Source organism: Vibrio sp. AH4, assembly GCF_030710545.1.
Taxonomy (GTDB): Bacteria; Pseudomonadota; Gammaproteobacteria; order Enterobacterales; family Vibrionaceae; genus Vibrio; species Vibrio metoecus.
This window is the reverse complement of the sequence record NZ_JALAIV010000001.1, coordinates 2150276-2611648: the sequence shown is the minus strand read 5'-3', so window position 1 is coordinate 2611648 and position 461373 is coordinate 2150276. Positions and strand designations below refer to the sequence as shown.

Sequence of the window (461373 nt, the reverse complement as noted above, 5' to 3'; positions counted from 1 at the left end):
TTCGCACCCCGATGTGCAAGAGCATTTGACCCAAGTGGTCAAAACCTTGCGTGAAGAGTGGGGCGTTGAGCTGTTTAAGCTGGATGCCAACTATTGGGGAACGCTACAAGGCCAGCGTTTTCAATCCGGTATCACGGGGATCGAAGCGTACCGAATGGGCATGCAAGCGATAGCCGAAGGGGCCGGTGATGCATGGTTGCTCGGTTGTAATGCGCCGATGTGGCCATCACTGGGTTTGGTGGATGCAATGCGGGTGTCGGACGATGTGGAGCGTAATGCCGATCGTTTTTGTCAAATGGCTCGCGAAACCTTGATGCGCAGTTGGCAACACAGACAGCTGTGGCAAATTGATCCTGATTGCTTAACGTTAACCCCGTTACCAAACCAAAGTGCCGATCGTACCAGCTACGAATTCCATCGTAATTTGCTGCTCGCCAGCGGTGGTTTGTTATTGTCTGGCGACCCTTTGCCAAAACTTACTCCGTTTGCCAAACAGAGCCTTAAGCGCTTACTCAAGCGTTTTCAATATAGCCAGAAATCCGCCAAGCTGACTTCGCTGAGTTTACGCCATGCTTTTTTGCCACTGACCGATAAAAATGACCTGCATTGCTTGTTTAATTTTCAAGGCAAGGAACAGGAGTTTACTTTGGTCGCCAACCATCCAGTACAGTGGTATGACTATTGGAGTGGTGAGCTGCTGAGCAGTGAGCCAAGCAAATTATTGGTCGTCAATTTGGCGAAAGGGTTGCAGAGCCGAGCCATTTTGACGGTAGGTTAGCGGTGATTAAATCAAGCGTAAGGTTTGAAAACGCCGCCTTTACCTATCCAAAATGAGCAACCCTCATTCGGGCAGGCAGAGGCGGTGTCAGTTGAGGTTAATAATTGCTTTTGAGTTTTTGCTTATCACTTAGTACATGGCGGCACATTTTCCCAAACTGCTTCATTCTACTTCGTTGCTCCGCCAGTGTGGCGGAGTTATAAGCCTGCTCTCGCAGTAACTTGAAATAGTTTTGTAAGCGTCTTGCTTCCAAAGTGCCATTGTCTATCGCTTGCTGAACGGCACATCCCGGCTCAGTCTGATGTTGGCAATCTTTAAAACGGCAGTGTAACGCTAAGGTTTCAATGTCTGAAAACGTCTCGCTAACCCCTTCGCCACAGTCGACAAGTTGGAGCTCACGCATTCCCGGTGTATCGATGATCAATGCACCTTCCGGGATCATGTGAACCGAACGCGCGGTGGTGGTATGGCGGCCTTTACTGTCATCTTCACGGATCCCACCGGTGAGTTGGGTTTCGCTCCCAAGCAAGGTATTAGTCAGTGTTGATTTACCAACCCCAGAAGAACCAATAAATGCGACGGTTCTGCCTTTTGTACACCACGGGCGTAATGCTTCTACACTGGTTGGTTCGAGAGCATTGACTGCCGCGACCCAAAGCGTGGCACTGAGCTTTTGAACTTGCGCGATATTTTGATCTGCCTGTTCAGATAAATCGGCTTTCGTGAGTATCACCACAGGTTCGATGTGCGCTTCTTTAGCGATGCTCAGATAGCGTTCAATACGGCTGAGGTTAAAGTCATCATTGAGCGAGCAGACGATGAACAAAGTATCAACATTGGTCGCGATCAACTGTTCCGCCACTTTACTGCCCGCCGCTTTTCGACTCAGTTCACTTTGACGCTCAAGTAGGCGTTTAAATTGCTGCTGTTCATCCAGCAAAACCCAATCGCCCACCGTCATTTTCGGTTGAGCGTGATGAATGGCGAGATGGATTTGCCCTTGTTCACTGCAAAGTTGATAGCCACTACGATGATGAGCGATGACGCGACAGATTTGCGTATTCTCGTAATCTTCGAGCGTCAGTTGTTGTTGAAAAAAAGGTTTCCAGCCAAGTTGCGTTAACGTGTAAGGCTGAAAAGAAGTCATTGTGTTGTTCATTGCGAATTTTCCCGGTGCGAGAAAGCACCCACTAAATCATAGTTTCAGGGTTTAATTCGTTGATTAAATAGAATTACCCCAGTTTGACTGGGCAAATGGAGAAGGGAAGGGAGAAGTCGCGTAGTGCGATAATAGAATTGAAAACGGACTTTCCGTTAACCCAACCATGCCCTTTGAATTTGGTTAGTGACAATCATCAGAAATCCTCCAGTTAATGATAGAAACTGCGCGATTATACGTTGTATGACCAAAAGAGCAAACGTAGAGGCGACTTTCGATAGCAAAGTCACATGAGATTCGAGACTTACAGATGGAAGAAAAAGGTTTTTTTGATTTAGCTCCATGAAGAAAATATTAAATTAAGTAGAGTGCACCCTTTGTTTACGCCAGCTTGATGGCAAAAGAGAAAATAGGTAACAGGATGATTTTAGTTGTTGGTCATAAGAACCCAGACAGTGACAGTATTTGTAGTGCATTAGTGGCAGCCGAGCTTTTAAAAGCGCGTGGTTTGGAAGCGAAAGCGGTTCGCCAAGGTGAGATTAACCGTGAAACTCAACATATTCTCAATGTCGCAGGTGTTGAACAACCTGAATTGTGCACCAGTGTTGCCGGTGAGCAAGTTTGGCTGGTGGATTATACTGACTTAGCACAAGCGCCAGATGACCTAAATCAGGCAGAGATCCTTGGTATTGTCGATCACCACCGTTTAGGGGATGTGATGACGGTGAATCCTCTGGAAGCGTGGATTTGGCCTGTCGGTTGCACCAGCACCATTTTGTTCAACCTGTTCAAAATGGAAAACGCAGCAATCACTCGTCCAATGGCACTATTGATGATTTCTGCCATTCTGTCTGACACCGTAGGTTTTGCTTCTCCAACCTGTACTCAAAAAGACCGAGACGCCGTTGCTGAGTTGGCGGTATTGGCCGGAATTACCGATCTGGAAGGCTTTATTAAAGCATTGTTGATTGCCAAAACCGATATTGAAGGTTTAAGCGCAGCGCAACTGGTCGAGAAAGATCTCAAAGCATACCCATTCAATGGCCGTGATTTGGTGGTGGGTCAGGTTGAACTGGCTACGCTAGAGCAAGTGGCAGACATGATTGATGCCTTAGAGGCAGATCTGCAACGTCGTTGTGATGAGGAATCATTGGCTCTTGCAGCGCTGATGCTGACCGATATCACGACGGCACAAACCCGCCTGCTGTTTAAAGGCGAATGGTCAGAAAAACTGGCTAAACATGAAAAAGAGGGTGTGCTGATGATGGAAAACACCCTAAGCCGTAAGAAACAAGGTTGGCCTTGGCTGCAAACGGAACTGGCTTGATCGCCACTTCGCGGTTAACATTCTCCTTAAGCAACGCTCACGCTAGTATGCCGTGGGCGTTTTTTATCTCTGGTTGTAGGCATTGTCCTGCAATCTTTCGCTCGGAAAGAGCCATGAATTCCAATGGGGAAAGAAGATGTCTAATCCATTAACCGCAGAGCAAATGGCGCTCATCAACCAATATGACCAAGAGCAACGATTCAACTACTGCTTGAAAGAGATTGTGGTTAACCAGCAAGTATGGATTTTAAAAGATGAACACGGTTGCGTAATGCTCAATACGGAAGAGGAAGATTGCGTTCCAGTGTGGCCGCACCGTGAGTTTGCACAAGCGTGGGCAACCGGTGACTGGGCAGAGTGTGAGCCAGAATCGATTGGCCTTAACAAATGGTTTAGCCGTTGGACTCAGGGCTTGGAGCAAGATGATCTCTCCGTTGTTGTTTTTCCAAACGACAATGAAGAAGGAGTCATTTTATTTCCAGATGAGTTCGATTTTGAACTGAAAAAACTGGCAAATCGTCGCTAATCGCGTGTGGATTGAGCGAGATAACTAACGAAGCCATTCATAGAGCGGTGAAGAGTGTGCCTCTTGCACCGCTTTTTTTAATCTACCTTGCTGCTGATATTGTTTGATTTTGGTGCGGATCACCGACTGCACTTGGTGTTGGTTCATGCCCGTGGTGATATCGGGTTCGTAGAGTAGCCACAGTAAAACGACATCAAGGGGAGAGAGCAAATCTTCCGGGGTTCTATCGTTAAAAATGGAAGGGTAGGCAAGCTCTGAATCATTAGGCAGCCCCATCACTTGAGTAATTTCTTCCACGATACAGGCCAGCAGTTTGCCATGGTCACGTGCTTGGTCGACGGGGATGACGACCGACGCTGAAATAATCTCAGAAGTCACGATGTCGCTCTGGTAACTCGCTTGGCAAATCGCTCCATGCATCGACTGCGTGGCTGATTTTCCTGCTACTTCTTCTAGCACCTGCTGCCACTTTGATTGCTGGGTGAATACCCAAATCACATTCGCCTGAGTTTTGTCGCTCACCACCTGAATCGGGTGTTGGGTTATGGCCGAAAGATGGCTGAGGTGAGCTCGCGCAAGCTGTTCATGCAGATCACTATCAGGCACTTGATGTTCAAAATAAATCCGCAGGGGCTTGCGCCATTTACTGAGTGGTTTTTCACCTACGGAATATTCGTTGTGCATCGCTACGGCGAGAAAGGCTTGTTCGATAAAAGCGGGATCGCGCCAATTCTCTTGACCAAAGGCACTGTGGCTAATAAGGGTGAGAAGCCCGAGCGCAATCCCTCTTTTCATCACTCAATACTTAAAGGTGGGAGCCTTGGTAAAGTGGCTCTCAATCATACGTTGGGTGATCGGGTGCTGCGGGTCGGCCAACACTTCATGGGTATTGCCGGATTCCACCACATTCCCTTCATGCATCACGATGATTTTGTCAGTGATGTGCTTGATCACCCCGATATGCTGGGATACATACACAAACGAAACGCCCATTTCCTCTTGCAGTTCCAGAAATAGGTTGAGGATTTGCGAACGCATCGCCATATCCAGACCATTCAACGCTTCATCGGCAATAATGATGGATGGCTGCAAAATTAAGGCGCGAGCCAAACAAACCCGCTGTTTCTGTCCAGTTGCGAGCATTTGAGGATAAAAGTAGGCGTGTTCTGGCAGTAAACCAACGCGCTGCAAGGTATCTTTTACGCGGCGCATACGGGCTTCTGGCGGCATGCTGGTGTTCCGTTTCAGGGGGCCTTCCAGAATCTTGCCAATTTGTAGGCGCGGATTGAGCGACGTGTTGGGATCTTGGAAAATCATCCGGATGAGCTTACAGCGGGTCGCGTAATCTTTGTGTTCTAAAAGCTCACCGTTGACGCGGATTTCCCCCCCCGTTGGTGCGACCATTCCAGCCAGCATACGCGCGAGTGTGGATTTTCCTGAACCGTTTTGTCCAATAAAACCAATGGTTTGTCCCGCTTCCAAAGTAAAGCTAACGGGCTTCACCGCATGTTGGATCTGCTTGCGTAAAAAACCGGAACGAGTGACAAAGTCTTTATGTAGATCGGTGACTTCTAACAGCGCACTCATTGTGGTGTCTCCATATTCAACGGGAAATGGCAGGAAAACTTATGGTTTTTGACCCAACGTGAACGTGGCATTTCTACACATTGACGTTGCGCATAAGGGCAGCGAGGCCCTAAGCGACAACCAATTGGCAAATGTTGTAGTGGCGGAATCGAACCGGGCAGTGATTGTAATTTCTGCTTATGGGGTATCCAGTCACTGAAATCGGGCATTGCCTTTAGAAGTGCAGCCGTATAGGGATGCTTGGGTTCTACCACAATCTTTGCAGTGTCTGCCGATTCAACCGATTGGCCACAATACATCACCGTAATTCGATCTGCCCATTGGGTGATGGTGGTTAAGTCATGGCCAATCAGTAAGATTGAGGTACTGTTTACCTGATTCATCCGGCTGAGTAGACGTAAAATTTGCGATTGAGTGATGGGGTCAACGTCGTTTGTGGGTTCATCGGCGATCAGCAATTTCGGTTTCGCAGCAATCGCCATGGCAATCATCACTTTTTGACACTCACCGTCGGTCAGCTCATAAGGGTAGCTAGACATGATGTCTTTGTGATCTTTGATGCCGACTTTATGCAGCAGTGCGATGGCTTGCTTTTTGCGCCATGTAAAACGCTGCCACCAACGGCCTTCAAAAGTACGGAAAGGAATCGATTCGATCAACTGCTTGCCCACTTCTTCAGAAGGGTCAAGACAGGTGGAAGGCTCTTGGAAAATCATCGCCACATCACGTGCGATCACGCGTCTGCGTTCTCGTGGAGTCAGTTGCAGTAAATCAATGTTTCCAAGGCGCATACGGTCAGCCGTAACGCGCCAGTTTTCTTTACATACCCCAACCAACGCTTTAGCAACGAGGCTTTTGCCAGAGCCAGATTCACCCACTAAACCACGAATTTCACCTTCGTTCATGGTCAGGCTCATGCGATCTACAGCTTTCACTAAACCTTGCGGAGTATCAATTTCAATCGTCAGATGACGAATATCAAGAATAGGCATTATTCGACTCCTGCATTCAACGCTTGACGTGCGCCATCGCCGACAAGGTTAATGACCACGACCGTAAACATAGTCGCGAGACCGGGAAGAGTGACTGTCCAAGGTGCAATGTAGATAAGTTCGACCGCATTACCGAGCATGGAGCCCCATTCCGTACTAGGCGATTGTGCTCCGAGCCCAAGAAATCCCAGCGCGGTAATATCCAAAATAGCAATGGAAAGAGCCATAGTAATTTCGGTGACGATGATCGGCAGGATGTTGGGAAAAATGGAATGCCAAAGCAGATAAAACTCATTGGCACCATCTAAACGTGCGGCCATGACATAATCTTTTTCTACTTCATTATGTACTGCCACATACACTGAGCGAATAAAACGTGGGATCAACGCTAAGCCAATCGCAAGGAGTACGTTAAATTCGCCAGCCCCTAAAAAGGCGACAAAAATGATAGCCAGTAACAGTGACGGAATCGACATTACCGTATCGAGCAGATGGTTCAGTGTGCTGGAAAGCAAACCCTTGGTCATGCCCGCTAATGCACCAATGGTACCACCGAGTAACGTGGCAATCAGAGTGATGAGCACCGCAGCCCCGATACTCAGGAGTGAGCCATCAATCAGGCGAGATAAAATATCGCGTCCTAAGTCATCCGTGCCGAGGAAGTAATCAACACTACCGGCGGGATCCCAAGATGGGGGTACCAGTAATTTGCTGGAGTGCATTTGTGGATCATACGGTGCAAGCCAAGGAGATAGTGCGATCACGAGGGCTATAAACAGCAGGCACCATAATCCGAACATGGCGAGATTATTGGCTCGAAAGCTACGCCAGAAACGCTCAAACTGGGTTGGAATGTGTTCTTCTTGATAAATGCTATCGCTTAACATACCACTCTTTCCTTACCAAAGGGTTAGCCACCGCGCCGAGCAAATCAGAGAGAATGTTGGCGGTTAATACTAAGGTGCCGACCACGATAACACCGGCTTGAATCGACATAAAATCACGGTTAGCCAGCGCATCAAGCAGCCAACGACCAATGCCCGGCCAGTTAAAGATAGATTCAGTAATAATCGCCAGCGTCAGCATACTAGACAGTTGAACACCAAATTTTGGGATCATCGGAGGAATGGCATTACGTAAGACGTGTTGGGTAACGATTTCGTAATTGGATAAACCCTTAATTTTGGCTGCTCGGATGTAGTTTTGGTTCATTACTTCCGCAACCGATGCCCGCATTTGCCCAATCACTTGTGTGGTGGGAGCCAAAGCCAGCACCAAGCAGGGGAGCGTTAAATGTTCCAACACACTTTGGAGCGCTTGGCTGCGGTATTGCGACTGCGACATGAAGGCATCAATCAAGGCAAAGCCTGTCACATGCTCGATTTGATACAGTAAGTCATAGCGCCCTGCGACTGGGAAAAATTGAAAGTGCAGTGAGAACACCATAATCATCATTAAGGCGAGCCAAAAAATGGGCGCCGAATATCCAGACATGGAGATGAAAGAGATGATGGTGTCGAGCCATTTACCTTGTCGCATCCCAGCGATGGTTCCGATAGGAATACCCACCAGCAGTGACATAATGAAGGCAATAGAACACAGCTCAATGGTGGCCGGAAATACGACCGCTAACTCACTGAGAATCGAGACTCCATTTTTATTGACACCGAAATTGAGCTCCATTAACTGCACTAAGTAAATGGACCACCCTTGCCAAAAGCTGAACAAAGTCCATGGTGAATGGGGATCAAAGCGAGCGAGGCTGTAGCCGACCATGGTCAAGATTAAGAGTGTAATGATAAATAGGTTAAATTTTCGTACCGTATACACGAACATTACTCGGCCACCCTCTCAACGGTATTAAATGGCTGAACATTAAAAGGACTCATGCGAACCCCGGTTAGCGATTTACTGTAGGCGGTAAATTGTATGCCATGTGCAAGAGGGATCACGGGAAACTCTTGGTTAAGGATATTTTGCGCCTGATGATAGAGATTTAGGCGATAACGTGGTTTGTTGGCTTCTAAAGCTAAGTCTAGCAAGAAGTCAAAATCACTGTCACACCACATTGAGACGTTCAACCCTGCTCGATTGGAGTCACAAGAGAGCAAGGGGCGTAAGAAGTTATCTGGGTCACCTGTGTCACCGCGCCAGCCACTCAAAAACAGGTCAATATTGTTGCGTTCTGCAAGCTCTTGGCGTTCGGAGCGATCTTCGGTAATTAAGCGCAAGGTGACGCCAATATCAGCCAAGTTGGCTTGGATTAATTCTGCGGTTTTACGTGGGCTAGGGTTATACGCTTTGGGATCGACCGGAACTGACATGGTCAATTCAAGCCCATGTTCAAAACCCGCCTCGCGCAATAACGCTTGAGCATAATTGCGATCGTAACGGATTTGTACTGCATCTTGTTGGTAAGCCCAAGAAGTAGGAGGCAAGACCGTAAAGGCAATGCTACCAGTACCGTAATAAACGGAGTCCAAAATATTTTGCCGATTGATCGCAAAGTTTAGTGCTTTACGTACTCGGCTATCATTGAGCGCGGGATGTTGTGTGTTGACGGCAATAAACGCCACATTCATTGCTGGGGTTGTTGTCAGTTCAATATCCTGATTTTGTTCAATCGCCGGTACCTGACTGGAGATCGGTGCATGCAGAACATCGCATTCATTACGCAGTAATTTGGCGAGCATTCCGGTACCGCGTTGTGAAATATCAAACACCACTTGTTCAAGTTTAGCGACGCCATTCCAGTAGTGAGGGTGGCGCTTTAGGCGGATCAAATCACGCGGATGGTATTCAGTAAGATAAAAGGGGCCACTGCCGACAGGTAAGGTATCCAACTTCTCTTTTTCATCATCAATCATCAATTGGTTAGCGTATTCTAAAGAGAGAATGACGGCATGACTGGTGGCAATGTTAGACAAAAAACTGTTATCTGGGCGGCTTAAAATAAACTTCACTGTTAAGTCATCAATAGCCGTGACATCGACGAGTAAATTTTGGAAATCAATGCCTTTAAACCAAGGGTATTGGGCTTGGTTGATCTTATGGAAAGGGCTTGTCGGGTCAATGATGCGTCGGAAGCTGAAAACCACATCATCGGCGTTGAGTGGCCGAGTGGGGCTAAACCAAGCGGTAGTTTGAAACTCAACATTAGGGCGCAGAGTAAACAGATACTCGGTACCGCTCGCATTAACCGTCCATCCGCTGGCTACGCTCGGTACGGGTAATTGGGTTTGCGGATCAATCGTGAGCAAGGTGTCGTAGAGTTGCGGTCCGAGAGCATCGGAGGTGATATCGTTATCGACCAATTGTGGGTTAAAGGTAGATGGCGCGCTCTCACCACAGTAGACAAAACCACTGCTGCGAATCTTACTGTGATCGATGTGTTCTCCGCAGCCTGTCAGCAAACTCATGCTGAACAGTCCTAGGGTAAATCGTATAAATGCGTTCATAGTGATCTGAGTCAGTCACGAGGCGGAACTAGCATTACTAGTCAGCCTCAAAATCCCGTTAATTTACCATTGTTTTCTCGGCAAAACCAAATGAAATGGCGTATTTACAGTACATCACTCATCCGAGAGTGGGGTGTTTTCGTTACTCATCTGGGGGTATTTTCTGATCATCCCCCGAAATTGATGATAGCTCAGGCCTAACAAGTGCGCGGCTTGCTTTTGGTTAAACTTGGCTTGCGTCAGTGCCGCTTGCAGTAATTCAATGTCTAACTCTTGTTGCCATGTCTTATAGTCAATCGGTAATTGAAAACGGGGTGCCGTTGTGAGTGGCTCAATATTATTCGAGGTCTCTTGTGTGACAACGTCACCCGAATGGAATGGATTAAAAATCAGAGTTACAATGGGGTGGCGGTTTAGACCATGTTGATATACCGCACGCTCAACGACGTTTTTTAGCTCACGAACATTACCTGGCCAAGGATAGTGTTGTAGTTGCTTGCGTGCATCGTGGCTAAACCCAACAAACAGGGGGAGTTGGAGTTCGCGACACATCCGAATGGCAAAATGTTCAGCAAGTAGCAAAATATCGTCGGGTCGGTGACGTAAAGGTGGCAAGTGAATCACATCAAATGCCAATCTATCGAGCAGGTCTGCGCGAAACTGACCGTGCTCGGCCATTTTAGGCAAGTCAGCATTGGTTGCGCAGACCAAACGTACATTCGCATTCAGCACTTGATGGCCTCCCACGCGCTCGTACTGACCGTATTCAATCACTCGCAGCAGTTTTTCTTGTACCGCAAGTGGAGCCGTGGCTAACTCATCCAAGAAAAGCGTGCCATTCTCTGCGCGTTCAAACCGGCCTTGGTGACGACCTTTTGCTCCCGTGAAAGCGCCGGATTCGTGGCCAAAGAGTTCTGAATCGATCAATCCTTCACTGAGGGTTGAACAATTGAGTGAAATCAGTGGATGTTCCCAGCGCTTTGATAAGTAGTGCAGACGCTGTGCGATAAGTTCTTTACCGGTTCCTCGCTCACCGATTACAAGCACAGGACGCTCAATTGGAGCTAAGCGCGAAACTTTATCCAATACGGCTAAAAACGCGGGTGATTCGCCAAGTAAGCTCTGTTGCATCGCGATTCCTCAAAGTGGTGAAATTGACCAACTATTGGTGAATCTCATCATAGCATGCTCAGTCATAAAATGAGTTTATTTATAATGCTTTGAAAATAAAGATATTTTTTATTGGCATGTTATTTGGATTGTTCTTGGTATCCAACGCGCAGCATGGGGCTGTCGCTGCCATCGTGAGGCGTGGTTGCCTCGCACACTGACAGGAGAATCGTCATGGGTATTTTTTCTCGTTTTGCAGATATCGTAAATTCCAACATTAGTGCTCTACTGGATAAGGCAGAAGATCCAGAAAAAATGATCCGTCTGATCATCCAAGAGATGGAAGATACACTGGTTGAAGTGCGTACCAACTCTGCGAAAGCGATGGCCGACAAAAAAGAGTTGGCACGTAAAGTCGAGTCACTGGAAGCGCAGCTAGAAGATTGGCAAAACAAAGCGACACTGGCGCTCACCAAACAAAGGGAAGATTTGGCACGTGCGGCGCTGATTGAAAAGCAGAAGTTACAACAGGTATTGAAAGGCTTACATACCGAGCAGACGCTGGTTGAGGAAACCATTGATAAGCTGACGGGGGAGATTGGTAAGCTGGAAAGCAAAATCACCGAAACTCGTGCGAAGCAACAAGCGCTCGCGATACGTAGCCAAGCCGCAGGTCATCGCCGTGATGTGCAGCGCCACTTGCATGCGGGGCGTACAGAAGAAGCAATGGCGAAATTTGAACAGTTTTCACGTAAAGTGGATGAGTTAGAAGCGGAAGCGGATTTGTATGCTCAAGCTGGACAAACTCGCTCTTTGGAGCAAGAGTTTGCCGAGTTACAAGCTCAAGATGACATTGAAAAAGAGCTGAGCAAGCTAAAAGCTCAGATGAAATCAGACCAATAATTGGGAGTCGATTATGTCCTCATTCTTTATTGCCGTGCCGTTGATTGTTTTTTGTATCTTTGTCGCACCGCTCTGGCTACTCCTTCATTATCGAAGTAAGCGTCGAGCCGAATCTGGGCTTTCTGACGAAGAAATGCGCCAACTGCATTCTCTATCTGAAAAAGCTGAGCGCTTGCGTGGACGAGTGGAAAACCTTGAGCGGATTCTCGATGCCGAAGCGCCGAATTGGAGGCGTCATTATGAATAAAAGAGAGCTGTACCGCGATCCTATCAATGGCAAGTTAGCAGGAGTATGTGCGGGGCTTGCTAACTATTTTGGCCTTGAAACGTGGTTGGTGCGTATTCTGGTGATCACGGCAGCTTTATTGGGGGGAACTTTTCTTGTGTTGGTGGCGTATGTGGCGATGGCTTTGATGCTAGAAAAGCAGCCTGTAGACTACCAAGAGAGCTTGCGAGAAAAGCAGGAACACACCCTCAAAAATAAGGCTTGGGTACAAGGGCAAGATGCGCGTGGATTAATGCGCACCCTAGAGCAAGATCTGGATTCTGTTGACGGAAAAGTACGTACCATGGAAGCGTATGTCACTTCCGAAGCATTTAAAGTGAATCGTGAATTCCAAAACCTTTAAACATTTTTGAGTGGCAGGGTTGCCGCTTTTTTTGTGGGCGCAATTCTGTTTGTTGAGATTTTGTTTGCGATGAGAAACGGGAAAATGAAGACGACTCGTCGCAATTGAGTGACTGCGCGAGATTATCCCAGTTACCTGCTTCTCTCGGTATGACCAATCGTTGTATAAATGGGCATGATCATCTGATTTTGAGAGGCTTTATGACTGATATTGAACAACCGGTTTGCGCATGGGCGATGAATCATCCGTTAGAACGTGAATATCATGACAATGAGTGGGGCATTCCCGTACACGACGATACTCGGTTATTTGAGTTTCTTACCTTAGAAGGGGCACAAGCGGGACTAAGCTGGCTCACGGTATTGAAAAAACGTGAAGGGTATCGCCAAGCTTTTGTGGGCTATGATTTGCAGCGTTTAGCGCAATACGATGAAAGTCATGTTGATGTGATCATTGCTCATTACGATGTGGTGAAGCATCGCGGTAAAATTGCTTCAGTATTTTCTAATGCACGCGCCGCATTGGCTTTGCAAAAAGAATTCGGCTCACTGGATGCCGCGCTATGGCAGTTTGTGGACGGGAAACCCAAAATTAATCACTGGCAAAATATGAGTGAGGTTCCCGCTTCAACGGAAGAGTCTAAGGCCATGAGTAAATTTCTTAAAAAACGAGGATTTAAGTTTGTGGGTGAAACGATCTGCTATGCCTTTATGCAGGCTTGTGGATTAGTGAATGACCATATAGTGGGATGTGCAAATTCTCCCCATGCTGTCAAACAGTAGGGGCTAAAGCCCCTACAGATTAGAAAATAGAGGAGGGTTTATGCATTGGCTACCTGATTGTAGCGCGCAAAACCCGCTTCCAGATCGGCAATCAAGTCTTCTACGTCTTCTAACCCAATATGAACTCGGATTAATGTGCCTGCAAAGCGAGGGTTGGCGACGGAACGTAGAGTGTTAAAGGCTTTCGGTTCATGCGCTAATATCAAGCTTTCAAAACCACCCCAAGAAAATCCCATTCGGAAATGGCTCATCCCATCGAGTAGGGCGGTGGTTGCCGCTGGATGTGTGCTTTTTAGAACAAACGAGAAGAGCCCATTACCACCTTGGAAATCACGTTGGAAAAATGCATGTCCGGGGCAGGTTTCTAACGCAGGGTGGCGCACATGATCCACTTCTGGGCGTGTTTGTAACCACTGAGCAATGCGTAAACTATTTTGCTCATGCTGACGTAGACGCACATCGAGTGTGCGTAGGCCACGCATTGCCATATACACATCATCAGGTGAGGCATACTGACCCATCAAGTAACTGTGTTCTCGTAACTGTTCCCAACATTTTTCGTTGGCGACAGCAGTGCCAAGCATGACATCTGAGTGACCCACAATGTATTTAGTGGCGGCTTGAATTGAAATATCTACGCCGTGTTCAAATGGAGAGAACAGCACACCCGCGGCCCACGTATTATCGAGCATTACGATAACGTCATGCTCATGAGCGATACGAGAAAGTGTTGGGATATCCTGCACTTCCATGGTGAGTGAGCCAGGGGATTCAGTAAACAGCACCTTGGTATTGGGTTGGATCAGTTCACGAATGCCATCACCGACCATAGGGTCGTAATAGGTGGTTGAAACGCCAAGCTTTTTGAGCACCTTTTCACAAAAGTCTCTTGTAGGTTCGTAACAGGTATCAACCATCAAAATATGGTCGCCTTGCGCTACAAAAGAGAGAATAGCATTGGTGATCGCTGCTGCACCGCAAGGGTAGAGTACGCATCCTGCTCCGCCTTCAACTTCAACCATAGCGTCTTGAAAAGCAAAATGGGTGGTCGTGCCACGACGTCCGTAAAACAGAGTTTTGTTTGCGCGATTTACGGCCGCCTGATTTTTTTGCGCAACACTATCGAAAACGACGGTTGATGCACGTTGTACGGGGGGATTGACCACTCCGAGAGTCCATTTTTTACTGCGCCCCGCAGTGACTAGGCGGGTTTTATTACCTTCTGACATCGGCTGTCCTTGTCTGACTTTATAAAAGTTTATTTAAAACACGGAGCCGCGCAGGATTGCAACCCTGCGCAGTGAGAAAACTACAGAAGAGGATTAAATAGATAGAAGATTCGCTCTAAGAACCGGTTATGCCATGGCCGCTGTACCCATTCCGCTTCAATCACAGGATGAGATTGCAGAATGTATTGCTGTTGTAGCCAATGCATTTGCTGGGTAAATTCTAGATCATCTACGGCGAGTGTAAGCTCAAAATTAAGCCACAGGCTGCGCATATCCAGATTTACGGTTCCGACTAAACAAAATTGTTGGTCAATCACCACGGATTTGGTGTGCAGCAAGCCGCCATCGAATTCATGAATGTTTACTCCAGCTTCAAGTAACTCGCCGTAAAAAGCCCGTGAAGCCCATTGCACCATCAGTGAATCATTCTTTTTCGGAATGATAATATCGACATGGATCCCTCGTTGAGCGGTCATTTTCAACGTTGCGAGTAAATCTGCGCTAGGAACAAAATAAGGCGTTGTAATACAAACAGAACGGTTAGCCTGGTTGATGGCTAAGGTGAGCACTTGCGAGATCAAATTCTCTGGCATCCCAGGACCTGACGGCACCACTTGGATGGGATGCTGAGGTTGATTAGGCTCAAGGCTGCACTCTGGACTTTGAGGGAATAGGCGTAATCCCGTTTCAAATTCCCAATCCCAACAGTGAATGGCAGAAAGTACGTTCACCGTAGGGCCAGTGACACGTACCATGATATCGATCCATTGCCCCACCCCCGCGTTTTGCTTGAAGTACGCTGGGTCAACCATGTTCATTGAACCGGTATAGGCGATTTCATCATCAATCACGATGATTTTGCGATGTTGGCGCAAATCCAGTCTGCGCAGGAAAATACGCCATGGACTCACTTCCAAGGCTTGAACCACTTCAATCCCAGCATCACGCATCATTTGTACCCAAGGGCTGCGGAAAAATCGCGGGCTTCCTGCGGAATCAAGGAGAAGTTTGACATCCACGCCACGTTTGGCGGCTTGAATCAAAGCCGAAGCAACGCCATCGGCTAAACCTCCGGGATGCCAAATATAAAAAACCATGCGAACTTGAAATTGAGCGCGTTCAATATCCTCAATCACCGCATGTAAAATTTCATTAGGGGAGTTCAGAAGCGATAGAGTATTGCCACTGAGGGCAGGGATGCCCATCCGGTTATTACATAACTCATCAATACGAGAAATATGAGCACCCATGCCTTCTTGCACATGGGCTTGGCAATCATTTAAAGAACGAAACCAATGACCAAAAGGGGTAAACATCTCTTTAGCACGTTCCGCCCTTTTGCGGCCAAGATTGAGCTCGCCAAATAGGAAATAACAAAGTACGCCAACAAATGGAATGATGTAGATCACCATCAGCCAAGCCAACGATACACTGACCGCACGCCGTTTAAGAACCACACGAATAGTCACACCTGCTACTAATAACCAGTAGATACCAATACTAAGCAGGGTGAGAAAGTGATAGAGCTTGTCCATTCTTATCCAAGAAGAAACTGAAATTCATTTGGGATAGTAAAGCGAAAGCATAAGAGAAGAAAGCGAAGTGGCCAAATTAATCGAAGAGTTTGGCAGGATGATCTTGTTATTAATTTGTAAAAATAAGTGCAACGCGTCAGCTTTCGAGTGAAAAATAAACAAACACACCGCAAAATTAAATTGCTGATAGCAAAATAGACTGTTCGGACTTCCAATTTTATTCTCGAACTGATTTACTTGCCATACTTCTAAAGTTAGTGATGACTTTATCGGGTGTAATTATTATTTTACACCTGCAAATAACTAAGCAAACACAATTCATTGGTAGCAAATATGGCGAGTAGCTCTAGAGGTCAATTTTCCTCTCGATTTGGTTTTATTATGGCCGCGGCAGGTTCTGCGGTAGGTCTTGGCAATGTGTGGGGATTTCCCACTCAGGCCGCGAGTAATGGTGGTGCCGTTTTCCTTTTGGTCTACCTGTGTATGGTGTTTTTATTGGCTTACCCTATGTTGGTGGCAGAGCTAACTATTGGCCGTTATGGTCAATCAAACCCGATTCGATCATTTCGTGCCGTTTGGCCTAAAGGTAAAGTGGGTGCGATTCTACTGGGCTTGGTTGGGATGGTGGTGGTTTCACTCATCCTCAGCTTCTATGCGATTGTCGCTGGATGGTTAGTAGGGTCACTGTTTGGTAGCGGTCTAACACTGGTGGGTGGAGAGAGTGCAAGTCATTGGTTAACCTCTTTTAGTACCGAGAGAAATCTTGTTTTGATGATGGCCTTCATGGCTTTAACCATGTTTGTCGTGCGCAACGGCGTTGCAGACGGCATCGAAAAATGGTCCACCCGACTGATGCCGCTGTTGTTCGTTCTGTTTGGCCTATTGACGGTGTATATCTTCACCCAAGAAGGTGCGATGGACGGGCTCAAAATGTATTTGGTTCCAGATCTCAGCCATTTCACGCCACAGGTCGTGGTCAGTGCGATGGGGCAAGCCTTCTTCTCACTCTCTTTAGGTGTGTGTGTGATGACCACCTATGGCTCGTATCTTAATAAAGAAGCCAACTTGCCAAAAACCGCCGCTCAAGTGGCATTGATTGATACGGGTGTTGCGTTTATTGCGGGATTGATGGTTTTGCCTGCTATGTTTGTGGCGAAACACAACGGGGTAGAAATTTTCTCCACCTCCGGCGAGTTACTCAACTCTGATACTTTAGTGTTCACGGTTCTGCCAGCGATGTTTGACACCATGGGCGCGATTGGTGCGGTGATTGGCATCATCTTCTTCTTGTTAATGATCATTGCAGCGTTAACCTCTTCCATCTCCATGTTAGAAGTACCGGTAGCTTGTGCTGTTGAAGAATTACAGCAAAAACGTTCTACTGCGGTATTGTGGATTGGTGGTTTAGTCACGGTGATTTCAGGTGTGATTGTTCTGAACTTCTCAAGTCTATTCGGATTGGTTATTGAGTTCACAACCGTTTATTCACAACCGATTATTGCACTGCTGATTACGTTGATTGCTGGTTGGATTTGGAATCGTAACCAGATCCTGTCTGAGCTAAAACAAGGTTGCCCGGATGTTGAAAACAGTCTGTTCTGGAAGATTTGGCCTTGGTATGTGCGTCTGGTCTGCCCAGTTCTGATGTTGATGGTATTTTTTGCCTAATCGAAACTTCAGAGAGACAAGTTCTACAGTAAAGCGGCTTTCGAGCCGCTTTTTCTTTAGGCTGAAAGGGTTTTAAGTATAATCACGTCGCAAAGTGAGGCGTATTTATGTTTGATATTCTGTTTACCCATCCTGATTTTCTGCTTATCAACAAACATCCTGATGTGTCAGTCCATAAAGATGATGGGGATACGATGCTACTTCAAGAAGTGGCAGCGCAAAGCGGTGACCACCAACTCTATTTGGTACATCGTTTAGATAAGATGACTTCGGGGATTTTATTGCTGGCGAGGAATGCCGCAGCCGCGAGCGAGTTATCACAAGGTTTTGCCAAACGTTCGGTTGAAAAATTCTATTTAGCGATTGGGAGTAAAAAACCGAAAAAGAAGCAGGGTTTGGTGAGTGGTGATATGGAGCGCTCACGTCGCTCATCATGGAAACTTCTGAATTCACAACATAATCCAGCTGTAACTCAGTTTTTTTCCACCACAGCGGCACCGGGTGAGCGACTGTTTTTATGTAAACCCCACACAGGAAAAACCCACCAAATTCGCGTGGCACTTAAGTCTATAGGATCGGCAATTGTCGGGGATCCTATTTACAATACTGCGGATGAGGCCGATCGCGGTTATTTACACGCTTTTGCGTTGCGTTTTGCCTATCAAGGTGAGGTCTACCAATGGTTGTGTGATCCGCGCCAGTTTTCACACTTAGGTAAAAAATGGCAGGAAGATGCGGTGGGTCAAGGCATTGAAAGTTGGCTATCTCCATGGGATTTGCCTTGGCCAGTCTTGAAGGTGAGCGCGAAAGAGTAAGCTCGTTTTAGCGTGGAAATTCACCCTCATTGTCTACGGTTTAGGCGATGAGGGTAGAAGATTACGGCTGTGCAGCTTCGCTCTTTTCTGCAAGCTGCAATGTTTGGAAGCCATAATAAATACGAGTTATGGTGGTAAACCAACAGGCTGCGCCAAACACCCAAGCGATGGTTGAGAAAGCGTTAGGGAAAAGGCACATCAGTGCAAAACACACGATAGTCTCGGTCCCTTCGGTGAGTCCACTCATGTAATACAAAGACTTGTGCTGATAAACTGGGTTAGCGATGCTACGTTTACTGGCCATTACCGCGAAGGCGAGAAAGCTACTGCCTGTGCCGATAAAGGCAAAAATTAAGAAGGCTCCTGCAATCGCGTTGTGGTCGGGATTGGCAAGAACAAAACCAAACGGTACTAAAGAGTAAAACAAAAAATCGAGGCTGATGTCGAGAAATCCACCAGCATCAGTCAAACCTTGGCGGCGTGCCAGTGCGCCATCGAGCCCATCACAAATGCGGTTTACGGCAATCAGAATCAGCGCGAGCCCATATTGTTCCATTGCAAGAGCCGGTAGCGCGAGAACGCCAACGGCGAAACCCAGCAGTGTCACCTGGTTGGCCGTGATGTTGGCTTTATCCAACACGCTGGCTATTTGAGTAACTGGCCAGCGAATCGCTTTGATAGCGTAACGATCAAGCATGCTTCACCTCGGTTGGCCATTCAATGACACGGCTGCTTACCGGTACATCATCATCATCATGAGTCACCATTAAGGTCGGAATTCCTGCACTGGTAAGTTGGCTAAATACCCAGTCACGAAATTGGCTGCGCAACGTTTTATCCAGTTTACTGAACGGTTCATCTAGCAGGACTAATTTGGGCTCAGCAAGCAACATGCGCATCAAGCTAATCCGCGCTCGTTGTCCACCTGAAATCTGTTCTGGAAAGGAGCTAGCGAGATCGGTGAGCGCTATTTTCTTGAGTGCCGCTAGCGCGATTTTTTTGCGCTGTTCTCCTTTCACGGTATTGGGGAGTGCAAACGCGAGATTCTCCCACACATTCAGATGTGGGAAGAGTAAGTCATCTTGGAACAAAATACCGACTTGGCGCTGGTGGGCTGGCAATGAGTTGAGTTGAACATCACCGAGTTTAAGGGTGCCTTGAAAGGTAAAATCCGTCGCGAGATGCCCTGCAATCACACTGAGTAGCGTTGATTTTCCGCAGCCGCTAGGCCCCATTAAACTAACAATCTCACCTTCTGCAATAGTCAGGTTAAAGTCTGCCAATAGGCAGCTACCGTCTTGTCTATGGATGGCGAGGTTTTCGAGAGAAAAAATCATGAAATACCACTTTAAATTGGACTGCTCGATGGCGGTGAATTTGCACGCGTCCGAGCAAAAGGGCAAGAGAAAAGAACACAAAAGGCAATACGGCTTGGCAGATTGCGTAAATCGCCGCCACTCGGCGATCATAACCACTGGAAAGTGCAACCGCTTCGGTGGTGATGGTTGTTAAACGCCCACCACCCAACATTAAGGTGGGAAGATATTGAGCAAGACTAACGCTGATCCCCACTGCCCACGCATAAAGCAAGGCTGGAAATAGCAATGGCAGTTTTATTTTCCAGAAGATCTGCCATTCATTTTTACCTAAGCTGCGAGCCATTTTTGAATAATCGGGATTGTAACTTTGCCATGGGCCGCTGAGCGCAAGGTAGACCAAGGGAAAAGCAAAAAAGGTGTGCGCCCAAACCACCCATAGAGCATACGCATTTGAGGCAATCACCAATGACAAGACTTGAAGCCCAAACAGCAGTGAGAGTTGTGGCAACAACATCGGTAGCGCTATCAAATAGACTGGGATAACCCGTTGACTCTGTAAACGATACTCTTGGGCGAATACAGCAATCAGCAATGCGAGGGTGCCGGAGCACAGAGCAAGTTGCACACTGGTTTCTATGTTCAGCAATACATTTGGCCATTCGTCTTGCCAAAACTGCAGAGTCCATTGAGTCGGAAAGAGATCTGGGAAACGCCAACGTTGTGCCACGCTCCACGTTGCTGTGAGAGGAATTATCATCGCTGAAGTGAGCAGCAAAAGGGTAAGTAAGGTTTTTTGTGGTAGCGGGGGCGCATAGCGGCCGGAGAATTGCCAACCACGAAAACCGCGAGTCAGTAACCATTCGATCATCCAGATGATGAGCAACATAACCGTGGCGAGTAGCAAGAGGAGTACTGCACCAGATGCTGCTCTTGGCAGTAAACTCAAATCGGGTTCATTAAACCACTGCCATACTAATACTGAGAAAGTGGGCGGCGTGGTCGGCCCCAAGACTAAACTGAAATCAACCACAGAAATTGCGTAAGCGGCGACTGCAAATAAGGTAAAACGAATTTTGCGTAACCATTGTGGAAAGACGACTTTCCACCACATCTGTTGCGGTGAATAACCTAGTGAAGCGCTCAGCGTTTGGATTTTGGCTAAATTAAGCTGCTGCAAAATCGGTAAGCTGATCAGCAAAATAAAAGGGACTTCTTTAATGGCCAAGGCCAACGTAAGGCCGAGAGCATAAGGGTCATGTACCAAGCCAGTGATCTCTTGGCTGTGATCTCGATATTGAAATAGCTCATGCAGCAGGCGAGCAAACCAACCTGTCGACGAAAACAAAAATGCAAACCCAATCGCAAAGGCGACATGGGGCAGGGCAAGCAGTAGCGAGAGGCTGTTTTCGATACGTTGCCATCGAGGATGCGACCAGAAGCGCTGTAAAATGGCGAAGCTGATGAAAAGGGCTAAATAAGTGCTCAATAGGGCAGAGCTGAACGATAGCAGTAAGGCGTATTCAACGCCTTGCCACTGCCATACTTGGCTAAAACCTTGTAACGAAAAAGCCGAGTGTTCAAGCGCGCTCAGGCAGCCTAAAGAGGAGATCACAACCCCCGCCAATCCGGGTAGGATTGGCGCGATACAAAGACAGATCAAGCTCCAATAAACGTACCTGAGCATGGGGCAATACCGTTACTTCAAACTGTTGCCGTAACGTTTTTGCCATTCGGTTTCTAGTGCGCTTTGCCAGCTTGGGTGAGGTTCTGCAATGGCTGGGAACAGCATAGTGTTTTTCGCACTGCCATTGAGATATTGCGGTTTAAGTACCGAAGGATCTCCCCAAATCGCTAAGTCACCTTTACGTGACTGAGCTTCCCCACTGAGCAAGAAATTGATAGCCACTAAAGCGCCTTCTTTGGCATTGGCATTCCAAGGAATCGCTAAAAAGTGAATGTTGGTCAATGCGCCATTTTTCATCGCATAAGTTTGTGCGGTTGGGGCTAATTTCCCGGTCGCTTGCGCTGAAAAAACCGCATTAGGGTTGAAAGTGATCGCGAGATCTAATTGCCCATCATCCAGCAGTTGCATCATTTGCGCGGAACCTGAAGGAAACTGTTTGCCTTTACGCCAAGCGACGGCATGCAACTCATCCAAATATTGCCAGAGCGGTTGAGTGATTTGCTGGAAAGTGGCGGGATCGACAGGATGATTCAATTCAGGGGCGTACTGAGTAAGCTCAATTAACGCGGCTTTTAAGAAGCTGGTGCCATGAAACTCAGGTGGTTGTGGGTAACTAATGCGATTTGGAAAGGCTTGCGCATAGCTCAGTAATTCTGCAAATGATGCCGGAGGATTATTCAGTAGTTGCTTGTCATGGATAAACACCAATTGCCCCACCCCCCACGGTGCTTCTAGCCCTTCGGTGGGTTCAGAAAAGTCACTGCCTACGGGCAGGGATTGATCGACCATTGACCAGCTAGGTAACATCTCAACAAACGGGCCATATAGTAACCCATTGTTTTTCATGGATTTGAAGTTTTCACCGTTAATCCACACCAGATCAACACTGCCTTGTTCGTTTTTACCTGCCGCTTTTTCGGCAATTAAACGAGTGGTTGTTTCAGAAATGTCGGTCACTTTGACATGTTGCAGAGTAATGCCATAACGCGACTTAAGTAGATCGGCAGACCAGCGCAAATAGCTATTAATTTCTTGGCTACCGCCCCATGCGTGAAAGTAAACGGTTTGCCCACGAGCTTTTTCAGTGATGTCTTCCCATGACTGCGCAGAAACGGTAAGTGAAAGGGCGCACGCAGAGAAGAAGGTCAGCAGTTTTTTCATGAATTGTCCTTATTATTCGACGGTATCGTGTTCTTAGACCGACAAAATGATGCTTGTCTTTCATTATGAAGGAAAAAAACCAAAATGCTCGGTTTCCTTGTTGTCTGTAGGGAAATGAAGATACAAAAACGGCAGCTTAATCCGCTGCCGTTAAACGCTCAATCGCTCTGAAATGAGGGTTAGTTTACCCAGTCACGTAGAGTGAACGTTAGAGTGTGAACATCGTTTTTCAGGGTCAATGTTTCTTTGGTTAGGGTGATGTTGCTCCAGTCGGTCAGTGTTTGTGACACGGCTTGTTCCGTATCCATCACATCACCTAGACACATCTTCATGGTCATCCCCATTTTTTCGATGCGGAATTGGTTATCTTTAAGTTCTGCTTTACCAAAGAAGTTGTTACAGCCGGCATTGCCGCTGGCCATCATTTTCTCACCGATTTCTAAACGAGGTGCTTCATTGTGTTCATCTTTCGCCACATCTTTGCCATCAATTTGGGTCAGTTGCCAATTGTGGTGTTGAAGATCTTGAGCAGTAATTTGCACGTTATCACCATTGCTTGCACAAGCTGTCATCAATACAGGTAGGGTAATTGCAGCAAGTAACGATTTTGAACTAAGCTTCATAATATTCACTCCGAATGTGGAAACCCGCACAGTATAGTGAATAAAACACTGTTTTTGTCAGCATAAGGTCATGGTTTATATGAAACTTTGAACCTAGTCGCTTTAGAGGCGAGCCAGAAGTTAGTCAATAAGGATGTGAGTTACTCATGGAGCAACTTGAGTTTTTCAATATTGTCAGCCCTTGCGTTGGGGTATGTAGTGTCGATGAGAAAGGCTATTGCAAAGGTTGCCTACGCAAGCGGGAAGAGCGTTTTGGTTGGTTGAGTATGACCCCAGCTCAGCAATTGCATGTGATTAAACTTTGTCGACAGCGTTATCGCCGTAAACAGGCGGAGGCGCGTGGTCAGAAGCAAACAGAGAGCCTGAGCGAAAGTGAACCGCTAACGACTGACGCTCAGCCCACTCTGTTTTGAGTGGATCATTCAGACCATAAGTCACTGACCCAACCTCCCACTTGATCATCAAAATGGTTACCAGCAAACTTGCGAGGTTCGTTGGCATTAGGATCTGTTACTTGGGTCATCATTTCGTAAATATACCGAGCCATTGGGTCGCTGCAACTTTCCACTCGTTGTCTACGTGTGGCGACCTCTTTAATCATTTTCAGGCGAAAACTCTTACTGTTACGTTTCATTGGCAAACCTCCGATTTTCGAGCGACTGAGTTAAAAAGTTAGAACTCAGTCACACTATCGTCAACGTTCATTTGCCGTACATTTTCTAATGCTATCCTCGCCGTTTATTTCGCTATCTCATTCATAGTATTCAGTGCTAGGCCTCGATTTGCCCCAATTAGGGGCTAATCAAGCGATTTTTTAAAGCGCATGGCGGCAATCAGTAATCCCAAAATGGTAAACAGCGCTAACCAGAGGGTATCGCGCCACAAATCCACTAAGTCTGCACCACGTAACACAATTCCTCGGATCACCCGCATAAAGTGTGTGGCGGGCAGTACTTCAGATATCCACTGTGCCGCAATAGGCATGCCTTCATACGGGAACATGAACCCGGAGAGCAGAATAGAAGGCAGTAGGATGAACACCGTCATCTGCATGGCTTGTAGTTGAGTGTTGGCAATGGTTGATATGACTAAACCTAAGGTCAAGCTGGCGGAAATAAACAGCAATGTGCCAAATAAAATCTGGCTGAGTGAGCCATTGATTGGAACCGCAAAGATAAAATGCCCCAAGCCAAGAATAATCACCACTTGGATGAGTCCAACAAAAATATAAGGCACGATCTTACCAATCATCAGCTCAATCGAGTGTACGGGCGTGGTAATTAGTAGCTCCAAATTTCCGCGCTCGCGTTCACGCACAATCGCGGCACTGGTAAATAGGATCATCGTCATGGTCAAAATGACCCCAAGCAGGCCGGGAACAATATTGACGGCTGAACGTCGGCTAGGGTTGTAAAGCAATGTGATTTCAAAAGTGCGAGAGGCCGGTGGTGTTTTCAGCACCGTAAAGTCGGTGAGAGGCATATTTTTTAGGCCACTCAGCGCGCCGGCAATCATGGTGTCAGAACCATCAATCAGCCATTGCCCAAGTTCACGCTGCTGCTGACTGCGTGTCACCAAATCTTTAGGCAAAATCAGCGCGGCGCGAATGACGCCACTTTCGATGGATTGTTCCGCTTCTGGCACGGTGAAGTAATGCTGCTTGACGCTGACAACTTGGGTGACTTTCACTGACTCCACTAAAAGCCTGCTGAATGTAGAATGGCTTTGATCGACAACACCGATAGGAATATTACGTACATCAGTATTGATGGCAAACCCAAACAACAACAGTTGGATGAGGGGGATCATCACAACCATGCCGAAGGTAATTCGATCTCGTGACAATTGACGAAACTCTTTGACCAGAACTGCTTTGATCCGAAATAGGCTGTTCATTGTCGCCCCTTACCCGTCACGGTGACGAACACATCTTCCAAACTTGGCCGTGCCAAAGTCAGTTCTGCTTGTGCTAAATGCGGGAACGTGCGGCGCAGCCAAAGAATGGGGTCATCGACTTGTCGATAAATCAATACGCGTAAGCGCACTCCCAATTGTGCCGCCGAGCGAACTTGCGGCAAGGTAAGCAACTGCTCTTTTAAATGACGCAGAGCAGGGGCTTTGATCTCAACAATATTCACGCCCATTTGTTGCATGAGCTTTTCCGGTTCATCATCGGCGCGGATCTCGCCTGCCTCCATAATGGCCAAGCGGTGGCAGCGTTCTGCTTCATCCATGTAATGAGTTGTGACCAGTATCGTGGTGCCTTGTGAAGAGAGATCAAACAACTGTTCCCAAAATTCTCTCCGGTTTTCGGGATCGACGGCAGAAGTAGGCTCATCGAGAAACAGTAACTCTGGATTGTGCATAGTGGCTGCGGCTAATCCTAAGCGCTGTTTTTGCCCACCACTCATGCCTGAGACTCGCTGTTTACGACGTTCATCCAGGCCGTAGGTTTTCAGTTGCTCTTGGGTCCGCTGTTTTAAGGTGCGTCGATTCATGCCAAAAATTTGGCCGATAAACTGCAAGTTTTCTTGAACGGTGAGATCGTCATACAGAGAGAATTTCTGCGTCATATAACCAATTTTCAAACGCAGCAGTTCGGATTGCTTGGGAATTGAGAGCCCAAGTACGTTGACCTGTCCTGCCGTGGGTTGTAACAACCCCGTGAGCACACGAATTGTGGTCGATTTACCGCAACCATTCGGCCCTAGAAAGCCATAGATGCTGCCGCGTTCCACTTTTAAGTTAATGTTTTCTATAGCGGTAAAGTGCCCAAATTGTTTGACGACATTTTCGGCATGGATGGCGTAATCGCTCATTGTGGCTCCTTACGGCAAATCGACTTGGGCGGGCAAACCCGATGGCAGTGACATCGCACTCTCAGGGAGATCCACTTCGGCCAAATACATCAAGCGTGAGCGCTCTTTTTCTGTTAATGCATAGTAAGGGGTAAACGACGGCTCACTGGCAATCCACCGAACCTTGCCTTGATAGGTCGTCTCAATACCGTCAACATGAACTTGCACGATTTGACCTAAGGTAAAACTTGCCCGATGGGTTTCAGGGACATAAACCCGCGCATAAGGTGTGCGATTGGCTTGTACAATGGCCACGATCGTATTGGCGGTGACACGCTCACCTAAGTGATAGGGCACGCTATCCAAGATGCCGTCACGGGTAGCGATGATGGTAAGTTCATCCAGTTTTTGCTGCTGTAAAGCCACGTTAGCTTGAGCTGCGGCCAGTTCCGCACGTGCTTGTTCGATGTCTTCGATGCGTGCTCCTGCGGTCAGCTTGCTGAACTCTTCACGGGCTGAGGCTAGCTCAGCGCGGGCGGAATCGCGTGCCGATCGCGCGGTATCCACCTCGGATTGACTGATCAGGCGTTTTTCAACAAGGTCTGTTTTACGGCGTAGGGTGAGATCGGCTTCTTGGTAGAGGGCATCTGCTTTAGCGACTCGCGCTTGCGCGACCGCAAGATCTTCTGGTCGCTCGCCATTGGTCAGCTTACTGAGCGAAGCCTGCGCTTTGGCTTGTTGTGCCATGGCTTGGTTGAGTAGGGCTGATTGAGTTCGGGTATCGAGTTTGACCAAAACGTCACCCACTTTCACGAAAGCGCCTTCATCTTTTGGAAGCTCACGAATGATTTCATTGCTGGTGGCGCTGAATGTAATGCGGTCACGCTCTAAAGTGCCGAGTGCTTGAGGGGGAACTTCTGGCGTACATGCGCTCAGTAATAAGACGAAAAGTGCTGCAATTGAAAAGGATTGGGTCATGTTTTCCACCGCCATTTTGCTCGACAACCGATTTACACCTTGAGTTAAGTGTATGTTGTGAAGATGAAATCTTGCACTGATTATCAACGAACTCTGTGACTGGCAGTACCGGATTTATTCATCATAAAGACGGCAATGTGGAATTTGGCTCCCATTAGGGAGCCAACAAGGGAGGAGGATCAGCGCAGTAGGCTGTAAATCAGAGCCGAAACGGCAAGCAAACCCACGATCAGAACAAAGAACGTGCTGAACCGGTGTTGATGTGCGTGCAACGCTGGCACTTTGAATACGGCAATCATCGGCATGATAAACAGAATCATCGCGATGACGGGGCCAGAAAGTGCTTCCATCATGCCCAAAATACTTGGATTGATGATCGCAGCAATCCAAATGGTGACAAACAGAAAAACGATGGTGATACGCTCGGCAAAGCGCATGGTGACACCGAGGTTCTTGGTCAATAATCCCGTTAGGCTTTCTCGCGCACCGAGGAAGTGGCCTAAGAAAGAAGAGGTAATCGCAATGAAAGCCACCAATGGGCCTAAGGTGGCGATAAAGGGATTATCGGTCACATTCGCTAAATACGTCAGCACGGAAACATTTTGGGCTTTCGCCTCTTGCAGAGCTTGTGGTGAAAGGGCCAACACACAAGAGAAAACAAACAGCAATACAAACAGAATTAATACCACGCTGGTGCGGCGTAAAATCTGCTCAGATTTTTGATCCGCCTGCTGACCATAATGACGACGCTGGATATTAGCAAAACTTGAAATGGCGGCCGCATGGCTGAATGAGAAGACCACCACCGGAACGGCAAGCCACACGGTGTGTAAGAAATCGCTGGTTTGCGGGAAATCAAACGAAGGCATAGACCAGTAAGGGATCAAGTAAAGCGAAAGTAGAGCGAGAATGGCCGCTAACGGATAAACCATCACAGCAAATGCGCGGAGCATAATTTTTTCGCCACTGAGCATGATCGCGATAAGTGCAAACACTAAAACACCAGAAAGCAGCGCACGCGGTGGCGATACGAGATCGGCTTGATTGACTAAAAAGCTGTCGACAGTATTGGTTAAACCAACACCATAGATGAGCAAAATAGGAAAAATAGAGAGAAAGTAGAGTAGGGAGATTAAACGGCCAGCATTTTGGCCAAAATGCTCTTCGACGACATCGGTAAAATCTGCATTCTGACGGCGAGAGGAAAGCACAAACCGCGCAAGTCCGCGATGCGAAAGATAGGTCATTGGGAATGCCAGTACCGCCATAAGAACCAGTGGCCAAAAACCACCCAGACCAATGTTAATCGGTAAAAATAAAATACCGGCACCCACAGCAGTACCGAATAAGCTCAGTAGCCAATAGGTATCATGTTGGGTCCAATTCGTTGAACGGGCAGCACTAAATTGGGTAACTTCCTGAGAGTCTTTCACTGAAATCTCACTTATCTAAAAATAATAATGCGGCGAATCCTACTCCTATTAGTGGTTATGATCATTTTGAGAGGCTGGTCATATTCACTGCTATTGTCCACTTGTGCTTACCTTGCAAACTATGAAATTTTGAAAAACTTGGCGTTTAATTCTTTATTTGTTAGTAATTATTGAAATTTAATTCTTAAATTTTATTTTTTTCAGTAACTTTGATTGTTTGCTTGGTTTTTGTTCAAACATAGGTAAGAGGATGCGCAAATAAGAATAGAGACTGGCATGCGGCACGAATTTCGCGCACAATCGCCGTCATAACTATCCGAATGAACAACATAATTAATGCGTACACGTTTTCCTGCTGAGCTGCTGCTTGTATTGACAACCCTGTTGGCTGCTGGGGGATGGGTTTTCTCGAAGCAAGCGATTCAAGAACTTCCTCCTTTTGGCTTTATTGGCCTGCGTTTTATTGCTGCGTCACTTTGTTTACTTCCTTTTTGCTTAGGCGCGCTGAAAAAAGCATCGCGTCAAGCGTGTTTGCAATCGATGGGGGTGGGGGTTTTACTCGCCGCGTCACTTTTTTGTTGGATCCACGCTATTTCAATCAGCGATACCTTAGGGGAGGGAGCATTTATCATGAGCCTTTCTATGCTGTTTGTGCCGTTATTCGCTTGGCCGATTTTTGGTCAGCGACCAATGCGTGCTTTTTGGCGATCCTTACCCGTTGCGGTCGTTGGATTGTTTTTACTGGCATGGAATGGAACATGGCACTTTGCGGCAAATCAGTTGTGGTTTTTAGCCGCCTCTTGTTGTTTGGCTATGCATTTTAACTTCAATAGTCGCTTTTCTAGCCAACTTCCACCCATGTTACTGACCACGCTGCAATTATTCACTGCTGGGTGTTTGGGCGTTTTATTATCGTGGTTGACCGAAAGTTGGCCAAGCAGCATTAGCCCTGTCACGTGGAAGTGGTTCGCGCTGAGTGTATTACTCGCGACCAGTTTGCGTTATTTAATGCAAACGATGGGGCAAAAAGGAGCTAACCCGACCAATGCCGCGTTACTCATGTTGCTTGAACCGATCTGGACCTTGGTGCTGAGTGTGGTGATTTACGATGAGACGATGCCATTGAATAAAATGGTTGGTTGTGGATTTCTATTGGCGTCGTTGCTCTTGTATCGAGTAAGTGTGCTGCGCTTACGTTAGCCCAGCGTTGCTAAAGAGATGAGTGCATAACCGCCAGCCTGATGCTGGCGGTTATTTTTAGCAGGGTCTGCTGGTTAGGCTAATTCAGGCAAAATCAGCTTAGCGATTTCAAAATAGATGATAAGCCCTGTTCCATCGACTAAGGTGGCAATAAACGGAGCAGAGACCACGGCAGGGTCAACATTCAAACGGCGTAGCACCATCGGGATGACTGACGACACCAACGCACTCCACAGCACTATCGCCAGAATCGTCAGCATGACAACCAGACCAATTTCAGGACCCACGCCCAATGTCCAAGCGCGGATCCACGCAGCGATAGCCATAGCCAGTGCAACCAGTGTACTGGTAGAGAGTTCCTTACGTAAGACGGTGCCGATATTGCGTAAACTGACTTCACCTACGGCCATGGCTCGCACTATGGTGGTGGTGATTTGAGTGCCACTGTTACCCCCTGTGCCTATCAGCAGTGGAATAAAAAAGGCGAGGGCGATCGCCGCTTCCAATTGCTCCTCAAAAGAGCGTAATACGGTACCCGTATAAGCCTCAGCCACAAACAGTACGAGCAGCCACACAATGCGCTTTTTCCACAGTTGCCAAGGTGACGTCTGCAAGTAGCTTGCGTCAAGTGGCATTGATCCACCTTGCATTTCAGCATCTTCCGTGGTTTCTCTTTCCAAGATACTGACCGCTTCTTCCAGATGGAAAAAACCGACTAACTGCTGCTGATGCACGACCGGCAATACAGAGAGGTTATGCTCCAACAGCAAACGCGCCGCCTGTTCTTGGTCGAGATCGGCATCGAGTGTCAGGCATTGTGGTTCGATTAGTTCAGTGAGTGCTTGATCCGAGTGTGCCATCAGTAGTGTCTTAGGATTGATAGCACCGAGCAACAAGCCATGTTGGTTGGTGACATACAAACGATGGCGAGCTTGCGGATCACCCCAAGATTCGTACAGCACCTCTTTGGCTTCGACTACGGTATGTGATTCGAGAAGCGGTAAACGCTGTGAGTGCATATGAGCTGCAACGCTCTCTTCTCCCCAACGTAGACGCTCACGATAGCGCAATGCATGATCCGCCGTCATTTGCTCTAAAACACTGAGTCGGCTTTCTTCAGATAAGCCGCGCAGCGCTTTTTCAACATAGCGAGGGTTGGCGTAATCCAAGCCCAAGTTCAAGGTGTTGTTATCCATAGCACACAGCAATTGGCTTGCTCGTTGAGTAGGCAACTGGGCGATAAGTTCAGCCAGTTGCTCGCCAGTGAGCTGTTGTAAGACAAAATGAATTTCTGGTTCGGTGAGTTTCACTAACTTTTCAACCCATTTATCACCGCGTGAAGAATGGGCAAGTTTACGAGCAAATTCATTGAGTTGTTTCAGTTGTGCTGCTGCAACAACAGAGTGGTTTGTTTTCATTACATTCATCACACATACCTCATGTGACTCAGGACAGACCTGAATTGTTTAAACTTTGATGCAAGAAAACAGCAATAATTGGACGAGCGAAAAGGAAATGGTATGAAAAAGGCTTCATCCCCGAGTCCCAGCTTCAGCACTGCACAACGTATTCGCTCACGCGAAAGCCACTTGGGTTAACACCTTAATCCGATGAAAACTGTCCTGATCTTGGGCATCTCTGGATGTCGTGAGATCAGTGGCCTATGTTTGTACAGGAGCCTCGCCTAACGAGATGCTGTAATTACACAGTAGGTTTCCTTTCAATAGGTCGGAGAGTATCCACACCATCACTATTGAAAAAAGAAAATACTCAATCACTTGAGCGGCGAGGATTATAGAAGTGCAGGATGGGTGCATCAAGCCAGAAAAAGGGTTGTATTGTAATAATTAGGTAAAAATTTGGTCAGCAATAATAATCTTGCATGATTAATTGATTGGTTTATTGTTTCTTTATTCATTTTTAATATTGGTTGTGTAGGAATTTTCTTTCATTAAATAAGTTCGTAGAGATAATTGAATTTAATAACACGCGGTTTTATTAATAAGGTTGCTCAACCCCAGACTATTAGACTATTATTTGGACATGTTTGAGATCTATGTCACGGGTTGACCATTGTTGAAACGATATTTCTTTACATTACTCTTTGTAGTGATGGCTTTTTCTGTCCGTGCAGCTGAGTATTTAAGTGCTGCTGAACAAGATTATCTACATGAAAAATCTGAAGTAACGATTGCAGTATTAAAAGAAGTATGGATGCCATATTGGGGGGGGATTGCCCAAGACCCAATGGGGATCGAACATGATTTTGCCTCCGGAATTGCAAAAGAGCTTGGAATCAGCCTGCATTACCGAGGGTTTGATACGATCGAAGATTTGCTGAACGCCGTGAAAGTTGGCAAGGCCGATATGGCGATTGGCTTTGGTCAGACGCCATCTCGTGAAGGTAAGTTTTTGTTTTCTGAGCCATTGTATGAAAATGTGCGCGTGATATGGCTCAGAGATAAAGCCATGGAAGATCAACCATTTGAACGTTTAAAGTGGGTTTGTATTCAAGGAACATCATATTGCGAGGTGTTAAAACGCCGAGGCTATCCCAACATATTGATGGCTCGTAACTATAACAGTTCGGCTGAAATGGTACGCCAAGGTGTTGCTGATGCGACGATTACCAATTACGTTTCACTGAACCATTTTTTAAGCAAAAATCGTTTATCGTTAGGTAAAGTGATTTTTGACCCCAGTTTAGGTACGCAAACTAACCGTATATTAATCAATACTCATCACCCATTATTATTGTCTTCGATCAATAAAGTCCTTTTAGCCGATAAAAATGGCCTTACAAAAAATAAGTTAAATTCAGCGGATGTGTATTTTTTAAATGATCAAGCCAATTTAAAAATACTTCGTAATGAGAACGTTAATCCTGTCGTCCGTTATACCATTCAAGATGACTTTTTTCCTATCTCATATTGGGATGATAGAGAAGGGAAATATAAAGGCTATATACATGATTTATTAGAAAGAATCAGTGCTAAAAGTATTTTAAAATTTGAGTTCGTTCCCGCGTATGGCCGTGATGTTGAAGATATGTTGCAGCAAGGTAAGGTTGACCTTATCCCTTTCTTCAACAGGAATTATCTCGACGAGCGATATTTCATTGATACCGGCAAGTTTACAGATATTGAATTTGGGTACATAGAAACCACGAAACCGTATACCACTCAGACGGTTGGCATTCTCGATCGCACTGGAAAATTTAGTACTTATATCGATGCCCAACAAAACTTAGCAAACGTGAAAGTCTACCGCACAGTTTACGATCTGGAACAAGCTCTCGACAAAGGTGATATCACGCATGGTTTGCTTTACAAGGTATTGATTAATCAAATGTTATTTGATGGTTATCAAAATTCTTTTAAGTTGATGCCAAAGCCAATACTGGAAGGTCAAAATCTTCGCGCTGATATCACGATGTTGGTACGTAAAGATGCTCGTGGCTTACAAAAGATGCTACAAAAAGTCCTTGCCACGTTTAGCCCGCAAGAAATCGATGAGATCAAAACGGCGTATGATCGCGTAACGGTACAATTTGGTTACGATAAACAAAAAGTGCTGATTTATTCCTTAGTAACGATCTGCATTCTGTTGAGTGTAGGGTTGGCTGTTACGTTATTGCTGACTCGTTTGCGCCTTAAATTACGTAGCTCACAGGAAATTGCTAAGTTGTCGGCAGAACAGTTGCGTTGGCTAACGGAATTATTGGATGCGATTCCAAGCATGATCTTTATTTCTGATGCGAATGGGGACGTGGTATTAACCAATGCTGCTTATCGTCAAAATCATCAGGTTTGCAGTAACAATGACTGTTTTAACCAGCGCCCTGATTGCTCGTTTATTGATTTGCCTGAAGAGGTCAATGCTGAATTCTCACTGATTATCCAAGCTCCGGAAGCGAGATGTTCGATTGGTGGGCACTATTTCCATGTTATCCGTCGCGCGATCTCGCATCCTATCAACCATGGTCAGTACTACCTCACCTTATTTAACGATATCACTGAACTCAAAGAGACAGAGCAGGCACTTCGTCAATCCAATGAACAAGCCTTACAAGCAGTCGAAGCGCGTAACCATTTCCTAGCGGTGGTGAGTCATGAGCTGCGTACGCCGATTGCTGCCATGTTAGGTTTGATGGAAATTCTTGCCTCGCGACTCAAATCAAGTGAAAACCAATTATTGTTAACCAATGCGATTAGTTCCGCAGAGCGTTTAAAACTGCATGTTAACGATATTTTAGACTTTTCAAAAATTGAGGCAGAGCAGCTTAAACTAGACATTGCGACCTACAATCTGGCGGATGAACTTGGCCCACTGTTGCGTGGTTTTGAAGCCAGAGCGCAGCTGAACCAAGTTGAGTTTGATGTGATATGGTTACCAAACCCTCTGTTGGTGGTCGATTTTGACGCCTTGCGTTTTAACCAAATCGTGACCAATCTGCTTTCAAATGCGATCAAATTTACCGAACAAGGTCGGGTTGTCGTGAAAGTGGATGTAACGCCTGAACAGTTGAACCTAGTGGTGGAAGATTCGGGTTGCGGTATGACACAGCAGCAGATCGACTCTATTTTTGTGCCTTTTGTACAGGCTGACAGCACCATTACACGGCGATTCGGCGGAACTGGACTAGGAATGTCCATTGTCTCGAATCTGATTGAGCTGATGCAAGGTCGCATTGATATCACCAGTCAATTTGGTCAGGGTACTCAAGTTAGCGTGAGCATTCCTGTTGCCACGCAACCCTGTCATGAATTCCAAGATCAGGTATTGGCTCTGTCATACCGCTCCCCGTATCTACTATGGGCAAAGGCTTTAGGGATACGAGTTCAGGATGGTGGGCATTTTGTTGATCAAAACAGCCACAATATTTATCCCGATCTGTTATTGAATATGCTCCGTGAAGTGGCAAGTGACGCCAGCGAGAAGGCTGAACCAACACAATCTCGGTTGTTGAAAGGTCATGTTCTGGTTGCCGATGATGATGCGATTAACCGTTTATTGATGAGAAAACAGCTCAGTGAACTAGGTTTGAGTGCAACACTAGTGAATGATGGTCGGCAAGCCTTAGAAGCCTTGTTGGAGAATCCTCAGCAATATGATCTGTTGATCACTGACTGTCATATGCCCAATCTGGATGGCTTTGCTCTTACACGAAAAGTGAAACAAGAGATCACGCAGTTCCAAGGGGCGGTGATTGGTTGTACCGCTGAAGATTCTCGCTTTGCGGCTGAGCAAGCCCAGCAAGCGGGAATGGATAAGGTGATTTATAAACCGTATACCTTGGCGAATTTACGTAAGGTGCTAAGCCGCTATCTGAGCGCGCAAGTGGTGAACACTGCGCAACGTTCTTGGCTTGATACTTACCAAGAGGATGAGCGTGAAGAGATGGCGATCGTGGTAGTAGAGTCACTGAGTCAAGACATCGCTTTGTTGAATCAACCTGAATGTGATGTCAAAGCACTAGCACACCGAATAAAAGGCGCCGCGGGCTCTCTCCAGTTACAGCAGCTCGCCGATTTAGCGAAAACAGTAGAGAAACAAAACGACCCACAGCAACTCATAGTGGAAAAGCAGCAACTGATCAACGCCATGCATGAAGTGATAGAGCAGGCACAACAGTGGCTCAATGATCATCAGAGCGAATAACGTTATGAAAATAATGATAGTGGAAGATGACCGTATTCAGGCGACTAGCCTGAAACTCAAGTTAAGACAGCTTGGGATGGACGAGGTCATCTTGGCTGAAAACGGATTTGCTGCCTTAGAATTATGTAACAAAGTGGATATCGACTTGATGTTTTGCGATATCCGTATGCCTCATATGGATGGGATCAGTTTGCTTTCCAAACTGAGCGAACAGTACCCCAAGCTGGGGGTGATCATCCTCAGTGCTGTGGATGACGCGGTGCTGGAATTAACCCGCAATATGTGCAGCTTGGCAGGCTTTGCTTACATCGATAGCCTGTCTAAACCCTATGAAGTGGAAGACCTGCAGCAAGTGATTGATGGTTTTCAGAAACAGACCCTTCCTGAAACCGTTTATCGATCCTCGCTTGTTCTTAACTGTGATGAGATTGAACAAGCCTTTTTACAGGATCATATCTTTAACTACTACCAACCACAGTTTGATTTTCGAACCGGAGCGATGGTGGGCGTTGAGGCTTTAGTCCGTTACGAGCATCCCACTCATGGCATGTTAAGCCCTGCGGTATTTCTGCCACTGATTGAACAGTGTGGTTTGCATGATAAGTTGTTTCTTACTGTTCTAGAGAAAGCCGTTTCTGCTCTTGCCAGTATTGCGGCGGATTTACAGCTCTCAGTCAACATCAGTCAAAGTAATTTGCAGCAGTCGATCTGCGACCCGATCCTCACGATTTGTGAAAAGCATGGCTTCGCGGCCAGCAAGCTCACTTTAGAGTTGACCGAACATGAAGTGTATAACGGTACAACAACCTCGTTAGAAAACCTTGCTCGTTTGCGTATGTATGGCGTTGGACTCTCGATCGATGATTTTGGCACTGGCTATGCTTCGTTGGGGCAATTGGCTCAACTGCCTTTTACCGAGCTGAAGATTGATCGCAGTTTTGTGCACGATTTAGCAACCAACTACAAACATCAGCAACTGACCAATATGTGCCTGCTGCTGGCTCAATCTTTAGGCTTACATTGTGTGGTCGAAGGGGTAGAAACCGAAGAAACGTGGCAGTACCTGCGTAATATTGGGGTCGATACATGCCAAGGTTACTATGCCGCGAAGCCGATGCCGGTGGCTCAGCTCAGTGAGTTGTATACGAAAAACCGTCGCCAGTGTTCAGATTGTCAGAGCACCGATGATGGTTGGCAAATTCTACTGGTGGATGGGCAGGCATTGAGTGCGCAGGCACTGCAAAAGATCCTGCAGAAAGAGCAGAAAGTGAGCCGCGTTTTTATGGCTCAGGATATTGAGCAAACCTTGCATAAGCTGCGTGATTTACCGATCAATCTTCTCGTTGTCGACAGTAAGTTTTTATCCACCATGAGTGTGGATGCCTTCTATGAATTATTAGCGCCTTACTATCAAGGTATGATCGTGACGGTACAGGATGGATTAACGCCGGATTTCCTGATGGAGAACCATGTGACTCCTGTGGTCAATAAAGCGAATACATTAGCAGAAACCGCTAGCCGTATTTTAGAGCAAGCTGAGCAACACCGAGTGCGCCCGATGGCGCAGGACAATCTACTCGCACAGCTTTCTGAGCGAGAAATGACGGTGGCGAAAATGTTAGTGGAAGGGCTGACCAACAAACAAATTTCATTACAGCTCGACATTAACCAGAAGACCGTGAGCACTTATAAGGCTCGGATTATGAATAAGCTAGGGATTAAATCTGCAGTAGAGTTGGTTAGATTTTTAGAATTGAGTTAGGACGTTTTACAAGCAATGAAAATGAATAGCCCTTCTTTTTCTGAGCTCAGTGTTTTACTGATTGATGATGCTCAGATAGTGGTCACCAGTTTACGTACTATGTTGCTAAAGCTGGGTTTTAATGACTCAAAAGTGACGAGTGTAAAGAGCCCTAGAGCGGCGCTTTTTATGGCCAGTCGGCAGAAGTTTGATATCTTCATTTGTGACTATAACTTTGGTAAGGGATTAAATGGTAAGCAGATTTTTGAAGAGTTGAAACACTACAATCTTTTAAAACATGAGTCGGTGTTCATCTTAGTCACAGGGGAGAATTCATCCTACGTTGTGCATTCGATTTTGGAACTTAAACCGGATGAATACATACTCAAGCCTTTCAATATCTTGACCTTACAAGAGCGGCTGACTAATGCAATTTCACGCAAACATGCGCTGAAAGCGCTCTATCAAGCTGAACGAGATGGAGATCCTGAGTTGGGGTTAAGTTTGTGCGATGAATTAGAACCGTTTTATGGAGATTACTATTTCGTCATTCAAAAATTCCGCGGGGAATTTTTAACCCAGTTGCGTCGTTACGATAACGCGCGCGAAGTCTACCTTGAAACTCTTGAACACAAAGATTTCGATTGGGCGAAAATTGGCCTTGCGAATGCCTTAAAGCAAACGGGGCGTCATGTTGAAGCTAATCAAGTCATTCAAGACCTGCTTTCGAATGCGCCAAATAATGTTCGAGCACGAGTAGAAGCTGCGAGCATCAGCCTCAGTAACAACTCGATTCCAGAAGCGATCCATCATCTGCAGATTGCAAACCAAATTGTTCCTGGACACACAGATCGAGAATGGGTGCTTGCCAACTTATGTTTATCTGTGGGTGATACGGTTTCGGCGCTTGAGCGTTACCGCTTGTATTCGGAAATCAACAAAGAGACCCATCGCAATACCCATCATATGCACCTTAATTTCATTCGCAGTTTGTTATATGCGGTACGGGAGGCAAAGGAACCGCAGCGCTCTATGTGGTTACAAGAAGCGAAGTCGATCCTGAAAGGGCTTTATGATAAAGGCCAGCACGAAGAACTGCTGCCACAGTTAGAATTGATCGCCGCCCATTTTGCGATGGAAGAGGGTAATTTCGCGGTTTCCGTGGAGATTTTAAATAAAATTTATCGAGCGAAGCCATTCGAATTATTTGAAGACCGGTACCACTTTACATGGTTACTCAATGTGATGGCCTTTGATTCTGAATTCGCAAAATGCATCAGTTGGTGTAATGAAGCGTTGTTGAATGAAGAAACTGGAATTCTCTTAGAAAGTAAAATTGCGCTAGGTAAAGCCCTAAAACAAGCCAATGAAGATAAATTGGAGTGGTTAGAACAGCGTTACCATGCCCTGTGCAATAAACAACTCACGATTGACTCCCTGCTTGATATCTATATCGAAATTTTGGATAGATGCCCGACACTGCGCACGGTATGCATGAAAGTGGTGACGATTTTATCGCGCTACTGGCCCAAGTCGCTGAATGAAGCGGAAACGGAATTGTTGTTGAAAAACTGCCATCACACCATTCATCAGTTAATGAGTGAAGAAGAGTTGCTCAACGCGCAGTATGCCGATCTCTATAAAAAAGTGCTGACTTTCCGCTCTCGTTGTCGAGCAGAAAAAGGGGTGCTAGAAGAAGTTTGATGATGATTGCCCTCACCAAGGTGAGGGCAATCAGGTTGAAGGTTAATGGAGATAAGCGACCATCTCGACGTTGCCGCCAGCCTTTTGTGCATTTAAAGAAAAATGCACGTAACCTGCCTGTGTAACCGGAATCCGCAAATATTCGTTACTGCCCTCACTCGTGGAGGCGTGCTCAAACTTTTCGCGCGTTGGCCAATAGTCTCTAGCGGCGAACAGATCAATATTTCCTTCCTGTGACGTTGAAGCGGTGAGCCAGACACGCACTTCACTGACGCCTTCTGGGACATAGATCGCCGCATAACGCTGCTGATGAATGGTGAGCATTTGCGCCTGAGCGGCTTCAAGCACCAATGGCGCGAGATCATCTTTAGGCTCATCGGGTTGATTTGGCTGCTCTGTCACTAGTTGTGAGTTGAGGGTGACCTCGGAATAATCGCCACGTCCTGTCACGCTGAGGTAATAGCGCCCAGCTTTGATGTATCCATTTTGCTCGGTTTTGATGCTAATGCTCTCGTGGCTACCGGAAGTAAATTCGCTGACTTGATAGTCATAATAATGCGCAATTTTTTGATAACTCATGTAGAGATCGGCATCGCCATCACCCGCAATCGTGATCTGGAATTCACGGCTGTGTTCAGGCACATCAATATAGAAAAGATGTTCGCTATATGCTTGTCCTGAAAGGGTGACAGATTGATTGGCACTCAGCGCCGTGACCGATGCCTCCGGTTTTGTTTCGGGTACTGCAGGATCTGGGGTTTCTGGTGTGTCTGTTTTTAGCGTATCAAGCCAAATCGCAAACTCGGCGCTGTATTGTTCACCTAAGTTTTTTACCGTTGCTGCCCATTGTGCAAATTGCCCAGAGCGCGAGAGTGCCAGTAGGCTTTCGACATCTTGTGGATGTTTTTCCAGCATAAAACGTACGGCTAAGTACCCCCAGCGATAAATGCGGTTCGTATCATTTGAGTAGGTGGTCGCAAACACATCAGACAGACTCAATTTACCTTGTGAAATCAGTTCAATGGCAGCCTGATAGCCTTGTTTGTAATGCATGTATTCTGCAAAACCTTCTAACCACCAAACGATGTGGCCGTGTGCGAGATTGTCATTAAATGAACCATATTGGTTAAAACGAGCATCAAGATAATGGGTGTACTCATGCTCTAAATTGAGGATCGACAGATCGGTATCATTGGCATAACGATAAGCAATGAAGCGAGCTTGGTTATTATGATCCGCAGGGTTGCCTTCTAAGTATTGGCCGCCATTATCGGTGGTATTGCCAAACAGGAAAGCCGAGTAGTTTACATAGCTGCTGTTATTGGCAAACACCACCACTTCCACTTGTTGGTTATGGTCATCGGCGACAGGAGTGAAACCAGTGTTAGCCACTTGATGAAAATCCTGCTCTTTTTGATTGAGCACATGACAAGCTTCGGCGGCTTGCGTATCGGAAAGATCTTGTGAGCGAATGATGGCAGGGCCTTGGCATGCGTAGCGGTTGGGTAAAATGCGCGCGGCGAGATCCCGTTTTGCTGCCTCCAAATCAATGCCTTGTGCGCGTAACGCATCGGGCGCGTAATAGCGCAACATCTCGACGGCGGCGAGCCATAATTTGTCGTGTTCACTACCCAATGGATAACGAGTGATCACCTGCTGCATAACCTGTAATGCTTTTTGTTTGGTTGTCGCATCTGGGCTGACCAACAAACGGCCTGTTTCGCGTAACGCGTTGTAAATCAAAAATCCCGCATCGGTATCTAATGCCCACTCATTATCCAAAGCGAATTGATATAAGGCATCGATGTGCTGAGTGTTGGCGGCTAAATAGCGATAAAACTCAGGATTTGCAATGTGGCCAGACATGGCACGAAAGAGATTATTTAACCCATCCACCCATTGCGTGTCTTGCGCGGTTTCTTGGTTAAAGCGATGCAGAGCTAAGATCATGGCATCCATCGTCAAGGGCAATTGTTTGACGTTATCGACCATTAAACTCAGGCTTTTCATGGCTCCGATTTGTTCGCGGCCTTGGTCAAAAGCATGCGGATGACGCAAAAAGCGAGCAATGGATTGCCCGAAACGCTGACTGAGCGCTTGAGAATAAGGCTCACTGCCGGCGTTATAGCGAACATAGTAAGCCGCCCGGATAAACTCGCCATAATTTTCTAATCGGCGGGCTTGTTCTGCTTCTCCGGTGTAACGAGTAATTTCTGCATCCAGCACCGTGTGCAAATACGTAAGGGAGGCTTCGCTGTAAAGGTTGTTCAACGTTGTGGCAGGGGCATAAAACCATGAGCTATAGCAAGCTTGATTTGCAGCGGCAATTTGCTCGGGGAGATCTTGAGCTTGCTGTAAATCTTGAATCTCGCAGGCGGCTTGCGCATAGATAGGATGAGAAAGTCCTGCAAACAGACAGGCTAAAGTGATTGGATGACGTTGGAAGCGTTTTTGAAAAGACACAGTAATACCTATTGATTATCAGTATGTTTGAGCTGTGTTTTATAAGATCTTGTTCGGTTTCATTAAAACTTAGTGCTTATGAAACATGAGGTTAATTCAATAAATAGAGTTTTTATTCTAATTTTATGAATGAAGATCTCCTTTTATAAATGCAGAGTATTGAATGACTTAGTGATAAATCACTAATTATTAAAAGATATCCAGTGTGAAATTCGTTCATAACCTTATATTTCTGTGAATGATCTATTCATATTGCTTTACATTTTATCTTTTGGTGATATGGTACCGTTCCCATCAATAATCTGGATGGGAGTTATCAGAGGTATCTATGAACAAAACCCTTTTATCAGGAGTGTTTGGAACACTCCTTTTTACATCTTTTCAGTTCAGTGCTTCTGGAACGGAATCCGGAGTCTCTAGCCGTATTATTGGTGGAGAACAAGCGAATGCAGGCGCATGGCCATACATGGTTGCACTCACCACCCATAACGGCAGTGATGCGTGGTGTGGAGGGAGTTTTCTCGGTAGTCGTTATGTTTTGACGGCGGCACATTGTGTCAATAAAAAAGATCCCGCCAAGATTGATGTTATTGTTGGTGCATATGATATGAAAAGTACCAACACGGCTGAACGTATCCGAGTCAAGCAGATTTACGTGCATGAAGCGTATACCTATGCTGAAGGTGGTAATGATATCGCCGTATTAGAGCTTGAAAGTATTCCTGTACTGAACCAAACGAGTGTGATTGCAGAACCTGACGATTTCAACGAGTTAAGTAAGGACAACTTGCTGACGGTGATTGGCTTTGGTGCACGTAAAGAGGTGAATGGCCTGAAAAGCGATTACCCGACAACGTTACACCAAGTTGATGTGCCTTTTATGCCTATGGATGAATGCCGTGCTAAAGGCGGAAGCTATGCCACACAAGGCGCTAATGTTTTTTGTGCTGGTGCAGCAGGAAAAGATTCTTGTGCGGGTGACAGTGGTGGCCCAATTTTCTTTCGTACGAATAATGGATTAGTGCAAATGGGTGTAGTGAGTTGGGGGAATGGCTGTGCTCAACCCAATAAGCCCGGCGTGTATACCAAACTCAGTGAGTTTAATACTTGGTTGCACGAACAACGCCTAGGCCTCTCTTATCGTCAGAAGCAGGATCTCGGTATCGTACGCCTTAACCGCTACACAGAGCGTTTTCATTTTACGAATAACGGTGCTAACGCAATCAACTTGACCAATCCTACTGCGACAGGGTCTGCAGGTACGTTGATCGGCGCGATTACCAATACTTGCCCAACGAATTTAGTTAGCGGAGCCTCTTGCTATGTGGATGTGGCGTATGAAGTGAGCGCACTGACCAAAGGTCAGGTTAAGTTAGATGTGAGTTCAACGACAATGAGCAGTGGGCATATTTACGCTTGGCGTTACTTTGACGCTTTAGCCGCCGCTCCCGCTGCTACAGTCAATTACTTAGCGAACTTGCCGGCGCACAATACACACGTCAATGACCATGCATGGACTTTACAAAACAATAGCTTACAGACCCCCGCTTTGGAAAAAGGCGAGGAATCGGTGATCGTATTAGAAAACCTGCCTACCGGTCGACTTAAGTTCCGATACCAAGTCTCATCGGACTCGGTGTTTGATATGTTTCAAGTCTACGTAAACGGGAAAGTAGAAAAGAGCTTTTATAACAATACCGAAGGCAACGCGACCATTTCTATGTATGGCTCGGTGAATACCGTGAAACTGGTGTATCAACGCAGCATTTTGAACAATGATGCACAAAGCCGAGTGACCGTGAGCCAGTTCAGCCATGATTCGCAACTGTTTGACTTCCCAACCCTAACCGATAGTCGTTCGGGCGATGGTGGTGGTAGCTTGGGTGGTGCAGCGTTAGCGTTACTCTTTGGTTGTGGTTGGTTACGTCGTCGTAAAGCTTTCTAACTCATCTAGATCTCAGCCATTTTTTTGCTGATTCAAAGCCAACCTACAGAGGTTGGCTTTTGCGTTTTTGGGCAAAGCGTTGGGTTAATTAATCTGCCGACCAGACATTGCGAATATCCGGCCAACCCCAGTTGGTGAGGGCAACATCGTGTAACACCCCATGGAAACGCAAGGTTTGTCTATGATGGAAAAGGGGCGCAAGCCAAGATTCACTCACCAATAAAGACGCAATGGGTTCGAGTTGATGCAGATACTCAGGCAGCGGCGTTTGTTCACGTAGCGTGTTTAATTGCTGCATTAGCCAAGCTTTATCTCGCGAAGTCGTGCAAGCGTGCAGCAGTGGGTTACTAAACAACATGGCAAACGCAGAAGCATGGCGGTTGTCATCCAAATTGATATTGGTCAGTACCATGGTTTCGTCTAGCTCACCGTGTAGCGCCCGTTGCTGAAGCTCACGGTACGTGTAGGTATGAATCTCTAATTCGATACTTTGTGCAGCCAGTAGTCGAGCCATCGCTTGAGCGCAAGTTTGCAGTGCCGTGTAGTTGTAGAGTGCCAGTGTCAACTTTTTGGGTAATGTCACGGACGGGGCGGGTGATTTCAATACTGCTCGCCACGCAGGCAATAGGTTATAAGCGGGTTCGACCCCAAACATCACCCCATGTTGGCGGATATTTTCTTCAATTGAGATTGGATTGAGTTTTTCACTTAATAAATGCGCTTGTGCTTGAGTGAGCGCCGCAGGGGCGGATTGATTAAATAACACCATTAAGCAACCATCTTCGACTCGGCTTTGATGCTGAGTGGCGGTAGAAGAATGAGGAAAATCAGTGATGACTTGATGATGGCAACTGGCTGCATTCGCTTCTGGTTGATTGGTTTCAATTTGCGGGTTGCTTAAACGTTCTTCATCGACTTGCCAAATCGTGACCCGATCAGTTAAAGCTCGGCAACCATAAAACTGGCTGAATGCCTTAAGTTTAAGTTTGTGCTGGGTGTGCTCTTGTACTTCAAAGGGGCCACAGCCGACAACCGTTAGCATTTGTCCATCATGACACTGACTGTAATTGAGCTGGCTGACAGGTTGTATCGCGTATTTCACGCCTGAAATTAAGCCGGCAAAACCTGGATCCGGGCGATCGAGATTAAAGACGACTTTGAACAGGGTTGGCGCTTTTATATCGATAATGTGTGCCAGTTCAGCTTGGTGTGTCTCAAGGCTGGAGAGCTTGGCAAATAGGCTGACGATGGTTGTGGCATCAATTGCGGATCCATTATGAAAGGTTAACTCGGGGCGCAGATAAAAAGTCCATTGCCAAGTTTGCGGATCATAATGCCAATGATGCGCCAGTTCGGGGTATACATGGCCATCAGCATCAGAGCTGACCAAGCAACTGTAAATTTGACGGATCAAGAAACGTTCACTGCTGCGCTGAGGAAGATGGGGCAGTAATGGTTCAAAAGGACGTTTATAAGTCAATTGAATATGCAGTCGGCCTTCTTGAAGTGTGGCTCCTGACGTTTTCTTCAGCAATCTGGCGAAAGCGATCTCATCGTTATCCAATATTGCGAGGGCTTTTTCATATTTGCCCAGTTGTACGCGTTTTGCGGCTAGTTGTTCTTTGAGCTGGGCGAGTTCGGTGTGCAATTGCAACGAGGAACGATGATGTCGTCCTGCTTTTGGCGTCCAAGTTAACCACCCCAGTTGATTGAGGCGCACCAGTAAATTTCGCGCATGACGAGGGCTAGTAAAAAGCCGTTCTGCCAATTCGGGCAATGTGGTTTTTATATTGTTGCCGACGCCCAATGGTGCGAGTCGGGCGTAATACCGTAATAAATTGAGATCAGACACGGTTACCTCATGCTCCTGTCATCTTGCGGCTATTGTAGTGAAAATCCGCATTCTTAATGGTGAAAACCTGTGTTTTGTTTGTTCCTCATTTCCACTTTGATGAGTGTTTTAGCTCGAAATAAGGCATTTCAAACGGCAAAAGCGGAGCAAAGTGCAGCAATTTACTCAGTTTTTAGATTCCTTAATCGGAGAGACAATAGCGATGGCGACACAACAAGGAGTGCAGGGCATGTTCAAATTGCTAATCTATGAACACTCGATGGCCGCTTATTACCAGCTGCGGCTTCAACAAACGAATTGTGTGATTGAGCGGATGGCCTTAGTTGCATTGTTTGAGTTGTTATTTACTCAAACACCTCCAGAGCCAGACAAAACCCGATCATCGAATTGATAATCCGAAAAACAGCAGCACTCGCACATCGCTCCTGATGCTTCCCCCAAGCCAATGGTTCGAGTGCTGCCTTTCTTTGTGCCTGAATCATTTGATTACTTTGTGACCCTTTAGCCAATAATATGTGGGTGAGTTGGTTAAACTCTTGCCTCTAACTCAGCAAGGGGAAGTCCGGAATGGCCATTCGTAATGTGGTATTTGATGTCGGCAACGTAATTGTGAAATGGGCGCCACAAGAGATTGCTCAACTGACCTTTGGTGAGGGTGAACAAAGTGCCACATTAGCGACAAGCGTATTTAAAAGTGAACTGTGGCGTGACCTCAATAAAGGCCACTACACCGAGAAAGAAGTGAAGCAAGCGTTTCATCAGCAACTTGGTCTTCCCCACGATACATTAGAGCAACTGTTCTTCCACATTAAAGAAACGCAAGTGTTACTGCTTGGCACGCAAAAACTGATGGATGATTTGCTGCAAGCGGGTTACCGCCTCTATGCACTGACGGACAACGTCAATGAAATTGTGGCTTACTTAAAAGAGCAGTATGACTTCTGGCCAAAATTCACAGGCGCGGTTGTGTCGAGTGAGTGCGGGTTACTCAAACCGGATCCGGCGATTTATCGATATTTGGCAGAAAGTCAGCATTTGGATCCGCAAGAAAGTGTCTTCATGGATGATATGTTGGTGAATGTAGCGGGGGCGCGTCAGCAAGGTTTCCATGCTTTCCAATTTGTGGATGCGCATCAAGCAAGAGCGGAATTATTGCAAATGGGATTGCATTTTTAGCCTAGTCATCAAGCATTTGTACTATCCGTTGAACGGCAAAAGGCAGGCGTAAGCCTGCCTTTTGTATGTGAGCAGAAAAATTATTTGGTCGGATAGATGGTGAGCGGCTCAAATGTTGCGACAGCATTACCATTCGCGCCAGGGTGATCCGTGTAAGAGGTGTCCTGCATTAAGGTGTAAAACACATCAACAAAGTCATCGTCATTGACCAGTAACCCATCTGGGATGGCCTCGATAATTTTTCCCGTAATCTGAGCAATTATGGCGTAACCTTGTACCTCTGGATCTGGGATGAGTTTGAGCACTTCTTCGGCTACTTTAACGAGCTGTTTAGCTAACTCTTTGTAGTCGGTGCCATCATCTTGCTCCATCAGAATCATGTCTGCCGCGCCCCAACGATAACGAGCCCAGTGGATGACGACTTGATTCGGGAAGTAGTCTTGTTGGTCGTAATCCAGATAGGGCATATCAATCAGATCAATGGTTGGGGCGTCGCGGCTTGGGTCTACCCCCGTAACTAATGCGTAAATTTCGGCACGTCCTGAAATCCAAGGTTCTTTGTCATCTTGCAAACGGATTTTTTTCAGCACAGTGGTAGAGAGTGGTGGGGTATCCGCGTCCGCGCTACGATTGAGTGCACGAGCGGATGATTCAACAGAGCTGCTTTCTTCTGTTGCAAGCTGTGAATTTTGTCCCAAACGCTGCATTTCTGCTCGCATCACTTGCAGACCGGCTTTTAGTTCGATTGCACTATCGTTATCCACCACAAAGACAGGGACATCGGGTAATTGATAAACATCTAACTGGTGGATCTGTCCGTACACATCGAAAGCCTCAATATACTGCCAAGATTCATCGTTACCACTGGGTTCAAATGCAAACAGCGGGCTTTGACCCTCTTGCCATTCTTGTAGCATTGAGGCATCGGCTAAGCGTAATTGCAGCAATTGATCCGTGTATTGCTCAATCCCTTTTAGGGAACGAACTCGATTATCGGCTGAACGCAACTGTTGGCTGATTTCGGAGTTGGGTGCCACGTCAACCAATTCCGACATGGAAATACTGAGATTATCTGCGGTGATCTGCGTTTTTAGCGTTTGCGCGTATGCCGCATAATGTTGGCTGAACGATTCTGCCAATTGGCGTTTTTGAGCGACAACCGCATCCGCCTTTGCCTGTGAGCTGAGTTGAGTAGATTGTGTTTCTTCTGACTGACAGCCAACCAGCACGAGAGTCAGAAGCACGGCTAAGGAGAGTGATTTATGCATAGGTGAACCCTTTTTATTGTTGTAATAAATAGAGCCATAGCTCTATTGGGCTCAAACTACCACGCTTTGCATGTAGTACAGAGATAAAACATTCAGCAAAGTTATGTTTGTGGCTCAAGATCAAATTCTGAGGCTTTTGGAGCCAAATCTAGAATAAAGCTCTACAAGGTTGTGCTGATTTAATGAGTGTGCCTGAAAATGTGCCTGAAAGGGCGGATTATGTTCCGCCTCAATCAGTTAGCTTCAGTTAAGCATTATAGCGTACGATTTCTTGTTGCATTGCTTCAGCGAGCCTTGCCAGTTCCAGTGTGGCTTCGGAGCTCTGTTGGGCTCCTAATGCAGTTTGGTTGGAGATATCACTGATGGTGATAATGTTTTTATTGATTTCTTCTGTCACTGCACTTTGCTCTTCTGATGCGGTGGCAATTTGTGTGTTCATGGTTGAGATACGATCTACGTTAGCCGTAATTTGCGACAGGGCAGTACCGGCTAAACGCGCTTTTTCGACCGCTTTTGAGGCACCATCCACCCCCTGTTCAATTAAATGAGCAGAATCTCGACTGCTTTGTTGTAAACGTTGCACGGTTTGAAGAATTTGTTTTGTCGATTCTTGGGTGCGGCTTGCCAAGGTTCGTACTTCATCGGCAACCACTGCAAAGCCTCGCCCTTGTTCCCCCGCGCGTGCCGCTTCAATAGCAGCATTGAGCGCCAATAAATTAGTCTGTTCAGAAATGCTTTGAATAACATCCACCACACTACCGATATCTTCTGAATCTTTGGCAAGCAGTTGCATTGCTGCGAGCATTTTTTGTAAATCAGAGGAAAGGTTCTCAATCATCGCGATATTTTCATCAACCACTTTACGCCCTTGCTTTGCGGCTTGTTCAGTTTCTCCGGAAGCCTCGGCGGCTAAGTCTGCGCTTTGTGCAACCTCATGAACCGTAGCGGTAAATTCATGAATGGCCGTGGCAATTTGCTGGGTTTGTGACTGTTGTTCCACGATGTTCTGCTTCGTTTGCATTGCGACTGCTGCATTCTCTTCGGCGGCAGCCGCTAATGCAGAAATCGAATGCCGATTACTGCTGATCACCTCTTGAAAGCTGCCCACGATACGGTTGACGTATTCTGCAATATCAGAGAATTCATCGTCTCCGGTTATGGGGATCCGCTGCGTGAGGTCACCATTGGCAATATTGGTTGCGGAACTCGCCAACTGGTGAACCGCATTGTTCACTCGCTTGGCAATCAATAACGCTAGGGTTGTGGTGACGACTAAAGCGAGGGTACCTAGCAAACTGACACTCCAAATAAATTGCTGAATATCGGACTGTGAACTGGAAAAGTTGGCTTTACCTTCTTGGATCTGGATATCCAGAAACGCTTCTGCGGCTTTTTTAATATCGCCATAAAGAGGATTGATCTTTTGTAACAGAATCAGGTTGGCCTCATCGTATTTTTCTTCTTTAAGTAGGGCGAGAGCCGGTTCAAAACCATTGTCAGTGACTTGGTCTAGTTTCTCTTTCAATGGATAAATAACGGCTTTTTCTTTGTCATCCAAGGCGGTGGCGAGAATCTGATTGTCGATAATTTCATGTAAATCAGAGATGGAGGTTTGGATCGCCTCGATGTGGATTTGGAGCGGGTGGTCATGCATGAGTACATATTTAGAAGTAGGCTCATGTTGAAAAGCCAAGAGTAGTTGGCTACGTGCACTGCCTAACTCATCCAATATGCGACCTGCCCGAATCGTATGCTGCATGCCTTTGGTATAGAGCGACTCAATAGAGTCGGCGGCATCTTGCATGCCCGTTAGTCCCTTAAACCCTAAAAAAAGAATTGAAACGACAATCAGCACTACAATCAGTTTTAAGCGAAGACCAACGCTATGCAATGAGTTTGTAGTGCCTGTTGCTATCGTGCGATGAGCACGATTCTGTAGATTGGATACCATCATCCACCCCCGACAAAAAATGAGAAAGTTATTGAAGTTGAACTCATTTCAGTATGGTTCAAGCGACATCACTGGCATCAATTTCACGGCGTTATGATAGGTAGATCATGATTTTTTATGTCGATATTGATACAGGTTATTTTCATCGCCATACAGCTCACAAGAACCAAGCAAGGTAAAGCCGATTTTCTTCAATAAAGCATTGGAGGCTTGGTTGTTAGGTAGGGTTATCGCGAGGAGTTGCTGGAAATGAAAGTGTTGGAAAGCGTGGTGTAATACTGCTATTGCCGCCTCTTCGGCATAGCCTTTTCGCCAATGCTCAGGCAAAAAAGCATAACCGAGATCGGGTTGCTGCAGTTCTGGCCTTTTTATGACACCACACATGCCAATAGGTGTACCGCAGGCCTTGAGCTCAACCATATTGAGACCAAATCCGTTGGCATGATAACTGGCAATGGGACCATTCGTGAGATAGTTCAAGGCTTCTTCAGTGGTGTGCACATTCTTGTCCGCGATATAGCGGATAAAAGACTCTTCATTGAGCAAACGGATAATAAATGGCGTATCGCAGTGCTCAAAATGCCGAATGACTAGACGGCGGGTTTCAGTGACTAAGGTCATAAACTTCCTTGTGAGGCATTGAATGATCGGTATAGGGGACGAATCTGTGGCTTCTTGCTGTTTACTGACAATATCGGACATTGCACAGCTCTCAATTGTTGTAAAATCCGCGCTCAATCGGTTTTATATTTATTAGCATAACAACCCATGAGGTTTGAATGAAAAAGTTACTCCTTACTTTTACTTTGGTGTTATTGGGCTGTTCAGATGTGGTTGAAAATTACTACGCCGATTATCAGCAGGCTCAGGCGGATCATCTGTTTGAACGCGGCTGGCTGCCGCCAATTCTTCCCGCCTCAACCACGCAAATTCAGGTTGCGAATAATCTGGATAGTAACTATTCGCAAGGATCTTTTGTGATTGCTGAAGCAGATTTAGCGCAATTTATTGAACAACTGGAAGCGTGTGAGTTCTCGGGGTTGTATCGTTTTCAAGCGGAAAAAAGCGTTTGGTCATTTACGCTTGATACACAAGGTAAAGTGAGGTATCAACTCACGTCTCGTGCTGAATAAGTCATTGAACATTATTGGATGAATCGGCGCACGATAGGTGAGTATGCCTTGTTTTTGATGGGAGCGAAGTGTGGAAATCAGCGATCAATGGGTAACTGTCATGTTACCTTCTTTGATTCATCGGATTGGTAGTGACACCATTAAGCGTTTAAAACCTCAGGCCCAATCTTTGGGTTGTGAGTTAAAGCGTATTCGCCGCTCACGCAATTGGCAGTTAGTGGGAGAGGCTATCTCTGTACAACACTTTGTTACCCAAATTAAGCCGACTGAGTATCAAGATGCCGAATATCTGATCAGAAAACTCGAAATGGCGTTAAAGCAACACAGCGATAAATTGGAACCTTTAGAAGCTAAACTACAGCGCTTAATTAGCCAAAACCCCGCTATCACACTCGCTGAGCTGATGGTGGCAACACAGTGCAGTTTAGTGCAAGCAAGAGAGGCACGATTTGCACAAGAGAGTTGGGATTAAGAGAACAATATCGATGGTGAAATTGTGTTGTACCTAAAACGGTGAAACCCCGATAGTTGGTAGCTATCGGGGTCTCGAATTTTTAGATTTCTCGGTTGGTAATGCCGATGATCTTATTTATGCAAAAGGCTGGATTTAATCCGATTAATTCCTTGGTAGGGAATTAGATACGGATGAAGTCCATGTGCTCAACTTTTGGCTTGTACGCGTGGCGTTGAACGTCTTGTGGTTTCACTTTCACTTCTTGGCCGTCGATAACCAGAACGATAGCTTCGTAAAACTCAGGCTTGTCCATTTGGTTCATCACGTCATCGTGGTTCAGTGAGATAGAAACTGGAGCTGCTTCACCACCGTAAACGATCGCTGGGAAGTAACCAGTGTTACGTAGGCGGCGGCTCGCACCTTTACCTAGGTCAGTACGTAATACTGCTTCGAATTTCATAGTATTTACTCTCAAATTAGTAAAAAACAGAGTGACAGGACAATGCGACCTTGTCCGTGTCGTAGAGTTTCCAAGCCTATGAATAGGGTCAGAAACGAGCGCGGATACTAGCACTCATTCATTGTTCGAGCAACTGAAAATCGGGGTTTATACCTTTTTTAGCGTGATTTGGCGGCTTTTACGTCCTGTGACGGTGTTTTTAACGTGAGCGTTGCTTTCAAACCACCCAAACGACTTTCACCCAAAGCCAGAGCCCCACGGTAGCTGTGTGCCATTTCACTGACAATATTAAGGCCAAGCCCAGTACCGGGTGTGGTTTCATCTAAACGAACACCGCGTTTGAGCGCTTTCTCAATATTGTCAGCCGGAATGCCTTGTCCATCATCTTCAATACAGATCTGCACCCAGTGTTCATCCATCGGATAACTATGGACGCGAATTAAGCTGTTTGCCCATTTGTAGCTGTTTTCGAGCAGGTTACCGATCATCTCATCAAAGTCGGTTGGTTCAACGGCCACTTCTAAGTCCGAATCCAGTTCATTAACCAGCGTGATTTCGCGCTCGGCATACACTTTGTCAAACGCTTGCGAAATCGCATCGACTCGTAGGCTTGGTGCCGTTTTGACCGAGAGAATATTGGCAGAACCTGCCATGCGAGCACGCCCGAGATGGTAGTCAATTTGCTGCTGAATCTGTTCTACGGAAGGCTGCAACTGGCTTTTGAGCTGCGCATCGTTCAGTTGTGTGACTTCATTTTTGAGCACCGAAAGCGGCGTTTTCAATGCGTGAGACAAATTACCGGCATGATGACGAGCCCGCTCTAGCAATTCTTGGTAGTGAAAGAGCAAGGCATTGAGGTCATTGACCAGTGGTGAAATTTCTTTCGGGTAATCGCCATTCACCGAATTCTGCTGACCATTTCGCAATGCGGCCAGTTCACGCTGCATTTTCGAAAGTGGTCGAAGTGACCACGTCACTTGAGCGCCGGTCAGAATGAGTATTCCACTAAACAGTAAACCTAAAATCATCCACAACTCTTTACTGACCCGCTTTAAAGTGGCTTTGAGCGGAGCATCATCCAAGCCGATCGTGATGGTGATGGGTTGTGAAAACTCTGGCAGATAAATGGTACGCTTTAACACGATTAAAGATTCCCCGTTTGCCCCCAGATAAATGGGGCCGTGCACATGCGTTTCCTCAGTCAAAGATCGATCCCACAACGAACGTGAACGCAGGGTTTGTTCCCCTAACGTGGCTGACCAATATAATCCGCTATACGGCTGTGCAAAACGTGGGTCGGCAAGGCGAGTTGAGAGGGTGAGTTGCCCCTGCGGATTCGCTTCCAGATTGGCGGTGATCTCATCCATCGAGAGTTGTAACTGGCTCTGCACATCTTGAATCAAGTATTGATGAATGAGGTTTGGAATAAGGTAGCCCGCCGCTAAGATCATCGCGCTAAGCCACAACGTGGCCGTAAGCAGCAAGCGGGTTTTTAAACTGAGATGACGTAAGGCGCGTGGCTTAGCAGGCATGCAGTTGATACCCAAGACCACGCACGGTTTTGATCACGTCAGGTGCAATTTTTTTACGCAGGCGTCCAATGAATACCTCAATGGTATTGGAGTCGCGATCAAAATCTTGCTTGTAGATGTGCTCGACCAATTCGGTACGTGAAATCACTTTCTCTGGGTTATGCATGAAATAAGCGATCACTTTATATTCCAACGCAGTGAGGCTAATGGCTTGTCCACGCCACATCACTTTGGAAGTGCGTGTATCTAAACTGAGATCGCCCACTTGCATCACTGGAGAAGCGTTGCCTGAAGCGCGACGTAATTGAGCGCGGATACGTGCGATCAGCTCCACCATTTCAAATGGCTTGGTAAGGTAATCATCCGCACCCGCATTTAAACCTTCCACACGCTGAGTTAGGGTGTCTCGCGCACTCAAAATCACCACAGGTGTGTTGATGTTTTCATCTCGAATACCTTTGAGTACGGTCAATCCATCCAATTTGGGCAGGCCGAGATCGAGCACAATTACATCCCATTCTTCGGCAGTGGCGCGATACAGCGCATCAATCCCATCTTGTGAGAGCTCGGGAACCCAGCCCGTTTGATCTAAGGCTGATAGGATTTGATTACCCAACTGTACATCATCTTCAACAACTAATATTTTCATGGCTTGCTCGGTTATTTTTTTATGGCACGAATGACGTTGCGACCGCGAATCGACATCAATTCAAGCGTGGCCGCATTATATTCCACACGAAACACTTGGTTGTCATACACCAATTTCAGCTCATAAATCCATTCGCTGTCGTCTTCATCAAGTTCGACCTTGATTAAGCGCCCATTCAGTTGTTGATCAACCGTTGCGTAGAGTTCTGCAAATGGACGAATGAGACCTTTTTGAACGGCGCGGTAAACATCATCTTGGTCTTCATCAATTTCGATTTGCGTTCCTTCACGATACGAACCTTGTTCCCAATCACGCACTTTGTTGTCAGCATGAGTGGGAAGAGAGAACCCTAAAAAGAGCAGCAGGAGTAGGGTACTCGCTTGCGGCTTCAGCGGCATACGGAGAATGTGCATAGTCAATACCTGAATTTTGGACCTGCAGCGAGTATAACCGGAGAAAAATGAACAGAAAGTGAATTCCTGCCCCCTCATCATTATGGCTAGGACGATGGCGGTTTACTCTCGGTTGAAGAGGCAAATTCATCGGCAAATACTTTGTCGCGGATAGCCCAAAAACGTCCCGATTTACGGGCAATCACAAACAAAGGCGGTCGAAAACGGTGCTGATGATCCACCACTTTCGCCGGCGTTGTTGCCTCGAAAGGCCGATGTTTATCCGCCAAATGTGGGCGCACAAATTGATCGCGAAATTGCTGCTTTTGGCGTGGCGTGCCTAGTGACCAAAATTGGTGTACTTGCACCGCATCTTGCCCGTGGTAAGTCACTTGCAACTGACTTTTCCCCTTGGCGTCTTTATGAACTTTCAAGCTCATGTCGGTACATTCAAACACCAGTGCATCTTTCAGGTTGAGCGCTTCTTTGAGCTTTTTATCAGGGTCAACCAAGGTGGCATCACATTCATGGCAGATGCGCGCTGCGATGTCGTTATCCGCACCACATTCATTGCAGTATTTCGCTCGAAAGCGGTAACCGCAATGTTCACGCTCGCCCGTTTCTTCATCAGTAAAGAAGCCTTGGCAGCGGCGACCATAATGTTCAAGCAAGAAGCCGTTCGCATCCAACTTGCCCCAAAAATTATTGTTAAAACCACAAGCAGGGCAGGGAATGGTGATGATTTCGCTGTCTGAATCTGGCTTTGGGTCACCGACTTCAGGTTGATACAAGTCGTACTGATTTCCCGCGTAGTCGAGCACTAAGCAGTCAGTTTTACCTTCAGAAAGACGCAGCCCTCGACCAATGATTTGCTGATATAAACTGACCGACTCGGTGGGGCGTAAAATCGCAATCAAATCGACATGCGGTGCATCAAACCCCGTGGTGAGCACGGACACATTGACCAAAAACTTTATCTGCTGCTGTTTGAAGGCTTGGATGATGCGGTCACGTTCTGGCGTTGGGGTATCCCCAATCACCAAAGCGGAGTGCTCGGTGGGCAGTAAGCGGTAAATCTCTTCGGCGTGGCGCACGGTCGCAGCAAAAATCATCACGCCTTGCCGATCTTTTGCAAACTGAATGATCTGCGCGATGATTTGCGGTGTGGCACGCTGTGATTGCTCAATCACTAAATCGAGTTCCGATTCTCGATAGCGTCCCGTATTCGCCGGTTTAAGCTGTGAAAAGTCGTAACTCATCACTGGGGTATCAATCAGTTTTGCGGGGGTGAGGAAACCTTCGTCGAGCAGATAATGAATCGGCAGCTCAAAAATACAATCGCGGAAAAAACGGGGCTCTTCGCTACGTACTAAACCGCGGGTGTGGTACTGATAGAGCCATCCCATCCCGAGTCGATACGGCGTAGCCGTTAGCCCAAGCACTTTCATTCCTGGATTGAGTTCCAGCAAATGGCTGATCACTTTTTGGTAGCTGCTGTTTTTGTCATCCGGCACACGGTGGCACTCATCAATTACTAATAAAGAGAACTGATTTTGGAACTCGCTTAAGTTGCGTACTACCGATTGTACTGAGGCAAACACCACTTGCTGATCGGTCTCTTTACGGCCTAATCCGGCCGAAAAAATCGCTCCCGTCAGGCCATAGCCTTCATATTTGGCATGGTTTTGCTCAACTAATTCTTTGACATGCGCCAACACCAAAACTCGCCCCCGTGCTAAGCGGGCGAGTTCAGCAATCACTAAGCTTTTGCCTGCACCGGTTGGCAGAACAATCACGGCTGGGGTCGAGTGCTGGCGAAAATAGTGTACTACCGCTTTAACTGAGTCTGCTTGATAAGGTCGTAACGTATACATCCGTTGGGAGTTACCGAAGTTTTGGGCAATTGATGTGTTTTGCATCGCTTAGGATGCGTGAGATGCAATTGCGCTGGGTAATTGTCGTGACAGGTCTGTATAATAGCCGACTTCAAGCAGATGAGGTAAGCATGCGTTTAGACAAATTCCTGTGTGATGCGCTCGGTACGACGCGCAAAGAAGCCACTCAACTTCTCAAAAGTGGTGAAGTCACCGTTGACGATGTTGTACAAAAAAGCGGTGCGTTCAAGCTCAAAGAGACGTCACGTGTTGAGTGGCAAGATCGCGAAATTACGCTGCACGGCCCACGCTACATTATGATGCACAAGCCTGACGGGGTCGTGTGTTCACATGAAGATGGTTTCAACCAAACCGCATTTACCTTGCTCGACGAAGTGAATATTGAAGATTTACATTTTGCAGGACGCTTGGATGTGGATACCACCGGTTTACTGCTGATTACCGATGATGGTCAGTGGTCACACCGTGTGACGTCACCAAAACATAAGTGTGAGAAAACGTACCGCGTATGGTTGGCCGATCCGATTCAAGCCGATTATGCTGATCAATTCACCCAAGGCATTGAGTTGCGTGGTGAGCGTGAATTGACCTTGCCTGCACAGTTGGAAGTGGTTAGCGAAACCGAAGTGCTGCTGACCATTCATGAAGGTAAATATCACCAAGTGAAACGCATGTTTGCGGCTTTGGGTAATAAAGTCATTGGGTTACATCGTGAGAGAATTGGTCAAATCACATTGGATGAGGCACTGGAACCCGGCGAATATCGTTATTTAACGGAAGACGAAGTTGCTTCGATCTGGAAATAAACAGAGATTTAGGAAATAGATTGTTTCCGAATTAGAACTAGTTAATCGCGGCATTTTTTAAGACCATAGACCGACAGGACTTAGCGCTCAGCCTGAGCGTCAAGTCCCCCACGATTTATTGCCTCATCAAGCAATCTCTGATTGGCATACACTGTAAGGTGTATGCCAAAACATGAATTTAACTCTACGGAGAATTATGTCTGCCCCAACCATAAATACCCCACAAGCCCCACAAATGAGCTTGCTGCTTTATATTGTGCTCGGTGCGCTCGGTGCGTTGACACCGCTGGCGATCGACATGTATTTGCCTGCTATGCCAACGATTGCCCGCGATTTTGGCGTGAACGCCGGTGCGGTACAGATTACCCTGACGGCATACACCGCAGGTTTTGCTATAGGGCAGTTACTACATGGTCCACTCGCTGACAGCTATGGCCGCCGCCCAGTGATGCTATGCGGTATCTTTCTATTCGGCATCGCAGCGATGGTCAGCGCCACCACGAATGGGATTGATGCGTTAACCTATATTCGTGCAGCGCAAGGTTTTGCGGGCGCTGCTGCCGCGGTAGTTATCCAAGCCGTGGTGCGCGATATGTTTGATCGTGAAGATTTTGCGCGTGCGATGTCGTTTGTTACTTTAGTGGTGACACTCGCGCCCTTGGTGGCGCCGATGATCGGTGGGCATTTAGCGATTTGGTTCGGTTGGCGTTCGATTTTCTGGGTACTGGCACTGTTTGCCGCGCTCGTGATCGCAATGGTGATGTGGAAAATTCCAGAAACACTGAGCCCTGAGAATCGTCAACCACTGCGTTTTCGTAGCACGATTCGTAACTACTATAATCTTTGCAAAAACCCAGTAGCGATGGGGCTGATCTTCTCCGGTGCTTTTTCATTTGCGGGAATGTTCGCCTTCTTAACCGCTGGGGCGTTTGTTTATATTGATATTTATGGTGTCAGTCCAAGTGAGTTTGGTTACCTGTTTGGACTGAACATTGTGGCGATGATCGCCATGACCAGCATTAACGGCCGTTTTGTCAAAAAGGTCGGTTCCCACAACATGCTGCGCTTTGGCTTATTTATCCAGTTGATTGCCGGTATCGGCTTGTTTTCGAGTTGGTTAATGAATTGGGGATTGTGGGGAACGGTACCTTTTGTGGTGTTGTTTGTTGGCACTATTTCCACCATAGGCAGTAACTCCATGGGATTACTGCTAAGTAAATACCCACGCATGGCGGGTACAGCTTCGTCATTAGCGGGGACGCTGCGTTTTGGTACCGGCTCGATTGTGGGGGCTGTGGTTGCTGCAATGCCAGGTACTGAAACGTGGCCAATGATATTTGTGATGGCGGCTTGCTCTGTGTTATCAGGCGCCTTTTACTGGACGTTAGGAAAAAAAGCGTAATGGCGAACTACCATTTAGAAATTCAAAATGTGGTGAATACTGCACTGGCAGAATTAGAGGCCGAACATAAAGCGGGCAAACTGGCGAATGCACCAGTCGCGAATAACCACTTTTTAGTGCACTGGGTAACGAAAGCACTGAAAGCGCAACGTTTTCATCGTTGTGTTGGCGACAATTTAACTCAGTGGCAGAAAGCAGGGCGTTCAAAAGGGACAGAATCACAACTGTTACCGACGTTTCAACGCATCTCTGCGTATTACGCCCATTTCTTTGCTGAGCAAGACCATACGCCGATTACCGATAAGCAGATCGAAGCGTTTTTGGATGAAATGGAGCAAGCGGGTTGGGAAGTTTCAACCTCTGAGCCGTTAGTCAATGCTGGCAAAGTGCAGATTTTTACCGATGGTCAGAACTCATTGGCATTGTGTTCCGTGCAGTGTGAAGCCTGTTTCGATGGCGAGTTATTAGTCAAACCGATGAACTGGTTTGTGCGTGGTCATCATGCCGGTTTTGTTGAAAAAGCCTTTGCGGCCGGTTTTATGGTACACAAGCAGACCGATTACAAATCGAATGTGAAATATCACGGTGAATACCTGATTTTCCCAGCTAACCAAGGCACACAGTTGGCTGAGATTCCGCTCTCCTTTCGCGCTCAATAAATCCATTTGAGTTTCTCTATAAATTGATCCCGTCGCTTAATCGCGGCGGGATTTTTTTATGATTGCTCGCACCATGCCACGGAAAATAAACAGGTGGGCCGGCATCATTGCATACCAATACAAGAGGCCAAGAAAACCTTGTGGATGCCACCAAGCTGTTACGTTGAGGCGTCGCTTATCACCTAAATCATCAATGGTGAATTCCAAACGCCCCAATCCGGGACCTTTCATGCCAAACAGCAGCGACAAAAACTGTTGAGGTTGGCAGCGAATCACTTTCCAAGAATCAATAAAATCACCGACCGCCAGTTCAGCACCGGCCGGATAACGCCGGATCGGCTTACCACCGCCGAAAAAGAGATCGAGCCATTCTCGTGTGCGCCACAACACGTTGGCAAAAAAGTAACCTTGGTCACGACGGCCGATGGTGCGGATCACTTTCCATAGTTCCTGACTACTTAACTCGGTTTCGATGCTGGCCCCCGCCTGTTTCGGGTAATAACCAAACCCGGGCTGCCAACGTAAAATGGCGTTAGGATCAAAGCCCCACACCTGACTACGCACAAAAGTCCCCTCACTCTCCATCGCTTGGGCGGCAGCTTCACGGTAGGAAATTAACACTTGCGGGTAGCGTGCCGCTATTGAATGGGTGTCCGCAATAAAATCGTGGGTCAATCCTTCTAGAAGAGAGCGACCAATGGTGCTTGGCACGGACGTGACCATGCCTAACCAGCGTGAAGCCATGCGCGGGGTGAGAAAGCGTGTCGACCACAAGCGAAACGGTTTGTCAGTAAGCTCGCACAAAATGCGAAATTGTTCTCGATAACTCAATACATCGGGTCCTCCAAGTTCAAACATCTGATGTTCGCGTGGCTGTTCTTGGGCAAACTTAAGCAGATAAGTATTGAGGTTGGTTAGCGCAATAGGGTTGGCCTTGGAGTCAACCCATTTGGGCGTGATCAGCACGGGCAGGTTATACACAAAATCACGCATGATTTCGAAAGCCGCAGAACCAGAACCAATAATGACACCAGCTCTAAGCTCAGTAATGGGCACGAGAGATTGGCGCAAAATTCGACCGGTATCGTAACGAGCTTGTAGGTGTGGCGAGTGACCGGATTCTGGCTGCAAAGAGCTTAAATAAATGACATGTCGCACCTGATTATGCGGAAGATCGAGCGCATCCTTTACGTTTTGTGCCAATGACAGCTCGTAATCGACAAAATCTCCCCCATGAGCCATACCATGCACTAAGAAAAACACTAGGTCATAATTGGGGATGGTCGCGAGCGTTTTCTGACGATCAGCGAGATCGAGACTGAGCCGAGTCAAGTTGGGATGAGTAGGCAGACGAGTGTTGAGCGCTTCAATTTGACGGGAGGCTGCGGTGAGCTGGTATCCCGCATCCAGAAGTAATGGCAGCAGTTGCGCCCCTACATAACCTGATGCACCTAACACTAATACCTTTTTCATTCGGTCATCCTTTTTAATCGTTTGTTGTGATTATGCACGCGTGAGTATAATAACGCGGATTTTTCTGCTTACTATGCCCTCCTTAGTCGAGTTTATGGACTGATTAGGAAGGGGATATCACACGCTGTGGAGTGATGTTGTGTCTGTTGTCTCTCAAGTTTTATCCCACATGAGAGGGGATTTTTTTCGCCGCCTGATCGCCATCGCGTTGCCGATCACACTACAAAATATCATGTTTTCCAGCCGAGGGTTGGTTGACGTCTTGATGTTAGGTCAACTTGGAGAAGCGGAAATTGCGGCCGTTGGCGTTGCCGCTCGCGCTACTTTTGTGACCACCATTATGTTGGTGGGTGTGACCACGGGTGGTGCATTGTTGACCGCGCAATATTGGGGGGCAGGGGATCGCAAAGGTGTGCGTGAAAGTACGGCACTCACGTGGTTAGTCTCTAACTTCTTTGCCTTTTTCACCGTGTTGCTGTTCTTGTTCTTCCCACAACAAATTATGTCGCTGACGACCGAATCAACACAAGTCAACGCCTTAGGTAGCCAATATTTGGTGATTACCTCGTTCACCATGTTTGCGGTAGCGTGTGTGAGTAGTATGGCTGTTGGCTTGCGTGCCATGCACAAGCCTGGCGTGAGCACTTTTTTCAGTGGTATCGGTATCTTATCCAACGTTCTGCTTAACTGGATCCTGATTTTTGGTAAATTCGGCTTCCCTGCGATGGGGATTGAAGGTGCCGCGATAGCCACCGTGCTCAGTGGGGCAATTGAAGTGGCTTGTTTATACAGCTATTTGTATGGCAAACAGCATTTGATGGCCTTTGGTTGGTTAGATGTGAAAGCGGTGATTGACTGGCCCAAGATCAGCCGTTTTCTACGCCTCTCTCTGCCGACAACGTTTAACTTTTTGATCTGGGCTGCTGGGTTATTCACCTACCATGCGATTATGGGGCAGACGGGCGTGCAAGGGCTCGCGGCGTTATCGGTGATGACCCCAGTTGAGTCGATTTCGTTGAGTCTATTGATCGGCATGTCGAATGCCGCCGCAGTTCTGGTGGGTAATCAACTCGGTGCCAAAAATTATCAGGCCGTCTATTACCAAGCAATTGGGGTCACTGCGTGCAGTGTGCTGGTGGGAGTAGTTGTCGCCATCTGCTTGTATCTCTTGCAAATTCCAGTCCTTGGTGCGTTTACTGCGCTGACGCCGGAAACTCGGGAGCTGTCAGAAAAATTCATTTTGATCTTGAGTCTAGGCATTGTGCTGCGTTCACTGCCTATGACGGTGATTGTGGGTGTGTTGCGAGCAGGGGGCGATGTGAAATTCTGCCTAGGGCAAGACATCGTTGCGCAATGGTGTATTGGAATTCCATTGGCCGCTTTTGCCGCCTTGGTGCTTAAAGTCGATCCGGAATGGATTTATTTGCTGTTCCTTACCGAAGAAGCCGTGAAGTGGTTTGGCTCACTACACCGTATGAAAAGCAAGAAGTGGATGAAGAATTTGATTGAAAATTAGACACTCATCGGTCGATTGGTGCAAATTAATGCATATAGTGTGATCTGCTAGCCAAAATGCTTTCTCCGTTTGGGGTTTTGGTGTAGATTCTGTTCCCAGTTTCATTTTCGGCAATGAGTGGTTTGATGTTACAACTGGTAGACCTATGCAAAGGCTATGTAGACGGTGATGAGTTTCATCCTGTGTTGCAGGGGGCTGAGTTGACGTTAAATCAAGGCGATCAGTTAGCGCTGATGGGCGAAAGTGGTTCGGGTAAGAGCACATTGCTTAATCTTATTGCGGGACTCGACTGCGTAGATTCTGGCGAAATTTGGTTTCCCGGCTTCCCTATGCACCATACCTCAGAGCACAACCGCACCGCATTTCGCCGCAATAATATTGGGCAGATTTTTCAGCAATATAATTTGCTGCCAACGTTGAATATTGCCGATAACATTCGTTTTTGTCGCCAACTTAAAGGGCTTCCTGAAGATGCCGGCTTGTGGCGACAAATCCTTTCTGCTTTAGATCTCATGCCTCTGCTTGGCCGATACCCTGAAGAAGTGTCTGGTGGCCAACAACAAAGAGCAGCGATTGCTCGTGCTTTGTATATGGAACCGAAAATTCTCCTTGCCGATGAACCGACGGGCAGCTTGGATGAGCGTAATGCCGAAGCAGTGATGCGTTTGCTGACCTCGCTGACGCGTCAGTTGAACTGCGCACTATTGTTGGTGACGCACAGTGAAAAAGTCGCACAACATATGGATGGCTGTATTCGTCTGCAAGGAGGACAGCTGCATGTTATGGCCCGTAGTTAAAGCGCTATTGGGTCATTATCGTCGCTATCCGCTGCAGATTTTTCTGGTCTGGCTTGGTTTAACTCTTGGGGTTTCCTTACTGGTTGGCGTTACGGCCATAAATCATCATGCAAGACAGAGTTACGAGCATGGTGAAAAACTGTTTTCCAATCCTCTGCCTTATCGTATTCGCTCTAAACACATCGCCAATAAAATCCCTCAAGGTTTTTATATTCAACTGCGTCGAGATGGTTTTCAGCAATGTGTGCCTTTTGATGACTATCGTTTCAGTACCACTTCTGGCTTAGATATTATTTTGCAAGGCGTTGATCCTGTTGCGTTACTGTCTTTAGACAGCAGTAAAACATTGGCGCAACAAACCGGATTGCAATTAATGAATCCGCCATATCCGATCATGGTGAGTCAAGAGTTAGCCAAATTACAAGACTGGCAAGAAGGGGACTACATTGCGCTGACCGATGGTTCGAAACTCGGCCCGATCACCATTGATACGCATAACCAAGTGACGGGAATGCGAGTGGTGGCTGATTTGTCATTAGTGCGCATGCTGAAAAAGGGCTCCGGGCTCACGGTGATAGCGTGTGCGGATATGCCCGCCGCTAAGTTGGATCGTTTGAAGAAGAGTTTGCCGAATGGTTTGACTTTGGTGCGCAGCACCCGTTCTGAGTTGGAATCGTTAACGCAGGCCTTTCACCTGAATTTAACCGCGATGGGCATGTTGGCTTTCCTTGTCGGCATCTTTATTTTTTATCAGGCAATGTCACTTTCAATGGTACAGCGTCAGCCTTTAGTTGGCACACTCAGACAGATGGGGGTGAATGGCTGGCAGTTAGGGCAGGCACTGATGGTTGAACTGCTGCTGTTGGTGCTCGTCAGCTGGTTGTGCGGTAACGTGTTTGGTTTATTGCTCGCTAACCAATTAATTCCTGCGGTCGCCAGCAGTTTAGGCTATCTGTATAACGCCAATGTGGATTTGGACATCGGGTGGGATTGGTCATGGAGTAGTTACAGCTTACTGATGGCACTCTTTGCGGCGCTGGCTTCATGTGCTTGGCCTTTGGTACGCTTATTACGTTCACAACCGATCCGCTTATCGGCTCGATTGTCGTTAGTCCGTTTCGCTGGTAAAGAGTTTAAGTTGCAAGCGTTGTTAGCTTGCGCCCTGTGCGTTGCCGCAGTAGCGATATACCAAGCCCCTCAAAGCCAACAATCAGGTTTCGCGATTATTGGTTTGATGCTGCTGAGTGTTGCGCTGTTTACGCCATACATTATCTGGACACTGTTCACCAGTTTTTCTTATACGCTGCGTTGGGTCAAAGTCCGCTGGTTCTTCGCCGATGCGGCTGCGAGCATGAGTTATCGGGGTGTGGCAACCATGGCTTTCATGGTGGCGTTGGCCGCCAATATTGGTGTTGAAACCATGGTAGGCAGCTTTCGTGATACCACCGATCGTTGGTTGAGCCAGCGACTCGCCGCAGATATTTACCTCTATCCAAGTAACAGTATGGCTTCGCGCATGAGTCAATGGCTCGGGCAACAACCTGAGGTCGATTCAGTGTGGTGGCGATGGGAAAAAGATTTTGCCTCTCAGCATGGTCCAGTGCAAGTCGTGAGTACCGGCGCTTCTGATGGTGAATTGGACTCTTTGACGGTGAAGTTAGGTGTGCCGAATTACTGGTATCACTTGCACCATGCACGTGGTGTGATGGTGAGTGAGTCGATGGCATTGAAACTTGGCATCCGTCCGGGTGACTTAATTGATTTACCCGAGCCAATGGGCTCTGGGTGGGCGGTGTTTGGTGTTTATTACGATTATGGTAATCCTTATCATCAGGTGATGATGTCGCATCAAAACTGGATGAAAGCCTTTGCCGGTACTGGTAACGTTGCGTTGGCGGTCGTGCTCAAAGAAGGGCTCACCGGTGAAAGCGTTAAAAAACGCCTCGACACCATTTTCAGGCTGGATGCGGATCGTATTTTTGATAACACCAATATTCATACGCACGCAATGCGAGTCTTTGACCGTACTTTCTCCATTGCAGGAACGTTGGGTAATATCACGCTGTTTATTGCGGTCTGTGGCATTTTCTTTTCAACCCTAGCTGGAGAAACATCACGTCAACGTCACGTTTCCTTACTGCGTTGTCTTGGTGTTTCTGGGAAAGAATTAGTATTGATTGGCGGGATGCAATTGTTTGTTTTTGGTGCGATTTCTTTGTTAATTGCTTTGCCATTGGGGTTGACCTTGGCCAAATTGGTGATTGATGTGGTGATTAAACACTCTTTTGGTTGGACAATGCAGTTACAAATGGTGCCTGGCCAATATGTACATACGGTGGTTTGGTCAATGGTTGCGCTGATTTTAGCTGGCGCTTTACCCGTGATTCGTTTAGCACGGAAATCACCGATGAAATCGTTGCGAGAGGCATTGTAATGCGCCGTTTTCACCTGCGAGAAAATAAATGGATTTGGCTCTGTTTAGGCGCCTTGTTCTTTGTGGCCGGCTTTATTGGCTACGAGCAAAATGAATATCACAATATGTTGCTCTCTTCGCCAGACCACCCCAATCATACCAAGCAGGCGGTATTTGAACCTGTGCTGCCCAATCACCCCGTCCGTTTGCCGGAGGATTTCGCTTCTCGTCCCGAATTCCAACAAGAGTGGTGGCGATTTTACGCCTGGCTTGAAGATGAAAGTGGCAACACATTCAGTGTTCAGTGGAATTTTCTGCGTTTAGCTCAGGACGAACGCGATACGATGGGGTGGCAGACACCACAGCTGTACTTCTCTTCGGTAGTCATTAACGGTAAGAAAATGGCTTTGCGGGATCAAAAAATAGCTCGTGGCGGAATTGGTCAAGCGGGGAGCAGTGATCAACCTTTCCGTATGTGGATTGACAATTGGACTTGGCGATCGCTTGGAATGGGGCCTTTACCCGGTAATTTACATATTAGCGCGGACCATTTCGCACTGAATTTGCAACTGAGAGCACTGGGTCCCTACGTGCTTTCCGGCGATCGCGGATATCAAATCCGGCAAGATCTACTTTCGTTGGCGAGTTACCAGTTTCAACAACCTTACATTGCCGTACATGGTTTATTCGCCCCCAATATTAACCAGCCTGCGCTTCGTGTCAGTGGGCGAGCGTGGTTAAGCAAAGAGTGGGGCAGTGAACTGGTCGCGACAGAGCAAACCGGAACCGATCACTTCGTTATTCCGCTAGATGAACAGCGCTGGTTAAGCGTCAATCGATTTCGTCATGATGGTGTTCCAGACTATTTCTACGGCATGTTGTATGACCGTAAGGGTAAGAATATCGTGTTGTCGAATAGCGATATCCAGCTAGAGTCACTCTCTTCGTCTCAACTCAGCAATGGTAAGCGCATTCCTTTACGTTGGCGGTTAATCATTCCTAAGCAACAAATTGATGTTTCTATTGAACCGCTCGATCGAGATGCATGGCAAGCCTTTTTAATCCCCTATTGGGAAGGGCGAATAAAAATACTAGGCAGCCATAACGAAACCGGATTTATGCAGTTATCGGGTTATTAAGGCTGACATACCTTCATTACTGTTTGTCTCAAAGAAAGCGCATTATGCGCTTTCTTTGTTATGCCGGTAAGATAAAACAATCCGTTACCATTTTTACCATTGGCATGCAAAGCGCTATGTCTATACTGAAATTAGGTGAAATTTACACTGAAATCTGAATAAACTCGGAAAAACCGAAGTAATGCCTCATTACAATCGATTTTTCCATTGCCTCAAGCCTAGCTACACTCTGGGTCATCATTCTATTGTTAATCAATTATTAACATAATTTAAGGACAAACTTATGTCTGACATGATTCGAGACTTTTTTAAAATGGAATCGGCAGGGGGCATCTTGTTGGTGATTGCTGCGGCGATTGCTATGGTCATTGCCAACTCAGGAATGGCTGAAGGCTATCAAGCCTTTTTGCATACCTATCTGTTTGGGATGTCGGTTTCACACTGGATCAACGACGGCCTAATGGCGGTATTCTTCTTGTTGATCGGTTTAGAAGTAAAACGCGAGTTGTTGGAAGGTGCTTTAAAATCGCGTGAAACGGCCATTTTCCCGGCAATTGCTGCAGTGGGTGGTATGCTTGCCCCTGCACTGATTTACGTGATGTTCAATTTTAATGATCCAGAGGCAATTCAAGGTTGGGCGATCCCTGCCGCGACAGATATTGCGTTTGCTCTAGGGATTATGGCCTTACTGGGTAAACGCGTTCCGGTGAGCTTGAAAGTGTTTCTATTGGCGCTTGCGATCATCGATGACCTTGGTGTTGTGGTGATTATTGCTCTGTTCTACAGCAGTGATCTTTCAACCATCGCGCTGACGGTTGGCTTTATTATGACAGGCGTACTGTTCATGCTTAACGCTAAACACGTGACTAAACTCAGTGTGTATTTAGTGGCGGGTTTGATTTTGTGGATTGCGGTATTGAAATCGGGCGTACATGCGACATTGGCTGGAGTGGTCATTGGTTTTGCTATCCCACTGAAAGGCAACAAGGGTGAGCACTCTCCACTGAAGCATCTGGAACATGCACTGCATCCTTATGTGGCGTTTGGTATTTTACCGTTGTTCGCTTTTGCCAATGCAGGTATCTCATTACAAGGCGTTTCTCTAGCCGGTTTAACATCGATGCTGCCATTAGGTGTCGCGTTAGGTCTTTGCTTAGGTAAGCCGATTGGTATCTTCAGCTTCAGCTGGGCTGCAGTAAAACTGGGCGTGGCGAAGTTGCCAGAGGGTATTAATTTCAGACATATTTTTGCAGTGTCTGTATTGTGTGGGATTGGTTTTACCATGTCGATTTTCATTTCATCACTGGCTTTTGGCCAAGTGAATGAGGCTTATGACACCTACGCACGTTTGGGGATTCTGATGGGCTCTACTACGGCAGCTCTATTGGGTTATGCATTGTTGCGCCTCTCTTTACCGCTGAAATCTGCACAATAATCACTATGATTTGGTGAGTATAATGCCTCCGCACTGCGGGGGCATTTTTGTATCGCTTTGATTCTCTTTGCTGAGATATAGAGGTATAAAAAATTTGTATGGCAAAAGAAATTTGGCTTATAACGTTTTATGTCAATTTTACTATGCAACTGATGCGAATAATTATTAAAAACGATTGCGCTTGACTTTCTTTTTATGGTAAGGTTCGCGCCAATCTCGGACTGAGCTTCTGGGGGACACGCGTGGTGACCATTCAGGCTGATTGTGACACCACGTAGGGTAGGTATCGACAAGTCCTTTTGTCGATAGACGGGATACTCTTGCTGCGGAGCGGCATGTGAATGGGAAACCCAACATTGAACTCACTTAACTTATACACACTAATCAGCTTTGTACTTCCTCTATGCCCTGTTCAACAGGACAGTAGCATTACTGAACCTTGATTCTCTGATTTAGCATTTTGTCATCCAAGCGATGACCTACATTCCGGCTTGCCTATGCGCAAACGCGGAGCATTTTGCTATTCGCCATTTCCATAACCTAAACCGGAAAGGCGGAAACGAATCATCTCAAGGGGAAAAAGATGAGTACAGCCTTTGAAGTCGATAACCACATCGCAACTCTGTTTTCAACTCAAGTGCCGTTATTAGACGGTCTCTACGATCTCACGCCAGACCAAGTGCTGCTTGATCAAGCTGCGCATGAATCTGAAGTGCGTTCTTATCCACGCCGTATTCCTATTGCCATTAAGCAAGCCTATGGCTGTTTGGTGGAAGATACCCGTGGGCAGATTTTCTTGGACTGTTTGGCGGGCGCAGGTACTTTGGTGCTTGGCTATAACCATCCAGAAATCAACCAAGCATTAAAATCACAACTCGATTCGGGGTTGCCATACCAAACTCTGGATATTGCCACTGAAGCGAAAACTCACTTCATCAAAACCGTGAAAGGCTTTTTACCTAAAGCGTTGGGTGAAGAGTGTGTGATCCAGTTTTGTGGCCCATCGGGTGCGGATGCCGTAGAAGCGGCGATTAAGCTTGCTAAGCAAACTACGGGTCGTAATACCATGTTTGCCTTCCGTGGTGCCTACCACGGCATGACTAACGGCACGATGGGTATGATGGGTAACCTCAATACCAAAGCACGCCGTACTGGCTTGATGTCTGATGTGCACTTTATGCCTTTCCCATACAACTTACGCTGCCCGTTTGGTTTAGGGGGGGATGAAGGTGCGAAAGCGAGCATTCGTTACATTGAACGTCTATTGAATGACGATGAAGCGGGGATCATGAAACCCGCTGCAATCATCGTTGAACCAGTACAAGGTGAGGGTGGGGTGATCCCTGCGCCAGCATTCTGGTTGCGCGAACTGCGCCGTATTTGTGATGAGCACGGCATCCTTTTGATTTTTGATGAAATCCAGTGTGGTGTGGGCAAAACAGGCCACAACTTTGCATTTGAAGAATCAGGCATTATTCCTGATGTTCTTTGCTTATCAAAAGCCATCGGCGGCGGTTTACCAATGTCGATTCTGGTCATCAACAAAAAGCACGACACATGGCGTCCGGGAGAACATACAGGTACTTTCCGTGGCAACCAACTTGCGATGGTTTCTGGCGCCAAAGCACTGGAAATCATTCAGCGTGATAACTTGGTTGAGCATGCACGTATTGCGGGTCAATACTTACGCGCTGGCTTAGAAAAAATCCAAAGCCGAGTCAACTGCGTTGCTGAAGTGCGCGGTAAAGGTTTGATGCTCGGCCTTGAGATTAAAGATCCAAGCGGTGAACTGAACAAATTTGGCGAACCGAAATCAGCGCCACAATTGACTCTTGCCATTCAACGCGCAGCACTAGAGCGCGGCTTGATGGTGGAAAAAGGCGGCCGTGATGGTTCCGTGATTCGTTTCTTGCCACCCGTCATCATTTCGTTTGAACAGCTCGATTTCGCGTTACGCGTACTTGAAGAAGCGATTCTTGCTGCTGGCGGTGGTAAAAAAGATCCTGAGCAAGCCAACCAAGAGTGGAAAAAACACTTTATTCATACCGGTCACATGGGCAGCCAAGAGTTCTCACAAGTGATGAACCATACCACCGCTGCGATGAAAGCCGTATTTGAAGAGGTGAAAGCCCCTTATTCTGGCCTTGATCCTAAAGTGTTGGAAGAGGCGATTTACGCAGTTGATCTGGATAACAAAAATGCATCACTAAAAGACGTTATCTCTGAAACCGCTGAATTGGTTGCGAAAAACTCCATCATGGTTCAACATCCTGACTGTATCGCGCATCTACACACGCCACCCTTAATGCCTTCCGTTGTTGCTGAAGCCATTATTGCGTCATTGAACCAATCCATGGACTCATGGGATCAATCTTCTGCGGCAACCTTTGTTGAGCAGAAAGTAGTGGATTGGATGTGTGAAAAGTATGAACTGGGCGCGCAAGCAGACGGTATTTTCACCAGTGGTGGCACGCAAAGCAACCAGATGGGCTTAATGCTGGCTCGTGACTGGATCGCCGATAAGCTCAGTGGCCATTCAATCCAGAAATTGGGCCTGCCTGAGTATGCGGACAAGCTGCGTATTGTTTGCTCGAAAAAATCCCACTTCACGGTACAAAAATCGGCGTCTTGGATGGGGCTCGGTGAGAAAGCGATTCTTGCTGTTGATGCGCTACCCAACGGCACGATGGATGTGACTAATCTGGAAGCTGTGGTTGAGCAAGCCAAAGCAGAAGGCCTCATTCCGTTTGCCATTGTGGGCACCGCAGGAACCACCGACCACGGTGCGATTGATGATCTGGTGACGATCGCCGATGTGGCTGAGAAGCACGCACTATGGATGCATGTGGACAGTGCTTATGGTGGCGCACTGATCTTGAGCAGTCATAAAGATCGCCTCAACGGCATCGAGCGCGCTCAATCCATCAGTGTGGATTTCCATAAGCTGTTTTTCCAAACCATTAGCTGTGGCGCATTGCTGCTCAAAGACAAGCATAACTTTAAGTATCTGCTGCACCATGCAGATTACCTAAACCGTGAGCACGATACGTTGCCAAACTTGGTCGATAAGTCGATTTCGACCACCAAACGTTTTGATGCCCTAAAAGTGTTTATGACCATGCAAAACGTGGGACCTAAACAACTGGGTGCCATGTACGATCATCTGCTCGCTCAAACCAAGCAGGTGGCGGAACTGGTACGTCAGCATAAAAGCTTTGAGCTTTTGGCTGAACCATCTTTGTCTACCGTGTTATTCCGCGCGGTAAATGAGCAAGCTTCTGATCTGGACGAACTGAACAAAGTGGTTCGCCTTCAGGCGCTGGTACGTGGTGTCGCGGTTCTTGGCGAAACCATCGTGGATGGCAAAACGGCCTTAAAATTCACAATTTTGAACCCATGTTTGACGATGTCGGATTTCGACTCTCTACTGGCTAAAATTGAAACTCTAGCGGTTGAGCTAGCGGACTAAAGGTAAGGGAACTATGTCTATTCTACAGATTGGTGCAGGCGGCGTAGGTTGGGTTGTGGCACACAAAGCCGCACAAAACAACGACGTGCTGGGTGATATCACGATAGCATCTCGCTCGATTGCGAAATGTGAAAGAATCATTGAATCGATCAAAGGGAAAAACAACCTTAAAGACTCCTCCAAGAAACTAGAAGCGCGTCAGGTTAACGCAGACGATATTGAATCATTGGTGAAACTGATTAATGCAGTAAAGCCAGATTTAGTGATCAATGCTGGGCCACCATGGGTTAACGTTGCCATTATGGAAGCGTGTTACCAAGCGAAAGTATCCTATTTGGATACTTCCGTTTCGGTTGATTTATGCTCTGAAGGTCAGCAAGTTCCTGAAGCGTACGATGCACAATGGGTGTTTCGTGACAAATTTAAGCAGGCAGGGATCACCGCGATTTTAAGCGCAGGTTTTGATCCGGGCGTAGTCAGCGTATTTGCGGCCTACGCGGCGAAATATTTGTTCGATGAAATCGACACGATTGATGTGTTGGACATTAATGCCGGCGATCATGGCAAGAAATTCGCGACCAATTTTGATCCTGAAACCAACTTGTTGGAAATTCAGGGTGACTCCATCTACTGGGATGAAGGTCAATGGAAGCGCGTGCCTTGCCATACTCGGATGCTGGAATTTGATTTTCCCAAATGTGGAAAATTCAAAGTTTACTCCATGTCACACGATGAACTGCGTTCATTGAAAGAGTTCATACCGGCTAAGCGTATTGAGTTCTGGATGGGATTTGGCGATCGTTACCTGAATTATTTCAATGTGATGCGAGATATCGGCTTGTTAAACCCAGAGCCGCTGACGTTAGCGGATGGTACGGTCGTTAAACCACTACAAGTACTGAAAGCAATGCTTCCCGATCCAACCTCGTTAGCACCTGGCTATAAAGGGCTGACGTGCATTGGTACTTGGGTACAAGGCAAGAAAGAGGGTAAAGCGCGTAGCGTATTTATCTACAATCATGCCGACCATGAAGTGGCTTACCACGATGTAGAACATCAAGCGATTGCTTATACCACTGGCGTTCCCGCCATTACGGCTGCGTTACAGTTCTTCCGTGGTGAGTGGGCTGAAGCGGGGGTGTTTAATATGGAACAGCTTAATCCTGATCCTTTCCTAGAAACGATGCCATTGATTGGCCTTAACTGGGATGTGATGGAGCTTGAGCCGGGGCAGCCGGATATTCAAATCGTCAAATAATGTACGCAGAGTGTGAAAAACTCCGTGGATAATCCTAAACAGCTATAACCTAATGGTTATGGCTGTTTTTCCATTTTTGCTACGGATCAGTATGAATGGAAACAGTGCAGGAAAGAGGAACTGACATGCAAAAAAATGAATTGAAAACCCCATACTTCATGATTGATGAAGCAAAACTTATCGCGAATCTTGAGATTGCCAAACATCTGAAGGAAATCTCAGGTGTGAAAATGGTGTTGGCACTGAAGTGTTTCTCAACATGGGGGGTTTTTGACATCATCAAACCCTATCTGGATGGCACAACGAGTTCTGGTCCCTTTGAAGTGAAATTGGGCTATGAAACTTTCGGTGGTGAAACCCACGCTTATTCAGTGGGTTATAGTGAAGATGATGTGAAAGAAGTCATCGATATCTGCGATAAGATGATCTTCAACTCACAATCTCAATTAGCAGCATACCGTCACTTAGTTGAAGGTAAAGCATCTCTAGGTCTGCGTATCAATCCAGGCGTGAGTTACGCGGGACAAGATTTAGCGAACCCAGCTCGTCAATTCTCTCGTCTAGGTGTACAAGCCGATCATATTGATGAAGGTGTGTTTGACACTATTGATGGCGTCATGTTCCACATGAACTGTGAAAACAAAGATGTGGATGCGTTCATTGGTTTATTGGATGCGATTTCAGAACGTTTTGGTCGTTACCTCGATAAACTCGATTGGGTTAGTTTAGGTGGGGGCGTCTTCTTTACGTGGCCGGGTTACGATGTCGATAAGCTGGGTGCAGCACTGAAAGCGTTCGCTGAGCGTCATGCAGTCCAACTTTATCTAGAACCGGGCGAAGCCGTCATCACCAAAACGACCGATCTTGTAGTGACCGTGGTGGATATTGTTGAAAATGGCATGAAAACTGCGATTGTTGATTCAGCGACGGAAGCGCACCGCTTAGATACATTGATTTACAAAGAACCCGCTTCAGTGTTAGAAGCCTGTGATAATGGCCAGTACGAATATGTGATCGGCTCTTGTTCTTGCTTAGCCGGCGATCAATTCTGCGTAGCTAAGTTTGACGAGCCGTTACAAGTTGGGAAAAAACTGCACATTCTAGATAGCGCAGGTTACACCATGGTCAAACTCAACTGGTTCAATGGCTTGAAAATGCCGTCAGTGTATTGTGAACGTCAAAATGGTGAGATTGAGAGAATTAACCAGTTTGGCTATGAAGATTTCAAACGTACTTTGTCTTTATGGTCGATTCAATAAAATCTATTGCTGAATAAAGTGATGTTGATACAAAGTGCCATTAACAAAAAAGCCGTGAAAAATCACGGCTTTTCTTTGTATAGAGAAAACCCCCAGCTAGGCTGGGGGTTCCGTAAAGCTTTCAGCTATAAGTCAGTTATAAAGCCCCTTTCAATTTGTTAAAACACTCTTGCGGTCTGGCAACTGCGAGAGTTAAACAGAAATTGAAAGGGGATCCCAATGGGGGACGAAAAGAGCTTAGCGCACACGCGCTGGAACTGTAAATACCACATAGTCTTTGCACCGAAATATCGACGTCAGGTGTTCTACGGAGAAAAACGTAGAGCAGTGGGAGAAATATTGAGGAAACTATGTGAATGGAAAAATGTGAACATTCTTGAAGCAGAGTGCTGTTCGGATCACATCCACATGCTTTTAGAAATTCCGCCGAAAATGAGCGTTTCAGCTTTTATGGGGTACTTGAAAGGTAAAAGTAGCCTAATGCTTTATGAACGATTCGGAGATTTGAAATTTAAATATCGGAATCGGGAATTTTGGTGCCGAGGGTATTATGTAGATACGGTTGGTAAAAATACGACCAAGATACAGAACTACATAAAGCATCAGTTGGAGCAGGATAAAATGGGAGAGCAATTGTCGATCCCATATGCAGGAAGCCCGTTTACGGGCCGTAATTAATCGTCATATGCAAATGTCAGATCGTAATGCGCCTGTTAGGGTGCTGCTTGTAAGAAAGCCTTATAGGCGCATATGAAAAACCTCCGGCTATGCCGGAGGATATTTTTTATCTCAATATCAGTAACTACATAGGTAGAGTGGTAAAAATCGTCCACTCTTTGACGACTTCGCCCTTGTAACCGACAACTGTCGCCGTCACGCGGCGATTGCGAGCATGGCTGATGTCATCTTCACCTTCGGCTTCCAAAACGCTATCACCATAACCGACGATATTGACTCGGCTCGGATCGATGCCGTCACGGATGAGCTGATCGCGAACGGCTTCAGAACGCTGTTTTGAAAGTGCCAAGTTATAGTCAGCACGTCCCACTTTACTTGCATAACCTTGTAGCTCAATCGATGTAGATGGATAACCTTGCAAAAATTCAGCCATCTGACGGATTTGCGTCAAAAATGCGGGTTCAATTGCGCTAGAATCATTGGCAAACAAAATGTGTAATTGCTGCATTTGTGATGCCTTAATAAATGTCCCGCAACCGTCATTATCAATTTCAGAACCTCTCGGAGTATCAGGGCAGAGATCGCGAGCATTAATGACCCCGTCATTATCATCGTCTTTCAGATCGGCAATTTGATCAGCAAGCGGAGTCGCACGGTAGTCGTATTCATCACCCTCATGTTTAATATATTCGCCTTGATTGGCGAATGCAGAGGTGGTTACGGTACAAAGAAATAGTGGCAGAGCCCATGATTTGATTGACATATTAGTACTCCACCTTCGCTGTCCATTCCTGAGGAATATCCACTCTCAAGGCATCCAATAAGTTACCCGATGCATTCATCACTCTATATTTGGCATATTGCTCGGAGTATTTGGCTTCCAAATAATCTTTACGGGCTTCAAAGAGCTCGTTTTCCGTGTTCAACAGATCGAGCAGAGTACGTTGGCCTATTTGATATTGCTTACGATAAGCCACCACGGTTTTTGAAGCTGAATCCACATGATCGGCCAAAAACTCTTTTTGTTGTAGAGTGAGATCGAGAGCGCTCCATGACAAGCGAAGTCCTTCCTCAACCGTACGGAACGTTTTTTCACGTAAATCTTTCGAGCGGTTAAGTTGATAAGCTGCACTTTCAGTGCGATCACTATCACTGCCACCGTTATATAGGTTATAGCGCAGACGTAACATCGCGCTAAATTCATCACTGCTACCTTCTACGCCACCGGCATCATTACGCCAGCTTTGCGCGGCCTCAAAGGAGAGTGTTGGGTAATTGGGGGCTTTTGACTGCTTATATTGGAAACGAGCTGCATCCACATCCGCTTGTGACACTTTAATCACAGGGTGATGTGCTTGAGCCAGCTCTAACGCCTTTTCTACAGAAGGCGGTATGGCATTTTCGTCAGCACGAGGAAACTCAAGAGCCAAAGGTTCTTGTCCCACGAGACGGCGGAATTGGGTATGTATATCTAAAAGATTATTTTGTGCAGCAAGCAAGTTACTCTGTGCTTTTGCTAAACGAGCTTCAACCTGTGTTACATCGGCGGTTGAACCAATACCTGAATCCGCTCGCTTTTTAATATCACGATAAATCGATTTGTGAATGGCAAGATTATTTTCAGACAACGTCAGAATTTCATGAGCCTTAGTGGCATCTAGGTAGATTTTGCTCACTTCCAAAGCCATGTTTGATGCGTCAGCTAATAACTGATAGCGATCCGCTTCAGCTTCAGCCGCAGTTCTATCCATATCATTGAGTGTGGCTGATCCATCCCAAATCAATTGAGTCAGAGTTAATGTCGCATCTTTTCGCGTCAAATCCGTATTTCTATTACCGCTAGATTCAGCTGGATTGATAGATTCATAGCCGACACCCGCATCAAGATCGATTTTCGGCAAGTAAGCACCTGAGGACGCTTCTGCATCATACTCACGGCTTTTAAATTGGTTAAATGCACTTTTTAGCTCCGGATTGGATGCCAACGTGATGGATACCGCTTGCTCCAATGTCTGCGCAGAAACCGGATTGCTCAATGCGATAGCGAGTGCAATCGCTTTTAATGGTAATCCTTTCAAAAACGTTCTCCCAATGTGGGTCACTACTCGATGAATGACCTTTAGTCTAATCCAGATTCATTATCATTTATAAGACATAGGGGGTATTTACCGCTAGAAAGAATGTGATGCACGCGAGAAGCGTATCACACTTCAACGTAAATAAACCGCTGTGACATAGCTATAACAATGTAAACTGAAAGTATGAAGTGATTTCATTTATGAATATTTTGGAATAAAGTTAACAATACCAAATGGTAATAATGTGATTTTAGTTCAGAACTCATGCGCTTGCTAGATGTGATTGTGATGTGAGCGAGCGTGTCGCGCGGAATTTTAAATGGATTCTTAACTAAAGTTAACATTAGTTCTGTATTGATTTTGTGGCAAAGGAAAAGTGTCAACAAGCAAGACACTTAAAAGTACTAGAGTTTGAGGCTATCTATGGGAATTCATGCTTTGTTGTCTTTAACGAATCTGGCAGCCAACCAGTTGCTTGTTATTGATAGAAATGGAAATGTTACGGTAATCAATTCAGGTGAACCAGTGCCAGAAGGCGCGATCATCCTAGATCCCAACGGTAGTAGCCTAGTTCCCGGTGAACAAGCCAAACTTAGCGCGCAACTTGCGGATGCTCAAGGCAATACCCAACCTATAACCAATGATATTGAGCAGATTTTAACGGCTCTAGAACAAGGCGCCGATCCTACCGCATTAGGGGAGGACCTAGCCCCAGCCGCAGGCGGAGTTCAAGGCTCTGCACTGACAACAGCCGCTTCAATTGACCGTGATGGTACAGAAATTATTGCCGCTACCCAATTTGATACAGCAGGCTTTGAAGCACTAGGACTTTCAAGAACGCAAAGTTTGAGTTTGCTGAACCTGCTTCAAGCTCCCACTGCTCCCATTATTCCAGTTGTAGCAGAAGAACCTGACTCTCCAATTGTAATTAATACAATCACAGGAGATAGTGCAGCCGAAGGCAGCAACAATACCTTCTCTGTAAACCTATCAGGTACTATTAGCACTGAAACTACAATCGTGTTGACACTGGCTAGTGGTACCGCTACCAAAGATGTCGATTTCAATGGTACCTCAGTCATCGTTGTCATTAATGGTGTGAGCCAGACAGTGCCAGTTAATCAAGATGGCACTTTCCAAGTGGCTGTTCCGACCAATACAAACAGCTTTAGCGTTCAAGTTTCGACTGCCGATGACGGCATTTACGAAGGAAATGAGACCTTCACACTGAGTGGAAAAAGTGCTACTCAAGAGACGGCTATTATCGGAACAGCGACCATCGTGGATGACAACGCGCCAGTCATCGACGACGCGACCGTGAATAACGTGTCAGAGAGCATCGCGAACGGCACCGAAGTGTACGACGTCCAGGAAGCGCGCACCGGCAACGACACCGACCTCGATGGTGAAGCACTGCAATACACCTTCGTGCACCGCGACAACACCCGCAGCACGACCAGTGAAGACGGCGCGTTCAGCATCGACCCCGCCACCGGTAAGATCACCGTGCTCGATACCACCAAGGTGGACTACGAGAGTGCCACGTCCATCGTCCTGAAAGTCGAAACGACCGACGGCGTGAACACAGACACGGCAGACATCACACTCAACCTGACGAACGAGAACGACAACGCGCCGGTCATCGACGACGCGACCGTGAATAACGTGTCAGAGAGCATCGCGAACGGCACCGAAGTGTACGACGTCCAGGAAGCGCGCACTGGCAACGACACCGACCTCGATGGTGAAGCACTGCAATACACCTTCGTGCACCGCGACAACACCCGCAGCACGACCAGTGAAGACGGCGCGTTCAGCATCGACCCCGCCACCGGTAAGATCACCGTGCTCGATACCACCAAGGTGGACTACGAGAGTGCCAGGTCCATCGTCCTGAAAGTCGAAACGACCGACGGCGTGAACACAGACACCGCAGACATCACACTCAACCTGACGAACGAGAACGACAACGCGCCGGTCATCAACGACGCGACTGTGAATAACGTGCCAGAGAGCATAACGAACGGCACCGAAGTGTACGATGTGCAGGAAGCGCGCACCGGCAACGATACCGACCTCGATGGTGAAGCACTGCAATACACCTTCGTGCACCGCGACAACACCCGCAGCACCACCAGTGAAGACGGCGCGTTCAGCATTGACCCTGATACCGGTAAGATTATCGTGCTCGACACCACAAAAGTGGACTACGAAAGCGCGACATCCATCGTTCTGACCGTTGAGACGACCGATGGGGTGAACACCGATACCGCGAACATCACACTCAACCTGACAAACGTGAACGACAGTGACACGGTCTTCACCAAAGAGAGTGAGACGTTCAACTATGCGGAAGGCACGGCGGCGGGTGTAACGCTGGGCAAAGTCACAGCGACCGACGCCGATGGCGACAGCATCAGTTACAGCATCGCGCAAGAGCACAACGTGTACGCGGCGGATGATGTGAATAAAGAGCGTCCGTTCTACCAGGTGGATGCGAACGGCAATGTGAGTCTGACCGAGGCGGGTGCGAAAGCGTTCACCAACGACTACGAGTCTGGCCGAAACACGCACACCATCACGGTGACGGCGACGGGCACAGACGGTTCGGGCGCGGACACCACAGACACCATCGAGGTGACGCTGAACGAAACCAATGTCAACGACAGTGACACGGTCTTCACCAAAGAGAGTGAGACGTTCAACTATGCGGAAGGCACGGCGGCGGGTGTAACGCTGGGCAAAGTCACAGCGACCGACGCCGATGGCGACAGCATCAGTTACAGCATCGCGCAAGAGCACAACGTGTACGCGGCGGATGATGTGAATAAAGAGCGTCCGTTCTACCAGGTGGATGCGAACGGCAATGTGAGTCTGACCGAGGCGGGTGCGAAAGCGTTCACCAACGACTACGAGTCTGGCCGAAACACGCACACCATCACGGTGACGGCGACGGGCACAGACGGTTCGGGCGCGGACACCACAGACACCATCGAGGTGACGCTGAACGAAACCAATGTCAACGACAGTGACACGGTCTTCACCAAAGAGAGTGAGACGTTCAACTATGCGGAAGGCACGGCGGCGGGTGTAACGCTGGGCAAAGTCACAGCGACCGACGCCGATGGCGACAGCATCAGTTACAGCATCGCGCAAGAGCACAACGTGTACGCGGCGGATGATGTGAATAAAGAGCGTCCGTTCTACCAGGTGGATGCGAACGGCAATGTGAGTCTGACCGAGGCGGGTGCGAAAGCGTTCACCAACGACTACGAGTCTGGCCGAAACACGCACACCATCACGGTGACGGCGACGGGCACAGACGGTTCGGGCGCGGACACCACAGACACCATCGAGGTGACGCTGAACGAAACCAATGTCAACGACAGTGACACGGTCTTCACCAAAGAGAGTGAGACGTTCAACTATGCGGAAGGCACGGCGGCGGGTGTAACGCTGGGCAAAGTCACAGCGACCGACGCCGATGGCGACAGCATCAGTTACAGCATCGCGCAAGAGCACAACGTGTACGCGGCGGATGATGTGAATAAAGAGCGTCCGTTCTACCAGGTGGATGCGAACGGCAATGTGAGTCTGACCGAGGCGGGTGCGAAAGCGTTCACCAACGACTACGAGTCTGGCCGAAACACGCACACCATCACGGTGACGGCGACGGGCACAGACGGTTCGGGCGCGGACACCACAGACACCATCGAGGTGACGCTGAACGAAACCAATGTCAACGACAGTGACACGGTCTTCACCAAAGAGAGTGAGACGTTCAACTATGCGGAAGGCACGGCGGCGGGTGTAACGCTGGGCAAAGTCACAGCGACCGACGCCGATGGCGACAGCATCAGTTACAGCATCGCGCAAGAGCACAACGTGTACGCGGCGGATGATGTGAATAAAGAGCGTCCGTTCTACCAGGTGGATGCGAACGGCAATGTGAGTCTGACCGAGGCGGGTGCGAAAGCGTTCACCAACGACTACGAGTCTGGCCGAAACACGCACACCATCACGGTGACGGCGACGGGCACAGACGGTTCGGGCGCGGACACCACAGACACCATCGAGGTGACGCTGAACGAAACCAATGTCAACGACAGTGACACGGTCTTCACCAAAGAGAGTGAGACGTTCAACTATGCGGAAGGCACGGCGGCGGGTGTAACGCTGGGCAAAGTCACAGCGACCGACGCCGATGGCGACAGCATCAGTTACAGCATCGCGCAAGAGCACAACGTGTACGCGGCGGATGATGTGAATAAAGAGCGTCCGTTCTACCAGGTGGATGCGAACGGCAATGTGAGTCTGACCGAGGCGGGTGCGAAAGCGTTCACCAACGACTACGAGTCTGGCCGAAACACGCACACCATCACGGTGACGGCGACGGGCACAGACGGTTCGGGCGCGGACACCACAGACACCATCGAGGTGACGCTGAACGAAACCAATGTCAACGACAGTGACACGGTCTTCACCAAAGAGAGTGAGACGTTCAACTATGCGGAAGGCACGGCGGCGGGTGTAACGCTGGGCAAAGTCACAGCGACCGACGCCGATGGCGACAGCATCAGTTACAGCATCGCGCAAGAGCACAACGTGTACGCGGCGGATGATGTGAATAAAGAGCGTCCGTTCTACCAGGTGGATGCGAACGGCAATGTGAGTCTGACCGAGGCGGGTGCGAAAGCGTTCACCAACGACTACGAGTCTGGCCGAAACACGCACACCATCACGGTGACGGCGACGGGCACAGACGGTTCGGGCGCGGACACCACAGACACCATCGAGGTGACGCTGAACGAAACCAATGTCAACGACAGTGACACGGTCTTCACCAAAGAGAGTGAGACGTTCAACTATGCGGAAGGCACGGCGGCGGGTGTAACGCTGGGCAAAGTCACAGCGACCGACGCCGATGGCGACAGCATCAGTTACAGCATCGCGCAAGAGCACAACGTGTACGCGGCGGATGATGTGAATAAAGAGCGTCCGTTCTACCAGGTGGATGCGAACGGCAATGTGAGTCTGACCGAGGCGGGTGCGAAAGCGTTCACCAACGACTACGAGTCTGGCCGAAACACGCACACCATCACGGTGACGGCGACGGGCACAGACGGTTCGGGCGCGGACACCACAGACACCATCGAGGTGACGCTGAACGAAACCAATGTCAACGACAGTGACACGGTCTTCACCAAAGAGAGTGAGACGTTCAACTATGCGGAAGGCACGGCGGCGGGTGTAACGCTGGGCAAAGTCACAGCGACCGACGCCGATGGCGACAGCATCAGTTACAGCATCGCGCAAGAGCACAACGTGTACGCGGCGGATGATGTGAATAAAGAGCGTCCGTTCTACCAGGTGGATGCGAACGGCAATGTGAGTCTGACCGAGGCGGGTGCGAAAGCGTTCACCAACGACTACGAGTCTGGCCGAAACACGCACACCATCACGGTGACGGCGACGGGCACAGACGGTTCGGGCGCGGACACCACAGACACCATCGAGGTGACGCTGAACGAAACCAATGTCAACGACAGTGACACGGTCTTCACCAAAGAGAGTGAGACGTTCAACTATGCGGAAGGCACGGCGGCGGGTGTAACGCTGGGCAAAGTCACAGCGACCGACGCCGATGGCGACAGCATCAGTTACAGCATCGCGCAAGAGCACAACGTGTACGCGGCGGATGATGTGAATAAAGAGCGTCCGTTCTACCAGGTGGATGCGAACGGCAATGTGAGTCTGACCGAGGCGGGTGCGAAAGCGTTCACCAACGACTACGAGTCTGGCCGAAACACGCACACCATCACGGTGACGGCGACGGGCACAGACGGTTCGGGCGCGGACACCACAGACACCATCGAGGTGACGCTGAACGAAACCAATGTCAACGACAGTGACACGGTCTTCACCAAAGAGAGTGAGACGTTCAACTATGCGGAAGGCACGGCGGCGGGTGTAACGCTGGGCAAAGTCACAGCGACCGACGCCGATGGCGACAGCATCAGTTACAGCATCGCGCAAGAGCACAACGTGTACGCGGCGGATGATGTGAATAAAGAGCGTCCGTTCTACCAGGTGGATGCGAACGGCAATGTGAGTCTGACCGAGGCGGGTGCGAAAGCGTTCACCAACGACTACGAGTCTGGCCGAAACACGCACACCATCACGGTGACGGCGACGGGCACAGACGGTTCGGGCGCGGACACCACAGACACCATCGAGGTGACGCTGAACGAAACCAATGTCAACGACAGTGACACGGTCTTCACCAAAGAGAGTGAGACGTTCAACTATGCGGAAGGCACGGCGGCGGGTGTAACGCTGGGCAAAGTCACAGCGACCGACGCCGATGGCGACAGCATCAGTTACAGCATCGCGCAAGAGCACAACGTGTACGCGGCGGATGATGTGAATAAAGAGCGTCCGTTCTACCAGGTGGATGCGAACGGCAATGTGAGTCTGACCGAGGCGGGTGCGAAAGCGTTCACCAACGACTACGAGTCTGGCCGAAACACGCACACCATCACGGTGACGGCGACGGGCACAGACGGTTCGGGCGCGGACACCACAGACACCATCGAGGTGACGCTGAACGAAACCAATGTCAACGACAGTGACACGGTCTTCACCAAAGAGAGTGAGACGTTCAACTATGCGGAAGGCACGGCGGCGGGTGTAACGCTGGGCAAAGTCACAGCGACCGACGCCGATGGCGACAGCATCAGTTACAGCATCGCGCAAGAGCACAACGTGTACGCGGCGGATGATGTGAATAAAGAGCGTCCGTTCTACCAGGTGGATGCGAACGGCAATGTGAGTCTGACCGAGGCGGGTGCGAAAGCGTTCACCAACGACTACGAGTCTGGCCGAAACACGCACACCATCACGGTGACGGCGACGGGCACAGACGGTTCGGGCGCGGACACCACAGACACCATCGAGGTGACGCTGAACGAAACCAATGTCAACGACAGTGACACGGTCTTCACCAAAGAGAGTGAGACGTTCAACTATGCGGAAGGCACGGCGGCGGGTGTAACGCTGGGCAAAGTCACAGCGACCGACGCCGATGGCGACAGCATCAGTTACAGCATCGCGCAAGAGCACAACGTGTACGCGGCGGATGATGTGAATAAAGAGCGTCCGTTCTACCAGGTGGATGCGAACGGCAATGTGAGTCTGACCGAGGCGGGTGCGAAAGCGTTCACCAACGACTACGAGTCTGGCCGAAACACGCACACCATCACGGTGACGGCGACGGGCACAGACGGTTCGGGCGCGGACACCACAGACACCATCGAGGTGACGCTGAACGAAACCAATGTCAACGACAGTGACACGGTCTTCACCAAAGAGAGTGAGACGTTCAACTATGCGGAAGGCACGGCGGCGGGTGTAACGCTGGGCAAAGTCACAGCGACCGACGCCGATGGCGACAGCATCAGTTACAGCATCGCGCAAGAGCACAACGTGTACGCGGCGGATGATGTGAATAAAGAGCGTCCGTTCTACCAGGTGGATGCGAACGGCAATGTGAGTCTGACCGAGGCGGGTGCGAAAGCGTTCACCAACGACTACGAGTCTGGCCGAAACACGCACACCATCACGGTGACGGCGACGGGCACAGACGGTTCGGGCGCGGACACCACAGACACCATCGAGGTGACGCTGAACGAAACCAATGTCAACGACAGTGACACGGTCTTCACCAAAGAGAGTGAGACGTTCAACTATGCGGAAGGCACGGCGGCGGGTGTAACGCTGGGCAAAGTCACAGCGACCGACGCCGATGGCGACAGCATCAGTTACAGCATCGCGCAAGAGCACAACGTGTACGCGGCGGATGATGTGAATAAAGAGCGTCCGTTCTACCAGGTGGATGCGAACGGCAATGTGAGTCTGACCGAGGCGGGTGCGAAAGCGTTCACCAACGACTACGAGTCTGGCCGAAACACGCACACCATCACGGTGACGGCGACGGGCACAGACGGTTCGGGCGCGGACACCACAGACACCATCGAGGTGACGCTGAACGAAACCAATGTCAACGACAGTGACACGGTCTTCACCAAAGAGAGTGAGACGTTCAACTATGCGGAAGGCACGGCGGCGGGTGTAACGCTGGGCAAAGTCACAGCGACCGACGCCGATGGCGACAGCATCAGTTACAGCATCGCGCAAGAGCACAACGTGTACGCGGCGGATGATGTGAATAAAGAGCGTCCGTTCTACCAGGTGGATGCGAACGGCAATGTGAGTCTGACCGAGGCGGGTGCGAAAGCGTTCACCAACGACTACGAGTCTGGCCGAAACACGCACACCATCACGGTGACGGCGACGGGCACAGACGGTTCGGGCGCGGACACCACAGACACCATCGAGGTGACGCTGAACGAAACCAATGTCAACGACAGTGACACGGTCTTCACCAAAGAGAGTGAGACGTTCAACTATGCGGAAGGCACGGCGGCGGGTGTAACGCTGGGCAAAGTCACAGCGACCGACGCCGATGGCGACAGCATCAGTTACAGCATCGCGCAAGAGCACAACGTGTACGCGGCGGATGATGTGAATAAAGAGCGTCCGTTCTACCAGGTGGATGCGAACGGCAATGTGAGTCTGACCGAGGCGGGTGCGAAAGCGTTCACCAACGACTACGAGTCTGGCCGAAACACGCACACCATCACGGTGACGGCGACGGGCACAGACGGTTCGGGCGCGGACACCACAGACACCATCGAGGTGACGCTGAACGAAACCAATGTCAACGACAGTGACACGGTCTTCACCAAAGAGAGTGAGACGTTCAACTATGCGGAAGGCACGGCGGCGGGTGTAACGCTGGGCAAAGTCACAGCGACCGACGCCGATGGCGACAGCATCAGTTACAGCATCGCGCAAGAGCACAACGTGTACGCGGCGGATGATGTGAATAAAGAGCGTCCGTTCTACCAGGTGGATGCGAACGGCAATGTGAGTCTGACCGAGGCGGGTGCGAAAGCGTTCACCAACGACTACGAGTCTGGCCGAAACACGCACACCATCACGGTGACGGCGACGGGCACAGACGGTTCGGGCGCGGACACCACAGACACCATCGAGGTGACGCTGAACGAAACCAATGTCAACGACAGTGACACGGTCTTCACCAAAGAGAGTGAGACGTTCAACTATGCGGAAGGCACGGCGGCGGGTGTAACGCTGGGCAAAGTCACAGCGACCGACGCCGATGGCGACAGCATCAGTTACAGCATCGCGCAAGAGCACAACGTGTACGCGGCGGATGATGTGAATAAAGAGCGTCCGTTCTACCAGGTGGATGCGAACGGCAATGTGAGTCTGACCGAGGCGGGTGCGAAAGCGTTCACCAACGACTACGAGTCTGGCCGAAACACGCACACCATCACGGTGACGGCGACGGGCACAGACGGTTCGGGCGCGGACACCACAGACACCATCGAGGTGACGCTGAACGAAACCAATGTCAACGACAGTGACACGGTCTTCACCAAAGAGAGTGAGACGTTCAACTATGCGGAAGGCACGGCGGCGGGTGTAACGCTGGGCAAAGTCACAGCGACCGACGCCGATGGCGACAGCATCAGTTACAGCATCGCGCAAGAGCACAACGTGTACGCGGCGGATGATGTGAATAAAGAGCGTCCGTTCTACCAGGTGGATGCGAACGGCAATGTGAGTCTGACCGAGGCGGGTGCGAAAGCGTTCACCAACGACTACGAGTCTGGCCGAAACACGCACACCATCACGGTGACGGCGACGGGCACAGACGGTTCGGGCGCGGACACCACAGACACCATCGAGGTGACGCTGAACGAAACCAATGTCAACGACAGTGACACGGTCTTCACCAAAGAGAGTGAGACGTTCAACTATGCGGAAGGCACGGCGGCGGGTGTAACGCTGGGCAAAGTCACAGCGACCGACGCCGATGGCGACAGCATCAGTTACAGCATCGCGCAAGAGCACAACGTGTACGCGGCGGATGATGTGAATAAAGAGCGTCCGTTCTACCAGGTGGATGCGAACGGCAATGTGAGTCTGACCGAGGCGGGTGCGAAAGCGTTCACCAACGACTACGAGTCTGGCCGAAACACGCACACCATCACGGTGACGGCGACGGGCACAGACGGTTCGGGCGCGGACACCACAGACACCATCGAGGTGACGCTGAACGAAACCAATGTCAACGACAGTGACACGGTCTTCACCAAAGAGAGTGAGACGTTCAACTATGCGGAAGGCACGGCGGCGGGTGTAACGCTGGGCAAAGTCACAGCGACCGACGCCGATGGCGACAGCATCAGTTACAGCATCGCGCAAGAGCACAACGTGTACGCGGCGGATGATGTGAATAAAGAGCGTCCGTTCTACCAGGTGGATGCGAACGGCAATGTGAGTCTGACCGAGGCGGGTGCGAAAGCGTTCACCAACGACTACGAGTCTGGCCGAAACACGCACACCATCACGGTGACGGCGACGGGCACAGACGGTTCGGGCGCGGACACCACAGACACCATCGAGGTGACGCTGAACGAAACCAATGTCAACGACAGTGACACGGTCTTCACCAAAGAGAGTGAGACGTTCAACTATGCGGAAGGCACGGCGGCGGGTGTAACGCTGGGCAAAGTCACAGCGACCGACGCCGATGGCGACAGCATCAGTTACAGCATCGCGCAAGAGCACAACGTGTACGCGGCGGATGATGTGAATAAAGAGCGTCCGTTCTACCAGGTGGATGCGAACGGCAATGTGAGTCTGACCGAGGCGGGTGCGAAAGCGTTCACCAACGACTACGAGTCTGGCCGAAACACGCACACCATCACGGTGACGGCGACGGGCACAGACGGTTCGGGCGCGGACACCACAGACACCATCGAGGTGACGCTGAACGAAACCAATGTCAACGACAGTGACACGGTCTTCACCAAAGAGAGTGAGACGTTCAACTATGCGGAAGGCACGGCGGCGGGTGTAACGCTGGGCAAAGTCACAGCGACCGACGCCGATGGCGACAGCATCAGTTACAGCATCGCGCAAGAGCACAACGTGTACGCGGCGGATGATGTGAATAAAGAGCGTCCGTTCTACCAGGTGGATGCGAACGGCAATGTGAGTCTGACCGAGGCGGGTGCGAAAGCGTTCACCAACGACTACGAGTCTGGCCGAAACACGCACACCATCACGGTGACGGCGACGGGCACAGACGGTTCGGGCGCGGACACCACAGACACCATCGAGGTGACGCTGAACGAAACCAATGTCAACGACAGTGACACGGTCTTCACCAAAGAGAGTGAGACGTTCAACTATGCGGAAGGCACGGCGGCGGGTGTAACGCTGGGCAAAGTCACAGCGACCGACGCCGATGGCGACAGCATCAGTTACAGCATCGCGCAAGAGCACAACGTGTACGCGGCGGATGATGTGAATAAAGAGCGTCCGTTCTACCAGGTGGATGCGAACGGCAATGTGAGTCTGACCGAGGCGGGTGCGAAAGCGTTCACCAACGACTACGAGTCTGGCCGAAACACGCACACCATCACGGTGACGGCGACGGGCACAGACGGTTCGGGCGCGGACACCACAGACACCATCGAGGTGACGCTGAACGAAACCAATGTCAACGACAGTGACACGGTCTTCACCAAAGAGAGTGAGACGTTCAACTATGCGGAAGGCACGGCGGCGGGTGTAACGCTGGGCAAAGTCACAGCGACCGACGCCGATGGCGACAGCATCAGTTACAGCATCGCGCAAGAGCACAACGTGTACGCGGCGGATGATGTGAATAAAGAGCGTCCGTTCTACCAGGTGGATGCGAACGGCAATGTGAGTCTGACCGAGGCGGGTGCGAAAGCGTTCACCAACGACTACGAGTCTGGCCGAAACACGCACACCATCACGGTGACGGCGACGGGCACAGACGGTTCGGGCGCGGACACCACAGACACCATCGAGGTGACGCTGAACGAAACCAATGTCAACGACAGTGACACGGTCTTCACCAAAGAGAGTGAGACGTTCAACTATGCGGAAGGCACGGCGGCGGGTGTAACGCTGGGCAAAGTCACAGCGACCGACGCCGATGGCGACAGCATCAGTTACAGCATCGCGCAAGAGCACAACGTGTACGCGGCGGATGATGTGAATAAAGAGCGTCCGTTCTACCAGGTGGATGCGAACGGCAATGTGAGTCTGACCGAGGCGGGTGCGAAAGCGTTCACCAACGACTACGAGTCTGGCCGAAACACGCACACCATCACGGTGACGGCGACGGGCACAGACGGTTCGGGCGCGGACACCACAGACACCATCGAGGTGACGCTGAACGAAACCAATGTCAACGACAGTGACACGGTCTTCACCAAAGAGAGTGAGACGTTCAACTATGCGGAAGGCACGGCGGCGGGTGTAACGCTGGGCAAAGTCACAGCGACCGACGCCGATGGCGACAGCATCAGTTACAGCATCGCGCAAGAGCACAACGTGTACGCGGCGGATGATGTGAATAAAGAGCGTCCGTTCTACCAGGTGGATGCGAACGGCAATGTGAGTCTGACCGAGGCGGGTGCGAAAGCGTTCACCAACGACTACGAGTCTGGCCGAAACACGCACACCATCACGGTGACGGCGACGGGCACAGACGGTTCGGGCGCGGACACCACAGACACCATCGAGGTGACGCTGAACGAAACCAATGTCAACGACAGTGACACGGTCTTCACCAAAGAGAGTGAGACGTTCAACTATGCGGAAGGCACGGCGGCGGGTGTAACGCTGGGCAAAGTCACAGCGACCGACGCCGATGGCGACAGCATCAGTTACAGCATCGCGCAAGAGCACAACGTGTACGCGGCGGATGATGTGAATAAAGAGCGTCCGTTCTACCAGGTGGATGCGAACGGCAATGTGAGTCTGACCGAGGCGGGTGCGAAAGCGTTCACCAACGACTACGAGTCTGGCCGAAACACGCACACCATCACGGTGACGGCGACGGGCACAGACGGTTCGGGCGCGGACACCACAGACACCATCGAGGTGACGCTGAACGAAACCAATGTCAACGACAGTGACACGGTCTTCACCAAAGAGAGTGAGACGTTCAACTATGCGGAAGGCACGGCGGCGGGTGTAACGCTGGGCAAAGTCACAGCGACCGACGCCGATGGCGACAGCATCAGTTACAGCATCGCGCAAGAGCACAACGTGTACGCGGCGGATGATGTGAATAAAGAGCGTCCGTTCTACCAGGTGGATGCGAACGGCAATGTGAGTCTGACCGAGGCGGGTGCGAAAGCGTTCACCAACGACTACGAGTCTGGCCGAAACACGCACACCATCACGGTGACGGCGACGGGCACAGACGGTTCGGGCGCGGACACCACAGACACCATCGAGGTGACGCTGAACGAAACCAATGTCAACGACAGTGACACGGTCTTCACCAAAGAGAGTGAGACGTTCAACTATGCGGAAGGCACGGCGGCGGGTGTAACGCTGGGCAAAGTCACAGCGACCGACGCCGATGGCGACAGCATCAGTTACAGCATCGCGCAAGAGCACAACGTGTACGCGGCGGATGATGTGAATAAAGAGCGTCCGTTCTACCAGGTGGATGCGAACGGCAATGTGAGTCTGACCGAGGCGGGTGCGAAAGCGTTCACCAACGACTACGAGTCTGGCCGAAACACGCACACCATCACGGTGACGGCGACGGGCACAGACGGTTCGGGCGCGGACACCACAGACACCATCGAGGTGACGCTGAACGAAACCAATGTCAACGACAGTGACACGGTCTTCACCAAAGAGAGTGAGACGTTCAACTATGCGGAAGGCACGGCGGCGGGTGTAACGCTGGGCAAAGTCACAGCGACCGACGCCGATGGCGACAGCATCAGTTACAGCATCGCGCAAGAGCACAACGTGTACGCGGCGGATGATGTGAATAAAGAGCGTCCGTTCTACCAGGTGGATGCGAACGGCAATGTGAGTCTGACCGAGGCGGGTGCGAAAGCGTTCACCAACGACTACGAGTCTGGCCGAAACACGCACACCATCACGGTGACGGCGACGGGCACAGACGGTTCGGGCGCGGACACCACAGACACCATCGAGGTGACGCTGAACGAAACCAATGTCAACGACAGTGACACGGTCTTCACCAAAGAGAGTGAGACGTTCAACTATGCGGAAGGCACGGCGGCGGGTGTAACGCTGGGCAAAGTCACAGCGACCGACGCCGATGGCGACAGCATCAGTTACAGCATCGCGCAAGAGCACAACGTGTACGCGGCGGATGATGTGAATAAAGAGCGTCCGTTCTACCAGGTGGATGCGAACGGCAATGTGAGTCTGACCGAGGCGGGTGCGAAAGCGTTCACCAACGACTACGAGTCTGGCCGAAACACGCACACCATCACGGTGACGGCGACGGGCACAGACGGTTCGGGCGCGGACACCACAGACACCATCGAGGTGACGCTGAACGAAACCAATGTCAACGACAGTGACACGGTCTTCACCAAAGAGAGTGAGACGTTCAACTATGCGGAAGGCACGGCGGCGGGTGTAACGCTGGGCAAAGTCACAGCGACCGACGCCGATGGCGACAGCATCAGTTACAGCATCGCGCAAGAGCACAACGTGTACGCGGCGGATGATGTGAATAAAGAGCGTCCGTTCTACCAGGTGGATGCGAACGGCAATGTGAGTCTGACCGAGGCGGGTGCGAAAGCGTTCACCAACGACTACGAGTCTGGCCGAAACACGCACACCATCACGGTGACGGCGACGGGCACAGACGGTTCGGGCGCGGACACCACAGACACCATCGAGGTGACGCTGAACGAAACCAATGTCAACGACAGTGACACGGTCTTCACCAAAGAGAGTGAGACGTTCAACTATGCGGAAGGCACGGCGGCGGGTGTAACGCTGGGCAAAGTCACAGCGACCGACGCCGATGGCGACAGCATCAGTTACAGCATCGCGCAAGAGCACAACGTGTACGCGGCGGATGATGTGAATAAAGAGCGTCCGTTCTACCAGGTGGATGCGAACGGCAATGTGAGTCTGACCGAGGCGGGTGCGAAAGCGTTCACCAACGACTACGAGTCTGGCCGAAACACGCACACCATCACGGTGACGGCGACGGGCACAGACGGTTCGGGCGCGGACACCACAGACACCATCGAGGTGACGCTGAACGAAACCAATGTCAACGACAGTGACACGGTCTTCACCAAAGAGAGTGAGACGTTCAACTATGCGGAAGGCACGGCGGCGGGTGTAACGCTGGGCAAAGTCACAGCGACCGACGCCGATGGCGACAGCATCAGTTACAGCATCGCGCAAGAGCACAACGTGTACGCGGCGGATGATGTGAATAAAGAGCGTCCGTTCTACCAGGTGGATGCGAACGGCAATGTGAGTCTGACCGAGGCGGGTGCGAAAGCGTTCACCAACGACTACGAGTCTGGCCGAAACACGCACACCATCACGGTGACGGCGACGGGCACAGACGGTTCGGGCGCGGACACCACAGACACCATCGAGGTGACGCTGAACGAAACCAATGTCAACGACAGTGACACGGTCTTCACCAAAGAGAGTGAGACGTTCAACTATGCGGAAGGCACGGCGGCGGGTGTAACGCTGGGCAAAGTCACAGCGACCGACGCCGATGGCGACAGCATCAGTTACAGCATCGCGCAAGAGCACAACGTGTACGCGGCGGATGATGTGAATAAAGAGCGTCCGTTCTACCAGGTGGATGCGAACGGCAATGTGAGTCTGACCGAGGCGGGTGCGAAAGCGTTCACCAACGACTACGAGTCTGGCCGAAACACGCACACCATCACGGTGACGGCGACGGGCACAGACGGTTCGGGCGCGGACACCACAGACACCATCGAGGTGACGCTGAACGAAACCAATGTCAACGACAGTGACACGGTCTTCACCAAAGAGAGTGAGACGTTCAACTATGCGGAAGGCACGGCGGCGGGTGTAACGCTGGGCAAAGTCACAGCGACCGACGCCGATGGCGACAGCATCAGTTACAGCATCGCGCAAGAGCACAACGTGTACGCGGCGGATGATGTGAATAAAGAGCGTCCGTTCTACCAGGTGGATGCGAACGGCAATGTGAGTCTGACCGAGGCGGGTGCGAAAGCGTTCACCAACGACTACGAGTCTGGCCGAAACACGCACACCATCACGGTGACGGCGACGGGCACAGACGGTTCGGGCGCGGACACCACAGACACCATCGAGGTGACGCTGAACGAAACCAATGTCAACGACAGTGACACGGTCTTCACCAAAGAGAGTGAGACGTTCAACTATGCGGAAGGCACGGCGGCGGGTGTAACGCTGGGCAAAGTCACAGCGACCGACGCCGATGGCGACAGCATCAGTTACAGCATCGCGCAAGAGCACAACGTGTACGCGGCGGATGATGTGAATAAAGAGCGTCCGTTCTACCAGGTGGATGCGAACGGCAATGTGAGTCTGACCGAGGCGGGTGCGAAAGCGTTCACCAACGACTACGAGTCTGGCCGAAACACGCACACCATCACGGTGACGGCGACGGGCACAGACGGTTCGGGCGCGGACACCACAGACACCATCGAGGTGACGCTGAACGAAACCAACGTGGATGAAGCGCTTAGTATTTCTGGGTTGAATGGGGCGAATGCTGAACTAACTGTTCATGAATCGAATCTTTCGGATGGTTCGTCACCAGATAACTCTGCTCTTAGTAAAGTAGGGAGTTTTAGCTTTACTTCTATTGACGGATTAGCGTCTTTAGTTATTGCTGGTCATAGTTTCAATGTGACCGAACTGCTTGCATTGAACTCCTCTGACGCAACGATTTCAACGCCTTATGGTGAACTAACCTTGACGGGGTTCAGTGGTGATCTCACTGGTGGAACGATTCAATATGAATATACGTTGAATGACAATGTGGATAACGATTCAGCCACTAATGCAAATGGCGCGGACTATACCGATCATATCTCTGTTACTGTCATTGATGTAGATGGTAGTCAGGTCACTGATAGCTTAGATGTTAAAATTGTCGATGATGTTTCTACGGCTCTTAATGATAGTGGAGAAGTAGACATTGTTGTTGACAGTTTCACGGTATCTGGTGTGGTTGCTAACTGGACATCATGGAGTAATGGTACCAACGTAACCACGTTTGATGGAACCAACGCACCAAATGGTGGCGGCTTAGATAATGACAGCGGTAAAGACCAAATCCGTTGGGGGCAACCCGCCAGTTCATACAGCTCTGGCTACGGATTTATCGATAACGATAGTGCTCTAAATGGTGAGTTCGCCTTAAACCAAGATATTATTTTAGGTACTTTTACTCATTACAATTATCCCGTTTATTCAGGTGGTGCGATTACCAGTGCGAGTATGGATGTTGCGTTTTCCGTGACAGATGCTCACGGTGTGCTCACACCTGTGACGTTGAAGCTGAATTTTGATCACAACGAAACACCAAATACCAATGATCCGGAAGCATCAAAAGACATCATCAAAGTTGGTAATACCAATGTAACTTTTGAAAATGCAGGGGCTCTCTATACCTTGCAAGTGATTGGCTTTAGGATCCCAGGCACTAATCAAATCGTGACGGAAATTAGAACGGGTGAAAACGCAACGAATAGCTATGAATTAGTTGTTCGTGTTGGCCCTGGTGAAGGGTATGAATTGCCATCTACATCAGGCAACGTATTAGCCAATGATGTTTCTGGGGCAGATGTCGATATGACGATTGTCGGAGCTGCCTCTGGTAATCACGTGAGCTCCGGTGTTTCAGGCAGCGTTGGCTCTATGATTGCGGGTCTGTATGGTAATTTGATCCTACTCGCTGATGGTAGCTACACATACCAAGTGACAGCGAATGCATCTTCGATTCCTAATGATGCAATCGAAACTTTCACTTACACCATGAAAGATGGCGATGGTGATACTTCAACGGCGCTACTTTCTATCAATGTGAACCGAGTTACGATGGCGGATTTCAATGCTAACCAAGATCATAAGGTTGGTTTGGAAGACTCCGAAGTAGCGGGTAATGTGTTAGCCAATGATGGAAGCAAAAACACCTCAGTGGATCATTTCACGGTAGGTAATGATGCCACTTCTCACGCAGTGGGTAGCCCTGTTAGTTTAGAGCAAGGTGAACTGACGCTCAATTCGGATGGCAGTTACACATTTAAGCCAGCAGATAACTGGAATGGTGAAGTTCCAGTTATTACCTACACAACCAACACTGGAAAAACGAGCACACTAGCCATCACCATCACCCCTGTTGATGATGCTACGGTTACTCAACCTGATCATAAGTCGATCTCAGAAGATACTATTGCGACAGGTAATGTGCTGGCGAATGATAGCGATATAGACAGCACTCTCTCTGTGACCAGTTTCCATGTTGAGGGCGTCAATGGGGTTTATACCGCTGGCAATACGACGTATCAGCTGGCTGAAGGTACTCTAGTGCTTAAGGCAAATGGTGATTATACCTTTGATCCAAAAGATAACTGGAGCGGCTCACTGCCAGAAATTACCTATACCACCAATACCGGAGCAACCGGAACACTGAACATCCATGTCGAGGCGGTGGCTGATGCACCGAACCTTACTATCAACGGCTATACCTCTGTTGCTGCAATCAATTTCGAGGATGTGAGATTGAATGGCAGTTGGGATGGCGTGATTGCGAATCAGATTCACGGTTTGAACACGATTGGAACATGGCATACCAGCAACAATAGCGGGAAAGTTGAAATCGGTTACGAAAATATCTATGTATCCGGTGGTTCTTCAACAAATAAAGTCATGGAAATTGAGTTCAATAACGGTGACAAGACGCTGTATACCAATATTCATGCTCAAGCGGGTCGCTTTTATGAGCTAGAGTTTGATATTGCAGCTCGTGCTGGTTCTGTGAACAGTTCAGGTTTAACCATTAAGCTTGTTCCTCTGAACGCTTACGGTGTTCCTATCATGGCAGAAGCAATCACGCTTTATGATTTCAATCCAACCAATGCGGACTGGTTGAAAGATCAAAAAGTCACGCTTCCTATAGATCAAACCGGGGAATATCGTCTGTTGTTTGAAGGAGATAACGCTGATAGCTATGGGGCGATTTTAGATAATTTGGCATTTAAAGTTGTTGATAATATGGGCTACCGCGGAGATTTCATTAAACTGAGTGAAATTTCCACGTCACTGAATGATACCGATACCTCTGAAACCTTGAGTCTTAAATTAAAAGGGATGCCAGAAGGTTCGATATTGAAAGACGATCAAGGTCATGAAGTTACAGTGGGTTCAAACGGTGAGGTAGATATTACAGGATGGGATTACAGCAGCTTACAAATTAAGACGCCGAACCATGGTAATTTCAATATTACCGTTGAAGCTACGGCGACTGAAAGCAGTAACCAAGATAGTGCAACGACGAGTGCGACAATTCCGGTTACGGTATTACATCCTAATGAGTATGTAGGAGGTGGCGGTGTCGATTCTTTCTTGTTGAACAAAACCGATGGTGATAATGCCAACTTGAATATTTCTCTAAGTGGTTATTGGGAGGGAGGTAATGCCTTGGGTAATACCGTGCAAAATGTCGGAGTTACGATTGATACGGACTTGGTGATCCATTCAGGAGATAGTAACGATTACATTGAGTTAGGTATTAGTCGCGCGGATAATACGGTTTATACTGGTAGCTCAATTCCTAACTCTAGTAATTCCACGCCATCACAATCCACGCTAGCGAATAGCGCGTTTATGAAAAATGACGTGATTACTGATCAGGATGGTAAATTACTAGATAGTGTATTGAAAGATTCTCACCTTCAACCAACTACTGATACGGTCAATTTAGGTAGTGGTAACGATACCGTTTATGGCGGAGGTGGAAACCTTGCCGCTTATGGCGGAGCGGGTAATGACACTCTGATTGGCGGTGATGGCAACGATGCACTCAGAGGTGGTGCGGATAATGACTATCTTTCAGGAGGTCGTGGTAATGACGTTTTACGTGGTGATTCAGGTAACGACGTTCTGATCGGTGGCCTTGGCAATGACATCCTAACTGGTGGCTCAGGTGAAGATCTCTTCAAATGGGTTGCCGGAGATTTAGATGGTGGTAGAGATCGAATTACCGACTTTACTATTCATCAAGACAAGATTGATTTAAGTGATTTGTTCGATAATCCATCGGATCAAGATGTGACGGCACTATTGGAAAGCATTAAATCAACGGTGACGGGTGATGATCATTCATCGTCATTCACAGTGCGACAGGGGAATGATTCAGTCACAATCCAACTAGATGGAGTCTCCGCGACTGACTTAATGAATGACTTGGCTTCGATAATCCAGATTAAAGAAGACTAGCACTTGCCTTTAATAAAAATCCCGCCGACTGGCGGGATTTTTGTCTCTGGAGAGTATGAAGTCTACTTCGTATTAGTTGGCACGATTAGCCATCAATATGCGGATGTGTTTAGCGAAACAGATAAGGGAAAAGCTGTTTTCTTTCTTGTGCAGAAAGGCTGCTGACTCTTGCGATATTGGTCTCTGGGATGGCTTCTGGATTTGGGTAGTGTTTCAGCACTTTTTCCATGCTCTCTTCACGGATCAGGTGAAAGATCGGGTAGGGTGAGCGGTTGGTGAGGTTCTCATCATCCTCTGGATCTGTGCCTGCAAAGCAGTAATCAGGATGGAACGTTGCGACTTGAAACACACCTTCCCAGTCTTGCTGGCGAATTAACGCTTCCACCCAGTCGATGTAAAAATTGTAATCAACAAAATCGTGCAGCAGGTTTGGGACAACGACGAGAGTCGTTTCAAGCTCTTGCGGCTCTTTAGTATCAAGCTCAAGCAATTGATCGTAAATATGTTGCAGCAGTGCTTCTTCATCACTGGCTTCACTGACATAGATTTTAATTTGCTGATTACGCTGTGGTTTTGCGGCAAATGGGCATAAGTTTAAGCCGATCACGACCTGATTAAGCCAGAGATCGACTTCTTGAATGATGGTTTCCATTGACATGGTGAGCTCAGATTTTAGGTTTTGTTTATATCAATTTGCGCAGAGCATAGCACAACTTAGGCTGAAGGGCTGACCAAAGCCTGACTGCCTTGTGGCGTTTGTTTATTTTGTTGGCTTAAGCGCCAACCAAGGATAAACAAGACGAAGTAAAGCCCCAACCCGCCGAGTGTGACCATTTCCCAGCCACCGTGTTGCCAACAGTACAGCAGATAAAAGCCGCCTAAACTACCGCCAATATAATAGTGAACCAAGTACAGTGCGGTCGCGGTAGCTTTGGCTTGGGTGGCTTTTTGACTGACCCAAGCGTAAGCCAAAGTATGGGTGAAAAAGGCGCCGAAGCTAATCAAAATCAAACCGACCAACATGGCGGGTATCGCTTCAATCAGCGCAATCAGCATGCCCACCAGACTGATGAGTGCGCCAAGCATCATGCCGGGAATCGCGGGGAAACGCCGGTTCCAGTTGGCGGTGAGCTTTGAGCTCAGTGTGCCAGCCAAATAACAGACGAAAATCAGTGAAGCAATTCCAATCGGTAGTGAGTAGGGTTCGGCGACTAAACGGAACCCCATAACAGAATAGAGGTTAACAAACAGCGCGAAGTTAACCCCGCCAATCAACATAGCGAGCCAGAGTGTGCGGTTTTGCAGATGTTTGACCAACGCACGGTTGTGATGGAAAAACAGCCCACGCTGCGGTTTGAAATGCTGTTGAACGGGCAGTAAATACGCTACCAAAAGTGCGCCAAGCAGAGTAAAGATGGCCATTGCAACGACCGCATGTTGCCAACCAAGGGCATCGGTGAGTAATCCTCCAGCAATTCGGCCGGTAATACCACCCAGTGAGTTTGCGGCAATGTATCCGCCAATCGCTTTACCAAACGCTTGCGGAGAAAGCTCTTCCACCATGTACGCCACCGCAACCGAAGCAAAAGCCGCTAAAGCCACGCCCATTAAAGCTCGGGTGAGCACCAAAAACCAAAACTGCTCGGCATAAAGCATGGCTAAGCCAATCACTGGCATAGCAAATAAACCGGTCAGCATCACTAAGCGTCGCCCAACGGCTTCCGAAGTGACTGCCCAAGGCACGAGGCAAAGTGATAAGGCTAAGGTTGACGCTGCAAACAACCAGTTAATTTGGGTTTCCGAAACCGCAAAGTGATGAGCGAGATAGGGCAGCATAGGTTGGAAAAGATAAAGGTTACAGAAGACTAAAAATGAACCCAAAGCGAGGGCAAAGGTCACTTTTAAATATTGAGGAGAATGCAGTTCAATCATACAGCGGATCCGAGATGCGAAAAGGTGGCGATGTGATCACGATAGCAGTGGCATCTCGATTAATAAAATATATTAAAGTTATGGTTGTGATATGCGGAATATATGATGGAAGTTCGACAATTGCGCCATTTTGTGACCGTAGCAGAATGGGAAAGTTTCACCTTAGCCGCGCAGCAATTGCATATTGCGCAGCCGGCGCTGAGCATTTCGATTAAGAAATTTGAGCAGCAGCTCGGTGTTACCTTATTCAAAAGAGATGAAAGAAAAGTCGCGTTGACCCATGAAGGTGAAGTGTTGCTTGAACATGCCAAGCGCATTTTGCAACAGGTCAATGATGCTCAATTGGCGGTCGATGAGCTTAAAGGCGTCGTGAAAGGTGAGGTACGCCTTGGCGCGCCAAGTATGATGGGCTCTTATTTTTTCCCGCAAATCATCATGGCGTTTAAAAGCCACTTTCCGAATCTGAAAATGACCGTGATTGAAGCGGGTACTCAATCGATCCGTAAAATGCTGCTGTCAGGTGAGTTGGATATTGGGGTAATTTTGAATCACGATCTGCCGGACGATTTGGCAGCAGATCCGCTGCTCTCTTCGCAAATGGTTGCTGTGGTTGGCAAAAATCATGAGTTAGCTGAACGTCGTTATCTTACTTTTGCCGAGTTTTTTGAGCATGAACTGGTGATGTTTAAACCCGGTTATTTTCACCGAGACTTTATTGATAAAGTGTGCCGAGAACATAAGTTCACAGCAGATTTTTCTTTTGAAACCAATTTGTTACCTATGATTTTAAGCATAGTGAAACATGAGTATGCGATTACCGCGCTGTTGGAGTTGGTAACCAGCAATGAACCGGAAGTGAAGGCGATTCCGTTTGAACCGCCGGTGTGGCTTGATCTCGCATTGGCTTGGCGTAAAGAAGGTTATCTGTCCAATGCCGATCGTACTTTCATCGAGTTTGTGAAAAAGTACGTTTAGCGCCAAGAAGAGCATTCATCTTTGCTGCTATTAATCTTTACTGCTGTAGATACGTTCAAAATTGGTGTGGTTCCAGCCGATCATCAAACGATCACCAATTTTTAGTACCGGAACACTGCGAGCGCCGAGAGCATCAAGCTCTTTGCGGCCGCGTTCCATTTTTGCGTTGCATAAGCGGTACTTAATGCCTTTTGAGTCCAGATAACGCTGGGCGTCTTTGCAATGTGGACATTTATCTTTTATGTACAAAACCACGCGTTTCATTGGTATCTCTCATGAATCAAAGGGCGCAAAGTGTAACGAGAGTCGGCTAGAGATGCAAATATCCCCTTCCTACTTGAAGCGCTCATACTTATTGGTGTAGGTGATTCTTGAGTGGAAATTGAGTAAACTTGCCGACCTTTTTTGTAACCCGAACTGAGCACGCGAAATGAGTATGCACCCTGCACTGAAGTACATTCAGGGATATCCCCAACACATTGTTGAACAAGTTGCTCAACTGATCGCAAACGACAAGCTGATACCTTGGTTTGAGCAGCGTTATCCTGAGCGGCACGATATCCAGAGTGAAAAAGCGCTGTTTGACTTCACCATGGCTTTAAAAAACCAGTATATGAAGAAAACGGCTCCGCTCAGTAAAGTGGTGTATGACGGAAAAATTCATCTCATTAATAATGCGCTGGGGTTACACAGTTACGTTTCTCGGGTGCATGGCAATAAACTGAAAGCGAAAAATGAAATACGTATTGCCAATGTCTTTAAACAAGCACCTGAACCGTTACTGCGCATGTTAGTAGTGCATGAACTGGCGCATTTAAAAGAGAAAGAACACAACAAAGCGTTTTATCAGCTCTGTTGCCATATGGAACCGAATTATCACCAGTTAGAGCTGGATGCACGGCTATACATGATGGTGCTAGAGCTCAAGGCAGGCAAAGCATGAACACTCCACTTAAGCCAAAACATGAGCAAAAAACAAATCGAAAACCGAAAGCCAATAACCCAGTTGTGAAAAAGCAGCAAACTAAGCAGCCGCCAACCCACAAAGTACAAGGTGAGGAAGTCGCTGCCGTTAAATCTGGGTTACATCCACGCAATCGTCACCGCGGGCAGTATGATTTTCCGGCACTGATTAAGGTCGTGCCAGAGTTGCAATCCCATGTGATGAAAAATCCCAAAGGGCAATGGACGATTGATTTTTCCGATCCGGTCGCGGTCAAGTTACTCAATAAAGCGCTTTTGGCTCTGCATTACGGTGTCACCTATTGGGATATTCCAGAGGGCTTTTTATGCCCGCCCATTCCGGGTCGTGCGGATTATATTCATCGCGTGGCCGATCTGCTGCTTAAGGACAATCCAAAATTAAACCCTTCGCAAGTTACAGCGCTAGATATTGGGGTGGGCGCAAATTGTATCTATCCGATTGTCGGTGTAACGGAATATGGCTGGTCATGGGTTGGGAGTGATGTCGATCCTGTCTCAGTTAAACAGGCGAGTTTGATTGTTGAAAACAACTCAACGTTGCAAGGCCATATTGAGTGTCGCCTGCAAAATAATAGCCAGCATATCTTTCAAGGCATTATTAGAGTGGGAGAGCGTTATACGCTGACGACATGCAACCCGCCATTTCATGCATCACTTGCCGAAGCACAGCAAGGTACCTTACGCAAACAACACAATCTGCAAGCGAATCAACGTAAAAATGGCCGAACAATAACGCGTAACTCAGTACAAAGTACCGCGTTAAACTTTGGTGGTCAGAAAGCCGAGTTATGGTGCCCAGGAGGAGAAGCGGCTTTCATTGGTAAAATGGCGGTAGAAAGCCAGCAGTTTGCCGAGCAAGTGCTGTGGTTTAGCACTCTGATTTCTAAGGGTGACAATGTACGCGGCATGAAAAAACAGCTCGAAAAATTGGGCGCTCAGTCGATACATGTAATAGAGATGGCACAAGGACAGAAGATCAGCCGTTTTGTTGCTTGGAGTTTTCAAAATGCAGAGCAGCGCAAGCTGTGGTGGAAAACAAAGTGATAATCTGTTGTTAACAGACTAGCATTAATCCATAAATGCAGTTCGATCAAAGACTAACAAAGGAGGGGCAAGATGAGAATCGAAGATGTTCCGCTCTATGCACCCTGTCAACCGCACTGGCTGTGTGTTCCTTTTATGAGTGTCTTTACGCTTTTGTTGCTGATTGGGCTTGGTTTTTTTATTCGGGTTATCTATCGCGAATACCAAAAAATTCAGCGCGCTAAAAAGGTACGTCGGCTACGCCGTATTCACTACCGCGATCGCAAAGGCAATGGTCGTCCGACGAATCTTTAATAAACCTAGGATTGTGCTTCGAGTAGTGCTTGGTATTTTTGCTCTAATGCTGAATTACCGGCACGCTTTTCTAGCTCAACCAACAGTTTGAGTGAGGCTTTTTGGTAGCCGTAACGTTGATTTAATGCCATTAACCGCAGCCGTGCTTGAGTGTAATCTCCGGCGTCAATTTCCATTTTGGTGAGCTGTAAAATGGACATCAGTCGATTCGGGTCATGATCCACCGCACGCTTGAAATACTCACGGGCATTATCATTTTTCCCTGCTTTTAAGGCGCACAGTGCGGCGTTCTCGTAACTCGCCGAAATGAGGTAATAATAGGGTTGCTCGACTGCTCGGCGGAAGTACTGATCCGCCGTATCATATTCCCCTTGTTTACACAAAAAAGTACCAAAGTTATTCAGTACATTCCCGTTTTTGGGGTGCTGATTTAACGCCGATTGATACATTTTTCGCGCCGAGTCATTTTCTCCCACCATCTCAAAATAGTGAGCCATCGAGAGTTGTGAACGATAATAATCGGGGGCATGTTGCAGTGCTTTTTCTAGGTTTTCTCGGGCTTTGATCATGCTTCCATTTTCTAAATAGCCTAAACCAAGGGCAATCCGTGCTTCAGCCATTTCGGTTGGATCGCTTTGTGCTGCAATATCTGATGTTTCGGTTACGGTGACACAACCACTTAAGGCCAATATCACACCGACTGCCAACATTCTTTTCATATGTCCCTCCACTCAACGAACCTATGATAGGCAATTAAGACGGAAGACCGAGCAATGAGGATGAAGTCTGCGAGTCAGTTGGCAAATCTTACCGACTTTATCTGCTTGATGTCGCTCACTATTGAAGCCATGTGAGCATGAATGAAGGTATAAAAAAGGCCGCGTGGAGCGGCCCAGAAATGGTTATTCATCTTTGGTGAAGTTGGCTTCGCTGAATTTTTCCAAATCGTATGGTGTTTGTTGGTAAACACAGTAGTTAAGCCAGTTAGAAAATAGCAAGTGTCCATGGCTACGCCAGCTGGCACAAGGCTTATTATCTGGGTTGTCATTGGGGTAATAGTTTACTGGAATTGCAGGGCTTAGCCCTTCACCTAAATCGCGTACATATTCGCTATGTAAGGTAAAGGCATCGTATTCCGGGTGTCCGGTCACAAAGACGTTGCGTTTGTCTTTCGTTGCCGCAAGGTAAACGCCCGCCACATCGGAAGTTGCGAGAATATCGAGATCAGTATGCTCAGCCAAAAAGTCAGCTTCAAAGTCGGCATAGCGAGAGTGTGGCGCTAAAAAGCGATCATCAAACCCGCGTAAAAGTGGATGAAAAGGTTTGTGAATATCATGGTAATACACGCCGGATAATTTCTCTTCACGAGTGCGTTTAGGCAAGTTGTACAGCAGTTTTAGCCCTGCTTGCGCTGCCCAACAGATGTAAAGAGTGGAAGTCACATGCGCTTTCGCCCAACTCATGATGTTTTGTAGATGCTGCCAATACGCGACATCTTCAAATTGCACTAAGCCCAGCGGCGCGCCCGTGATGATTAACCCATCGAAGTTGCGATTTTTGACCAGCTCAAATTGGCGATAGAAGGTGTTGAGATGCTCTTCTGGAGTATTTTTGCTTGGCCTGTCATCGATGCGCAGCAGCTCGATATCGACCTGCAAAGGGGAGTTGGACAAGAGGCGTAAAAACTGAGTTTCCGTCTCAATTTTTTTTGGCATTAAGTTTAAAAGTAACACCTTGAGTGGGCGTATCTCCTGCGTCGAAGCACGCGATTCCGACATAACGAAGATGTTTTCGTTACGTAGCACATCACTCGCGGGTAATTGGTCGGGGATTCTAATCGGCACAGCTTTCTCCCTAAGCTTGATATGGACGTCTAAACATCTAGACTTATAACTCAACCGAAAATTATTGTCGATAGCAAAATGCATGCATCCTTAATCTAAGTTAGTATCACTCAGTTCATTTTCCCACTGTGATCTTATTATGCGCCCCCATCTAACCCTTATTCGCGGTTTACCCGGTTCTGGCAAATCGACTTTAGCCAAAACGTTTCCAGCTGTGCATCTGGAAGCGGATATGTATTTTGTGAATGAACAGGGAGAGTACCATTTTCGTCCTGAGCTGATAGCCCAAGCGCATGAATGGTGTCAACAGCAGACGGAGTATAGCTTGCAGCAGGGCAAAAATGTGGTGGTGTCCAACACTTTTGTGCGGCATTGGGAGATGGCGGTGTATCGGAAACTTGCCCGAAAATATCGAGCTAAGCTGACAATCCTTGTGTGTCGGGAACGCTATCAAAACGTGCATGGGGTGGATGAAGCCACTGTCGAACGCATGCGACAACAGTGGCAAGAGTAGGCATTATTGTGGGTGTTTAGCGGTACGCTGAAGATCTCGGCGTAAAAGATAAAACGCCAAACAGCCCCATACCAAAGCCTGTGCCCAAAGGAGTGTCCATTTTGGTGCTATGGTTGACCAACTGGCCGCCATTTGGTTTAAACCCAGAAAGCCTTGGATTGCCGGCGTGCTTGGGAAGCACTGCGCAAGCCAGACTAAAGGCGCAGGGATCATTTCCAACGGCCAAATAAATCCAGCGGTAAAAATCAGTGGCATCGAGCTAATTAACACCACCAAAGTGACCAGTTCGCGTCTTGGAGTCACTGATCCCAACGCAATACCGACAAAATTACAGGCTAATAAAAACGGCAGGAGCAGACGGAGTAGATCACTTGGTTTTGCTAATGTATTCACGCCGTGTAAATCAAAGCTAGCGCCGAAATAATATAGGCTTAGCAAGTAATAGACCGTAACCAATACGAGACTGCGCACCAACAGCAGTTTGGCGGGAGAAACTCGGCTCCAGTAACCATGTCCTTGTTTTTGGGTTCCGACCATAAGACCCGCTGCCATGATCAATGTTTGCTGAAGGATCAATACAAAAACGGCGGGTACGACGTAATCGACATAACCCATGCGTGGGTTAAATGTGGGCTTTAGATTGGTACTGGTCGGCGAAAAATGCTGCGCCGCAAACGCCATCGGCTCACCTTCTATCACTAACCGGCTTACTTTTGTTTGTGCAGCGAGTGTGCCGCCTGCTTGGGCTAAGCCTTCAACAATCGTCCCATAAACCAGAAAATAAGAAGCATCGCCTGCATAAGCAAGAGTTGGGCTTTTACCCAGTAGCAAATCTTTGTAGAAATGTTCCGGAATCACTAAGATGCCTGCAACTTTCTTCTCTAAAAATGCCTGCTTGGCATCGGCAATCGTATGGTCTCGCTGAACAATTCTGACTTGCGGTGTGGCGTCTACCATTCGCTCTAATTGATAACTGGCTTGACTCTGATCGAGATTGACCACTGACACGGTCTGCTCGCGCGGGATCTGCTTGGCGTAGGGAAGTGGGTAGAGGAAAGAATAAAATACTACGCCGCCGAAGACCGTCAATACGACAACGGGGTTGGTGATGAGCGCTTTTAATTCTGCTTTGAACAGTTGCCACAGACTCATACGGCTTCTCCGGCTTCACGAGATAAATGTTTGTGGATCAAGATCAGCACTAAACCAAGAGGCAGTAGGTAGCCCACCATGGCCGCTAAAGGCTGTAGAGAGGTGAAAGCCTCCAGACCATAGCTAACTTGGTTGACTTGCACTTCAATGTAATGGCTGATGGGCAATAGGCTACGCCATGCTTGTGCGAGGGAATTCATGTCACTGGCTGGAAAAGTGATGCCCATAAACGCAAAACTGGGTGCGGTGAATGCACCGGCAAAGCTCATTGCACGAGCGGGATCGAGCGTGAGGAAGTAGAAAAAAGCCCCCATGATCACGCAAGCGATAACCGTAATGGCTTGTGCAAACAATAATACTGAAAAATGCCCAAACATCGGCCAACGCAGCACATCATAAAACCAAATTAAAAAACCGAGCCCTTGCAGCATAAAAATCGGTAGATAAGGGAATAGGGTGCGAGTTAAATGTCGCAGCGGTGCATCGGCTAGCCATGTTTTCAAGCCATAATGACGATAGTTGGCCGCCAGAATCAAAATAGTGCTGACGACAATCGTGATTTGCCATAAAGCAGGAACAATGGCCGACACCAGAAATTGTGCGTAGTTGGTATTTTGGTTAAAAAGAGGCGTAATTTGGGTTCGCACGGGAACTGAGCGCCCCATTGCAGCCAGCGTCGTGGTATGACTTTTAGCGGCGAGATTCTTCACCACATCAACCTGTGCATTAAACGTTCCTTGCGCTTGCACGACGGCAGAGTTCACCAGCTTACCAACCAGAATCATCTGGCTGTTGTAAAAGGTCGTCACTTGCGGCTGCTCTTGGCGATAAATCGCTTTATCGAACTGGGTGGGGATCACCATAAAGCCATAAATCTGATTACTACGCATCGCTTGGCTTGCGTCATCCACACTCGCATAATGCTCACTGACTTGCAGAGTTGAGGTGGCATCCACTTCTCGGATCAGTTGCCGAGAAAGTTGGCTGTGGGAAAGGTCGACTACACCGAAGGGGAGATCCCGTGCGATACCTTGTGAAAAAATCCACCAGATGGAAGCCGCAAGGAGTAGCGGCACCCAAGTTAAGCATGAGAGTAACCATTGGTCGTGACGCAGTAACGTCCATTGAGCAGGGATGGCGTGTTTCATCTTAAGTTTAATCACAACTTACAGCTTAACCACAACGCTCATACCCATGCGTAGTCCCTCAGTGGGTGTGACAGGACGGGCTTCTACCTCAAAAGTTCGCAGATCGAAACCTTGGGTTGCATCGGTTGAACGCCAAGTCGCGAAATCGCCCATCACAGCAACGTGAGAGACTTTAAACGCAACGGATTTATCGAGCGCAGGCAAGTAGGCCTCGAACTGAGTACCTTGAGTGAAGTGTTTAAGCAGATCTTCGCGAACATTGAATACCGCCCAAGAGTCTTGTGTATCCACCACGGTGACGACAGGGAAACCTTGTGGGGCAAGTTCTCCACTGTGCATCAACACTTGTGACACTTCACCATCAAACCAACTTTGAATCTTGGTATCGGCGGCATACGCTTCGACTTCAGCCACCGCACCGGCAGCCATACGTGCTTTTTCGAGCGCAGCTTGCTTGGTTTCTTCACGTGCGCCAGCTTTCGCGAGTTCATACATTTGTAGTGCGGCGCTTTCGGTGTATTTGGCGGCTTGCCACTGAGTTTTCGCTTCGTCGCGTTTTTGTTCAGGCATTACGCCATCGTCATAAAGGTTATTCACGCGAAGATAGGTTTTTTCGGCGAGATCCGCTGCGGCTTGAGCTTTAAGCCACTGATCTTTAGCGGCCTGAATTTGCTGTTCACGCGCGCCGTTTTCTGCTTCTTGAGCCAGTGCACCGGCGGCTTTTTGACCAGCGATCGCTTGTTCTAATTTGGCATCAATTTCAGGGCTGAGCAGGGTAAAAATCAGTTGGCCTTTTTCAACTTGATCGCCCTTGCGTACCAAAACCTGATCAATACGCCCCGGTACTTTGGAGGAAATGCTGTATTGTTGCGATTCGATTTGTCCTTGCAACGTAACAGGATCAGGTTGATAAGCTTGATAAAAGCGATAACCAATCCAACCGACAACGGCAACAGCAGTGAGGGTCATTAAGGTGGTTTTTACGGTTTTCATTGCGATTCCTTTTACTTGGCTGCTGTATTTTTGTGTAGCGAAGAGAGAGAGACTGCCGATTGATGATAAGTGGAGAAACTGTTCATCTCGCTCGACAGCGCCAGTAATTTATTCAGTGAAATAAGGTAATTAAAGCTAGCCAATGACTGCTGAGTGCGAATGCTCGCCAGATAGAGTTCGGCATCCACCACATCGACGGAGGTGGATAAACCTTGGCTGAACGCTTTTTGGCGTAAACGCAGGTTCTCTTGTGCCAAATTCAGACTGGAGTTCAGCCCTGTGACTTCTTCTAACGCTTGTTCGGCTTCCAAATAGGTTTTTTCGACTAATACGCTGAGATCTTGCTTAGCTTGCGCTTTTAAGTAGCGTACTTGATTGACGGCACTATTGGCGGCTTTAACTTGCTCACTACGGCCCGTATTTTCAATCAGTGGAATATTCACTCCTACCCCGACTAACCAATCGGGTTTCATTTGGCTGGCGAGTGAGTCATCTTCATGCAGGCTGTAATCACCGTAAAGGTAAACTTCAGGATAGTATTTGCCTTGTTCCGCTTTAATCAGGCTGCTGGCTTGCTTCTCTTTGGCATCCAGTAAGTTCAAACCCGGATAAGTGTTTAGCGTTTGCTCAATAAAGGCATGCAACGGGGGTAGGCTGGTATTAATAAAAAGTGCGCCGCTAGGTTCTACCGTTTCAGTGGCGCCCAGAATTTGGGTCAGTGCACTTTGGGCTATGTCTAATGTTTTCTGTGCTTTTTTGCGTTCGACTTTGGCCTTGTCTAAAGACGCATCGGCTTGTAGACGCTCAACATGAGCGATTTGCCCTTGTTGTTCGAGCTTAAGCGCGTGATCTCGGTGTTGAGTCAACCCTTCTTCTACCGCAATTCGTGTTTCCAACACCTCTTTTGCAAGCACCACGCTAAAGTAATATTTGGCTAAATCCTCATAGCGGGCTTGTACTTCCATCGCCAGTTGGCTTTTCGCTTCATCTTGTTTACCTGCGGCGGCATCTTGAGCGGCGGTAATTCTGCCGCCAGTAAAAATGGGCCAAATGGCTCGGATCGACGAAGTGAAAATATCGCGTTCGGTGATGGTGGATTGAATCGATCCCAGCCCTGCAAGTAATGGCGCGAGTGTCGGGGGTAACGCTGGAAGAGGTTGACCTGTGCTATCAAAGATTTGTTTTCCTGAAAGCGTTACATCCTGATCAAGCCGAGTAAAATTCGCCCCTACGCTGACCGAAGGTAAGTTCAGATTTTGCGTGGCGTCTTTTAGATGGGAATAGCGTTCAACATTAGCTCTTTGTGCGGCAAGCGAGTTGTTTTGTTGTTGCAGCAATTCCCAAGCATCTTGGAAGGAGATAGGTGCTGCGTGGGCAGTCGGCATGGAGAGTAAAGAGCAGACCACCAAAGAGAGGAATTTTACTTTCATTTTGGACTCGACAGAATGAATTTAGAGCTAATGCTCTATTTTTTGAGTGATGAAGTCAAACAAAGAGTTAACGAGTTCAGTATAAAAAACTGACTTGCAAGAGCAAGTCAGTTTTTGGGATAACAAGTGGTTGCGCCAAAAATCCATGATTGGCTGCGAGATAAACCGCCATCCAGTAATACTGATTAGCGGTTAGCAATGCGGGTAAGAAGGGCAGTGGTAATCGGCTCTCCAGACTAATTTTTTAGTTCCCTGCATCGTGGTGAGAACATCTTTGCCGGACATTTGGGGAAACGCGAACAATACGCGCATTTCATCATGAGTCTCTGGCTCAATTTCATAAGCTCTCACATGGGTGAACGTTGAGTGTAAATGCTCGCAAAGCATGTCTTTTGAAAGGCAAATTCCAAAAGCATCTCTTCTCATGTCCCTATTCCTTCTGACGTGTTGTTGAGTGAACTTGGTCGCACGGGTTATTGTGATTGTTAGGTTTCCGTTGCGTCCCACTCTGGTTTATGCTCACTGCGCATTAAGTATACTTCTTAACCAACGAAGTTGCGGCTACGAAGTGCAGATTTGTTGTGACCTGTGCCATAAAACAGATATGCAATCAGTTTTGCTTGGCGGTACTGGAAAATCCACTCACCAAAAGTGAAGAGGACGGATCCCGTGCCAGCCTCACACTTATGTACTGACAACTTCACACCCATGTTAAATTGATGTTAGTTTTCACTCGCCAACAAGGAGTGAACTATGGTGTGGAACAGCCTTACTTTCCGCAAGCGAATGTTAATCATCATGACATTATCGGGATTGATCGAGCTGCTACTGTTGGTTGCGGCAGGATTTATCTATGTCAAACACTCCCAAGAACAAGAAGTGGGGCAAAAAGCGCTGGGGGTCGCAGCGTTTCTCGCTCAAACACCTGCAGTGATTTCGATGATCCAAACGGGCAATGCCAGTGATGAACAACAACAAGCTTATCGTGAATTAACCCAATTGATTGGTGCCGCGTTTATCGTGATTGGTGACAATAAAGGCATTCGGCTTGTTCACCCGCTTAATGAACGTATTGGGAAACCCATGGTTGGCGGAGATAACGATAGAGCTTTGCTTGATGGCGAAGCGTATGTTTCATTTGCTCAAGGTTCTTTAGGTAAATCTGTGCGCGGCAAAGCGGCGGTTGTGGGGCGTGATGGTGAAATTCTTGGGGTGGTTTCGGTTGGTTACTTGATTGAACGGCTACAAGATAGAGTCGAGCCTTTCTTGTTTTACCTGATTGCGACCGCACTATTAGTGGTTGGAGCCAATGCGTTGGTCTCTAGCTATGCTTCCCGCCGCTTTCAGCGCGCGATTTTAGGTTTTGAACCAGAAGAAATCGGTCGATTGTATGTTGAGTTAGACGTGACGATGAGCACCTTGAAGGAGGGGATCATTAGCATCGATGACAAAGGCATTTTGCGTTCTATTAATAAAAGTGCTTGTGAGATCTTGGGTTTGCAGCGCGAGCAGGCGTTGAATCGACGCTTAACGACGTTATTGCCAGAAAGTGATCTCTATACGGTACTTGCCACTGGCAGAACGGATCACGATATTGAACTTTATCTGAATAAACATTGGATTATCGCTAACCGAAGCCCGATTGTCGTCGAGGGTAAAGTGGTTGGTGCGGTTTCCAGCTTTCGGTTGCGCGATGAAATTAATGAATTGACTGAACAGTTAGCTCAAACGCGTGAATACGCTGAGATGCTGCGTTCACAAACCCATGAGCATAGAAATAAATTAAATACCATCAGTGGGTTGTTGCAAATGGGGGAGATTGAGTCTGTACAACAATTGATTGGACAAGAAACCGAGCATTATCAGTTGCTTATTGAATTTTTGCGCGAAACGATTAAGGACCCGCTGATCGCTGGAATGCTGCTTGGAAAAACGGAACGCGCTCGCGAACTCGGTTTAGAATTATGGGTTGAAGAAGGGGCTCGCCTTGAGGCTCTGCCACAGCATATTAAAGCAGAAGATGTAGTTACCATTCTTGGCAATCTGATTGATAACGCGTTTGATGCTACGTTGAGCGCGGTACGAGCACTCAACGTGGTTCCACAAGACCGCAGAGTGATTGAAGTGTCGATCAGTGATTTTGGCAATGAAATCATTTTAGAGGTGGATGACCAAGGTTGTGGGTTACCCAAAGAGCTGGAGCATTGGCAACTGACCGAAAAGGGCGTGTCGAGCAAAGCGAAACAAAATCGTGGTGTGGGGCTTTATTTGGTCAAACAACTGGCCGATCGTTATCAAGGGCAGTTGGAAATGCATAGCAAAACACAAGGTACAAGAATGACGGTCTATTTACCCAAGGATGAAATGTAATGAATACCCGGATCCTGATCATTGAAGATGACCCTGCGATAGCTCAACTTCATCATCGTTATCTCAATCAATTAGACGGTTTTGATGTCGTGGGTATTGCCACGTCACAAGCTGACGCACGTCTGCAAGTGGAAGTGCTTAATCCGGATCTTATCTTACTGGATGTTTATCTTCCTGATGGTACGGGGCTGGAGTTTTTGCAGTGGATCCGTGGGCGCAATGTGCATTGTGATGTTATTTTGATCACGGCGGCACGCGAGGTGGAAACCCTACAACAAGCGATGCGCGGAGGAGTAGTGGACTATTTACTCAAGCCAGTGATGTTTCCAAGACTTGAGGCGGCCTTAAAAAAATATCAATTGCGGCAAAGTGAGTTAAAGCAATGGGCGGATTTTGATCAGAACAAGGTAGATAAAATGTTTACCCCACATGCGACCGAAACGTTGCCTCAGCGTTTACCGAAAGGAATTGATGCGGTAACGTTAGATAAAATTCGTGTGTTATTTCAAGACTCTGCCATGCTGACTGCCGATGAAGCGGGTGACAAAATTGGGGCAAGCCGCACAACAGCTCGACGCTATCTTGAGTATCTTATCAGTGCTGGAGAGTTGGAGGCGGATCTCACTTATGGTACGGTTGGACGACCAGAACGAACATACCGCCGAGTACTGCGCCACACATCCTGATTAGACGGATCGGATAACTGCATCTAAAGTTTAAACAGATTACACGAATGTGATGAGGTCGACAGATGCAATGGCGTTTTTGTTTGACAGCAATACTCGGTGTTGTTCTTGGATGGAGTGTCAATGTTCAAGCCCAAGGTTTGGATTCGCTAACGTATTACACAGAGAATTATCCACCACTAAACTTTGAACAAGATGGTAAGCCCGCAGGCATTGCGGTTGATTTACTTCAACAAGCTGCTGCGGTAACTCATGTAACCTTGAGTCCAGAACATATTTTAGTGCAACCTTGGCCACGTTCTTACCGTTCGGCGCTCCTGAAGTCAGATGGTGTGTTGTTTTCGACGACTCGTACCACACATCGCGAAAATTTATTTAACTGGGTGGGGCCGATTGCCGATATAAAAGTGGTCGTGCTAGCCCGCAAATCAAGCCACATCACGGTGACCAATCCGATTGATTTAGGGAATTATCGAATTGGCGTGATCCGTGATGACATTGGAGAGCAGCAATTACTGCAATTAGGTGTACCAAGAGAATCAATGGTGGAAGGTTCAACCGTGAGCAGTTTGGCTGAACAGCTACTAAAGCGCCGTATTGATTTGTTGGCCTATGATGAAAGGACTGCACTCTGGTGGATGAGCCAAGAAAACATTCCCGTTGAAGACTTTGAAACGGTGTACGTTTTAATGCAAGGTTCACTGTATTACGCATTTAACAAAAATATAGATAAGTCGGTATTAGCAGATTTACAAAAAGGCATTGAACTGATTAAAAACAGTGTTGATGAAAATGGCGTAAATCGGTATCAAGCAATACTCGATAAATATTGATAACCATCCCGAGAAGATGTGACGATTATGAGCAACCCAAGCAGTACCATTTTGACTGAAAGCGGCACTAACGAGTTAGAGATCATCGAATTTCATCTTGAGAAAGTGCTTCCTGATGGGCGAACCAAAACCTGTTACTACGGTATTAACGTCGCGAAAGTTCGCGAAGTTATTCGAGTTCCAGAAACCACCGATTATCCGAATGCCCAACCACATATGATAGGGGTGTTTTCCTCACGGGAAATTTTGACGCCGCTCGTTGATCTCGCAGGATGGCTTGGTGTGCCTACCTCGACCGATATCAGCAAAAAATATGTGATCGTGACGGATTTTAACCGCATGACCAACGGCTTCTTGATCGACAGTATTAGCCGGATCCATCGTATTTCTTGGAATGACGTAGAATCACCGAGTCAATTTCTTGAGGCGGGTGAGCAAGATTGTGTGGTGGCGGTGGTACGCCAAGATAAAAAACTCATCATGATCCTCGACTTCGAGAAAATTATTGCCGATATCAACCCTGAGTTGAGCATGGAAAAATACGATGTGACGGTCGATAGAAAAGTCGACCTCAATCAACGGATGGTTACCAAGCGTAACGCCAAAACCGTTATGGTTGTAGATGACTCTGCCTTTATTCGTAGTTTGATTCAAGATACGTTGAGTTCTGCGGGTTATAACATCATTGCTTGTAAAGACGGTGGTGAAGCCTTTGAGAAATTAATGGAGATCAAAACCGTTGCGAAAGAAGAGAATATTGCCGTTAGCGAATTGGTTGATGCGGTTGTCACTGACGTTGAAATGCCGCGCATGGACGGTATGCATTTAGTCAAGCGCCTGCGTGATGATGAATCTTACCGCTCAATGCCGATTGTTATGTTCTCCTCATTGATGAGTGATGATAACCGCGCCAAGGCGTTGGCACTGGGGGCTAACGACACCATCACAAAACCAGAAATTGGCAGAATGGTGTCGATGATGGATAAATACGTACTCAACATGTAATAGAAGCGGAGCTAAGCTCCGCTTTTCTCAATGATAAGAGTCTCTTTGTTGTGAAAACGTTATACCTTCAACAGTAGACATCTTGGCAATACCGCACCATGAGATGGCAGAGGATAAAGTAGCGGTGGAGGCAGTATGCGAATATCTTGGTTGCCGTGTTTTTTATTATTCTTTTCAGCCAGCGTTTGGGCGGGTAATCAAACCATAACGTTGGTGTTACCGGCACAAAGCGATAATGGTCACGCTTACTACCATGAATTACTCACTCGCGCTTTAGCAGACCAAGGTATTGACCTGATTATTGAGACGCCTTATCCACACCTTCCCCAAAAGCGTGTAGTGAAAATGGTGGAGAATGACCAACTGTCACTGACTTGGTTATTAGAAAGTCCAGAGCGTAATCAACATTTTGCTTATATCGATATTCCGCTGACGCATGGTTTGATCGGGCAGCGCATATTGCTCATACCTCCTAGCCTGCAAAGTCGATTCGACAACGTTGCCACATTAGGTGACCTGCGCAAAACATTGTTGATTGCAGGATTAGGTGAGCATTGGGTAGATATTACTGTCTGGCGTTACAATCAGTTGCCTTTTTATATTCAAAATGGGGAATGGAGAGAACTGTACAAAAAGCTTAGCGTCACTGGAGAGGTGAACTATTTCCCTCGTGGTGTGACTGAAATTTACCAAGAATCAATCCTCAATCCCCATCTCGCTATTGAACAGCATCTGCTTCTCCAGTATCAAAATGATTTTAGATTTTATCTAAGCCCTAAAACTGCCCAGTACAAAGATACGTTAGAACAAGCTTTGCAAAAGGCCGTAGAATCAGGGTTAATGGATCGTTTGATTGAGCAATATTGGGGAAAATCACTGTCTTTATTACGGCTCAATCAACGCCAAGTGATTGAACTGAAAATGCCAGAGAAGAATTAATGGTGAGCCTTTTTCGTGACTCAACCACCTTCTTTCAATAAGAATGCTCTAACTCCTTTATTTTCGGCACAAAATCAATAATCCAAACTGGTCTTTCAGCACAACATCAGTTATCAATAGCAAATCGATCATCCATTGATTGCAAGAAGTGATAACAGGTTGGCACTTCTTGAATACATCAGGATGTCACTTCTTTCATTACTGCGGTTCAAATGATTTATGGTTGAAATTTTTATTGTCGTCATCCTACTTGTGCTGTTTTTTTTCATTATTCAAAAGTACGTGATCCGTCACGATGACACCAAAGAGTATGCCTATAAAAAGAGAGGGCCGCTGCTCGATATGAAAGAAAGCGCTTTTTATAACGCGTTAGTTAGTGCAGTGGGCGACCACGGTGTGGTACTGGCCAAAGTGAATATGGCGAATGTGATCACGCCGCATAAGTTACCAAGCAAAAAGCATTGGTTTATTGCCTATAACAAGATATCAAAAAGCTACTTTGACTTTTTGGTGTGTGATGCGAGAACGCTTGAACCCAGAGTCGTCATTGAATTGGATGATGGTAAAGAGCTGCAAAAAGGCAAAGTTGAGCGCGAGAAGCTGCTGCTCCACGTGTGCAAATCTGCCAATATTCCTTTGATTGGTACGAATGTTCGGATGAGCTACCAAGTGGGAAAATTGCGACGTCTGCTAGCGGCGCACATTGATCTCATTCAGCCGGATCAAGAAGTGCGCTTTTGTAAGCGTTGCGGCAGCCCGATGGTGATCAAAGTGGCTACTCAAGGCGAATACCGTGGGCGACGCTTCTTCACTTGTAGCCGCCAACCACACTGTTCTTACACAGAAAACTACAATGTGGTTTACGAATTTGAAGATGAAGAGGCTAACGAGAATAACTAATTACAGATTCTCGGTTTGTTGATTCGCTCGGTTGACGTTGAACTGCGCATGTTGAAATAAACGAACCTGATTTCTTCCAGCCTTTTTGGCTCGATACAGTTCAATATCTGCAAATTTCAGGAGATCGTTGAGTTGATCTCCTGGTTGGTATTCACAGACACCGATACTGATGGTCACTTGCACACGCTTATCACCAAAAGCGAATAAATGCTGGCTAATGATGGTTCTTAACCGCTCACAAACTTTCTCTGCTTGTTCTAAAGATTGATCAAACAGCGTTACGCAAAACTCTTCGCCACCAATCCGATATAAATTACTGTCACCAACGACTTGAGCCAGCAGGCGTGTGGTTTCTACCAGAACTTTATCACCCGTATCATGGCCATACTGATCGTTAATTAATTTGAAAAAATCCAAATCAATCACCAATAAACTGAGTGATGTTTGATCACTAAACTGTTCAAAGTGATGGAAGGAGGTCGTTAGTGACAAACGATTATGAGCCCCAGTAAGAGGATCTCTAGATGCAAGATAGAGTAGGGAGTTCTCAATTTTACGGCGATTTTCCTCATACACATGAGCCACGACCCAAAGGCCAATATAGGCAAAACAAAAGTGCAGTAAAATTGACCCAGAAATCGAGGGATCATTGTGTGATTGCCAATACACAACGCTGCCTTGCAAGATCAAGAAGAGACCTGAAGTGAGGAAAGCAAAGCGAGTTGAGGTAAAAATATAAAAAAGGATAGGCACAAAACAGCTCCAAACATAAATTCCCATCACTAATGGTTTCATGTAGGTCGCGAAAAGGGTGGTACCTGTGAGAATAAATAGATACAGATAAATCTGCCCCTGCGTGTGAGCGCGGCGTTTGGCCAGAGTGTAAATATACAGAGAATAAAAAGCACAAACCAACTCGATAAGCCCGAGTTGAATTTCTGGCTGCGACCAAAAATTGATCAGCGCCATCAAAAAAGCGATCAAAGCCCAAAAAAAGCTGAGCCCGCACAACACTGACGCTCGCAGTGTTTGTGTGTTGTCGAATAACCTAGCATCCATGACTTACCCTCTTCGGGGCTAAAATTAAGCGTTTATAGTACAGCCTTACCTGCTCGGATCAACATTGATCTTGAATGCATATCACAAAACTAGACGGCGCTCTAATTCTTGAAATCGCCCGTACTCTAGGGGTGGAATAGAGGAAAACAAATGGCAGAAGTGTAAAAAAGCATCAAACTGATGATAGAAAAGCCAAACGGTTCAAAAACAAAGAAATTGGGCTTGCACGTCAGAAAATCTGCCGTTAATATCCACCTCGTTCTCAAGCGATGCGTCCGTAGCTCAGTTGGTTAGAGCACCACCTTGACATGGTGGGGGTCGGTGGTTCGAGTCCACTCGGACGCACCATGAGAAACTTCAACACAGTATGCGTCTATAGCTCAGTTGGTTAGAGCACCACCTTGACATGGTGGGGGTCGGTGGTTCGAGTCCACTTAGACGCACCAGAATTCGTTCAGTATGAACACGTAATAAAGCCCGCGTAATGCGGGCTTTGTTGTTTCTGTGATTCAAGCATTTTCACTTACGTCCCTTTGTGTAATGTGCTTTTCATTCATCATGTATTCACGCTCCCTCCTTTATTCCGTTAACCAGAAAAGCAAGCGATCGGCTGAACACGTTATTCGAAACATGAGTTTTTGGTCAGAGGCTTGTGGAGCTAGGTTGCAATATCTACTCACTGAGCGGCTAGGATTGCTTTATGATATCCGTGTGTTTGTGCTATGAAATTGATCTGGTAATACGCAGGGTGTCAGTGGGGGATGTATGTCACAGCCAGTGGATAGAAAAACCTTTCTCAGTATTTTCTTTACCGTATTTCTGCCGATGTTTTTGGCCGCCGTGGATCAAACTCTACTCGCGACAGCGACGCCAACGATCGTACGTGACCTAGGCAATTTACAACTCTCCTCATGGATTGCAATCGGCTACATGCTAGCCAGTGCCGCCAGTGTTCCCGTGTATGGTTGGTTGGGCGATCAGTATGGACGCAAACCGATGTTAATGATCGCGTTGAGTATTTTTTCCTTAGGTTCAGTGATTTGTGCGTTTGCAATCAATATGCCGTGGCTTGTCGCTGGACGTATTGTACAAGGGTTAGGCAGTGGCGGATTGATGAGTTTGTCGCAAGCCCTGATTGGTGAATTGGTTCCTCCGCGTGAGCGTGCACGGTTTCAAGGGTATTTTTCCTCTTTGTTTGCGGTGGCCAGTATTGGTGGCCCCGTACTTGGCGGGATGCTAGTAACTTACCTCTCTTGGCAATGGCTGTTCTGGTTCAATTTGCCTTTAGTCGGAATTGCGCTACATCGCTTGGCGCGATTTAAGTTTGTGCAAAGTTCACGCAAATCGGAAGCATCGATTGATGTTGCGGGGCTGATCCTTTTTCCGAGTATGATGACCCTCATCATCTATTGGCTGTCGGCGGGCGGACATTATTTTTCATGGTTCTCCAGCACCAGTTTGATACTGGTTGGTTTATTCGTTCTCACCTCTTTGCTGTTTATCACTCAGCAAAAGCGTGTTAAATCCTCTTTTCTTCCGCTGCATTTATTAGCCCGCAGAGAGATTCATATTCCGTTACTGTCTACCTTTATTTTTGCCGCATGTCTGTTTGCATTGATCTTTTTCCTACCCATTTTTTTGCAATTAGGACTCAAGGTCAATGCTGCGCAATCGGGTTTGCTGTTAATCCCACTCTCATGCGGCATTATTGGTGGTGCTTATATCACCGGTAAAGTTATTGCAAAAACAGGTGTGCCGAAATTTTTACCCGTTTTTGGTATGAGCTTAAGCAGTTGTGCATTTGCGGCATTAGCCTTTTTTCCGTTATCGGCGCAATGGGTCAGTGTGATTGCAGCCTTGTGCGGTCTAGGGCTAGGAACGGTAATGCCCTCAACTCAAGTATTGATTCAAACGTTAGCGGGCAAGGCAAATTTAGGACGGATTACCGCCATGGCTTCTTTGAGCCGTTCTTTGGGGGCTTCGGTGGGTACCGCATTTTTTGGCACCTTGATCTACTCTTTACTACCGGGGCTCTCTCCACACAGTGGCCTGAAAGCGATTGCTGCAATGCCACAAAGTGAGGTGCTGCATGCCTTTCAAATTGGTTTTGCGGTTGCAGGACTGCTCGCGCTACTGGGGGCGCTGAATGCGTTGCGAGCCCCTAAAATTCAGTTAGATGATTACGCTTTCGACTCTTGATTATGACCAATGAACCTAACGGAGTGATGTTCGTTGGGTTTCACACTCTATGACCCTTGTGTAAACGTTTAACTTGTGAAGGTTTAGCCTTAAAACATTCTACAGATTAACCCTACGCGGTTATTGAGACTTAAAATCTCATCTCCTTGATCTCATTGATTGTCCTCGTTTGGTTGTTTAAGCATATGGCTCGGCCTTGTCATCACGTTACTTTAAATAAAGATGGAAACGTTTACACTGTGCGATTAGCCTCACAGAATGTCAGTAGAGAAGATTGCTATGCTTTTGCTAAAGGCAGGGCAATTGCGCTGCCAGCCTAATTTTTGAATATTGATGATCGTCTTCTCAACGGATTGTTGGAGAGAAGCGGAGAGATCGCTATGTCTGAGCTTAAATTTAACCCTGTGGATCATCCACATCGTCGTTATAACCCTTTGACGGGGCAGTGGATCTTAGTATCACCGCATCGAGCAAAACGCCCTTGGAGCGGAGCGGATGAAAAACCCGCGTTAGCTGAGTTAGCTAACTACGATGCGCAGTGTTTTTTATGTCCATCCAATACCCGTATTTCTGGCGATGTGAACCCGAATTACTCAGGCACCTATGTGTTTAACAATGACTTTGCGGCACTGATGGTCGATTCTCCGGCCGCTCCTGAATCCGACAATCCGTTGTTCAAAACTCAAGGCGTGCGTGGTTTAAGCCGAGTGATCTGCTTTTCTCCAGATCACAGTAAAACCTTGCCAGAGTTGCCTTTAAAGAACATTCGCGACGTGATCGAAACCTGGAATGAGCAAATCGAAGAACTGGGTAAAGAGTACGTTTGGGTTCAAGCCTTTGAGAATAAAGGAGAAGCGATGGGCTGTTCTCAACCCCATCCGCACGGACAGATCTGGGCGAACAGTTTTTTACCCAATGAAATTGAACGCAAAGAGCAACATCTCAAGGCTTATTACCAAAACCATGGCAGCAACTTGTTGGTGGATTATGTACAAGCGGAACTTAAAGAGGGTACACGCATCGTGGTGGAAACCGAGCATTGGCTGGCTGTCGTACCCTATTGGGCGGCTTGGCCATTTGAAACACTGCTGCTGCCGAAAACACATATCCGCCGCATGAATGAACTGAATGATGAGCAGCGTGATGATCTCGCACTCGCGATCAAAAAGCTGACCAGTCGCTACGACAATTTATTTCAATGTGCTTTCCCATACTCGATGGGGTGGCATTACGCGCCCTTTTTTGAACCTGAGACCAACATAGAACACTGGCAACTGCACGCGTTGTTCTATCCTCCTTTGCTGCGCAGCGCAACCATCCGCAAGTTCATGGTTGGCTATGAAATGTTGGCAGAAAGTCAGCGTGATTTAACTGCAGAACAAGCAGCAGAGCGCCTGCGTGCAGTGAGCGATGTACATTACAAAGAGCAGTAAAAACGATATGACACTGTAGTGAGCACAGTGCGGTTGTTCCAATTTAAAGTGAGAAGCCCTATGTCAGAATTAATCCAAAACGTTAACACGGCCTTTGAGCAAGTCTTTGGCTATTTTGCTACACATCGAGTACAAGCTCCGGGGCGAGTCAATTTGATCGGTGAACACACCGACTACAATGATGGCTTTGTACTGCCTTGTGCGATCAATTATCAGACGGTTGTTGCGGCTGCGAAACGTGAAGATTTTCTCGTGCGTTTGGTGGCTGTTGATTATGGCAATGACACTGACCAATTTGATCTGCGTGAAGAGATTACTTTTCAGCCTGAGAAAATGTGGGCGAACTACATTCGCGGTGTGGTGAAATGCTTGATTGAGCGCGGCTATGAGTTTCATGGCGCAGACATTGCGGTGTCTGGCAATGTGCCACAGGGTGCAGGGCTGAGTTCATCCGCTGCATTAGAAGTGGTGATTGGGCAAACGTTTAAAGAGCTGTACCAGTTAAAAATCAGCCAAGCTGAAATCGCGCTCAATGGGCAGCAAGCCGAAAACCAGTTTGTTGGTTGCAACTGCGGGATTATGGATCAAATGATCTCGGCGCAAGGCCAAGCTAACCATGCTTTGTTATTGGATTGTCGCAGTTTGCAGACCGAAGCGGTTTCGATGCCAGAGCAGATGGCTGTTGTGATCATCAATTCCAATAAAAAACGTGGCTTAGTGGATAGTGAATACAACACCCGCCGCCAACAATGCGAAGCGGGAGCCAAAGCATTCGGAGTCAAGGCATTACGTGATGTGACCTTGGCTCAATTTACCGCGAAACAAGCGGAACTGGATCCATTGGTGGCAAAGCGGGCGCGTCATATCATCACAGAAAACGAGCGTACCTTACAGGCGGCGCAGGCTCTACGTGAAGGAAATATGCTGCGCTTAGGCGAGTTAATGGCGGCATCACATGCATCAATGCGCGATGATTTTGAAATCACAGTCAAAGAGATTGATACGCTGGTAGAAATCGTCAAAGCAGAAATTGGGGAGCAAGGCGGGGTACGCATGACCGGCGGTGGCTTTGGTGGTTGCGTGGTGGCACTTGTGCACCCCACTCAAGTGGATGCCGTGAAACGTGCAGTGGAGCGCGAATATCAAGCGGCAACAGGCTTAAAAGAGTCAATTTATGTTTGTCATGCAACTTCGGGCGCAGGTCTGATTGAACACGTATAAGGCAATGAATGAACGCATTATTTGACGGTATGACAAATCAGGTGGCTTACGATGGTCAACCTGCCAACCTTGTTGAGTTGAGCAACCAAGCCGGAATGCGTGTCGTGCTGATGGATATTGGAGCAACGTGGTTAAGCTGTAGATTGCCGCTCGGTGAATCAGCACGTGAAGTATTACTTGGCGTGAACAGCATGGCGGATTTTTTACGTCAAGGTAGCTATTTGGGTGCGAGTGTTGGGCGCTATGCCAACCGCATTGCGCGCGGTGAATTCAGCATCAATGGCATAAGCTATGAGCTTTGTACTAATCAAGCTGGGAATACCTTACACGGCGGAGCCCAAGGTTTTGACCGTCGGCGCTGGCAAATCACGCAGCAAAGCGCCCAGCATGTGACCTTTCACCTGCTTTCTGCTGATGGGGATCAAGGCTTTCCGGGCAATCTCCACGTAACAGTGACCTATCAGTTGGATGAGCAAGGTGGGGTGAATATCGACTACCAAGCCACCACTGATCGTGCAACAGCCGTGAACCTGACAAACCACGCCTACTTTAATTTAGATGGCGCGGAGAGTGGCAAGCTCTGCCTTGAACATCAACTTTGGATTGATGCGGCGCAGTATTTGCCCACGGATGCCGTTGGAATTCCCTGCGGTGAATTGCAATCGGTAGTGGGAACGGGTTTTGATTTTACGTCACCGAAGAAGGTTGGTGAACATCTGTTACAAGGCGCGCAGCAAGTGAGTGCCAAAGGTTATGACCACAGTTACTTTTTTGCGCCAAAGCGCGATGTGCACCAGCCGGTGGCGAAACTTTACTCTGCCGATGGAAAAGTACAATTGCAGGTAACGACGGATAAACCTGCGATGCAACTTTATACTGGAAATTGGCTAGGTGGAACGCCAAATAGGCGTGGTTCAGAGTATGTCGATTATGCTGGTATTGCGCTAGAAACACAGTTTTTGCCCGATTCGCCGCACCATCCTGAATGGCCCCAACCTAGTTGTATTTTGCGGCCCCAAGAGCACTACCATTACCGCACTTGCTACCAGTTTATTTACCAAAAGGATGAATAACGGGTGCTTAGCAGGGGATGGAAAGGTCGTTTACTGAGTCTGATGAAGGCTGACCCGCCGCCACCACAGTATCGCGGCCTGCCTCTTTGGCTTGATACAGGGCATTATCTGCTCGTGAAATGGCGGCAGGTAAACTTGCCTCTATGTAACTAAAGCCGATAGAAATACTGGTGCCATACAAAAGGTGATCTTCTTTCACTCGTTCACGCAAGCGATCGAGCGTCAACCATGCTTCATGAATGGATGGCGCTTGAAACAGCAACAAAAATTCTTCACCCCCATAGCGGATCAGTACATCGGTATCGCGAATGTTTTTCCTTAAGCAACGAGCGACTGCCTGCAGAATACGGTCTCCGGTGATATGACCGTACTTGTCATTAATTTTTTTGAAGTGATCAATATCGATCATCGCGGCGACCGAATGAGGATGTTCGATCATTTTGGGGCTAATTTTGCTCAAAAAATGCCGATTATGGAGCCGAGTTAAATTGTCTAGATAGGCGTGTTTCTGAGCCGTTACTTTTTGCAGGTTTAGCCGAGTCAGTAGCCAAGCTAAGATGAGTAAAAGGGTTAAACTGGCTGACATCACCCAATAAATCAAGTTAAACAGGCGCACTTTGTCGTTGAACACGCTGATCAGTTGATGATCACCGATACTCCAGCGCAAAAAGCTCATGTCGGTATTTTCAAAGTGTACCGTACCGTAATTATCTCGGTGACGCAGAATCGTGTAGTTGAGTAGAGGTTTATAGTGAGAAATCGGGTTATCTAAAAATTGAATGTTATTGCCGCTGACCAGAACCAAGCTGATGCTTTTTTGTTGTACAGACCAGAATTGGGCGTGGTGAAACCATAACACGCGGATCTGCTTGCCGTTGGGCTTGAAGAACAGCGTGACATCTTCAGCAAAAGCGACTCGGACTTTGGGCTCTGCCACTCTTTCGGCGGCGGATGACATCGATCTTACTGCATTAATGACGTTGGATGGGCAACGTTGGGGGGAGCCATAACCAATGACACACACGTTGCCTTGGTTTTGGGTAAAAAACGCTTGTAAGCGAGGGTGTAACGAGGCTGAATCGAACTGTTCAAGAATGGCGCTTGCGTAATCAATGCGTGTTTTTTGTAACGCAACGGTGAGTTGCAATTGATCTCTTTCGTAGGCGTGGATCTTCTCTTCAAATAGCAGTTTAGGCGTATTAATCAATACGATGCTGACCACTATCATTCCGATAATGAGCAATTCACCTTTTATGGAGCGAAGCGCGATTTTCCAACGATTGGCAGTTTCCATAAGCTGATAGTTCATCACATCCTGTGGTAAAGGGTTAGCTTGGGCTACAGACGGTCGGAATCAATGGCGCTTCACCCAGAACTCGAGTAATGAAGTGCATCGGTTGCTCAGAATGCGTTGCTGCCGAATTCACCTCCAACTGGCGGCGGTGAGGAATCGATAATCTATGGTCACGATAAGCCAGTAAAGGCGTAGGTTGAGGGGGGCCGAATAAGTAGCCTTGCACTAAATCAATGCCGAGATCGGCAATCACCAGCAATTCGGAGCGAGTTTCCACGCCTTCCGCAATCAATTGGCAACCTAATTGCTGGGAAAGTTGTACCAAACTGCGCACAAACTTGAGCTTGATGGGGTTGCTATCGATGTTGTGGATGAAATAGCGATCAATTTTGACAAAATCCGGCTGAAGTTCAGACCACAGTTTTAAACCTGAGTAACCCGAACCCATATCATCAATCGCGATTGAAAAACCCTGTGCTTGCAAGTGATGGATCGAACTTTTCAGTTCTTCTAATTGCAAAGCAGGAGTGCGTTCCGAGATCTCAAATACCACCTGGTGGGGTGATAAATGATGGCGCTGCATTAACTGTGGCAGTTCCCATTGATTGTGCTGAGAGTGCAGTAACATGTCTGGGCTGAGGTTGATAAAAAGTTGTGCATTGAGACCAAATGTTGACCACGCTGCCGCGGCTTTGTGCACACAAATTTTCTCTAGTTCAGGCAAACGGTGGCATTGCTCGGCGGCTTCAAACAACGCATTGGCACTATGCAGTGGGCTTTGTTTGGGGCCACGGCTTAACGATTCATAGCCAAGCACTTGCTCGCTCGCCAGATGTACAATCGGCTGGAATAGGGGAGTGATGCACTGTTGGCGCAAAATATTGTTCAATTCAGCTTGGTGGGGGTGGATACCGTTCATAGTGACCCGTTACGACTTGGCATTTAACGGATGAAACAGTAGAGGTTGGATGTGACAGTTTTATTACTTTTGGGTCTATTCTCTGCCACATATTGATGATTTTGTTGTTTTATTGCTCTAAATCAAAACGATTTACTGGTTACTTAACTGCCATTTCCATTGGAGGCGAAATGGCGAAACATGAGCAAATTTCGGGAAGGTAAGTTTGTGTTTTAATCGGCGAGGTAGAGTGCCAAGCAGCATGGCTAAACTGAAAAATAGCCATGGTAACAGGGCTTGCCATAGGGCATAAATCGCAGTGACTCGGCGGTCAAACCCGCTGGACAACGCAACGGCTTCGGTAGTGAGTGTCGTGATGCGTCCTGCGCCTAAAATCAGTGTCGGTAAGTATTGAGCAAAGCTGGCACTCAGGCCCACCGCCCATGCAAAAGCAATTGCAGGAAATAAAATCGGCAGCTTCACCTGTACCCATGCTTGCCACGGTGATTTTCCAAGGCTAAGCGCTACACGCGTGAAATTGGGGTTAAAACTGCGCCAAGGGCCATCTAATGCTAAGTACACCAGAGGAAACACAAAAAACAGGTGTGACCAACAAACCCAAAATCCATAACTGCCTTGGTCGATGATCAGGGTCATCACCTGTAAGCCAAACAAAATTGAGAGTTGAGGCAAAAGCATCGGTAGAACCAGCAGGTAACTTGGTACCGCCAGTCGATTGCGTAAGCGGTATTCGTGCGCCAATATGGCCAGCAATAGCGCCAGAGTCGCGCTGATTAGTCCAATGATCAGCGTTGGCTGTAACGCTGCGCTAAGGCCTTGCCACTCTTGTAGCCAAAAGCGCAAGCTGTACTGGCTAGGGAGGAGGTCGGGAAAGCGCCAGCGTTGCGCTATGCTCCATATTCCAAGCAAGGGCAGTAAACCGAGGGTAAAAGCCAACAGCACCCCAAACAGCGATATCCCCGGAAGTGCAATTGCAAAACGGCCTGAGTATTGCCATTGTCGCCAACCTTGGGTGATGCCGCGTTCAATCAACAGCGCGAAACCGAGCAATACTGTAGCAAGAACAAAGAGGATGACCGCTCCTGCCGCCGCACGGGGTAACAAGGACAAATCGGGTTCTTTAAACCACTGCCAAACCAATACCGCAAAAGTCGGTGGGTTGGTGGGGCCTAAAATTTGTGCCACATCGACCACTGAAACGCCATAAGCCAGTACGGCAAACAGCGCAAAGCGCAATTTCACCAGCCATTGTGGCAGAATGCATTTCCACCAGAATTGACTCGGTTGATAACCCAGTGATGCGCCGGCCTTGTGCATTTTTTCAATCGGGATCTGTTTGAGCAGTGGAATGCTCATCAGTAGTAGAAATGGCAGCTCTTTTAAGGTCAACATGATCACTAAACCAAGCGCGTGGGCATCATTCACGAACCATGACATCTCGCTAGAGGTATAACCCAAACCTTGGCTAAATAAGGCGTGTAACAGACGTGCACCAAGACCGGTGGGGTCAAATAAGAAAGCAAAACCAATAGCAAACGCCACATGCGGCATCGCGAGTAACGGAGATAAGCAGCGTTCGATGCTCGTCCAGTAACGGCTCGTCCATGCGGATTGTAAGATCATAAAACAGAGAAAACAGGCCAGATAGGTGCTAGCCAGCGTCGAAAAGATCGTTAGGCCGATGGATTGTCCCACGCCATGCCATTGTGCCACCGCTTGAAAGCCAAACCATGAGAACTGGGTTAAACCGACCGGAGGCACATAACCGAAAGCTGCAACAGTGACACCCAATAAACCTGGTAAGGTCGGCACCACGCAGACAATCACAAACAGCAGGTAAAAAAGGCGTAACATAAGCAAAACTCTCAACTTAAAAGGCATATGAGGGAAAACAGCAAAGCCGCTTACGAATAAGCGGCTTACTTTTTACGAGAACAGGCAATTACTTGGCTAGGTCAGCCATGTTAATGCCTTTTTTCTTGGCGATGTATTTTGGAATCAAAGACATACCAAACAGAACCAAACCTGCAGCGGCGAATTTCACCAACAGCATGGCGGAAACGCCATTGGTCGCAATGTCCCCCGCCATGTAAGCGAAGATGAAAGCGCCCGGAGCCATTGTGAGCAGTGAAACAATCGCGTAAGTACCCAGATTAAGGCTGGTCAGACCGTATGCATAGTTTTGTAGGCTGAACGGGAACACCGGCACCAAACGAGTCAGGATCAAAAAGCTAGTACCGTTTTGAGCAACGCCATCATCAATCTTTTTGAAGATCGGGTTATCGCCGAACTTTTTCATGATGGTATTACGCAGCAGAAAACGCGCTACGACAAACGCGGCAACCGCGCCTAACGTGGCAGAGAACAGCGCTAAAATCCCGCCTTTAATTGGGCCAAACACGATGCCAGCCACAATGGTGAATGCGCTGCCTGGTAGCAAAAAGACACAAGCGAAGACGAAGGTGGCCACAAACACAAAATAGCCCCAGAAGCCAAAACCCGCGATCCAGTTTTGTAGGCTCTTGATGTCAGTAATGATTTCAAGAATTCCTGTTTGTTTTGCAGCAAACAGAATTAGGCCAATCACAGCGGCTAAAATAGCCAATTTCAAAAATTTCATGGTGTTACATTTCCTTATTCAGAGCGCTTACACAGACATACATTTGATGAGGCCGGCTTTCGATTTGTAGCGGTTAAACCAAGCTTTGACTGGGCTAGCCAGTACGTTTACAGGTGCTTCATCACCACGCATCACAACCGGGCCAAACATTAGATCAAGGATGTGCCATGCTTGCGTGCCAACCCCCATCATCGAGGCGCGACAGGCGGCGCAGTACACCACCACATAATCGGTTTCAAACTCATCAACTCGACGTTGAATCACACGGTTAGCCACATCTGGGTTGGCGGGTACCACCATGCCGCCAAAGCCACAACAGCGTGTGTTCTCACGGGTGTGTTCTGGTTCCACCGTTTTGTAGCCCAGCTCGTTTAGGATCCAACGGATACCGTCTTGCAGCTCTTGTTCGTAGCGTGTTGAACAGGAGTCGTGAATGGTAAACACCACGTCACTGTGTTTGGCTTTGCCACGCAGTTCTTCTGGCAGACCGATTTGTGGCAGCAGTTTCCAAAGTGAAAGCGGTTTTTGTTTTGCTCCGGCTTTTTTGATCATTCCGTAGCAGCTTTGACACGCCACAATCACTTCTTCGGCTTCTAACTTGTCGAAATCGGCTTGCAGTTGACCGTAACGCTGTTTGAAAAGGTCAGTTTGACCAATCGCTGCAGTTGGTTTGCCACAACATTTTTGAACAGCGCCCATCTCTGGGAAGACTTGTTTTAGGTAAGACGCAATCGCGGCCACACCTTCTGGATAGTAGGATGGCAAGCTGCATCCCGGCATAAACACTTTATTGCTCATTTTGCTGCTCCTGTGCGTTTGGCCATGGTGAAGAGTTTTGAAAAGCCTAGTTTTTGGTGCATGTTGATCGCTTTATGCCCCGGCATTGGAGACTCGCCATTGTTGGCTTTTACGAAATCGGCACGCGCGCCAAGGAACATCTCTTTCATTGGGAAATCTTTCGGACAAACGATGGTGCACTGATCGCAAGCATTGCAAGAGTAAGCCAGTAGCGGATCCATCTCTTGTGAGTCAATAAAGTCGCTGAACAGGGTTTTCGGACAGTCGCCGAAATCGTTCATCATGATGCATTCCGACATACACAGTTTGCAGCTACATTGCAGGCAGCGTGAGGCTTCTTGGCGGATTTGCTCTTCGCTAAACCCAAAATCGACTTGAGCGAAATCGCGTTTACGCTCCTCGGCATCGCGCAGTTCACCATGCAAACGCGGTTGGTCTACAGTGCCTTTCGGAAGTGGTACATCCAAACGTGATGGGTAGCTGTACTCTTGAACAAAGTCACGGCCTTCAGTGAGGGCAACCTGATTCAAGTAACGTTCAACACTGAATGCCGCTTTACGACCAAGCGCCATCGCTTGGATCACGATGTTACCGCCACAGGCATCGCCCGCCACAAATACATCATCAAGCTGAGTGGCGAGAGTCTGTTGATCCACCACATAACGGCCGCCACGGGTTTGTTCGAGTGCGCCATCAGTAATATCTGCCACGACTTGACCGGTGGCGAAAATCACCGTATCCACCAAGATGGTTTTGCTCTCTTCGCTGTATTGTGGCGCGAATTGACCTTGCTCGTTGAAGATCGAAAGTACGCGCTTGAGCGTAATGCCAGTCACTTTGCCATTTTCATGCTCAATCGCGACAGGTCCCCAACCAGCATGGAATTCCACGCCTTCTTCTTGCGCTTCATCAATCTCGATCTGGCTCGCAGGAAGAGCATCCATGGCTTCTAGTGAGCACTGGAATACGTCGCTTGCGCCAATACGCCATGAAGAACGTGCACAGTCCATCGCTACGTCACCACCACCAATCACCATCACACGTTGACCTGAGCGTGGGAATTGTTGGGTTTCTGCGATCTCTTTGAGGTATTCCACTGCAGAGAACACACCTTCACTTTGATGACCTGGCAGAGGAATGATTGAACCGATGTGCGCACCATGAGCCAGAATGACCGCATCATGTTCATCGCGCAGCTGTTGGAATGAAATATCACGGCCAATTTCCACACCAAAACGGGTTTCGATGCCCAGCATCTTGAGGTAGTGGTATTCAAAATCGATGACGTTGCGAGGAAGACGGTACTCAGGAATGCCGACACGCATCATGCCGCCGTACACTTCGAGTTTTTCGTAGATGGTCACTTGGTGGCCTAAACGGCGCAGTTCAATGGCGGCTTGAGCGCCCGCAGGGCCTGCACCGACAATCGCAACGTGTTTGTGCGTCGCAGGAGCAATGGTGAGATCCCAGTGCGCTTGCTGATCCATTTTCTCCGCTACAAAACGTTTGATGCCCGCCACGCTGATCGGTTGTTTGAATTCCGTATTACGGCGGCAAGCGGCTTCACAAGGATGCGCACAAATACGGCCTAGGGTTTGTGGCAAAAACAGTTTGCTACGGATTACGTCCAGTGCTTCTTGGTATAACCCTTCGCCCGCTAAGCGAACGTACTGTTTTACATCGGTGTGCATTGGGCAAGCGGTTTGACACGCTGGATCGGCATCGCCCATACAGCCATCAACAATCATCTGTGCTGTGTCATACAGCTTTTGGCTAAAAATTACCTTGTTCATTCAATGGGTATCCCGTGTTGATTAGCTTTTGCCGTTGAGAACGACCACTTCAGGGTGCTGCTGCTCATAATGTGCATGGCTGTATTCAATCCATGAACCGTCATAGTTGTAGACTTCTTGCGCACCCAGAATGTCGGCTAACACCATGGTGGTGTGGGCGGAACGGACGCCAGATTGACAAAACGCGATCACTTTCTTGCCTTTCACCAAGTCGCCATAGACGGCTTGCAGTTCTTGAGCGGTTTTTAGCGTGGTGTCTTTGTTGAGTGCCTCAGTCCAGTTGATGTGAACGCTGCCAGGAATCGTGCCAGGACCAAATGCGCCAGTGACGGTGGTGGTTCCTGCAAACTCTTCTGTGCCACGGGTATCGATGATGACCCAATCCGGATTATTTTGAGCCGCGACCACCATTTCGAGTGTGGCAAGGGTGCTCGCTTCTTGCGCTGGGTTAGGAGCTTGGTAAGTCACACCTGAGATTTTCTCTGCTTCATCACCAGTAGGTAGGCCGGCGCCTAGCCATGCATTCAAACCCCCATCAAGGTAACGAACGTCTTGATGACCTAAGCCTTGGATCTGCCAGTAAAGGCGAGCTGCATCATGGTGTGAGCCCGCCGCATAGACCACGATCGTGGACTGTGCCGTTGCGCCAAATTCACCGAGCATTTTTGCCATGTCATCACTGCTATTGCGCATGCCATCAAAGTCATATTCCCCTTTCGCGGCAGAATAGTCGTTACGCCACAAAGTATGAGAGCCAGAAATTGGCGCGTCAGGCTTGAGAGGATTGAGCGCCCCGATAACCACCACATCGGCTTGACTATCCATCAGTGCCTTGAGCTGGACAGGGGAGATGAAATGTTCAGGGTGTGCATAGCTGGCGAATTTATCCGCTTGCTGAGCGGCATCAACCGTGACTACCGGTGTGGAAAACATCGCCTTGTACGTTGGGTAACCAATAGCGACGGTTGCCGCTAAGATCCCCAAGGCAATTGTTGACTTCTTCATTGCATTGCTTCCATTAGATTTTAAAAATTTCCTGCCAAGCCAGAAGCTCAGCAGGCGGAATTCGAAATCAGGATGAAGTGGGTTAATGAGCTTTATCGTTTGTATGAGGTGCTCTTATATGGCAAGAGGGCCACCGACTTCTAACCGGGGTCGGATTTTGCGTAATTCGATGAACTACCACTATTGTGGTAAACCACAATAATGCGATGGGATTGATCTGACGCAACAAAGTGAATAGGGGGGTTGGTGCTAAAATGCGCGTCCACTGTTTTAGGGTTGTGTGGTTTGTGAATCGATTTGGGTCAAAAGTAATACTGGGTATCAGCGTGTGGGTGGTTTCTATGGTCTGCACCGCAGGCCATCAGCAACGAACAGCCTTTGATGTAGGCATTCTTGCGTTACGCGGTCACTCAAATGCGCGGCAGACTTGGCAACCAACGATGGATTGGTTGGCGAAGCAAAATCCAGATTATCACTTCAATTTACATACTTACGATTTTGACCAACTGGAAGAAGCATTCCTACATAATCGCCTCGACTTTATTCTGACCAGTCCGGGGCAAGCGACCAAATTGGCGCGCGAGTACCCCATTCATTGGTTGGCAACGCAAAAAACCGAATTTAGCCAAAGCCCCAACCGTTCGATTGCATCAGTGGTGGTTGTGCGCCAAGACTCATCATATAAAACCCTGAAAGATATTGAAAAAGCGCACATGGCTGCAGTTTCAGAAAAAGCGTTTGGTGGTTTTCTCGCCTTACGTTATGAACTGGATCAATTAGGGTATTACCATGCGCGATTTTTTGACAATCTGGAATTTAAAGGCCCACCGACAGATAACCTGATCCTTGATGTGCTTGAAAAGCAAGTCGATGTAGCGATTGTTCCGGCATGTACGTTGGAGCACATGATCAAAGAGGGCAAAGTGGAGCGTCATTCCGTGCGCGTGCTGAATGCCTCTCATCCTGAAAACTCAGTGTGTACAGTAAGTACGCCGCTGTATCCGAATTGGACATTGGCAATGACGGAGCGTGCTCCGTTGGAGGTCGGGCAAAAAGTGGCGCAAGCCTTGTTTGATATGCCGTCTGATCATGCGGCGGCCGCCGCAGCCCAAAACAAAGGTTGGATGCTGCCCGCCCCGAGTGTGAATGTGGATAAAGTCTATCATCACTTGGATCTGCATCCTCTGCAAAAGCCGTTATCCCAGAAAGTCAAAGAGTGGTTATACAAAAACCAAACTGTCACTATAGCCGGGTTACTGACGTTACTATTACTGACGGCATACCATTTCTGGTTGGAATGGAAATTTAAACGCAGCCGTGAGCAGTTACGTGCAACACTGAACGATTTACGCCATAAAAGTGCCATGTTGGAACATGCACAGCGCATCACCATCGTCGGGGAACTGGGTAGCAGCTTGGCTCACGAGCTTAATCAACCGCTGGCGGCGATCAAAAATTACAGTCAGGGTGTTCAGTTACGTATGGAGCAAGGCACTCCTCCAGAAGTGCTCATGCCGATTTTGCAAAAAATCCAGCAGCAAGTGGGTACGGCAAGTAACATCATTCAACGCTTACGCTCCTTAATCCATAGACAACCGACTCAAAAAAGTTGGGTGGATTTACCGCAATTGATCGATGAGTCCATCAAACTGGTCGATTACGAGTTTCAGCGCCATCAAATTGAATTGGCGGTGCTGTATTCCGGAGAGGCAGAGCCGATTTATGCCGATGCTACAGGCCTGCAGCAGGTGTTACTCAACTTGCTGACCAATGCCAAAGATGCCTGCATCAGCGGGCGAGATTGTGCCTATAAGTGCTATGTCGATTTGCATGTCAGTTTCTGCGATGACCAAGTGATCATCGATATCATCGATAATGGAATTGGGTTGAGTGAGTCGAGTGACACCGTTCAACAAGCCTTTTACACCACAAAAAGTGACGGTTTAGGGCTAGGCCTAGCCATCTGCCGTGACGTGATAGAAAGACACCAAGGCAGTTTAGCCTTACGCTCATTGTCTCCTCATGGCTGTGAGGTCACGATGATTTTACCTTATTTGGAGAAGCCGCATGTTTCGTAATCCTCACCCGGTGTATTTGGTTGATGATGAAATAAACGTTTTAGAGTCACTGCAGTTTTTACTCGAAAGCTACGGTTATCAACTGCAAGCCTTCTCTTGTGGCCAGCAATTTTTGCAACAGGTGGATGCGCAGCAAGCCGGATGCGCTGTTTTGGATAGCCGCATGCCGGGAATGAATGGGCAAGAAGTACAACGTTGGCTGAATCAACACCATAGCCCTTTGGGTATCATCTATTTAACCGGACACGGTGATGTGCCGATGGCGGTAGAGGCATTAAAAGAAGGGGCGTGTGATTTTTTCCAAAAGCCAGTGGATGGGGATGAGTTGGTGAAAGCGATCGACCACGCCCTTGAGCAATCCGCGACCCGTGCTGAACAATACAATATGCAAAGTAAACTCAAGAGCCTGACAAAACGAGAACGTGATATTGCTGAGCTAGTCGTCAAAGGAATGAAAAACCAAGAAATGGCGGATGCGTTGTGTGTGTCGCTGCGCACGATTGAAGTACACCGAGCTAATGTGATGAAAAAACTTGAAGTCAGTAATATAGCTGGCCTAATTCGCTCGATTGGTCGTTATCTACCTGAGTGAGTTCAACTCAAAAGGTTTCCATTACGCTATCAAAGTTATCTCACATCAATACAAGATTGATTAAAACAGAATGAGTATAACCAATAGAGAGCAAATAAATAGAGCACTATTTGATGCTCTATTTGTTTTATTGCACCCTAAAGATAATAATTAAGTTTAGATTTTATTTTTCTCTATGACATGAATGGAGATGGCGAGAAAGAGAATATCTTTTAACAAAAAGAAATTTGGAACTAAAATTCCATCAGATACTTTCCAAGTGTTGGGAGTGGTGAGCAAAAAGCTGAGTGTGGTAATAAAAATCACCACACTTGCGATTCCTGAGTAATAAGCCACCTTAGAAAAGCGAAGTCCAATAAGTAAACCTAAACCTACCATAATTTCTGTTGCACCGACTAAATTCGAAACGGCTTGTACAGAGAGAATTTGGTAACTCCAACCCATCAGTGGATGGTTGAGAACAAGAGGTTCGATTAATTTAGCTTCGGTTGGCGTAAATTTATAGATGCCTAGCCAAATAAGAATCAATGAAACACCAAACACGCCAATAAGATAGCCGTATTGAGTCTGGGTGCGAGTAGGTAGGTTGGGCATGAAAAGCTCCTCGATAGTAGAAAAGTGAATTGTTTTCGGAGAAAGCGTGTTTTGTGACTGCTCAAGAGAGATGACCTGCCTCTTAAAGAAAATCATTCATTTCTTTGTGAATTATTTATGTTTCGTTTCTAAATAAGTATCCCATAGCATTCATTAATGCCTTTTTGATTTAAAAATACACATGAAACATGATGTGCTAAATTATTTCATGCTAATTTAATTTTTGGATTGATATCACAAAAGCATCGGTGAAAATAACGTCATACTATAAAAGTAAAATGGCATGATTTATTAAACTTTCGTTTATATCGATTTTTTCTATCAAATTCATCGTTATTTTCCATTAAACAAAATAATAGCGCGGAGATATATTCTCGCTGGGCAGAAAAGAGCTTTTGATTTACGCATTTTTCGTTAATTCGAATAATGGCAGGGCGCATTGGAGAGCAACCATGCAAATGTCAAAAAGCTTTTTAATTATTTCAATGGGGTTAGTGACGGTATCCGTACAGGCACAAACTCTAACAAGAGACAATGGTGCGCCAGTTGGCGATAACCAAAATTCTATTACCGCAGGTGAAAATGGCAGTGTGTTACTGCAAGACGTTCATCTGATCCAAAAATTGCAGCGTTTTGCGAGAGAGCGTATTCCAGAGCGTGTGGTGCACGCCAGAGGAACAGGCGCACACGGTGAATTTGTCGCATCCGATGATTTTAGTGATCTGACTTCTGCTGCACCTTTTGCCAATAAAGGGAAAGTAACGCCGGTATTTGTACGTTTTTCTACCGTTATTCATTCAAAAGGTTCGCCAGAAACGCTGCGCGATCCACGTGGTTTTGCGACCAAATTTTATACTGAACAAGGAAATTGGGACTTGGTTGGAAACAATCTGCCTGTATTTTTTATTCGTGATTCGATCAAGTTTCCAGACATGGTGCATTCATTAAAACCCTCACCAGTCACTAATATTCAAGATCCAAATCGTTATTTTGACTTTTTCAGTCATGAACCAGGATCAACCCATATGTTGACATGGGTGTATACCAATTTAGGTACGCCTGCGAGTTACCGAACAATGGATGGTTTTGGAGTACATGCCTATAAATGGATTAATAAGAAAGGCGAAGTGAACTATGTGAAATTCCATTGGAAGAGCCAGCAAGGCATTCAGAATTTGCGTCCCAATGATGTGATCAAAGTGCAGGGTGAGGATTTCAATCATCTGACCAATGATCTCTACACGCAAATCGATGCTGGCAACCATCCGAAGTGGGATCTCTACGTGAAAGTGCTTTCACCCGAGCAGCTAAGCAAGCTGGATTACAATGGACTCGATGCCACGAAAGTGTGGTTGGATATTCCCGAGAAGAAAGTGGGCACGATGACGTTGAATAAAGTGCCGGATAATTTCTTTTTAGAAACGGAGCAGTCGGCTTTCGCACCATCTAACCTGATCCCGGGAATAGAACCATCGGAAGATCGTTTGTTGCAAGGGCGCTTATTTGCTTATGCCGACACGCAGTTGTACCGCGTTGGCACCAATTTATCGCAACTGCCGATTAACCGCCCTTTGGCTGAGGTGAATAACCACAATCAAGAAGGTTCTAGCAATAGTGCGCAAACTCAATCAGACATCAACTACGAACCAAGTCGCAAACTTGAGTTGAAGGAAGCTCCTGAATTTAAAGCAGTTCAAACCCAACTTACAGGAACTGTGCAGCAAAAAGCGATCAGCAATCCGCGTAACTTTTATCAAGCGGGCGTGCTTTATCGCAGCTTGAGTGAGCAAGATAAGCAAGATCTGATCATGAACTTGGCGGGTGATCTCAACAAAGTGAAAGATGTGGACATAAAAATCACGATGGTGAGCCATTTCTATCGAGCGGATAAAGATTATGGCACTCGCTTAGCGAAAGCGACGAACACCGATCTGCAACGTGTGATGAAAAAAGCTCAAAGCCAGATTTAACGCCTCTGAATCAGGGCTCCTCATTTGCTCCACAAGAGATAATTCTGCTCTTTTCTGCCCGAAAAACAGGGCTCTTGTGGGGCATTCTCCATTAACCCTTCTTAATTCAACAGGAAACGAATGATGAAGTGGCTTCGACAGTGGGTTTTAGTGAGCTTATTGATAGCACCTTACGGATTGCTGCATGCCACTGAGCCATCAATCAATACTCAAGAGGAATATCAGTCACTGATTACCCTTTTCTTTGCGGCGGCAAGAACCGGTAACAACGAGGTAGTGGAAGAATTTCTTGCGGCAGGTTTTCCCATCAACCAACGCAATCCTGAGAGTTATACCGCATTGATGGTTGCTGCTTATCAAGGGAATGCTCAAACAGTTGAACTTTTACTTCATTCTGGTGCGAACGCTTGTTTACAAGATAAACGCGGCAACACCGCATTGATGGGAGCATTAATCAAAAGAGAGATACAAATTGCACGAACTTTATATCAAGCCGAGTGTGCGGAAGATATTCGTAATAAATCAGGGCTTTCAGTGCAAGAATTTGCTGAGTTATACGGTCAATCTGAAACGTTAAAAATGCTGCATCAAGAAAAAGTTGCAGCGCAAATACAACCCTCTGACGCGGTGGCTTATGAAAATCCGTCGATAGGTGCGGTTGTCACTCAACAATAAGGAAAGAAAAATGAAAAAATACACGTTGTTTGCTGTTGCTGCACTGTTGGCTACTCCGGCTTTGGCGCAGACGATGACGGTCCCAATGACGGATTTAAGCACTGGGCAATCCTTGGGAAATGTCACGTTAACCACCAGTGATTATGGTACGGTATTTACCCCGCAATTAACGGGATTGCCTGCCGGTGTTCATGGGTTTCATGTCCATGCGAATGGTTCATGTGAAGCCTCGACCAAAGATGGCAAAACCGTGTTAGGCGGAGCCGCTGGTGGTCACTATGATCCGAAAAATACAGGTCAACACGGCTATCCGTGGACCAATGATAACCATTTGGGTGATTTGCCTGCGCTGTATGTAGATGCGCATGGCGTTGCTAATCAACCGGTATTGGCGCCACGCTTCACGCTGAATGAGGTGAAAGGCAAGGCCTTGATGATTCATGCCGGGGGCGATAACCATTCCGATCATCCGATGATGCTCGGCGGTGGTGGTGCACGCATTGTCTGTGGTGTGATTGGACAATAAGAATGCAAGAGGTAGCCGTCATATCGATGGCTACTTTTATCATCTTCCATCTTGGAGGAATAGGCAGAGATATAAACAGGGCTAATCCTTTCTAATAACCAAGTATCGAGTGATTCTTTTCCGCTTGGGCGATCCTATGCCTATTCGATCGCGGTAGCTGACAATGCCATACAATTCTGCGACAGATTTGTTACAGAGAGAGGGTTATGGTGTCGTGCATAACCAATTTATCAATAAAATGGCGATGTACTGCGAGACAAGACACTCTATTTTGGCGGCCATTCAGGCTAACCGACATGCCCCTGCATTATGGGTTAAACAGAAAACCTACACCTATCAAGAGATGACCGATATAGCACTCTCATTGAGTGACTATTGGCATTTACAGGGCGTGCAGCGAGTTGCGATCCTTTCGGTGCGCGATCTCGCGGCTTATTCTGCGATTTGGGCGAGCTATTTGGGTGGTATGACTTATATTCCGCTCAATGCGCGAGCAACAACAGAACAGATCCAAGAGACGCTGATCGCGACACAATGTGATTCCATCATGGTAGACGCGCAGCAATTGAGTCGTTTGTCCTCCTTACTTGAGACTTGCTTTGACCGATTACACATTTATGCGCTGCCTGATGTGGATATGGAACCGTTACGTCAGCAATATCCTCAGCACACTTTTCACACAGTGCAAATAACCGAACAAGATGTGGAATTACTGGTAGCGAAATACCATTTAGATAATGAACATGAGTACGCTTATATCATGCAAACCTCAGGTTCGACTGGTAAGCCCAAACGTATTGCGGTCAGTTACAGTAATTTGCATAGCTATATCAGCCAAATTGACAAACTATTTCCACTCAATGCGCAAGATCGAGTGGGACAATATTCTGATTTGACTTTTGATCTTTCGGTACATGATATTTTTTACAGTTTGATCTCTGGTGCTTGTTTATATGTTGTGCCTGAATTAGCGAAATTAAGTTCAGCGGAATTTATTCGTCACCATCAATTAACGGTATGGCTTTCTGTGCCTACTGTTATTGAGTTGGCCCTACAAAGACAAACCTTAACCCCACACAGTTTACCTTCTCTGCGACTGAGTTTTTTCTGCGGACAAGCCTTGCTGCATGATTTAGCCGAACAATGGCAACAAGCCACTCAGCAGTCGGTGATCAATCTGTATGGTCCAACAGAATGCACGATTGCCATTACCTATCATCGATTTGTCGCCCATTCAGGTATGGCATCGGTGCCGATTGGCCGTGCTTTTGAAGAGGAGTGTTTAGCCATCATCAACGAACAAGGTGAGTTGATGCGCTTTGAATCTGCACCCGAAGGGTATCGCGGAGAATTACTTCTGTCGGGCAAACAATTAGTCAATGGTTATCTGAATGATCCGCTGAATACGCAAAGTGCCTTTTTCCAGCACGAAGGGCGTATTTGGTATCGTTCAGGTGACATTGTCACTAAATCAAATGGCGTGCTGATTCATCTTGGGCGCCGCGATCACCAAGTGAAAATTGCCGGACAACGGGTGGAATTAGAAGAGATTGAAACCGTTGTTCGCCGCGTGACTCAAGCGCACAGCGTGGCGATTGTACCTTGGCCTTTAAGTGAGTCGGGCTATGCCAGCGGTACGGTGGCGTTTGTGGATACCCATACCCAATGGCAACCAGATCTGTGGTTGAGCCAATGCAAACAACAATTAAATCCGACTTTTGTGCCTAAGCGTTGGTATGCCATTGAACAATTACCAAGAAATGCTAATGGCAAAACCGATATTAAAGCTTTACAACAACAATTAGCGAGTCAGATATATGAAACAAGCCATTGAAAATATTCTTATTGAGCGATTACAAACCAGTATTGAGGGTATTTCATCGATACTCACCAATAAATTTTTCGATGAGTTTGATTCATTCTTTTTCATCGATATTGTCGCCAAAGTAGAAAGCCAGTTTTCGGCACAAATTAATCTATTTGATATGCCATTAACCATGGAATCGTCAGTCAATGAAGTCATTGATTGGTTAGTGAGCGAAGTAGGGGAATAACGTGCGTATTTTTTGGTTAAAAGCGTTAACCTCAGGCTTATTTTATTTACCACTGTCGATAAAAAATGGTTTATGCCGCCTCGTGGCTAAGCCGATAAGTCGGAAAAAAATGGCAGCGGCTTTAACACAACTTAATTACGCGTTACCTGATTTGAGTGACGTAAAAAAGCAGGCCATTGTTGAGCAATCCACGCGCTTATCATTGAAGAATTTACTCGGGTTTTGCCATCTTAAGCGTTACCAATATCAAGTTGAACAGCCTGACTTGGTTCAAGAGATCCTAGATAACCAAGGCGGCGGTATTATCGTTTGTCCCCATATGGGCGTTTACGATGGGGTGACTTGGTGGCTTAACCAGCAAGGTAAAAAAGCCGTCACCATTTTTGGGGCGGGCAGCTCAGGCGATCGTCCAGATGAAAATGCCATGATCTCCCAAGCCGCGAAATTAGCCGGAGTTCCCTATCTGCTACGCAAGCAAAACTTGATGTTGGAGTTAGCACTGCGGATCAAACAAGGTGAATGGGTGGTGTTACATACGGATATGCGCACTGAAGGTGTGCCTGTTCGTTGGTTTGGGCAAGCCACACAATTGTCGGCAACGCCTTTTTTCCTTGCGCATAGACTCGAATGCCCGATCTATTTTCATTATGCGCTCAGTGAGGGGATGACGCAGAGACTGCATTTCTCGCGCTTTGCCTTGCACCAAACCGATGACTTAAGTCGCAATATTGCGCAGGATGCGCAGCAGTTAGCCGACATGATGCAGCAAGCGATCACCGCACATCCCGAGCAGTGGATCTGGCTTTATCGGCGTTTTAAGTAAAAGCAATTCGGTGTATCTAAGAAGTCGATGTGGATGATTGAGCGCCACGCGCGATTCGCTGATTCATCACACAAACAGCCTCGATAATCCCTTGACCTCATTAGGGGAATGCTTCATAAAGCACCCCTGATACGCGATTTATCGAGGCTCTTAATATGTCCGTCCCAACTCAAATTACCTTTTTTGAATTTTTGACCCCCTTGGTGGCCTCTGGCCAGAAGACCATCACCATCCGTGATAAATCGGAGAGCCATTACGTACCCGGCACTCGCGTTGAAGTGTTCACTTTAGAAACCCAGCGTAAAGTGTGTGAGATAGATATTCTGGCGGTTGAACCGCTCAAGTTTGATGAGATCAACGAGTTTCACGCTGAGCAAGAAGCGATAGAATTACCCAAACTCAAGGCGTTGATCCAAGAGATTTACCCCAATATCGATGAGCTGTATGTCATTACTTATCAACTAGCGAAGTAATCGAGCGCAAGAATTATGGTGAAATAAGCATGTCGAATACACACCAAGGCTTAAAAGCGGTCGCGATTTTAGAGTCGACCAAAGGGATTGTGTCGCTACTGTTGGGCTTGGGGTTACACCACTTTGCCGGTGATAGCTTGCAACAATTGCTGCAAGATTTATTGCTGCACTTACACCTTAATCCAGCCAGTTATTGGCCTGAAAAAGTGATGCATCAAGCAGGGCTAATTGCTCATTTCGATTTGAATTGGGTAGCCGCGGGTGCGTTAGTGTATGGGATGATCCGTTTAATTGAAGCTTACGGTCTATGGCATAACCTACTGTGGACGGAATGGTTCGCTTTACTCAGTGGTGCGATTTATTTGCCGTTTGAGTTGTATGAGCTATTGACCCATCCCGGTTGGTTAAGTATCTCTACATTATTGATTAACCTGATAATTGTGTTCTACATGTATCGAATTGTGCGCGCTAAACCCAAGCATGAACAAGATGCCGAATAACAAGCGCTCTGCTATGTCTGTACAGCTGTGTTTGTAGGCGATGATTTCTAGAGGATAGAGTAAAGAATGAATCCGATCTTTATCAGTGTCGGGCTGTTAGTTTGCAGCAACGTGTTTATGACTTTTGCTTGGTACGCGCATCTTAAAGAGCTGAATAACAAACCGTGGATTATTGCGGCGTTGGTGAGCTGGGGCATTGCGCTGTTTGAATACTTACTGCAAGTACCCGCCAATCGAATTGGTTATACCGCGCTAAATGTTGGGCAACTTAAAATTTTGCAAGAAGTGATCACCTTAATGGTGTTTGTGCCTTTCTCAGTCTTTTATCTGCGTGAACCATTAAAGCTCGATTATTTGTGGGCTGGATTGTGCTTAATTGGTGCGGTGTATTTTGTATTTCGTAGCAAGTTTGCTTAATGAGATTGAACTCGATTCATCACGTGGCTTTCTTACTCGCTCGCTTTTGTCGCAGTACTCCAAGAATACATCGTCAGAGAGGAGCTTTAGAACAGGCAGAAAAACCGCCATTGTTAAGAGTTCTATGACTCGCATATTCTTGCGGAGTTCTACCAAATTCCGCTTTGAATGCTGCACTGAAACTGCTCACACTCAAATATCCTAAATCATGTGCAACCGCCGTTGTGCTACCTCCTTGATGTAGCTTTTCTAAGGCGTTAAGTAACCTAAAACGTTGACGCCACTGGCGATAAGTTAAACCTGTTTCGGATTTGAATAGCCTTTCTATAGTGCGGATGCTTGCTCCGCCAATTTCGGCGAGCTCCGCAAGCGAAAAGTTGGCTTGAGGCTCGCGAATTAAACGCTGGATCACTCGGCTTAGCCGTGGATCCGAACCTGCGGGTAGGTGAGTATCAACGCTGACTAGCCCTTCTAGCTCATCGATCGCAACTAGCCCGAGGCGATGTAAAGCCTCTGGCCTGTAAGGTTGAACATTCTCCGTGAGTCGGAGGATGATTTCACGCATCAGTGAGCTCATGGACACCATTACTACTTTTTCATCTTGTGCTCGAACGATAAAGCTTGGATCAATATACAAGTTACGAGTGTGAGCTAAGGTTTCGCACACCACTTGATGGGGAAGGCCGCTAGGGATCCAAACCGCATGTGTGGACGGAACCACCCAAACCGCAGTGTCACTTCGCACACGTAGCACCCCTTTTGCTGCCCAAAGCAACTGAGAACGTGGATGAGAGTGCGGCTCAATGCCAGTTTCAGCCTGCATATCTCGTGCGTGAGTAAGCACAGGTTTGCTCGGATCGAGGATAAATGGAGCATCACTAGGGGTAAATAATGTCGTTTTGGAGATAGGCTTTGGCATATCACTACCTTAATGCGCCATTCAAGGTGGAGTATAGTAGGAGGCATATGTTCATTAAGCAACCAATTCATAAGGAGATCACTATGCAAGGTGATTTCAGCTTTAAAAAACTCGCATTGTATTTTGGGTTATCTGCCGTATTGTTGCTGGGTATTTTTCCGTTGAGTACTTATCCTGCACACTTTTCTTACAGCGCTGCTGTGGTATTGCTTACCCTGATCTTGTGGATCACCGGATTTGTACCGCCATTTATGGCTGGCCTAATTTTTTTCGTATTCAGTACGATTTTTCATTTGCTCGATCCGCAGCTACTTTTTTCTGGATTCGGCTCAACAGCCGTATGGCTGATCATCTCTGGTTTTGTGATTGGCAGTGCGATTTCCGTTTCAGGGTTGAGCCAACGTCTCGCTTCGTCTATAGCACCGGTTCTGACGACCAGCTACCCAAAATTAATTGCGGGTTTAGTTGCCAGCGCGGCTTTGCTTGGGCTCGTGATGCCTTCATCCGTGGGCAGAGCGGTTATTTTAGTGCCAATTGGTATGGCGTTAGCCGATCAGGTAGGACTTAATCGAGGCAGTAACGGCCGAATTGGCGTTGCAACCGCGTTAGCCTTGTCCTGTAACATGCCAAGTTTTGCGGTATTGCCTTCTAACATACCTAATATGATTCTGACTGGGGCCAGTGAGCAGTTATTTAGCATCCGCTTTGGTTACACAGAATATCTGCTGTTGCATTTCCCGATTTTAGGTTTCATCAAATCCATTTTGATCGTGCTGCTAGTGTTGTGGATGTTTCCTGATCGTCTGAATAGTCAACCTCCTCTAGTAAAGGAAAAACGTGTTGATGATGTAGCGAAACAGCGAAAAGTAGCATTATTGCTTGGGATCACACTGCTATTTTGGGTGACGGATAGCCTACATGGTATCAACGCAGCTTGGATCGGTTTAGCAACGGCCATTATTTTACTCTTACCGAAATGGGGTGTTTTAGATGCGAAAAGTTTTAACAGTTCGGTAGATTTTGCCACTGTGATTTTTGTCGCTGCTGCACTTGGCTTGGGGACATTGGTCAATAATTCTGGGTTAGGGTCGGAGCTAGGTAAAGGGTTGAGTCAGTTTTTGCCAAATGATGCGAATTCTCCATTTCAAAGTTTTATGGCCTTGTCATGGATTGCGACCTTAACGGGCCTTGTGGCAACTGTGCCTGGTGTTCCTACCGTATTAACGCCAATGGCTGCGGATTTTGCGCAAGCCACCGGTTTTTCACTGTCCGCGGTGTTGATGACCCAAGTGATTGGCTTCTCAACGGTCATCTTTCCTTATCAGGTTGCTCCTTTGTTGGTGGCTATGCAACTTTCTCAAGAACCTTTAGCTAAGCTATTGAAGATTACCTTGCCATTGGCAGCGATCACATTATTAGTATTGATGCCACTCGATTATCTCTGGTGGCAATGGCTAGGTTGGATTGGTGCGTAGAGCCTCGCTCTTTCATAGAATTCGCCCCTCCAATGAGGGGCGAATTGTTTTATGGCTGGGTTTTATGGCTAAGGTTTAATGGGCAATCCCGCCTTGTGTGAGCTTTTTCGGGTCAAGCAGCGATTCAAGCGTGGCGCGATCGAGATCCGTCTCTTCATTTTTTACCCTTAGCACGTAATGTTTTGTCATCATTTCTCCGCTTTTAGATACACCTTTTCCCTCGGTTTGCTTTCTGAAAATTGATACAAATCAAATTTGGCAGTGCGGAGAAATGACTCTGCGCTGACTAAACCATTCCAGTATCCATGACGTAACAGTCAATAACGATGGAAAGTGTTGAAGACACCATCACTGGTTTGTTTCATTGTTTGAGGAAAAGAGATGTTAGATACCCTCATGTTGTCGCGGATCCAGTTCGCCGCCAATATCAGTTTTCACATATTGTTCCCCACTATCACCATTGCCCTTGGCTGGATGCTGGTGTTTTTCAAATGGCGTTATATTCGAACGCAGACCGAGCAGTGGCTCGATCTCTACTATTTCTGGGTAAAAGTGTTTGCGCTGACTTTTGCTCTTGGGGTGGTGTCGGGCATTACCATGAGTTTTCAATTTGGCACTAACTGGCCGGGCTTTATGGAACGGGTGGGCAATGTGGCTGGTCCCTTACTTGGCTATGAAGTGATGACCGCCTTCTTTATGGAGGCGACATTTCTTGGCGTGATGCTGTTTGGCCGAGGGCGAGTACCGGAATGGTTGCACACTTTATCGACTGTGCTCGTGGCCGTGGGCACAAGTTTATCCGCGTTTTGGATTCTGGTGCTCAACAGTTGGATGCACACTCCAGCCGGTTATGAAGTGATTGATGGCGTGGTACATGTCACCAGTTGGAAGGAGGTGATTTTTAACCCCTCGATGCCATATCGCTTAGCGCATACTTTGCTGGCATCGGCATTGACGGCAAGTTTTTTGATTGCCGGGATCAGTGCTTATCAAGTGTTGCGTAACGCCAAACATCAAGCCGCCAAAATGGGTTTAAAAGTGGCTGTGAGTGTGGCTGCGTTAGCGATTCCCGTGCAGATCTTGGTGGGGGATTTACACGGCCTCAACACCTTAGAACATCAACCCGCGAAAATCGCGGCGATGGAGGGGGTATGGCAGACCGAGCGCGGCGCACCGCTACTGCTGTTTGCTCTGCCAAATGAACAGACTCGCAGCAATGATTTTGCTCTTGGTATTCCACATCTGGCCAGCTTGATTTTAACCCACGATATGAACGGGGAAATTGTTGGACTTGATGCCTTCGCGCCAGATCATCCCCCCGTTGCACCACTGTTCTTTGGGTTTCGGGTCATGGTGGGAGTAGGGGTATTGATGCTGCTGGTCAGTTGGTTTGGCGCTTGGCGTTTATGGCGTAATAAACCGCTGCCCAAACCCTATATGTACGCCTTAATCGGCATGACCTTTTCGGGTTGGGTGGCCACGATAGCGGGCTGGTATGTCACGGAAATTGGTCGCCAACCTTGGTTGGTGAGTGGCGTATTGCGTACCGCTGAAGCCGTGACCACTGTGGCCAGTCGCTCGGTTGGGATCTCGCTGACCCTTTATCTCATTACTTATGTTGTGTTGTTGGTCGCTTATGTTCACACCCTGTTTTACCTTGCGCGTAAAACCGGACAAGCACCGCAGGTTTCACCAAGCTCTACAAAGGCCGCGCTATGATGCAGTATTTGCCAGAAATTTATTTGTTGTTGTTGGGTTTCACCGTATTTATGTACGCGGTGTTGGACGGTTATGACTTGGGCGTGGGCATTTTACTGCCGCGTAATGATGTGGCGCAGCGCGATCGAATGATTGCCTCGATTGGCCCATTTTGGGATGCCAATGAAACTTGGTTAGTGTTGGCGGTCGGTATCTTGCTGATTGCCTTTCCTACGGCACATAGCTTGATATTTACTGAGCTTTATCTGCCGACTGCGTTGATGCTGATTGCGCTTATCATGCGTGGAGTCGCGTTTGATTTTCGGGCAAAAGCCAAAGCCGACCACAAAGATTATTGGGATCTGTGCTTTAAAATCGGCTCTCTGCTGGCCGCGCTTACTCAAGGCTATATGATTGGCCGTTATGTCGTCGGGTTTGAATCTGCGCCCGAAGCTTATGCTTTTGCGGCGCTGAGTGCGCTCTGTGTGGCCGCCGCCTATGTGTATATTGGTGGTGCTTGGTTGGTGCTCAAAACCGAAGGAGAGCTGCAAGTGCGTGCCGCCCGCTGGTCGCGTAAAGCGGGATGGCTGGCCGCGTTAGGGGTGCTGTCGGTGAGTTTGGTCAATCCATGGGTGAATTCTGCAGTCGCAGAACGTTGGTTTAGTTTTCCTGAGGTGATCCTGCTTGCGCCGATCCCTATTATCGTTTTTGCCACGATTTTAGTGGTGGATCGCTATCTCAAACGCGTACCGACGGTGAATGATGCGGGTGTGCAATGGCCTTTCTTTGGTGTGGTGCTGATTTTTGGATTGAGTTTTCTCGGGCTCGCGTACAGCTTCTTTCCTGAGATCGTCCCCGGACTCATGACTGCGCAGCAGGCGGCGTCTTCCCCTGATACCTTGATGGTGGTGGGGATTGGTGTGGTGATCGTCATGCCGACCATCTTGCTGTACACCTTTTTTGTGTATCGGATTTTCAAAGGCAAAGCGACCGATCTGAGTTATCTGTGACCCCCTTTATGATTTTTGAACCCAAACAAACGGCGCTTGATGCGCCGTTTGTTTTATGACCTCAATATTGAGTGATTAAGTGGTGGGCTCATCGCTGACGACTTGCCCATCTCTAATGGTCACAATTCGCTTAGTGCGTTTGGCCAGCTCGTTATCATGAGTGACGACGATAATGGTACGACCTTCGCGGTGCAATTCATTGAACAGTGCTTCAATTTCGGCTCCGGATTTTGAATCCAGCGCACCAGTTGGCTCGTCGGCTAGCAGAATTTGCGGCTGATTGATCAGCGCTCGCGCAATCGCAACGCGCTGCTTTTGCCCGCCTGACAACTGATTGGGTTTGTGATCTAAGCGATCCGCAAGGCCAACTCGGGTCAAGAGTTCCGTGGCGCGTCGGCGACGTTCTTTAGCTTTCACTCCCGCATACACCAAAGGTAGGGCGACGTTATCCAGCGCGCTGGCGTATTCCAATAGGTTGAAGCTTTGGAACACAAAACCAATTTTTTGATTGCGGATCGCAGCTAGTTGCTGGGTGCTTAAGCTATCGACGGGATGTCCGTCCAGTTGATAGTGTCCCGCGGTGGGTTTATCCAAGCAGCCCAGTACGTTCATCAGGGTTGATTTGCCCGAACCCGATGGGCCGAGAATTGCCAAGAATTCACCGTGGCGAATGGTTAAGTCAACGCCATCAAGCGCTTTAACCACGTTTTGCCCACTGGTGTAATGTTTACAAATTTGCTGTAGCTCCACCAAGGGAGCGGAAGATAACGACTTCATTATTCACTCTGTAATGCTTGTAACGGTGTCACTTTCGCCGCATGGTTAGCAGGCAACCATGCGGCAACAATGCCCATGACGGTAAGGGTGACAATCACTATCGCAATGACGCTGAGCGACAGTTCCGGAATTGGTTGGCCTAAGTGGTCATAAATTGGGTTACCCTGTAAAGGGATGGCGGCGAGTAGACGAGTCATCGCCAATGTGACACCTAAGCCTGCGATTCCTCCCATGCCCATCGTGATCAGTGATTGAGCCAAATAGTGGCAGCGAATGGTATTGGGCGTTGCCCCCACCGCCATGCGTACACCAATATCGCGGGTTGCTCGTTTCACGGTAGCAAACATCACATTGGTAATGCCTAAACTCGCTACGGCCAAAGTAATAAACCCAATAATGCCGAGGAAGCTTTGCAAGCGCAGTAGAAACTGCTGCATGCTTTTTTGATTCAAGAAACGGTCTTGTACCGTGATAATTTGTTCATCTTGTAAACTCGCACCATATTTGCGTTTTAACACTTGCTGTACCGTGGCTGCCAACGCTTGACGGTCACTGCCCACCGTCGGTTCAAGGTTAATTCCGCTGATCGCTTGGTTGGGGTGAAAACGCTGCCAAGTGCTGAAAGGCGTAAAGCCGCTGTAATCAATGGGTGAGCCTTGCTCAATATTGCCGCTGTTTTTTGCCAACACGCCAATTACGGTAAATTGATGCACACCAATTTTAACGATTTGCCCAATTGGATCTTGTTCTAATTCTCCACCACGAAACCAATCGCCCTCTTGTTGGTTAAACAGCTGTACCGCGAGCTGATAACCGAGTACGACGACTTTTCTTTGTTGAGATTCATCCAATGGATTAAACCAACGCCCGCCGGGTAACAAGCGCAGTTTATTCATCGCCTGATACTCACTTTTGACCGAGTAAGGCATCATCCATGAACGCTTATCTGCAAACGTGATCAGCTCTTGCCACTCGGCCGAAGGAAGCGCGCGTTTGACCATAGGCAGAGCGGCCAAGACTTGACTATCTTGCTCGGTGAGAGAAATCGCTTGTCCCTCATGAAAACGCCCATAAGTTTGAGTCGCTAAGCCGCCACTGACATAAATAAGATTGCCATTGCCATTTTGAATGGTGCGCACAATTCCATTGCGAAGCCCTTCACCGACGGCCAGTAAACCCGCAATACACAGGGTTGACCAAGCCACCGCTAAAATGGTGAGGCCCAAGCGCAATTTTTCTGCCGCCATTTCTTGCATAATTTGTCTTATCGGTAACATATGGCTTAGCTCCGACTACTGAGAGCGACCACTGGCTCTAGTTGCGCGGCTCGTTGTGCTGGGAAATAGGCTGCCGCAAGTGCTAAAACACCGGTTACAGTGAGTGATAACGCTAAGGTTGTCACCGTGATTGTTGGTTCACCAAGCCATGTTGGTAATCCAATGTATTTCAGTAAGGCCACTCCGAGATAGGCAAACAATAAACCCAGACCGGTACCAAAAATAACCAGTAACAATCCTTCGAGCAGAAATTGCCGTTGGATTTTTTGTGGTGTTGCCCCAATCGCGAGTCGCACACCGATCTCTCTGGTGCGTTCGGTCACTGCCAGAAACATCATATTGGCGACCCCTAAGATGCCGACAGCCATCGTCATCATGCCACTGGCGGCTAGAAAGGCTTGGATACCACGTAAAATCGCGGTAATCACCTCGACTCCGCTACCAAAGTCAGGAAGGAAGACGGCTTCTTGGTCAGTTGGGGAGAAATGTAACCGTTTAGCAAAGATCATTCTGAGCTGCTCACGTAAAGCCCAGCCGGACACGCCTTCGCTTGGTAGCACCAACATCATGTTGGGTTGCTGATCCCAAATATCTTTAAACGTTGCAGAAGGAATGAATACCTTGTTGCTGTCACCAAATGAAAAACGGCTGCTTTCATCATCCATAATGCCGATCACTCGGAATGTAATGCCGCGAATCTTCACCCAGTCCCCGATCTTCATTTGACTATTGGCCGCAATTTGGTCACCCAGAATCGCGACTCGGCGGTGATTGTGATTGTCGTAGGGGCTGAAATCTCGTGACCCGACAGTCAGTTTTAAACCGGCCAGTTCAAAATATCCGCTATCGACACCGCTGACCATACTGCCCATTGGTGTCCCTCGCAGCTGGGTGATCTTGGTCTCTCGCTGGTCATATACAATCGAATAACGTTGAACTTCTGGGCGCTGTGCCATTTCTCGCATCAGGGGTTCGGTCAGTTGAATGGTTCTGCGTGCAGGCATCCCTTGCCACACCTCACTGGTTTGCCCTGAAGCCACCATTTGTGTTTCTTGCAACAGAAAACGAAACGATTCAGTTTGAGCACGATAAAAACCTTCACCCAGTGCCATCAACAGGATGACAGAAACCACGCCCCAACTGATGGCAGTGATCGCCAAAAGACTTTTAAGGCGATGGGCGAGCAGGGTTTGCCATGATTGCTGTAACAAAATGCGCATTAGCGAAACGCTCCTGAAAGCTGCGCGATGGCATTATCGTTCAACTGACCTGTTAATTTGAGTAGCTCAATACGTTGACGCCAGTAGGCATACCAGCGACTGGCCAGATTATGCTTGGCACGAAACAGGCTATTATGCGCATCAATTAAATCAGAAGCCTCGGCTAAACCGGCATCAAACAGTTTCTGTTTGCTGCGTAACACTTGTTCTCGGTGTGTCACTTGCTGATCGGCCATTGCAATTTGTTGCCACTCGATCTCGATTTGTTGCACCTGCTGACGCAGATTTTGATCCAGTTCGATTTCCACTTTGCGTTGTTGCTGTTGTGCCATCAGCCAGTTGAGGTGAGATTTTTCGTTATCGCTGCGTGTTGCCCCATTTAAGTCAAGGGGGATTGAGAGTGTTACGCCGGCATTAAATTCGCCCGTTTGTTGATCGCCATCTTGATAGCCGGCAGAAGCTCGTAACGTAGGGTAGTAGCCGCTTTCGCTCTGCTGCTTGGCAATTTGGCTGATTGCTACTTTTTGCATAGCAATCAGGAGGTCGGGGCTGTGATCTTTGGCGGCGGTTAGCCAATGATCGAGCTCTTGATCAAATGTCCACGTTGGCGTTTGGGTGTGTGTGTTGACTTCACTCACTTGTGGCGCCGAAGCATTAATCAAAATCGCAAGCAGGCTACGCTTGGTTTCCAGTTGCGCTTGAGCATTTAAAATGGTGGATTCTTCATCAAGCTGATTAACGCGCAGCTCTTCCAGCTCGACAGATTTGATTTTTCCCGCGAGATAACGTTGCTCAGCAATGGCCAAGAGCTGTTTACCGTCGGCTTGTTTCTGTTGGGCAAGCGTCAAATTACCTTGGGCTTCGGCCAACTCAAAGTAAGCGGTGAGAAGTTGATGGGCGAGTTGGTTATAGGCTTGGTTGCGTTCAAGCTGGGCTAAAACCCAGCTCGCGTCTGCTTTATCTAACGCGCTCCATTTTCGGCTGTCCCACAAGGTTTGTTCAAGTGTTGCGCCATAGTTGTTGGAACCGTTGTTATTCTCTGACCAGTTTACCCCTGCAGTACCGGACAGCGAGGGCAAGAGTTCACTTTTCGCTAAATGCTGATCTTGCACACTAAGCTGCACGGAGAGTTCAGCAATTCGCGCATCGGGTGATTGTTGTTTGGCTTGCTGCCAGGCTTGTTCGATAGACAATGCCCATACCGCATGTGGAACAAAAAAACTGCCCAATAACCAAGCGGTGAGAAAGCGTTTATTCATGCAGGCCTCCCAGCATGCTGTTATCCACAACACTTTCTTGTTCGGTAACCCCCTCTAAAATTTCAACCTGTACTCCGTCAGACAAACCTAGCTTGACCGGATGAGCGGTGTAGCCTTGTGCTGAGTTATCGGCAATCAACACCATGGGCGAATCCGCTTCAAACTTGAGCGCCCGCTCCGGTAAGGTGAGTACATTATCAGCCTGCTGCAAGGTAATTTGAGCGTTGGCAGAAAAACCAGAACGTAACGTGATGCTCTCGGGGATCTGCAGTTGAGCTATTTCAACCTCAAAACCGTTATCAAAACTTTTGTTCTCTTTGTTTTCTGGATTATTTAAGCGTTCAGATTGGATGGCGACTTTACGGACCTGACCTTGAATCGATTGTTCAGGATAAGGCGCAACCTTGATGGTGGCGGGCATGCCAACATTGAGCTGAGCGGCATCATGCTCACTGACGCTACCTTTGAACACGATATTTTTCATATCCGCTAGTTGCATCATTTCCGTTGCGGCTTGGCTTGATTCAGTGGAGATGATGGGCTCTCCGACTTCGACTTTGATATTTAAAATCGTGCCACTGATGGGGGCGTAAAGGGTAGAGGAAAGTTTTGCTTGCCCAATCGATGCTTCACCGCTGCGAATTAATTCCAAATTCTGGCGTTTTTGCTGCACTTCGGCTTTCTTAGCTTTGACATCGGCTTTCGCACGAACGTAATCATCATAGTTGGCAGGAATAATCTGCTGTTTGACTAAACGCTCAAGGTTGTCTAAGCGTTGTAAATCTGATTCTAAATTGGCCTCACTTTGCATGAGTTCGGTAGAGGCATCGGTTAACGCTTGTGGCGTTGGGTTGGGGCGTACTTTGATCAGCGGTTGTCCTTGTTCAACGTGCTGACCTTCGTGCACGTAAATTTCTCCGACAATGCCGTTAATTTGTGATTTTATCGCGACCGCATGCGAAGGCACGATCTGACCTACGGCGACAGCTTGCTTTTCGATTGTGCCACGGCTGACACTGAGCGTTGGCAACGGTGATGACGTTTCAGGAGAATAAGCCAAAGTGTAATACCCCCCAGCAAGCCCAACACCAATCAAGGTTGCCAGAAGTGTCCAACGTTTTGTCATAAGAAAACTCATTTATTTTATCAATTAATTACAGACTGAAATCAGACTTGGAATGATATGGAAAGTTCAAAAAAACGTTGTTTTTTACTTAACACCTTCATTCTTCCATCATCAAATTCGCAGATACGCTTTAGCAAAAATCGAACAAAGCGCTCGCGAAATTTAGAGTATTTACACTTATTTATCATGATTATGTTGTGATTGATGATTAATTCACCGTGATAATTAACTTAATATTCATGCCAATATTTATTTTACCTTTCAAAATATTTTCATAATCGTGATTTTCTTCATTATCTATGAATGTTATCGCTATGGAACGTTCCCACTTGAGATCTTCATCACTTAAAACATAAAAAAAGTGAATGTATTATGCGCATCGCTTGTGGTGAGTCTTATGGATGAGTGCAGTGGTCACCATAACGTGTTTGTTTGAGCATCATAAAAGATTGTTCAAAAAATCAATGGAATACCTATAAAAATCAATGACAAAATGTCAACGGAGACAATAATGAAAAATACCTACAAATTAGCGCTTGCTTCTCTTTTGGTTTCTGCAGCACTTAATGCACAAGCTGGCATCACGACAGAAAATGAACTGGGTAAGTTCAGTGTGAGTGGTGATGTTGAGTTTGATATCGACTTCACCGACAAAAACAAGACTGACAAGCAAGAGTTTAAACAGGGTGGACGTGTATTAGTGCAGTTTGCTGCTGAACATAACGTATCGGGGGATCGTTATATTGGTATGCAAGCTCAACCTCTACTGAAAACGAATGGCGATGTAGACCTAGATGATGCTTGGTTCGCGATGGGTAAAAAAGCAGATTGGCAACTCAAGGTTGGGCGCTTTGAAGCGTTTGACCTGTTTCCAGTCGGCCAAGATACTATGTTAGCTTATGCGGGTACTGAACCTTACCGTGCCAATGCAGCGCGTGGCCGCGGCGATAATGGCCAACTGGCTTTCTCTAAACAGCTTGGTAATGTTTACCTCGAAGCGTCTTCACTATTTAAAAATGAGTCAGCGGCAGATCAAAACGCAGTATTCTTGCGCCCAGTTATTGCTTTCCAAGCCACTGAATCCTTCCGTATCGCGGGTGGTGTAGAAGCTAACGTAACTGCAGACAAAAAAGATGCGGCTAATGACTTTATCGGCTACGGCGTAACTGCCAACTATTCTGCCGATGCGTTAAGCCTAAACCTCAACTACGCATTCCGTGATTTTGATACTGCTGAGACGAAAGAAGACAGCACGATTGGCGCTAACTTGCTGTTCAACGGTTTTGGTTTGGGGCACATCTATTCACAAAACGAGCTAGGTAGTGCGAAAGAAAAGCAAAACACAACCTATGCTTCTTATGAGATTGCTAATGTATGGGATGTGGATGCGCTTAATCTTTACCTAGGTACTTACTACTCAAAAGTGAGCGATACAGAAGACAAAGATCTTGGTCTCCGTCTACGTATTAAGTACTTCTTTTAATTAGCTTTATCCATGCCTTTTATTTGGCCCGCATATTTTTGCGGGCTTTTTTTGTATTAAAAAAAGGCTGCCACTCGGCAGCCTTGAAAGGGGGGAAAGATGGATTAGATCAGATCAAATCGATCGGCGTTCATTACTTTCGTCCATGCGGCAACAAAGTCTTTCACGAATTTTTCCTTGTTGTCGTCCTGTGCGTACACTTCGGCATAAGCACGTAGGATGGAGTTAGAACCAAACACCAGATCAACACGAGTGGCTGTCCACTTCACTTTGCCGCTCTTACGTTCAACAATCTCGTAAGAGTTGCGACCCGTAGGTTTCCAGGTGTAGTTCATGTCGGTCAGGTTAACGAAGAAATCGTTGGTCAACGCACCTACGCGGTCAGTAAACACACCGTGTTGGCTGCCACCGTAGTTAGTGCCGATCACACGCAGTCCGCCAATTAACACCGTCATTTCTGGAGCGGTGAGGCGCAGCAGTTGCGCTTTGTCGAGCAACATTTCTTCCGGTGTAACCACATAATGCTTTTTCTGCCAGTTACGGAAACCGTCGGCGAGAGGTTCAAGCACGTCAAACGACTCAATATCGGTTTGTTCCTGTGTGGCATCGCCACGTCCCGGTGCAAAAGGCACGGTCACATTCACGCCCGCCGCTTTGGCCGCTTGTTCAACACCTACGTTACCTGCCAGAACAATCGTATCAGCAATGCTGATGCCGAATTCAGCAGCAATTTTCTCTAATACCGCCAGCACTTTGCCAAGGCGCATAGGTTCGTTGCCTTCCCAATCTTTTTGTGGAGCGAGGCGAATACGCGCCCCGTTGGCGCCACCACGTTTATCAGAACCACGGTAAGTGCGAGCACTATCCCAAGCGGTGCTGACCATTTCACTGATGCTTAGGCCGCTCGCCGCAATTTTTGCTTTGACCGCATTCACATCATAATCTTTACGACCTGCTGGAACAGGGTCTTGCCAGATCAGCTCTTCTGCCGGAACATCTGGGCCAAAGTAGCGCGCTTTCGGTCCCATATCGCGGTGAGTCAGCTTAAACCAAGCTCGCGCAAACACTTCTGAGAAGTAAGCGGGATCTTTGTAGAAGCGCTCTGAAATCTTGCGATATTCAGGATCCACTTTCAGAGCCATATCGGCATCGGTCATCATTGGGTTGTAGCGAATACTTGGGTCTTCCACATCAACCGGTTTGTCTTCCTCTTTGATGTTGACAGGTTCCCATTGCCATGCGCCCGCAGGGCTCTTAGTGAGCTGCCATTCATAAGTGAACAGTAGGTAGAAGAAACCGTTATCCCATTTGGTCGGGTGAGTGGTCCACGCACCTTCAATACCACTGGTGACGGTGTTTCGACCAACACCACGGCTGGTATGATTATTCCAACCCAAGCCTTGTTCGTGCAGTTCAGCGCCTTCAGGATCAGGGCCAAGGTTGGCAGCGTTACCATTACCGTGCGCTTTACCCACCGTATGACCGCCCGCTGTTAGTGCTACTGTCTCTTCATCATTCATCGCCATGCGAGCGAAGGTGACACGCATGTCGTGCGCGGTTTTGAGTGGATCTGGGTTTCCATCCACACCTTCTGGGTTGACGTAAATTAGCCCCATCATTACAGCTGCGAGTGGATTTTCAAGATCGCGCTGGCCGGAGTAGCGGCTATTTTCACCGCCAGATTTGGCAAGCCACTCTTTTTCAGAACCCCAGTAAGTGTCTTTTTCTGGATGCCAGATGTCTTCGCGGCCAAAGGCAAAACCAAAGGTTTTGAGGCCCATCGATTCATAAGCCATGTTCCCCGCGAGGATGATCAAATCCGCCCAGCTGATTTTGTTACCGTACTTTTGTTTGATAGGCCACAGCAAACGGCGTGCTTTATCTAAGTTGGCGTTATCGGGCCATGAGTTCAGTGGGGCAAAACGTTGGTTACCGGTACCGCCGCCGCCACGACCATCGGCAATACGGTAGGTACCCGCAGAGTGCCATGCCATACGAATCATCAAACCGCCGTAATGTCCCCAGTCGGCTGGCCACCACTCTTGGCTGTTGGTCATTAACGCTTTCAGATCGCGCTTTAGCGCTTCAACATCAAGCTTTTTCAGCTCTTCGCGATAATTAAAATCAGCACCAAGTGGATTGGTTTTGCTGTCATGCTGATGAAGGATGTCGAGGTTTAGCGCTTTCGGCCACCAATCCATATTAGAGATGCCTGCCGAAGTTGCACCACCGTGCATCACAGGACATTGGCCACTAGAACCTGTTTTATGGTTATCCATTATATTGCTCCTTGCCTAATTGTATGATCACTCGAAAAGTGAAATCAGCTTGTATTCGAATGAGTTGAGATACTGTGTTGACGTTTAGAGTCTAGTCAGAGAATTCTGTCGAGACCAATTAGAATTGCCGATACTTGTGATAGGTAACATTGACCATGGTCATATTGCGGATATTTCATATTGTAACCGGTTTCAGAAACCGGTTACATTGTAAAAATGTTTAAGTTATAGTGTCAGAAGTTTGAACTGGCTAAAAATGAATTGCCAATTTTGTGAGAGAGGTCATCAATGAGTAAGTCTATTTTTCCTAACGATTTTTTGTGGGGTGGTGCAGTAGCGGCGCATCAAGTGGAAGGCGGTTGGGATCAAGGTGGTAAAGGCGTGAGCATTGTTGATGTGTTGACTCGCGGTGCGCATGAAGTACCACGCCGTATTACCGATGGGGTTATGGAAGGCGAATTTTACCCAAACCATCAAGCGGTCGATTTCTATCACCACTACAAAGAAGATATCGCGCTGTTTGCTGAAATGGGCTTCAAATGTTTTCGTACTTCAATCGCTTGGACACGGATTTTCCCGAATGGCGATGAAGCGCAGCCCAATGAGGCAGGCTTACAGTTTTATGATGATTTGTTTGATGAGCTTTTAAAGCACAATATTGAACCCGTCATTACGTTGTCACATTTTGAAATGCCGTTGCATCTGGTAAAGCAGTATGGCAGTTGGCTCAAGCGCGACTTGATTGATCACTTCACCAAATTTGCGCAAGTGGTGATGACCCGTTACCAGCATAAGGTGAAATATTGGATCACCTTTAATGAAATCAATAACCAACGCAACTGGAAGCTGCCGATCTTTGGTTATTGCAACTCAGGTATGCTTTACGCTGAGCAAGACCACCCAGAACAAGCCATGTACCAAGTGCTACATCACCAATTTATTGCCAGCGCATTAGTGGTGAAACTGGGGCACGAAATCAATCCGGATTTTAAAATTGGCAGCATGATCCATATGATGCCGCTGTATCCTGCCACCTCACGTCCGGAAGATGTGTTGTTGGCACAAGAGTTGATGCGTGAGAAATATCTGTTCAGTGATGTACAGGTTCGTGGCTATTACCCCAGTTATCTGCGTAAAGAGTGGCAACGCAAGGGTATTGAAGTCGTGATGCAAGATGGTGATGAGCAGATCCTACGCCAAGGGTGCGCGGATTATCTCGCCATCAGCTACTACATGACCAACATTGTCTCTGCAGCGCCAGAACAAGAGGGCGAAACCACCTCTTTGTTTGAAACCAGCCGCTTAAACCCGTATCTTCCTGCGTCTGATTGGGGATGGCAGATTGATCCACAAGGTTTACGTTATGCGCTTTCTGAGCTGTATGAGCGTTACCAAAAGCCGATTTTTGTGGTAGAAAATGGCCTCGGCGCGCTGGACACCGTGGAAGCGGATGGTTCAATCAACGATGATTACCGAATTCGCTACCTCTCTGAGCATATTGCTGCGGTCAAACAAGCGATCAACTACGATGGTGTTGAAGTGATGGGTTACACTCCTTGGGGTTGTATCGACTGTGTCTCTTTCACCACCGGCGAGTACAAAAAACGCTACGGCTTTATCTATGTGGATAAACACGATGATGGCAGTGGCACCATGGCGCGTTCTAAGAAAAAAAGTTTTTACTGGTATCAACAAGTGATCGCCAGTAACGGTGAAAAGCTTTAAATCGTGTCGGCGGCCTTTGGGTCGCCGCTTAATTTTTGCGGATTCAGTTTGAAGGATTGTTGATGGCAACCATAAATGATGTGTGCAAATTGGCAGGTGTCTCCAAAGCCACAGTATCTCGGGTACTGAATGAAACGGGCCAAGTCAAAGCACAAACGCGTGAAGTCGTACTTGCCGCCATGCAGCAGCTCGGTTATCAGCCCAACAGTTTGGCGCAGGCGCTCGCCACCAATACCACAAACTCAATTGGCTTGGTGCTGCCGCATTTTGAGAGCAGCTATTTTGGTTCCATCTTGTTTGAAGCCGAACAAGGCGCGCAGCAAGCTGGAAAAAAACTGTTGGTTGTGAACAGCAAAAACAGTGAGCAAGGTGAGAAAGAAGCCGTTGCTACATTGGCGGCGCAGCGTTGTGATGCCATTTTGCTGTACAGTCGTCATTTGAGTGAAGTGCAATTGCTTGAATTACAACAGCAATATTCGCCACCGTTGGTGATCCTCAATCGCCGTTTACATCATCCGCAATTACACAGTTTTGGCCTCGACCAAACGCAAATTGCTCAGTTAGCGATGCAGCATTTATTGAATTTAGGGCATCGTGACATCGCGTGTATTACCTCACCACTGGTGAGCGAGACAGGCAAAATTCGCTATCAGGTCTATCAACAGGCTTTACATGAGCAAGGTATTGAACCCGATCTCGCGTGGACCGTGGAGGGGGATAACACACTGCTTGGCGGTTATCAGGCAATGCAACAACTGCTGCAACAACGCATTTCCATGACGGCGGTTTTTGCCTGTAACGATGATATGGCGCTCGGCGCAATGCGTGCCATGCATGAACATGGCATTCATGTACCCAAGCAAGTTTCCTTAATCGGGATTGATAATGAACCCGCGGCCGCTTTTGCTATCCCGAGTTTATCTAGCGTGAGTCTGCCGATCGGCGAGTTAACTCAGCAAGCAATCAGTTTGGCCATTGAGATTGCCAATAAAAAACCACAAGATGCACAGCATCGCCTTTATCAGGGATGTTTAATCGCCCGCGAATCAACGTTATCGCTCAATCTATAAATAAAACCGCAGGGGATAATGAAAACTGCGGGAGCAGAGGGCGATTTTGTTTTTCATCTTGGTTATCCTGCACCTCGATATGGAAGGGGTAAGAGGCGGAATGCTCTTACCGAATAACAGAAAAAGAGAACACCATGACGATACATCGTATTAACCCAGGCACTCGTTGGTCTGACATCACCGTGTTTAATGGCATTGCCCATTTTGTTGAAGTCGCCGATAGTGACACGTCAGCTGACATGCAAGGCCAAGTTGAGCAAGTTCTAGCGCAAGCTGAGCGCCAATTGGTAAAAATTGGCAGCGATCGTTCGCGTATTTTATCGGTGACGATTTATGTCACCAACTTTGCCGATCTCCCAGTGCTTAACCAAATTTGGGATGCGTGGTTCCCTGAAGGTTGCGCACCAAGCCGCGCTTGCGTGAAAGCGGAACTGGCTGACCCAGATTACCGTGTGGAAATGGCTTTTGTCGCCGCCGCAGGCGAGCAGTACCAATAAGGAATTTTTGATGTTTATTGGCAATATGGCGCAGCGCCAGTTTTGCGCTGCACTGTCACCTAAATTGCAACATCTAATTGATGAAGTATTACAGCGTGTAGCAACATCGCTACCGACGGGTAAGCACGAATTGCAAGGTGATTCTGCGTTTTTCCTGGTGATGGATGATCACACTCAACCATTAGCTTTGCGCCGTAGCGAGTGTCATGCGCGTTATTTGGATGTGCAAATTTTACTGCAAGGGCGTGAGCGTTTTGGTTATAGCCTAGCGCCGTTTAAGGGATTGGATGAAGACTTGCTGGCCACGCGCGATTTGGCGTTCAGTGCGCAGTTAGCCGAAGAACGGTTTGTCGATCTGGTGGCGGGGGATTTCATTGTGTTTTACCCCGGTCAACCGCATCGTCCACTGATTGCCGTAGAAGGCGAAGGTGAGCCGGTACGTAAAGTGGTGATCAAGGTCGATAAAGCACTATTTGAATAGATAGTGTTGAGACAAAAGGCATTGATAAAAAACGCCCATTTAAAATGGGCGTTTTGCTTTTTAATCACTTTACAACCAGTGGTGTGGTCAATATCACTTGATAAAACGTTCTGGGAAATCGGAGAAAATCGCATCGACTTTGTCGAGATAACGGAATTTATCCACTTGATTGAGGGTGTAACACCAAATCTGATAACCCCCATTTTTTAAATCACGGATGTGTTTTTCCGTGATCCAGCGGTAGTTGAGGTTGCAGCTAAACGCATTCACTTCTTTGAGCACTTGGCGATCACGTTGAGTTAAACGTTCACTCAAAATCCCCAATTTGTAGCCTGGGCAGTGTTGGTGCAGTTGCAAAATAATGTCGTGGCTAAAGCTCGACAGTAAGATTTTGTCGGCCACCAGTGGGCTTTGATCTAGCTGTTCTTTTAAGTTCTGTACGACACTGGCTACATCGTGCTTGTCGACTTTAACTTCGATATTCAGCCCTAAATCGTGCTCTGCCGCAAGCTCAAGCAACTCTTCCAGTGTCATGATCGGTTCACCCGCGAAGCGGGGATCAAACCAAGCACCGAAATCAAGCTGTTTCAGTTCGGCGAGTGTGTACTCATCAATGCGACCTTTGCCATTACTGCAACGGTCAATCGTATGGTCGTGACACACAACCAACACATTGTCTTTGGTCGGTTGTACGTCTACTTCAACCCAAGATAAACCAAGGTTGATAGCCGCTTGTACACTGACACGGGTATTTTCTGGATACGTTCCAGCCACCCCACGGTGGCCGACGATGATTGAAGGCATCATGCTTCCTTAGTGAGAACCACACTCAAATCACGATTCAATAAGTTCGACGTGGTGCAAAAGAGACAACTGCTGAAAAGTAGACGTGTGCTGATCGACAAAGAGCCTATGCATTTCAGACAGTTCACCACTGACCACGGGAGCATAACGCTCTAATTTACTTTTGTCTGCAACTAACCAACACTGTTCGCTATGTTCTATGATCGCGCGGGTTAAATTGGCTTCTTCTGGCGTAAAATCAAGCAATTGACCACGAGAATTGAGCCCGCCCACACCAAAAATCCCGACCTTGATGTTAAAGCTGCGGTAAAAGCGGGTTGTGGCTTCGCCGACGGTATCTTCATCGGAATGGCGAACTAGCCCGCCGGCGAGGTGCAAATTGATATTGGGGTTGCGGCTTAAGGTTAGTGCGGCATTGAGGTTGTTGGTCACCACCGTCAAACCGGGATGATCGAGCAGTGCTTGCGCCACCTGTTTCGGGGTCGTACCGATACCCAGAAAGATACTGCATCCTTCTGGTAATTCTTGCGCCACTCTCTGCGCAATGCGCTGCTTGGCGGTAAGGTTAATCAGATCGCGATTACTGAACGATAAATTGTCATTTGGACTGGGCAGTGAAATGCCGCCATGCACGCGTCGCACCATGCCCTTATCGCTCAGATCATTCATGTCTTTGCGAATGGTTTGTACCGACACCTCAAAGCGCTCGGAAAGTAGGGCGCTAGAAAGCACCCCGTGGGTCTGTTGCAAATATTCCAAGATTTGCTTTTGGCGGGTGGATAATAAAGTCACAGGTTTCCTTACGGTTGACGAATGTTATTGCTGACGAGTGCTAGCGACTTTGCCGCTCTGTGTACAAGAACGGTGTGACTGGACAAAGCGTTTACCTTGTTGATCAAAAAGATGCAGATGCTCAAGGGCAACCCAGATCGGCAGAGTTTGATGTGTATCGAGCGGAATCTCGGCAGTGACCGCGATGAAATCTTGCTCGCTTTCTAAACCGATAATTTTGCCATGCACCAGCTGGTTCGGGCCAAGTGGCTCAACCACTTGAATATCCATTTTTAACTCAATCGCGTTGGATAATGGCTGCAATGATGCGTGTTCAGGGCGAATGCCTAACGTGATGTTTTGGGAACTTATGGCGTCAAACTGTGGCAAGTCACAGTACTTGCCAGCGATGTGTAATCGACCTTGCTTGATGCAAGCAGGGAGGAAATTCATGGCAGGGCTGCCGATAAAGCTCGCGACAAAGGTACTGGCTGGCTGATGGTACACTTCGGCGGGCGTGCCGACTTGCTCAATTTCTCCTTGTTTGACCACCACAATGCGGTCAGCAAGTGTCATCGCTTCCACCTGATCATGGGTTACATACACACTCGTCACACCAAGTTCACGCTGTAGTTTTTTGATTTCTAAGCGCATGTGCGCGCGCAGCGCCGCATCCAAATTCGAGAGAGGTTCATCAAACAAAAACAGTTGCGGATCGCGCACAATCGCTCGTCCCATTGCCACGCGCTGGCGTTGTCCGCCGGAAAGTTTGGCTGGTTTTCGGTCTAAGTATTCTTCAATCTTGAGAGTTTTTGCGACCTTAGCAATTTTCGCTGCGATGGTTTGTTTATCCACACCACGATTTTTAAGGCCGTAGGCGAGGTTATCGTAGACACTCATATGCGGATAGAGCGCATAGTTTTGGAACACCATAGCGATGTCGCGATTGGCCGGTTTTTCGTTATCGACGCGGCGTCCCGCGAGATGAATTTCGCCGGAAGTAATGCTCTCTAAACCCGCGATGGAGCGCAGAATGGAGGATTTCCCGCAGCCCGATGGACCGACCAACACGATAAATTCTCCTTGATGAATCGACAGATCCACGCCTTTCACCGCTTGATGGCCGTTATCGTAGGTTTTGACCAGTTGTTTGATGTCTAACATAACAGGCTCCGCGTGTTTGACGCTGCGTAGCAGATGAATATTGGAGTTCTGATTACTTTTCACTTTCGACTAATCCTTTTACAAACCAACGTTGGAAAATCACCACCACCAAAACGGGGGGCAGCATGGCGAGGATCACCATGGCAAATGCGTAGTCATAACGCGGCAAGCTGGTTTCATTGATGTTATTGAGAATCTGTTTTATGCCCATCACTATGGTGTTGTACTGCTCATCCGTGGTCATCATGATCGGCCACAGGTACTGGTTCCAACCCACCACAAACATGATGATGAAAATTGCGGCCATCATGGTTTTCGAGAGGGGAAACAAGATATCGATAAAAAAGCGCACCGGTCCTGCGTTATCCAGTTGTGCCGCTTCTAAGAGTTCATCCGGTATGGTTTTGAAAAACTGGCGGAAGAAGAAGGTCGCGGTAGCGGAGGCAATCAATGGCAGCACTAAGCCGGTGTAGCTATTGAGCATGCCTAAATTGGACACCACTTCGTACGAGGGAATAATCCGCACTTCGAGCGGCAGCAGTAAGGTAATGAAAATCAACCAGAACCACGCGCTGGCATAAGGCAAGCGGAAATAGACCAAGGCATAGGCCGCCATCATCGAAATCACGATTTTGCCAATCGCAAAACCCAAGCCCATGATCATCGAGTTAACGATCATGGTTTGCGCGGTGACATTACCGGCAAAACCGAGGCTTTTATTCCATGCTTCTTGATAAACTGCGCTGAGGTTATCGCCAAGAGTCCATTGCAAACCTTCCGAGACAATGGTGTTTGGCTGATGGGTTGAGCTTGCGAAAATCAGCCACAGCGGCACTAGCATAAACAGTGCGCCAGCGATAAGGATCAAATGATCGGAGAGTCGATTACTTTTCATCGTAACTCCTTAGTAATGAACACGTTTTTCAACAAAACGGAACTGCAACCAAGTCAGCGCCAGCACCAACACGAGTAACACCACCGATTGCGCCGAGCTGCCGCCAAGGTCTGCACCAACAAAACCATCGCGATACACCTTGTACACCAGTGAGGTGGTACTGCCTCCCGGGCCGCCATTGGTCATGGTATCGATAACCCCGAAGGTGTCAAAAAAGGCGTAAGTGAGGTTAATCACCAACAGGAAAAATCCAGTCGGTGCGAGCAGCGGAAAGGTGATGCTCCAAAAGCGTTTGCTGTCGCTTTGGCAATCGAGCAGTGCCGCTTCGCGAACGGCGTAGGAAATCGACTGCAAACCCGCCAGAAAATAGAGGAAGTTGACCGATACCTGCTTCCAGACTGAGACCAAAATCAGCGCAATCGTGGCATCCACAGGGTCGGTCTGAAAGCTAAATTGCCAGCCGATGTATTGGAAAAAGTCGGACAGGACACCAATGTGCGGATTAAACAGAAAACCGCCAATGATGCCCGCGACGGCCGGCGCGACGGCATACACCCACGTTAGCGTGACGCGATACGAACCTTGGCCATGAATGATGTTGTCGGCTTTTACCGCGAGTAACAGCGCAAGCGCCAGCGAAAGAAAAGAGACAATCACCGAAAACAGCAGAGTAAAGCCCAGTGAGTCAAGATAGTCGGTTGAGCTAAACAGTACCTGATAGTTTTCAAACCAAACAAAAGTCGAGGAGAGCCCCCAAGGATCTTCCAACATAAAAGAGAGATAAATCGCTTGTGCGGCAGGATAAATAAAGAACACTGCGATGATCACGATTTGCGGCGCAAGCAGCAAATAGGGCAGCGGAGTGTGAGCGAAATGTTGTCGACGTTGCACAGATAAACTCAAAATTGACGTAAGAGAAGATAAGCCGCCATCTTTCGAATGGCGGCCATTGAGGCTATTGCACAGTACGTGCGAAGCGATCCAGCAGCTTGGCGCTTTCGTTTTCCACTTTGTTCAAGCTGCTCTCTACTGTTGAGCGGCCTGCAAAAATGTTATCGAATTCTCGGTGCATCACTTCACGCACTTGTGGGTAGTAACCGAGGCGATAGCCTTTGGTCCACTCGCCATCCGGCAGGCTAAGCTGTTTCACGCCCACTTCTGCATCCGGGTTTTCTTGGTAGTAGCCTGATTGTTTGGTGAGCTCGTAGGCCGCATTCGTCACCGGCACGTAACCAGTGGTTTTGTGCCAGTACATTTGCGTTTCAGGCTTGGTCAAATAAGCGAAGAATGCCGCTACGCCTTTGTCTTGCTCTTTGCTGTGGCCTTGTAGAGCAAACAGGGCAGCACCACCAATAAAGGTATGGGTTGGGTTTTTGGTGACCGATTCCCAGTAAGGCAGGTAAGTCGTGCCAAGATTGAATTTCACGCGGTTACGCAGACCGCCGAATGAACCAGAAGAGCCCATCCACATCGCCACTTCACCACGTTCGAATGGAGTTTGGTTGGCATCCCAATCACTGCCGTAATACTTGTAATAACCTTTATCCGACCACTCTTTGAGCTTTTTCACATGCATCAGCATGTCGTCAGAGTTAAACATGATTTTCGTCGAGAGATCTTGATAGCCATTTTGCTTATCAGAAAGCGGTAGGTTGTGGCGAGATTTGAAGTTCTCAAACATGATCCACGGCGTTAAGGATTGGGCAAATCCGGCTTGGCCTTTTTCAGCTAACTTAGCGGCAACTTGCTCTAGCTGTTCATAGGTTTGTGGGGCTTTTGCGTTAACGGATGCCAGCATATCTTTGTTGTAATACAGCACAGGTGTTGAGCTGTTGAATGGCATGCCAACCATTTTGCCTTTGTTGTCCGCATAAAAGTTACGCACACCGGCAATGTAATCTTGTGAAGTAAAAGGGTAGCCAGATTCAATCATCAGATCTTGCACCGGTTTCGCCACACCTTTTCCGCTCATAATGGTGGCTGCACCGGCATCAAACACTTGCAGAATGTTCGGCGCTTGGCCTGCACGAAACGCAGCAATGCCCGCGGTAAGCGTTTCGGTGTACGAACCTTTGTAAACCGGAGTGAGCTTATAATCGCTTTGTGAAGCATTAAACTCATTGGCGAGGTAATTGACGGTTTCACCCAATTGACCACCCATAGCATGCCACCATGTGATTTCTGTTGCCGCTAGGGTCGAAGTTGAAAATACGCCAGAAACCGTTGCGGTTAACAAGCCAGATAACCATACCTTATTCATTGATTCATTCCTTGTAAGTTTCGAACGAGACTGTTGGTGTTTCGTTGGAAGGTATAGTGGCGAGTAAAAGTTACAGTGCGGTGGCTAGTTAATGACAGAAAAATGAAAGATCTATCAAGGAATTATGTCATTAAGCAATCGTATGCGCCGATTTCAAAACTAGGGCGAATGCGTGCGTGTTGATTTTTTGTGCATGATTGGCAATTTATGTACTTGAAAGTACAAACAATCAATAAGCTGGTTGATAATGAGAGCGTTTCTCAATAGAATCCTCCTCATTCCTAAAAAGGCAAATCACACTCTATGAAAAGATGTCTCTCACTTCTTTGCGCCTCGGCACTTTTGCCCGCGCATGCCGCTTCGCTCGATCAAGCGCAAGCAATTCAAAACAGTACCAACCAAGCTTCTGCCCAAAGCCAACAAAAAATTGACCAAAGTGCAGAAAAAACCTTAGTGCTGCGCGCGGAAATTGAGCAATTGAATGAAGAAGTCAAAAACTTGCAAACTTATCGCAATCATTTGCAGTCTCTGGTTGCGAACCAAGAGCAAGAGATGAGCAGTCTTGAGCAGCAAACGGAAGAGATCAAACGTACTCGTCAAGGGATTGTGCCATTGATGTACGACATGATTGATGGACTTGAGGAGTGGGTAGCGCAGGATAAACCGATCCGTCTCACAGCCCGTCAAGAACGCATTGCCAAGCTCAAAGAACTTATGCCGCGTGCTGATGTCAGTGATGCTGAAAAATATCGCCGTATTCTTGAGGCATACCAAATCGAACTGGATTACGGTAACAAGCTGGGTACTTACCAAGCGAAAATTGCCTTGTCTTCCACACAGCAAGTAGAAGCCGAAGTGCTTTATTTAGGCCGTTTAGTGCTGTTGGCTCGCAGCCTTGATGGTGAACAATTCTGGAGTTGGGATGCAAAACAGCAATCATGGCAAGCACTGCCGGATGCGAACAAAAACGATCTCAATACCGCTTACCAACTGGCACAACAGCAAATTGCCCCGACACTGTTGAACTTGCCTGTATCTTTGACCGCAGCGGAGGCCAAATAATGAAGTGTAAACACTCCGCTTTGGCGTTGGCATTAACCCTGCCTTTAGCTCTGGGTTTCAGCTCTGCTTACGCAGTGGATGGCTTAGTGCAAAAAGCCAATCAAGATAAAGCGCAGCAACAGCAGCATAACCAGCAGCGAGAATCCGGTTTCGTGCAAACTGAACAAGAGCTGCAAGCTGCGAAAGCCGTTTTGCTCGCGGAACGCAACCGCCTGCAAAAAGAAGCGGATCAGCTATCGACCAAGTTCAGTGACAACGAAAATACACTCGCGCGCCTTGAAGAAACGTTGCGACTGGAAACGGGCAGCTTAGGTGAGATGTTTGGTGTAGTACGTCAAAACGCCAAAGAGCTGCAAAGTGAACTGGATCAATCGGTCACTGGTGTTGAGCCTCGTACTCATCAAAACAGTATTGATGAAGTGGTTGCAGCGAAGACCTTACCATCAATGGCTCAACTGCGCAGTTTGTGGCAAGCCATGAACGAAGAAATTCAAGCCAGTGGCCAAGTTAAACCAACGCAAATTGCTTGGCTAAACGGGCAGGGTGAAACGCAAACAGAGCCAGCGTTGCGTTTAGGCTCCTTCGGATTGGTCACTGAAAAAGGTTATGTGAAGTGGGATAACTCACGTCAACAAGCGGTGAGTTATCAACAACTGCCGTCAGATTTCCCAACCTTAAGTCGAATTCAATCCCTCATTCATGGTGACGTTGTCACCATGAATGTAGATCCTTCACGTGGCTTATTGCTAGAGCAGTTGGCTTTAACCCCATCACTCAGCCAGCGCCTACAAGCCGGTGGCGTGATTGGTAACGTGATCCTCGTATTACTGGGTGTGGGGCTGATTATCGCTCTGTACCGTGGCACAGTATTGGCCACCCTGCGTCAGAAGATTAAAGCACAGCTCAAAAATCCTGAGCAGCCGGGTGATAACCCACTGGGACGAATTTTGGCGGTTTACAACAAAGAGCAGCAACGCAGTGTGGAAGCGCTTGAACTGCGCTTGTTGGAAGCGGTGGTGGATGAGCAAAATCATCTTGAAACGGGTTTATCCATGTTGAAATTACTGGCCGCGCTGGCACCAATGCTCGGCCTGCTCGGCACAGTGACCGGGATGATTGAAACCTTCCAAGTGATCACTCAGTTTGGTAACGGCGACCCGAAAGTCATGGCGGGCGGCATTTCGATGGCCTTGGTGACAACCGTGGAAGGTTTGATTGCGGCGATTCCGCTCTTACTGGCGCACAATATTCTCAGCGCACAAGCCGAAGCGATTCGCAATATTCTGGAGAAACAAGGGATTGGACTGGTTGCTCAACAAGCAGAGCTTGACTGCTCCGCCCAATCAGTTCAACCACTTGTTAAACAAACCGCGTAAGGGCGAATGATGAATTCAGCATTCTCTTTCCTACTGGAATACTGGCAGCCGCTTGAGCAATTTATGGCTCAAGGCGGGGCGGTACTTTGGTGGTTAGCGGCTGTCGTATTGCTGTGCTGGTTACTGGTGATTGAGCGCGTATTATTCCTAACGCTGGCGTTTCCAAAGCAACGTCAGCATTGGATTACCTTGTGGTTACAACGTAGCGATCAACAGAGTTGGTTTGCCCGTTCCATTCGCGAGCAGTGGCTCGGCGAAGCACACATTGCATTACATCAGAATCTTAATCTAATTAAGGTTCTGGTGGCCATTTGTCCTATGCTCGGGCTGCTTGGTACGGTGACGGGGATGATTTCGGTGTTCGATGTCATGGCGACTCAAGGCAGCAGCGATCCTAAATTGATGGCCTCGGGCATTTCACTCGCCACCTTACCCACCATGGCAGGCATGGTAGCCGCATTAGCCGGACTCTTTGTTCACGCACGTTTAAGCAAAACCTGTCGTGGACTTGAAATGAAATTAGAACAAGCGTTAAGGAGCCAATCATGAGGCTAGGGCGCAGACCTTCCAAGCAAGATGAAGCGCAGATCGATCTCACGTCGATGCTGGATATCGTCTTTATCATGTTAATTTTCTTTATTGTGACCAGCTCGTTTGTGCGCGAATCGGGTGTGGAGGTCAATCGACCCACCGCAGCGCATGCGGTGAGCCAAAAGCAAGCCGGGATTTTTGTTGCGATTACTGCGGCTAATGACATCTACATTGATAAACGTCAGGTCGATGTGGAGCGAGTGCAAGCGACTTTAGAACATTTATTGTTGGATCAACCGGATGCCTCACTGGTGATTCAAGCCGATGAACATGCGTTTAATGGTACCGTAGTAAAAGTGATGGATGCAGCAAAAGGTGCGGGTGTGAAAAGTATTGCGCTCGCGGCGGAGAAGCCCTAATGGGGCGCTTGATCTTAGCCTGTCCAATGGCTCTCGCCGTTACGTTGGCACTGTTTAGCCTGATGGCTTGGATGGTGGATAACGGCGGGAGAAGCATTCCTAAACCAACTGCGGCACTGAGTTTTACTATGGTGATGGCAGAGCAAGAGCAAGATGTACAACGCAGACAACGTAGCGTACCAGAGCAGCCACAAGTACCGCAGGTGCCAACTCAAGCGCCGGCGAGATCTGAGCAAACTGCCGCGATGGATGTGTCATCACTCAATCCGCTAGTGGATTTAAACCTCAGCACCGCGATTGAAGGCGTGGCAGTGAATGCACCACAATTTGGAGAGTTTTCGGTAAACCAGCAAGTGATGCCTTTGCATCGAGTTGAACCTAACTATCCAGCCAAAGCGTTGCAACGTGGGGTCGAAGGTTACGTGACTTTACGCTTTAACATTGATGAACTGGGCAAGACCCGTGACATTGAAGTGGTGGATGCCAACCCGAAACGTTATTTTGAACGTGAAGCGATGTTGGCTTTGCGTAACTGGAAATACCAACCGAAAATGGTGGATGGTAAAGCCGTGGTTCAAACCGGGCTGACGGTTCGACTGGAGTTTAAGTTACAAAAATGAAACGACGAATCTTAAGTTATCTTCTTCTGTCCTGTTTATCCGTTGCAAGTCATGCCGCAGAGCTAAGCCCGTTTACGGCCAGTAAAGTCGTCAAGGCGAACCAGCTGGTACAAGAAAACAAGGTGAAAGAGGCGATTGACGTTCTCAAGCAAACAGAACTGAGTAGAAGTTATGACCGTGCTTACGTTGCCCGTATGCTCGGGGTGTTCTACTGGCAGAATGAGCAAATTCCGGCCGCGATTTCATCACTAAAATTGGCGGTAGAAAGTAATGAGCTGCAAGATGAACAAGCGTGGTCAACTCGGAAAATGTTGGCCGATCTACTGACCAGCCAACAAGAGTATCGTCCGGCGCTGAAGCATTATTATGTGCTGTCAGAATCTATCCCCGCCAATCAGAAAGGCGATGAGCTTTGGCTGAGAATTTCTCAACTGCATTTTCAGCTGCAAGAGTGGAAATCTGTTCTGAAAGGGATTGGGCAATACGCCCAGTTCCAATCGCAAGATGCCGTTTTGCCTCTTTCCCTACAATTGGGAGCAGAGCTCAATTTGGAGCAGTGGAAACCGGCAATCAGCTCCTTGAAACGTTTGTTGGTACTCGAACCACAAAAGAGTGCATGGTGGCGTCAACTGGTGAGCCTAGAGCTGCGTGTTGGGTTGAAGAAAGAGGCACTCAGCACTTTAGCCCTCGCCAAAATGCAAAAGGTTGAACTTAACCAACAGGATTTACGTTTGTTGGCTCAGCTCTACGCGCAAAATGGGGTACCTGAACGTGCCGCACGAGTGATGGAAAGCTTAGAAGAGGCGGAAAGTAATCTCCAATTCATTACTGAACGAGCCATTTACTGGCAACGTGCGAAAGAGTGGGATCACGCGATCAAAACTTGGCGCTTAGCTTCTAGCCAAGAGGCCAAATATCACTGGCAGGTAGCACAACTCTTGTTGCAAGAAGGGCATTATGCACAAGCGTTAGAAGAGCTAAATAGGGTGAAAGAGCAAGATAAACAGGCGCAAGTTGCGCTAGCAAAAACACGCGCCCTCTACAAATTGAATCAGATCGATGCGGCGTTGCTGCAAGCGAAACGGGCTGACAGTATTCAAGCCTCGGAAAGTGCTAAACAGTGGATTAAATACTTATCTCAACTGCGGCAGTCTCCCTCAACGCAAAACTCTTAACGGTTTGGTTAAAGGCGGATCTTCTTGATGTAATACGCTATTTAGTCAATAAGGGAAATTAATGAACCGTTTCGCATCGTTAATGAATTGCCCTTTTATTCATTTGTTACCCTAATGAAAATGACGTCGCATCTTCATTAGGGACATGACCATGCTGATACGACTGACACTCACTGCTGCTGCAATACTCCTTTCACAGCAAACATTGGCGAATGATAGCCCCCTCGCTTTCATTCCCATTACTTTCGCAAACGACTACCAACACGGTATTAACATTTACGATTACTGGAAGAGTGAAAAACTGGATGGTATTCGCGCAATATGGACCGGAAAACAGCTTGTTACACGCAACGGAAATCCGATTGCGGCACCTGCCTGGTTTATCGAGCCACTGCCACCTTATCCGTTAGAAGGGGAATTGTGGGCCGGAAGAGGACACTTTGCTCTTGTGCAGCAGACGGTGTTGGATATGCAACCTTCAGAATCAGCATGGCGGAGTATTGATTTCATGCTGTTTGATATGCCAGATGCCGCAGGTGATTACAGTAAGCGCTACTACAATCTCGTTTATCTGGTTAATCAGTTAGATAAAAAGCACATCAAATTGGTTGAACATACTCCGATAAAGTCTGAACAAGAACTACTGAGTTATCTAGATAATATCAGTGGAAAATCGGGGGAAGGGGTAATGCTGCGCAAAATTAATGCTCGTTACCAAGCGGGTCGCAGTAACGATCTCCTCAAACTTAAAAAACATCAAGATGCCGAAGCCACGGTGATTGGTTATCGCTTAGGCTCAGGAAAGTACAAAGGTAAAATGGGATCGATTTTAGTACGCACTCCCGACGGAATTGAATTCTACATCGGCAGTGGGTTTAGTGATGCGGAACGTGCAGATCCACCAGAAATTGGCAGTTTAATCACCTATCGCTATAACGGGTTGACCGCAGAAGGTAAACCACGATTTGCTCGCTATGTTCGAGAGAAAGCCAGTTATTGATTTGCGCCGACAGTAATGCTGCAACGCTTGAAAAGTTGTTGCCAATAGTGCGCATGTTTTTGGACCGCATCACGGAAACGCTGATGGCTCGCTTGTATCGGAAAGGGCGAGTTAAGCTGATTAAACAAAGACAATTGAGGTGCAAATTGATAATACGCTTGGTCAAGGCTCGCTAAATAGGGTTGCACCTTTTCGATATACTGACTTTGAAAAACATTGCGCAGATAAGTGAGCTTAGTTTGATTTCGGTTTACACCACAGAGAATGACATCATCGTGATCAATCAGTTGTCGGGATAGCGTATCAAGCCAATCTGTTGCTCGGTCTAATGAAAACTTTAGGTGGCCCAGTAAGCGCTGTTTTTCCAATATTTCTTGTTGAGTAAATAGCGAAAGCTCGGGGATAGGTAGCCGCTGTTTAATATTGATATCAATTTGATTTAACTGCTGAAGTGCGAAAAGTAATTCATCAGTGCTCCAATTGGCGTCATACCACTTTGCACCACTCAGTTGCGATCTCATCACATCACTAGTGTAGAGTAAGTTATTCCAACGACTAGGCAGTTCTTGCTGCTTAATTACTTTGATCTCAAGTAACTGTGCTTTCAACGCCGGACTGAGTTTGGGCTCTAGCAAACAGGTGTCGAGCCCGTTTAATAACGCAATTTGAAAATCCCACTCGCGAAATGCATCTTGTACCTTACCTAAAATCGAATTGCGCTGAGCGATACGCTCAAATAAACCGCATTGACGTAATTCGTAACTGTCTAACAAGCCGATCGTCAAAGGTTCAAGTGGCGTCATCAATTCACGCTTTGGCGATACACTTTGTGCCGTCCAAACCGGAGGCGTGAAAGCCGCTTGTTCCTGTACATTGGCAATACGAGTTAAGTAACTTGCAAAGTCGTCCTCAATCGCTGCCTCATGATCGCAACCGCTAAGTATTGCCAATAAAAAAAGCAGTAAGGTTTTCCGATGCACTCTGATTTCCTAATAAAAAGGCCAGCGTATGGCTGGCCTTCATTTTTCATTGGTGACTATTTGGCTGCAAGGTGCAACTGCTTGTCATCACTCTGTTTTTGAATCCAGAACAAACGTTGCCCTAACATTAACGCCGCCGCAGAAAGCCCGATAATAAAGCCAAGCCAGAAACCTTTGGCTCCCATTGGTTGCTCAGTTAACCAGTTAGTCATACCTAAAATGTAACCGGTAGGCAAACCGAGTACCCAATAAGAGATAAAGGTTCGATGAAATATCGCCGTCATATCTTTGTAACCACGCAACGAACCCGCTGCAACTACTTGTACGGCATCCATACATTGATAGATCGCTGCCAGTAATAGCAACTGCATTGCCAGAGCAACCACAACTTGGTTCTCGGTATAGAGCAATGCAATTTGCTCACGGAACAGTACTGTCAGCAACGCCGTGATACAAGCGGTGGCTAAGCCCGTCATTAGGCCTACATTGGCGGCAATAGCGGCGCCTTTAGTGTCTTGCTCACCGAGTTTGTGTCCAACACGAATTGAAACGGCCGCCCCAATACTCATTGGGAACATAAATACCAGTGACGAAAAATTAAGCGCCACTTGGTGTGCGGCTACCACGGTTGAGCCTAACGGCGCCACCATCAACGCCACCACGGCAAAGAGGGTGACTTCAAAGAACAGTGCTGCGGCAACAGGAAACCCTAAACGAAATAGACGGAATAACTCTTTGGGCTGTGGCTTATGAAATGTGGCAAACACTTTGACATGAGCGAGGCGCTTAGACGTTGTGATATAGAACAGCAGCAGAAGCAGCATAATCCAATAAACAATTGCGGTTGCAACACCACAGCCGACACCGCCAAGTTGCGGCGCTCCAAATTTGCCGTACACAAAAATCCAGTTCAGTGGAATGTTGAGCAAAAGGCCCATAAATCCAATCACCATGGCCGGTTTTGTTAACGACATGCCATCAGTAAAGCTGCGCAGCGCTTGGAACAGAAGATAAGCGGGAACCGCAAACATCACCGCATGCATATAACCGACCGTCTTGGTTGCCATCGCTTGTTCAACATCCATAAATTGAATGATGAATTGGGTTTGAAAGAGCACGGCAATGATCGGGATAGAAACTAATAGCGCTAAGATCAACCCTTGATGGACTTCAAACGGGATTTTATGTTGACGACCCGCACCATTGAGCTGTGCTACCACAGGCACAAGTGCCATCAACAAACCTACGCCAAATAAAATGGAAGGAAGCCAGATGCTAGCAGCGATGGATACCGCGGCCATATCAATCGCACTGACGCCACCGGCCATTATTGTATCGACAAAGCCCATACCAGTTTGTGCAACGGAAGCAATCAATACTGGCGTTGCAAGTTTAATTAAATTTGATGCTTCGATTTTGTAACGATGCACAGAATTCTCCAAAGGGGGGACAAAAAGGGGAGCCAGAACAAATTAAGCAATACTCAACTCATGGCACTGGACGGAATGATAATGAAATGTCGCAATAAGCTCCATGAAAAACTGATATAAATCACAAATTGTCAGGTTGAAGCTAAATGCATCAAACAGAAACCGGCGTAACTGGTTGATTTGATCGAGGCGGTGTGAAAAGAGCGCCGTAGTTGGCGCTCTTATGTAGAGATAACGCTAAACACAAACAGTGCTAGAAAATCTGTTCGTCATCAGCATCAATATACAATTCAATGGTGTCGTGTAACTCATCGACCGTCATATTGAGGTGGATCGCGTGACAGCAAGCGGGGCAGTCATCGTAAAACTCCTGACTTCCATTCGAAGCATCTAAAGTCAAACGAATACCGTGGCCGCAATGCGGGCAGATAACGGACTTTTCTGTGAAGTTTCTCATATCTCTTTCCTTACGTCCTTGGAGATACAGTAATACTAATCAGGGAAGTTTCTTAAAGAATCAAATTAAGTCTAAAGTTTGAAGGCAAACATAAAACCAACAATTAATCACCAGAGTCAATATATTTATAAAAATCAACAATTAGCAGAAATTCATTCAGTAACACAATATCTTATCCATCAATTTCTGCGCTTCATCCAAGTAATGCCCACCGAATTGATTGTAATGATTGAGCACATGGTAAAGGTTGTAGATATCTTTACGTTCTTCATATCCCCAATCTAATGGCCAAATACTTTCATAGCCTTGGAAAAATTCAGGCTGAAAACCACCAAACCATTCTGCAAGCGCAATATCACATTCACGATCTCCCCAATAGCAGGCAGGATCAAAGCACAGAGGTCCATGTACAGAATTTGCGACATTGCCAAACCAGAGATCGCCATGCAGCAAGGAAGGGCGAGGCGTATGATTAGCTAAACGAGATTTTATGAGGTCAACAAATTCATCAATATTAATCAGATGAATACCTTTCTCTTGCAGCAATTGTAACTGCCAGCCGATTCGCTGCTCAGCAAAAAATAATGACCACTTTTTATGCCAAGGGTTGGGCTGAACCGTTGCCCCAATGTAGTTATCGATGTCGAAGCCAAACTCTTTCTGGTCTCCCCAACGATGCAAGTTGGCTAGTTGCACGCCAAACTCAAAACTTCTTTCGGCGTCATCCAATGGCTTGATAGCAAGATAGTTGAGAACCAGATAAGCGTGCGTTTTGCTGGTTCCATGCACAAGGTAGTGCGGAACTTGCACCGTATTGGATTCACGCATGACGCGTAAGTTTTCCACTTCGGCTTCAAATTTACTCAAAAACTCGCGCTGGTTAGTTTTGACAAAGTAACGATCAATCCCATCGCTGACCATAAAGCATTCATTAATGTCACCTCCATGCACTTTTTCTTTTTCCACCATGTGAAAATTTTTGTCCATCTGTTCAGACAATTGTTGAATAATTGCTGGCCACATAATTCAAGCTCTCGGTTTTTTAATCTGGTTACAGGCTAGTGTATGCCAAGCTAGCCAATATGAAAGTTTATGAGTGCACATAAATCTATCTTGAGTAAAGATTGCAGTCAGAGAAACAACTAAGTGTGATTTAACTCATAAAATCATTGAGTTCACTTTCGTACTATCTGCAGCGATACGCGCCATGAGATCACGGTGTAAACAATTTTTCTAATAATGAGATAAAACTCCTCTCAGTCAGTCAGTTTTGGCTCATAATTAAGCTGGATTGAGCGAATTAACCGTACTCTTGGTGGAAAGTGCAGCAACTAGCACCTGCCATCTGTGAAAATAGTTATTCATGTCTTAGTATTAAAGAAAGATAGAAACCAACTGGCGAACAGCAGCAGTAAAGCGGAGAACGAATGTGGTTGTAGAAACCGATGGATATCTGGCCCTGATCGAACATCTTTCATTCAATATGGATGTTTTTACTCAGGAAGGGGATACGGGAACGGAAAGTGTTGAAGATGTCATCACAGATATGGTGGCAAGCAACATTATGGCTATTTTTGAACAAAACCCTGAGCTTCATTCCAGTGTTCGCTTCCAACTTCTAAAAGAAACAGACTCTGTAGTCGATGATCTTGCCGAAGTCCTTGCCGGTGTTTGGCATCGACCAGCGACCAATGAGCAGATTGCTTTTTTGGATGAATACATAGCGTTAGTGAAAAACTTGTTTGATTCGGCAGTCGCCAAATACGACTAACCCGACAGGCCTTAATTGGATACCAGAGGCGGATTCTCAATCCGCCTAAACTGCCAAAATTTTGCAGCCCAATAAGGGTTGTCAATTCGCGAAATGATCACGCCCTTCGATGTCGAAGCGTGCATAAACTGCTTATTCCCCAAATAAACGCCCACATGAATGTTAGTGCGTGAAGTCTTGAAAAAGACTAAGTCGCCATACTGCGCGTGTTCATATTTGATCAATTGCCCCGTTTGCGCTTGTGATTCGGTTGTCCGAGGCAAGCTGAGTTGCCATGCGTCTCGATAGGCAATTTGCACGAAAGCAGAGCAATCAATTCCTTTTTTGTTATTGCCTCCGAATTGATATGGCACGCCGCGCCATTCTGTGAAGACACTCGAAAAACTGGGAAAAGAACGATCACTCAAATCAGGCGTTAGCGAGGACGAATCGGGCTCAGAAGAGGGGGTAGAGCCACACCCTACAAGGAATAAGAGAAAAAACAGGGAAAACGTTTGCTTAACCACTAACATGAGTCACCTTACTGACAAAAAAGTGAAATAAAACTGAAACAAGCTCTACCTACCATGACGTCGACTCTCAATCCTAAGACGTATTTTCATGGCTTTGACAAAAAATCTCTCACTCACACAAGCGCTTGGCACAGTGTTTCTGTGCATCACCATACTGATGATCAGTTTGTCTGTCACCAGTTTACGTGGCATAGAGCGGGTTGGCGCGCAATTTACTCAGCTATCTGAGCAAGCTTTGCCCTTTGCGCTTAATAATGCTGCGCTCACGCAAAACTACCTTGAGCAGGTGAAATACCTCGGCTATGGAACGCGCAGTAAAACAGAGACCGAATTAACTCAAGTATTGAATGAATGGCAAAAACTTGATGTACAAGCTCGAACGGAGATAACGCTACTAGAGCAAAGTATCACTCAGCTTTCTGGTGTGGCAGAAAGTGAGCAGATTGCACCATTGAAGAAGAACATTGAACACTTCAATCAATTAGCTCAATCAATTTTACATCTGCAGCAACTGCAATTGAGCAAATCAACACAGATTAATGAACAAGCGAAGCAATTTCGTTATGGGCTAAGTTCGATAGGGCCAGAAATGAGTCGCATCGCTTCTTTCCTTGCGAGCGACAATCCAGAGGCGATCGATGCCGCTAACCGTTTTACGGCCAGTGCCAGTGCGATGGAAAGCACTTTTCTATTGCTGCTTATTGAAGAAGAAATGCCGGCTGCGCAGAAATATCGGCAAGAATTGAAAAATCGACTGGCGGGGTTGGAACTGGCTTTTGATGATTTCAAAGAGTGGTATCCAGAAATCAAAGACTACGCCAGTTTAACTGCACCCTATGACATGGTTTTGTCTGGCTTTAAAGCGCAAGCTATCATCGATCAAATCCTCAATAAACTTGAAGATGCCCAACACCAAAACACAGATTTTTCCGCAGCGGCTATCGTGACACAAGAGTTAGTGGCACAACTCAATCAATGGTCTGCGTTTGCTCAGCAACATATTCAACAAGGCAAACAAGAGGTGAGTGATACCATTTCTGCGGTAACGATAACTCAGCAAGTGAGTGGTGCGATCTTAGTGTTGGCGATTTTAATCGTGTGGTTCAGCTTGCGCCGTTGGATTGGGCGCTCTCTTAGCAACATCACTCGACACCTGAACCAACTGACGGAACATAAGCTGAATCATTCACTCGCTTTAGTGGGGCCGCAGGACTTTCAAAATGTGGCGGCACAGCTCAACCAAGTGATTACCTCTACCCATGAATCGATTGCTTTGGTTACGCGCAATTGTGAAACACTTTATCAAACCGCAGAGCTGAGCTATGGCTCGGCAGAACAGTCCAACCGAAGTTTGTCAGCACAGAACCAAGCCTTGCTTGCAATGGCGGCGACGATTAATCAGTTAGAAGCCTCGATCCGTGAAATTGCCGGAGTGAGTAATGATTCGTTCACCGATTCTGTGCAAGCGGCCGAGCATTCCGCGCAAGGGGTTCAAGTGATTGAGCAAAACCAACACCGACTACAAGCGCTAGAAAACACCTTAAGTGCGAATGATATGGCCATGTCTGAGCTTAATCAGCGCGTCACCAGTATTCGCGAAATGGTGGATATGATCAGCGGGATTGCCGATAGCACAAACTTACTCGCGCTGAATGCAGCAATTGAGGCCGCTCGCGCCGGTGAGCAAGGTCGTGGCTTTGCAGTGGTCGCTGATGAAGTCCGTAAATTAGCCAGCGATACCAGTAAACAGACGGCCAATATCCGCGACATGATGAACGAGTTAGTGAACGCGGCAACGAAATCGCGCCAAGCTGTGGATGAATCACGCAAGGAAATGGTTTCAGCTCTGCAATCCAGTGAAGAGGTGAAAAGCACGTTTATGCAGATCGAAAGTGCAGTATCACACATTCGTACTCGAGTCGCGCAAATTACCGATGCCACCGAAGAACAGAAGCGTGCAACGGCGGACGTGAGTCAAGCTGTGGCAGAAATATCCGAACAAGGTCAAGAAACCAAGCGCCAGTTGGATGCGATGTTAGAAAGTGCCGAGCAAGTCGCGGAGATCGCAGGACATCAACAAGCCATGCTGCATAAATACCAGTTGGATTGATCTATTTGTCTCGAAACGGTTGCGTGAGCATTTTATCCAGCCACTGTTCTCGTGTTTGGCGAAACAGTGGCAAACCAATCTTCATTCGCTCATGTCCCATTTCGGGCTGAGCAATATAAGTTCTAAACAAGCGATCCCATATGGAGAGGAAAAAGCCGAAATTAGAGTGGGTTTCGTGCACTAATACGGAGTGGTGGACACGGTGCATATCTGGCGTTACCACCAGTAAGCGCAACCATTGATCGGCTTTGTAAGGCAGTTTGGCGTTGCTGTGGTTAAACATCGCACTGGCATTCAATACCACCTCAAAAACCACGACGGCAATCGGGGAAACGCCCAATAACGTCACCGCTCCAATTTTAATCCAAGCCGAAATCAATATTTCTAACGGGTGGAAACGGCTGCCGGTTGTCACATCGATATCTTGATCGGCATGATGCATACGATGCAGACGCCATAGCAAAGGAATGCGGTGAAACAGCAGATGTTGCCAATAAATCACAGCATCCAGCAGCACGACGGAGATGATTAAAGCCAATATTGATGGGGTCTCTAACCAATAAAGCAAACCGAATTGATGAGCTTGAGCCCATTGCGCGGCGCTAAAAGCGAGAAAAGGCATCAGCACGGAAAGCAAAAAACTATTAAAACTGACCAATCCCAAATTGTTTAACCAACGAACCAGCTTGCTTTGAGATCGCGTTTTCCGTGGATAATTGGATTCCCATAAGGCGCAGATCACTAATACAGCGAAAAAAATGCCTAATCGAATATGTTCAACAGAAACATTCATATTGCTTTCCTTGCTCTTCGTTTATGGCGGACAAACTTTACTAGCGCAAAACCCTCCTGGTCAGTAAAATCGCTGCCATTTTTCAGTCTGTAGTACGCGCCATGAGAATTCACGCTTTCCATCACTTATATCAATATCGCCTAGAACGTTCAACCAAGCCATTTTTAGCGCGAGGTGGGAAGATAAAACGCTGCTTGTACTGTCTGGTTGAGCTGACGCACTGCTTGTGTGTTCATCAGCCCGACATTGAAAGTGACATTGCGGTGCTGCTGATTGTGTCGGAAAACGAAGTATTTAAACCCAGTAATACTGGGCGATTGATTGCGGATACGGTGAAAGAGACCTACGTGTACCAATGGAGCCGTACCGAGCCAAACCCAGAGATGCTCGCATTACTCAATAACTCGGCCTATTACCCAGTGCTGATTTTTCCTGCGGAAACGGAAGAAGACAAAACTCGCGTATTAAGCCCGATCCCCACTGAGTTTTCAGGAAAAAAACCATTATTAGTATTGATTGATGGTAGCTGGCGTGAGGCGAAGCGCATCTTTCGTAAATCACCGTATCTTGCGCAATTACCTTTGGTATCGGTTGAGCCGGAACGCTTGTCTCAATACATCATGCGTAAATCGGAAAACGAGCAACACTTGGCGACAGCAGAAGTGGCGTGTTTGGTGTTGGAAATGTTTGGTCAACAACAGGTGGCGGATACGTTATCGCTGTGGTTTGAAGCCTTTAAAGAAACTTACCTGATGTGCAAATCGCGCAATAAACCCAACACCGCTAAACCTGCGCTGCATACATGGATCGCACATCAGCAAAGCGAGAGCTGCCTCTAAACTTGACAGTGATGCTGAGCACTTATTGCGCAATCGGTGGCATTCGCAGGATAAATACGTGGTTTGTCACGGACTGTTGGTAATCCCTTGTGGATAATACGCCTCACTTTTGTGTTTTTATTTTTTCCCCAAGGCTGGGATAGGAAATTGAGGAGAGAGGGCCATGTATTACGGCTTTGATGTTGGCGGAACCAAAATTGAATTTGGTGCGTTCAACGAGCAGTTAGAGCGTGTTGCAACTGAACGTGTACCGACACCGACCGATGATTATGCAAAATTAATCGATACGATTGCAGGGCTGGTGCAGAAATACGATGCTCAGTTTGGAGTGGAAGGCACAGTCGGTCTGGGTATTCCGGGAATGGAAGATGCCGACGATGGTTGCGTGTTAACGGTGAACGTACCTGCTGCAAAAGGCAAACCGCTGCGTGCCGATCTGGAAGCGAAACTGGGTCGCACCGTAAAAGTAGAAAACGATGCGAACTGTTTTGCACTCTCCGAAGCTTGGGACGATGAGTTAAAAGATGCGGCCTCCGTGATGGGGTTGATTTTAGGCACTGGCTTTGGCGGCGGCTTGGTTTACCAAGGCAAAGTATTTTCAGGCCGTAACCACGTTGCTGGCGAAATTGGTCACATGCGTCTACCGATTGATGCCTGGTTCCACCTTGGTGAAAAAGCGCCATTGCTCAGCTGTGGTTGTGGTAACAAAGGTTGTATGGATAACTATCTCTCTGGCCGTGGTTTTGAGCTGTTGTATGAGCACTACTACGGCGAAAAGAAAAAGGCGATTGAGATCATCAACGCACAGAAAGAGGGTGAAGACAAAGCCGTTGAGCACGTTGAGCGCTTTATGGAGCTGTTGGCGATCTGTTTCGGTAACATTTTTACCGCGAACGATCCGCATGTCGTTGTGTTAGGTGGTGGTTTGTCAAACTACGATCTGATTTATGAAGAGATGCCAAAGCGTGTGCCTAAGCATCTGCTCTCTGTTGCGAAATGCCCGAAAATCGTTAAAGCCAAACATGGCGACTCAGGCGGTGTGCGCGGAGCGGCTTTCCTCAACATTAAATAAGTTGAAGATCAACAGAATAAATTAAGGGCTTGCACTGCAAGCCCTTTTCCCTTTCTACTTGAAGTTGCAGCGGTGTTGGCTGCGTTCATTCACCCCAATCACATAGTTTGTCTATGCTCATGGGGATTCACTCGCTTGCCGCCTACCTGCAACTCCAGGTAGTTTGGGTATCGGTATTTTAAAATTACAGCTAAAGCATATTGGCTTAGCGAGTCGCTTTTGGTTTTTTGCCTACACCAAAATTCTCTTTGGGTTGTAGAGTTATGATGCCAAAACCGAGCTTTTTAAAGTGGTTATCACGGAAGTTGCGTACCGATTTGGTATCTGAAATCGCTTCCAGCTGCATCTCCATCTTCAGAAATTCGGTCAGGTCAATGCCCTCAGCTTCGGCAACCGCTTCATGAATGTTGTGATGCTTTTCGTATGAGAAAGTCAGCGTTTTCTCTTGGTTTTTGTAGGTGTAGATGATGGTACGAGCCATGTTTCTCTCTCAACGCTAAATAAACGGGCTAGATTCTGCCTTGAAGTGGGATGATTGTCACGCTTTCACCGACTTTTACCGTATCAATCGCCGGAGCAATTTCAATCAAGCAGTTCGCTTCACTCATTGAGCACAAAATTCCCGAACCTTGTTTGCCCGTGGTACGTACTGTCAGTTGACCTTGCGTATTAAAAGCGTAAACCCCACGACTGAACTCAGTTCTGCCTTGGCGAGAACGCAAATCTTCCAACGCAATCGCATTGACTTTCAGTGGTTGCCAACCTTGTTCACCTTGCATTTTACGCAGAGCAGGTTCCACAAAGTTGATGAAAGAAACCATTACCGCGACAGGGTTGCCCGGTAGCCCGAAGAAAGGTTTTCCTGCAATCTGACCAAACGCCAATGGGCGGCCCGGACGCATATTGATGCGCCAAAAATCAATTTGCCCCAGTTTTTCTAGCGCGGATTTGATGAAATCCGCATCGCCCACAGAAACACCACCGGAAGTGATCAGCACATCAGCCTGTTTTGCCGCTTGCTCAAGCACTCGCACCATTTTGGCTTCGTTATCTTCGATGATGCCGAGATCGATCACTTGGCAGCCGAGCTGTTTGAGTAATCCTGTCAGAGTAAAGCGGTTGGAATCAAAAATAGAGTTGGGCTCAATGTCACCGCCGGGCGCTTGTACTTCATCGCCAGTCGAGAAAATCGCCACCTTAAGCGAGCGAAATACGTCCGCGTGTGCGAAGCCTAGTGACGCCAACATGCCCATTTCTGGAGAAAGTAAACGCTGGCCAGAGTGAAACACCGCTTGACCTTGTGCCAAATCTTCACCCGCTTGGCGTACGTTTTGCCTTGCTTTGATTTTTGCACCCGCAAAACTCACCACATCGCCGTTTTGCGTGGCTTGCTCACGCATGACCACTGTATCGGCACCGAGTGGCATTGGCGCGCCAGTCATAATCTTAACCGCTTCGCCTAGCTCAACCGTTTTCGGATAATGACTACCGGCGAGCACTTCCGCCACTACACGGTAGCTATCACGTTCAAGATCATCACTGCGCAGCGCATAACCATCCATCGCCGAGTTGCGATAGGCGGGCACATTGATCGGAGAGTGTACTTCACGCGCCAGTACGCGTTGATAGCACTCTTGAATCGCTACCGATTCTGTCTCTGCCAAAGGCGAAATGAGCGACAGGATCTTCTCGCGGCCTTGCTCTACAGAAAGGAAAGCAGGGGATAAGGTGTCGCAGCATGCCGCCGCACTGTTTTTTGAATCTGAAGCAACAGATTGCTGCGTTTTCTGTTCATGCCACTGCTTAACATAATGCAAAACAAAATCGCTGATCGCATCGAGATCATTAATGTTCATTTGCGGCAGAGCCGTTTCGACCGTCTCATCGGCAGCAATCGCAATGATGTTTTCATCGTGAGGGTAAAGCCAAGGCTTACCGACTTCCGCGCGGTGCAGTTCAATTTTTGGAAAGGCGATATTTTTACAGCCTTCAACCAAAATCACATCCAGCTTCTCGGCATCAAATCGAGTCAGCAGATAATCAAACTCCGCTTCGGCATCGGGAGTTTCGGTCATCAGTGCATGACGGTTACGCGAAGCAATCAGCATTTGAGATGCCCCTGCTTTACGTAAGCGATAACTGTCTTTGCCCGGCTTATCGACATCAAAATCGTGATGTGCATGTTTCAGTAGGCCAATGCGCAAGCCAGCCGCCGTCAGCTTAGGAAGTAGGGCTTCTAATAACGTCGTTTTTCCGGTGCCAGAATAGGCAGCGAAACCGAGTAGTGGCAGGTTAGGGCGTTGAGGATTCTGGTTTGCAGAAGGTGTCATGGGTGTAACGCTCCAAATTGCGCCAACTCTTGTGGCGTATTCAAATTAAAAAAGCAGCTCGGTGCATCGCTAAAATCAACATAAGAAGTATGGCATTCATCGTAAAGCAAGATGATTTTGCGATCGCCGCGGGCTAAAAAGGCGCTGAGTTTGGGTAACACGCGTTTATGAAATAGGGTAAACACAGGTTGTTGATGTTCACCATCATGGGCCACTAAGATATCGCTCTCGGGTTTGGCGGCCTGACAGAAACGGGCGACTAAATCATCGCAAATTAACGGGCTATCACAAGGGACAAAGCCGACCCAATCGGTCGGAGCATGACTTAAACCTGCATGAATACCACCTAAAGGGCCGGGGTAATCAGGAAACTCATCGCTGATCACGGGCGCAAATTGCGCGTACAGATTTTGGTTGCGGTTAGCATTGATGAGCAAAGTAGGGGTTTGCGGTGCCAGTTTATCGATCACATGTTGAATAAGCGGCTGACCATTCAACTGGATCAGCCCTTTGTCTTGTCCCCCCATACGGCTGGCTTGTCCGCCAGCGAGAATAACCCAGCTAGTGTCCGAGGTTTGAAGAGTGGGAAGTGTCTGTGTGGTTGTCATTTTTTTCTTTCACAATCTGCAGCAAAGGCGACTCAATCAGTTGGCGATCTTTAATCCACCACTGTTTTTTACACAGCGCCGTGAGGGCGTTGGTTTGGTGGCTAGTGATCACAAGGCTGGAGCCGCGCTCTAATAAATCTCGCGCCATTATAACCAATCTCTCGATAGATTCTTGATCCAATGACGCACTCGGCTCATCCATCAGCAAAATGGAAGGCTTGAGGATCCACGCTCGTGCCATCGCCACACGCTGTTTTTCTCCACCTGAGAGCACAGAAATATGCTCATCGGCCAGCGTTTCTAATCCCACCATACGCAGGGCTGTGATCACTTGCGCTCGTTTTTCATGCGCAGACAAGCCACTGAAACGAATGCCGTACACCACATTTTGATAAACCGTGTTATCAAACAGGTAGGGGCTTTGATGAAGGTAGACCACTTCAGACGTTGCAGAGGTCAAAAATAAGCGCTGCCACCAAGGTTTTCGGCCAAGCACTCTACCATTGCTCGGCTCTAACAAGCCCGCGAGAATTTTCAATAAGGTGGTTTTACCCACACCATTGTCGCCTTTAAGGTAAATGGCATCATTAGGGCCAATGGCGATCTCGGGAATATGAAATAACACGCGATCTTTAAAACGCATGGAAAGCTGCTGCGCGGTGAGTTTAATCGTCATTATTTGCCTTATGTTCTCAAATAGCCTTTACCACGCAGGGAAGAGAGCAGAAAGTTGAGCCCTAGCGCTAAGGCAAGCAGCACCATACCCAGCGCCACACCCTGCGCAAAAGCGCCTTTATTGCTTTCCAATGAAATGGCCGTTGGGATGTTGCGGGTCAGGCCCATGATATTGCCACCGACCATCATTGAGCAGCCGACTTCGGTCACGATACGGGAAAAGCCCGCGATGGTGGCAGCCATTAAAGGAAAACGCGCTTCCCAAACTAAGGTTGCAAAGAGTCTAGGAATGGAAGCGCCCAGCGTCATTGAAGTTTCCAGAGAGCGGCGGTCGGTGGATTGTAACGCGCCATGCATCATGGCAACCAGAATCGGAAAACAGATCAGTGCTTGGCCTAAAATCATCGCTTGCTGGGTAAACAGCATCTGCCAATCCCCCAATGGCCCTGAGCGTGACAGCAACATATACAGCAGTAAACCGATCACGACAGTCGGAACCGCTTGCAGGGTATTGATCAGCGAAAGCAGAGTCCATTTACCGCGAAAATTGGTGTGCGCCAGCACAAAAGAGAGCACCACAGCGGGTACCAGTACCAACGAAATCGCAGTCAGCGAGACACTAAAGGAGACCGCAACGATCTCCCATAGCTTAGCGTCTAGACTCACCAACAGATGTAAAGCATCAAGAGTTGTTTGCCAAAGACTCATGAGTGATTACTGTTTATCCGCATTGGCAACAAAGAGTTGCTGGCCATTCACTTTGTAATCGTTAATCAATTGCTGACCTTTAGGGGTAACCAGCCAATCACTAAATACTTTAGCGGCTTGGTATTGAGTTGTCGGGTAACGCTCAGGGTTCACAATGATCACTTGGTAAGGGTTAAACAGTTGCGCATCGCCTTCAAACAGCACTTTGAGATCCAGCTTATTGTTGTAAGCTAGCCAAGTCCCGCGGTCTGTGAGGGTATACGCTTGCATTTCAGATGCCATGTTCAGCGTTGGCCCCATACCTTGACCAATAGAACGGTAGCCACCAAAGTTCGGTTCAATGTTGTTTTGTGCCCAAATTCCGAGCTCTTTTTTGTGTGTGCCTGAATCGTCACCGCGAGAAATGAACACCGCGCCGCTCTTAGCGATATTTTCAAACACTTTCGCGATGTTCTTTTCATCGGCGATTTTGGCTGGATCACTGTCTGGCCCAACCACCACGAAATCGTTGTACATCAGTTTACGTGGTAGGACACCGTAATCCGCTTCAACAAAACTGGCTTCGGCTTTAGGTGCATGGGTCATGACTAGATCCACATCGCCGTTTTCGCCCATTTTTAGCGCTTTACCTGTACCAGTAGCAATCACATCCACTTTATAGCCCGTATCTTGCTCAAATTTGGGGAGCAAGTAATCCAGCAGACCAGAATCGTAAGTGCTGGTCGTAGTCGCAAGACGGATTCGAGTGTCATCGGCACTGGAAGCTGAGTAACTGACTAAGATGAGTGAAGCAGCCGCGAGGGTAAAGGTCGTTTTTTTCATTATGAATTCCATGACGTTACGTTGGAGGTTAAGTCAGTGATCTATATCAGCTAATACACTGATATCACTGAATGAAATCAATTGCTGATGAGTTTATACGAAACAAAGGTATAGCAAATGGGATGCCAACATCATTCTGAATAATCCAGTTGAAAATCCCCTTCAAAAAGGCGGTGATTCCAACAAATCTTACTTAAAGGCAGTGACAGAATGAGCAATGTGGGACAAAATGTCGCAAATTAGTCTTAGCCAATGTAAGGTTAATTGAGTCGTTCTGTCTCAATGCGTATGGAATCTCTATGTCACCAGTCTTGGATCTCAATCAAACCCATTTATATCAAGCTTTCTCCGTTTTAGTTGTTGATGATGAAGTCGGCATGCAAATGGTGCTAAAAAAAGCACTGAGCAAATGGTTTTCGCGCGTTGATTCGGCGGGCAGCATTGAAGATGCTGAGGAACTTCGCAGTGAGCATCACTACGACTTGTTGATTTTAGACATCAACTTACCGGGACGCTCCGGCATTGAATGGGACGAAGCGTTTACCGATCCGGGTCACCGTGCTGATGTGATTTTTATGACCGGATACGCGGATCTTGATACCGCTATTAGCGCCCTCAAACTGGGGGCAAGCGATTTTATCCTCAAGCCCTTTAATCTCGAACAGATGCTGCAAGCGGTGCAACGCTGTATGAATAAACGCCTCAATGAGCGTTTGCAGTACGCCTTGCAGCGTGATTTTCAGCGCCACTGCACAACACAAATCATTGGCAGCTCAGTACAAACCGAATTACTCAAGCAGCGCATTGTTCAATTTGCTCCGTCGCGCGCTTCGGTGCTGATTGAAGGGGAATCGGGTACCGGTAAAGAGTTAGTTGCGCGTGGCATCCATGAAGCAAGTGGTCGACAAGGTCCCTTTGTGCCGATCAACTGTGGCGCGATTGCGCCAGAACTGCTGGAAAGTGAACTTTTTGGGCACACCTCTGGAGCATTTACCGGCGCGAAGAAGAGTCGTGAAGGGCTGTTTCGTGTTGCCAATGGCGGCACTTTGTTCTTGGATGAAATCGGTGAAATGCCATTGACCATGCAAGCTTCTTTATTACGAGTCTTAGAACAACGAACAGTGCGACCAGTGGGTTCGGAAAAAGAGGTGAGTGTCGACGTGCGAGTGGTGGCCGCCACCAACCGCAATCTGCAACAAGAAGTTGAAAATGGGCGTTTCCGCGGCGATCTTTATTACCGGCTTAATGTGTTGAAAATCGAAGTCAGCCCACTGCGTGATCGCAAACAAGATCTGCATGAACTGCTGCCATTCTTCACCAAAATGCTCTGTGCGGAACTGGGGATGCCAATGCCTAAATGGGCGTATGAAGATATCTCGTCGATGCAAGATTATGATTGGCCGGGCAATATTCGCGAGTTGAAAAACTTAATTGAGCGCTGCTTGTTATTGGGCAAACCGCCTGCGCATTATTGGCGAGAGCTCAATGGTCTGTCTATTCATGTCGAACCTGAGGTGACAATGTCACCAAGTCTCAGCGCCAAAGTTTCCTCTGGTGACAATGTCACGCAACCCAGCTTGGGATATCCCAACGATTGGCCTCTGCGTGCGGTGGAAAAAGCACATATTCAGCAAATTGTGGCGCTGTATGATGGCAATAAATCCGCAGCGGCGCGCGATTTAGGTGTGGCACGTAAAACCTTGGAACGTAAATACAAAGAGTGGGAGAACGAGGATACTAGCCATGAAAGCTAGATGGGCTGTGTGGCAAAAATGGCGACACCGTTTTAAAACCACGGTGCGCTATCGATTGCTCATTTTGACTTCAGCGCCAATTTTTCTCACGTTACTCGCACTGATTGCGATCACCATCTACTGGTCACTGCACTACACCTGGAACAGCGCTTTAATTGATGTGTCTGAGCGGTTAGGCGTGGCGCAAAACAGTGTAACTCTGCTGCAACAGAAACAAGCTAATCACGTTAGCGCGTTTGCTGAGTCGTACGATTTCCGCAAGCGTCTGCAAGAGGCGGAAACGCTCAGTACCTTGCCGCGTTGGGTGCAGAATCAAAAAGGTCGCTATGGTTTGGACTTCTTAAGTTTTGAGCGAGTGGATAGCTTAGAGCAGAAGTTTCGTTATCTCGATCTCACCAAGCGAGAATCTTTCTTTGATGTACTTAGTGCAGATGAGCTAGAAAGGCTCGATCCCGATTTAGCCAAGCAAGCGCAAATCCCGATTCTTAATGCTCAGCAGATCGAAACTCGGGGATTAGTCAGTCGTACCGTGATTCCCGTGCGCAACGACTTCGGTGACATCATAGGTTTTTTGGATGGCGGTTTACTGCTCAATAACAGCACAACCTTAGTTGATCAAATTCGAGATCTCATCTACCCAAGCCATCAAGATCAGCTTCGCCCAACGGGCACTTTAACCCTGTTTTTGGATGACTTACGCGTCAGCACCAACGTGCCACTAGATAGTACAATTCACGCTGGGCGCGCGATAGGCACACGGGTGTCATCCGAAGTGTTTAATCAAGTGCTCAAAGGTGGTCAGCAGTGGGTTAATCTGGCGTATGTATATGATGCTTGGTACATCACCGCGTATCAGCCGATTCGCGATCAATACCATAACGAAATTGGCATGCTGTACACCGGCTATTTAATGTGGCCGTTTTTAAAAGCCTATGTCACCAATATTTTAGAAGTCGGGATTACGACGCTATTCCTGTTAGTGATTTCAGGTCTCTTTGTGTACCGCGGCTCGCGCGATCTGTTTCGTCCGATTGAGCGTATACATCGCGTCGTAAAATTGGTTCAACTCGGTAAAATCAAGCGAATCGGCCCGATTGGTCTCGATGACAAGCACGAACTCGCACAGCTTGCCAAACAGTTCGACAATATGCTGGATCAGTTGCAACAGCGTAATGAAGAGATTGTGCAAGCGGCGCACGAGTTAGAAGAAAAAGTGCAATCGCGCACCGCCAGTTTGCAAGAGAAAACCGCGCAGCTTGAACACCACATTGCCTTGCTTAACCAAACGCGCAATAAGTTAGTGGTGCATGAAAAACTGGCGGCACTTGGTGAGCTCACGGCTGGGATTGCGCATGAAATCAATAACCCTACCGCCGTGATTCTCGGTAATACCGAGCTAATTCGTTTTGAGCTTGGTGCTGATGCGAGCAGAGTCGAAGAGGAAATTGATGCCATCTTGCTGCAAATCGAGCGGATCCGAAACATCACCCGCAGCTTGTTGCAATACAGTCGCCAAGGCGGAGTGCAGGACGAAATCACGTGGCAGCACGTCAATCCGATCATTGATGAGAGTATTACCTTAGTCAAAACCGGCTCGAAAAAACGCGACATTGAATTTGTGCTGGAGCTGAAAGCGCACAATTCGGTGGAGGTGAATCGCCATCAACTGCTGCAAATACTGGTTAACCTACAGATGAACGCGATTCATGCCATGAACGGCAAAGGTCGTATCACTATTCGTAGCGAAGATTGGGTGGAAGAGAAAGAAAGCCGCGGCGCGGTGATCCACATTGAAGATCAAGGTTGTGGTATTAAGCCGGAAAATCTCAAACGCATTTTCGATCCGTTTTACACCACCAAGCGTGAGGGGACGGGGCTTGGACTTTCTGTATCACAAAGTCTGCTTAGCCAATCTGGCGGAGAAATTAAAGTGCAGTCTGAATTGGGTGTGGGTAGCACTTTCAGTATCTTCCTGCCTTCCAAAAATGAAGCGAAACTTCGCGAGACCTTGCTGATTCAATAATCGTCATCCGAAAAATGTTCTATTTTATCGGTCATTTCACTTGAGATGACCGACTTTCATGCGCGTTATGTAAATCAGGGCTTGTAGTCTGGGCGCTGAACAAGTAACGTTGCGCAGATTTTTCTATTTGTGATCCCTGTCAGCTTAATTTAGCCACTCAAAGTGCGCCGTTTTAAGTGGACGGGAATGTTAACGCACTAAGGTACAGGCTTTGATTTCTACAGCGAATATCACTCAACAATTTGGCGCTAAGCCACTGTTTGAAAACATTTCAGTTAAGTTTGGCGAAGGTAATCGCTACGGTCTAATCGGGGCAAATGGCTGTGGTAAATCCACCTTCATGAAAATCCTCAGTGGTGAGCTCGAACCAAGTGGCGGTAACGTGAGCTACGATCCAAACGAGCGCGTTGCTAAGCTGAATCAGGATCAGTTTGCGTACGAAGAGTTCACGGTAATCGACACCGTTATCATGGGTCACAAAGAGTTGTGGAAGGTAAAACAAGAGCGCGACCGTATTTATGCGCTGCCAGAAATGACTGAAGAAGATGGTATGCGTGTTGCCGATCTCGAAGTGGAATTCGCCGAGATGGATGGCTACATGGCGGAATCCAAAGCGGGTGAATTGCTGCTGGCGGTGGGTATTCCTCTTGAGCAACATTACGGCCTGATGAGCAGTGTGGCTCCTGGTTGGAAACTGCGTGTGCTGCTGGCGCAAATCCTGTTTGCAGACCCAGATATCATGCTGCTTGACGAACCTACCAACAACTTGGACATCGACACCATTCGCTGGTTGGAAGATACGCTGAATGCGCGTAACTGCACCATGATCATCATCTCGCATGACCGTCACTTCTTAAACTCAGTGTGTACCCACATGGCGGACTTGGATTACGGCGAGCTGCGTATTTACCCAGGTAACTACGATGAGTACATGACTGCGGCAACTCAAGCCCGTGAGCGTCTGTTGTCTGATAACGCGAAGAAGAAAGCGCAAATTGCTGAGCTACAAACCTTCGTAGCGCGTTTCTCTGCGAACGCATCGAAAGCAAAACAAGCGACTTCTCGTGCAAGACAGATTGATAAGATCAAACTGGATGAAGTGAAGGCATCTAGCCGTCAGAACCCGTTCATTCGTTTTGAACAATCGAAAGAGCTGTTCCGTAACGCCCTGATTGTTGAAAACCTCAGCCAAGGTTTTGATCATGACCTGTTCAGCAACTTCAACGCGATTTTTGAAGTGGGTGAGCGTGTTGCCATTATCGGTGAGAACGGTGCAGGTAAAACGACACTGCTCAATACACTAGCGGGCGTACTTGAGCCTCGCAGCGGTGCCTATAAATGGTCTGAAAACTCGAACATTGGTTACTACGCTCAGGATCATGCTCACGAGTTCGCGGAAGATCTGAACTTGATGGAGTGGATGGGTCAGTGGCGTCAAGAAGGCGATGACGAACAAGTGGTGCGCAGCTTCTTGGGTCGTATGCTGTTTGGTCAAGATGACATCAAGAAGTCAGTGAAAGTGCTGTCGGGTGGTGAGCAAGGTCGTATGCTGCTTGGCAAACTGATGATGCACAAACCGAACATGCTGCTGCTCGATGAACCAACCAACCACATGGATATGGAATCAATCGAGTCTTTGAACAACGCATTAGAGCAGTACAAAGGCACGCTATTCTTCGTATCACACGACCGTGTATTTGTAGACTCATTGGCAACCCGCATCCTCGAAATCCGTGATGGTAAAATCACTGACTTCAAAGGCACTTACGCTGAGTTCCTGAAATCACGCGGCGTTGAAGGTTAATTTCCCAAGCCAATATTTTCTTCCATGCCAAATAATACAAAGAGCCTCTGCGTGAGGCTCTTTTGCTATCCGAAAAACGTTCAAACCCGTTATGGTGCATAAACGTTGTTATGCTTCTTCACTGTGGCCTTTCACATCAAACACCACTTTGTCTGCGCCACTGTACACATGAAAGCGGCGACCGGAAGCGCGAGCAATCGTGGTAATGCCAAAACGTTGCGCAAGCTCAAGCCCCATTTGAGTCACACCCGAGCGCGATAGCAGTACAGGAATCCCCATCTGCGCCACTTTAATCACCATCTCGGAGGTTAAACGCCCTGTGGTGTAGAAAACTTTGTCATCACCACGCATGCCATTGAGCCACATTTCACCGGCCAAAGTATCCACAGCATTATGGCGACCGACATCTTCCACAAAAGAGATCACCCGATCCTCTTGGCAAATTGCGCAGCCATGCACCGCGCCGGCTTTTTTGTAGGTGTCGTTGTAGTGGGTCAACGCTTCCAGAGCCGCGTAAATTTGTGATTGTTTAATTGGTTGTTGTGGTACTTGGTAATTCTCAAGCTGCTTCATCACGTTGCCATACATGGTGCCTTGGCCACAGCCGGAGGTGACGGTTTTTTTCTTCAGCGCAGGCTCTAAATGGTCAATGTTTTCACGCGTAACCACCGCGGCCGAATGGGTTTCCCAATCGATGATGATGGAATCGAGCGCTTCCGGATCGGAAATAAAACTTTGGTTTTTCAAATAGCCCAACACTAAAGACTCGGGGCGTGAACCGAGTGTCATCAAGGTCACAATCTCTTTCCAGTTGAGCAGGACAGTGAGAGGGCGTTCACAGGCGATCGATTTCACCAGTTTTTCGCCGTATTCGTCATACACTTCAACTTCAATGGTTTGCAGAGGATTTTCGCTGGTTTTGATGATGGAAGGTTTAGCCACTCTGGATTCCTGTGTGATGCTCGCTTTATTCACCGCCGATCTGTCAGTGCAAATCTTAGGGTAGAGCGAATAAGAAAAAGTGCCGTCAATGTAGCAAAAAGGGTGCCGAATCAAAAACAAACTGAACAAAAGTGATGATGTCGCTCTACTTAAAGCAAGGTACTGGAACCCAATGGCGCAATTATTGCTTTAATTTCAACTCTGATTGTTAATTTAGTATGGGTTATGACTGAACAAACTTCTCCTGAATCCTTAACGGATGCTGCTCATAGCAAAACCGACATCGCTTGGCCGCTCGCTTGCAACCTTGAGCCGCGTTTGGTCTCACGTGGCCGTTGGCAAACCACGCAGTGGATGTTGCACGGTTTCAGTTTAACGCCAGAGGCGCAGAGTCAATATGTTGCAACCTTACACTTGTATCGTGACGAGCGTACTGACTATCGCTTTAACCTCAGTTCACAAGCGCCAAAGCTGTTCTTGGTTGCCGAAGATCCGATTGAAGATCAGCCGCTTAAAATCGTGCAATTGACCGCATCGCAAGCCGTCGCCAGCCGCTATATGGACAGCGATTATCTGGTGCTGTCGGCCGATATGCCGCTACCCATGCAGGCGTGGATGGAAGCCTATATTGGTCGTCACGGTGAGCTACTGGAAATTCGCCGCAAGAAACGTGAAGGCGCGGGGAGGTCTTGTGGTAACTGAAAACACGTTTTTCTCTCGTTGGTCACAACGTAAATTAACCGCAGAATCAGAGCAAGCGCTTGATACAACGAAGAGTTTGAACTCAGAGCCTGCGCAGGCAGAGTCGATTGCTAATCAATCTTCGGTAGACACTAAAAGTGGTTTGGTGAGTGATGCGCTCGAACAACCTCATTCAGCAGAGAATGAAGAACCCAGCGTAGCGAGTTTGTTGGTATCCGGTGCTTCGCAAGAACTGAAGAAAGCCGCATTGCGTAAGCTGTTTTTAAGCGGCGAGTTTAGTGAAGTGTGTATGCTGGATGATTACAACGCGGATTACAGCAATACAGCAACTCTCACCACGCAAGTCGCGCAAACCTTACGTCAATGGTGTAATGAGGTAGAAACGACGCCAGACGTTAAGTCTGAAAAAGCTATGCCTGATCAAACTATGCCTGATTTAAGCATGCCTGATGAAACGACAGCTTCTGCGACCGAATTCGCGGAGGATTTTGCGCGACTTTCTGATCACAATACGCTTTCTTCTTGCGATACTGCGGCATCTGACACACTGAACAGTGAGACAAAATATACCGTATAGAGATTAGGGACATTTTGACTTACTCCTCAATAGGTAGAGTGAGACATAATGTCTCACTCTTATTGTGGCTTTTCATTTCTCATCCCCGTTATCGATAAATTCTCTGATCTTTCAATAAAATAAATTTGGAACGCTATTTGCTTTAGCTTATGTAAAACGAGCCAACACGCTCGTGATTCTTATAAGCGGAAGCAAGCAATGTTAAACAACCTACTACAACAAGCGACGTCTCCAAATGGTCGGGCGAGACAGTATGCGATTGAGCATACGGTTGAGTTGACCAATCTTATTCCTCCTACCGTAAGTTACGAAAGTGGTGGCCATACCTTAATTATTGGGCCCACGATGCTCATTGAGCGTATTACCGAGCCACTGAGCAGTATGGCTTCAATCACGCTCCTTTCTGTGGATGGTGAGCCTGGCACACAAAGCAATTTGTACTACGCCGATACGGTTGAAATCAGCGGTTTCCTCGGCGCCTTCTCGGTGAACGTAGAAAACCACGGTAAACGAGTCAATTTGGCGCAAGCCGCGATAGGTGGAAATACCTTTGATATCGTATTGGATATGTCACTCAATGGTTTAATGAGTGAAGAAGTGCCTGTGCCCGGTTATTTTCCGGTAGGACGTGGTTATCCAAAGCTGGCGGATGCGCTGGAAGAGATCCCAACTCTGATGGGTACCTTCGATAAACCTAAGTATTTCCGTCTGGATACAGACTTGTGCGCGCACAGTTCACGTGGTGTGAAAGGGTGTGAACGCTGTGTGGATGCATGTCCTGCTGGCGCGCTGTCCAGTGAAGGTTCAGAGCAAACAGGGCATCGCATTCAAATTAACCCTTATCTGTGTCAGGGCGTCGGAACCTGCGCGACGGCTTGCCCGACCGAAGCGATTCATTACGCGCTGCCCAATCCTACCGATACTCAAAAATTTATTGAGCGATTACTGGCGAATTACCACCAAGCCGGCGGTGAAAAACCGATCGTGCTGATCTGCAGTTCTCGTCATGAAAGTTACAACGTCATGGCATTAAATGTCTTGCCAGACAATGTCATTCCGGTGGTGGTGGAAGAGCTGCCTTCCGTCGGTATCGACAGTTGGTTTGCCGCTTTAGTTAACGGTGCAACTCAAGTGTTGTTTGCGGCGAGTCGTCACATGCCACAAACCATTCAACGCATTCTCAACCAAGAAGTGAGTATGGCGCAGAGCCTGCTGACTCACTTAGGTTTGGCAAAAGAGACGATTGATATTCTTTATCTCGAATCGTTACGTGAGGGAATGCCGGTACTGTGTGAACAGCCGCTTGGGCTTAAGTTGGGTGACTTAATCGGTAATAAGCGCGAACGCCTGTTTACCGCGCTGGATGCGTTAGCGGAAACACTCAATGCTGAACCTAGCGTTCAACCACTCAGCATCAGTGCACCTTACGGCACCATTGAATGCCAAACAAGCGATTGTACTTTATGCATGAGCTGTGTTGCGGTTTGCCCAACGCGTGCACTGCATCCGGCGGGTGATAGCCCTGCCTTACGCTTTATTGAGCAAGACTGTGTGCAGTGTGGTTTGTGTGTCAAAGCTTGCCCTGAACAAGCGCTTAGCGCGACGCCACAACTCAACTGGAACAAAGCGGCACGTCAAGGAGTGGTGACCTTGCATCAAGAAGAGCCCGCTAAGTGCCTGCGCTGCCATAAGCCTTTCGCGCCACAATCCATGATTACCATGTTGCAAACCAAGTTACGAGGTCACTCACATTTCGCCACGCCGGAAGCGCTCAATCGGATTGCGATGTGCGAAGACTGTCGGGTAGTCGACATGTTTGAAGCCATGGCACATGACCCTGAGCAGCAGCTCAAGTATTAAGGAGAAAGCCATGCAAGAGCAATCTGTGCGTTCACAGTCAACACATTCACAGTCAATGCGTTCAGACATCTACCTGCTGCTCGCCACACTGCTGCGTGATGTGCCCTCAGCAGAGCTGTGCACCTTTCTAGCCGAATTGGACTTTGAGGCCAATGGCACCTAGGGTTTGGTGCGTATGCGTGGGAAGGAGTTAGCCAAAGAAGGATATAAAAGATATATAGGAATGAATTTGGAGAGAAGAGTATCATGTGAGGTTTAGGGGGTAGAGGTAGGATGGGTGTAGCGTAATTGGAATATGGGATTGGGTATTTGTTGAGAGATAGGTATGGTATAGAAGATGGAAGATTTTAGGTTGATGGGTTGGAAGCTGGTTGGGGGAGGTCTAGAGTGTTGTATTAGTCTTGAGAGTGAAATTGTTATGTGAGAGGGAGTTGAGGGGAGTTTAATTTGGATGTGGGTGGGTGCGTGATGAAAGGTGTTGTAGTTTTGAGGGGGTGGGAATTAGGAATTATTAGGGGGGATTTAAGGGATGATGAATGAGGGGGGGGGGTGGGGGTATTTAGGGGGTGAATTTGGAGGGGATGATGAATATTATATTTGGGGTGTGTTGGGAAAGAGGTAGATAGAGGGTTAGGGAGGGGGGGTGGGGTGTTATTGGGGGTAGTGGTATATATGATAATTGATGGAGATTGTTGAGGGTTGAGGTTGAGTGGATGGGTTAAGGGGGTAAGGGGGTGTTTTAGTGGTTAGGGTTATTTAAGGGTTGGTTTGATGTAGGGAAAGGTTTGGTAATAATATGTGGTGTGAGAGAGAGGTGGTTTTGGTTGTGTATTGATGGTTGTTTTTGTTAATTGGTTTAATTTGAGTAGGGAGTTGATGGGAGTTTGGGGGTGATTTGGGGGGTTGGTGGGGGGTGTTGGGGGGGTGGAGGGGGGGGGTTGGGGTTGTTGTTGTGATGGGGGTTTGTTTACTGGGGGGGGGGTGTTTGTTTGTGGGGTGGGGTTTTTTGGGATGATAGTTTAGATTTTTATGGAGGGTGGTGTATTATAAGTGTGGTAATTAAAGTGGTGTAGATATTTAAGGGATTATGAGGTAATTTATTGGTTTTTGTATGAGAGGATGGTGAAGGAGTATGGGTGGTTTTTATAGGAATAAGGGATGAGGGGGTCAGTGAGAGGTTGGTGAATATATGTTTTATTAGAAGGATGGTTTAAGTTTTGATATGGAATGAGATGTTGAGTAGATGAGATATTTTAGGTTGTGTTAGTTATTAAGGTGATAAATGGGATCACATACATGGAGGGTTATAAGATGTTGTTATTTAGGGGTTCTTGTATGGTATTTGTTGAAGGAGGGGGGGTGATAAAAATGGATTAGATGGAGGATGAATAGGGGAGTTTGGAGCACACCACAGGTTATAGGAATAGGTGTTAGGAGAAGATTTTAAATTGATGATAGTTGAGAGGATGTGGTTGTTGATTGTGAATGGGGTAATGAATTAATTGTTTTTGGTGTAATTGTAGATGATGTTAAGTGTTGTTATGGAAACTGTGGAGGGTGTATGAATAGGATGTGATTTAGATAAGTTTAGTGAAGGGATTTATGTTAAGTAATTTGGAATAAATGTGGGGGATAATATAAGTTGTAGATAATTGGATCTGTAGTGTGAAATAGAATATAGGGGGTTGAGGGGGGTTATATAGGGGGGGGTGGGGGATTTTGGTAATTAGATGGATTGGTAGGGATATTAGGGTTGGAGTGGGGATGGGATGTGGGGTGTATGTTAAAAGAAGTTGAGATATAATGTGGGATTGGATGATATTGGTGTTTAGAGTTTGATGTTTTATGAGGATTTTTTAGGGGGTGAAGTGAAGATTGAGGGAATGATAAAGGTAATGGAGGATTTTGAAGTGGTGTGGGGAGATATGAGAGAAAGTGTGGTAGGGGAATGGGTGGGGGGGAGGATTGAGGGGGGATTGGTGGGTGGGATTTTTTCATCACACATCACACTTGATCTGTTTAAGAATATAGGTATTTGGTTGGTTTTTTTTAAGAGATGTAGTGGAATTTTGGTATAATGAAGTTGTTGAGAGGTATAATTGGCGTTTGAGATGTTGTTGTTTTATTCAATATGAGTTTGAATTGAGAGGTACAAGATAAGGAGGGAAGGGGTGGGGGGGGTGGGGGGTTGGGGGGGTATATAATATAATATGGGTTATTTATTTTATAGTGAGTTATGATTACTTGTGTGGGAGAGGGGATTAGAGACACACTCACACAGGAGGAGGGGTGAATTATTGAGGGGAAAGGGGGAGATTAGTTTTAGGGATTGGGATTATAGATTTTGGATAGTGATTTATGTTTATTTAAGGGTTATTATGTTTTGTAGTAGGTTAATGGTTTTAAATGGGATTGAGTTTGGGAGTTGGTGGAGGGTGGGGGGGTTATTTTAAAGGGGGTAATTGGGATAGTGTTAGGGGGAAGATGGGATGAGAGTGGGGGGGGGGGGAGGGGTGGTATGGGAGGGAGGGGGGGGGGGGAGAGTGTGAAGGGGGGATAGGGGTAGTGTGGGGGGGGTAGGGGTTTTATTTGTATTAAGAGGATTAGGGTTTATTATGGAGAGGAAATGGGGGAGTTGGGATGGGAATGAAGGGGTAAGGGGTTTTATTAGGGATGTGGTTTGGGGTTTGGGGGGATGGGAGGGTGGGGGGGGATGTGGGTGGGGGGGGGGGGGGGGTTAACTATTGTTAATTAGGGGGAGGGAGGTTGGTTAGTGAGATAAGGTGGGTGGGGTAGTTAGTAGTTATATCACGGAGTAATAGATGGGGTTTTACAGTAGGGGGGATGGGGGGGGGTTGGGGGGTAGGGGGAGTTAAGGAGTGGATGGGGAGGGTGATTGGGTGGGTGACTCTATCTATATCTCTATCTCTATCTCTCTCATTAATAGGTTTGATGGTGAGTGATTATTTTTAGGGGTGAGGGGGGGGGGGGTGGATTAGGGGTTTGTTTATGATGGAGGGTGGGGGGGGGGGGGGGGGGGGGGTTTTGATAATGGGGGTGGGTTGTAGGGTAAAGAGGTTGGGTTATTGGGGGGGGTTAGGTGGGGGGTAGTAAGGTTATTTGAAATGTGAAGAGGGTTTTAGGATAATTTTGGTAGGGGATATATAGGAATTTTTAATTGAGGTGGGGGAGGCAGTTGGGGGAAGGGGGATTGGAGTGTAGTAGGGTGGAAGGGAATGGGGGGGTTAGAATGTTGTGGTTTTATAAAAGTTATATATGAGGGAGGGGTATGTAAGATGAGTTTTAGGTGAAGTTGGGGAGGGTTTAGTAAGGTAATGAGGGGGGGGGGGGGGGGGGGGGGTGGATGGGGGGGTTGGGGTTGGTGGGGAGGGGAGGTTGTATGAGTAGATAGTTTGGTGGGGGTAATTTGAGAGTGAAATGTTTGGGGTGAGTTGTTGAGGAGGTATATAATAGGATGGTGGGATGTTTTTAAAGTGAGTATGTATGTTTGTGGATGATGTTGGTTTAATTATGGTTTAAGGTTGAATTGATGGCGGTATTCTGAGGTCGCGATCAAACACGGCTGTATTCCATTTGGTAACGCGAAAGCGCGTGCGATTGTGTGGACATTCCCAGATCGCGTACCGCTGCACCGTGAACCTCTATATACCCCACGCCGTGATCTGCTGGCTGATTACCCCACGTGGGACGACCAAGCATTCATCTTCCGTGTTCCAACCCTGTTCAAATCGATTCAAGCGCAAGATAAATCAGTGGAATACCCGATCATTCTTACCTCGGGTCGCTTGGTCGAGTATGAAGGCGGCGGTGAAGAAACCCGTTCTAACCCTTGGCTAGCCGAGCTACAACAAGAGATGTTTGTTGAAGTGAACCCGAAAGATGCCAACGATTTAGGCTTTATGGATGGCGATATGGTTTGGGTTGAAGGTGCAGAGAAAGGGCGCATCAAAGTCAAAGCTATGGTGACACGTCGTGTGAAACCGGGCATGGCGTTCTTACCATTCCACTTTGGTGGCAAATTCCAAGGTGAAGATCTGCGTCCGAAATACCCAGAAGGGACACAGCCTTACGTGGTTGGGGAAGCGGCAAACACCGCCACGACCTACGGCTACGATCCTGTCACCTTGATGCAGGAAACCAAAGTCACCCTCTGTAACATTCGTAAAGCGTAAGGAGCTTACCCATGGCAAGAATGAAATTCCTGTGTGACACCAAACGCTGTATCGAATGTAACGGCTGTGTCACTGCCTGTAAAAATGAAAACGATGATGCTCTGGAATGGGGCATCCAGCGTCGCCGCGTAGTTACGCTCAACGATGGTGAACCGGGTGAAAACTCGATTTCCGTGGCGTGCATGCATTGTACCGATGCACCTTGTATGGCGGTGTGTCCGGCAGACTGCTTTGTGCATACCGAAGATGGCATTGTGCTGCATAACAAAGATCTCTGTATCGGTTGTGGTTACTGCTTGTTTGCTTGTCCGTTTGGTGCTCCGCAGTTTCCAAAACAAGCCTCATTTGGTGAGCGCGGCAAGATGGACAAATGTACCTTCTGTGCTGGCGGTCCTGAAACAGAGCCGGGTTCAGAAGAGGAACGTCGTAAATACGGAGCCAACCGTATTGCGGAAGGTAAACTGCCCATGTGCGCTTCTCTCTGTTCTACCAAAGCACTGTTAGCGGGGGATGCGGAGAAAATCTCCGATATTTTCCGTCAACGCGTGGTTGAACGTGGAGCGAAAGGTGCCGGTTGGACGAACGGTGAAGATCTCGCCTATGACGCAACTCGGAGTTAAGTGGCTATGAGACAAAAACTTTCTCGCGCCACTCGTTTTGTGCTGCCTTTATTGGCAGCACTGCTGTGCTGGTTGGCTCAACCCGTGATGGCAGAAGAGAACGCAAAACCGGATGTGGTGCAAAAAGAGATGACCCAACTGGCTGGCGCAGACTTTTGGCGTCAGGTACGACAAGGCGAAGCGGGTTACACCACGTCTCAGTCTCCTGAACATGGCGTGTTGATCAGTAAACCGGGTGAAACTTGGTTTATCCTTAAAGAGAAATGGATGTCTCCGGCTGGTGCGGTGGCGATTTTCGGCAGCATAGCAATGGTCGTGCTAGCGTATATCGCAGTCGGTCCGCTGATGCTGAGTAAGCCGCGCACCGGACGTAAGCTGAATCGCTGGTCACGCTCAGATAGGGCGCTGCACTGGAGCATGGCGTTTACCTTCCTGACCTTAGCGTTCAGTGGCTTGATGCTGGTGTACGGTAAGCACTTCTTAAAACCGTATATCCCAAGTGAGCTGTGGGGCTGGATCATCTATGCCGCGAAGCAGTATCACAACTACATGGGACCACTGTTTTTCATTCTGCTGATGTTTGTGCTGCTCAAGTGGTGGCGCAAATCCATTTTCAATAAAGTGGATGTGCAATGGTTTATGAAACTCGGTGGCATGGTCGGTAAACACAAAGGCACACACCCTTCAGCAGGCTTTTCTAATGCTGGGGAGAAAGCCATTTACTGGTTACTGATTGTGTTTGGAACCTTTGCGGCCATTAGTGGCTTGGTGCTCGATTTTCCGATTTTCGACCAGACGCGTCGCCACATGGAATTGTCTAATCTGATTCATATGTTCTCAGCCCTGATCTTAATCTGTGGCTTTATCTTCCATATCTATATTGGTCTGTTTGGTATGGAAGGCGCATTAGAAGGCATGGTGACCGGCAAAGTGGATGAAACGTGGGCGAAAGAGCATCATGACCTTTGGTATGAAGAAGTAAAACGCCGCGGTGAAATTGAAGAGGTAAGTGCGGAATCTCAACCCGTCTCATTCAACCAAACGAAAGGAGAGGTGAGCCATGAATCAAGATAGAGCGCACAAGTCAGTGTGGTTTGTCTACATTGCAAGCTTGCTGACACCATTCACCTGCTTGCTCTCGGGCGTGATTGGCATTATCTATGCGGGTTACCGACTGGATAAGAACCAAGATGGTGAGATAGCGAATTCCCATTACTATGGCTTAATTCGCAGTTTCTTCCTCTATCTCACTTTCTTTGTGGTACTGATTGTGACGGTTGCAACCACGAACGGCATCATCATGGGTGTGAATCGCTACTGGATGCCGGAATCTTGGCTTGCCAAGCTTGGACATGGCATTCCTTATGTGGGCGCAATCATTGCCGTCGGAGCCATCTCGATCTGGATCTGGCGTATGATCCAAGGCATGCAACAGTATCAAAATAACTTATCGCATTCCCCCTCCAAAGGGCCTAATCTGTAATTCCATACCCGGCCAAACAGCCGGGTATTTTTTACCCTGCAACATTTTGCTGAGTTCTTGTGCGCGTTGTTTTGGTGCTAAAGTGCCAAATTGGTGCAATTCTGTTGCGAAATGTAACAACCAACTTCTGTTTGTTCAGAAACTCCCAGACTAACTACCTTATTTATCAATATATTAGATAAATTATTCTCTATTTCATCATCAGCGCAAAAAACTGGAACAGCTTTTGCTCAGTCGAGCTTAAATCTTCTTTTCTCACCAACTTGGTGAAAATAACAACAAAGCACAGGAAAAGTGCATAACAGACGATGGAGTATCATATCGATGAGCGATAGCGTAAGTCAGGTTCAAGGTGCCGTTCAAACCCTGACCCAAAGTTCAGACACTTTATTTTTGCTGCTCGGCGCCATCATGGTGTTTTTGATGCATGCAGGCTTTGCTTTCCTTGAAGTCGGCACGGTTCGGAAGAAAAATCAGGTTAACGCGCTGGTGAAAATTTTGGCAGATTTCGGGGTTTCTACGATTGCCTATTTCTTTATTGGTTACTGGGTTGCGTATGGACATCATTTCTTTGCTGATGCCGCGACACTCTCACAAGGCAATGGTTATGATTTAGTGAAGTTCTTTTTCCTACTTACCTTTGCGGCGGCCATTCCTGCGATTGTTTCTGGCGGTATTGCTGAACGCGCCCGATTCTATCCTATTCTTTTAGCGACATTTTTTACGGTCGGGCTGGTTTACCCTTTCTTTGAAGGGATCATTTGGAATAGTAACTTTGGCGTACAAGACTGGTTTGCCGCCAATTTAGGCGCACCATTTCACGACTTTGCAGGCTCAGTGGTTGTTCACGCCGTCGGTGGCTGGATTGCGCTGGTTGCCGTTGCTTTCTTAGGCATGCGTCGTGGCCGCGTGCGCGCTGGCAAACACACCAACTTTGCTCCCTCCAACATTCCCTTTTTAGCGCTTGGTGCATGGATTCTAAGTGTCGGTTGGTTCGGCTTTAACGTGATGTCAGCACAAACTTTGAATGGCATCAGCGGATTAGTGGCGATGAACTCTTTAATGGCAATGACGGGCGGTATTCTCGCCGCGTTAATTGTTGGGAAAAATGACCCAGGTTTTATCCATAACGGTCCATTAGCGGGCTTGGTCGCCGTGTGTGCCGGATCGGATTTAATGCATCCTTTAGGTGCATTGGTCACGGGGGTGATTGCGGGTGCCGTGTTTGTTTGGCTGTTCACTCAATTACAAAATAAAACCAAAATTGATGATGTGCTCGGTGTATGGCCGCTGCATGGCGTGTGTGGGGCGTGGGGTGGCATTGCCGCAGGCATTTTTGGCCAAACGGCCTTCGGTGGCTTAGGGGGCGTAAGCTTCAGCACACAGATTGTTGGAACCTTAATGGGCATCGCGATTGCGTTAAGTGGCGCACTGATGGTTTATGGCATCTTGCATAAAGTGATGGGGTTACGTTTATCACAAGAAGATGAGTTTAATGGCGCAGATTTAGCCATTCACAAAATCTCCGCAACCAGCGAAGAGTAATTCCGATTTGGATGGGCTTCTCGGTTCGAGAAGCCCTCAATTCCACTATGACTCATTCTGCAACGCTCTCTCTTTCTTCCCATCAATAGCCTTGTTACTACTATGGTCTAATCTGCGTTTTCTAGGGTTGATAACGCTTCAGTGTTAAGCTTAAACTAAAGCCGAAAAAAGGAATGGGTTATGAGCTTACCGTATCGACATATTGTGATACTGACTGGAGCAGGCATCTCTGCGGAGTCTGGTATTCAAACTTTCCGCGCTCAGGATGGACTATGGGAAAATCATCGTATTGAAGATGTGGCGACACCAGAAGGGTTTCAACGCGATCCAGATATGGTGCTGGAGTTTTATAACCAACGCCGCCGTAAGCTGCTCTCTGATGCGATTCAGCCCAATCCGGCACATCTTGCCCTAGGTAAACTGGAAAAAGAGTTGCAGGGCAGTGTCACGGTGATTACTCAAAACATCGATAACCTGCACGAACGTGGCGGCAGCCAGAATATTATTCATATGCATGGTGAATTGCTGAGAGCGCGTTGTCCTGAATCCAATCAAACAGTGGAGCAAAAAGAGGATATCCGTAACGGCGATTTATGCCACTGCTGCCAAATGCCTGCACAAATGCGTCCACACATTGTTTGGTTTGGTGAAATGCCGCTGCGCATGGGCGATATTTATGCCGCGCTTGAGCAAGCGGATTTGTTTGTTTCTATTGGTACATCAGGGGTGGTTTACCCCGCAGCGGGCTTTGTGCATGATGCACGCATGCATGGCGCACATACGATAGAAATCAATTTAGAACCTAGTGCGGTGGAAAGCGAGTTTGCTGAGAAGCGCTATGGCAAAGCGAGTATTGAAGTGCCAAGGTTAGTGGAAGAAATTTTGGCGGCGCAAAAACGTGCTATGCATCACTCTGCCAGTAAACAGTACAAACATGCTTAATGGCGATGAGTGAGTACGTGAACCGATAAAAAATGCCCCGCTAAACGGGGCTTTTTTTATCCTAGTATTGGCATTCCAACGACAAGATTAATCGCGGAAGTTGTTGTACTGCAGCGGTTGTTCCAAATTCGCTTCGCGCAGCATTGCCATCACTTCTTGCAAATCGTCACGCTTTTTACCCGTCACGCGCACTTTGTCGCCTTGAATTGAGGCTTGCACTTTGATTTTGGCATCTTTAATCAATTTCACGATCTTCTTTGCCAGTAGGGCTTCCAAACCTTGTTTGAAATCCGCATCCTTGTGCCAGTATTTACCAATATGCACGGAGTCTTTAGCATTCATAGCTCGTGCATCAACACCGCGTTTAGCGAGGTTTCCGCGTAAAATATCCATCATCTGGCCAAGTTGGAAGTCATCTTCGGCGGACAACTTGACCGTTTCTTCTTTCAGCTCAAAACGGGCATCTACGTTACGAAAATCGAATCGAGTAGCCAATTCACGAGTTGAGTTTTCTACTGCGTTACGCAGTTCTACAGCATCAATTTCTGAAACAATATCAAAAGAAGGCATGGGTATTTCCTTAATTACGAGAGCGACGGACTTTGATGGATTGTGCCAGCATGTCGAGCATCATGGCAGTATCATCCCAGCCTAAGCAAGGATCCGTGATTGAAAGTCCATAAGTCAGGTTATTGAGATCGTGCATTGGTTGATTGCCTTCAACCAAGAAACTTTCCGCCATAATGCCAGCAATTTTGTGGCTACCCGCTTCGAGTTGTCGGCAAATGTCACGCGCCACATCGACTTGTTTACGATGCTGCTTTTGGCAATTGGCATGACTAAAATCGACAACCAAGCGCTCAGGGAGGTTAAATTGTGCTAATTGTTGGCAAGCTTCATCAATTGAGGCTTGATCAAAATTCGGCCCAGTATCGCCGCCACGCAGAATGATATGACCAAATGGGTTACCGCTTGTGCGGTATACGGTCATACGGCCATTTTTATCTGGAGAGTAAAAATAGTGTGATGCTTTCGCTGCGCGAATTGCGTCAATCGCGATTTTCACGTTACCGTTTGTACCGTTTTTAAAGCCAACAGGGCAGGAGAGTGCAGAGGCCATTTCGCGGTGAATTTGCGACTCTGTCGTACGTGCGCCAATTGCCCCCCACGTGATGAGGTCTGCGATGTATTGACCTGTGATCATATCGAGGAATTCGGTTGCTGTGGCCAACCCGAGCTTATTCACATCGAGAAGCAATTTTCGGGCTTTATTTAGGCCGGTTTCCAAAGCATACGAACCATCTAAATTCGGATCCGTGATCAGACCTTTCCAACCCACAACGGTGCGCGGTTTTTCAAAATAAGTCCGCATAACGACAAACAATTCATTGCTATAGTTTTCTTGTAACGCGGCAAGACGGTGAGCGTAATCGAGTGCGGCATCGGTATCGTGTACTGAACAAGGACCCACAATAACCAACAGGCGATCATCTTCTCCAGTCAGAATGTTTTCAATTTGGCGACGAGACTGCGCAATCCGTAACGCGACTTCATCAGTGATTGGGTGTGCGTGACTCAATTCTGCCGGTGTCGGCATCGGGCCCAATGCTTGGGTTCTTAATTCATCGGTTTTCAGTGGCATAGGAGCGCTTGTCCTTTTGTTGCGAAGCGCTAAAGATAACGAATTTGTCAACGAGAATAAACCACTGCACCCAAAACAGATCATCGATTGCGTGTAAATCCGCTCAATAACGGGCATTTTGATGAGAGTTTCACCAAATCAAAATCCATACCGAGGCTACTCACTATTTCCTAACTCGCGAAAGTCACGGTGATATGGCACTTTGTTAACATTTGTTTGACATTTTAAGATGAATAGATTGAAGTGGTCGGACAACTTACTGTGCGGAGTTTTTATGCTGTCACCTTTAGCGAAAGCCAATCTTTACTTGAATCTGTTCGGTTTTTTTAAAGTGCCATTGATTTGGGCATGTCGCCCGAAAATACTTAAGCTTGATGACCAAGCGGTAGAAGTACGCATTCCGCTCAAAAGACGCAATAAAAATCATCTTAACAGTATGTATTTTGGAGTACTGGCGGTGGGTGCGGATGTCGCTGGCGGGTATATGGCGATGCATAAAGCCAATCAACGCGGTTGCCGTGTTTCGTTAGCGTTCAAAGCGGTACGAGGAGAGTTTCATAAACGCCCCGAAGCCGCAGTCCATTTTCATTGCGTAGAAGGTGAGAAGATTGATCGCATGTTAGAAGAAACTTCGCGAACAGGGGAAAGGGTAAACCAAGAAGTGCATATCATAGCCACTTGCCCAACCTTACATGGAGATGAGCCGATGGCTGAGTTTTGGTTAACCCTTTCCTTGAAGGTCGCTAAGTCTGCGGGATAGATTCAATATCCACAATTCGGCTTCGGTTAAGCACGATTTTCCAACGATAGTAGGTAGGCTCGCCTTTGTGGTGGTTCTCTTTCACGATCAAGTTCAACAGGTGTCGCTTTTCGACCGACTCTCGACTCACTTGACCATTGTTGAGCTGGTAAATGTGGTTTGATCCTTTATCCATCTGGCGCATGATCGAGCGCAGATCAATCATTAGCGTTTCACGTGTTTCTTCATAACCACTCATAAAGCGTGAGGTGGACATTTCGGTATGTGAGCGATAGTGCAGGATCTGCTCTTCACGCTGCACAATGCGTTTCTTACGAATGGCTTGAATGCGATCGGGTAAATCACTTAGCTTTTTGTAATCCAACCACTCTTCTTTATCGCCGACTTGTTTGCCTGTGGTCGGATCAAAATAATGGCGTCGCCATTTGGGTCTCCCTTTACGTATCCAACGCCACAGCATATCTCGCAAATCATCTTTAAAAATTTCGCGTAGGGCATAGATAAACGACATCGCAATAATAAAAGACGCGGTAATTTCACCCCAGTAATCCCGTGCGGATACCGCTGTAATCGTTACGGCTATCATCACCAACCCAGTGGCAAGTCCTTTTACTGCTCGCTTAGTGTTATTACCCAGTGAAGCGATTTTTTCATTGAGGATAACAGGGTGTTCAATGAGACGACGCAACAAGCGCATTTTGTTACTTAGCCGCGTGATGTCTTGGTTCGCTTTATCGGAGTTGTATTGATTGAGCGCGCGGTGGGCTTGCTCTTTCTCCACTAAGGTAATCAATCGTTCTTTATTGGTTTTATATTCATTATCGCGCGTCATGTGCGCAATCATGGATAAGAAACTCTGCTCGGTATACCACGAGAGGTAGTTATCAATGTTGGCATAATAGCGCTTAAGCTGCTCTTCATAAGGAATGCTACGACGCAAACGGCGCAAAATATCCAAGGACAGCTCAATCACGCTATCCACTTCTTCCGTCGTCACCGTATCGCTGGTGTTATTGAGTTGCGAAACCGCTTTGTCCAAGGCAATAACATACTGATAAGCAAACAAACTCAAACTTACCCGGTATTGCGTAGAAGAAAGATGCCCACGTTGGGCGAGGCGGCTGTGCACTAGTGGTAATAAGATTTGATCACTGTAATAGGAACGCTGTTGGTGGATAGAACTGTAAAAAAACTCAGACTCTGAGATCACTTCTGGTGAGATATCCAATTCACCCGGGATAAACAGATAAAAATTTAAGTCGAGCTCTTTACTGCCCTTCATCTGACTGACAATCGTCAAGGTTGCCGCATCTTGCTGCTCTACGGTAATCAACGAAAACTCCTGTAAAAATTGCCGGATTTATTGCTCCAATGCGAGAAAGCATAACAGAGATAACGTATAATCTCTGCAAATTTGCTGTGAGACAGTTTTATATGATTAACATTGGTCAAATTAATAGTTTAGAAGTGGTGAAATTCGCCGAATTTGGTGTTTTTTTGGATGCGGGAGAATACGGCACTACCTTACTGCCTAAGCGCTTCGTGCCAGAAGGTACTGAAATTGGGCAGTTTATTGACGTTTTCTTGTATTTTGACTCTGAAAACCAACTCGCTGCCACAACTGAAACTCCGATTGCTCAAGTGGGCGAATGGGGCTTAATGACGATCGAAGGGGTTAACAACACAGGGGCCTTTGCCAACTGGGGCATCAAAAACAAAGATCTGCTTATTCCATACAGTGAGCAGCGTGCCCGTTTTGCGGCTGGCCAAACCGTCTTGGTTTACGTCTACACCGATAAAGCATCGGGGCGTATTGTCGGCACAACCAAGTTCAACAAGTGGCTTGATAAAACACCAGCTAAATACACGCCAAACCAGCAAGTTGATTTGCTGATTGCTGAACGCTCAGAGCTCGGTTTCAAAGCGATTGTGAATGGTACGCACTGGGGCATGATTTTCTCCTCTGATGTCTTTGGCAAGCTGTTCATCGGTAAGAAACTTAAGGGTTACATTAAGAGTGTGCGCGAAGATGGCAAAATCGACCTGTCCCTGCAAAAAGTAGGGGTAGAGAAAATGGATGAGCTAAGCACTAAGATCTTAGAAACCTTAGAGAAGAAAGGTGGTTTCCTGCCACTGAGTGATAAATCAACACCAGAGGCAATTTTTGCCACTTTCCGTACGAGTAAAGGAACCTTTAAGAAGACCATCGGCGGTTTGTATAAGCAAGGCAAAATCGTGATTGAAAATGACGGTATTCGTCTAGCTTAACCTCTTGTTATAGAGGATTTTAGAGCTAAAAAAAGGCCCAAAACGTAAGGTTTTAGGGCCTAGGGGAATGGCTCCAAAGAGCCTGCGCTAATCGAAAATGTAGGAGGTTGCTTAATACTAAGCCTAGTACATATACTGAAATTAGCGACAGGCTTTTAGAATTTCATACTATAGTTCAACGATTCAGAATAGATTTTTATCTCTCACAAGCTCTCTTGGCAGTCCATTCTTCACGCGATTGCCGACCCATTTTCCTAACCCAATCACATCGTTAGCATAACGGACGATCACCTCACCTTGACCACTTTGTCCTTCTGGTCTGACATCTCTACCCATAAACCATTCTCGTGCTTGAGCGGTATCCAACACCACACTATGAGTAGTACTTTCGGAGGCTAAACAGGTTGCAACTTGATGCTGCCAGCGATAACCCGATTTATGTGCTTCAGCAATTTTTATTCCCATGCGAGAGAAACGCAGCTCCCCCAACATTGGCTCTAATGCTTGCGGGAATAACCACACATCGTTATCGCGTAGCCAGACTTGTGAATCCGATGGTAGCGCTATACCAAGAGATTTTTGAAGTTGCTCTGCAATCTCTGATTGCTGTTTTAGGCTTGCCTTATTGAAAGGAAATTTTCCAAGACGTTTGTTGACCTCAGGAACCGGTACGGATGCCAATTTGCGGATTTTGGCGACAAAAAAACCTTCACAATCGTACATTTGCGGGAAAATGTGCAAGAAGCCTTCTTCGGTCAACGCAATTGAAGCTTGCTCAAATAAGTTATCCAGAGATTCAAAACTTACAGCCTCACCGTAAGTTTGCTTGAGGTTCCAACACACTTGTTGATTCTCTTCAAGGCTGAGAGTGCATGTCGAATACACTAGCGTTCCGCCAACTTTTAAGGCCTGAAACGCGCTTTCAATCAAAGCTTTTTGAGTGGATGCGATACTATGAATAGCATCCATACTCCAATTCTTCATCGCATCGGGATCTTTGCGGATCGTTCCTTCTCCAGAGCAAGGCGCATCGATTAACACCGCATCAAATCGCTCTGGAAGCCATCCGCCAAATACGCAACCATCAAAATTGGTTAGAGCAGCATTACGAATGCCACATCGCTCAATATTGGCGTGCAGCACTTTGACACGACTCGCAGAGAATTCGTTCGCTACCAAAACACCTGCATTATCCATCAAAGCGGCGATTTGAGTTGTCTTAGAACCTGGTGCTGCGGCCATATCGAGAACCGAATCATACTGTTCATTTCCCATAAACAGGGCGGAAACAGGCATCATCGAACTGGCTTCTTGGATATAGAAAAGACCCGCCATATGTTCGGCAGTATTACCGAGTGGAACGAGGCTTTCATCGGCTTCGATCCAAAAACCGTTCTCACACCAAGGAACAGGCGATAACTGCCAATGTTTCTCAGCTGCACGTTCACAAAACTCAGCAACAGAAATTTTGAGCGTATTTACCCGAATACTTTTGCGCAATGGCCTTTGACAGGCAGCAATAAAATCAGCAAGTTGGGTAGAATCAGGCAGTATTTTCGCCATCGAAGTAATGAATTCTTCGGGAAGAGAAATGTTCGGATGCACAGGCAAATTCCGTTGATGAATAAGGTCGGCGATTATACCCAGATAGGTTCATGACATAAAGGTAGCCGTAAAAGAAGAAAAGCAGCCTAAAGCTGCTTTTCGTGAAACGGAGAAGGGTTATGGTTTAGGAATAGGAGTGCGCCACTTACTCCACTCATCTTGTGCTTGTGGGTAGAGATAGAAGGTATGTCCTTCAGGAGCCGCAGGCGTTAATTGCTTCTGCTCTGGCGTAGCAAAAGTAATTCCACCGCGTAACATGCTATCAAACGTACCAGCCTTCACATTGGCTCCTGTAATGCCAATCGACATATCGAGCCCTGACACATTCCAAAACACGCTGTTTTGGCGAAGTAGGTAAGTGTACTGCGGCGCAATACGAATGGTGGTAATCACTCGGTCAGCGAATTCACCGAGACGTACATCGATCACTTTGCCGATCTCAATATCGCGGTACAGCACAGGAGTGCCAACATTCACCGATCCACGCTTCTCACTTTGGAGTGTGTAGGTTTTACCTGCACCGCCGTGGCGAGCTTCTTTGTGTAGTTCAAACTCGTAACGGCTATCACCCACACCAGGTTGAACTTCAATACTTTGGCCTAATAGGTTTTGTACATTTTCAATACCGCTTAAACCAATTTTGGCCTGCGATAACCAAAATTGTGAATTCTGCTTAGCAATTTTGGGGGCATATTGTGGCTCAATTCGTGCGGAAAGTTTGACAAATTCAGATTCGAAATCTGGAATGATTTCAAATACCTCACCAATTTGCACTCCTTGGTATTGCACTGGAGTACCCACTTTAACGCCAAGTGTACCTAACGCGGTAAGCGTGATTTTCTCTCCATAACGACGGGCATGATCATAGTCGTTATACAGCTTCCACATCGAACCTACTTTGTTTTCAATACCCGGTAGACTATCAAACGCAATGCCACCACGCAGTAACGTTTGCAGGGGTGCGGCTTTCACATCGACACCATCCATCGAAGCTTTAATTTCGACGCCTGAGCGGTTCCAGAACACGGTGTTAGGCGTTAATAAATGCTGATATTGCTTTTCGATAGTGGCTTCAATTTGTACCCCTTTCGGTGTTAGCGTGAAACCAGAAATACTACCAACTTTTAAGTTGCGGTATAGAAGTGGGGAGCCAGCACTGATCGACGGTAACTCATTAGCAAAGAGTGTTAATGAACGAGAGCCTGATTGGTTGTATTTCGCCAGTTCCGCCAAAGATTGACTAGGGTAGAGGCGATATTGTTCTAATGGGGTAGAGCTTCCTTCACTGGCAAAACTGATGGAGCCAAGTAACAACTGCTTGGCGGGTGGGATCGAAACCGACAGCCCTGATTCAGTTAACTCTGCTGAAGCACTGCCAGTTAAATAAAAGCGGTTCTGTGAGCGGATCAACGCACCATATTGCTCATCGATCAGCACATTTAATTCAACATAATCGAGCTTTAAATTCACGGCCGTGACGCTACCTACGGTCACTCCGCGATACAGAATAGGCGTGCCTGCTTCTAGGCCAAATGAGTTATCAGCGACCAATTTAAAACTAATACTGTTAGAACGAGCGTATTTGAACTCGTTTTTACGCACCGCATGAAAATTTCGTGTCCGTTCACCTTCACCCGGAATCAAGGTTAAGAAATTTCCTTTCACTAAGTTAGTGAGGTTTTCTACTCCCGCTAACGAGACTTGAGCTTCTTCTAACACAAATTGGCTACCGCTATTGAGCATGTCGCTGAATGCCGGCTGAATCGCGGCTGCCGCGACGATGCTTTTCCGATTATCGGTCAACTGCACATCGGTGATTTGCCCAATTTCGATGCCTCGATACATAATAGGAGCTCCGGACGCGGATATGTTGTTGCCATCGGGTAAAGTGATCGATACCGCGATACCACGTCCGGCGGTTTTTAAATCACGATAGAGGCGAAACTGCGCATTTTGTTCAACCGGTTTACCTTCTTCCGGTGAATCCACGGCAATCGAGCCACCAAGCAGGGCGCTTAAGCTTTCCAAACGCACATCCACACCTTCGAAACCGATGCTTGTCCCAACACCACTGACGTTCCAAAAACGGCTCTCAGTATTGATGATGTGGCGATATTCATCTTTGATGGATGCCTGAATAATCACCGATTGGGCATTCTCATCCAATTGATAATTAAAGACTTCGCCAATCGGGATTTTCTTATAGACAATTTGAGAACCGACAGAAATACCGCCCAAATCACGCGCTTTCAAAGAAATGGTTAACCCACGTTGCGCCAACAAGTCCGAGGGGGCTGACTCTAATGCTTTGAAACTCGTCGGATAATCATCTTGATGGAGCGTGCCTGGCTGAATGGCAATATAGTTACCCGACACCAACGCATCTAACCCCGAAACTCCCGACAAACTGGCGGTAGGTTTCACCATCCAGAAACGTGTTTGGTTCGACAGTAGTTGGGTTGCTTCTGGGTAAATATCCGCTTCCACGTAAATACTATCCAGATCTTCAGACAGCTTAATATCTCTCACCATGCCCACTTCTAGGCCCTGATAGCGAATCGTGGTGCGCCCGGCAACCAGCCCTTGCGCATTATCAAAGTGAATTTGAATTCTCACTCCTGCATCATGTATCGCTTTAAACACTAGCCAGCCTGCCAAGGCCATCGTCACAATCGGCAAAATCCACAGTGGAGAGATTCCGCGATTTTTGCGAATGTCCGGTGTGTAAGAGTTTTGCGTTGTATTTTCTTGACTCATTCAAACAACCTATTGTTGAGTACGGGTAACGTCAGGATTGTCCCAGAGTAGGCGAGGATCCAAACTTTCCGCCGCCAACATAGTGAGCACCACAACCATACCAAAAGCCACCGCCCCATAACCGGGGGTAAAATCGAGGATTTGCCCTCGATCAACTAAAGTGAGCATGATAGAAATCACAAACAGATCCATGACAGACCATTTACCAATCCATTTTATGCCACGATAAATCATCATGCGTTGGCGCTGATGCACTTCGTGTTTAAATTTGATCGCCAGCAGCAAGTAAGCAAGTCCGACAATTTTAATCACGGGCACAACAATACTTGCCACAAAAATAATGACGGCGATTCCCCACATGCCACTTTTCACTAATGAAGCAACCCCTGAGAATATGGTGTCTTCAAGACGCTGTCCGTTTGTGATGAGAATCGAAATTGGAATGACGTTGGCAGGCACAATCGCCACTGTTGCGGCTAATACATAGGCCCACGTCCGTTCGATAGAGTTCGGTTTACGATGATAAAGCTTATGTTGACAACGCACACAGTGCCCACTTTCTGGTTGAGAAAGATGGCAGTTATGACAGTGAACTTGTTTCAAGGACAAATCGTAATCTTCTTCTTTTCGCCAAGTTTCCCAGTAACGACGAGTGCTAATGCGACTCAACAAAAGGACAGTGAAAATTTGCAGTAACACTAAGCCTAATAATCCTGACTCTACATAAATATCAGAGTAGTCTTTGAGCTTAAAGCAAGACACCGCCACGCTAACCAAGAATACATCCAACATCACCCACACTTTGAGATGATGGATCAGTAATAAGGAATAACGTAACGTCTGAAAATGGCGAAAACGTAAAGCCCAATGCGCCCCTAGCACAGATAAACATAAAATAAGTGGGGCTATTGAACTGCAAAATAAGACTAATAACGCTAATGCCCAATAGCCTTCACGCCATAAGGCGAACACTCCGTCTGGAAGCGTTGCTGGGATCATGACACCAAACAATCGAATGTTGATATAGCTGAAAAAATGCGAAGGAATAAACAGCAGCAAACATGTGACGGCAAGGGCTAAATTACCAGACAGAGAAGGAGAGCCCCCGCGATACAACTGCGTTCCGCAACGGGGACAATAGGCACTATGCCCTTGGTCGACCTTGACGGTATCCACCGCCAATTCGCAGCCGGGACACAAACGAAGATGGCTCGGCTGCATGGCATGAGAATGAAGAGGCAAGGGTGGTGTCATAGACAAATAACACCGCCCATAGTGACGTTGTCACTAGAATTAATGTGATTGGACATTGCCATATAAAGTTTGGTAGAGACCTTCTTGTTCCAAAAGCTCATTGTGCGTGCCTGATTGGCTGACATGTCCATCTTCCAGTACATAAATTAAGTCCGCTTGTTTCACTGCCGAAAGGCGATGAGCAACGATTAACGTCGTTCTACCCTGTAAAAATTGTGACAACGCTCGGTGCAAGGCCGCTTCCGTCGCGGTATCCAAAGCCGAAGTCGCTTCATCCAATATCACAAACTTAGGGTTACTGAGCACCATACGCGCAATCGCTAATCTTTGTCTTTGACCGCCAGAGAGACGAATACCATTCCGGCCGATTTGGCTTTCCAGCCCCAAATCCAGTTTTGCGATCACATCTTGCAGCTGAGCAATGTCTAACGCTTGCCATAAAGCATCATCATTAAACTGGCCACCAAGCGTGAGATTATGCCGCAAAGTGTCATTAAACAGTATAGGTTGTTGTAAAACAACGGCAATTTGATCTCGTATGACTTCAAACCCAATGTCATCACAGTGTTGTCCATTAAAACGAATTGCGCCACTTTGTGCACGATACACCCCCATTAGCAACTGAATGAGGGTCGATTTGCCTCCTCCACTGGTTCCGACTAACGCCACTTTTTTACCCGCTGGAATAGTGAGCGACAAATCGTGCAGAACTTGATTTTCACCATCATACGAAAAATTGAGGTGCTCAATCTTAATCTCAACTTCCCTAGGCTCATTAAAAGGATTCACTTTGCTGACCGGACGAAACTCTTCTTCCAGCTCCAATAGCCCATTGATTCTCTTCAAGGCAGCCTTGGCCGCATACCAAGAGAATTGGATCCCCAACAACTCTTGTACAGGGCTCAGCATAAACCACAAGTAACCAAATACCGCGAAGATCTGACCAATCGTGAGATCGCTAAACACCACCATTAGCATCGCGACCGCACGAAACAGCTCAAAACCGAGTAAAAAAAGCAAGAAGGAGAGGCGGCCTGCAGCTTCAGATTGCCACGCGTATTTATCAGCATTTTCGCGTACCGCATCCGCATCTGCGATAAGGCGATTTAAAAATTCTCGCTCTTTATTTGCTGCTCGTAATTGATAAATTCCCTCTAACGTTTCTACTAAACGGTTTTGAAAACGCTCGAACGCTTGATTTTCCCGTTTCTTCAAATGCTTAACTTGGCTGCCCAGCATTCGAGAAAAGTAGATAACAATCGGGTTCACTAACAGAATAAAGAGGCCAAGTCGCCACTCCAACCAAAGCAATACAATGGCGGTGCCAATCACCGTAAGCAGAGAAATCAGAAACTTACTCAGTGTCGAACCGATAAATTGATCAATCGTTTCTATATCGGTGATCAAATGGGCATTAATCCCGCCACTACCACGAGTCTCATACTGACGAATGCTGATACGCCCAAGCTTTTCAATCATTTTCCGGCGCATTTCATAAGTGATCGTCTTCGAAACCAAGGTAAATTGACGATTTTGTAAAATATTCAATAGTTGGCTAGCAATGCGCATTAGCACCACCATCAGCAAGGTGAGCATGATATAGCCCGTTGCGGTATGCCAATTGATAGGCAATAAATGATTCATTGCCTCAACCCCTTGAGCCGGTTGGTTTAGCAAGACTTCATCCACCATCAGCGGCATTAAGAGCGGGATAGGGACACTGATCAAAGTTGCAATCACCGCAATAATGTTGGCAAATAGAAGTTTAGTACGATGTTTTTTTACTTGAGTTATCAGCCAAGAGCGGCTAATAGTGTCGTTGAAGTACGTCATAATAATGAGAATGCATCCTATTTATAGGGTTTGTATTGTACGTAGTTCATAAAGTGAAGTCTTTAGTTTTCAAATGGAAGTTAATATGAATTTAGAGCAGTACCAGCGCTTAACCAAACAAGCCGTAGCTTTATTAGAAGGTGAAAGCAATCTGATTGCGAACCTCTCTAACTTGAGTGCCTTACTGAATATGGAATTGACCGAACTTAATTGGGTTGGGTTTTATTTGATGCAACAAGATGAATTGGTCTTAGGTCCTTTTCAAGGCAAGCCCGCTTGCGTTCGAATTCCAGTAGGTAAGGGGGTTTGTGGTACCGCGATCGCTGAAAACCGAGTACAACGTGTGCATGACGTTCATCAGTTTGCAGGACACATTGCTTGTGACGCCGCAAGTAACTCCGAAATCGTTATCCCATTCTCGATTAACGGAAAAGTTGCCGGTGTGTTGGATATTGATAGCCCAAATGTTGGCCGTTTCAGTGAAATCGACGAACAAGGTCTGACCTATTTGATGAGCGAAGTAGAAAAGCTGCTCAATTCACAGACTAATAAGGCATAAATTGCCCTTTGCCTGTGGTTTTTCCTTTGCAGGTCTTTATAATACCGCACATATTTACACATCAATGTTTGGCGGGCAGCCGCAATAACCAGGAATCCTCATGGAAAACACTGAAAAGTTAAAAAACAGCAAAGAAGTGATCGCGTACATTGCTGAATGTTTCCCTAACTGCTTTACTTTAGAAGGTGAAGCAAAGCCTCTGAAAATTGGTATTTTTCAGGATCTTGCTGATCGCTTGAATGACGACCCTAAAGTAAGCAAAACTCAGCTTCGTGCCGCGTTAAGACAATACACCTCTTCTTGGCGTTATTTACATGGTGTAAAACCTGGCGCAACTCGTGTTGATCTTGATGGTAACCCATGCGGTGAGCTAGAAGAACAACACGTAGAACACGCACAAACGGCACTGGCAGAGAGCAAAGCTCGCGTAGAAGCTCGTCGTAAAGAACAAGTAAAGAAAGTGCGTGAAGAAGCGAAGGCAAGCAAGCCAAAGGCGAAAAAGCCACAACAAGCTCGTCGTCCTCAAAATGCACCGAAAGTGGAGAAACCCGTAGAAACTCGCGCACTGGTTGCGTCAGAGCTTAACGTCGGCAAACAAGTCAATGTGAATATGGGTAAAGGCAACATGGCTGCGACCATCGTTGAAATCAGTAAGGAAGATGTGCGTGTTCAACTTGCCAACGGCCTACAAATGGTTGTGAAAGCGGAGCACTTGCGCGCATAAGGGAGATACTCCTACGCATGAAATGCCGTTCAAAAATATCTCTGATTGCTGCTAGCCTTTGGCTAGCAGCCTCTTCAGTTCAGGCTTTAGAAGCCAAAATCAAACCAGAAGATTTACCTCTTCTTGCCCCTGAAGCTCAACACGAAACGGCAGCGAAACGTGTCACTTCACGTTTTACCCGTTCTCATTACAAACAATTCAATCTGGACGATCAGTTTTCTCAAGCAATGTTTGAACGTTATCTTGAGATGCTCGATTACAGCCGTAACATTTTCACGCAAGCCGATATTGATTCATTCAAAACGTGGTCTTTGCAGTTGGATGATCAGCTGAAAGTGGGCAACAACCAGATTGCATACGATTTATACAATCTATCGATGGAAAAGCGCTTTGAGCGTTTTGAATACGCACTCTCTTTGCTTGATAAAGAGATGACTTTCGATAGTGATGAATTCATTGAGTTAGATCGTGCTAAATCTCCTTGGCCTAAAGATATCCAAGAAGTCAATGAGTTATGGCGACAACGTGTAAAGTATGACGCACTGAATTTGAAGCTGGCAGGTAAAGAGTGGCCAGAGATCAAAGAAACGTTAGAAAAACGCTACAACAACGCCATGAAGCGACTCACACAAACCAAAAGTGAAGACGTTTTTCAGGTTTATATGAATGCGTTTGCGCGTCAAGTCGATCCGCATACCAGTTATTTGTCACCGCGTAACGCAGAACAATTCCAATCAGAGATGAACCTCTCATTAGAAGGAATCGGGGCCGTGCTGCAGATGACGGATGACTACACTATCATCCGTTCATTAGTCGCTGGTGGCCCTGCGGCATTAAGTAAACAGCTAGGTGAAGGGGATCGCATTATTGGTGTTGGCCAAGATGGCGAAGAAATCGTTGATGTGATCGGTTGGCGACTTGATGACGTCGTACAACTCATCAAAGGCCCTAAAGGCAGTAAAGTAAAACTGATGGTTTTACCCGAAGGAAAGGATGCTAAAAGTCACGTTGTCACTATGGTGCGTGATAAAATTCGTCTGGAAGATCGAGCTGTAAAGTCTGAAGTTATTGAAAAATCTGGTAAAAAAATCGGAGTACTTGAAGTTCCGAGTTTTTATGTTGGCTTAGCTCAAGATACTGAGAAATTACTGACTGAGCTGAAAGCCAAGAAAGTCGATGGCATTATTGTCGACCTCCGCAATAACGGTGGTGGGGCATTAACGGAGGCCACCGCACTTTCCGGCCTGTTTATTACCAGTGGTCCAGTGGTACAAGTGCGTGATAGCTATGGTCGAGTTAACGTGAACTCGGATACTGACGGTAACATCAGTTACAACGGCCCGATGACCGTGTTAATCAACCGCTACAGTGCTTCCGCCTCTGAAATTTTTGCCGCTGCAATGCAAGATTATGGTCGCGCTATTATTTTAGGCGAAAACTCCTTTGGTAAAGGTACCGTGCAGCAGCATCGTTCTCTCAACCATATCTACGATCTGTTTGATAAAGAGCTAGGCTACGTACAATACACGATTCAAAAGTTCTATCGAATCGATGGTGGAAGCACTCAAAATAAAGGTGTGATTCCTGATATTGCCTATCCAACAGCGGTTGACCCTTCCGAAACGGGTGAAAGCGTTGAAGATAATGCACTACCTTGGGATAGCATTGATAAAGCAAAATATGAACGTTTGAATAATTTCAAATCGATCATTGCAAGCCTTGATGCCAAACACCAAAAACGTGTGTCGAATGACTTAGAGTTCGGATTCATTGAGCAAGATATTGCCAAATATCGTGCAGAAAAAGATGACAATCTGTTATCTCTGAATGAGAAAGTACGCAAAGAAGAAAGTGCTAAAGCCGATGAAGAGCGTTTAGCTCGTATCAACCAACGCCAAAAAGCGTTAGGTAAATCAGCTTATGCGAGCTTGCAGGATGTACCGAAAGATTACGAAGCTCCTGATGCATATTTAGATGAGTCAGTAAACATTATGCTTGACATGATCACTCGCTAACATATTGCTTAAAAAGCTATTATTTAAACGGACCTGCGGGTCCGTTTTATTTTTTACTTTTTTAGCTTTTAAAATTAATGTGATGAGCATCAAATAATTTCGCATTTCATATTCTCTCTGCCTACGCTTACAAAAAAGTGAGGAGAATACCGATGAAATGGATATTCACATTCGTGATCAGCATACTGTTTACCGCATCATCCACCGTACTCAGTGCCAATACTACTCCTGGTAGCCGGGCTGACTTAACTCAGTTTGATCAACCTTTATTGCTCGGCGATTGGTATCTACTGAATCCAAATCCTGAACAGTCCAATGAAAATTTCCGAGTCATTAAATTAAGTTTGGCATCGGATTATCAGTTTTCGATTGATATTCAGAAAAAAGATTACAGCGTGGATCATTGGAATGGGGACTATTCTGCCGATGAGAAAACCATCATCCTAGGGCTAGATAGTTCCGACCCTCAAGTTTACCAATACGAAAACAATCATCATTTATTGACGCTCAATGGAGTTACCTTCACCAAAGGATTACCCAATACCTTGGCGGGTAATTGGAGCAGCAATGAAATTGAGGGCATGGAGCAGGGCGTTGATCACAGCCTGATCCAGTTAACCTTACAACCCGATTTTGTTTTTTCATTTCATATCGTTAATCCCAATGGTCATGAAGCAACACATCGCGGCGTCTATTATACCGAAGGTAATCGGTTAGTGCTGTTGTACTCAGAAGGTGAACACGATACCCGCTATGTGCTCGATCAAGATCAACTGACCTTGGAAATCGATGATGGTATGACCGTCGTGATGAATCGTGTTCAATAAAATAGCAAACGTTAAGAGTGGCAGGGAGTTTACAGATAAGCTCCCTGCTTTTTTTACATTTAGGGGTTGTTATTCATTACGTCAGGCCTAAGATCTTGTCTCATTAATGCATTACAAACTCACAAACTTAACGCTCAGCGTTTTGTCACAGAACATAAAGTCAAAAAAGGATTACGACAATGGCTCACATTCCTCAAACCAAATACCGTCTTGATTACCAACCGCCTTCACACACCATTACCGATATCGATTTGGTGTTTGATCTTCATGACAATGCCACTCTGGTGACTGCGGTATCTCACATTAAACAGCAAAATGAGAGCAATACCTTAACCCTTGATGGTGAAGCGCTTACGCTTAAAGAACTCAAGGTAAACGGGCAGGATTGGCAAGATTACACCGTTACAGAGGCAAACTTAGAAATCCGCGGTTTACCGAGTGACTTTACCCTCACCGTGGTCACTCAAATTGATCCACAAGCCAATACCGCACTGGAAGGTCTATACAAATCTGGTGGTGCATTCTGTACGCAGTGCGAGGCGGAAGGCTTCCGCCGCATTACTTATTACTTGGATCGTCCTGACGTTCTGGCTCGTTACACCACCACCGTTATTGCAGATAAAGCTCAGAATCCTTATCTGCTTAGCAACGGCAACAAAATTGCTCAAGGTGAGTTAGATGCGGGACGTCACTGGGTGAAGTGGCAAGATCCTCATCCAAAACCTGCATATCTGTTTGCTTTAGTGGCTGGCGATTTTGATGTGTTGCGCGATCAGTACGTCACGCAATCTGGTCGCCAAGTTGCGCTAGAAATTTTTGTCGATAAAGGCAATTTGGATCGTGCTGGGCATGCAATGACTTCACTCATCAACTCTATGCGTTGGGACGAACAACGTTTTGGGCTAGAGTACGATCTCGATATTTACATGATTGTCGCTGTCGATTTCTTCAATATGGGAGCCATGGAAAACAAAGGGTTGAACATTTTCAACTCCAAGTTTGTGCTAGCCAATGAGAAAACGGCGACGGATACCGACTACCTCGGTATTGAAGCCGTGATTGGCCACGAATACTTCCACAACTGGACAGGTAACCGAGTCACTTGCCGAGATTGGTTCCAATTGAGTTTGAAAGAAGGTTTAACCGTATTCCGCGATCAAGAATTCTCCTCAGATCTCGGCTCGCGTGCGGTAAATCGAATTGGCAATGTGCGCATCATTCGTGGCCCACAATTTGCGGAAGATGCTAGCCCAATGTCGCACCCAATCCGTCCGGATAAAGTCATTGAAATGAATAACTTCTATACTCTGACCGTTTATGAAAAGGGCAGTGAAGTCATTCGAATGATGCACACATTGCTCGGTGAAGAAAAATTCCAACGTGGCATGAAGCTCTATTTTGAGCGTCATGATGGAACCGCAGCCACCTGTGAAGATTTTGTCGCCGCGATGGAAGATGCCTCCAGTATCGACCTACAGCAGTTCCGTCTTTGGTACAGCCAATCTGGCACTCCAACGCTCAAAGTGAGTAGTGTGTTTGATGCTGCGACACAAAGCTATGAGCTGACGGTAGAGCAAAACACAGAACCAACTCACGAGCAGAATGAAAAACAACCGCTGCATATTCCATTTGATATTGAACTGTACGCGCCAAATGGCGATGTTATTCCGCTACAGTGTAACGGGAAACCAGTTTCTAACGTGCTGGATGTGAAACAAGCTAAGCAAACCTTCCGCTTTGAACAGGTCAAACAGCAGCCGATTCCGTCACTGCTGCGTGAGTTTTCAGCGCCTGTGAAATTGGAATACGCATACAGTGATGATGAGCTGATTTTCCTGATGGTGCATGCTCGTAACGAATTTGCACGTTGGGATGCAGGGCAGATGTTGCTTGCTAAATACATTCGTACCAATGTTGAACGTGTACAACAGGGTCAACCAGTCGAACTGGCAGAAGCAGTGATCGATGCTTTCCGTGGTGTTTTGCTCAGTGATAATTTGGATGCTGAATTTGTTGCAGAAATGCTCTCGCTGCCAAGCCATAACGAAGTGTCTGGCTGGTATAAGCGCGTTGATGTGGATGCCATTGCTCAAGTTCTTACCCAAATCAAAGTCATTCTAGCGACCGAATTGGAGGATGAGCTCAGCGCAACGTATCACACGTTAAAGCAAGACACATACTCGATTGAGCATGCAGCAATCGGTAAACGTACGCTACGCAACGTGTGCTTGAGCTACCTTGCTTATACAGCACAAGGCAACTCATTGGTACAAAAGCAGTATGCACAAGCAAACAACATGACAGATACCATAGCAGCCATGACGTCCGCCAATCAGGCACAATTAGCATGCCGTGAAGCCTTGATGCAAGATTACAGCGACAAGTGGAAGCACGATGGCTTGGTGATGGATAAGTGGTTTACTTTGCAAGGTTCCAACCCATCTTCTCAAGTGTTGGAGGTGATTCAGCAGGCAATGCAACATGAAGCGTTTAGCTTGAAAAACCCCAACCGTACTCGCAGCTTAATTGGTGCATTTTTGAATGCTAACCCAGTCAATTTCCATGCGAAAACAGGGGAAGGCTATCGCTTCGCGGGGCAAATTCTGCGTGAGCTTAACAGTAGTAACCCACAAGTAGCTTCACGTCTGATTGATCCACTACTTAAGTTCCGACTCTATGATGAACAGCGCCAAGCATTGATCAAACAAGAGCTCGAACAATTGAAAAGTATGGAAAATCTTGCGCGTGATTTGTTTGAAAAAGTGAATAAAGCACTCGACGTATAAGCCAACAATAAAGGGCAAACTAGGTGGCACTTAGTGCCACCTCATACCTGCATGAACAACTATTTTTTCTCTCTAAACATCTCTTATCAAACCTTTGTCGCACATTATTCTGGCGCGGCGAGCAGTGTCGTGGTCATAACAGAACAAGGCTTGAGGTTACAACTTCCAGCTACTCGCCTACGGCCATTCTTAAGCCAAATTGGAGTAAAAGGTCGATTTCGGTTAACAACTGACCAAAATAATCGTTTCGTTAAGTTAGAAGTTCTGTAAAAGCATCAATTTGCAGTAGTTTAAATAGGTACTTTAGTCACATTCTCACACTTTTACTCCATGACAACCCCAAAACAATTAACCATTTATCAATAAAACTCTTACAATAAACCCCGCATTACTCACAGTAAGCACTATGCTTATTGCACACACCCTACAAAAATAAGAATCAAATTCTGGAGTCGACCATGACTGCGCGTGAAACTTTGATGCCAGTTTTGCTTGAAAAAGTGTATCAACTGATTCAAGACAAACTAGAGCTTGCTCAACAACCCTTAGTGACTCAACTTGGACAACACCTGTTCAGCAATATTTCGCAAGACGATTTAGTTGAACGTAACGAGTCCGATCTTTATGGTGCGGTACTCAGCCTCTGGCACCATATTAATGAAAAAACCGCCGAAGAACGCTCAGTACGAGTGTTTAACCCAACGGTCAGTCGCCAAGGTTGGCAGTCGACCCATACGATTGTAGAAATTGTTCTTCCAGATAGCCCATTTCTGGTCGATTCGATCAAAATGGCATTAAGCCGCCTAGGATTGGCCTCCCACTTAATGTTAAACGGGCCCGCACACATTGCACGCCATGAAGATGGTTCGGTAAAAAGCATCAATCAAGGTGAAGGTCAACTGACATCCATGTTCCATATCGAAGTCGATCGTCTCAGTAGCAAAGAAGAGATGACGGAGCTCAAAAATGAACTGCTCGATATCCTGCAAGACACGGCACTTGTGGTTAAAGATTGGAAGCCGATGTCTAACAAGCTTGAACAAGTCATTAACCAGCTAGAAGCGGAGCATAATCAGCTCCCCATTGAAGCAGAGCGTTTAACGGAAACGATTCAATTCTTACGTTGGCTTGGTAACCATAACTTTACGTTTATGGGATACAAAGAGTTTGATTTGATTGAGGAGAATGGTGAAACCGAGCTCACTCCAACTCAAGAGGCTGGCTTAGGTTTATTTTCAGAGCATGAACGCGTACGTAGCGTAAAACTGTCACAATTCCCAGATTCCGCAAGGCTAGAAGCGAAAAAACCATTCTTATTGATCCTCACCAAAGGCAATAAGCAATCGCGAATTCATCGCCCAGCTTATACCGATTACATCGGTATTAAGAAATTTGATGCCCAAGGCAAAGTGATTGGCGAGCATCGTTTCACCGGCTTGTACACCTCCGCCGTTTATAACCAGAGTGTGGAAAGCATCCCACTGATTCGTGAAAAAGTTGGCCGCATCTTAGCTGCCAGTGGTTACCGCCAAGGATCTTATGCCTACAAAGCACTGCATAACATTCTAGAAAACTACCCACGCGATGAATTACTGCAGGCACGAGAAGAAGAGTTGCTTGAAGTAGGCATGGGAGTCGTGCAGATGCAAGATCGCGATCTACTCCGTCTGTTTGTTCGTCGAGACCCATTCGGTCGCTTCTTTAGCTGCATGGTTTATGTTGCCAAAGAACGCCACAATACCGAGCTGCGTCGCCAAAGCCAACGTATCTTCAAAAACTACTTTTCCTGTGAGCAAGAGGTTGAATTTACAACCTATTTCTCCGAAAGTTCTTTAGCTCGTACCCACTATATCGTGCGGGTTGATAACAACAATATTGACGTCGATGTGAAAAAAATAGAGCAAAACTTAATGGAAGCCTCAACCACGTGGGATGATCGTCTCGCAGAAGCCATCGTAGCGAATTTTGGCGAGAGCCGCGGCTTGCCTCTCTCAAAAGAATACCAACGAGCTTTCCCTCGCTCTTACAAAGAAGATGTTATGCCAGGCTCTGCATTAGCGGATATTGAACATCTCGAAGCGCTCGATGAGAACAATAAACTTGGTATGTTGTTCTATCGCCTGCAAGAAACGGCAAAAGATTCCAAAGCCGTTCGACTCAAGCTCTACCACAAAGATGAACCTATCCATTTGTCAGACGTAATGCCTATGCTAGAAAACCTAGGATTACGTGTGATTGGCGAATCACCTTACGAAGTGGTCAAAGCGAATGGCCAAGTATACTGGATCCTTGACTTTTCAATGCTGCATAAAAGCGATAAGCAAGTTGATCTCCGCGAAGCGCGCGATCGATTCCAACAAGCATTTGCAGCGATTTGGGCAGGCGAGTTGGAAAGCGATGGCTTTAACCGCCTGATTCTAGGTGCATCACTTTCTGGCCGAGAAGTCTCTATTCTGCGTGCTTATGCACGTTATATGCGCCAAGTTGGCTTCCCATTTAGCCAACACTACATTGAAGATACGCTCAGCCATCACCCTGATCTTGCCAAAGGCTTGGTGGATCTTTTTGTACATCGCTTTGATCCTAAATACAAAGGTAGTGAGAAAGGCCAAGCCGAACTGATCAAATCCCTCACAGAACAGTTAGATCAAGTTGAAAGCCTTGATGATGACCGGATCATCCGTCGCTACATGGAAATGATTAATGCGACTCTGCGTACCAACTACTACCAGTTGGACGAAAACAAACAGCCAAAACCTTGGTTATCACTCAAAATGAAACCAAGCGATATTCCAGAAATTCCAGCGCCGGTGCCGGCTTTTGAAATCTTCGTTTACGCTCCAGATATCGAAGGGGTGCATTTACGTGGCGGCAAAGTAGCTCGTGGAGGGTTGCGTTGGTCTGATCGTCAAGAAGACTTCCGCACAGAGATCTTGGGCTTAGTTAAAGCACAGCAAGTGAAAAATACCGTTATCGTTCCTGTGGGTGCGAAAGGCGGCTTTGTGTGTAAGAAGCAGTATCTCTACACCACTCGAGATGAAATCTTCGCCGAAGGTCAGCGCTGCTATAAACGCTTTATTCGTGCATTGCTCGATGTCACTGATAACATCCTTGAAGGGCAAGTCGTACCGCCGAAAAATGTCGTTCGTCATGATGAAGATGACCCATATTTGGTGGTTGCAGCAGATAAAGGTACAGCCACTTTCTCTGATTTAGCGAACTCAGTTTCGGCAGAATACCAATTCTGGTTAGGCGATGCTTTTGCCTCTGGTGGCTCTAATGGCTATGACCATAAAGCCATGGGTATTACCGCTAAAGGTGGTTGGGAATCGGTGAAACGCCATTTCCGTGAAATGGGTATTGATTGCCAAACTACGGACTTTACTGCAATCGGTATTGGCGATATGGCAGGGGACGTATTTGGTAACGGCATGCTGTTGTCGAAACACATTCGTCTACTGGCGGCCTTTAACCACATCCATATTTTCATTGATCCAACACCAGATTCCGCAAGCAGTTGGGAAGAGCGTAACCGCTTGTTCAACCTGCCTCGTTCAAGTTGGGAAGATTACAACTCTAAGCTGATTTCTAAAGGCGGGGGTGTTTTTTCTCGTAAGGCAAAAGCCATTACGCTAACACCTGAAATGCAGAAAATGCTCAACACCAAGAAGGCATCTTTAGCTCCCAACGAGCTGATCAAGATGATCCTGAAAATGGAAGTTGATCTACTTTGGAATGGTGGTATCGGGACCTATGTCAAATCGTCTATCGAAACTCATACCGATGTCGGTGATCGAGCGAATGACGGATTGCGTGTTGATGGCCGTGAATTGAATGCCAAAATCATCGGCGAAGGTGGCAACCTCGGTATGACTCAACGTGGGCGTATTGAATTTGCGCTGAAAGGTGGCCGAGTCAACACCGACTTCGTAGATAACGTTGGCGGCGTGGACTGTTCAGATAACGAAGTTAATATCAAAATCTTCCTCAATGGTTTAGTTGCAAACGGAGATTTAACACTAAAACAGCGCAACCAAATCCTTGAGTCAATGAAAGATGAAGTCGGAACGATTGTTATTGAAGATGCTTACGGCCAGTCAGAGTCCATTTCTGTTACTGAAGCTCAGGGCGTTTCTCTGATGAAAGAGCAGATCCGCTTTATCCACCATATGGAGAAAAACGGATACCTAGATCGCGCATTAGAATACATTCCTGATGATGAAACCTTACTTGAGCGAGAAAGACAGGGCATGGGCTTAACTCGCCCAGAGCTTTCTGTTCTGATGGCTTATGGCAAGATGGCACTGAAAGAAGAACTGGCCAGTGAAGAAATTGCTCAAGATGAATTTCATGCAAAACAATTGGTTAACTACTTCCCAACGGAGTTACGCGGTCACTATGCACAGCAAATGGTGAACCATCCGCTACGAGTAGAAATCATCGCGACAGCCTTAGCGAACCAAATGGTTAACGAAATGGGCTGCAACTTCGTTACTCGTTTGCAAGAAGAAACGGGGTCAAGCGTGACAGATATTGCTAACGCTTATGCTGCAGCTCGCGAAATTTATGGCCTTGGTACCGTACTGGAAAAAGTTCGCCACCTAGACAACATTGCGCAAAGCAGTGCCCAGTATGATGTGATGTTCCTAGTGCGCCGCACATTACGACGCTTAACTCGTTGGCTGCTGCGTAACCGCACTGGCAAACCAAACGTTATGAGCATGATTGAACGTTACCAAGATGATGTAAAAGCGATCACCGAGCAGCTTGATCACGTATTGGTAAAAGAAGAGATTGCGGAACATCAACTCATGGCTGAAACATGGATTGAGAAGGGGATCGAGAAAGAGCTTGCTCATTACGTGGCACGTCTCTCTAGCCTCTATTCCGCATTGGATATTTCCAGTGTTGCTAAAGAGAAAAACACGGCAGTCGCTCAAACCGCCAAACTCTACTTTAGCTTAGGAGATCGACTTTCATTGCACTGGTTCTTAAAACAGATCAATCAACAGGCTGTTGATAACCATTGGCAGGCGCTCGCAAGGGCTTCATTCCGAGAAGATCTTGATTGGCAACAGCGTCAATTAACCGCTCAGGTACTCAGTGGTAACTTAACCAGTGTTGAGCCGGCACTGGATAAGTGGTTGGAGCGAAACCAAGTGTCGATCACGCGTTGGGAAAACATTCTTAATGAATTCAAAGTAGGTAGCGTGCATGAATTCGCTAAGTTCTCCGTGGCACTACGAGAGTTGACTTTGCTCAACTTAAACTGCCTTACTTCAGAATAAGCATTGAATTGCCTGACGAATGAGTCAATAATAACGCCCCGTTTATTCGGGGCTTTTTTCTTTCGGAGGCATTATGCTTTACCGCTTAGCCAGAGCTGGCTTTTTTCAATTGGATGCTGAAAAAGCACATGATTTGGCCATCTCTAATTTCAAACGTTTCACCGGTACTCCTCTCGATCTCTTCTATCGTCAACAACTTCCTCATCGTCCTGTTCAATGCATGGGACTCACCTTTAAGAACCCAGTCGGTTTAGCCGCAGGACTCGACAAAAATGGCGAGTGCATTGAAGCATTTGGCGCAATGGGTTTTGGTTTTGTTGAAGTTGGTACGGTTACACCAAGACCACAGGCAGGTAATGATAAACCACGCCTGTTCCGTCTAGTGCATGCGGAAGGCATTATCAACCGTATGGGTTTTAACAATCTTGGTGTTGATCACTTGGTTGAGAATGTTAAACGCGCTAAATACGATGGCATCATCGGGATCAATATCGGTAAAAACAAAGACACTCCGATTGAGAAAGGGGTAGAGGATTATTTAATCTGTATGGATAAGGTCTATCCATACGCTGGTTATATTGCCGTGAATATTTCTTCACCTAACACTCCAGGACTTCGTTCACTGCAATACGGTGAAGCGCTCGATGAATTACTTGCCGCTTTAAAAACGCGCCAATCAGAACTGGCCGCTAAGCATGATAAATATGTGCCACTGACATTAAAAATTGCGCCAGATTTAAGTGACGATGAAATCAAACAGATCTGTCAGTCTTTATTGAAGAATAAGATTGACGGTGTGATTGCAACCAATACCACCTTAGATCGCTCACTGGTCGAAGGAATGAAGTATGCGGAAGAAACCGGAGGCCTAAGCGGGCGTCCATTGCAAACCCGCAGCACGGAAGTGATCAAATGCTTATATAAAGAGTTGGGTGAAGAAATTCCGATCATCGGTGTTGGCGGGATTGACTCCTACATCTCCGCTAAAGAAAAGCTGATGGCGGGGGCAACATTGGTTCAGGTTTACAGCGGTTTTATTTATCAAGGTCCACGCTTAGTCGCAGATATTGTCAAAAACCTCTAGTTTTTCCAAATGAACAGTCTGAATTACAGAGGAAATGCGTAGCGCATTTCCTCTTTTTTTTTCTGAACGCCCTCATAAAATTACCGGTATTCATAGGCAAAGGTAATTTAAGCGTTTTACCTAGTCCCCTAAATGTATCGTTGAGAGTGGAACAATGCTTAAACCAAGTGACAAATGGAGTTGGTATTACTCAGATAATGAAGGTTATCTGATGCTCAACCTTGGTGACGATATGCTATTTCGTACAAACCTGAGCCGAAATCTTTTGGTGGATTGTGCGTTTGCAGAAAACCACTTTACGGTAGACGATGCCTCAGACTTTCAGTTGTATAAAGAACGAATCGCTTGTCTTCCGTTAAGTGAACCTCGCAAAGCCGAACTGGCGCTTTACTGTATCGCTGCCAAGCGTTTTCACAAGCCAGTACAACCTAAAAGCTGGTTTTTTGATTCACAGAGCGCTCAGTATCTTCCAGAACAAGGCGATCTCATTAGCTTACGTAATGGGCTCAATGATGGCATTTTTATCGCATTGGAAGTAGGGGAGAATGCTAGCCTTTGTGCTTATACCGATCTCGTTTCATTTGCTCTTAACGAGAACAAGACCTTAGAGTTTGGCCAAGTGATTAAAGTGATGCATGACAGAATGTCTGACGCTAATACACTTTTCCTTACACAACCAATGGCCATGGTCAGTTAGATTTTTCGTAAAATTTCGTTCCTTTCTCATTTCGTTCCTTCATTTCTTATCGGCGTAAGCCGATTTTTTTTGCCTCAAATATCAAGGCAGCTCAGTACACATTGTGAGCTTGGTACAAATTTCAAACATTCATTCTGTGCTTAAGAAATCCCTTTATAGCTTTCACATTAATGTTTCCCAACAAAAATTCCCCGTTTAAGCTGCTTTGTAATTTATTTACAGTGTAAAAACCACACTGGTATATACCAAATTAAGAGTGAATAAATAGTCAGATGAGTGGCAGGAGCTTTATCAGTCAATGGATAGAAAAGGAGTGTGTGCACACTGACAACATTCTTAGATGAGGTTGGCTTTCACTGAGAAGACAGGATAAAACTGAGTTTTTTTATCTTGTTGATGAGTTAGCTTTAGGTATGGTTCACATTGTCAGTTATAATCTGAGACCATTTTTATCAGCAAAAGAACACTATGAATCAGTATCTAGCGGTGACGTCTAACGGCCTTGAAAATCTATTAGTTGAAGAATTAACCCAACTGGGGATCAACGATGCAAAACCCGTTCAGGCCGGGGTTAAATTTAAAGCAACCAATGAGCAGATCTATCGTTGCTGTCTTTGGAGCCGTCTCGCATCAAGATTTGTTCGTATTGTGGCTGAATTTAAATGCCAGAACGACTTAGACCTTTATCTGTCAACGACTTCGGTTAACTGGGTTAACCATTTCCATAGTTCGAAAAAACTGGTCGTCGATTTCAATGGTACTAACCGAGAGATTCGTAACAGCCAATATGGCGCGATGAAGGTTAAAGATGCGATTGTCGACTGCTTTACTAAGAAGAACCTACCTCGTCCATCGATCAGTAAAGATCTTGCCGATCTTCATATCCACGTACGTTTACACAAAGAAAACGCATTACTTGGTATTGATATGGTGGGTTCTGGTTTGCATGCGCGTGGCTATCGAACAGAGGCAGGTAAAGCACCACTAAGAGAAACTTTAGCGGCAGCAATTATTCTGCGTAGTGGTTGGAAAGCAGATAAACCTCTCATGGACCCGATGTGCGGCTCTGGTACCTTACTTATTGAAGCTGCAATGATGGCCGCAAATGTTGCTCCTGGATTGCAGCGCAAGAAATGGGGATTCGAATCATTAGAAGATTTCGATCCGGAACTGTGGGCAAGTGTAAAATCGGAAGCTAGCGTACAAGGTAAGCGTGGAGTCAAAAAAGTTGACACTCACTTTTATGGCGTAGACAACGACAGCCGTGTTTTACAAACAGCTAAAGACAATGCTCGTCGTGCTGGCGTGGAAGAGTTAATCACCTTTACGGTGGGTGATGCAGCAAAAGTAAAGCGCCCAGAGCATTTCGCGGAAGGTATTGTAATTTGTAACCCTCCTTATGGTGAGCGTTTAGGTACACACCCAGGCTTAATTGCACTTTACACGGCATTCGGCGCGCAACTCAAAGCAGAGTTTGGTGGTTGCCAAGCTTCTATTTTTTCGAGCTCAGACGAATTACTCAGCTGTTTGCGTATGCGTGCAGATAAACAATTCAAACTGAACAATGGTGCGTTACCTTGTCACCAGAAAAATTACACAATCGCAGTTCGTGACAATAATCTGACCACAACTGAAAACAGCAGTACGGCTCAAGAATCTCTAATTGCTCCCGATTTTGCTAACCGTCTGAAGAAAAACTTCAACAAAATTGGCAAATGGGCAAAGCGCGAAGGCTTAGACTGTTTCCGTCTTTATGACGCAGACTTGCCTGAATACAATGTGGCAATCGATGTTTATCAAGATCACCTCATGATTCAAGAATATGCGGCTCCGAAAGATATTCCGGAAGAAAAAGCGAAGCGTCGTCTAACCGATATCATCCGCGCTGCAATTCAAGTGTTAGACGTAGATGCAAACAATGTTGTACTTAAAGTCCGCGAGAGACAAAAGGGCACCTCTCAATATGAGAAGCTTGGACAACAAGCACAAACCATGCAGATTCATGAATATGGCGTAAAGCTGATCGTCAATCTTTATGATTATCTCGATACCGGTTTGTTCCTAGATCATAAAATCACCCGTCGTCGTTTAGGCCAAATGGCCGCAGGGAAAGATTTCCTGAATCTGTTTTCCTATACAGGTTCAGCCACTGTCCATGCGGCTTGTGGGGGAGCAAAATCAACCACCACGGTTGACATGTCAAAAACCTACCTTGAGTGGGCAAAAGAAAACATGCAACTCAACGGACAAGTAGGACGCCAGCATCAATACATTCAAGCTGACTGCCTCCAATGGTTAGCCAATGCGCAAGGTCAATATGATCTTATCTTTATCGATCCTCCGACGTTCTCTAATTCTAAACGCATGGAACAAACCTTTGACGTTCAGCGTGACCACGTCACTTTAATGACAAACCTCAAACGTCTGTTACGCCCTGAAGGCACTATTGTATTTTCTAACAATAAACGTCATTTCAAAATGGACTTGGAAGCGCTACAAAGCTTGGGGCTGAATGCGCAGAATATTTCGCATCAGACCTTGCCACTGGATTTTGAGCGTAATAAACAGATCCATAACTGCTGGTTGATCACCCATCAAAATTAAGGCATGAATGATAACTCTATATAGCACGGAAGGATGCCATCTCTGTGAGATGGCCTATGAGCTGCTTGATCAAGCGGGATTGGCTGAACAGCTCAAGATTATAGATATTGCATTTGATGACCAACTATTTTCTCGTTACGGGGTCACCATACCGGTTGTGGTTTACCAAGATAACGAACTGAATTGGCCTTTTAACTTACAAGAATTACTAGAGTGGTTACAGAATAATGGCATTAATTACCATCCATAACGGTCAACTTGCTTTTGGTGATCACCCATTATTGGATAGCGCGGATTTTGCGTTACAAGAAAATGAAAGGGTGTGTTTAGTCGGCCGTAATGGCGCTGGCAAATCTACGCTCATGAAAGTGCTTGCCGGTGAAATTTTAATGGACGACGGCAAAATGCAAATCATGCAAGATGTCGTTGTGTCGCGCTTAGAACAAGACCCACCTCGTAACCAAGCGGGAACCGTCTTTGACTATGTATCCGGCGGTCTACAAGGCATCGGCGAACAATTAAAGATCTATCAAGATCAATTAGATCTCGTCGCAACCGATCCAACCGAATCGAATATTAACAAACTTGCCCATATTCAGGAGCAACTTGAAGTTTCTGGTGCTTGGCGTTTTGAAGACAGAATTAAAAACGTATTAGGCTCATTAAAATTAGATGGGCACACCAAACTCACAGACCTCTCGGGCGGCTGGCAGCGTAAAGCAGCACTAGCGCGTGCTCTAGCTTGTGATCCTGATGTGCTGCTTCTTGATGAACCAACAAACCATCTTGATGTCACCACTATTGAATGGCTTGAAGGATTCCTAAAAGATTTTCGTGGCTCTATCATCTTCATTTCTCACGACCGTGCTTTCATCAAATCCATGGCAACTCGAATTGTGGATTTAGATCGAGGCAAACTTAGCTCATTTCCTGGTGATTATGAAAATTACCTGAATGAGAAAGAAGAAATGCTGCGTGTTGAAGAACTACAAAATGCAGAATTTGATAAAAAGCTCGCTCAAGAAGAAGTTTGGATCCGTCAAGGGATTAAAGCACGTAGAACTCGTAATGAAGGGCGAGTGCGTGCATTAAAACGCCTGCGCCAAGAACGCAGTGAACGTCGTGAAGTGCAGGGCAAAGTTAACCTGCAAATTGATGATACTAACCGCTCAGGCAAAATCGTTTTTGAAGGCGAAAATCTTCACTACTCGATTGGTGGCAAAACGATTGTTGATGGTTTTAGCTTTAACATTATGCGCGGTGACCGCATTGCACTTATTGGCCCCAATGGCTGTGGTAAAAGTACGCTGCTAAAAATCCTGCTTGGCGATTTACAAGCCGACAACGGTAAACTGCACTGTGGAACTAAGCTCGAAGTCGCCTATTTCGATCAATATCGTGAACTGCTTGATCCTGAGAAAACCGTTATTGATAACCTCGCGGATGGAAAACAAGAAGTCATGGTGGGTGGACGTCTTCGTCACGCACTAAGTTATCTTCAAGATTTCTTATTCTCACCAAAACGTGCACGAACCCCAGTAAAAGCGCTCTCTGGTGGTGAAAAAAACCGCTTGTTACTGGCGCGAATTTTACTCAAAGCCAACAACCTATTGGTGCTTGATGAACCAACGAACGATTTAGATATCGAAACCTTGGAACTTTTGGAAGAAATGCTTGCCAATTACCAAGGTACTTTATTGCTCGTCAGTCACGATCGTGAATTCGTAGATAACACCGTCACCTCAAGTTGGATTTTCGAAGGCGATGGCAAAATTGAAGAGTTTGTCGGTGGTTACCACGACGCACAGCAACAACGTGCCCAAGTTTTACAAAGCAGAGCTGCTGAAAATATCGTCAAAAAGGAAAAAGTGGTTGAGGAGTCTCCCAAATCCGCACCATCGAAAACTAAGCCGAAGAAGTTATCTTATAAACTGCAACGCGAACTTGAAGCTCTTCCACAAAAGTTAGAAGAGCTGGAAGTTGAGATCGCAGCGTTACAAGACATTGTCAATAATCCAGACTTTTTCAGTCAGCCTGTCGATAAAACACAACCCATTTTAGACAAGTTAACTGCAACAGAGCAGGAACTCGAAATTGCTTTTGAGCGTTGGGAAGAGCTTGAGGCGATGCAACAGGAAAGTGAATAGAAAACATGAGTCGTATTACTTTTAAACGTTCGATTTTAGCTAGCGCAGTATTGCTTGCTACCCAAACGGCCAACGCGGCACTCTACCAAGTAATGGAAGTGACCCCAAGCACAGGACAAAACTTCGACAGTGCATGGGGAGTAGCGATCCAAGCAAGTAACCCAGATGCTGTTGAAAACTGCTTCACGAGCTCGTCAATTGATATTGGTTCTCCTGATGAAATAGCATGTACAGACTTTGCTTTAGCAGGTGAAACTCGCATTGAAAAAGCCAGCACAGGCAAAGCAGTAGATGGTTTAAGTTACCGTGATGAAGTGGCTTTCGGAATTGATAATGCGTTCTTATATGTTCAAGAGCTCAAGGATTTTGAAAGTTACTGCTACAACGAGCTGCTGTATTCAACCTGTGATGAATGGGCTGAACCACATTGGAATCGTTGGCAGGCAGAAATCAACGCATCACAAATTCCAAACTCCATCGCTTTTGTAGGGACTGGAACAACGGGAAATTCTATCGACGAGTCCCAAAACGTAGTCATCAATAGCCTAACCGAGACTGCACAACCTATCGGAATCAACGTGAAAGCTGGTGACGTGACAACGTATCGTCGAAACGCTGGCGCTATCACCGCTCGTTATACTGGTTCAGCGCCTAATTTCACCGCGGGTTTTCTTTATACTCGAGCCTGGAAAACTGATGGTGCTTATACAGTAGGCAGTGTATCTCGTCCTTTTAAAAGTGACGAAGGTGATTATTTCTCTTCAAAACCAGCGATTTGGAAAACTGATGGAACTGCCATTGAGCTTAACTGGCCAAGTAATACAGAAAACAAAAGTAACCGCCTTGCACAAGGCACTATGCGTGACGTTGTTGAAAGCGGAGATAAGCTATACGCAGTAGGTTATAGCACCCACGATGCCGATAATAACTATATGCAAGCTTCTATTTTTCAACTTGATAGCCTAGCTAACTTTTCCAATACCGCCAATTGGACAACCAAAGCCGTTTCTGGTGCAGAGGCAAAAATTAGCGGCGATTATATTCATAGCAACTCGGTAGTTACTGATGTGAATAAAAATCTTGTTGCTTTAGGCGAGGCCAAACGTGCAGGTAGCCGACCTGAAAATGGAGCGGCGGGCAATCGTCTGTTTGTTATTAATGATGTTTCAGCAAGCACTCCAACAGCATCATTTTTAAGTGGCGGTATTTTCTTTGCAGGGGCAGGTGGTAAAGCGGGTTCCATCAATAGTTACAACGAGATTGTTGGACAAGTTGATGCGGATAGCACTCGAGAAAACGACGGTAAACCACGCCGTAAAAGAGGGTTCATTTACCCATACAACACAAATGGCAGTGATGCGAATCGCATGGCTATTTTTGCGAATAAAGCATGGTGGTTGGATGATTTAACCAATGATGGTTCAGTCACAGGCAATAACCAGTTCCGGATTATTGATGCCACGGATATTAATGATGCCGGCGTTATCTCTGCCACAGCACTAAAATGTGATGGTGGATACGATACAACCGCACACAATTCATTGTGTGGTGGTGGTAACCGTGAGGAAACCGTAGTAGCTGTGAAGTTAGTTCCAATTACTAATGCAACAAGCAACAATATTCAAACACGTCCAACCGAAGAGCAAGCCTCTGAACGTAAAGGAGGTAGCCTAGGTTTGGGGCTTCTAACCGTGTTGGGATTGCTAGGGTTCCGTAGAAAATTGTAAATATTGTCAGGAAGGGCACAAGCTCACAGATTTGGGCTTGTGCCTTTTTTATTGCTTGTGAAACACGAAAAATTGATCGATTCTCTAATGGTGTGGTCATAAAAGATCCACACAACTTTAATAGTTGTACGTTATACCAAAGTTACCGTATGAGGACAGAACTATGAAGAGACAAAAGCGTGATCGCCTAGAAAGAGCTCAGTCACAAGGATATAAAGCCGGCCTAAATGGTCGATCCCATGATGAATGTCCCTATCAACAAACGGAAGTACGCTCTTATTGGTTAGGTGGTTGGCGTGATGCTAGAAACGATAAACTTTCTGGTCTCTGCAAATAATTTCCCATACAACATAAAGCTTTAATTAAAGCTTTTAAGCAAAGGAAAACAGCCCTTAAAGGGCTGTTATTCGTTTAGAGAAAATGAGTTAGAACGCTGATGTATCTTGAAACAAACCGACTTTAAGATCTTTGGCGACGTAGATCTCTTTCCCATCAACCAACACGCGGCCATCGGCTAAGCCCATAACTAACTTACGATTAACGACACGTTTCATATTGATTTCATAGGTCACTTTTTTGGCTGTTGGTAAAATTTGTCCTGTGAATTTAACTTCACCAACACCAAGTGCTCGACCTTTACCTTTACCGCCAACCCAACCTAAGAAGAAACCGACCAGTTGCCACATTGCATCCAAACCTAAGCAACCAGGCATCACTGGGTCACCAGGAAAATGGCAATCAAAGAACCACAAATCAGGCGTGATATCTAGCTCAGCCAAGATCAAGCCTTTACCAAATTCACCCTCTGTTTCTGACATCTTAGTAATACGATCCATCATCAACATATTGGGAGCGGGAAGTTGAGGATATCCCTCACCAAACAGCTTACCTTGGCTCGAAGCTAAAAGATCTTCTCTACTGTACGAATCACGTTTGTTTTGCATTATTGATTACTCCATCTTTTGTTGGATGCATGTTAGTGAACACGTGTACGCCAAACAACTCCGATCAGTGCCAGCCAAGCAAGTTTTTGATCCGTTCCACAATTCCGTGTGGCTGTACAAGTTTTTCAAAATTATCAATTCGTTCAGCGATTTTCGCTATTACACTATCTTCATCTTCACCACGGAAGGGTTTTCCCATTAAGAGAGGAATCGCTTCATCGACGGTCGAAACCGGCCAAATATTAAATTCACCATTCTTGATACTTTCTACGACAGATTTATGAAGAGCCAAGTGTTTCAGATTCGAACTAGGTAGAATGACACCTTGTTCTCCCGTTAATCCTTGGTGGCAGCACACTTGGTAAAAGCCTTCAATTTTCTCATTTAAACCACCGACAGCTTGAACTCGACCAAACTGATCAACGGCTCCGGTTACTGCAATTTGCTGATCTATCGGATATTCAGATAATGCACTCACAAGTGAACATAACTCAGCCAAAGATGCGCTGTCGCCATCAACTTCACTATAGGATTGTTCAAAAACGATCGAGGCAGAAAAAGGTAAGGGGCCATCAAGATTCAATGCACTACTCACAAAGGCTTGCATAATCATCATGCCTTTAGCATGCAAGTTGCCGCCGAGTTCTACTTTTCGCTCCACATCAGCAATATCACCATCACCAAAATGTATAACACAAGAAATTCGTGCAGGTTCACCATAAGCCAGTGGATGTCCAGCGACTTCGATCACCGTTAAACCATTAACCTGACCCACTTGCTCACCTTGTGTCTCAATAATGACCTGACCATCAAGAATATCGTCTAATGCACGCTCAGGTAGGTAAGACTCTCGCAAATAACGCTTATCTAAAGCCATCTCAATATGTTCAGCGTCAATACGTTGATTTTGAGATTCTAAGCGAGCTTCTTCGAGTAAAGATCTATGCCACATGAGGCACAGTGGAGCGTAGTGTTGATCTTCAGTAAAACGAGCTCCTGCCGTCATTAATGACTTAATAGCAGAAACCTCTAATGGCGGTAAACCATATTGAGCGCATAACCAAAGTAAGTATCCTAGATAAAATTCAATCGATTCTTCATCAATCTTCAAATCCATTTCAAGCTCAGAGAACAGACATAAACCAGAGTGGATATCTGCATCCAAAAAATCAATATCGCCCAATTGAGTACGATCGCCAACCACAATCAACTTTACATCATAGCTTTGAGTTTGAGAGATAGGTGAAGGAGATCGCGGATCACAATTAATAGGAGAGACAGGCTCACCCAAAACCGCAGCCTTTAACATTGGCCAAGCTCTTGCGTTAGCTAAGATCAAATTAGCAGAAACAATTAAAAAACCACCATTCGCCCGTTCAAGGCATCCTGCAACCTGTTGAGTGATAGCACCACATTCAACCTTAATTTGTCCAAAGATATCCGAAATATCTAATGTTTCGGTGGTCACAACCGGTACATCGTGGTTCTCATTTAACAAAGCATTTTTAAAATATGACCGATATATGGAGTTATCAGGTGCATTAATCAATAAAATTCGACTAAAACCATCAAGATGTAAAAACTGGTCAAACGCACTGGCCAAACGAGGTTGGATCTCTATCAGTGAATTGGGAGCTAGGTTAGGGTAGTTTTCAAGGACTTTGTTAAACTGCTCAAATTGAGGCGTTACACTGCGCCAGATGCTTTGGGTCATGAGATATCGAACTGATTGAAAAGAGCCAAATTATATAGAAAAAGCCCCGCAGCGAACAGCATTACTCAACAATGATCTCGCTCGCTTTTTTAACGATGAGAATTGAAAGCCTCCCTATACTGGGTTACGCTGTCACTGTACAACAATGGACAATGACCGAAGATGAAATATCAACAACTTGAAAATTTAGAATGTGGTTGGAAATGGCAATATCTCATCAACAAGTGGAAGGATGGGGAAGCGATCACACATTATATCGATCGAAGTGAAATTGAGTCTGCGGTACAAAAGCTCAAAATGCTTGAACATGATCCCACACAGGTCTTAGTGTGGATTGAAGAGCATATGTCGCCGGAGCTCGACAACAAGCTCAAACAAGCTATTAGGGCTAAACGTAAACGTCACTTTAACGCAGAACAAATTCATACTCGTAAGAAATCTATCGATTTAGACTATAGAGTGTGGGAGAAGTTATCTCATAAAGCCAATGAATTAGGCTGTACATTATCTGATGCCATTGAGTATTTACTTAGTGAAGCTTCGAGAAGTGAAAAAGCCAGTAAAACGGTAAATAGTCTGAAAGAAGATCTTAATCGATTATTGTCAGAATAAGGATGTATGCATGTTGTATGTAATATTAATCGCTGCGGCAATCATTTTCTGGTTAGTTGCCGTTGATAGACCGGTTTTGGTCGTAACATTTAAGGATGGACAACTGATTAAGAGTAAAGGCCATCTACCGCATACTTTTAAGCATAACTTGGTTGACATTGCTCAACATGAAACGTTTTCTGGGCAACTAAAGGTTTATCAACAAAGAACGGGAGCAAAGCTGGTTTTCTCTAAGAGAATCCCCAAAAAAGTGCAGCAGCGAATCCGCAACGTGTTTCCGCATCAAGGTTTTAACCACATGAGTTCAACAGCAAAGAAAGGTCACTAACATCAATTAACGTGAAACAGCTCAGTTGCATGAAAAGCATTGTTCATCCTCAAATAATGTAAGCATTTACAATCCCCAGAAAATTTTCAGGTATATTTTCTGGGGTTATTTTTTAGGTGATTATAATGCTGCAATCATTAAAACTAGCATTCTGTGCATATCTTCTTGTTTTTAGCCATTCAGTCTCTGCGGATGATGCAGAATTAAATCGTGTTGCGAAGAAAATCAAATCACAGATAGAAAAGTCCATTAAAAAAAGCAAAGCACCGCTTGTGGGATACTGTGACGTATTCTAGAAATCCACTTGGAACCGCACAAGCAATTTTGAACACTAAGTCAAGTGAATGCACAAACCGTCAAAGCGTATTGTAGTTAAATGTGTCTTTATGGCAGTTGAAATCCGTTACAAAACCAAAACACATTAGTACGTATTATGTGGATTATGTTAAATAAAATATCAACCACGTAAGAACACAAACGGATTTACCTACCAGAGCTACCAAGATTAAACATAAATCTATTTACCATAAAATACCTAATAATCATATTTATCATCTACTATGCTAAGTATGATTATTAGGCAAGAAACCGTTTAACTACATCAATGATATCTTTACTTCGGATTGGTTTTAGTACGATGTCATTCATTCCGACGTCTATGCAATTTTGTTTATCACTTCCGGCAGTGTGAGCAGTTAATGCGATAATAGGTATTTCTTGATTGAACCCCCTGATTATTTTTGTTGCTGACAAACCATCCATAACTGGCATCGAAATATCCATGAGCACAAGATCGAACTCAGGTGATTTATTTAAAATTTCTATTGCTTGTAATCCATTTTCAGCGATAGTCACACTGCACCCCATCTTTGTCAGCAAGAGTTGTATGACCGTTTGATTTGTTTTTGTATCTTCAACAACAAGAATATGGTGGTTATTTATACCAGACAGCGGTTGTAAATGAATGTGCTCCTGTATCGAACTGTTTATCCGTGAGTGGATTGGAACTTGCAATATAAATGTGGTTCCGACCTCTAGTTCACTTTCAACTTGAATTGACCCTCCCATCAACTCAATTAAGTGTTTCGTAATTGCCAATCCTAATCCTGTACCACCATAATTCCTTGTTATAGAGTTATCAGCCTGAATAAAAGGCGTAAACAACCGGTCAATTCTATTTTTCTCTATACCAATACCTGTATCCTTAACTCGAAAAGTGACTTGATGCGTGCCATAGATCAAATCAATATCCACTTGTCCAGATTTAGTAAATTTGATTGCGTTACCTACAATATTAAAAAGAATCTGAGTTAACCGAGCGGAGTCCGTATAGTATTCTAGTCTTTCATTGATATGAGTCTGAACGTTAAAAGCAATACCTTTTTCTTGAGCAATTTGTCGATGATACACTAATGATTGGTCTAGTTTCTTCTTCAAATCAACCCAGTGGCAATGTAATGAGAAATGTCCAGATTCGATACGACTTAAATCCAGAACATCATTAATAATAATTAAAAGCAATTCAGCTGAGTTTTCCATTTGCTCAAGCAGCTCAGCCTGATAACTTGTTGAATCACCTCGCAAAACATCAATCAATCCAAGAACAGCATTTAATGGAGTTCTTAGTTCATGACTCATCATCGCGAGAAAATTAGATTTTGACTGATTAGCTTGTTCAGCAAACTTTTGTGCCAAACGGAGTTCTCGAGTCCTTATTTCGACAAGTTTTATCAATTCTTCTTTATGCTCAATATCAGAGATGGCCCTTTCAAGCAACGGCCGAAAACGTGACAACGTAGCTTTTGTTTCGAGGGAAAATTGCCCCTTATTATGACCAATCAAGATCAATACTGAGTTGCTCACCTGCGCTTGAATTCCAGTGATTAATACTGAATTAGCCTTACCTTTATAGTGTTCTTTTAAACAAGAAAACTCTTCTAATTTAAATGGTTCAAAGAATAATATGCACTCACCATCAAGCACGCGGGAAAATTTTTCTCCAACAGGCCAAGCTAAGCCATCTAATAGGTTGTTAGATGAAAGCAAAGTATTAAAAACCTGACAATCCTTTTCTTTCGAGATAACAACAAATTCATCAAACTTGATATATCGATTGAGTAAATTTTTTAATTCATCAAAAATTTCATTCTTATTAGCAGCCATGCTAAAAGCAGATATTGCCGATAGAATTACCCTATTCTCTTCAGCTAATTGCTTTTCACGTTCAATACTTTTTTTCAGCTCAAGGCTCAGTTCATTAAACTTTTCAGTATGTTCTGAACTCACAACTATTCCTCACAAAATACAACTGAAGAAATCATTAAATTCCCATGTGCATTCTCACCATTGATGAATCGCCCTTGCTCACCAAAAGTAAAAGGACAAATAAAATCGCATCCATCAAGCTGTTCCAGCATTTTATGGTGAACTTTATGTATATCTTTGCCTAAACGTAACATGGAACCTGCACAGAATATGGTTAATGAGCCAAGTAAAGGTTTATCTAGATAACTTTTATAACTAGCTTCCTGAATAACACGAGACACCCGTTCGATCAGTTGTCGTTGAGATCCAGTCATTAAGCTAACCAATTCCCCTACTTCAACATTCGCAAAGACTTCGAGTCCACCGGTGTCAGTTCTTCGAACTGGATGAGTTAATTTATATTGAGGAAAATCCGAGCTCTCACCGATCGCTCGCCCTAAAGGAAAACGAGTTACATGGTCAAAAATGTACTCATCCCCAATCAGAATTCCTGAATGATCTCCCACCCATTCTTTGTATAAGTTACTCGCGGGTTCACCATCAATTTCTTCTATTACTCTTCCTTTAGCCTTAGTAATGAAACCTGAAAACTCTGTAGGTGAATATCCCGCACTAAATCCACTAAACACTGATTGAGAAGGAAACATCAACTGCAAAGCAACCCCTTTGTGGGTTACACCTTGTTCAGTGAATATTGACCAGTTTTGATCAATGTAGTTATCTGCCGCACTACCTCCGATAATCGGAACTTGTGAACCAAATTTACTATCAATACTTTCAATTAAGGTTTCTTCAATGCCTGGAGTTGCGTGTAGAAGGACAAGGCTAGGTAACTCTCCACTTCGATTAACTCGACTGAGAGCATCATCAATCACTTGATCGACCAATGTTAATACGCAGGGATGTTCATCCAAGCAAACTAAAGCACTGGTATATGCAGATTTAGGGAGATCGTAAATTCCTAGTAACCCTACTGCGGGGTTAGAAAAATAGCCATCTTGAGTCATCACGCCTCGGCATGAAGAGCAACCAATAATGGGTATGTTAGGAAAAGCCATTATCAATGATGCAGCTAATTGCTCTGCATCAAATTCTTGAGTGAAATAGCAAACCAAATTCGACAAATCTTTTTTATCTATGACCTTTTGGAGCTCATGGATGCAAGATTCAAGGCTTGTTTGAGTGGAAACGGTGGTTTTTAGCCGCATTACACAAATTTTCTTACGCTACATGACGCTCTTTATACCTGATATAACAATGCGTTTAAATAGCACCAATCTATGGTTTAGCTTTTGGGTGATACTTTACATGACATCTATCAATTTGAGCGTTATACGATGGTTAATCTTCACGTTTGAGCTTTTCACCTCTTTTTTTACAAAAAGCTGTAACTTTCCAGGCTGATACGTCGTTTTACCATCAACGACTATCGACCAATCTTCATCCCAAGGTAAGAAAGTATAGATAGTGAAATCTGAAGCCAATTCAGTATGGCGAGATATGTTGACGACACGACCATCAATACGAAATTCACAAGGGTGGCTCATATGGCATGTTACAACCGGGTCACTTTTGTATGACCATGTTCTCCAGACAAAAGCGCTGATCAAAACTGCCAATGTGATTATGATTTGAGCAAGTCGAGCTTTTGATAGTTTTACTGCAGCCATGAATGCATGTTCCTCGTGTAACAAACTTCAAATTTTTGAAATAAAAGGCCAAATCCTGATGGAGTGTAAGGTTACTACACTGTCATTGAATTGTTAATTGAAGTATAGTTATACGTTGAAAATGCCACTTTTTTATAAAGTCAGCAATAAGAATTAACACAATGAATGTCATTGTTTTTATTGTGGATTTGGGTGGTGTTACGACGAAAGTCGTGTTGGAAGTAAAAGTGTAGTTAATTAAACATTGGAAGCATGCAAATGAGCCAAGAAAAGCAGCTTGAACAAAACTACAACTATACCGTGGTCCGCCAATTTACCCTTGTGACAATTCTCTGGGGTATAGTCGGTATGGCTGTAGGTGTTTTGATTGCCGCTCAATTAGTTTGGCCACAGCTAAACTTTGATACGCCGTGGTTGACGTATAGTCGCTTACGTCCTCTGCATACTAATGCGGTAATTTTTGCGTTTGGTACTAGTGCCCTGTTTGCAACATCATACTATGTTGTTCAGCGTACTTGCCAAACTCGTCTATTCGGTGGTCCGTTAGTTCCATTTACGTTCTGGGGCTGGCAAGCCATCATCGTTTCCGCTGCCATTTCTTTACCTTTAGGTTATACCTCTGGTAAAGAATACGCAGAACTTGAGTGGCCAATCGACATTGCCATTGCAGCTGTTTGGGTTGCGTATGCTGTTGTGTTTTTTGGTACTTTAGTGAAACGTAAAACATCCCATATTTACGTTGCTAACTGGTTCTTCGGTGCGTTTATCATTACCGTTGCCGTACTGCACATCGTGAATAGTATGGCCTTACCGATCTACTGGGGTAAGTCCTACTCTATTTATGCTGGTGCTGTTGATGCGATGGTTCAATGGTGGTATGGACACAATGCCGTAGGATTCCTATTAACAGCGGGCTTCCTTGGGATGATGTATTACTTTGTTCCTAAGCAAGCTGAACGCCCAGTTTATTCTTACCGTTTGTCTATCGTTCACTTTTGGGCTCTGATTTCGCTCTATATTTGGGCAGGCCCTCATCATTTGCACTACACTGCTCTACCCGATTGGACTCAATCTCTCGGTATGGTGATGTCTCTTGTCTTATTCGCTCCATCTTGGGGGGGAATGATTAACGGTATCATGACGCTCTCTGGTGCATGGCATAAGTTACGTTATGATCCAATCCTACGCTTCTTGATTGTGTCTTTGTCCTTCTATGGTATGTCTACGTTCGAAGGTCCAATGATGTCAATCAAAACGGTCAATGCACTTTCTCACTATACCGACTGGACGATTGGTCACGTTCACTCTGGTGCATTAGGCTGGGTAGCCATGGTGTCGATTGGTTCTGTCTACCACTTGATCCCTAGACTCTTCGGACAAGAACGCATGTACTCCATGAGTTTGGTGAATGCGCATTTCTGGTTAGCTACTATCGGCACCGTTTTGTACATTGTTGCAATGTGGATTTCCGGCGTAATGCAAGGTTTGATGTGGCGTGCAGTAAACTCTGATGGAACATTAACTTACAGTTTCGTCGAGTCAGTACAAGCATCGTACCCATTCTATACTGTTCGCTTTATTGGTGGTTTCATCTTCTTGTCTGGGATGTTCCTGATGGCTTACAACGCCTATAAGACAATTTCTGCACCGAAAAATAGCTTAAAAGCTATTGTGCAGCCGGCATAAGGAGAATTAAGCAATGAGTTCTAATTCTAATAATCGCCATGAATTACTTGAGCGTAATGTCGGTTTGTTAGCCATTTTTATCGTGTTTGCAATCAGTTGGGGCGCTCTTGTAGAGATCACTCCATTGATTTTCCAAAAGCAAACGACCGAAGAGGTGCAAAACCTGAAACCTTACACTGCGTTGCAGTTGGAAGGCCGTGATATTTACATCCGTGAAGGATGTAACGTTTGTCATAGCCAAATGGTTCGTCCATTCCGTTCTGAAACGGAGCGTTACGGCCATTATTCTGTCGCGGGTGAAAGCGTTTGGGAACATCCATTTTTATGGGGTTCTAAACGTACAGGTCCTGATTTGGCACGTGTCGGTGGGCGTTATTCTGACGAATGGCACCGTGTTCACCTATTGAACCCACGTGAACTGGTTCCTGAGTCAAATATGCCAGGATTCCCATGGTTAGCTAAAAACACTCTGGATGGCAAATACACGCAACAAAAAATGTCGTTGTTCCGTGACCAATTTGGTGTGCCATACACTGATGAACAAATAGCAAATGCGACAAAAGATGTAGAAGGTAAAACAGAGATGGATGCCATCATTGCTTATCTTCAATCTCTTGGTCACGCAATGAAATAACAGAGGTAATTATGGATATCGGTACTATTCACAGTATTTGGACCATAGTGCTGTTCATATGCTTTATAGGCGTTGTTTGGTGGGCTTATGGTAAAAAACGCAAAGCGCGTTTTGATGAAGCTGCCAACCTTATTTTTGCCGATGAAGAGCAACATACCTCTAAAAACAAGGAGTGACTAAGTAATGACTACATTCTGGAGTCTCTGGATCATCGTAATTACCGTTGGTACTTTGCTCGGTTGCGCCATTCTCCTCGTTTGGTGTCTGAAAGACAAAATGGGGGTTGAAGAAGGCGTTGACATGGGGCACGAGTACGACGGTATTCGCGAGATTAATAACCCGCTGCCAAAATGGTGGACTTATCTATTTGTAAGTACTTTCATTTTCGCGGCCGTCTATTTAACACTTTACCCAGGTTTAGGTAGCTTTAAAGGTATTCTTGGCTGGCAAAGTTCAGATCAAACAGTACGTTCTCTTGAAGAATCACGCGCTTCAATTGCAGCAGCACAGCAAGATAAGCGCCTTGTTCAATATTCAAAAGAATTGGACGACGCCAATGCTTATTATGGTGAGGCATTCAAACGTTTAGCTTACCAAGATGGTACGACTAACTTACGCGCAATCCCAGATATCGCTGCAGATAGTGACGCACTTAAAGTCGGCCAACGTTTGTTCCTACAAAACTGTTCTCAATGTCATGGTTCAGATGCCCGTGGTCAACGGGGTTTCCCAAACCTTACTGATAAGGCATGGCTATACGGCGGAGAACCAGAAGCTATCGTAACAACCATTCGTCATGGCCGTATCGGTCAAATGCCCGCGTGGAAAGACATTTTAGGTGAACAAGGTGTAAAAGAAGTTGTAAGTTATACACTGAGCCTATCAGGTCGTTCTGTTAATGCCAAAGAAGCCGAAGCAGGTAAAGCTCGTTTTGCGGTTTGTTCTGCTTGTCATGGTACAGACGGTGCAGGTAATCCAGCTTTTGGTGCACCTAACCTAACAGATAATGACTGGCTATTTGGTGACTCACGTGCCGATGTAACCGAAACGGTGATGAACGGTCGTTCTGGTGTGATGCCCGCTTGGATCGATATCTTAGGTGAAGATAAGGTTCAATTGGTTGCAGCTTATGTCTGGAGCTTAAGCAATTCAGAGAATAAGTAACATTCTAATAACAGCCCCTTTTCAAGGGGCTGTCTTTCTTATATTTTTTAGCCTCTTATCGTTGTAGAGAACTTTTTTATGGTAAAGCCTTGGTATAAACAATTCTGGCCCTGGTTCCTGATCATTTTACCGCTAACAGTGGTGATCTGGACGGTCGCTACTGTCATTGTTTTTGCGAATAACTCTGTTTCATTAGTGACTGAGGATTACTATAAAAAAGGCAAAGGCATTAATATCGATCTTAGTAAAATCAACATAGCCAAAGAACTAGAATTGCACGCCACCATTCAATCTGAAGGTAATAATGTGCTCATCGCGTTTGATAAGGGCCAACTTACCCATTACCCCGCCATTCAAGCAATGTTTGCTCACAGAACGCTTCCAGATCGAGATTTTTCTCAGCTAGTTACCGCGGATGCTCAAGGTATTTACCGAGTAAAACTCGATCATGAACTCCAAGGACCTTGGTTTATTGAGCTCACTCCTCATGACGCCCAATGGCTGATTCAAGGACGTATTACTTTCCCAACTTCGTCAACCCCATTAATGAACTAAGATCATGAACAAAACGTGTTATCACTGTGGTGAAGATGTACCAGCCAACACGAACTTTAACGTTGATATATTGGGTGAAAAACGTGAAATGTGCTGTCCGGGCTGTCAAACGGTCGCTCAAACTATTGTCGATAGTGGCTTAGTCTCTTATTACCAATTCCGTACCGCTCCTGCGGAAAAAGTCGATCTCGTCCCTGATCAGCTTAAAGCACTCATTCATTATGACAATGCTGATGTACAAGCAGAATTTGTGCGCCATAATGACGACTACTCAGAGGTGACATTGTCACTGGATGGAGTCTCTTGTGCGGCTTGTGCATGGCTCATTGAAAAACAACTTCACGCCGAACCGGGTGTTGTCTCGATTCGGGTGAATACGACCACAAATCGAGCTTTGTTGAGCTGGAATCGTACGAAAACTCAGCTTAGCCATGTCTTAGCGCAAATACATAAATTAGGCTATAAAGCCGCGCCTTTTGAGGCTGATAAGCACGAAGCACAATACCACCACGCCATGAAAACCTATCTTTATCGGCTTGGTATTGCTGGGCTTGCCACCATGCAAGTGATGATGCTAGCCGTCGCACTTTATTTAGAAGCCTTTGGTGACCTAGATGCTGAGTTTAAAAACTACTTCCGTTGGGTAAGTTTAATTTTTGCTACTCCAGTGTTGCTCTATTCCGCTCTACCGTTTTATTTCAATGCATGGCGAAGTGTTCGAGGCAGAACCTTAGGAATGGATGTACCTGTCTCATTAGCACTTATTTTCGCCTATGTTGCGAGTTTAATCGCGACAGTGACTCAACAAGGGGAAGTCTTTTTTGAGTCGATATCCATGTTTACGTTTTTCCTTTTGGTTGGACGCTTTTTGGAAATGCGGGCAAGACGTAAAGCCGCCGCCGCAAGTGGTAATCTACTGAAACTGATCCCGGCAATTGCGACAACACTTGATGGTCAGCAAGTCCCTGTTAAAACCCTCAAACCGGGTGATTGTGTTCGCGTTTTGCCGGGCGAACATATTCCTGCCGATGGTGAGATCATCAACACTCGTGTCCATATTGACGAATCAATGCTCACTGGTGAATCTTTGCCTGTAGTTAAAAACTCTGGCGATCAAGTATTCGCAGGCACGCTCAATGGTGACGAATCTTTCGATCTACGTGTAACCGCCTCCAAAGCCGACTCCGTGATCTCAAATATTGTGAGATTGCAAGATGACGCGCAATCCTCTAAACCTAAAATTGCTGAAATTGCTGACGTGGTAGCACGCTACTTTGTTGCTATTATTTTAATCATTGCTGCTGGAACATGGATTTTTTGGCATCAGACTCGGCCTGAAGATGCCTTCTGGATCATGCTCTCCGTTCTTGTGGCAACCTGCCCTTGCGCCTTATCACTCGCTACTCCAACAGCATTAACTTGTGCCACCTCCAGTATGGGGAGTATCGGGGTCATGCTGCGTAAAAGCCATGTATTCGAAACCCTGTGTAAAGTTAATCACTTGGTTATCGATAAAACTGGCACATTAACCCATGGCAATATTGAAATTAGCTCAGTGGATACTTGGGGAAAGTTTACAGAACAAGAATGCTTAGCGATTGCCGCGGAATTGGAAGGTCATGCAAACCACCCCATCGCAAAAGCATTTCGTCGCTATAAAGTTGAAGGGCTCAACCTCAATGAAGTAAAGAATGTCATCGGTAGCGGCATTGAAGGGGTCTACCAAAATCACCGCGTTAAAATTGGCAGTGCTGAATTTGTGTTAGATACACAATCCCATTCTGACATTAATTGTGTGTTTTTATCTTTAGATAATCAGCATATTGCAACTTTTCATTACCAAGACCCGATACGTAAAGAAGCCAAAGATTTCATCAGCAAATTCCATGCTGCCGGAATCAAAATTACCTTATTGACCGGTGACTCTCAAACCAGCGCACAAATCGTTGCTAAAGAGATGAAAATAGATAATGTCGTCGCTCAAGCGAAACCGGAAGATAAGCTAAACTACCTGCGTCAATTAAACCAAACCGATATAACCCTAATGGTGGGGGATGGTATTAATGATGCGCCTACACTTGCGGGAGCACATTTATCTGTCGCCATGGGTGGAGGGACCGATGTCGCCAAAGCCTCAGCGGATATGGTGTTGATTGGAGACCGTTTAGATAAGCTTTTGGAAGCAAGAACATTGGCCTTGAAGACTCGTAAAATCATTCGTGAAAACTTAGCATGGTCGCTTGGTTACAATGTACTCATTCTTCCATTAGCGATAGCAGGATTAGTGGCTCCTTATATTGCCGTGGTCGGCATGTCAGCCAGTTCCATCATTGTTGTTTCAAACTCACTTCGTTTGCTCAAAAAGCAAGGGAGATAGCCATGGAAAGCTTATATTTACTGATCCCCATTGCGATCGTACTTGTTTGTGTTGCTGTAGGTATTTTTTTGTGGGCAGTAAAAAGTGAACAGTTCGAAGATCTTGAAAGACAGGGTCATAACATTTTATTCGACGAAGATGACACTCAACATAAGGACCAACAGTGAATCCTGATTACTTAGGCGCCTGGATTGTAGGGTTGTTAGGTGTAGGACATTGCTTGGGGATGTGTGGGGGGATAAGCGCCCTACTTTCATTGAATCAAATAAAAACCTCGCCAATATTACTCCTTTACTACAATCTTGGTCGATTACTTAGTTATGCAGTGATAGGTGGTATGGTCGGAGGTATTACTGCCTCACTAACCAACCTCATTGATATTCAAGCGGCATTAGTCTGGCTAAGACTAATGGCCGCTATTTTAATGGTAATATTAGGCCTTTACATCGGACGATGGTGGTTTGGATTACTCTGGCTTGAAAAGCTAGGTCAAAAAGTATGGCCGTGGATTTCACCATTAGGTAAGTCACTATTACCGCTCAAAAAACAATGGCATGCCCTGCCGTTTGGAATGGTATGGGGCTGGCTTCCCTGCGGTTTAGTTTACTCTATGCTCACTTGGTCTGCCGTCGCGGGAAGTTTTGCACAAGGAGCATTGATCATGCTCTCATTTGGCTTGGGAACGCTACCGGCCATGCTCGCCAGCGGTTGGGGTGCCACTAAGTTAACACATTGGCAAAACTCGTTTTTTTTCCGTCAATGTGCAGCGATATTGGTGATTCTGTATGGGCTATATACGGCTTACGATGCCATAAAGCTGATGGTTAATCTTGGTTGATGGTTTAGTTATTGCTGATTTATTTTAACTACCCTTTAGGGTTAAGCAATGCTAAAATATTGACGTACATCAATTAGTGAAAGGTTGTTATGATTTCCGAAAAGCCTGCTGCGAAGCGCATTCAATCGGGTGGTTGTGCTATTCACTGTCAAGATTGCAGTATTAGCCAACTGTGTATCCCTTTTACCTTGAATGAGTCTGAGCTCGACCAGCTTGATCAGATCATCGAGCGTAAAAAACCGATTCAGAAAGGTCAGGAGCTTTTTAAAGCTGGTGACGAACTGAGATCTCTTTACGCTATTCGTTCTGGTACGATAAAAAGCTACACCATCACTGAACAAGGTGATGAGCAGATCACCGCATTCCATTTAGCGGGCGATTTGGTGGGGTTTGATGCCATTACAGAGGATCAACACCCAAGCTTTGCCCAAGCACTAGAAACTTCGATGGTGTGTGAAATTCCATATGAAATTTTGGATGACCTGTCAGGTAAAATGCCGAAACTTCGCCAACAAATCATGCGGTTAATGAGTAGCGAAATCAAAGGCGATCAGGAAATGATCCTGTTGCTTTCGAAGAAAAATGCAGAGGAACGTCTTGCTGCTTTCTTATACAACCTTTCTACTCGCTTTTCTCAACGCGGTTTTAGTCCACGAGAGTTTCGTCTCACCATGACTCGTGGTGATATTGGTAACTACCTCGGATTGACTGTTGAAACCATCAGCCGATTGTTAGGTCGCTTCCAAAAGTCCGAGATCCTTAGCGTAAAAGGGAAATACATTACGATTCTCAATCATGCTGAGCTGATGGAACTTGCTGGCGTATCTAAAGAATCTAAATAACATCAATGATGTAGCTCTTAATGAGCTACATCATACTTCTTAGAAATACCCACTCTTTTTTCTAAAACTCTGGTCATAACTAAGCTAAAGTAAAGCTAATAAACCTCCTCACTGAACAAGGAGTTTCCCATGAGCATTTACAGCAAAATTCTTGTCGTGGCCGACATCAACCATGATGAACAACCCGCTTTAGCTCGCGCGATGCAACTCGCGCAAAAAAGCACTTCAACTAGCCACGTGACTTTCTTCCTGTCGATTTACGACTTCTCTTATGACATGACATCTATGCTCTCTCTTGAAGAACGAGACGCCATGCGTAAGGGCGTTATTCATCAGAGAGAACAATGGATGCGCTCAATCGCCGAACCTTATGTTGATCAATCCGTTCAGTTTGAGATCAAGGTTGTATGGCACAACAGGCCTTATGAAGCAATCATTGGAGAAATCTTTGCCGGTGAACATGACATTCTTATCAAAGCCACACGCAAACATGACATGCTAGAGTCGGTTATTTTTACTCCAACTGACTGGCATTTAATGCGCAAATGCCCAACCCCGGTCTTGTTAGTAAAAAATGCGGATTGGCCAGAAAACGCCAACATTATTGCTTCTGTGCATGTGGGCTCTGAAGTCGATACCCATATTGATTTGAATGATCGGATGGTTGATCAATTACTCAACCTTAGCCAGCGTCTCGGAGCAAACCCATATCTTGTTAACGCATACCCTGTCACCCCTGCGAACATAACCATTGAGCTGCCTGAGTTTGACCCAACCACTTATACCGATGCCGTCCGTGGTCATCATCTTACAGCGATGAAAGCACTACGCCAGAAACATGGTTTAAGTGAAGAACAAACGATTGTTCAGCAAGGCTTGCCCGAAGATGTTATTCCTGATGCGGCTAAACAGCTCAACGCAGCGATGGTGATTTTAGGTACCACTGGTAGAACTGGGCTTTCAGCCGTGTTTATCGGCAATACAGCTGAGCATGTAATCGATAAAATTAACTGTGATGTACTCGCGCTAAAGCCTAATGGCTATGTAAGCCCACTCGACCCGCAAACCGCAATCTAGTCTTACGTGTTTGATCCCTGCCCGATGGCGGGGATTTTTTCTTCTTGCATGCTATAAATCTGGCATCTCTGGCATTTATCCGTATCATACGCACTTCATTTTGTTTTGAGATTTAAGATAGCAAGCAATGACAGCGCAAAATCAAGAGTTGACCAAAGCTCAACAATACAATTTTAACAAATTGCAAAAGCGTATTCGTCGTAATACCGGTCAAGCAATTGCTGACTTCAATATGATTGAAGATGGTGATCGCATTATGGTGTGTCTGTCCGGTGGTAAAGATAGCTTTACCATGCTGGAAATTTTGATGAGCCTACAAAAAAGTGCCCCCATCTCTTTTGAACTCATCGCCGTCAATCTCGATCAAAAGCAACCAGGATTTCCCGCTCACGTACTACCAGAGTATTTGGAAAGCTTAGGTGTTGAATACAAAATCGTTGAAGAAGATACCTATTCGATCGTGCAAGACAAAGTTCCAGAAGGCAAAACAACCTGTGCACTTTGCTCTCGCCTGCGCCGTGGTATTTTATATCGTACGGCCAAAGAACTGGGGGCAACTAAGATTGCTCTTGGCCACCATCGTGATGATATTCTAGAGACCTTGTTCCTTAACATGTTCTACGGCGGAAAAATGAAAGGCATGCCGCCTAAATTGGTATCCGACAATGGCGAACATGTGGTAATTCGTCCACTGGCATATTGCCGAGAAAAAGACATCATTAAATACGCTGACATGCGTAGCTACCCGATCATTCCTTGTAATTTATGTGGTTCACAACCCAACTTACAACGTCAAGCAGTCAAGATGATGCTTAATGACTGGGATAAACGCTTCCCGGGTCGCATTGAAACCATGTTTAGAGCCATGCAGAATGTGGTACCAAGCCATCTGGCGGACTTCTCTTTGTTCGATTTTAAATCGATTGACAAAAATTCTGGCATCATTAATGGCGGCGATATTGGCTTTGACAAAGAAGACATTGCACCGCAAGTGGTGGAAGATGAAGACTTAGTGATGGAGTTTGACCCATCACTCCAGTTAAATGTCACCAATATCTAAATTGATAAAACAAAGGCTGCCCTCAGGCAGCCTTTGTTTTATCGATTTCAATCACTAAGTTTACTTTTTTGCAGAAGGTAAATAAGGTAAAACTCGCAATGCTGGAGCGGGCAGTTGCATCCCCCCCTCTTTACCCATTTGCGCTAACGTAACTTGCGCCTTGTGATTCACAATCGCAATGGATTGGCCATTACTGAGTGTAATCATTCCCTCTGTTTCTGGCGCAAACTCTAACGTTACGCCTTCTACTGCAGGTGTAAACCAACTTGCAAACATACCACCCAGCTGCTCCAACATCGTTTGCATTTGTGGCAACAAGACCTCGACGTCATGGTACGAGACTTGGTTTTCAAATGGCTTCTTAGCCATCACCACCATGGAAAAATCACAACGCTGATCTTGCGGGGTATCGACAAATACCAGAGGATTCGCCTGTCGTAAGTTGTTATCTAATGGAACAATAAGCTCATAACTCGGGCCGATTTTCAGCTCTTCATAGTGTGCTTCTTTTTCCATCCAGGCTTTTTCAATCACACAATTTTGCTTACTTTGCGCATCCACAAAGAAAATACCCATTTTCACATCGGGATGATCTTCTTTCGTGTTACTTTTCATTTGAGAGAATAACTTGCTGTAGGTAAACATATATTGTTGAGCAACAGCAGGAACACTTAGGCTTAAAAATAAAGGAGCAAGTAGGATGTAAGCTTTTGATTTCATTTTAATTATCATTCCAATAGTTTTGATTTGCCGCCATCATGGCTTGTAAATCTTTTACGTAGGCTTCACCACGCTCTGAGTATTTCATAAGGCCATTACTCATCGCTTTAGCACTGTCATCACTTGCTGGATTGAGTTTTTTCTGGCGAAGTTGAAAACGAATATCACGTAGATCTCGATATGCAGCGTTCCGATTCACATTCATAAAATAGCCCTGAATCGAATCTTGAACGCTATCAAATTTAGCGACTTCATGAAATGCACCTTCTATCCGTTCCAAAGGCACTAATCCACATCCTGAGCTATAACACCACTGTCCAAAATAGTTATTGGCCTCCCTGGCAAATCTCGATGTTCCCCATGCAGACTCATTCGCCGCTTGTGTGAGCACCAACGCTTCAGGGATAACATCGACTCGATGTAGCATCTCTTGTAGCCATTCGATATCCACAATACCTTGGTTTAACTCTAGCGAATATAGACTCGCCAAGCGCTGAGCTTGCGCCAGATTGTTGGGCGAGAGTTGACCATCTGCAAAATCTTTTTTAATCCGCTTAAGAATTGCCCTTTCTTGTAGAATGCGAGAGTTCTCATACATCACGCCGGGTTTTAGGTAATTAAAAAAAGCTTCTTTCCTTTCTGAAACATCACTCATTGCCGTAAAGTCAGGCGCAATACCCACTACTTCACCTCTCAACAATGGCAGTTTTGTCCTTTTCGGTTTCTCGAAACGGTAAACGCCAAAGATAGCAATGGCAACAATCATCAACCAAACAAGCCTAATAGTTACCTTTTTATGCATCAAAAACTCCAGAGGATTGACTGTGGTTACCCTGATCGTCTTTAGGGTGATCTGAGGCAATAATTTTCAGGCGAATACCAAACATATTGCGATAAATAATCCCTTTCACATGGAAGAAGAAAGGTAAAAATAAAACTAGCCCAATTCCATACAAAAATACGGCCATAATGAATAACACCATTAATACCGAATAAATAGCAATCAATGGAAAAATCTTTTTATTCGCTGCTCTTAACGAGAGTAGCAACGATTGCATCGGAGGCACTTTCTTTTCACAGATCAGTAACAATGAGTTACTAAAGGCAATCGAAAGATACATAGACAGAAACGGCAAAATCATTCCTGCCACACCTTGTAACATTAAGCTAAATAAGGTGGCTAAAATCACTGGGATAGTAAATTGTAGTCCTTTGCTCATATGGCGCGTTTGCGTTCTCAACCCTGCAGCATGACTCATCGCCATTAAGCTAATACCGGCATAAATGGGGGCGCTGATCACTTCATAACTGAAATTCGCAATAAACATCGCTTGGACTAAGCCTTCTGGCACTGTCCCACCCTGTTCAAAAACCGACAAAATCACCGAGAGATCACCAATCTGCAATTTGAAAGCCAAATAGAAAATCGCTAATTGCACGACAATGAGTACAAAAATAGCCGGCGTAAAGTTAATAAAGTGTTTTACCGTCATGCCCCATGCCTCTTTCAGGACATCACCGACTTTTAACTCATAACTTCCCGATAGTGCTTTGTCTACCGAGCCGCCAAGATTGAACTCTCTTTCGATATCGTTATTCATAAAATGCCCTAGTTCGGTCGAATGCGCGGATAACGTCACGCTTCAACGTGAAAATTGTGTTCATTATACTGAAATGCATCCCAGGCTAAAATCTGATTACCAATCTCATCTTGCATTATTGTCGATATGATTGATAATTAAGCGCTTGATAGCATTAAGAGTTAAGCAAAATCAGTATGCTAGACAAAGTGGACTAAAACTGGCAAAAATTTTTATGTTTCAAGGTAAGAAAAAGACTTTGAAATCGTGCTCTTGGTGTTTATGATGCGCCCCTTATTTTTGTTTAACTACAGGTCCAACAAGTAGAATTGTCTACAGGCCGAGGTGGGAGAAATACAGACGTTGAACGAACAACATTCAGTAGGAAAGCCAGTCATTCGTCTATCTGGCATTAGCAAAAGTTTCGATGGTAAGGAAATCATTGGTAACCTAAATCTTGATGTGAATCATGGCGAGTTCTTAACTATCTTAGGCCCATCGGGCTGCGGTAAAACGACAGTGTTAAGAATGATTGCTGGTTTTGAAACTGCAGATCAGGGTCAGATTCTGCTAGATGATCAAGACGTTACTCAAGTTCCTGCTGAACAGCGACACGTCAATACGGTCTTCCAAAGCTATGCTCTCTTTCCGCACATGACAGTGTTCGAAAACGTTGCGTTTGGTCTGCGTATGCAAAAAGTACCAAGCAACGAGATTGAACCTCGTGTTATGGAAGCACTACGTATGGTGCGCCTTGCTGAAATGGCGCAGCGTAAGCCACACCAACTCTCTGGTGGTCAGCAACAACGTATCGCTATTGCCCGCGCTGTTGTCAACAAACCAAAAGTACTGCTCCTTGACGAATCGCTTTCTGCACTGGATTACAAATTGCGTAAACAGATGCAAAGCGAGCTTAAACAGTTGCAACGTCAGTTAGGCATCACCTTTATCTTTGTTACTCACGATCAAGAAGAAGCGCTGTCGATGTCGGATCGCATTATTGTTATGCGTTCAGGCAAAATTGAACAAGACGGTTCTCCTCGTGAAATCTACGAAGACCCAAAAAATCTTTTTGTTGCTCGTTTTATTGGCGAAATCAACGTCTTCCAAGCAACGACTCTAGACCGTCTTGATGAAAAACGCATTCGCGTTGACATCGAAGGTATTGAGTCAATTGTTTACTATGAAGATGAAGTGAAGGCTGGTGACAAGCTACAAGTGCTCCTCCGTCCTGAAGACTTACGTATCGAAGAAATTAAAGAGTCAGAAGAAAAAGGCATTGTAGGCCACGTGACAGACCGTACTTACAAAGGCATGACTCTGGAGTCAGTTGTTGAACTGGAATCCGGTATGTGTGTGATGGTTAGCGAATTCTTCAACGAAGATGATCCAGATGTGGATCACTCTATCGGGCAGAAAGTGGCTGTCACTTGGGTTGAAAGTTGGGAGGTAGTACTCAATGATGAGCAAAAAGCTTAATCTGCAAAATGCAATTATTACCTTAATTGTCAGCTGGTTAGTGCTATTTGTACTGTTCCCAAATCTGATGATTATTGGTACCAGTTTTCTCACACGTGACGAAGCAAACCTGATTAAGTTTGTTTTTACTTTTGAAAACTACACGCGCCTGCTTGACCCACTGTACGGCAAAGTAATGTTGCATTCGTTTTATATGGCGATTGTCGCAACCTTAATCTGCCTCGTGATTGGTTATCCATTTGCGTATATTGTGGCCAAAATGCCTGAAAAATGGCGTCCATTTATGCTGTTTTTAATCATTGTTCCTTTTTGGACCAATTCACTGATCCGCACCTATGGTTTAAAAATTGTACTCGGCACGCAAGGCATTCTGAACCAAGCGTTAATGTCACTCGGTCTGATCGATGCCCCATTGCGCATTATGTTCACCGAAACAGCCGTAATGATTGGTCTGGTTTACATTTTGTTGCCATTTATGATCCTGCCACTCTACTCTGCCATCGAAAAATTGGATGGTACTTATATTGAAGCGGCACGCGATCTTGGCGCCAACAAGTTCCAGACGTTGGTTCGTGTGATTTTACCTCTGACGATGCCCGGCATCATCGGTGGTTGTTTACTGGTTTTACTTCCAGCGCTCGGTATGTTCTACATTGCCGACTTGCTTGGTGGTGCGAAAAACTTACTTATCGGTAACGTAATTAAGAGCCAAGTACTTAACGCCAGAGACTGGCCGTTTGGTGCGGCAACCAGTATTGCCCTGACATTGGCAATGGCCATTATGCTGTACGCCTACTACCGTGCAGGTAAACTATTGAATAAGAAGGTGGAGCTAGACTAATGGGACGTTCAATTAGATTTAGCTTTATGAGTTTGGTGTACTTATTCTTGTACTTACCCATCATTGTTTTGATTGCAAACTCATTTAACGAAAACAAGTTTGGTATCAAATGGGGTGGCTTCACCACCAAGTGGTACCACGCTCTAATGAATAACGACAGTTTAATGCAAGCGGCTTGGCATTCGATCAACGTTGCGGTGTTTTCAGCTACCGCAGCAACCCTGATCGGCAGTTTGACGGCAGTGGCTCTCTTCCGTTACCAGTTCAAAGGTAAAAAGGTGGTGAGTGGCATGCTGTTTGTCGTCATGATGTCACCCGATATCGTGATGGCGATTTCGCTACTTGCTTTGTTCTTAGTATTAGGCGCTAAACTCGGCTTTTTTACACTGCTGATTGCACATATCACCTTTTGCTTACCATTCGTTGTGGTAACCGTATACAGCCGTCTCAATGGCTTTGATGTGAAAATGCTTGAAGCAGCAAAAGATCTTGGAGCCGGAGAATGGGTTATACTGAAGAAGATCATTCTGCCTCTGGCAAAACCAGCGGTAGCGGCTGGCTGGTTGCTTAGCTTTACCCTATCGTTGGATGACGTGATTATCAGTTCGTTTGTGACTGGTCCAACCTACGAAATTTTGCCATTAAAGATATATTCGATGGTCAAAGTAGGTATTTCACCAGAAGTTAACGCACTGGCAACGGTGATGTTAGTGGTTTCATTAACTCTTGTGGTTATTTCACAGCTGTTAGCAAGAGAAAAAATGAAGTAAAATCCACGTCCGTTTGGAAACACGCGAAACAGAATGATGGAAATCATTCTGTTTTTCTTTGCAACGCCCATAAGGGCAACGTTTAGTTTGGAGCTAACGTCGATGAAAAAACTGGCTACTTTTTTAGCAGGTAGCGCATGTGCGCTTTCTCTGTTGTCTGGCACAGCGGCAGCGGAAGATAAGGAACTGGTGTTCATGAACTGGGGTCCGTACATCAATAGCGGTATCCTAGAGCAATTCACCAAGGAAACAGGAATCAAAGTTATTTACTCAACTTATGAGTCGAATGAAACTTTGTATGCAAAACTCAAAACGCACAATGAAGGTTATGACCTGGTAGTTCCATCTACCTACTTCGTTGCAAAAATGCGTGATGAAGGGATGCTACAAAAAATCGATAAATCTAAATTGAGTAACTTCAAAAACTTAGATTCTAACTACCTAGATAAACCTTATGATCCAAACAACGATTACTCAATTCCACACGTTGTTGCTATCACTGGTCTAGCTGTTAATACCGACATGTATGATCCTAATGACTTCCAAAGCTGGGGTGACCTATGGAAGCCTGAGCTAAAAGGTCAACTGATGTTGATGGATGATACGCGTGAAGTATTCCACATCGCTCTGCGCAAGTTAGGTTACTCTGGTAACTCAACAGACGATAAACAGATCGATGAAGCGTATGCAGAACTGCGAAAACTGATGCCTAACGTGCTGGTTTTCAACTCTGATAACCCTGCAGCACCTTACCTTTCAGGGGAAGTTGGCCTAGGCATGCTGTGGAATGGCTCTGCCGCTGCTGCACAAAAAGAAGGTCTACCGATCAAATTGGTATTCCCGAAAGAAGGCGGTATCGGCTGGGTTGACAACTTTGCGATCTCTTCTGGCGCGAAAAATGTTGATGCTGCACACAAAATGATCGACTTCTTGCTACGTCCTGAAATTGCAGAGCAAATTTCACGTGACACGGGTTACCTGACAGGTGTTAAAGCATCAAACGACAAGTTTAAAGATGTTGCACCACTGTTCCCATCTCAAGAAGATCTGGATCGTGTTGAATGGCAATCTGCCGTAGGCGATAAGACTGTGAAGTACGAAGAATACTTCATGAAGTTGAAAGCCGGCCAATAAAGTCGCAGAAAAGCATCAAATAGGCAGCATTTGCTGCCTATTTTTTTTTATCTTGTTATACTCCCCCTCCATCGCCTAGTTAGGTTCTTTCTATACACTATGGGAACGTAATGAAAAATAAACTGTTTGCGAGTGCTCTGTGCGCAGCAGCATTGTTCACCACCAATGCAATGGCTAAAGACCAAGAACTTTACTTCTACAACTGGTCTGAATATATCCCGAGCGAAGTCCTAGAAGACTTTACCAAAGAAACTGGAATCAAGGTGATCTACTCCACCTATGAATCCAACGAAAGTATGTATGCCAAGCTTAAAACGCAAGGCTCCGGTTATGATCTTGTTGTCCCTTCAACTTACTTTGTCTCCAAGATGCGCAAAGAAGGAATGCTACAAGAGATTGATCATTCGAAACTTTCACACTATCAAGACCTCGATCCAAACTATCTCAACAAACCTTTTGATCCCGGCAATAAATATTCGATTCCTTATATTTGGGGAGCGACTGGCATCGGTATTAATACTGACATGCTTGATAAGAATTCACTCAAAAACTGGGGAGACCTGTGGGACCCTAAATGGGCAGGTCAGCTAATGCTGATGGATGACTCACGAGAAGTCTTCCATATTGCTTTAAGCAAACTGGGTTACTCGCCGAATTCAACCAACCCTAAAGAAATTAAAGCAGCCTATCGTGAGTTGAAAAAACTGATGCCAAACGTATTGGTATTTAACTCGGATTTCCCAGCCAACCCATACTTAGCCGGTGAAGTATCACTCGGTATGCTATGGAATGGTTCAGCTTATATGGCACGCCAAGAAGGTGCACCGATCGAAATCATCTGGCCAGAGAAAGGGGCCATTTTCTGGATGGATAGTATCTCCATTCCAGCTGGAGCAAAAAACGTAGAAGCCGCGCATAAAATGATCGACTTCTTATTGCGGCCAGAAAATGCTGCAAAAATCGCTTTAGAAATCGGTTATCCAACGCCAGTCAAAACGGCAAATAATCTTTTACCTAAAGAGTTTGCTAATGACCCCAATATTTATCCACCCCAATCAGTCATGGATAGCGGTGAATGGCAAGATGAAGTGGGCGAAGCAAGTGTCATCTATGATGAATACTTTCAAAAACTTAAAGTGAATGACTAATCTCAATACCTAAAATACTCACCATCGTAAAAGCGGTGGTTTAGAGGGAAAAATAAAAAAGCCACCCTATGGTGGCTTTTTTATTGTGTGCTTTCAGCTATAGACCGATTTCTTCTGAAAGCGATTTAATCTGTTCCAAATCCATTTGATGAACGCGGATCATCTGATCAATCTGGCTAATACGGGAATTGGCTTCATCCTGTTTATCACAAGAATCCGATTTCGCATCCCAAGATTTCCCTTCAAGGTAAATGTCACACTCTTTTTTCAGAACCTTGATTTTAGGAACTAGTGAATCACGTTCTTTTTGCAATCCTTCTAATTCTTGTTTGATTTTTAACTCACGTTGGAAAAGTTCTCTAGAGCGTTCCAACATAGTCGCTTGTATATCAGCTTGACGATTAAGTTCATTGTTATGTGTATTGGCAAGCTCCAGAGCCATTTTCTGCTCATTCAACTGCTGCTCAAGATCGAGAGTATGTTTTTCAAGCTCTGCGACATACTTATCTCGCTGCACCGATTCAGCTTGCCACTCTTCCCGTTGCTTATCTAGGGCTTGATCCATTTTGATCTGCCACTGCTCATCATTGTTCTGCTCTGTTACTTCTGCCGCTTTCACAACTTCTGTTTTCGCATTTTTCAATTGTTCAAGCTGATCCTGCAGCGCCTCATACGAAGCTTCCCATCGACTGGTTGTAACAGACGAACCAATTAATCCGCCAAATGCCATGCCTAATACCGCAGCTATCGCAATATAAAGATAGCCTTGCTTATCTCTTCGTTCGATAACAACGACTTCTTCGTTGTCGTCAAACTCATTGTGTTTGTTCACGCTTCGCTCCTCTTGCGTCAGCGAATCAATTCAGAAATCACCAAGAAGGTAGTGTATAAAACAAAGGTCGCCAAAATAACAATGACAACCCCTTTCTGCAATTTTTGATTGGTACGATAGCGAATCAATATAAACGCTAGCGCAATCAACAACACGATTGCAATCAATCTCACCATATAGCCTCCTAGCGTGCTTATCTTATACCACTTATACGCCGTTTAACGTCAGAGAAAAGTGGATTCATAAAAGAGTTGGATAAGAGTTAAGCAGACGACCTCTTTTGTAGGTGACATCACATTTCCTTTTCGCTAGTATCCGCTTTGCAAATCGTTTTTCGCAAGACGATTGTTCCGTTGAAGACTGCAGGAGAGTGGTTGTTAACCAGATTTTTACATCTGAGCCAAATAACCCGCCGAAGAAGTAAATCTTTCAGGTGCATTATTCTTATCGATTTATCGAAATGAATAAGCGAGGACTGTAGTTGGAGGAACCTCTGGAGAGAACCGTTCAATCGGTCGCCGAAGGAGCAAGCTCTGCGCATAGACAGAGTGAAACTCTCAGGCAAAAGGACAGAGGAGTGAAAGGCCAATCTTTTAGTGAGCTCGCTAGAGCTCTGCTGTGCATTTTTGCATCCTTTCTCTCTTCTCCTTATGTTTATTTTTTAAGGGGAAAACATGAATAACCTGCAATCTTTTCTGCAAACCGTTGATAGTTTAGTTTGGGGACCACCACTGTTAATTCTCTTGGTGGGAACTGGTGTCTATTTCACCTTCCGCTTGGGTTTATTGCAATTTCGCCGCTTGCCGACGGCTTTAGCCATGGTATTTGGCCGCGAAAAATCTTCAGACAAACAAGGTGATGTATCAAGCTTCGCCGCACTGTGTACCGCCCTCTCCGCCACCATTGGCACGGGAAACATCGTGGGTGTTGCGACCGCAATCAAGCTCGGCGGCCCAGGTGCCCTGTTCTGGATGTGGCTAGCTGCGCTGTTTGGCATGGCAACCAAATACGCAGAATGTTTACTCGCAGTGAAATATCGCCAAGTGGATGACAAAGGGCAAATGGTCGGCGGGCCTATGTACTACCTGCGTGACGGAGTGGGTTCAAAAACACTGGCAGTATTATTTGCTGTATTTGCTGTCGGCGTAGCATGTTTCGGTATTGGTACTTTCCCGCAGGTAAACGCGATATTAGATGCTACTCAAATCTCTTTTGGCGTCCCTCGTGAAACTTCCGCAGTTGTGCTGACCATATTGGTTGCTATTGTCACTATCGGTGGCATTCAATCGATCGCCAAAGTAGCCGGAAAAGTGGTTCCTGCAATGGCGCTGTTTTACATTGTCGCTTGTTTAAGCGTGATTGTTACCAATGCCGATAAACTCGCAGACGCAGTGGAATTGGTGTTGGTATCCGCTTTCACATCGACCGCAGCAACAGGTGGCTTCTTAGGTGCAAGCATTATGCTAGCAATTCAATCAGGTATTGCTCGCGGCGTGTTCTCCAATGAATCAGGCTTAGGCAGTGCGCCTATGGCGGCAGCGGCGGCAAAAACTGACTCCTGCGTTGAGCAAGGCCTTATCTCTATGACGGGGACCTTCTTCGATACCATCATCATCTGTACGATGACTGGCTTGGCTCTCATTTTAACTGGTGCTTGGCAAAGCGATCTTTCTGGTGCTGCGATGACCACCTACGCCTTTGCCACAGGCTTAAATGCACAAACTATCGGTCCGATGCTGGTTTCCATTGGTTTGATGTTCTTTGCCTTTACGACCATTCTGGGTTGGAACTACTACGGCGAACGCTGCATTGTGTTCTTGTTCGGCACAAAAGCGGTACTGCCTTATAAAATCGTCTTTATTGGCTTGATTGCCTCAGGCGCATTCCTGCACCTCGATTTGATTTGGATTATCGCCGACATTGTAAATGGTTTAATGGCCATTCCGAACCTTATTGGCCTTGTTGCCTTACGTCATGTAGTAGTGGAAGAAACGAAGCAGTATTTTGCCGCGCGTTATCAATACACCGAAGCCGAAGCTCAAGTTCAATAGCACCCAGTCGATCTTGGCACAAAGAAAAAGCGCCCAATAGCGCTTTTTCTACTAGCAAGCTAGACTTGAGGTTTCTCTAAGAGAAGTTTGATACCTAATGCGACCAAAACAACTCCCGTTGTACCTTCCATCCAACGCATAAAAGAAGCGTTTTTCAGAAGGTTTTTAGCGCTACTCAAAGCACCGGCTAAACCACATTGCCATACCATCGCAATCGCAAAATGAATCAACGCCATCAACAAAGATTGCGCTAACGGTGAATAGTCAGGATTAATGAATTGAGGCAGAAAAGCTAAGTAAAAGACGGCAGTTTTCGGATTCAGCACATTCGAGAGGAAACCTTCACGCAGCGATCGGGTTAAGCGAAATTGTGCATGAGCTAGGCTCGCAACCTCAATGCCCTGCCCTGCTTTCATTAATGATCGTAAGCTCGAAATACCCAACCAAATCAGATAAGCCGCTCCTACCATTTTAACGATTTGAAATAGCTCAGCCGATTGAGCAAGAATCGCAGAGATACCAATAGCAGAAAAAGTGGCGTGAACGAATAACCCAAAACAGATACCCAAGCTGGTCGTGCATCCATCTGCAAACCCAGCCCGCGAGGTGTTACGGATCACCAAAGCAGTATCGAGCCCCGGTGTTAAGGTCAAAATAGTAATAGCGATAAGAAAAGCTTCGAAATTCTGGATAACCATATCAATCCTTGAAGGAAAATCAGCAAGCCTTTCTTATACCGCAAAGCCTCTCATGTGTCTTATGAAGATTTTTCAACTCACGCTAAGTTACTCGCCAAGCATTTTAATTTCATTGATGGAATAGACCTTATTCACTTTATCCCAAGGGATCGGCTCTAGCTCAACACCTGCATCCTTAGCGCGTTGTTGGATATTTCTAAGATAAGAAGATTCTTTATATGTATCGGCTTTAAACCCATTGCTATCACGATCAGGAGTTTGGTCAGGAGCTAACTCCGTAAGATAAATAGTCTCACTACAGCCACTCAACCACACCTTAGCTTGCCCATTAGGCAGAAGACCAAAAATAAACTCTGCGCGATAACATGGATCAACAATAAATCCATTCCATTTAGTATAAGTTGTTTTCGTAGCTACTAACTGTTTTACGTTGTCAGGAATCTCATACTTAGTGACATAAAATTTGGTATCAAACAATGAAACCCAGTACACATAAAGTGTATCAGGTAGCTGGGTGGAACCTACACCAATTTGGCTTCTGCTTGTAATGCCTAAGGCATGTGGCAGCCCAAAACCATCATAATCAGGAAATATCTGACGGATATATTCAATATCGCTATCACTCATACGGGGGATAATATTATGAATTAATACAGTCCAGTTTTCTTTTTCATTAACACCGTAGATTTGGGTAATTTTTACTGGGTAAAACGAAGGCATTGTTACACCAACTCGCCACGTCCATGGCTGCTCGGTTTGATATGCAGCATTAGTAGAACATGAGTTAAGTAAAAGCACTGACAATAACAAGAACACTTTTTTCATTTTATTTTCCTTGTTCGCATGGATAGCTGGCTCTTTTATAGCAGCCTGCTTTTTCGTCCCACAACGGAGACATTCCAATATCATCACCCGATGAATGGTGAAAAAGATTTAACGTCATGAAACTTCTCTTTAGCTCTGGGATTGAGAGCTTCTGTTGCAACGCTGAATATTGCCCATTTTTAGCTAGCTCTAGTACGCTTTGATTGATCTTGGCAAAGTCGCTGCCATAATCTTCGATGTTGTAGTGACGCATATCTTTATCTTCCCAGACTTCGGAATTTTCGTCGGACATGGGAACGCCATGGAACTCGGCCAAACCGTACATTAAACGTAAGTACAAACGCGAGAGATCCCCTTCCACTTGACGTTGAATATAAAGTTTGCCTGTCACTCGCCCACCATCGTTCTTACCTTCTTGGCGAACGTCCAACGGCTCAATCACGTAATCCTCATCTTTCCAACCCGTAAGCCTATCTAGCACCTTATATTTTTCTAGCTCATTTAACACATATTGCTTGGTTTTCTCTTCATCCCAGCGATCGGAAAACGTACGACTCACACGCTTAACAAGTTTCTTCTCTAAAACAGGCAGCAGATACCCTTGATTGTTAAAACTGAGCCTAGAGTAATAGCCGCCCCCAATATCTGAGTGAGCGCCTGGCAAAACAAATTCATGAAAATGTTCTTCATCCGTAGAATTGAGATGGTTCAAACTAAAATTATCTCGACATTCAATGGTCGGATCTGCCGTTAAATGTACGGCATGCCTGACTCGTCTAGGGTCAATCCATAGTCTTACATCACCATTGTCCTTGTGTGTATTGAGATCTAGGCCAAAAGAGGAGTTTTTAGAAAAAATATTGACTACTGAGGCCACTGTATCAAACAAACCAGCAAAGGTGATTTCGCAATTCGCTTTTATTTCATCGACCTCATCCCAATCAAAAGCGTAAATGAGTGGTAAATCGGCTTTCTGGCAGCCTAATGTAAACGTCTTCGCAAATTCGCCATTTTCACCATCCAATACCATATTGATGAAATGTCTTGCGGCAGCCGCTCCACGACTAAATCCAAAAACATCAAATTGGAGCTTTTCTATACCATCGACTTTCATTTTAAGAACTGTTTCAAATGTAGAGGTAACCTGTTCTATATTTTGAGAAAGTGTTTGAATCCCTGTAGTGACTTTGGCTGTAACTCCATACTTACCAATTCCTAAGCCTTGCCCGACAACGATCGACTCATCTGCAGGAGCAATCGCGGTGCTATTTCCCGTACCAATCCCAGTGATATACTCAGCATGGCTAAACATATTTTTTTCTTTAAAAAATTTGTCTTGAGAGTATAAATCGAACAGTTTTTGAACATTGGTTAATTCATTACTTGCACTACCCGCAACCGTTTCCATTTCTCCCTCATCATTTTTAAATAAGGAGAGAATAAAATTGTCTTTTTTCGGATAGGTAAAACAATCATTAGAAAGTGCCGTAATTGGAACTTCTTTTTTTGTTCCATTAACGTTTTTGGAATTAATCTCGCATTCAGCATCGTACTTTGCTTTCCATTTACGATAATAATTTTCTAATTGTTGTTTTCCCCATTGGGCGCTGTAGGTATTGTTAGCGGTACCATCAAAGAACATTCCGACTCGAAGAGTAATAAACTTGTATGCCCTAACTTGAAGAATATAGGTTTTATCTGTAAAGAGTTTTAGCGTTCCGGCTTTGCCTTTTTGATGGTTAGTTGGTAATACGATCTCTTTCGGTAATTTGGTCAAATCACCCGTCGTAATTTCTTGATAAACCACCGGGCCACTCTTGTGGGCACTGTAGCTGCTAGAAAATTCTTCAACCGGTTTATTTTTCTCTTCATTTCTTGGATGACTTTTATCTTGCGCTGCTTTTAACCATTGATCGTAATCTAACTGAATTTCAACAGGACCAGGCGCAAGGTTTTCAATTAGAATCGGCGCAGCAGTAAGCTCGATTGGATGTTTATTTTTCATTGCGTCAATCAAAACACCACTTACCCTTTCAAAAGGTTGGTTATGTTCATCACGTACGACAATTTCAATCCAATGTTTTAGGTTTTCACAAGGTTGGCAATGAGGGTTAGAACCTGTACTTCTCATGCTAACTTCTCCCGAATATAAATAATTTCCTGAAGTTCTTGTTGATTAAGCTGTAATGCATCCCTTAGCTGATCTATCGAACTAAAAGAGTGGGCGATTGTGCTATTTAAAACCAACAATTCTGCTTGCTCAGGGTCTAAGCCGAACTCAATTCCTTCATCTAAAACGTTTTTGATGAACTGGTAAGGTTCATCAATTTGCTCCATAACAAAAGGCAGTTTTTCCCATAATCGACGTTCTAAAATTTGAGAATGCACCTGCGTTCGGTAAAGTGGTGCTAGGTGATAAGGCTGCATTTTCCACCATGTCGTAGACTGAGAAACAAAATCATCCATTCGAGTATTTTCCCAAATTCGGAAAGTCCCCTTATTGGCAGTGGCGAGTCGTTCTACAGAGCCAAGGAAATCATTCCTCTCATGCTCTAGCATCGCATCCAGCATAGGCAGAATGACTTCGGTATCATAAAAACGAAACAGCACTTCTTCGCCCTCTAGTGCGGCTATCAAAAGGCTTTGGAGATGGCTTAATAATTCCGTTGCGGAACTATTACTGGTCAAAAAGATACCCTGCTGAAATTGTTCATCCGACAATTGCAAAACCGCTTTAGTTACAGGGACTAACCAAGGTGACAAACTCATCACTGGAGCAAATATTTCGCCATGGAACACAATTAAAGTGTCATCAAAAACCACTCCGTTATTGGCAGAGATTACTTGTTTAAAACCTTGTTGATCTAATAACCAGAATACGGGGGTTTCTTGCTCCGTTAACCACTGTTGAATCATGAGGTTGCTCCCGCTAAAGGACATACTTTCACCGCAGGAACATTCGCTTGTTCGGCCTGTAGCAACGCTTGGTAAGAGATGGTCTGTGGTGGAGCAAGCGTCACGGCAGATTCTAAGCCGCCCGGTAAGGCGGGCATTGCACCGCCAAAGCCGCTACCACTTCCGGCACTGCCGCCAGAGTTGAGATTGACCAAAGCACCAGACAGATGCACCCCAGCCGGATCGACTTTAACAAAGCTGCCGCCCGCTTTAACGGTAATCTCGGAGCCCGCTTCAATCACGACTTTCTGTCCCGCTTTCACATGGATCTCTGTACCCGCTTCATTGACCCAAACTTTGCCTGTTTTCACATGCAGCGAGCCTTCAATACTCAGCACTTGCTCACCTGTTACTGCTTCTCGACTTTCCCCCTCCACCGTCAGATGTTGATTGTGTTTAATCTGGGTGAACTGGTCGTTTTCCACCGTCAGGTGTTGGTCGTGGCGAATGACCGTGGAGTGGTCGTTTTCAATCAAACCATCGAAGTCTTTCTGCGCATGCAAGTAGATTTGCTCTTTGCCCGCTTGATCTTCAAAACTGAGCTCGTTAAACCCTTCCCCTTGATGCGTCTCGGTGCGCAGCACAGTTTTGGTTTTGTGTTCTGGCAAGCTGTATGGCGGCGTGTTGGTCGCGTGATAAGTGCGTCCGGTGATAATCGGTTGGTCAGGGTCACCGTTTAAAAACTCTACAATCACTTCATGACCGATGCGCGGAATGGCGATAAAACCGTATTGGCTGCCCGCCCAACCTTGCGACACTCGTACCCAACAGGAGCTCTGCTCGTTGCCATTGGAGTAGCGGTCCCACGGGAAATGGATTTTCACCCGTCCGTGTTCATCACAGAAGATTTCTTCGCCTTCAGGGCCAACAACCGTCGCGATCATTGGACCATCGACTTGCGGTTTAGGTTGTGGCTCAGCACGCCAGTGGAGGTGCCCCGGAATTAAACTAAATTGGTTACTGTAGGTAGTAGCGCCGCTGCCGCCGTCTTCTTGCAATGCCTGCGGCTGCTTACCTTCGTGATTCACCAAGACCACCACCCAATCGCGGTTCATCGCGGGGTCAAGATGCTCTTGCAGGTCAAACTTATAGCCAGCACGCAAGAGCGGCTCGTTGCTCTGCCCTGCCGCAGTGTGAGCATTACGGCGCAGGTAATCTAAACGGATTTGGCTAAAGGCGGCGCCGTTCACATCGTCTTTGTAGCGCCCCGGCGCATCAAAATGTTGGTAGCGGGTTTGCTGATAATCCAGCTCCGTGCCCTGCACGGTTTGTAAAAACGAGTAGGCTGGCTTTTTGAAGCTGTAGTCTTTGAGTTGAACTTCGCTCACTTCTGCTTGGGTGCGATAGGTTAAGCCGTGGATGTAAGGCGTATCCATCGTGCCGCCCGCTAAAGCGTTGTAAGGGATGGGCTCAGGCAGTTTGCTTAGGCTGTCACTGGCATCACTGAAATAGAGGGTATGTTTGCCTGCTTCGTGGACAAAGCTGTACACCAAACCTTCTTCGGCAGCGAGGCGGTGCAGAAAGTCGATATCGCTTTCGCGGTACTGCACACAAAACTCACGCTGCACGCAATCACGCTTGAGCGCAAAAGCGTAATCGTGGATGCCCATCTCTTGCAGCAAGATAGAGAGAATTTCAGGGACAGTCTGCTTTTGGAAAATGCGGCTGTTGTGGCGCAGGGATAAGCGCTCTAAGGCAGGGACTAAAGTGAGTTGGTAGAAGGTGTGGTGATGGCCGATATCGCCTTGGCTAAAGGCGCGCACAATGCCGTGTACGCGCTGCACCAGTTGTGAGTTGCGGTAAAGCTTGAGCTCAGCACGCTTATCGACCATCTGCTCGGCGGTCAGATTGGATACCCGACTCGCCAGTTGCACTTCGTAGCGAAACCCGTAACAGGCTTGCCCTAAAAAAACACTGTTGGAGAGTGACTCCTGCCCGTGAAAGCCTCTGACCACCAGAGTCTCATCTTCCAGCCCTTCGACCTCAATGCTGTACGCTAATGTCGCCATCCTGCCTTTCCTTCCCCTACATTAAAAATGGCAAAACCTTAAACCCACAATACCGCGTCAAACGATACTCTGGGTTTAAGGTTCACAGCCGCCCACCCGAAGGTGAGCGACATACTCGGAGCGTAAATTACGCTTCGATTGGCTTACGCCAGTCATCCGCACCTGAGGTACCCGCGTTAACGTGGTCCCAAGTGATTTTGCGGTAAGACAGAGACACAGTCACATTCTGAGTAAAATCAGATTTTGCTGGGTCTTGGCAGTGTGGCATTTCACAGTGGATATCGACGATAGACGCGTTTTCCAGCTTAGTGGTGAAGAAGTTTTCTTGTTTGCCTTCGATAGAAGTACGGTACCACTTCAGCTCAACGGTTTTCAGCTTCTCACCAGAAGAGAGCGCGTTGTACAGCAGAGGAACTGCTTTGTTCAGCGCCACAGTGAATTTGAATGGCTTGTGCACACGTTGGCCTGAAGGCTGACCTGATTGTGGGTCAGTCGGTACAGTCACAACGTGGTCAAACTGCTGAACCAGCATCTCATCTTCGTGGCCTTCAACGAATGAATCGCCGATAGAGTCTGCAGTACATGCGCCCGCAGTGATAAGGCCCTGAGTTTGGCCGTCGATAGAGATATAACATGGAGTTGGCATGGCTATTTCCTTTCTAAAAAATCATTAAATAATGAAAGCGTTAACGCGCTAAGCGCACCGTCGCCATAGAAAGAGCAAGGTCGATGCCAACTTACTTGCCATTAAAAATCAATGTGTTATTCAATTATCTCCATCAATAAAGCAAAAAGCTGCCTGTACTTGAGCAAGATCTTGCTTGGTGGGCAAGATTCATCTTGATGATAAAAATCGCAGTATTGAACTTGATAACTAAAAATACTTGGCTAACTGAGAACACTTGGTTATCTGCACCTTGATTGATACACTTCACTTTCATTTAACGTCACGGAAGGCAAATTCCATGAATGCATTCAATAAATTAGTAAAACATTCTAAGAAAATTTCTAACTTCAATCATTTGTCATCTATTGTCGGTTGGGATCAAGCCGCAGTGATGCCCAGTGGCGGTGCAGAAGCGCGCTCGCAAGCCATGGCTGAGCTTTCTGTGCATATTCACAGTTTAATGACCCAGCCACAATTGGCCGATTGGTTTGCCGAGGCAGAAAGTGAAACGCTCAATACCGAGCAACAATCGACCCTGCGCGAAATGAAACGCCAATGGCAACAAGCTACTGTGCTCCCAGAAGCCTTGGTAGAAGCGCAATCACTAGCGGGCTCCAAATGTGAGCATGCTTGGCGCAGCCAACGCAAAAATAATGATTGGGCCGGTTTTGAAAAAAACTGGGCGGAAGTGGTCAAGCTTTCTCAAGAAGAAGCACAAATCCGCGCTGAGGCAACCGGCAAAACACCTTACGATGCGATGCTTGAACTGTACGAGCCCGGAACCACGACTGAACAGCTGAATCGTGTATTTAGTGATGTAAAAACTTGGCTACCCAACTTAATTGACGTGGTGATTGAAAAGCAGAGTAGCGAAAGCTTTATCGCCCCCAAAGGCCACTATCCTGCTGAAAACCAAAAAGCGCTGGGGCTGGATGTAATGAAACTGCTGCAATTTGATTTCAACCACGGCCGCCTTGATGAAAGTGTGCATCCCTTCTGTGGCGGCGTGCCAAGTGATGTGCGCATTACCACACGCTACAACGAAAGCGAGTTTGTGCAATCGCTGATGGGTATTGTGCATGAAACTGGCCATGCGCGTTACGAGCAAGGCTTACCTAAACATTTGGCAGGCACTCCGGCTGGTGAAGCCCGTTCGATGGGCATTCATGAATCACAATCGCTGTTTTTTGAAATGCAAGTCGGCCGTAGCCCTGCGTTTATTGCTCATCTCGCCGAACTGGCAGGCAAACATTTTTCGGCAATGAATGATCCAGTATTCCGAGTGGAAAACATTCAAAAGCTGTACACACGCGTACAGAAAGATTTTATCCGCGTAGATGCAGATGAACTCACCTACCCAGCCCATGTGATCCTGCGTTTTGAAATCGAACGGGATTTAATGAACGGTAAGATCAAACACACCGATGTTCCCGAGCTGTGGAACCAAAAAATGCAAGCCTATTTAGGTTTAAGCACTCAAGGTAACTACCAAAATGGGTGTATGCAGGATATTCACTGGACCGATGGCAGCTTTGGGTACTTCCCGAGCTACACCTTAGGTGCCATGTATGCCGCACAGTTTATGGCAGCAATGAAGAAAACCGTCGATGTGGATGGCGCGATTCGCCGCGGCGATCTCTCACCGATTTTTGCTTGGTTATCTGAGCATATTTGGAGTAAAGGAAGCTTATTTAGCACCAATGAACTGGTTAAGCAAGCTACCGGAGAAACCCTCAATCCTGAACATTTCAAGGCACACTTAAGCCAACGCTATCTGAAGTGATCGTTCAAGAGCCCCACGTATTGTGGGGTTCTTTTTATCTGGAATGCTCGGCTCTCATCGGCACCATTTTTCGGCATAGTCGAGATAAATTCTGTAAATAGATGCAACACAATTGCAACCATGACACAGCTCACTTAGTATGTGAGCCAAACTTTTGCATGAGTTTTCCCTATGGCGCAGGAAATGCCATTCAAATTGATCACTTTTAAGGATGTAAAGTGCTATGACCCAACTCTCGTTTAAGAACAAGATAATTACCCTGATCATCGTGATTATCTCGCTGACCATCACCACCTCCTATTTTAGTGTTAACTATTTTATCAGCCGTTACATCCAGAACGCCGATAGTCACAACATCACACATAACATTGACTTAATGCAACGTAAGCTCGAAAACGAACTGAACAGCAAGTTAGCTCTCGCACAAAGTTTGAATTTCAGCATGATGGATATTGGTGAAACCAAAGCCAGTTCGGGCTTCGATAAAATCATTAAGATCGTCAACGGATATGCTTTTGATGATACGGGGAGTATGAGCGAAGAAGATGCACAGCAGTACGTGAATCTCGCTGAAAATCATGGTGATGCAGTTGTGGTTAGCCCTGTGATAATGCATGAGGGGCAGCCGACGATTACTTTTTCCGTCAAGCGCTTTGATGACTCGGTTGATTTCTTCGTGTTCAACCTTTCCCACTTTAGCCAAATGATGCTCGATTACGCAACCGAAGGCAGCTTTGCCGAGTTGATGGCCAATGGCAGTGTGATTTTTACGGATAAACAGGGGGAAAATCTCACGCCAATTATTCGCCCAATCAATTTCGCAGGGCAAAATTGGCAATTAATTGGCTACATCGATTTAGCCGCGATTCAGGCCAATACCGATCAACTCAATTGGAAAATTACCCTCGCGCTTCTGGTGTGTGCCTCAGTTATTATTATTGCTAGTGTTGCCATGCTGCACGTTTCTTTTAAGCCATTAAGCCGCCTCAACACTTTGGTCGCCGACTTATCACAAGGTAATGGAGATCTGACCCAACGCCTTGCGGTGGAATCAAACGATGAAATCGGTCAAATATCCCACTCCATCAACCTTTTCATTGAGAAACTGCAGCAAATGTTTATCGAAGTCGCGGACTCATCGAATGGAATTGATCATGCCGTCGTGCATTTGAGCAATCAGGCGCGGTCTAATCTCAATACACTGAACCAACATACGCAAGAAACAGAGCAAGCCATTACCGCGATTGAAGAAATGAGCGCTAGTGCAAGTTCCATCGCACAGAGTGCAGATGATGCTGCGCTACTCACCGAGCAAACCAATCGCTACGCTGATGAATCAAAGCAAACCGTTAGCGGAGCAGTAAACAGTGTGAATGGACTGGTGACCCAAGTCTCCGCCATGGCGGGAACGATCACCCGCATGAGCGAAGATACGAAACAGATCACCTCCGTATTACAAGTGATTGGGGCGATTGCAGAACAAACGAATCTACTGGCGCTCAACGCGGCAATTGAAGCCGCTCGTGCAGGAGAACAAGGCCGAGGTTTTGCGGTAGTCGCTGATGAAGTTCGCGCATTAGCCTCTCGCACACAACAGAGCACTTCGCAAATTAATGACATGCTAGCGACGTTGAAAACCACTACGGAAAACGTAGTAAAAGAGATGGATTCAACCCGTATTCACTGTGAAGAAACGGCTGAACGTACTAATCATGTCATGGACTCACTCAATCTAGTGACCGATTCAGTAGCTGAAATCAACAACCTAAATACGCTGATGGCCACCTCTGCCATGGAGCAGCGCCAAGTCACACAAGAAGTAAGTAAAAACATGGCAGCGATTCAGGAGATGGTTCGTGAACTCAACCATAATGCGGCACAAGTGGCTTCCGTCAGTGATGAGTTACAAAACACCTCCCACACGTTAAGCGATGTCGTGGGACGATTTAGAGTGCAGTAACGGAACGTAACAAAGGGGCAGACACACTCACCTCACACTGCCAACGGCCATGTTGCTCGCTCACTTGATACCTCATTTCACGGTATTGCCAGCTGATGGGCAAAATGGCTTGGTGTTGGTTGAGTTTTACGTTGAGTTTTAAATAGGTTTCTGCGTTTGCGCCTGAGAAGGTATCGACCCAGATCAGCCGATTCAGCCAACCACACGCTTTTTCCAGCTGAGCTGGAGAAGTTGTTGTTGCGGTGATACTCTGCCATTGGCCGCCTTCATCCCAGCGGGTAGTGAGCACAATTTCCGCTGTTTGATCATCAAAATAGGCTGGCTCTGGCAACAGGTGTTGCGCTCTGGCCTGCAAAAGATGACGCTGCTCAACTGCGCTACCTTGATGCAACGTTTGCCAATGTGCTTGTTCCGCACTGCGGCCAATCAGCAAGGGATGCGATAACACGCTGGCACACTCGGCATCTTGCCAACTGCACTGGCTAAAGTAGTAACGGGCTTTATCTAGGTCGCGCTCAGTATTGAGGTAGTACACCCCCAAGTTGTACTGAATATCGCTGTCGAAGGGTTCAAGTTTTGCCGAGCGTTGCCAGTACTCCCCGCCTAATCGTTGATCCTGCTTCACGAGTCCGTTGTAATAAAGCGTACCGAGATTGAGGTAAAGCAAGGCACTCTCGTTATCGGGTAAGCAGCTTAAGTAGAGTTGTTCCGCTTGTTGAAACTGCTTTTTTGTTTCAAACATGACCCCTAAGTTAACACACGCATCGGCACTGCCTTTGGCTATCGCACGGCGATACCAAGTTTCACTCTCGGCCAGCTGACCAAGCTGCGCATAGCTGTACCCTAACTGATAGAGCACACTCTGCTGAGTGAACTCGTTCAGTTTCTCTACGTCCGCATAGGCGCGTTTCAACCATTCAATCGCCAGCAGAAAGTCATACGCTTGAGCACTGTAACTGCCAAGCAAATAGGCTTGGTATTCGGCTGGGTGCTGTTCAAATAGCTCGACATCCAGCGATGCGCCATGTTGCAGCAATAGCGTGTAGGCCTTTTGAAAAGTGGCGGAATTGTTATCCCACTGTTTGAGGTTGTTTTGCACGGCATAAGCCGAGCTGCTGATTGCTAGCAATAAGAGTAGGTTGGCGCTATGCAGCGGAACTCTTTTAGTGGCCATTAGGGTCGCTGTCGTTGCCATTGAGGGCTTCACTCTCTGTTATGCCAAGCAGGCGCGCCATTGCTTCATCACCGAGCTGCACATACAGCAACTGATAGAGATTGGTGAATGATTGATACGCCTCTCGCCAATACGCCGCCAGCGGTTGGCTGCGTCTGACACCTTGCCAATGATGTTGATAGCTTTCATGGAAATGGCGTTGAGTCCGCTGGGTCAGGTTATCCGCCAACCGTTGCCATAATGGTTCACTTTGCACCAGCCACAGCAGATTAATCCAGTCGCTGGCCTCAGCCTCACGCAGTAATGCTTGTAACTGCGCATCGCTTAAATGGGCGAACAAAAAAGCGGCGCGCCACGGGGTTTGATCGCTGGGCGCGTGGTTCTCTAACTCTTGTTGTAGCTGAGCGTCAGTGAATGGCTGCCAGACTAATGGTGCAAGCGGATACTCTCTTTCGCGCGCCTGCTCTGCCTCTTCCAAAGCCGCTTGCCATTCAAAACCGAGTGACGCGAGCATGATGTCGCGCAGATAATCACGTGGCCTGCCCTCGCTCAGTGCCAACATACCATCGCTAAACAACAGCAGCGCCAGTTGTTCAAACGCCGAAAAAGGCTGATTCAACAGCCCTCGCTGGCATACTTGCGCCACTGCGCTGGCATCATACCCCCACAGCAAAAGTTCGATCACTTTGTCACAATAACTTTGTGCAGCTTGGCTCAAAACCGGTTCGACAAAGGGTTGATGCGCCACTTCCAGTGCTAACCAACCTTGGCGAGCCACTAAATCGCGATAGTGCAGTACCTGCTGCACAATAGGCAGCAGCGAAGCCCTTTGCGCTTGGTTTAACGCCAGAATATTTCTGTGTATCGCTTCACTTAGCGAGAGTTGGTTCATGCGCTTTTCACTCCTTCCTTTTACTGCTGCTCAGCTTGCGGTGAACAAAACGCCGCGTAATCGGCAATGCGTACGCTTAATCGCTGCGCAGCGCCTGCATCGGCAAGGCCCAAGGCATCTAAAATTCGCTGCGCTTCATCGCGATAGGCAACAATTTTTTCACGGCTCCAGTGGTGTGGCGGAGGCGATAAGTTGGTGATGCGATCGCACAGCTTCACCAGCCATATTTCATCTGGCTGCTGTTGTATCCTCGCCAGTGAATCGGCCATTTGCACTGCCTTATCGCCTACCTGCTTGTTTTTGCTCAGTGCCAACACGCCTTGCGCCACTTGCTCACCAAACGCCTCTTCCACTTGCTGATAACGGGTTGAAGTATCTTCAATCACATCATGCAGCAGCGCCACTTGCAGTGCTAAACGGCCATCAAGATCGGGGCGCGATTTAAGTGCATGCATCACCTCCATTGCCACCGCGCCTAAATGCACACAATAAGGCAAGTGCTCATCAGGCCGTTGGCCTTTGAAGGTTTGCCCAGCATGCGCGCGCGCCGCAAAGTACCACGCGGCCAAGTAATCATCGGGGTTCCAGTTCATCATCTGTCCTACTTGCTTACACTTACTTCAGTATGCTGCCTTTCAACCTTGCCCTTATCACCACACTTTCGGCACAAACTGGCAGCGCAATTGGCCGCGCAGCCAGTTATCTTGCTGGATGGTTTGGCGCAAACCGCGGTGGTAATCGTTAAAGGTGCCGAGCATCAGCGCGCACTCTTGGCGGCGGCTGTTTTCATGACGGCATAGGCTGAGGGTTTGGCCATCAAACTGCGCGTAGAGGGTGAAACCATAGCGGCCATCTGCGGTGCTTTGTTTCATCGCTTGCGCCGGTTGGTTTGCCAAGAGATCGAGCGCCAAGGGCTCGCTCGCGCGCCATTTTTTATTAAAGTACAGCTCGCTATTTTGCAGCACGCATTGCACCCGCTCGCCATATTTGGCGTTTTCACGCGCCAGCTCCAGCTGCGCTTGCTGCTCTTTTAGCGCTTGCTCGCGCGCTTGCTGCTCGGCCAAACGGCGCGCTTCACGTTGCCTATCCAACTCAGCTTGTTTTAGCTGCGCGTCATACTGCTGCTCTGGCGTCAATGCCAGCCATTGGGCTTCGCTCATGCCCAATGGGTAACTGGCGCACGCCGTCAGCAGCAAAGCGCACACCACACTGCTCAAATAGGGTTTGAGTAGGTTGAAGTTAGGTTTCATTGCATTTCCCCAATTCCATGCCATCAACAAAAATGGTGCGGTGTGCACAGGCCAAAAACCCCAATCACTGTCCGGATCGCACCAAACGAATACGGTTGAGGTAGTCCTTACCATTGTAGCCAACGTGACCACTGCCGAAGTAGACGTACCACGCGTAGTAACTACTGAAGGCATTGGGCGAAGACGACCAATACGAAGAATCTGGCGTGATGGGAAAAGCAGTGATATTGATGGTCGGACTTTGGGAGTTGCCACCAAGGCAAAAACCATTGGTATCCTCCACATACTTACCATTCGGGCGCACTGAGGGCTTACGCCCTTTAGAGCAGTGGACCAAGGAATCCAGCTCTTCTATGGTTGGTAAGCGCCAATCATTCGAACCAGCAAAGCTGTGTTTCAGCTTTATCGCCTCATCCCAAGTAAACCCTTGCGCCGCTCCAGTGCAGGTATTGTCTTTCCAGCTTTGACCAAGGCTGCAGCGCATCCAGGTAAGGTTGGCTTCTTTGTCGTATGCAGTGCCATTTTGATAGAGCATATACTTTCCTAGCTCTTCGCCATGTTTATTTTGCACCAAACGAACATGAAAAGTTTCATCGTTATTCATGCTATAAAAGTAACCAAGACCAAAATCAAAGCCCCAGGAATTCTCACTATTGTGATCATCGGGGGTAGATGACCAGTACCACCAAGCTATTGGCGTATTAGGGAAAGCAAGCAGATCTATTGTCGGTTGTTGGTGGTAATCCGTTTTACATGTACCATTCGTACTCACATCGTATTTTCCGTTTATTGGTAGTACCGATGGTGTACGCCCTTCTGAACAGAAGACTAACGAATCAAGCTCACCAATCGTTGGTAAACGCCATTTGCTATTGTCAGCAAAGTTGTTTTTCAACTTAATAGCTTCATTCCAAGTAAACACTTGAGCTTTACCATTGCAAGTTTTGCCATCCCATGTTTGGCCAATGCTACACCTCATCCATACAAGGTTGGTATGTTTGTCGTACACTGTACCATTCTGATTAACGATAAAACGATCTGTTTTAGAAATAGTCTGGCTTGATTTTACTCTCACTAAACGCACTGCGTTATCAGCAAACTCCACATTGTCTCCACCAACAATCCCCGAAATGAAACTTACAGTCCAGACAAGGTGATATTTAGCAGAATTAAGCGTACGGGTATATTGAGAAGATGACCAATATTCATCACTCGAAGAACGGGGGAAAACGCGTTCATTGAGCTTCAGCCAACCTAACTCAGTTTTATGGCATGCCCCATTAGTCTCTTCTACATACTCATCATTAGGTCGGGAAGATGGCTTGCGGTCTAGCTGTGAACAGTAAACTAACGAATCTAACTCATCAATCGTTGGCAGACGCCAATCCGTTTCATTGGCAAACTCGTATTTAAGTTTACGAGCATCCTCCCAAGACAATGTATTAGCCTCCCCAACACAATCTTTTCCATTCCAAGTTTGGCCAACGCTACAACGCATCCAAATTAAGTTGGTGTTTTTGTCATAGACAGTCCCATCATTATTTAGGATATATTGCGGAAATTCTTTCCTATTTGCGGCCTTATCCGCGGCTACATATGAATGCGCTCTCACCAACCGAACAGAGTAAGCATCATCTGAATAATGTGAAAGTCCAATCTCACCAAATCTGAATGAAATCGTCCCTAACTTTTTATTTTCATCAAGTTTTCCCCAATAACTATCTATCGCCGACATACCTGGGAAAACGGATTGATTAATTGCTGGCTGGTAGCAACCTGACTTGTCTGAAGCACCACTACGTAAACTAGCCAGCTCATTTACGGTTGGTAACCGCCAGCTTTGAGCAATTGTATTATAGTAGTAACGCATCACATCTGAGCCGGACATCTTAAGAGCGTTACCATAACAGCGATTGCTATCACTATTCCAACCCATACCTTCCGGACAGCGCTTCCACTCAAGTCCCGTTTCGTTATCAACTACGATATCTTTGTTAATGGTGTAACGGCTATCGGGTGCCCAACTTTCGCCATTGCAGGTCTGTGCTTGCACATCAATAACACTCACCCAGAGCACAATAGCTAAACATAATGCTTGTTTTATTTTCATCTAATTAACTCCAATCCATGTAGGGTTATCATCATTGTTATATTTACGATAGCTTCTAAGTACCAATTTCATCTGTCTTTCTCCAACACGTTGTATCACTAAAGGGGACTCACTATTGTTATGCGATTTATTCCAAATGGCACGGCTGCCCCTACTCAATGTGATCCTGTTTAAAAAAATCCCATGCGGCGTTTTTTGCCGACGGGGTGCTGCTCTAAATAACGTGCCAACTCATCAAACACGCCGCTGTGATTGGCGTATTCCACGACCTGCTTGGCCGATTCAAACCACTCTAGCGTGCTTGGCTGACGCTGGCGAATCTGCTCGCGGAGAACAGCCATGGTGATGGTGCCGTCTTGTCCGGTGCGCAAAATTTGCTCTATCACTTGTTCACTAACGGCATCGACCCAGCCTTTGAGATCTGCACCAGAAAAACCGTGACTGAGTTCGGCAAGTTCTTTGTAATCAATCGGTTCTATCGGCAAATCTGCGAGTAAACGGCGCAGAATGTATTCGCGCGCCGTCGCATCAGGCGGGCTGACAAACAAGGTGAGATCAAAACGCCCCGGGCGACGAAAGGCGGAATCCACATCCCACGGTGCGTTGGTTGCGCCGATCACCAATAGGTTTTCATTGTCGCTTTCTACGCCATCTAGCTCTGCCAGAAAGTGGTTAATGGTGGTGGTCAGTGATGTGTGGCGCAGCAGTTCGCGCTTGCGGCCGAGGGCATCAATTTCATCAATAAAAATCACTGCTGGTTTGTGGGCGCGCGCCGTCGCAAACAGGGCTTGGATGTTTTTCTCACTGTTGCCAAGGTACATGTCCAAAATATCGTCGATGCTGACGTTGAAAAACGCGGCGTGACATTCACCCGCGATGGCGCGAGCAAAGTAGGTTTTTCCGCAGCCCGGTGGCCCGTAAAGCAGCAAACCACCGCCTGCGGATTTGTTAAACCGTTTAAACAGCGCAGGGTTTTTAAACGGCTCGATAATTTTCATTCTTGCTTGCTGTTTTAGCTCGTCTAAGCCGCCAACGTGAGCAAAATCAACGAAATATTTGCTACTCAGTGGGCTAAAGTGGTGTGCTGTCGGGGGCGAGTTGTCCGCGGGTAGCGGCTCAGCTTGTTCATTCATCGTGGGCTTCCTTGGTATTCGTCAATCCGCGCCAACCTTTGCCTTTCCAGATTTTCCAGTTGGCTTTGCAAACCTGCCAACATTGGCTTGGTGAGTGGGCGGAGAGTTTATGTTGCAGCCAAGCCAGTAAACGACTTAGCCAATAAGCGTGCAGCGTTAATAACGCGGTGATCGCGCCACTGATCAACAAGGTGATGAGGTCCCACTCTTGCGGTGGAAAAACCTGCGTTAACATCAGCAGCATAAGGCCAATCGCGGGGCTCTTCTCATCCCAGCTAAATACCCAAACGGTAAGAGCAAAACTGACCAACAGTAACCCTACCCTTATCCCACCCAAGAGATCTTCGCTGACTAAATACGGCCATAGGTGGGTCGTGATGCCGAGCAGCGCCAACACGGCATACGCGAGCCCCGCTTGGATCTGGCGACGCACCTGTTGATTGAGTTGCTTTGCCACATCGCGGTTGAGGGGATCAAAATGTAAAATTTGCTGCAACAGGCGCTGCTTTTGCCAAGGTGAGGCACTGTATTGCGCCAACAACTCCAGCGCGAAGGCATCTTGCGGCTGGTGCTGTAGATGCTCACGCAAGAGGGTTTTGGCAACATCAGGGCGCAAACAGAGCGAGCCATACAGCTGCGCAAGATGCAGCCGCGCTTCGCGATGCCAAGGGTCGAGCGACAGCGCCTCAAGCAAATGAAATTGCGCTTTGCTAATCTGCTGCTGATGGAGCATCACCTGCGCAAGATTATCGTGGTTGTCGGCATCGTGATACGCCAACGATAACGCGCGTTGAGCACACTGCTCTGCTTGTGTTAGCCGATTAAGACGCAGCGCGATTTGGGTTTTGATTAGCCAGAAAAAACTGTGTGAATGGCATTGGCTTTGCAGCCGCTGCGCCGCTTGATCCGCCTCATCAAAGGCTTGTTGGCTATAGAGTGCTAACAAATGGTAAAGCGCTGCCGCCACATCGGTATGATCACTGGCGAGTTGGCGCTGCGTTTCATCAAGCAGTTGTTGGTAGCGGTTAAGTTGATACAAGAGCTCCAAGCGATCAATATGCTCCATCACCCATTCCCTCGGCTTGGATTCACCAGCTCAATGCAGCCTTGGCAGCGATAGTGCATGCAGGCAAGGCTCAGCAGGTACGGCACAATAAAATAGTCTGGATTGATTGGAATGGTCGCTACCATCATGGCGATCCCCACCCCTTGCACTGCCCACAACTTGCGCGGCGGGTAGTAGTGCTTCCACATCGCCCATGCCCCATTTAACCCAAATAGCAGTATTAGCAACACCAACCAATACAGGGGCAAGGCAAACTGTTTAAGCCAAATGGTCATAAAAGTGAGGTGGCAAAGTACCAGCAACAAATGCCACAGCAGCGTGCGTAAGGTTAAGCTCATCACTAACCGAAGCTGTACCAGCGAATCGGACTGCGTGCGTAACCGGGTAAAGAGTGTGCGAGGTAACATCATGGCTGCCATCCCTGCTGTGCGTACAACTGCCACACGGTTAGGCAAGGTGCTTTGCCTTGATAACAGCGCAAACGATGTTGATTTTTGCCTGAAATGTCAGTCAACTGAGTCTCTTTCGCAGCCTGTTGGCGCAAATTCTGTACGCTGCGCTGCATAATGGCTTTATCGTCAGGGTAGTAATCAATATCGTCGATTTGCTGCAACTGCGTTTCGGCGTACGCTATGGCCTCGGTTTTATCTAAACCAAACAGTGTGATAAAGCCCAAATACTCATCGATATGCGCGATGATGTTCTCTTGCCATATACGGGCATCGAGCAGCTCAAATCGGATCACTTGCGGCCACACCTTGGCGGCACTTTGCACATCACCGCGCGCAAGGTATTGATCGATTTGATGCTCTAACAGCAGAGCAAAAAAGTCATCAATGACAATGCCTTTACCGTTGCCATTGTCGGTAAGGTAAATCGGCACAGCCGTGAGGGAGTCATCATTCTTGACCCGCGTCGCCCATTGCAAGCAGTGCTGCTCGCTTGGCCAATCCGCCCACGGCCACCAAGGCTGGCTCGCTTTTAGCTGATGATCCAATTGCTGAAACTGCTCAAGCTGTTTTGCCATACGTTTTTTCAGCCAAGCACTGAAGGTGATGCTTTGCTCTGCAGTGCTGCGTTGCAATAGCGTTTGTAACTCGCCACGTAAAAATGGCCGCTCCTGCTTATAACGAAAGCGTTCGTTCAGCAGTGCAAGGCGGCTTTGTAGATAAGCTTGCTGTGAAAATTCATTCTGCTTGTGCAGCACTTCTTGCAATAACTGGTTATCGTAAGCGAGATAAGGCAAGGGCCAATCGTCTTCACCTTGGCACAGTGCCAGTGCATACTGTTTCTGCGCCCGAGGGATGAGGCGGGCATACTCGCCCTGTTCAAGGTTTAAATAATAAGGCACAGGCATAGGAGATAGAGCGTCATCATCCGCAGCCACCACACCACTCTCTGGCATACTCAGCGCGTAAACCACAGCGCCAAGTAACCCTATACCCAGCAGAACTAACCCAAGCCTTTTTATTTGCTTCCATTGCTGCATCCGTGCCTACTCTTATTTTTATACCCTAAAATGCGCCACAAAGGCGCACTGACAAAACCCAATTACTGTCCGGCTCGCACCAAACGGACGTGGCCGTCGCTGCTCTTACTGTCGCAGTCGACGCCACCATAGCCGAAGTTGACGTCCCACGCGTAGTAACTATGGCTGGCATAGGGCGAAGACGACCAATACCAAGAATCTGGCGTGCTGGGAAAAGCACTAATATTGATGGTCGGCCTTTGGTAATTGTCACCAAGGCATTGGCCATCGGTATCTTGCACAGACTTACCATTGGGACGCACTGAAGGCTTACGCCCGTTCGAACAGTCAACCAATGAATCCAGCTCATCAATTGTGGGTAAGCGCCAAGCGGTTGGTCCCGCAAATTGCTGCGTTAGTTTGGTGGCGTCATGCCATGTATATTTTTTCGCCTCACCAGTGCAGGTTTTGCCATCCCAGGTTTGACCTAAGCTACAGCGCATCCAAGTAAGGTTGGTTTCTTTGTCATATACCGTACCATTCGGATTAACCACATATTGGTTCACGGTTGCAGTCGGTTGTTTTTGTTCAGAAGAAGAGAGCGCTGGTTTAGGTGTACTTGGATTTGATCCAACACGCACCAACCGGACTGGAAGAAAGATGAGCTTTTCTCCGCCGAGGACACCACCATTACCGAAGTCGAAGATAAACGCGTTGGGACTATTTCGGCTAAGGAGCGAAGACGACCAATAATAAAGAACTGGTGTATTTGGAAAAGCACTGATGTCGATAGTCGGCAGTTGATAGTTGTCTCCGACACATTGCCCATTTGTATCTCTTGTATACTTGTGGCCAGGGCCCCATGATGGCTTACGTCCTTTCGAGCAATAGACCAATGAATCAAGCTCTTCTACCGTTGGCAAACGCCAAGCGTTTGAACCAGCAAAATTGAGCGTTATCTTTATCGATTCATCCCAAGTGTATTTTTGCGCCTCACCAATGCAGCTTTTACCGTCCCAAGTTTGACCAAGACTACAGCGCATCCAAGTGAGGTTGGTCGCTTTGTCGTAGACAGTGCCATCAGCGTTAACCTCATACACTGACGTACTCTTATCAAGCACCAGCCGAACATAATTATCTGAATACGAGTGTGGTTTTTGATAAATTGTTAAGCCCGATTCAAATCCAACTATTCCTATTTTTTCACTCTCTACACTATTAACCGATGACGTCCAATAATCGGAGTTAACTTTCGGCGTATTGGGGAACTCTGTTAAATCGATACGAGGTTGTGAATATTCTTTAAAGCAAGATTGTTGGGCGACATATTTTCCACTTGGAAGTGTCTTGTACTCATAACCTTTAGAGCAAAATATTAACGTTTCTAATTCATCTACCGTTGGCAGTCGCCAAAAGGGTTTTCCCACTTCTCTGGTACCAGTCACGATACCATTTGCGCTATTAATGACGGAAATTAAATCATCACTATTGAATTCTGTAGCCGTACCACTACATGTTTGACCGTCCCAGTTTTGGCCAACACTACAGCGCGCCCAAGTTAAGTTAGTGCGTTTATCGCTCACAGTCCCATCGTTATTATCAATATATTCAGCCTGCCCAATAGAGCGAACCAAACGGATATTTGCTGCAGCCTTTTTATAATATGTGTGGAGCAATCCTTCCGTAAACACAACAAACCAAGCCGAAACACCATTATCATTTTCTTTTTCTGAAGAAGACCAAAACGCGCCCATTGCTGCTCCCCCTGGGAACACTAGCTGGTTTATCGCTGGTTTATTGCAATTAGAGCTTTGAAGAACTCTTGGGTCACTGGTTCCCCTCGTACGCAACGTAGCCAGCTCTTGAAAAGTCGGAAGTCGCCAATCACGACCTAACGATGCGTATTTTTTTATAGCATCGTTCCAACTAATCTCTAACGGAACACCCGTACACGCACTGCCATTCCAGTTCAACCCTTCCGGACAGCGTTTCCACTCAAGCCCCGTTTCGTTATCAACTACGATATCGTTTTTAATGGTGTAACGACTATCAGGTGCCCAGTTTTCTTTACTACAGTTATTGGCTTGCGCAATAGAGATACTGGCGCAAAACACAGTGACTAGCCATAACGCTTGTTTTATTTTCATCTAATTCGCTCCAACCCGAGTAGGGCTATCATCATGAAACATGAAACTTTTATACTAGTATCCCTTGGTATCCTTTTTCGTTTCTGCCAGCCCCACTTACTCGGGAACTTATGCACACACGGTGAAAACAAAAAACCAAGCAAAGCCCAGTGATGGCAACAACGGCAACCACTCTTTAACGGCCCCGCGCCACTGGGCTTGGTTATAACCCAGATAACGCGGGGCGGTAGTTGGCGGCTTAAGTAGCTCAGCTAACGTTGCAGTTTTATTCACCACAATCACCACAGGGCTTTGGTGGCTGGAAATAAGCGCAACAGCACCAAAACCCAATCACTGTCCGGCTCGCACCAAACGAACGCGGTGGTGGTAGTCCTTACTGGTGTAGTTAACGTCACCATAGCCTAAGCTGACGATCCATGCGGCGCTGTAACTAAGGGTGGCATTGGGCGAAGACGACCAGTACCAGTCTAATGGCGTAGCTGGGAATATCTGATTATTAATTGCTGGGGCAATGCATCGGAATTCAACAATTGAAGCCAACTCATTTTTATTGGGCAAGCGCCAATCGCTGAATCCTGCCAAGGAATTTTGCGCGCCGGCCGCTAAGGCATCTGCCCAAGTAAACTCAGTTGCATTACCGATGCAATCGGTGCCATCCCAACTTTGCCCAAGGCTGCAGCGCTGCCAGATAAGCCCGGTTTTATGGTGGGTAACAGTACCATCACCGTTATCCGTAAAATCCGCGCTGGGCGTAGTGGCGGTGATAGCCGTGTTTTCGATACCCGCACATAAGCGGCTGGCTTGGGCATTGGCCGCCAGCAATAACGCCGATAGCGCGATAGCCAGCGACCCGTAATAATTGATTATTAACATAGTGTGTATCCTGTATCGCAAAACTTGTTAGCGCGGCGGGCAACGCCCGTCCGCTGCATTAAAAGTGACGCGCCCGCTAGGTCACTGCGCCAGATAGGTAACTGAGCCAGAAAACGCATCACTTCTCCTTATTTGCCAAAAGCCCATTACTGTCCGGCTCGCACCAAACGAACGTGGTAGCTGGGGTTCTTATAGTTGTCGCCGACGTAACCACTGCTGAAGTCGACGAACGACGCGTAGTTAACACCGACGGCACTGGGCGAAGACGACCAATACAAACTGTATTGAGGTGTATATGGAAAATAACTTTGCTCTATCGCGGGGGAAGTGCGGCCATTATGGACAATGCTGAGTAATTCATTTACCGACGGCAAACGCCAATCGCTGGCACCACAGAGCCCTTGGCTATTGACTGCATTAACAAAGGCTTGAGTATCACAAGCGCTACCTTGGCAGGAGCCGCCATTTTGTGTGCCGGCATCACCACCATTGGTGCTGTTATCGGGGTTATACCAGCTGTAAGTATGGTTGGCATCGCGCAGGCCAGCGCTTCCCGCAGGTTGTTTCACTTCCCAAATTAGGCCGGTTACGTTATCGCGCACGCAGCTCCATTCGCTGGCGGTTTCGGGTAATGGGTTACCGCTGTTATCGAGCTTGGTGAAATCAAAGCCTGCCGTGCCGCCACCGATTTTTTGCAACTGCCCTTTGCGCGCCAGCGCATCGCGGCCATGCTCGCCATCTTGCCCCTCATAGCCTTGCACAGGGCAATCGAGGTTGTTTTGGTTGCCATCGGCGCACCAATCTACACCGCTATCGTTCAGCGGTTGGGTGGCGGCAAAAAAGCTGGTTTCGCCACTGGCGGCACTTTCACCATCTGGATGCACTGCAGTAACCACCAGATGCCATACGTGTGGGGTTAAGTTGCTGATGCGAACTGGTGGCTGCACATTTTGCAACCAAGTGCCATCGACTTTGCTGGCGTAACTGTCGGGCTCGATGCCCGATTCGCGCGCGTAATAGACATGGTAGCTGGTAGCCCCATCAACGGCATCCCAATCCAGCAATACCGAGCTGGGACCTTTACTGAATCGAATATCCTTGACTATAGATAATGTGTCTACCTCATCTTGAGTACCACTTGCCGCACTATCCCCCACTACACTGGTATTACTTCCGCTTCCACTTGTCTCTACACTGTCTTCACCACAACCACTCAATAAAAAGAGAAGTAGTGAACCCAAAATGCAGGGAACAAAGCCTTTATCAAATTTAAACACTTTATATTCCTTTTGATTTGCCATACCGGAATTTCGCTTTGAGCAGACAAATTAAAGGGTGTGTACAGGAGCAACAACCCACTTGGCGTAAGAGTGCGAATGATTGGCGTGATAGTGCGAATAGATAATGGTAGTTTGCGATCAAGCTTTTGTTTTATGACGCTTTGCGGCTTATCTCAAGCAGGTTAACATGCACATGGCAAATAGGTTCAGCAGATTGGATTGATCGCATGAAACTGATGTTTTGGAGATATAGTGCAGGTGTTAGGGATGTTTTCTAATTTCACGGTTTTAAGTTGGTTACTGCTTTTAATTGCTTTTTTATGCCTTTTGCTGGCTGGTGCAGCGCTTAAAGTTCGTCACCAGGCTGTCACTGTTTGGTTTGTCTGCTTACTGCTAGCGTATGCTATAGAGGCATTCGGATATGCGTTTGAGCTTGCGAGTGATGATTTAGCCTCTGTGCTGTTTTGGCTTAATCTTGAATTTGTGGGTGCGGTGTTCATTCCGAGTTGTGCTTTGTTATTTGCAATAAGCTACCAAACCAGAAAATCGCCTCCGCATTGGTTATCTGCGACTCTTCTTATTATTAGTTCATTGGTTCTTGTTGCCCAATTGACTAATGAATGGCACGGACAAGGGTTCAGTATTATCGGGTTGTCTGAAGTGAGCGGACTGACCATTACGACCAATAAAATTGGAATGATCTATTGGGCCTATTCGCTTTACATTCACTTTTCTGTCATCTGCTCGATCATCATATTTATTCGCTGCATGCAAAATGCTCATCCTGTTCTGAGGCCACAGATCCTGTTTATTTTGGTAGGCATTACTCTAACTTGGCTCAACTATACTTGGACTTTGTTCGGTAATACTCCTTATGGGTTGGACATGAGTGCCTTTGGTTTCTCTTTCTGCATTGTTGCTTTTTCAATCAGTGTATTCCGTTATGGTTTTATCAAGATTAGTCCGATTGCCCGAGACCAAATTTTCCATCAAGTCGAACATGGTTATATTGTTCTTGATGATGAGCTACGCGTAATTGATTACAACCCGAAAGCTCAAAATCTATTCCCAACATTAGATCAATCTGTGATAGGACAATCGATTTATACTCTCTTTGAACCGGACTTGCTTGATTTAAATGGGGTGCATGTCCTGCGGTTAGGCGATGCCCGCTTGCAAGTTCAACGCTGTTTGATCGGAGAAAATGAAGCGATGGCAATAGGTTCAGTTGTCACTCTTTATGATGTAACCGAAAAAGAGCAGTTGTTAGAAGAGATGGAAAAAATGGCTAATACCGACTCATTGACTGGAAGCCTTAATCGCCATGCTTTGGAACAACAATTGAGACAGCTCATTATTGAAAGTCGACGTAGGGTATCTCCTGTGACTGTGTTAGCCCTCGATGTAATCAAGTTTCGTAAGATTAATGACATTCATGGCTATACGATTGGTGATATGCGCTTAAAGCAACTCTGTCACCTATTGATTAACCAGTTACCTCAAGAGGCGCTATTAAGTCGCTATGTGGGCGATATATTTTTAGTCATTTTGCCTAATATGAAGATTGAGAACGCTCTCCAGTTAGCAAAAGATGTAGAAATGAAGGCTCAATCCTTAATCTCTTTATCCCTTCATACTTCATGTTTGCAGCACGTTTCGGAGGAGAGTGAGCGCCAATTAATAGACCGATTATTTGCCACTCTTAAAAAACAAAAATCGCTTCTTACATCGGTATAGCTTCTGTTTGAAACAATGCCAAAACTATGTGGAAGTTTGCTTTTTAGCGAACTCTTTTTTGAACTGACTCGGTGGCACACCATATTCAGCACGAAATACTCGGCCAAAGTAATTTTGGCTGGTAAAACCTGCGTGGAATGCCGCTTCTTTTACCGTTCGCCCCTCAATAAGTGCCTCTTTAGCTCGTTGTAGCTGGGTTTGTTTTAAGTATTGAGAAAATGAAAGTCCGAATACTGTTTGTAAACGTCGTTGTAAAGAGCGGCTACTAGTATGAAATTGCTGAGCAACGAAATCTACAGTGAGTTCTTGACTCGTAACATAGCGATCAATGACTTGTCTCAGTTGTTTCGCAAACTGAGCATCTGGCGACTCTGCGCTTTCAGTGACTTCTTCTACTTGTTCAATGGGTTTACTTTGGAGCGATATAGACAACATTTGTTGTTGAATAAGGCGCCGGTTCTCTAGCAATGCATTAAGTCTGAGGACTAAGAGCGCGGGATCGCTGCTTTTGCTTATACAATCATCCGCACATGACTGCCATGCTTGAAGACGCTGTTGTTGACTATCGAACTCAGTGAGAATGACAAATGGGATCGCGGCGTATTCTGACATGTTTTTAAGCTGTGCAAGCCACTCAGCGGCATCGCCATCGTTTAATATGGCGTTACAGAGAATGAGGTCGCAGCCATATTCATCTAGCTCATATTGAGCGCCATGTAATGTTTGACAGAGAGCAATTCTATAATCAGGTGCAAGGTGGAAATAAAGCCAATCCATTACTTCTGGATCACTTTCAACAATAAGAATCTTGGCTTTGGTTTCATCAGCAATATCTTGGTAAAAATGTGTTAAATCTGGCATAAATTTAGGGAGCTGATGGATTATTGCTGGTAAAAAGACTGAGTAATGCGTTATGACTTTTGCACTATGCTGACAGCACAACTCGCCACCATTCGCGGTTACTTCCTTTTTGAGCATTAAATATTGTGTATCTGCACATTCTTCCCAATCTTCTAATGCCAAATCTCCTGTGAGAGTGAAACGAACACCTTTCTCATGCTCCATTTCAATGGCATAAAAAGTAAAATTGTTATTCTGGATATCGTGAAAAAAACGGCTGAATACTTTCTCTAAGAGCTCAAAGTTCATTTGAACTAGCACGTCAGGAATTTCACGTACATGAATGCGTAACTCAAACCCGGTCTTTGCTTTCTCATGACTCAGCCGGCCCTTTAGCCAAGGTTGCATAAGAAATGGGGTTGAAAATGTCAGATTTTCCGTTGTATTCACTAAACGACTAGTCTCAATCAATTGATTGATTCGCTCCATCAATGGACATATCTCTTTATGACGCTCATCGAAGCTAGAGATAGACACTTTTAACCAAGCGAAACTGCGGTTTAATTCATCTAACAGTTGTTGTGTTGTGTCTTTTTCAAAAGACAACTGCCGTAAGACATCTGTATGCTTTTGGCTTATTTCAGATAACTGTATTTCAAGCTGCTGCGCTTTTACTTTGACTCGATAGAAACTAATAACCAAAAGAGACACAAACAGGATCAAAAACGAAACTAGAGCAAAACCAAAGAATGAAGGCAAAAGTATAACCTCGATAAATTTGAGTGATAAAAGCATCACTTAATATCGAGCATTTTGATGATTTCTTGTCAACTGACAACAAATAATTATGGAATAATATCTCACTTTTATATCAATTAATTGACATAAAAATCACTAAACTTCTTACTGAAAGTAGCAGTGGTGCTGGCGCTTATTCATTCATCCCCACTCACACAGTTTGCTCGTACTCATGGGGATTCACTCACTTACCGCCTAGCTGCGATTGCACATGGTTTGTGTATATAGTTTGGGTATATAGCTTGGGTGTAAAAGTCAGCGTATGTTCTGTTCATACGCCAACTGGTATTTAATGAACAGCAGAGGTATCCACCGCTTGCTTGGGTTTTGGCGCAAACCAAATCATGCAGGCTGCAAATACAAAGATCAGTGCAATCACGATAAACAACTGGTTAGTTGCCACCATCACACTCTGATTTTGTAGCATCCAGTCCATCGCTGATCGGCTCTGTTCAGCGCTCATTCCTGAGCTTTGCATGGCCTGCGTAGCAATTCCGGCTTTATCGGTTAATCCGGCTAATTCAGCATGGACATAACGTGTTTCATGTTCCCATGATGTATTGATCATTGAGGTAGCAAAGGCACCAGATAAGGTTCGAATGAAATTCATCAAGCCGGCAGCCGATTCTATTTCATGGGGTTTCACGCTACCTAGGGCAATCGCAGTCAATGGCACAAAGAACAGTGGCATACCGATGCCTTGAAAGAACAAAGGCCAGCTGATTTGCGAGAACGTCATGTCTACCGTGTTAAAACCGCGCATGAAAGTCCATAACCCTAGCCACATTACGCCGAAGAAAACGAACGGCCTCGGATCAAACTTAGACGACAAATTTGCCACAATAGGCGCCAAAAATACCGCTAAGATCCCCATTTTTGCGGTTGCTAGCCCTGAGATAGTCGCGGTGTACCCCATATAGATTTGTAACCACAACGGTGTCAGTACCGAGATACTAAAAAATGCGCCAAAAGCGAGTGACAACGTCACCATGCTCATACTGTAACCGCGATGTCGGAATACCTTTAAATCCACTACCGGATTACGTTCCGTCAACTCCCAAATCAAGAACGCGATAAAGCCAATCACGGCAATCGCTGCCAGCATCACAATACGAGAGGATTCAAACCAATCATGATCTTTACCTTCATCCAACATCAATTGCAGTGCCGCGACCCACACAACCAGTAGCGCCAGCCCCACTTTATCAATTTTCGAATGCTTGGTTTTGGTTTCAAATTTTCTCAGTAACTTCCAGCACAGCAATGCTGCCGCAATCGCAAAAGGCATTTTGATGAAAAAGATGTATGGCCAACTGAGCTGATCACACAGAACTCCCCCTAAAATTGGCCCCATGATCGGCGCGACAAGCGTCGTCATCGACCAAATACCAATCGCAGCATGGCTTTTGTTTTTCGGGAAAATCCGAATCATCAAGGTTTGCGACAGTGGCATTAAAGGCCCGCCGGCAAAGCCGAGAAAGATCCGAAACATCACCAACGTATTCATGCTGTTGGCCAAACCGCAAAGCAGAGAAAAAACACCAAATAATAGGAAACAGGTGACAAAAACCCGAATAGAACCAAACCGTGAGGCTAACCAACCAGTAAGAGGCACTGAAATCGCTTCTGCAACGGCGTAAGAGGTGATGACATAAGTCCCTTGACTGGTTGATGTACCTAAGCTCCCAGCAATACTTGAAACCGATACGTTAGCGATGGTCGTATCCAAAATTGCGAGAAAATTCGCCATTGCCAGACATAAGGCACCGAAAAACAGTGCCCATCCTGATAAGGGTTGAATCTCATTGTCAGTGTTATGACTCATGAATTCACCTTAGCCTTGCGTTGAAGCTTTTGCGGCACGGTACTGGGCTAAGGTTTGCGGATCTGTATTACCCGCGGTATCTACTGTTGCCACCATAGAAAGTCCAACTTGCAATGGGTAGGCTTGCAGATCTTTGGGGTCCAACTCGATACGGATCGGTAGACGCTGTACCACTTTAATCCAGTTACCTGTCGCATTTTGCGCAGGGATCATGGAAAACGCAGAACCCGTACCACCAGAAAAACCAACAACCACACCATGATAGGTCACTTCATCACCATACAGATCGGCTGTTAATGTCACCGGTTGCCCGACTTTCACGTTACGCAGTTCCACTTCTTTAAAGTTCGCATCGACATAAATTTGAGTCGTCGGCACTACGGTCATCAATGGCATACCCACTTGTACTCGACGCCCTACTTGCACTTGACGCTTAGCAACCACACCACTGATCGGCGCACGAATAACCGTTCGTTCGAGATCGATTTTCGCTTGTTCATAACGCGCTTTCGCCAGTAAGACTTCAGGGTTACTGTCTACAGTCGTATTATCGGTCAACGCAGCATTGGCTTTTTGTGATCCGATAGTCGATAGTTTGGTCGCCTGAGCTTGAGCCATAGCGGCTTTTGCGGCGTTAAAGTTCGCTTGAGCCTGTGCAAACCCTGTTTTGGCATTCGTCAGCTCTTCACCAGACACGGATCCCGAACGCACTAAATCTTCCCGACGAGATAAATCGATTTTGGCGCGCTCAAAATCCGCTTGTGCGGCTTTAAATTGCGCTTTCACGCGCTGTTCATTGGCTTCTTGGGCTTCTACCATCGCGGTCAACCCTTCATCATTTGCTAGATAGCTACGCACACGGCGTTCTGCGAGAGCCAAATCCGCTTCAGCTTGGAGCAAAGCCAATCGCGCATCAGTATCATCCAACTGCACAAGTACATCACCTTGTTTGACATACTCGGTGTCCACCACATTCACTTGCGCGATAATCCCGCCCACAGCTGGCGTGACTTCGGCGATTTCTGCTGCCGCATAAGCATTGTCGGTTGAAATGTAGCGTGACCCGATAAAGTGCCAATAGAGTGCATAGCTCCCCCCTGCAACCACAATTGCGGCCGCTAATCCGAGAAACCCTTTTTTACGCGACTGAGCTGCGCGTTCACCATCAAACTCGGTGTCAGTATTATTTGAATTCATTGAAGATAACCCATTAAGATTCTGTTGTTTCAAAACCGCCGCCTAGCGCATGGATCAGCGCCAAATCTAGGCTGAAAGCGCGTGATTGCAAATTGACTAACGCTCTTTGGTTGCTGAGTAAGGATTCTTCAGCCACCAAAACATCCAGATACGTGGCTAAGCCACCTTCATAGCGGTTTGTCGCAATATGCAATGCTTGCTCAGCTTGCTGAACGGCTTGTTGTGTTTTGTTAATTCGTGCTTGTAAAGCTTGGCTACTCGTCACCACATCTGCCACTTCATGCAAAGCTTGCACTAACGTGCCATTGTATTGAGCGACCGCTTCTTGATAGCGTGCTTCAGCAGAAGTCAGTTGCCCTTCTAAACGCCCTCCAGTAAACAGCGGCAAGTAGATCGCCGGACCAATCGCACCAGCGTTATTGCCACTATCAAACAGATGATCCAGACCAAATGCTTGATAACCAATAAACGCGGATAAGGTAACGTCTGGGTAAAACTGTGCTTGAGCAATGCCCACCTGTTGTGATGCAGCCTCAGCACGCCAACGTGCTGCAGTAATATCCGCACGATGTCCCAATAACCCAACGCCCGCTTCAGAGGGCAAACCATAACGATGAGTTAATTGGATACGGGGTTCAGTAATCATGAGCGCACGATCAGGACCTTGCCCCACTAAAGCGGCCAAAGCATTTTTCTGTAACTGAATAGATTCATTAATTCCAAGCCATTCGGCTTCCACACTCGCCGCAATCGCTTTCGCTTGGCTTACTGAGCCTAGCGTTTCTAAACCATTGGCATAGCGTTTGTCTAAAAGCTCAACGGTTTTGTTACGCACTTCCAATGCGGCATGTACTGTGTGTTGATTGGCATAAAGACGAGCCAGCTCTGCATACGCATTGGCAATCGATGTGCTGATCATCAAACGTGCTGCCACACTTTCCGCCTCAGCTGCCGCTAATTCAGAAGTTGCTACCGTCACGGCTGCGCGGTTCTTTCCCCAGAAGTCAAAGTCATACTGAAAATTTAGGGTCAAAGTACCGTAGTCATTCCATCCATCCGGCGGCGTGGCTGATTGATAACGTTCGCTGACTTTACTTTCCGTGGCCGAGGCTGCCAGCCCGAGATCAAATGATCGAGCCGCTCCGGCTTGACGAGCTAACCCTTGCGCTCCTTTCAGCCGAGCCATCACGACCTCTAATGAGGGCGAGTGCTGCAACGCCTCCTCGATCAGTTGGTTTAATTGTTCATCTTGATAGCGTTGCCACCAATTTGCTGATGGCCAGTCCATTTCAGCTTGGTGAGAAAAAGTGTTGGTCGAGCTAAGCTCATTGGCTTCTCGCATCACCGCCAGATCATTGTGATGTTCAGGCACTGAACACCCCGTTAAAACTAAGGCGCTAAGCAGAGAAATGGCAAAATAAGGTGCGGCTTTATGCAGCAAACCTACCGATTGAACGCTATTTTTCACATTTGAAAACCTTATAACTAAACCGTACCGTACAGTTATACTCTTGACAGAAGGAAATCGTCAAGAGAAACTTATCCACAATTTCTAACTGGAAATAGACGATTTTATGCGGGTAAAAAGCGAAGAAAAAAGGCAAGCAATTTTAGAAATTGCAAAAGATTCCTTTACACAACAAGGCTTTGAACAAACTTCTATGTCACATATTGCAAAGACATTGGGGGGGTCAAAAGCGACGCTATACAACTATTTTAGTTCGAAAGAAGAGATATTTGCTGCCGTCATGCAGTCGTCAGCAACAGAGCAAATAGCCCTTTCTTTCCTCTCTTTGGATCAAAATCGAGAGGTAAAACCCGCCCTATTAGAATTTGGTTACAATTTTTTGAACTCGGTTTTAACACCAGAAGTGATGGCGATTTATCGCATGGCGATTCACGAAGCTGACCGTTCTGAAATTGGTCGACATTATTATGAAAATGGCCCTAAACGGGGTTGGACGCGCTTAAGCCGCTATATAGCGTGCCAAATTGAGTGTGGTTCACTCAAAGAGTGTGATCCTTGGGTCGCCGCAATGCATTTCAAAGCCTTACTTTCAGCGCAATATTTTGAGCCCTTCTCATTAGGTGCGATTGACAAGCCGACACCGAGTGAACTCAAGGCAACGACTCAGCGGGCGGTGGACGCATTTTTGTGCCTCTACGCGCCAAACTGATCGTAAAAACAAGACATAAAAAAGCCGGGATTCTCCCGGCCTTTTTGATCGCTCTTTATTGTTCTTGCGTTACACGCTTATGCTTTGGCACATAGTTCAGAATCGAAATCGGCACTGGTTTTTTAGGTTCAAAACCTTCCACGACACGGCGTTCAATCAAATGCCCTAAGCGGCTTTCAATCATGCACAAGTTTTTAAAGTTATCTTTCGACACAAACGAAATGGCTTCACCAACCGCATCCGCACGTCCGGTTCGGCCAATTCGGTGGACATATTCATCGGCAGGGAAAGGTAAATCGTAGTTAACCACACGAGAAAGTTGCTCAATATCAATGCCGCGCGCCGCAACACCGGTTGCAACCAAGTATTTGATTTTTCCTGCTTTAAAGTCCTCAAGCAATTGTGCACGAATCGCTTGGCTACGGCCGCTGTGAAATGCTTCCGCTTGAATCCCGCGCTTTTCTAGCTGTGTAACCAGTTTGGCTGCACCATGCTTAGTTTCGATAAAAATCAGCGCCTGATCCCACTGCTGTTCAGTGATTAAATGACTTAGCAACGCCGATTTGGTGTCTTTATCCACAGTGATCAACCACTGGCTGATGTTGCTTTTTGATGCCTGGTTGGCCGCAATAGTAATTTCATAAGGATCATTGACTGCCGTTTTCGCCAGTTCACGCACTTTACGTGACAGTGTCGCGGAAAACAGTAAGAACTGCACTTCATTCGGCAAGCAATCAATAATTTTATTGATGGATTCAATAAAGCCCATATCCAACATGCGATCGGCTTCATCCAGTACCACCATTTCGATTTCTTCGAAATAGACAGCGCGTTGCCCATAGAGATCCATCAAACGTCCTGGTGTTGCCACCAACACATCGACGCCATCAATCAAGCGTTGCTTTTGCGCTTGTTCATCCACACCACCAAATACGGCTAGGCCTTTTAACCCTGTGGCTTTACCGTACTGCTCCACTTTTTCTGCTACCTGCATCGCGAGTTCTCGCGTTGGCACAAGAATCAATGCGCGAACACGCTTTTTCCGCTGTGTCTGTCCTTGGCGCAGTTTTTCGAGGATCGGCAGAACAAAGCTAGCGGTTTTTCCGGTACCGGTTTGCGCGGCCGCAATAACATCGCGCCCTTGTAAAATAACAGGGATAGCTTGAGTTTGGATTTGAGTTGGAGTTTGGTAACCAAGTTGCGCCACAGTGTGAGTGAGAACGTCACTTAAACCAAGTTGAGAAAAAGGCATGAATTTACTCGAAATAGGTAATCTTAATGGCTGAACCGAATCTTGGCTCACCCGAAAAAACAAGGGTTGGATTCTACCACCAACCCAGAACAGACTGCGGAATTTTTTCACTCCACCGTCTAATTTAACGCCAATGGGCTAACATCGCCGACATCCCCAAAAGCCTTGGATTAATCGGCAATCTCACTGACGGTTTTTTGCACATTTTCAGCCGCATTTTGGATTTGTTCAATCAAACCCTGCGTTTGCAGCAGCATGTCGTTGAACTCTGTCACTTTCGCTTGGATTTGTTCCATCGTTTCACTGGACTGTGCCGTCAGCTCACTGTTACGTTTCACAATATTATCGATTTCACTGGTGGCTTGACTGGTGTTGGATGCCAAACTGCGCACTTCATCAGCCACCACCGCGAAACCACGCCCATACTCACCCGCGCGCGCGGCCTCAATCGCCGCATTTAACGCTAACAAGTTGGTTTGCTCAGCAATTTTATTAATGGTGGTAACAATTTGAGCAATTCGTTGTGATTGAGAGGACAGATCCGTCATCAGCGAATTAGCACCAACAATCGATTCTTTGATGCCACCTGCGATTGTCGCTGCCTCATCAATCATAGTGCGCCCTGACTCGGCCAAATTCACGGTTTCGGCTGACGTTTGTTGAGCCATTTGTGAAGCATCTTTGGTTGCTCTCGCTTTCAATACTTGTTCGGTCACATCTGATGCAAATTTAACAACTTGAGTCACGACACCGTCACTAAAGGTTGGGTTATAGGTTGCCTCTAGCCAAATATCTCTTCCGTGGCCGGTTTTGCGGTGAAAAAGCCCTGATTTAAATTCGCCTTTGGCAAGATCGCGCCAAAAGTTGGGGTTCTCTTGATAAAATGCATCATCACAAAACATGCGGTGATGTTTACCTACGATCTCTTCTAACCGATAGCCCATTACTCTCAAGAAATTATCATTGGCATCTTTGACATAGCCATCAGGGGTGAAGCGAATGACTGCCGAAGAGAGATCCAACGCCGAAAATATTGCCGCTTGTTTATCTGAACGGTTTTTTTGTTTCGTAACATCGTAAGCCACTTTCGTCACTTTATAGACTTTTCCGCTACTGTTGCGAACGGGCATATAAATCGCTTCAATCCAAATGTCTGAACCATCTTTTTTGATACGGTGGAAGGTTTTACGCTGCGCTTGCCCATGCGCCAAACTCTTCCAAAAATGCGCGTATTCTGGACCTTTGAGTGCCTCAGGATCACAAAACATGCGGTGATGTTGCCCGATCAACTCTTCTTTGTTGTAGCCCATCGTATTTAAGAACAGAGAATTCACGTCTAAAATTTTACCTTGCGGATCAAACTCAATGTAAGCCATGTTATTTTTCAAGGCTAAAACGACATCCCCATCTTGGCTCTGTTGTGAATCGACTTCCGGTGTCACCGCTTTTTTTTTCCAGAAAAACATATTGGCTTCCTATCACTCAAACCCCGCTCAAAACAGCGGGCTGCGCATTTTGTGATTTAATTGTTATGAATAACAAGCAATTTCCAGTATAGACAACTTTTTTATGAGATCACAAAGCGCCCCATCAACAATCTCAACGCTTGAGCTTGTTGCGCTAAATCTTCACTCGCCTGAGCCGTTTCTTGTGCGCTGAGTAGCACCGTTTCTCCGGCATCACGGATATCAATCATATTATGGCTAATCTCATCTGCCGCGACAGATTGCTCCTCACTCGCGGCCGCAACTTGAGTATTCGCCGAAGTCAGTTCTTGCAAAGCTTGATTGATGGAGTCTAATTGTTTGCGAGCTTCAGAGATGGAAGCAAAGCTGTCTTCTATTTGCTGATCGTTTGAATCAATCATTTTCGTTGCGCTTTGTGCTCGCTCCACCAACGTTTGAATCAATCCTTTAATTTCATGTGTGGCTTGTTGGCTACGGGAAGCTAACGCTCGCACCTCGTCAGCCACAACGGCAAAGCCACGCCCTTGTTCACCAGCACGCGCCGCTTCAATCGCCGCATTTAATGCCAGTAAATTAGTCTGCTCAGAAATGCCCTCAACGACTAAGACAAAGCTTTCAATCTGCCGAGTACTTGCCTCTAACTCGACAATCATTTGTTGTGATTGTTGGGCGTTTGCCACCAGTTGGCTTGAAACCGCTTCCGTTTGCGCCAGAACGCTGCAACTTTGACGAGCATTTTCTTGAGCTCGTGCTGTCGAGGCGGAAGACTCCTCTGCACTGCTGGCAACCTCAGTGATCGTGATTGCCATTTGCGCCATCGCACTGCTCACTTGCTCAGTATTCGCTTGCTGCCGTTGCACTGAGTGCTTGTTGCCTTCCGCCACAGAAGCCAGTTCTGTCACGGTTGACGCGATTGTATTGGCACGATCGATGACTTCCCCCACCATATGGCTGAGTGATTCCGCAGTCGTATTCATACTGGTAATCAGCTGCCCCACTTCATCCCCCGTCGTTACCTTGGCTCGCTTACTGAAGTTGCCAGAGGCCATTTCAGTTGCCAGTTTACGGGCGCGAGCAATCGAGACAACAATTTGCTTACTAAAAGAAAAACCTACGACCAAGCCAAACAAAACCGAAAATGCGCTTAAGTAAATCATTCCCCATAGCGCTTCACGTTCTTCTTGCTCTGTCACTAAGACAGATTGCTCAGTTGCTTGCTCGATTTTACGCAGAACATCGATTAAATGTTGATCTAAGCTGATTTGTAAATGTTCAATCTGCTCGGCATCGGCGACTAATAATTTAACATCTCGGCCAGAGCGAAGTTCATTCAGCAAGTTGTTGAGCTTTCTTTCAAAGACTTCATGTTCACGACCTAATGAGTCAAGATCTTTTTCCAGATCAGTGAGATAGCTTCGTATTGAAGGGGAAATCGCATGCTCTATAGAGGACTCAAGTAGTTGGCGAGATTGGTTAAATTCTTGCTTGAATTTATTAACAAGATCATTGAGCTGTATTTGATACTGATTTTGCTGCTTACCTTGACTACTTTCGATACCTGCTGCGCGGAAGACTCGTTCAAGAGTGATTGCACCTTCGAGTTGATGTACGGTCATATCCGTCATCAATTTTGCCAAAGGTAAGTTATCGTGAGCTATTGCCTCGATCTCAACCGCTACTCGTTTCATCTTAGTAAGAGAATAAGCGGAAACCATTAACGTTAGAGCAAGTAAGCACCCAACCAGAGCGATCATTTTTTGGGTAATGGATAAGTTTTTAAACCACTTCATAACAGCGCGCCTCACGTTCCTTGTTACATGCCATAAAATATGGCTCCCCAAATGTCTCAACCTACTCGTCATCAAAGCCTTCAAGTAGATAGACAAACCCGCTAGCCAACGCGTGGTGGTGATCACTTAGTACAAAATCGACGTTTTGTTTGTTTCTAATTTGAGTATTTTCTTAATTAGTCTAGGTTATGAAATTGCAAACCGTTGAAACAGATGCTTATAAGAGACACATAGTTTTGTTTTTATTGAGAAAAAATAATTTACTTCTTTAGTCTAATCTGTGCGTCTATTTATCCTGCTAAATCCTTTGCCGAAAATTGAGTTGTTCTAAAGCCATTCACCAGAGCCGATTAAGCATAACGGCTCTGGCTTTCGGTGATAATGTTAGGCACTCATTTTTAGCCCAGCAATCCCTGCGATAATCAAAAGTAAACTGATTAACTTAACCACGGTTAAGGCTTCACCAAATAAGAAAGCGGCGGCGAGTGCCGTACCAACAGCACCAATCCCTACCCACATTCCATAAGCCACACCTAATGGCAGAGTGCGCAAGGCAACACCCAGTAACACAAAGCTGATGATCAACGCAGACAAGGTAGCGACAGAAGCCAGTGGCTTACTAAAGCCTTCACTGTATTTCAGACCAATCGCCCAAGCGATTTCACAAATACCGGCGAGAAAGAGGATTAACCACGCCATATATATACCTCATATATGGGGTCGTCCCCGAAAAGAAATGGAGTGGTGAGGTCGTCCTCACTTCCTGATGTGAAGCGTATCCTACCTAAGTAAGATACGCTTGGCTATCTTGGTCGATAATTATTCTGCCTTCAATGCATCACGGCGTAAACGCCATGCAGTGATCAACATAGCAAGCAGACCTAACAAGCTCATCCCCAAATACACCAGACTAAATCCCTGAGCGAGAACGTCTGAAGTGATCGATGCGGCTTGGCTGCCGTGTTCGCTCACTGTCACAGTTTGTGGAACGCGCAAGTAAAACAGTGCCGAACAAAATGCCACACCCAATGCACCGCCGAGTTCACGGCCAAAGTTAAACAGTGACATCCCAATGCCACGATCACGCGCAGGCAGTACGCTTTGCACCACGACACCAAGCGCAGGCAAAGTAAAACCTAAACCTAGACCAGCAACCCCAAGCGATAAGTGCACCCAAAGATCATAATGTATTTGCCACATCGCCAAAGCAGACAGCAGAAAACCGCCCACCACCAGAGCTTTGTATCGCCCTGAGCGAGCAACCCACTTGCCACCGAGATACGCGCCAGTCGTGATACTGAACATAAAGATCACCATGGCGGAACCACTTTGTGAGGGCGAAAGCCCCTTTTGCCATTGCAGTTGAAGTGGCATATACACCAGCAGTGCAAACATCAGCATCTGCGCAATCATAATCAAACTAATCGCGGTTAAATAACCGGGCAAACGTGCCAGTCGCGCAGGTAAAATCGGGTCACTGACCTGTCTCTCCACCAAGATCAACAACCCCAAACAGAGCAAAAGAGCAAAGGCTCCCCACCCCGAAGGAAGAAAGGTATGTGACGAGAGTTGAAGTAAAAGCAAAGTGGTGAAGACCATGAGTAGCCCAGCCCCCAACCAATCAAAACGGCTTTGGCGTTTTTGATTAAGGTGTTTGAGATGACGATTCACCATATACAGTGCCACCAAACCCAGTGGCAAGTTAATGCCAAACACCCAGCGCCAACTTAAATGATCGGCAAAATAGCCTCCGAGCAAAGGGCCTGCAATGCTAGAAACCGCATAGACCGCGGAAATGTAACCTTGATATTTCCCAACCTCACGAGCCGGGATGGAATCGGCAATCACGGTAAAAGCCAGCGCAATCAACCCGCCGCCACCAATACCTTGAATCACGCGCGCGCCAATCAACGTGGGCAAATCATAAGCAAACGTACAGAGCGCCGACCCCACAATGAAAATTCCAATGCTGATGTTCAGCATACGTACTCGCCCAAACAGATCGCTGAGTTTGCCATACACGGGTAATACGGCCGTAGCGGCAAGCAAATAAGCCGTAATGACCCACGTTAAGGCACTCCCTGCGGAGAGATCTTGTCCTATCAGGGCAAGTGGTGTGGTGACGATGCTTTTTTCAAGTGAGCCAAGGGCAATCACTAACGCCACGCTAGCAAAAATGATGCGTGGGTTAGCGGCAGGTAAAGGGTGTGGATCGGAATACATGGGTTCTCTTTGTGGTCGATTATCGTCGCGAAATAGGACTTTGTGGCACAAGATAACCAAATCACAACCATCCTAAAATAGGATAGAATGGGACGCAAAATTGCAAAAATGGGATTAAGCATGAAACTCGATGATCTGGCGCTTTTTTTGACCGTCGTTCGCTGTGGTAGTTTTGCCTTAGCGGCCAAACAGAAATCGATGTCCACCAGCACACTTAGCCGACGTATTCAGCAACTTGAACAAGACACTGGCAGCATTTTACTGATCCGCAACAGTAAAGAACTGGTGCTGACCAAAGAAGGGGAACAACTGTTCCACACTTATGCAGAGCTCTTTGCCGAAATCGAGCGTAAACAAGATCAAGTCGAGCAAGCTAAACGTGATTACCGCGGTGAAATTGCCATTAGTGCCCCCGTGTTACCGCTACGTCATCAACTCACGCCTTTAGCGTTAGAATTTTCTGAGCAGCATCCTAACGTCACTTTGCGTATGCAAGTCAGCTCGGGGCTAGATTATTTCACGCAGCGGGATTTGGATATCGCACTGCGCTTTGGCCCACAACCAGAATCAGATTGGGTTGCCCGCAAACTGGCGCGTAACCCCTCAGTGTTGTGTGCCAGCCCAACGTTTGCCGCCACACTCTCACTCTCTCATCCACAACAGCTCACCCACTCCCCATTGCTTAGCCTCAACCACAAGCTACCGTGGATTTTCCAACATCGACACAGTGAGCAGAAAATGCAATTTGTACCTGCAGCACGCCTATGCTCTGATGAACTGGACACCATAGTACAAGCGACCTTACAAGGCATGGGAATTGCCCGCCTACCAAGAGGCTTGATGGCCCCCTTATTGAATGAGGGAAAATTGGTCGAGTTACTCCCCGAATGGGATATTGAAGGGGCGGATGTGTATTTACTCCATCCGCAGCGAAAATTCTTGCCAGAACGTACCCAAGCCCTGATCGATTACATCATCAATCATTGGTCGCGAGTCGCTTTCAGCTATTGGCATAAGCCTTAGTCAGCCCTGAACGGTTACGCCGACAACGCTCCGAGCAGTATGTCACCTCTGCCCAACAGCGTTGCCATTTTTTGCGCCAAACAAACGAGCGCAAACAGACAGGGCAAATTTTGTGCACCAAGTGAGCCTTTTTGTGCGAAGCCACGTTTCACCTTGAATAGCCGTTACCCATTAAAGAGATACGTAACTTTAGCGGCACTGGCTCACCGCCTTAGCTTGCAGCTGCGAATTTTTCTTCGCTAAAGAGGCCGTTCGCTGACTTAATCAATCTGCCCGAGAAACCAGCGCTGAAAATCCTCAAGCTGCGTCTGATATTGCGGCAGTTCATTTATCATGTCGGCAAGGCAAGGTGCTACGGCAGTTTTATTGTAAGCAAGACCATTCAAACGCTGTGCCAGCTGTTCCATCGGATATGGGTCAAGCATATCGCTAAAGAGGGTCGCCTGCATGATTGTGCCGCGCTCAACGTCAAGATACACATCCACACCACCCCAAGTAAAACGTTCATCCATGTTATGAGTAAACGGTGGCGTCTGGCCAAAGTTCCAATCCCAACTGCTTTGCAATGCGAATTTCTGCTCAAAACCCGGTAAATCCAGAAATGATTGCGGTGAGATAAATTCTGGCTCAACTTCTTGTTGGTAGTGCTCACAGTAAGCCTGCATGATCGCCTCGCACACTTGTTGGTGTTCAATATCGGCCTTGACGGTATTGAGATTGATAACCCGTGATTTCACCGAGGTAATGCCTTTAGCTTGTAGCTTTTTGAGATCAGGGTTTAGGTAATCAGCCAGACGATTGAGATCAGCACTGAGCAACAGCGTGCCATGATGAAAACCGCGATCCAGTGTTTCACGATAAGCCGAACCGGAAAATTTACGAATACCCTGCTCATCTTCCAAAACCAGATCGTTGCGACCATTTGCGACACCGTTAATACCCAGCTTTTTCAATCCGGCTAGCACAATCTGCGTTGAGATTGCTTTATCGTATTCCGGCTTACCGGCCATAAAGGTGAAGTTGGTATTGCCCAAATCATGGAACACTGCTCCGCCCCCCGTCTGACGACGAGCGAGTTTTACGTTGTCCTGCTCCATACGATCGGTTTTGCACTCGCGCCACGGGTTCTGCGCACGACCAATCACTACGGTATCGGCGTTACGCCACAAAAACAGCACTCGTTGGTCGGCAGGCATCGAACGAAAGATGGTGTCTTCAACCGCGAGGTTAAACCACGGGTCAGTAGAGTCGGAGATCAGAATGCGGGTTTGGATCATGGTCATTTTGTGCCAAACAGAAAGGAAGATACGGCTATGTTACGCAATTCTGCGCCGATCGCCAAACACCTTGGTACACTCATGACCCGTGTGAAAAAGCCTTCCGAAGAAGGCTTCATAAGATTATCGAAAACAAACCTGCGCCCAGCGTGCAAGCCCCGCCGTGACTGAACCAAAGTAGTTACCACTGACCACTGGTACATTCGGCAGTGCCTGCTCAACACCAGCACGTAAAATCGGTGAACGTGCACTACCGCCGGTCATAAAGATCACATCCGGCGTCACGCCACCCAAGGTGACGGCTTCCGTAACCAGTTCAATCATCTTGGTTTTTGGCACGTCAATCGCTTCAATCATGGCTTCACGTTGAATGTCGACTTCTAGCAGCTCAGATAGCACTTTGATTTGCGCAGTCACCTGCGCCACATCCGATAGCGCAATTTTCGCTTCTTCGGCTTTTTTCACCAAGCTGTAGCCCAAGGTATCGTGGTACACCGCGAGCAAACGTGCCAGCTTTTCTGGTTCACGCGCTTCTTTGTGCAGACGTTTTAAATCCACCAGATTTTCACGCGAGAAGAATTTCACCTGCGCGCTAACATCGTTAATCGCAATCGGGTTCCAGAATTGAGTGATCGGCATGTCTAGCCCGCTGAGCATTTGACTGCCAAAACCAAAGGGTGCCATCAACTGTTTAAAGGCAAGGTGGATATCAAGATCGTTACCACCCACTCGTTGACCGGTATGCGCGATGAGGCTTTGCGTACGATCCGCTTTACCCCGCCAAGATGGTCCCATTTGAATAAGCGAGCAGTCCGTGGTACCACCGCCGATATCCACCACCAACACGGTTTTGTCTTCAGTCAGTGTCGCTTCATACTCAAGCCCTGCGGCTACCGGTTCAAACTGGAACTCTAGGTGACGAAACCCAGCACGAGTGGCTGCGCGGCGCAGAATATTTTCCGCCTGACGGTTAGAGTCTTCCCCACCCCGGCCGTGGAAGTTGACCGGACGACCAATCACCGCCTCATTAATCACTGCGTTGGAGCGAGCTTCCGCTTGGGCTTTGATATTGGCCATCATGGCGCACACCAGATCTTCAAAAAAGCTCAGTTGAATGTCGTGCAATCCCATCGCCCCTAGAAAGGATTTTGGCGATTTGACGTAATACACTTCATGCGGATCGGACAGATAGAGATCGAGCGCCGCCTGACCAAACACCACATCATCAAACTGTAAGTCGATGCCTTCATCGCGGTTTGCGGCTACCGAGCGACGCAGCAATTGCTCGCCCAGTGCATCAGCCGGTGAAATCTGGCGGTGACGAAACAGATGCTCAGGCACCGAATCACGAGTCGGCGCCGCCAATGTGGAAGGAATATAAAGGCTGTCACGCTCAAGAGGGATCAGCACTGGATTATCGTCCTGCATACTGGCCACCGAACAGTTAGCCGTGCCGTAATCAAACCCGATGAACATTTGCGTACTCCTACTCTTGAACGAAAAAAGGCCGGCGATACTACCGCAAGCCTTTTCTTATCTCTAGCAGAAATTGTTATTTTTTATTCAGCTTTCACGCCGTTAACGAATCTCTTCGCCTGAATCGAGCACGCTCTTACGAACGATGTCGGTGAACGCGAGCGCTTCCTTGCGGATTTGCTCTTCATTGACGGTGTTGATGGCACGATCTTGCATCACCAGTTTGCCATCAATCACGGCATGGCGAACATTGCCACTGTTTGCCGAGTAAACCAATGCCGAATAAGGGTTGTAAATCGGCACCATGTTCGGTGCTTTGGTATCAATCACTATGATATCCGCGAGTTTGCCCACTTCTAGAGAGCCGATTTTGTCTTCCATGTGCAGCGCTCTGGCGGCGCCCATGGTTGCCATATCAATCACTTTTAGCGGTGGCATCGCAGCGCGATCGTGATTGACCAGTTTATGCACTTTTGCCACTTGGTTGAATTCATCAATCGTGCTCAGCGTGTTGCCCGACATCGGGCCATCCGTACCTAAACCGATACGCACATTCTGATCGTACATTTTCAGGGCTGGCGACACGCCTTTGGCTGACTTGGTGTTGGCACTCATGTTATGCGCCACACCCATGTCTGATTTTTTCACCAGTTCGATGTCTTTATCATCGATCAAAATCATATGTGCGCCGACTAAGTTTGCGTTCAAAGCACCGATATCATGCATGTACTGTACAGGCGACAAGCCATTCGAACGCTCGGCAATTTTCTCTTGCTCACGGTCAGATTCCGCGAGATGGATCAGCACTGGCACTTGCTTCTCTAAAGAGAGCTTGGCGATTTTTTGCAAGGTTTCTGTGGTATTGGTGTATGGCGCGTGCGGAGCAAACGCAGGGGTAATGCGCGGGTGATTTTTATATTGCTCGATAAAGTTCAGTGCGTACTGAATACCTTCATCGGCATTTTTTGCATCCGCTACCGGAAATTGAATCACGCTTTGGCCTAATACCGCGCGCATCCCAATTTGATCCACGGTTTTCGCCACTTCATCTTCGAAATAATACATGTCGGCATAAGTGGTCACGCCGCCTTTGAGCATCTCCACGTTACCTAAGTTCGCGCCAATGCGTACCATATCGCGCGACACCAATTTCGATTCTAGCGGGAAGATGTAACGATGCAGACGATCGGGTACATCATCACCTAAAGAGCGAAACACCGTCATCGAAACGTGTGTATGGGTATTGATAAGCCCCGGCATCACGATGTCGCCATCGACGTCCAGCACCTGTTTAGCTTGATATTGCTTGGCTAACTCAGCATCACCCACCGCAATGATTTTGTTCTCTTTCACCACAACGGTACCGTTTTGGTATACCGTTTTGTCGCCATTCATGGTCAACACCATAGCATCGGTGATCATCAGATCAGCGGAGGTTTTGGCGTAGCTCATTGGCGACAGCAAACCAACACCAACAATAGCAGCAGCAATTAAATTACGTTTTAGCATGATTTATTCTCGAAACAGGAGTCAGGTTGCGCGCGATAGTAAGAGAATAAAAATGAAATGCAAACGTTTGCTTTAATATTTACAGACTTATGTGATCTTGGCACGCTGATGTAAATAAACCAGATCACAAACCAACAATGGCAGAATAAATACTGCCAATTCATTGAGTTGAAAAATGTTAAGTTGGAGAGAATGAAGTTGAATAACACTGAAAATGTCCATTCAGCGAACCATATCTCCCCTTTGCATATTGAACGCTAGAGTGGAAACATGGTTCGCGTGGTGGAATGTTTAACTTGTTTAAAACTCGCTATTCAGATGATAAACCCGCAGCGAAGACGCTAATGTGTGTGCATCTTCTCCTAAATACTCCACCGTGAAAGGTTGTTCAGGCAACAAAGTAAAGCTGGAATCGCTAAATCGTCCGATCCCTTCACACTCCAAATGGACGTAAAAGGCCGGCTTATCGGTACTTAACCTGATAAAGCGCCCCGCTTGCTGTACCTCGATGTTGGCATTTTCCATCGGCAAAGATTTCAACTCTTCTGTACCAAAATAAGTATTCTGTAATCGCTCGCCACAGTTTTTGATGACCACATCAACCCACAAAAAGCCGGCTTGCCCTAAATTCAAAGACGCGTTTTTTTGCCATAGCGTATGGTTGTGATTAGGCAACAAAGTCGCGCTGAGCGACCACTGTTCAACCACTTCACCTTGCCAGTTTATCAGGCAAATTCGCCCTTCTATTTCCTCCGGTTCACAATTATCGTTTAAACCGTGCAAGGTCAGGACACCGCTGTGCTCTGAAAACACCAGATACTGCGGTGCAAAAAAGCGCTTCGCGTGATAGTGCAACTGTTTCCAACGGCCACTGTATTCAATGCTTGACCAAGAACTCACTGGCCACAAATCATTGAGCTGCCAATACAGAATGCCGCGACAAACCGGCGAAATCGCCCGCCAGTGATCCACCGCGGTTTTGATCGCTATGGCTTGCTGCACTTGGCTCAGATACAGCATCTGTTCAAATCCGGTTGGAAAACGGAAATAACGAGTAAACATCTCGGTGATGATGCTGTTACCGCGCGGATTTTTCTGGTGCTGTTCAAAGGTCTGCGAAGTGATGTTGAAATCGTGCTCTGGCGTAAAGGTTTTCACTTCCGCGAGGGAGGGCCAAGATTGGAAGCCAAACTCAGAGCAGAATCGTGGATTCACTGAGCGATACGCGCTAAAAGGCTTGCCAGAGTGCCACACATCCCAAAAGTGCATATCGCCTTTATTGTCATCATGCCATGCATCACCAAAATCGAGTTCACCATTACAGGGCGAACTTGGCCAGAATGCGCGTTTGGCATCAAGCGATTCAATCACTTCCGCGATCTTGCGGTTTAAACGATCGTAATTAACTGTGTATTTGATACGGTTATGTTTGGATTCGTCATACCAACCAATCGCGCCAATCACTTCGTTATCACCACACCAAAGCGCAACGCAGGGATGCTCGCGCAGCCTTGGGATCTGCCAACGCAGCTCTTGTTCCACTTCGCGCAGAAAATCGGTGTGGCTCGGATAAAGCGAACAAGCAAACATCATGTCTTGCCAAACCAGTAACCCTAGCTCATCACACAGGTTGTAAAAGGTGTCGCTTTCATACTGACCACCACCCCACACGCGGATCATGTTCATGTTGGCCTCTACCGCGCTTTGCAGCCGCTGGCGATAGCGCGCTTCGTTTTCACGAGCGGGCATTGCATCAAGTGGAATCCAGTTCGCGCCTTTCGCCATCATGGGGAAACCGTTGATCACAAACTCCATCGCCGAGCCGCGTTCATCGGCTGTGGTATTCAGTTCAAGTTGGCGTAACCCGATTTTGCGCTGCAAAGTTTGCTCAGCACTAGCCACGCTCACTGCATACAAATGCGGCTCACCCAATCCATTCGGCCACCAACGCTTTGGCTGCGCAATCAAAAACTCGCATTGCACCCAACCATTATGTTCTGCAACTAGCGTTTGTTGTTGATCTGCCGTAGTGAACATCAAGTTTGCAGCCTGTTCGGTTTCCACCTCTACTGCCAACGTCACAATCACACTGCCATCACTTTGCCAGCACTGCTCTGTCGCCAATTGTTTTAATCGTGTGTGGTTAATCGGCTGTAATAGGATCGGATCGTAAATCCCTGACACCATCAAACACAGCCCCCAATCCCACCCTGAATGGCACTGCGTTTTTCGTACTAAATTCATATGCGGTAACTGGTTGTTACCCATAGCGGAAGGAATGGGGAAAGGTAATGCGGCGGCTCTTTTCTCAGCTTCAGGCAGCACTCGATGGAAAACCATACGTAGAGCGTTACTGCCCAATGTCAAATACGGCTTAATATCCAACTCATAACCGGCAAACTGATTACTGCACTCTAAGGCAAGGACGTCATTAATATACAGAGAGGCAAACGTATCGACGCGTGTCAGTGTCAGCCACAGCTGATCGTTCTCTAGCAGCGAGGTATCCACCACAAATTCGCGGCTGATTTGCCAATCGACGTCTTCAATCCAACGCACTTTGGCTTCATTGCCCCCCCAGTAAGGGTCAGGAATACAGTGCGCGGCCAATAAAGCAGTGACATTGTCACCAGGGATCGTCATCGGGAGTGAAATATCCGGACGTTGTGGAGAGGTTAATCGCCATTGACCATTGAGATTACAGCCAGTCATAGGTTAGTCCCTTTATCGAGGATGGGTTGAAGAGAAACTTCATGGACTGTAATCCTGAAACCGGATTACCCATACTAAACAGAGGGTAAAAGACTGGTAATTTGCGGCGCAATTCAAACTATTCAACTCATCGTTTTACGATGAAAAATGAATCACTTACTCACCCAATATTCTCTTGGAAATCATTCGCTTTGAGAATATTACGCTGGCAAGACACGAACAGACAAACACCTATACTGTTACGCCCCCTGCCAGAGTTTTGGCAATCCTCGCTACAATTTGAATTTATTGAGTAATCCATTAAGCCGGACGGAAAGCTGATTAACGTTTTCACCGCAGGTCGCAACATGCGCCACGTTATTGCTAAACTGAGTGACTCCATCATTGATATTGTGCAAATTGATATTCAATTCGGATGAAACGGCACTCTGCTCTGTCACTGAATTAGCAATTTGAGAGTTCATGTCATTGATGGCACCAACGGCACGGTGAATATTATCTAATGCTTCTCCTGCCCCCCGAATTTGGCTCACACACTGTTCGGTAATCTTGTCGCTTTGCAACATGGCACTTTCTGCTGAGTTGGCAGCACCTTGCAAACTTTCAATCATACGTTGGATTTCCTGTGTCGAAGTCTGCGTACGGCTTGCTAAAGTACGAACCTCATCAGCGACAACAGCAAAACCTCGTCCTTGCTCACCAGCGCGAGCGGCTTCAATCGCGGCATTTAGCGCTAAAAGATTAGTCTGGTCCGCAATATTGCGAATCACTTCCAACACAGAATCTATCGATTGAGTTTGTTTATTTAGCTTACCCATCGTCAAGACCGCTTCTTGACTTTTTGTTGCCAATTCTTCAATCAAAGCAATCACTTGACTGACAATTTGCTTACCGGTAGTCGTAGCAGCATCTGCTTGCGCTGCAGAATCAGAAGCCATATTGGCGTGCTGTGCCATTTCTTGCACTGTGATTGCCACTTGATTCATCGCAGTAGCAACTTGTTCTACCTCACTTTGTTGTTTAGTTGCACTCGCACGACTGGTTTCCGTAATACGTGCCGTTTCATCCGCAGAGATAACCAGTTGATGGGTCACATCAGAGATTTGTGCCATCGTATCGTGAATTTTTCCGACAAACAGGTTAAACGCTCTGGCGAGTTGAGCCATTTCATCTCGTGTTTTAACCGACATTTGCTGGCTTAAATCACCATCACCTTCGGCAATGCGTTTCATTGCTTGAGTCGCATCCACGATAGGGCGAGTAATTCCTCGAGCAATCAAAATGGCGATAATGATACCAATAGTCAGAGCAACAACACCAAGACCAACCAATTTCAAATTCACATCCCAAACGCTTGCGATAGCCTCACTGCGGTCCATCGCAATCGTCAAGACACCAATCGGTTTACCCGAAAAATCCTTCACACTTTGTAAATAAAGCGCATAGTTCTTACCGCTAATTTCAACATCCAACTTGCGACTTTGCCCGGTGAAGACGGCATCTAACACGGTTTGATCAATCCACGGGCTCGCATCAAATGTTCCCGCAAATTGTTGATAGCGGTTAGATTCAGAATGAAGCAGTAATGCGATATCAACTTGGTATTTTTGCTTGAAGCTTTCAAAAAATGGCTGTCCGAAAGACAATCCGAACTCAACGGAACCGATTAGCTTACCTTCATAAAACACCGGCACCACGCCTCGGTTTCCTAAACCTGCTACACCATTTTCCAACCCCATGACAGGTTGTTTGGATTGGTTTACCTGTAATACCGTAAAACGAAAACTAGAGAGATCATCGCCAAATTTTTCAGGCTTATGCGCACGATAGAAAGACGTTGCGGGTGGGGTATGAAATTGCAATTGAGTGGCGTCATATCGCTCTTTCATGGCCTGATAAAGCGGTAATGTTTGAGCAGCGATAGATTGGCGGTCACCTTCTGAAAAGGCTTTTTGAATTGAGGGTGAGTTCGCGATCAACGTTGCTAGTGCCTGTGAAAGTCGTCCTGTTGAATCAATCTCAGCCACTGCAGTTTGATAGAGCTTTTCAAGTTGCCGTAGCTCATTACGGTGTATTTGACCAAGAAACTCACTGAGCACAAAGGGCATGATGATATTCATCACTAGCAACAGCAACAATGCCATTCCTAATACGATTCGAGTACGGATTTTTAGTTTAGACAGCCACATGCGATTTTCCTGCTCACTGATGTTATGCCATTGGTTTAACTATAGTGACTGGTGCTTTCGCTACAGGTTGATATTGACTTTATTTGTTTTATATCAATTTTTCTCTTACTCATTAGACATAAATCAGTGTGCCATCAAGCATTGCAGTATGGTTGTTGTCGTTTTTTGGGAAATCAGTAAACACCATCAGAAATCATCACTGCGACTTAAAAAGTAACCCCAGCTTGGAGCTGGGGTTGTAAAGGTATCTTTTAGTGATGGATCACGCGCAGATTAAAATGGCGTATTCACTTTGAAAAACAGGGTTTCACCACTGCTGTCATCCACCCCATCGTTATCCGTGACTGCATACCCCTGCCCACGACTATCGATGGTAAACCCTTCGATTTTATCCACAACATAGCCCTTTCCTGCTTTCAGATCCGGTAGAAAATCATAAGCCAACTGCTTTTTCACCACGGGCAGAGCCTCACCCAATTTTGCAGGTTTGAGATCAGCAAGGTCAATTTGATAGAGGCGTTTAATTTTGGCGTTACCCGCGATCTGGTTATCCCGCTCTAAGACATACAATCTATTGTTATAGGCAGTGATTTCCGATAAACCGACCCACCCTTGCTCTGCATTCTCTAACGGATAGTGCACCGCACTCCACTGCTGAGTTTTGGTATTGTAAGCCAACAATTTGGTCATGATTTTGCCATCGTCTTTCCAAGGACGCTGAATCGCCACCCAGAGTGTATCGCCAACCATGGCCACACCTTCGGCTCCAAATCGGGTTTGATGCTCTAGTAATTCAGACGGAAATTCAACGCTTTGCGTGATTTCACCCGTTGCATCAACATGATAGAGCGCGTGAGTGACTTTTTTCTCAGCATCACCTTCCGAGGCGAGCCAAAAACCCCCTTTTCCATCAGCCGTAATGCCTTCCAGATCCAGCTTTTTCGCCACCTTGCCATTGCGTTTTACAGTAATGGATTGCTCAATCAATGCCGGTTGCTGAGTAGCATCAATGGTAAAAATCGACGGTTGCGCGGAATAAAAGCTGTCATTCACCGCGTAGAGTTTACCCGCCTGTTTAGGATCGCTGGTTAAACCGGACAGCGCACCCCAGCCAATGGGTAAACCTTGTGCATCATTGCCTGAAATAATCTGCGGATATTGAGCGGTGCGATCCGAGAGCTGGTACAGCATCACATGAGAACGAGCGCCGCCGTCCTCACCTAAATCGGCTTCATTGGCGGTCACCAGCAACTGGCGCTGTGGAATTGCAATGGCTGACTCTGGAGCGATGCCTGATGGTAAAACTTGTACAAATTCTGGTTTGCCGCCCGTGTCTTTATACACTCCGACCAGAGAAGCTCGTTCGGCCAACACAAAAATATACTGCTGACCATTAAAGGTCGCGACTTCTAACCCTTCGGGCTCGATGCCTTTTTTATTGGAGCGTTTTTCAGGGTAATGCCCAACGCGGATCGCTTGGTGTTCAAACTCCGCACCGCTTTCAAACAGCACTTCACCGCTTTTACTAAAGATGGTAAATCCACGTGCACCACCTTGGTAATCACCTTCATTGGCGATCACCAGTCGGTTGTTATCCAACCATTTCACGGCATCGGGTTCACGTAACGCGTTTTTAATTTTGCCATCAAAACGCAGTGCACCGTCTTTCTCTGTATCAATCTGACTCAGATCGACGGAGCCTGCAGAAAAGTGGTTCACAATGTTGCCGCTCGCCGCGTCGATGATCACCAAATGATTATTTTCTTGTAGCGTCAGAGCGATCTGGTTTTCATCATTAAATGCCACAAACTCAGGCTCGGGATCATCCCCTGCAATTTGCGCTAATCCGGTTAACGCCACTCGCTTGAGGCTTTTACAATCGGGCTTACCTTGCTGATCCGTCGTCAAAATCACCAAAAATCCAGCGGGCATTTGAGGGAGCGCTCCATCATTCAACGATTCATCACGCTCATTTTCGATTGCGACAGCGATATAACGACCATCTTTAGAAACGGCGACAGAATCTGGCTGACCACCAAGTTCACACCGATCGACGACTTTGTGACTCGCCACAGATACGGCTGCCAGATAGCCCGAAGGTTGGGTATAACTGGGTGATGTGTTAACCCCTGCAAAAACCCATTCTCCCGATGCTGCCACGGAAGTTGGCTCACCATTGAGTGATAGGAAACCGGCAGCTTTAGGGGCGGCAGGGTCTTTAATATCCACAAAACCGATCCCACCCAGTGGGCTGTCAGAATAAATCACGGTATTGCCATCAGGAGTGACCGTAATGATCTCTGCCGAGGTGTTTTTCTTCACATCCAGCGTGGGAGGAATGTTGTTTGCCACGGCAAAACTAGAAATACGATTAAAGGTGTTTGCTGCGCTGGGGAAAGTGAAACAAGCGAATGCCACCGCCAATGCACCTAAGCGGAAATGAGGATTAAGCATTTGAAATTCCTTTTATATATTAACTGGCACACACCCTAGTCAAACACTATGACAATTGGGTTAGAAATTGATGTCACTTTTATGATACGGAGGGACATCTCCCCCTCATCGCTTCATTGTGTGCTTTTTATGCCATGCGCAATAAAAAAGCCAGCCGAAAATCGGCTGGCTCATCATGTCTTTATTTCAATAACGCTTATAGGAAATGGAACGTCGCGTTAAATGAAATCGTGCCTACATCTGAGTTATCCATTGTGTACTTCATGTAGCTTGCACCCACTGACACAGGTCCCATGATGAAGTATTCAGCACCTACACCATACATAATGTCGATGCCATCGTTGCTCTTGTTACCGTTGATCTCTTGATCCCATGAGTGAAGACCGCCTTTGGCGTAAACATGCAATGGGCCAAAATCAATACTTGGTTTTACGGCAAAGTACAGTGATGTGGCAGACAACTCTCGGCTCGCGCCCAGATCAAAATTGCCGTGATCAACATAACCCGCTTCTAGACCAATCAGCGGCAGAATACCGGTACCTACATGCAGTGAATACGCTGTACCATTTTTGCCTTCGAAATCAGATTGGCCTACAGACGCACCGCCATAGATCCATGAATCCGCCATCGCGGTTGAAGAGGCACCCAGTAATGCCAGAGCAAGTAATGTCTTTTTCATAATTAACCTTCTTAAAATAGTGGGGCAACGGTGACGGCGGTCAATCGTTGCCACATTGAGTGCAAATTCCGTCATCTCAGCTTGTTAAGCAAATTTCGTACCTACTTCACAGAATTCGTGTTTATCACTAACAAGCGTCAATCGCGTTGATGATCCGTTTATCCGAAACCGGATACGGCGTACCCAACTGCTGGGCAAAGTAACTCACGCGTAACTCTTCGAGCATCCAGCGGATTTCTCGCACGTTATCGGGAATCGCCATCCCTTTTGGGATCTTGTTCAGCAGCTCTTTATACTTGTTGGCTACCGATTCGATTTTCAGCATATGCAGACGATCTTTGTTAGGATCGGTGGGTAGTTTCTCCATCCTGCGTTCAATCGCGCGCATATAACGCAGAATGTCCGGCAGACGTTTCCAACCGCATTCGGTGGCAAAGCCACTGAAAATTAGCCCTTCGATTTGAGCTTTCACATCAGAAAGCGCAAACGCCATCGTGAAATCGACCTTGCCTTTCAAACGTTTATTGATGTTGTAAGCGGTGGTTAAAATGGTTTCCACCTGCTTAGCGATCTCGACTACCGTATCACCAAGCTCAGCGCGCACATGCTCTTTAAGGGCTTCAAACGCTTGCGGTTCCCACACCATGCCGCCACGCTCTTCAATCAGCTTATCAACCCCGCAAGCAATACAGTCATCAATCAAATCCAGCACTTTGCCATACGGGTTAAAGTACAAACCGAGCTTAGATTTGTTCGGCAGATTGGCGTGCAGATATTTGATCGGCGAGGGTACGTTAAGCAAAATCAAACGACGCTGACCTGCGCGCATCGCGCCAAGCTGCTCTTGCTCGGTTTCAAACAGTTTGATTTCAACACTGTCTTTCTTATCGACTAAAGCCGGATAAGCTCTGACTTCAAAGCCACCGCGTTTTTGTTGATACACTTTCGGCAGCTCGCCAAACGACCACGTATGCAGATCGCGCTGTTCGATATCATCATCGGCAACTTGCGAGAGTGTTTCTTGCACTTTCTCTTTCAAGCTCTCTTTCAGTTCATGCAGATCGCAGTTTTCATTGAGCTTGCGATTACGATGATCCACCGCGCGATAAGTAATTTTCAAATGCGATGGTAACTGATCCAGTTTCCAATCTTCGCGCAGTACCGTCACACCGGTCATGCGGCGCAGCTCTTTTTCCATTGCATCGAGCAGCGGCATTTCAAACGGTGTTACACGCGCCAAAAATGCGTCAGCGTAATTGGGTGCTGGCACAAAGTTTTTACGCAGCGTTTTGGGCAGCGATTTGATTAAGCTCACCACCAACTCATGGCGCAAACCAGGAATTTGCCAGTCAAAGCCATGAGGCTCGACTTGGTTTAAGATCGGCAGCGGAATGTGTACCGTCACACCATCACTGTTTTCACCCGGCTCAAACTGGTAACTGAGTTTGAGTTTCAAATTACCTTGATGCCAGAAATTTGGGTAATCCAGATCGGTAATGTGGCTGGCATCGCCTTTGAACAGCATCTCTTTTTCAAAGCTGAGCAGATCCGGCGTTTTACGGCTCGCGGTTTTCCACCACGCATCAAAATGGCGACCCGACACCACTTCGGTGCCGACACGTTGGTCGTAGAATTGGAACAGCTCTTCATCATCAACCAGAATATCGCGGCGACGAGATTTGTGTTCTAACTCTTCCACTTCGGCGAGCAGAGCACGGTTTTGTTTGAAGAAGGCGTGTTTGGTTTCCCAATCCCCTTCAACCAGCGCACTGCGAATAAAAATTTCGCGGCTGAGCACAGGATCGATATTGCCGTAGTTGACCAAGCGCTTCGGTACAATCGGGATGCCATACAGCATCACTTTTTCATACGCCATCACTGCCGCATTTTTCTTCGACCAATGTGGCTCACTGTAGCTGCGTTTGATCAGGTGTTTCGCCAGTGGCTCAATCCAATCCGGTTCGATTTTCGCCACCACGCGCGCCCACAGTTTGGAGGTTTCCACCAGCTCTGCCGACATCACCCACTTCGGCTGCTTTTTGAATAAGCCAGAGGCAGGGAAAATGTTGAAACGTGCGTTACGTGCGCCGTGGTACTCGTTCTTCTCCTGATCTTTCATACCGATGTGTGACAGCAAACCGACCAAGATCGCACTGTGCACGGCATGGTAACTGCCCGGTTCATCATTGAGCTTGAAACCCATTTCACGGGTCGATTGGTGCAGTTGGGTGTACACATCCTGCCATTCGCGCACGCGCAAATAGTTGAGGTAATCGAGCTTACACTGACGGCGGAACTGGTTACTGGTCAACGCTTTTTGCTGCTCGCCGATGTAGTGCCACAGGTTCACTAACGTCAAGAAATCCGAATCTTCATGGTTAAAGCGGCGATGTTTCTCATCCGATGCTTGCTGCTTATCGCTCGGTCTTTCTCGCGGATCTTGAATCGACAGCGCAGAAGCAATAATCATCACTTCTTTCAAACAGCCGAATTTCGACGCTTCAAGTACCATGCGCGCCAAACGTGGATCGATTGGCAAACGCGCTAGCTGCTTACCACTTTCAGTGAGGCGCTTTTTCGGGTCTTTGATTTGATCGTTGATCGCGCCCAGCTCTTCGAGCAGACGCACACCATCTTGAACATTACGTTTATCTGGCGCTTCCACAAAGGGGAAAGCTTCGATATCGCCCAGCCCAAGCGCCGTCATCTGCAAGATAACTGAAGCCAAGTTGGTACGCAGAATCTCGGGATCGGTAAATTCAGGACGCGACAAGAAATCCTCTTCCGAATAGAGACGGATACAGATCCCCTCTTCGGTACGTCCACAGCGGCCTTTACGCTGGTTAGCACTGGCTTGGGATACGGGTTCAATCGGCAGACGCTGCACTTTAGTACGGTAGCTGTAACGGCTGATCCGCGCAGTACCTGGGTCGATAACGTACTTGATGCCCGGAACCGTTAGCGAAGTTTCCGCTACGTTAGTAGCTAACACAATGCGGCGACCTGTATGAGGTTGGAAAATCTTGTTCTGCTCACCAGCTGACAAGCGCGCATACAGCGGCACAATTTCCGTATCACGCAGATTGCGCTTTGAGAGCGCATCCGCGGTATCGCGAATTTCGCGCTCACCGTTCATGAAGATCAGAATGTCGCCCAGCCCTTCATCGCACAGCTCATCCACCGCTTGGAAAATGCCTTCCAGTTGGTCGCGATCGCTTTCGCTGTCATCATCCCCCGCCAGAGGGCGATAGCGCACTTCCACCGGATAAGTACGGCCTGAGACTTCGATGATCGGCGCATTGCTAAAATGCTTCGAGAAGCGCTCAGGGTCGATGGTCGCCGAGGTGATGATGACTTTGAGATCGGGACGACGCGGCAAAAGCTGCTTGAGATAGCCCAAGATAAAGTCGATGTTGAGGCTGCGCTCGTGCGCTTCATCGATAATGATGGTGTCGTACTGGTTAAGGAAACGATCGTTTTGGATCTCCGCCAGCAAGATACCGTCAGTCATCAATTTGATTTGAGTCTGATCCGAGATTTGATCGGTAAAGCGAACTTTATACCCCACAAAGCCACCGAGCTCGGTTTCCATCTCTTCGGCAATGCGGTTTGCCACTGATCGCGCAGCAAGACGGCGCGGCTGAGTGTGGCCAATCAAACCGTATTTACCACGGCCTAATTCTGCGCAAATTTTCGGTAGCTGAGTGGTTTTGCCTGAACCGGTTTCACCGGCCACGATCACCACTTGATGATGAGCAATCGCCTTCGCAATATCATCACGTTTTTGGCTAACCGGCAGCAGCGCAGGATACTCGATTTTGGGCATCTGCTGCTTACGCTGCTCAACCACCATCATGGATTGCGCAATATCGAGCGCGATTTCGTCAAATACTGCGTTGCGTGCCGATTCATTTTTAATTTTACTGGCACCATCAATGCGTTTACTGAAACGAAAACGATCTTTGATCAGGCACTCTCCGAGCGCCTTTTTTAAACTGGCAGCGCTATTGGCTTTTGGCTGAGCTGCCGAATCGGGTGTGGGCTGTGACGAAGTCAAAGCATTTCCTATTGTTATCTTTCCAAAAAACTGCGCGGATTGTACCACAGAGTTTTAGTAACACGCCCATGATCCCACGCTTTAGCCACCTTTACCTGCCTATAGAAACAGCAAATGCAAGCCTAATACTCAAAAGAAGCTTCGTTTTCGGCGCGATTGGCCGCTAAAATGAAGATAGAACCTTAAGGAAACGAAGCGATTGTGAAAGCCTCTGAACTGAAAACGATTTTAAACCAGCTCCCCGATGACCTTGATCCTGATGTGGTGATGGGGGAAGTGTGGCTTCCAGAGCGCTTAATTGAAGCGCAGCTTGACGATGACATGCTGTTTCTCACCTTTGATAACGCGCCGGAAGAAGGAGAAGGCGAAGAGGAAGGCCGAGGCTTTGTCGAGCATGAGATGGAATTGATCCGCTCACAACTCATGAGGATTTTGGCTGAGGACAGCGGCCCCAAAACCAAAGCCGAAGCACTACTGGCGTTGATTACTCTTGCCCACGAACGCACTAGCTCAGAATTTATCGAAATTTTAGGTGCTATGCTTGAAGAGTGACGCTCAAGGCCACATTGTTTAACCTACGACTCCCAATCTCCAAGGCTTGCCTATGTTTAATGCACTCACTTCCCTGTTTAAGCAGCTTCTTGAAGGCCAAGACTTAGCTCAACACTCTGCCACACCGGAGCTGGCCATCGCCTGTCTGCTCAGCGAAGTGGCGGGGGCGGATCACCAAATTTCGCAGCCTGAGCAGCATGCCAAATCCACCCTTCTCAAGCATCTATTAACTATAACGGATGAAGAAGCGCTAGCCTTACTGGCTCGTGCAGAGCAACAGGTGAAGCAATCTGCGTCTTTGTACGACTTTACTTCCCAACTACGTACACTCACCCAAGAGCAGCGGTTTGAGCTGATCAAAGCGATGTGGGAAGTCGCCAATGCGGATGGCATGATTGATCCGCTTGAAGATGCGGTGATTCGTAAAGCCGCTGAGCTGCTGTATGTCGATCACAGCCAGTTTATTCGCGCCAAACTGATGGCCGCAGACAAAAATCAATCACCAGAATAACGCCGCGCGTTATCGGTTCCCACACTCTCTCCCTTTTCTGAAAGACAAAAAGCGCGAAATTCGCGCTTTTGAACTTGGGCTTTCCTCTAGGACTTCTTACATAAAAAGCCGCTAGAGTGGTGGTGTCATTCGCCAATAGAGCATCACAGCGATACAACTTAGAGCATTCACCAGCCAGCAGACGTAGAGTGTATTTTCCATTCTTATACTCGGCTTTGTGGACAACCATACAAAAGCCTAGAACAAAATCTAACTTGTTGCATAACAATTTGCTGAATATCACATTACAGCATGGTTAACGCTAACTTTGCCAAGTTGTAGGCATCGACATAGCCTGAGTGCTGACGCCCTTCCCATTCAATACCTTGTGATTCTTGAGCCGCGCGATGACCAATACGTTTGTCTTTCAAACGATGTTGAATACGGTACAAGGTGGCGAGATTGAGAAATTCTTGAAAAGGTACGGGAATGCCTTTTTCTTGGCATTCATGGATCAGAATACGATCATCGCGTCCCCAAGAAGCATAAATCTTATTTGAGCCGCCAAAATTTTTAACCATAGATTGCAGGACTTCGGCCAACGGTCGGCCTTGCTTCTCAATTTTTCGTGGCGTAATTCCGGTGAGTTCAGCACAAAACAGTGAGATTTCGTCATGTTCTGGCTTAACAAAATATTGTGCACGTTTGACGATTTTTCCGGCGGAAAGATCGATTTCTGCCAATCCAACCTCAATGATTTCACCCGTGGTTCCCACTCCGTTTTCGTTCCAACAACACATTTCTAAATCGAAGCACACAACACGGTTGTAATTCATTCTTGGCTCTTTCTCTGCTTACATAAAGTCGCTCATCCTACCTGAATTCACAGAATAATTCGATTCTACCTTGCTGCATCGTTCAGCAATCGACACTCGATTGCGCCCTCTTGATTTACTTTCATACAGCTGATTATCCACACTTTGCAAAATTTCAGGCTCGGTGTACTGACAGTTAGTGCTCGCCCCAATACTGATGGTTAACGCCAGTTGCAGTTCATCGCTAACAATAAAGGGACTGTGTTCAACCGATTGACGAATACCTTCCAAATATTCAACCAGCTCATTTCTTTCCGTCAATGAAGACAAAATGGCAAATTCATCCCCTCCGAGGCGCACAAAAGTATCGGATTCCATCAAGATTTTTTGCACAGTATGCACCACATGTTGTAAGGCATGATCACCCGCTAAGTGACCATAGGTGTCATTAATTTCTTTAAAATGGTCAACATCAAATGAGATCAACGTAAAGGCTTGTGCCTCATCCAACATACGGCAAAGTTGTCGGCTAAAATAGCGTCGATTATAGATCCCCGTCAGGCTGTCATGTTCAGCAAGGTAGCGTAGCTCGGCGGTACGATCTTCGATCATTGCAGTGAGGTGTTGCTGCTCTTCTAACTGCATACGCATGATGTAACTGAGCAGGAATGAAATAATCATGCCCCCTAGCCCTAGCCCCAACAACATCCATTGCTCACTGTGGTTGAGTGACTCTCGTAGAGCGAGTTGCACTTTCCAGTCTCGGTTCGGCAACACGAGTTTGCGTTCAATTTGCAGTCCTTCATGCTTTGTCCATCCTGGGCTTTGGTAAAGAATTGGGCTGTCTTCCGAATCAAATCCAGTATCCACCACCCGCATATCGAGGTCTTGTTCCACCGCACTCATTTGCACGAGGCTATCGAAATAGGTAGACAGACGAACCACCCCCACCATCACACCGATGAGGTTACGGCTATTTTCAGCAGAGAAAACCGGGTGATAGACCAACAAACCATCTTTCGCTATCGACTTATCAATTCCGTCTTGTAGAAGTCGAACTTTATCAGAGACATTAGGCCGACGATTTGTGACAATGTCACTCAATATCCGTTTAAAGCGTTCGCGTTCAGAAAAAAAGCCCAATAAAGCTCGGTTGGTATGGTTGAGCGGATACACATCGGCTAAAACAAATTTCGCTTCATCAGTTTGACCAAAGCCATATTGAACCTGACCATTTTGCGGGATCGTAAATAGCTTAAAATCCGCAAATCGCTGCTGCATGAGTTGCGTGAAGCTATCGACTTCTCCGGCCTCAACCTTAACCATCCATTCTAAAGTAATGAGGCTTCTTGACCCTTTGAGGGTTTCTGCCGCGAAAGTATGAAAGCGTTCCCAATCATCACTGGTACTTGAGTGGAAAAAATTAGCGGCAGATCCAATAAAGTTAATATCACTGTCAACAAACTGTTGCAGCGCCATCGTTTGTCGATCGGCAAGATTCTCCAGCATGGTGCGGTTATGGCGAACCTGCAATGAATACGCGGTATAGACCACAAAACTGGTCAGCAACACACCACTAAGTAGAACGAGCAAAGGCGCGAATTCGCGAAAAAATTTGAGCATTCACCTCTTCCTTATCTTCGATTGTCTTAGACATTGTATTTCATAGCGATATCGAGAAGTTATGCGATATATCCATACCCATACTGCATTCAGGCCAAACCTTTCAAGGTGTTTATCAATAACAAACCAACAAATCGGGCGCTTAGTCACGAAAAACCACAAACGCACTCACTCCAAACAGACAAAAAAACACACGGCCCACTGCTCAAAAAGACACCAAACAAACCGTCAAGCCGTACACAGACAGGGATTCCCTGCTTGCTTTGTCCTTGAATATGGTACTATCCGCCCCCATTTTGAGCTTAGTCTATAACGCCGCCTTCGGGAATGTGCAGTAATCTCACCGAGCAAACCATGTTCAGTGTGACCTTGTTGCAAAAACTTTCCTGCAGAGCGTAAAACTTGCTGTGCTTACGCACACAGTCTGCCAAAGAGAATTCACGATGAATATCGACCTAAACCTGATCCCAACCACCTTTGATATGCTCCATGCGGGGCTAGCCGCTTCCTCTCTCCTATTATTGGTTATTGCTGTTGCTCGCAAAGGTAAAGTCACAGAAAAAATCGTAGAAAAACCAGTCGAAAAGATTGTGACAGTTGAAAAGCCGGTAGAAAAAATTATCGAAGTGGAAAAGATCATCGAAGTTGAAAAAGTGGTGGAGAAAGTCGTTGAGGTGGAATCAAAACTCGCGACCGCATCAACCGATTCAGCACTGCAACTCTTAGCGCTGCTGCAAAAAGAAGCTCGCTTGATCGACTTCTTACAAGAAGAAGTGAGCCAGTTTTCGGATGAAGAAGTGGGCGCAGCCGCTCGCGTGATTCATAGCGGAGGCCAAAAAGTGCTGCGTGAGTATCTCACTTTATCGCCAATTCGTAACGAACAAGAAGAGAGCCGCATTAACGTTGAAGCTGGCTTCAATGCACAAGAAATTCGCCTGACTGGACACGTTACTGGCCAAGCGCCATTCGTTGGCACTCTGATTCACAAAGGTTGGCGCGCGGATTCCATCACCCTACCGAAATTGGCTGACAATTACGACACTTCGATCCTCGCACCTGCGGAGGTAGAACTGTAATGGAGATGCCAATTCATTCCGCTAAATACAGTGTGGGCATCGACCTTGGTACTACCCACTGCGTACTCGCTTATCAAGCTGTACAAAGTGAAGAGAGCCGTGTTGAAGTGATGTCGATTGCGCAAATGACGGCGCCGGGTACCGTGGAAAACCTCAACCAGCTCGGTTCTTTCGTTTATCAGCCCCATGAACATGAAATGGCTGCCGCTTCACGCCGTTTACCTTGGAGCAGTGAGCCGACTGCCTTGGTCGGTGCGATTGCGCGTAATTTGGGCTCTAAAACCCCGATTCGTTTAGTCGCAAGCGCGAAATCTTGGTTATGCCATGCGGGCGTGAATCGTCGCGAAGCCTTTTTGCCATCGGGCAGCCCTGAAGACGTCAGCAAAATTTCTCCACTGCGCGCCACTGAACTTTATTTAGAGCACTTACAAGCAGCATGGGATCACGCCCATCCGGATGCCCCACTAGCTGAACAAGATGTCACCATTACTGTTCCTGCTTCGTTTGATCCTGCCGCCCGTGATTTAACCGCAGAAGCGGCGCGCAATGTCGGTTTACAGCAATTTACGCTGTTGGAAGAGCCACAAGCAGCACTCTACAGCTGGATTGATAACCGCCATGAGCAATGGCGCAATGAAGTAAACGTAGGCGATGTGGTGTTAGTGATCGATATCGGCGGCGGCACCACTGACCTTTCACTGGTCGAAGTGACCGAAGAAGAAGGTAACCTTGCCCTCAAACGTATTGCCGTTGGCGAACATATTCTGCTCGGTGGCGATAATATGGATCTCGCCCTCGCCTATCGTCTAAAAATGAAGTTAGCGCAGGAAGGTAAAGATCTACAAATGTGGCAAGTACAAGCCATGACACACGCTTGTCGTGATGCGAAAGAAGCGCTACTCAGCCAACCGGATTTGGCGGCAGTACCAATCGTGGTACCAAGCCGCGGTTCTAAACTGCTCGGCGCAACACTGAAAACCGAACTGACTCGTGAAGAAGTGCAGCAAACGCTGGTCGATGGTTTCTTCCCTGCAGTTTCTATCAACGAACATCCACAACAAAAGATGCGCGGTGCTTTGACTCAGATGAGTTTGCCTTACGCGCAAGATGCCGGCATTACTCGCCACATCGCCGCATTTTTAAGCAAGCAAGCCAATGCTCAAGGTCAGAACCACGCAGAAAGTCTGCCTTTCGCGATGGCCGGCATTCCGGGTATGGCCGCTCCTCAAGCCGATTTCATTAAGCCAAGTGCGATTTTGCTTAACGGCGGTGTGCTGAAATCCACCCTGCTTGCCGATCGTTTGCTAGACACCATCAATGCTTGGCTAACTCAGGCCAATGCGACGCCTGCCAAACTTCTCGCCGGAGTGGATTTGGATCTGGCAGTGGCCCGCGGCGCAGCTTACTACGGAGTTGTGCGTCAAGGTCAAGGGGTACGCATCCGTGGTGGTATTGCTTCGGCTTACTATGTCGGGATTGAAAGTGCGATGCCTGCCATTCCGGGCATGTCACCGCCGATGGAAGCGCTCTGTGTTGCTCCATTTGGTATGGAAGAAGGTTCGAGTGCGCAAGTCGCGGATCGCCAGTTTGGCCTCGTGATTGGTGAGCCTGTGCATTTCCAATTCTATGGTTCAACCGTACGCCGTGATGATGTCGCTGGGACTCACCTTGTCGATTGGGCCAATGATGAGCTCGACGACCTGCCAACCATTCAGATCACCTTGCCGGTTTCTGAAGGTCGCCGTGCAGGTGAAGTGGTTCCGGTTACGCTGGCATCACGTGTTACGGAAGTCGGTACGCTCTATCTCGAAGCGATCGCCGCCGATAATGGTCAGAAATGGCATGTGGAATTTGATGTGCGTGACAACCCACAAGACGAGCCTGCACCACAGCAACATTAGAAAGACTACAGCGGCATCCTTCGGGGTGCCGCTCATCCTTTATGAATACGAGGTATAGCATGTCATCACCACGTTTTCTGGTTGGCATTGATTTGGGCACGACCAATACGGTGGTCGCTTTTTGTGAACTCAACGATGCTCTAGAACAATCTCCAGTTGAGATTTTCCCCGTTGATCAATTGGTTGGTCCTGGCGAAGTGGTTCGCCGCCCACTTCTTCCTTCTTTCCGTTATCACCCTTCACACGGACAATTCACAAATTCTGATTTAACCCTGCCTTGGGAAACACAACTGGTGAATGGCGATCTGCCGCAAGTGATTATTGGCGAATGGGCACGTGAGTTGGGCGCAAAAGTGGAAGGCCGACAAGTTTCTAGTGCCAAAAGCTGGCTTTCACATCCGAACGTTGATCGCAGCCAACCCATTTTACCGTGGGCAGGAGCGAATGATGTCGAAAAAGTGTCTCCTATCATTGCCAGCGCCAGCTATCTCAACCATATCCGCCAAGCGTGGAATCATCGCCATCCTTTAAACCCGTTAGAACAGCAAGAAGTGGTAGTCACCGTTCCCGCTTCATTTGATGAGGGCGCACGTAAACTGACCATTGAAGCCGCTCAGCTGGCCGGATTGCCGAAAATCATGCTGCTCGAAGAGCCGCAAGCCGTTTGTTATGACTGGCATCATCGCCATCAAGCTCAAGCGAACGATATCTTGCAAGACGTGCCGCTGATATTGGTGTGTGACGTGGGCGGCGGTACAACCGATTTAAGCCTGATTGCCGCGCAATTTGATGAGCAAGAGACGCTACAACTCAACCGGATTGGCGTGGGCGATCACCTTATGCTCGGTGGCGACAACATCGACCTTGCCTTGGCTCACGTAGCCGAAAGCCGTTTCAATCAAAATAAGAAATTGAGTGCTGCGGGTTTATCCAAGCTCATCCAACAAACTCGCCAAGCCAAAGAGAGCCTGCTTTCAGCAAATGCACCTGAACAAATGAAAATCACCTTGTTGGGCAGTGGTTCGAAGTTACTGGGTGGAACCCAAAGTGTGGCGTTACATCGCGATGAGGTACACCGCATTGCACTTGACGGATTTTTCCCGCTGACAGAACAAGACGTGCTGCCGGAGAAACGTCGCCGAGCTGTCGTTGAGTTTGGCCTGCCCTACGCGGCCGATCCCGCTGTCAGCAAACACATTGCAGAGTTTCTCAGCCATCACCAAGGGGCCGCACAAGGTTCGTTAGCTACTGAAAAAATTAACTCAGCATTACCGACGGGTTTGCTGCTCAATGGTGGTGTGTTTAATAGCGAGTCGATTACTCAACGGCTCATCGCACTGTTGAGCGGCTGGTTAGGGCGACCTATTACTTTGCTCGATAACCCTCATCCAGATTGGTCCGTCGCCTTCGGCGCGGTGGCTTATGCCAAAGCAAGACGCGGTGCTCAGCTTAAGATTGGTGGAGGCTCTGCCCGTTCCTATTTCTTGCATTTACAGGAGAAAAACAAGCTCGGCAAAGCCTTATGTCTGCTCGCGAAAGGCAGTGAAGAAGGACAAGAGATTCGCTTAACCAGTCGCCGTTTTTCACTGACGGTGGGTGAGCCTGTCCGTTTTAATCTGCTGACCTCGACTCACGACCAAATCGTGCCCGAACAGAAAGTACAAAATGGTGCGCTGCTGCCTATCGATCCTGATAAATTCCAGCCCTTGCCGCCTTATGTACTCACCCTACCAGCTCTGGATGAAACCCCACTCGCCGCCAATCAGAAGCAGCGAGTCGAGGTGCAACTGGCTTGCCAGTTGACCGAAGTCGGCACTCTGCAAATGGTGTGTGTGAACCCTGATGATGAAAATCAGCGTTGGCAAGTGGAGTTTGAGATTCGCCAGAACTTGTCGAATGAAGATGGATTGAGTGAGAACTCGTCGATTTCTCCTAAATTGCAGGAGGCCAAAGCGCTGATCAGCAAGATCTACAGTGCCAACAAAACCAATGCCGACCAACAAGCCATCAAAACACTTACCAAAGAGTTAGAAAGACGTTTAGGTAAACGAGAAGAGTGGGACTTCGCGACTCTGCGTAGCCTGTTTGACAGCCTAGCGCTTGGTCGCAAGCGCCGTCGCCGTTCAGAGCTGCATGAGAAAAACTGGCTGCGACTGGCAGGATTCAGCTTGCGACCCGGTTTTGGCGATGCAACCGACAGCTGGCGTATTGAACAAATTTGGGCGCTTTACCAACAAGGCATCCAGTTTGCCAACACTCAAGGTTGGACGGATTGGTGGGTATTCTGGCGTCGAGTTGCGGGCGGTTTGAATCAGGAACAGCAAGAAACCTTACTGGCGGATATTGCCAAATACCTGCACCCGAGTGCTATGCGTACCCCTGCTTCGACCAAAGAGGCCCAAGAGAAAGGCTATGAAGCTATGGTGCGGCTGGCGGCTTCGTTAGAGCAGCTACAGGTTGAAGATAAAACACTACTCGCCACTTGGTTTTTGAATAAGGCACTGAACCACAATCAATACCAACAAGCACACTGGTGGGCTTTAGGGCGTTTAGCAGCGCGCATTCCCTTCTATGGCAGCCTGCACGCTACACTCCCGAAAGAGCAGATCCAACAATGGCTACCTAAGATCTTAGAGCAAGATTGGCAAAAAGAACCCATGCGCGCTTTCGCCACCGTGATGATGTGCCGCAAAACGGGCGATCGCAGCCGAGATATCGCTGAAGACTGGCGTACGCAGGTGTTGGATAAGCTCAAACAGAGCCGCGTTGCAGAGTCATGGATCAATTTGGTTAACGAAGTGGTTGAACTGGATGAAGCAGAAACCCAACGCGCGTTTGGTGAAAGTCTACCTAGCGGCCTTATCCTTATCAGCCAATAAGTCAGACTACCTAAAGGCAATCGGAGCCAATTGGCTCCGATTTTTTATACTCTGGATAAACCTTGCATCATGACTCGGTTTCTTCCCTCTTGCTTAGCTTGGTACAATGCCACATCCGCTTGACGTAAGGTCTCTCCATACTCGGATGGGCGATCTAATAAAACTGCGCCAATACTCACCGAAACCTCGATCGCTTGCTTTTCAAAGGTAAAGCCGGCAGCAATCGCATTACGCACCTTGTCTAACGCATGATGAACTTTAACCATATCCGACTCACACGCAAAAATCGCGAACTCTTCACCACCATATCTTGCAACCAGACATTCAGCGAGGTCTAACGCTTCCAGATGGCGCACAACAAACGTAATTACAGCGTCCCCCACATCATGACCATAAGAATCATTAATCTGTTTGAAATGATCAATATCCACCAACGCGATCACAGAAGCCGACTCTAACGTTCTCAGCTTATTTTGCACTTGCTCTTTAAAATAACGACGATTAAACGCGCCCGTCAGTTCATCACGAATCGACCGTAGGCGATGCCATTCAATTTCTTCAAACAGAAACAGGGTCAACATAGTTCCAAGAATGATAAAGGAGAATAGACTTTGCACCACGATTGCCGACGCTCGAAACACACTCATCAAGGGTAAGGTTTGGAAAGCAATAAAGGGGACATAGAGCATTACCATCATGACCGCTAGCACCGTGGCCAACAGGGTTTGTTCTGGTCGATGACGTTGACCATTTTTTGCAGCAACCAAGGCTGCAGCCAAATAGGCTGATGACAAACTGATCGATGCGAGGAGAATTCGTGTCCCCATCGACTCGGGATCCATTTTGTACAACGTGTATTGTAAGAGAGCAAACAGCACGGAGTGGGTAACGGCGGTGAGATATAAACCCACTTTGATCGGCTTTTGATACCAACGCAATACGGCAAATAACATGCAGTAACAAGCAAGCTGATACAGTAAGTTATTCGCCACAATAGCGAATCCCATCGGTAGAATAAAACGTAACGAAGAGGCGGTGTAACCTAAACCACTGGCTAAAAAGAGCAGCACAAACCAAGTCGCAGTATCCAATTTGTGTTCGCTCAATTTGCCTCGCAACATATACAGAAACAGCGCAGCAATAGTGCTAAAAGCTATGTTATTGATTGTGTTTGCAATTTCCAAGAAAGAAAGATCCATCATGCTTGGTCATCCTGAATGCATAAAAGAAACTCAACAGTACGCCATTTTGGCGCTCTTCACCCCAAATAACTACTAAAATATAAATGATGTCACAACTTAAGCTCGCATTAATCACTAGATAGAGTGTAGAATTCGTCTCCAAAATAAAAACTACTGCTTGATAGCCCAAATATCAGGCTCGCGTCGTTGGTGATTAACTGCTGTGACAGTTTGCTCTTTTGCTTATAACTTGGTTTTTCTTAGCATCATCGACGTTAAGTAAGCCTATGTACTAATAAAACTCACAAGCTCTGGTTGCAAATAAGCCAATGGAACAAGATAAGTTTACTCACATTTTTCGTTTGCCCGGTTCAATTCAAGTCCGTATTGCCAAGTGGCAACAAACCTTTCGAGGTAAATCGGATTTGGTCCTTCATCAAGCCTTGGTTGCTCGTAATCATCAATATCAACGCGATGATTTCCAGCCTAAAGGTTGGTGCGTTAATTTATTTGATTGTGATGACATCTCAATTACGCATCATGGTGAATATATTCAAACCGCAATGCGTACGATGATCGATAGAAAAGTCTCCTATAAACGTATCTATTTATCTCGTTTACCGCTTGATGAAGCACAAGCTGAATTACAGCGCTTTAAAGCAGCTTGGATTAAAAAACATAACCAAGTGGCTCAGCGATTTAATCGAATTCAAAAAGACGCGTTTATGAATTTTGCATGGGAAGAGATTGAAACGCTGTACCCTGCAATTCCAGAGCAAGGTTTTGATCGTGCACTCTGGAACCGCATCGTTGAAAATGAGTTTGGCTCAGCTGAACACTATAAAGACCCATATTTTGTTGTTAAGGATCCTAATGCGCCGACTAAAAAAGTGAACACGGCTCATGCCCAAACGCCCAAAAATAAAGGGAAATCCAAATCCCATAAGCGTTTCCATGGGAAACATTCATCGGTCAAAAGTGGTCGTCATTAATCAATGAAGAAATCCGGCAGTGTGGATAAAATTTTCCACACTGCTTTTTTTGCATGGTAAATGACTAACCCACCAGAGTTGTCTCATCATCTTTGCTGCGATAAGCGCAATAAATGGTGCTACCTGATTGGTGTTTTGCAACGTACATTGCCTCATCGGCAATACGTAGTAATTCGCTCATTTGTGAAGCCTGCTCTGGATATAATGCAATACCTATGCTTACTCCAATATTCAGGCTTTCCTCATTCGCTTGGATCGGGATTTGTAATTTATCCAGCAGCTGATAAGCCTTGTTTAGCACGCCACTGTGGTCTTGCAAAATATCCAAACAAACCACGAATTCATCACCGCCTAGACGACCACAAAAATCGGCTTCGCGAATCGTCCCTTTTAACCTTTGAGCAATTTGTTGCAGCACAATATCCCCGACTTCATGGCCTTTGGTATCGTTAATTTCCTTAAATTTATCAAGGTCAAAGAACAATAATGCCAACTTCATATTCGAACGTTTGGCTTTGACTAACGCCTGACTAAGCTGTTGCTTAAAGGCTCGGCGATTCAGAATACCCGTCAAAGAATCCCGTTCAGACAGAAAGCGCAACTCTGCTTTTTGGCGTTCTAATTTCGCCGTTTTCCTCGCCACTTCGGCCTGTAATTCATCTTTAGTCACTGTTGTGGTTTGTAGAGAGGCTTTCATTTGATTGAAAAATTGAGTCAATTCAACGAACTCTAATTCGCTATTTTGATTTGAGATTCGACTAGCCAGATCTCCTTTAGCCATCTGCGTAATGCCATTTTGAAGAGTTTTGCAACCATATCGAAAACGTCGCAGAACAATCAACGCAACACCACAGACGACCGAAGAGAATACTAATAGGTGTAGCATGGTTGTTATTAACAAGGTTCTCTGGCTATTAATGCTACTTTCCATCACTTGGCGCTGGATAAAGGTTAATTCTTCATTCATGTTTTGCACCAAAATATTGTAGCGAGAATGCAACAGCTCATAAGTACCAATACCATCGATGAGCTTAGTAATTCCAGATTCTTGCGCCATGTGGCGTTCTTGCTCCAATAAGCCAGCTAAACTATTGTTCATTCTCTGAATACTTTTGAGATGTTGCTCCTCAATCATGGTCGTCTTTAATTCCCGAGCAAGAACTTGTTGAGCCCGATAAACAAGCTCTAGACTGTTGGCATCTTTATATTGCAGAAACGTCCATAGTTGCCCTCGTAACATGGCAACACTATTTTGGATTTCTAAAATGGTATTAAGCTGAGCATTGGTTTGTTGCTGTTTCTCCGCCAAGTTAAATAACGAGAATGCAATAAAACCAACCAGCATAAAGGAAGCAATGAACAGAACGGTCATTTTCCGTGTTAGAGAATTGATCATCACTCCGCTCCACCGCTTTGCGTAACATTCAGGAAAAGCTCATCCGCCATAAGTTGCCGGTAATCGGGCATCTCACCTAGGACAAGCCGACTGTCTAAAGCCCAGCGGCCTTGTAACTGCAGATTGGTTAATAAAGTATTCCCTAACGACAAACGGAAAGAATAATCCTGCCATGACCATTGCAACTGTTTTTCATCAATATTTAAAACACCCGCGACTCTATGTAACGTTTTTTCTGGATTTTGGTGCATCCAACTAATCGCTTGTTTAAGAGCTTTGAGAATAGCAAGGGTATTTTGCTTTTCGGAAGTAGGTGTATTTTTCATCGTTAATAAATTAAACGACAGTGTATAAATTCCAGGTAAACCGAGATTAGTGACTTGGGAATTCGCCGCCACATCGATTTTATAACCCCAAGGTTCCCAAATAGAGACTGCATCAAGCTGTTTATCGAATAATTTCTGATACAGTTCTTCTGGCGAACCATATACTTTATTAAGTGGAATTCCTTTTAAATTATTCACTAACAGTAACGAGTCAAAATAGAACTCACTCGAACTGGCTTTAATCATACCAATTCGTTTATTTTGTAGATCGCCCATTGCATGAATTTCATTCTCTTTTAACGCAAGTAGCTTTACGTCATTATCTGACTGAACAAAACTGGCAAGAATTTCGAAATCCTGACGCTCAAAACTGGTAAACATCACCACTGATTCAGAAGCAGTTGCATAGCTAACATCACCTTTTAATAACGCTTGGCTACATTGAACACCGCCGCTGCATGCCACCAATTCCACATTGATCCCTTGCTCTCTAAAAAAGCCCAGTTGATCTGCAATATAAAAAGGGGAAGAAAGCGGTGTTTGTGATACCGCAATTTTAATTGGTACGAGTGTTGTGACTGAAGCGGTGGAATTGAGCAAGGGTTTCCACCACAACCATAAGCCCAAGGCCATTGCTACAGATAATAGGTAAACCACCCATCGATGGGATTGCCTAACCAAGAACATGCCAACCTCTGAATCTATATGTATATCGTTCTATGATTCAGTTTAGTTGTAAATTAACGATTCGCGAGTGCTGTTATCAATCAACAGCACTCCCCCTTGTTATGCAAGTGAAATCGCATCCTTTTTTTGACGTATCATCATAGTGTTAGTGAGTTACTCCATCAGGACGTCCGCCAAAATCTGCTTGATCATAAATATCAGCCAGTGTTTTTTGGCGCTTAGGCGCGATTTTACGAGCTCTCTTTGGTTCGAAGTATTGCTCTACATGCTGCAAGGTTTCTTCATGCTGTTTAGCTGATTGAAGAAATTCAGGGTTGTTCATCGCTTTTTGGCGCAAACGATTAACACGTTCTAAAGTATCTAAAAACATATTAAGCCCTCCTTTGCTGTATATAATTACAGCATAGTTAGCTTTATGCGATTGTCAACTAAAATACTGTAATTTCATACAGCCTTTTCTTTATCACATTCTATTGATGAGGAAAAACCAAGAAACGTGGCCAATACATCACCCTGGTAAATATCTTGTGTTAGCATGCCGCCATCATCACAAAATGAGACAACACACTGAATAAGCTATTGTTTATCAAGGGACTGTTCTATATATTTTCCGAACCAAGATCACACTATCAAACTATGAAACTCTATTTGAAACTCTCGTTGCTGGTACTGAGTCTGTTTGCCTCTCTCTGCACCGCTTCCGAACGCTCAGCGTGGGAGGAGGTATACGCGAAATCACTGTATAAAGATGATGAAAGTGCATTGCAGTTGTTGCGCGATCGATACCGCTCTCTGCCTGATGGTACGGAAAAACTCTATATTATTTCTAAAATTCAAGGCTATTTTGTGCTCAAAGGCCAACCCTACTATGGCGAAACAGCAGAGGCACAAGATGCTTATACGGCAACCGAACAACGTTTCTTAGAAGCACTGAATCAAGAAGAGGCGCTCAATTATCAAAACGCCGAAGCGACATATCTGGCATTTTATTCGGATATGAAACAACAAGATGACCAAGATGGTTTGGTGTTGTTCGAATATCACCTTTGCCGATTATTTCAACGCCATGGTAGACCTTACAAAGCACGTTTTTACTGTTCGCAGATGGATCAGCGTTTACTGAATGCAGAAGATCCTCTTTTTCCGCGCTATCGCGGTTTACATTTAGTGGCGAATAACCTTGAGTATTTGGGTGAATATCAAGAAGCATTAGGGGTTTACGACACTCTGCTGAAACTCTTACCAGACTATGTAGATCCCTCTGCGGTCTACAATGATGTGGGTCTGTTAATGAGCACCTTAGGACAATATGAACCGGCCTTAGAGTACCTGAATAAAGCTTTGGAATACCGCCAGCAGCAAGGTAATCCCTTATTGATTGCACAAGTTGAGCACAGCTTAGGCGATGTTTATTTCAAACAAGGCAAGTATGAACAGAGCATTGAACATTTTATTCAAGCAGAGAAATTGCTCTCTCCCAGCAATTACCTCTTTGGCCTTGCTTATGTTCACCTTGGACTCGGCAAAGCTTATGTTGAATTAAACAATTTTACCGAAGGCGATCAGCACCTTTTGCAAGCGTTGGACTATGTCAATCAACATCAGGATCAATACTTGCAAAGCCTCATCTACTTATCGCTTTCACAAGCTTTTTTGAAAGAGCAGAAATATCATCAAGCCGTCGATTATGCGAACCAAGCCATCACGATTGCTGAGAGTGCATCTCTCCCGCGGATCAAAGCAGAATCCTTACTGCAGTTAGCCACGATTGCCGACCATCAACAGCAATATCAACAAGCATTGAACTGGTATCGTCAATATGCGGAAAGCGAGTTGCAATTGCGTAATACGGAACAACGCAAAGCTTTTGAGGCTCTCGACCTTTCTAAAGCAGAGTTAGAACAAAAACGCAGTGTCAACTTCTGGCGTGAAAACTATCAAACCTTAACCGAGAAATACGAAGTGTTGAAGTGGCAACGTATTTCGCTTTCCATCCTGATTCTCTTACTCGCCCTAGCCCTGCCTTTTGCTTACTATCGACGTAAAAGAGAGTGTGCACAGAGTACACAAGATCGCCTTCACGGAGTACTCAGTCGGACGGCTGGCTTAGAACGTTTAACGCATATTGCTGCATGTACTCGTTCTGAGCAAACGCACCTGCTGGCTTTACTCGATATAGATCAGTTGCGTGAGTTCAATGAACATTTTGGATATGAGCATGGGGACGCAGCATTGCAAAGCATGGTCAATACACTGCAAAAACAGCTCGGCTCTGAGGATTTCTTGTGTCGATTAGGTGACGATGAGTTTTTAATTGTGATGCCAAACAGCGATCGTACCAGTGCCGAAACACGGATATTCGCCCTTCATTACTCGGTGAATACTCAAGATGAGTCACAACTGAACGCTAGCCAAGCCTTCAGTGTAACAATGAGCTATTTGGCACTGGATGGTTCTTTAGCTAACGAACACCACTTCTACCCTCAACTGGATACCGCGCTCAGCATCGCCAAGAAGAATGGTCGAAGTGGTGTGGTTGATGCCGCAGACCCGACTACTGGGCTACTGACTGCTTGCTCATCAACGCATTGAGTACATCAGAGCGATTGTCGAGGTAGTCATTGAGTCCAGCTTTGCGTAAATGGCAAGCTGGACACTCACCACAACCATCACCAATCAACCCGTTGTAGCAGGTTAAGGTTTGCTGACGCACCAGCTCAAGAGCACCGAGTTGGTCTGCTAATGCCCACGTTTCTGCCTTATTGAGCCACATCAACGGGGTACGAATGGTTAACGGCATATCCATCCCTTTCGCTAGAGATTGATTCATCGATTGTACAAACTCATTTCGACAATCGGGATAGCCTGAAAAATCCGTTTCACATACTCCCGTAATCACCGTCTTTGCCCCTATTTGATAGGCATAAATACCGGCTAGGGTGAGGAAAAGGATATTACGTCCCGGCACAAAAGAGTTAGGTAGACCATTTGCCTGTAACTCATGTGATACGGGAATGTCATCTCGGGTTAATGAGCTGATTGCCAGTTCATTGAGCAAGCTGACATCCATCACTTTATGTGCGGTAACGCCGAGCTGTTTAGCCAATTTTTGCGCCACTTCAATTTCAAGTTTGTGGCGTTGGCCATAATCAAAAGTGATGGCATGTACCTCATCAAACTCTTGTAATGCTTGAACTAGACAAGTGGTTGAATCTTGCCCACCACTAAACACGACGACTGCTTTATTCATAATGTATTCCCTTTAAGCAATATTGAGATATTTATGAGTTTGAATTGAGAGCCGCCAGTTGCGGGCAATGCAAGTGCGGATGCATAGCTCTGTAGCACGAGGCTTTTGGCTAATCGGTTGCAAAGCCACCACCGTTTTCTCGGTCACTTTTGCTCGTACTAACAGTTCATCAAGATTATCAATATCTTTTTCGGTAGCAACAGGATGCTTAATTTCATTAGCGCGCTGTAATGCAGAGTCGAGGATCGGTAACTTGCCTTTCATCGCCACTTTAGGTGACACCGTCACCCAAGTTAAGGGAGTGGCACGCACTTCATAAGTTCCACTCGTCTCAATTTGGCAATGACAACCGATACTTTCAAAAGCTTGCGTTAATTCAGTCAAATCATAAATACAAGGCTCGCCACCGGTGATCACAATGTGCTTGGCTTGGTAACCTTGTGTTTGATAACGTTGAACAACATCTTGAGCGCTCGCGTGACACCATGTAGGAGCATCGCTAGTTTTAAGTAAGATTTGAGAAAATGAGGTTTGATCGGCGTCTAAGCTTTCCCACGTCTGCTTTGTATCACACCAAGCACACCCAACAGGGCAGCCTTGCAAACGCACAAACACCGCTGGAACCCCCGTAAATACGCCCTCGCCTTGGATGGTTTCAAACATTTCATTAATTCGGTACAAGATGAACGACCTAATAGAGATAAACAGAGTTGCAGGGGGCAGACCATAATGGAGATGGCGATCGAGGTCAATTTAAATGCATAGATACCGCACAAAATTACTCCCATTTTCATTTTTCAGTTCGATAGCTCACAGTTCAATCTGGAAGTGTATATAATCAAGCTCTTTCCTTCTCTTCCACTTTACGTAGGTAACCGATGTACAAACTGATTGCGCTCGACATGGATGGCACACTACTCAATAGCCAAAAGCAAATCTCACCTCGCACAAAGCAAGCCATTGCTCAGGCTCGCCAGCAAGGTATTCAAGTGGTTTTAGCATCAGGTCGCCCCATTGATGGAATGCGTAGCAAATTGGAAGAGCTAAATCTGACGAGCCATAACGATTATGTGCTGTACTACAACGGTTCGATGGTGGCAAATGTAGGAAGTGGTGAGATTATTCATCAGCAGATCATTGATGGTAAGTCTGCAAAACGGGTTGCTCGTCTAGCACAAGAATGGGGATTAAACACCCACGCCTTTAGCCAAATTCACGGGCTGATTACCCCAAAAACCAGCCAATATACCGAGGTTGAAGCCACCATTAATGGGCTCAGCATTACAGAGATGGACTTTGAACAGCTGGCTGATGACCATCCCATCATCAAAGCCATGATCGTCGGTGAGCCGGATAAGCTCAGTAATGCAATAAACCAGTTGCCTCAAGAATGGCGAGAAGAGTTTACCGTCGTACAAAGTGCACCGTTCTTTTTAGAATTTCTCAATATAGGCAGTAATAAAGGTGTGGGTGTACAGGCGATAGCCCAACATCTAGGTATCAGTGCTCATCAAGTTATCTGTATGGGTGATGCGGAAAATGATCATCACATGCTTGAATTTGCAGGGTTGGGGATCGCCATGGCGAATGCCATGGAAGAAACAAAACGCATCGCGGATCACATTACTTTAAGCAATGATCAAGATGGTGTCGCCGTCGCGATTGAACGTTTTGCGCTCGGCTGTTTGAGTGAAATTGAAGAATAACTCAGTTCGGTAAGGCAGTTCTCTGCCTTACCTTTTACACTTGTTCCGCCAACTTGAGCACTCGTGCTTTCCCTTGTAATAAGACATATTCACTACATCCTCCTGGGATCAACACACACACCTGTTGTTTCTCCTGCTGCGCGGCTGAAAGTAACGTGCTCAATTCGACAGAAGAATAAAAACTTTGCCTTTGTGCATCACGTCGACACAAATCGACAAAAGCAAACGGGCAATGTTGAGTATGTAAAACCAACTCCGCTTGCTGCATGTAACGCAGCGCTTTTAATGAAAGCAGCTCCACATCACGTCCAAACTCTATCCACGTAATACTGAACGTTTTGTCGGTAGGCTGGCCGAGCAAGTGAATATATATTCGCTCTAAAATTTCTCTATCTTGTGCATTCTTCACCTCGGGATGGGCAAAAAAACGCTCCCAAAACTGACGTCGAAGATCTACATTCGGCAGAAAATCTTTTATCGAGTTACGCTTGGATGCGGCAAAATCGGCCAATAATCCTAGATTTTGCGCTAATACTGACTCAAGGATTTCTCGAATATTACGGATCAAAACTGGGGAGGCACCACCGCTAGATATAGCAAGTTGGATGCGCCCCCGCTCGATCATCGAAGGGGTAATAAAATCACAGTAGGGTTGATCATCCACTACGTTAACCAAAATTCCCTGCTCTTTCGCATCTTTATGAACTTGGTGGTTGAGTTCTGGATTATCGGTGGTCGCCCACACTTGAACATAACGCTTATCCAACCAGTGTGATGAATAAAAATGCTGAATCCAGTGGCACTTCCCTTCTTGGATCCAGTTTTGCAACGCGGGAGCAACGTGCGGAGAAATCACCGTGACTTTGGCATCCGCTCTCAGCAATGCATCAATTTTTCGACAAGCAACCTCACCGCCCCCCACGACCAGTACAGGCTTGTTTGTCAGATCCAGAAACAACGGAAAATAGCGCATAGTACTTCTTATGGTTGTTTATCCTTAACTTGAGTTCATGCTACCAAAAATGGGGCAAGAAAATCATCTAATAACCCGAATGAAATAAAATCTGTGCAAATTTCACCCATAAATTAGTGAATCCGACTAAACCTTAACAAATTAACAGAACTATTAATTACAAGTTTATTTACTCACCACCACGCCATTCTGTTGCACCACTCTGTCACCCAGTTGCACTATTTACATTTATTTAACACTTCGCCATTCTTGGCGCTGTTAGGGAATTGACGAATTAAGCAACTCTTTTCACGAGTAGTTTGAGAAATCTTACATCCTTACCTACGCTTACAACTGGTTGATTTGTCAATGTGCAACCACAACGGCATCGACCAATAACTTAGAAACACAACATAGCTGAACCCTTGTATCAGGTGTCACCTGGTCAAAAACGGATCAAACAGGAAGGATACAAATGGCGAATAAACTCACTGTTCTTGCTTCTGTCGTCGCAGCCTCGTCTGCGTTACTGGCCCAATCAGTGTCAGCCGCAGAAAGCACTCTAGACAAAGTGTTATCTCAAGGTTTCATTACTTGTGGCGTCAGTACAGGCTTACCGGGTTTTTCTAACCCAAATGCGAAAGGGGATTGGGAAGGAATTGACGTTGAATATTGCCAAGCACTTGCGGCGGCAGTGCTCGGCGACAAAACCAAGGTCAAATTTGTTCCACTTACGGCGAAAGAACGATTCACCGCACTACAATCTGGTGAAATTGATGTTTTATCACGTAACACCACTTGGACTTTACAGCGTGATAGTGCACTCGGCCTCAACTTTGTTGGCGTGAACTATTACGACGGACAAGGCTTCATGGTGAAAAAAGACCTAGGAGTAAAAAGCGCGAAAGAATTGGATGGTGCATCTGTCTGCGTACAGTCGGGTACCACCACCGAACTTAACCTTGCCGATTATTTCCGCAACAGCGGCATGAAATACAAACCCGTGGTATTTGATACTGCAGCACAAACCTCTAAAGGCTTTGATGCGGGTCGTTGTGATGTGTTGACGACGGATCAATCCGGCCTTTACGCCCTCCGCCTGAATCTAGAAAAACCGGATTCTGCCGTGGTATTACCCGAAATCATTTCCAAAGAACCGCTTGGGCCAGTAGTACGCCAAGATGATGATAAATGGTTCAACGTTGCAAAATGGACACTGTATGCAATGGTGAACGCGGAAGAATACGGCATTACATCGAAAAACGTTGATGAAATGATGAAATCAGAAAACCCTGAAGTAAAACGTATTCTGGGTCTTGATGGTCCGAAAGGTACTGGTCTTGGCATCCGTGATGACTGGAGCTATCAAATCGTGAAACAAGTGGGCAACTACGGCGAAAGCTTTGAGCGTACCGTCGGTAAAGGTTCACCACTCCAAATTGACCGCGGTGTGAATGCACTATGGAACGCAGGCGGTTTTATGTACGCACCACCTATCCGTTAATGAATAACCATAATACCTGACCACCTTAGAGCTGCAGCATGTCACGTTTCACTGCGTGCTGCAGCTTTAAGTCAAAAAGGAATCTGTGCAAGGCACAACGCCAAACACAAATATGGATAAGAGGTTATTGCTGTATGAAACCCACAAATAACGCGGCGTCATCACCTTCTGACGCACATTCGAAGCATACTAATTTGCTTTATAACCCCACTTTTCGTTCTGCCGCCTTTCAGTTTATTGCTGTTTGCGCTTTAGTCTTTTTTCTATACACCATAGTAAACAATGCGCTCACCAACCTTGAGTCTAGGGGGATCGCCACCGGATTCGCGTTCTTAGATCAACCGGCTGGCTTTGGTATCAGCCAATCACTGGTAGAGTATGATGAGACTTACAGTTACGGTCGAACCTTCATAGTCGGCTTACTCAATACCGCTCTGGTTTCTTTATTGGGTATTATTCTCGCCACACTTCTGGGATTCGTATTAGGTATTGCACGTTTATCAAGCAACTGGTTGATTAGTCGTCTGGCCGCTGTTTACATTGAGACCTTTCGTAACATTCCCTTGCTGCTACAAATCTTCTTCTGGTACTTCGTTGTATTACAAGCCTTACCTTCGGCAAAACAAAGTATGCATGTCGGTGAGTGGCTCTATTTAAACGTTAAAGGCCTCTACCTCGTTAAACCGATTTTTGAAACGAGCAGCATGTGGGTATTTGTCGCACTCCTCGCTGGAGCTGCCGCTTGTTGGGTATTAAGCATATGGGCGAGAAATCGCCAACGCTTAACTGGACAACAAACACCAATGGGGCGCTATGCGATACTACTTTGCGTTGTATTCCCCGTGCTGGTTTATTACCTGCTCGGCCAGCCCATTACGGCAGAATACCCCGTATTACGTGGTTTCAACTTCCAAGGGGGTATTACTGTACTGCCCGAACTGGCGGCTTTACTGGTTGCCTTAACCATCTACACTGCTTCCTTCATTGCAGAAATTGTGCGATCAGGGATTAATGCGGTAAGCCATGGACAAACGGAAGCTGCAATGTCTCTGGGTTTACCACGCTCCAAAACATTGAAATTAGTGATTATTCCTCAGGCCTTGCGAATTATTATTCCTCCACTTACTAGCCAATATTTGAATCTAACCAAAAACTCCTCCCTCGCGATGGCAATTGGTTATCCCGATCTGGTGTCGGTCTTTGCGGGCACAACACTCAATCAGACGGGTCAAGCGATTGAAATTATTTCGATGACGATGTTGGTTTATCTGAGCTTGAGCTTACTTACCTCGGCTTTGATGAACTTATATAACCGCAAAGTGGCTCTGGTGGAGAGATAATTATGAAAACACATCAATTTCAACCTAGCCTACCGCCACCAGGAAATACCACTGGCTTTATCGGCTGGCTGCGTAAAAACTTATTTAATAGTCCATTCAATAGTGTAGCCACGCTGGTATTAGGTTACTTCGCACTCCAAGGTATTTGGCATATTTTAGATTGGGCAATCATCAATGCTAACTGGAGTGGCAGTACACGTAATGACTGTACTCTCGATGGCGCATGCTGGGTATTCATCAGCGTACGCTGGGAGCAGTTCATGTATGGCTTCTACCCTGCGGCTGAGCTATGGAGACCAAGGCTATTCTTCTTCACGCTCGCGCTTTTCGTCGCGCTGCTTGCGTATGAGAAAACACCAAAAAGAACGTGGGTATGGTTAGTTTTTGTCAATATCTACCCTTTCTTCGCCGCGATCCTGCTTTATGGTGGGCTATTCGGGCTTGAGGTGGTCGAAACCCACAAATGGGGTGGATTATTAGTCACACTCATCATCGCTTTGGTCGGTATTATTGCTTCTTTACCGATTGGCGTTGCCCTCGCATTGGGGCGTCGCTCCGATATGCCGATTATTCGCAGTTTGTGCACTGTCTATATTGAAGTATGGCGAGGCGTACCACTGATTACGGTTCTCTTTATGGCATCAGTGATGCTGCCACTGTTTTTATCTCAAGGCAGCGAAATTGACAAATTGCTACGCGCTTTGATTGGCGTGGTCATGTTCAGTGCCGCTTATATGGCCGAGGTGATTCGTGGTGGCTTACAGGCCATCCCAAAAGGGCAATATGAAGCCGCTGACGCACTGGGTTTGAGTTATTGGAAAAAAATGGGGCTGATTATTTTGCCTCAGGCTTTAAAAATCACCATTCCATCGATTGTAAATACCTTTATCGGCCTGTTTAAAGACACCAGCTTAGTGCTGATCATCGGTATGTTTGATGTGCTCGGCATTGGTCAATCAGCGAATACCGACCCTAACTGGCTCGGATTTGCTACAGAAAGTTATGTTTTTGTCGCGTTAGTGTTCTGGGTTTTCTGCTTCGGCATGTCGAGATATTCGATATGGCTTGAAGGCAAACTCCACACCGGTCACAAACGATAAGTCACTTGCAAGGAACGTATTATGACGCAACAACTCAATCAAGAACTGATGATTCAAATAAAAGATATGAATAAGTGGTATGGGGAATTTCACGTACTCAAAAACATCAATTTGAATGTCAAAAAAGGCGAAAAAATCGTTATCTGTGGCCCTTCAGGCTCAGGCAAATCGACAATGATTCGCTGTATTAACCGCCTCGAAGAACATCAGAAAGGCCAAATTATTGTGGCGGGAAATGAATTAACCGAAGATTTGAAAAATATTGAATTGGTACGCCGTGAAGTGGGTATGTGTTTTCAGCATTTCAACCTGTTTCCACATTTAACGGTTCTGGAAAACTGTACTCTTGCGCCGATTTGGGTCAAAAAAATGCCCAAAGACAAAGCAGAGGAGATCGCGATGAAATTCCTCACTCGCGTTCGTATTCCTGAGCAAGCGGATAAATACCCAGGGCAACTTTCTGGTGGTCAACAACAACGCGTGGCGATTGCTCGCTCACTTTGTATGAATCCGCAGGTCATGCTGTTTGATGAACCGACTTCCGCCCTCGACCCCGAAATGGTACGAGAAGTGTTAGACGTAATGGTTGAACTCGCCGAAGAAGGCATGACCATGCTGTGTGTAACTCATGAGATGGGGTTTGCCAAAGAAGTAGCCGATCGCGTCATTTTTATGGATGCTGGCGAAATTATCGAAGAAAACAATCCCAAGGAGTTCTTTGAAAATCCGCAATCAGATCGCACACAAAACTTCCTTGCGCAAATTCTACACCACTGATCTCGCGAAGTTTAGCTAACGCCCTCTCTATCCGACTCACATTCAGAAGCGCTCACCCGCTTCTGAATGCTTTTAAATACAAGACAACAATATCGCTACATTCATCAAACCTAATGAAATATCGTGTTACAACTCCACATCACCTTCACAACCAATTTTGATTATTATTGGTTTAAACAGCACAAGGGGCTTGAAATTTATGGGATTGAGCCTCATAACTGTTCACATCGCAATCAGTACTTTTAATAGAGGAAAAGTATGAATACGCCAATGTTTACCAGAACTTCCAGCTTGGAACGTACTCTCGAAACCAACAAGGTTTTAAAGAATACCTACTTCCTGCTTTCCATGACTCTTGTCACTAGTGCTATCGCCGCCATGGCAACAATGGCTATCGGCATCTCTCCTATCGTCGCTTTGGTGATGCAGTTGGCTGCGATTGGTGTGTTGTTTTTTGTTATGCCTAAAGCCATTAACTCTTCATCTGGTGTGGTATGGACATTTGTCTTTACTGGATTGATGGGTGGTGCACTCGGCCCGATGCTGAATTTCTATGCCGCAATGCCTAACGGTTCTATCGTTATTGCGCAAGCGTTGGGGCTGACTGGTATGGTCTTTCTAGGTCTATCGGCTTACACCATTACCAGCAAGAAAGATTTCTCTTTCATGCGTAATTTCTTGTTTGCCGGTTTGATCATTGTGATTGTTTCTTCACTGATCAATATCTTTGTAGGATCAAGCGTGGCTCATCTGGCCATCAGTAGTGCCTCTGCATTAGTATTCTCAGGTTTCATTTTGTTTGATACCAGCCGAATTGTACGTGGTGAAGAAACCAACTACATTTCAGCGACGATTTCTATGTATCTGAATATCTTGAACCTGTTCACAAGCTTGCTGAGCATTCTTGGTATCATGAACGACGATTAATTCGCCGCATAATGACATTCCTAAGCCCGAAGGTATTCCTTCGGGCTTTTTTGTACTTGAGCCCCGCCTTGAGCTTCGCTACCCTAAGCCCAAATTGTCTAACCACAGAATCTAAATATGCTTGAATATCACGGCCAAACGATTGAAACCGATGCCCAAGGCTACCTTTTGGACTACACACAATGGGAAGAAGGCATGATTGCCTTGCTCGCTGAGCAGGAAGGGATTGAGTTGAGCGATGCCCATTTAGAAGTGGTTCATTTTGTACGTAAGTTCTATGAAGAATTTAAGACATCTCCCGCGATTCGGATGCTCGTGAAAGCCATGGAAAAAGAGCATGGACCAGATAAAGGCAACAGCAAGTATCTATTTAAATTGTTCCCCAAGGGGCCAGCGAAACAAGCCACTAAGCTTGCAGGCTTACCAAAACCTGCGAAGTGTTTATAACGCCTATTCTCATGATATGAACTGGCCGCAGAGGTAAGCCACAAACTTGCTTCTGTGGGCGGTTTTTAGCCCGACTAATTACAAAATTTCAAATCCTGCGTACTCTTTTTCTGGCAGACACCCCGTACGGGTCACTTGCTCAACACTGGCTGTTTTTGGGCCTTCGTGTAACCACTCATAAAATTGCTCTAACTTTTCTGGTAAACCGCAAGCCACCACTTCAACCTCGCCTGAATTCAAATTTTTTGCATACCCCGTCAAACCTAATTTCAACCCTTGATTGGAAGTGTGATAACGGAATCCCACGCCTTGAACATAGCCCGATACGATGAATTTGTCGCATTTTGTTACCATCGCCTTAACCCCTTAATGTACCGAATGATATACTGCTTTGCGCATAACCTTCCCTTTCCCAGATTCACAACTTGAGCCGTAAACTATGAAAGAGATCCCCTTCCGCTGGATAGATAAGTACCTGATTCATCTTAAAATCCAAGAAAAATTTTATCTGTTGTTTTTCTTCCCTATCGCAGCCTTGGTGAGTGTGACGTTAGTCTTAGACCGTGCAGCGGATCTGATGCTTGCACAATTTTATCGTCAAGAATTGGTGCTGTTGAAAGATCTGATCGAAGCCGGTTCACTTTCAGCGCAACAAGTCTCTTCAATAATAGCCAAATCTGACACCATTACCTTAGGTAATGGCGTGAATGCTATGCCGATCATGGATGGAACTCTCAGTTTAATCGCCAACCACAATATGGATTTATGGCATGCGCTCAATATCAGTCATTGGTTGATAATTGGTGTAACCCTGCTGATACTCGCTGCCGGTGTTTACTACATCATGACGTTTATTGGTGGGGCGATGTATTCATTACATAAGGCTCTTGAGACTCTCAGCCAAGGTGATTTGACCTACCGCATGAACTACTTCCCAGTGCGTGATGAGTTCAGCGAAATCGCGATTACTTTCGATAAAGTGGCTGAGCGTGAGCAGAAATTGGTTCACTCTATCCAAGAGTCGGTTGCGCTGATGCAGCAAATTAGCTCCGATCTCAATTTATCAGCACAAAGTAGTTCTGGCGCTTCAGAAAACCAACAAGAGCACCTGAATTCACTGGCTAGTGCTACGGAGCAAATGGCATCGACGATCCGAGAAGTGGCGAGTCTAGCCCATAATGCAAGCCAACAGACCGAAGAAGCCAAACGCGTGGCCAATACTGGTCAAACAAAAGTGACCCAAACACTCACCTCGGTAGGTCAGCTCGCGAATGAAATCAGCTCTGCTTCTCATGCCGTTACAGAGCTTGATAGCAATGCAGCCCAAATCGATGCCGTGGTTTCTACGATCAATGCCATCTCCGAGCAAACCAATTTATTGGCGTTGAACGCCGCCATTGAAGCAGCCCGTGCTGGAGAACAAGGCCGTGGTTTTGCCGTAGTAGCAGATGAAGTTCGAGCGTTGGCTGGCAGAACACAGAGCGCCACGGTGGAAATTCAATCTATGATTGAAGCACTGCAACGTAATAGCCAGTCGCTCACTAAGCTTATGGAAGTGACGGTAGCCAGTGCTAATCAGGGGCATCAGTTCATGACCGATGTGAGTGGTGAAATTAATGCTCTTGCTCAGAAAAACCAGTCCATCTCTGACAGCAGTGTTCAAATTGCGACGGCGGCGGAAGAACAAGGTGTCGTGGCGGACAATATCGCCGCCAGCGTCGAAGAGATTCGCCAAAAAGCATCAGGAATCCATAAAACGATTCAATCCACAACCCACACCATCAAGCAATTACGTCAGCAAAGTGATCAGCTAGAACGTTTACTGACAGGGCTTCAAGCCTAATCTCAGAGCCGCTGACTGCGGCTCTTTTCTTTTGCTTTTCTTACTCAGTTCCACGACAATAGCCGCCCATTTCTATTTCCATCTGAGTAGCGTAATGACTCCTGCAATTTATTTGGTCAAAGGTCGAGACAAATCTTTGCGTCGTAAACACCCATGGATTTTTTCTCGTGGCATCAGCAAAGTCGAAGGGACACCAGAATTAGGTGAAACCGTCGATGTTTATTCCTTTGAGGGTAAATGGTTAGCCAAAGCCGCCTACTCACCACATTCACAAATCACCGCACGTGTCTGGAGCTTTGAGCAACAGCCGATCGATCGTGATTTCTTCATTAAGCGTATTGAGCAGGCCCAACTGCTGCGTAACGATATTATTGAGCGTGATGGCTTAACAGGTTACCGCTTAATTGCCGCAGAATCAGACGGTTTACCCGGCATTACCATCGACAAGTATCAAAACTACCTAGTGTGCCAACTGTTAAGTGCGGGGGCGGAATATCAAAAGCAGACTTTAGTTGAAGCTCTTGTGCACTGTTTTCCTGAATGCCATGTTTATGAGCGTTCTGATGTGGCCGTGCGTAAAAAAGAAGGTTTGCAAGAACGCGTTGGTGTGTTGCATGGTGAACTGCCACCTAAATCGGTCGTTATTGAAGAAAATGGCGTCAAAATCAGCGTTGATATTGTCGGCGGTCACAAAACTGGTTTTTATCTGGATCAACGGGATAGCCGTTTCCAATCGATGAAATACGTCAAAGATAAAGACGTATTGAACTGTTTCTCTTACACCGGTGGTTTCGGTTTATACGCATTAAAAGGTGAAGCGAAACGTGTGATTAACGCGGATGTGTCACAACCGGCCTTGGATACGGCAAAACTCAACGCCGAACTCAACGGTTTTGATATCAGTAAGAAACGCGCCGTATTCTTGAATGCCGACGTCTTTAAGCTGCTACGTGAATACCGTGATCAAGGTACACGCTTTGATGTCGTCATCATGGATCCCCCTAAGTTTGCCGAATCAAAAGCTCAACTCGATGGCGCTTGTCGCGGTTATAAAGACATCAACATGTTGGCGATGCAGATCCTCAAGCCAGGTGGCACACTGCTGACTTACTCTTGCTCCGGCTTGATGGAACAAGTGCTATTCCAGAAAATCATTGCCGATGCCGCGTTGGATGCAGGGCGTGACGTTAAGTTCGTCGAGCGTTTCGAGCAAGCGGCGGATCATCCGACCGACACCGCTTATCCTGAAGGTTTCTATCTCAAAGGCTTTGCGTGCAAAGTGCTATAGCCTGAGACATTTTGCGTTTTCTTCTCACGCTAAGTGTTTTTCAAAGCGGTCTCAACGGAGACCGCTTTTCATTTGCCACTCTTCACTTTTCACCACACGATTACGCCCCAGCTTTTTCGCTGTCAGCAGCGCATGATCGGCTAATTTCAAAGCAGACTCATAATTCTCGGCTTGGCTACCGTCCGCAAAGCCCACACTCACCGTGACGGCCAATCCTGGCGCAATGCTCGAAAAATCCATCTGTTCAATATTACGCCGCAAATGTTCGAAATAACTCCAAGCATTTTTAGGCTCACCGAAAAAGAGAATGGTGAACTCTTCACCGCCCCAACGTGCTACTCGTTTTTTATCCCCCACATATTCGAGTAACTGTTGGGAGACTGCGATAATCGCCTGATCGCCAATAATGTGTGAATAACGATCATTAATCTGTTTAAAGTGGTCAATATCGAGTAAAGCGATACTCACTTGTTGCGGCGGGTTATCCGTTCGCGAGAAGGCTTGCTTGAGATACAGATCAAACGCACGACGATTCGCCAAACCCGTAAGCTCATCTTCTTTGGACAGTTTTTCGAATTTCTCGGCCTGTAAACGCAGTTTGTGAGTCTGCAGAGCGACCTGCTCCACCAGATATAATTCACGACGTTTAAGCGCTCGAATTCGCCACATCACCACTGAAACAGCAAAAGCCAAGACAAGCATTCCCGCCAACACGATCACCTCTTTCCGCTGCCAGAAATGCGGTTCAATCGTAAAACGGTAAACGTAAGTGGCATCGTTCCATTCGCCATATGGGTACCGAGCACTCACAAAAAACTGGTAATTACCGGGGGCCAAATTGGTGTATTCCGCTAACGTCGTTTGCCCTCGATACGACCAATTTTGGTCAAAGCCCTCTAGCTTCGTTCGATATTGCAAACGTTCCGACATCACAAAACCCAATCCAACATAGTTGAAGCTGACTCGGTTAGTCCCCGCTGCCGCGACATGTTGTGTCTCTGGATTAATACTTTCACTGTCAAAACTGACGGACTCAATCACCACTGGCAAACGCAGCTCACTCAATTGTTGTAAGCGCTGAACCTCAATACTGGCGACTCCTTTTGCGGTGGCAAAAAAGAGTTCACCACTGGGTAATGTGGCGGAGGCTGGATTGGTTCCACCATTGGCTTGACTGGTCGCCATGCCATCGCCTTCATCAAAATGCTCAAACTCAACCTTGTTACTGATGCCATCGGCAACGGCCAACATTTGATCGTAATTGAGTTTCCACACCCCACGATTACTTGATAGCCAAACATGCCCTTCATTATCTCGCAGCATTTGGAAGAACTTATCAATCGGTAAGCCCGCCGCACGCCCCACCAGGGAGAGTTGTCTGTCACTCATCCGGTAACGAACAATACCTCGATCCGTTGCCATCCAGACATAATCTGGTTCCATATAAAACCCAAAAACGTACTGAGCGCGTTCCATCTTGGTTAAATCGACGAGATGAATTTGCCCTTGAGTATCGAAATAAGCCACGCCAACCGCACTTCCTACCCAAAGCTGACCTTGTGCATCGAGACTTAATCCCATGATGTAATCATCAGGAAGGGGAGAATTCCGCTTATTGTAGGTAATTAAATCACCTTCCGAGGTGCGCTTTACGATGCCATTCGGAGTACCGATCCATAAGTTACCCTTTTGATCATCCACAATGGCTCTGACTTCATTACTCGGAAGACCTTTGTTTTCATCCAATACCGGATGGAGTAGTCCATGCTGCCAAAGTAGCAAACCTCGTTGCACACTTCCAACCCATACTCCACCGTTCACATTACTGGCATGAGCAAGGCTCAAAACAGACGGTCGAGAGCCCACATGGGGCATTAGTGCACTGTGTGCCAGACCATCTTCAATGATACTCAATCCTCGACTGGTACCAACCATCACGCGCTCATCATCAAGAGGCAGCAAGGTTCGCACGTAGTCACCGATCAAGCCTTTGTCACTGTTGATGTTAATGAATGGCGCATCACGCAGGCGCATCAGCCCCGCATTTGTCCCCACCCAAATACTGCCTTCAATATCCTGATACCAAGACAATACTCGGCTGTGGGGCAATCCCCGATTAGGCTCTAAAAATTGCAGTTGCTGATTTTTAAGGCGAGCGATACCTCGATTCACGGTGCCTATCCACCAGTTTCCTGCGCGATCTTGCTCAGCCAAAGTGACAGACTCCTTTTCGAGCGGCGGAAACAGCGATTGGAAACCTTCTTCGTCCTCAACCCATACACCGTGCTCCGTAGCCACGACCAGTGCTTGATTCGAGTCGATCGACACATAGTTAACTCGTTGGTAACGTCCTTTCGGAAGATCAACCACCGAAGGTTTACGCTCATCGAATCGATATAAGCCTTTATCTGTTGCCACAAAAACAACATTCTGCTGGTTTTTCACTAAACGATAAGCGCTAACGCCCGTCAGTAGCCATTGGTCGTTACCATATTCGCCTTTACCTAAATAGGGGCGGATCATCACGCCTAAGCCTTCAATGGCCAACCATAAATTTTGGTCAGCATCCATTAACGCGCCATTCACCAAACTGGGCGCAGAACGGAAAGAGTGCCAGCCATAGCTGAGTCTTTGGGTAATACTTCCTCGCGCCCCCGCAACAAGTAAGCCATTATTTTCCATTGCCAATAAGGTTCGCGTGCCAGAGTCATCCATGCCTGTCTGTGGGTTACGATCAAATAACTGAAAATTGATACCGTTATAACGAACCACCCCTTCCCAAGTTGCAAACCACAAATACCCATCACGGGTTTGTGCCACGCTGTTGATGCTGTTGTGCGGTAAACCATCCGTTGAGGTCCACGTTTCCACGAAATAGTCTGAAATGTGTTCTACTACAGCGTAAGCGGAAAACGTAAACAGCAGCATGGTGATAGAACACACCTGCAGCCAGTAGCAAGCCAAAAGCCTAATTCCTTTCATTATTCTAATTGTCCTTCACACTCGAAACCGACACCCAAAAAAGAGGGATTTCTCGCATTAGTCTGGATCATTTTATTCAACACTCATCATTTAGGCGCAACGCAAAGCGCCGCTTCACCGATAACGATAAGCGGATTAGTTGTTATTTGAAGACTAACCTTCCTCAGTGCACTTGCTTGAAAGCGGCTGAGGTTTTTCTGACATTGTTTACGACAGTAACGTTCCTTCGTAATTCGACGTTGTAACATTCCTTTTATCCGATCAAGGGTTCAATAGTTTTTATTAGACCGTCAATCGAAGCGACTGATTATCTATTTTCTGATCACACTATTCATGGGTTTTATCTCAATTTTGTCGTACACAAATCATTATGAAAAATAAACTCAATCTGTGGATTTAGCCATAAATTCAATCGAAATGGTGATCATTGCTGGTAATCAGGTGTAATCGATACCCAACTTCGAGGGCTTTACGTTATACCCCTAATAACACTCTGTGTTTGTTTGCCTCGTATCGTTCTACACTACTTGGGTCTGTACCCATGCCCTCTCACATGATGGCCTACAAGGTATTCCACCTGACTTAAGGAAACTATGATGATTCAAATTGGACAAACGTTACCTGATGCACAACTAAGCCAACGCACCAACGAAGGCACATTAACGCATTCAGTAAAAACATTATTCGCGAACAAAAAAGTCGTACTCTTTGCCGTTCCCGGTGCTTTTACTCCAACGTGTTCAGAAGCGCACTTACCTGGTTATGTGGTCTTCGCTGACAAATTCAAAGAGAAAGGTATCGATGCGATTGCTTGTGTTTCGGTTAACGATGCTTTTGTAATGAAAGCATGGGGTGAAGCCCAAAACGCGAGTGAGATTCTTATGCTTGCCGATGGTGATGCCAGTTTTACCAAAGCTCTGGGTTTAGAAATGGATACTGGCAATTTTGGCGGTGTTCGCTCTCAACGTTACGCGATGGTTATCGAAAATAATGTGGTGACGCTACTTAATGTTGAACCACCTAAAACCTATGAACTGAGCAAAGCGGAAACGGTGCTCGCGAGCCTATAACTCGTCCTTCGATGCGCTGGAACTCCCCTTTATATGCAAGGAATTCCAGCGTTATCCGTTTTATGGCTCCGGATATTCCTCTAATAACTCTTTTGCACGTTCATAATCGAAGTTCTCAAGAGCGCTGATCAAGGCCTCTTGTTGTGTGGGATTCCAAGCTGACACTTGGCGAATTGGTTTACTCAAATTCAAAGCCACCACATCATAATCATTGATCGCCTGCCATAACTGTTGGTACCACATGCGCCAATCCATGCTCGCTTGGCATTCTGGTTCATGGTGCTGCGTTTCCCACATCGCTAGCTCATCATTCACCTGGTTCAAAAGTCTTTGTGCTTGTTGTATATCTTCTTTATTGGGCTCCATCTGCTGCTCTAAGCGATGCTCCAAACTCGCAGCGAATTGAGTGAGTGAATCGAACCCTAAATTCGCTGATGACCCTTTTAATGTATGCGCGACTCGCGTTGCCGCTTCCCAATCTCGCTCGGCGATCAACCCTGATAGGTTGTCTAATTCTTGTTGTTGGCTATCAATAAAATGACGCAGTATTTCAAAATAACGCTGTTGATTACCCCCGATGCGGAAAATCGCTTGTTCAAGGTCAATTCCGGTGAGATTTGGCAGCCAGTCAGGCAACTTCTGAGATGCCACTATCGATGTCGCTTGAAGTGAATGGTGCGCCGTAGACTCTTCGGGTTCCGTCCATGTTAAGAACTGTTTGAGTACATGATAAAACTTATCGACATCAATCGGTTTAGACAGGTGACCATTCATCCCCGCTTGAGTGCAGCGTTCAATATCGGTCGCCATCGCATTCGCGGTCATCGCTACGATGGGCAGCGTTTTCCAACGCTCATCTGCGCGAATTTTTTTCGTGGCGGTAATCCCGTCCATCACCGGCATCTGCATGTCCATCAAAACCAGATCAAACGATTTCTCGGCCAACCTTTGCAAGGCTTCTTGCCCATTGTTGGCCACTATCACACTAAGCCCTGTTTCTTGTAACAGCCCTAACGCCACTTCTTGGTTAACTTCATTATCTTCAACCAGCAGCAGGGTTTGCCCGGCAAAATTAGGTTTGCGATGTTGGTGCACTTCTGTTTGTTTATGCCGCACATGGTCAATACCATAGCTGGTGACAATCGCATCCAACAAATTTGAGGGGTTAACTGGTTTTACAATCAACGAATCAACCAGTTTGCTGTTTTCACTATCAAGATGAATATCACGCCCATACGCCGTGACGAGGAAACATTTGGTTTGTTCACGCAACCCGAGGGATTTCACTCGGGTTAACAGCTCGATACCGTTCATTCCCGGCATGTTCCAGTCAACAAACAACATATCAAACGGTTTTTGTTGAATTTCCGACAATGCCTCAAACCCATTGCTCACGGTAACCACATTAAAACGCATCGCCGTCAGTAACGAATCTAAAATGTTCCGTGCAGAATCATTATCATCAACAACCAACACTCGCTTATCCGCGAGTCCATGCACAGGCTGGGCGATATCACGCATTTTCGCCTCTTGCAGCCCACACACCACGGAAAATTCAAAGGTAGAACCTTTTCCCTCTTCACTGTGTACCGCGATCTCCCCGCCCATCAGTTCCACCAACTGTTTACTGATGCTTAGGCCAAGCCCTGTACCGCCATATTGGCGCGTAATGCTGCTATCGGCTTGCGAGAAAGCGTTAAACAAACCCGCCAATTTCTCTTGGGTAATTCCAATTCCCGTATCTTTCACAGCAAAAAATAGCGTGACTTGTTGTTCATTCAATTGACGAACGCGTGCTGAGATAACGATTTCACCTTGGTGGGTAAACTTCACGGCATTACCACACAAGTTAACCATGACTTGCCCTAAGCGCAAAGGATCACCAATCAAACCAAGCGGGATATGCGGGTCAATATCCATCAAAAATTCAATGCCTTTTTCTTGCGCTTTCAAAGAGATCACAGAGATGAGGTTGTCGAGTACATCATCAAGATTGAAATCAATCCGTTCAACATGCAGTTTCCCTGCTTCCATTTTGGAAAAGTCGAGGATGTCATTAATAATGCCGAGTAAGTTTTTGGCAGATTCATTAATCCGTGTCACGTATTTGCGCTGAGTGGTATCAAGCGGAGTATTAAGTGCCAAATGTGCCATGCCAAGAATGGCATTCATCGGCGTGCGGATCTCATGACTCATATTGGCCAAAAAATCACCTTTGGCTTGACTCATCGCATCCGCCATTTTTTTAGCGTCCCGTAACTCTTCCTCCATCCGTTTACGCTCCGTGAGATCTAGCAAAATCCCAACAATGCCATGCACCTGCTCTAGATGATCGCCAAAAGAAGCTTCATACACCAATAACTCCCGTTGCTCTCCTTTCTGATCAAGCAAGGACACTTCATAATTTCGGCTAGTTTGCTGCTGTGCCAATGCCCGATGAGCTTCGGAGAAACACTGGGAAGCCACGGGTGAGAAAATGTCATGTGGCGATTTTCCTATCACCTCTTGCCGTTCAAACCCAACCAGATCCAAGAACTTAGCGTTAACGGTCAAATAAAGCCCTTCAGGGTTCAAGCAGTACATCGGGTTCGGGGTTGCATCGAGAATTTCTTGATTAAGTTGGGACTGCTCAAGCACTTTACGTTCAGCTAAACGTTGCTGTTCCGCATTTTGCGTCAGTTGAATCGCAACCGAAAGATCATCAAGCATCTGCGATAACCAATGGTAGTGTTGGGTACTTAGCATGCCCACCGTGCCAAGCTCAAGCAGCGCGATAGGCTGACCATTTACATGCAGAGGCAAGTAATACACCTCATTCAGCGCGATCATCCCCGAAGTCGAAACAACTTGGAAATGGCCATTCAGTGATCTCATCGCATAGGGTTTACCTGAACGCAGCACACTAAAATGGGTGGTAGTTGGATCACTAAATTCGCGTTGCGCGGATTCGGTTTGCCCCACACCGGCCACCCGCACTAACACGCCCTCATGATAGATATACAGGCCAATGAACTCGACCGGAAACTGATGCAGTAAAAACTGAGTAACCTGATTGCACAGTGCTTCAGTGGTCGGGTTATTACGGATGATGATGTTGAAGTCTTTGACCAGTGTATTAAAGCTCAGCTGCTCTGCTATGTGGTGAAAGACCACATTCAAACTGTCGATGAAGCGTTGTAACTCGCCATACGCTTTTTGAGTGAGCGTAAACTCGTAATCTTCACTCTGAACTTGCTTAACCACGGTTTTTAATAACGTGGTTAACGGCGCCACATACACCATCCACAGTAAAACGAAGGAAGCAATAATCGCCGACAGCAATAAGCTCACTAGCACAAGGCTGATCCGCTCATAATATTGCGCTTTCTCATCCGCCGCGTTGGCTTGAGACTGAATCCTGCGCACGATGTTGCCGTGTGCAGAACCGATCGCGGCCATAATCTTAGCTTTTTCAAGAAAATACTTTTCGCTGTAGAGTAAAGAACGGGCGAAATTCAAGTCTGGCTCACCAGTGTAACGATACTCTCCGGCAAACTCTTTCTTCCACCCTTTAACGGCCATAAAGGCTTCACGCTCAAGCGCAACGAGTTGGTCAGACAAAGAAAGAGCATTTTGTAGCTCCAAAAACTCGACAGCGTCGATCCCGGATTGTCGAATACGCTCAATCAGCGATGGATAACGCTGGTTTCCACTTTGGTCCAACTCATTGGTATCGCTGAGCACGACCACATCCCAAAACTCGTAATCATTATTGGAGGGCGCCGCCAATTTACCGTTACGCACATCCAATACTTGATTAAACAAGCGTAGCCAACGCTCATTCCCTGTACTTGCATAGGCACGGGCAAATTTGGTCAGATGATCTGAGCTCTGTTTTAATTCTTGTGATAAGCGATAAAACCGATGAAGCTGCTCACTATGCTGATGACTCTCAACTCGGAGATCGGCCACCTGCCGAGTGACGGTGAACATCGCCACGGCTAGCACCGCCATCAAACAAAATAGTAATGCAAATATCGCCTTGATTGAGCGCATGCTATCTCCTTATCAACACAGGATTCTGTGCAGCTTATTTCCAAAGTTTAGCTATAGTTTATGCAATGAACGCCATTTTAATCGTAATCCCCTAAACTTTGTGGTGAATAGGATAGTTCACATGTCAATGGAAGATTTGACCCAATGCACAATACTGATTGTCGATGACTCTCCCGACAATATTGCTTTTATGTCACAAGGCTTGGCGCAGTTTTATCGTATTAAAGCTGCACGATCAGGTAAGGTTGCGTTAGAAATATTGGCTCAACATCCGATTGATTTAGTGTTGCTGGATATTGTGATGCCTGAGATGTCGGGGTATGAAGTTATTCACCAAATCAAACAGAACCCAAAAACACAGCACATTCCGGTTATTTTCCTCACTGGCAAAAGCCATCCGGAAGATGAACAACTCGGTTTCGAACTTGGCGCGGTAGACTACGTTTTTAAGCCCGTCAGCATCCCATTGCTCAAGTCGCGCGTGCAAACTCATCTACAAAACAAGCTTTCCAAAGATATTCTGCTCAATCAAAACGATTATCTGGAAACCGAAGTGCTACGCCGCTCTGGTGACTTAGATCGGATGCAGGATGCCGTCGTGTTTGCTCTAGCAAGCCTAGCGGAAACACGCGATCCTGAAACGGGAAATCATCTGTTGCGTACGCAGCACTATGTTAAGGTGCTGGCAGAACGTTTGGCATGTTTAGAAAAATACCGAGACATACTCACTCCGAGGGTCATTGATACTTACTTTAAAGCCGCTCCCCTGCACGATATTGGTAAAGTGGGCATTCCTGACAACATACTGCTCAAACCAGGAAAGCTCACAGAGAGTGAATTCACCATCATGCGTAATCACGCACTGCTGGGTAAACTTGCGCTAGAGAAAGCAGAAAAGCTTTCTGGGGCGTGCACTGAACTGATCAGGGTGGCTAAAGAGATCGTCATCGGTCACCACGAAAAATGGGATGGTTCGGGGTATCCAATGGGGTTAAGAGGAGAAGCCATTCCACTCAGTGCACGTTTAATGGCGCTTGCCGATGTGTATGATGCTTTGATTTGTCGCCGCGTCTACAAAGAGCCGATGAGCCATGAACAAGCAAAAGCAATTATTCTGCAAGGCCGAGGTTCGCATTTTGACCCTATGGTCATCGACGCATTTTTAGCCGAAGAACAGAGCTTCATCGCTATCGCACAGAAATTTGCCGATGAAGCCTCTGAGATAAACTCTAGCGTGCCAGCTCAACTAGCATCAGGCTGACGATCAGGTGCCGCCCGCTCAAAAGCGGGTAAGGCCCGTAACGTTTCAGCCACCCGTTTGAGTGTGGGGTAACGGTTCATATCCAAATCAAAGCGCTCAGCGTTGTACACTTGTGGAACTAAGCAGACGTCAACCAGTGACAGAATATCGCCCACACTGTATATCCCTGCACATTGGCGTAACTTTTCTTCCAGCCCGAGAAAGCCCTTGTCAATCCAATGGCGATACCAATGATTTTTCTCATCGTCCGAAGCCGAAAATTCTGCGGAAAGGTACTGCAAAATCCGCAAATTATTGATCGGATGGATATCCGCTGCGATGTCTAACGCTAACGCTTTCACCTGATAACGCTCGGCACCTCGCTCTGGGATCAAACGGGGTTCGGGATAGGTTTCATCCAAATACTCAATAATCGCCAGCGATTGATTCAAGCAGAGCTCACCATCGATGAGCACTGGAATCAACTCGCTAGGATTGAGGCGATGAAACTCGGCATGATGCTGTTCCCCACCGTCTTTATTCAAATGCACAGCACGCGACTCATACGCCAACTGTTTGATATTAAGCGCAATTCTCACTCGGTAAGCCGCAGAAGATCGCCAGTATCCATAAAGAATCAAACTCATTGTGTCTCCTTGTTGTGTGGCAGTACACGCTGTTCAATCGCCCCAAATACGCTTTGTTGCTGATCGTTGAACATCTCAATACACACCGTATCTCCAAACTGCATAAATGGCGTTTGCGGTTTGCCATCACGCAGCGTTTCAATCATCCGCAGCTCCGCAATACAGGAATAACCCACACCACCTTCACGGATCGCGCTGCCATAATCGGTACCCTGCTTATTGGAAACCGTACCCGAGCCAATAATGGAACCGGCACACAACGCGCGCGTTTTCGCTGCATGCGCGATGAGCTCAGGGAATGAAAACGTCATATCCACGCCCGCATTGGGACAACCAAACAACTCTTGGTTATAAGTGGTGCGTAATGGGAGAGCAAGGCGCGCACCATCCCATGCTTCACCAAGCTCATCCGGAGTCACCGCAACAGGTGAAAAAGCCGAAGAGGGTTTGGATTGATAGAAACCAAAGCCTTTCGCGAGCTCATTCGGAATCAAGCCTCGCAGTGATACATCATTCACCAGCATCAACAGCCGAATGGCTTGCGCGGCATCTTGTGGGGCGCTACCCATCGCGACATCCGAAGTGATTACCGCCACTTCCGCTTCAAAATCGATACCCCACGCTTCATCAGCCATCACAATCGGCTCTCGTGGGGCTAAAAACGTATCCGAACCACCTTGATACATTAGAGGATCGGTCCAGAAACTGGCGGGCATTTCTGCGCCACGCGCTTTGCGCACCAATTCCACATGGTTAACGTAAGCGGAACCATCCGCCCAATGATAGGCTCTAGGCAACGGAGATAAACACTGCTCTGGGTCGAACAAACGGGCAGTAATGGTGCGTTCATTCAGTGCGAAATAGACATCTTGCAGTGAGTCCACCACCGCATCCCAATTATCCAAAGCCTGCTGTAAAGTGCTGGCAATCTCAGGCACGGCAACACACAGGCTTAAATCTCGGCTCACAACCACCAGTTGACCATCACGCATTCCATTTTTCAGGGTCGCTAACTTCATATCGCCCTACTCCTTTTTGCTCTGCCAACTGTAAACATATTGACGATTTTCCACCTGCTGCGCCGCTTCACTAAACTGTAGCGCATGACGGGTATCAATCATGACGGCCACTTCATCGGTGAATTTTTTGCGATATTCCAAGCCTGCTTGGAACGCTTTCGGATGGGGGCCGTGAGTAAAACCGGCTGGGTGGAAGGTCACCATGCCGGCTTCAATATTATCGCGGCTGAAAAAATCGCCAGCGTGGTAAAACAGCACTTCATCATAATCATCATTGTTGTGATAAAACGGCACTTTGAGTGCGCCGGGATCACTTTCAATCGGACGAGGAACAAAAGTACACACCACAAAGCCTTGTCCGACAAAGGTGGTGTGTGCTGAAGGCGGAAGATGATAGCGATGCGACATCAGCGGGCGAATATCGCGCCAGTTCAGGCGCACCACAGAAAGATCGCCATGCCAACCCACCGCATCCAATGGGTTAAACGGGAAAGTAATGGTGCTTAGCTGCCCATGACGTTTCACCTGTACTTGCGTCTGCTGCTCAGAGTATTGCGCGCGGAATTGATCATTAATCGAAGGCACATCCAACACCGCAGGGTCAAACACCGCGTGATTTCCGACTAAGCCTTTTTCCGGCAGTGAATACGCTGCATCGGTGTTTTCAATCATCAAAATAAACAAGGGCTCAATCGGCTCTAACCGCCAGTTGGTCGAGCGCGGGATCAGCACATAATCGCCCTCACTGACAACCAGATGGCCATAGTCACAATAGAGATCGGCTTTACCCTGATGGATAAACAGCAGTTCATCGCCATCCGCATTGCGCGCCAATACTGGCATAGCTTGGGCAAGTTTCCACACCCGCACTTTTACCTCATGGTTGTGCAGTAACAGTGGCACTTGCCAAGGGGATAAGGCATTGACGCCCTCAACATGGTTGAAGTTAAACGCGCGTGGGCGCAATTCGCCTTCCCACTCACTCCAACCTGTTGGTGCATGTTGGTGATGAAAATGCGCCGCGGGGCCAAAAAAGCCACTGCGCCCCGCCTCACGCTCGTAAATCGCCTGCTCTGGGAAATCCGCATGCGCTTGCCTTGAGCAAGTGCCTTCACGATGCGGAAAAGTAATCCATTTATGCATCAGTCAATACTCCACGACGAATTTGATCTTCTTCAATCGATTCAAACAGCGCTTTGAAGTTACCTTCACCAAATCCTTGATTACCTTTGCGCTGAATGATCTCAAAGAACACAGGCCCAATCACAGTTTGGGTAAAGATTTGCAGCAAAATGCCATCTTTCATCGGTGCACCATCAATCAAAATACGTAAGTCACGCAGTGCTTGAACATCTTCTTGATGTCCAGCCACTCGCTGATTCACCTTGTCGTAATAGGTATCTGGCGTTGGCATGAAGTCCATACCGCGTTCACGCAAGGTCTTTACGGTATGGTAAATATCGTCCGTGCTGAGCGCGATGTGCTGGATACCTTCCCCTTTGTACTCACGAATAAACTCTTCAATTTGCGATTTATCGTCAGAAGACTCGTTGATCGGAATACGGATTTTGCCACAGGGCGCGGTCATCGCTCGGCTCACCAAACCCGTCAGTTTGCCCTCGATATCAAAGTAGCGGATTTCACGGAAGTTACCAATGCGCTCATAAAAACCTGCCCACTGGTTCATATTGCCGCGTTTCACGTTGTGCGTGAGGTGGTCAATTTCGTACAGCCCTACTTGCGCTTGCGTAAGGCGTTCTTTGCTGTCAGGGTAAAAATGAAAATCGACATCATAGATGCTGCGATCGCCATAACGATCCACAAAATAGAGCAAGCTATCACCAATCCCGAGCACAGCTGGAATACTCAATTCCATCGGTCCAATCTCGGTTTTGTACTCCACTGCACCATTGGCTTGTGCATGTTTGAGTGCCACTGCGGCATCCTTAACCCGAAATGCCATACCGCAAACAGAAGGTCCGTGTTCTTTGGCGAACGCTTCGGCTTGGCTGCGTGGTTGCGCATTGACAATAAAGTTAATGTCACCTTGGCGATATAACCAAGCTTCCTTAGAACGGTGTTTTGCAATTTCGGCAAAGCCTAGAGAGGTGAAGAGGTGTTTGAGACTGGCAATGCCCTGCGTATCCGCCGCCGTGTATTCCACAAATTCGAAGCCATCAGTACCGAGTGGGTTTACGCTATCCATCATCATCGTTTCCTTGGTGAGTGTGATTGCACTAACCATGGCTGAAATGGTGTGTAAAGAAAATCCCAAGCTCTCAAGTGGCTTCATGCTGATTTAAATCAAAAAAAGTAACAAAATGATTACATTTATCACGTCGCGCTATCTCTTGGCGAAAAATCATTCCTATATCATGCATTAAATAAACACAACCCATTGAATATTAAAATATAGTTAATTTTCAACAGCCCATAAAGACTCTTTCCCACGCTCAATCAAGCAGTAAAGCATTGCTTACAATGTAACAATATTGTTACTCGTTATTGATATCAGCGCTGTTCGCAAGGTGTCGATTCATCAAAATGAGTGCCATTTCACTCAAGCACGTTTTTCCCCTCTTCTTTTCAGACTTTTTTTGATTTAACGCATCTTTTGTGAATTCGATTGCAGGCATGGTGTCAGCTTCTGTTCCCTAAGAGGTATTCCTATGAGCCTGATTAATACCCAACGTCTTGTTGACCACTTCCTACAACTGATTCAAATCGATAGTGAATCGGGTAATGAAAAGCAGATTTCTGAAACCCTAGCTGAACAGCTGGGTGAACTCGGTTTCTCTGTGCACAAACTACCAGTCCCTGCTGAGGTTTCTAACGGTTTTAACCTATATGCCCGCCTAGAAGGCACACTGGATGACAGCATTCTATTTAGCTGCCACATGGATACGGTAAAACCGGGTAACGGTATCGAGCCGATTATTGAAGACGGAATTATTCGCTCGAAAGGCAACACGATTTTGGGTGGTGATGACAAATCAGGCATTGCTGCAATTCTCGAAGCGGTACGCGCACTACGCGACAACCAACAAGCACACAAAACCATTGAGATTGCTTTCACTGTGCATGAAGAAGGTGGCCTAAAAGGCTCTGAGCACTTCGACATGAGCAAAGTACAAGCGCAAAAAGCGATTGTTCTCGACACCGGTGGCCCAATCGGCACTATCGTTCGCGCCGCGCCGGGTCAGCAAAAAATCGTTGCGCTGATCAAAGGTAAGCCTGCCCATGCGGGTTTAGTCCCAGAAGATGGGATCAGCGCGATCTCTGTCGCGGCTGATGCAATTACTCAAATGAAGCTGCTACGTATTGACGAAGAAACCACCGCCAACATCGGTATCGTACAAGGTGGTCAGGCGACGAACATCGTAATGCCTGAGCTCAAGATCGTCGCCGAAGCGCGTTCTCTCAACGATACGAAGTTAGAAGCCCAAGTTCAGCATATGATCGAAACCTTTGAACGCGCAGCGGAAAAACATGGCGCAAAAGTTGAGATTGAATCGACTCGTTCTTATAACGCGTTCAAGTTGGAAGAAGATAACGCTCACATTCAAGCGATCAAAGCGAGCTTTGAGGCAATTGGTATTGAACCCAAAACCAAACTGAGTGGCGGCGGCAGCGATGCCAACAACTTCAACGCGAAAGGCTTAACGACAGTAAACCTCTCAACCGGTATGGCTAAAGTTCACACCACTGAAGAGTACATCGCGATTGCGGATATGGTGAAAATTGCCGAATTCGTTTGTGCTTATACCACCGCCTAATTCTACTCTTGTTCCAGAAAAGCAAACCGGAAGCCTAAGCTTCCGGTTTTTTTATGCCTTATTCATCCAATCGGTTAATGCACTGGTGTGGTCAGTGAAGGTTTCACTCGACGACGTGCCAATAGCACAAACAATAAAATCAGCGCCGGATAACGCAATGTTTCACCGATCAACGAATACAGCGAGCTGTGATTGAACGGGCTAATTACCAATGAAATCGCCTCATTCGCCAGCAGCAATAGAACGATCATCAATAACACTTCACGAAATGACAATTCTGCCGAGATCGGTTTCAGCACCGTCACTAAACCGGCAATAGTGACTAAAAACGCCAACCACTGGGTAAAAATGGGTTGTGGCCAGATAATCGACAAAATCGCACAAGCAATGGTTAATCCCCACCAAACTGGCTTTGAGGTCAACAAACTTTGTACATTAACCCCCGGTTTCAGATCGAGGCGAATAATGTGCCATGCCACTAAACCACCAAACAACGATCCCGCTGCAATATCGCTGAGAAAAGCACTGCCTGAATAAAACGAAGCAAAAGATAACCAGATAAATACCCCAGCCCAAATGCGCATAGCCCAGCGGTGCGTAAACTCTTGTCGCACATGCCACAACAAAACCCCTAAACAACCCCAGAGCGCAATCGGCAAATTAGGAAACCCAAAACCATAGCTAGGAAACAGCTCTAATCCCGGTTGGTAAACATGAGGTCTTGGCAAAGAAAAACCTTGCTGAGCAACCAGACAAAGCAATGAGGTAACCGTCATCGCAAACAAAATTTTGTAGCAATAGGGTTTACCGAGCTGCCAATAAATTAAAGGAAATAGCACTAATCCCATCACTGGAAGACTAAAGATCATTCCGCTGAGGATGATGTTTTGCAGCCAAGGCATACTCTTTTGCAACTGCGCCAACCCATATTGGAGTTGATTGAGCCAATCCAATTCCACTTGCTGAAATCGAGGAGCAGCTTTGTGCAGTTCAGTCACATAATCCACGGCTTGATCTGTACTCACGTTGAACAGCGAGAGAATAGACGCCCACTGCTCTGAATATCGATACTGATTCGGTTTGATATAACTCGGGGTGATCAGCATGGATGAGATCGTTTCCACGCCATAATCAGGCGCAAACCAGATGGGTAGCTCATACCCTCCTAACCCATTTTGGTACGCGTAGGCGATCACTTGTGATTCACTGATACACTCATAAACTAACGCCGTAGGGGTGTGGCCAAGTAACCGCCCCACCGCAACCACCATGCCTGTTTCTTGCCAAGTTTCACGCTGAGCCGCCATTTGGGGTGTTTCACCCGCCTCAATCGTGCCGCCGGGCAGCGAAAGTTTTCCAGTCAATACCTCTTGCGTCATCACTAACTTATTATCGCCACGGATCAAACATAACGCACCGCGATACGCTGTCTCTTCTTCTTGGCTGGACATGGCCGAAAAAGAGAGCCCTAAACTCAGAATGAAACCTAACACTAACCAAACTGTGCGAACATGTGCCAACAAGGTACTGTTTCCTTTTAAAAAACGAACTGACTTATACAAGCGGTTTACGCAACCAGTGAATATGTGGCACAAAGCCTGAACTCTGGTAAAAATCTTGGGCTGTACGGTTAAAATCCCATACTTCAACAAACATTTGTTTGACCCCGTAATCTTTGAAAACGCGCTCTAATTTATGACATAGCTGATTGGCAATCCCTTGTCCACGAAATGCCGGAAGCACATAAAGCTCATCGACACTGCCCATTGTTACCGCCTGACTCACGGTAGAAACCAGCTCACAAAAATGTCCAGTCACAAAACCCACTATCTGATCTTGTTGCTTCGCGACGTACACCAAGCACTCAGGATCATCCAGATAACGGGCAATGCTTTTCTCTTGCTCAATCTCCTCTGCGGTTTTGAAATGCTCTGAGCATTGCTGGTGGTGCTCATCGTGCAATTGAAACATCAACTGATTAAGTTGCTCTAAATCTGCACTGTTGGCTGCCGAGAGTGAGAAGTTGGTCATTTTGTGATTGTTATCAATTTATCGTGGGGCGAAATTGTATAGGAAGTGCGATAAAAAATCAGCTTAGGCAGTAGGGTTTTTGTGCAATCAGGTTGTTATCTGTGTCACATCAATGAGATGGTTAACTAAAAATCGCTCTAATAGATGCCCCAAATAATCAGGCCATGATGCTGCCCACAAACGTGAACGACATAATGGCCTGCTTTTTTGCAACTAAAGCCGGATCAATTTAGTGCTGAAACAGGTTTTCCAGCTCATTCAGGCTCATAGGATCGTCAATGGTCGACGGAATGGTGTAACTCTCGCCATCGGCGATTTGACGGATGATACGCCGCAAAATTTTGCCGGATCGCGTTTTCGGTAAGCGTTCGACCACTATGGCATGCTTAAAGCAAGCCACTGCACCAATTTGATTGCGCACACTCGCGACCAGCTCTTGCTCCAGCGTTTGTGCATCAATCTTCACTCCATCTTTGAGCACCACTAAACCCAGTGGCAACTGCCCTTTCAGCTCATCATGAATGCCAATCACCGCGCATTCCGCCACAGCCGGATGCGCGCCGACAATCTCTTCCATCTCGCCTGTCGATAGTCGATGCCCCGCAACGTTGATCACATCATCGATGCGACCCATGATGAACAGGTACCCTTCTTCATCAAGATAGCCGCCATCACCGGACACATAGTAACCGGGGAATTGCGCCAAATAGCCCGACTCAAACCGGTCATGGTTGCGCCACACGGTGGGTAAGCAGCTCGGTGGAAGTGGCCTTTTCAGTGCGACAAAACCTTGCTGGTTGGCGGGCATGTTTTCGCCAAGCTCATTAAGAATCTCCACCTGATAACCGGGGATCGGTTTGGTTGCCGAGCCCGCTTTAATAGGCATAGATTCAAGACCCGTTGGGTTTCCGGCAATCGCCCAACCCGTTTCGGTTTGCCACCAGTGATCAATCACTGGCTTGCCCGTTTTGCTTTGTACCCATTCCAAGGTCGGCGGGTCAAGCCGCTCTCCGGCCATAAAAATAGTGGTTAACGCCGACAAATCGTACTGTTTTAAATAATCGCCATTTGGATCTTCTTTTTTGATGGCACGAAACGCGGTCGGCGCAGAAAACAGCGCAGTCACTTGGTATTCCTGACACACTCGCCAAAATGCGCCGGGATCGGGTGTGCGTACCGGTTTGCCTTCATACAAAATGGTGGTGCAACCATGGAGCAGCGGCGCATACACGATGTAGGAGTGACCGACTACCCAACCCACATCCGAAGCTGCCCAAAACACCCCGTCTTGCGGCATGTTGTAGATGATCTGCATTGAATACTTGAGCGCAACCGCATGGCCGCCATTATCGCGCACCACCCCTTTCGGTTTGCCTGTGGTGCCTGAGGTGTAAAGGATATACAGCGGATCGGTGGCGAGCACAGGCACACAACCGTGTGGCGTGGCCGATTGCACGACCGTGTTCCATTCCAAATCACGGGCATGAGTGAGCTCAGCGCGGCATTCGCTGCGCTGATAAACCAAGACTTTTTCGGGTTTCCAGCGGCTATCCATAATGGCTTTATCCACCATGGGCTTGTAGGGAATCACCTTATTGATTTCCACGCCGCACGAGGCGGTCATGATCACTTTCGGCTCCGCATCTTCAATCCGCACCGCCAGTTCATTGGGCGCAAAGCCGCCAAACACGACCGAGTGAATCGCGCCCAAGCGCGCACAAGCCAACATCGCCATCGCCGCTTCTGGGATCATCGGCATGTAGATGATCACGCGATCCCCTTTGCTCACCCCTTGTGCGGCCAGCATGCCAGCAATTTTCGCGACACTGTCACGCAGTGCCGAGTAACTGTAGCGCTGCTTTTTACCCGTCACGGGCGAATCGTAAATCAGCGCCGTGTGATCGCCACGGCCTTGTTCACAGTGATAGTCGAGCGCTAACCAACAGGTATTGAGCACGCCATCAGGAAACCAGCGCTCAATACCATGTTCGTCATTGGCCAAAATGGTTTGCGGTGGTTGAAACCAGTCGATCTGATGCGCCTGTTTGCGCCAGAAGGCTTCGGGCTGCTCTTTCGCCCACTGATATTGCTCTTGATAGGCAGACATCGCATTACTCCTTGCTCTCACTGAGGGCAGCGTAATTTGCGGGAACGCGTACCCATCCTTCCATTAGAATTCTGGCGCTGCGACTCATGATCGCGCGCTCAATTTGCCATCCTTGCTCGCCCTGTTTGGCTTTAGCTCCCACTTTTAAGGTGCCGGAGGGATGACCAAAGGTGACTGACGTACGCTCACCACCACCCGCGGCCAAATTGACCAGCGTACCCGGCACGGCTGCTGCGGAGGCAATCGCCACGGCGGCCGTCCCCATCATAGCGTGATGCAGTTTGCCCATCGAGAGCGCGCGCACGAGCAAATCCACCGAGTCAGCCTCTACCTGTTTGCCGCTTGAAGCTAAGTAACTTTTCGCGCCACTGACAAAAGCAATTTTTGGCGTATGTTGGCGGTTTTGCGCTTCTTCGATGTGCTCTATCAGCCCCATTTTCAGTGCGCCATACGCGCGCAGCGTTTCAAACTTCGCCAAGGCTTGTGGATCACTGTTGATGGCCTCTTGCAACTCAGTGCCTTGATAGCCGAGCGCTTCGGCATCGACAAAAATGGTCGGAATACCCGAGTTGATGAAAGTGGCGTTGAACGTGCCGATACCCGGCACTTGCAAATCATCCATCACATTACCAGTTGGGAACATGGTGCCGCTGTCATCCGCAGGATCCACAAAATCGACCTGCACTTCGGCAGCCGGAAAGGTCACGCCATCGAGTTCAAATTCACCGCACTCCTGCACCGCGCCATTGACAATCGGTACATGCACCACAATGGTTTTGCTGATGTTGGCCTGCCACACTTTCACCGCCACTACGCCATTGTGCGGAATACGCTCAGCGGGAATCAGCCCTGCGTGGATCGCAAACGGCCCCACCGCAGCGGAAAGATTGCCGCAGTTTCCGCTCCAATCGACAAACGGCTTATCTATCGCCACTTGCCCGAACAGATAATCCACATCGTGATCTTCACGCGAACTGGCACTGACAATCACGGTTTTGCTGGTGCTCGATGTCGCGCCGCCCATGCCGTCAATCTGCTTGCCATAAGGATCAGGGCTACCAATCACTCTCAGCAATAAGGCATCACGGGCAGCTCCGGGCTGCTGCGCTTCAAGCGGCAAATCGTTCAGACGGAAAAACACCCCTTTGCTGGTTCCGCCACGCATGTAGGTGGCAGGAATACGAATTTGTGACACTGTCTCGTTCATTCTGCCTCCTACTGCGCCAAAAAGTCTTGCGCGAAGCGTTGCAGCACGCCACCCGCTTGGTATACGTGCACTTCATCGGCCGTGTCCAAACGACACGTCACCGCCACATCCAGCTTCTCGCCGTTTTGTCTGGTCACGACTAGGGCTAAATCGGCACCTGGTTTGATCTCACCCACCACATCAAACAGCTCAGTGCCATCCAACGCTAACGAGTGGCGATTGACGCCCACTTTAAATTCCAGCGGCAGTACGCCCATACCGACTAAGTTGGTACGGTGAATCCGCTCAAAGCCTTCGGCAACAATCGCTTCAACGCCGGCTAAACGCACGCCTTTAGCCGCCCAGTCGCGGGATGAACCTTGCCCATAATCCGCTCCCGCAATCACAATCAGCGGTTGTTTGCGGTTCATGTAAGTTTCAATCGCTTCCCACATGCGGGTTACTTTGCCTTCCGGCTCAATACGCGCGAGAGAACCTTGCTTGATTTGCCCGTTTTCTTTGACCATTTCGTTAAACAGTTTCGGGTTGGCAAACGTGGCGCGCTGCGCAGTCAGATGATCACCGCGGTGGGTAGCGTAAGAGTTAAAATCTTCCTCCGGCACGCCCATTTTAGTCAGGTATTCCCCAGCGGCACTGCTCGCCAAAATAGCATTGGAGGGCGATAAATGATCGGTCGTGATGTTGTCACCCAAAATCGCCAGAGGTCGCATCGCTTTCAAAGTGCGCGATGCCGCGAGCGCCCCTTCCCAATACGGCGGACGGCGAATATACGTGCTCATCGGCCGCCAGTCATACAGCGGTGAGCTCGCGCTTTGTGTCTCATCGAGTTTAAACATCTGGATATAGATCTGCTTGAACTGCTCCGGCTTGACCGCGCGGCCGACGACTGCATCAATTTCTTCATCACTTGGCCATAAGTCATTGAGATAAATCGGTTTGCCTTGCACATCGTGACCCAGCGCATCACGCTCAATATCAAAACGCATCGTGCCTGCTATCGCGTAAGCTACGACCAGAGGCGGCGAAGCCAAAAACGCTTGTTTGGCATACGGATGGATACGGCCATCAAAGTTGCGGTTGCCAGACAGCACCGCCGTAGCGTAGAGATCGCGTTCAATAATTTCTTGTTGAATCGCGGGGTCGAGCGCACCACTCATGCCGTTACAGGTGGTACAGGCATACGCCACAATCCCAAAACCAAGCTGTTCGAGTTCAGAGAGCAGCCCAGCTTCTTGCAAATACAATTTGGCGACTTTCGAGCCCGGCGCGAAAGAGGTTTTCACCCAAGGTTGGCGTTTAAGGCCGAGCTGATTAGCTTTTTTGGCGAGCAGCCCTGCTGCGACCACGTTACGCGGGTTACTGGTGTTGGTGCAGGAAGTGATGGCGGCGATGATCACCGCGCCATCAGGCATCAAGCCCTCCGCTTGTTGTGCTTCTCGTTGCTGAGTCGGTATGGCAATGCCGCGCGCGCTCAGTTCCTTGGTCGGTAAACGGCGATGCGGATTGGAAGGCCCCGCCAAATTGCGCTCAACGCTGGAGAGATCAAACTCCAGCACACGTTCGTATTCCGCGTGCTCTAAGCTGTCCGCCCATAAACCTGCGGCTTTGGCATAGCTTTCAACCAAAGCGACTTGCTCTGGCTCGCGGCCAGTCAGTTTTAAATATTGAATGGTCTGTTCATCAATGTAGAACATGCCGGCGGTCGCGCCGTATTCCGGCGTCATATTGGAGATGGTCGCGCGATCGCCGATGGTCAGCGCTTTCGCCCCTTCGCCAAAAAACTCCAGATAGGCTGAGACCACGCGCTCGCGGCGTAGAAACTCGGTTAAGGCCAATACAATATCAGTTGCGGTAATACCCGGTTGGCGCGCTCCGGTCAGTTTCACGCCAACAATATCTGGCAAGCGCATCATGGAAGGGCGACCGAGCATTACGGTTTCCGCTTCAAGGCCGCCCACACCAATCGCCAGCACTCCGAGAGCATCGACGTGCGGCGTATGGCTATCCGTGCCTACGCAAGAATCAGGGAAAGCCACGCCCTCTTTCACTTGTATCACCGGCGACATTTTTTCGAGGTTGATCTGGTGCATGATGCCGTTACCGGCAGGGATCACGCTGACGTTTTTAAACGCGGTTTTACACCACTCGATAAAGTGGAAGCGATCTTCGTTGCGTCTGTCTTCCACCGCGCGGTTTTTCTCAAACGCATCAGGATCGCAGCCGGAATATTCCACCGCCAACGAGTGATCAACAATCAGCTGAGTCTCTACTACAGGATTGACTTGCGCGGGGTCGCCGCCTTGATCGGCTATCGCATCACGTAAGCCCGCCAAATCGACTAGCGCGGTTTGGCCGAGAATATCGTGGCACACCACGCGCGCGGGATACCAAGGGAAATCGAGATCGCGTTTACGCTCAATAATTTGCAGCAGACTTTCGCTCAATTGTTCCGGTGGGCAGCGGCGAACCAAGTTTTCGGCCAGAATACGTGCCGTGTAAGGCAAAGTTTGGTATGCGCCCGGTTTTAACGCCTCGACCGCCGCGCGCGTATCAAAAAAATCGACCTGAGATTGCGCAGGGCTTTGCGATAAGGCTTTACGATACAGACTGTTCATGTTTTTGCTTCCGTCGCTTAGGAACTAAAAGATGCTGCTGGCCATTCAAATGGCTCTGAACCCTCCACAGGAGGGTTCGTTGTACTTGTTCAGTGTTAGCCACGCTGTTCAATCGGCAGCCAAGTTTGATGCTCAGGCCCCACATAATCCGCACTTGGGCGAATAATTCGGTTGTTGGCACGCTGCTCATAAACATGCGCCGCCCAGCCGGTTAAACGGCTCATCACAAAGATTGGCGTAAACAATTTGGTCGGAATACCCATAAAGTGATAGGCCGAGGCGTGGAAGAAGTCCGCATTACAGAACAGATCTTTCTCGCGCTTCATCACCGCTTCCACGCGCTCAGACACAGCGTAGAGATGAGAATCCCCCACCGCTTCAGAAAGCGCCTTCGACCACTCTTTGATTAAGGCGTTGCGTGGGTCACTCTCGCGATAAATCGCGTGGCCAAAGCCCATGATTTTCTCTTTGTTCGCCAGCATGCGCATAATGCCCGCTTCCGCTTCATCGGCACTGTGCCACTGCTCAATCATCGCCATCGCGGCCTCATTCGCTCCGCCATGCAAAGGCCCGCGTAGCGTACCAATCGCGCCTGTCACACAAGAGTGAATATCCGACAAGGTTGACGCGCAGACTCTTGCCGCAAAGGTAGATGCATTGAATTCGTGCTCAGCGTACAGAGTGAGCGAGCAGTGCATCACTTTTTTGAACAGCTCGCTCGGCGCTTGGTCAGTGAGCATTTTGAGGAAATAGCCGCCAATCGAATCTTCACTTTGATCGGCGGTATCAATACGCACACCATCATGACTGAAGCGATACCAGTAGCAGATGATCGCTGGGAACAGCGCCAACATACGCTCGGTCGCTGCTTGTTGCTCAGCAAAGGTATGTTCAGGCTCAAGGTTGCCAAGAATGGAGCAGCCCGTGCGCATCACATCCATCGGATGCGCTTCAGCAGGGAGCAATTCCAGTGCTTGCTTGAGTTTTTCGGGTAAACCGCGCAGGCCAATCAAACGAGTTTTGTACTGATCCAGCTCCGCTTGCGTTGGCAAATGCCCTACCAATAGCAGGTGCGCGACCTCTTCAAATTGAGCATGATGGGCCAAATCGGTAATGTCGTAACCACGGTAGGTTAACCCGGTTCCCGTTTTACCCACAGTACACAAAGCGGTGCTTCCCGCGCTTTGGCCGCGCAGCCCTGCTCCGCCTAACTCTTTTGCAGCAGACATGTCGAACTCCTTTTCTGGCTCTCCTTTTGGTGCTCGCGCACCGACCTCTTAGTGTCCACCTTCGGGTGTTTTAGGAGAGCAATTTCACGTTATTGGATTTAATGTTCTCTTACTCACGCAGCCACATTGGCAGTCAAACATAAGAGAGGATTGTTTTCCTTGGACTTCCCTCGACTTAAGAGGGTTGTGAAAACAGCTGATCCAGCTTGTCTTCGTATTCGTGGTAATGCAGGTAAGCGTAGAGCTCTTTGCGCGTTTGCATTTGATCGAGCAACGCTTCCTGATTACCGTGTTCCAGCAAGTGGCGATACACATTTTCCGCGGCTTTATTCATGGCACGGAAAGCGCTGAGTGGGTACAGCACCATATCCACATTCACTGCCGCCAATTGCTCACCGCTGTAAAGGGGAGTCTGACCAAACTCGGTAATGTTGGCCAAAATCGGCACATGTTTACCGGTTGCGCTGCGCAGTGCGGTTGAAAACTGCTCGTACTGTTTCAGCTCGGTCATGGCTTCGGGGAAAATCATGTCTGCGCCCGCTTCCACACAGGCAATCGCACGCTCAATTGCGCTGTCCATGCCTTCTACCGCTAACGCATCGGTGCGCGCCATGATCACAAACTCAGGATTGATGCGCGCATCCACCGCCGCTTTGACGCGATCCACCATCTCTTGCTGGCTAACAATCGCTTTATTCGGACGATGACCACAGCGTTTTTGCGCCACCTGATCTTCCATGTGCACCGCCGCGGCTCCGGCTTTTTCCATCGCTTTGATGGTGCGAGCAATGTTAAATGCGCCGCCAAAGCCGGTATCAATATCCACCAGCAAAGGCAAATCGCAGGCGTTGGTGATGCGTTCCACATCTACCAACACGTCATTGAGTGTGGTGATGCCCAAATCCGGCAAGCCGTACGAAGCATTGGCAATGCCACCGCCAGAGAGATAAATCGCTTGATGGCCGATACTTTTCGCCATCATGGCGCAGTAAGGATTGATGGTGCCGACGATTTGCAGTGGATGATGGGTTTTCACTGCCAGCCTGAATTTGGCGCCAGGACTTAAACTCATGGGATTCTCCTTAACCTTGTTGTTGGGCATCCAGCACTATGTGTTGTTCGATCAATTGACGACTGCGCGAGATGTGGCGACGCATCAGCATTTCGGCCAACTCTTCATCCCGTTGGCGGATCGCACGCAGAATAAATTTGTGTTCTTCCAACGCTTCGACTGGACGTGAATGCGAACGCGGCGATTGGTAACGATACATGCGTAATAAGTGGTAAAGCTCATCACACAGCAAGCCAATCAGCTGCTGATTGCGGCTGGCTTGAATAATTCGGTAGTGGAAATCGAAATCGCCCTGCTGGTGAAAGTAAGAAGCGCCCTCGACCTGATCGATATGAGTGGAATGTGTCGACAATAGGCTTTCTAAGCCCGCGAGTTCGATTTCGGTAATATTGCGTGCCGCTAGCCTTGCAGCCATGCCTTCCAGTGCTTCACGCACTGCATACAACTCGACCAATTTGGTGGGTGAAAGCTGAGTCACTCGCGCACCAATGTGCGGAATGCGTTCAATCAACCCAAGCCCTTCCACTCGCATTAACGCTTCACGCAGTGGGCCACGGCTGACTTGAAACTGTTTGGCGAGCTCAGGTTCAGAGATTTTACAGCCCGGCGCGAGCTGCCCTTCCACAATGGCTTCAATCAGATATTCGGTTAGGTTCTCTGATTTGGTGCTCTCTTTTTCTGTGCTCGGCTGACGAGATAAGGTACTGCTTTTCATCAATCGTAATTCCCACTATCGCACCTAGCTCTATGTACCTAGGCACTTATTAATAACAATTCGGTCTGATGAAAAAGTAGCCCAACAAAGTGTCGACAATCAAGTAAATTGTCGACACTTTAGACTAAGGTATAAACCCAACTCAAAAGAAAAAACTCAATAAAAACCTTAAAAACAATAGATAAGAATAAATATTCAATTTTATGGCTTGAGACAAACAACAGCACACTGTCTACACCATGCAGCTTGCCTCAACTTAAAAATTAAGCCTCGGCGACAACGTGAACTTTATGAACAAAATCCCCTTTATGCCCAATATTGTTTTTATTGACGGATTGGAGACATTTCCTTAACAGGTTTTTAACCTTAAAACATACCAAGTCATCGGTAGCAGTGGTCAGCCTATCGTGCTCTCCACTTTTCACCTAGCTTTGTGGATGCGAACTTGAACGCTTTCTCTGCATCGCAAGGGACAACACAAAAAAATAAGCATCAACGTGCAGTATGATGCGCCGACATAAGGAACGTGAAACATGTTGAAGTTTTTTAAACCTTCTCTCACCGCCGCCATGCTGGCCGCTACTTTTTCTTTCTCCTCTCTCGCGGCTGACATTGAAAAAATCCACTTTATTGTACCCGGTGGTGCTGGTGGCGGTTGGGATATGACTGCGCGCGCTACTGGTGATGCGCTAATGAAAGCTAAGCTAATCGAAAACGCCTCTTACCAAAACCTGTCTGGTGGCGGTGGCGGTAAAGCGATTGCACACCTGATTGAAACGGCAGAACGTCAACAAGATACGCTGATGGTAAACTCAACCCCGATTGTTATCCGTTCACTGTCTGGCGTTTTCCCACAATCTTTCCGTGATTTAACGCCCGTTGCTGAAATCGTCTCTGACTACGGTGCTTTCGTGGTGGCAGGTGATTCGAAATATACCTCTTGGGAACAAGTGGTTGCGGATTTCAAAGCCAACCCGAAACAAATCAAAATTGCAGGTGGTTCTGCGCGAGGCAGTATGGACCACTTAGTCGCAGCGGCGGCCTTTAAAGGCCAAGGCTTAGATCCAAAAGAAGTGCGTTACGTGGCTTATGATGCGGGCGGCTCCGCCATGACTGCCCTGCTCTCTGGCGAAACTCAAGTCCTTTCAACCGGTCTGGGCGAAGTGCTGGAGATGTCGAAATCCGGTCAAGTGCGTGTTCTGGCGATCACCTCTCCAAAACGTTTGGACATCGCACCCGATATTCCAACCCTTGCCGACTATGGCAACCCAACCACCTTCGTTAACTGGCGTGGCTACTTTGCCGCACCGGGCGTGAGCGCAGAAAAAGTCGCGGAGTGGAACGAAGTGTTCAAGAAGATGTTTGCCAGCGAAGAGTGGAAAGTGATCCGCGATCGTAATGGCTGGATTGACAGCTACAAAGGCGACAAAGAGTTTTACGCTTTCCTTGAAGAGCAAGAGAAGCAAATGGCAGACCTGATGCGTGAGCTTGGTTTCCTGAAGTAATTGCAGCAGAAGCGGAGCAATCCGCTTCTCTCACCGTTTGCCGAGTAAACGTATACAACGTCACTCCTTTGTTTATGGATAAATGTTATGGGTAACTCCTTTGACTTGCAGTACTTCATTTATCCTGACACCCCAATGCTACCTGCATTCGTGCCGGCAGTGTGACAGGGTTAGTTAATCTCCATTCATTAACTCGTGTTTACTCGGCTCTTTTCTCCTCTACCGTTCACAAACCCAATGGAGTTGGATATGTCGGACCTGCCAACCAAATTATTTACTAAAGAGAATATGCTCTGCCGCGATCGAGTGGGAGCCATGCTATTCCTGCTCTTCAGCCTCGGTTACGGCTACCAAACGTCACTGATCGCCATGTTTCCCGGCGATGAGTTAGAGCCGTTTAACGCTCGGACCTTACCGACCATTTTGACTTATGCCGGCATCGCACTCTCACTGTTATTGTTGGTGGTTGGGCAACCCGATAAAAAAAGTGGTGCAGTGCTCGATTTTAACTGGAAATTACTGATCAGTTTCTTAGTCCTGATGGCACTGTATGGTCTCGGTTTAACGTATCTGGGCTTTGTGATTGCCACTTCTTTGTTCCTCATGGCCGGTTTTTACCTGTTGGGTGAGCGGCGGAAAAGCATTTTATTGGGGGCATCATTCCCTTTCGTGATTGCCTTTTATTTGTTACTGACCAAAGGACTGGATGTGTATCTGGAGCCGGGTCATCTGTTTACTTTCGGATAGGAAATCATCATGTTAGACGGAATTTTACAAGGGCTGGCAACGGCGGTAATGCCGACCAACCTGATGATGGTCATGATCGGCTGCTTCGTCGGCACTTTCATCGGTATGTTGCCCGGCTTAGGCCCCATTTCAGCCATTGCGCTGATGATCCCGATTACTTACGGTTTAGAACCTGCTTCAGGCTTAATCCTGATGGCTGGCGTTTACTACGGTGCGATTTTTGGCGGCTCAACCTCTTCCATTCTGATCAACGCACCAGGGTGTTCTTCTACGGTAGTGACTGCGTTTGACGGCTACCCAATGGCGCAAAAAGGCCAAGCGGGTAAAGCTTTAGCATTGGCTGCTTACGCATCTTTCACCGGCGGCACACTCTCAGCCATTATGTTGCTGTTTGCCGCACCAGCACTGGCCAAAGTATCACTCAGTTTTCAATCGTCAGACTATTTCGCGCTGATGTTGGTTGGCCTTTCCGCCGTGGCCGCCTTTGCCGGCAAAGGCCAAGTCATCAAAGCGTGGATGATGACTGTACTCGGTTTAATGCTTTCCACCGTCGGTATTGATAAAGGCATTGGTGTCGAACGCTTCACTTTCGGCCTGACCGATTTGATGGATGGCTTTAGCTTCCTACTCTTAGCCATGGCAACTTTTGCCCTTGGTGAAACCTTGATGGGTATTTTAAAACCGGACGGCGATAACAGTGCCAACGAACAAGAGCAGATGAAAAACATCGGTAGCATGAAGCTTACCAGAGAAGAGATCAAAGAAGCGGCTCCGGTTTCACTGCGCTCCTCAATCCTTGGTTTCTTCACTGGCGTTCTACCCGGTGCAGGCGCAACCATTGCGGCTTTCTTGGCTTACGGCATGGAGCGTAATCTCGCCCCAAAAGATAAGAAAGAAGAGTTCGGCCATGGATCTATTCGTGGTCTGGTTGCACCAGAGTCCGCCAACAACGCGGCATCAAGCGGCTCATTCGTTCCCCTCTTAACGTTGGGTATCCCTGGGTCTGGTACAACGGCAATTATGCTTGGTGCATTGATTGCTTACGGAATTCAACCAGGTCCTCGTCTGTTTGTTGAGCATCCCGATATTTTCTGGTCCGTGATCATCTCTATGTACGTCGGTAACATCGTACTGCTGATCCTGAACTTGCCGTTGATTCCGTACATCTCCAAACTGTTAGCAGTACCACGCACTGTATTGCTGCCGATGATTCTGTTCTTCTCAATCACCGGCGTGTATTTGGTGTCGTTCAATACCATGGATGTGTATGTGATGATTCTGGTCGCGATGGGGGCAATAGCCCTGCGTCTGGCGAACTTCCCACTTGCACCGCTGCTACTCGGCTTTATCTTGGGCGGCTTGATGGAAGAAAACTTACGCCGCGCGTTGATCATTACCGATGGTGAAATCAGCTTCCTGTGGGAACGTCCAATCACTTTAGCCTTTACGGCATTAGCGATTGTAACGCTACTCAGCCCACTGTTTGGCCGCTTGATGGAGCGTAAAAAACGCTCAGACGGCGTGAAACTGCCACACTAATTCAGGCTTATTCTTTACGAAAAGATGAGAGCGTCGCCTAAATGGTGGCGCTCTCTTATTTCAATCTATTCGAGCATATTTACATCCAGAAAAACACTCAACAACAGAACAACTAGGTGAAAAACTTAGATCTAATTATTTCATCATTGTATATACATTGGTTATGCGTGCGCACTTACAAATAGAAGCCTTAAATATGCCGGCCACGGTTTATATTCGTCTGAAGTTATAAATTAAACCAACTGAAGTCCAAAATGAAACTTGTTTATCTGCACTTAGTTGTTGAAGCAATTCATACTGTATATATAATCGAGAAAATTTTTAAAAGAAGACTTCATCATGCATATTTGCCATAACTGCGATACCGAATACGATAATCAACAAAACCAATGCCCTACATGTGACGCAACCAAAGTAATGATTGAATCAAGCAATAAAATGGTTGCTGTTCATGCAATGACCGTCGAACTTGAAATTGATAATAGTAAATCAACAGTTAATCCTCGCTTTGGATCTCTTTGGCCACTGGAAGGTGAAGACATATCTTTCCAGTTCATTCAACAAGTTGAACTCAAATTCAAGCGTAAGAATAAATTTCATGGTTACTATGATAGTGAAACCGGAAAACAAGTTGCGTCATACTTACATAAATACATCGCTTCTTCAGTATCAAAAGAGGATTTTATAGCTCTAGTTACCTCACTTACTAATGAACTAAAGAATGCCATTTTTGAGCTTAGAGTAGCATCCAAAGTTGCCAGTTCTAAAATTGTATTTATGCATTACAAAAGTATAAAAAATGATGATTTTGGAAGAATTTTAGCTGTTATGGTCGATAAAAAATCAGGCTTTGATTTTACTGAAGAATCATTACTACCTAAACAAACTCAACACATAAATTTAGAAGCACTGAAACAAGCAGTATCAATTGATGTGGATCTCTTTGATGCTTGTTATCCTAGTTCGCCTAAGTCAGAGGCATACTTAAAGTTTATTAGAGGTTCTTCTTCTGCAAGCTACTTTAGAAATGCATTTGGTTGTAACGAGAAATCTGACAATGGTGAATCACTTAACAATCTTTATAGAGCTATTGATTCATACGCTACTATCAATAATCTTGGTGAAGACTTTTATTTCGAAGCAGAAGAGAAACTAACAGACTTTGTAGTTAATATTAAAAAGACTGAAAGATCATCTTTCTCAATAAATCAAGCAGCAACAGTTATTGAATCTGCTTTACCCAAAAATAGAGTAGACCTTGAGAATACATTCACTACATTTGTTAACGAGAGTGAGTTCATGATAAATCAATATATTGAACCAACTTCACAACAAGTGAAAGAACATCTTTGGATCGACTTTTCTGATCAAGACAATGGATTAATTGCTCGTGTACATTCAAGTATAGAAATAGGCAAAAAAGGTGATGGTAAAGATGTAGAGTTCAATGAACTAACAAGGAAACTGGAGATTAAAATTAAAGATGCCAAGATTCGAGAAAAAATCATACGAATAATAAATAAGGAAAGCTAAATAATATGTCAAATCAACAAATATTAGTCTTTCTAGAAAATCAAAAGGTAGAAGTTAAAGGTGATGATTTATATATAAAATTAGCACCACCTGCAACGCAGGAAGAGTTAAGTAATCACATAAGAAATGCTGGTTACATTAATGATATTCGTCCTTTTGAAGGAAAATATCAAATAAAAACAGGAGCTAGATATTGGAACAGAGGAAAATTCATTTTCACCTCTGATGAATCACTATTTGAAGAATGCGACACTCAAGGTAAAGTACCTGAAGGATTATTATATTTCGATAAAATCAAACAGAAAATAATTAAATTTAACTCAGAGTTAGATTTACATAATAAACTTGAAATTTTTGTTGGGTTAAGAAATTTACTTACAAAGTTGTCTGACCATATGATACCTAATGAAGAGGTCATTTTCCTTATAAAAAATGATAATGGTGGTGTAAAACATAGAGTCCCTATATCTCTTAATTATGAATCCTTTGTAAAGACATTTACTAATCAAACAGTTGAACTCAAAGAAAGTGTTAAGCTTCTTGGGAAACTTCAGCAAAAAATATCTCTAGATGATGCGCAAGATAAAGAACGTAGGAACTGTATGCGCTCTGCATTTGATGTATTGATCCAAGGATTAGATGAAGAGAAAGAAATATTCACACATACTCTTTCAAATATTGTTAGCTTTTATAAAAAATATACTGAACATCACAATATGTTTTTGAGTGACTTTACTATAAATAAAGTCATTCAAGAAATTAATGCTAAAGATCTAGAATATACTGGAAAGATCAACGATATTGCATCTTCTGTACAAACAAAAGCGTTAGCTATACCTGGTGCTATGGTTGCTATAACTGCGGTTATGAAGGTAGATAATATGGCAAGTGCCATTGGTGTAGTAATAGCTCTCCTCCTAACATGCTTGGTTATACAAAAGTCACTAGACATATACAACGATACCTTTAAACACTTATCTAAACAAATAAATAATGTTTTCTCTAGATATCAGGTTTTAAGCCAGAAATCTGAAGTTAGAAACGAAGCAAAAATAACAGAACAGGCTTTAAATAATCTAATAGAAAAAGGAAAGAAAGGACTAAGTTATGTTAGTAGAATCATATGGACTGTTTGGATTACTTCTCTAATATTTGTAATCTTTGAAACAAACAATATAAAAAATCCAGAATCTGAAAAGTCAATAAACACACCAAATACAAGTGAAGTTGGAAAAGAAGAGACTCATCAAGATACATCTGGTGTTGTAGTAGCAGTGAAACATAATGACTCCAAACCAGAACCAAAACAATCCAAAGATTCTAAAAACAATGTAACGTCTTTAGAACTCAATAGTTCTCCTATCGACCTTTAATCATTCTTTGATAACTCTATATACAAAAAAGGCCTGACTGTTGTCAGGCCTTAAAACATGCAAATCTACAATCCGATTATTTCTTATTCGCGTATTTCATGGAGTCCAACGCGACCGCGAAGATAATAATCGAACCTTTAATGATGTACTGCCAGTAAGGGCTAACGCCGATGTAGGTCATACCGTAGTTGATTACGGTGAAGATCAGTACCCCGGTCACTACCCCAGCAATACTCCCCACACCACCAGCGAATGAGACACCGCCCACCACACACGCTGCAATCGCATCCAACTCATACAGGAAACCTAAGTTGTTGGTTGCACTACCAATTCGTCCCGCTTCTAGCATACCGCCAAAGGCATAGAACACACCGGAAAGCGCATACACTTTAAGCAGTGTGAGTGGCACGTTAACACCAGAAACTTTCGCCGCTTCTGGGTTACCACCAACCGCAAAAATATTTTTGCCAAACACGGTTTTATTCCACAACACCCACATGAAAATGATCGCAATAATGGCGTAGAAAGTGATGTAAGAGAACCGGAAATCACCAATGCGGATAAAGCCTTGGGTAAAGGTACTAAAGCGTTCATCGAAACCCGCAATCGGTGATGCACCGACCGAATCGTAGTACAGCGAGTTAATGCCGTAGACGATGATCATCGTACCCAACGTCGCGATAAAGGGGGTTACTTTGAGGTAAGCCACAATCACACCGTTCACCAAACCGATAATCGCACCAATCAAGCAAACGCTGATAATGACCGCAAGAATAGGAATTTCACCCAAACTTGGGAACACTTTGTTCACGTTATCCATCGATTGTAGCAAAGTGGCCGAAATCACCGCCGCCAAACCCACTTGACGCCCTGCGGATAAGTCGGTGCCTTGGGTCACGATCAAACCCGCCACACCCAGTGCAATAATCACGCGTACTGAAGATTGAGTCAGGATGTTACTGAGGTTACGTAAGCTAAGAAATGAGGGCTCTTGAATCACAATAACCGCAAGCAGAATAAACAGCACTGCGTAGATTGCGCCCTCTTTTAAATGTTTAATTGCATATGATTTGACAGCATCCATAGTCATTTCCTTAGAGGTATCGAGAGGCCAGCTCTAAAATTTCGTTCTGAGAGGTTTCTTTAGTGTTCACAATGCCCGCATTGCGGCCGTTGCTCATCACCATGATCCGGTCGGTAATACCGAGTAATTCCGGCATCTCAGAGGAAATAATGATGATGCCTTTGTCTTTCTTCGCCAGCTCTAGGATCAGCTGGTAAATTTCGTATTTTGCGCCCACATCAATACCGCGAGTGGGTTCATCCAACATCAAAATCTCGGGTTGAGTCAGTAGCCAGCGTCCAATGATGACTTTTTGCTGGTTTCCGCCCGAAAGTGAGCCAATGCTAGTTTGGTGTGACGGCGTTTTTACCCGCATCGAGTCAATCACCCACTGCGTGTCGCTTTTCATTTTCTTGTCGCTGAGTAGGCCGTAAGGCGTTTTGTATTCATCGACATTGGCGACTAACGAGTTAAAGGTGATGTCCAGATTGGAATAAATCCCCGTTGAGCGACGCTCTTCAGTCACCAACGCGAAACCGTTGCCAATCGCTTCATGGGCATCATGGTTTTTCATTTCACGTCCATGCAGTAACACATGCCCAGCACTGCGTTCACGAACCCCGAAAATGGTTTCCACAATATCCGTACGACGCGAACCAACCAGACCCGCCACGCCCAAGATCTCTCCAGCACGTAGTTCAAACGAAATGTCTTGAATCGACGGTTGGTTGAGTGCGGTAAGGTTTTTCACCTCAAGAATGATATTTTTGGGTTCGTTACTTTTTTCAGGGAAACGCTGGGTCAGTTCACGGCCAACCATCATCGAAATGATCTTGTCCATGTCCAAACCTTTTAATGGACGAGTATCCACCCACTGACCATCACGTAAAATGGTGATTTCATCGCAGATAGAAAAGATTTCTTCCATTTTGTGCGAGATGTACACCACTCCACAGCCTTTCTCTTTGAGCTTTTTGATAATGGTGAAGAGATGATTTACTTCTTTTTCGGTCAAGGATGAGGTCGGCTCATCCATGATCACCACTTTCGCGTCGTAGGAAAACGCTTTGGCGATTTCAAGCATTTGCATTTGTGAAACCGACAAAGTGGCAACTTTAACTCTCGGATCGATATCAATATCGAGTTCGGCAAAAATCGCTTTGGTATCACGATACATCTTATCGTGATCGACAAAAAAACCTTTGGTTGGATAACGGCCAAGCCAAATGTTATCCATCACCGAGCACTGTTTTACTTGGTTCAACTCTTGGTGAACCATTGAGACACCGGATTCCAGCGCCTCTTTTGATGAGGAAAAATTCACATGCTGGCCAAGAAAAATGATATCGCCCTCATCTTTCTCATAAATACCAAATAAGCATTTCAGCAAGGTAGATTTACCTGCGCCGTTTTCACCCATCAAGGCGTGAACAGAATGCGGACGCACTTTTAAATTCACCTTATCAAGGGCTTTCACCCCCGGGAATTCTTTACTCACCCCTGTCATTTCTAACAGGAATTCATGTGTTTGATTGACCATGGCATCACTTTTATTATGCAAAAATTCAGACAACCCATATCAATGCGTGGTACACACGGCGTGATATCTCTGTGCGGCAAACCCGACGGTCTGACGCTGAATCTTTAGATGTTGCGAAAGAGCGAAGAGGAGAAGTAGCCTTCTCCTCATCTCGCCAAGGTTACTCGACGTTATTGATGTCAACGCCAACATAAGGTACGCGAACGACTTTATTCTCAATGGTCCATTGAGTGCCTTCCGCAGCAGGCTTACCATTCGCTAGGTTACGTGCCAATTCGAATGTCGCTTTTGCTTGGTTTTGCGCATCGTTCAACACAGTACCCGCCATGTCACCGGATTTGATGAGAGCCAAAGCTTCCGCCAGAGCATCTACACCAAATACTGGGATTTTTTGGCCTGCGCCGCGCAGAGCTTCAATCGCCCCCATCGCCATGCCATCGTTGTTGGCAATCACAACTTCGATTTTGCTGCCGTTCGGGCCAGAGAGCCACGCGTCCATCTTATCTTTGGCCATCGCGGTATCCCACATGCCAGTATCCATGTGCAGTTCTTGAGTTTTGATGCCGTTGTCGTTAATGGTTTTCACAGAGTAAGTAGTACGCGCTTCCGCATCTGGGTGGCCTGGTTCGCCTTTCAGCATAACGTATTGCAGTACACCATCGCCGTTTTTATCCCACGCCGGGCTTGCTTTCCATTGTGCTGAGATCAAATCACCTTGAATGATGCCAGACTCTTTCGAATCCGTACCTACGTAGTAAGCTTTGTCGTAACTTGCCATCGCGTCCGCTGAAGGTTCTTTGTTGTAAAACACCACAGGTACGTTGTCGATTTTGGCTTTCTGGATGATGGTAGATGCCGCAGCTGGGTCAACAAGGTTGATTGCCAGAGCTTGAACACCACGTGCCAACATAACGTCGACTTGGTCGTTTTGCATCGACTGGCTATTTTGCGAGTCATTCATCAGGATACGTGTGTTGCTATCCGCCGCCGCTTCCTTCTCAATGGCTTGGCGAACAACAGACATGAAGTTATCGTCGTATTTATAGATGGTAAAGCCAATGGTGGTATCTGCCAGAGCCTGTGTACCAAACCCCATACCCGCAGAAAGCATTGCTAAAACAGTTAACTTTCTCATTGAACAAGTCCTATTTGTTGTTTTGTATTACATGTGTAGGGAACAACGTTCATTCAGCCTTTTGCACAATGCTTAACTTGCACAATCAGTGAAAACGTTTACTCAAGAGTATAGTTTTAAAAAACACAATTAATGTGAACCAGTTAAAAAAATGTTCCTCAAACAACAATGGCGTAACCATTTGTTTAAATACTTTGAAGTAAATAACAAATTCCACCTATTTTCCCTGAATTCACCTTGCTCACTTAGTCTCATAGTCATTCACATTGATAGAATCAATGTGATAACGTTTACACTAAGTCGTGCGTCATCATTCAAAGCCACACTCTGTGATTGATAAAAAGTATAGACGTTGTTTTTTAAGATGATGATTAAAAAACCAATCTCATGAAATACCAAGCTCTCTACTAAAGGCTTCCCTTCCAGCCATAATATGAATCAAGTCTATTATTCTTTTACTATTCACAGCCTTACCATTGACCTCAACATGAACCAAAATAACAAACGAGGTGGCAGATAAGTTTGCAAAAATCATTATTGGCATATGCCATTAATGAGGACAAAATAACGACGTCATCTCATGTCGGAGAACAAAAATGATGTATGCAATCCCTAGCCGCCAAGGTCAACCTTTTAACCACTTCGCGAAAGCCCCCTCTTTTGCTCTGATCGATTCCTCTTATCAACAGCCGCCAATTGAGTTAGCGATCACGCACAACTCCACCACCTCTTGTGGCAAGAAAACCAAAATCTTAGAGCAGTTCCAGCGATATCAGGTTGAGGCCGTGGTGGTTCGGCAGATTGGGCAATCCATGCTGCAAGCCTTGTTTAACGCAGGAATTCGTGTCTATGCTTTACCTAGAGGGGCGACTTTCGATAATTTAGTGTTAGAGCAACTTCAACCCATCACCGAATTGAGTTACGGCAAATCTTCTCCGAATAAAGCTCACGTTTGTGCGCATCGCCAAGGCACTAAAACTGCGCTTAAGTTGTCCAAACCAAACCACAGCGGTTTTTCAATCAAACGATTATGGAAGGGAGAAAAGTAATGACGTATTTACTGGCTTTCGGAGTGTTTGTTCTGTTTGCCCTTTTGATGACATTAGGTGTCATGGCTAAGCGAAAACCCATCCAAGGCAGTTGTGGGGGGCTCGCAAATGTGGGGGTAGATAAGGTGTGTAATTGTGAAACTACATGCGACACGCATCAGCACAAGCTTTATCAAATCTCTGAACCAGAAGATAAAAATAATTAAGGCAGGAATTCACCTGCCTTAATTTCCGAATAGCTCGATTTATTGTTTGAGCGCGGGTCGGCACTCTTGTTCATCTGGTGCAAGGTATGGCGATAAAATCGGAGCCATCCCCTTAAGAACTTGCACAGGTAACGCCGAGGTAAAGGTGAACTTCTCAGAATCACTCCCCGCGACATAGGCGGTTAATGTACCGAAGTGACGCTCTCCTAGGTAAAACACGAAAGTGGCGGTTCGGTTACGTGCTTGAGACTGCACTACAGTACCGATGCGGTTCACCGTTTGTAAGCGGTTGTCACCGGTTCCGGTTTTCCCCCCCATCACAATTGGCGTACCATCAGGCAGCTTGAACACACCGGAGATCCGTCTTGCTGTACCACTGTCCACGACTTGAGATAATGCACCACGTAAAGCACGCGCAACCTCAACAGGAAGCACTCTCACCCCTGTGGTTTCCACTGGAGCAAATTCGGTTTCGAAAGGTGTCCCTTGTGCAAAATGTAAGTGATTGATGCGTTTGGTCGGAACTCGTACCCCATCGTTCAAAATAATCCCCATTAGTTCAGACAAAGCCGCAGGGCGATCTCCCGAACTTCCTAGCGCAGTCGCTAAAGAAGGTACTAAGTGATCAAATGGATAACCTAAGCGCTGCCAACTTTGGTGGATATCTAAAAATGCCTCCACTTCAAGCATGGTACGCACTCGGCTATCGCGCGCATTACGGTGGCGTGTTTTAAATAGCCAGCCATACACTTCTTGCCGTCTATCACTGCTCGCCTCAACGACATCACTAAAGGAAGCTTGACCATGTTCGTTCAAATACCCTAATAACCACAGTTCTAGCGGATGAACCCGAGCAATATAGCCTTGGTCAGGTAACGAATACTTACCACGGCCATACTTGTTATACAGTTTTTCAAGCTGCTTATTGGTAATTTTGTCGCGTGTTGCACTCGGCAACTTGTCATCCATAAAACGCATGAACTCATTGATGGAGGCATCCGGCAACAAATAGCGATGCACTGCCGCTAATCGATCTGAACTTGGCTTGAGCCCTTCTAGAAGCGTCGCCATACGTTCATCCACTGTTTTGTCTTTATATTTGCGCCAGAATCTCAGCAAATAAGCTCGCCCTTCTTTATCAGCAAATTGACGCAGATACTCTTTACGGCGAGGGTCATTATCATCACGCAGCAATTGCGCACGGTAGCCTTCGCTGTACAACGTATAACGTTCAATATCCTGCATTAAACGCACGAAAGGTAAGTTAATCGATTCACGTAGCGCATCACGCAGCGTTGGGATCCGGTCATCATCTTCTTTACGGAAGTTATTAAACGTGTGCAGCCCACCACCGGTAAAGAAACGTTCATTGGGATCGGCCGAGTACTGACGATCCAAAGCCGCTTCCAACATGGTCGATAGATCGCGTTTCGGACTCACTAAAAGCCAATCGAGCGCCCATTGACTTAAGTCATCTTGCGCTTCAATCGCATGATGACGCAGCTCAGCCATCGGCATATCACGATACTTGTTGTGTAGCTTCGCGATAATTTCTAGGTAGTTGGTTAACACACGAAGTTTGGCGGTAGAACCCAGCTCAAGTTTACTGCCTTCATTGAGGTCAAAAGGTTGGTTGGTATTATCCGTTTGTACCCGAACTTTAAACCCTTCATCACTGCGTTCAAAAAGCGTAAAGCTGTAGCGTACATCCGCCGTTTTTTCGGCGGCAAGTAAGCGATATCCAAGAATGCCCATCTCAGCGGCAAACTCAGGATTCGCCAGTTTCTGCAAATAGCGGGTAACTTCATTTTGTAATTCGAAGTTGAGGGTTGTCGATGCACTCAGATCCATTCGATCCAGATCATACAGACTAACCCCTAACTGGCGGCTAAGATGCGTTCGTGCCGCCAACAAACCTTTATTGGTATTGATTCTGACCAGTGCGGGTTGGCGTACAAAGTCGCGGAACTGCAAATTCGCATTCAGCGCAGCATTCATCAAGGACTGCGAAATCATTTTCTCGCGGTAGAAAAGTCGTAAGTGGCTATCGGTTAATGTCGCGAGATCAGCTCGTCCCTGCACCGCAAGATAATAAGAGGGACGGCGGTGAGCAATCATCAGCGCCACGACCTGACGCAAAGCCAAACCCTGTTCAGCTAAATCCGCAGAATGATTAAGACGGCTATCTAGCAGTTGATTCACTCGTTCAGGATCAGCGGCAAACCATACCCACAAACCATCACCTAAACCGTGAACTTCTCCATAACCGGGGGCGGCGGATAATGGCACTGAGTTCAAGTATGCCCAAACCACCAGCTTGCGCGCTTCTAACGTATTCGCACCTAATCGATATGCCCGCACACTCGCAGAAACCATCTGCCGAATTTTTTCTTGCGGGCTGTACGTCAAACCATCTTCTGAATGACGATATTTCTCAACTTGGGTCGCCAGAGTACTCCCCCCTGCAGAAGGAGAATCAAGATCCAGAGCTTTACCCACTTGCGTCAATGCCGCTTTAAAAAAGCGTGGCCAATCCACCGCGGGGTTAACCAAAGGATTTTTCTCACTGAGCAAGTCGCGGTTTTCGATAAACAGCAGTGACTGCACAATGAGGTCAGGGATCGTATTAAACTCGGAATAGTGATGACCAGGGTAACGGAACTGGTAAACCGGCTCAGCGCGACAATCCATTAAGGTTAATCCCGCTTGTACTTTCTCCGTATAAGGCACAAACAAACTCGACTGAGCATAGCGGTAAAGCTCATCAGAAAAACGAACTTGTTGTCGAATCGCAAAACCACGTTGCAATAACCGCTCTTGAATGCTCGGTAAAGCCACATAGCCCAAACGTTGATCGAAAGGACCATAACTTGGGAACGTGATTTTATCACTCGGCCCTGGTTCAACTTGATAGGTCAGCCCTGCCGCGTACCGACTGATTTCACGCGATTGCAGAGTGGACGTTTCCATTTCATGAAACAGGGCGGCTCCCGCTGCCGTACCCGCGATAAGTACGATAAAAAGCCAGAATCGTGGTTTGTTTTTTTGTGCGCGTCGACGCTTTTTTAACACGCGCCGAGGAATAGAGTCAGATGCCACTTAATTGAATCCGTTTAATCACTGAGAGTGTCGCCACCGGGCAACAAGAAGAAGTCATCGTTAAACGATGATAATGGTACAGAAGTGTAAAGAAGTTACCGAATTTAGCGAACAGCATTTTCTTATCTGATTGAAATCGTCCCTGATGTATTTGCAACGACATCAGCACACTAAGCATGGCGCACATCATTGCATAATGCCGATCACGTGAAAAGTACCCATCACAAGAAAAAATACTTGTCATGCCACAGTTACAGAATCCTGTTAGGTAACTATTCATATTTCTGACAAAAACAAACAGAAATATTGGTTTTACCTATGAGCTTTTCGGTTAGTATTGGTCGTTTGTTCCTTGATGGATAAACCACAAATACGAGGTCCCCATGTCTAACCAACCCAGTCTCTACATTATCGAAGACGATAGTAAACTTCGCGAAATGTTGGCCGAGTACATGACCACTCAAGGCTTCCAAGTCACTACATTTGCTACTGGTGAAACCGCGCCAGAACAAATTTTACTCAACCAACCCGATCTGGTGCTGCTCGACCTCATGTTACCGGGTGAAAATGGCCTGACAATTTGTAGACAGATCCGCGCTCAATTTCTCGGTAAGATTTTAATGCTTACCGCCAGTGATGATGATTTTGATCATGTCGCCGCACTTGAAATGGGTGCTGACGACTTCGTGAATAAACCGATCAAACCGAGAGTGCTTTTAGCCAGAATCCGAATGCTGATGCGTCGGGAAGAACGAGCCACCAGCTCGGATGCTACCCATCTATTACAATTTGGTGATCTAGTGCTGAATCAAAGTCGGCGCAGTTGTGAATTAGAGGGAGAGGTGATCAATTTATCCGACAGTGAATTCGATTTGCTGTGGTTACTGGCCTCTTCTGCCGATCAAGTGGTGTCACGCGAGTTTTTGACTAAAGCGCTGCGAGGCATTGAATACGATGGGTTGGATCGCACTGTGGACAACAAGATCGTCACGCTACGTAAAAGGTTGTGTGACGATTCTAGCACGCCCAAACGCATCATCACCGTACGCGGTAAGGGTTATTTGTTTGTGCCTGACACTTGGTAATGCCAAGCGGATTTAAAGGAAACCTATGCGCCGTATTTACATCGAGTCGCTCGTCTCGCTGATCGTGCTTTTTTTTGGCAGTTTAGTCAGTTACAGCGTGATTGTTTATGAGTTAGATACTGATTATGACTATGTACTAGAAGACTTTCAGGCCGAAGGCTTACACACCTTATTAAGCCAGATAGCTCAATTAGATAGCCCACAAGCGGCCGATACCGCACTGCGTGACTATGCTCAGCACATCCATAAAACGCTCTCTGAGGTAGCACTCACAGAGCTCCCAACAGAGGTGCAAAAGCATTTTACTCAACCCATCGCGCACGCTCCGATCTATCATGATGATGACCGGAATTTATGGCTACAATTGGACTCTAATGAGCAGATTTATCTTCTCAAACCAGATAGTCACTCCCCCGTCTATCAAGCCATAGATCGTGCCGATAGCCTACTTTGGGTATTTATGCTCGGTGGTTTTGCGCTCTACTGTATGTTTTTGATTTGGTTTCTAAGCCGTCGTTTACGTGAATTGGAGCAAGTCACCCACGACTTTGCTAACGGCGACTTGCAAGCTAGAGCGAGTACCAAAAGCAGTAAAAGCGTTGGAAAACTTAACCACAGCTTTAACTTGATGGCAGATAAAATCTCACACCTGATCCTAAGTAATAAAGCACTCACCAATGCGATAGCGCATGATTTACGTACCCCTATTTTTCGCATCCAGTGGCAGGCCGAAGTATTAGCCGAAAGCCAGTTAAGTGACAAACAGCACCAGCAAATTGCCAGTATTATTGAAGATACTGAAGAAATGGAAACCATGGTCGATGAACTGCTGTATTACGCCAAGCTAGAGCACCCAGAGAGCGAAATTCAAAGCCAAGGTTTAGAAGCCAATCAATGGCTCGCCGCTTTCATTGATGAACAAAGCCATAAAAGTACATTACAAATCCAGTATCTCCCCTCTTTACAACCGCTGTACTTGGACGCCGATCCACAGCTCCTTTCACGCGCTTTAATTAATCTGATCCGTAATGCAGAAAAATATGCTGGCGATCGATTACTGATCGAAGCCAGCAGCCATGATGGAAAACTGTGTATCGCCGTGCATGACAATGGACCTGGGATTGAGGAAGGGCATTGGCCGCATATTTTTGATGCGTTCTACAGTACCGATTCCGCACGTAACAAAGCACAATCGGGATTTGGATTGGGCCTTGCGATAGTGAAACAGATCATGGTGCGTCACCAAGGAGAAGTAACACTCACCAAAAGCCCACTGGGTGGCGCTTGCTTCTCTCTTTGGTTACCTTTACACGCAGCGGATTAATTTCCCGACTTACCTTCAACAGCGCCTTTGGTCATAACATATTGCCACTCCATCACCACAATACGTCAGTTCATCGGATAACGATGGGCTGACATTCAACCGTTCAGCACCCAATAACATAAGAGTGTCTACTTTCCATGACCTTGTTTCCGAGGCGCCTGACAAAAGTCCGACATTCCCATACAAACTCTTGATATTGTCCTCGCCAGCGATTTTGTACAGTGTTCATATCCAAGCATAAGCTCTTAAATGGAAGGACATCATGAAAAAAATCGCATTACTCATCACAACATCGCTCATTGCAGGTCACGCTTTTGCAGCGCAAACGTATATCCGAAACGGCAATATTTACACTAACGAAGGACAATGGGTTGCTGAAGCAGGTGGTTTGGCAGTAGCGACCTACTGAAAGACCAAGACCGATCTTACGGTGCACTTCTTAACTTTGGTTACCACGGTGAAGATTTTAATGCCGATCTGGCGGGTATTAACTACCGCTTCTTTGGCCAAACAGGCGATGTGATCAATCTCGGTACTTACCTCACCGGCAGTGGTGTGGCTTATGACCAAGATTCTGCCAAAAGTGTTAAAGGAATGGATAAACGCAAAGCCACGGTTGATCTGGGTTTAAATGCGGATATCGCTCTGGGCGATGGAACTGTCTCCACCTACTTCCAGCATGATGTTCTCAACGAAAACAAAGGCTACAAAACCGGAGTGAACTACTTCCATATCATCGATTTAGGTGTAGCCGACCTTGTACCTTTCGCAGGCATCAGTTATCAAAGTTCCGCTTACAACAACTACTATTTCGGTGTGAAAGAGAAAGAAGCCAACGCGCAGCGCAAGGCCTACCATGCCGGTGGCGATTTCTCTTACAGCCTAGGTTACAAACTGGTCTACCCAATTAACGATCGTTGGGAAATTACCCAAACCAGTACCTATACCCGCTTAGGCTCTGATATCGCCGACTCTCCGATTGTCGAAAGTGCGAACCAATGGTTGGTTGGAGCCACCGTTGCCTACCACTTTTAATCCGCTTACAGGCAGGAGCATGCTGCTCCTGCCTGATTTTTCGCTTGCTCAGCTCCTAGTAATACCCAAACGGCTTGGATATGAACTCACGGATTCATTATTTAAAACATTTATCAACTCTCGCGGCTGAAATTTACCCCGATGTTCGAGGCATAAAAAAACTGCGTTATAACGCTCGCTTCTGCCTATGGGGAGTATTAATGCCTGAGACCTTAGCTCGTGTGCAAAACTTACTTAGCCAGCCCTCTTTTCACTCAGTACGCATGCACTACCCGCGCACGTTGGAAAAACCGCTAAAACCTTACGTTTGTGTGAAATGGTCTGCTCAAGAACGCGCTCAGCGTATGATTGAACATTTTGCCTTTTTGGAGAGGCGCCACGCTCAATTACTTCCACTCATTTATCGCCACCAAGGCTGGCAGTTATATCAGCATGAGCTGTTTTCAATCCAGCTTTGCCACGGGCCTGAGCGTGAAGGTTCTCTCGCATTAGTGTTGCTAAGCCACGATCAGCAACCTTTATTTACCCTTGCTTTTAATATCAGTGGTAAAGCCAAACCCGTTATCCATATTGGCGCCTTGCAAGGCCCGGGGCCAAATGTTGAACATCGTCAAGAAATCATTCGCCAACTAACGCATCAATTACATGGTTTGCGCCCTAAGGCATTGATTATGGAGGTTTTGCTGATTTTGGCTCGGTACTGGAAGATAGAGCAGGTTTACGGCGTTACCAATCATGGGCATGTTTATCAAGCCCTACGCTATGTGGGTTCAAAACGCAGCTCTGTGCGCTTTCAGTATTCTGAGTTATGGCAAGAAATGGGGGGAGAAGCGGTCAACGCTTACTGGCACACTTTACCTCTACAACCACCGCGTAAAGACCCGCTCAGTTTATCGAAAACCAAACGCCGTCTTTACACTAAACGCTATACGTGGCTAACCGAGCTTGAACAATCCATTCAAGCTTCGCTACAACCTTGGGATATTCCTCTTTACTGAAAGTATCGCCGTATTTTCCCGACACTATCCATGCAGTCGGGAAAGTACGATGGTAGAGTCAAGCTCGCTTTGCCACTCGGTGTAATCTAAACGCTTATCAAAGACATAGTGCGTCACTAAACTGCGTACACTATCGACCAATGTTTTGGCATTCCATGGTTTTTCAAAATAATGATGAATGCCCGCCGTGTTAATCGCATTAATCGTATCTGTGTGAGTCGCTTGCCCTGTCAGCAGAACTTTCTTGGTGTGTACAAAACGCGGATCTGCGCTAATTTCACTCAACAGTTCAACTCCACTTTTGCCGGGCATAACATGGTCAGAAATCACAACAGCAACACATTCACCTTGCGCATCTAGGTCATCCATCAGCTCTAGCGCTTCCGCTGCGGATTCACAATCTTCGATATTCAGCCAGCGACTCAGCGGTTCTAAGTCTTGGAGCACCGCACTCAATACTTCGCGTTGATCATCCACGCATATGATATTCATCTTCTCCATGGTATCCCTCAATTGGTAATTTGATCCTAAAAATGGTTTTGTCCTGATCGCTTTTTACCGCAACCGTTCCGCCATAGCCCGATACAATACGTTTCACAATGGCCAACCCAAGCCCTAAACCGAAAGAAAGCCCCTCTTTCTTGGTGGTGAAACTGGGTTGGAAAATTTTCCGCCGCGTCGCCTCATCAATTTCTGGCCCGTTGTTCGCAACCGTGATGTATAGCCGCTGGCGGCTACAACGGGTATGAATATCAATGGTGGGATCGGTCGTTTGCGCCATCGCATCACACGCATTCTTCACCAAGTTTATCCACACTTGCACCCACTCGGTCTGAGAGCCTTTGATGATAGGTAAGGTTCCGGGGCGCATACGAACAGAGACTCGACGTAAATCACTTTGCAATAAGGCTAATGCCCGATTGATGGTGCTGTTCAAGTCTACCTCTTCATCAAAATGAATCTCCGCACGACCGAGCTGTTTGACTGATTTGACAATCCCCACCGAGTGTTTAGCGGCTAACCTTAGATCGTGCAGATCTCGCCCCATTTGCCAGTAACGGATTGCCAAATGTGGGTTTCTCAACCAATGGGCCGAAAGTTCGTTCGCAGGAACCGCTCGCGCTAGCTCACGCGCAATATCTTTAGGTAGTTGGTACTGCTTCTCAAATAATGCACCACGCTCACGCGCCTCGCTCGACGATACCTTCTGTCCAAACAGTAAGCCGAAATCAAAGAACTGACTCGCCTCCGGATGCACCTCTTCAAGCAGCTCCATAAACAACGCTTCTAAGCGTTCGGTTTTACTGCTGACAACGCCTATCGCATTGTTGAGTTCGTGAGCTATCCCTGCGGCAAGCTGACCGAGTGTGGTCATCTGTTCGGCAGAATGCAGCCGTTCCAATGCACGCTCTTTGGCCACCGCCTCTTGTGTTGCTCTTCGCTGCCGCTGAGACAACTCCGCCACAATTACAGGCATAAACTGCGTACTCAGAGAGCCGTACTGTTCTACATCCTGCACCGGTGTATCACGATCAATCCACGCTAGCTCAACTTCACTGTCTGCAATCACGGTTGATGACGCCGTCCACAAACCGGAGAAAAAACTGTGCACCCCAATAAATGCACCGGGAGCAGCAGAAAACACTTTAATTCTGCGCTCCCCTTTTTCGGAAAAAAAACCCGATACATGGCCGCTTCTGAGGTAGTACAGCCGATCGTTATAGCCATTTTGCGCCAGCAAAATAGAACCCAAAGGAAGCGTAATCGTACGCTCAGGATGGTTAAAATAACGCTCAATAACTGCCGTAAGTTTGGCCATAACCTTTCCTTAATGACCAACCAGATTCAGGATCCACACCATCACGAAGCTCATCAGCACACCTAAAACCCCTAAAATAACCCCCACCTTCGCCATTTGTTGGCTTTGTACATTACCCGTAGCATGGGCGAGAGCATTCGGTGGAGTACTGATGGGGAGAGACATCCCCAACGAGGCGGCAAACGTCACCACTAGAATGAGGGTCACTTCACCACCGAGTGGGGTGAGAGAAGTCATTGATGCCCCTAATGCTGCCATGATCGGCATTAACAGGTTGGCAGTAGCGGTGTGTGACATAAAATTCGCCATCACCAAACAGAGCATTGATGCTCCAAAAATAACTACATAAGGCGAGTACTCACCAAATGGAATACTGCTCACCACCAATTCTGCTAATCCGGTTTTATCTAACGCTAACCCTAAAGCAATACCGCCAGACACTAACCACAACACATCCCATGAGATCATTTTTAAATCTTCTTTGCCAATAATTCCGGTCACGGAAAATACCGCCACAGGAATTAATGCCACCGAATATGAGTTCATGCCGTGCAATGATCCCAGCATCCACAATAAAATGGTCGCAGCAAACGTAATGTAAACAATGATCGCTTTAGGTGTTTTCAAAAACTTACCTTTAATACTCAGCTCAATGGTTTTCTGTTCAGCTCGATACATGGCTTCAATTAATAACCATGCAAGCGCCATCAAAATCACCACAAATGGAATACCAAATGCCATCCATTCTGCAAAAGTAATCAAGTTATCACCCACTAAATATTTCAGGGCAATCGCGTTGGGTGGCGTACCAATAGGCGTACCAATTCCACCGATATTTGCCGCAACAGGAATACACAGTGCAAAAGCAACACGACCTGGGTCTTTGGGGCCAAATACCGCAATCACTGGCGTTAAAATAGAGAGCATCATCGCGGTGGTCGCAGTGTTCGACATAAACATCGAAAAAATACCGGTGATCAACATCAAACCCAGCATCACGTACTTAGGATTATTACCAAACGGCTTGAGCAATACGCGAGCTAAATTCACATCAAGGCGGTATTTCGTTGCCGCCATTGCGAGGAAAAACCCTCCTAAAAACAGCATGATGATAGGGTTGGCAAAGGTCGCCATGATTTCGGTCGATTTGAGCAACGCTCCAAACTCGGTAGTACCTTCACCAAGCCGGAACAAAATAAATCCCTTATCTGACAGCATCAGCACTTCGAGCACGATAATGACGACTGATGTCGAGTAAATGGGGATGGGTTCAAAAACCCACAACAATGCAGCCAACAAGAAAATAGCAATAACCCGCTGTTGAATAATGGTTAATCCCTCAAATGGAAACGCTGTAGTCGGTAGCATTAACACCAAGAATGGGATCAACAACGGAATAATATATTTAAGATAAGGGCGCATCATGTTCACTCTTCCTGAGAATTGATTTTGTGTTTGGCGAGGAGAATGCACGCTATCGGAGCGGCAAGAGTTATTATTGATGCGTGGAAAAGAAATGTTTGGTGTTAGATCAATGATTAAAGTTTCTTAACTGAGCAATGCGCAAAAGTGAGTCACAGTTAACAAATAGCGCATCGAGCAACCGCGCTTTTGAATTACCCCAAAAGCAAAAAATAAATTTATCTGCGATTTCTGTAGCATTTGCTAACTTTATCTATAAGAGTCGTCAACTGACAATTGAGATGATAGTATGCGGCCAATTTTGGGACATACGTAACTTTCTAAACTTTGTCGCAGATAAGGATGTTGTGAGTCATGCGGCTTTAAATGACATCAATCAAAGGTAAAACATTCATGTTTCTAAAAAATTTGTCGATAGGCAAAAAAATTGCACTCTCTTTTTCGGTTATTGCAGTCATTAGCCTTGGATTTGCAATCTACCTCATCTCTGAGTTAGGTAAAATTCAATCCGAACTGCTTAATTACACCGATGACACTTTACCGGCAATGGAAAATGTCGATGCAATCAAAGACAAGATGTCTTACTGGCGTCGTACCCAGTTTGCAGTGTTGCCAATGAAAGATGCAGCGCAAGTTAAACAGACCATTGAGCGCAACAATCGCGTTCAAGCGGAAATCAATAACTCACTGCTCACCTACGGTAAAACCGTTTGGCCAGGTGAAGAAGAACAAACCTTTAAACGCCTAATGAGCAATTGGAATGCCTACACCGCGGTGACAGAAAAATTCAACCAAACCCTGTTAACCCAAGGCCCTGATGACGCTTACCCCATTTTGGCGAACTCCTTAAATACCTTTGAAGCGTTAGAGAGTGATTTTGCAAAACTGATCGGCATTTTGCGCCAAGCGATGGATAACAATAAATCGCAGATTTTAGGCTCTGTCAAAACACTGAAATCAACGTCTGTGGTCAGCAATATTGCTATCTTGGCGATTATGGTCGTAATGACACTCGTGCTGACACGCTTGATCTGTGGACCGTTGGCGATCGTCATGAAACAAGCCAATGCGATTGCTAAAGGAGACCTGTCGCAAAACATGGATCGTCAAGCGATTGGCCACGATGAACTTGGTACTTTGGCCGATGCTTCAGAGCTCATGCAACAAAACCTGCGCCAGCTTATCGATGAAATTATCTCAGCCGTGACTCAGTTAAGCAGTGCGGTAGAAGAAATGACGCAGATTTCGAATCAATCTGCTGATGGTATGAAAGAGCAGCAATACCAAATCACTCAAGTTGCAACGGCAATGACGGAAATGAAAGCCGCCGTTGCGGATGTAGCGCGCAATACTGAAGACTCTGCCAGCCAAGCGATGGCAGCCAATGGTAAATCGCAAGAAGGTGCGCGTGAGAATGCCTCAATGGTTCGCTCAATCCAACAAGTTGCCGATATTATCGGTGAAGCGGGCGAAACCGTGAGTGAACTTGAGCAGCAATCGAGCCAAATCAACGTGGTGGTCGATGTGATCCGCAGTATTGCCGATCAAACCAACCTGCTGGCACTTAACGCTGCGATTGAAGCGGCTCGCGCCGGTGAATCTGGACGTGGTTTTGCCGTGGTAGCCGATGAAGTTCGTACCTTGGCGGGACGCACACAAGACTCAACCGGTGAAATCACCACCATCATTGAGAAACTGCAAGTGATGGCTAAACAGGCCAAAGATGCCACAGAACGCTCACGATCTAGCATTGATAAGTGTGTAGAACAAGGCAACCACTCGCAATCACTCATGGTTTCGATTGAAGAGTCGATTGCCACCATTGCAGACGTCGGTACGCAAATCGCGAGCGCCTGTAGTGAACAAGACTCGGTAGCCGATGAACTGAGCCGTAATGTGGAAAACATTCATTTGGCGTCACAAGAAGTGGCTCAAGGTTCACAACAAACCGCACAGGCATGTCGTGAACTGAGTCAGCTCGCTGTGTCTCTGCAAGACACGCTACGCCGATTTAAGATTCGTTAAGATCCCACGCCTCCGACATCGGGGGCGTTTTTTCTCTATCCCTGAATAACTTGGCGTTGCAGGTCAGCGGCCAGTAACTGGTCAATTTGTCAGAAACAGATTTGCACAGTTATAGGCTAGCCTTGGGCAAATGAACCACGTCGACCGCTCTGCTGCATCAAGCAAAGGGGATAGTCATCAATGATAACAACAGGAGATATCATGCACTTTAAAGCCACGCTGCTTTCTCTTTCTATTGCAGCCACTTTGCCTTCTTTCTCTCTCTCTGCTGCACCATTACAAATTGATACCGTGTTACCGGATGCTGCGCAAATTCAGCAGAGTAATTCATGGTTGGAAGTCAGCTTAGGACAATTCCAAAGTAATATTGAGCAATTCAAGTCTCACATGAGTAGCGATACCAAGATCTGCGCCATCATGAAGGCAGACGCTTATGGCAACGGTATTCGTGGTTTAATGCCTACGATTATCGCGCAAGGCATTCCATGTGTTGGCGTAGCAAGCAATGCGGAAGCGCGTGCAGTACGTGAAAGTGGGTTTAAAGGCGAACTCATGCGTGTTCGCTCAGCGAGTTTGAGTGAAATGTCTGCGGTATTAGACCTTAACATCGAAGAGCTGATTGGCACTCACCAACAAGCGATGGAACTGGCTGATTTAGCGAAAAAAACCGGTAAGACTATCAAGGTTCATATGGCGCTCAACGATGGTGGCATGGGTCGCAACGGCATCGACATGACCACGGAAGCCGGCAAGAAAGAAGCCCTCTCGATCGCCACACAGCCATCATTGAACATCGTGGGCATGATGACTCACTTCCCGAACTACAATGCGGATGAAGTGCGCACTAAACTGGCTAAATTCAAAGAAAGCTCAGCTTGGTTAATCGAGCAATCCAATCTAAAACGTGAAGACATCACGCTGCACGTGGCAAACTCTTATACCGCTTTGAACGTACCAGAAGCACAACTGGACATGGTTCGCCCAGGTGGTGTGTTGTACGGCGATTTGCCAACCAACCCTGAATACCCATCGATTGTCTCGTTCAAAACCCGTGTGGCGTCTTTGCACCATGTTCCAAAAGGTTCAACCGTCGGCTATGACAGCACCTTTACCACCAGCCGTGACAGTGTGCTGGCTAACCTCCCTGTCGGTTATTCCGATGGTTACCCACGAAAAATGGGCAACAAAGCGGATGTACTGGTCAACGGCCAACGCGCCAAAGTGGTGGGTGTGACCTCTATGAACACGACCGTGGTTGACGTTACCGATATTAAAGGCGTACTCCCAGGCCAAGAAGTTGCACTTTATGGCCAACAGCAAAAACAAAGCATTGCCGTCAGTGAAATGGAGAATAACGCTGAGCTGATTTTCCCTGAGCTGTACACTCTATGGGGTAACAGCAACCCACGTTTCTACGTGAAGTAAGCGGATTTCACTTAGCTGTGCTTCTCAATAGAAGCCAAGAAATTGAGGTGGGCTCACTATGCCCACCTATCTCCACCCCGCTTTTTACGGCATAATCGCTCGGCACTTTCTGCTGAGTTTTTAATTATTTATGCCAACAATAAAATCCCCTTTACTCATTGCTATTCTTTGTTTGCTTGCCGCGATGGTCACCATTCAGTCTGGTGCTTCTATTGCGAAACAACTGTTTCCTCTCGTCGGCCCTGGTGGCACTGTCGCGCTGCGGATTAGTCTCTCGGCACTGATTTTAATGCTGATTTTCCGCCCATGGCGGGCGCGTCTAAGTTGGCCACAATGGCGATCAATGATCATCTATGGCGCAAGTTTAGGCGGTATGCAGCTCAGCTTTTACTTTGCTATCGAACGTATTCCTCTTGGGATTGGTGTCGCACTAGAATTTTCTGGCCCACTATTGCTCGCGTTATTGTCTTCTAAACGTAAGAAAGACTTGGTTTGGGTAGCATTGGCTATCTTTGGCATTATTTTCTTGTTGCCAGATATGAATGGGGTCGATGCGTTAGATCCGATTGGCATCGCTTTGGCATTGACTGCTGGCGGTTTTTGGGCCGGATACATCTGGTTTGGGCAACGTGCTGGCAGCGTAGGATCGGGAGGCATCACAGTCTCAATCGGCATGCTTGTCGCTGCGGTCATTTATTTTCCGATTGCAACCCAATTAGCTGAGGCGTCAATTTTTAGCTGGTCGATTCTACCGATGGCACTGCTGGTTGCCGTGATGTCTAGCGCCCTACCTTATAGTTTAGAGATGGCCGCGTTAAGCCGACTTTCCACACAGCATTTCAGTGTTTTGATGAGCCTTGAACCGGCAATCGCAGCAATGGCAGGATTGGCGATTTTAGGCGAAACACTACAGTGGACTCAATGGCTGGCAATTTTCATGATCATTACAGCATCGATGGGTTCGACGCTTTCGGCAGCTAAAACCTCCACCAAGGTTACACAGGAATAACGCCTCAGAGTTCAACGAAAAGAGAACAATCCCACCGCTAAAAAGAGGGTATAGAGATAATTGAAAAATCCGGCCTAAGCCGGATTTTTTATGGGCGCTGCCCGAGTTTCACTTTACCTTCACTACTGAACCAGAGCGCTTCTTTGCGACGGCGACCAAGCAAAAATGGGCCATCATCGTAAAACAGGAAGTTTTTCCAATGGCGCTTAAATACTGACCATTTGGTTTCCAGTACGTTGTATTTTTCGTAACAGAAATACACCGTCACATCATCTTGCCAAGGCAGATGGGCCGACAATGCTTCAGGCAGATCGGGGTCATCACTTTCCCATTCTGCCATCCAGCTCGTTTCATCTGACCAGTTATTGGCTTTACGTGGCCAGTCTTGTGAGCTCAAGCGCTCAGCGTCAGGACTTGTCGCACTGATGTTCTCTTTCCAAAACTGTGCTGCGCGTAGTGGCTCCATCGGTTTTATCTGAGCCAGATCGGCTTCAGGAACAGGCATTGAGGCATGGGTAAAAATCCATTTTCTTTGGTATTGATCCAAAGGCAAATAAGACATTGAGTTTCCTTAAACTTTCAGCCAGCCATTTTGGCTTGCTTGTTCAATAATATGTTGGGCGTATTCCCAAAGCGTTTGGGAGCCCTTTTCGATTTTGCGATTCACGGTCAGGGCTTGCTCACGAGTGACCCCATGCTCTTGCCAACTTTGGCCTTGATTGTGGTAGTTCAACAGCATTGGGATTAAGCGATCCAACGCTTTGGCAAAACGCGCTTCTGCACTCTGCGCCGCTTCAAATTCTTGCCAAATCGCCAATAAGGCATCGCCTTGTTCTTTCGGCAGCATACCAAACAAACGGAGGGCGGCTTGCCACTCTTTCTCTTCCTGCTCAGCAGAAGCGGCGGAATCGTACACGAAGGTGTCGCCAGCATCAATTTCCACTACATCATGCAGCAAAAGCATCGTCAGAACTTTTTGTATATCGACCGCTTCGTTTGCGTACTCTTGTAGCAAAATCGCCATCAACGCGACATGCCAGCTATGTTCAGCACTGTTTTCTAAACGTCCTTCAGCACTTTTTACTCGCGTGCGACGTAACACCGACTTCAAACGGTCAAGTTCCATCAACAGGTTCATCTGCTGAGCTAAGCGTTCCGACATTTCTATTCCTGCCAATTCGGATTGATCAGTGCAGTGAGGTTATGATCTTCCCACTTACCGTTAATCAGAAGGTAGTCTTTGGCATGCCCCTCAAGCACAAAACCCACTCGCTTGAGCACATTTTCACTGCGTTTATTGTGCGGCATGTACGAGGCCATAATACGGTGTAAGTTATGCTCACTGAACATGTGTTGGCAAGCCATCGTTAACGCTCGGGTCATGGTGCCTTTCCCTTGCGCATCAAACCCCAGAGAGTACCCAACATTGCAGGCATAAAAGGGGAACCGGATAATATTGCTAAACGAGATGGTGCCTAACATGGCATCATTTTGCGCATCCAAAATCAGGAGATAGTACCCGAGCTTCATTTTGTGCAATTCATTGAGCTTAATCAGCCTTTGCAGCCAGCCAGACTCAGTAAAAAACTCCGCTTCGCGTTTCGGCTCCCATTCTATCAAGTGGCTTCGGTTATCCACAAAATACTGACTCAAGCGTTCAGCGTCAGTGATTTGTGCGCAGCGCACGACAATTTCACCATCGCTTTGATAGAAGCGGCATTCGCTGTTTAGTCCGTTCATCAGCGCTTCCTTATTCCATAATCCCTCAGCTTATTCGCGATCGACGTGTGAGAAACATTCAGTCTTTTCGCTAACTTACGACTGGAAGGAAAGGATTGGAACAGACGATCCAACACTTGTGATTCGTATTCCTTCATGATGTCGTCGAGCGAACCATCAAGGTTGATGCTAGGGGCAGAGCTCACACTGTCAACTTGCGGCAAGTGGAACGGCTCAATACCCAATACATCCCCATCAATTTCAGTTAAGGCGCGCAACACCATATTGTCCAGTTGGCGCATATTACCCGGCCATTGGTATTGGCTGAGTTTATCCAACACATCATCACTCAATTTCGGCTTCATCATGCCAAGTTTATTGCAATGTTTGGTGATGAAGAGTTCGAGTAGTGGCTGCACATCACTCGGGCGCTCACGCAAAGGGGGGATCCGCAGCGTCAACACATTCAGCCGATAAAACAAGTCTTCTCGGAAACGGCGTGATTCGGCCAAATCCGCTAAGTTATGGCGCGTGGAGGCAATAACACGCACATCCACGTGGATTTCATGTTCTTCCCCGACACGACGGAAAGTGCCATCTTGCAAAAAGCGCAGCAGCTTGATTTGCAAATGTGGGCTCATTTCACCAATTTCATCGAGAAATACGGTGCCACCATTAGCTTGTTCAAAGATGCCTTTATGACCTTGTTGATGGTTAAAGGAGCCCGGCGCATGGCCAAACAATTCGGTTTCTGCCACGTCATCCGGCATCGAAGCACAACTCAGAACCAGAAATGGTGCAGAAGAACGATCCGAGCGGTTATGGCAAGCTTTAGCCAGCATCTCTTTACCCGTACCCGTTTCACCTTCAATCAGCAGTGGTTGATCGAGCATGGCGAGTTTTTTCGCTTGGCTGATTAGGCTTTTGTGCCGATTCGAAACCCCAACAAAATGCTCAAACCCTAAATGACTCTGTAGCGGGATCTGCGTGATGCTGCTCAGCCCTGTTGTCGCAGCACGTAACATCATCATCGCACTGGCTAAGGTCGATTGCTTAGAATCGCCAGAGATGTAGACCGGCATGATCTCCATGACATAATCCAGCCCATCCAACACCACATCTTCACGTAAGCGTGATTTGCTGCCTTCCATCCAACGTGTGAAGTTAAATACTGGCATCAAGGCCGAGATTTGCTGACCAATCATGCTTGATTCTTCACGATTGAACAATGCGGCAGCAGCGTGGTTAGCCATATCCACCGCACCTTTCAAATTGATCGCCAACACTGCGTCGGGTAAGTTGTTGAGCAGAGAAATCAGTTCGGTGTTGTGCCGTTCAATCGGCATAAACTGGATTTTCCGAACATCTTTTACCCCAGGAATACGGCGAATTTCCGCCATCAATTCACTGAACGTTTCAAAATCAATATCGGGGCAGTTGAGATAAATAATTCCGATCACATCGATTTCGATCCCTCGTAGATCGATGCTTTTAGAGGCGAGAATATCCAGCAACTCGCGAGTCAGACCTAACCGGTCTTCACAGAGGACTTCAAGACGCACTTTAGTGGGATCCTGTTTGAAAGTGTCACGAAAAGTTGACAGTAGTTTCGCCCAAGCCCAGATCGGCGTCAAGCGATCCGTGATGACGGATCGCCATTTCCGAGACTGAATGGCTATTTCGCTATCAAGGCTGCGACTTTGCTCACCACTTGCTTGCGTACCGCACTCAGTTTGAGTTGACGGTCGGGGTGCCATGGTAGTGGACGCAACAACCCCACCGCTTTAATACCCAAGCGCGCCGTGAGAATGCCCACCCCCACGCCTTGCCCTGCGCGAGCGGAAACGCGCCCTGCTAAGTCCATGGAAAACAGATCAACGCTCGCATCCACAGCCAACTCACTTGCTCCCGCTAACGCCATATTCACCAATACGGCTTTAAACAACTTTACCCGCGACCAATAACCCAATTCAACGCCATACACTTTTGCCAGTTGATCCACCATGGAAAAGTTACGCCAAGCCACCAATAACATATCGGCAATCGCGAGTGGGCTAATCGCCACTAACGCGGCCGCTTCTGTAGCATAACGAGTGACAATTTGGCTGGCCTGTTTATCTTGCTCAGCCACTACCAACGCATCATACAAGTCGAGAATTTCAGCATCACTGTGGCTGCTATTCAGCGCAGATTGCCAACGCTGGTAACCCTCTTTATCCACCAAACCTTCTTTAGCGATCTGTTGACAAAAGGCTTGCCCCTGCCCTACGGCATCGAGGTCCATCAAGGTTTGAGCTTGCTCTTGCACACTAAAGTGCTGGCGCAAGCGGCGCAGTTTCCACAATTCTTTGCCGATCGCGCCTAAACCCAATGTCGCCAAAGCACTCACAAACCCGGCCCAACCTAGGCTAAGCCAATCTGCGTTTTGAATGGCTTGCAGCACGCTATCAACCGCCTGCCACGCCACCAAACCACTGAATGCGGCAAACAAGCCACCAGCAAACCATTTACGCCCTCGACTCGGACGAATAATGGTATCTATTTGTGCTTCCAATGCTTCCGACGGTTCTTCCACATTCATCGGCACAAATTTCTCTTGTGCGCTGAACTGCTGCTGAGCTGTGAAAGTCGGAGTTTCAATGCTGCCTTGCAGCGGCTCGCTGAAAATCTGTTTGGTTTTGAGGTCGCTCATCGCAATTTATCTCCAATCAGAATATCGAGGGCTTTATCCACTCGAATGTGCTGACACGGCTCATCACTGGCTGTAGGCAGCGGACGAAACGCCGTGAAATCGAACGATTGTCGTTGCCAGTAATCAGGTTCTGGCAATTTGCGCGGCACTTCACCGGGGAATAGCGTGATCGATTCCCCCGTCATGATCACTCCTTGAATCGCCGCAACCTTGCTCTCGCCTTGCATAATGTAGCCCGATTGAGTGGCGCGCACCGAAGCCATACTGATGCAGTTCATTTCAATATTTTCATACGCTGCCTGTTGCCATGCCGGATGGATCATCTGTTGCAGCAGAGAAACCATGTTAACGTGCTGTTCTGGCGTAACGTGATCCGCTTTGGTGGCAGCAAACAACACTTTATCGATTTTCGGCGCAAATAGACGACTAAGTAACCCACTGCGACCATAACGGAAACTTTGCATGATCTGCTCAAGAGCACTGCGCATATCCAAAAACGATTCATGCCCCACATTGAGTGGCGACAAGCAGTCCACCAGCACTATTTGGCGATCAAATGTGGCGAAATAATCCTTATAGAAAGCTTTCACTACCTTATTTTGATATTCCTGATAGCGCGCTTGCAGTAATGCGTAATAGCTCTGTTTGCTGACCGAATCATGCGGTGCATGGCATGGGAAAAATTGCAGCACAGGCGCACCTTCTAACTCACCGGGCAACACAAATCGCCCCGGCTGAACCCAATGTAGGCCATTGGCTTTGCATTGATGTAGATAGTCGGTATAACACGCGGCAATCTCCGCCAAGGTTTGCTCATTGGCCTCTTGGTGAAGGTTAAGCTGCGCCACAGCGTCACACCACGGCTTGGCGAGGTCTTTACGTAAACCATGCAGCGCATTGAACTGCTGCGCCGACCACGTGGCGTAATCCATCTCTAAAAGTGGCAAATCAAGTAACCACTCTCCCGGATAATCGATGATATCGAGATACAACGTGGCACAGCTGGTAAATAATTTCTTACTGCGTTTTTGCGGTTTGTATTTGATTGCTAAGCGAATTTCACTCACATCTCGCGTCGGAACAGGCCATTGTGCGGGGTTACTTTGCAGTTGAACCATCGCTTCATCATAAGCAAAGCGTGGCACCATCATATTACTTTGTGGTACGCGCTTGGCACCAATCAAACGCTGCTCTCGCCCTGCTGCTAAAAGCGGCAAGTTTTGATGAGTGGAGGTGTGCAACAACTGGTTGACCAGTGAAGTAATGAAAGCGGTTTTGCCCGCTCTAGAAAGCCCCGTCACGGCCAGTCGCACATGAGAATCCATACCTCGATGGATAAAATCGCTCATTTCTTGACGAATTCGCTGCATTTTTTACTCCAGATTGGGATTTATTCTCATCGTACTTGAAATGGGAATCTCTCGTACGATAGAGATGACACAGCTTAATAAACTCAAGCTTAATGTGAGATGAATAGGCCCCAACTTATGTTTGTGGCAAAGACAGAGTAGGATCGTTGTCGAAGGTTTGCCTCTGTACTGAATGGTAATTCAAATGACAGAGGCGATGAAGTGAGATTAGTCTTCTTCGATCAGTTTGTAGATCACAAACAGAGCGATCTCAAGCAACACAAACAAGCCACAAGTAATAGTGACGTATTTATCATTGAAAATGCTGATGCCGTTCAAAATAAGGTCATAACCGACGACTGCACCAATCATAACGGCAATCATGATTTGTAGAATTTGGATAAAACGAGGCATGTATGGCTCCTGACGTACCGATAACAGAATGAATTGTAATATTAAAAAGGTGCAACTTACGCTGCACCTTTGTCATTTTTTTGCCAAGTGTTTCATTGGAACAGAGTTACAAAGCGTTACTTGGTCGCTTCAGCAATTTTGACTCGCCAAGTATCTGGGCCAATTTGGTGCGCATTCGCCCCTGTGGAATCAACCGCAACCGTCACTGGCATATCTTCCACTTCAAACTCGTAGATCGCTTCCATACCGAGATCTTCAAACGCGACTACGCGCGCTTTCTTGATCGCTTTCGCCACCAAGTAGGCAGCGCCACCAACGGCCATCAAGTAAACCGCTTTGTGCTTCTTGATCGACTCCACCGTTGCAGAGCCACGTTCCGCTTTACCAATCATACCCATGACGCCGACCTCTTCCAGCATCATGTCGGTAAACTTATCCATACGGGTTGAAGTGGTAGGGCCTGCAGGGCCAACCACTTCGTCACCGACAGCATCCACTGGGCCAACGTAGTAAATAAACTTGCCTTTCAAATCCACACCCTCAGGCAGTTTTTCTCCTTTCTGCAGCATGGTTTGAATTCGTTTATGCGCGGCGTCGCGGCCTGTGAGGATCTTGCCAGACAGCAATACCGTTTCACCGGTTTTCCACGTTTGGATCTCTTCGCGGGTGATGTTATCGAGGTTAACACGGCGCGTATTAGCACCCGCTTCCCAAGTAATCTGCGGCCAATCTTCTAACTTAGGCGGCGTTAACTGAGCTGGGCCGCTGCCATCGAGCGTGAAATGCACATGACGTGTTGCCGCACAGTTTGGGATCATACAGACAGGCTTGGAAGCGGCGTGAGTCGGTGCCGATTTGATTTTTACATCCACTACAGTCGTCAAACCACCCAAGCCTTGTGCACCAATGCCTAGCTTGTTCACACGGTTAAAAATGTCTAAGCGTAATTCTTCTTCAGCATTTTGTGGACCACGCTCGATCAAATCTTGGATATCGATGTGTTCCATTAAGGCTTCTTTCGCCAGTACCGCGGCTTTTTCTGCGGTACCGCCAATACCAATGCCGAGCATGCCCGGTGGACACCAGCCCGCACCCATAAGCGGCACAGTTTTCTCTACCCATTCCGCAATATCATCTGATGGGTTGAGCATCACCATCTTGGTTTTGTTTTCACTGCCGCCACCTTTGGCCGCAATTTGAATATCCACTTTATCACCTGGCACCATGTTGATGTGTACCACAGCTGGGGTGTTGTCTTTGGTATTGATGCGCTTACCTGCAGGGTCCATCAACACAGAGGCGCGCAGTGGGTTATCAGGATTGGTGTACGCTTGGCGCACGCCTTCATCCACCATCTGCTGCACTGTCATATCGGTCGAGTCCCATTGCACTCCCATCCCGATGTTCACAAAACACGTGACAATACCTGTGTCTTGGCAGATTGGGCGGTGTCCTTCAGCGGACATACGCGAGTTGATCAGGATTTGGGCTATCGAATCTTTTGCCGCTTGGCTTTCTTCACGTTGGTAGGCTTTTTCTAGGGCTTTTACAAAGTCCAATGGGTGGTAGTAGGAGATGTACTGCAGCGCATCAGCAACACTGCTGATCACATCTTGCTTGCGTATTACCGTCATTGCTTGCCTCGTTATTGTTATGCTTCCGTGTACTGCCGCTATTTCCGTGGACAACTGCTTTCCAAATGGAAGAAAGCTCTCACTCTTTAAGTAGCAGCTTTGTATGAGGTTTTTATGATACTCTTGCTTTCCTCGCGATGCTACGCAATGAACGGTTTCTCTGTCACAAATTACACAAATGAATAACAACCAAACCTTGTCAATTGAACATAAACATCTAACTTATCACCCTGATATTGCTAAACAATTTTTTTCTAAGATTGAACAGCAACCGTGGGCGATGCTGCTACGCTCGGCCTCTGCCACTCATATGGATAGCCGCTTTGATATTCTGGTTGCCAATCCTTTAGCAACCCTTACCACCTTCGGTAATGAAACCGAAATTCGCACCACCGATAGCGTGACATTGTCACGAGATGATCCCTTCCAGCTCTTGGCGCAAACGCAAGAACAGTACCTCCCGAAGATAACTTATCATCAAGATCTACCATTTATCGGTGGGACTTTAGGGTATTTTGCTTATGATCTCGGACGCCAAGTTGAACAAATCCCGACCTTAGCCGAGCAAGATATTGCGATGCCGGATATGGCTGTCGGCCTTTATCCTTGGGCATTGGTGGTGGATCATCAAGAACAGACCGCGCAGCTAGTGGGACACCGTGTTGAGGAAGCTTGGCATTGGTTAAACCAACAAGAGGCAGAAATGCCAAGCAAAGTGACTGACTTTGCTCTCACGTCGCCTTGGCGATCCAATATGACGTATGCCGCATATCAAGATAAATTTGTCCGCGTGCAGGAGTATTTACGCTCTGGCGACTGCTATCAAATCAACCTCGCGCAGCGTTTCCAAGCTCATTACACCGGCAGTGAATGGCAAGCGTATTTGAAGCTAGAAACGGGTAACCAAGCCCCCTTCTCTGCGTTTTTGCGCCTGCCGCAGGGGGCTATTTTGAGCGTTTCTCCTGAACGTTTTCTGCAAGTCGCGAACCGCGTTATTGAAACCAAACCGATCAAAGGCACTCGCCCGCGTAGCGCTGATCACACGCAAGATTCTGCACTCAAGCAGGAGCTGGCCAACGCAGAAAAAGATCAGGCCGAAAATCTGATGATTGTTGACCTACTACGCAATGATATTGGTCGCGTAGCGAAACCGGGCAGCGTGCATGTGCCTAAATTGTTTGATGTGGAAAGCTTTCCCGCCGTGCACCATCTGGTGAGCACGATTCGCGCAACCCTCGATGAACGCTATGAATTGGCCGACCTGCTACGTGCATGTTTCCCCGGCGGCTCCATTACTGGCGCGCCCAAAGTTCGCGCGATGGAAATTATTGAAGAACTTGAACCTCATCGACGTAGTGCCTATTGCGGTTCAATTGGTTACCTCAGCCGCCATGGAACAATGGACACCAGCATCACTATTCGTACTTTGATTGCCTATCAGCAGCAACTTTATGCTTGGGCGGGAGGCGGTTTAGTCGCAGACAGTGAGGGAGCGGCGGAATATCAAGAAACACTGGATAAGTTAAGCCGAATTCTTCCGACTTTAGAATCCTAATCCGTCATTTTGAACTACCGCCAGCGCCGCCTATGCCCGCTGGCGGTTTTCCTCTCAAACCATCCCCTTCCTGCCAGCTGCTTCAAGTAGCATCTAGCAAATGTGCTGTAACCGACAGCGCGTTGTTTTGAAACACGCTATAACTTGTGTTGTACGCTAACTACGGTATAGAGGTCAATTTTGCGAACAATCAGTCGTCACGAGTTTATTCAACAGTTTCAATTTCATTTACCCGTCGCATACCATCATGAAAGTTTACTGCGCGTCGCGCATTTGGCTCCTGCCACACTACGTAAAGCCTCTGTGTTGATTGGCTTAGTAGAACGCCAACAAGGGTTGCACATCATTTTAACAAAGCGAGCCGCACATTTAAGGCATCACCCTGGGCAGATCAGCTTTCCCGGCGGAAAATATGAAGAGGGCGACCGTTCACTCCAACAAACCGCAAAACGTGAAGCGCGGGAAGAGATCGGCATCCTTGAAGAGAAAATCCATATTGTTGGGCAACTGCCGGAATTGGTCACCGTTAGCCAATTTGCGGTGACACCGATTTTGGCTTTTGTTGAATCCGACTACCAAGTTCAGCTCGATCGCAACGAGGTCGATGAAGTTTTTGAAGTGCCGATCACTTTTTTGCTCGATCAAAAAAAGCTCTACAGCGGTACGTTTCAGTTAAAAAATCATCGCCATAGAGTGTTCGCCATCCCCTATAAACAACATTTTATATGGGGTATGACTGCACAAATCATTCAATCCCTCCAAAAACAACTTATTAATTACAATGAGTTAGTTTGAGTTTGTTTTTAAGCTAGCATTTCTTAACAATCAAGCTTGATTAGAAAAACTAATCCAAAAGCAATGCAAACGTTTGCCAGCTCATTCACTGAGAAATTTTCACTCAGTGATAACTTTAACTAATCCAACCCATTAACAATTCTCACATGTGGCACGCCAATTTCGTGATCAAAAATAGGTTTTTGACAGAAGTTTCAATAAGCACAGCCAATCATGATTTAGATCTAGTTTTCTTATGTGAAAAATGTGCAAAAATGCGCTCCGACTTATTTCCTGTTCCCAAAATGAGTAAAAACATATGAATACTACAACAGCGGCTACTTCTACAGCACGTTCTGCTAGCAAGTGGACCTACAAAGATTTCACCTGGGCTCTGTCCCTTTTTGGTACAGCGGTTGGTGCAGGTGTACTCTTCCTACCGATTAAAGCTGGTGCAGGTGGTTTCTGGCCATTAGTTATCCTCGCGTTAATCGCAGCACCAATGACTTGGTTTGCTCATAAATCTTTGGCTCGTTTCGTTTTATCTGCAAAAAATCCTGATGCAGACATTACCGATACCGTTGAAGAGCACTTTGGTAAAGCTGGCGCTAACCTTATTACTTTTGCTTACTTTTTCGCCATCTACCCTATCGTGCTGATTTACGGCGTGGGTATCACCAACACGGTAGACTCTTTCCTCGTTAACCAAATCGGCATGGAATCTATTCCTCGCTGGTTGCTCTCTGGCGCGCTGATTATCGCGATGACTGCAGGTGTGGTATTTGGTAAGGAGCTGATGCTGAAAGCCACTTCTGCCATGGTTTACCCACTGGTATTCATCCTGCTGGCACTGTCTTTCTACCTGATCCCAGATTGGAACACTTCAATGATCGAAGTTGCACCTGACTGGTCTGCAATGCCAAACATCGTATGGCTTGCTATTCCAATCATCGTGTTCTCTTTCAACCACAGCCCAATCATTTCTCAGTTCTCTAAAGAGCAGCGCCAACAATTTGGTGACAACGCAGTGAAGAAAACTGACATGATCACTGGCGGCGCAGCTATGATGCTGATGGGTTTCGTGATGTTCTTCGTATTCTCTGTGGTACTGTCACTGTCTCCTGAAGAGTTGGCTATGGCGAAAGAGCAAAACATCTCAGTTCTGTCTTACCTCGCGAACGAACACGCCTCTCCAATCATCTCTTACTTAGGTCCAATCGTGGCATTTGCAGCGATCACTTCAAGCTACTTCGGTCACTTCCTTGGTGCACATGAGGGTCTGGTTGGTCTAGTGAAATCTCGCAGCGATATGCAAATCAGCAAGATTGAAAAAATCTCTCTGGGTTTCATCGTCATCACCACTTGGATTGTTGCGATTGTTAACCCAAGTATCCTTGGCATGATCGAAACCATGGGCGCACCAATGATTGCCGCAATCTTGTTCCTGCTGCCTGTATTTGCAATGCACAAAGTGCCTGCAATGGCGAAGTTCAAGACTTCAGCACCTGTACAGATTTTTACAGTTATTTGTGGCTTGGCTGCGATTAGTTCTGTAATCTACGGCGCTCTTTAATCTCTACCTTTGCGTATGAGCTTAAAACACAAAATATAACAATACAAAAAGCCTCCCTACTCCTAGGGGGGCTTAGTTTTGAGGCATTCAAAATGATTAGTGTATTTGACATCTATAAAATCGGTGTTGGTCCTTCGAGCTCACACACGGTTGGACCGATGAAAGCGGGTAAAGAATTTATTGACGAACTACGCTCAATGGGAAAATTGCGCGACGTCACTAAAATCACCGTGGACGTTTATGGATCGCTATCACTGACAGGGAAAGGTCACCACACGGATATCGCTATCATCATGGGTCTGGCAGGCAACACGCCAGAGAAAGTGGATATCGACTCAATTCCGGGCTTTATTGCTCGTGTAGAAGAAACAGAACGTCTTCCTGTTGGTATGCACTGTCATACCGTCTCATTCCCTCGTGAAGGTGGCATGAACTTCCACCGCACTAATCTGGCACTGCACGAAAACGGCATGCAGATTCACGCATGGATCAATGACGAAAAAATCTTCAGCAAAACTTACTACTCTATCGGCGGTGGTTTCATCGTTGATGAGGAACACTTTGGTAAAGAGAGCGAATCTCTTATTCAAGTGCCTTATGTTTTCCGCTCTGCTGAAGAGCTGCTGAACCAGTGTAAAGAAAGTGGTCTTTCGATCAGCACACTGGTGATGGCGAACGAAAAAGCCATGCACTCAGATGAAGAAGTACGCACCTATTTCGCCAACATTTGGCGTACCATGCGTGAGTGTATGGAACGCGGTATGAATACCGAAGGTATCCTGCCTGGGCCTTTGCGTGTACCACGCCGCGCAGCAGCACTGCGTCAACAACTGCTGACTTCAGAAAAAACCACTAACGACCCTATGGCAGTGGTTGACTGGGTAAACATGTATGCGTTTGCGGTTAACGAAGAGAACGCAGCTGGTGGCCGTGTAGTTACTGCACCGACTAACGGTGCGTGTGGCATTATCCCTGCGGTACTCGCCTACTACGACAAATTCATCCAAACCGTAACTGAGAAAGACTACATCCGTTACTTCGCTGCTTCTGGCGCGATTGGTGGTTTGTACAAGCGTAATGCCTCTATCTCAGGTGCAGAAGTGGGCTGTCAAGGTGAAGTGGGTGTAGCTTGTTCTATGGCTGCTGCGGGTCTTGCTGAGCTGTTAGGCGGTAGCCCAGAGCAAGTCTGTATGGCGGCTGAAATCGCGATGGAACATAACCTTGGTTTGACTTGTGACCCAGTTGCAGGACAAGTACAGGTGCCATGTATCGAGCGTAACGGCATTGCAGCAGTGAAAGCGATCAACTCAACGCGTATGGCGCTGCGTCGTTCTTCTGCCCCACGAGTTTCACTGGATAAAGTGATTGAAACCATGCTGGAAACCGGCAAGGACATGAATGCTAAGTACCGTGAAACGTCACAAGGTGGCTTGGCAATCAAAGTGATCTGTTAATCAGAACCTTTTTGCGGTTACAAAAACGCCCAGATATCTGGGCGTTTTTTATGCTTGGCATGATCAGATTAAATCTCACATTAATGCGCTATTCACCGCGATAAATACAACCTGCCGTGCAAGTTTCTTTGATCTCGACTTTGCTCAGCAGCGGTAGACTGGGTTTAAGCTGTTGCCAAATCCATTTTGCCAACACTTCGCTGGTTGGGTTTTCTAACCCTTCAATATCGTTCAGATAATAGTGATCAAGGCGATCATAAATCGGTTTGAATGCCGCTTTAATTTCAGCAAAGTCAACCACCCAACCGGTATGAGGGTTCACTTCACCTTCAACGTACAGACGAACTAAGAAAGAGTGGCCATGCAAGCGTCCACATTTATGTCCAGCAGGCACGTGCGGTAAGTGGTGAGCAGCCTCAAACATAAACTCTTTGTATAATTCTGTTTTCATCATCATTCTCGGGGCATTAAAAGAGCCGCAATACTAAGAAATCTCCCGCGTTGAGACAAGGCTATTCAAAACATAATTCTGGCCAACCGCCCCTCTCACGTACATCGCCTAAAAACATCCCTGATCAATCAATGCACTAGGTGATAATCAGCAGCTTAATATGTTGAACCATCACAAAAGAGTATGCGTTATCCCTCATATTTAAACTCACACTTTGGTTAAGGTCACACTAACAATTGGTCTACGTTTGTCACCTAGCGAATTAACGCTATATTTACATAAATCGGGGTCACTTATAATTACAAAACTATCATGAACTCATCCATTCTTAGTAAATTGCTGCTGACATTAATTACCGTGTTTGCCTTAGTTTTGGCAGGCTCAACCTCCTACCAATATTGGCAGCAAAAAGATCTCATTCATTCCGTGTTAAGTGAGCAACTACACGATAAAGCCAGTAACTACTTTGATAGTTTGAACATGATGATGCTCACTGGCACCATGGCGCAAAAGGAAACCTTGCGCCAAAAAGCCTTGGCTCAAGATGGCATCGAACAAGTCAGGGTGATCCGCGCAGAAACTGTGAACAAACTTTATGGCCCAGGAATGCCAGAGCAAAAGCCACAAGATGCCATCGATCAACGCGCCCTCGCCGGTGAAACGGTAATCGAACCTTATTCTGGCGATTGGGGGAATGGGATCGTGGTAGCTTTGCCCATGAAATCCAGTGAGAACTATCGCGGAACGAACTGTGTGGCTTGCCACATGGCTCCGGAAGGTGAAGTGCTTGGGGTGATCCGCCTTGAGTTTAACCTTAATCATTTAACCCAGATGGTCAACCACCGAACACTCATTGGCATAAGTATTATGTCGGTAATCGCCTTGTTCGGCTTTATGGTCACCCTGTTTTTTATGCGCCGTATTCTTATCCTGCCGCTACAAAAAATCTCCACATTCATGTGTGATGTGAGTAAGAGTAAAGATCTGTCTCATCGTTTAGCTAATGACCGAAAAGATGAACTCGGGCAACTCGCGGTATCTATCAACTCACTGATGGATACCGTGTCAGACAGCTTGCAACAAGTGCAAGAAACGTCCCATTCCGTTGCTGACTCGGCTAAAAAGCTCACGAATGTGGCGCAAGTCACCGATCAGGCAGCCAATAATCAGCAAAAAGAAACCTCTGAAGTACAACTCAACATTACCGACATGCAAGCCAAACAGCAGCAAGTCGAATTTGCCACCGAAGAAGCCTCTAAATTGGTCAATCACACCACTAACATTGTTCAGCAAAGTGCCAAACAAGCTCATGTCGCGAGTGAAGATATTAAAAATCTGGTGGGCGATATTGAATCGGTTAAACAACGTATTGTGGACTTGAACAATCAAACAACCCAAGTCTCCTCCATCCTTGGCGTCATTAAAGGCATTGCCGAACAAACTAACCTACTGGCTCTGAATGCAGCCATTGAAGCGGCCCGCGCAGGCGAGCAAGGCCGAGGTTTTGCTGTGGTTGCCGATGAAGTCCGCCATTTAGCATCACGCACAGCGGAGGCGACTGGCAACATTGAAAACATTATTTCCGGCTTCCAACGTGATAGCCAAGCCTCTCTCAATTCGGTTGATACGGTGTGTTCGCATGCTCACCAACGTTCAACAGAAATTGAAGAACTCTCTAAAGTCATGACCAATGTGGTCACTGAAATGCAACAAGTGCTCAATCACGCGATGGGGATTCAAGAACAAACCAAGCGCACGACAGAAGTCAGCCATGAAATTCAAAATAAAGTGGACGTGATTACTCATCATGCCGATGACACTTCCCATTCAGCCAGCGAAACGCGTGAGATCAGTATCGATCTTGAACATTTGTCGCAGCAATTGGAGTCACTGCTCAATCAATTTACTTTGATTAGCAAGAATTCTGCGCGGAAACCACATTAAAGGTTGAAGCTGGCAAATTGACAGGTAATATGTTCCGTTGAATCTGTAAAACTCTCTACAACCCAATGTTTCGTCTATTTTTTGCGCAACGATTGCTGCAAATGACATTGGGGTGTCTTTTATCTCAACGGAGACTGTAATAAACATGACTTACGCGCCTGTAAATGACGTACTAAGCGGCAAGCTCGCAGTAGACAGTGAAGTCACTGTTCGCGGCTGGGTTCGCACACGTCGTGATTCCAAAGCTGGAATTTCGTTTCTTGCCATCTATGACGGCTCTTGTTTCAACCCGATTCAGGCCGTGGTTCCTAATAATCTGAATAATTACGACAATGAAATCCTGAAGCTAACGACAGGTTGCTCTGTTGAAGTAACGGGTACCATTGTTGAGTCTCCAGCATCTGGTCAAGCGTTTGAACTGGCTGCAACTGCGGTAAAAGTGGTGGGTTGGGTTGAAGATGCCGACACTTACCCAATGGCGAAAACTCGTCATTCTATCGAATATCTGCGTGAAGTGGCTCACCTGCGTCCACGTACTAACGTGATCGGTGCCGTTGCACGTGTTCGTAACTGTTTGGCACAAGCGATTCACCGTTTCTACCATGAACAAGGTTACTTCTGGGTTTCAGCACCTCTTATCACCGCTTCTGATGCAGAAGGCGCAGGTGAAATGTTCCGCGTTTCAACGCTGGATATGGAAAACCTGCCACGCACTGACGCAGGCAAAGTGGATTACAACCAAGACTTCTTTGGTAAAGAAACATTCCTTACGGTATCAGGCCAGCTCAACGCGGAAGCGTATGCTTGCGCGATCAGCAAAGTGTACACTTTCGGCCCAACGTTCCGTGCTGAAAACTCAAATACCAGCCGTCACTTGGCGGAATTCTGGATGGTTGAACCTGAAGTCGCATTCGCGGATCTGAACACCGTAGCAAAACTGGCTGAAGACATGCTGAAGTATGTGTTCAAAGCGGTACTGGCTGAGCGTCGTGACGATCTTGAGTTCTTTAACGATCGTATCAACAACGAAGTGATTGCCCGTCTTGAACAGTTTGTAGATTCAGATTTCGCACAAGTGGATTACACCGATGCGATCGAAATTCTGAAAAACTGTGGCAAAACGTTTGAGTTCCCAGTTGAGTGGGGTATCGACTTGGCTTCTGAGCACGAGCGTTTCCTTGCTGAAGAACACTTCAAAGCACCGGTTATCGTGAAGAACTATCCAAAAGACATCAAAGCGTTCTACATGCGTATGAACGAAGATGGCAAAACTGTTGCGGCGATGGACGTATTAGCTCCGGGCATTGGTGAAATCATTGGTGGTTCACAACGTGAAGAGCGTTTGGATGTTCTCGATGCACGTATGCGTGAATTTGGTATCGACCCTGAGCACATGGATTGGTATCGCGACCTGCGCCGTTACGGCACCGTGCCACATGCGGGCTTTGGTCTGGGCTTCGAGCGCCTTGTATCCTACGTTACAGGTATGGGCAACGTGCGTGATGTGATCCCATTCCCACGTACACCTCGCAGCGCAAGCTTCTAATTCCGCTCTGTTGAATGTAAAAACCGTCACCTACGAGACGGTTTTTTTATACCCCAAATTCACTGTTCTTGGCGTTTATCCATTTGCAGCCGATAAAAATGGTGAATCGGACCATACCCTTGGCCAATTTTGAGTTGATCAGCATGCAAGATCGCCTGATGGATATACTGCTTTGCTTTCTCAACCGCCTCTTTCAACGCATAACCTTGCGCAAGATAGGAGGCGATCGCCGATGAGAGTGAACACCCCGTACCATGTGTGTTTTGGGTGGCAATGCGTGGCGCGTGGAAAGGGCAGATATCGTTCGCTTCGATCAGCAAATCATCACTGTCCCTTTGCTGATGATTATGCCCCCCTTTGAGCAAGACGGCTTGAGCGTCTAACTGACTTAGTGCAGCAATGCCCTGCTGTGGATTTTGTTGCCATTCTTGCTCTGTCATCCCCACTAAAACAGCCGCTTCCGGTAGATTAGGCGTGATGATACTAGCAAGTGGCAACAGCTCATTTTTTAAGGTGATCACGGCATCTTCTGCGAGTAGATGATGCCCGCTGGTTGAAACCATCACCGGATCGAGCACAACCCATTGGGGTTGATATTGACGCAATTTTTTGGCAACCAGAGTGATGATTTGGGCATCCGCCAACATGCCAATTTTTACCGCCAAGACAGGAATATCACAGAAAATCGCCTCCAATTGCTGCTCAATAATCTCTAGAGGTAGAGGAAATACCGCTGAAACACCTTGCGTATTTTGCGCAGTAATCGCGGTAATCACCGAGCAAGCATAGCTTCCAGTTGCGGAAATGGCTTTGATGTCGGCTTGAATGCCCGCCCCCCCGCCGCTGTCTGAACCGGCAATGGTGAGTACAATCGGTGTTTGAAGAGAAGAATTTGATGGCATAAAGGCTCCTGTGAAAAACAGGAACTGATCCCAAACCGCAGATGAATGGTAAGACAATACGAGCTGTTGAGGATAGTTCCCTACGTCAGTCCTAACTGAATCAGGTTCAACGGGTCTCGCTGCGCGATCTCAGCCCTTAGGGCTCCCCGACTATGAGTGGCATCTTAACAGCATTTAATGCGGTGGACAGCGATTATTTCTCACTTTCAATAAAGTCGAGATCGCGCCACATTTCATCTAATTCCGCTTCAGAAGGCATTTCACTGTGCTCGATTTGGCGAATCACTCGACACGGGTTCCCCACTGCAACGCAATCCGGCGGTATATCTTTGGTTACTACACTTCCGGCACCAATCACACTACGCGCACCAATGGTAACGCCATCAAGCACGATCGCGCCCGCGCCAAGCCACACGCTATCTTCAATCACAATCGGGTTACCTGCTGCAATCGGTAACACACGCTGTGCAAGATCAAGTGGATGCCCAACGGTACTGATCACCACATTCGGTCCCATCTGCACATATTCACCAATCGTCACTGGGGCAATATCCAAAATGGTGACGTTAGTGTTTAAGAAACCACCACACTTGAAATGGATGTTATGCCCTAAATCGCAGAAAAACGGTGGCACAATCGTCACTCCGTTTGCGGAGCCCAATAGCGAATTTAATATCGCTTGCCGCTCAGTATGCTGTGCAGGACGCGAATGGTTGAAGTCATACAGCTTCTCTTTGACCTGCGTTTGATAGGTTATCAAATCTCGGTTTATCGGTAACTGAACTGAAAAATCCCTTAAATCACGACTCATGGGCTTCCTTACGTCTGTGCAACACTCTGACCATAAACACTCCCCTCCAATAGGCAAACTTCGTTGCATAAAGGTTGAGAGTGAAATAACACAATCCATTCGATCAGCATGAAAAATCCAGAACTCTCACTCTCGCGAGATCGGATAGTCATTGTTCTTCTGCGGTTATTGAGGCCTTTCTGACTATTGAAGAAACATCTACCGCTATCGCTGCCCATTTTAAAGACTAAGCTCTGAGAGATATTGCACGCTGCGAGTAGCAAACCCACTCGACTGAAAATTTCATACGTAATAATCCCAACACACGCTGAATTTTCCCCTTCCCTGTCATCTGGTCAGTCTAAAGACAAACCACCGGCATCGCCCTAAGCTGAAAAGCTTGGGGCATTTACATCACAAAATGACCGGCTATTCCCAATTCCTCAGCCAAGTAAAAATTTTTCGATATTTTCTTTCAGGTACTGTTGTCACAAGAATTCGAGGAAGGTATAAATACGATAAATTTAATGAGTTCAATCATTCCTTCCCACCCCTAACTTGACATGGATGTGCTTTATGTTCGAAAAAGTCGTTGCCGCCCCCGCAGACCCAATTCTTGGTTTAACTGAAGAGTTCAAAAAAGATCCCCGTACCGACAAAATTAACCTCGGTGTTGGTATTTATAAGAATGAAGCGGGAGAAACCCCTGTTCTTGCTACCGTAAAGAAAGCAGAGGCAGCCTTACTTGAATCAGAGAAAACCAAATCTTATCTCACGATTGAAGGGACTGCGGAGTACGGTTTAGCAGTACAAAAACTGTTGTTCGGCGCGAATTCTGACATAGTGACTCAAAAACTAGCGAAAACGGCACAAGCTCCTGGTGGTACAGGTGCTCTGCGTGTCGCTGGCGAATTTATTAAACGTCAATTAGGTGATGTGAAGGTTTGGATCAGCAACCCAACATGGGCGAACCACCATGGTGTGTTCAACGCGGCTGGTTTAGAAACAACGCAATACGCTTACTACGATGCCGAAGCCAAAGACAAAAACTTTGCTGCTATGTTGGCAGATTTAGAGCAAGCAGCGAAAGGTGATGTGGTCCTTCTGCACGGATGTTGTCACAACCCAACAGGCATCGACCCAACGGAGCAAGAGTGGGAAGTGTTGGCGAAATTGGTGGCAGATAAAGGTCTGCTTCCTCTGTTTGACTTTGCCTACCAAGGCTTTGCAACAGGTGTGGAAGAGGATGCGGCAGGTCTGCGTACTTTTGCCAAATACAACTCTGAAATTTTGGTTGCCAGCTCATTTTCAAAGAACTTTGGTCTGTACAACGAGCGTGTAGGTGCTTTCACTCTGGTTGCACCTTCAACCGCGGTTGCAGAAACGGCATTCTCACAAGTCAAAGCCATTATCCGCTCTATCTATTCAAACCCACCCGCTCACGGCGCTGCAGTGGTCACTTATATTCTCAATAATCCTGCGCTACGTGCTGAATGGGAAGCTGAAGTGGCTGAAATGCGTGAACGTATTCAAGAGATGCGCGTGCTGTTCGTCAACACATTGAAAGAGGTGGGTGTAGACGCGGACTTTAGCTTTATCGAGCGCCAAAACGGCATGTTCTCTTTCTCTGGTCTAAATAAAGAACAAGTCGCACGTTTGAAATCCGAATTGGGTATCTACATTGTAGGCTCAGGCCGTATCAGCGTTGCCGGCATGACCAAATCAAACATGCTGCCACTGTGCAAAGGCATTGCTGCGGTGATGTAGTTTCGCCACCGTGCTCATTCTAAAAACCGGCTGAAATAGCCGGTTTTTTTGTTTTGGGTGTTACGCTTTGTCTGACCTATCTTTATAAATTCCCAAACAATCCCCCCTCAGATTAGACCTCACACAGTAAAGTGAGGTAGCATGGTCAACCCAAACCGCCAAAAACATCGCGCAACAGATGTTTGTAACGAGAGGAGCCATCATGGACGCCGAGTTAATCGAGATTCAACAGTTTCTGCAACAGCATCCCCCTTTTGATGCCCTGCCTTCTGATCTGTTACCCACCATCGCTCAACAAATTGAAATTGCCTATTTTCGTAAAGACACGCCCATTATCGGACACAAACAAGCCATTAGTGATTTGTATTTGATTCGTAGTGGTGCGGTCGAAGTCTATCGCCGTCATGGTGAGCTCTATAACCGGCTGACTGAAGGCAGTCTATTTGGACAAATGGGACTACTAACTCGTAACCAAGTGTCCTTCGCGGTCTCGGCAATTGAAGATACCTTGCTATATTGCATTCCAGAAGATCTCTTTCACCGGCTGCATCAAGAGTTCGACAGCTTCGCCGATTTCGTTGAGGTCGAACAATCGGTGCGTTTACGCCAAACGGTTAAGAAACAAAAAGAGCAAAACGATCTCATCACCAGCAAAGTCAAGCGGTTATTAACTCACCCAGCCCCAACCATAGATAAAAATGCTTCGATCCAGCAAGCTGCGTTACGCATGGCAAATGAAAATGTTTCGGCGTTACTGATCTTAGATAATCAGATCCTGCATGATGAAGAAGATGACTCCACACCAGTCGTCGGCATTATTACTGAGCGAGATCTCTGTCGCCGTGTTTTAGCACAAGGTATCGATATCACTCAAGCAGTCAGGCAAGTCATGACCTATGAGGTCATCTCACTCGATCACAATGCCTACGTTTATGAGGCCATGCTCACCATGCTGCGCAATAATGTGCATCATCTTCCAGTGCTGAGAGAGAAACAGCCGATAGGCATCATCGATATGACTGATATCGTACGTCATGAATCGCAAAACTCCTTGCTCTTGGTGAGCCGTATCTATCAGCAAACCAGTATTGATGAATTAGCCCAGCTCGCAAGCGAAGTGAAGGCGAGCTTTGTACGCCTCGTCAATGAAGATGCAAATTCCCACATGATTGGTACAGCCATGTCAACCATTGGCCGCGCTTTCACACAACGCATTATTGAACTGGGTGAAGCAGAGCTAGGCGAAGCACCGCTGCCATACTGTTTTGTAGCATTTGGTTCTATGGGTCGGGATGAACAACTTATTGTGACCGATCAAGATAATGCCTTGATTCTGGACGATCGCTACGACGCTCAGCAGCATGGTGCTTATTTCGCCCAATTGGCTGAATGGGTGTGTCATGGATTAGATCGTTGCGGCTATCCGCTTTGCGATGGCGACATCATGGCCAGTAATCCAAAATGGCGTATGACTCGCAAAGAGTGGGAGAACTGTTTTGCTGATTGGATTGATAATCCGAATCCACAAGCCCTGCTTAATGCCTCTATTTTTTTCGATCTGGATGGCGTATATGGTCGCACCAAATGGGCAGAACAGCTATCCAGCTTCATTGTACGGCGCGCAAGGCGTAATCAACGCTTTTTGGCCTGTTTAGCGCGCAACGCCCTTAACCGCACTCCGCCATTGGGATTTTTCAAAAACTTTGTGATGGAAAAAGATGGCCGCCACAATAACTCGATCAATTTGAAACGCCGAGGGACAGCACCATTGGCAGATTTAATCCGTGTACATGCACTCGCCGCTGGGTCACGAGCCAAAAACTCTTTTGAACGGCTGGATGATGTGATTGATGCAGGGTTGCTGCCCCAAGGTAAAGGTAAAGATCTGCGTGATGCATTGGAATTTATTGCGATGGTGCGTATCCGTCATCAAGCAGTAGATGTGGAGCAAGAGAGAGAAGCCGATAACAGCATCGAGCCAGAAAATCTCTCCGACTTTGAACGGCGAAACTTAAAAGATGCGTTTCAAATCCTCAGTAACGGGCAAAATTACCTCAAGTACCGTTATCAGGCTAACCAACACTTTAAGTGAGTACGATGTTTCAATCTGCAATTTATTGGCCAGCACGTTTGGCTCATTTAGCTAAACAGACCACACAGCCAGATCTACAACGCTACTATGCTCACCCCGTCGTCGAGGGTTCAACTCCGATTGCCGAATGCCCTCTCGTCGCTCTCGACTTCGAGACCACAGGCTTAAACCCTCAGCAAGAGGCTATCTTGAGTGTTGGTTTAGTGCCATTCACAACCTCTCGCATCGCACTTAAAGAGGCTCGTTATTGGCTGGTCAAGCCAACCCAACCTCTTGCTGAACAATCGGTGGTGATCCATGGTATTACTCACTCGGAACTCAGTCGCGCCCAAGCCCCTGACGAGGTACTACGGGAATTAATCGGAGCACTACGCGGAAAAATCGCCGTGGTACATTTTCGTCATATCGAACGAGAGTTTCTGCAGCAAGCCACACTACAACTCTGGGGAGAAGCGCTTGAGTTACCGCTGATCGATACTCTGGAAGTGGAACGTCACATACTGCAACAACAACGCTCATTTTGGCAACGTGTGACAGGGCGGGCCATACCCTCCGTACGATTGGGACAGTCTCGCATGCGCTATGGTCTTCCGTCCTATTCACCACATCATGCACTAACCGATGCCATTGCGACCGCAGAATTGTTTCAAGCGCAATATACACACCACATGCAACATGACACGCAGATACAATCACTCTGGCTATAAATCGGATGCGTAATAAAAAGAAAGGAGCGCAGAAGCGCTCCTTTTGAGTCTCGCCTATCTTCAGCTTACAGTTTGAAGCGACGGATCTCTTGCTCAAGCTCATGTGACAATTCGGACAACTGTGTCGCTTGCTCAGCGGCAGAATGTGCTTCTTGCGCAAGATCGTTCGACACATCACGAATACCCACCGTATTGCGAGTAATCTCCGACGTTACCGACGCCTGTTCTTCTGCCGCAGACGCAATTTGTGTTGCCATATCACTGATGCGCTCTACTGTTTTGTGGATTTGCTCCAAGCTGACCGATGCTTCATTCGCATCTGCAACGCTGGTGTCTGCCAAACGGCGGCTATCATCCATAATGCCCACCGCTTTACCAGTGGTCGCTTGTAGCGTTTCGATCATTTGTTGAATTTCTTTAGTTGATGCGTGGGTGCGTTGGCTTAGTACACGAACCTCATCCGCAACGACAGCAAACCCACGACCTTGTTCACCGGCTCGTGCCGCTTCAATCGCCGCATTGAGAGCCAACAAGTTAGTTTGCTCAGCAATGTTTTGAATGGTCGACAGAATCGTGCTGATCTGGTGACCATGGGCTTCCAATTCTTGGATAACCTCAGTCGCGACTTGAACTTCTTCGGCCAATGACTGAATCGAACGCTGAGTTTGACTCACTTGACCACTGCCATGCACACATGCGGTGACCGCTTCACTGGAATTTTGTGCCGTATGGTCAGCGTTTCCGGCAATCTCCTGAGTGGCTGCCGCCATCTCATTGATCGCGGTGGCAACCATATTGATTTCATCTTGCTGTAAACGAATGCGGCTACTGCGTTCTTCTGCTTGTGCCGCCGTGACTTTCGCTTGTTGCGACAAAGCCGCAGAGACTTGGCTCAGCTTAAGTACCATCGTGTGCATATTGCCTACAAAGGTATTAAAGTTGCTCGCCAGTTGCCCAACCTCATCATCGCTACGTGGCTCTAAACGTTGGGTAAGATCCGCATCTCCCGACGCAATCTCTTGTAGAGCTTTAGATACACGACCTAAATCACGGAACAGGAAACTCACCAACCAAGAAACAATCACAACCACAATCACAGTAATCAGCAATGCGGTAGTAATAAGACCCGTCAGTAATTCAGCATGTGCCGCGAACTCTGTCCGGCTATCCATTTGAATCGCAAAGTACCAAGGTGTTTCTGGCACAGCAGCAAAGAAGAAAAATTTATCCACCCCATTTAAGCTAAGCGCCACTAGTTCACCTTGTTTGGCGGCACGCTCAATGGTTCGCATATCCAATGCTGAGGAAAGTGTTGTTACTGGTTTTAGCAAAAGGGATTTATCAGGATGCGCAAGGAAAGAACCGTCTTGACCATCGATCAACATTGTTTGGGCTTCTTTTCCTGCGTCCATGCTGATCACATCTGCAATCAGTTGATCAATCAACACATCGGCACCAACCACACCACTCATGCTGCCATTTACGCGAATCGGCTCTGCGATAGTGACTAAAAGAGCCCCAGTAATAGCATCACTATAGGCTGTCGTAATAATCTGCTTTCCCGCACTTGCGGCATCTTTATACCAAGGACGAGTACGAGGGTCGTAATCTGCACGGTTACGCTCAGGGTGTGAACGGAACATAGCTCCTTGCGTTGTGCCATAGAAAATATCATCGAAGCCCCCCGCATTACGGGCCTGTTGTAAATAAGGCACAACGTCTTGCGCATCGATATGAGAATTAAATGCCGAACTGATCGATTTACGAATTGAAATCCAGTCAGAAATACCTTTTGCAGCGGTGGAAGAAATAGCGTCAGCGCGAGTGTATACCGCATTGCTGGTCTGCTGTTGCAGCTGACCGGCGGAAAGCCAAGTCAATGCCGTCGCCATCACCACCACTGCAGATAAACTTGCACCAATTAGTTTGTGTTTTAGTGTGAGTTTCATTATGTCAAACAATAGGTTGGAACCAAGGAACGGCGATAATAAACACTATTTGATTAACTCGCACTCGTTTTGTCATTTTTTCTCACAACTTATCACAGACCAAATTTAACCATTTATGTTATAAGGCTTTTAGTAACAAACTATTGACTGCTGCCAAATTTTTATCGCCACCATAGTGTGATTTTCATTCCAAAAACACATATAACTAAAGGATATAAGCTTATGAATAGAAAGTATCTGATAAAGACAATTATCAACAACATATGTTGTGCATTTTTTTACAGTTCTGATATCTTTCGCGCTGAATGAGAATTGTGATGTCCTGCGATACCGTCCGGTAAGCAAAATTACAGTAAACTCTTGAGCAATCTTCGTATTCCACTTTGTTATCGGTTCATTTTTATATGATTCGTGTGTCCAGTGCCGTGCAACGCCACGCGCAAAAACTGATTGTACTTTTTTCCCTGTTGTTTGGGGCTTCTCTACTGATGTCTGATAATGGCTTTGCTACAGATATTAAAAACACAGAAACTTCTCCATCAGTGAATACTGAACCCGCTAAGCCAGTCAAAACTGGCGATACCAAAAGCGTGGTTCGCTTTGCAAAAACCGGGGCGTTTGATAACGACACGGTCGTTCGCCTTGCTCGCCAGTTAGCGAAAAAGCCTTATATCGCCTTAAAAGATCCTCTGCCAGAAAGCTTGGCGAACATCAGTTATGATGAGTACCGCGATATTCGTTTTAAACCCGATAGCGCAGTATGGAAAGCCGACGGCTTGCCTTATCAAATGCAGTTATTCCACCGTGGTTTCTTCTTCCAAGATCTGATTGAAATTGCCCTCGTTGAAGGAAACCAAGCCACACACTTGAGCTATGACCCAAGTATGTTTAGTGCTGGCGAAGTGTTACAACAAAATCTGCCTACCGAAGATATCGGTTATAGCGGTTTGCGTGTGCACTACCCTCTCAATAGCGCTTCTTATTTCGATGAATTGTTTGTCTTCCAAGGCGCCAGTTATTTCCGCGCACTAGGAAAAGGCAATGCTTACGGTCTTTCTGCTCGTGGTTTAGCGATTAAGACAGCAGATCCGGCAGGAGAAGAGTTTCCAATCTTCCGTGCGTTTTGGGTTGAGAAACCCAATTACGACACGAACCTAATTGTGGTTCATGCTCTGCTTGATAGCCCTAGTGTTTCTGGTGCTTACCGCTTCTCGATTCGTCCAGGACAAAACACTCGAATGGATGTCGAATCGGTCTTGTTCCCTCGTGTTGAGATTACAAAAGTCGGTCTCGCACCGGCTACCAGTATGTACATGCATTCTCCGAACGGTCGTCAACAAACCGATGACTTCCGCCCTTCTGTTCATGACTCAGATGGTTTACTGATGATTAACGGTCGCGGAGAGCGTTTATGGCGTCCACTGGCAAATCCTCGCACTCTTCAAGTCAGCGCTTTTATGGATAACTCTCCTCAAGGCTTTGGTTTAATGCAGCGTGAACGTGACTATGCCAACTACCAAGATTTGGAAGCACATTACGAAAAACGTCCAAGCCTATGGGTTGAACCTGTTGGTAACTGGGGGGCGGGTGCCGTTGTATTGACTGAGATTCCAACTCAATCAGAAATTCATGACAACATCGTAGCTTTCTGGAAACCAGCCCAACCGCTCGCGGCTGGCAGTGAATATCGATTCTCTTATCACCTGAATTGGGGTGCGAAAGCTGAAGAGAATCCACAAGCAATCATTGTTAGCCGTACGGCAAGTGGACGTGCGGACATCGCAAAACCTACGCCAAAACGTCTGTTTGTGATTGACTACCAAGTACAAGGTGACAAGCCAGCACAAATGCCAGAGCCTAAAGTGCGCACAAATGCCGGCGTGATTAACAATGTCGTTATTCGCGACAATCCAGCGACTAATGGCTATCGCCTGTCATTTGAATTTGATCCTGGTGAAGTAGAATTGGCTGAGTTACGTGCTGAGCTGACTTTACAAGATTCGCGTCCAGTAGAAACTTGGTTATACCGCTGGACCCTGTAGTAAGCTCTCGGATTTTTTATGACAAACCCTATGGTTGAACAAGGTGCCTCCCAGTTAATGGGAGGTGCTGCTATGCCGCCAGAACAACACGGTGAAATGCCAGAGCAAAACCTAAAACGACTCAGTGAAGGTTTTCCTCGCTCTCCCATTCAAGCGGATGGAGTAAAATCCAACCCGCTACGCCGCGTGTTCGTTGTTGGCTTTGCGTTACTGCTTTCTGCTTTTGCAATCTTTGAAATGCGCGGTGTATTTTTAGTGGGTGGCTTAACCCCGATCGAGTATGCCGTACTAGTCCTATTCGCCATCAACTTCTGTTGGATCGCTCTGGCGTTTTCTAGCTCAATCGCGGGCTTCTTCGTTTTAACGAGTCGCAAAAAAGTCACTGTCGTTGAACAACCTTTGACCACGCGCACCGCGATCTTGATGCCGACCTACAACGAGTCACCTGATCGTGTTTTTGCCGCGGTTGAAACCATGGCCTTAGCGCTTACGAAAACAGAGCATGGTCATGCATTTGATTGGTTTATTCTCAGTGACACCACCGATCCTGAAGTGGCCTTAGCCGAAGAACAAGCGTTCTGGTTACTGCGCCAACAAACCGCAGGCCAAGCCAACGTATACTACCGCCGCCGTCGTAAGAATATTGCGCGTAAAGCAGGTAATATCGCAGACTTCTGCCGCCGTTGGGGCTCAGCGTACGATCACTTATTGGTTTTGGATGCTGACAGTGTGATGCAGCCAAGCACTATGATTTCGTTGGCTCAACGTATGCAAAGTGATCCCGATGCTGGCTTAATTCAAACGATTCCTGCCCTGATCAACGGTACCACCCTCATGGCTCGCGTGCAGCAATTTGCCGCACGAATTTATGGTCCTATCGTCGGAACAGGCTTAGCTTGGTGGGTACAAAAAGAAGGCAACTTCTGGGGACATAATGCGATTATTCGCACTGAAGCCTTCATGAGTGCAGCTGGGCTACCTCACTTATCTGGTCGTCCACCATTTGGTGGCCATATCCTAAGTCACGATTTCGTTGAGGCCGCATTGATTCGTCGTGCTGGTTGGAGTGTCACCATTGCGGCTGATTTGAGCGGTTCATTTGAAGAGTGTCCACCGTCAATCATCGATTTGGCGGTGCGCGATCGTCGTTGGTGTCAAGGCAACCTACAACACAGCCGAATCATCGGTTCCAAAGGTCTACACTGGATTAGCCGTTTACATTTAACCACTGGCATTATGTCTTATCTCTCTTCGCCATTTTGGTTATTGCTGATCTTGTCTGGTTTGTTGCTCGCACTGCAAGCACACTTTATTCGCCCGGAATACTTTACTGAGCAGTTCTCACTATTCCCAACATGGCCAGTAATGGACTCAGCCCGAGCATTACAGCTGTTCTATATCACCATGGGCATCCTATTCAGTCCGAAAATTTTCGGCTTGCTGCTCTTGATGTTTGATGGCGAAATGTGTCGCACTTTGGGTGGGCGCTTTAAAGTCATGCTCAGTGCGATGACTGAAATTTTGCTTTCAGCATTAGTCGCTCCAATCATGATGTTGATTCACTGTGGTGCCGTTGTCTCGATCCTGTTTGGTCGAGATAGTGGCTGGGCACCGCAACGTCGAGATGATGGCAGTTTACCCATCAAAGACTTACTCTACCGACATCGCTGGCACATGACGGCAGGTCTCTTGCTTGGTTATGCAGCCATGCTTGATTCTTGGACACTGCTAGCCTGGATGTCACCCGCTCTGATTGGATTATGGCTCTCGGTTCCTCTCTCAGGGATCACGGCGTCACACGCTCTTGGTTCGTGGTTTAAGAAAATGCGTATTCTTGCTACACCAGAAGAGATCGAAACGCCAGCTATTGTACTGGCAGCGCAGGCTCGTCGTGAAGAGTATGTGGTTGATCTACAGGAAGTATGGAGTGCACGAATGGTTCTTGCCGACCATAATCTCATTGCGCTGCATATTGCTATGATGGATAAACTCCCCTCTCGTCAGCCAGGCTCGGCGATTGAACCTTTAGATGCAGTGGCTCGCATCAAAGTACAAGAAGCGGAAAGCCAAGAGAGCTTATTAGCGTTGCTGACCAAAGTAGAACTGAGCTATGTTTTGGGTAACCCGCTCCTGATACAGCAAGTCGCAAAACTACCACCAACGGTGTGTTAAGCCCCCATCTTCGTGTCGCTTACCAAGTTTGGTTAAGCGACACGCATCAAATCTTTCCTTACCCTTACTTTCAGATGTTAGACATGCGATAAGGCTTGGTCTGCGTTACGCGTTTTTAAGATTGGACTAAAACACTGCAAGCCAGAGAGCGGTTGCTGTTTCACCATTGCGATCAAGGATTGAACAGCGGCTCGGGCCATTTCACTGATAGGGAAATGCACCGCCGTTACCGTCGGATATAAACTTTCGCACAAATCAACACTATCAAAACTCACCAGTGAGATTCGTTCAGGCACTGAGATACGCTGTTCATGCAGATATTGCAGTGCCCCCGTCGTCATCTCTTCGCTGCAAGAAAAAACGGCCGTAATATCTGGGTGTCGCTCTAACAGCTGCTGCATCGCAACATAACCACTATGTCGACCATAGTTGCCCTCAGCACATAGCGTCTGCGTTGGCGCAATCTCTGCATGATTTAAAGCATCGAGATAACCTTGTAGGCGTAAGCGGCTATTGTGCCGATGTGACGGCCCAGTGATACACGCTATGTTCTTATGTCCTTGCTTCAATAAATGATTTACAGCCAATTGACTTGCACCACGATGATCGAAAGTAATACAGCGATCTTCCAAACCTTCAACATGACGATCTAGCAGCACAAAAGGCGTCGGTTGCTGAGCCAAAATTCGTAAATCATCATCAGATAAGTATCGGCTGTGCAAAACATAACCATCACAACGCAGATCATGGAAACGTTGGATTGCGTCTCTCTCTCCTTGGGCAGTGTGATGACCTTGGGCGGTGATCAAAAACTTTTGGTGCATATCTAATTCTGTTTGCACCTGTTCCATCATCTCACCAAAAAATCCCCCCGTATAAAAGGTGACCAACAAGCCTACGATATTGGATGAGGACGTCGCTAGAGAACGTGCGATAGCGCTCGGACGATAATTAAGCTGAGACATAGCTTGCTCAACTTTACGCCGAGTCTCTTCTTTAAATTTGCCCTCACCATTAATGATTCTGGATACGGTGGATCGATTGACACCTGCGAGTTCAGCGACATCTTTAATTCTTGCCATATTAGAGCCTATAGGAAGTCTGAAACTTCAGAAAAACAAGGAACTGCCAGTTCTCACGACAAACCGTCATGAAAACGGCAACTCGGCGAGACAAAATTCATCATACACAGGAGTGACTAGGAGCAGAAACCAAAGCCGAATAATCCGTGACTTCGATATCATGCATAATCAACATTTGTATTAATTGTGAACTGGTTAAAATTCGCAGTTCTTCTTCCCTTTGCTTTGCATAACCACTGCACTGTTCCAATAATGCATCAACATAAGCTGGGTGGCACATAACCTCAACAAGCTCGAAACGGCTCTTTAGTTCAAGTAAATGATTAACCAATCGCTCGATGCTCAAACGTTCATCGTAGAAAAAATCAGTAAAGTGATAACGACACCCAAACGCTTCCTCACCGGCAAGCCCTACAGTTCGCAGTGGCACTTGATATTTTTGCGCCACTTCATAAATGATAGGGGCAAATTGTGGATGCGTATGCGCATGATGATGGCTGTCTAAATGACTCAATGTAAGACCTAATTGAAGAAAATGTTCCACTTGAGCAACCGCTTCATGATAAATCGCCAGTGGTTGATAGTCCCTTCGTTTCCAGAAGTCCCGATAGGACGTGAACAGACCATTTTCATGTGTTAAATTTTTTTCGCCCGTTAAAGGACGCCCTGTCGTAAATCTCAGATGAAGGCCGATTTTTAACTCAGGGTACTGTTTAGCCAATTCAACAGCATGCCGTTCCGCATCCATGCCTACCATCAAGGTTGTTGATTTCACCACCCCATCACGATGTGCTTTGACGATGCCTTCATTCACCCCTGGCGTCAGCCCAAAGTCATCGGCGTTAAAAATTACCTTCATCTCGAGATTCACCTTAAGCAAAGTTACAACGACGTCAGTTTAAACTGAGGTAAGTAAGCCGCATTTTCACGCAGAATATCATCCAAAATCGCTTTTGCTCGACCAATATCGGGGACGAGAGGGTTATTCGTTAGAGCCATTAATGCAAGGTGGTAATCACCATGCACCGCCGCTTCAATTGCAAGCTGTTCATAGGCTTTTACTTGATGTAGCAAACCACTGATTTTCGGTGAAAGCTCTCCGACCGTAATCGGTTTTGCTCCCCAACTTCCCACCACCGCACTACACTCAATCACCGCATCATGCGGTAATGAACTGATCGCCCCATTATTGAGAACATTGACCACATGAATTCCATTACGATTGTTGTATATAGCATCCACTAGGTTTAACGATGCATCCGAATAGTACGCACCACCACGGGCTTCCAATTCTTTAGGCTTATGGTCTAGATTAGGGTTTTGATAAAGCTCAAATAACGCTTTCTCAGTTGCCATAACCTGCTCAGCTCGCGTTCCTTTCTCTTGCGCACTGTGCTGCTCTTCTGCGAGCATGGCATCGGTTTGATAGAAGTAACGATGGTATGGACAAGGTATTGCACCGAGTGCTTTTAAAAACTCAGGATCCCACGGTTCCTCCCAGATATTTTTCATACTGAAATTGGCACCATCACCGACTTTCTCCAATACAGTTTGGGTAATGTTTTGTCCATCAAGCCATGCTTGATGAACCCAAACCAAATGGTTCAAACCTGCAAATTCAAGCTGCAACGCTTTCGGGTCGCACTCCATCATTTCCGCAATCATCATCTGCATAGAAACTGGAACATTACATAATCCTATACTTTTGACTTTCGAATACTTACTGACGGCTTCAGAAACCAAACCCGCAGGATTGGTAAAATTCAGCATCCAAGCGTTGGGGGCGAGCTCTTCAATATCTCGGCAAATATCCAATATGACGGGGATTGTTCTAAGTGCTTTAGCAAAACCACCAGGCCCTGTGGTTTCTTGCCCAATCACATCATATTTCAATGGAATACGCTCATCACTCGCTCTTGCCGCTAGTCCTCCAACACGGAACTGAGTCATGATGAAATCCGCACCGGCAATCGCCTCTCGGCGATCAAATCCCGCTTTTATTTCGATGTCAGCCCCAACCTTGTCAACCATTCTTTGGGCGAGTTCACGAATGATATGTAGCTTTTCCGCCCCTGCTTCAATATCGACAAAGTACAATTGTTTGACTGGAAGAAACTCTAATCTTTTAAGAACACCCTCAACCAACTCGGGGGTATAGCTGCTCCCCCCGCCGATGATCGCCAGTTTTAATGCATTTCGAGACATTTCGTTCCCTCACTCGCTAGCTGTTTGTGTAAGGCCACCATCTCTGTTGCCATTTCTTGTGCGAGTATTGTGGTCATTAAGTGATCTTGAGCATGCACCATCACTAAGGTCATCGATACTTTGCCTTCACCTTGGTCCTCTTCAATCAATTGGGTTTGAATGAGGTGGGCTTTATTTAAGCACTCTTTGGCTTGACGCAATTTATCTTCTGCCAGATCAAAGGATTTTGTTCGCGACAAACGCAATGCCTCATAACACAGACTTCTCGCCTCACCGGCATTGCAGATGATTTCCATCACGACCATTTCTTGTTCCATATCTCTCTCCCTATGCTAAGGCCACCCAACATGGGCAACCTTAGTTCATACGATTATGCCGTCACACCTTGTCCGCTAGGTTCAGCGGCTTTGGCCTTCACCTCTGTCGGCTGTTCTTGTTCAAGCACTTGTTTTTCAAACATTTTGAAGAACGGTAAGTAGATGAACAGATCAAGAATAAGCAAACCTATAACCAGCAACACAGGAGTCAATGTCCAACCACTTCCCCAAGATGCACCGATAATCGCCGGCGTAGTCCAAGGTGTCGTCGCAACCCCCATACCAACAAAACCTAGCTGGATAGCGAAATAAGAGATCGTAGCGTTAATCACCGGAGCAAAAACAAATGGCAGGAATAGAATTGGGTTCATCACCACAGGGCTACCAAAAATGACTGGTTCGTTGATTTGGAAAAATCCAGGAACCGCACTCATTCGACCGATACTTTTCAGGTGTGCAGAACGGCTGAACGACATCAGAATAACGAGCGCGAGTGTTGCCCCAGAGCCACCAATGAAAATATAAAAATCCCAGAACGGTTGAGTAAAAATATTCGGCACAGGCTGCCCAGTAACGAATGCATCGATATTGGCACTAATATTGGTTAAGAAGATGGGAGACAGTAAGCCCACAACAATCGCAGCGCCATGAATCCCTGCAAACCACAACAACTGACACACTAACAGTGCACCAATAATGGCTGGCAAGGTATTTGAAGCACTGATCAAGGGCTTAAACATCGCCATAACCGCATCAGGGATCAACATGCCATACTCGGCTTGTACGAAAAGGCTCAGCGGATAAAGCGTCACAAAAATCGCTAGAACAGGCAACAAAACTTCAAATGAGCGAGCAATCGCGGGGGGAACTTGCTCAGGCATACGAATGGTGATGTTATGTTTTTTCATAAAGCGGTACAGCTCCACCGCAAAAAAAGCACACATCACCGCAGTGAAGATCCCAGTTCCCCCCATGTGAGCCATAGATAGTGTGTCATCTTTAGCGGGAGCTGCGACCAACAAAAAGCTCATTAATGACAGCACCGCACTCGTAATACCGTCCATTTTGTAGGCTTTCGCTAAGCTGTATGCCACACCCAATGAAACAAATATCGTCATGATTCCCATCGACATATTAAAAGGCATCATGATCATATCGAAGTGGGTTGTAGCAAAATCTAACCACACCCGGCCAAAGGTGTTCGTGGTATCTTCAGCAAAAGGAGGAAAAGCAAAAATTAAAATAAAACTACCCACAATAATAAATGGCATCGCGACAATAAAGCCGTCACGCATCGCTCTCACATGGGGTTGATTCCCCACCTTTGCCGCAATGGGCGCTATATGCTTCTCTACGATTCCAATTATCGCATCATAAAGCTTCATAGAATTCACCTTATATTTAGATAAAGACTTACCCTACCCTCATTTAATCGATGAGAGTTGAGTGGCAATATTTTCAGTCAAAGAAATATTTAGTTAATTAAATCTAATGCTTGCTGAAGAACCTCATCACCTTTCATCATGCCGTAAGCTTGAGGAGAGATGGCAGCAATATTTTTACCGTATTCGTTAGCTGTCTTGCGTAACTCTTCTAGCTGAAAACGGACTTGTGGCCCCAGTAGACAGACATCATATTCCTGGATCACCTCTTCAAATGCATTCACTGACAGCGCATCAATCTTACATTCAATTCCTTTAATTTCAGCAGCTTGCTGCATTTTCTTTACTAACATACTGGTAGACATACCCGCACTACAACAGAGTAGGATTTTTTTCATGCTCAAACGTCCCTTGTTCAAATATCGACCTAAAAACTGTAGCAAATAAAATGCACATTAAAAAGCGCAACCGGTTGCGTTATTCGTGAACAAAATCCCATTTCAGATAGTTAACGCTATTTTTATTGATGTACTTCTGGATAGGATAATCAGAGAAAATAAATAAGTGCCGCTAGAAACTTGTTATTTCTATCAATATAAACACTAACAACGTCACCCTAAATTTCTTATTTAAATAAATGGAAATGAATATGAAATTAAAAAAACTGGCTTTATTTACTGCAATGGCTTTCGCTATGTCAGCTCCCTCACTTGCTACCAGCACACCGAAAGGTACGATTTATCTGACTTTTGATGACGGTCCGATCAACGCCTCGATTGAAGTGATAAAAGTGTTGAACCAAGGTGGTGTTAAAGCGACATTTTATGTTAACGCTTGGCACCTAGATGGTATCGGTGATGAGAATGAAGATCGTGCTCTAGAGGCTCTCAAATTTGCACTGGATTCAGGCCACATTGTCGGCAACCACAGCTACGATCATATGATTCACAACTGTGTGGAAGAGTTTGGCCCAACCAGTGGTGCAGAGTGTAATGTTACGGGTAATCATCAAATCAACTCTTATCAAGATCCTGTCCATGATGCGGCCACTTTCGAGCAAAATCTGATCACGCTAGAAAAACATCTGCCAACCATTCGTAGTTATCCAAATTACAAAGGTAATGAACTGGCTCGCCTCCCTTACACCAACGGTTGGCGGGTAACAAAGCACTTTCAAGCCGATGGTTTATGCGCCACATCAGACAATTTAAAACCTTGGGAACCGGGTTATGTTTGCGATCCCGTTAACCCATCGAACAGCGTAAAAGCCTCGATTGAGGTACAAAACATTCTAGCCAATCAAGGCTATCAATCCCATGGTTGGGATGTAGACTGGGCACCGGAAAACTGGGGCATCCCGATGCCTGCCAACAGCTTGACCGAAGCCGTGCCCTTTTTACGTTATGTAGATAACGCTTTGAATAACTGCTCACCAGCAACCATCGAACCGATTAACTCAAAAGCTCAAGAATTTCCCTGCGGAACCTCACTTCACGCAGATAAAGTCATTGTTCTAACACACGAGTTTCTATTTGAAGACGGGAAACGTGGCATGGGGGCAACGCAAAACTTACCTAAGCTTGCGGAGTTTATCCGTATCGCCAAAGAAGCTGGCTATGTCTTTGATACTATTGATAACTACACTCCACTTTGGAGCGTTGGCAAAACGTATCAATCAGGAGAGTATGTTTTACATGATGGCGTCGTGTACAAAGCAGTGACCACTCACACTGCACAAGAAGACTGGGCGCCTTCTTCTACTTCAAGTTTATGGACCAACGCAGATCCAGCGACCAACTGGGCTCTTAATGTTTCCTATGAACAAGGAGACATCGTCAACTATAAAGGCATGCGCTATTTAGTTAATGTCCCTCATGTTTCTCAACAAGACTGGACACCAGACACTCAGAACACCTTATTCACAGCTTTATAAAAAGCTGCTCCTATCTATCGTAAGATAGTTTGCGCGGAGAATGCTCCGCGCATTTTTTTGAGAACACATCGAGAACCCTTTCGGGAAAAACTTATCGCCTATTTGAGTCACCCTTTGGTTAAATTGCTCGGTTTAGATTCTTAACGATGATGCAATATTTTCGATTGTTCAGTGAATTCAGGCTCTGTTTTTAACCCCTTCCACAGACTGACACACATCAGCAATAAGATAACGGTGAAGGGTAACGCGGTTGAAATCACTCCCGCTTGCAGAGCTTGCACGGCTTCTGTTCCACCAATCCATAACAAGGCAATCGCCACAGCCCCTTCTAACACAGCCCAAAAGATACGTTGCAGTACCGGAGAATCCAATTTACCTCCTGACGTGATACTGTCGATCACCAATGAACCCGAATCCGATGAAGTGATAAAAAACACCAAGACAAGGATGACAGCAATTATCGAAAGCACATTGCCATAAGCTAACGAATCAAACATTTGGAACATCGCTAGCGACACATCCGTTAAGCCATTTTGTCCCAACACACCCACCTTGTTGATCACATCGTCAATCGCCAAGCCACCAAAGACCGACATCCAAACTAATGTTACTAATGTTGGAATGAGCAATACTGCCACAATAAATTCACGAATGGTTCGTCCTTTCGAGACGCGGGCGATAAACATACCGACGAAAGGAGACCATGAAATCCACCACGCCCAGTAGAATACTGTCCAACCTTGAAACCACACCTCATCTTCACGGCCGTGGGGATTACTCAACGGAATGATATTTTGCAAATACGCTAACAGCGTGGTCGGGATTGAAGAAAACGTCACGCTATAACCAATCACCGCAACGAGTGCGAGCAGTAAAAACGCCACAATCATATTGATGTTTGAGATAACTTTGACTCCTCCATCAATACCACGCACCACAGACAAGGTGGCTAAGCCAGTCACTACACAGATCACCACAATTTGTAACCCAATACCGGATTCAAAACCAAACACGTGGTGAATGCCCGATGCCGCTTGCTGAGCACCCAACCCCAATGAGGTTGCCAAACCAAATAAGGTCGCCAGTACCGCCAGAATATCGACAATATGCCCTGCCCATCCCCAAGCTCGATCACCCAGCAAAGGATAAAACACCGAACGCATTGAAAGAGGCAAGCCCTTGTTGTAACAAAAGAAAGCCAGTGAGAGCGCCACTATTCCATAAATCGCCCATGGATGAAGCCCCCAGTGAAACATCGTTGCTCCCATCGCAAGTTGTGCAGCTTGTGGGGTATTTGCTTCCACACCCAGCGGGGTTTCATACCAACCGGTATAGTAAGCAACTGGCTCAGCAACACTCCAAAACATCAAGCCAATCCCCATTCCGGCAGCAAATAGCATGGCTAACCAAGATAGGAAAGAGTGATCTGCCTTAGCCGCCTGCCCCCCAAGGCGGATCTTGCCATACGGTGAAAGTACCAAGCCGATGCAGAACAATAGGAAAAGGTTACCCGACCAGATAAATAGCCAATCAAAGCTGGCAATAATGCTCTGTTTTATCGCGTCTAACCCTATTTTGGCTTGGTGAGCATCCACCAATACTGCCAATAACAAGAATGCTGCGATCAAACCCGCACTGATCCCAAAGACAGGATTGTGCACATCGAATCCCCATTTTTGTACATTGTCTTGACCTACGGTGTAGTCCGTATTGTCGATACTGTACTTATCAATTTCTTGTGTCATGTTTCCTCTCAGAGTCATATAAATCGAACTCAATAACAATGACAACAAAGCATTTTCATTTTAAAAAACACAAATTGCTTTGTACTCATTGTTAATTCCATTCATAAAAAGCATGATTATTTTACATAGATCACAGATAAGATCCAGTTTTACACGCACTTATTCACTAATTATCCGATATAAATGAATATTTCATGATTAAAGCGAACACACTGACAGTCACAACATTCATTGATATCAAAACATATTAATTGAAATCAATTTAGCAAAACAGACGTTCAATAGAGAAGAGCTCAATGCTTTTAAAAACAGAAGAAGTGAGGTAAGGTTCGCGCTTGAGTCATCGTAATGTGAGCACCATTGTGGAAAAGCACGAAGAAGTATTAGTCGCACTCCGTCAGATCATCCGCGCGATCGATCTACACTCTAAAAAACTCAATAAAGATGCAGGCCTCACCGGCCCGCAACTGATTTTGATGCGCTCAATTAACGATTTAGGCCAAGTCACGATTCGTGAACTCGCGGTTCACACCAACATGAGCCAAGGCACAGCCACAACTATTTTGGATAGATTAGAACGCAATGGGTATGTGCAGCGCGTGCGTAGTAACAGTGATAAACGTAAAGTTCATGCTCACTTAACCGATGAAGGGCGTAAACTGTTAGCCCAAGCCCCTCAGCCTTTGCAAGAAAGTTTCGTTGAGCAATTTCATCAGCTACAAGACTGGGAGCAGAGTTTACTTCTCTCCTCTGTGCAACGAATTTCAGCCATGATGAATGCGCAAGACATGGATGCAGCCCCAATGCTCACAATTGGCAGCATTACTCAACCGGAATAAAGTTACTCTAATAAGCCGTGTTGTAATGCGTATTGTGCTAATTCCGCAGTGGAGTGAATATCGAGCTTATGCTTGATGTTTTGGCGGTGCGTTTCTACGGTTCGATAACTGATATTCAGCAAGGTCGCAATTTTTTTGCTGCTACACCCTTGTGCGACGAGGCGTAAAATTGCCTCTTCGCGGCGGCTAAGTGGGTTAGGTTTATTCGCCATAGGTAAGATTTCTTGGCTAAACAGTGTGGACGTGGTCGATTCACAAAAATACGTCGCCCCTTGGTGAACGGTTTTTATTGCCTGCACCATTTTGAGCGCGGAAATTTCTTTGAGCATGTACCCCATTGCGCCGGCTTGCATCACTTGCATGATGTACTCTCGATTATCATGCATCGTCAGCATCAACACTTTGGTGTGCGGGACTTCTTCTTTGATTAAGCGGGTTGCGTCAATACCATTCATGATCGGCATGCTGACATCCATCAACACCACATCCGGTTGATGCAGTTTAACTAACTCCAATGCTTCTAAACCATTGCTCGCCGTTGCAACCACATCGATTTCAGGCTCTTGCTCTAAGCGGGCAATAAAACCATCCAATACCACTTGATGGTCATCCACCATCACTACTCTGATTGGCTTATCCATAAACTGATCCATCTAATTTCAACAATACCGTGATTTCAGTACCGAGTTGTGGCTCACTACTTAGTTCGAATTCACCGCCAATGAATTCCACCCGCTCACGCATGTTACGCAGGCCAATGCCGCGCTTTTGCAAAGCCTCTTTACTGGAGAAACCCACCCCATCATCCCGCACCATGAGTTGCAACATGTCACCCATTTGCTGTAATAGCACAGTGACTTTCCGTGCTTTGGCATGCTTTTCGATATTGTTGAGTGATTCCTGTACGACACGATATAGCGTGGTCGCCACTTCTGACTTTAACCTTCCCGGCTGGGTATCAAACAGCATTTCAATCTCCATTTGCGAGTGAAGCTTGAAGTCCTCTAGCAAGGTGGTCAACGCGGCTTGCAAACCCAAATCATCCAACGCACTAGGGCGCAAATGATGCGAAATACGCCGAACTTCGTTAATCGCGGTCATTAAAGAAAACTGCGATTTTTCTAAATGCATCAACTGCTTCGGGTTCTGTAACTGGCTTCCCAACAACTCAAGATGGCATTTGCTAGAAACGAGAAGTTGGTTAATCCCATCATGCAGCTCACGTGCGAGATGTTTCTTCTCATCCTCTTGAAAAAGCACCGTTTTATGCACCAGATCTTTCAAGTTTTTATCTGCTAAGCGATGCTCATGCAGGTTAATCGCCAAAGTGAGAACTATGATCACGGCGACCGTGATGATCACAATCACCACGACAGAGAAGAAAGTGGTATCAATGTTGGTATTGATCGCTGCTTGCATCTTTTCCACTTCATGGCTGACATCTTCAATGTATAAACCTGTACCAATCATCCATTGCCAATCATCAAGCCAAGCGGAATAGCTGAGTTTAGGTACGGTTTCTCCCGTCGAAGGTTTGCGCCATAAATACTGATGATAACCACCACCAGATTGAGCTTGGAACAGCAGAGCTTGAATCAGGTAATCGCCCCGTTCATCTTGCAGTTCCCACAGGTTCTGTCCAACCAATTCCGGCTGAGTAGGATGTACTAAGTTTGTACCTTGCGCATCGTACGCAAAAAAATAACCATCAGAACCATAGCGAATGTTGGTTAATACGGCTTTCACCTGTTTTTGGGCTTCTGCTTCGGTTAAGTTCGGGTTGTCGGCGATTAAGCGCACAGCGTCGAAAGCCACATCAACACTGTCTTTTAACGAAGTTTCACGCTCTTCAATCAACTTAGCGCGAAAGATCTCGACCTCACGCTGACCTAAGGTTTTAGCTTGATGAATCGAAATCCAACTGATACTTGCCGTTGCAAGTAATAGAGGCAGTAAAGCCAGTAAAATCAATTTGGCTTTGAGAGGCATTCCTTTTCCTCATACAAAAACTGCTTTCCGACCTTTCGAAAAGCAGTTTCACTCTAGCAACTTGTACGTAACGATTGAATTTCAATGCGCTCAGTCTTGAATCGGATCACATTCCATAAAAACTTGGAAACGCCATCAGTGAGATGAGCACCAAGATCTGAATCAGAATAAAAGGCACCACACCGCGATAAATGTCCATGGTTGTGACTGATTTGGGCGCAACCCCTTTCAAGTAGAACAAACTAAAGCCAAACGGCGGCGTTAAAAACGATGTTTGCAGGTTCATCGCAATCAAGATCGCAAACCAAGTCATATTGACATCCAATAGCACAGCTACTGGTGCAAGGATGGGTACGATAATGAAGCAGATTTCCACGAAATCGATGAAGAAACCGAGGATCAAAATAACCAGCATGGTGACAATCAAGAAACCCCACTTGTCTCCAGGCAAATTCATCATCCATTCTTCAACTAACTCATCACCCCCTGTGTAGGTAAAGGCCATGGAGAATGCCGTTGCACCAAGCAAAATGGCAAACACCATCGCCGTCACTTTGACGGTTTCTTTAGAGGCGTCATACACCATATGCCAACTGAACTGGCCGTAAGCTAATGCCAGTAAAATTGCCCCTGCACCACCTAATGCCGCCGACTCTGTCGGTGTGGCAACGCCCGCGAATATAGATCCCAACACGACAATAATCAGAGCTAACGGTGGGATCACCGCTTTCAGTGCTTTAATCACTTCTTGACGACGAGAGAGCTCGGCATCCGGCGCGATAGGCATCGCGGCTTGCGGGTTCAATTTGGCGTAAATCAAGATGTAAATAATGTAAGCAGCAACCAGCATTAACCCCGGCCACAGCGCCGCTTGGAACAGATCCCCAACCGGCACACCCAATACATCCCCCAACAGAATCAAAACAATGGAGGGCGGGATAATTTGTCCAAGTGTACCCGATGCGCAAATCGTGCCGCAGGCCAAGCCTTTGTCGTAGCGATATTTGAGCATAACTGGCAATGAAATCAGCCCCATGGCAACCACTGAAGCACCAACTACGCCAGTCGATGCCGCCAGCAAAGTCCCGACTAACACGGTAGAAATCGCTACACCACCGTGAATGCCACCAAACAGGCGCCCCATCGATTCTAATAACTGTTCAGCCAATTTGGTTTTTTGCAGTACCAAGCCCATAAACACAAACAGTGGCACTGCCATCAAGACAGTGTTCTCCATAATCGACTGAATGCGATAAGGCATAAAAGCGAACATTTCGATGCCTTCAGCCCAAACGCCAAAAATCAGCGCAATGCCACCAAAAGTAAACGCAACAGGAAAACCCAGTAATAACGCAAACAGGGCAACGATAAACATCACAATACCAATCATACGTTTCCCTTACTTCGGCTGGTTTAAGTCGGCATGCATAAGACGAAGATTGAACATTTTATTGAGCGAGTGGATCAATAAACCTAATCCACTGATCGTCATAAAAATAAATGAAACCGAAATCATAGATTTGATCAGCCACCGATACGGCAAGCCCCCCGGATCACCCGAGGTTTCACCAAGCTCGTAACTCTCTTTGGCAAAGTCGATCCCAAAATAAGCCACTAAGAGACAGAACGGCAGAAGGAAGAAAAGAGTGCCAAGAATATCAATTACCGCTTGTGCTCTAAGGGATAAACGCTCATAGAAAATATCCACTCGAACGTGCCCACCGGCTTTAATCGCATAAGGAATGCCGAGCAAAAACACCGCGGCAAACAGATGCCATTCCAGTTCTTGAAACGCGATGGAAACATCGTTAAAGGCATAGCGCATGATGACGTCATACACGACGTTCACCACTAATAAAATAAACAGAATACTGGAGATCCACCCCAGTAGATCACTCAAACGGTTAAACATCCGTTCAATATAAATCAGACTTCTCATTCCCAACTCCCTGTCTAATCACATTGCTCCGTGTCACTGACGTGCACGGAGCTTTATCGTTATGTGCTTTTCTTAGGCTTCCTGCACACGCAGTTCAGCTTATCACTGTGCTTCACTGTTGAGATAGGCGCGGAGTGAGATATCAGTCCAACTGCGCGTTTGTTTTAGATAATTGGCTTGTGACTCTTGAATTTCTTTTGCGAGAGGATCTTCTGCCGCGTGTTTCGCTAACAAACGATCGTTGGCTTCACGCAGGGCTTTGATGACCGGCGCTGGGAAGGTTTTCACTTTCACATTAGGAAACTCCTGTGTGATAGATACCCAGTTCTTGCCACTTTCATGGACAGACTGAACATACATATCATAAGCGGCAGTGCGCATCGCAACACGCAAGATTTCACGCAGATCTTCTGGCAGCTTCTCCCACGTGCGCTTATTGACTAAGAATTGCAGTTCCGTCGCAGGCTCATGCCAACCGGTGTAGTAGTAAGGGGCAATTTTGTGGAATCCCATACGCAGATCAAGAGATGGGCCTACCCACTCTAACGCATCAATCGTGCGCCGCTCTAATGAGGTATACAGCTCTCCTGGAGCGATATTGGTTGGTTTGGCACCAAGCTCGGCTAATACTTCGCCCGCAAAACCCGGGATTCGCATTTTTAAACCTTGCAGGTCTTCAACGGTATTGATCTCTTTTTGAAACCAACCGCCCATCTGCACATCCGTATTGCCACCGGGGAAAGAGAGCATGTTATGAGGAGAATAGACTTTATCCATCAACTCCATACCACCGCCATGATAAAACCACGCGTATTGCTCCGCCGTTGTCATACCAAAAGGCATCGAGGTGAAATACAAGGTGTTAGGCACTTTGCCCTTCCAATAATAGGAAGCGGAATGCCCCATATCGTATTGACCCGACTTCACCATATCAAATACACCCAGTGGGGCTTTGTGTTTGTTCGCGGAATCAATACGGATTTGCAAACGGCCATTCGACATTTTTTCTGCCATTGCCGCCATATTCTTAGTGGTGTCACCAAAAATGGGGAAATTGGGACCCCACGTTTCGGCGAGCGTTAAGCGATACACTTTCTCTTCTGCAAAAACAGAAGTGGTTAGCAACGCAACACCTGCTGCAATAAGCAGCACACTCCGTTTCATAACTCGTGATACAGATTGATGGATAAGACTCATTGTTTGACGTCCTTGATGATCAATACCTGCGCACCCTGCAACAGGCTCGTCAACAATGTGGTGGATTTTAGTGGCAGAAAAAATCGGCGAGACCACGCAGACACTTAACAAAGCGTGTTGGCAAATTCGCTATTAGTCGTAAGTAATAACACGTAGGAGAAGTTTTAAAATAATTTAAAAACAGTTACATAAAGACTAATCAAACTCAGTCTAACTAGAAAAATACCTAGTAATTCTTTCGGGAGAGAGTTTAAAGAAAAGAGTAAAAAATGTGACAAAGGTACAGCCAAACGCAGAGAACCATAGGTAGTAGAAAGGCAAAGCTCCAAAAATGGAGCTTTGCAAACAACTTACACGGCTAATGTATAAGTAACTTTATTACCCGCTTGGTTCTTCTCAACCAGCTTCTCATCCAACAGTTTTTTGAGTGCACCAGCTGCCCATGCCGAAGCTTTCGCTTCATCTTGACCAGCGATTAAACCGATGGCTTTCGGGTTAATACCCTCAACCGCATCACGCACAATATCAAGAACTTGCTGCTGTTTTGGAGTCAGTTGGCTAATCACCGTTGGCGCTGCCACTTGCTTAGATTTGTTTGCCGAAAGGGCCTTTGAGTGCACTGGCTGTACTTGTTGTTGCACAGACGTGCTCGATTTTACCGTAGCAAGGTTTGCAATGATGGCTTTAATGCGCTTTTGCAGCTTGGCCTGCACTTTACGCTTATGAGCGAGTCTCATCGGGTCGGTCTCCATTTTACTGCCCAAAGGCAGTGGTAAAATTTTGAAGCGCGCTTTATAACAAATTACGCCTCCGGTTTGTAGGGATGAGGTCAAGTTCTCCGCGACAATTGATCTTCTTCCCGCTTGCATGGCTATAATTTGTGCGAAGTGCGTTAACACGAGGAACCTATGCCCACCTTGCAGCTCTACAATCATCAACTGCATTTTACCCCGAAGATCCTCGCTGGGTTTGCCTTGCTTGCGAGTGTGCTCATCATCGGGGTGTTTTGGCTTGCACAAACAGCGCTGCAAGCTTTGGTTGGCATACTCGCCCTTTTTACATGGGCTGCGTTGGCTTACTGGCTAATCCTCAAAGGGCAAGTGGCGTACACCTTAACCACCACCCATTTTCAACAACATTTCTATCAAGGTGGTTGGGTAGTAAAGTGGAATAACATCAGCCAAATTGGCGTATGTAGCTATGAGCGTGATGGCTGGCATCAGCCATTACCTTGGGTGGGGATTCGCTTAAAAGAGTATGCACCTTATCTTAATAGCATCTGTCCGCGACTTTCTACCCAAGTGCTGCTCAGTCAACGAGCTTTGCTCTATTTAGGTGCTCAACAACAAGCGAGACAAGATCAGTTTGAAGACTTGGTTTTAGACTCAACGCCTTACGTCGATGTACAGGGCAATCAATACCATGGGTTACAAGCCATGCTAGCTAATCGAATGCATCATCAGCGTGAGTTTTTTGGGTACGATCTATTTATCTCAGAACAGGATTTAGATCGCAGCGCGGAAGAGTTTGTCGGTCTGACTCGGCGCTATCTTGCCGCGGCCGAGCCAGAGTACCGTTTTACAGCGGTTTAATAGAGTGGCATTTCATCGGCAACGTAAGGGTTACTTGCGCGTTCACGTCCGAAAGTCGATTTCGGTCCATGGCCGGGAATGAAAGTTACATCGTTGCCCAGTGGCCACAACTTATTCTTAATCGAAGCGATGAGAGTGTTGAAATCCCCTTGTGGGAAATCAGTACGGCCAATGCTGCCGTTGAATAACACATCACCGACAAACGCCAGTCGAGCTGAATCACTAAACAACACGATATGGCCCGGTGTATGACCCGGTGTATGAAGGACTTGCAGGGCTTGATTACCAAACTTGACCACGTCACCGTCATTCAGCCATTGATCCGGTTCAAACGCTTCAGTAAGAGGGAAACCAAACATTTTACTTTGCCCTTCCAAGCCTTGCAGCCAGAAGTTATCGGCTTTGTGTGGTCCGACAATACGAGTACCACCAAGAGCTTCAGCCAGTGGTTCTGTGCCACCAACATGATCAAGATGACCATGAGTCAGTACCAGTTGGGTCACTTTCACACCAAGTTCATCAATCAACATCGCCAGTTGCTTCACATCACCGCCCGGATCCACAACGACCCCTTCCATGGTTTCATCGCACCACACGATCGAACAGTTCTGAGAAAACGCCGTAACTGGCACCACCTGATATTGTAAAGACATAAACCTATCCTGTCTGATTCTTAATTGGCTGGCACTATGTCACTAACGCCTGCCTTTGACAAGTTAGGCTCCAACCCATTGGCGCACAGGTCCGGTGTCAATATGGATAAATTGGCTTTTCGGATAGTAACCCACCCCACCGACCTGCAAACTAATCGCAGCTTCACGGATTTTCTTCAACGAAACACCATCTAAACGAAAATCGATGGCTTGGCCGGACATGTGGTAGCTTTTTTTCGCTACGCCTTTTGACTTTTTGCGTAACTGTTTGTTGGTTGCAGGAGAGCGGTAACCCGAAACAATATGCACTTCCGCTTGAGTGCCTAATAACTGTTGAATCTGGCATAACTGATCAAACAGCACTTTGTCCATGGGATGAACTTCGTCACGACGAAAATCACGACACAAGTAATTCAATCGCTTCAATTCTGAACGCACATAGTTTTTACCATTGAAATAACGCGTTTCAATGCTTTCGCCCGTGTGCAAATTACTCAAGGCCAATTCTCTTGGCTTAGCGGCATAACTTGCGAGCGCGATGCTTGGCGTACATGCAGCTAGAATCAATCCGCCTGCGGTCAGTTTTAAAAAGTCTCGTCGTGTTGTCTGCACTTTATTACCTACCGAACTGGGTTCTATCGGTACGGAAAGTACCGAACTCTGGGTTCGATATCAAATGCATAAAACGTGCTAGCTATCACTAATTCAAACAGGAAATTAGCTTATTCATTGAGCAATAAAGGAAAATTTCTGCTGTCAAATTTTGGTCAATTTTGGATACGCATCACCATTGCCAAGAGCTAGAGAGTCATAGCGGTAAATATCATCGCGATAATTCAATATTCCACCTTCATACCAAACCGTTTGGTAGATGATTTGTACAGGGATTCGCTTCTTTAGCGCGATGGTTTTCGTTGTATCCGGTATATCACTTAGCACAATTCCTTGTTGCTCCAATAAGGTCTGTGCAAACTTCTGCGCATTTTCAACACGGATACAGCCTGAACTAAAAGCACGAGCAGCATTATTAAACAGATGCTTACTCGGTGTATCGTGCAAATAGATAGCACGAGAGTTTGGCGTATTGAACTTATACATGCCGAGCGCATTTTGTATTCCAGCCTGTTGACGCATCCGATATGGGAAGGTTTCAGGGTCAACAGTTGCCCAGTCAATCTCTTGTGGGTCCACCACTTCAGGGTCACTCCAACCTCGAATAATCTCAATTTGGTGCTGAGCCAAATATTGGTGATCACGTTTGACCATCGGCAGGATATCTTCCACCATGATTTTACGTGGCACATTCCAAGTCGGGTTGATGATTAACGAATCTAATTTGGTGTTCATCACAGGTGTCGGTCGAGTCACACGTCCAACCACCACTTTAGCCTCAAACACTTCACGCCCAGCATCCCAGTATTTCATATCAAAACCCGGCACATTGACTACTATCACTGTGTCTTGCGGTATCGGCCACAGGCGAAGGCGCTCAGCATTTAGCGCCAGTAAAGTCACCCGTTCAGTCACTGACTTATTGAGCCATTTGATGGTTTCAGGGCCAATTACACCGTCAGTTTTTAAACCATGCATGCTCTGAAACTGCTTAATCGGTTTAACCAAAGTCTGATCATAGAAAGCCACATCCTCACGCACATCCGTAATGTCAAGATTCACTAGAGACAAGCGGCGTAATAAAGCATCACGATGCGTTAGCGAATCGCCCTCTCGTTTTAACCCCGTTTGTTCATAAAGTGGAATGTCATGAGACTCGGTCGCTAATAAAAATTGATAGGTGTGGAGTAGTTGCTGATAAGCGGGATCTTTGGGGGTGTATTCCTCAATCAGTTGATCAAGGTTTTGGGAGCCTATCGCCATATGTAAGGCAAGCTGTGCCTCTTCACTCGGCGCAGCAAGCGGTTTGTCGAGCTGCCCTTCAAAGAACCATGAAATCCCAATTTGCGGGGCAAGTTCTGCGTAACTGAGGTACTGTAACAAGGTATCGGTCGCTAACAGATCGTATTCATGCCATTTATCTTGCTGACGATACGCTATTAACTGCTGAAGTTGCTTCTTAAAAAATGGGCTAACTCCCGCACGGTGAATAACTTCTAACTGAGATTCAAAGTGATTGGCAGTGCCTAAATCACTCCACAACAGCTGATCATTATTGTTTTGATAAATTTGCTCGACCAACACAGGGTCAACCATCTGTTCATAAACTGGAGAAGCAGAATCAACCCAACCCAACTCAACAAAACGCTGAGCTGCAGAACATGGAATAACAAAGAATAACAATGCGATAGCAAAAACAACTTTGCTTTTCATCAAGATGCCCTAGTGGCCAGAGATGCATCAAGTATGGCAAAGGTCAGCCGCAAATTTAAGCTGTTGATAGATATATTTTCACCAATGTCTCGTTTTTATCGTCCGTTGTTCTCTCCTGCATAATGAATAAATTGAACGTGAAAACCGTATTTACTCGACAAGTAGATTTCGTCACCCAATTGCAGACCAATGGTTATCCCACATCACATTACTCATGCGAGTTTGAGCGTGCTCTGGTGCCGATTGCAAAATAACCTTACCCGACCCTGAACTCACCTGAAACGCACCATGGCGAACCACGACGCCGGAAGCATCAGCTAGTGCAGCGAGCTCCACCAGTTCGCCTGTGGCTTTAGACCAAATTCCATAGCAATTTCCTGGTGGTGAAGTCGCAAGAATCCACTCCTCCGTCGCAGCAATACTTGCGATATAGTGATTGAAACGCGCCCACTGCTCAGGCTCTGCTTGCAATGGAATGAGCGGCCCAGAGCCTTTGTGCATGGCGACTAGCGGCGGATAATCATCCGGCTGGCCGCGATACTGCTGACCACACAAGACGGTTTGCGCACCATCATGCGCCAGGTGACGAATGCTCAAATGGCGATCGGCAAGCGTGATTTGCTCTAATACCTCACCTTGTGCAGATAGGTAAGTCAAACTCGGCTGCATGGTGTCCAGATTCAATGCCTCACGGCCAAAGGTATGCACACCACCAACGCCTACCACCAAACGACCATCTGCCATCAAGATCACTTCGTGAGGGCCAACACCAAAGCCGCTGAACTCAGCGACTTTCTGATAGCGTTCGGAAACGTCATACACGCCGATCACGCCACGGCTGGTTTTTTGCTCCCCTTCCGTAGCATACAAAAAGCGGCCATCTGCCGAAAACACACCATGCCCGTAGTAGTAACGCTGTGCATCAGCAGGACGCAGCACAATTTGTTGCGCTGTTTGGTAATCAAACACCGACATAAACTGCCCCGGTCGCCGCGCAAACGCCACAGCCTGTGGCAAATGAGGGTGAATGGCAATCCCATGCCCTCTGGCTGGCAGAGGCAATTGGCCGATTTTTTGCCCTGCGCTATCGGCCATGACCACGCTGAAACGCTCTCGCCCCTCAATCGCGCAGCCAATTAAGGCACACGCAGATGATGGTGTAGAGCTACAAGCGTTGACCAACCAAGGTGTACAGCCACCAAACAGTGCCGCTTTCAGCAAATTGCGGCGAGTTGCATTAGTCACCATCGGTTGCATTAAACCCAATCACTACGCCAAGCCCCACCGCGACTTCATCGTGCAGCAAGTAGTTCAGTTGTTCGAACTTATCACGCAACGCTAACACCTCTCGATACCCTGCTTTGGTTTGCAGCATGTCAAACAGGCTGGCTTGTTGCGGCCATGTTTCGATAATCCCCACGAGCTGATTGGAGACGCGATCTGCCGTCGTTACCATACCTTGCCCGCGCAACATGGCATCCAGCCCTTGTCCATCGGCATGATAGAGCGCCTGAATCGCTAGCAAGTTATAACGCATATTACTGAGCGAGGTTTTAGAACGCCATGATTCGGAAAAATACGGCCGTGGCTGACCAATGTTCGCCAGTGGTCGATTAAGTTTAGAGAGAGCAAACTCAAGTTGATTAGAAAGCAGAGCGATGTACTCGGCTCGCCACGCTTGTTCATCCAGCGTTTGCCACGGGTTATCTTGCCAAGCCTGAGCAATGTTTTGCGCATTGCGCTGCACATGGTGGCTAATCGCCATCGCAGTAGGGCATGCCTGTTGCGGCTCAGTCAATAAAGCCGATTTGCTATCGAAGATCAGCCATTCCAATGCACCCAAACCTTGCACCGCAACACTCTGTTTCGCGATGTCATCCGCCGTCCATGCTTGAGGCTGAGCCAGTAACTGCTTCATCTTATGCCCAGTCGTGTCTTTTTTGTCTGGCCAAAACTGCATGTTCCAACTTAGATCCAGCGCCGCACTCGGGCCACGCTGCTGGCCTTGCAAACGCATCCACGCCTGCATACTGGCTTGCCACTGCTGTTTAAGTGGTGTGATATTGCCATTCGGCGCTTGGCAATATTGAGTCACACTCTGCTGCAACTGTTCGGTCTGCTCAGCGAGAGTTCGCGCATATTCACGTTCTAACTCGAACACCGCTTGGCTAGAATGGTCAGGATATGAGGCACTCTGACACGCGGTCAGTAGCGACAGAGCCAAAAGAGTCAGCGTTTTTTTCATCCTCATCTCCTAAAGCGAATTCAAAAAGGCAATCAGCGCTTCACGCTGTGCTTTATCCAATTGCAGTACCTTGTCGCGACTCGCTTGCGCTTCACCACCGTGCCACAGTACCGCTTCCATCACGTTGCGTGCTCGACCATCATGCAAGAAATAGGTGTGTCCATTCACCTCTTGGGTATAACCAATTCCCCACAAAGGTGCAGTACGCCACTCACGTGCGGATGCTAACGCTTCCGGGCGACCATCACTCAAGCCTTCGCCCATATCATGCAATAGCAGATCTGTGTAAGGCTGGATACGCTGCTTTGAGAGTGCAGGCCGATCGGCATTTTCTTGAGTCACTACGTCTGTTTTATGGCAAGACTGGCAGCCCACTTGGGCAAACAGCTTTTCACCCAATTGCACCTGAGGATCTTGCACGTTGCGACGCACAGGAACCGCTAAGTGCTGAGCATAAAACTCGACAAAATCCAAAATATTGTCGCTGACCTCTGGTGAACCACCACTCGGTAGCTCGCGGCATAGCGTCTGTTTTTCCGTGCAGTTTTCTTGTGGAAACAAGCGGCTGGTTAAGCCCAGATCGCCATTAAAGGCGGCCGCGTTTTGCTGCATGATGTTAGGCTGCCCAGTTTTCCAACCAAAACGGCCAATCGCAGTTTCACCCGTTCGTACATCACGGACTTGGTTGACTCGTCCAGAAATGCCATCACCATCGCGATCTTCTGGATCTGCCCACTCCAGTAAGGTTTGGTCTGCAATCCCTTCCAAAAGCCCAAGCCCAATCATTGGTGGCGCTACCCGCGCCGACATTTGTACATCCGGATGCATGTCGCCATAAGCGAGATCCAAGATTTTCAAATTCGGTTTACGTAAGGCGACTGGCGTACCGTCAGCGAAAGTGACCACCACTTCATCATAAGTGATGTGAATGCGCCCTTCGGGCTTTTGATCTGGCAGCGCAAAATCTTGTAGCTGACCACCATAAGTGGGTTCAGGCACAACGCCATTGAGGGCATAAATCGCTTTCTGCTGCTCAGTCACGGCCGGAATGCTCAAGCGCACTAACATGGACACCGCATGGGTATCATTAGGCTCTGGCGGATGACCGCGCCCATCTTTGATGTGGCAATTTTGACAGCCGTTGGTGTTAAACAAAGGCCCTAAACCATCACGAGCATCCGTTGAAGCGGGTGCGGGTACCCAAGGGTTACGGAAAAAACTGTTCCCCACACTAAAATCAAGGCGCTTGGTAATCGGTAAATTGGTCGCTGGCATAGAAAAGGCGTTCGCCCCTTCCTTGGTGGTACTAGTATCACCACCCGATTTAATCTCCGCAGCCAAGGCAGAACTGCTCAATACGGCACCCAACAGCAGCAGAGATAAAGAGGACTTCATGACATTGTTCCTATAAAAACAACCCAATCCCTTTTTATCCCCTTCCGACTTGAAGCTGCAGCGGTGTTGGTTACCTGCAACTCCAAGTCGTTTGAGTATAGTAATACGCGCAAAGCGGGATTGGGTTTTATTGCAAAATCGATCAACCCCTTTCCTACTCTGTGTTACAGAGGGAAAGGATAACGAGAGTGACAGATTAAAACTCGTGATCCGCCGTATCTGGGTTTAGGTTATCAATGCCAATAATGCCTGCAGCACGCTCAATAGAGCCTGTTTGAACCACGAGTGCCATAATCGCTTGATTGATGATTGCGTGACCGGCAGTGTTATCGGCTGCGATGAGCTGATCGAAATGTTGATTATTCTTCTCTGCTGACGTGACTAACTCACCTACTTGAGTTCTGGCGGTTTCAAACTGTTGCAGGATCTCTTTTGCCGCACTGGCATCTTTTTCTGCGACTAACTCATACAGACTTGGGCCTTTCAGCTCAGAACCATCCGCACGAGTGTAGGTGCCAGTGAAAATATTGTAGATGCCCTGCTCGTTGTAGTAGTGCGAGTTATGGGTGTTGTCTGAGAAGCAGTCGTGCTCATCTTCGGTTGAATTCGCTTCCAGCGCGACTTTCATACGCTCACCCGCTAATTCGCCCAGAGAAAGAGACCCCATACCAAACAACATCTTGCGTAAGCCATTCTCACTGGATTCGTTCAACAGTTGCTGACGGTAGTTACCTTTCTCACCGTTTGCCCACTGCTTTTCCATCCATTCAAGGTCAGTCACCAACAGTTGTGCGGCGGCTTTGAGGTATTGTGCTCGGCGATCACAATTGCCGTTGGTACACTCTTTACCTTGCAGATAATCGGTATAAGAACGCGTACCGGCTCCCGCCTTAGTGCCATTCAAATCTTGCCCCCACAGCAAGAATTCAATCGCATGATAGCCTGACGCCACATTCGCCTCAGAACCACCGATTTCATTTAGGCTCGCCAGCAGTTCAGGAGTAATTTCTTTTACATCGACCTTATTAGCACCAATCGTCAATGATGTGTTGGCAATAATGTTGGCATTGGCGCCTTCATTGCCGAGTTCATGCTGATAGCTACCCGCCACATAATCGATCAAACCTTCATCCAATGGCCAAGCGTTCAATTGACCTTCCCAGTCATCGACGATCGTGTTACCAAAACGAAAAACTTCCGATTGTTGGTAAGGAACACGAGCGGCTAACCATGCTTGTTTAACATCTTCTAAACCTTTAGCCGTTGGCTTTTGCAAAAAACGATCAATGGATTTTTGCAGTTGCTGAGCCGTCACACGCGAATCGGCATACACGGCATGCGCGATATCAGCATAATGTTCAACCACTTGAGTTTGAGTCGTGGCGGCTGCAAAACTACTTGAAGCACTGAGTGCAAGTGAAGCCAGAATGGCAGAAGAAAGAATAGACTTAACGTTCATGGAGCATCCTTGTTGAGCTTGATATGAATTGCAAATTATTATCATTTGTTATTTCGTTGCAGATAATACAAATTTACAATTTTTTTTCAAGCACACATACAAAAAACCCCACAAGCGTGGGGTTTAATAACATTCTGAATTTTTCACCAGATGGCTCAAAGTCTTTATAAAACGGAAACTTACAGCTTTAATTGATGTTTGCCGTGGGAAACTTTGGCTTTCAAGTAACTTTCATTACCCGCTTTGATGTGAGCAGAGGTATGCACAACCTCAACAATTTCAATGCCGTGTTCTTTTAACTCTCGGATTTTTTTAGGGTTGTTGGTCACAAGACGGATTTTATTGATACCCAACGCTTGTAACATTTGTGCAGCTTCAGTGAAATCGCGCAGATCATCACCAAAACCGAGGTGATTGTTGGCTTCATAGGTATTCATACCTTGGCTTTGTAGACGATATGCATCAATCTTGTTGTATAAACCAATGCCACGCCCTTCTTGACGCAAATACAGAATGATGCCGCCTGACTCACCCATTCTGGTAATGGTTTCTTCCAGCTGTTCACCACAATCACAACGAGAAGAATGGAAAACGTCGCCCGTTAAACACTCCGAATGCATACGCACTAGCGGAGCTTCTTGGGTGGTGTCCGCTGATTTGAAAATAACTGCAACATGTTCTTTATCGGTTTGCAGTCCATGAAATGACAGGATTTCCGCGTCAATATTACTTTTGGCGCCAACTTTGAAATCAACTCTGGCTCTTACTTCCGCCATATTTGCACTCACTTGAATCTTTGTAACAGGATGCACGTCTCTCAACATTTGCATAACTTATCTCTACTAGTGACCTAACTATGAGGGCTGATACCCCTTTTTTCAAAGAAAAGATCACTCGGAGGCTTAAATTGTTATATTATAACAAATGCTTTTTTGAGCAACAAAAAACCCAACCGTTGCGGGTTGGGTTCATTCAGTCAGCAAAATGAGGAGAGAAAATTCAGCTTTGCGACTTCTTCCAGACGCACAGCTCAATCCACATTTGCTCTAATTGGCGCAACTCTTCATCGGTTAATACCGATAACGTCGGCTTAGATTGTGGTGCAGAATGAGTTTGCAACGCGCTCAACTGCGCGTAAAACTCTTTCTTTAATTGGGCAACAACCGAATTGTCCACCTACCTTCTCCACAATCACTGATATTTCTTAAAAATAATACCTTCTTTCATAAATATTTCTTATCACGCCATAAGATATGGAAGTATGGTCACATATTTTTTACGTATTAAAGAATAATTACGCATTCAGCAGTGTAGATAATGAATACACGATCAGTAGCCAATATCGCGTCACTTATCCAACTGATACCTCATTAGTTGCCGATTCAACCAGTATCGACTTACGCTGCAATTGACTAAACAACGCCAACAAAATCAGTGCACTGAAGGCCCCCGTTAAAGAAACATATAAGGTGCTGAAGTAGTTATAAAATTCGCCCACTACGCCTACCGACAAACTCGCCACTAACGAACTAATGCTGAGCATGCTCGAAAACAGGGTTGATGCAGTACCCAGTCGGTCTTGCATCATGTCTTGCAGCACCACCATTCCTAACGTTGCACACACGCCAATAAAAAAGCCATTCAGAACTTGTGCTGCCATCATGGCGATGAACCCAGTGTGGGTGAGCATGACACCGTAAAACAGCATGCCATTGGTGATCCCAAGCATCAGCAATTTATTCGTTCCCCAGCGCTGAGCCAATTTTCCTGCCATTAACATTACGGGAATTTCACACAACGCCGCAGTACCAAACAACAAGCCTAACCAGTGTTCAGGCACCATCAATTCGCGAGATAAATAGAGCGGCATACTGGTGATGTAGAGGTTATTTGCGCCAAATGTACAAACCAAGGTTACGCAGTACAGTACAATCAACGCACGCTTACGTGCCGAGTATTTTCTTAAATCCGCTTGGGTACCATCCGGTTGAACCACGGCTGTTTTTTTCCCCGTAGGCAAATAGCGGGCAATCAACACAATCGCT

At 46.8% G+C, this 461373-nt stretch carries 370 protein-coding genes, 2 tRNA genes, 8 pseudogenes and 3 riboswitches (2 of these 383 only partly in view); of the genes and pseudogenes, 179 read left to right on the top strand and 201 right to left on the bottom strand.

Going from position 1 to position 461373, the window contains the following annotated elements; all coding sequences use genetic code 11:
* Positions 1-778, top strand: partial view of a glycoside hydrolase family 36 protein gene (locus MKA69_RS11995; RefSeq protein ID WP_305848119.1) — the end only. The gene continues 959 nt to the left of window position 1, outside the view; the window shows 778 of its 1737 coding nt (coding positions 960-1737); its start codon lies beyond the left edge, outside the window; the stop codon is at positions 776-778.
* Positions 779-875: 97 nt separating this feature from the next.
* On the opposite strand, the gene rsgA is transcribed toward MKA69_RS11995, so the two are convergent.
* Positions 876-1937 (bottom strand): ribosome small subunit-dependent GTPase A, encoded by a 1062-nt coding sequence (gene rsgA, locus MKA69_RS11990; protein WP_032470044.1) that lies wholly within the window; start codon positions 1935-1937, stop codon positions 876-878.
* A 421-nt stretch (positions 1938-2358) separates the two neighbouring features.
* On the opposite strand from rsgA, the gene MKA69_RS11985 reads away from it, so the two are divergent.
* Positions 2359-3264, top strand: coding sequence for a manganese-dependent inorganic pyrophosphatase (locus MKA69_RS11985; RefSeq protein WP_305848118.1), 906 nt, complete (start codon positions 2359-2361; stop codon positions 3262-3264).
* 136 nt (positions 3265-3400) lie between these two features.
* Positions 3401-3790 (top strand): DUF2750 domain-containing protein, encoded by a 390-nt coding sequence (locus MKA69_RS11980; protein ID WP_095469952.1) that lies wholly within the window; start codon positions 3401-3403, stop codon positions 3788-3790.
* 24 nt (positions 3791-3814) lie between these two features.
* On the opposite strand, the gene MKA69_RS11975 is transcribed toward MKA69_RS11980, so the two are convergent.
* The 7 genes from MKA69_RS11975 to pspF all read right to left on the bottom strand — a co-directional run bounded on the left by MKA69_RS11975 (position 3815) and on the right by pspF (position 10958).
* Positions 3815-4588, bottom strand: coding sequence for a DUF2927 domain-containing protein (locus MKA69_RS11975; RefSeq protein WP_305848117.1), 774 nt, complete (start codon positions 4586-4588; stop codon positions 3815-3817).
* Positions 4589-5377, bottom strand: a complete 789-nt coding sequence (locus MKA69_RS11970; RefSeq protein WP_055033549.1) for an ATP-binding cassette domain-containing protein — start codon at positions 5375-5377, stop codon at positions 4589-4591.
* The gene (locus MKA69_RS11965) at positions 5374-6369 is read right to left on the bottom strand and encodes an oligopeptide/dipeptide ABC transporter ATP-binding protein (protein ID WP_001121919.1); all 996 of its coding nucleotides are present in this window, start codon (positions 6367-6369) and stop codon (positions 5374-5376) included. The genes MKA69_RS11970 and MKA69_RS11965 overlap by 4 nt, the downstream gene beginning before the upstream one ends.
* On the bottom strand, positions 6369-7256 hold the full coding sequence (locus MKA69_RS11960; protein ID WP_000947595.1) for an ABC transporter permease subunit: 888 nt from the start codon (positions 7254-7256) through the stop codon (positions 6369-6371). Before MKA69_RS11960 ends, MKA69_RS11965 begins: the two co-directional genes overlap by 1 nt.
* Positions 7243-8205 (bottom strand): ABC transporter permease subunit, encoded by a 963-nt coding sequence (locus MKA69_RS11955; protein WP_000498490.1) that lies wholly within the window; start codon positions 8203-8205, stop codon positions 7243-7245. The genes MKA69_RS11960 and MKA69_RS11955 overlap by 14 nt, the downstream gene beginning before the upstream one ends.
* The gene (locus tag MKA69_RS11950; protein WP_170937866.1) at positions 8205-9788 is read right to left on the bottom strand and encodes an ABC transporter substrate-binding protein; all 1584 of its coding nucleotides are present in this window, start codon (positions 9786-9788) and stop codon (positions 8205-8207) included. The genes MKA69_RS11955 and MKA69_RS11950 overlap by 1 nt, the downstream gene beginning before the upstream one ends.
* Positions 9789-9941: 153 nt before the next feature.
* Entirely contained in the window at positions 9942-10958 is a 1017-nt protein-coding gene (gene pspF / locus MKA69_RS11945) for a phage shock protein operon transcriptional activator (RefSeq protein WP_305848116.1), read from the bottom strand.
* Positions 10959-11171: 213 nt separating this feature from the next.
* Here pspF and pspA point away from each other — a divergent pair, with 213 nt between their 5' ends.
* From pspA to MKA69_RS11925, 4 genes are all read left to right on the top strand, one after another.
* Positions 11172-11840, top strand: coding sequence for a phage shock protein PspA (pspA, locus tag MKA69_RS11940; protein ID WP_055064888.1), 669 nt, complete (start codon positions 11172-11174; stop codon positions 11838-11840).
* Positions 11841-11853: 13 nt separating this feature from the next.
* Entirely contained in the window at positions 11854-12087 is a 234-nt protein-coding gene (gene pspB, locus MKA69_RS11935; RefSeq protein ID WP_000093880.1) for an envelope stress response membrane protein PspB, read from the top strand.
* On the top strand, positions 12080-12469 hold the full coding sequence (pspC, locus tag MKA69_RS11930) for an envelope stress response membrane protein PspC (RefSeq protein WP_055029741.1): 390 nt from the start codon (positions 12080-12082) through the stop codon (positions 12467-12469). The genes pspB and pspC overlap by 8 nt, the downstream gene beginning before the upstream one ends.
* Positions 12470-12669: 200 nt before the next feature.
* Entirely contained in the window at positions 12670-13251 is a 582-nt protein-coding gene (locus MKA69_RS11925) for a DNA-3-methyladenine glycosylase I (protein ID WP_055031465.1), read from the top strand.
* 38 nt (positions 13252-13289) lie between these two features.
* Here MKA69_RS11925 and MKA69_RS11920 read toward each other — a convergent pair whose 3' ends face one another.
* On the bottom strand, positions 13290-14480 hold the full coding sequence (locus tag MKA69_RS11920) for a cystathionine beta-lyase (protein WP_305848115.1): 1191 nt from the start codon (positions 14478-14480) through the stop codon (positions 13290-13292).
* A gap of 80 nt (positions 14481-14560) precedes the next feature.
* A complete protein-coding gene (gene cls / locus MKA69_RS11915; RefSeq protein WP_055029743.1) occupies positions 14561-16015 on the bottom strand; it encodes a cardiolipin synthase in 1455 nt (484 codons plus the stop codon).
* A gap of 333 nt (positions 16016-16348) precedes the next feature.
* On the opposite strand from cls, the gene MKA69_RS11910 reads away from it, so the two are divergent.
* Positions 16349-17683 carry a sodium-dependent transporter gene (locus MKA69_RS11910; RefSeq protein ID WP_162231938.1) on the top strand — a complete coding sequence of 445 codons (1335 nt, stop codon included), beginning with the start codon at positions 16349-16351 and terminating at the stop codon, positions 17681-17683.
* A 107-nt stretch (positions 17684-17790) separates the two neighbouring features.
* Positions 17791-18498: a TIGR01621 family pseudouridine synthase gene (locus MKA69_RS11905; protein ID WP_305848114.1), complete on the top strand. Its 708-nt coding sequence runs from the start codon at positions 17791-17793 to the stop codon at positions 18496-18498.
* A 61-nt stretch (positions 18499-18559) separates the two neighbouring features.
* Here the strand turns inward: MKA69_RS11905 and MKA69_RS11900 are convergent, their stop codons facing one another.
* The 5 genes from MKA69_RS11900 to MKA69_RS11880 form a co-directional block, all read right to left on the bottom strand.
* Positions 18560-19195: a CDP-alcohol phosphatidyltransferase family protein gene (locus MKA69_RS11900; protein WP_305848113.1), complete on the bottom strand. Its 636-nt coding sequence runs from the start codon at positions 19193-19195 to the stop codon at positions 18560-18562.
* Positions 19188-19835, bottom strand: a complete 648-nt coding sequence (locus tag MKA69_RS11895) for an ATP-binding cassette domain-containing protein (protein ID WP_305848112.1) — start codon at positions 19833-19835, stop codon at positions 19188-19190. Before MKA69_RS11895 ends, MKA69_RS11900 begins: the two co-directional genes overlap by 8 nt.
* Positions 19801-21501, bottom strand: coding sequence for an ABC transporter permease (locus MKA69_RS11890; RefSeq protein WP_055029746.1), 1701 nt, complete (start codon positions 21499-21501; stop codon positions 19801-19803). Before MKA69_RS11890 ends, MKA69_RS11895 begins: the two co-directional genes overlap by 35 nt.
* Positions 21502-21513: 12 nt before the next feature.
* Complete coding sequence (locus MKA69_RS11885) at positions 21514-22662, bottom strand: ABC transporter substrate-binding protein (protein ID WP_305848111.1); 1149 nt, start codon at positions 22660-22662, stop codon at positions 21514-21516.
* A gap of 179 nt (positions 22663-22841) precedes the next feature.
* On the bottom strand, positions 22842-23285 hold the full coding sequence (locus tag MKA69_RS11880) for an META domain-containing protein (RefSeq protein WP_000778139.1): 444 nt from the start codon (positions 23283-23285) through the stop codon (positions 22842-22844).
* Between the two features lie 146 nt (positions 23286-23431).
* Between MKA69_RS11880 and MKA69_RS11875 the strand changes: the two genes are divergently transcribed.
* Positions 23432-23698 carry a DUF1289 domain-containing protein gene (locus MKA69_RS11875; RefSeq protein WP_000436145.1) on the top strand — a complete coding sequence of 89 codons (267 nt, stop codon included), beginning with the start codon at positions 23432-23434 and terminating at the stop codon, positions 23696-23698.
* 5 nt (positions 23699-23703) lie between these two features.
* Here the strand turns inward: MKA69_RS11875 and MKA69_RS11870 are convergent, their stop codons facing one another.
* The 5 genes from MKA69_RS11870 to MKA69_RS11850 all read right to left on the bottom strand — a co-directional run bounded on the left by MKA69_RS11870 (position 23704) and on the right by MKA69_RS11850 (position 28494).
* Positions 23704-23919: a hypothetical protein gene (locus tag MKA69_RS11870; protein ID WP_000828209.1), complete on the bottom strand. Its 216-nt coding sequence runs from the start codon at positions 23917-23919 to the stop codon at positions 23704-23706.
* 164 nt (positions 23920-24083) lie between these two features.
* Complete coding sequence (locus MKA69_RS11865; RefSeq protein ID WP_305848110.1) at positions 24084-25181, bottom strand: ABC transporter permease; 1098 nt, start codon at positions 25179-25181, stop codon at positions 24084-24086.
* Entirely contained in the window at positions 25178-26104 is a 927-nt protein-coding gene (locus MKA69_RS11860) for an ABC transporter ATP-binding protein (RefSeq protein WP_001286640.1), read from the bottom strand. The genes MKA69_RS11865 and MKA69_RS11860 overlap by 4 nt, the downstream gene beginning before the upstream one ends.
* A gap of 9 nt (positions 26105-26113) precedes the next feature.
* Positions 26114-27061, bottom strand: coding sequence for an HlyD family secretion protein (locus tag MKA69_RS11855; RefSeq protein ID WP_305848109.1), 948 nt, complete (start codon positions 27059-27061; stop codon positions 26114-26116).
* Between the two features lie 179 nt (positions 27062-27240).
* Positions 27241-28494, bottom strand: coding sequence for an aromatic amino acid transport family protein (locus tag MKA69_RS11850; RefSeq protein WP_055029749.1), 1254 nt, complete (start codon positions 28492-28494; stop codon positions 27241-27243).
* A 336-nt stretch (positions 28495-28830) separates the two neighbouring features.
* Here MKA69_RS11850 and MKA69_RS11845 point away from each other — a divergent pair, with 336 nt between their 5' ends.
* Entirely contained in the window at positions 28831-29694 is an 864-nt protein-coding gene (locus tag MKA69_RS11845; protein ID WP_095456907.1) for a DMT family transporter, read from the top strand.
* Between the two features lie 74 nt (positions 29695-29768).
* Here MKA69_RS11845 and mgtE read toward each other — a convergent pair whose 3' ends face one another.
* Complete coding sequence (mgtE, locus tag MKA69_RS11840; protein WP_305848108.1) at positions 29769-31121, bottom strand: magnesium transporter; 1353 nt, start codon at positions 31119-31121, stop codon at positions 29769-29771.
* A gap of 102 nt (positions 31122-31223) precedes the next feature.
* Positions 31224-31393: riboswitch (M-box (ykoK) riboswitch) on the bottom strand.
* Positions 31394-31908: 515 nt separating this feature from the next.
* On the opposite strand from mgtE, the gene MKA69_RS11835 reads away from it, so the two are divergent.
* Genes MKA69_RS11835 through MKA69_RS11825 form a run of 3 tightly spaced genes read left to right on the top strand, consistent with a single transcriptional unit; the run spans position 31909 to position 38800 of the window.
* Entirely contained in the window at positions 31909-35355 is a 3447-nt protein-coding gene (locus tag MKA69_RS11835) for an ATP-binding protein (protein ID WP_032470060.1), read from the top strand.
* 4 nt (positions 35356-35359) lie between these two features.
* Positions 35360-37117, top strand: a complete 1758-nt coding sequence (locus MKA69_RS11830; RefSeq protein ID WP_081018567.1) for an EAL domain-containing protein — start codon at positions 35360-35362, stop codon at positions 37115-37117.
* Between the two features lie 21 nt (positions 37118-37138).
* A complete protein-coding gene (locus MKA69_RS11825) occupies positions 37139-38800 on the top strand; it encodes a response regulator (RefSeq protein WP_001087969.1) in 1662 nt (553 codons plus the stop codon).
* Between the two features lie 42 nt (positions 38801-38842).
* Here MKA69_RS11825 and MKA69_RS11820 read toward each other — a convergent pair whose 3' ends face one another.
* Positions 38843-41263, bottom strand: coding sequence for a M9 family metallopeptidase (locus tag MKA69_RS11820; protein WP_305848107.1), 2421 nt, complete (start codon positions 41261-41263; stop codon positions 38843-38845).
* A gap of 328 nt (positions 41264-41591) precedes the next feature.
* Between MKA69_RS11820 and MKA69_RS11815 the strand changes: the two genes are divergently transcribed.
* Complete coding sequence (locus MKA69_RS11815; RefSeq protein ID WP_095458486.1) at positions 41592-43208, top strand: trypsin-like serine protease; 1617 nt, start codon at positions 41592-41594, stop codon at positions 43206-43208.
* 88 nt (positions 43209-43296) lie between these two features.
* Here the strand turns inward: MKA69_RS11815 and MKA69_RS11810 are convergent, their stop codons facing one another.
* Positions 43297-45060: an SgrR family transcriptional regulator gene (locus MKA69_RS11810; RefSeq protein ID WP_055064878.1), complete on the bottom strand. Its 1764-nt coding sequence runs from the start codon at positions 45058-45060 to the stop codon at positions 43297-43299.
* Between the two features lie 567 nt (positions 45061-45627).
* On the opposite strand from MKA69_RS11810, the gene MKA69_RS11805 reads away from it, so the two are divergent.
* Entirely contained in the window at positions 45628-46236 is a 609-nt protein-coding gene (locus tag MKA69_RS11805; RefSeq protein ID WP_055027681.1) for an HAD family phosphatase, read from the top strand.
* An 80-nt stretch (positions 46237-46316) separates the two neighbouring features.
* Here MKA69_RS11805 and MKA69_RS11800 read toward each other — a convergent pair whose 3' ends face one another.
* The 3 genes from MKA69_RS11800 to MKA69_RS11790 all read right to left on the bottom strand — a co-directional run bounded on the left by MKA69_RS11800 (position 46317) and on the right by MKA69_RS11790 (position 50076).
* Positions 46317-47504, bottom strand: a complete 1188-nt coding sequence (locus MKA69_RS11800) for a DUF3103 domain-containing protein (RefSeq protein WP_134818460.1) — start codon at positions 47502-47504, stop codon at positions 46317-46319.
* 247 nt (positions 47505-47751) lie between these two features.
* On the bottom strand, positions 47752-49458 hold the full coding sequence (locus MKA69_RS11795; protein WP_305848106.1) for a methyl-accepting chemotaxis protein: 1707 nt from the start codon (positions 49456-49458) through the stop codon (positions 47752-47754).
* A gap of 102 nt (positions 49459-49560) precedes the next feature.
* On the bottom strand, positions 49561-50076 hold the full coding sequence (locus tag MKA69_RS11790) for a GNAT family N-acetyltransferase (protein ID WP_000177097.1): 516 nt from the start codon (positions 50074-50076) through the stop codon (positions 49561-49563).
* A 158-nt stretch (positions 50077-50234) separates the two neighbouring features.
* Here MKA69_RS11790 and MKA69_RS11785 point away from each other — a divergent pair, with 158 nt between their 5' ends.
* Together MKA69_RS11785 and MKA69_RS11780 are read left to right on the top strand one after the other, a co-directional pair.
* The gene (locus MKA69_RS11785) at positions 50235-50588 is read left to right on the top strand and encodes a hypothetical protein (RefSeq protein ID WP_055033533.1); all 354 of its coding nucleotides are present in this window, start codon (positions 50235-50237) and stop codon (positions 50586-50588) included.
* A 70-nt stretch (positions 50589-50658) separates the two neighbouring features.
* Entirely contained in the window at positions 50659-51060 is a 402-nt protein-coding gene (locus MKA69_RS11780) for a ribosome recycling factor family protein (protein WP_081018549.1), read from the top strand.
* 163 nt (positions 51061-51223) lie between these two features.
* Here MKA69_RS11780 and rplY read toward each other — a convergent pair whose 3' ends face one another.
* From rplY to MKA69_RS11755, 5 genes are all read right to left on the bottom strand, one after another.
* Positions 51224-51502 (bottom strand): 50S ribosomal protein L25, encoded by a 279-nt coding sequence (rplY, locus tag MKA69_RS11775; protein WP_000667185.1) that lies wholly within the window; start codon positions 51500-51502, stop codon positions 51224-51226.
* Between the two features lie 158 nt (positions 51503-51660).
* Positions 51661-53034, bottom strand: coding sequence for an ATP-binding protein (locus tag MKA69_RS11770; protein ID WP_001111004.1), 1374 nt, complete (start codon positions 53032-53034; stop codon positions 51661-51663).
* A complete protein-coding gene (locus MKA69_RS11765) occupies positions 53024-53683 on the bottom strand; it encodes a response regulator transcription factor (protein ID WP_000699606.1) in 660 nt (219 codons plus the stop codon). Before MKA69_RS11765 ends, MKA69_RS11770 begins: the two co-directional genes overlap by 11 nt.
* Before the next feature lie 11 nt (positions 53684-53694).
* A complete protein-coding gene (locus tag MKA69_RS11760; RefSeq protein WP_055044481.1) occupies positions 53695-54096 on the bottom strand; it encodes a PepSY domain-containing protein in 402 nt (133 codons plus the stop codon).
* Positions 54097-54182: 86 nt separating this feature from the next.
* Positions 54183-55949: a DEAD/DEAH box helicase gene (locus MKA69_RS11755; RefSeq protein WP_055044544.1), complete on the bottom strand. Its 1767-nt coding sequence runs from the start codon at positions 55947-55949 to the stop codon at positions 54183-54185.
* Positions 55950-56080: 131 nt separating this feature from the next.
* Here MKA69_RS11755 and rsuA point away from each other — a divergent pair, with 131 nt between their 5' ends.
* The 3 genes from rsuA (at position 56081) to MKA69_RS11740 (ending at position 58837) form a co-directional block, all read left to right on the top strand.
* A complete protein-coding gene (gene rsuA, locus MKA69_RS11750; RefSeq protein ID WP_055029775.1) occupies positions 56081-56776 on the top strand; it encodes a 16S rRNA pseudouridine(516) synthase RsuA in 696 nt (231 codons plus the stop codon).
* A gap of 196 nt (positions 56777-56972) precedes the next feature.
* Complete coding sequence (locus MKA69_RS11745; RefSeq protein ID WP_001275798.1) at positions 56973-58178, top strand: Bcr/CflA family multidrug efflux MFS transporter; 1206 nt, start codon at positions 56973-56975, stop codon at positions 58176-58178.
* Positions 58178-58837 carry a DUF2913 family protein gene (locus MKA69_RS11740; RefSeq protein ID WP_000024974.1) on the top strand — a complete coding sequence of 220 codons (660 nt, stop codon included), beginning with the start codon at positions 58178-58180 and terminating at the stop codon, positions 58835-58837. The genes MKA69_RS11745 and MKA69_RS11740 overlap by 1 nt, the downstream gene beginning before the upstream one ends.
* 36 nt (positions 58838-58873) lie before the next feature.
* Here MKA69_RS11740 and MKA69_RS11735 read toward each other — a convergent pair whose 3' ends face one another.
* Entirely contained in the window at positions 58874-60310 is a 1437-nt protein-coding gene (locus tag MKA69_RS11735; RefSeq protein WP_305848105.1) for a DUF2867 domain-containing protein, read from the bottom strand.
* A 139-nt stretch (positions 60311-60449) separates the two neighbouring features.
* Between MKA69_RS11735 and MKA69_RS11730 the strand changes: the two genes are divergently transcribed.
* From MKA69_RS11730 to tnpA, 9 genes are all read left to right on the top strand, one after another.
* Positions 60450-61826, top strand: coding sequence for an MATE family efflux transporter (locus tag MKA69_RS11730; protein WP_055031448.1), 1377 nt, complete (start codon positions 60450-60452; stop codon positions 61824-61826).
* Between the two features lie 125 nt (positions 61827-61951).
* Positions 61952-62623 (top strand): ABC transporter ATP-binding protein, encoded by a 672-nt coding sequence (locus MKA69_RS11725; protein WP_055029763.1) that lies wholly within the window; start codon positions 61952-61954, stop codon positions 62621-62623.
* Positions 62604-65057 (top strand): ABC transporter permease, encoded by a 2454-nt coding sequence (locus MKA69_RS11720; RefSeq protein WP_000964622.1) that lies wholly within the window; start codon positions 62604-62606, stop codon positions 65055-65057. The genes MKA69_RS11725 and MKA69_RS11720 overlap by 20 nt, the downstream gene beginning before the upstream one ends.
* Positions 65057-66175: a lipocalin-like domain-containing protein gene (locus MKA69_RS11715; protein ID WP_305848104.1), complete on the top strand. Its 1119-nt coding sequence runs from the start codon at positions 65057-65059 to the stop codon at positions 66173-66175. The genes MKA69_RS11720 and MKA69_RS11715 overlap by 1 nt, the downstream gene beginning before the upstream one ends.
* Positions 66176-66458: 283 nt before the next feature.
* Positions 66459-67610 (top strand): Na+/H+ antiporter NhaA, encoded by a 1152-nt coding sequence (gene nhaA / locus MKA69_RS11710; protein ID WP_055029766.1) that lies wholly within the window; start codon positions 66459-66461, stop codon positions 67608-67610.
* Positions 67611-68193: 583 nt separating this feature from the next.
* Positions 68194-71079 carry a pyridoxal phosphate-dependent class III aminotransferase gene (locus MKA69_RS11705; protein ID WP_305848103.1) on the top strand — a complete coding sequence of 962 codons (2886 nt, stop codon included), beginning with the start codon at positions 68194-68196 and terminating at the stop codon, positions 71077-71079.
* 13 nt (positions 71080-71092) lie between these two features.
* Positions 71093-72337: a carboxynorspermidine synthase gene (locus tag MKA69_RS11700; protein ID WP_305848102.1), complete on the top strand. Its 1245-nt coding sequence runs from the start codon at positions 71093-71095 to the stop codon at positions 72335-72337.
* 125 nt (positions 72338-72462) lie between these two features.
* Entirely contained in the window at positions 72463-73596 is a 1134-nt protein-coding gene (nspC, locus tag MKA69_RS11695; protein WP_305848101.1) for a carboxynorspermidine decarboxylase, read from the top strand.
* Between the two features lie 219 nt (positions 73597-73815).
* Positions 73816-74274: an IS200/IS605 family transposase gene (gene tnpA, locus MKA69_RS11690; RefSeq protein WP_055027481.1), complete on the top strand. Its 459-nt coding sequence runs from the start codon at positions 73816-73818 to the stop codon at positions 74272-74274.
* Between the two features lie 124 nt (positions 74275-74398).
* Here tnpA and MKA69_RS11685 read toward each other — a convergent pair whose 3' ends face one another.
* Positions 74399-75037 carry an OmpA family protein gene (locus tag MKA69_RS11685; RefSeq protein ID WP_000023790.1) on the bottom strand — a complete coding sequence of 213 codons (639 nt, stop codon included), beginning with the start codon at positions 75035-75037 and terminating at the stop codon, positions 74399-74401.
* 1 nt (position 75038) lies between these two features.
* Entirely contained in the window at positions 75039-76352 is a 1314-nt protein-coding gene (locus tag MKA69_RS11680) for a TolC family outer membrane protein (RefSeq protein WP_000677447.1), read from the bottom strand.
* Between the two features lie 423 nt (positions 76353-76775).
* Here MKA69_RS11680 and MKA69_RS11675 point away from each other — a divergent pair, with 423 nt between their 5' ends.
* Positions 76776-96824 carry an Ig-like domain-containing protein gene (locus tag MKA69_RS11675; RefSeq protein WP_305848249.1) on the top strand — a complete coding sequence of 6683 codons (20049 nt, stop codon included), beginning with the start codon at positions 76776-76778 and terminating at the stop codon, positions 96822-96824.
* A gap of 109 nt (positions 96825-96933) precedes the next feature.
* Here MKA69_RS11675 and MKA69_RS11670 read toward each other — a convergent pair whose 3' ends face one another.
* Together MKA69_RS11670 and MKA69_RS11665 are read right to left on the bottom strand one after the other, a co-directional pair.
* A complete protein-coding gene (locus MKA69_RS11670; protein WP_305848100.1) occupies positions 96934-97482 on the bottom strand; it encodes a DUF1415 domain-containing protein in 549 nt (182 codons plus the stop codon).
* A 56-nt stretch (positions 97483-97538) separates the two neighbouring features.
* The gene (locus tag MKA69_RS11665; RefSeq protein WP_305848099.1) at positions 97539-98756 is read right to left on the bottom strand and encodes an MFS transporter; all 1218 of its coding nucleotides are present in this window, start codon (positions 98754-98756) and stop codon (positions 97539-97541) included.
* A gap of 105 nt (positions 98757-98861) precedes the next feature.
* On the opposite strand from MKA69_RS11665, the gene MKA69_RS11660 reads away from it, so the two are divergent.
* Positions 98862-99731 (top strand): LysR family transcriptional regulator, encoded by an 870-nt coding sequence (locus MKA69_RS11660; RefSeq protein WP_033932649.1) that lies wholly within the window; start codon positions 98862-98864, stop codon positions 99729-99731.
* Between the two features lie 30 nt (positions 99732-99761).
* On the opposite strand, the gene MKA69_RS11655 is transcribed toward MKA69_RS11660, so the two are convergent.
* A complete protein-coding gene (locus tag MKA69_RS11655) occupies positions 99762-99995 on the bottom strand; it encodes a glutaredoxin family protein (RefSeq protein ID WP_000832721.1) in 234 nt (77 codons plus the stop codon).
* A 172-nt stretch (positions 99996-100167) separates the two neighbouring features.
* On the opposite strand from MKA69_RS11655, the gene MKA69_RS11650 reads away from it, so the two are divergent.
* The 3 genes from MKA69_RS11650 to MKA69_RS11640 all read left to right on the top strand — a co-directional run bounded on the left by MKA69_RS11650 (position 100168) and on the right by MKA69_RS11640 (position 102053).
* On the top strand, positions 100168-100674 hold the full coding sequence (locus MKA69_RS11650; RefSeq protein ID WP_000553153.1) for a M48 family metallopeptidase: 507 nt from the start codon (positions 100168-100170) through the stop codon (positions 100672-100674).
* A complete protein-coding gene (gene rlmF, locus MKA69_RS11645) occupies positions 100671-101759 on the top strand; it encodes a 23S rRNA (adenine(1618)-N(6))-methyltransferase RlmF (RefSeq protein ID WP_305848098.1) in 1089 nt (362 codons plus the stop codon). Before MKA69_RS11650 ends, rlmF begins: the two co-directional genes overlap by 4 nt.
* A 72-nt stretch (positions 101760-101831) precedes the next feature.
* On the top strand, positions 101832-102053 hold the full coding sequence (locus MKA69_RS11640; RefSeq protein ID WP_001217312.1) for a hypothetical protein: 222 nt from the start codon (positions 101832-101834) through the stop codon (positions 102051-102053).
* Positions 102054-102058: 5 nt separating this feature from the next.
* Here the strand turns inward: MKA69_RS11640 and pilW are convergent, their stop codons facing one another.
* Complete coding sequence (gene pilW, locus MKA69_RS11635) at positions 102059-102772, bottom strand: type IV pilus biogenesis/stability protein PilW (protein WP_055035716.1); 714 nt, start codon at positions 102770-102772, stop codon at positions 102059-102061.
* A 183-nt stretch (positions 102773-102955) separates the two neighbouring features.
* On the bottom strand, positions 102956-103897 hold the full coding sequence (gene metA, locus MKA69_RS11630) for a homoserine O-succinyltransferase (protein WP_134817708.1): 942 nt from the start codon (positions 103895-103897) through the stop codon (positions 102956-102958).
* A 139-nt stretch (positions 103898-104036) separates the two neighbouring features.
* On the opposite strand from metA, the gene MKA69_RS11625 reads away from it, so the two are divergent.
* Complete coding sequence (locus MKA69_RS11625; RefSeq protein ID WP_305848097.1) at positions 104037-104411, top strand: ATP-binding protein; 375 nt, start codon at positions 104037-104039, stop codon at positions 104409-104411.
* Between the two features lie 3 nt (positions 104412-104414).
* On the opposite strand, the gene MKA69_RS11620 is transcribed toward MKA69_RS11625, so the two are convergent.
* The 5 genes from MKA69_RS11620 to MKA69_RS11600 form a co-directional block, all read right to left on the bottom strand.
* The gene (locus MKA69_RS11620; protein WP_305848096.1) at positions 104415-105563 is read right to left on the bottom strand and encodes an ABC transporter permease; all 1149 of its coding nucleotides are present in this window, start codon (positions 105561-105563) and stop codon (positions 104415-104417) included.
* Positions 105560-106711: an ABC transporter permease gene (locus tag MKA69_RS11615; RefSeq protein ID WP_305848095.1), complete on the bottom strand. Its 1152-nt coding sequence runs from the start codon at positions 106709-106711 to the stop codon at positions 105560-105562. The genes MKA69_RS11620 and MKA69_RS11615 overlap by 4 nt, the downstream gene beginning before the upstream one ends.
* 18 nt (positions 106712-106729) lie before the next feature.
* Positions 106730-107704 carry an HlyD family secretion protein gene (locus MKA69_RS11610; RefSeq protein WP_000859620.1) on the bottom strand — a complete coding sequence of 325 codons (975 nt, stop codon included), beginning with the start codon at positions 107702-107704 and terminating at the stop codon, positions 106730-106732.
* A gap of 11 nt (positions 107705-107715) precedes the next feature.
* Positions 107716-109134 carry a TolC family protein gene (locus tag MKA69_RS11605; protein WP_305848094.1) on the bottom strand — a complete coding sequence of 473 codons (1419 nt, stop codon included), beginning with the start codon at positions 109132-109134 and terminating at the stop codon, positions 107716-107718.
* 192 nt (positions 109135-109326) lie between these two features.
* Positions 109327-109560 (bottom strand): hypothetical protein, encoded by a 234-nt coding sequence (locus MKA69_RS11600; protein ID WP_001250486.1) that lies wholly within the window; start codon positions 109558-109560, stop codon positions 109327-109329.
* 327 nt (positions 109561-109887) lie between these two features.
* On the opposite strand from MKA69_RS11600, the gene MKA69_RS11595 reads away from it, so the two are divergent.
* The 6 genes from MKA69_RS11595 to MKA69_RS11570 all read left to right on the top strand — a co-directional run bounded on the left by MKA69_RS11595 (position 109888) and on the right by MKA69_RS11570 (position 115867).
* Entirely contained in the window at positions 109888-111504 is a 1617-nt protein-coding gene (locus MKA69_RS11595) for a sensor histidine kinase (protein ID WP_055028843.1), read from the top strand.
* Positions 111504-112190: a response regulator gene (locus MKA69_RS11590; RefSeq protein ID WP_001097374.1), complete on the top strand. Its 687-nt coding sequence runs from the start codon at positions 111504-111506 to the stop codon at positions 112188-112190. Before MKA69_RS11595 ends, MKA69_RS11590 begins: the two co-directional genes overlap by 1 nt.
* A gap of 65 nt (positions 112191-112255) precedes the next feature.
* On the top strand, positions 112256-113023 hold the full coding sequence (locus MKA69_RS11585; RefSeq protein WP_001198750.1) for an ABC transporter substrate-binding protein: 768 nt from the start codon (positions 112256-112258) through the stop codon (positions 113021-113023).
* A 27-nt stretch (positions 113024-113050) separates the two neighbouring features.
* Positions 113051-114028, top strand: a complete 978-nt coding sequence (locus MKA69_RS11580) for a chemotaxis protein CheV (protein ID WP_000070387.1) — start codon at positions 113051-113053, stop codon at positions 114026-114028.
* A 135-nt stretch (positions 114029-114163) separates the two neighbouring features.
* Positions 114164-114967 carry a hypothetical protein gene (locus MKA69_RS11575; protein ID WP_305848093.1) on the top strand — a complete coding sequence of 268 codons (804 nt, stop codon included), beginning with the start codon at positions 114164-114166 and terminating at the stop codon, positions 114965-114967.
* Between the two features lie 219 nt (positions 114968-115186).
* Positions 115187-115867, top strand: coding sequence for a DUF2726 domain-containing protein (locus MKA69_RS11570; protein WP_000229268.1), 681 nt, complete (start codon positions 115187-115189; stop codon positions 115865-115867).
* Here MKA69_RS11570 and MKA69_RS11565 read toward each other — a convergent pair whose 3' ends face one another.
* Positions 115868-116926: a GGDEF domain-containing protein gene (locus MKA69_RS11565; protein WP_000340046.1), complete on the bottom strand. Its 1059-nt coding sequence runs from the start codon at positions 116924-116926 to the stop codon at positions 115868-115870.
* Between the two features lie 271 nt (positions 116927-117197).
* Here MKA69_RS11565 and MKA69_RS11560 point away from each other — a divergent pair.
* From MKA69_RS11560 to galM, 6 genes are all read left to right on the top strand, one after another.
* Positions 117198-117274: transfer RNA gene (locus tag MKA69_RS11560), tRNA-Val, on the top strand.
* Positions 117275-117295: 21 nt separating this feature from the next.
* Positions 117296-117372: transfer RNA gene (locus tag MKA69_RS11555), tRNA-Val, on the top strand.
* A 319-nt stretch (positions 117373-117691) separates the two neighbouring features.
* A complete protein-coding gene (locus tag MKA69_RS11550) occupies positions 117692-119125 on the top strand; it encodes an MDR family MFS transporter (RefSeq protein ID WP_305848092.1) in 1434 nt (477 codons plus the stop codon).
* Between the two features lie 380 nt (positions 119126-119505).
* The gene (locus MKA69_RS11545; RefSeq protein ID WP_095459303.1) at positions 119506-120558 is read left to right on the top strand and encodes a UDP-glucose--hexose-1-phosphate uridylyltransferase; all 1053 of its coding nucleotides are present in this window, start codon (positions 119506-119508) and stop codon (positions 120556-120558) included.
* A 60-nt stretch (positions 120559-120618) separates the two neighbouring features.
* A complete protein-coding gene (gene galK, locus MKA69_RS11540) occupies positions 120619-121779 on the top strand; it encodes a galactokinase (protein ID WP_095475035.1) in 1161 nt (386 codons plus the stop codon).
* A gap of 8 nt (positions 121780-121787) precedes the next feature.
* Positions 121788-122852: a galactose-1-epimerase gene (gene galM, locus MKA69_RS11535; RefSeq protein WP_305848091.1), complete on the top strand. Its 1065-nt coding sequence runs from the start codon at positions 121788-121790 to the stop codon at positions 122850-122852.
* Positions 122853-122859: 7 nt separating this feature from the next.
* On the opposite strand, the gene MKA69_RS11530 is transcribed toward galM, so the two are convergent.
* The 7 genes from MKA69_RS11530 to MKA69_RS11500 form a co-directional block, all read right to left on the bottom strand.
* Positions 122860-124080 carry a GGDEF domain-containing protein gene (locus MKA69_RS11530; RefSeq protein ID WP_305848242.1) on the bottom strand — a complete coding sequence of 407 codons (1221 nt, stop codon included), beginning with the start codon at positions 124078-124080 and terminating at the stop codon, positions 122860-122862.
* A gap of 100 nt (positions 124081-124180) precedes the next feature.
* On the bottom strand, positions 124181-125065 hold the full coding sequence (locus MKA69_RS11525; RefSeq protein ID WP_305848090.1) for an EAL domain-containing protein: 885 nt from the start codon (positions 125063-125065) through the stop codon (positions 124181-124183).
* Between the two features lie 132 nt (positions 125066-125197).
* Positions 125198-126919, bottom strand: coding sequence for an ABC transporter permease (locus MKA69_RS11520; RefSeq protein WP_305848089.1), 1722 nt, complete (start codon positions 126917-126919; stop codon positions 125198-125200).
* 88 nt (positions 126920-127007) lie between these two features.
* Complete coding sequence (locus tag MKA69_RS11515) at positions 127008-127685, bottom strand: TVP38/TMEM64 family protein (protein ID WP_000670357.1); 678 nt, start codon at positions 127683-127685, stop codon at positions 127008-127010.
* A 27-nt stretch (positions 127686-127712) separates the two neighbouring features.
* Positions 127713-128483, bottom strand: coding sequence for a (Fe-S)-binding protein (locus MKA69_RS11510; protein ID WP_000066864.1), 771 nt, complete (start codon positions 128481-128483; stop codon positions 127713-127715).
* Positions 128480-130276, bottom strand: a complete 1797-nt coding sequence (locus tag MKA69_RS11505; protein ID WP_055044879.1) for an FAD-dependent oxidoreductase — start codon at positions 130274-130276, stop codon at positions 128480-128482. The genes MKA69_RS11510 and MKA69_RS11505 overlap by 4 nt, the downstream gene beginning before the upstream one ends.
* 21 nt (positions 130277-130297) lie before the next feature.
* Positions 130298-131281 carry a sulfurtransferase gene (locus tag MKA69_RS11500; protein ID WP_095476417.1) on the bottom strand — a complete coding sequence of 328 codons (984 nt, stop codon included), beginning with the start codon at positions 131279-131281 and terminating at the stop codon, positions 130298-130300.
* 341 nt (positions 131282-131622) lie between these two features.
* On the opposite strand from MKA69_RS11500, the gene MKA69_RS11495 reads away from it, so the two are divergent.
* Both MKA69_RS11495 and MKA69_RS11490 read left to right on the top strand, forming a co-directional pair.
* Positions 131623-133359: a sensor histidine kinase gene (locus tag MKA69_RS11495; RefSeq protein ID WP_305848088.1), complete on the top strand. Its 1737-nt coding sequence runs from the start codon at positions 131623-131625 to the stop codon at positions 133357-133359.
* Positions 133349-133951: a response regulator transcription factor gene (locus tag MKA69_RS11490; protein WP_305848087.1), complete on the top strand. Its 603-nt coding sequence runs from the start codon at positions 133349-133351 to the stop codon at positions 133949-133951. The genes MKA69_RS11495 and MKA69_RS11490 overlap by 11 nt, the downstream gene beginning before the upstream one ends.
* A gap of 156 nt (positions 133952-134107) precedes the next feature.
* Here the strand turns inward: MKA69_RS11490 and MKA69_RS11485 are convergent, their stop codons facing one another.
* Complete coding sequence (locus MKA69_RS11485; RefSeq protein ID WP_055027621.1) at positions 134108-134545, bottom strand: YkgB family protein; 438 nt, start codon at positions 134543-134545, stop codon at positions 134108-134110.
* Positions 134546-134997: 452 nt separating this feature from the next.
* Here MKA69_RS11485 and MKA69_RS11480 point away from each other — a divergent pair, with 452 nt between their 5' ends.
* The 9 genes from MKA69_RS11480 (at position 134998) to MKA69_RS11440 (ending at position 141983) form a co-directional block, all read left to right on the top strand.
* Positions 134998-136515 (top strand): catalase, encoded by a 1518-nt coding sequence (locus MKA69_RS11480; RefSeq protein WP_305848086.1) that lies wholly within the window; start codon positions 134998-135000, stop codon positions 136513-136515.
* Between the two features lie 120 nt (positions 136516-136635).
* The gene (locus tag MKA69_RS11475; protein ID WP_009355436.1) at positions 136636-137190 is read left to right on the top strand and encodes an ankyrin repeat domain-containing protein; all 555 of its coding nucleotides are present in this window, start codon (positions 136636-136638) and stop codon (positions 137188-137190) included.
* A 10-nt stretch (positions 137191-137200) separates the two neighbouring features.
* Positions 137201-137716: a superoxide dismutase family protein gene (gene sodC / locus MKA69_RS11470; RefSeq protein WP_055028857.1), complete on the top strand. Its 516-nt coding sequence runs from the start codon at positions 137201-137203 to the stop codon at positions 137714-137716.
* Between the two features lie 163 nt (positions 137717-137879).
* Positions 137880-139550 (top strand): lipid A modification system glycine--protein ligase AlmE, encoded by a 1671-nt coding sequence (gene almE, locus MKA69_RS11465; protein ID WP_305848085.1) that lies wholly within the window; start codon positions 137880-137882, stop codon positions 139548-139550.
* The gene (gene almF / locus MKA69_RS11460; RefSeq protein ID WP_148536722.1) at positions 139534-139770 is read left to right on the top strand and encodes a lipid A modification system glycine carrier protein AlmF; all 237 of its coding nucleotides are present in this window, start codon (positions 139534-139536) and stop codon (positions 139768-139770) included. The genes almE and almF overlap by 17 nt, the downstream gene beginning before the upstream one ends.
* A 1-nt stretch (position 139771) precedes the next feature.
* Positions 139772-140593 carry a glycine--lipid A transferase AlmG gene (gene almG, locus MKA69_RS11455; RefSeq protein WP_305848084.1) on the top strand — a complete coding sequence of 274 codons (822 nt, stop codon included), beginning with the start codon at positions 139772-139774 and terminating at the stop codon, positions 140591-140593.
* A 155-nt stretch (positions 140594-140748) separates the two neighbouring features.
* Positions 140749-141066, top strand: a complete 318-nt coding sequence (yqfB, locus tag MKA69_RS11450) for a N(4)-acetylcytidine aminohydrolase (RefSeq protein ID WP_000115899.1) — start codon at positions 140749-140751, stop codon at positions 141064-141066.
* A 29-nt stretch (positions 141067-141095) separates the two neighbouring features.
* Positions 141096-141566, top strand: a complete 471-nt coding sequence (locus MKA69_RS11445; protein ID WP_305848083.1) for a DUF2127 domain-containing protein — start codon at positions 141096-141098, stop codon at positions 141564-141566.
* Between the two features lie 66 nt (positions 141567-141632).
* On the top strand, positions 141633-141983 hold the full coding sequence (locus MKA69_RS11440; RefSeq protein WP_055028862.1) for a DMT family protein: 351 nt from the start codon (positions 141633-141635) through the stop codon (positions 141981-141983).
* A 73-nt stretch (positions 141984-142056) separates the two neighbouring features.
* On the opposite strand, the gene MKA69_RS11435 is transcribed toward MKA69_RS11440, so the two are convergent.
* The gene (locus MKA69_RS11435; protein ID WP_001125728.1) at positions 142057-142902 is read right to left on the bottom strand and encodes a helix-turn-helix domain-containing protein; all 846 of its coding nucleotides are present in this window, start codon (positions 142900-142902) and stop codon (positions 142057-142059) included.
* Between the two features lie 83 nt (positions 142903-142985).
* Between MKA69_RS11435 and MKA69_RS11430 the strand changes: the two genes are divergently transcribed.
* From MKA69_RS11430 to MKA69_RS11420, 3 genes are all read left to right on the top strand, one after another.
* A complete protein-coding gene (locus tag MKA69_RS11430) occupies positions 142986-144377 on the top strand; it encodes an SLC13 family permease (protein WP_305848082.1) in 1392 nt (463 codons plus the stop codon).
* A 381-nt stretch (positions 144378-144758) separates the two neighbouring features.
* Positions 144759-146096, top strand: a complete 1338-nt coding sequence (locus MKA69_RS11425) for a cytochrome ubiquinol oxidase subunit I (RefSeq protein WP_055031326.1) — start codon at positions 144759-144761, stop codon at positions 146094-146096.
* Entirely contained in the window at positions 146093-147085 is a 993-nt protein-coding gene (locus MKA69_RS11420; protein ID WP_305848081.1) for a cytochrome d ubiquinol oxidase subunit II, read from the top strand. The genes MKA69_RS11425 and MKA69_RS11420 overlap by 4 nt, the downstream gene beginning before the upstream one ends.
* A 75-nt stretch (positions 147086-147160) precedes the next feature.
* Here MKA69_RS11420 and MKA69_RS11415 read toward each other — a convergent pair whose 3' ends face one another.
* From MKA69_RS11415 to MKA69_RS11395, 5 genes are read right to left on the bottom strand one after another with little or no spacing between them, the layout of a single operon-like run.
* Positions 147161-147862 (bottom strand): ABC transporter ATP-binding protein, encoded by a 702-nt coding sequence (locus tag MKA69_RS11415; protein ID WP_055034580.1) that lies wholly within the window; start codon positions 147860-147862, stop codon positions 147161-147163.
* The gene (locus MKA69_RS11410) at positions 147862-149139 is read right to left on the bottom strand and encodes an ABC transporter permease (RefSeq protein WP_305848080.1); all 1278 of its coding nucleotides are present in this window, start codon (positions 149137-149139) and stop codon (positions 147862-147864) included. The genes MKA69_RS11415 and MKA69_RS11410 overlap by 1 nt, the downstream gene beginning before the upstream one ends.
* Before the next feature lie 5 nt (positions 149140-149144).
* Positions 149145-150359: an ABC transporter permease gene (locus MKA69_RS11405; protein WP_305848079.1), complete on the bottom strand. Its 1215-nt coding sequence runs from the start codon at positions 150357-150359 to the stop codon at positions 149145-149147.
* Positions 150359-151618, bottom strand: a complete 1260-nt coding sequence (locus MKA69_RS11400; RefSeq protein WP_305848078.1) for a TolC family protein — start codon at positions 151616-151618, stop codon at positions 150359-150361. Before MKA69_RS11400 ends, MKA69_RS11405 begins: the two co-directional genes overlap by 1 nt.
* Entirely contained in the window at positions 151611-152744 is a 1134-nt protein-coding gene (locus MKA69_RS11395) for an efflux RND transporter periplasmic adaptor subunit (RefSeq protein ID WP_305848077.1), read from the bottom strand. Before MKA69_RS11395 ends, MKA69_RS11400 begins: the two co-directional genes overlap by 8 nt.
* Before the next feature lie 511 nt (positions 152745-153255).
* Between MKA69_RS11395 and MKA69_RS11390 the strand changes: the two genes are divergently transcribed.
* On the top strand, positions 153256-154227 hold the full coding sequence (locus tag MKA69_RS11390; RefSeq protein WP_055034118.1) for a carbohydrate porin: 972 nt from the start codon (positions 153256-153258) through the stop codon (positions 154225-154227).
* A 104-nt stretch (positions 154228-154331) separates the two neighbouring features.
* On the opposite strand, the gene katG is transcribed toward MKA69_RS11390, so the two are convergent.
* A complete protein-coding gene (gene katG, locus MKA69_RS11385; RefSeq protein WP_305848076.1) occupies positions 154332-156506 on the bottom strand; it encodes a catalase/peroxidase HPI in 2175 nt (724 codons plus the stop codon).
* Between the two features lie 288 nt (positions 156507-156794).
* Here katG and MKA69_RS11380 point away from each other — a divergent pair, with 288 nt between their 5' ends.
* The 4 genes from MKA69_RS11380 to MKA69_RS11365 all read left to right on the top strand — a co-directional run bounded on the left by MKA69_RS11380 (position 156795) and on the right by MKA69_RS11365 (position 160279).
* On the top strand, positions 156795-158231 hold the full coding sequence (locus MKA69_RS11380; RefSeq protein WP_305848075.1) for a 6-phospho-beta-glucosidase: 1437 nt from the start codon (positions 156795-156797) through the stop codon (positions 158229-158231).
* A gap of 62 nt (positions 158232-158293) precedes the next feature.
* Entirely contained in the window at positions 158294-159301 is a 1008-nt protein-coding gene (locus MKA69_RS11375) for a LacI family DNA-binding transcriptional regulator (RefSeq protein WP_055034575.1), read from the top strand.
* 182 nt (positions 159302-159483) lie between these two features.
* Positions 159484-159798: a RidA family protein gene (locus tag MKA69_RS11370; RefSeq protein WP_320204223.1), complete on the top strand. Its 315-nt coding sequence runs from the start codon at positions 159484-159486 to the stop codon at positions 159796-159798.
* Positions 159799-159808: 10 nt separating this feature from the next.
* Positions 159809-160279, top strand: coding sequence for a YhcH/YjgK/YiaL family protein (locus tag MKA69_RS11365; RefSeq protein ID WP_055064240.1), 471 nt, complete (start codon positions 159809-159811; stop codon positions 160277-160279).
* A 93-nt stretch (positions 160280-160372) separates the two neighbouring features.
* Here MKA69_RS11365 and MKA69_RS11360 read toward each other — a convergent pair whose 3' ends face one another.
* From MKA69_RS11360 to MKA69_RS11335, 6 genes are all read right to left on the bottom strand, one after another.
* Entirely contained in the window at positions 160373-161083 is a 711-nt protein-coding gene (locus MKA69_RS11360; protein WP_001139216.1) for a glycerophosphoryl diester phosphodiesterase, read from the bottom strand.
* 30 nt (positions 161084-161113) lie between these two features.
* On the bottom strand, positions 161114-161875 hold the full coding sequence (locus MKA69_RS11355; RefSeq protein ID WP_305848074.1) for a DeoR/GlpR family DNA-binding transcription regulator: 762 nt from the start codon (positions 161873-161875) through the stop codon (positions 161114-161116).
* 24 nt (positions 161876-161899) lie between these two features.
* On the bottom strand, positions 161900-163081 hold the full coding sequence (locus MKA69_RS11350) for a sn-glycerol-3-phosphate import ATP-binding protein UgpC (protein ID WP_305848073.1): 1182 nt from the start codon (positions 163079-163081) through the stop codon (positions 161900-161902).
* Positions 163071-163913 carry a sn-glycerol-3-phosphate ABC transporter permease UgpE gene (gene ugpE / locus MKA69_RS11345; protein WP_000841540.1) on the bottom strand — a complete coding sequence of 281 codons (843 nt, stop codon included), beginning with the start codon at positions 163911-163913 and terminating at the stop codon, positions 163071-163073. Before ugpE ends, MKA69_RS11350 begins: the two co-directional genes overlap by 11 nt.
* Before the next feature lie 9 nt (positions 163914-163922).
* Positions 163923-164804, bottom strand: coding sequence for an ABC transporter permease subunit (locus MKA69_RS11340; protein WP_001189750.1), 882 nt, complete (start codon positions 164802-164804; stop codon positions 163923-163925).
* Between the two features lie 64 nt (positions 164805-164868).
* Positions 164869-166173 carry an extracellular solute-binding protein gene (locus MKA69_RS11335; protein ID WP_305848072.1) on the bottom strand — a complete coding sequence of 435 codons (1305 nt, stop codon included), beginning with the start codon at positions 166171-166173 and terminating at the stop codon, positions 164869-164871.
* A 303-nt stretch (positions 166174-166476) separates the two neighbouring features.
* Between MKA69_RS11335 and MKA69_RS11330 the strand changes: the two genes are divergently transcribed.
* The 7 genes from MKA69_RS11330 (at position 166477) to MKA69_RS11300 (ending at position 172356) form a co-directional block, all read left to right on the top strand.
* The gene (locus MKA69_RS11330) at positions 166477-167235 is read left to right on the top strand and encodes a DUF3450 domain-containing protein (protein WP_305848071.1); all 759 of its coding nucleotides are present in this window, start codon (positions 166477-166479) and stop codon (positions 167233-167235) included.
* A complete protein-coding gene (locus MKA69_RS11325; RefSeq protein ID WP_305848070.1) occupies positions 167235-168611 on the top strand; it encodes a MotA/TolQ/ExbB proton channel family protein in 1377 nt (458 codons plus the stop codon). Before MKA69_RS11330 ends, MKA69_RS11325 begins: the two co-directional genes overlap by 1 nt.
* 9 nt (positions 168612-168620) lie before the next feature.
* Positions 168621-169160 carry a MotA/TolQ/ExbB proton channel family protein gene (locus tag MKA69_RS11320; RefSeq protein WP_001083294.1) on the top strand — a complete coding sequence of 180 codons (540 nt, stop codon included), beginning with the start codon at positions 168621-168623 and terminating at the stop codon, positions 169158-169160.
* On the top strand, positions 169157-169561 hold the full coding sequence (locus tag MKA69_RS11315; protein ID WP_001236422.1) for a biopolymer transporter ExbD: 405 nt from the start codon (positions 169157-169159) through the stop codon (positions 169559-169561). Before MKA69_RS11320 ends, MKA69_RS11315 begins: the two co-directional genes overlap by 4 nt.
* Positions 169561-170181 carry an energy transducer TonB gene (locus MKA69_RS11310; RefSeq protein ID WP_000533082.1) on the top strand — a complete coding sequence of 207 codons (621 nt, stop codon included), beginning with the start codon at positions 169561-169563 and terminating at the stop codon, positions 170179-170181. The genes MKA69_RS11315 and MKA69_RS11310 overlap by 1 nt, the downstream gene beginning before the upstream one ends.
* The gene (locus MKA69_RS11305; protein WP_305848069.1) at positions 170178-171356 is read left to right on the top strand and encodes a lipopolysaccharide assembly protein LapB; all 1179 of its coding nucleotides are present in this window, start codon (positions 170178-170180) and stop codon (positions 171354-171356) included. The genes MKA69_RS11310 and MKA69_RS11305 overlap by 4 nt, the downstream gene beginning before the upstream one ends.
* 151 nt (positions 171357-171507) lie before the next feature.
* On the top strand, positions 171508-172356 hold the full coding sequence (locus tag MKA69_RS11300) for a DNA ligase (RefSeq protein ID WP_305848068.1): 849 nt from the start codon (positions 171508-171510) through the stop codon (positions 172354-172356).
* Here MKA69_RS11300 and MKA69_RS11295 read toward each other — a convergent pair.
* From MKA69_RS11295 to MKA69_RS11280, 4 genes are all read right to left on the bottom strand, one after another.
* Positions 172350-173336 carry a DUF3080 domain-containing protein gene (locus tag MKA69_RS11295; RefSeq protein ID WP_305848067.1) on the bottom strand — a complete coding sequence of 329 codons (987 nt, stop codon included), beginning with the start codon at positions 173334-173336 and terminating at the stop codon, positions 172350-172352. The genes MKA69_RS11300 and MKA69_RS11295 overlap by 7 nt on opposite strands.
* Positions 173337-173392: 56 nt before the next feature.
* Positions 173393-174766 carry a sodium-coupled multidrug efflux MATE transporter VcmA gene (vcmA, locus tag MKA69_RS11290; protein ID WP_055028886.1) on the bottom strand — a complete coding sequence of 458 codons (1374 nt, stop codon included), beginning with the start codon at positions 174764-174766 and terminating at the stop codon, positions 173393-173395.
* Positions 174767-175019: 253 nt separating this feature from the next.
* The gene (locus tag MKA69_RS11285) at positions 175020-175223 is read right to left on the bottom strand and encodes a CPXCG motif-containing cysteine-rich protein (RefSeq protein ID WP_001243588.1); all 204 of its coding nucleotides are present in this window, start codon (positions 175221-175223) and stop codon (positions 175020-175022) included.
* Positions 175224-175379: 156 nt separating this feature from the next.
* Positions 175380-176246 (bottom strand): fructosamine kinase family protein, encoded by an 867-nt coding sequence (locus MKA69_RS11280; RefSeq protein WP_055028887.1) that lies wholly within the window; start codon positions 176244-176246, stop codon positions 175380-175382.
* A gap of 406 nt (positions 176247-176652) precedes the next feature.
* Here MKA69_RS11280 and MKA69_RS11275 point away from each other — a divergent pair, with 406 nt between their 5' ends.
* Positions 176653-176994 (top strand): DUF3802 family protein, encoded by a 342-nt coding sequence (locus MKA69_RS11275; RefSeq protein WP_000259893.1) that lies wholly within the window; start codon positions 176653-176655, stop codon positions 176992-176994.
* An 11-nt stretch (positions 176995-177005) separates the two neighbouring features.
* On the opposite strand, the gene MKA69_RS11270 is transcribed toward MKA69_RS11275, so the two are convergent.
* Entirely contained in the window at positions 177006-177506 is a 501-nt protein-coding gene (locus MKA69_RS11270) for a C40 family peptidase (protein ID WP_055034566.1), read from the bottom strand.
* 88 nt (positions 177507-177594) lie between these two features.
* Here MKA69_RS11270 and MKA69_RS11265 point away from each other — a divergent pair, with 88 nt between their 5' ends.
* Positions 177595-179616 carry a methyl-accepting chemotaxis protein gene (locus tag MKA69_RS11265; RefSeq protein WP_305848066.1) on the top strand — a complete coding sequence of 674 codons (2022 nt, stop codon included), beginning with the start codon at positions 177595-177597 and terminating at the stop codon, positions 179614-179616.
* 1 nt (position 179617) lies between these two features.
* On the opposite strand, the gene MKA69_RS11260 is transcribed toward MKA69_RS11265, so the two are convergent.
* Positions 179618-180409 carry a sterol desaturase family protein gene (locus MKA69_RS11260; RefSeq protein WP_113608793.1) on the bottom strand — a complete coding sequence of 264 codons (792 nt, stop codon included), beginning with the start codon at positions 180407-180409 and terminating at the stop codon, positions 179618-179620.
* A 101-nt stretch (positions 180410-180510) separates the two neighbouring features.
* Between MKA69_RS11260 and MKA69_RS11255 the strand changes: the two genes are divergently transcribed.
* Both MKA69_RS11255 and nagK read left to right on the top strand, forming a co-directional pair.
* Positions 180511-181248, top strand: coding sequence for a tRNA-uridine aminocarboxypropyltransferase (locus tag MKA69_RS11255; protein ID WP_055031304.1), 738 nt, complete (start codon positions 180511-180513; stop codon positions 181246-181248).
* Positions 181249-181411: 163 nt separating this feature from the next.
* The gene (gene nagK / locus MKA69_RS11250) at positions 181412-182320 is read left to right on the top strand and encodes an N-acetylglucosamine kinase (protein ID WP_305848065.1); all 909 of its coding nucleotides are present in this window, start codon (positions 181412-181414) and stop codon (positions 182318-182320) included.
* A 205-nt stretch (positions 182321-182525) separates the two neighbouring features.
* On the opposite strand, the gene MKA69_RS11245 is transcribed toward nagK, so the two are convergent.
* Genes MKA69_RS11245 through MKA69_RS11220 form a run of 6 tightly spaced genes read right to left on the bottom strand, consistent with a single transcriptional unit; the run spans position 182526 to position 187463 of the window.
* On the bottom strand, positions 182526-182801 hold the full coding sequence (locus MKA69_RS11245; protein ID WP_000124575.1) for a DUF2960 domain-containing protein: 276 nt from the start codon (positions 182799-182801) through the stop codon (positions 182526-182528).
* Positions 182802-182829: 28 nt separating this feature from the next.
* Positions 182830-184650: a bifunctional molybdopterin-guanine dinucleotide biosynthesis adaptor protein MobB/molybdopterin molybdotransferase MoeA gene (locus tag MKA69_RS11240; protein ID WP_305848064.1), complete on the bottom strand. Its 1821-nt coding sequence runs from the start codon at positions 184648-184650 to the stop codon at positions 182830-182832.
* On the bottom strand, positions 184647-185258 hold the full coding sequence (mobA, locus tag MKA69_RS11235; RefSeq protein ID WP_305848063.1) for a molybdenum cofactor guanylyltransferase MobA: 612 nt from the start codon (positions 185256-185258) through the stop codon (positions 184647-184649). The genes MKA69_RS11240 and mobA overlap by 4 nt, the downstream gene beginning before the upstream one ends.
* Positions 185212-185934, bottom strand: a complete 723-nt coding sequence (locus MKA69_RS11230) for an energy-coupling factor ABC transporter ATP-binding protein (protein ID WP_113600024.1) — start codon at positions 185932-185934, stop codon at positions 185212-185214. Before MKA69_RS11230 ends, mobA begins: the two co-directional genes overlap by 47 nt.
* 8 nt (positions 185935-185942) lie before the next feature.
* Positions 185943-186641, bottom strand: a complete 699-nt coding sequence (locus MKA69_RS11225) for an ABC transporter permease (RefSeq protein WP_305848062.1) — start codon at positions 186639-186641, stop codon at positions 185943-185945.
* Positions 186642-186647: 6 nt separating this feature from the next.
* Positions 186648-187463 carry a substrate-binding domain-containing protein gene (locus MKA69_RS11220; protein ID WP_305848061.1) on the bottom strand — a complete coding sequence of 272 codons (816 nt, stop codon included), beginning with the start codon at positions 187461-187463 and terminating at the stop codon, positions 186648-186650.
* 299 nt (positions 187464-187762) lie between these two features.
* Here MKA69_RS11220 and MKA69_RS11215 point away from each other — a divergent pair, with 299 nt between their 5' ends.
* From MKA69_RS11215 to MKA69_RS11205, 3 genes are all read left to right on the top strand, one after another.
* Entirely contained in the window at positions 187763-189217 is a 1455-nt protein-coding gene (locus tag MKA69_RS11215; RefSeq protein WP_305848060.1) for a sigma-54 dependent transcriptional regulator, read from the top strand.
* Complete coding sequence (locus MKA69_RS11210; protein ID WP_305848059.1) at positions 189207-191240, top strand: HAMP domain-containing sensor histidine kinase; 2034 nt, start codon at positions 189207-189209, stop codon at positions 191238-191240. The genes MKA69_RS11215 and MKA69_RS11210 overlap by 11 nt, the downstream gene beginning before the upstream one ends.
* Before the next feature lie 211 nt (positions 191241-191451).
* Positions 191452-193044 carry an ABC-F family ATPase gene (locus MKA69_RS11205; RefSeq protein WP_000625972.1) on the top strand — a complete coding sequence of 531 codons (1593 nt, stop codon included), beginning with the start codon at positions 191452-191454 and terminating at the stop codon, positions 193042-193044.
* A 108-nt stretch (positions 193045-193152) separates the two neighbouring features.
* Here the strand turns inward: MKA69_RS11205 and MKA69_RS11200 are convergent, their stop codons facing one another.
* The gene (locus MKA69_RS11200) at positions 193153-193986 is read right to left on the bottom strand and encodes a formate dehydrogenase accessory sulfurtransferase FdhD (RefSeq protein WP_305848058.1); all 834 of its coding nucleotides are present in this window, start codon (positions 193984-193986) and stop codon (positions 193153-193155) included.
* Positions 193987-194211: 225 nt separating this feature from the next.
* Here MKA69_RS11200 and MKA69_RS11195 point away from each other — a divergent pair, with 225 nt between their 5' ends.
* The 11 genes and pseudogenes from MKA69_RS11195 to cobB all read left to right on the top strand — a co-directional run bounded on the left by MKA69_RS11195 (position 194212) and on the right by cobB (position 205908).
* On the top strand, positions 194212-194688 hold the full coding sequence (locus MKA69_RS11195; protein ID WP_305848057.1) for a DUF3305 domain-containing protein: 477 nt from the start codon (positions 194212-194214) through the stop codon (positions 194686-194688).
* Entirely contained in the window at positions 194615-195265 is a 651-nt protein-coding gene (locus MKA69_RS11190) for a DUF3306 domain-containing protein (RefSeq protein ID WP_305848056.1), read from the top strand. Before MKA69_RS11195 ends, MKA69_RS11190 begins: the two co-directional genes overlap by 74 nt.
* A gap of 198 nt (positions 195266-195463) precedes the next feature.
* On the top strand, positions 195464-197125 hold the full coding sequence (locus tag MKA69_RS11185; protein ID WP_305848055.1) for a 4Fe-4S binding protein: 1662 nt from the start codon (positions 195464-195466) through the stop codon (positions 197123-197125).
* A 25-nt stretch (positions 197126-197150) separates the two neighbouring features.
* Positions 197151-197285: pseudogene (locus MKA69_RS11180) on the top strand (molecular chaperone); the annotation flags it as partial.
* Positions 197286-198963: 1678 nt separating this feature from the next.
* Positions 198964-199203 carry a hypothetical protein gene (locus tag MKA69_RS11175; RefSeq protein WP_305848054.1) on the top strand — a complete coding sequence of 80 codons (240 nt, stop codon included), beginning with the start codon at positions 198964-198966 and terminating at the stop codon, positions 199201-199203.
* Positions 199204-200691: 1488 nt separating this feature from the next.
* Positions 200692-201318 (top strand): annotated as a pseudogene (locus tag MKA69_RS11170) (formate dehydrogenase subunit alpha); the annotation flags it as partial.
* 11 nt (positions 201319-201329) lie between these two features.
* Positions 201330-201938 (top strand): formate dehydrogenase FDH3 subunit beta, encoded by a 609-nt coding sequence (gene fdh3B / locus MKA69_RS11165; RefSeq protein WP_055028903.1) that lies wholly within the window; start codon positions 201330-201332, stop codon positions 201936-201938.
* A 6-nt stretch (positions 201939-201944) separates the two neighbouring features.
* On the top strand, positions 201945-203012 hold the full coding sequence (locus tag MKA69_RS11160; protein ID WP_305848053.1) for a formate dehydrogenase subunit gamma: 1068 nt from the start codon (positions 201945-201947) through the stop codon (positions 203010-203012).
* Positions 202999-203421, top strand: coding sequence for a hypothetical protein (locus MKA69_RS11155; RefSeq protein ID WP_305848052.1), 423 nt, complete (start codon positions 202999-203001; stop codon positions 203419-203421). Before MKA69_RS11160 ends, MKA69_RS11155 begins: the two co-directional genes overlap by 14 nt.
* Before the next feature lie 324 nt (positions 203422-203745).
* Positions 203746-204966 carry an ammonium transporter gene (locus MKA69_RS11150; RefSeq protein ID WP_001285374.1) on the top strand — a complete coding sequence of 407 codons (1221 nt, stop codon included), beginning with the start codon at positions 203746-203748 and terminating at the stop codon, positions 204964-204966.
* A gap of 180 nt (positions 204967-205146) precedes the next feature.
* Positions 205147-205908 (top strand): Sir2 family NAD+-dependent deacetylase, encoded by a 762-nt coding sequence (gene cobB, locus MKA69_RS11145; protein WP_055034084.1) that lies wholly within the window; start codon positions 205147-205149, stop codon positions 205906-205908.
* An 87-nt stretch (positions 205909-205995) separates the two neighbouring features.
* Here cobB and MKA69_RS11140 read toward each other — a convergent pair whose 3' ends face one another.
* A complete protein-coding gene (locus tag MKA69_RS11140) occupies positions 205996-206478 on the bottom strand; it encodes a YajQ family cyclic di-GMP-binding protein (RefSeq protein WP_001138890.1) in 483 nt (160 codons plus the stop codon).
* A gap of 10 nt (positions 206479-206488) precedes the next feature.
* Positions 206489-207550, bottom strand: a complete 1062-nt coding sequence (locus tag MKA69_RS11135; RefSeq protein WP_055034550.1) for a 3-deoxy-7-phosphoheptulonate synthase — start codon at positions 207548-207550, stop codon at positions 206489-206491.
* A gap of 274 nt (positions 207551-207824) precedes the next feature.
* Between MKA69_RS11135 and MKA69_RS11130 the strand changes: the two genes are divergently transcribed.
* The gene (locus MKA69_RS11130; RefSeq protein WP_055034549.1) at positions 207825-208310 is read left to right on the top strand and encodes a PaaI family thioesterase; all 486 of its coding nucleotides are present in this window, start codon (positions 207825-207827) and stop codon (positions 208308-208310) included.
* Here the strand turns inward: MKA69_RS11130 and MKA69_RS11125 are convergent.
* On the bottom strand, positions 208294-209643 hold the full coding sequence (locus tag MKA69_RS11125; RefSeq protein ID WP_055028909.1) for a hypothetical protein: 1350 nt from the start codon (positions 209641-209643) through the stop codon (positions 208294-208296). The two genes, MKA69_RS11130 and MKA69_RS11125, sit on opposite strands and share 17 nt — an antisense overlap.
* A gap of 101 nt (positions 209644-209744) precedes the next feature.
* Between MKA69_RS11125 and MKA69_RS11120 the strand changes: the two genes are divergently transcribed.
* Positions 209745-210578 (top strand): S1 RNA-binding domain-containing protein, encoded by an 834-nt coding sequence (locus MKA69_RS11120; RefSeq protein ID WP_000608149.1) that lies wholly within the window; start codon positions 209745-209747, stop codon positions 210576-210578.
* Between the two features lie 183 nt (positions 210579-210761).
* On the opposite strand, the gene rsmF is transcribed toward MKA69_RS11120, so the two are convergent.
* The 4 genes from rsmF to MKA69_RS11100 all read right to left on the bottom strand — a co-directional run bounded on the left by rsmF (position 210762) and on the right by MKA69_RS11100 (position 218027).
* A complete protein-coding gene (rsmF, locus tag MKA69_RS11115) occupies positions 210762-212183 on the bottom strand; it encodes a 16S rRNA (cytosine(1407)-C(5))-methyltransferase RsmF (protein ID WP_305848051.1) in 1422 nt (473 codons plus the stop codon).
* Positions 212184-212300: 117 nt separating this feature from the next.
* Positions 212301-214940: a PqiB family protein gene (locus tag MKA69_RS11110; protein WP_055064266.1), complete on the bottom strand. Its 2640-nt coding sequence runs from the start codon at positions 214938-214940 to the stop codon at positions 212301-212303.
* A gap of 9 nt (positions 214941-214949) precedes the next feature.
* Positions 214950-216194 (bottom strand): paraquat-inducible protein A, encoded by a 1245-nt coding sequence (locus MKA69_RS11105; RefSeq protein WP_305848050.1) that lies wholly within the window; start codon positions 216192-216194, stop codon positions 214950-214952.
* 39 nt (positions 216195-216233) lie between these two features.
* Positions 216234-218027: an ABC transporter ATP-binding protein gene (locus MKA69_RS11100; protein WP_305848049.1), complete on the bottom strand. Its 1794-nt coding sequence runs from the start codon at positions 218025-218027 to the stop codon at positions 216234-216236.
* 85 nt (positions 218028-218112) lie between these two features.
* Here MKA69_RS11100 and MKA69_RS11095 point away from each other — a divergent pair, with 85 nt between their 5' ends.
* The 14 genes from MKA69_RS11095 to rmf all read left to right on the top strand — a co-directional run bounded on the left by MKA69_RS11095 (position 218113) and on the right by rmf (position 238822).
* Positions 218113-218586 carry a GAF domain-containing protein gene (locus tag MKA69_RS11095; protein WP_305848048.1) on the top strand — a complete coding sequence of 158 codons (474 nt, stop codon included), beginning with the start codon at positions 218113-218115 and terminating at the stop codon, positions 218584-218586.
* 100 nt (positions 218587-218686) lie between these two features.
* Positions 218687-219310, top strand: a complete 624-nt coding sequence (gene proQ / locus MKA69_RS11090) for an RNA chaperone ProQ (RefSeq protein WP_000432042.1) — start codon at positions 218687-218689, stop codon at positions 219308-219310.
* 17 nt (positions 219311-219327) lie between these two features.
* Positions 219328-221325: a carboxy terminal-processing peptidase gene (gene prc, locus MKA69_RS11085; protein WP_055034542.1), complete on the top strand. Its 1998-nt coding sequence runs from the start codon at positions 219328-219330 to the stop codon at positions 221323-221325.
* Between the two features lie 152 nt (positions 221326-221477).
* A complete protein-coding gene (locus MKA69_RS11080; RefSeq protein ID WP_305848047.1) occupies positions 221478-222152 on the top strand; it encodes a hypothetical protein in 675 nt (224 codons plus the stop codon).
* Between the two features lie 179 nt (positions 222153-222331).
* Positions 222332-224938 carry an aminopeptidase N gene (gene pepN, locus MKA69_RS11075; protein ID WP_305848046.1) on the top strand — a complete coding sequence of 869 codons (2607 nt, stop codon included), beginning with the start codon at positions 222332-222334 and terminating at the stop codon, positions 224936-224938.
* A gap of 51 nt (positions 224939-224989) precedes the next feature.
* Positions 224990-225208, top strand: coding sequence for a DUF2835 domain-containing protein (locus MKA69_RS11070; RefSeq protein WP_009355424.1), 219 nt, complete (start codon positions 224990-224992; stop codon positions 225206-225208).
* 188 nt (positions 225209-225396) lie between these two features.
* Positions 225397-230226 (top strand): NAD-glutamate dehydrogenase, encoded by a 4830-nt coding sequence (locus MKA69_RS11065; RefSeq protein ID WP_305848045.1) that lies wholly within the window; start codon positions 225397-225399, stop codon positions 230224-230226.
* A gap of 73 nt (positions 230227-230299) precedes the next feature.
* The gene (gene pyrD, locus MKA69_RS11060; protein WP_305848044.1) at positions 230300-231310 is read left to right on the top strand and encodes a quinone-dependent dihydroorotate dehydrogenase; all 1011 of its coding nucleotides are present in this window, start codon (positions 230300-230302) and stop codon (positions 231308-231310) included.
* A 154-nt stretch (positions 231311-231464) separates the two neighbouring features.
* On the top strand, positions 231465-232007 hold the full coding sequence (locus MKA69_RS11055; RefSeq protein WP_305848043.1) for a cell division protein ZapC: 543 nt from the start codon (positions 231465-231467) through the stop codon (positions 232005-232007).
* A 468-nt stretch (positions 232008-232475) separates the two neighbouring features.
* The gene (gene rlmKL / locus MKA69_RS11050; RefSeq protein WP_305848042.1) at positions 232476-234611 is read left to right on the top strand and encodes a bifunctional 23S rRNA (guanine(2069)-N(7))-methyltransferase RlmK/23S rRNA (guanine(2445)-N(2))-methyltransferase RlmL; all 2136 of its coding nucleotides are present in this window, start codon (positions 232476-232478) and stop codon (positions 234609-234611) included.
* A gap of 7 nt (positions 234612-234618) precedes the next feature.
* Positions 234619-234861: a glutaredoxin family protein gene (locus MKA69_RS11045; RefSeq protein WP_055027662.1), complete on the top strand. Its 243-nt coding sequence runs from the start codon at positions 234619-234621 to the stop codon at positions 234859-234861.
* Positions 234839-236758 carry an ABC transporter ATP-binding protein gene (locus MKA69_RS11040; RefSeq protein WP_305848041.1) on the top strand — a complete coding sequence of 640 codons (1920 nt, stop codon included), beginning with the start codon at positions 234839-234841 and terminating at the stop codon, positions 236756-236758. The genes MKA69_RS11045 and MKA69_RS11040 overlap by 23 nt, the downstream gene beginning before the upstream one ends.
* A gap of 5 nt (positions 236759-236763) precedes the next feature.
* A complete protein-coding gene (locus MKA69_RS11035) occupies positions 236764-238485 on the top strand; it encodes a DUF3466 family protein (protein ID WP_305848040.1) in 1722 nt (573 codons plus the stop codon).
* A gap of 163 nt (positions 238486-238648) precedes the next feature.
* Positions 238649-238822 (top strand): ribosome modulation factor, encoded by a 174-nt coding sequence (rmf, locus tag MKA69_RS11030; RefSeq protein ID WP_001881287.1) that lies wholly within the window; start codon positions 238649-238651, stop codon positions 238820-238822.
* 88 nt (positions 238823-238910) lie between these two features.
* On the opposite strand, the gene fabA is transcribed toward rmf, so the two are convergent.
* Together fabA and MKA69_RS11020 are read right to left on the bottom strand one after the other, a co-directional pair.
* On the bottom strand, positions 238911-239429 hold the full coding sequence (gene fabA, locus MKA69_RS11025) for a bifunctional 3-hydroxydecanoyl-ACP dehydratase/trans-2-decenoyl-ACP isomerase (protein WP_001180254.1): 519 nt from the start codon (positions 239427-239429) through the stop codon (positions 238911-238913).
* A 64-nt stretch (positions 239430-239493) separates the two neighbouring features.
* The gene (locus MKA69_RS11020; protein WP_305848039.1) at positions 239494-241143 is read right to left on the bottom strand and encodes a Lon protease family protein; all 1650 of its coding nucleotides are present in this window, start codon (positions 241141-241143) and stop codon (positions 239494-239496) included.
* Between the two features lie 162 nt (positions 241144-241305).
* Here MKA69_RS11020 and matP point away from each other — a divergent pair, with 162 nt between their 5' ends.
* Together matP and MKA69_RS11010 are read left to right on the top strand one after the other, a co-directional pair.
* Positions 241306-241755 carry a macrodomain Ter protein MatP gene (gene matP / locus MKA69_RS11015; RefSeq protein WP_000877143.1) on the top strand — a complete coding sequence of 150 codons (450 nt, stop codon included), beginning with the start codon at positions 241306-241308 and terminating at the stop codon, positions 241753-241755.
* A 10-nt stretch (positions 241756-241765) separates the two neighbouring features.
* Positions 241766-242083: a DUF3634 family protein gene (locus MKA69_RS11010; protein WP_305848038.1), complete on the top strand. Its 318-nt coding sequence runs from the start codon at positions 241766-241768 to the stop codon at positions 242081-242083.
* Between the two features lie 576 nt (positions 242084-242659).
* Here MKA69_RS11010 and MKA69_RS18215 read toward each other — a convergent pair.
* The 4 genes and pseudogenes from MKA69_RS18215 to MKA69_RS10995 form a co-directional block, all read right to left on the bottom strand.
* Positions 242660-243022 (bottom strand): annotated as a pseudogene (locus MKA69_RS18215) (response regulator); the annotation flags it as partial.
* A 68-nt stretch (positions 243023-243090) separates the two neighbouring features.
* Positions 243091-244369: pseudogene (locus tag MKA69_RS11005) on the bottom strand (sensor histidine kinase); the annotation flags it as partial.
* A gap of 2 nt (positions 244370-244371) precedes the next feature.
* Positions 244372-245487, bottom strand: a complete 1116-nt coding sequence (locus MKA69_RS11000) for an FIST signal transduction protein (protein ID WP_233267684.1) — start codon at positions 245485-245487, stop codon at positions 244372-244374.
* Positions 245488-245652: 165 nt separating this feature from the next.
* Positions 245653-246018: a hypothetical protein gene (locus MKA69_RS10995; protein ID WP_000741776.1), complete on the bottom strand. Its 366-nt coding sequence runs from the start codon at positions 246016-246018 to the stop codon at positions 245653-245655.
* 258 nt (positions 246019-246276) lie between these two features.
* Between MKA69_RS10995 and ccoN the strand changes: the two genes are divergently transcribed.
* The 11 genes from ccoN (at position 246277) to ttcA (ending at position 256251) form a co-directional block, all read left to right on the top strand.
* Positions 246277-247704, top strand: a complete 1428-nt coding sequence (ccoN, locus tag MKA69_RS10990; protein ID WP_055028948.1) for a cytochrome-c oxidase, cbb3-type subunit I — start codon at positions 246277-246279, stop codon at positions 247702-247704.
* 13 nt (positions 247705-247717) lie between these two features.
* The gene (gene ccoO, locus MKA69_RS10985) at positions 247718-248338 is read left to right on the top strand and encodes a cytochrome-c oxidase, cbb3-type subunit II (protein WP_055028949.1); all 621 of its coding nucleotides are present in this window, start codon (positions 247718-247720) and stop codon (positions 248336-248338) included.
* Positions 248339-248349: 11 nt separating this feature from the next.
* On the top strand, positions 248350-248514 hold the full coding sequence (locus tag MKA69_RS10980) for a CcoQ/FixQ family Cbb3-type cytochrome c oxidase assembly chaperone (protein WP_000351114.1): 165 nt from the start codon (positions 248350-248352) through the stop codon (positions 248512-248514).
* Positions 248515-248521: 7 nt separating this feature from the next.
* Positions 248522-249502: a cytochrome-c oxidase, cbb3-type subunit III gene (gene ccoP, locus MKA69_RS10975; protein WP_305848036.1), complete on the top strand. Its 981-nt coding sequence runs from the start codon at positions 248522-248524 to the stop codon at positions 249500-249502.
* A gap of 78 nt (positions 249503-249580) precedes the next feature.
* Positions 249581-250057, top strand: coding sequence for a FixH family protein (locus MKA69_RS10970; RefSeq protein WP_000240589.1), 477 nt, complete (start codon positions 249581-249583; stop codon positions 250055-250057).
* 4 nt (positions 250058-250061) lie between these two features.
* Positions 250062-252434, top strand: coding sequence for a heavy metal translocating P-type ATPase (locus MKA69_RS10965; protein ID WP_055028950.1), 2373 nt, complete (start codon positions 250062-250064; stop codon positions 252432-252434).
* Positions 252435-252436: 2 nt separating this feature from the next.
* Positions 252437-252601, top strand: coding sequence for a cbb3-type cytochrome oxidase assembly protein CcoS (gene ccoS / locus MKA69_RS10960; RefSeq protein WP_000445302.1), 165 nt, complete (start codon positions 252437-252439; stop codon positions 252599-252601).
* Positions 252598-253272 (top strand): sulfite exporter TauE/SafE family protein, encoded by a 675-nt coding sequence (locus MKA69_RS10955; protein ID WP_001067606.1) that lies wholly within the window; start codon positions 252598-252600, stop codon positions 253270-253272. Before ccoS ends, MKA69_RS10955 begins: the two co-directional genes overlap by 4 nt.
* Before the next feature lie 89 nt (positions 253273-253361).
* On the top strand, positions 253362-254114 hold the full coding sequence (locus tag MKA69_RS10950; protein WP_000622577.1) for an FNR family transcription factor: 753 nt from the start codon (positions 253362-253364) through the stop codon (positions 254112-254114).
* Between the two features lie 129 nt (positions 254115-254243).
* Positions 254244-255191: a universal stress protein UspE gene (uspE, locus tag MKA69_RS10945; protein ID WP_000029909.1), complete on the top strand. Its 948-nt coding sequence runs from the start codon at positions 254244-254246 to the stop codon at positions 255189-255191.
* 127 nt (positions 255192-255318) lie between these two features.
* The gene (gene ttcA / locus MKA69_RS10940) at positions 255319-256251 is read left to right on the top strand and encodes a tRNA 2-thiocytidine(32) synthetase TtcA (protein WP_305848035.1); all 933 of its coding nucleotides are present in this window, start codon (positions 255319-255321) and stop codon (positions 256249-256251) included.
* Between the two features lie 60 nt (positions 256252-256311).
* On the opposite strand, the gene MKA69_RS10935 is transcribed toward ttcA, so the two are convergent.
* Genes MKA69_RS10935 through MKA69_RS10925 form a run of 3 tightly spaced genes read right to left on the bottom strand, consistent with a single transcriptional unit; the run spans position 256312 to position 258572 of the window.
* Positions 256312-256971 (bottom strand): DUF2987 domain-containing protein, encoded by a 660-nt coding sequence (locus tag MKA69_RS10935; RefSeq protein WP_055032665.1) that lies wholly within the window; start codon positions 256969-256971, stop codon positions 256312-256314.
* Between the two features lies 1 nt (position 256972).
* Positions 256973-257773, bottom strand: coding sequence for a glucosaminidase domain-containing protein (locus tag MKA69_RS10930; protein WP_055027668.1), 801 nt, complete (start codon positions 257771-257773; stop codon positions 256973-256975).
* Entirely contained in the window at positions 257766-258572 is an 807-nt protein-coding gene (locus MKA69_RS10925; RefSeq protein ID WP_305848034.1) for a hypothetical protein, read from the bottom strand. Before MKA69_RS10925 ends, MKA69_RS10930 begins: the two co-directional genes overlap by 8 nt.
* A 324-nt stretch (positions 258573-258896) precedes the next feature.
* On the opposite strand from MKA69_RS10925, the gene potA reads away from it, so the two are divergent.
* The 5 genes from potA to MKA69_RS10900 all read left to right on the top strand — a co-directional run bounded on the left by potA (position 258897) and on the right by MKA69_RS10900 (position 263923).
* A complete protein-coding gene (gene potA / locus MKA69_RS10920) occupies positions 258897-260030 on the top strand; it encodes a spermidine/putrescine ABC transporter ATP-binding protein PotA (RefSeq protein WP_032470017.1) in 1134 nt (377 codons plus the stop codon).
* Entirely contained in the window at positions 260014-260871 is an 858-nt protein-coding gene (potB, locus tag MKA69_RS10915; RefSeq protein WP_170938000.1) for a spermidine/putrescine ABC transporter permease PotB, read from the top strand. The genes potA and potB overlap by 17 nt, the downstream gene beginning before the upstream one ends.
* Entirely contained in the window at positions 260871-261641 is a 771-nt protein-coding gene (gene potC, locus MKA69_RS10910) for a spermidine/putrescine ABC transporter permease PotC (RefSeq protein ID WP_055028955.1), read from the top strand. The genes potB and potC overlap by 1 nt, the downstream gene beginning before the upstream one ends.
* A gap of 102 nt (positions 261642-261743) precedes the next feature.
* A complete protein-coding gene (locus tag MKA69_RS10905; RefSeq protein ID WP_055028956.1) occupies positions 261744-262775 on the top strand; it encodes an extracellular solute-binding protein in 1032 nt (343 codons plus the stop codon).
* A 110-nt stretch (positions 262776-262885) separates the two neighbouring features.
* Entirely contained in the window at positions 262886-263923 is a 1038-nt protein-coding gene (locus MKA69_RS10900; protein WP_305848033.1) for an extracellular solute-binding protein, read from the top strand.
* A gap of 97 nt (positions 263924-264020) precedes the next feature.
* Here the strand turns inward: MKA69_RS10900 and MKA69_RS10895 are convergent, their stop codons facing one another.
* The gene (locus MKA69_RS10895) at positions 264021-264755 is read right to left on the bottom strand and encodes a chromosome partitioning protein ParA (RefSeq protein ID WP_305848032.1); all 735 of its coding nucleotides are present in this window, start codon (positions 264753-264755) and stop codon (positions 264021-264023) included.
* Between the two features lie 17 nt (positions 264756-264772).
* A complete protein-coding gene (locus MKA69_RS10890; protein ID WP_000251903.1) occupies positions 264773-264931 on the bottom strand; it encodes a hypothetical protein in 159 nt (52 codons plus the stop codon).
* A gap of 307 nt (positions 264932-265238) precedes the next feature.
* Positions 265239-265338, top strand: a riboswitch (glycine riboswitch).
* Between the two features lie 91 nt (positions 265339-265429).
* Between MKA69_RS10890 and MKA69_RS10885 the strand changes: the two genes are divergently transcribed.
* Positions 265430-266806, top strand: a complete 1377-nt coding sequence (locus MKA69_RS10885; protein ID WP_305848031.1) for a sodium:alanine symporter family protein — start codon at positions 265430-265432, stop codon at positions 266804-266806.
* 59 nt (positions 266807-266865) lie between these two features.
* On the opposite strand, the gene MKA69_RS10880 is transcribed toward MKA69_RS10885, so the two are convergent.
* The 6 genes from MKA69_RS10880 to hcp-2 all read right to left on the bottom strand — a co-directional run bounded on the left by MKA69_RS10880 (position 266866) and on the right by hcp-2 (position 273939).
* The gene (locus tag MKA69_RS10880; RefSeq protein WP_305848030.1) at positions 266866-267504 is read right to left on the bottom strand and encodes a LysE family translocator; all 639 of its coding nucleotides are present in this window, start codon (positions 267502-267504) and stop codon (positions 266866-266868) included.
* A gap of 87 nt (positions 267505-267591) precedes the next feature.
* Entirely contained in the window at positions 267592-268329 is a 738-nt protein-coding gene (locus MKA69_RS10875; RefSeq protein WP_305848029.1) for a DUF2931 family protein, read from the bottom strand.
* 1 nt (position 268330) lies between these two features.
* Positions 268331-270460, bottom strand: coding sequence for a phospholipase effector Tle1 domain-containing protein (locus tag MKA69_RS10870; protein WP_305848028.1), 2130 nt, complete (start codon positions 270458-270460; stop codon positions 268331-268333).
* Complete coding sequence (locus MKA69_RS10865; RefSeq protein WP_305848027.1) at positions 270457-271245, bottom strand: DUF4123 domain-containing protein; 789 nt, start codon at positions 271243-271245, stop codon at positions 270457-270459. Before MKA69_RS10865 ends, MKA69_RS10870 begins: the two co-directional genes overlap by 4 nt.
* Complete coding sequence (locus MKA69_RS10860; protein ID WP_305848026.1) at positions 271242-273293, bottom strand: type VI secretion system Vgr family protein; 2052 nt, start codon at positions 273291-273293, stop codon at positions 271242-271244. Before MKA69_RS10860 ends, MKA69_RS10865 begins: the two co-directional genes overlap by 4 nt.
* Positions 273294-273420: 127 nt before the next feature.
* Positions 273421-273939: a type VI secretion system effector Hcp-2 gene (gene hcp-2 / locus MKA69_RS10855; protein ID WP_001142921.1), complete on the bottom strand. Its 519-nt coding sequence runs from the start codon at positions 273937-273939 to the stop codon at positions 273421-273423.
* A 319-nt stretch (positions 273940-274258) separates the two neighbouring features.
* On the opposite strand from hcp-2, the gene MKA69_RS10850 reads away from it, so the two are divergent.
* Both MKA69_RS10850 and MKA69_RS10845 read left to right on the top strand, forming a co-directional pair.
* Positions 274259-275743, top strand: coding sequence for a carboxypeptidase M32 (locus MKA69_RS10850; protein WP_305848025.1), 1485 nt, complete (start codon positions 274259-274261; stop codon positions 275741-275743).
* Between the two features lie 223 nt (positions 275744-275966).
* Positions 275967-277703, top strand: a complete 1737-nt coding sequence (locus MKA69_RS10845) for a methyl-accepting chemotaxis protein (protein WP_305848024.1) — start codon at positions 275967-275969, stop codon at positions 277701-277703.
* Here MKA69_RS10845 and MKA69_RS10840 read toward each other — a convergent pair.
* From MKA69_RS10840 to MKA69_RS10780, 13 genes are all read right to left on the bottom strand, one after another.
* Positions 277690-278877: a tetratricopeptide repeat protein gene (locus tag MKA69_RS10840; RefSeq protein WP_305848023.1), complete on the bottom strand. Its 1188-nt coding sequence runs from the start codon at positions 278875-278877 to the stop codon at positions 277690-277692. The genes MKA69_RS10845 and MKA69_RS10840 overlap by 14 nt on opposite strands.
* Positions 278867-279769: a hypothetical protein gene (locus MKA69_RS10835; protein ID WP_305848022.1), complete on the bottom strand. Its 903-nt coding sequence runs from the start codon at positions 279767-279769 to the stop codon at positions 278867-278869. Before MKA69_RS10835 ends, MKA69_RS10840 begins: the two co-directional genes overlap by 11 nt.
* Before the next feature lie 20 nt (positions 279770-279789).
* Positions 279790-280365: an HD domain-containing protein gene (locus tag MKA69_RS10830; protein WP_305848021.1), complete on the bottom strand. Its 576-nt coding sequence runs from the start codon at positions 280363-280365 to the stop codon at positions 279790-279792.
* Positions 280366-280419: 54 nt separating this feature from the next.
* Entirely contained in the window at positions 280420-281019 is a 600-nt protein-coding gene (locus MKA69_RS10825) for a hypothetical protein (RefSeq protein WP_305848020.1), read from the bottom strand.
* Positions 281020-281083: 64 nt separating this feature from the next.
* Positions 281084-283129, bottom strand: coding sequence for a DUF1566 domain-containing protein (locus tag MKA69_RS10820; RefSeq protein WP_305848019.1), 2046 nt, complete (start codon positions 283127-283129; stop codon positions 281084-281086).
* A 170-nt stretch (positions 283130-283299) separates the two neighbouring features.
* Entirely contained in the window at positions 283300-284262 is a 963-nt protein-coding gene (locus MKA69_RS10815) for a 26S protease regulatory subunit (protein WP_305848018.1), read from the bottom strand.
* A complete protein-coding gene (locus tag MKA69_RS10810; protein ID WP_305848017.1) occupies positions 284255-285328 on the bottom strand; it encodes a hypothetical protein in 1074 nt (357 codons plus the stop codon). Before MKA69_RS10810 ends, MKA69_RS10815 begins: the two co-directional genes overlap by 8 nt.
* The gene (locus tag MKA69_RS10805) at positions 285328-285738 is read right to left on the bottom strand and encodes a hypothetical protein (RefSeq protein WP_305848016.1); all 411 of its coding nucleotides are present in this window, start codon (positions 285736-285738) and stop codon (positions 285328-285330) included. The genes MKA69_RS10810 and MKA69_RS10805 overlap by 1 nt, the downstream gene beginning before the upstream one ends.
* Positions 285735-286817, bottom strand: a complete 1083-nt coding sequence (locus MKA69_RS10800; protein WP_305848015.1) for a hypothetical protein — start codon at positions 286815-286817, stop codon at positions 285735-285737. The genes MKA69_RS10805 and MKA69_RS10800 overlap by 4 nt, the downstream gene beginning before the upstream one ends.
* A gap of 62 nt (positions 286818-286879) precedes the next feature.
* Positions 286880-288943, bottom strand: coding sequence for a DUF1566 domain-containing protein (locus MKA69_RS10795; protein WP_305848014.1), 2064 nt, complete (start codon positions 288941-288943; stop codon positions 286880-286882).
* A gap of 108 nt (positions 288944-289051) precedes the next feature.
* Positions 289052-289216 (bottom strand): hypothetical protein, encoded by a 165-nt coding sequence (locus tag MKA69_RS10790; RefSeq protein WP_305848013.1) that lies wholly within the window; start codon positions 289214-289216, stop codon positions 289052-289054.
* 57 nt (positions 289217-289273) lie between these two features.
* Complete coding sequence (locus tag MKA69_RS10785) at positions 289274-289816, bottom strand: DUF1566 domain-containing protein (protein WP_305848012.1); 543 nt, start codon at positions 289814-289816, stop codon at positions 289274-289276.
* Positions 289817-289962: 146 nt separating this feature from the next.
* Positions 289963-291093, bottom strand: coding sequence for a DUF1566 domain-containing protein (locus MKA69_RS10780; RefSeq protein WP_305848011.1), 1131 nt, complete (start codon positions 291091-291093; stop codon positions 289963-289965).
* Positions 291094-291363: 270 nt separating this feature from the next.
* On the opposite strand from MKA69_RS10780, the gene MKA69_RS10775 reads away from it, so the two are divergent.
* Positions 291364-292833 carry a histidine kinase N-terminal 7TM domain-containing protein gene (locus MKA69_RS10775; protein ID WP_305848010.1) on the top strand — a complete coding sequence of 490 codons (1470 nt, stop codon included), beginning with the start codon at positions 291364-291366 and terminating at the stop codon, positions 292831-292833.
* Between the two features lie 24 nt (positions 292834-292857).
* Here the strand turns inward: MKA69_RS10775 and MKA69_RS10770 are convergent, their stop codons facing one another.
* The 4 genes from MKA69_RS10770 to vceC form a co-directional block, all read right to left on the bottom strand.
* Positions 292858-294432: a response regulator transcription factor gene (locus MKA69_RS10770; RefSeq protein WP_305848009.1), complete on the bottom strand. Its 1575-nt coding sequence runs from the start codon at positions 294430-294432 to the stop codon at positions 292858-292860.
* 328 nt (positions 294433-294760) lie between these two features.
* Complete coding sequence (vceB, locus tag MKA69_RS10765; protein WP_305848008.1) at positions 294761-296296, bottom strand: multidrug efflux MFS transporter permease subunit VceB; 1536 nt, start codon at positions 296294-296296, stop codon at positions 294761-294763.
* A 9-nt stretch (positions 296297-296305) separates the two neighbouring features.
* Entirely contained in the window at positions 296306-297493 is a 1188-nt protein-coding gene (gene vceA, locus MKA69_RS10760) for a multidrug efflux MFS transporter adaptor subunit VceA (RefSeq protein WP_305848007.1), read from the bottom strand.
* 13 nt (positions 297494-297506) lie between these two features.
* The gene (vceC, locus tag MKA69_RS10755; protein WP_305848006.1) at positions 297507-298961 is read right to left on the bottom strand and encodes a multidrug efflux MFS transporter outer membrane subunit VceC; all 1455 of its coding nucleotides are present in this window, start codon (positions 298959-298961) and stop codon (positions 297507-297509) included.
* A gap of 106 nt (positions 298962-299067) precedes the next feature.
* On the opposite strand from vceC, the gene MKA69_RS10750 reads away from it, so the two are divergent.
* Positions 299068-299670 carry a TetR/AcrR family transcriptional regulator gene (locus tag MKA69_RS10750; RefSeq protein WP_055030818.1) on the top strand — a complete coding sequence of 201 codons (603 nt, stop codon included), beginning with the start codon at positions 299068-299070 and terminating at the stop codon, positions 299668-299670.
* Positions 299671-299725: 55 nt separating this feature from the next.
* Here the strand turns inward: MKA69_RS10750 and MKA69_RS10745 are convergent, their stop codons facing one another.
* The 5 genes from MKA69_RS10745 to MKA69_RS10725 all read right to left on the bottom strand — a co-directional run bounded on the left by MKA69_RS10745 (position 299726) and on the right by MKA69_RS10725 (position 306401).
* Entirely contained in the window at positions 299726-300922 is a 1197-nt protein-coding gene (locus MKA69_RS10745; RefSeq protein ID WP_055034506.1) for a DEAD/DEAH box helicase, read from the bottom strand.
* Positions 300923-301092: 170 nt separating this feature from the next.
* Positions 301093-302388 (bottom strand): PAS domain-containing methyl-accepting chemotaxis protein, encoded by a 1296-nt coding sequence (locus MKA69_RS10740; protein ID WP_095468135.1) that lies wholly within the window; start codon positions 302386-302388, stop codon positions 301093-301095.
* A 101-nt stretch (positions 302389-302489) separates the two neighbouring features.
* Positions 302490-304178 carry a methyl-accepting chemotaxis protein gene (locus MKA69_RS10735; protein ID WP_305848005.1) on the bottom strand — a complete coding sequence of 563 codons (1689 nt, stop codon included), beginning with the start codon at positions 304176-304178 and terminating at the stop codon, positions 302490-302492.
* Between the two features lie 384 nt (positions 304179-304562).
* Entirely contained in the window at positions 304563-304877 is a 315-nt protein-coding gene (locus MKA69_RS10730) for a multidrug efflux SMR transporter (RefSeq protein WP_000312385.1), read from the bottom strand.
* A gap of 120 nt (positions 304878-304997) precedes the next feature.
* Positions 304998-306401, bottom strand: a complete 1404-nt coding sequence (locus tag MKA69_RS10725; RefSeq protein WP_305848004.1) for an MDR family MFS transporter — start codon at positions 306399-306401, stop codon at positions 304998-305000.
* An 87-nt stretch (positions 306402-306488) separates the two neighbouring features.
* Here MKA69_RS10725 and MKA69_RS10720 point away from each other — a divergent pair, with 87 nt between their 5' ends.
* Entirely contained in the window at positions 306489-307424 is a 936-nt protein-coding gene (locus tag MKA69_RS10720) for a LysR family transcriptional regulator (RefSeq protein ID WP_305848003.1), read from the top strand.
* On the opposite strand, the gene MKA69_RS10715 is transcribed toward MKA69_RS10720, so the two are convergent.
* The 9 genes from MKA69_RS10715 to hrpA form a co-directional block, all read right to left on the bottom strand.
* On the bottom strand, positions 307402-307569 hold the full coding sequence (locus tag MKA69_RS10715) for a DUF2256 domain-containing protein (RefSeq protein ID WP_305848002.1): 168 nt from the start codon (positions 307567-307569) through the stop codon (positions 307402-307404). The genes MKA69_RS10720 and MKA69_RS10715 overlap by 23 nt on opposite strands.
* Positions 307570-307684: 115 nt before the next feature.
* Positions 307685-308701, bottom strand: a complete 1017-nt coding sequence (locus MKA69_RS10710; protein ID WP_055032757.1) for a lipoate--protein ligase — start codon at positions 308699-308701, stop codon at positions 307685-307687.
* Between the two features lie 123 nt (positions 308702-308824).
* Positions 308825-310177 (bottom strand): molecular chaperone, encoded by a 1353-nt coding sequence (gene yegD, locus MKA69_RS10705; protein WP_305848001.1) that lies wholly within the window; start codon positions 310175-310177, stop codon positions 308825-308827.
* A gap of 102 nt (positions 310178-310279) precedes the next feature.
* Positions 310280-311686, bottom strand: a complete 1407-nt coding sequence (locus MKA69_RS10700; protein WP_055028491.1) for an amidohydrolase — start codon at positions 311684-311686, stop codon at positions 310280-310282.
* A gap of 300 nt (positions 311687-311986) precedes the next feature.
* Complete coding sequence (locus tag MKA69_RS10695) at positions 311987-314398, bottom strand: glycoside hydrolase family 2 protein (RefSeq protein ID WP_305848000.1); 2412 nt, start codon at positions 314396-314398, stop codon at positions 311987-311989.
* Positions 314399-314670: 272 nt separating this feature from the next.
* Positions 314671-316587, bottom strand: coding sequence for a methyl-accepting chemotaxis protein (locus MKA69_RS10690; protein ID WP_000266739.1), 1917 nt, complete (start codon positions 316585-316587; stop codon positions 314671-314673).
* A gap of 273 nt (positions 316588-316860) precedes the next feature.
* A complete protein-coding gene (locus MKA69_RS10685) occupies positions 316861-319041 on the bottom strand; it encodes an esterase-like activity of phytase family protein (protein ID WP_305847999.1) in 2181 nt (726 codons plus the stop codon).
* 196 nt (positions 319042-319237) lie between these two features.
* A complete protein-coding gene (locus tag MKA69_RS10680) occupies positions 319238-319720 on the bottom strand; it encodes an outer membrane beta-barrel protein (protein WP_000751957.1) in 483 nt (160 codons plus the stop codon).
* 127 nt (positions 319721-319847) lie between these two features.
* Positions 319848-323777 carry an ATP-dependent RNA helicase HrpA gene (gene hrpA / locus MKA69_RS10675; RefSeq protein ID WP_305847998.1) on the bottom strand — a complete coding sequence of 1310 codons (3930 nt, stop codon included), beginning with the start codon at positions 323775-323777 and terminating at the stop codon, positions 319848-319850.
* A gap of 201 nt (positions 323778-323978) precedes the next feature.
* Here hrpA and MKA69_RS10670 point away from each other — a divergent pair, with 201 nt between their 5' ends.
* Positions 323979-324329, top strand: coding sequence for a hypothetical protein (locus MKA69_RS10670; protein ID WP_001915375.1), 351 nt, complete (start codon positions 323979-323981; stop codon positions 324327-324329).
* Positions 324330-324381: 52 nt separating this feature from the next.
* Positions 324382-324840 (top strand): TerB family tellurite resistance protein, encoded by a 459-nt coding sequence (locus MKA69_RS10665; RefSeq protein ID WP_305847997.1) that lies wholly within the window; start codon positions 324382-324384, stop codon positions 324838-324840.
* A gap of 284 nt (positions 324841-325124) precedes the next feature.
* On the opposite strand, the gene MKA69_RS10660 is transcribed toward MKA69_RS10665, so the two are convergent.
* Positions 325125-325655 (bottom strand): exonuclease domain-containing protein, encoded by a 531-nt coding sequence (locus tag MKA69_RS10660; RefSeq protein WP_001108809.1) that lies wholly within the window; start codon positions 325653-325655, stop codon positions 325125-325127.
* A gap of 18 nt (positions 325656-325673) precedes the next feature.
* Positions 325674-327257, bottom strand: a complete 1584-nt coding sequence (locus MKA69_RS10655) for a diguanylate cyclase (RefSeq protein ID WP_000911056.1) — start codon at positions 327255-327257, stop codon at positions 325674-325676.
* Between the two features lie 443 nt (positions 327258-327700).
* On the opposite strand from MKA69_RS10655, the gene MKA69_RS10650 reads away from it, so the two are divergent.
* From MKA69_RS10650 to MKA69_RS10640, 3 genes are read left to right on the top strand one after another with little or no spacing between them, the layout of a single operon-like run.
* Entirely contained in the window at positions 327701-328333 is a 633-nt protein-coding gene (locus MKA69_RS10650) for a DUF2760 domain-containing protein (RefSeq protein ID WP_305847996.1), read from the top strand.
* Positions 328333-330234 carry an Hsp70 family protein gene (locus MKA69_RS10645; protein ID WP_305847995.1) on the top strand — a complete coding sequence of 634 codons (1902 nt, stop codon included), beginning with the start codon at positions 328333-328335 and terminating at the stop codon, positions 330232-330234. Before MKA69_RS10650 ends, MKA69_RS10645 begins: the two co-directional genes overlap by 1 nt.
* Positions 330235-330293: 59 nt before the next feature.
* Positions 330294-333113, top strand: a complete 2820-nt coding sequence (locus tag MKA69_RS10640; RefSeq protein ID WP_305847994.1) for an Hsp70 family protein — start codon at positions 330294-330296, stop codon at positions 333111-333113.
* A gap of 44 nt (positions 333114-333157) precedes the next feature.
* Here the strand turns inward: MKA69_RS10640 and MKA69_RS10635 are convergent, their stop codons facing one another.
* Positions 333158-334234 carry a GGDEF domain-containing protein gene (locus MKA69_RS10635; RefSeq protein WP_305848241.1) on the bottom strand — a complete coding sequence of 359 codons (1077 nt, stop codon included), beginning with the start codon at positions 334232-334234 and terminating at the stop codon, positions 333158-333160.
* A gap of 389 nt (positions 334235-334623) precedes the next feature.
* Here MKA69_RS10635 and MKA69_RS10630 point away from each other — a divergent pair.
* Positions 334624-335164: pseudogene (locus MKA69_RS10630) on the top strand (hypothetical protein); the annotation flags it as partial.
* 186 nt (positions 335165-335350) lie between these two features.
* Here the strand turns inward: MKA69_RS10630 and MKA69_RS10625 are convergent.
* The 3 genes from MKA69_RS10625 to MKA69_RS10615 form a co-directional block, all read right to left on the bottom strand.
* Complete coding sequence (locus tag MKA69_RS10625) at positions 335351-336682, bottom strand: diguanylate cyclase domain-containing protein (protein WP_305847993.1); 1332 nt, start codon at positions 336680-336682, stop codon at positions 335351-335353.
* Entirely contained in the window at positions 336682-337695 is a 1014-nt protein-coding gene (locus MKA69_RS10620) for an ABC transporter substrate-binding protein (RefSeq protein WP_055034490.1), read from the bottom strand. The genes MKA69_RS10625 and MKA69_RS10620 overlap by 1 nt, the downstream gene beginning before the upstream one ends.
* Before the next feature lie 145 nt (positions 337696-337840).
* The gene (locus MKA69_RS10615) at positions 337841-338065 is read right to left on the bottom strand and encodes a hypothetical protein (RefSeq protein ID WP_055027112.1); all 225 of its coding nucleotides are present in this window, start codon (positions 338063-338065) and stop codon (positions 337841-337843) included.
* A 266-nt stretch (positions 338066-338331) separates the two neighbouring features.
* On the opposite strand from MKA69_RS10615, the gene MKA69_RS10610 reads away from it, so the two are divergent.
* Positions 338332-340287: a tetratricopeptide repeat protein gene (locus MKA69_RS10610; RefSeq protein WP_305847992.1), complete on the top strand. Its 1956-nt coding sequence runs from the start codon at positions 338332-338334 to the stop codon at positions 340285-340287.
* Here the strand turns inward: MKA69_RS10610 and queC are convergent.
* Positions 340250-340945 (bottom strand): 7-cyano-7-deazaguanine synthase QueC, encoded by a 696-nt coding sequence (queC, locus tag MKA69_RS10605; RefSeq protein ID WP_055028504.1) that lies wholly within the window; start codon positions 340943-340945, stop codon positions 340250-340252. The genes MKA69_RS10610 and queC overlap by 38 nt on opposite strands.
* A 12-nt stretch (positions 340946-340957) precedes the next feature.
* The gene (gene queE / locus MKA69_RS10600) at positions 340958-341608 is read right to left on the bottom strand and encodes a 7-carboxy-7-deazaguanine synthase QueE (RefSeq protein ID WP_000464242.1); all 651 of its coding nucleotides are present in this window, start codon (positions 341606-341608) and stop codon (positions 340958-340960) included.
* A 215-nt stretch (positions 341609-341823) separates the two neighbouring features.
* Here queE and MKA69_RS10595 point away from each other — a divergent pair, with 215 nt between their 5' ends.
* Positions 341824-342651 (top strand): Cof-type HAD-IIB family hydrolase, encoded by an 828-nt coding sequence (locus tag MKA69_RS10595; protein WP_095468148.1) that lies wholly within the window; start codon positions 341824-341826, stop codon positions 342649-342651.
* A 34-nt stretch (positions 342652-342685) separates the two neighbouring features.
* Here MKA69_RS10595 and MKA69_RS10590 read toward each other — a convergent pair whose 3' ends face one another.
* A complete protein-coding gene (locus MKA69_RS10590) occupies positions 342686-343624 on the bottom strand; it encodes a bifunctional precorrin-2 dehydrogenase/sirohydrochlorin ferrochelatase (protein WP_095468149.1) in 939 nt (312 codons plus the stop codon).
* A 454-nt stretch (positions 343625-344078) separates the two neighbouring features.
* Here MKA69_RS10590 and MKA69_RS10585 point away from each other — a divergent pair, with 454 nt between their 5' ends.
* The 6 genes from MKA69_RS10585 to MKA69_RS10560 all read left to right on the top strand — a co-directional run bounded on the left by MKA69_RS10585 (position 344079) and on the right by MKA69_RS10560 (position 349698).
* Positions 344079-345107 (top strand): amino acid ABC transporter substrate-binding protein, encoded by a 1029-nt coding sequence (locus MKA69_RS10585; protein ID WP_305847991.1) that lies wholly within the window; start codon positions 344079-344081, stop codon positions 345105-345107.
* A gap of 134 nt (positions 345108-345241) precedes the next feature.
* On the top strand, positions 345242-346447 hold the full coding sequence (locus tag MKA69_RS10580; RefSeq protein ID WP_055032698.1) for an amino acid ABC transporter permease: 1206 nt from the start codon (positions 345242-345244) through the stop codon (positions 346445-346447).
* A gap of 2 nt (positions 346448-346449) precedes the next feature.
* On the top strand, positions 346450-347547 hold the full coding sequence (locus MKA69_RS10575) for an amino acid ABC transporter permease (protein ID WP_000848142.1): 1098 nt from the start codon (positions 346450-346452) through the stop codon (positions 347545-347547).
* Positions 347548-347568: 21 nt separating this feature from the next.
* Positions 347569-348324, top strand: a complete 756-nt coding sequence (locus MKA69_RS10570; protein WP_000193742.1) for an amino acid ABC transporter ATP-binding protein — start codon at positions 347569-347571, stop codon at positions 348322-348324.
* 258 nt (positions 348325-348582) lie between these two features.
* The gene (locus MKA69_RS10565) at positions 348583-349251 is read left to right on the top strand and encodes a Bax inhibitor-1/YccA family protein (RefSeq protein WP_305847990.1); all 669 of its coding nucleotides are present in this window, start codon (positions 348583-348585) and stop codon (positions 349249-349251) included.
* Positions 349252-349368: 117 nt separating this feature from the next.
* Positions 349369-349698 carry a TusE/DsrC/DsvC family sulfur relay protein gene (locus MKA69_RS10560; protein ID WP_000895363.1) on the top strand — a complete coding sequence of 110 codons (330 nt, stop codon included), beginning with the start codon at positions 349369-349371 and terminating at the stop codon, positions 349696-349698.
* A 78-nt stretch (positions 349699-349776) separates the two neighbouring features.
* Here MKA69_RS10560 and yccX read toward each other — a convergent pair whose 3' ends face one another.
* Positions 349777-350052 (bottom strand): acylphosphatase, encoded by a 276-nt coding sequence (gene yccX, locus MKA69_RS10555; RefSeq protein WP_305847989.1) that lies wholly within the window; start codon positions 350050-350052, stop codon positions 349777-349779.
* An 85-nt stretch (positions 350053-350137) separates the two neighbouring features.
* On the opposite strand from yccX, the gene MKA69_RS10550 reads away from it, so the two are divergent.
* Together MKA69_RS10550 and MKA69_RS10545 are read left to right on the top strand one after the other, a co-directional pair.
* Positions 350138-351541, top strand: a complete 1404-nt coding sequence (locus MKA69_RS10550; protein WP_305847988.1) for a methyl-accepting chemotaxis protein — start codon at positions 350138-350140, stop codon at positions 351539-351541.
* A gap of 94 nt (positions 351542-351635) precedes the next feature.
* The gene (locus tag MKA69_RS10545) at positions 351636-352829 is read left to right on the top strand and encodes a class I SAM-dependent methyltransferase (RefSeq protein ID WP_305847987.1); all 1194 of its coding nucleotides are present in this window, start codon (positions 351636-351638) and stop codon (positions 352827-352829) included.
* Positions 352830-352880: 51 nt separating this feature from the next.
* Here the strand turns inward: MKA69_RS10545 and MKA69_RS10540 are convergent, their stop codons facing one another.
* A complete protein-coding gene (locus MKA69_RS10540) occupies positions 352881-355811 on the bottom strand; it encodes a ligand-binding sensor domain-containing diguanylate cyclase (RefSeq protein WP_305847986.1) in 2931 nt (976 codons plus the stop codon).
* A gap of 596 nt (positions 355812-356407) precedes the next feature.
* On the opposite strand from MKA69_RS10540, the gene MKA69_RS10535 reads away from it, so the two are divergent.
* Entirely contained in the window at positions 356408-356881 is a 474-nt protein-coding gene (locus MKA69_RS10535) for a peroxiredoxin (RefSeq protein WP_305848240.1), read from the top strand.
* 60 nt (positions 356882-356941) lie between these two features.
* Here the strand turns inward: MKA69_RS10535 and MKA69_RS18210 are convergent.
* Together MKA69_RS18210 and MKA69_RS10530 are read right to left on the bottom strand one after the other, a co-directional pair.
* Positions 356942-357517, bottom strand: a pseudogene (locus MKA69_RS18210) (Hpt domain-containing protein); the annotation flags it as partial.
* A 71-nt stretch (positions 357518-357588) separates the two neighbouring features.
* Positions 357589-360916 (bottom strand): annotated as a pseudogene (locus MKA69_RS10530) (response regulator); the annotation flags it as partial.
* Positions 360917-361037: 121 nt separating this feature from the next.
* On the opposite strand from MKA69_RS10530, the gene MKA69_RS10525 reads away from it, so the two are divergent.
* Positions 361038-362177: a two-component system response regulator gene (locus MKA69_RS10525; RefSeq protein ID WP_305847984.1), complete on the top strand. Its 1140-nt coding sequence runs from the start codon at positions 361038-361040 to the stop codon at positions 362175-362177.
* Here MKA69_RS10525 and maiA read toward each other — a convergent pair.
* The 4 genes from maiA to hppD are packed head-to-tail and all read right to left on the bottom strand — an operon-like array spanning position 362159 to position 366031.
* On the bottom strand, positions 362159-362803 hold the full coding sequence (maiA, locus tag MKA69_RS10520; RefSeq protein ID WP_095457449.1) for a maleylacetoacetate isomerase: 645 nt from the start codon (positions 362801-362803) through the stop codon (positions 362159-362161). The two genes, MKA69_RS10525 and maiA, sit on opposite strands and share 19 nt — an antisense overlap.
* Positions 362800-363822: a fumarylacetoacetate hydrolase family protein gene (locus MKA69_RS10515; protein WP_305847983.1), complete on the bottom strand. Its 1023-nt coding sequence runs from the start codon at positions 363820-363822 to the stop codon at positions 362800-362802. The genes maiA and MKA69_RS10515 overlap by 4 nt, the downstream gene beginning before the upstream one ends.
* A gap of 6 nt (positions 363823-363828) precedes the next feature.
* Positions 363829-364965, bottom strand: coding sequence for a homogentisate 1,2-dioxygenase (locus MKA69_RS10510; protein ID WP_305847982.1), 1137 nt, complete (start codon positions 364963-364965; stop codon positions 363829-363831).
* Entirely contained in the window at positions 364958-366031 is a 1074-nt protein-coding gene (hppD, locus tag MKA69_RS10505; RefSeq protein ID WP_055064581.1) for a 4-hydroxyphenylpyruvate dioxygenase, read from the bottom strand. The genes MKA69_RS10510 and hppD overlap by 8 nt, the downstream gene beginning before the upstream one ends.
* Before the next feature lie 460 nt (positions 366032-366491).
* Between hppD and MKA69_RS10500 the strand changes: the two genes are divergently transcribed.
* Complete coding sequence (locus tag MKA69_RS10500) at positions 366492-367598, top strand: tripeptidase T (protein WP_095458810.1); 1107 nt, start codon at positions 366492-366494, stop codon at positions 367596-367598.
* A gap of 74 nt (positions 367599-367672) precedes the next feature.
* On the opposite strand, the gene MKA69_RS10495 is transcribed toward MKA69_RS10500, so the two are convergent.
* The 8 genes from MKA69_RS10495 to MKA69_RS10460 form a co-directional block, all read right to left on the bottom strand.
* Positions 367673-369121, bottom strand: coding sequence for an NUDIX domain-containing protein (locus tag MKA69_RS10495; RefSeq protein ID WP_305847981.1), 1449 nt, complete (start codon positions 369119-369121; stop codon positions 367673-367675).
* A 31-nt stretch (positions 369122-369152) separates the two neighbouring features.
* On the bottom strand, positions 369153-369629 hold the full coding sequence (locus MKA69_RS10490) for a GNAT family N-acetyltransferase (RefSeq protein WP_000181109.1): 477 nt from the start codon (positions 369627-369629) through the stop codon (positions 369153-369155).
* Between the two features lie 229 nt (positions 369630-369858).
* Positions 369859-371736, bottom strand: coding sequence for a propionyl-CoA synthetase (locus tag MKA69_RS10485; RefSeq protein ID WP_305847980.1), 1878 nt, complete (start codon positions 371734-371736; stop codon positions 369859-369861).
* A 4-nt stretch (positions 371737-371740) separates the two neighbouring features.
* The gene (gene prpF / locus MKA69_RS10480) at positions 371741-372943 is read right to left on the bottom strand and encodes a 2-methylaconitate cis-trans isomerase PrpF (RefSeq protein WP_305847979.1); all 1203 of its coding nucleotides are present in this window, start codon (positions 372941-372943) and stop codon (positions 371741-371743) included.
* 8 nt (positions 372944-372951) lie between these two features.
* Positions 372952-375558, bottom strand: a complete 2607-nt coding sequence (gene acnD, locus MKA69_RS10475) for a Fe/S-dependent 2-methylisocitrate dehydratase AcnD (protein ID WP_305847978.1) — start codon at positions 375556-375558, stop codon at positions 372952-372954.
* 95 nt (positions 375559-375653) lie between these two features.
* Positions 375654-376787: a 2-methylcitrate synthase gene (prpC, locus tag MKA69_RS10470; protein ID WP_305847977.1), complete on the bottom strand. Its 1134-nt coding sequence runs from the start codon at positions 376785-376787 to the stop codon at positions 375654-375656.
* Between the two features lie 175 nt (positions 376788-376962).
* Complete coding sequence (gene prpB / locus MKA69_RS10465) at positions 376963-377859, bottom strand: methylisocitrate lyase (RefSeq protein WP_071179537.1); 897 nt, start codon at positions 377857-377859, stop codon at positions 376963-376965.
* A gap of 10 nt (positions 377860-377869) precedes the next feature.
* Entirely contained in the window at positions 377870-378574 is a 705-nt protein-coding gene (locus MKA69_RS10460) for a GntR family transcriptional regulator (RefSeq protein WP_000842811.1), read from the bottom strand.
* Between the two features lie 533 nt (positions 378575-379107).
* Here MKA69_RS10460 and MKA69_RS10455 point away from each other — a divergent pair.
* The 5 genes from MKA69_RS10455 to MKA69_RS10435 all read left to right on the top strand — a co-directional run bounded on the left by MKA69_RS10455 (position 379108) and on the right by MKA69_RS10435 (position 385271).
* Positions 379108-380079, top strand: a complete 972-nt coding sequence (locus MKA69_RS10455) for a tripartite tricarboxylate transporter substrate binding protein (protein ID WP_055050697.1) — start codon at positions 379108-379110, stop codon at positions 380077-380079.
* A 249-nt stretch (positions 380080-380328) separates the two neighbouring features.
* Positions 380329-380826, top strand: a complete 498-nt coding sequence (locus MKA69_RS10450) for a tripartite tricarboxylate transporter TctB family protein (RefSeq protein ID WP_001281733.1) — start codon at positions 380329-380331, stop codon at positions 380824-380826.
* Positions 380827-380835: 9 nt separating this feature from the next.
* Positions 380836-382365 carry a tripartite tricarboxylate transporter permease gene (locus MKA69_RS10445; RefSeq protein WP_305847976.1) on the top strand — a complete coding sequence of 510 codons (1530 nt, stop codon included), beginning with the start codon at positions 380836-380838 and terminating at the stop codon, positions 382363-382365.
* 339 nt (positions 382366-382704) lie between these two features.
* The gene (locus MKA69_RS10440; RefSeq protein ID WP_305847975.1) at positions 382705-383898 is read left to right on the top strand and encodes a hypothetical protein; all 1194 of its coding nucleotides are present in this window, start codon (positions 382705-382707) and stop codon (positions 383896-383898) included.
* Positions 383899-383903: 5 nt separating this feature from the next.
* Complete coding sequence (locus tag MKA69_RS10435; RefSeq protein ID WP_305847974.1) at positions 383904-385271, top strand: hypothetical protein; 1368 nt, start codon at positions 383904-383906, stop codon at positions 385269-385271.
* Between the two features lie 76 nt (positions 385272-385347).
* Here the strand turns inward: MKA69_RS10435 and mglC are convergent, their stop codons facing one another.
* The 3 genes from mglC to mglB all read right to left on the bottom strand — a co-directional run bounded on the left by mglC (position 385348) and on the right by mglB (position 389009).
* On the bottom strand, positions 385348-386355 hold the full coding sequence (gene mglC / locus MKA69_RS10430) for a galactose/methyl galactoside ABC transporter permease MglC (protein WP_000340260.1): 1008 nt from the start codon (positions 386353-386355) through the stop codon (positions 385348-385350).
* Positions 386356-386365: 10 nt separating this feature from the next.
* Entirely contained in the window at positions 386366-387874 is a 1509-nt protein-coding gene (gene mglA / locus MKA69_RS10425; protein ID WP_001935003.1) for a galactose/methyl galactoside ABC transporter ATP-binding protein MglA, read from the bottom strand.
* Between the two features lie 160 nt (positions 387875-388034).
* Positions 388035-389009, bottom strand: a complete 975-nt coding sequence (mglB, locus tag MKA69_RS10420) for a galactose/glucose ABC transporter substrate-binding protein MglB (protein ID WP_305847973.1) — start codon at positions 389007-389009, stop codon at positions 388035-388037.
* Between the two features lie 596 nt (positions 389010-389605).
* Here mglB and MKA69_RS10415 point away from each other — a divergent pair.
* Both MKA69_RS10415 and nqrM read left to right on the top strand, forming a co-directional pair.
* The gene (locus tag MKA69_RS10415; protein WP_000990060.1) at positions 389606-390058 is read left to right on the top strand and encodes a NifB/NifX family molybdenum-iron cluster-binding protein; all 453 of its coding nucleotides are present in this window, start codon (positions 389606-389608) and stop codon (positions 390056-390058) included.
* A complete protein-coding gene (nqrM, locus tag MKA69_RS10410) occupies positions 390058-390264 on the top strand; it encodes a (Na+)-NQR maturation NqrM (RefSeq protein ID WP_055027139.1) in 207 nt (68 codons plus the stop codon). Before MKA69_RS10415 ends, nqrM begins: the two co-directional genes overlap by 1 nt.
* A 39-nt stretch (positions 390265-390303) precedes the next feature.
* Here the strand turns inward: nqrM and MKA69_RS10405 are convergent, their stop codons facing one another.
* Positions 390304-393363: a transglycosylase domain-containing protein gene (locus MKA69_RS10405; protein WP_055027140.1), complete on the bottom strand. Its 3060-nt coding sequence runs from the start codon at positions 393361-393363 to the stop codon at positions 390304-390306.
* Between the two features lie 383 nt (positions 393364-393746).
* On the opposite strand from MKA69_RS10405, the gene carR reads away from it, so the two are divergent.
* The 4 genes and pseudogenes from carR (at position 393747) to MKA69_RS10385 (ending at position 397805) form a co-directional block, all read left to right on the top strand.
* On the top strand, positions 393747-394448 hold the full coding sequence (gene carR / locus MKA69_RS10400; protein WP_055028531.1) for a response regulator transcription factor CarR: 702 nt from the start codon (positions 393747-393749) through the stop codon (positions 394446-394448).
* Between the two features lie 25 nt (positions 394449-394473).
* Positions 394474-395772, top strand: coding sequence for a histidine kinase CarS (gene carS, locus MKA69_RS10395; protein ID WP_055032715.1), 1299 nt, complete (start codon positions 394474-394476; stop codon positions 395770-395772).
* A gap of 262 nt (positions 395773-396034) precedes the next feature.
* Positions 396035-396807 (top strand): annotated as a pseudogene (gene ompV / locus MKA69_RS10390) (outer membrane protein OmpV).
* Between the two features lie 80 nt (positions 396808-396887).
* Positions 396888-397805, top strand: a complete 918-nt coding sequence (locus MKA69_RS10385) for a DUF535 family protein (protein ID WP_055030775.1) — start codon at positions 396888-396890, stop codon at positions 397803-397805.
* A gap of 24 nt (positions 397806-397829) precedes the next feature.
* Here the strand turns inward: MKA69_RS10385 and MKA69_RS10380 are convergent, their stop codons facing one another.
* From MKA69_RS10380 to MKA69_RS10370, 3 genes are read right to left on the bottom strand one after another with little or no spacing between them, the layout of a single operon-like run.
* A complete protein-coding gene (locus MKA69_RS10380) occupies positions 397830-398306 on the bottom strand; it encodes a response regulator (protein ID WP_055028535.1) in 477 nt (158 codons plus the stop codon).
* Positions 398275-399624 carry a sensor histidine kinase gene (locus tag MKA69_RS10375; RefSeq protein WP_305847972.1) on the bottom strand — a complete coding sequence of 450 codons (1350 nt, stop codon included), beginning with the start codon at positions 399622-399624 and terminating at the stop codon, positions 398275-398277. Before MKA69_RS10375 ends, MKA69_RS10380 begins: the two co-directional genes overlap by 32 nt.
* A gap of 9 nt (positions 399625-399633) precedes the next feature.
* A complete protein-coding gene (locus tag MKA69_RS10370; protein WP_032469887.1) occupies positions 399634-401046 on the bottom strand; it encodes a DASS family sodium-coupled anion symporter in 1413 nt (470 codons plus the stop codon).
* Positions 401047-401439: 393 nt separating this feature from the next.
* Between MKA69_RS10370 and MKA69_RS10365 the strand changes: the two genes are divergently transcribed.
* From MKA69_RS10365 to MKA69_RS10355, 3 genes are all read left to right on the top strand, one after another.
* On the top strand, positions 401440-403071 hold the full coding sequence (locus MKA69_RS10365; protein WP_305847971.1) for a methyl-accepting chemotaxis protein: 1632 nt from the start codon (positions 401440-401442) through the stop codon (positions 403069-403071).
* A 201-nt stretch (positions 403072-403272) separates the two neighbouring features.
* On the top strand, positions 403273-404496 hold the full coding sequence (alr, locus tag MKA69_RS10360) for an alanine racemase (protein ID WP_000545513.1): 1224 nt from the start codon (positions 403273-403275) through the stop codon (positions 404494-404496).
* Between the two features lie 130 nt (positions 404497-404626).
* Positions 404627-405505 carry a DMT family transporter gene (locus MKA69_RS10355; RefSeq protein WP_001142125.1) on the top strand — a complete coding sequence of 293 codons (879 nt, stop codon included), beginning with the start codon at positions 404627-404629 and terminating at the stop codon, positions 405503-405505.
* A gap of 88 nt (positions 405506-405593) precedes the next feature.
* Here the strand turns inward: MKA69_RS10355 and MKA69_RS10350 are convergent, their stop codons facing one another.
* From MKA69_RS10350 to MKA69_RS10315, 8 genes are all read right to left on the bottom strand, one after another.
* On the bottom strand, positions 405594-406067 hold the full coding sequence (locus MKA69_RS10350) for a DUF2947 domain-containing protein (protein ID WP_055028537.1): 474 nt from the start codon (positions 406065-406067) through the stop codon (positions 405594-405596).
* Positions 406068-406076: 9 nt separating this feature from the next.
* Positions 406077-406667, bottom strand: a complete 591-nt coding sequence (locus MKA69_RS10345) for an HD domain-containing protein (RefSeq protein ID WP_000003983.1) — start codon at positions 406665-406667, stop codon at positions 406077-406079.
* A 2-nt stretch (positions 406668-406669) separates the two neighbouring features.
* Positions 406670-407245 carry a ribosomal protein S5-alanine N-acetyltransferase gene (rimJ, locus tag MKA69_RS10340; RefSeq protein ID WP_001013820.1) on the bottom strand — a complete coding sequence of 192 codons (576 nt, stop codon included), beginning with the start codon at positions 407243-407245 and terminating at the stop codon, positions 406670-406672.
* A complete protein-coding gene (tyrR, locus tag MKA69_RS10335) occupies positions 407245-408786 on the bottom strand; it encodes a transcriptional regulator TyrR (RefSeq protein ID WP_055028764.1) in 1542 nt (513 codons plus the stop codon). The genes rimJ and tyrR overlap by 1 nt, the downstream gene beginning before the upstream one ends.
* A 113-nt stretch (positions 408787-408899) precedes the next feature.
* Complete coding sequence (locus MKA69_RS10330; RefSeq protein WP_055032718.1) at positions 408900-409916, bottom strand: YcjF family protein; 1017 nt, start codon at positions 409914-409916, stop codon at positions 408900-408902.
* Positions 409913-411286, bottom strand: a complete 1374-nt coding sequence (locus MKA69_RS10325; RefSeq protein ID WP_305847970.1) for a YcjX family protein — start codon at positions 411284-411286, stop codon at positions 409913-409915. The genes MKA69_RS10330 and MKA69_RS10325 overlap by 4 nt, the downstream gene beginning before the upstream one ends.
* Positions 411287-411493: 207 nt before the next feature.
* On the bottom strand, positions 411494-411679 hold the full coding sequence (locus MKA69_RS10320) for a hypothetical protein (protein ID WP_001137100.1): 186 nt from the start codon (positions 411677-411679) through the stop codon (positions 411494-411496).
* 116 nt (positions 411680-411795) lie between these two features.
* Entirely contained in the window at positions 411796-413313 is a 1518-nt protein-coding gene (locus MKA69_RS10315; protein WP_000216115.1) for a fumarate hydratase, read from the bottom strand.
* A 178-nt stretch (positions 413314-413491) separates the two neighbouring features.
* On the opposite strand from MKA69_RS10315, the gene pabB reads away from it, so the two are divergent.
* The 4 genes from pabB (at position 413492) to MKA69_RS10295 (ending at position 418669) form a co-directional block, all read left to right on the top strand.
* Positions 413492-414868, top strand: a complete 1377-nt coding sequence (gene pabB / locus MKA69_RS10310) for an aminodeoxychorismate synthase component 1 (protein ID WP_305847969.1) — start codon at positions 413492-413494, stop codon at positions 414866-414868.
* Between the two features lie 180 nt (positions 414869-415048).
* Positions 415049-415663 (top strand): CoA pyrophosphatase, encoded by a 615-nt coding sequence (locus MKA69_RS10305; protein ID WP_055064541.1) that lies wholly within the window; start codon positions 415049-415051, stop codon positions 415661-415663.
* Between the two features lie 298 nt (positions 415664-415961).
* A complete protein-coding gene (locus MKA69_RS10300; protein ID WP_001098611.1) occupies positions 415962-417215 on the top strand; it encodes a septum formation initiator in 1254 nt (417 codons plus the stop codon).
* Positions 417216-417307: 92 nt separating this feature from the next.
* Positions 417308-418669, top strand: coding sequence for an L-serine ammonia-lyase (locus MKA69_RS10295; RefSeq protein WP_000626425.1), 1362 nt, complete (start codon positions 417308-417310; stop codon positions 418667-418669).
* A gap of 88 nt (positions 418670-418757) precedes the next feature.
* On the opposite strand, the gene queD is transcribed toward MKA69_RS10295, so the two are convergent.
* Positions 418758-419120 (bottom strand): 6-carboxytetrahydropterin synthase QueD, encoded by a 363-nt coding sequence (queD, locus tag MKA69_RS10290; RefSeq protein WP_000845981.1) that lies wholly within the window; start codon positions 419118-419120, stop codon positions 418758-418760.
* Between the two features lie 312 nt (positions 419121-419432).
* Between queD and MKA69_RS10285 the strand changes: the two genes are divergently transcribed.
* Positions 419433-421064: a methyl-accepting chemotaxis protein gene (locus tag MKA69_RS10285; protein WP_305847968.1), complete on the top strand. Its 1632-nt coding sequence runs from the start codon at positions 419433-419435 to the stop codon at positions 421062-421064.
* 145 nt (positions 421065-421209) lie between these two features.
* The gene (gene asnS / locus MKA69_RS10280) at positions 421210-422610 is read left to right on the top strand and encodes an asparagine--tRNA ligase (RefSeq protein WP_095469434.1); all 1401 of its coding nucleotides are present in this window, start codon (positions 421210-421212) and stop codon (positions 422608-422610) included.
* A 59-nt stretch (positions 422611-422669) separates the two neighbouring features.
* On the opposite strand, the gene thiD is transcribed toward asnS, so the two are convergent.
* Positions 422670-423512, bottom strand: a complete 843-nt coding sequence (thiD, locus tag MKA69_RS10275) for a bifunctional hydroxymethylpyrimidine kinase/phosphomethylpyrimidine kinase (RefSeq protein ID WP_305847967.1) — start codon at positions 423510-423512, stop codon at positions 422670-422672.
* A 60-nt stretch (positions 423513-423572) separates the two neighbouring features.
* Positions 423573-423671: riboswitch (TPP riboswitch) on the bottom strand.
* 34 nt (positions 423672-423705) lie between these two features.
* Entirely contained in the window at positions 423706-424323 is a 618-nt protein-coding gene (locus MKA69_RS10270; protein WP_305847966.1) for a sugar O-acetyltransferase, read from the bottom strand.
* A gap of 555 nt (positions 424324-424878) precedes the next feature.
* On the opposite strand from MKA69_RS10270, the gene MKA69_RS10265 reads away from it, so the two are divergent.
* The 3 genes from MKA69_RS10265 (at position 424879) to MKA69_RS10255 (ending at position 428868) form a co-directional block, all read left to right on the top strand.
* The gene (locus tag MKA69_RS10265; protein WP_000462145.1) at positions 424879-426069 is read left to right on the top strand and encodes an amino acid aminotransferase; all 1191 of its coding nucleotides are present in this window, start codon (positions 424879-424881) and stop codon (positions 426067-426069) included.
* A 202-nt stretch (positions 426070-426271) separates the two neighbouring features.
* Complete coding sequence (locus MKA69_RS10260; protein WP_305847965.1) at positions 426272-428161, top strand: cyclic nucleotide-binding/CBS domain-containing protein; 1890 nt, start codon at positions 426272-426274, stop codon at positions 428159-428161.
* A gap of 5 nt (positions 428162-428166) precedes the next feature.
* Positions 428167-428868, top strand: coding sequence for a 3'-5' exonuclease (locus tag MKA69_RS10255; RefSeq protein ID WP_305847964.1), 702 nt, complete (start codon positions 428167-428169; stop codon positions 428866-428868).
* A gap of 65 nt (positions 428869-428933) precedes the next feature.
* On the opposite strand, the gene MKA69_RS10250 is transcribed toward MKA69_RS10255, so the two are convergent.
* Complete coding sequence (locus tag MKA69_RS10250; protein ID WP_305847963.1) at positions 428934-430817, bottom strand: methyl-accepting chemotaxis protein; 1884 nt, start codon at positions 430815-430817, stop codon at positions 428934-428936.
* A 404-nt stretch (positions 430818-431221) separates the two neighbouring features.
* Here MKA69_RS10250 and MKA69_RS10245 point away from each other — a divergent pair, with 404 nt between their 5' ends.
* Both MKA69_RS10245 and mdoH read left to right on the top strand, forming a co-directional pair.
* Positions 431222-432859, top strand: coding sequence for a glucan biosynthesis protein G (locus MKA69_RS10245; protein WP_055028550.1), 1638 nt, complete (start codon positions 431222-431224; stop codon positions 432857-432859).
* Positions 432860-432877: 18 nt separating this feature from the next.
* The gene (gene mdoH, locus MKA69_RS10240) at positions 432878-435031 is read left to right on the top strand and encodes a glucans biosynthesis glucosyltransferase MdoH (protein WP_095476647.1); all 2154 of its coding nucleotides are present in this window, start codon (positions 432878-432880) and stop codon (positions 435029-435031) included.
* Between the two features lie 77 nt (positions 435032-435108).
* On the opposite strand, the gene MKA69_RS10235 is transcribed toward mdoH, so the two are convergent.
* From MKA69_RS10235 to MKA69_RS10210, 6 genes are all read right to left on the bottom strand, one after another.
* Positions 435109-436113 (bottom strand): LacI family DNA-binding transcriptional regulator, encoded by a 1005-nt coding sequence (locus MKA69_RS10235; RefSeq protein WP_000101070.1) that lies wholly within the window; start codon positions 436111-436113, stop codon positions 435109-435111.
* Between the two features lie 100 nt (positions 436114-436213).
* Positions 436214-436972, bottom strand: coding sequence for a chitin disaccharide deacetylase (gene chbG, locus MKA69_RS10230; RefSeq protein WP_055030761.1), 759 nt, complete (start codon positions 436970-436972; stop codon positions 436214-436216).
* A 23-nt stretch (positions 436973-436995) separates the two neighbouring features.
* Positions 436996-438318, bottom strand: coding sequence for a 6-phospho-beta-glucosidase (locus MKA69_RS10225; protein ID WP_055027154.1), 1323 nt, complete (start codon positions 438316-438318; stop codon positions 436996-436998).
* Positions 438300-438635 (bottom strand): PTS lactose/cellobiose transporter subunit IIA, encoded by a 336-nt coding sequence (locus MKA69_RS10220; protein ID WP_055028554.1) that lies wholly within the window; start codon positions 438633-438635, stop codon positions 438300-438302. The genes MKA69_RS10225 and MKA69_RS10220 overlap by 19 nt, the downstream gene beginning before the upstream one ends.
* 53 nt (positions 438636-438688) lie before the next feature.
* The gene (locus tag MKA69_RS10215; RefSeq protein WP_000780645.1) at positions 438689-440020 is read right to left on the bottom strand and encodes a PTS sugar transporter subunit IIC; all 1332 of its coding nucleotides are present in this window, start codon (positions 440018-440020) and stop codon (positions 438689-438691) included.
* A gap of 89 nt (positions 440021-440109) precedes the next feature.
* Positions 440110-440415: a PTS sugar transporter subunit IIB gene (locus MKA69_RS10210; protein WP_055028556.1), complete on the bottom strand. Its 306-nt coding sequence runs from the start codon at positions 440413-440415 to the stop codon at positions 440110-440112.
* A 239-nt stretch (positions 440416-440654) separates the two neighbouring features.
* Between MKA69_RS10210 and cod the strand changes: the two genes are divergently transcribed.
* The gene (cod, locus tag MKA69_RS10205; protein WP_305847962.1) at positions 440655-441950 is read left to right on the top strand and encodes a chitin oligosaccharide deacetylase; all 1296 of its coding nucleotides are present in this window, start codon (positions 440655-440657) and stop codon (positions 441948-441950) included.
* A 140-nt stretch (positions 441951-442090) separates the two neighbouring features.
* Here cod and MKA69_RS10200 read toward each other — a convergent pair whose 3' ends face one another.
* Positions 442091-443695: a BCCT family transporter gene (locus tag MKA69_RS10200; RefSeq protein WP_055027157.1), complete on the bottom strand. Its 1605-nt coding sequence runs from the start codon at positions 443693-443695 to the stop codon at positions 442091-442093.
* A gap of 362 nt (positions 443696-444057) precedes the next feature.
* Here MKA69_RS10200 and MKA69_RS10195 point away from each other — a divergent pair, with 362 nt between their 5' ends.
* A complete protein-coding gene (locus MKA69_RS10195) occupies positions 444058-444534 on the top strand; it encodes a MarR family winged helix-turn-helix transcriptional regulator (RefSeq protein ID WP_032469891.1) in 477 nt (158 codons plus the stop codon).
* A 2-nt stretch (positions 444535-444536) separates the two neighbouring features.
* On the opposite strand, the gene MKA69_RS10190 is transcribed toward MKA69_RS10195, so the two are convergent.
* The 6 genes from MKA69_RS10190 to MKA69_RS10165 form a co-directional block, all read right to left on the bottom strand.
* Complete coding sequence (locus MKA69_RS10190) at positions 444537-445175, bottom strand: response regulator transcription factor (protein ID WP_000360434.1); 639 nt, start codon at positions 445173-445175, stop codon at positions 444537-444539.
* Positions 445168-446523 (bottom strand): cache domain-containing protein, encoded by a 1356-nt coding sequence (locus MKA69_RS10185; RefSeq protein WP_055030757.1) that lies wholly within the window; start codon positions 446521-446523, stop codon positions 445168-445170. Before MKA69_RS10185 ends, MKA69_RS10190 begins: the two co-directional genes overlap by 8 nt.
* A gap of 106 nt (positions 446524-446629) precedes the next feature.
* Complete coding sequence (locus MKA69_RS10180; protein WP_055028559.1) at positions 446630-447913, bottom strand: TRAP transporter large permease subunit; 1284 nt, start codon at positions 447911-447913, stop codon at positions 446630-446632.
* A gap of 9 nt (positions 447914-447922) precedes the next feature.
* Positions 447923-448462, bottom strand: coding sequence for a TRAP transporter small permease subunit (locus MKA69_RS10175; protein ID WP_305847961.1), 540 nt, complete (start codon positions 448460-448462; stop codon positions 447923-447925).
* A gap of 102 nt (positions 448463-448564) precedes the next feature.
* Positions 448565-449659 carry a TRAP transporter substrate-binding protein gene (locus MKA69_RS10170; protein ID WP_032469893.1) on the bottom strand — a complete coding sequence of 365 codons (1095 nt, stop codon included), beginning with the start codon at positions 449657-449659 and terminating at the stop codon, positions 448565-448567.
* 350 nt (positions 449660-450009) lie between these two features.
* Positions 450010-450396 (bottom strand): hypothetical protein, encoded by a 387-nt coding sequence (locus MKA69_RS10165; RefSeq protein WP_305847960.1) that lies wholly within the window; start codon positions 450394-450396, stop codon positions 450010-450012.
* Between the two features lie 171 nt (positions 450397-450567).
* Here MKA69_RS10165 and MKA69_RS10160 point away from each other — a divergent pair, with 171 nt between their 5' ends.
* The gene (locus tag MKA69_RS10160; RefSeq protein WP_305847959.1) at positions 450568-451251 is read left to right on the top strand and encodes a DUF2982 domain-containing protein; all 684 of its coding nucleotides are present in this window, start codon (positions 450568-450570) and stop codon (positions 451249-451251) included.
* Here the strand turns inward: MKA69_RS10160 and MKA69_RS10155 are convergent.
* The 10 genes from MKA69_RS10155 to MKA69_RS10110 form a co-directional block, all read right to left on the bottom strand.
* On the bottom strand, positions 451248-451904 hold the full coding sequence (locus tag MKA69_RS10155) for an MBL fold metallo-hydrolase (RefSeq protein ID WP_305847958.1): 657 nt from the start codon (positions 451902-451904) through the stop codon (positions 451248-451250). The genes MKA69_RS10160 and MKA69_RS10155 overlap by 4 nt on opposite strands.
* Positions 451905-451967: 63 nt before the next feature.
* Positions 451968-452516 carry a DUF882 domain-containing protein gene (locus MKA69_RS10150; protein WP_055050651.1) on the bottom strand — a complete coding sequence of 183 codons (549 nt, stop codon included), beginning with the start codon at positions 452514-452516 and terminating at the stop codon, positions 451968-451970.
* Positions 452517-452660: 144 nt separating this feature from the next.
* On the bottom strand, positions 452661-454229 hold the full coding sequence (locus tag MKA69_RS10145; RefSeq protein WP_305847957.1) for a murein L,D-transpeptidase: 1569 nt from the start codon (positions 454227-454229) through the stop codon (positions 452661-452663).
* Positions 454230-454400: 171 nt separating this feature from the next.
* The gene (locus tag MKA69_RS10140; protein WP_195707101.1) at positions 454401-455477 is read right to left on the bottom strand and encodes a DUF1513 domain-containing protein; all 1077 of its coding nucleotides are present in this window, start codon (positions 455475-455477) and stop codon (positions 454401-454403) included.
* Positions 455467-456474 (bottom strand): imelysin family protein, encoded by a 1008-nt coding sequence (locus MKA69_RS10135; RefSeq protein WP_305847956.1) that lies wholly within the window; start codon positions 456472-456474, stop codon positions 455467-455469. The genes MKA69_RS10140 and MKA69_RS10135 overlap by 11 nt, the downstream gene beginning before the upstream one ends.
* 9 nt (positions 456475-456483) lie before the next feature.
* On the bottom strand, positions 456484-457869 hold the full coding sequence (locus MKA69_RS10130; protein ID WP_305847955.1) for a di-heme oxidoredictase family protein: 1386 nt from the start codon (positions 457867-457869) through the stop codon (positions 456484-456486).
* Positions 457870-458065: 196 nt separating this feature from the next.
* Positions 458066-459328 (bottom strand): imelysin family protein, encoded by a 1263-nt coding sequence (locus MKA69_RS10125; protein ID WP_305847954.1) that lies wholly within the window; start codon positions 459326-459328, stop codon positions 458066-458068.
* Between the two features lie 179 nt (positions 459329-459507).
* The gene (ribA, locus tag MKA69_RS10120; protein WP_154171953.1) at positions 459508-460158 is read right to left on the bottom strand and encodes a GTP cyclohydrolase II; all 651 of its coding nucleotides are present in this window, start codon (positions 460156-460158) and stop codon (positions 459508-459510) included.
* Positions 460159-460327: 169 nt separating this feature from the next.
* Entirely contained in the window at positions 460328-460504 is a 177-nt protein-coding gene (locus tag MKA69_RS10115) for a hypothetical protein (RefSeq protein ID WP_055050645.1), read from the bottom strand.
* A 175-nt stretch (positions 460505-460679) separates the two neighbouring features.
* On the bottom strand, positions 460680-461373 hold the 3' portion of the coding sequence (locus tag MKA69_RS10110) for a sugar efflux transporter (protein ID WP_305847953.1). It continues 524 nt past the right edge of the window; the window shows 694 of its 1218 coding nt (coding positions 525-1218); its start codon lies beyond the right edge, outside the window — the gene reads right to left on this strand; its stop codon occupies positions 460680-460682.

Bases quoted from the DNA above. Each gene is read 5' to 3' on its own strand.
- rsgA (WP_032470044.1), bottom strand. From the start codon at position 1,937: ATGAACAACACAATGACTTCTTTTCAGCCTTACACGTTAACGCAACTT.
- MKA69_RS11985 (WP_305848118.1), top strand. From the start codon at position 2,359: ATGATTTTAGTTGTTGGTCATAAGAACCCAGACAGTGACAGTATTTGT.
- MKA69_RS11980 (WP_095469952.1), top strand. From the start codon at position 3,401: ATGTCTAATCCATTAACCGCAGAGCAAATGGCGCTCATCAACCAATAT.
- MKA69_RS11970 (WP_055033549.1), bottom strand. From the start codon at position 5,377: ATGAGTGCGCTGTTAGAAGTCACCGATCTACATAAAGACTTTGTCACT.
- MKA69_RS11965 (WP_001121919.1), bottom strand. From the start codon at position 6,369: ATGCCTATTCTTGATATTCGTCATCTGACGATTGAAATTGATACTCCG.
- MKA69_RS11960 (WP_000947595.1), bottom strand. From the start codon at position 7,256: ATGTTAAGCGATAGCATTTATCAAGAAGAACACATTCCAACCCAGTTT.
- MKA69_RS11955 (WP_000498490.1), bottom strand. From the start codon at position 8,205: ATGTTCGTGTATACGGTACGAAAATTTAACCTATTTATCATTACACTC.
- MKA69_RS11950 (WP_170937866.1), bottom strand. From the start codon at position 9,788: ATGAGTTTGCTGACAGGCTGCGGAGAACACATCGATCACAGTAAGATT.
- pspF (WP_305848116.1), bottom strand. From the start codon at position 10,958: ATGCAACAGAGCTTACTTGGCGAATCACCCGCGTTTTTAGCCGTATTG.
- pspA (WP_055064888.1), top strand. From the start codon at position 11,172: ATGGGTATTTTTTCTCGTTTTGCAGATATCGTAAATTCCAACATTAGT.
- pspB (WP_000093880.1), top strand. From the start codon at position 11,854: ATGTCCTCATTCTTTATTGCCGTGCCGTTGATTGTTTTTTGTATCTTT.
- pspC (WP_055029741.1), top strand. From the start codon at position 12,080: ATGAATAAAAGAGAGCTGTACCGCGATCCTATCAATGGCAAGTTAGCA.
- MKA69_RS11925 (WP_055031465.1), top strand. From the start codon at position 12,670: ATGACTGATATTGAACAACCGGTTTGCGCATGGGCGATGAATCATCCG.
- MKA69_RS11920 (WP_305848115.1), bottom strand. From the start codon at position 14,480: ATGTCAGAAGGTAATAAAACCCGCCTAGTCACTGCGGGGCGCAGTAAA.
- cls (WP_055029743.1), bottom strand. From the start codon at position 16,015: ATGGACAAGCTCTATCACTTTCTCACCCTGCTTAGTATTGGTATCTAC.
- MKA69_RS11910 (WP_162231938.1), top strand. From the start codon at position 16,349: ATGGCGAGTAGCTCTAGAGGTCAATTTTCCTCTCGATTTGGTTTTATT.
- MKA69_RS11905 (WP_305848114.1), top strand. From the start codon at position 17,791: ATGTTTGATATTCTGTTTACCCATCCTGATTTTCTGCTTATCAACAAA.
- MKA69_RS11900 (WP_305848113.1), bottom strand. From the start codon at position 19,195: ATGCTTGATCGTTACGCTATCAAAGCGATTCGCTGGCCAGTTACTCAA.
- MKA69_RS11895 (WP_305848112.1), bottom strand. From the start codon at position 19,835: ATGATTTTTTCTCTCGAAAACCTCGCCATCCATAGACAAGACGGTAGC.
- MKA69_RS11890 (WP_055029746.1), bottom strand. From the start codon at position 21,501: ATGCTCAGGTACGTTTATTGGAGCTTGATCTGTCTTTGTATCGCGCCA.
- MKA69_RS11885 (WP_305848111.1), bottom strand. From the start codon at position 22,662: ATGAAAAAACTGCTGACCTTCTTCTCTGCGTGCGCCCTTTCACTTACC.
- MKA69_RS11880 (WP_000778139.1), bottom strand. From the start codon at position 23,285: ATGAAGCTTAGTTCAAAATCGTTACTTGCTGCAATTACCCTACCTGTA.
- MKA69_RS11875 (WP_000436145.1), top strand. From the start codon at position 23,432: ATGGAGCAACTTGAGTTTTTCAATATTGTCAGCCCTTGCGTTGGGGTA.
- MKA69_RS11870 (WP_000828209.1), bottom strand. From the start codon at position 23,919: ATGAAACGTAACAGTAAGAGTTTTCGCCTGAAAATGATTAAAGAGGTC.
- MKA69_RS11865 (WP_305848110.1), bottom strand. From the start codon at position 25,181: ATGAACAGCCTATTTCGGATCAAAGCAGTTCTGGTCAAAGAGTTTCGT.
- MKA69_RS11860 (WP_001286640.1), bottom strand. From the start codon at position 26,104: ATGAGCGATTACGCCATCCATGCCGAAAATGTCGTCAAACAATTTGGG.
- MKA69_RS11855 (WP_305848109.1), bottom strand. From the start codon at position 27,061: ATGACCCAATCCTTTTCAATTGCAGCACTTTTCGTCTTATTACTGAGC.
- MKA69_RS11845 (WP_095456907.1), top strand. From the start codon at position 28,831: ATGCGTACACGTTTTCCTGCTGAGCTGCTGCTTGTATTGACAACCCTG.
- mgtE (WP_305848108.1), bottom strand. From the start codon at position 31,121: ATGAATGTAATGAAAACAAACCACTCTGTTGTTGCAGCAGCACAACTG.
- MKA69_RS11835 (WP_032470060.1), top strand. From the start codon at position 31,909: ATGCCATATTGGGGGGGGATTGCCCAAGACCCAATGGGGATCGAACAT.
- MKA69_RS11830 (WP_081018567.1), top strand. From the start codon at position 35,360: ATGAAAATAATGATAGTGGAAGATGACCGTATTCAGGCGACTAGCCTG.
- MKA69_RS11825 (WP_001087969.1), top strand. From the start codon at position 37,139: ATGAATAGCCCTTCTTTTTCTGAGCTCAGTGTTTTACTGATTGATGAT.
- MKA69_RS11815 (WP_095458486.1), top strand. From the start codon at position 41,592: ATGAACAAAACCCTTTTATCAGGAGTGTTTGGAACACTCCTTTTTACA.
- MKA69_RS11805 (WP_055027681.1), top strand. From the start codon at position 45,628: ATGGCCATTCGTAATGTGGTATTTGATGTCGGCAACGTAATTGTGAAA.
- MKA69_RS11800 (WP_134818460.1), bottom strand. From the start codon at position 47,504: ATGCATAAATCACTCTCCTTAGCCGTGCTTCTGACTCTCGTGCTGGTT.
- MKA69_RS11795 (WP_305848106.1), bottom strand. From the start codon at position 49,458: ATGATGGTATCCAATCTACAGAATCGTGCTCATCGCACGATAGCAACA.
- MKA69_RS11790 (WP_000177097.1), bottom strand. From the start codon at position 50,076: ATGACCTTAGTCACTGAAACCCGCCGTCTAGTCATTCGGCATTTTGAG.
- MKA69_RS11785 (WP_055033533.1), top strand. From the start codon at position 50,235: ATGAAAAAGTTACTCCTTACTTTTACTTTGGTGTTATTGGGCTGTTCA.
- rplY (WP_000667185.1), bottom strand. From the start codon at position 51,502: ATGAAATTCGAAGCAGTATTACGTACTGACCTAGGTAAAGGTGCGAGC.
- MKA69_RS11770 (WP_001111004.1), bottom strand. From the start codon at position 53,034: ATGCCTGCTAAGCCACGCGCCTTACGTCATCTCAGTTTAAAAACCCGC.
- MKA69_RS11765 (WP_000699606.1), bottom strand. From the start codon at position 53,683: ATGAAAATATTAGTTGTTGAAGATGATGTACAGTTGGGTAATCAAATC.
- MKA69_RS11760 (WP_055044481.1), bottom strand. From the start codon at position 54,096: ATGCACATTCTCCGTATGCCGCTGAAGCCGCAAGCGAGTACCCTACTC.
- MKA69_RS11755 (WP_055044544.1), bottom strand. From the start codon at position 55,949: ATGTATACGTTACGACCTTATCAAGCAGACTCAGTTAAAGCGGTAGTA.
- rsuA (WP_055029775.1), top strand. From the start codon at position 56,081: ATGCGTTTAGACAAATTCCTGTGTGATGCGCTCGGTACGACGCGCAAA.
- MKA69_RS11745 (WP_001275798.1), top strand. From the start codon at position 56,973: ATGTCTGCCCCAACCATAAATACCCCACAAGCCCCACAAATGAGCTTG.
- MKA69_RS11740 (WP_000024974.1), top strand. From the start codon at position 58,178: ATGGCGAACTACCATTTAGAAATTCAAAATGTGGTGAATACTGCACTG.
- MKA69_RS11735 (WP_305848105.1), bottom strand. From the start codon at position 60,310: ATGAAAAAGGTATTAGTGTTAGGTGCATCAGGTTATGTAGGGGCGCAA.
- MKA69_RS11725 (WP_055029763.1), top strand. From the start codon at position 61,952: ATGTTACAACTGGTAGACCTATGCAAAGGCTATGTAGACGGTGATGAG.
- MKA69_RS11720 (WP_000964622.1), top strand. From the start codon at position 62,604: ATGTTATGGCCCGTAGTTAAAGCGCTATTGGGTCATTATCGTCGCTAT.
- MKA69_RS11715 (WP_305848104.1), top strand. From the start codon at position 65,057: ATGCGCCGTTTTCACCTGCGAGAAAATAAATGGATTTGGCTCTGTTTA.
- nhaA (WP_055029766.1), top strand. From the start codon at position 66,459: ATGTCTGACATGATTCGAGACTTTTTTAAAATGGAATCGGCAGGGGGC.
- MKA69_RS11705 (WP_305848103.1), top strand. From the start codon at position 68,194: ATGAGTACAGCCTTTGAAGTCGATAACCACATCGCAACTCTGTTTTCA.
- MKA69_RS11700 (WP_305848102.1), top strand. From the start codon at position 71,093: ATGTCTATTCTACAGATTGGTGCAGGCGGCGTAGGTTGGGTTGTGGCA.
- nspC (WP_305848101.1), top strand. From the start codon at position 72,463: ATGCAAAAAAATGAATTGAAAACCCCATACTTCATGATTGATGAAGCA.
- tnpA (WP_055027481.1), top strand. From the start codon at position 73,816: ATGGGGGACGAAAAGAGCTTAGCGCACACGCGCTGGAACTGTAAATAC.
- MKA69_RS11685 (WP_000023790.1), bottom strand. From the start codon at position 75,037: ATGTCAATCAAATCATGGGCTCTGCCACTATTTCTTTGTACCGTAACC.
- MKA69_RS11675 (WP_305848249.1), top strand. From the start codon at position 76,776: ATGGGAATTCATGCTTTGTTGTCTTTAACGAATCTGGCAGCCAACCAG.
- MKA69_RS11670 (WP_305848100.1), bottom strand. From the start codon at position 97,482: ATGTCAATGGAAACCATCATTCAAGAAGTCGATCTCTGGCTTAATCAG.
- MKA69_RS11665 (WP_305848099.1), bottom strand. From the start codon at position 98,756: ATGATTGAACTGCATTCTCCTCAATATTTAAAAGTGACCTTTGCCCTC.
- MKA69_RS11660 (WP_033932649.1), top strand. From the start codon at position 98,862: ATGGAAGTTCGACAATTGCGCCATTTTGTGACCGTAGCAGAATGGGAA.
- MKA69_RS11655 (WP_000832721.1), bottom strand. From the start codon at position 99,995: ATGAAACGCGTGGTTTTGTACATAAAAGATAAATGTCCACATTGCAAA.
- MKA69_RS11650 (WP_000553153.1), top strand. From the start codon at position 100,168: ATGCACCCTGCACTGAAGTACATTCAGGGATATCCCCAACACATTGTT.
- rlmF (WP_305848098.1), top strand. From the start codon at position 100,671: ATGAACACTCCACTTAAGCCAAAACATGAGCAAAAAACAAATCGAAAA.
- MKA69_RS11640 (WP_001217312.1), top strand. From the start codon at position 101,832: ATGAGAATCGAAGATGTTCCGCTCTATGCACCCTGTCAACCGCACTGG.
- pilW (WP_055035716.1), bottom strand. From the start codon at position 102,772: ATGAAAAGAATGTTGGCAGTCGGTGTGATATTGGCCTTAAGTGGTTGT.
- MKA69_RS11625 (WP_305848097.1), top strand. From the start codon at position 104,037: ATGCGCCCCCATCTAACCCTTATTCGCGGTTTACCCGGTTCTGGCAAA.
- MKA69_RS11620 (WP_305848096.1), bottom strand. From the start codon at position 105,563: ATGAGTCTGTGGCAACTGTTCAAAGCAGAATTAAAAGCGCTCATCACC.
- MKA69_RS11615 (WP_305848095.1), bottom strand. From the start codon at position 106,711: ATGAAACACGCCATCCCTGCTCAATGGACGTTACTGCGTCACGACCAA.
- MKA69_RS11610 (WP_000859620.1), bottom strand. From the start codon at position 107,704: ATGAAAACCGTAAAAACCACCTTAATGACCCTCACTGCTGTTGCCGTT.
- MKA69_RS11605 (WP_305848094.1), bottom strand. From the start codon at position 109,134: ATGAAAGTAAAATTCCTCTCTTTGGTGGTCTGCTCTTTACTCTCCATG.
- MKA69_RS11600 (WP_001250486.1), bottom strand. From the start codon at position 109,560: ATGAGAAGAGATGCTTTTGGAATTTGCCTTTCAAAAGACATGCTTTGC.
- MKA69_RS11595 (WP_055028843.1), top strand. From the start codon at position 109,888: ATGGTGTGGAACAGCCTTACTTTCCGCAAGCGAATGTTAATCATCATG.
- MKA69_RS11590 (WP_001097374.1), top strand. From the start codon at position 111,504: ATGAATACCCGGATCCTGATCATTGAAGATGACCCTGCGATAGCTCAA.
- MKA69_RS11585 (WP_001198750.1), top strand. From the start codon at position 112,256: ATGCAATGGCGTTTTTGTTTGACAGCAATACTCGGTGTTGTTCTTGGA.
- MKA69_RS11580 (WP_000070387.1), top strand. From the start codon at position 113,051: ATGAGCAACCCAAGCAGTACCATTTTGACTGAAAGCGGCACTAACGAG.
- MKA69_RS11575 (WP_305848093.1), top strand. From the start codon at position 114,164: ATGCGAATATCTTGGTTGCCGTGTTTTTTATTATTCTTTTCAGCCAGC.
- MKA69_RS11570 (WP_000229268.1), top strand. From the start codon at position 115,187: ATGGTTGAAATTTTTATTGTCGTCATCCTACTTGTGCTGTTTTTTTTC.
- MKA69_RS11565 (WP_000340046.1), bottom strand. From the start codon at position 116,926: ATGGATGCTAGGTTATTCGACAACACACAAACACTGCGAGCGTCAGTG.
- MKA69_RS11550 (WP_305848092.1), top strand. From the start codon at position 117,692: ATGTCACAGCCAGTGGATAGAAAAACCTTTCTCAGTATTTTCTTTACC.
- MKA69_RS11545 (WP_095459303.1), top strand. From the start codon at position 119,506: ATGTCTGAGCTTAAATTTAACCCTGTGGATCATCCACATCGTCGTTAT.
- galK (WP_095475035.1), top strand. From the start codon at position 120,619: ATGTCAGAATTAATCCAAAACGTTAACACGGCCTTTGAGCAAGTCTTT.
- galM (WP_305848091.1), top strand. From the start codon at position 121,788: ATGAACGCATTATTTGACGGTATGACAAATCAGGTGGCTTACGATGGT.
- MKA69_RS11530 (WP_305848242.1), bottom strand. From the start codon at position 124,080: ATGATAGTGGTCAGCATCGTATTGATTAATACGCCTAAACTGCTATTT.
- MKA69_RS11525 (WP_305848090.1), bottom strand. From the start codon at position 125,065: ATGAACGGTATCCACCCCCACCAAGCTGAATTGAACAATATTTTGCGC.
- MKA69_RS11520 (WP_305848089.1), bottom strand. From the start codon at position 126,919: ATGTTACGCCTTTTTTACCTGCTGTTTGTGATTGTCTGCGTGGTGCCG.
- MKA69_RS11515 (WP_000670357.1), bottom strand. From the start codon at position 127,685: ATGAAATTTTTGAAATTGGCTATTTTAGCCGCTGTGATTGGCCTAATT.
- MKA69_RS11510 (WP_000066864.1), bottom strand. From the start codon at position 128,483: ATGAGCAATAAAGTGTTTATGCCGGGATGCAGCTTGCCATCCTACTAT.
- MKA69_RS11505 (WP_055044879.1), bottom strand. From the start codon at position 130,276: ATGAACAAGGTAATTTTTAGCCAAAAGCTGTATGACACAGCACAGATG.
- MKA69_RS11500 (WP_095476417.1), bottom strand. From the start codon at position 131,281: ATGAAGAAGTCAACAATTGCCTTGGGGATCTTAGCGGCAACCGTCGCT.
- MKA69_RS11495 (WP_305848088.1), top strand. From the start codon at position 131,623: ATGGTCTGCACCGCAGGCCATCAGCAACGAACAGCCTTTGATGTAGGC.
- MKA69_RS11490 (WP_305848087.1), top strand. From the start codon at position 133,349: ATGTTTCGTAATCCTCACCCGGTGTATTTGGTTGATGATGAAATAAAC.
- MKA69_RS11485 (WP_055027621.1), bottom strand. From the start codon at position 134,545: ATGCCCAACCTACCTACTCGCACCCAGACTCAATACGGCTATCTTATT.
- MKA69_RS11480 (WP_305848086.1), top strand. From the start codon at position 134,998: ATGCAAATGTCAAAAAGCTTTTTAATTATTTCAATGGGGTTAGTGACG.
- MKA69_RS11475 (WP_009355436.1), top strand. From the start codon at position 136,636: ATGATGAAGTGGCTTCGACAGTGGGTTTTAGTGAGCTTATTGATAGCA.
- sodC (WP_055028857.1), top strand. From the start codon at position 137,201: ATGAAAAAATACACGTTGTTTGCTGTTGCTGCACTGTTGGCTACTCCG.
- almE (WP_305848085.1), top strand. From the start codon at position 137,880: ATGCCATACAATTCTGCGACAGATTTGTTACAGAGAGAGGGTTATGGT.
- almF (WP_148536722.1), top strand. From the start codon at position 139,534: ATGAAACAAGCCATTGAAAATATTCTTATTGAGCGATTACAAACCAGT.
- yqfB (WP_000115899.1), top strand. From the start codon at position 140,749: ATGTCCGTCCCAACTCAAATTACCTTTTTTGAATTTTTGACCCCCTTG.
- MKA69_RS11445 (WP_305848083.1), top strand. From the start codon at position 141,096: ATGTCGAATACACACCAAGGCTTAAAAGCGGTCGCGATTTTAGAGTCG.
- MKA69_RS11440 (WP_055028862.1), top strand. From the start codon at position 141,633: ATGAATCCGATCTTTATCAGTGTCGGGCTGTTAGTTTGCAGCAACGTG.
- MKA69_RS11435 (WP_001125728.1), bottom strand. From the start codon at position 142,902: ATGCCAAAGCCTATCTCCAAAACGACATTATTTACCCCTAGTGATGCT.
- MKA69_RS11430 (WP_305848082.1), top strand. From the start codon at position 142,986: ATGCAAGGTGATTTCAGCTTTAAAAAACTCGCATTGTATTTTGGGTTA.
- MKA69_RS11425 (WP_055031326.1), top strand. From the start codon at position 144,759: ATGTTAGATACCCTCATGTTGTCGCGGATCCAGTTCGCCGCCAATATC.
- MKA69_RS11420 (WP_305848081.1), top strand. From the start codon at position 146,093: ATGATGCAGTATTTGCCAGAAATTTATTTGTTGTTGTTGGGTTTCACC.
- MKA69_RS11415 (WP_055034580.1), bottom strand. From the start codon at position 147,862: ATGAAGTCGTTATCTTCCGCTCCCTTGGTGGAGCTACAGCAAATTTGT.
- MKA69_RS11410 (WP_305848080.1), bottom strand. From the start codon at position 149,139: ATGTTACCGATAAGACAAATTATGCAAGAAATGGCGGCAGAAAAATTG.
- MKA69_RS11405 (WP_305848079.1), bottom strand. From the start codon at position 150,359: ATGCGCATTTTGTTACAGCAATCATGGCAAACCCTGCTCGCCCATCGC.
- MKA69_RS11400 (WP_305848078.1), bottom strand. From the start codon at position 151,618: ATGAATAAACGCTTTCTCACCGCTTGGTTATTGGGCAGTTTTTTTGTT.
- MKA69_RS11395 (WP_305848077.1), bottom strand. From the start codon at position 152,744: ATGACAAAACGTTGGACACTTCTGGCAACCTTGATTGGTGTTGGGCTT.
- MKA69_RS11390 (WP_055034118.1), top strand. From the start codon at position 153,256: ATGAAAAATACCTACAAATTAGCGCTTGCTTCTCTTTTGGTTTCTGCA.
- katG (WP_305848076.1), bottom strand. From the start codon at position 156,506: ATGGATAACCATAAAACAGGTTCTAGTGGCCAATGTCCTGTGATGCAC.
- MKA69_RS11380 (WP_305848075.1), top strand. From the start codon at position 156,795: ATGAGTAAGTCTATTTTTCCTAACGATTTTTTGTGGGGTGGTGCAGTA.
- MKA69_RS11375 (WP_055034575.1), top strand. From the start codon at position 158,294: ATGGCAACCATAAATGATGTGTGCAAATTGGCAGGTGTCTCCAAAGCC.
- MKA69_RS11365 (WP_055064240.1), top strand. From the start codon at position 159,809: ATGTTTATTGGCAATATGGCGCAGCGCCAGTTTTGCGCTGCACTGTCA.
- MKA69_RS11360 (WP_001139216.1), bottom strand. From the start codon at position 161,083: ATGCCTTCAATCATCGTCGGCCACCGTGGGGTGGCTGGAACGTATCCA.
- ugpE (WP_000841540.1), bottom strand. From the start codon at position 163,913: ATGAAAAGTAATCGACTCTCCGATCATTTGATCCTTATCGCTGGCGCA.
- MKA69_RS11335 (WP_305848072.1), bottom strand. From the start codon at position 166,173: ATGAATAAGGTATGGTTATCTGGCTTGTTAACCGCAACGGTTTCTGGC.
- MKA69_RS11330 (WP_305848071.1), top strand. From the start codon at position 166,477: ATGAAAAGATGTCTCTCACTTCTTTGCGCCTCGGCACTTTTGCCCGCG.
- MKA69_RS11325 (WP_305848070.1), top strand. From the start codon at position 167,235: ATGAAGTGTAAACACTCCGCTTTGGCGTTGGCATTAACCCTGCCTTTA.
- MKA69_RS11320 (WP_001083294.1), top strand. From the start codon at position 168,621: ATGAATTCAGCATTCTCTTTCCTACTGGAATACTGGCAGCCGCTTGAG.
- MKA69_RS11315 (WP_001236422.1), top strand. From the start codon at position 169,157: ATGAGGCTAGGGCGCAGACCTTCCAAGCAAGATGAAGCGCAGATCGAT.
- MKA69_RS11310 (WP_000533082.1), top strand. From the start codon at position 169,561: ATGGGGCGCTTGATCTTAGCCTGTCCAATGGCTCTCGCCGTTACGTTG.
- MKA69_RS11305 (WP_305848069.1), top strand. From the start codon at position 170,178: ATGAAACGACGAATCTTAAGTTATCTTCTTCTGTCCTGTTTATCCGTT.
- MKA69_RS11300 (WP_305848068.1), top strand. From the start codon at position 171,508: ATGCTGATACGACTGACACTCACTGCTGCTGCAATACTCCTTTCACAG.
- MKA69_RS11285 (WP_001243588.1), bottom strand. From the start codon at position 175,223: ATGAGAAACTTCACAGAAAAGTCCGTTATCTGCCCGCATTGCGGCCAC.
- MKA69_RS11280 (WP_055028887.1), bottom strand. From the start codon at position 176,246: ATGTGGCCAGCAATTATTCAACAATTGTCTGAACAGATGGACAAAAAT.
- MKA69_RS11270 (WP_055034566.1), bottom strand. From the start codon at position 177,506: ATGTTAGTGGTTAAGCAAACGTTTTCCCTGTTTTTTCTCTTATTCCTT.
- MKA69_RS11265 (WP_305848066.1), top strand. From the start codon at position 177,595: ATGGCTTTGACAAAAAATCTCTCACTCACACAAGCGCTTGGCACAGTG.
- MKA69_RS11260 (WP_113608793.1), bottom strand. From the start codon at position 180,409: ATGAATGTTTCTGTTGAACATATTCGATTAGGCATTTTTTTCGCTGTA.
- MKA69_RS11255 (WP_055031304.1), top strand. From the start codon at position 180,511: ATGAGAATTCACGCTTTCCATCACTTATATCAATATCGCCTAGAACGT.
- nagK (WP_305848065.1), top strand. From the start codon at position 181,412: ATGTATTACGGCTTTGATGTTGGCGGAACCAAAATTGAATTTGGTGCG.
- MKA69_RS11245 (WP_000124575.1), bottom strand. From the start codon at position 182,801: ATGGCTCGTACCATCATCTACACCTACAAAAACCAAGAGAAAACGCTG.
- MKA69_RS11240 (WP_305848064.1), bottom strand. From the start codon at position 184,650: ATGACACCTTCTGCAAACCAGAATCCTCAACGCCCTAACCTGCCACTA.
- mobA (WP_305848063.1), bottom strand. From the start codon at position 185,258: ATGACAACCACACAGACACTTCCCACTCTTCAAACCTCGGACACTAGC.
- MKA69_RS11230 (WP_113600024.1), bottom strand. From the start codon at position 185,934: ATGACGATTAAACTCACCGCGCAGCAGCTTTCCATGCGTTTTAAAGAT.
- MKA69_RS11225 (WP_305848062.1), bottom strand. From the start codon at position 186,641: ATGAGTCTTTGGCAAACAACTCTTGATGCTTTACATCTGTTGGTGAGT.
- MKA69_RS11220 (WP_305848061.1), bottom strand. From the start codon at position 187,463: ATGAAAAAAACGACCTTTACCCTCGCGGCTGCTTCACTCATCTTAGTC.
- MKA69_RS11215 (WP_305848060.1), top strand. From the start codon at position 187,763: ATGTCACCAGTCTTGGATCTCAATCAAACCCATTTATATCAAGCTTTC.
- MKA69_RS11210 (WP_305848059.1), top strand. From the start codon at position 189,207: ATGAAAGCTAGATGGGCTGTGTGGCAAAAATGGCGACACCGTTTTAAA.
- MKA69_RS11195 (WP_305848057.1), top strand. From the start codon at position 194,212: ATGACTGAACAAACTTCTCCTGAATCCTTAACGGATGCTGCTCATAGC.
- MKA69_RS11185 (WP_305848055.1), top strand. From the start codon at position 195,464: ATGTTAAACAACCTACTACAACAAGCGACGTCTCCAAATGGTCGGGCG.
- MKA69_RS11175 (WP_305848054.1), top strand. From the start codon at position 198,964: ATGTTTTATGAGGATTTTTTAGGGGGTGAAGTGAAGATTGAGGGAATG.
- fdh3B (WP_055028903.1), top strand. From the start codon at position 201,330: ATGGCAAGAATGAAATTCCTGTGTGACACCAAACGCTGTATCGAATGT.
- MKA69_RS11160 (WP_305848053.1), top strand. From the start codon at position 201,945: ATGAGACAAAAACTTTCTCGCGCCACTCGTTTTGTGCTGCCTTTATTG.
- MKA69_RS11155 (WP_305848052.1), top strand. From the start codon at position 202,999: ATGAATCAAGATAGAGCGCACAAGTCAGTGTGGTTTGTCTACATTGCA.
- MKA69_RS11150 (WP_001285374.1), top strand. From the start codon at position 203,746: ATGAGCGATAGCGTAAGTCAGGTTCAAGGTGCCGTTCAAACCCTGACC.
- cobB (WP_055034084.1), top strand. From the start codon at position 205,147: ATGAGCTTACCGTATCGACATATTGTGATACTGACTGGAGCAGGCATC.
- MKA69_RS11140 (WP_001138890.1), bottom strand. From the start codon at position 206,478: ATGCCTTCTTTTGATATTGTTTCAGAAATTGATGCTGTAGAACTGCGT.
- MKA69_RS11135 (WP_055034550.1), bottom strand. From the start codon at position 207,550: ATGCCACTGAAAACCGATGAATTAAGAACCCAAGCATTGGGCCCGATG.
- MKA69_RS11130 (WP_055034549.1), top strand. From the start codon at position 207,825: ATGCTGTCACCTTTAGCGAAAGCCAATCTTTACTTGAATCTGTTCGGT.
- MKA69_RS11120 (WP_000608149.1), top strand. From the start codon at position 209,745: ATGATTAACATTGGTCAAATTAATAGTTTAGAAGTGGTGAAATTCGCC.
- MKA69_RS11110 (WP_055064266.1), bottom strand. From the start codon at position 214,940: ATGAGTCAAGAAAATACAACGCAAAACTCTTACACACCGGACATTCGC.
- MKA69_RS11105 (WP_305848050.1), bottom strand. From the start codon at position 216,194: ATGACACCACCCTTGCCTCTTCATTCTCATGCCATGCAGCCGAGCCAT.
- MKA69_RS11100 (WP_305848049.1), bottom strand. From the start codon at position 218,027: ATGACGTACTTCAACGACACTATTAGCCGCTCTTGGCTGATAACTCAA.
- MKA69_RS11095 (WP_305848048.1), top strand. From the start codon at position 218,113: ATGAATTTAGAGCAGTACCAGCGCTTAACCAAACAAGCCGTAGCTTTA.
- proQ (WP_000432042.1), top strand. From the start codon at position 218,687: ATGGAAAACACTGAAAAGTTAAAAAACAGCAAAGAAGTGATCGCGTAC.
- prc (WP_055034542.1), top strand. From the start codon at position 219,328: ATGAAATGCCGTTCAAAAATATCTCTGATTGCTGCTAGCCTTTGGCTA.
- MKA69_RS11080 (WP_305848047.1), top strand. From the start codon at position 221,478: ATGAAATGGATATTCACATTCGTGATCAGCATACTGTTTACCGCATCA.
- pepN (WP_305848046.1), top strand. From the start codon at position 222,332: ATGGCTCACATTCCTCAAACCAAATACCGTCTTGATTACCAACCGCCT.
- MKA69_RS11070 (WP_009355424.1), top strand. From the start codon at position 224,990: ATGAACAACTATTTTTTCTCTCTAAACATCTCTTATCAAACCTTTGTC.
- MKA69_RS11065 (WP_305848045.1), top strand. From the start codon at position 225,397: ATGACTGCGCGTGAAACTTTGATGCCAGTTTTGCTTGAAAAAGTGTAT.
- pyrD (WP_305848044.1), top strand. From the start codon at position 230,300: ATGCTTTACCGCTTAGCCAGAGCTGGCTTTTTTCAATTGGATGCTGAA.
- MKA69_RS11055 (WP_305848043.1), top strand. From the start codon at position 231,465: ATGCTTAAACCAAGTGACAAATGGAGTTGGTATTACTCAGATAATGAA.
- rlmKL (WP_305848042.1), top strand. From the start codon at position 232,476: ATGAATCAGTATCTAGCGGTGACGTCTAACGGCCTTGAAAATCTATTA.
- MKA69_RS11045 (WP_055027662.1), top strand. From the start codon at position 234,619: ATGATAACTCTATATAGCACGGAAGGATGCCATCTCTGTGAGATGGCC.
- MKA69_RS11040 (WP_305848041.1), top strand. From the start codon at position 234,839: ATGGCATTAATTACCATCCATAACGGTCAACTTGCTTTTGGTGATCAC.
- MKA69_RS11035 (WP_305848040.1), top strand. From the start codon at position 236,764: ATGAGTCGTATTACTTTTAAACGTTCGATTTTAGCTAGCGCAGTATTG.
- rmf (WP_001881287.1), top strand. From the start codon at position 238,649: ATGAAGAGACAAAAGCGTGATCGCCTAGAAAGAGCTCAGTCACAAGGA.
- fabA (WP_001180254.1), bottom strand. From the start codon at position 239,429: ATGCAAAACAAACGTGATTCGTACAGTAGAGAAGATCTTTTAGCTTCG.
- MKA69_RS11020 (WP_305848039.1), bottom strand. From the start codon at position 241,143: ATGACCCAAAGCATCTGGCGCAGTGTAACGCCTCAATTTGAGCAGTTT.
- matP (WP_000877143.1), top strand. From the start codon at position 241,306: ATGAAATATCAACAACTTGAAAATTTAGAATGTGGTTGGAAATGGCAA.
- MKA69_RS11010 (WP_305848038.1), top strand. From the start codon at position 241,766: ATGTTGTATGTAATATTAATCGCTGCGGCAATCATTTTCTGGTTAGTT.
- MKA69_RS10995 (WP_000741776.1), bottom strand. From the start codon at position 246,018: ATGGCTGCAGTAAAACTATCAAAAGCTCGACTTGCTCAAATCATAATC.
- ccoN (WP_055028948.1), top strand. From the start codon at position 246,277: ATGAGCCAAGAAAAGCAGCTTGAACAAAACTACAACTATACCGTGGTC.
- ccoO (WP_055028949.1), top strand. From the start codon at position 247,718: ATGAGTTCTAATTCTAATAATCGCCATGAATTACTTGAGCGTAATGTC.
- MKA69_RS10980 (WP_000351114.1), top strand. From the start codon at position 248,350: ATGGATATCGGTACTATTCACAGTATTTGGACCATAGTGCTGTTCATA.
- ccoP (WP_305848036.1), top strand. From the start codon at position 248,522: ATGACTACATTCTGGAGTCTCTGGATCATCGTAATTACCGTTGGTACT.
- MKA69_RS10970 (WP_000240589.1), top strand. From the start codon at position 249,581: ATGGTAAAGCCTTGGTATAAACAATTCTGGCCCTGGTTCCTGATCATT.
- MKA69_RS10965 (WP_055028950.1), top strand. From the start codon at position 250,062: ATGAACAAAACGTGTTATCACTGTGGTGAAGATGTACCAGCCAACACG.
- ccoS (WP_000445302.1), top strand. From the start codon at position 252,437: ATGGAAAGCTTATATTTACTGATCCCCATTGCGATCGTACTTGTTTGT.
- MKA69_RS10950 (WP_000622577.1), top strand. From the start codon at position 253,362: ATGATTTCCGAAAAGCCTGCTGCGAAGCGCATTCAATCGGGTGGTTGT.
- uspE (WP_000029909.1), top strand. From the start codon at position 254,244: ATGAGCATTTACAGCAAAATTCTTGTCGTGGCCGACATCAACCATGAT.
- ttcA (WP_305848035.1), top strand. From the start codon at position 255,319: ATGACAGCGCAAAATCAAGAGTTGACCAAAGCTCAACAATACAATTTT.
- MKA69_RS10935 (WP_055032665.1), bottom strand. From the start codon at position 256,971: ATGAAATCAAAAGCTTACATCCTACTTGCTCCTTTATTTTTAAGCCTA.
- MKA69_RS10930 (WP_055027668.1), bottom strand. From the start codon at position 257,773: ATGCATAAAAAGGTAACTATTAGGCTTGTTTGGTTGATGATTGTTGCC.
- MKA69_RS10925 (WP_305848034.1), bottom strand. From the start codon at position 258,572: ATGAATAACGATATCGAAAGAGAGTTCAATCTTGGCGGCTCGGTAGAC.
- potB (WP_170938000.1), top strand. From the start codon at position 260,014: ATGAGCAAAAAGCTTAATCTGCAAAATGCAATTATTACCTTAATTGTC.
- potC (WP_055028955.1), top strand. From the start codon at position 260,871: ATGGGACGTTCAATTAGATTTAGCTTTATGAGTTTGGTGTACTTATTC.
- MKA69_RS10905 (WP_055028956.1), top strand. From the start codon at position 261,744: ATGAAAAAACTGGCTACTTTTTTAGCAGGTAGCGCATGTGCGCTTTCT.
- MKA69_RS10900 (WP_305848033.1), top strand. From the start codon at position 262,886: ATGAAAAATAAACTGTTTGCGAGTGCTCTGTGCGCAGCAGCATTGTTC.
- MKA69_RS10890 (WP_000251903.1), bottom strand. From the start codon at position 264,931: ATGGTGAGATTGATTGCAATCGTGTTGTTGATTGCGCTAGCGTTTATA.
- MKA69_RS10885 (WP_305848031.1), top strand. From the start codon at position 265,430: ATGAATAACCTGCAATCTTTTCTGCAAACCGTTGATAGTTTAGTTTGG.
- MKA69_RS10880 (WP_305848030.1), bottom strand. From the start codon at position 267,504: ATGGTTATCCAGAATTTCGAAGCTTTTCTTATCGCTATTACTATTTTG.
- MKA69_RS10875 (WP_305848029.1), bottom strand. From the start codon at position 268,329: ATGAAAAAAGTGTTCTTGTTATTGTCAGTGCTTTTACTTAACTCATGT.
- MKA69_RS10870 (WP_305848028.1), bottom strand. From the start codon at position 270,460: ATGAGAAGTACAGGTTCTAACCCTCATTGCCAACCTTGTGAAAACCTA.
- MKA69_RS10865 (WP_305848027.1), bottom strand. From the start codon at position 271,245: ATGATTCAACAGTGGTTAACGGAGCAAGAAACCCCCGTATTCTGGTTA.
- MKA69_RS10860 (WP_305848026.1), bottom strand. From the start codon at position 273,293: ATGGCGACATTAGCGTACAGCATTGAGGTCGAAGGGCTGGAAGATGAG.
- hcp-2 (WP_001142921.1), bottom strand. From the start codon at position 273,939: ATGCCAACTCCATGTTATATCTCTATCGACGGCCAAACTCAGGGCCTT.
- MKA69_RS10850 (WP_305848025.1), top strand. From the start codon at position 274,259: ATGAATGCATTCAATAAATTAGTAAAACATTCTAAGAAAATTTCTAAC.
- MKA69_RS10845 (WP_305848024.1), top strand. From the start codon at position 275,967: ATGACCCAACTCTCGTTTAAGAACAAGATAATTACCCTGATCATCGTG.
- MKA69_RS10840 (WP_305848023.1), bottom strand. From the start codon at position 278,877: ATGGCCACTAAAAGAGTTCCGCTGCATAGCGCCAACCTACTCTTATTG.
- MKA69_RS10835 (WP_305848022.1), bottom strand. From the start codon at position 279,769: ATGAACCAACTCTCGCTAAGTGAAGCGATACACAGAAATATTCTGGCG.
- MKA69_RS10830 (WP_305848021.1), bottom strand. From the start codon at position 280,365: ATGATGAACTGGAACCCCGATGATTACTTGGCCGCGTGGTACTTTGCG.
- MKA69_RS10825 (WP_305848020.1), bottom strand. From the start codon at position 281,019: ATGAAACCTAACTTCAACCTACTCAAACCCTATTTGAGCAGTGTGGTG.
- MKA69_RS10820 (WP_305848019.1), bottom strand. From the start codon at position 283,129: ATGAAAATAAAACAAGCATTATGTTTAGCTATTGTGCTCTGGGTGAGT.
- MKA69_RS10815 (WP_305848018.1), bottom strand. From the start codon at position 284,262: ATGAATGAACAAGCTGAGCCGCTACCCGCGGACAACTCGCCCCCGACA.
- MKA69_RS10810 (WP_305848017.1), bottom strand. From the start codon at position 285,328: ATGGAGCATATTGATCGCTTGGAGCTCTTGTATCAACTTAACCGCTAC.
- MKA69_RS10805 (WP_305848016.1), bottom strand. From the start codon at position 285,738: ATGATGTTACCTCGCACACTCTTTACCCGGTTACGCACGCAGTCCGAT.
- MKA69_RS10800 (WP_305848015.1), bottom strand. From the start codon at position 286,817: ATGCAGCAATGGAAGCAAATAAAAAGGCTTGGGTTAGTTCTGCTGGGT.
- MKA69_RS10795 (WP_305848014.1), bottom strand. From the start codon at position 288,943: ATGAAAATAAAACAAGCGTTATGGCTAGTCACTGTGTTTTGCGCCAGT.
- MKA69_RS10785 (WP_305848012.1), bottom strand. From the start codon at position 289,816: ATGTTAATAATCAATTATTACGGGTCGCTGGCTATCGCGCTATCGGCG.
- MKA69_RS10775 (WP_305848010.1), top strand. From the start codon at position 291,364: ATGTTTTCTAATTTCACGGTTTTAAGTTGGTTACTGCTTTTAATTGCT.
- vceB (WP_305848008.1), bottom strand. From the start codon at position 296,296: ATGAGTCATAACACTGACAATGAGATTCAACCCTTATCAGGATGGGCA.
- vceA (WP_305848007.1), bottom strand. From the start codon at position 297,493: ATGAATTCAAATAATACTGACACCGAGTTTGATGGTGAACGCGCAGCT.
- MKA69_RS10750 (WP_055030818.1), top strand. From the start codon at position 299,068: ATGCGGGTAAAAAGCGAAGAAAAAAGGCAAGCAATTTTAGAAATTGCA.
- MKA69_RS10745 (WP_055034506.1), bottom strand. From the start codon at position 300,922: ATGCCTTTTTCTCAACTTGGTTTAAGTGACGTTCTCACTCACACTGTG.
- MKA69_RS10740 (WP_095468135.1), bottom strand. From the start codon at position 302,388: ATGTTTTTCTGGAAAAAAAAAGCGGTGACACCGGAAGTCGATTCACAA.
- MKA69_RS10735 (WP_305848005.1), bottom strand. From the start codon at position 304,178: ATGAAGTGGTTTAAAAACTTATCCATTACCCAAAAAATGATCGCTCTG.
- MKA69_RS10730 (WP_000312385.1), bottom strand. From the start codon at position 304,877: ATGGCGTGGTTAATCCTCTTTCTCGCCGGTATTTGTGAAATCGCTTGG.
- MKA69_RS10725 (WP_305848004.1), bottom strand. From the start codon at position 306,401: ATGTATTCCGATCCACACCCTTTACCTGCCGCTAACCCACGCATCATT.
- MKA69_RS10720 (WP_305848003.1), top strand. From the start codon at position 306,489: ATGGGACGCAAAATTGCAAAAATGGGATTAAGCATGAAACTCGATGAT.
- MKA69_RS10710 (WP_055032757.1), bottom strand. From the start codon at position 308,701: ATGATCCAAACCCGCATTCTGATCTCCGACTCTACTGACCCGTGGTTT.
- yegD (WP_305848001.1), bottom strand. From the start codon at position 310,177: ATGTTCATCGGGTTTGATTACGGCACGGCTAACTGTTCGGTGGCCAGT.
- MKA69_RS10700 (WP_055028491.1), bottom strand. From the start codon at position 311,686: ATGCTAAAACGTAATTTAATTGCTGCTGCTATTGTTGGTGTTGGTTTG.
- MKA69_RS10695 (WP_305848000.1), bottom strand. From the start codon at position 314,398: ATGACTGGCTGTAATCTCAATGGTCAATGGCGATTAACCTCTCCACAA.
- MKA69_RS10690 (WP_000266739.1), bottom strand. From the start codon at position 316,587: ATGTGGCTGTCTAAACTAAAAATCCGTACTCGAATCGTATTAGGAATG.
- MKA69_RS10685 (WP_305847999.1), bottom strand. From the start codon at position 319,041: ATGCTTAATCCTCATTTCCGCTTAGGTGCATTGGCGGTGGCATTCGCT.
- MKA69_RS10680 (WP_000751957.1), bottom strand. From the start codon at position 319,720: ATGAAAAAGACATTACTTGCTCTGGCATTACTGGGTGCCTCTTCAACC.
- MKA69_RS10665 (WP_305847997.1), top strand. From the start codon at position 324,382: ATGTTTAATGCACTCACTTCCCTGTTTAAGCAGCTTCTTGAAGGCCAA.
- MKA69_RS10660 (WP_001108809.1), bottom strand. From the start codon at position 325,655: ATGAATTACAACCGTGTTGTGTGCTTCGATTTAGAAATGTGTTGTTGG.
- MKA69_RS10655 (WP_000911056.1), bottom strand. From the start codon at position 327,257: ATGCTCAAATTTTTTCGCGAATTCGCGCCTTTGCTCGTTCTACTTAGT.
- MKA69_RS10650 (WP_305847996.1), top strand. From the start codon at position 327,701: ATGAATATCGACCTAAACCTGATCCCAACCACCTTTGATATGCTCCAT.
- MKA69_RS10645 (WP_305847995.1), top strand. From the start codon at position 328,333: ATGGAGATGCCAATTCATTCCGCTAAATACAGTGTGGGCATCGACCTT.
- MKA69_RS10640 (WP_305847994.1), top strand. From the start codon at position 330,294: ATGTCATCACCACGTTTTCTGGTTGGCATTGATTTGGGCACGACCAAT.
- MKA69_RS10635 (WP_305848241.1), bottom strand. From the start codon at position 334,234: ATGTTGCGAGGCAAATTGAGCGAACACAAATTGGATACTGCGACTTGG.
- MKA69_RS10625 (WP_305847993.1), bottom strand. From the start codon at position 336,682: ATGATCAATTCTCTAACACGGAAAATGACCGTTCTGTTCATTGCTTCC.
- MKA69_RS10620 (WP_055034490.1), bottom strand. From the start codon at position 337,695: ATGTTCTTGGTTAGGCAATCCCATCGATGGGTGGTTTACCTATTATCT.
- MKA69_RS10615 (WP_055027112.1), bottom strand. From the start codon at position 338,065: ATGTTTTTAGATACTTTAGAACGTGTTAATCGTTTGCGCCAAAAAGCG.
- MKA69_RS10610 (WP_305847992.1), top strand. From the start codon at position 338,332: ATGAAACTCTATTTGAAACTCTCGTTGCTGGTACTGAGTCTGTTTGCC.
- queC (WP_055028504.1), bottom strand. From the start codon at position 340,945: ATGAATAAAGCAGTCGTCGTGTTTAGTGGTGGGCAAGATTCAACCACT.
- queE (WP_000464242.1), bottom strand. From the start codon at position 341,608: ATGTTTGAAACCATCCAAGGCGAGGGCGTATTTACGGGGGTTCCAGCG.
- MKA69_RS10595 (WP_095468148.1), top strand. From the start codon at position 341,824: ATGTACAAACTGATTGCGCTCGACATGGATGGCACACTACTCAATAGC.
- MKA69_RS10590 (WP_095468149.1), bottom strand. From the start codon at position 343,624: ATGCGCTATTTTCCGTTGTTTCTGGATCTGACAAACAAGCCTGTACTG.
- MKA69_RS10585 (WP_305847991.1), top strand. From the start codon at position 344,079: ATGGCGAATAAACTCACTGTTCTTGCTTCTGTCGTCGCAGCCTCGTCT.
- MKA69_RS10580 (WP_055032698.1), top strand. From the start codon at position 345,242: ATGAAACCCACAAATAACGCGGCGTCATCACCTTCTGACGCACATTCG.
- MKA69_RS10575 (WP_000848142.1), top strand. From the start codon at position 346,450: ATGAAAACACATCAATTTCAACCTAGCCTACCGCCACCAGGAAATACC.
- MKA69_RS10570 (WP_000193742.1), top strand. From the start codon at position 347,569: ATGACGCAACAACTCAATCAAGAACTGATGATTCAAATAAAAGATATG.
- MKA69_RS10565 (WP_305847990.1), top strand. From the start codon at position 348,583: ATGAATACGCCAATGTTTACCAGAACTTCCAGCTTGGAACGTACTCTC.
- MKA69_RS10560 (WP_000895363.1), top strand. From the start codon at position 349,369: ATGCTTGAATATCACGGCCAAACGATTGAAACCGATGCCCAAGGCTAC.
- yccX (WP_305847989.1), bottom strand. From the start codon at position 350,052: ATGGTAACAAAATGCGACAAATTCATCGTATCGGGCTATGTTCAAGGC.
- MKA69_RS10550 (WP_305847988.1), top strand. From the start codon at position 350,138: ATGAAAGAGATCCCCTTCCGCTGGATAGATAAGTACCTGATTCATCTT.
- MKA69_RS10545 (WP_305847987.1), top strand. From the start codon at position 351,636: ATGACTCCTGCAATTTATTTGGTCAAAGGTCGAGACAAATCTTTGCGT.
- MKA69_RS10540 (WP_305847986.1), bottom strand. From the start codon at position 355,811: ATGAAAGGAATTAGGCTTTTGGCTTGCTACTGGCTGCAGGTGTGTTCT.
- MKA69_RS10535 (WP_305848240.1), top strand. From the start codon at position 356,408: ATGATTCAAATTGGACAAACGTTACCTGATGCACAACTAAGCCAACGC.
- MKA69_RS10525 (WP_305847984.1), top strand. From the start codon at position 361,038: ATGTCAATGGAAGATTTGACCCAATGCACAATACTGATTGTCGATGAC.
- maiA (WP_095457449.1), bottom strand. From the start codon at position 362,803: ATGAGTTTGATTCTTTATGGATACTGGCGATCTTCTGCGGCTTACCGA.
- MKA69_RS10515 (WP_305847983.1), bottom strand. From the start codon at position 363,822: ATGAAGTTAGCGACCCTGAAAAATGGAATGCGTGATGGTCAACTGGTG.
- MKA69_RS10510 (WP_305847982.1), bottom strand. From the start codon at position 364,965: ATGCATAAATGGATTACTTTTCCGCATCGTGAAGGCACTTGCTCAAGG.
- hppD (WP_055064581.1), bottom strand. From the start codon at position 366,031: ATGATGGATAGCGTAAACCCACTCGGTACTGATGGCTTCGAATTTGTG.
- MKA69_RS10500 (WP_095458810.1), top strand. From the start codon at position 366,492: ATGAGCCTGATTAATACCCAACGTCTTGTTGACCACTTCCTACAACTG.
- MKA69_RS10490 (WP_000181109.1), bottom strand. From the start codon at position 369,629: ATGACCAACTTCTCACTCTCGGCAGCCAACAGTGCAGATTTAGAGCAA.
- MKA69_RS10485 (WP_305847980.1), bottom strand. From the start codon at position 371,736: ATGTCTGCCTATCAAGAGCAATATCAGTGGGCGAAAGAGCAGCCCGAA.
- prpF (WP_305847979.1), bottom strand. From the start codon at position 372,943: ATGAACGAGACAGTGTCACAAATTCGTATTCCTGCCACCTACATGCGT.
- acnD (WP_305847978.1), bottom strand. From the start codon at position 375,558: ATGAACAGTCTGTATCGTAAAGCCTTATCGCAAAGCCCTGCGCAATCT.
- prpC (WP_305847977.1), bottom strand. From the start codon at position 376,787: ATGTCTGCTGCAAAAGAGTTAGGCGGAGCAGGGCTGCGCGGCCAAAGC.
- prpB (WP_071179537.1), bottom strand. From the start codon at position 377,859: ATGAGTTTAAGTCCTGGCGCCAAATTCAGGCTGGCAGTGAAAACCCAT.
- MKA69_RS10460 (WP_000842811.1), bottom strand. From the start codon at position 378,574: ATGAAAAGCAGTACCTTATCTCGTCAGCCGAGCACAGAAAAAGAGAGC.
- MKA69_RS10455 (WP_055050697.1), top strand. From the start codon at position 379,108: ATGTTGAAGTTTTTTAAACCTTCTCTCACCGCCGCCATGCTGGCCGCT.
- MKA69_RS10450 (WP_001281733.1), top strand. From the start codon at position 380,329: ATGTCGGACCTGCCAACCAAATTATTTACTAAAGAGAATATGCTCTGC.
- MKA69_RS10445 (WP_305847976.1), top strand. From the start codon at position 380,836: ATGTTAGACGGAATTTTACAAGGGCTGGCAACGGCGGTAATGCCGACC.
- MKA69_RS10440 (WP_305847975.1), top strand. From the start codon at position 382,705: ATGCATATTTGCCATAACTGCGATACCGAATACGATAATCAACAAAAC.
- MKA69_RS10435 (WP_305847974.1), top strand. From the start codon at position 383,904: ATGTCAAATCAACAAATATTAGTCTTTCTAGAAAATCAAAAGGTAGAA.
- mglC (WP_000340260.1), bottom strand. From the start codon at position 386,355: ATGGATGCTGTCAAATCATATGCAATTAAACATTTAAAAGAGGGCGCA.
- mglA (WP_001935003.1), bottom strand. From the start codon at position 387,874: ATGGTCAATCAAACACATGAATTCCTGTTAGAAATGACAGGGGTGAGT.
- mglB (WP_305847973.1), bottom strand. From the start codon at position 389,009: ATGAGAAAGTTAACTGTTTTAGCAATGCTTTCTGCGGGTATGGGGTTT.
- MKA69_RS10415 (WP_000990060.1), top strand. From the start codon at position 389,606: ATGATGTATGCAATCCCTAGCCGCCAAGGTCAACCTTTTAACCACTTC.
- nqrM (WP_055027139.1), top strand. From the start codon at position 390,058: ATGACGTATTTACTGGCTTTCGGAGTGTTTGTTCTGTTTGCCCTTTTG.
- carR (WP_055028531.1), top strand. From the start codon at position 393,747: ATGTCTAACCAACCCAGTCTCTACATTATCGAAGACGATAGTAAACTT.
- carS (WP_055032715.1), top strand. From the start codon at position 394,474: ATGCGCCGTATTTACATCGAGTCGCTCGTCTCGCTGATCGTGCTTTTT.
- MKA69_RS10385 (WP_055030775.1), top strand. From the start codon at position 396,888: ATGAACTCACGGATTCATTATTTAAAACATTTATCAACTCTCGCGGCT.
- MKA69_RS10380 (WP_055028535.1), bottom strand. From the start codon at position 398,306: ATGGAGAAGATGAATATCATATGCGTGGATGATCAACGCGAAGTATTG.
- MKA69_RS10375 (WP_305847972.1), bottom strand. From the start codon at position 399,624: ATGGCCAAACTTACGGCAGTTATTGAGCGTTATTTTAACCATCCTGAG.
- MKA69_RS10370 (WP_032469887.1), bottom strand. From the start codon at position 401,046: ATGCGCCCTTATCTTAAATATATTATTCCGTTGTTGATCCCATTCTTG.
- MKA69_RS10365 (WP_305847971.1), top strand. From the start codon at position 401,440: ATGTTTCTAAAAAATTTGTCGATAGGCAAAAAAATTGCACTCTCTTTT.
- alr (WP_000545513.1), top strand. From the start codon at position 403,273: ATGCACTTTAAAGCCACGCTGCTTTCTCTTTCTATTGCAGCCACTTTG.
- MKA69_RS10355 (WP_001142125.1), top strand. From the start codon at position 404,627: ATGCCAACAATAAAATCCCCTTTACTCATTGCTATTCTTTGTTTGCTT.
- MKA69_RS10350 (WP_055028537.1), bottom strand. From the start codon at position 406,067: ATGTCTTATTTGCCTTTGGATCAATACCAAAGAAAATGGATTTTTACC.
- MKA69_RS10345 (WP_000003983.1), bottom strand. From the start codon at position 406,667: ATGTCGGAACGCTTAGCTCAGCAGATGAACCTGTTGATGGAACTTGAC.
- rimJ (WP_001013820.1), bottom strand. From the start codon at position 407,245: ATGAACGGACTAAACAGCGAATGCCGCTTCTATCAAAGCGATGGTGAA.
- MKA69_RS10330 (WP_055032718.1), bottom strand. From the start codon at position 409,916: ATGAGCGACCTCAAAACCAAACAGATTTTCAGCGAGCCGCTGCAAGGC.
- MKA69_RS10325 (WP_305847970.1), bottom strand. From the start codon at position 411,286: ATGCAGCGAATTCGTCAAGAAATGAGCGATTTTATCCATCGAGGTATG.
- MKA69_RS10320 (WP_001137100.1), bottom strand. From the start codon at position 411,679: ATGCCTCGTTTTATCCAAATTCTACAAATCATGATTGCCGTTATGATT.
- MKA69_RS10315 (WP_000216115.1), bottom strand. From the start codon at position 413,313: ATGACGGTAATACGCAAGCAAGATGTGATCAGCAGTGTTGCTGATGCG.
- pabB (WP_305847969.1), top strand. From the start codon at position 413,492: ATGAATAACAACCAAACCTTGTCAATTGAACATAAACATCTAACTTAT.
- MKA69_RS10300 (WP_001098611.1), top strand. From the start codon at position 415,962: ATGAATACTACAACAGCGGCTACTTCTACAGCACGTTCTGCTAGCAAG.
- MKA69_RS10295 (WP_000626425.1), top strand. From the start codon at position 417,308: ATGATTAGTGTATTTGACATCTATAAAATCGGTGTTGGTCCTTCGAGC.
- queD (WP_000845981.1), bottom strand. From the start codon at position 419,120: ATGAAAACAGAATTATACAAAGAGTTTATGTTTGAGGCTGCTCACCAC.
- MKA69_RS10285 (WP_305847968.1), top strand. From the start codon at position 419,433: ATGAACTCATCCATTCTTAGTAAATTGCTGCTGACATTAATTACCGTG.
- asnS (WP_095469434.1), top strand. From the start codon at position 421,210: ATGACTTACGCGCCTGTAAATGACGTACTAAGCGGCAAGCTCGCAGTA.
- thiD (WP_305847967.1), bottom strand. From the start codon at position 423,512: ATGCCATCAAATTCTTCTCTTCAAACACCGATTGTACTCACCATTGCC.
- MKA69_RS10270 (WP_305847966.1), bottom strand. From the start codon at position 424,323: ATGAGTCGTGATTTAAGGGATTTTTCAGTTCAGTTACCGATAAACCGA.
- MKA69_RS10265 (WP_000462145.1), top strand. From the start codon at position 424,879: ATGTTCGAAAAAGTCGTTGCCGCCCCCGCAGACCCAATTCTTGGTTTA.
- MKA69_RS10260 (WP_305847965.1), top strand. From the start codon at position 426,272: ATGGACGCCGAGTTAATCGAGATTCAACAGTTTCTGCAACAGCATCCC.
- MKA69_RS10255 (WP_305847964.1), top strand. From the start codon at position 428,167: ATGTTTCAATCTGCAATTTATTGGCCAGCACGTTTGGCTCATTTAGCT.
- MKA69_RS10250 (WP_305847963.1), bottom strand. From the start codon at position 430,817: ATGAAACTCACACTAAAACACAAACTAATTGGTGCAAGTTTATCTGCA.
- MKA69_RS10245 (WP_055028550.1), top strand. From the start codon at position 431,222: ATGATTCGTGTGTCCAGTGCCGTGCAACGCCACGCGCAAAAACTGATT.
- mdoH (WP_095476647.1), top strand. From the start codon at position 432,878: ATGACAAACCCTATGGTTGAACAAGGTGCCTCCCAGTTAATGGGAGGT.
- MKA69_RS10235 (WP_000101070.1), bottom strand. From the start codon at position 436,113: ATGGCAAGAATTAAAGATGTCGCTGAACTCGCAGGTGTCAATCGATCC.
- chbG (WP_055030761.1), bottom strand. From the start codon at position 436,972: ATGAAGGTAATTTTTAACGCCGATGACTTTGGGCTGACGCCAGGGGTG.
- MKA69_RS10225 (WP_055027154.1), bottom strand. From the start codon at position 438,318: ATGTCTCGAAATGCATTAAAACTGGCGATCATCGGCGGGGGGAGCAGC.
- MKA69_RS10220 (WP_055028554.1), bottom strand. From the start codon at position 438,635: ATGGAACAAGAAATGGTCGTGATGGAAATCATCTGCAATGCCGGTGAG.
- MKA69_RS10215 (WP_000780645.1), bottom strand. From the start codon at position 440,020: ATGAAGCTTTATGATGCGATAATTGGAATCGTAGAGAAGCATATAGCG.
- MKA69_RS10210 (WP_055028556.1), bottom strand. From the start codon at position 440,415: ATGAAAAAAATCCTACTCTGTTGTAGTGCGGGTATGTCTACCAGTATG.
- cod (WP_305847962.1), top strand. From the start codon at position 440,655: ATGGAAATGAATATGAAATTAAAAAAACTGGCTTTATTTACTGCAATG.
- MKA69_RS10200 (WP_055027157.1), bottom strand. From the start codon at position 443,695: ATGACACAAGAAATTGATAAGTACAGTATCGACAATACGGACTACACC.
- MKA69_RS10190 (WP_000360434.1), bottom strand. From the start codon at position 445,175: ATGGATAAGCCAATCAGAGTAGTGATGGTGGATGACCATCAAGTGGTA.
- MKA69_RS10185 (WP_055030757.1), bottom strand. From the start codon at position 446,523: ATGCCTCTCAAAGCCAAATTGATTTTACTGGCTTTACTGCCTCTATTA.
- MKA69_RS10180 (WP_055028559.1), bottom strand. From the start codon at position 447,913: ATGATTGGTATTGTGATGTTTATCGTTGCCCTGTTTGCGTTATTACTG.
- MKA69_RS10175 (WP_305847961.1), bottom strand. From the start codon at position 448,462: ATGAGAAGTCTGATTTATATTGAACGGATGTTTAACCGTTTGAGTGAT.
- MKA69_RS10170 (WP_032469893.1), bottom strand. From the start codon at position 449,659: ATGAGTCTTATCCATCAATCTGTATCACGAGTTATGAAACGGAGTGTG.
- MKA69_RS10165 (WP_305847960.1), bottom strand. From the start codon at position 450,396: ATGAGACTCGCTCATAAGCGTAAAGTGCAGGCCAAGCTGCAAAAGCGC.
- MKA69_RS10160 (WP_305847959.1), top strand. From the start codon at position 450,568: ATGCCCACCTTGCAGCTCTACAATCATCAACTGCATTTTACCCCGAAG.
- MKA69_RS10155 (WP_305847958.1), bottom strand. From the start codon at position 451,904: ATGTCTTTACAATATCAGGTGGTGCCAGTTACGGCGTTTTCTCAGAAC.
- MKA69_RS10145 (WP_305847957.1), bottom strand. From the start codon at position 454,229: ATGAAAAGCAAAGTTGTTTTTGCTATCGCATTGTTATTCTTTGTTATT.
- MKA69_RS10140 (WP_195707101.1), bottom strand. From the start codon at position 455,477: ATGGTGACTAATGCAACTCGCCGCAATTTGCTGAAAGCGGCACTGTTT.
- MKA69_RS10135 (WP_305847956.1), bottom strand. From the start codon at position 456,474: ATGAAAAAAACGCTGACTCTTTTGGCTCTGTCGCTACTGACCGCGTGT.
- MKA69_RS10130 (WP_305847955.1), bottom strand. From the start codon at position 457,869: ATGAAGTCCTCTTTATCTCTGCTGCTGTTGGGTGCCGTATTGAGCAGT.
- MKA69_RS10125 (WP_305847954.1), bottom strand. From the start codon at position 459,328: ATGAACGTTAAGTCTATTCTTTCTTCTGCCATTCTGGCTTCACTTGCA.
- ribA (WP_154171953.1), bottom strand. From the start codon at position 460,158: ATGCAAATGTTGAGAGACGTGCATCCTGTTACAAAGATTCAAGTGAGT.